The following is a 456,829-nucleotide window of genomic DNA, read 5'->3' as shown; positions in this document are numbered from 1 at the left end:
GACGGCCGCAAGCGGATCGGGTACATGCCCGAGGAGCGCGGTCTCTACCCGAAGATGAAGGTCGGCGATCAGCTCGCCTACCTCGCACGGCTGCACGGATTGTCGAAGTCCGAGGCCGCCGACGCGACCGAGAAGTGGACTCGCAGGCTGGGCATCCACGGTCGGCTCGGCGACCAGGTCAACGACCTCTCACTCGGCAACCAACAACGCGTGCAGCTGGCCGCCGCACTGGTGCACGACCCCGACTTGCTGGTGCTCGACGAGCCCTTCTCCGGGCTCGATCCGGTGGCCGTCGACGTGATGAGCGAAGTCCTCACCGACAAGGCCGCGCAGGGCATCCCGGTCATCTTCTCCTCGCACCAGCTCGACCTGGTGGAGCGTCTCTGCGACCGAGTCGGCGTCATCTCCGGCGGGGTGATGAAGGCACTCGGCACCGTCGACGACCTCCGTGCCCGCGACGGCCTTCGCTTGGAGGTGCGCGGCCCACGGTCGGAGACCCGCTGGGCCGACGGCCTGCCGGGCGTCACCGATGTGGAGTACCGCGACGCTTCGGCCGTGCTGCACATCGACCACGGAACCGACGACCAGCAGATTCTCACCGCCGCGATGGCCGCCGGCCCAGTGCACCGGTTCGCCACCACCGCCCCTTCCCTGACCGAGCTGTTCCGAGAGTTGGTGTGACGAAATGAATTCCACGTTGAACAACATCAAGCTCGTCGCCGGGCGCGAGATCAACACCCGCGCGCGGGAGAAGTCGTTCATCATCTCGACCGGCGTGATGATGGCGGTGATCATCATCGGCGCCATCGTCTGGTCCGCACTGTCCGGCGGCGACAGCGTCGACAAGGTCGGGATCGTCGGCGCAGACGCCGGACTGTCGGCGACCATCGAGTCCGGCGGAGACGCCGCCGGACAGCGGATCGAGACCGAAGTGCTGCCGAACGCAGACGCGGCGCGGTCGGCCGTCGGCGACGGGGATCTGGCCGCGGCTCTCATCGTCACCGGACCCGGTGCCTACACCGCCGTCAGCAAGAACGGCATGGATCCGACGATCGAGGGCGTCCTGCGCGGTGCCGTCGCCCAGCGAGATCTGTCGGAGGCGCTGTCCGCCCGCGGCGTCGACGCCGCCTGGCTGCCGCAGCCTCGTTTCACGCTGGACCGGACGCAGGCCGAGAAGCCCGACGAGGCGCAGCGTGTGACCGTCGCCCTGATCGGATCGATCCTGCTGATCATGACGATCATGATGGGCGGGCTGATGGTGGCAGTGGGCGTGGTGGAGGAGAAGTCGTCGCGCATCGTCGAACTGCTGCTGTCGGCCGTGCGTCCGCTCCAGCTGCTCTGGGGCAAGATCCTCGGTATCGGCGCCATCTCTCTGGCACAGGTGGTGCTGATCGGAGCGACCGCGCTCATCGCGGGCCGCGCCACCGGGCTCCTCACCCTGACCGGCACCGCGACCACCGTCTTCGCCGCCGTGATCGCGTGGTTCCTGCTCGGATTCCTCTTCTTCGCCGCGCTCTATGCGGCCACCGGCGCGATGGTGAGCCGGCAGGAGGAATTGAACTCCAGTTCGGCACCGCTGACGATCCTCGTGCTCGCCGCACTGTACTCCGGCGCCTTCGGCATCCAGGCGCTCGATTCCACGCTGATTCAGACGCTCAGTTGGATCCCGCCGTTCAGCGCAGTGCTGATGCCCATCCGCATCGCGACCGGAGACACCGATCCGGGGCAGGTGATCGGCACCTTCGCCATCATGGTCGCCGCCTGCCTGCTCGCCGTCTGGGTCGCATCGCGGATCTACACGCGGTCGATCCTGCGCACCGGCAGTCGTATCAAGTGGGGTGAGGTGGCCGCGATGGTGTCGGGCCGGAAGTGAGCCGAGGCTGCGCGCCCGGCTTGAGCAGCAGAGGTTGCCAGAGGTCCTGTCGGAGGTTTTGTCGGAGGGGATCGGTATGATTCGAACATAGAAACACAGCAGAAGTGTTCTCGAACACTGTGCAGGTCGAAAGGGGGTGGGTTCGATGGTCGCGTCAGAAGTGCTGCTCCCGGACGACCCGGCCGCCCTCGCGCGCCTGCTGGAAGCTGCGGCGACCAAGTTCGCGTCCCTGCCACTGTCCGCGGTCCCCGAAGACACCCTGCTGGAAACCGTCGAGACATTGGAGCGTACTCATCGTCGTCTCGACGGTGTGGACGCCGCGGTGTTGGTGGAGGTCTCCGACCGCGGCGCCTACCGCAAGGTCGGGTACCTGTCGGTGCATCAGTATTTGGCGCAGGGGTTGCGGCTCGGTGACGGTGCCGCCTGACGCCGGCGCGTCAGCGCCGCCGGGATCGGACGGTTCACCGACCTGCAAGGACAAACCCGCCCGCCGGTACTACCGGCGACCGCGGTCGCGGTGGGCGAGGGTGCGATCGGTGCCGACCACGTCCGCGAAATCGACGCCGTCATGGACAAGATCCCCACCGCCATCGACGCCGACACCCGAGCACGCGCCGAGGCACAGCTGGCCTGGGTCGCCCGCGAGCTGAGTCCGGCCGGTGTCCGCACCGCCGGCATCCGACTGCTCGCGCACCTGGATCCGGACGGAACCGTCACCGACGAACGCGACCGCAAACGCCTGCGCGGCTTCACGATCCTGCCGCAGGATCTGCGGTTGATGAGCAAAGTCCGCGGGTATCTGACTCCGGCGTTGCGGGCGGAAATGGAGGCGGCACTGCCGTCGTGGGCGGCGCCGGGAATGAACAACCCCGACGACCCCGACTCCCCATCCGGGACCGTGGAGTCGGCGGACCCGGCCGCTCTGGCGGCGGCGGTGGAGCGTGATACTCGCACGCCGGGGCAGCGCACCCATGACGGTCTGCAAGCCCTGCTGCGCACCTCCCGCGGTGCTGGGGGTGGTCGGCGGTCGGGTGATCTGGTCATCACTGTCACCGACCGGGAGTTGGCCGAGCGGGCTGGGGTGGCGTTGACCGCGACCGGGACTCGGGTGCCGGTGGCGGAGTTGATCGAGGTCGCCGCCGCCGCGACTCCGCATCTGGCGGTCTTCTCCGGTCATACCGGGCAGGCGTTGTATCTCGGTCGGGGTCGTCGGCTGGCGTCGCGGGCGCAGCGGTTGATGCTTTTCGCCCGCGACCGCGGCTGTACCGCCCCCGGCTGCGCGGCCCCGTTCTCGCGGACGCAGGCCCATCATTTCCCGGACTGGGCCGACGGCGGCCCCACCGACATCGACCACCTCGGCGCCGCATGCGGGCGCCACAATCGCTCCGTCGGCCCCCGCCCCGGGCAATGGCAGACGATGATCCTGATCGACGGTCCCCACGCTGGCCGCGTCGCCTGGCGACCCAGCGGCAACACCAGCCGCGGCAGGACAAGACCGCCCGGATGGCGGATCAACCAGATCCACCACGCCGAACTACTCCCGGACCACGAACCCCAGCCGCCGCCCGAACCCAGCGAATCCCGGATCGAGAACTACCTCCACACACTCCTGGCCGCCTGACCGGACACACCGCTGGCGCCGGCGCCTGATCGTGGGGACGATGGACAGCATGGCTCCATCGAACGACTTCGGTCCCGACGACTTCGACCGCTTCGCCCGCGAAGCCGGAGAAGGCTTGCGGAAGCTGCTCCGTCAAGCCCTCGACAATCCTCGGACCACGCTCACATGGGCCGACATCGCGGCCTCTGCCACTCGCCCGCGCACGTCGCCGGAGCCTGAACAGGATGCCGGGATCATCGACGCGGAGCCGGGCGTATGGGCCATCGTGCGCGACGACGGCGGCCCGCGCGTGGAGCGGGTCTTCGCCACCGAACTCGAAGCACTGCGCGCCAACCAGCAGAACACCGATCCCGCGCGATCAGTTCAGTTCCTCGAGTTCGGGGCCGACCTCACGGCCAACTGAGCCGGCTGTCAGATCGTGACGACTCCTCGACCGGTCGCTCCGCCGGCGAGAATGCGGTCGAGTGCCTGTGGCAACTCGTCGAGCCCCACCTCGTAGGTCAGCAGATCCAGATGCTGCGGGCGCAGATCGGTCTCGAGTCGCTGCCACAGGGCACGCCGGGCGGTGATGCCGAGCTGGACCGAGTCGATGCCGGCCAGGGTCACCCCGCGCAGGATGAAGGGCATCACCGTGGTCGGCAGGTCCGCCCCGCCGGTCAGACCGCTCGCGGCGACAGTACCGCCGTAACGGACAGTACTGAGAACGTAGGCGAGCGTCCTTCCGCCCACACAGTCCACGGCCGACGACCACCGCTGTTTGTCGAGCGGACGGATCCTCGCCTCGGCGTCCTCCGGGAGCCGGCCGATCACCGACGACGCTCCCAACCGGGTGAGCAGGTCCACAGCATCGGGTTTGCCCGACGATGCGACGACCTCGAAACCGAACTTCGAGAGCAGATCCACACTCACCGAACCGACACCGCCGCTGGCGCCAGTGACCAGGATCGGCCCGTCGGAGGGACGATAGCCGCCGTCCAAGATCGCTTTCACACTCATCGCCGCGGTGAATCCCGCAGTGCCGATCGCGGCGGCCTCCCGAGTCGAGAGAGATTCGAGACGAACCACCTGGTCGGCAGGGACCCGCGCGTACTCGGCGTAGCCCCCGTGACGGGCGGTACCGATGTCGTAGCCGTGAGCGACCACCGGGTCGCCCGGCGCGAACTCCGGTGAGGTCGATTCACTCACCACTCCGGCGATGTCGATGCCCGGAACGATCGGATACTCGCGGACCACGCCTCCGCGTGGCGTGACGGCCAAAGCGTCCTTGTAGTTGATGCTCGAGTGCTCGACCTTGATGGTCACTTCGCCCGGAGGGAGGAAGGTGTCGTCGACCGTCTCCGCGGCCAGGCTGATGCCGTCAGCGCTCTCGCGTGCCACCATCGCGGTGAATGTCATCTTCGCTCCTTGGGTGTGGGGTGTGGGGGTTTCGACTCGCTTCGCTCGCTCAACCAGCGGAACTACGAGACTCGCTCAACTCTGCGGGACTACGAGACTCGCTCGACTCTGCGGAACTACAAGGCTCGCTCAACTCTGCGGCACTACGAGACTCGCTCAACTCTGCGGCACTACGAGGCTCGCTCGACTCTGCGGGACTACGAGACTCGCTCGACTCTGCGGAACTACGAGACTCGCTCAAACCAGCGGACCGCTCCGGCCTGCCTCGCCGACCGGTCCGTCCGGGGACGACGAAGGCCGCGTCGCAGGGAAGCGACGCGGCCTTGTCTGTCATGTCCGAGGTCAGACGCCGAGCAGATCGATCACGAAGATCAGGGTCTTGCCCGAGAGCCGGTGTCCGGCGCCCGCCGGACCGTAGGCCAGCTCCGGCGGAACCACCAGTCGGCGTCGACCGCCGACCTTCATTCCGGGAATGCCCTCCTGCCAACCGGGGATCAACGCGTCGAGGGGGAATCGGGCGGACTGCCCGCGGTCCCACGACGAGTCGAACTCCTCGCCGGAGTCGAACTCCACGCCGACGTAGTGCACGTCGACGGTGCCGCCGTGCTGCGCTTCGGGACCGTCACCGATCACCAGGTCGGTGATCTCCAGCGACGTCGGGGCCGGGCCCTCCGGAAAGTCGACTTCGGGCTTGCTCATGGTCAGCGGTCCCCCATCTGGACGTAATCACGTTCGGTGTAACCGGTGTACAGCTGACGCGGACGGCCGATCTTGGTGGTCGGATCGTTGTGCATCTCACGCCAGTGAGCGATCCAGCCGGGCAGCCGGCCGAGAGCGAACAGCACGGTGAACATGCGGGTCGGGAAGCCCATCGCCCGGTAGATGACGCCGGTGTAGAAGTCCACGTTCGGGTAGAGCTTGCGCTCGACGAAGTAGTCGTCGTGCAGCGCGACCTCTTCCAGGCCCTTCGCGATGTCGAGCAGCTCGTCCTCCACACCCAGCGAGGTGAGGATCTGATCGGCGGTCTTCTTCACGATCGCCGCACGCGGGTCGTAGTTCTTGTACACGCGGTGACCGAAGCCCATGAGCTTCACGCCGTCTTCCTTGTTCTTCACCTTGGTCATGAAGGCCTTGGTGTCGCCGCCGGAAGCGCGGATCTCGTCGAGCATCTCCAGCACCGCCTGGTTGGCGCCGCCGTGCAGCGGGCCCCAGAGCGCGTTGATGCCGCCCGAGATGGAGGTGAAGAGGTTGGCCTGCGACGAGCCCACCAGACGCACCGTCGACGTCGAGCAGTTCTGCTCGTGATCGGCGTGCAGGATGAACAGCATGTCGAGGGCCTTGGCGACCTCGGGATCGACCTCGTAGGGCTCGGCCGGGAAGCCGAAGGTCATCCGGAGGAAGTTCTCGACCAGGCTCAGCGAGTTGTCCGGGTACAGGAACGGCTGCCCCTGGGACTTCTTGTACGCGTAGGCCGCGATGGTCGGCAGCTTGGCGAGGAGCCGGATCGTGGCCAGCTCCACCTGCTCGGGATCCTTCGGATCGAGCGAGTCCTGGTAGTAGGCGCTCAGCGCGTTGACCGCACTCGAGACCACCGGCATCGGGTGCGCGTTGCGCGGGAAGCCGTCGAAGAACCGCTTGAGGTCCTCGTGCAGGAGGGTGTGCCGCTGGATCTTGGTGGCGAACTCCTCCAACTGCGCGGCAGTCGGCAGCTCACCGTAGATCAGCAGGTAGCTCACCTCGATGAAGGTGGACTTCTCCGCCAGCTGCTCGATCGGGATACCGCGGTACCGCAGGATGCCCGCATCACCGTCGATATAGGTGATCGCGGACTTCGTCGACGCGGTGTTGACGAAGCCCCCGTCGAAGGTCGTCAACCCGGTCTGGGCGAGGAACGGGCCCAGAGCGACGGAATCGCTGCCCTCGGTGGCCTTGAGGATCGGCAGGTCGATCTCGCCACCCGGGTAGGTGAACTTTCCTGTCGCCTGTTCGGTCACGTCATTGTCAACGGACACACAAACCCCTTTGACTCGCGGGTGAGCAGTTGCTGGGTAACAACCTAGTCGTGGTTCGACTGAGACGCCGCATGAGGGTCACCTCGGCGCCCGCGACGCTTGTCGCGTGCTCAGCTTACTCACATGTCGGTACCGTGTTGGAATGCGAGAGCTCCGAGCGGGAAGCGACGCCGTCCTCCTGGACTTCAGCACCGGCCGGGCCCCCGAAGCCGAAGCCGCACACACCGCGCGTGCCCTTCGCGAGGCCCTCGACGAGGGTCGCCTGATGCCGTGCGACATCGTGCCCGGCGCACACACGATCCTCGTGGAGACCCGACCCGGTTCCGGCTTGGACGAGTTGTCGGTACTGCGGGTGGTCCACGACGCACGGCGGTCCTTCACTCCCCCGGACGAGCACTCCCCGACTCCTTCACCGCCGGATCTGGTGATCCCGGTTGTGTACGACGGCGACGATCTCGCCGACGCCGCAGCACTCGCCGGAATGACCGAGAAACAGCTGATCGCAACGCATTCGAGAGTGCTGTGGACCGTGCAGTTCATGGGGTTCGCGCCCGGGTTCGGCTATCTCGTACCCGGCCCCGAGACCAGCGCTCGGGACGCCGACGCCCTCGCTCGAATCACTCGCCGCGGCCAATCGCGGACCGCCGTGCCGACGGGATCGGTCGCCGTCGCCGCCGGCTACAGCGCCGTCTACCCGCGCAGCAGTCCGGGCGGCTGGTTCCTGCTCGGCCGCACCGATCTGCCGATGTGGGACAGCGAGGCCCGTCCGCCGTCACTGCTGACCGCGGGAATGACGGTCCGCTTCGAGCCGACCGAGGCGCCATCGTGACACATCCCACTCCGGCCACTCCGGCACAGCAACCTCAGGCGCGCCTGAGCATCGAGGCTCCGGGCCCGCTCGCCACCGTTCAGGACTTCGGTCGCCCCGGCCTCGCGCATCTCGGCGTACCACGATCCGGCGCCGCCGACCTCCCGTCCCTCGCGCAGGCGAACAGACTCGTCGGGAACCCCGAGGACGCCGCGGCAATCGAGGTGACGCTCGGCGGATGGGCGGCGCGGGCGACGGGCCGGATGCTGATCGCGGTCACCGGCCCGGCGGTCAGCCTCACCGTCGACGGCATCGAAGTCGGCAGCCACAGCGTCGTCGCGGTCCACGACGGCGGCATGATCCGCATCCACACCCCGTCTCGCGGCTGCCGGAACTATCTCGCGGTGCGCGGCGGGTTCGATGTACCGGCGGAACTCGGTTCCCGATCCACCGACACCCTCTCCGGACTGGGCCCGGCCCCCCTGCGCGCCGGCGACGTGCTGACCGTCGGAACTTGCGAGGACGACTGGCCCGCAACCTCGCTCGCACCCGTCGGCAGCATCGCGGACATCGTCGAACTGGTCGCCGCCCCCGGACCGCGCGACGACCGGCTCGTCGACGTCGGAGTTCTCGGGACCGGACGCTGGCGGGTGGCGCCGGCGAGCAACCGCGTCGGAGTCCGCCTGGACCGAGCCCACTCCGCCCCGCCGCTCGAACACCGCTCCGACCTGCCGGAGATGCGCAGCGAGGGCGTCCCGCTCGGCGGTGTGCAGATCCCGCCGAGCGGCCAGCCGGTGATCTTCCTCGCCGACCACCCGGTGACCGGCGGATACCCGGTGGTGGCCGTCCTGAACCCGGAGTCGGTCTGGCGGGCAGCGCAGCTGACGGCGGGCGACGAGGTTCGGTTCGTCCTGCGATGAGTCCCGCACCCCGGGCCACTGACTGTCGAGATCGTTGGCTGTCGAGATCGTTGACTAGCAGTATCGTTGACTAGCGGTGAGACGGATATTAACGTTTGTCTCATGACCCAGGTGGCAGCCCCGTCCGGCAGTGAGCGATTCGACGACAACGGCCGCGTCCCGGGCGCTCGATCCTCATCCGACATTCCGGCTCCGGGACCCGGCTCGGTCACCTGGCGCTACTTCGGAAGCTGGCGGGGGATGCTGATGGGCCTGTGGTCGGGCTCGATGCAGAACATGCACCCCAAGCTCGCCGCCGGAGTCTGGGATCACTCCGACTTCTTCGGCGAGCGCTGGGAACGCCTCATGCGCTCGCTCTACCCGATCAGCGGCGTCGTCTTCGACCAGACCCCGGAGACGGGCCGCAGCGTGCGCGACTACCACCTCACAATCAAAGGCACCATGGACAACGGCGAGCGCTATCACGCACTCGATCCCGACGTCTTCTACTGGGCGCACGCGACGTTCTGGTACGGGAACATCCGGTGCGCGGAGGCCTTCGGCCCACCGATCTCCGAGGCGGACAAGCGAGCGTTGTTCGAGGAGTCTCGTGGCTGGTACGCCCAGTACGGCGTCAGCATGCGTCCGTGCCCCGACACCTACGAGGAATTCCTCGAGTACTGGGACCACATGTGCCGGCATGTGCTCCGCGACCATGCCGCAGTGCGCACCGTCTTGGACATCTCGCAGCTGCCGCCTCCGCCCTGGATGCGCGCGTGGATGCCTATGTGGTTGTGGCGCAAGCAGATCCGAGTCATTGGGCGGTTCTTCATGTGGATCACCACCGGTCTGTACGACGAACCGGTCCGCGAGATGATGGAGTTGACGTGGACCCCCACCGACGAGCGCCGGTTCCGGCTCTTCGGGAAGGCGGTGAACGCGGTGATGGGGCTGCTGCCGCCGCGCTACGAGAGTCATCCCCGCCGCCGGGACGCCGTCGACCGACTGTCGGGCCGTGTCGCGGCCGACGCGCCGCTGCTGGAGAGCCCGCTTCGCAACCTTCCGCCGGAATCAGAACGGGGCAATCCCATCCACTACTGTCCGGTGCACGCCTCGCGCAGGGCCAACTTGCCGTGGCAGAGCAACGACGCGGCCCCGCGTCGGTAGTCGTCGCCTCCCGCTCACCGGGCCAGCGCGGCGATGATCGAGTTCCTGCGATCGCTCGACTGAACGTCCCCGGACATCACAGCTAACCCGTCGATACCCGGTACCGATAGAACACCGGCGCGGCCAGCGTCGCGACGACCGTGAAGATCACCACCAGCACACCGCCTCCGGCGAAGGTCGCAGCGGTCCCGGCCGCGGCTGCCGCAGCGCCGTGGGTCACGTCTGCGATGCGCGGGCCGCCCGCGACCACCACGATGAAGACGCCCTGCAGCCGGCCGCGAACGTCGTCGCTGGCCGCCGACTGCAGCATCGTCTGGCGGAACGCCGCCGACGCCATGTCCGCGGCACCGCCGATCATCAGGGCCAGCACCACGATCGGGAGGACGGGAAGCATGGAGCCGTGGGCGAACACCAACACCCCGCCCGCCACCGCGATCGAGACACCCCAGATCAGCACGCACACCACCACCGCGCGTCCCTGCCGCTGCACCCGCGACACCCAGCCAGACAGGACGCCGCCGACCACCGCGCCGAGCGGGATGGCGATGAACAGCAGCGCGAAGGCCACGCCGCCGTCGGACGGTCCGCCGAAGCTCTCATGTGCGATCTGCGGGAACAGCGCGCGCGGCATCCCGAAGATCATGGCGATCAGGTCGATGACGAACGACATCAGGAGCACCGGGTGGCCCTTCAGGTACACCAGGCCGTCGACCACCGACCGGAAGCCGGCGGTGGGCCGCGCGGGCGGCGTACCGCCGTCGCCCGCGTCGGGGACGCCGTGCTCCGGCGGCAGCGGGGGCAGGCTCACCACCGCCCACAGGGTCGCGAACAGACAGACGGCGTCGACGAAGTACAGGGTCGAGAAGCCCAGAACCGGGATCAGCGCACCGCCGACCAGGGGTCCGGCGATGGCACCGGCCTGCATCACGGTCATGTTCAGCGAGTTCGCGGCGGGCAGTCGTTCGAGCGGCAGGATACGAGGCAGAACAGCTGTGCGCGTGGGCTGATTGACAGCGAAGAAGGCCTGCTGGAGCGCGAAGATCACCAGCAGGAGCCAGACATTGCCGACTCCGGCCGCCGCCTGTGCCCAGAAGGCCGCGGAGGTGACGATCAGGCCGACAGTGGTGACCATCAGGATGCGGCGCCTGTCGAAGGTGTCGGCGAGCGCCCCGCCCCACAACCCGAAGACCACCAGGGGGACGAGGCCGAAGACACCGCTGAGTCCGACGTACGCCGAGCTTCCGGTGATCGCGTACAACTGTGCGGGCACGGCGACGATGGTCAGTTGCGCACCGACCACCGTGATGATGTTGGCGGTCCAGAGCCGGCGGAAGTAGACGTTCTGCAGCGGCCGGGTATCGGCCAGGATTCCACGCGCCATCAGGGCTGGAGCCGCTCCAACCGCCAGCCGTCGGCGGTCCGGACGGCGCAGGCCCGGTTGTGCAACCGGTTGGCGCGCCCCTGCCAGAACTCGACGACGTCCGGCTCCAGGCGGTATCCGCCCCAGCCCGGCGGAACCGGTACCGGCTCCCCCTCGTCCGCACCGCCGAATCGTTCCGCGACCGCCGCCGCGGCCTCCTCCAGTTCCGCACGGGAGCCGATCGGCTGCGACTGCGCCGATGCGAACGCCGACAGCTGCGATCCGCGCGGCCGCGATTCCCAGTAGCGGCGGGTCTCCTCCGAGTCCACCTTCACCACGCGGCCGCGGAAGTGGACCTGGCGCTCCAGCGCGATCCACGGAAACGTCGCCGACGCGTGGGGATTGGCAGCGATGGCCCGTCCCTTCTGCGAGTCGTAGCCGGTGAAGAAGACGATGCCCGCTTCGCTGACTCCCTTGCACAGCACGGTGCGCGTCGCCGGACGGCCCTGCGCATCGACGGTTCCCAGCACCATGGCGTTGGGTTCGGGGATGCGCGCGGCGATGGCTTCGGCCAGCCATGTCTCGAAGAGCGATAGCCAGGGCGGGTCCCCGGTCAGCCATGACGGATCGAGGTTCGCTCGCACTCCGTCGGCACCCGCCGCCCCGTCACCCGGACCGTCCGCACCCGACCCGTATCCGACTCGCATACTCGGCAGGTCTACCAGCTTCTTCACGCCCTGCATGCTACTTCCGATCACACCACCAGCCGATCCGGCAGTCCGTCGCCGCCCGGCACCGGCGCCGGCGCGTCGACTCCGGACACCGCCCGGTAGGCCCGACCGACCAGTTCGATCCCACGCACGAGCGTCTGGGCATCGAGCGTGTACGGGATCCTGATGTGGCCGTCGAAGCCGCCGAGCGGGCCGAACGAGCCGCCGGGGATCAGTCGGACGCCGAGTTCGGCCGCCGCCGCGGCCGTCGCGGTCGCCACCGGGCGGGGCAGCGCCACCCACAGGCAGAGACCGCCCACACCGCGCACCGGCACCGCGCCGGGCAGGTGCCGGCCGATCGCCCGCAACGCGGCCGCGCGTTGGGCGCGGAGCACCGCCCGGCGTGCGGGAAGGAAGGCGTCGAGATTCGCGAGTGCGTACTGAGCCGCGAACTGCTCCACCACCGCTCCCCCGAGATCGGATTCGTAGCGAGCCAGCGCGTAGGCGTCCGGACTGCCGTCGACGCGGATCCAGCCGACGCGCAGACCCGGCCAGACGGTCTTGCTGGCCGAACCGAGTGTGATGATCTGCGACCTGTGCCTCGGTCCCCGTGCGGAGGGAGCGAAGGCCGCCACCGGCGGCGGCGCACTCACGTCGAGCCCCAACTCCACCATCGTCTCGTCGACGATCACCGGCACCCGGTGACGCGCGGAGATCTCGGCGAGGCGCAGGCGCCCGGCCTCGTCGAGCAGCAGTCCGGTGGGATTGTGGAAATCGGGAATGACGAAGATCAGGCGCGGTTGCTGCAGCCGGACCACCGATTCGAGCTGGTCGAGGTCCCAGCCATAGGTGGGATGCAGTCCCACCGTGACCGGCCGGGCACGATGCCGGGCGAGGGCCAGGATGGTCCCGTGATGAGTCGGCTGCTCGAGCAGGACGCGATCACCCGGCGCGACGTGGACGTCGAGCACCAGGCGCAACGCGTGCTGAGCGCCGGAGGTGACGAGGATCTGATCAGGCGTGGTCGGCAGACCGCGCGCGGTGTACCTCTCGGCGATCGTCTCCGCGAGTGCACGCAGGCCGTTGGGATACAGCCCGGTTCCGGCGAGGTAGCCCGGCGCGCATTCGAGTGCATGGTGGAATCCGTCGTGAACGATCTGTTCGGGAGCGGTCGGCGCGGCGATGTTGAGCTTGATCATGTCGGCTTCGGCCCCGAGATCGATCGGCTCCGGCGGCACCTGCACCGGCAGGGTGAGCACACTGCGCGCCCCCTGCCGCGACTGCAGATGGCCGCCGTCGCGCAGCGCCGCGTAGGCCGCCGCCACCGTCGTGCGCGAGACGTTCAGCGCCTGCGCGAGGGTGCGTTCACTCGGCAGCGCGGTGCCGACCGGAACACGTCCGTCGAGCACCAGCATCCGCAGCGCGTCCGCAAGCGCCTGATAGCCGGGCCGCGGACCGTCCGGGCGCCAGGCCCCGAGATGTCGTGCCAGTGCGGCCGCACCGATTGCGCCGGTAGGAGTGATCACAAGTCCAGTATTCCGCAACTGGCTATGGATTCAATGGCCAGTTTCGGCCACGGTGGTCTCATGTTCAAGAGACTCCTCGCACTCGCCGTCGGCCTCGTGCTCTACGGCGCTTCGATGGCGATGATCCTGCACGCCGGACTCGGCAACATCCCCTGGGACGTCCTGCATCAGGGAATCGCCGACCAGGTGGGCCTCTCGATCGGCACGGTGTCGATCATCGTCGGTGCGGTGGTCCTGCTCGCATGGCTTCCGCTCCGACAACGGCCCGGCGTGGGCACCGTGGCGAACGTGGTGGTCCTCGGCCTGACCTTCGACGCGGTCTCCCCCTACCTGCCCGACCGGCCCGGGCTCGCGGTCGCGGTCCCCATGATGCTGGGCGGCATCGTCCTCAACGGCTTCGCCACCGCGCTGTACATCGGCGCACGGCTCGGCCCCGGGCCGCGCGACGGCCTGATGACCGGGATCGTTGCGCGGACGGGATGGTCGGTGCGCGTGGTCCGAACCGTCCTGGAAGTCGCAGTGGTGGCGGTCGGGTTCGCTCTCGGCGGCACCCTCGGGGTCGGCACCGTGCTCTACGCGGTGGCAGTCGGTCCGCTCATCCAACTGTTCGCCCGGCTGATGCGCGTCGATCGCGCGGTGGCCGGCGAGACCCGCGTCACGGACGCGGCCCACACCTCTGCCGCAGGTCTGCCCAATTCTTCAGAACCCGCTATTGCCCCAGATCCCGCCGCTCCCAGAGCGCCGCGGCGGCGACCACGAAGGCCGCTGCGGCGAGCGCCGGGATCACGAGCGGCAGCGCCTGGACCGATTGCAGCGGAATCTGGGGAACGTGCGTGAACGGCGACACGTCGCGCACCCACTGCGGCAGGCCGAGCATCCCGCCGAAGGGGCCCAGCAGCCACGAGGCGATGAGGATCGGCCAGCCGACCACGGCGAGCCGTCCCCGGGCGCCGTACAGCAGCACGGCCAGCGACATGGTCGCCGCGGCCGCCGGGACCGAAGCCGCCGCCATCGGGAATGCGACCTCCGCCGTGCTCCCCCATCCCGCGCCGGAGAGTCCGGCGCCGAGGAGGACCGATGCCGGCGCCGCCGCCATCACGATCACCACGGTGACACCGATGACACCCGCCTGGGTCCAGAAGTAGCGTCGCCGGGACACCGGGGTGGCGAGCAGCACCTCGAGGCGACCGCTCACTTCCTCCGACCGCCATTTGGTGAGCAGCGAGACGCCCGCACCCACCGCCGCTACCGCGAGGAACCCGGTCATCGTCGACAGGAAGACCTGTTTCAGTGTGCCCGCCGCTCCGGACGACTCGAGGAAGTCGGTGATCGCCTTGTTGGTACCCGCGAACTGATCCACCTGATCGGTGATGACGCCGACCGTGACGCCGTACACCGCGACGCCGCCGATCCAGGCCGCCGCCGTCGAACGGCTCTGCCGCCACGCGAGAGCCAGCGGCGACCGCAAGTGCGGTCCGGTCGCCGGGCCGGGTCTGGCGGCGAGCAGCCCCGCCCCCAGGTCGCGGCGCCTGCGGACCACCGGAGCCAGCGCGAGACCTGCGACGAACGCCGCGACGGAGGCCAGCGCCGGCCAGAAACTGTTGCCGTCGAAGGGCTCGATCGCCTCGGCCCAGCCGACCGGGTTCGTCCATCTCAACCAGGCCGCGGCGGGCACCGTGTCGGCGACGCCGCGCAGGACGTATCCGGCGAGCACCACGCCGGACGCGGCGAGATTCGCCGAATGGGCCGAGGGGAACACCTCGGCGGCGACCAGCGCCAGGCCGGCGGCGGCCAGACCGGTCGAGGCGTATTGCGCGAACACCGCGAGCAGCGACACCGGGTCCGCGCCGTCGACGGTGAGCAGGCTCGCCGCCATCGCCGCGGACACGACGAGCACGAAACCGACGACGACGCTCACCGCGGCGACGGCGGGAGCCACCGGTCCGACCGACCCGGCCAGGACCAACTCGGTGCGTCCCTCTTCCTCCTCCTTGCGGGTCAGCCGAACCACCGCCATCGCGGCACAGACGCCGAGCGCGGCGATCATGAACAGTCCCGCCCGCCACGACGCCAGCGCCGCCAGAGAGTCGTCTCCGGGAACACTTCCCAAGAGGAACCGGAACGCCGCATTGGTCCCCGCGACCGTCCGCAGGCTCTGCTGCTGAGCGGGATCGCCGGCGAGATTCTGGATCATCGCGGCGGTCGACAGATTGATGGCCGCGAACAGCACCACTGTCACCGGGATGATCAGCCGCTCACGGCGCACGTCCATGCGCGCCAGCAGCGGCCAGCGCGTAGTCGGCGAAGTCATGCCCGCTCCCGGCTGCCGCGGACCGCGTCCTGATCGTCCTGATCGCGGTAGTTCTGCAGGAACAACTCCTCCAGGCTCGGCGGTTCGATCGCCAGCCGGGCGACCCCCGCGGCCGACAGCGCCGCGGTGACGGCGGGGAGGGCATCGTCGTCGACGGTGAAGGTCACGTCCCCGGAAGCCGTCGTGTCGAGATCGTGCACCCCCGGCACCGCGGACAGGTCGCTCGGACCGGGGAGGGTGGCCGTGACCCGCAACCGGCGCAGATGTCGCAGATCCTCGAGCCGGCCCGCCTGCACGGTCTTTCCCGCCCGGATGATCGTGACGGTGTTGCAGAGCTCCTCCACCTCGGAGAGCAGGTGCGACGACATCAGGACGGCCGCCCCGCGTGCGGCGCGCTCGGCAGCGCAGCGCATGAACTCGCGCGCCATCAGCGGGTCGAGCCCGGACGTCGGCTCGTCGAACACCAGCAGATCGGTGTCGGCCGCGAAGGCCGCGACGAGCGCCACTTTCTGCCGGTTCCCTTTCGAGTACGACCGCGCCTTCTTCGTCGGATCGAGTTCGAACCGCTCGATCAGTTCGTCGCGCGCAGGCGTGGCTGCCGGGTCCAGACCCCGCAGCCGCAGCAGGAGGTCGATCGACTCACCACCGCTGAGCTGCGGCCACAGCGTGACGTCGCCGGGCACATAGGCCAGCCGGCGGTGCACGGACACCGCATCGCGATGCGGGTCGGCACCGAAAAGCCGGACCTGCCCGCCGTCGTGGCGGAGCATGCCGAGCAGGATGCGGATGGTAGTAGATTTACCCGCGCCGTTCGGCCCCAGGAATCCGGCGATCTCGCCGGTCTCGACACTCAGGTCGAGCCCGTCGAGCGCGGTGAATCTGCCGAAGTTCTTCCGCAGAGCTCGTACATCGATCACCTTCGACGTGTCCATTTCCTCACCTTCGACGAAACAGCGAAACGGTGTCCAGAGTCATCCTGCTCTTGCACGGCGCCCGCTGCTGCGCAATGCCGTGCTGGGCTGTCTTAGAATCGTCGTCATGACCGATACCGCGATCACGCTGCCCGCCGAACTCCTTCCCGCAGACGGCCGTTTCGGCTGCGGCCCGTCCAAGGTCCGCCCCGAGCAGCTGCAATCGCTGGTCGACACCGGCGCTTCGGTCTTCGGCACCAGCCACCGTCAGGCACCGGTCAAGAACGTCGTCGGCGCGGTCCGCGAGGGTCTGGCACAGCTGTTCTCGCTGCCGGAGGGCTACGAAGTCGTCCTCTCCAACGGCGGCACCACCGCGTTCTGGGACGCCGCGGCATTCGGCCTGATCCGCGAGCGCGCCCTCAATCTCACTTACGGCGAGTTCTCCTCCAAGTTCGCCACTGTGTCCAAGAAGGCCCCGTTCCTTCAGGATCCGAAGGTCGTCTCGACCGATCCCGGAACCGCACCCGACCCGGCTGCGCTGACCGCCGGCGACGTCGAAGGCGTCGACCTCATCGGCTGGGCGCAGAACGAGACCTCCACCGGCGTCGCGGTTCCCGTGGTCCGCCCGGCCGCCGCAGGCGATGCGCTGATCGCCATCGACGCCACCTCGGGTGCGGGCGGGCTGCCGGTCGACATCGCGCAGACCGACGTCTACTACTTCGCGCCGCAGAAGAGCTTCGCCTCCGACGGCGGGCTCTGGATCGCGATCATGAGCCCGGCCGCACTGGCTCGCATCGAGGAGATCAAGGAGTCGGGCCGCTGGTGCCCCGAGTTCCTGTCTCTGCCGACGGCGGTCGACAACAGCTCCAAGAACCAGACCTACAACACGCCCGCGCTCGGTTCGCTGTTGCTGCTGAAGAACCAGATCGAGTGGATGAACGACAACGGCGGTCTGGACTTCTGCACCGGCCGCACCGCCGACTCCAGCTCGCGGCTCTACAGCTGGGCCGAGGCCAGCGAGTTCGCGACTCCGTTCGCCGACGAGGCGCACCGCAGCCAGGTGGTCGGCACCATCGACTTCGCGGACTCGGTGGACGCCGCGGCCGTCGCCAAGACGCTGCGTGCCAACGGGGTCGTCGACACCGAGCCCTACCGCAAGCTCGGCCGCAACCAGCTGCGCATCGGCATGTTCCCGGCGATCGACCCCGAGGACGTCACCAAGTTGACCCAGTGCATCGACTACATCGTCGAGCGCCTCTGACCCGGATCGAAGATCTGATCTTCACAGAAGGGCCGCGTGTCCTCTCGCGCTCCGGCACAGAAATTCACTAGTGTTGAGTGCGGTATCCGCGTACCTGGTGACCGGAGGAGGAGTCGATGCGTGAACTGCACGCCGATCGCGCCGACTCAGACGGTGCGTTCATCGTCGTGATGGACCTCGACTCCGGCGAAGAGTTTCAGATCCCGATCGACAGCACGTTGCGCGCGCTCGTCCACCCGCCGGAATCGGTTGAGGCGGATGTCCCCGCCCAGTGCGAGTGCGCGTCGACCGACGCCGCCCGGCCCGAGTCGACTCCCTCCGGGCCCGCTCAGTCGGTGGCCGACCAGCCGACCGATGCGCAGGCGACGTTGTCGCTGACGCCCCGGGAGATCCAGGCTCGTGTCCGGTCCGGTGCCAGCGTCGAAGAACTCGCCGCCGCCACCGGGGTCGGAGTCGAGAAGATCAATCGGTTCGCGCATCCGGTGATCCTGGAACGGAGCCGGGCCGCGGAACTCGCGCGCGCCTCGCATCCGATGGGGGTGGACGGTCCCGTCGCAGGCACACTCGGCGAAATGGTGGCCGAATGCCTTGTGCTGCGCGGACATTCACCACAGAACGCCGAATGGGACGCGTGGCGCACGGAGTCGGGTCAGTGGGTGGTCCAGGTGTCGCCGGAACCGGGCTCGGACCTCTTCGCACACTGGCGCTTCGTGCCCGGTTCGCACGGCGGGACCACCGACCCGATGGACGATCTGGCCGTCGAGCTGACCGAACCAGAACTGGCGCGCAGCAGCCGCAGGCCCACAGTGCAGGCGGTACCGAAGCCTCCGGCCCACGAGGTGGCGCCCGACGGGCACGAATACGTCACGGTGGATGCCGACGACCTCACCGGACGGCAGAGTCACCGACGGGACCCGTTCGGAGAGGTCCTCGATCTGCGGTACGACGACGAGCGTCGAGTGGAGGCATCGACGCCGCAGGAGGAGAGGGAGTCGACGGCACCGCGGCACCGCGGCAAGCGTGCGACACCCACCGTGCCGGCGTGGGAGGACGTACTGCTCGGCGTCCGAAGCCACCCGAACGACTGATGCGACTTGGAGACTCGGTGCTGCCGAACATATCTGCCCTCTGGTTAATCGCCTGCCCCGATCCGGCGGCGGAGTTGGCCGGCGGCGTGTACATCGATCCGGAGAAGACGGCGGACTTCATCGAGAAGGCCTTCGCCGACACCGAGATCACGCCCATCGGAACCTCCGATCTCGCGGCTGCCGTCGACGGCGCCGACAACCGGGTGTTCGCCGCGCACTTCGGCCGCCTGGCGGTGCTCGCGGGCGCCAGCCTTCGCACCACCGACCCCGACGAGCTGACCTCCTATCTCGAGGATCTCGGTGTCGGCCAGACCTGGGCTCTCGTCTCGCTCGACCCCGACACCGACACCGGATGTGTGGCCCGCTGGCAGGACGGTGAACTGCAGCGCGCCTTCGTCGGCACGCCGACGGTGATCCGCACCGACGTGGGGCTGCCGTATCCGTTCGAAGGGCCGTTCTGGGCGGGTGACCACCCGCAGGCCGCCGCCGAACACGATCCGCTCGCGCTGCCCTTCCATCCCGGCGAACTCGCGGACGCCGCGCACGGCGCCTGGTTCGGCTTCAGTTTCCACGGCGACACATCGTCGGCCGTCGACCCCGCGCGCATCCCCGTCACCGTCTACCGCGTCGGGCCCGACGACGGATTCGACAACGTGATCGAATCATCGGTGCCCCTCCGCGCGGACGCCCCGACCGAGCCGCATCACGCGCACGCCGCTCCGGAGGGGTCGACCGAGGAGACCGAGCCGATCCAGCGGATTCCCGCGCCGGTCGCGACCCCGGAGCCGCAGTCGGAGCAGCAGCCGGACTCCCCGCCCGCGCGCACTCCCGGACCGATCTCCCGCTATTTCGGCTTCCGCGGTCGTCTGTGACGGCCGTCGACGCCGGTTGAGCGAATACCGGCCCTCCCAGGCTGGTTGAGCGAGCGCAGCCCCCGCCGCTGGTTGAGCGAGCGCCGCCCCCGCCGCTGGTTGAGCGAGCGAAGCGAGTCGAAACCGGCTCGCGTTTGGTTTCGACTCGCTGCGCTCGCTCAACCAGCCTGGGAGGGAACCGACACGCGTTTGGTGCGTTTGGTTTCGACTCGCTGCGCTCGCTCAACTGGCGGGAGGGAGGGAGGGAACCGACACACGTCGGTTTCGACTCGCTACGCTCGCTCAACCAGCCTGGGAGGGTTTCGACTCGCTGCGGCTCGCTCAGCCAGCGGGCGGGAACACCATCGGCACAGGTCAGCGGGCGCGCTCGTAGAAGGCCACCGCCGCCGCGGTCGCGACGTTCAGCGAATCGGTGCCCCGGCTCATCGGGATCCGCGCGCGGACGTCGCAGCGTCGCATCGTGTGTTCGGCCAGGCCGGGGCCCTCGGCCCCGACCAGGAAGGCCACCCTGTCGTCGGTGACCGCCTCGGCGAGGGGGACGCTGCCCTCGCCGGGAGTCAGTGCCACCGTGGTGAATCCGGCCGACCGCAGCAGGTCCAGGTCGGCCGGCCACGCCTGCGAGCGAGCGAAGGGCACGAGAAGCGCATGCCCCATCGACACGCGCACGCACCGTCGGTACAGGGGGTCGGCGCACCCGGTCCCGAAGATCACCCCGTCCACGCCGAGGCCCGCGGCGTTGCGGAAGATGCTGCCGATGTTCTCGTGATCGTTGACGCCCTCCAGGACGGCGACGGTGCGCGCGTTCTCGATCACCTCGGGCACCGAGAGTTCGACGGGCCGCCGGGCTGCGGCGAGGACGCCGCGATTGAGGTGGAAGCCGATCACCTCGGCCATCACCTCGGCGCTCGCACGGTAGAACGGCACCCCGGCCAGCGCCGGGTTTTCGAGGTCCGAGGCCAGTTCGTCGAGCCGGCGGTCGACGCCGAAGAAGGCATGCGGTGAAAACCTCGAGGCGATCATCCGCTGCGCCACCAGCACTCCCTCCGCGATCACAAGCCCCTTCCCCACCCGGCCGCCGGGCAGCGCGGGTACATCCGGGCGGCGGTCCACCGAGTTGAGGTCCCGGAAGTCGTCGATCCGCGGATCGGACGGGTCGACGATGTCGATGACGTCCACGGCGAGGTGGTCGGTCGGCCGGACTGCGTCTGTCGAGGTCACCAGTCAACGGTGCCACATCGTGGCCGGTCAGCGGTGCTCTGCACCGGCGTCGGTGAGCTTTGGCACACTGGACGGGTGAACAATTCGTCGTCTGACGCTGCCGATCCGCTCTCGCTCGAACGCCCCAGGGGCACCGACTGGCCGGAGATCCTCGAGATCGACGCCCGTGCGTTCGCCCTGCCGAAGCCGCTGCCCGCCGACGAGATGATCGAGTTCCGCAACCGGGCGGGTGAGGGCGACACCGTCATCATCCGCGACACCGGCTCCGACGGACGTCCGATCGTCGCCGTCTCGTTGTACTTCCCCGTGCCGCTCACCGTCCCCGGCGGCGAGTCGGCCACCACGGCCGGACTGTCGTGGGTCTCGGTGTCGGCCACCCATCGGCGCCGCGGTCTGCTGCGGCGGATGATCACCGAGCAGTACCGGACCTGGCGCGAACGCGAGTTCCCCCTCGCCACGCTCACCGCGTCGGAGGGCGGCATCTACGAACGCTTCGGTTTCGGGCCCGCGATCTTCTCTCATCGCGTCCGCGTGACTCCCGCGTCCGCGCAGTTCCGCACTCCCCGCCGGCCGATTCCCGGGTCCGCTACGGCAACAGCGAGCAGGTGGTCCGGCACGTCCCCGAGGTCCATCGCCGCTGGGCCGCAGGGCGCAACGGCGCGATCACCCGCCCGGAGACCTGGTGGCCGTCGATCATCGCCGACCGTGCCTTCCGCCGGAACTCGCAGACCAGCGGCCTGCACTATCTACTGCACGCCGACGGCTATGCGGCCTACCGGATCGATGCCCGCGACAAGACCGCGATCGTCGAGGACTTCGTCGCCGCCACGCCGGAGGCACACACCGACCTGTGGCGCGTCCTGTCGAGCCTGGACCTGGTCTCGGCCGTGACGGCGTCCATCCCGGTCGACGACCCGCTGCCGCACAAGCTGGTGAACGCGCGAGCCCTCGAGGTGCAGGGACGGGCGGACGAGCTGTGGGTGTCGATCCTCGACGTCGTCGCCGCCCTGGAACTGCGCACCTACGGCGCAGACGGCGACCTGGTCCTGGACGTGACCGACGGTTTCGGCGACCGTGCGGGACGCTACCGGCTGACGGTCGCCGATGCCCGTGCGACGGTGACGCGCACCGACGACGCCCCGCAGGCCGGCATCGACATCGCCACGCTCTCGAGCGTCTACCTCGGGGGTGTCGGCGTCCGCGAGATGGCCGCCGCCGGACGGATCGACGCGGATCCGGAGGTCGTAGCGCAGCTGGCGGCGATGTTCGCCGTCGACGAGGCGCCGTTCGCGGGCACGTTCTTCTGACGCGTCAGCCCGAGATCAGATCGGAGATCGGCCCTCTCGCGAAGTAGAGCAGGAACAGGACCGCCACCACGTACAGCAGCGGATGCATCCGGCGCCACTGTCCCCGCGCCGCTCCGAGCACCACCCAGCTGATGAAGCCGACGCCGATGCCGTTGGCGATCGAGTAGGTGAACGGCATGGTGACGATGGTCAGAAAGGCCGGGAGCGCGAGCTCGAACCGGGTGAAATCGATGTCCCTGATCTGGCCCATCATCATCGCGCCGACGACCACCAGCACGGGTGCGACAGCTTCCATCGGCACCACGCTGTACAGCGGGGTGAAGAACATCGCCGCCAGGAAGAGCACACCGGTCACGATGTTCGCGAATCCCGTGCGCGCGCCCTCGGCGATGCCCGCCGACGACTCGACCAGCACGGTGTTCGACGACGCGGACGACGCGCCGCCGACGATGGCGCCCGTACCCTCGATCATCAGCGCCCGTCCGATGCCCGGGAGATTGCCGTCCTTGTCCGCGAGACCGCCCTCCTTGCCGAGACCGGTCATCGTGCCCATAGCGTCGAAGAAGTTCGACAGCAGCAGGGTGAACAGGAAGACGCAGGCGATCAGAACGCTGACATCGTCGAACTGTCCGGTGAACGCGCCGAACAGGTCCACATCGCCCACGAGGGACAGGTCCGGCAGTCCGCCGATGCCGCTCGGGAGTTTGGGAACGTTCATCGCCCAGCCCCCGTGGCCTTCGGACGCCGGTCCGAGATGCATCACGGCCTCGACGATGATCGAGACCACGGTCATCACGATGATCCCGAGCAGCAGTCCGCCGGGCACCTTCCGCACCACCAGGACCGCCATCAGCAGGACGCCGACGACGAAGACGACCGTCGGCACGGTGCCGATCGACCCGTCGTGCCCCAGCTGGACCGGCGGGGCGCCGGCAGCCTCCGGCCGGGTCACGAAGCCGGCGTTGATGAAACCGATGAAGGCGATGAACGCGCCGATGCCCGCAGCGATCGCCGATTTGAGTTCGGCCGGCACGGCGTTGAAGACGGCGGTCCGGACACCGGTGAGGCCGAGCAGCACGATGATGACACCGTCGATCACCACCAGGCCCATCGCCGCCGGCCAACTCATCTGCGGCGCGATCGTCACCGCCAGCAGGCTGCTGATCCCGATGCCGGCCGCCAGGCCGAACGGATAGTTGGCGACCAGGCCGAAGACGATGGACATCACACCCGCGGCCAGTGCCACCACGGCGGCCACCTGAAGCATCGGGAGCACGTTGCCGAGGGAGTCGGCGTTGATCGGTTTCCCGGGGACACCGCCGATGATGATCGGCGTCAGGACGACGATGTACGCCATCGTGAAGAACGTGACCAGTCCGCCGCGCACTTCCCGGGCCACCGTCGAACCGCGCTCGCGGATCTTGAAGTACCGATCCAGCACGGACTGCGACGTCTTCGCCGTGTCGGTGCCGTTCGCCTCCTGCGGTTCGTTGTCGGCCGGATCGGTCATCGGCGGGCCTCTCAGTGTCGGGCATTCAATGGACCGGATAATTGTTGCGCATGCGCCGCGCGCGAACCACCACGGGCGGGAAAGCTAGTCTGAACCCATGTCAGACGAGTCCGAGATCCCGCAACTCCCGGCCAGGCTCAGGGCACCCGAACCGGTCATCGTGGCCGGGATGCTGATCTGGACGGTGGCCACGTTGGTGGTGTGGCTCGGCGGTGTTGGTCCCGACAGCGCGCTGCCGGTGTGCCTGGTCGGGCTCGGCGTCGGTGTGCTCGGCACCGGCGTGGTACTCCTCCAGAAGGCCGCCGTGCGGCGCGGTTCCCGCGGCGCTCAGGAAGGGCTCGACGTGCGCTGATCCCTGGCGTTCTTCACCTGCTGATCGTGCTGGGCCTGTTGGGCCACCGAATTCGTCACCCGCTTGGTTCCCACCCGCAGCAGGGCGGGTCGCCGGACCAGTTGCGCATGGGCCACGAGACAGACGAGCAGCCATATCAGTCCGAACAACCAGCCGAAGACGACGTCGGAGGTCCAGTGGACGCCGAGGTACACCCGGCTGAGACCGATCACCGCGATCAGCGCGGGAATCCACAGCAGGATCAGCGGTCGCGCCCGCACGCGCGGATACAGCCGGTACAGGATGACGGCGGAGAGCCCGTACACGACGGTGCTGAGCATCGCGTGCCCAGAGGGGAACGACGCTCCCCCGACGTCGATGAGCCGGTCGGTGACCGGTGGTCTGGGTCTGGCGAACAAGAGCTTGAGCAGCACCATCAGCACGTAGCCGCTCAGGCTGCCGACCACGATGAGTGCCGAGAGGTCGATGCGGTTGCCCACCCACGCGAGCACCAGCACCCCGATGACCACCAGGACCACCGTCAGGGTGTCACCGAGGACGGTCAGGAACTGCATAACCGAGGTCAGCGGTTCGTGCCGGGAGTGCACCACCCAGTCGGTGATGCGTTCGTCGATCGGGAACTGCTGCACTACTGCCTCGCTGGTGTCTCTGGAGGGAACTCGTCGTTCGCGGCTCGCCGCTCACGGTACTGGCTCATCGTCCGCCCGCCCCCGACATCGGCTCAGATGCACCGTCCCGTCGTCGTCCACCCACAGGGGCACGCGCCGCCGGTCGTCGGTCTCACCGGTCACCGTGACATGGAGATCGTCGTGGAGCCGCACGCGGTGGGGCGCGGGCAGTCCGGCCGCCGCGGACAGCCGGACGGCGTCGGCGGAGTCGGGGTCGACGGACTCGCCGCCCTGGTCCGGGATCACCCGGTAGACCTCGGCCGCGGTAGGTGCATCGAGGAGATCGGCCAGCAGAGCGGCTGAATCGGCGTCGGGCGGGATCGCAGGCAGGACGGCGCGACCGGCGGGCACCACGCTCATCCACCACGGCGCCCCGACCACCACGGGATCGTCGGAGACTTCGCCGGAGACCGTCCGGGCGCCTCGGGGCGGTTCGACGTCGTCGACCGCGAACGCCCCGGAACGCACGGCACTGATCAGCGCGGCATGGGCACGGACTGCGACGCCGGGTGCGACCGTCCGTGCCGGATCGGCGAGCCTTGCCAGCCAGTCGGCCGCGTCGTCGGCGTCGTCCGGCTCACCGGCGGCGAGGAGTCCGGCGGCCGCCACGGGCACCTCGACGGGGTCGAACAGCCCGCGCAGCGACGTCTCGTCGACCGATCGGAGACCCCGTAGCGCAGTGCCGTCGATCTCGGCGTATCGGCGCAGCCACCACCGCGTGTACCCGCCGGTCAGCGCGGACGCGGTGTCGGGGTCGTCGGCCAGCAGCGCGAGAGCGGCCGGCCACTGCCGAGGGTCGACGAGGTCCAGGTCGCGAACGGCGATCAGTTCTTCGGGCGGCACCTCGTGCTCCTCCCACCATCGCTCCTCGTCGGGCAGGTCGTGATCCGGCGCGACGGGCGCGTCGTCGCGCACGAGCGTGAATCCCCATCCGACGCCGAGTCGGCGCAGAGCCGTCGGCCCGTACGTCTCGACCACCGAATCGGCGACGGTTCCGAACGGAGAGTCGTCGACCAGCACCTGCGCCAGCGGGCTGTCGGGCAGCAGGAGTTCGTCCGCCGGCCACCGCTCGCCGTCGGCTCCGAGCAGTTCCAGACCGCCGAGTTCGGCCGGCGCGCGACCGGCGTCGGGCAGTCCGAGGATCCTGAGCACCACGTCGGTCACGGCGTCCGGGTCGGCAGCGCGGTCGTCGGAATCGGGGCCGGCGTCGAGCTCCGCGATCAGCTCGGGCAGCGCCAGAGCCGCCGCGGGCGAGATGCGCGTGAGTCCGAGGCGGTCCAGGAGCGGGTCGTAGGCGGCGGGATCGACGGTCGGCACCCAGCTCGGGACGGGCGGATCGTCGAGCCCGTCCAGCCCGTCGATGAGAAAGAGCCCGCGGCACCCGACGTTCATGCGGCCGTCGGCGCGCGGAACCGGCAGCGTTCCCAGTTCCTCGGCGGTCCGTGCGTCCGGGACCATCGGCGCCAGCGCCGCGTAGAGCCGCGACCACCATGCGGTGTCCTCGCCGCCGGCACCGGACAGCAGCTCGGCCAGATCGGCCAGGCCGAGGCGCCGAGCGCCCAACCCCACCAGCAGCGACGCCGTCACCCGGTCACTGACATCCGGATGCGCCAACGGTTCGAGAAGGTCGCCGAGCAGTGCCGCGAGGTCGGCCGTCAGGCCCGGGAGCACCCACGCCCGTTCGGGCGAGAGCGCCTCCCCGGTGGCAGACGGCAGCCACCGGGCAGTGCGCAGCCGGTCCCGGACCGCCTCCCGGAGCACCGCGTCCACCCGGCCCGATGCGAGCGCCGGCGGGGGAATCACCGCTTGCTTCTGGTCGTCGGGAACCAGTGCCGCGAGTTCGGGATAACCCGCGGCCGCCGCCTCGACGTCGGCGTCGGGATGCAGTTCCCGGCGATCGGGCGTCAACGGCAGGTCGGCGATCACGCGCGCGGGAAGGGTCAGTTCGATATCCGTGGCGTTGGGGCTGCGCAGCGCGTCGCCCGACAGCGGCCGTATCCGTCCGTCCCGGATCGGCACCAGCCATCGGGCGGTGGCGGCTCGCGCGATCAGCCAGCGCCGGTGCTCGGTGCCGTCGCGGGTGATGACGACGGTGTCGCCGTCGGCCAGACGCTCGTAACTCCGCCCGGCGACGTCGATCCGCGCGAGCGCCTCCAGTTCGAGCAGGAGGTCGGGCGCCTGGTGCTGCGCCGCCGACACGATCGCGGCCGCGGCCTCCTCGTCGGCCGTCTCCAGCACCACCTCGGTGTCGAATCCCGCAGCGGGCTGGGCCGCCGAGGGCCAGGCCAGTCGCTGCGCGGGGACCCGATCGAGATCCAGCTCCGAATCGGGATCGTCGATCAGCGCGCGGATCTGTCCGCGAGTCCGATCGGCGTCGAACTCGATCGATCCGCTGCGTGAGGCGAGGGTGACGCGCGCGGCGAGCGACGTGGCACGGAAACCCATGCCGAAGCGGCCGACGGTGGTCCCGCCGTGGATCAGCGGGCTCTTCGGCGACACGCGCAGCGCCGTGAGCGACCGGACTCCGGCGGCCGTCAGCGGCGCACCGGTGTTCGCGACGTGGACGGTGGCGCCGTCGGCCCACACCGCCACTCGGCCGTCGATGCCGGCCAGGCTCGCCGCGTCGGCCGCATTGGCCGCGAGCTCGGTGAAGAGGCGGTCGCGGTAACCGATCTCGAGAAGTTCCGCCTCGGCCGCAGCGTCCTCGGCCAGACGGGTGGGCGACGACAGCCAGCCCTGCAGGGTGCTCCGGCGCAGGTCCGCGGTCCCGAACGGATCCGCGGGATCAGTCTCCGGCCGGGGCATCGCTCGCCGGAACGGCCGGCAGCGTCACGACCTCGACGGCACCGTCGTCGAAGGCGTCGTAGGCCGGGCTGCCATTGCCCGGTGCGGGCCGTACGTCCGAATGCGCGCCGCAACCGTACTCCGCGGAGACCGCGCGGCCGTCGGCGGACAGCTCGTTGGCGCAGACGCCGAAGGCGCCGTGGAGCGCTCCGGCGAGGGGCAGGTAGAAACCACAGGTCCCGCACGAGTGCCGGGCGTTGCGGGCCATCGCCGAATCGGGACCGAATTCGCCGTCGTACCAGCGCTGGGCGGCGTCGGCGCGGCCCTCGAAGGAGAGCAGGCGCTTGCGTCCGAGGCCGATCTCCGCCGAGACCTGCCCCACCTGATCCCGGTCGATGGGATCGACGTCGAGGGTGTCGATCTGCCCGGGGACCAGCCGCGGATCGTCGGCGGGCGCGGCCAGCAGATCGCCGGGACCGAGATCGCCCGGCGCGACGCGATCCACCCAGGGAACCCATTCGGGGGCGAGCAGAGCGCCGTCGCCGGGGAGCAGGACGGTCTCGCTGACCGTCAGTTCCCTCGACTCGGGCGCACCCGCGACGACGACGCACCACTGCCAACCCCGGTAGCCGGGGACTTCGGCGGCGAAGTAGTGGGTGGCGGCGTACTCGCCCTCCGAGCGCGCCCCCAGATGCTCACCAGGCGTTTCGCCGTCGGCGATCAATGCTTCGCGCGCGAAGGCGACAGCATCCACCAGGGCGCCGTTCTCGAATGCAACACTCACCCTTCCAGTGTGCAATAGCGGCCCGGGGTAATGCACGTCAGGCACCTTTCGCAGACGATTCGCGGGATCGGCGAGGCACGCACGAAGCATCGGGCGCCGCCTGTTCCCAGCCTTGTCCGCGTCATAGGGAACAATTGATGACGTGAATCCTCGTCAACCCGGTGACAACCGCCCCCACGGCGGTGACCGGCAGCAGTCTCCGCGGTCTCCGCGGCGGCCGGCGCCGCATCCCGGCCAGGCGAACTACCCGGCCGACCCGCGACCGCGCGTGCCCACCCGACCGTTCGAGTCCCGCGAACGTCCGGCCAGCGAGGGCTATCTGCCTCCGCGCACCCGCAACCCGCATCTGCCCCCGCTCGACCCGCAGACCGAACCCGTCGACCAGCCGACCACCCGGATCAAGCCGGAGGCCGGCGCGCAGGACCGTCGCCGCGGCACCGAATACGTTCCACCCGAGAAGGTCACGGTGGTCCGGGTCTTCGCGCGGCGGTCGAAGTACTTCACCGCCCGCGGCGTGAACATGGTGCATCGCGCGGCGACGGCCGACGGCGCCGACCGGTCCGGACTCACCGCGCTCACGCTGCCGGTGATCGCCAACAGCGCCGTCGACGCCGCGATGGCGGTCGCGCTGGCGAACACGCTGTTCTTCGCCGCGGCCACCGGCGAATCGAAGGTCAACGTCGGCCTGTACCTGGCTTTGACGATCGCACCGTTCGCGCTCATCGCACCGCTGATCGGGCCGCTTCTGGACCGGCTGCAGAACGGGCGGCGAATCGCGATGGCCGCGACCTTCGGCCTCCGCGCGGTCCTCGGGTTGCTCATCATCGTGAACTCCTCGTGGGACTCCTCATCCGGGCAGCTCACGTACAAGCCGTGGGTGCTCTATCCGTGCGCCCTCGGGCTCATGGTCCTGTCGAAATCGTTCGGGGTGCTCAAATCGGCCGTGGCACCGCGCGTGCTGCCGCCCTCGATCGATCTGCCCCGCGTCAACTCCCGGCTCACCACGTTCGGCCTGATCGGCGGCACCATCGTCGGCGGCGGCATCGCGGGCGCGCTCGAGATGGTGCTCGGCAAGTTCCTCCCCTTCCACGTTCCGGGCGCGATGATCTGGCTGGTGCTGGTCGCCGCGATGGGCGGCTACTACTGCATGAAGATCCCGTCGTGGGTGGAGGTGACCGAGGGCGAGGTCCCGACGACGATCACCTACCGCGGCAGTCCGGACGCCGAGGCCCCCACCGAGCGGACCCACAAGCCGAGCCTCTCGAAGCGGTTGGCGGCCAAGATGCGCCAGCCGCTGGGCCGTTCGGTGGTGACCGGACTGTGGGGCAACGGAACCATCCGCATCCTGACCGGGTTTCTCACCCTGTACATCGCCTTCTACGCCAAGGCGCAGGACCACCTGGGTTCTGGCTGGGCGCAGCTGATGATGCTGGGTGCGGTGGGTGCCGCCGCCGGCGTCGGCAACGCCGCCGGAAACGGCCTCGGCACGCGGATCGAGCTGCGCAATCCCACCGCGATCGTCGTGTGGTCCACCGCGGCCACATTCGTCGGATGTCTGCTGGCCGCGATCTTCAACTCGCTGATCTTCGTCGTCGTCGCAGGCTTCATCGGCTCGGCGACCAGCGCCATCGCGAAGGTCTGCATGGATTCGAGCATCCAGGACGATCTACCGGAGGAGTCCCGGGCGTCCGCATTCGGCCGGTCGGAGACGGTGCTCCAACTCTGCTGGGTCTTCGGCGCCACCCTGGGTGTGCTCCTGCCCACCGAGCTGTGGATCGGCTTCACCGTGGTCACCGTGTTCGTCGGAATCGGTCTCGTCCAGACCTTCCTGACCAGCCGCGGTTCCACGATGGTGCCGGGCTTCGGCGGCCGCCGCCCCGATCACGCGGCCCCGACGATGCCGATCGAAGTGCCCGACCATCTGCGCGCACCGCGCTGAGCCGCGGCCGACACGCCCCTGATCGAGCCCGCACATCCCCCAGCCCCCGCCCCCTAACCGAAGGACGTATTCGACGTGATGCAACCGGGAGACAAGAAGGCCCTCGCGATCATCGGAGCCGTGGTGGTCGCGGCCCTGGTGATCATCGCCGGCGCCACCACGCTGCTCGTCCGGGGACACGAGAAGCCGCTGCCGACCATCTCGTTCCAGGCCGGCGACCACCTGACCCGGGCCGAACCGTCGTACTGGTGCTCGGTGAAGATGGACGACTGCCGACTCGTCGACCGGAACGGCAAGTTCAAGCTCCGCACCTACGACCACCCGGTCGCCATCGGCGAGCGGGTGACCCTGAGCGTTCCGAAGGAGATCTCAGACGGGCCGTGGACGCTCATCGCCGAATACGCGACACCACGGGGCATCGCACGCGTGATGTGGCTGCACCTGCCGGGCACCACTTTCACGCAGATTCTGCACAGCGAACCCGATCGGGTGCTGATGGGCGTGGAGGTGTCGTCGATCTCGGCGTACCGGGAGAAGACCCCCGGCCAGGACAACGACTCGCTCGACGTCGACCTGTCGATCCGCGGCACCTTCTCGATCCGGACTCTGCCGGTCGACTTCCGCATTCCGAACACCGCGACGCTGCCCGACCAGCGCGGCTAGCTCGGCCGGACGGAGGCCCGCCTCAGCGGTCGAGTTCGCGTGTGACGCCGCGGACGACCTCCGAGATCCGCTGGGCGGTCTTCCGGTCGGGATAGCGGCCGTTGCGCAGATCCGGCTGCACCTTGCCTTCGAGCAAGGTGATGAGATCGGCGATGAGCCCGTGCAGTTCGTCGGGCGAGAGACGCTTCGCGTCCCGCTCGCGGCGTGCCGCCTCGCGCGTGTTGCGCGCCACACTGGGCGCCGGTTCGAGGACCGTGACGCGCAGCGCCTGCGGGCCGCGGCGTCCCGCCGCCATGTCGAACTCCACCTTCTGTCCGACCTTCAGCTCCGAGACGTCCGAGGGCAGCGCGTTGGCCCGGACGTACACATCCTCGCCGTCGGTCTGCGACAGGAACCCGAAGCCCTTCGCGGAGTCGTACCACTTCACCCGGCCGGTCGGCACAGTGCTCACCTTCACAACTGATCTGGTCTGCCACAGACAAAAGCGCCTTGGCCCGATGGCAGTCCGAGCGGAGGCGCGCTGCAACAGATTCTAGCGTTCGGGCTACCGTTGACGCCATGCAGACCCAGAAGTCCTCACGCCTGCTCGGGGTCGCCGTCGTCATGTTCGGCATCGGGATGATCGCGAGCATCGCCCTGCTGTTCCCGGCGGTCCGGGACACCGGGACGGCCGTCGTCACGACCGTCTACGTTCTGGCCATGGGCGCACCGCTGGGATTGCTGCTCGGGATCGTGTTCGCCCTGCTGTCCGGCCGGCGCAGCCGGTGAACCGCATCGACCCGGACCGGCCGCTGCGGCCCGTCAGCGACGAGACCGAACTCAAACGAGCTTTCAGTTGCTTCCCGTCCGGCGTGGTGGCCGTGTGTCGCACAGGCGACGATCCCGGGGGCGACCCGATCGGGATGTCCGCCAGCGCCTTCACCACCGTCTCGCTCGATCCGCCGCTGGTGTCGGTGTGCGTCCGCAACGGCTCCACCACCTGGCCCGCACTGAGGGGCGGCACCGTCGGCGTGAGTGTCTTCGCCGCGCACCAGGGCGACGTCTGCCGCAGGCTCGCGGGGCCGCCGGAGGACCGGTTCACCGGGGTACGCCCCATCGCCGACGACTCGGGCGCGGTCTTCATCCCCGGCGCCGCCGCCCACCTGGCATGCACGGTGTTCTCAGAGATCCCCGCGGGCGACCACCTCGTGGTGCTTCTGACCATCGACGCCCTGCGCTGCGACCCGAACGTCGAACCACTTGTCTTCCACGCCAGCAGCTTCCGCGCACTCGAAGCTCGACGCGCGCAATCCTGACATACCGGCGTGTCGGAACTCTCAAACAGGATGTGACCTTTGTCACATAACAACCCGATAACAAACGGGATACGAGACGGGTATCAGTGCCGTGAGCAGCACGGACGTGCCACGACGCCCGATCGGCCGCTTCACGCCACCTCAGAGCACCTCTTCGCATCAGATGTTCTCGCGGGCCCGACGACGTAGTGTTCATAACGGCCGCCACCCAGGCGACCACCCGAACGCCCGTTCCGCCGGTCGCGCCCAACCTCGCTCCGCCGGCAGGACACCCGCTGATGCAGTTTCAGGAGCGAGGACGGGGGACCCACAATCCTCCGGGAAGCGGTCGATCACCTCGGTGGTCGGCCTTGGGGTTAAGCCCGGCAGACGTCGCACCCAGTGACGCGAGCCGGACCGGGCACCTCTCAGCCCGAACCCGACAGCTCACCTCGTAGGCGCGTGGAGAGAGGAAACGAAGACATATGTCCGGACGTCACTCGAAGCAGACGACCAATACCAAGACTTTCGCGAAGATCGCCCTCACGTCGGCCATCATCGGCGGCGGCGCGGCCCTGATGGGCGGCGGTCACGCCTCGGCAGCGACCGATTCCGAGTGGGATCAGGTCGCACAGTGCGAGTCCGGCGGCAACTGGGCCATCAACACCGGAAACGGCTACCAGGGCGGCCTGCAGTTCAGCCCGAGCACCTGGGCGGCCCACGGCGGCACCCAGTACGCACCGAGCGCCGACCAGGCCACCCGCGAGCAGCAGATCGCCGTCGGCGAGCGCGTTCTCGCCACCCAGGGCAAGGGCGCATGGCCCACCTGCGGCGGTCCCCTCTCGGGCCCCACCCAGCGCAGCGCCCCGGCCACCCCCAAGCCGGCCAACCCGCTCGCACCGAAGCAGCAGGACGCCCCGAAGACCGGCCTGGCCAAGTCTGCCGACGCCAAGAACACCGAAGAGGCCAAGCAGCAGATCGACAAGGTCGTCAACGACTCCAAGGTGAGCCCCGAGGTGCGCAGCGCCTGGAAGGCCGCCAAGGACTCCGGCTACCAGCTCACCCCGGACCAGCTGAAGCTGTACAACCAGAACAAGGGCCTGATCAACCTCCCCTGATCACCCGAGAAGTTCATCCGAGAAGACCTCCGCTTCGGCGGGGGTCTTCTCGCATTTCGCGACCGCCCCCGCACCGACGTGACACATGGCGCACGAAAACCGGCCGGACCACACGGTCCGGCCGGTCTCGGCAGAGCTCAGGTCAGGTCAGCGGTTGACGACGGTCTTCGACTGGATGTACGGCAGGCTGTCGACGGGCTGCGGCAGCTCGTAGTAATCGCCGAACGGCGAGAGCGCACCCGCCAGGTGAGAGGTGAACTCCGTCACCGCGTGCTGCTCACCGATATCCGTCGGCCAACCGTTGTCCACGTATCCACTCTTCTTAGCCACGGCCTCATTGTGCCATGCCCGCTGAACCGGCGGTACAGTTGTCCGAATGAGTCCCGACCTGCCGCTGCGCGGGTTGGCCGACGATCTCGCCGAGCGGTCCGACGATGCGCTCGTCGAGTTGCTGATCGCCCGGCCCGACCTCGCTTCTCCCCCGCCCCGCGGCACCGGTGTCCTCGCCCAGCGCGCGCTGTCGGCGGCGTCGATCTCCCTGGCGGGCGAAGGGCTCGACCTTCTGGCGGTCGCGGTGATCGAGGCCTTTCTCGACGCGTCCAGTGCGATCGGCGAACGCAAGGAACTCCTCGGGCCGGTGAGCCGGGACGCGATCGTCGCCCGTCTCGGTCGGCGGGCGCGGCGCGGCGACGTCGACGCGCGTCTCGACCAGATGGTCACCCGTGCACTGCTGTGGGGCACCGGCCCCCGCCGGCGCGGCAGGCACACCGACTGGATCGCCGGGGCGCATCTGCCCGCCGCCCTGCCGTGGCGGGCTCACAATCTGCTCGGCCCCATCGCGGAGTCGACTCCCGCGCAGATCCGCGAGCGCATCGAATCGGCCGCCGAGCGGCCCAGGGAACTGCTCACCACACTCGCCCAGGGGTCGTCTCTCGGGCGCAGTCGCGACGCCGCACCGGATGCCGATCCGAGCGCGCCGGTGCCCACCCTCATCTCACTCGGTCTGCTCGCACGGATCGATGAGCAGACCGTGGAGCTTCCGCCCCAGGTGGGACAACTGCTTCGCGGTCAGCCGCCGCTCGAGACCGCGGTCCTGCGGGAACCGCCACTCACCGGTGCGGACGGCCCCGGGCGGTTCGACGCGAAGGCCGTCGACGCCGCGGGGGCGGGCGAGGCGCTCGAACTGCTCCGTCACTCCGGCGATCTGATCGAGGCGCTCGGCACCGCACCGGCGGCCCTGCTGCGGTCCGGCGGCCTGGGCATCCGCGAACTCCGGCGCCTCGCCAAGACCACCGCCCTGACCGTGAGCCGCGTCGGCCTGCTCGTCGAGCTGCTGGCCAGGCAGCGGCTCCTCGACGCGGGTGCGCCCGACTCCGACGCGGGCGACCACCTCGCCGACGACGTCTTCGCGCCCACCGGCGCCGTCGACGCCTGGGCGCATCTGAGTTCCGGGCGACGATGGCTCGGCATGGCGCGGGCGTGGCTCGATCTGCCGCGGCAGCCCTGGCAGATCGGCGACACCGACCGCGAGGGGAACACCCTCGCGGCGCTGTCGTCCGAACTGTTCGACGCCACCGCCGCGGCCTCGCGCCGCGCGGTGCTGGCTCCGCTCGCCGACGCCGAGCCCGCCCACCCGGTGTCCCCCGAAGCGCTGACCGCGGTACTCGGATGGCGTCATCCGCGCCGTCTCCGCCGGCTCAACGTGCATGTGGTCTCCGAGACCCTGCGCGAGGCGACCGAACTCGGACTCGTGGCGCACGGCTCGCTCACGACCGCCGGGCGGCTGCTCCTCGACGTTCCCGCCGACGCCGAGTCGGCGGCCGACGTGCTCGCGGCGATGGACGCGTCCCTGCCCGACCTCATCGACTACTTCCTGGTGCAGGCCGACCTGACAGTCGTGGTGCCCGGGCCGCTCGACCCGGACGTGGCCGACCGGCTCCGGTTGATCGCCGACCTCGAATCGGGCGGTGCCGCCTCGATGTACCGGATCACCGAAGACAGTGTGCGGCGCACGCTCGACACCGGCCGCACCAGCGCCGAGATCGCCACGTTCCTCCACGAGCACTCACGGACGCCCGTGCCGCAGTCGCTGACATATCTGATCGACGACGTCGCCCGCAGACACGGCCGGCTGCGCGTGGGCGTGGCGGCGTCGTTCATCCGCTGCGACGACACCGCGATGCTCACCGAGGTGCTGCGCAGCGAGGCCGCGACCGAGCTGGCCCTGCGCGCCCTGGCCCCGACGGTCGCGGTGTCGGCGGCACCGCTGCGCGATGTGATCGACCGGCTGCGCGCATCGGGGTTCAGCCCCGCGGGCGAGGACTCCTCCGGAGCGCTGATCGACCTGCGCAGCCGAGGCGTCCGCGTCCCGGCCCGCGGTGCGGCGTCGTCCCCACCGCATCGACGCGCCGCTCTCGGTCCCGGTCAGGCGCACGCCGTCGTCTCCAGGATGCGGACCGCCGACCGCGCCGCCGGACCGGTCGCCGCGGCCTCGGCGTCGGGTGCCGCCGGCGAGACCGTGTCCACGCTGATCCAACTGGCCCTGCGCACCGGGAGGCGCCTGCGCATCGGTTATGTGGACGCGCAGGGCGCGGCGAGTCGGCATGTGGTGCACGCCCGTTCGCTGGCCGCCGGACAACTGGTGGCCGACGAGGAGGGCGGCGAGCCCGACCTCCGGTTCGCGCTGCACCGGATCACCAGGGTCGAGGTGCTCTGACTCCCGACGGCAGGTGGCCGCACCGCGCCCGAACCTGGACAATGGACCGGTGACCGACGGACCTCTCATCGTGCAATCGGACAAGACCCTCCTGCTGGAGGTCGACCATCCGGGGGCGGCCGCCGCGCGGGCCGCGATCGCACCCTTCGCCGAACTCGAGCGCGCTCCCGAGCACGTCCACACCTACCGGGTCACTCCGCTGGCACTGTGGAACGCGCGGGCCGCCGGCCACGACGCCGAGCAGGTGGTCGACGCCCTCGTCACGCACTCGCGTTTCCCGGTTCCGCAGCCGCTGCTGGTCGACATCGTCGACACGATGGGCCGCTTCGGGCGGCTCCAGCTGATGAAGAACCCCGCGCACGGGCTCACCCTCGTGAGCCTGGATCGCGCCGTGCTGGAGGAGATCCTGCGGAACAAGAAGGTCGCGCCCATGCTCGGCGCGCGGATCGATGACGACACCGTCGTGGTCCACCCGTCCGAGCGCGGGCGCCTCAAGCAGATCCTGCTGAAGGTCGGCTGGCCCGCGGAAGACCTCGCCGGTTACGTCGACGGCGAGGCGCACCCGATCGAATTGGAGCAGACCGACTGGCATCTGCGCGACTATCAGGAGTTGGCGGCCGACTCGTTCTGGGCGGGCGGTTCGGGCGTCGTAGTCCTGCCGTGCGGTGCGGGAAAGACCATGGTCGGCGCCGCGGCGATGGCCAAGGCCGGCGCCACCACGCTGATCCTCGTGACGAACACGGTCGCCGGCCGCCAGTGGAAGCGCGAGTTGGTGGCCCGGACCTCCCTGACCGAGGACGAGATCGGCGAGTACTCGGGCGAGCGCAAGGAGATCCGCCCCGTCACCATCGCCACCTACCAGGTGATGACCCGCAAGTCGAAGGGCGAGTACAAGAACCTCGACCTGTTCGACTCGCGCGACTGGGGTCTGATCATCTACGACGAGGTGCATCTGCTTCCGGCCCCGGTGTTCCGCATGACCGCCGACCTCCAGTCGCGACGGCGCCTCGGCCTCACCGCCACGCTGGTCCGCGAGGACGGACGCGAGGGCGACGTCTTCAGCCTCATCGGCCCCAAACGCTACGACGCCCCGTGGAAGGACATCGAGGCGCAGGGCTGGATCGCTCCGGCCGAGTGCATCGAGGTCCGGGTGACGATGACCGATTCGGAGCGGCTGCAGTACGCCGTCGCCGAACCAGAGGAGAAGTACAAGCTCTGCTCCACCGCCCACTCCAAGATCCGCGTGGTCCGGTCGATCCTCGAACGCCACCGGGACTCCCAGACCCTCGTCATCGGCGCCTACATCGACCAGCTCGAGGAGTTGGGCCGGGAACTCGACGCCCCGGTGATCCAGGGCTCCACCCGGAACGCCGAACGCGAGAAGCTCTTCGACGCCTTCCGCCGGGGAGAGTTGCAGACCCTGGTGGTCTCGAAAGTCGCGAACTTCTCCATCGATCTCCCCGAGGCCTCGGTGGCGGTTCAGGTCTCGGGTACGTTCGGTTCTCGCCAGGAGGAGGCCCAGCGCCTCGGCCGTCTGCTGCGGCCCAAGGCCGACGGCGGTCAAGCGCACTTCTACTCGGTCGTCTCGCGCGACAGCCTCGACGCCGACTACGCCGCGCACCGCCAGCGATTCCTCGCCGAGCAGGGCTACGCGTACCGGATCGTCGACGCCGACGACATCGTCGGACCGCCGCTGCCGTGAGACGCACGTAACACTCGTCGTCTGTTCGTGCGACATACCGGTTGTCGGGGGTTCGAACACCATCGTCGATTCCAAGGGGGAACCGTGAACCGTCTCGTCACCGGAACTGTCGTCGCTCTCGCAGCGGGAGCCGTCGTCGCGGGAACCGCGGCCGGGGCCGGCGCGGCCGGCGCCGACATCGAGACCAGCGAGTACGTCGCGCAGAACTGCATCGGCCTGTCACCGAACATCATCGATAATCCCTACTACGGCGGCGTCACCGTCTACCCCGACGGCAATGGGCGCATCAGCGTCACCTGGGGCAATCCCAGCATCTGGGGCTACCGCACCGACGGCACCCTGACCTGGAAAAACCTGCGCACCGGCCGGAGCGGCCAGAGCAATGCCCACTTCACCCACGACGCCGAGGGCGCCGGGTTCTCGGCGGAGATCGCCACGGGTCCGGGACCGGTCCGGATCACCACGCGAGCGATGAACCGAGGGCCCTTCCTCACCCTGGCCGCGCCGACGTGCACGGGAGTGGCGCACGTCCGCTGACCGCATGGGTCGGGTGTGTGCCAACCTGGAGCCATGCCATTGGTCGACCGCATGCGCCCGTTCACGTCCACCGTCTTCGCGGAGATGTCGGCCCTCGCGGTGAAGCACGACGCGATCAACCTGGGTCAGGGGTTCCCCGACTCCGACGGGCCGGCATCGATGCTGGCGGCGGCCGTCGACGCGATCGAATCAGGCGGCAACCAGTACCCGCCCGGGATCGGTGTGCCGTCGCTGCGCCACGCGATCGCCGCACATGAGCGCGATCACTACGGCATCGACCGCGACCCTGATTCGCAGGTCCTGGTGACCGTCGGCGCCACCGAGGCCATCGCCGGTGCCCTGCTCGGACTCGTCGAGCCCGGCCGCGAGGTGGTGATGATCGAGCCGTACTACGACTCCTATGCGGCCTGCGTCGCCCTTGCGGGCGGTGTCCGGCGCACCGTTCCGCTGGTGCGCGACGGCGACGGATTCGTGCTCGACCGATCGGCGCTGGCCGCCGCGTTCGGACCGAATACCGCTGCGGTGCTGGTCAACTCGCCGCACAATCCGACGGGCACGGTACTCACCGACGACGACCTCGCCCAGATCGCACGGTTGACGATCGAGTACGACGCCGTCGCCATCACCGACGAGGTGTACGAGCACCTGCTCTTCGACGGCCGCGGCCAGCACCCGCTCGCGTTGCTGCCCGGGATGGCCGAGCGCACCCTGCGGATCTCGAGCGCCGCCAAGACCTTCGCGTGCACGGGGTGGAAGGTCGGCTGGATCACCGGTCCCGCCGATCTGGTGGCGGCGGCGCGTGCGGCCAAGCAGTTCCTCACCTACGTCGGCAGCGGACCGTTCCAGCCCGCGGTAGCGCACGCGCTGCGCACCGAGATGGACTGGGTGCGGGCCAACGCCGCCGACCTGGCGCGCAAACGGACCGTCCTGTCGAACGCGCTGCGCACGGCCGGGTTCGACGTCCACCGCAGCGAGGCCGGGTACTTCGTCTGCGCCGATCCGCGCCCTCTCGGGTATTCGGACGGATTCGAGTTCTGCCGCGAGATGCCGGCGCGGATCGGGGTCGCCGCCGTGCCGGTCAGCGCATTCGTCGACGACGATCAGCCGTGGCGGCACCTGGTCCGCTTCGCCTTCTGCAAGCGCGACGAGGTCATCGCCGAGGCCGCCGAGCGACTCGGCAGTCTGCGATGACCGCGCGCCGTTCGTACTAGAACATACGTTCGATACCCTGGTAGGCTCCAGCCATGGGCACTGGAGTTCAGGCCTCGTTGTTCGACTCGGCTGACGCGGACGTCGGCCTGGCCGCACTGAGCGCGAGCACCGTACGACACCCGCTCTCCGACGGCGCCTGGGTCGATGTGCGCCCGGGCTGGGTCACCGGGTCGATGCACCTGTTCGACGCCCTACGCGCCGATGTGCCGTGGCGAGCCGAACGCCGGCAGATGTACGAGTCGGTGGTCGACGTCCCGCGACTGCTGGCCTTCTACGATCAGCGCAGCGCGCTGCCGCACGAGATCCTCGAACGGGCCCGCGGTGCACTGACGCACCACTACCGACGAGAACTGCCCGAGGGCTTCGCCACCGCGGGTCTGGCATTGTATCGGGACGGCTCCGACAGCGTCGCCTGGCACGGTGACCGGATCGGTCGGGGACGGATCGACGACACCCTGGTCGCGATCGTCTCCCTGGGCGCTCCGCGCACCCTTCTGCTGCGCCCGCGGGGCGGCGGACCGTCACGGAAATTCATCCTCGGTTCCGGCGATCTGTTGGTGATGGGTGGCTCATGCCAGCGCACATGGGATCACGCGGTCCCGAAGACGCCCGGGGCCGGCCCGCGGATCAGCGTCCAGTTCCGTCCCGCCGGGGTGCGTTGACCCGCGCGCTCTCAGACGTCGAAAGTGACGCCCGTCAGTTCCTCGGACGCCGACCAGAGGCGGTCGCGAACCCGCTGATCGTCGGCCGCCGCACGATAACGTGCACGCGACGGTGTACCGCGCAGCACCCGGTTGGGCCCCCAATAGCTGCCGTTCGGGACGTCGGCCGTCGCCGCGAACAGTGCGGGCAACGCCCCCTGAGCCGCAGGCTGCCCCACGCGAAGCATCGCGCCCGCCTTCATCAGGTAGTCCACGGGCGTCTCGGATTGCCCCATCAGACCGGTCGAGGTGTAGCCGGGATGAGCCAGGACCGCCCGCACGGGGGATCCCGACTGGGTGAGCCTGCGCGCCAGCTCTCGTCCGAACACGGTGTTCGCCAGCTTGGAGTCGCCGTACGCCGCCCATCGGTTGTAGCGCCGCCGCTCCCAGTTGAGGTCGTCGGCGTGGATCCTTCCCCAGTTCTGCGCGAGCGAGGACATGATGACGATCCGCTCGCGCACTCTGGGCAGCAGCAGTCCGGTGAGGGCGAAATGCCCCAGGTGGTTGGTGCCCATCTGCATCTCGAAACCGTCGGCCGTACGCCTGTGCGGCAGTGCCATCACTCCGGCGTTGTTGACCAGGACGTCGAACGGCTCGACGCCGGCCGCGAAATCGCGCACAGAGCCCAGATCGGCCAGATCGAGATGCGCGACGCGCGCCGACGCGCCGATCCGGCCCGCCACACGTTCGGCTTTGTCCAGGTTGCGGCAGGCGAGGGTCACGTCGGCGCCGGCCGCCGCGGCAGCCCTGGCGATCTCGGCACCCAGCCCGCTGTTCGCGCCGGTGATCACCCAGGTGCGGCCGCTCTGGTCGGGTAATCCGGCTGTCGGCCGATCGCTCATGTCACTGCTCCTTCGCGGCCGCACGCGGCGAACGCTCACGCGGTATGGCGAACTTCACCAGGTCAGCCAGCACACTACCGAGCGACGGCGGCTCGGCGCGGATCAGCAACTCGCGCGGCGCGAAGATCTCGGTCGGCTCCGGCCGACCGCGCAGGGTCACCCGATCCACGCGGCGCCACTTCGCCACCTCGTCGGCGCCGGCACGGTCGATGGCCGCGCCGCTGGCGTAGACGGGCGAGTATCCCTCCTTGGCCCGGTCGGACAACCGCGCGCACTCGTTCACCGGGTCCCCGATCACGGTGTACTCGTACCGGGTCCGCGCTCCGATGTTGCCGGCGAACACCGGACCGTAGGCCACGGCCATCCCCCACTCCAGCGGGAGCTTCTCACCGAGCGCCACACCGAGTTCGCGCGCGGCCACCAACGCCGATTCGGCGGGATTGTCCAGTGGCGCGGGCACACCGAATACGGCGAGCGCCGCATCGCCCTCGAACTTGTTGATGAAGCCGCCATGCCGTTCCACCACCTCGGCGACGATGGAGAAGAAGGCGTTGAGCACCACCGCGGTCTCGCGCGGGTCGCGCCGCGCCGCGAACGACGTCGACCCGGTGATGTCGACGAAGATCACCGCGACCTCGGTGTTCGATCCGACCAGATCTCCGCCGTGTTCGAGAGCCAGGTCGGCGACCCCCACTCCGACGTGGCGGGAGAAGATCTCGCGCATCCGGTCACGTTCCTGAAGGCCGTCGAGCATCCCGTTGATGCCGTGCTGGAGCACACCGATCTCGGAGGAGTCGTAGACGGCGACGCGCCTGGTCAGGTCGCCGTCGCGAGCCGATTCGATGACATCGCTCATCTCGTTGAGGGGATCGCGGATCGCACGGCCCACCAGTCCGACGACGCGCCCGCCCGAGGCGAGCGCGATGAAGGCCAGGAACGCGATCGGCCAGTCGAAACGATCCTCCACCTGCGGGACCAGGCCGAGTACCCGCCCTACGATGATCGTGACCATCCCGACCATCGGCACCGCCGAGGAGACCAGCCAGATCACCGCCATGCGCTCGCGCACGCCGTGCATCGCGAACCGCATCGACCGCCCGCCGAAGGCGAGCACCGTCAACGGCCGGACCGCGCTCTCGATGAACATGTAGTTCAGGCACGCCGAGGTGATGGCGGCGAGCATGAACGCCACGAGCATGGCGAGCAGGAACACCGGCTCGGCGTCGGAGAGCACCACGTACATCAGGTACGCGGCGAGCCAGCCGACCAGGTCGGCGTACACCACGCGGGTCGGGATCACCTGCACTTGTCTTCGACGGTCGTCGTCGGCGGGACCGCCGCTGACGAACCACGCGAACTGCGGTTTCAGGAACAGCAGCGAGATCGCGAGACTGACGATCAGTCCGACCAGCGTCGAGAACAGCACCGCGAGCATGCCGGGATCCTCGGAACCCGAGTGCAGCGTGAGTTCGCCGCCGCTGAACGCGAGGAACACCGCGATGAAGGTCTCGATGCTGATCAGGATCTTGGCCCCGCCGAGAATCGCGCTTCCGAGCACCATGGCCCGGGCGACGATTCCGCGGCGGGTCTCCACGTCCATCGCCCGCCACTCGGTGGCGACGCGTTCGCTTCCGCCTTCCACGAGCCGCCCGCCGAAGTAGGCCAGTTTCAGCCTGCGGTCCACCCATTCGGCAAAACGGTGCAGCTCAGTGCGAGTCTCGCCACGCACAAGCAATCACCTCCCGGCCCAATGGAATCTCACTGAGATTACCGAAGACCGGGAGGTGATGTCGGGGTGGAGCGATCAGGCGGTGTGCGTCGCCTCGATCTCGAGCGTGATGGTGATCTTGTCACCGACCACGGTTCCACCGGTCTCCAGCGGCATCTCGATGTCGATGCCGAAATCCTTGCGGTTGATCACGGTCGAGGCCTCGAAGCCCGCGACCGGGCCCTGGCCCATTCCCGCGTTGACGCCGTTGTACTCCATCTTCAGGGTCACCGGCTTGGTGACGCCCTTGAGCGTGAAGTCGCCGGTGAGCTCGTAGTCCCCGCCCTTCTCCACCACGGAGGTGGAGGTGAAAGTGGCGGTCGGGAACTTCTCGGCGTCGAAGAAGTCGGCCGACTTGATGTGGCCGTCGCGCTGCTCGTTGCGGGTGTTGATCGAGGTGACGTCGATCTCGGCCTGAACCGACGGCGTGCCGTCCTCGGCGATGGTGATGGCGCCGGTGAAGGCGTCGAAGGTGCCGCGGACCTTCGAGACCATCAGGTGGCGGACCGAGAAGCCGATGGTCGAGTGGACCGGGTCGATGGTCCAGGTGCCGGGGGTCAGGTCAGCGGGGGTGACGGTTGCTGCAGTCATGACGGTTCTCCTTGCGGAAGCGATCTCGATGGCGTCTGTGGTTCTGCGGCGGCGTGTGCCGCACACACAGAGCATAACCGGACCGTGGTCCGGATAATTCCTGTTGTGGCGCCAATCACGGAAAGTGCCGCCGGATCACCTCCGGACGCTCAGACGTCCACGACGTCGCTCGCCGGATCGATGAGGATCTTCGCGTGACTGCGTGCCGAGGCGAGCGCCTCGAATGCCCCTGCGGCACCGCCGAGCCCGACCGTCCCGGTCAGCAGCGGCCTCGGCTGAACCGTCCCGCGCGCGATCATGTGCAGCGTGGCCCGGAACTCGGCGGGGTCGTAGCCGAAGACGAAGCGCAGGTCGATCTCCTTGTTGCCTGCCATCGCCGGCTGGAAGACATCCGGCTCCATGCACACTCCGACCACCACGACCCGCGAGCGGAAGGGCGCGTGCGCGACGAGGTCGTCGATCATTCCGGGAACGCCGACGCATTCGAAGACCACGGGCCCGCGCGGCGTGAGCGACAGCTTGTCGGCGACGCTCATCAGCGACCACCACGGCGTCCGGGGAATGGTCTGAAGTGCGTGCATGGCGTCGAACGCCACCGAGAACAGATCTCCGACGCGGGTGAAGTGCTTCCTCTGTTGCGGCGCCGCGTCCCACGGACTGTCGACGGCGGGGTCGACCACGACGTCTGCTCCGCACTGACGGGCGAGGTCGCGGCGCAGTTCGGAGAGGTCGGCGGCGACCACCGTGCGCACTCCCGCCGCTTTCAGCATCAGGATCACCGCGAGGCCGATGGGGCCGCAGCCGACCACAACGGCCACGTCGCGCCGGCCGATCTCACTGCGCCGGACCGCGTGATGCGCCACCGCGAGCGGCTCGGTCAAGGCCGCGAGTTCCACGTCCACACCGTCGGGGACGGGCATCGCCAGATCTTCCTGGACCACCATGTATTCGGCGTACGCCCCGGGCGCCTGCGCCGAGAGCCCACCATTTCGACCTCGCCGTCGTGACGGATGATCGGCAGCGCGACCACCGCTGTGCCCGGCTTCCACCGTTTGCGGCATTTGGGACCGTACGAGACCACCTCCCCGACGAACTCGTGGCCCATCACCACCTCGTGGGCGGGGCGCATGAAGTGGTCGTAGCCCACCTTCTCCCCGATGTCGGCGGCGACGTCTCCGTGAACCCGCGCATGCAGGTCGGACCCGCAGATCCCGGCGCGGAGCACTTTGATCAATACGTGGCCCGGACCGGGGCGGGGAACCTCCATCTCGCGCACGTCGAGCGAACCTTCGTGACACACCACAGCTTTCATGCGTCCACTGTAGGGCCGGGTGCGTGCCGGCATCAGGATGCACAACGGCATCCGAGGGAACATTCCCCTCGGATGCCGTCGTGCCTACTGATCTCAGTCGGGGCTGCGGTGACGCGCCCGGCGAACGGTGTACGTCGGGTCCACCTTGACGCGCGGCCGCGTCTCCTCGGATTCGGAGCCGGCGAAGCCGTGGTCCGGGTGCTGCCCGGTGCCGGCGTCCACCCAGTGATGCCTGCCGGTGTCGGACTCTGGCTGGACGTACTGCGTCTCGCCGCCGGTCGCCGGCTCCGGCTGGTCGTGGGTGACGGTCCGGACGGTGTCCTCAGACTCCTCGACGTAGGTCTCCACCGGCTTCTCGACCACCTTGCGGACGATGACCGGCTTCTCGACCACGACGATCTGCTCGATGGGCTTCTCGACCACCTTCTCGACCTCGACGTAGACCGGCTTCTCGACCACCTTCTCCACGATGTGCTCGACGGGCTTCTCGACGATCCGCTCCACGACGTGGTCGAACCGCTTCTCGATCACGTTCTCCACCAGGACGGGGGTCTGCACGTTCTTGTCGAACTCGCGGCGGACTTCCTGCTCGACCACCTTCTCGATGATCTCCGGCCGCTCGACGATCTTCTCCACTACGTGCTCCACCGGCTTGTCGACGATCTTCTCGACCACGTTGGGCTGTTCCACCACGCGCTCGACGGTCCGGTCCACCGGCTGCTCGATGACCTTCTCGACCACATTCGGCCGCTCCACCACCCGCTCCACCACGCGGTCAACGGGGCGCTCGACGACCTTGTCGATCACGTTGGGCACTTCGACGACGCGCTCCACCACGCGGTCGACCGGCTGCTCGATGACCTTCTCGACCACGTTCGGTCGCTCCACCACCCGCTCGACCACATGGTCCACCGGCTGCTCGACGATCTTCTCGACCACATTCGGTCGCTCCACCACCCGCTCGACCACATGGTCCACCGGCTGCTCGACGATCTTCTCGACCACATTCGGCCGCTCCACCACCCGCTCCACCACGCGGTCGACGGGCCGCTCCACCACCTGCTCGATGACGTTGGGGATCTCGACCACCTTGTCGACGACACGGTCGACGGGCTTCTCCACCACGTTCTCGACGACGTTGGGCACTTCCACAACCCGTTCCACCACGTGCTCGACGGGCTTCTCGATGATCTTCTCGACCAGTTCGGGCTTCTCGACCACGCGCTCCACGGCGTGTTCGACGGGGTTCTCGACGATCTTCTCGACCACGTTCGGCTTCTCGACCACCCGCTCGACCACATGGTCCACCGGCTTCTCGACCAGTTTCTCGGTGACGTTGGGGATCTCGACGATCCGTTCCACCTCACGGTCGACGGGCTTCTCGATCACCTTCTCGACCACGTTCGGCTTCTCGACGATCCGCTCGACCACATGGTCGACCGGCTTCTCGATCGGCTTGTCGACGATCTGCTCCACGATCACCTCGCGCGGCACCTCGACGGTCTTGATCTCCGCCTTCTCTACGACGAGTTCGATCTCCTTCTCGACGACCTTCTCGACCGTCTTGTAGACGATCTTCTCGACCGGGACCTCGATCTCCTTCTCGACCGTCGTCTCCGCCGCCGATTCCTCGGTCGCGTCGACGTGCTTCTCGACGACCTTCTCGACGGGCTTGTAGACGATCTTCTCGACCGGGACCTCGATCTCCTTCTCGACGATCTTCTCGACGGGAACTTCGCGGATCACCTCGACGATCTTCTCGACGGGCTTCTCGATCACCTTCTCGACGACCGACTCGACCGGGACCTCCACCACCTTGTCGACGATGGTGACGATCGGCTTCTCCACCATCCGCTCGACGCTGATGGGCTTCTCGACGACGTCGTCGGTGATCTCGACCAGCAGCTTCTCCACCATGCGCGAGACCTCGGTGGGCCGCTCCACGATCTCGTCCACCACAGTCACGAGCAGCTTCTCCACGAGCCGCTGGATCTCGATCGGTTTGTCGACGATCTCGTCGAGGATCGTGACGATCGGCTTCTCCACCAACCGCGGGATGTCGATCTCGTTGTCGACGATCTCGTCCTTCACCGTCACGATCGGCTTCTCGATGACGCGCGGCACGTCGACGGGGGTGTCGACGATCTCGTCGACGAAGGTGACGACGGGCTTCTCCACCAACCGCGACAGCTCCACCGGCTTCTCAGCGATCTCATCGACCACCGTCACCACCGGCTTCTCCACCAACCGCGGCAACTCCACCGGCTTCTCAGCGATCTCATCGACCACCGTCACCACCGGCTTCTCCACCAACCGCGGCAACTCCACCGGCTTCTCAGCGATCTCATCGACCACCGTCACCACCGGCTTCTCCACCAACCGCGACAGCTCCACCGGCTTCTCAGCGATCTCATCGACCACCGTCACCACCGGCTGCTGCACGAGTCGCTGGAGTTCGACCGGCATCTCGATGATGTTGTCGACCACCGTCACCACCGGCTTCTCGACCCGGCGATGGATGTTGACGGGCTTGTCGACGACCTCGTCCTCGATCGTCACCACCGGGCGTTCCACGGCGCGGCTGACGCTCACGGGCTTGTCTACGATCTCGTCGACCACCGTCACAACGGGTTTCTCGATCAGCCGCGAGACCGTCGCCGGCTTGTCGATGATGGTGTCGACGGTGTTGACCACCAGCCGTTCCACGATCCGCTCGAGCGTGACCGGCTTATCGATGACCTTCTCTACCGGGTTCTCCACCAACCGCTCGACGGTGTACTCGCGGTCGACGACGTTGTCGACAATGTTCAACGCCGGATCGTTCTCCTGCGGCGTCCCGCCGTTGGCCATCGCCCCTCCTTGTGCGCGCTGCTATCACCGAAACCCTTCCACAGGGCGGCAGAAACTTCCTAGCTGGACCCTAAGGTTACGCGGCAGCCGAATGACATGGACACACAGTGAACTCGATCCGGTTCGCACCGTCCGTGGGCCTGCCGGAGATGTTCAGACGACGAGAGATGTTCAGACGAAAAGGATCAGAGGCCCACCGTTGCCGGTGGGCCTCTGATCGAATGTGGCCAGAGTCGGGATCGAACCGACGACCTTCCGCTTTTCAGGCGGACGCTCGTTCCAACTGAGCTACCTGGCCGGACGGTGCCGGTGAAAAACCGAAACCAAAAAGCGACCCTGACGGGACTCGAACCCGCGACCTCCGCCGTGACAGGGCGGCGCGCTAACCAACTGCGCCACAGGGCCATATTCAATTTGTTGCCTTGAGAACCTTATCAGACTCTCACTGCGTACCCCCTACGGGATTCGAACCCGCGCTACCGCCTTGAAAGGGCGGCGTCCTAGGCCGCTAGACGAAGGGGGCCGGTGTTCCTCGTTGGGAGCGAGACAAACTCTATGGCACTTCGTCGACAGAACGCAAATCGTGTGGTCAGCGACGTTTTTCGGCTATTCACACGCACATCGAGGGTGATCGGCGAGCGCCGCGCCGGCGGCCGTCGGAGACCGGAAGCGAAGAAGCCAGGCCGGAGATGTTCTCCGGCCTGGCTTCCACCAGTGCCCCCAGTAGGGCTCGAACCTACGACCTGCGGATTACTAGTCCGTCAATTGAGCCTTCTCCGTCCGTAGAAATGGAACTGGACGCGGCGTAGGCCAACCAGGGCCACCGACTACGCAGATCATGCGCAGCATCGGCAGCCGGCCGACCACGCAAGAGTCGATGGTCTGATCCTCCCCTTATATAAGGCCTCAGCCCGATCAGGGACTGCGGCCCCGTTTCTGGGTGCCGATTTCGTTTTTGTGCCCCATGTGATGAATGGTGCTCATGTGAAAATTGATGCAACGGCTCACACGATCGGCCTCGCCGATTTCGAGCTCTGGCAGACCGCGCGGCGCCTCTCGCGCGTCACCATCGTGGAGCGAACCAGAGTCATCCGCCTGCTCCACGCCGAAACTGGCGTCCAGCCCGCCACCATCGACGCCATCGCGATCATGGAGTGGCTCGCCTCCCACGAGCACGACTGGTCGGACAGCACTAACGCCACGTACATCACGTACCTCCGCGCGTGGTTCAAGTACCTGCAGGTCAGTGACCGCCGTGCAGACAACCCGATGGTGAAGCTCGGGCAGCCGGTCATCCCCGAGCGAGAGCCTCGGCCGATCTCCGACCAGGCCGTGATCGATCTCCTGCAGGCCCGTATGCAGACCAAGACTCGAACAATGATCCTGCTGGCGCTCCTGGCAGGACTGCGCGTGCACGAGATCGCGAAGGTCCGCGGCGAAGATTTCGACCTGCGCGCCCGTCTGCTTTGGGTGAGAGGAAAGGGTCGCAAGACGAAGTCGATCCCGCTCCATCCGATCCTGGTCGAGCTCGTCAGCGAGATGCCCGAGACCGGGTACTGGTTCCCTCGGCGCGGCTACCCCTCGATGCCGGTGCACTCCAAGAGTGTCTCCGACGTCGTAGGCCGGACGATGAAGCGGGCCGGCGTCCGCGGGTCTGCCCACCAGCTGCGCCACTGGTACGCCACGACACTGCTCGATGATGGCGCGGACCTGCGCGTCGTCCAAGAGCTGATGCGACACAAGAGCATCGCCTCGACCCAGATCTACACAGCTGTCCCCACCACCCGCCGACGCGATGCGATCGACTCCCTCGACGTGCTGCGCGGCGTGCGGTCGCGTCAGCAGCAGCCCGAACTCGTCGCCGTGCCACTGGAGTCCTCGGCAGCCTGACATGCTCGATGCCCGGTCACGACCCGGGTCACGTGACGTTGTTCCCTGCGCAGAGGCCCTCGACCTTGATAGGTCGGGGGCCTCCTTGCGAACTCCATCGCTCAGGTCCGCTGGTTCCGTTCGCGACGCGGTTGATTCTGGTTGCCGTTGAACACGGCCGCTAGACCGATCACGTCGACTGCACCGAGAAATGCCGCGATCCACGCATGGTCGAGGTACAACGCGTAACCGCCCAGGACAAGCACCCCGAGCACCGCAACCAGCCCAAACACCTGGCCGAGCCTCGCCAGCAGGTACGGCTGCCGAATCGCCTTCTTCGACTGCCACAGCTCATGGTCGTTGCGCTTCTGCACTACGTCCACCCACATCGCGTACACCTCGGGAACCTTCTCCCGCAAGAGCGCCAACTGCTGTGGGTCGGGCGGCTGTTCCGGCAAGTGAATGTGCTGGTGCTGGCTTATCTGCGCAAGGACAAGTGCAGCGATTCGATTGACGTCGGAGTCTGGGACATCAGCCGATTCGTCTCCGCGTAAATCACTCCCACCGGCTTGAGTTCCGGGTCCGGCAACAGGTCCTGCATCGCCTCGTACGTTGCCTGTCCACGCAGGTCGATCAGTGACCCCACGCCCACCCAGAACGCCCGGCCCCTCCGGGTCATCGTCCTGTGAACGTCGTTGATCGTCATAATCCAACTCTAGCCTTCCTCGCCTGATGCCAGTCTGTGAATCAGATCATGCGAGGATATCGGGCAGTCAGGACAATCCTGCCTCCTGCCCCTCGTTGGGCTCCTTGCGCATCAGTCGAACGTGAACTTCGGGGTGACGTCGACCGACACCGGTCCGCTTCCGTTGACGATGATCGACGAGTCGAGCTGCTCACCGCGCAGGAACGTACTGCCGTTCCATATGCCGTAGTGGGAGACGGTCTTACCCGCTGGCACCAGCAGCGGGACCGCGGAGCCCTGCACCTGCGATTCGGTGCCGTTGTCGGTGGCCGCGGCCCACGTCGTCGTACCGGACGCCGGGGTGGTCGCGATGAGGCCGGCACCGGTGGTGCCGGGGTCGGACTCGTGGAAGGTGACCTTCGCGCCGAGACTGGCGATGAGGTCGGCGATCTGCTTGCGGTGCGCGGCAGTCTTTGCCATGTCAGTAGTCCTTCTCTCGTGAGATCCGTCCGGGGCCGCTGATGCAGGTCACGGATCGGTCGATGGTGATGATGCGGTCGGCGGCGATGCGGATGACGTCGGCGAGGAACTCGAACGCAGGCGCGGCCGGGTCTGCGAACGGGCTGTAGTCGTAGTCGATGTGGTCGAGGGTGATGAGCAGCCCGGTGTCGGTGTCGGTGGTCGCGGTGATCTGGGAGCCGAGCGGGACGATCAGCCGATCCGGGACTCTGGCGGGCAGGGTGATCTGCATCAGTACACCTGCCTGGCGATAATCCAGACTCGGCCCGCGCCGCCGGCGCCGCCGCGGGTCCGGTTGCCGAATACGCCGCCGTTACCGCCCGCGCCGGCGCCGCCGGGCGCGCTCGCGGCACCACCGTTTCCGGTGCCGGATGCGCCGCCGGTGTACGTGGTGCCCGCGTAGGTGAAATCTGGGACCGGGCGCCCATTCTGGTAGTCGCCGGTCCCAGACCCGCCCACGCCTTGCGCGAATACCACGACGTTCGTGCCGCTGCTGTAGCTCACCGCGCTTGCTGTGCCGGGGTTCGGCCCGCCGTAGTCCGAGTTCGGTGCCTGCGCCCCTCCTGCTCCGACCGTGACCGAGAGCGCCGATACCTCGAACGGGATTCGGCTCGTGGACATCCACTCGTTCAGCCGGACGACGGTCTTCCCAGCCCAGGTGCCGGGGATGCCGCCTTTTCCCGCGCCGCCGAGTACGCCCGACCCGGACTGTCCCGACGCGCCGCCGCCGATCACGACGAAATCCAGGTGCGTACACCATCCGGGTACCGGGTAGGAGAAGACGCCGGGCTGGTCGTAGACGGTGATCGCCGGAGCGTGCACCGAGAACCGACCCACCGCGGCGTCCGACGCATGGCCGACTGTCGGCGACCCGGACAGGTGCGCGAGCAGAGCAGCACGGTCCCGGCTGTGAGAGCGGCTGGCGCCCGTGAGGTGCCAGCGGATCATTGCCTCCGCGCGATCGACACCGTGCGAGCGGCCCGTGCCGGTCAGATGCGCCACGAGCGCGGCGCCGTCGACCACCGCGGCCGCGCCGCTGCCGGTCAGGTGAGCACGCAGTGCAGCGGCGTCGAGGGCGCGGCTCTCGTCAACGCCGGTCAGATGCGCACGCAGTGCCGCCGCGTCGTGACTGGAAAACTCCGAGGCCAGTGCAGCGGCGAGTCGAGCACGCATCCAGCCCTGCACCGGATCTGCTACCTGTGGGCCGTCCGTGCCGACCCATCCTTGCTGCGGCTCTGCCTCGGGTCTACTGGGGGACCACATCAGCTGCGACCCAGTTGTCGATCCTGCCCGAGTCGAGCAGCGCCGGCTTGGACACGATCAGTGCGCACCACCTACGGCCGTCGCCGTGCGGCACCACGCTCGCGCTGTCGACCCACGACGCCACCAGCTCGCCATTCCGGTACAGGCGCGCGGTCGTGTCGGAGGTTGTCCAGGTGCCGACGTACCGGCCGTCCCCGCCCGCGCCCGACGCCCGCTGTGTCCGGCTCCCCGCCGAGCCCGTCTGGATCGAGCACGATCCCGAGTCGACGACGAACCAGAGGCCCGACCCGAGGGTCGAGCTGCAGCAGGCGCCGACTCCGGCAATGCCCGACCCGGCGGACAGATCGAACTCGACTCGCGCGTTGTCGGTGAGGAGCTGCTGGCTGTACGTCGCGGTCGCGGTCCCCGACTCGAGCACGCCGCCGCGATGCTGTACCCGGTTGCCCGTGACGCCGATGTTCCCCGACGTCGACCAGCGCGGCCCCAGAGACCCGCGATTGAAATCGTCGTAGAAGTAGCGCGGGATCGCCGTCTGACCAAGGTCGATGCCGACCGAGACAAACGGGACCGGCCCCTGGTACATCGAGTCCCGCACACCGATCGCGATCTCGGCCGGCGTGGCGCTGCCGGACGGATCGCGCCCGGACCCCGGGGCGTACGGCCGGAAGCCGGAGATCGGTGTCGGGTACGGCAGATTGATACCCGCGATCTGCACCGTGCCCGACCCGGCCACGCGGAACTGCACCTCGAGCACGTCACCGATCTCGACGGGGATCGCCGGGAGAATGACCTGCTGCCACGCCAGAGCGCCGCCGACATTGCCCGACTGGTCCGTCGATGAGGCGACGTAGGACGACGAGCCGTTGGCGTTGAGGCGGTATACATCGACGAAGAACGAGGTGACCGACCCCGACTTCGACGCCAGGAAGGTGAATACCTGCCGGTCCGCCGAGGACGGGAACCGGACCGACGCCCACGGCGCCCACGACGCCGTCGCGTTGATCGTCGGCACACCCATCCCGACAGACACTTTGAGGCTGCCCGCGTCGTGCGAGTGCGACGTCGAGTAGACGGAGTGACTGTGGTTCTCGCCGCCTGCACTGGTGAAGCCGGTGGAGCTGGACGCCCCGTCCCTGGTCCCGGTGCTCCCTGTGACCGAGGTGGTGTGGCTGTGCAGCATCAGCATCGAGTACGGGAATGACACGATGCCGGTCGGGTCGGGACCGGACTCCCACACGCCGACGCCCGACCGCACCGCGATCACATCGGCCACGAACGAGACCTGGGAGCTGACCGACGCGACGGACTGGTTCGCCTGGTCAGTGCGGTCGTTGAGACCGCCGACCTCGGCGATGATGTCCGCGATGGTGCCGCCGACTACTGGGACGCGGCGGATCGCGCGCAGGATCGCATTGATGATGTCCTGGATCCAGTTGCTCGTCGACGTCCACCCGTCCTTGAAATCCTGCACGATGCCGTTGATCGCGGTGACCGCGCCACCAGCGACGATCGAGGCGAATTGCTCGATCATCGTCCAGAACTGCCCGAGGTCATCGACCAGCCCGGAGATCCACTGCTGAGGCAACGACGCGGTCGGCTTCGTCAGCGACGTGTCATCGAACCACACCTGCCCGGCAGCCAGCCCGGCATCGACCACGAGCGCCAGACACACCGAATCGACACCGGCCGGCGCAGGAATCGCCGCGGCCGAGAGCTTCGACCAGCCGCCCACCGCGACGGGATCGGTGACCGCCGCGATCTGCGTCGTCGACACCAGCGTCTCGCCCGAGTACCACCGGTACATCAACCGGATCCCGGTACCGCTACCGGCGGTCACGCCAGCCCAGCGGACCCACGCCTCGGCCGCGACCTTCTGGCCCTCGGCGACCTGCACCGGCGTCGCCAGCTGCATCCCAGCGACACCGGTGCAGTCGTAGCGCGCCGAGCCCGGCGACGTCCGGCCGACGTCCGGGTCGTAGGCCCAGCCGTCGCCCTCGACCATCGACACCGCGCCATCGAAGGCCGGGTTCGGGAGCAGGTTCGGCGTCGTCGGCGCGAGCAGTCCGATCGGGATGACGCCCGAGAGCAGCTCAGAGAGCGCCCGGCCAGGGTTAGTGATGAGCTTGAAAACCCAGTCAGTCAGGTCCGGCAGCCACGACAACCCCGGCGCGTGCTCGTCAATCCACGCGGCGAGCGCCCCGGTATCTCCGCCGAAGGTCTTGATGACCGCGACGGCGAACTCGCGCACCTCGTCGAGGAGCTGCACAACGTCGGGCTTGGTCGCCAGGCCGTCCTCCCCTGCGAGGATCGCGGCGAGGTCGGGATCGATCGGCAGTCCGCCGGTGCGCGACGGGATCCGGGATCGGTCCAGCGGCGAGACCGGCGGGTCGAATAGCTCGCCGTCGAGGCCGGACGGGTCGACGGGGACATCGTCGTACCAGTCGCTGTAGACGCTCATCCGAGATCCGGGATCGTGAGGACGCGCAGCTGCGCGTCAGCCTGACCGAGTGTCCACGTCCCCGACCCCGACTCCCGTACGCCGACGACGTACAGCGTCGCCGCGGTGCCGGCCGAGACGCGGCCCGTCGCGGTGCCGGGCGCCGCGGCCGCGGACTGCTTGCCCGACTCCTGCGACGAGAAGTGCGGCCCGATGTCGCATACGCCGGTATGGACACCCAGCCCCTTCCCGACGATCTGACCCGAGGTCGGGTCATTCAGTCGCACCAGCAGTGCGACCTGCGTCGAGGACAGCAGCCCCTGCCCGATGCGGGCGTGCCCGGAGACGTCGATGTGATAGTCGTACGGAAGCGCCGGCAGAGCCATCGTCGCGACGGTCTGCGTCGCCGCGTTGCCCGAGTACGCCGACCACGCCGACTCCGGCAGCGTGTACTGGCTGACGCCCGGCGCCGCCGCACCCGGGCCGACCGGCTTGTACAGTCCGGCGGTCGCGTCCCACACCGGGACCGCGCCGTTCGGGCGCGGCGAAGTCTTGTCGTACAGGCCCCAGTCCCCGCCGGGCCCGGGCGGGCCGGGCTGCGCCGGCACCTTGAAGTGGAGGTTCGGGGCGCTGGCGGGGCCGGAGACCACGACCTCGAACGGATCGGCCTCGTCGACGAGTTCGCCGGTGGTGGTGATGTCCGGGACCGGTCCCGGCAGGCCCGGCCCGAACGCATCGACGAAGTAGTTCCAGGTGGTGCCGGACCAGTACGCGATGTCACCGGTGCCGGTGCCGTCGCTGACGACGTAGGCCTTGCCCTTGTCCGCCGGGGTGTCGGACAGTGTCGGGAGCTCGCCGGCCGAGGCGACCTGGCCCTGCCACTTGAACGGTGCCGCCGGGGTCCCCGGTTCGCCCGGGTCTCCCTTGAGTACCGGTAGCGCCAGGTCTGCGTCCTCGCCGGTGATCGAGAGCTGAGCCTGCATCATCGGCGGCTCGCCGGGCGGGGTCGCCAGCCCGAAAACGCGGCAGCGGAGCAGGATGTCGCCGAGATGGGTGCCAAGAGATGCCATGAAATGTAGTCCTTCTGCACAGGAGGTGGAGGCGAGGTCAGGGCTCGCCCGGGTGGTACTTGTCTGCGATGCGGTCCTGCCGGTCCAGGCGCGTCAGTACGTCCTCGACGAACTCGGAGATCTGGTCGTTGGTGCGCTTGTCAGCTTCACGGCGCGCCTTCTGCTCGCGGATCTGCTCATCACCGATACGCCGCGTCCTCTCGTCGACCGTCTGCACGATCGCGGTCACCTTGTCGATGTCGTCCCGAAGGTTCGTGTCGTGGTCGTTCTCGACCTGGCTCCTGATCGCGCGGTTGTGGCTGCGGGACCGCACAGCGACCACCGCCGCGGTGATCGCAGCGATGGTCGCCGGTAGCCCGGCCAGGAAATACGCCCACAGGTCCATAGCGCTGTCGGCGTGGATCATCTGCTCCGCAACGCCGCTCACTCATCCGCCTTTCGGTGTCGGCCAGAGGGCGCAGCAGGCAGCGCGGCCGGAGTATTCGGGTCACCGACACCCGAGGACACGAGCGAGGTCGCCACCGAGAACACCGCTGCGAACCCCGCGGTCTTGAGCGCGAGCACCCAGTCGCCGCCGGACATCGTCGCGGCCGTCGATGCCGACACCGCGATCGCCGCGAGCGACTGCACCGCGGTCTTGGCCGCGCGCTCGAGCGCCTCACGCCAGAATCGTGCGGTCCACATCAGCGTGCCGCCAGAATCTCGATGGCCTCGGACGGATGCCAGAGCATCGCGCCGTGCTCGAACTCCTGCCGGCGGCCGCCGTCAGCGGTGGGCTGCTCGTCGCCGAGCGGGTACCCGAGACGGCCACCCTCCCATCCCTCCTTCGCCCAGCGGTCGCCGATCTTGCCGTGGATCAGTGCCCCCTCGACCGGCCCGCCCGAGTACGTGTACAGGACGCCCTTCTCGAATGCCTGGCACTGGCCGCCGTCACGGAGCGCGAGGTTCGCCTCCCACTCCGGGTAGCCGAGGTTCCACTCGTAACCGCGCTTGTCGAAGGCCTCGCCAATCGGGCCGGCCGGGATCACGTGCGCGCCGGTGCGCGGGTGCCAGTAGATGCGGCCCCCGGCGAACTCGGCGTAGCGGCCGACGCCGTCCTTGCAGATCCTCTCACCGGTGTGCAGCCGAGCTCCGATCTCGGGATGGCGGCGAGCGCACTCATCGATCATGTTCGGCACCGGCTTCGGTGCCGGCGGCGCCGACTTGTAGATGCCGAGGTACCCGCCGCGCAGTTTCGCCGCGAATGCCGCCGCCCGCTGATCACCCTCGGCGACGCCCATCTGGTAGTGCATCTCGTCGGCGCGGTCCCAGTCCGCGCCCCAGAACACCAGGCCCTCAAAGAGTCGGAGGCCTTCGCGGACCTTGGCCTTCTTCGACGCCGGCATGGTCCGCGATCCCCACGGGTACCGCGGAGCGTTGACGTCGACCGCTGTGCCGGAGAGGTGATTGGAGTTCGCGACGTCGTTGGTCGCCGACCAGCCCCACACCGGCGACACGATCTCCTCGACGTTGCGGTCATACCAGTACAGCCAGGCGCCCAGGATCGTCAGCGGCGCGCCCTTCCGGATGGGTGCGGTGTCCACGTAGTACAGGTCCGGGATCGTGACGAGTCCGCACTCGTCGCGGTTGCACATGCGCCACCCCGCCTCCGAGGTGGAATAGCCGTAGACAGTGCGGAAAGACATCGTGTTCTCCTTCAGATATGACGAAGGCGACGCCCCAGGATTGGGGCGCCGCCAGGCAAGGGGTAGAGCGGGTCTATTCGGAGGGATGGTCCGCGGCGTCGAACCGCGCGAGCTCGGCGCGCAGATGCTCGCGCTCGTGCGGTGTCATCGACGCCGGGTCGGGCAGCTGCATCTCGATCGGGTCCTCGATCGTCACCGGCACCCACACGCCGGTGTTCCCGGGCATGTGGGAGCCGCGCGGCGGCGGCCAGTACTTGACGGCCGCGGGCGCAACCTTGCGCAGGCCGCACGCCTCGGCGTGGGTGGCCAGGCGGTTGCGCTGGTCGCTGTCGAGGTACACGGCCTGCCCGTCCGGGAGCAGCGGTACGTCTCGGAAGAAATCGGCGAATCGGTGTTGCCGGCCGGGTGTCGGGTCGGCGCGCCAGATGGCGGGCAGATCAGTCATGTCAGTGCTCCAAGAAGAGTTTCCGCGCGACGTCGCGCATCTGATTCCAGCGGCCCCACAGCTCGGCGATGGGGTCCTCGTCTCCGGTGTCGTCGCCGACGACCAGCGCGTACCGCATCTCGGTCTCCCGGTCCAGGCGGTGCTTGATGTTGGTGATGCGGTCGACGTAGATCGATCCGTCCGGCATCTCGAAGCAGCACGCCGAGCCCTTCTTCACGTCGCGGTAGATCCGGTACGGGAACCCGTCGATGACCTCGACAGTGCGGACCATGCGCGGCTTGGAGTCGAACCACCCCTTGCGCAGTGCGATCGCGGTGGCCATACCGAAACCGACGCTGGCCTCCGAGCACCACACGTGGCGGAACGCGAAGCGGCCGGCGCCGCGGGCGCGGCGGCGGTCCTCGGTCTTGGCGAAGGCGAGCACGGTGTTGTCGAGCTGCCCCTGGTACAGGTTGCCGAGGCCGGGGATTCCCATCGTGAAACCGACGTAGTCCAGCGCCGTCGAGATCGCGAGCGTGATGGCCTGATTCACCCACTCCGGGCTGCGACCACCAGTCCAGAACACGGTGCCGAGGCTCTTACGGAGACTGATCCGTCCCTCGACGATGCCCGAGTACTCGCCGCGGCGGTAGAGCGGCCACGGCTTCGCCGGCGCCAGGCCGAGCTTGTCGCCGAGCGGATGCTGCGACGGATTCTTCGGCAGCAGCGACGGGTCCAGTATCGGGTGCACAACCTCCGTGATCAGGTCGTCGGCGAGACCGACGAGCAGATGAATGTACCCATCGACGAACGTCCCGGTGATGCCGGGCACGAGCTCCTCGTGCTCGATGTCGAGGATGAGCGTCGGACGCACCAGCGTCACGTGCGACGGAAACGGCTGCGGGTCACCGGGGAGCCACTGCCGTGCGACCGGCCAGCAGTCCGCATCGCGCAGCTGGTCGATCATTGCCGGCAGCGCCATGTCGAAGCGGAACGCCGCGAGGACCGGCTTCGTCGCATCGCGCAGCGCAGTCAGCGGCGACACCATCAGCGGCCACCGGCGAGGGTCGACGGCATCGCGGTACGACTCGATCGAGAACGGATTGTCGACGAACCGCCACAGCGGCGAGTACGTGACCGCCAGAGCCATGTGCAGCGCGAGGAGGAACTGCGTCCGGATGTTGCCGAGCGCGACCCAGTAGTGGATCGGCTGCAGCTGCGGCGGCAGCATCGGCACCGCCATCAGGATCAGGTGCTCCCAGTGCGCCAGCGCCGTCGTCCACTGCACCTCGACGATCTGCGTGCCGTCCTCCTGATCGACCAGGTCGACGTTGACGGCCTTGAAAGCGACCCGCGATTCCCACCCGATCGACGGATCGTCGGGGTCGACGATCTCGACGGTCAGATGCAGATCCTCGTCCGGCCGGATCAGGTCATAGCAGTAGTGGCCCTCCGGGGAGTCGTACGCAAAATGCGTCACGCCGCCACCGACCGACCACGTCGGGTCCTCCCCCTCGTGGTCGATCACCGACCGCACCTGCAGCGGGTACTCCATGTTCCCGTCCCACAGCTGGATCAGAGTCGACGAGAAGTGAGCCCGCCGCGCCGCGTCATCGCGCTCGGACAGTTCGTGGTAGATCCGATCGAGGTCACTCATGTCAGCCCCACGGATGCTCGTAGCGCTGCTCGAGCCGCAGCTGGACCTTCGCCGACGCCGGACCGGAGCACTCGACACCGAGGACGTACTCGCCCTCCTCGTCGACCGACGCGGTGAACCCGCGCTGCAGCTGACGCCACTTGTTGCGGTCCAGGTTCGACATCAGCTGCGAGGCGAGAGGATACGAGTCGACCTTCCACTCCTCGCCCGCCGCCATGCGCGGCAGCGGATTCCACAGCCCCGACACCGGCTCCTGCAGATTCCAGTCCGGCCCGAGACCGGTCCACTTCGGGAAGCTCGGCCGATCGCCGCGGTACGCGATGCGGAGGTTGCCGCGCCCAGTCCCGGAGCTGTTGTCCCACTTGGCCGTCAGATCCGGGGACCGCCAGTCCGGATCGTGCGCGACCAGCTGCCAGGTCCAGATCTGCGAGAGCCCGAACGTCGGGTCCTCGACGATCTCCTCCTCGTGCGCGGCGCGCCGCCGCACCGAGACCCACCGCGGTCCCCACGGGAGCGTCTGCACCACCAGCGGCGAATCGTGCGTAAACGAGAGCATCCGGTGGATCCGGCGGTTCCACCACTGCCACTCGAGGGAGTCGCTGCCCTGCACGATCGTCGGCAGGTCGATCAGCAACTCCTCGATCCGGACCGTCACCGGGATCGACCCCGGCAGCCGCGCCGTCTCGATCTTCACCAGCGACCGCTGCGCCTCCCACAGACCACCCACGCCCTCGAGCAACTGCGCGCCGTGATCACCCTGCCGAGGCCCGGACAGCTCCACGAACTGCCCGGTGCCGCGCCAGTCGTACAGTCGCACCAGCGTGTCGTCGACCAGCCCTCGCGATCGCCTCACGGCCGAGTCCCCTTCCGCCCGATCCGCTGCACTCCCGCACCGCGGCGGACGATGTTGTCGTGCTGACGAGCGCCGCGGAAGAAAGCCAGCGCCTGATCAGCCGGTCCGGAATAGTTGTAGTGGCGGTCGCCCTCCTGGATTACCGGCCCGGCCGGCCGATCCATGACCGCCGCCTGACCGCCACGAGCCCGCGCGAGCGTCCCGCCATCGGCGTGCATGTTCACCAGCTGGAACCCTCGCCGCCGCGCCCACTCCGCGCCGAGCGCGATGTGCTGCGGGTCGTCGGTGTCCGGGATGAAGAACTCGTCGGCGACGGCACGGTCGCCGATGACCCGGCGGTTCTGCGGCGCCACCACAGCGGCCTTGCTCGGGTCCATCGCGTTGATGCCGCCAGCCCAATAGCCCTTCGTCGTCGGCCACGGCGGCTCACCGTTGTACTGCTTGTTCGCGTACTTGGCAGCCGCGACACCGTTCGCGAGGACATTGAACGGATCGTCCGGGAGCTTTGGATCACGGAACGCCGAGAACGTCCCCGGCTTCACCTGCATCCAGCCCTTCGGCTGACCGTCCGGCGAGTCCGGGCCGACAGCCTTCGGGTCGCCGTGCGACTCGATGTCGCCCTGCCCGATCATCTTGTCCTTCCACCGGTAGTTCATGCCCGCGATCCGCAGCGCCGCCGTCGCCTCCTTCTCCCACTGCACCGCGCCGCGCGACGGGTCATAGGGAGCCGAGTCCACGAGCCGGTACGGGTCGGTATCGGCAGGCCCGGACGTCTTCCCCGCCGTCGACGGGTCCGACTCCGACGTGCTGTCGGTGCCAGACTTCTTGTCGCGGAGCTTGATCTTCGCCTCGAGGTTGTCCTGGTCATGCTTCTGCTTGAGGTCCAGGAGCTTGCGGTCCCGTTCGGGCCCCGACTTCATCGAGTTCTTGATCGCCAAGCGGTCGTTCTCGTACTTCTGATCGCGCGCGAGCTTGTCGCGGTCGTAGGCAGCCTGGTCCTCCTTGCTGACACCACCGCTCTTGGACTCGGACTTCGGCACCTCGGCCTGCTGCTCGCGGTACTTCTGCGTGTTGATGCCGATCTGCAGCGCCCGACCGATCGTCGACTTGTCCGGATCGGCGAATACCGAGTCCTGCATGTCGAAGGTCTCCAGGAGTCCGCGGACGCCGATCCGCGCGGCCTCAGCGGCGACGTCCTCGGCCTTCGGTGCCTTCGGCGGCTCGATGTACTGCCGCGACTGCGTCTCGTCCTCGGCCTTCATCGTCTCGGTCGCGGCCTCCTCGGCCGACACGTCCGGCTTGGTCTCGTCTGGCGGCGGCGAGATCAAGTTCTTCGGCAGGTGGAAGCGGAACGGGAACTGGCCGTCGAACGCGCCGGCGGCGCCGCGACCCCACCGCACCTGAGACGGCGACGAGTTCCCGCCCGACTCGGTGTTCACCGGGCCGTGATCGGTCCGCACCGTCGCTGCCATGTGCTCCTGCGACACACCGACAGTTAGGTAGTCGGACGGTGACGCGCCCGGCTCGAGCCCACCAGTCTGACCGTCCAGCAGGCTGTACGTCGTGAACAGGCGCGTGAGTTCCTGCCCCTTCGCGGCCTGCACGATCCACGACACCCACATCGAGCAGTCCCGCGCACCGGTGATGTACGGCAGCCCGTCGTTCGCCTTACCGACCTGCTCGGCGCGCACCAGTCCACCGAGGTACAGGCCCTGACGCTCCTGCGCCAGCCCGGCGCGCCACGCGAAGATCGCGTCGTGGCCGCCGGCGGCATCGACCGTGTCCGGCGCGAGGTAGTGCTCCCCGTTCGACAGTGCCACCGGCATCAGCGGTCCCGCCGTCGCCGTCTTGCGGCCCGGCCGACCAGCACCGAGTGCCGACACCTGACGATTCACCGCACCGTGGCCACCGGCCGCGGATACCTCGGCCGCGGTCACCACGTGACCGCCCGCCGGGACCTGCGTCAGGATCGAGTCGGACGTCCCGGTGCCCGGACCACGGATCGCGCCATCGGCTCCGACACCACCACCGACCGCGTACCCGTCGATCGGCCCGCCCTTCGCGCGTGGCTGAGACCCGACGCCGAATGTCTCGACGCCCCACCTGGCGGACTGAGCTTGCGCTTCGTCGACGATGACCGTCGCCCGGTAGGTGACGTTCTTGTCTTTCAGCTCGTTCTGCTTTGTGACCAGAGCGTTCAGATCCTGCTGTGCCTGAGTCGTCGTCGCAGTGACCGTCACTCCCTTGTTGTCCGGGAGCTCGGTCACGACGAGACCCTTGATTCCCTCGAGCTTGGCCTTCGCCTCGTCCGAGATCGAGTGCAGTTCGATCGCCTTGTTCGGCGGCACGCCCTCGACCAGTCTCTTGATCAGCAAGAGCTCGGCCGAGACGGCGTCGCCGCCCTTCGCGAGCAGCTGCACAACCTGCTCCGGAGGCAGCAACCCCATTGCCGTCGCGAGCGCCGCGACATCGACGCCAGCAGCCTTCGCCCCGTCCGACGACTTCATGAAGCTGTTGTAGATCTCGGATGCCGCCGTGCGCGCTGCGTCTGCCGCGGCCTCGCTGCCCTGCCCGTTCTGAATGGCGAACTGGTAGGCCGCTGTTGCGGCGTTGTTCATCTGGTTCTTGACGTTGAAGATCTCGCTCGACAGTGCCCGCGTCGCGTCGTTATTGAGAACGATGCGTCCCGTCGCACTGTTGATGAGTTCCCCGTACCCTCCGACCGAGTCGGCGGCTGCCTGCCATGTCGCCGGCAGCTTCTCGACGGCCTGCTTCGCCTGCCCCATCGCGGCGTCGAAACCCTCGGCGCCGCCGCCGAGCGCGTCCAGAGCAGCCTTGAGCGCGTTCGACTTCTCCGCGGCCGTGGACGTCTTGGACCCGAGAACCTCCATCGCCTCGGCGAGCGTCCGAGCGCGCGGGTCCATCTTCTCCATCGCCCGCGTCTGCTGGTCCTGCGCCGCCCCGGCCTCGCGGACCGCCTGCGCTGCGAGGTTGACGTTCTCCCCCAGCTGGACGGCATTCTGTCCGGACTCGTTGAGGTGGCGCCGGTAGTCCTGGATCGTGGTCCCCGACCCGACCATGAACCCTTCGACCTTCTTGATCGCGGAGGCGTTGCCGCGCAGAGCGTCGGTCATCGTGTCGGCGTCGATACCCGCTGCGCGAAGCGACGAGCCCTGCTTGTTCCAGTAGTCCGACGATTCCAGCGACTTCTTGGTCGTCGCATCGAGCGTGACATTCAGGTCATCGAGCGCGCCCTTCTGCCGCGATGCCGCCGCCGTGACGCGATCGGCCGAGATCCCCAGCTGATCGGAGTACTCGAAAGTGTTGCCCTTGCCGTACTTTCCGCCGCGCAGGTCCGCCGCCATCTGTGCCGTGCTCGCTTTGTTCAGCGCACCGGTCTGCACGTCGATGGACCCGACGAGGTCGTCGACGTTCCGCTTGTGCTCGGCGGCGGCCTGCGCGGCCTCCTGCTGCCGCTGCGAGTACATCGCCAGACCGAGCGACGCCGCCCCCAGCGCGATGCCCCACGGGCCACCGAGGGCCGACGCCAACCCTCCGGCACCGAGCCTGAGCGCCTTCGCGCCCGCGGCCGCGGTGCCCGCGACCGAGCCGAATCGGCCCATGCCCTGCGATGCCGCCGTGAACGCTCCGCCGATCTGGCCGAGAGCGCCGTTACGCTCCCCCATCGTGCGCATCGTCGCCGTCAGGAGCCCCACCGGCTCGCCCGCTGCGGCTGCACCGCGTCGCACTGCGCCCACCTGGTCGGTGAATCCCCGCATCGCCGACACCGACTCGAGAGTCGAGGTCCGGTACGCGGCCTGCGCACGCTGCGCTACCGTCAGGCCCCGCCCGGTGCCTTCGATCGCGCGACCGTACTTGTCGACCTCGCGGGTCGCCAGTTTCGCCAGCGAGTTCTGCGCGGACATCTCCGCGCGGAACGCCGTCAGTGCTTTCAGCGGCCCGGGTGTGGCGATCTTGTTGCGGGCGATTGCGAACGCGCCCATCGCCAGGGCAGCGGTCTGGACGGGTGCCGGTAGGCCCGCGAATACGTTGAGGACGCCGCCGACCGCGCCGGTGATCGGTTCCAGTCCGGCGACGGCGAGCTTGCCCGTCGCCTGCGCGCCTTCCCCGATCACCGTCAGCGCGCCGCCCGGGCCCACGAGATCCTGCGCGATCCCGTGGAGTCCGTCGCCAATCGACTTCAGATCCTCTACCAGCGGCCGCAGGCCCTCGCTCATCCCGCCGGTGTCACCCTTGAGCAGGTCGGAGAGGTTGCCGAGCTGATCGGCACCGAAGCTCGCCAGATCCGTCAGCGGCCCGCGCAGCAGGTCGTACAGTGCGAGCTTGGTCTCGTCGGCCGCGTTCTGCAGCCGCTCGAGCTGACCGGGCAAGCCCTTGGCCATCTCCTCCGCAAGACGCTGTGCGGACCCCGCCTTACCGACCTGCTCGGTCATCTCCCGGAAGCTCTTCGAACCGTCCTTGGCCGCGATCCCGGCAAGCCGCATCGCATCCGACCCGAACAGTGTCGCGGTCGCCTGGTTGTACTGCTCCTCGGTGAGGTTCGTCGACGCAGTCTTGAGCTCGTCCATGATCGGGCCGAGGCCGCGGAACTTCCCCTGCGCGTCGTAGACGCTGATGCCAAGCTCTTCCATCGCCGTCGCCGCGGGCTTGCCGGTGTCCTGGAGCGCGAGCAGTGTGCTCTTGAGCAGCGTGCCCGCGTCAGAGCCCTTGATGCCGTTGTTCGCCAGGACGCCGAGCGCACCGGCCGTTTCGTCGATCGTCATGCCGAACTGGGAGGCGACCGAGCCTGCCTGCTGCAGTCCCTGTGCGATGTCGGTGATTTCGCCCGCCGCGGCGTTCGCGGTGCCCGCGAGGACGTCCGCGACGTGCCCTGCGTCGGAGGCCTTGAGCGAGAATGTGTTGATCGCCTGCGCCTGAATCTCCGAGGCCTGCGCGGCGGAGATCTGCGCGGCGGCGGCGAGCTGGAGACTGCCCCGTGCGGCGTCCATCGCCTGCTGGACCGACAGTCCGCCCTTGCTCAGCTCCAGCATCGCCTGCGCGGCATCGGATGCCGACGTCGCGGGGATCGCGATGTCGTTGCCGAGCTGACGTGCCTTCTCCGACACCGCCGCCATCTCGGCCCCAGTCGCCCCGGTCACGCCGCGCAGCTGGTTGAGGACCGTGTCGAACTCCACGCCGGCGTCGATGACGGACTTGAGTCCGCCGAGGACAGCTGCGCCGCCGAACGCAAGTCCGAGTGCGCCGGCTGCCTTCTTCGCCGAGGCGGTGGCCTTGGTCAGGGTCGAGTCGAGTCGCGCTGCGACGTCCTTGTCGTTGAGGACGACGTCGATGTCGATCCGGCCGCCTGCCGTCATCAGCTAGTCCCTTTCTCAGAGCCCGAAGAGTGCACCGAAGGACCGTGCGTCCATCTGGCCGCTCGGCTTCGGTTGTTGTGGTCGGCGCGCCTCGTAGCGCTCGACCGCCGCCGCGTGCGCGGCCGGGGGCCGGTACGCGACGGCGCGGAGGACTGGCAGCGGAGGTGTCGGATCGGCCGACCGCGACGCCGCCTTGGCTTCCTCGGGGTCGGTCGTCCACTTGACGTACTCGGCCTCGAGCCACCAGTTCTGAATGTCGACCAACGTGGCGATGTTCTCGTCGGTGCGAGTCCACGTCTCGGTCAGGTCATCGAGCAAGAGGGTGACGTCCTGCCACAGCTTCGACGTCAGTGCCGCCCGCAGGTCGAGCCCGTACTGCCGCTGGAAGCGGCCAATGTATGCGCCCCAGCTCTCCCGGATGGAAAGCAGGAAGTCTAGAGCGCCAACGCGTTTCCCTGGCGGTCCACCAGTCCTGCGAGGTTGTTGATGTACAGGAAGATCCGCCGCGACTCGGCGATGCTCCGCGTGTCGAGGATCGCCAGCAGCTCCTCGATCTTGTCGTGATCCTCCTCGGGCAGCAGGATCTTGAGCACCGCCCGGTTGCCCTCTGCGACCTCAGACGGCGTCAATTCGCTCGGGTCCGCGCGCTGCAGGTCCGACCAGGCCCATACGGTGTCGGGACTGAAGTAGCGGTTGATCGAGAAATCGACGCCTTTGATGGTGACCGGCACCGGCTCGGTGCCCGGCGTGCCGACCTCCAGGATGCTGGCGAGGTCGATGCGCTCGACGGGCTCGGTCTCGATGGCCTCGGGCTCGACGGCAGGCGCGGTGCTCTTCTTGGTCTTGTTGCTCGGCATGGTGTGTCAGCTCTCCTGTGGGATGAGTCGGGGATCGAGATGAGGCGGCGCCGACCGGGGCCGCTCCCCGGCCGGCACCGCCCACGGGGCACTAGGGCGCCAGCGGGTTCCAGTTGCTGATCGGGACCAGCGGCGAGAGCGCGAGGATCTCGAACTCCCAGCCGTCGAGGTCCTCGCCGGCGAACGTACGCGGCGGCGGCGAGCTCAGCGTGGCCTTCTCGGTGTAGAAACCGACGCGGTCGGTCGAGGCGTTCGACGGGTCCGCGAGAGTCCAGATCAGAGCGAACTCCTCAGCGTTTCCGCCGACCCACTTGTAGACCTCGGACGTGCCGACCTGAACGATCTCGCCACCGAGCAGCGAGGTCAGGACCGCCGCCTTCGAGTAGTCGACCGCCCGGAACTTGGTCGTGTCCTCACGCGGCCCACGGCTCAGCGCGTAGGTGGAGTCGCGCTTGTTGAAGATCGTGTGTTTCTTGATGTCCTGGTTCGGCTCGAGGTTGAATCCGGCCTGGATACCGCCGAACGCGTCCCAGGTGACTCCGGGCGAGGTGCCGGTCACGAGCGGGTGCGCCCACGGATCTTCCGGGAGAGCGGTGCCGGCGGGCGCACGGTAGGCGTCGCCGTCCTGCCAGACGTAGGCCTTGGAATTGTCGGGGGTGGTGCTCATCTGCAAGCTCCTTCACTGCGCCCACGAGGTGAGCGGTCACTGGAAAATGGAGAGACCCCGGCCTGGCGTGCCGAGCAGGCACCAGACCGGGGTCCCGGTCACCCAACCTCGCCGTGCCTCCGCGGAGCGGGCTGCCTGGCACAGGGGCGGGTGGTCTATCGAGGGCCGGAGCCCACCTTCATCAGAATCTCGATCACCGACCGGTACAGCGGCGACTCCGCGCCACGCTCACGGTCGACCATCGTCGTCGGGCCGGCATCCCACTCGGAGCGCCACGTGACCCCGCGGAACTCGAATCCGCCACCGCGACCCATCTGCCGGTGCCGATCGAATATCCGGCCGGCAAGATCCGCGACGTCCCACGACAGCTCCTCCGGATCCATGTCGATGCCCTCATCGACGAGGATCTCCGCCGCAGGGACCCACACCGACACGATCAACCGCGGCTTCGACAGCTCGATGTTCTGCCGCCGGTTGACGCCGGTGTAGATCGTCACGCACGGTCCCCGGAGCGGATCCGGAAGCTCCCTGGTCGTGATCCGCTGCGGATCATCGCCCACGAGCTCCATGAACTCCGGCGTCGACCGCAGCAGCTCGCGCGCAGCTCCCGGAGCGAACGGCGTCTTGCGCGTGATCATCACGACGATCAGTGCCCTCTCGGTCGTGCACCGTAGTACGTGCCGTACCGCGACGCCGCATTGATCAGAGTCGCGTGCGCCGGCGTATCGCTGGTGCCGTACTCCTTGTGGATCGCAGTCTCATCGGTGTCGGAGAGGGTGACGTCCTCGCCCTCCACGATCACGGTGATTCCGTCGCGGTACTCGCCGGTCAAGACCGGCGCCTCCGCGCGGGCGTCAGAGGCGGCGCGGTGCGCGACCTGCGCGCGCTGCTCCACCGACGTCGCGTTCGCCTGCGCGATCGCGGCCTTCGCGAACACTCGCGACCGCAGGGACACCGACGCCGCCACCGAGCTAGTCCTTCTTATTCCGCAGGTACTCGCGGTAGGCCGACCCGTACCGCGACCCGGTGTGGACGTTGCCGTCGTCGTCCTTCCACTGCACCAGGCCGGAATCGGGCGTGCTGTCCTTGGGTGCGGTGTCCGCGGCCGGCGCCGCCGCGACGGTGCTCTGTTCGTTCGCCTTGTCGTCGACGGGCTTGTCGTCGGTGGGCTTCGCTGCAGCCATGTCACTTCTCCTTGATGTCGGTCGCTCGCCGGATGACGAGCGCGATGTAGCGGGTCGGCGCCGACGCGCGACGCCGTTTGCGGGCCTTCGGTATCCGCACGATCGACCAGACCTCGCCGTCCGGGCTGATCGCCCGATGCTCGAGCGTGATCGGCCCCGGGATCTTGTTCTCGGCTGACGGGTGCAGGAGCAGCAGGGCCTCGGCCGCGACGACGCCACCCGGCAGCAGCTTCTCGTCAGTGCGAGGGAAGCGCTGCTCGAGAGACCCACGGACCAGTATCGGATCGGGAGCCGGTCCCGGGCGGCGATTGCCCGTCCCCTCGTCGACGGTTGTCGGGCGCGGCGGTCGGATCGCCCACTGCTCGGGAAACCTCACGATGACATCTGCACCGAGTACATGCCGTTGGCCGCGTCGGAGACCACCGGCGACAGCGCCGCGACCTGCGCGGCCGTCATCTCGACCGTGAGCCGGTTCGCCGCCGCCACCTGAGTCGTCCCGATCTCCGGGTACGTCTCGCCAGTCGACCGGAAGCCGAGCTCGATGTTCTCCAGCGCGGCAAGGACCATGTCGACGGCCACGCCCCGGACCCGCACCGCCGAAAGCGAGCCCGCCGCGATCCGGGCGTCGACGGCGACGACCCGGGCCCGAATCTCGGCGGATGCCTGCTCGCACAGCTCATCGAGCTGCGCGCGCTCCGGCGTGCCCTCTCCCGGCAGGTCCGCCGCCAGCAGCGTCGTGACGTCCGTGGCGGCGACGAGGGTCGGAGGCGTGGCCATCGCCGTCTCAGTCCTCGACGATCGAGGTTGCGCCGGTGTCGATGTTGCGCTCGACGGTCACGACGGTGCCGTCGCCCTTGAGCGCTTCGTACCGCTCGATGCGGTCCTTGCGCTTGGCCGGCGACTTGGCCGCGCTCTTGCGCGTCCCGCTGCGCTTGGCCGCGGGCTTGGCGTCCGCGGCAGGCTCCACAGTCTCGGGAGCGGCCTCGGCGTCGGTCGCCGTGTCGATAGCGGTGACGTCCGCGTCAGCGCTGGTGTCGGTTTCAGCCATGATCTTCTCCTGGTCAGGCGGCGATGACGCCGCGGAGTCGGGCAGCGGCCTTGCCGCCGAACAGTGCGAGGCCGCAGTAGAACTCGATGCGGGTGCGCAGTGCGGGCTTCTCCTGCAGCTGACCGAGGTCGTCAACCTGGACGCCGCCGTTGGTCAGGCCCGTGGTCGCCTGGTCGCCGTCCGTGCCGCCGAAGCGGACCGCGTACATGCTCGAGGTGTTCGAGGCGGTACCCAGCGTCTCGTTGACCGGGAGCACCTGACCGCCGGACAGGTTGTCACCCAGATCCAGGATCGGGACACCCTGCCACTGCGCGACGCGCTTGCCGGTCATGTCCTCCTTGACGATCTCCACGCCGCCGATACGTCGGCCGGCGGAGATGATCTTGGAGCGCGCCTGCCGCGATGCGTAGATCGCATCCGCGCCGGGGCACGCGGCGAGCAGCTCGTCCATCTTGTCGAAGAATGCGTGGGTGTCGGAGCTGCCGTCGCCGAGGATCGGCATCCCGTTGGTGCCGGCGTCGATGACCTGGTTGCCGACGACGCGCTTCTTCAGTCCGTCGAAACCCTTCGGGTCGGTCACGACATCACCGTTGATGAAGTGGTCGTTGAACTTGTAGCTCATGGCCTTGACCTTGAGCTTGTCCTGCTCGGCGCGCTGATTGAACACGTTCGACCGGGTCTGCTGGATGAAGCGGTCCACGTCGGAATCGCCACCGAGGATGACGAGCTTCTCGGTGAGCTGGTTGAACGTGCCGGTCGACTCGGTGTAGCCCTCGTTGACACCACGGAACGCGACACCAGGCAGCGTCTGCTCCTGGTCGTACGCGTACGCGTTGCCTTCGATCGTCATCAGCGGGAGCCGGTCCAGGATCGGGGACTCCTGCACGAACATCTCGTGAATGGCGCGCGACAGCTGATTCTCGGAGAGAACCGCGGCTTCGGCCAGAGTGACAGCCATGAGCTGTTCCTTTCTTGTGATCCCGAAGGCAGCCGCCGCCGGGGGTCGTTACTTGCTGGTCTGGTAGTACACAGACGCACGAGCGACACCAGGTGCCGCCGTCGCCGCCGTGTCGTTGGCGCCCGCCCCACCGACGCCCGCGCCGTCCGTCCGGTGTCCGGCGGCGGACTGAGCGTCCATGTCGGACTTGAGCTGCTGCGCATCGGCGAGCATCTCCTCCGGGGTGGCCCCCGCGATCCGCTTGGCCCACGACAGCGGCAGGCCCGCCTTCTCGGCGGCCTCGTACTGGTCGGCCTTCAGCTGAGCGGCGCGGTGTTCGGCGTCGCGCTTGGCCTCGGCCTCCTGCTTGCGCTGCTCGTCGGTCTTGTTCTTGTCCTCGATCTCGGCGAGCTTCTGCGCCAGAGCGTCTCGCTCTTTCTCCGCAGCAGCCCGGCCCTTGCGCTCCGACGTCAGATCGGCCAGGACAGCGTTCTTCGAGTGCTCCGACTTGAAGACATCGCCACCGTCTCCACCGTCGCCGCCGTTGTCGCTTCCGGCATCGTGCCCGCCGTCGCCGCCAGCGCCTCCTGCGCCGCCACCGCCGCCGCCGCTGTTGTCTTCGCCCATCGCGAAGAACCGCAGTCGCGGATGGCGCCCCTCCGGAGCGCACGGAGTGATGACCGAATGCAGGGTGCTGGGAAGGGTGCGATGCGACATGACAGGCTCCATCTCGGATGAGTCCGGATCTCCCGGACAACACAAAGAAGGCCCGACCGCATCTCGCGGTCGGGCCTAGAAACGACGAAACCCCCAGCCGTTCAAGGCATGGGGGTAACCACCGACATCAGTATGCCTGTGGATAACTCAGGATGCAAGCGCTCAGGACGCAGGTCGCTCGAACGCCCAAATGCTGGCCTCGGTCAACCCCGCGGCGCGCTCTGCAGGCTGGAGCTCCAGTCGTATCCCGTGGTCCTCGAGAAGCGACCGACGCATCTGAGCAAGGTCGTCGAGGTCCGTCACGAGCTCGAAACCGAGAGTGTCGTCGTCGAGTGCACTCATTGCCCCGCCCTCACTCCCTCGTGATCACCATCGTTGCTCGCCACATATTGATCTGCGGATCGAACCTGGACCCGACCAGTATGTACTTGAGCCCGCGGCCAAGCAAGACTTCGCCCTGCCCCGCGTACTTCGAGACGTCCTCGATCACCGCAGCGGGGGTCCCCGGGGGGACTTTGACGGTCAGCCTGACAGGCTTCTTGTAGTCCTTCGTGTTCCCGCCATCCGGCATCCGAGATGTCGACATGTACCCGTGCTCACGACGAGGCGACCCCTCGACCTTGACCAGGTCCTCACCACGCGTCAGCTTGAACGCGTCCAGGCCGACCGTCCGAGTCAGCTCGATCGGCTCTGTCGTCGGACGCTTCTGCAAGACCGCGTCGAGACTCTTGACCTTGGCTCGCAGATCGGGGCGTAGTTCAGCGTCCAGATCGCCGCGAGACCGACGCAGCCAGTTGTTGATGTCACGGTGGCTCGGCCCCGTGTACTCCTCGACATGCCTGCGATACTTACCGGTCAGCGCTCGCACGTCGGACCGACTGCGCTTGATCCACTCATCGCCCCCATCTCCTCCGGTCCTACCCCGCGTCGGACGCTTCGTCGGCGGATCGAGCAGGTACCCGTGGTCGTGCAGCAGTTCAAGCGCCAGGTCCCGATCACCGTCGGCGGCCTGGTAGATCGCATCCGGCATCAGCCGCTGCTTGGCGGGATGCTTCCCTCCCGGACCCCGACCGAGGCGACTGCCCGCGATACCGCGCCGCGTCGTCCCCTCGGTCGTCACCGACCGCACCCGAGCTCGTCCCCCGCGTGAGTTCCGGATCGCCTCGGCTTCGGCCTTCGTGATCCGCCCCGACGCGAACGACAGTCCTGCGCCCCGGCGTGCGTTCACTACCTGGTTGATGTCCGCGCCATCGCGGATCGCCTGCGCGCCAGCCTTCGTGAACAGTCGATCCTGCTGCGCGCGCGAGAGCCCGTCGAAATGCGCGCGGGCATCGACCGTCGCGAGGTCGAGGAACCGCGTGTCGGCCGGGACATGCTCGCAGTCGCAATGCGGGTGACGATCGAATGCGTCGGCGGCGCGGTACGTGCGGCCTGCGAGCACCACGCACCGCGCACACGACGAGCCGACGAGCTTGCGCGTGTACCCGACCCGCGGTCGAGTGACCGTCTCCAAGCTCATCGCCGCGCGGCTCGTGTCAGAGGTGACCGTCAGGAGTTTCGTCATCAGGTCCAGTCGCGCGGCGCGCCAGCCCTGCGCCGCGGCACCGAGCTCCATGCCGGCACCGGACAGCGCGGCACTGTCGCTGGCCGTCCGCGCAGTCGTGATCGCAGTGCCGAGCAGACCGGTGATCGAGCGGCCGTCTCCGGCGACGCCGATCAGCTGGCTCGCGTCGACCGCCGCCTCCGCGCGGCTGCTGCTGCCGGTGTCTGCAAGGATCTGTGGGACCGCCTGCGTCGACAGGTCGATCAGCCGAGGCTGCACCGCCTCGACGACAGCGGCCATGCGCGGCCCACGCTCAGCGAACCACTCGTCCCAGTCCCCCGGCGGCGGCGTCGTGCCCCACAGTGCCAGCACGCGGGCCAGCGTCGGCCGGACGAGGCTGTGCCGCTCTCGCGTGTAGCGCTGCGAGGCCTGCGGAGCGTCGAGCACGTCGCGCTACTCTCCCGATCCGAGGCCAGCGGCCGCCAGATCCAGCTCCATCGCCTCGCGCGCCTCCTCCTTCGCGTGCTCGATCCACGCATCGACCTTGGTCGGCGTCGCTCCGGGGAGGATGTCCCAGGCGTCGCGCTTCGGGAATCCTGCGCCCTGGACGAGCTTGACGATGCCGTCGACGATCTGGCCGAAGCTCTTTGGGGCCTTGTCTGCCCACGAGATCTCACGGTGGACCGGTGTACGGCCGTGCGCGCGGTCCATCAGCTGCATCGCCTCGGACAGTCCGCCCGCGGCTTCGCCCTGCAGATCGCCGACGAGGGCCTGCAGCGTGGCGTCCGCTCCGGCCATCGCATCGCCGGACAGGTTCGCCATCTTGTCGAGTGCGTACTGCGGGGGCACTTGCCCCTTGGTGAACAGGTCCGTGAGGAATCGGACGTAGACGTTGACGTAGCGGTCGAGGTTGGACTCGTCCAGGTCGAACACCTTGGTGTCCTTGCCGGGGAAGATCAGCATCCGGTCGACGCCGACGCGCCCACCCTTGCGCAGCGCTGGCACCGGCTCCCCGTTGGGGCCGATGATCGGCTGACCGTCCGGTCCCTTGAGGTAGATGACGTCGCCGGAGGCATCACGCAGCAGCGGGTCGTATCCGGTGGCGACCCGCTGACGGAACGCCGAGAACTGCATCGCGAGCAGCGTGTTGAACCGGATCGTGTTGATGGCGTCCTGCATGTCGATCAGTCCGTCGATCGCGGCGTGAGGGACGTTATCGGCGTCGACGCGCGACCCGATCTGCACGAACGGGAGTGCGCCGAGCCCGTGCACGGTCTCGCTGACCTTCGTCCACTCGCCGAGCGTGCCGGCGGACTTCTTCATCCACCGCACAGCGGAGACATCGTCGTACACCACGGCGTACTCCCGAACCCCGACGTCAGCACCCGGCGGCGTCCACAGTCCCGTCGCCGCCCGCTTCTTCTCCGTCCACCGCTTCACGACGTACTGCGTCGAGAACGGATCCTCGGGCGAGGGCTCGAAGTGCAACCGGCGAACGTTCTCCACGTACATGCGGCCACCGCCCGGAACCTTCGACACCGACAGCGCGGCGCGACCGTGCACCATCATCGATGAGTAGAGGATCCGCTGACGGGTGTGCATCTTGGCCGCGGTCATGTACTGCCAGGCGTCGGTGTCGACCTTGCCCTGCTCGTCGGTGACCGACTCCATCTCCATGCGCTGCACCGGCACGTCCATCGCAGGCGCAAGCCAGTTCGCGATCGCCTGCTTGCGGAGCTCGAGGTACTCGACGCTCACACCCTCCGGCGCGTACGGCAGAGCTTGGTTACCGCGGTAGTTGTCCTCCCGGCGCTTCCACTCCTTCTCGGCCGCCGCGATCGCCGCGGTGCCGACGTGGAGCCGCTCCAGTTCGTCCTGCATATGGGGTGGTCCCTTCTAGCTGTAGCCGTACATGACGGTGCTGATTTCGGCGCGCTCGACCTCGTCCCACGCGTCCGCCGCGGTGACGTCTCCTGCTGCCTCGCACGCGAGGATCGACGCGATCGAGGCGTCGATCTTGCGGTGGTACTCGCCGTGCGGCTTCCCGAGCCCGTAGCGCTGCGCCGGGCGCGGCACCTTGCGGGCATTGCCGACGTGCTGCGTAGTGATCGGGCAGCCGTCGTGCGTCACGGTCCCAGTCCGCAGATCGGTCTCGAACCGCTTGATCGCCTCGTACATCGCCTTATCGCGGTTGGTCGCCCACTCCATGACCCGCTTCTCGCCGTGCTTCTGCGACCACGCCCCGATCTCGGAGTAGTAGCCGAACGGGTCGGCGTACATTCTCGCGACGCGCCACCGCTGGAAGATCTCGTCGACCGCGACATTCACCTGATCGCGGGGGATCTCGCCGCCGAACTCCGCGGGATTCCATATCGTTGGCCGGCGGTCCGGGCCGAAGCGCGGCGTGAAGCTCCTGCCGCTGCGGGTCTGGCAGCGGATCGCCGTCCAGTCATCGGAATCAGAGCCGTCGAACCCCACCGTGATCTGCGTGCCCTTCGGCGGATTCGGCAGCCACACCATCGGCTTCTCACGACGCGTTGGCATACGCGCGCTCCCACAGTCCGGCCTCGAGCCACGCGCCCATGCCCGTGGTCTCGCGGTTGCCGAAGAATCGTTCGGCCTGTGCCGGGTCGGTCTCCATCAGGTCATCGATCTCTGCCTCGATCGACGCGAGCGTGACCCACGGCGACGAGCTGTAGACCTCCTCGAGGATCTTCCGGCGGTCACGACGGTTGCCCCAGCTCAGCGACTTCGACGGGCGCCGCCAAAACTTGAACACGTCCTTCGCCGTGCTCTCCCACGTCTGCTGCGCGTACGAGTTCTCCGACGCGTCCCACGCATTCGTCGTCGCCATCGTGCGGCCGTCCATACCGGCCGCGCCGCGCCGCTGCGTCTCAGCGACCTTCAGCAGCTTGTTCGCCTTCGTGTACAGGCCTGCCTCGTCGTGGAGTGCGAATGAGATCGGGTTACCGAGACGAGAGTTCGCGGCCGCGGTGACGATGTCGATGCGGTTGTCCTCGCCCGGCAGTCGGATGAAGCCCTCTCGCACCAGCATGATGTCGGCGAGCGGGCCCATCTTGATCATCGACGTCAGCGGGCGATACACATTGTCGACCGCGTCAGCAGACGGCGCGGTGAGCTGGATGAGCGGCGTCGGTTGAGGCATCCCCATCGGCTCACCCGGCTGATACTCGTGCTCGAATCCGCAGTTGCAGCCCCAGTCAGCGCACGCGTAACCGTCACCGGCCCCGGCCCACCCGGCGAACAGTGACGGTCCGACCGCCTCGAGCGCCGCGATCGTCGCCGACCACGGCCCCTTGCCCGACTTCTGAGGGCCGACGATGAGCGACCGCCGGTGCATGAAGGCCTGCGCCTTCATCGGCCGGCGCGGCTGCCACTTCGCCGACGAGCGGACACGGTAGTGCTGCGCTGTGCAGTAGAACTGGTCGTCACTCATCACGAACGGGCGACCCTTGTCGAACCCGTCCGGGACCGAGCAGTGCGCCTGCACCCACGGATCCTGAACGTCGGCGAGAGTCGGGAAATCGACGATGAAGCCCTCAGCCTTCGCCATCGGGCACCGCTCGCATCCGCCGGCCACCACCGTTTGTCCGGGCGGCGCCGTGGCTCTGCCTCACCGCCTCCTGCTTCTGCTGCTGCTCTGGGTTGGTCGTCGCGTCGTCATCGACGATCAACCAGCCGTTCTCGCGGAGCCCTGCCGGTGTCATGCCGATCTGATCGGCGAGTCGCTGCGCCGCGGTGATCGTCGCGGCCGTCGCCTCCGGGTCCTCGGCGCGCACCAGCCACCGCACGTACATCGCGACAGCTCGGTGACGCCACGCCTCCTTGATCCACTGCCCCGCCTGCGGCGTCCGCCAGAGCGACGCCCACACCACGCCCTCGCGCTCGGTACCGTCCGGCAGAAAGTTCGACAGCGGAGGGAAGTCACCGGCGTAGCCGCCCACCGTGAGCTTCTTCGCGCGCACATCGCGGGCGTCCGACCGCGCCGACGTCGGCGACGGCGTCGGTCCAGAGCGATTACGGGCACCTCCGTGTCCAGCCATGACGAAACCACCTATCCGCCGGCATCTCGCCGACATCAATTGAGCGGCCCGGCATCTCGCCGAGCCAGCGTGAATCAGCGGCGCGTCCAGCGCACCGCTTGATAGACATCGAGACGGTCAGGAATCCACCGCAGGAGGTGCAACGCCGTCGCGATCACCGCGCCGTCGAGCACACACCGCATCACGCGGTTGCGGTTCCGAGCCCTATCCATCCCCCTCGACAGCAGATGCTCCGGCCGACCCGACCGGTAGCACTGCCGCTCCCACCACAAGACGGCCGCGACCAGCAGCGCCCACGCACGGCCAGCCGTCATCCGTCGTCGCCCATCAGTGCGAAGCCGACCGGCGTCGTGTCACTCGATAGCGCCGCATCGACGCCGTCCGAGTCGCCGTCATCCCAGCAGAGCTCGAGCGCGACGAGCTCGTGCCCGAACAGACGAACCGCGATCATCACGCCTGCGAGTCCTCCCGGTCCGCGCGCTCGTACGCCTCGAGCAACGGCCGCAGCCACCCGGCACCACGGTCCGACGAAGGCGAGTAACCGAGCATCCAGCCGAAGTACGTGTCGAGCGACTCCTCGACCAACGCGAACAGCTTCTCGGAGACGTCGTCGTACGGGTCCGCCGCGACGACGTCGCCGCAGTCACCGACCATCAGTAGGTCGTCACTCATCGTGTTCTCCGTTCGCGAGGTCGAGCAGGACGTCTGCGTGGCACGGCTGGTCGAGCGGACACCAGCAGGCCAGGTCGTGACCACGTAACTCAGCGAGCGCGCCCTTGATCGCGATCATCTGCACGTGCGGTCCGTACCACCACCACGCGGAGTCGGGGCCGTAGGTCAGATCGCATCGGAACGCCTCGACGGCATCGGCGAGCAGTTCCCGCACAGGCGGGTCGGCGCCCAACAGCTGGTACGCGACGCTGCGACGGTGCATCAGTTCGGCGGTGTACGGGTTGCCCCACTTGCTCGGCCTGCCCACGTAGATCGCACCGTCAGGCATCCGCCAGCCCCTGGTGCGCTTGCGCTGGATGCGCTTCGGGTCAGCCACGCCCACTACCTCCCGGATCGTCTTGAACCCTCCGCACCTTTTTCAGCCCTCCCCGGCGGCGTCGGTGCTTCGGCCTCGCCAGGGGGTGCCCCCCAGGTGTCCCCTGTTCGAACGATGTTCGAACGGTTCGAGTGTCCGATTTGACCGAGTCTGGGGTGGTGGTGTAGGCCGCGAGCGCGAGCTGGACGCGCCTGCCTTTGCGGCTGTTGCAGGAGCGGCACATCACCTCGAGCTCGCCGTCCCACGCTCCTCCTGCCTGCTGGTCGTGGACGTGGTCGGCGGTGAGGTCCGCCGAGCCGTGGGGTGCGCGTTCGAAGCCGGGGCACCAATCGCCGCGGGTGGCGCGGTGGGCGGCGACGGCGGCGGCGCGGCGTTGAATGTCGGGGCCGCGGTTGACCTTGGTGGGGGTAGTGCGGCGTTGATGCCTGTCGACCTGTGCCTGGTGCTTGGGGCAGCGGGGGCGGTCGCTGAGGGTCGGGCAGCCGGGCTCCGAGCAGACCCGCAACCGGGCGCGGCTCATGCTGACCCCTGAGACAACAGATCCCGCGCGCCCTGCTGCGGGCACGCGGGAACCAGCGCCCTCAGTATGCCCTGTGGATAACTCACCGTGCAACCGTCCTTCGACCTCGACGCGTCGGCTTCGCTCCCGGTCGTGCCGGGCACAGATCGTGGTGGCCCTGCGTCGGCGGATGCCACTCGCAGTCCATGCACCGGCCGTGCTCGCGTCTCTCCTGCGGCGTCAGCAGATGGCGTATCGGGTCCATCACTTCACCTGCCCAGTCATGCGTGGGAACCAGCGCTGCGCATCGAAGTCGGGGTGCTCGGTCCAGACCTGCGCGATCACAAGCAGCCCGGCCGCGAGCGGGTTGTCGGTCGGCGGGAGATTGCGCGCCTCGAGATGCTCGACGATGGGCACGCTCATCATGGCCAGCGCGTCCACGATCCGCCGATGCTTGGCCGGGTCCGGCATCGACTCAGCCGCCGCGGCTTCATCCTTCAGCCGTGCCTCGATGAACTCCACGATCGTGCTCATGCCGGCAGCTCCACCTTCTGCTCGCGGCGGCACGTGCCGTTGTAGGCGATCAGCGCTGCCGTCTGCGTGAGCTTCGGGATGCTGCCGTCCCATCCCCGCGCCTTGAGTTCATGCGCCCGCGCGACCAACTGCGACGGCGTCACGCTCGACAGCACATCGGCCAACCGTCCGGTGTGCACCTGGCCCCGGTAATCGAACAGCACCAACGCGAGGCCCTTGATGATGTTCGCCTTGCGTGCTTCCGGATCGGCCGGCCAGACGTCGCCGACGAACTCCAGAACATCGCGCAGCGTCTGCAGATCGCAGCGCCGGTACACGAACTCGAGAGCGCTGCAGCACTGCAGCGCGTTCTCGACTGGACTGTGGCTCACTCGGTACCCGAACTCGGTGCACACTGCCTCGATCGACGCGACGTCCTTGTCTCCGGCAGCGCGCCGCGCGTACCAGCGATCCCAGTTCGACAGCTTCTTGGTGGTGCGGTCGATGTCCCAGAACAGCGCCGCCTCCTGCTGGACAGTCAGCCCGCTGTGGACCGTGCACGGCAGCGCCATCGTGGGATCGAGAAGGCGTGCAGCGGCCATGCGGTGCTGGCCGTTGATGACCGCGTATCGCGGCTCGCTGGTCTCTCCACGGTCGGAGACCTCCAGCGTGCCGACCAGCCGCGGTTCCCACTTGACCGACATCGCCTTGGCGCGGTTCGGGTCGAGGTCGCGCTGGTACTCGGGGTCGGCGAACAGCTCGTCGACTGAGATCGCGGTGACGTAGGTGGCGGAGGGTGTGGTGGTCATCGGTTCCGTCCTTTCCAGACGATGAGGGTGGTCACGGCCGACCAGGCCGCGGAGGTGCAGGAGAACCAGGCGAAGAAGGCGGCGGTCATCGGTCGGCCCTGCCCGCGACGGGGTGCAGGCGCTTCGCGAGCCAGTCCCACTCACGCATCGCCCACGCGGGCTGTCCGTGCCAGTCCAGGCCGCACGCGTCCCGGGGCGGGTCGCAGAGCAAGCCGTGGCAGACGATGAGCGGCTCGGCCTGCCCTGCGGCGAGGCGCTCGATGGGCGAGACGTCGGGGTCGAGCGGCTGCGTCAGGTCGAGCTCGGCCGGGTAGTGGATCCGCATCGTCGGGTACCCGACGCCCTTGCTGGTGCGGCCACCGCACCACGGGCACAGCCCGGCCAGCTCTTGCCCGTCGCGAGCATCGCCCAGCAGCCGTGCGGCCGTCGTGATCACCGGATGCAGTCGCGCCTCGATCCACATGACGATCGGCTCGTCGTCAGAGCGGGTCGCCGCGTCAGCCTGCGGGAGGAGTCGAATCGCCAGACGCAGCCACGGTCGAGGGTCGGCCGACGCCGCTCTGGCCGGCAGCCAGATCTCGGGGCGGTACTGCGGGAGCACATGCGTCATCTCTCGGACGATCCACTCCGCGACCGATGCGATCTGCGACAGGACGTCGAGGACCGACACGTCGGCCGGCGTCGGCCGCGCCACGCCACGCAGACCGCGCCGCTCGATCTCGCGGACGCGCAGCATCCGCGATGCCCGCCGCTGATCGTGCTGGACCCACCGGCGCGGGGTGCCTCGCTCGCGGAGCGCACCGACGTACGGCCACGCCGCCGCGAGGTACTCGAGGTCACGGCGAGCGTCGCGGGCCTTCGCCGCCAGGCGCCGCTGGTAGTCGATCGAGGCGTCGACGGGTCGGCGGACGACCGCGGGTGCGGGTGCGGTGCTCATTCGGCACCACCCTCGCACTCGTACGAAGCGGCGAGGAACTCGACGAGCCGCACGAAGCTCGGGCCCACTGCTCGCGAGACCAGGTACTGCTCGCCGAGCGAGTTCACCTGGCACACTCGAGCAGTCCACTGACCTGAGCTGCGGTCCTTGCGGATGGTGATCTTCTTCTTCACGGGTAGTACTAACCCTTCGATCGGCGAGCACGACGGCCGCCACGGCGGCCTCGGCTACGTGAGGAACTGTCACGGTGAGGAGGTGGTAGAGATTCGCTACCCGTCCCGACCCGACCCGACCCGTCCCGACCAGACACGACAGATCCTGGACCCTTCGTATCTGTCAGATCAGGTTGATTTCTGTCTGGTCCTGGGGTGTCTCGTCCGTCTGTGTCGGCCGGGGCCGGGGAGCTGGCGCCTGCGGCAGCCGTGCTCGGTGAGGCCGCGCCTGCGGCTGCAGGCCTCTGTGTCTCAGTGGGCGCGCCGGTGGCTGCTGCTCGCGGTCCCGGTGGCGCGCCTGCGGCTGCTGCCTTGCCCGGGGACTGGGGATCTCCGGTGTGGAGATCGGGTTGAGACGGCATCCCCGGCGCTGCGCCTGTGGCTGCTGCGCCCGACGTCGGCATCGCGCCTGCGGCTGCGTGCTCTGACGTGTCGCCCGCGGGCTGCGGGTCGTCCTGGGATGCGGGGGTGGTGTCCGGCTGGCTGCCGGGCACACGGACGAGATACTTTGCCATGTCGGCCGGTGGGGTCGCGGTCGGGACTGGTAGACCGTTCTTGGCGCGCCAGCGGTTCTCGGCGAGCCACGCGACGGTGGTCGTGGAGTAGAGCGGTTCTGTCGGGGCGTCGAGCAGCTCCTCGACACCGGTCGGGAGCGACCCGTCCTGGCGCGAGGAATTGCACGTCTTGCAGCAGACGACGTACGTGTCAACGGTGGCCGGCTCTCCCGGCTCCAGATGGTCGTACGTGCCAGCCCGACCGGATTTCCGGTCGAGCCAATCGACGACCTTCCCGCACCACCGGCAGGCGTCTCCATCTCGGAGGCGCACCGGTACGACGAGGGCGGGTCGGTTCGCGTCCGCCTTGCGCTGACGCTCCCAGTCGATGTCCTTCTTCAGCCGCAGGTGTAGGAAATCCGGCTCGTCGTCGACGAGCTTGTACACCTTGACGCCGTCGCCATACTCGCGCTCGGTCATCAGCCCGGCGAACACGCAGACGTCGATCATCGTCTGAGCCCGGGTCGGTCCTGCGATCATGACCGCGGTCCCTCGAGTGATGACGTAGTCCGTCAGGTGCGCCGCAGCCTGGGTCGAGCACCGGGCAAAGAAGCCGAACACCTCGTTGAGGAGACGATCGTCGAGCTCCGGATGCTCCAGCACGTTCATCGGCAGGGGATGAAACGCCGACGTGTCTCCATAGCGTGCCCACACAGGCAGATGCCTCTCTTCTTTGACGACTAAACCGGAACACTCGCAGGCAGGGGGCGCTCTCGCGCGGCCGCGGTCGCTCACCGGGACACAAACCAGACGACGGTGCAAATGACCGCGAGGACCGCGACGTCGTACGCCACGTCACGCAGCCAGCCGCGCCACACCAACGGCAACCGGCCCATCACGCCTCCCCGTCGAGGGCGCGGCGGATTCGGCGGTGCGCGAACTCGACGCCGTTGTAGAAGGTGTCAGGGCCGCCGACGCGGCGCTCCCCGAGTGATTCCAGCCATGCGTCATGCGCTGCGTCATCGGCCGAGTCCAGATCGAAGCGGTGGGCGTGGACGCGCTCGTTCGCTTCCTGCACCCGCTCGACAGTGGCGCGCAGATTGTCACGCCCGACCTCGGCGTTGTGGAGGTTCCTGGACAGCTTCGCCCAGTCCCCCTCGCGGAGCTTCTCCAACTCGGCCTGCGTGCGAAGAAGAGTGTCTCCGATCGAGTCGAACTGGCCGAGCGCGGCGTACAGGATCGCGGCGACGCCGTGATTGTTGTGCTCGACGTGCCATTCGGCCCACTTGCGGAGCTCCTCATCGGACACGCCGACCTGGACCTTGATGGTCTCGCTCACGTTGCGCTATCCGTCCAGTCGCACGGACGTGATGTTGACGTCCTCGTAGTGGCAGATCGTGGCGTAGATCGGCGCGCCGTTCTCGTCGACGTCGACCGGGGTGTACGAGGTGAACGCGGCCGTCGCACCGTTCGGAGTCGGGCACTGCTCGACGCCGGGTGCGGTGTAGCCGGTGTCGTCGTCATCGGCGATGGCGTGGGTCGCCCATCCGTCGTCGTTGACGGTGGTGATTGCGGCCGGCTGCGTGTCGGGGTCGTCCGCGGCGGCGAGTCCCGCGCCCAAGGTGGTGGCGGCGAGTGCGGCGAGTGCGGCGAGTGCGGCGATGGTCGTGCGGATCATGGGAATCTCCTGGCGGCGGAAGGGTCGGTGCGAGCGGGAGTCAGTCATGGTTCAGCTCCTCGTCCCACCAGCGCTCAGCGGCGGCGATCGCGGGGTCGCGGGGTTCGTCAGTGGGCATGGTCAGTCCCCTTCGTTCGTGAAGTGCGGTGTGCGGCAGCGCGGATCGTCGCAGTCGTGGCGGAAGTCCTGCCGGGCGTTGAACGACACGTCAGCGGAGCCGTCGTAGCAGGAGTAGCGATGCCCGACGTCGAGGGTGCAGTGCGCGTCAGAGGGTCCGGGGTCGCCGCAGTGTCCCAGCGGCCACGTCGGAGCGACGGGGTCAGTGCCGGTCATCGCGCACCTCGCTCGGCTCGGAAGTGCCAGCACGACGGGTGCTCCTGGCACGCGTCGAATGTCGCGTCGCGGTCGATCTTCGCCATTGCCTCGCCGAGGTCAGCCATGAGGCCGATGGGGATTCCAGCGGCGGTCGTCGTGCAGTGCAGCTCGATCACCTCAGTCACGGTTCTCACCCGCCACGGCCGCTTTGTCGAAGCCTCCGTCGATCAGTGCCTGCGCGAGTATGCGCGGGTCGGCGTCCCCGGTAACGAGGTCGAGCATCAGCTGGTTCGCGGCGTCGATGACCTTCTGCGCGGACCGCTGCCAGGCCGTCTCGACGGCCACGAAGCCGGTAGCCGTGGGCTTCCGCAGAATCTCTGCAAGGACGTGGTCGACGGCGGCGGCGATTCCCTCGTCCCACGGTGTCGAGTCGGGAGAGAGGGGCGGGCAGCCGGCGGCGACTACCGCGGCGGTGTACGCCTCGGAGGCGCCGTCGTAGAGATTCTGGCGGGTCTCATTGGTGCTCATTGCGGGTGATGTCCTTCCGAGTGTGCGGGCGTGATGTTGTTTGCGGCCATCAGGGTCTCGACCTCTTTGGTGAGGTGTCGGAGTCGAGACAGCAGAGCGGTGAGGATGTGGTCGGCGGCGGCGCCGGCTGATTTGGCGCGCTCGGCGTTGCGGATCTCGACGCCGTCTGTGACGACTGCCGGGCTGGCCGGGTTCGACATGACCGCCTGCGCTGCGATGTGGAGCCGCAGGTCCGCCGAGCGGCGCTGCGCGCACGTGGGGCACGGGCACTCGACGGTGGCCTTGCGTTCTTCGGCGACGTCGAGGATTCCGAAGCGCGAGTTCGGGAGCCCGAGGACGCGGTAGGTGACCGTCGCCGGATCGAACTCGCACAGCAGCTCCTTCTGCCCGTTGCGGCGGGTGACGAAGCGGAGGTCGAAGGTCTGGTTGATCATGCTGCTGTCTCCTCGCGGTGGGTCTCTCGGCGGATGATGACGCCGCTCGGGATCGGGCCGACGATGACCGTGTCGCCGGGCCACCACTGGTCGGCGGGGATCGTCCAGACGTCGCGGCCGAGCGAGTCGAACCCGGCGTGTACGAGGCGGATCGGCTGGCCGGCCGGGATGATGGTGCGGTTGCCGTCCGGGTCGAGACCGCTGGGCAACTGCGCGTGCGCTGCGGTGATACGGCGGCACCAGGTCGGCTGCCCGGTCATCGGTTTGGGGTCAGCGTCGTTGCGGACGGGGCCAGGGCGGCGCCGGTCTGCGTCGCGGGCGACCATGAGGTTGCTCATTGCGTGAGCCTTTCGTGTGGGTGTCGGAGATGTCGAAGATGGAGGCCTGGCCGGGGATCTCCGGCGGCGGTGCGGTCGACTGGTCGCGGCCGAGGAACCGGCAGATCTGGATGCGTCGCTCGAGCGGGAGCGAGAACCACCAGAGGTCCGGGTCCGGGTGACCGGTCACGTCTCGTCGGGCACGAACTGGAACTGTTCGCGCCAGGCCAGCAGCCAGTCCCGCTGCGCAGCCTTCGACAGGTCCGAGTACCGCTCGGGGTGCGCGGCGCCGATGAAGTCCTCGCCGCACCGGACGACGACCATCGCGGCCTCGTCGTCGGCGACCGACGCGATGAGGTTCGAGCCGTAGGCCTTCGCGGCGGCGGTGAAGCGGGTGATGAGATCCGGTGAGATTCCGAACGACTCGACCGACCCCTCGACGGCGAGTTCGCGGGAGATCATGCGCGGGACGTTCGGGGCGTGATCGTGCGGCGGGAGCATCGGGAGTTCGAGCGTCTCGCCGGGGATCATCCCGGAAACGTCGGCGAAGTGGACGTAGAAGACCGGTGCGAGGTCGGGTTCGGCGTCCGGGTCGGGCGCGGTGGACTCTGCGACCACGGTGAGGCCGGGACGTTCGAGCTGTTCGTAGTCCGGGCGGTCCCCGTCTGCAGTGTCGTCGGTGTTCTCGACGGGGTGCATCTCGACGACGAGGCGCAGCTGCAGAAGCGCCTGGGTGTCGACGTCGTCCTTTTTCTTCACCTTGAACACGGCGAGGACCTTGGCGACGTCGGCCGGCGACAGGTCGATGTGCCGGGCGTGGGGGTCCGAGGTCTCGTCGGCGGGGACGATGACGGCGACCCGCGCAGCTGCGGCCGAGTAGCCGTCTGATGCGGTGACGGTGATCGCGGCCGGGTCGAGGTGGCAGCGGAGGCGGTAGGCGTGCGCGTGCTCGGCGCGCTTGGATGCGTGCGGCAGGACTGCGCCGAACGCGCGGAGCATGTCCTCGGTGCCGACCGTGACGGACAGGATTGTGGCGGAGAGGTCGGCGCTCATGCGGCCACCACCGGTCGGACGGTGTACGCGCGGCTGCGGTTGAGGTGATGGATGCCTGCGCCGGGCTGGTGGGTGCGGGCCTCGCGGTATTCGCGGTTCCACAGTCGGATCTGACGCTCCCAGGCGAGGTCCTCGAGCTGGGTCCAGTCGCCGCCCATGCGGGCGCGACGGTTGCGGGATTCTGCGGTCTGGCCACCGACGAGGGGGTGGCGGGTGCGCATCATTCGTCATCACCTGCTGCGGTCGCGGCGAGGATCGTGACGTTGAAGGCGTCGAGCATCGCCTGCTCGATGGTGGAGAACGTGTACCCCATGTCGCGGAGGAGGTCGGCGTACCTGGCCGCTTCGCGTGCGGCGAGGAGGCCGATGCCGGGTGCGCCCTTCGGTCCGCGGGTGAACCAGATGTCGGCGTTGTCGAAGGCGCGGCCGATGGCGGCGGTCCAGGTGAAGGTCAGCGGCGACACGTTGGTCAGCCAGTCGTCGATCGCGGCGGGGAAGTCGTCGTAGTCGATGTCCTGGAACGTGTCGAGCTTCCCGAAGTCGATCCACCAGCCGTCGTCGGGGTCACCGAAGGTGAGCATCCGGCCGACTGCCTTCTCGCGCACCGTGTCGGGTGCCTCCGTGACGAAGCGGCGCCGGACCTGGGTCGCGGCGTACACGGCCTCACGCTCGAGTTCCGCAGCCTCTCGCCGCCGCACAGTCTCTTCGTGGTCGACGTCGTCCGACGATCCGCCGTCCCGACTCCGGTCGGGCGCGGGGGCGTCGGAGTCGTGGTCAGCGGTCGGGGTCGAGGTCTCGGCCGCCGGCTTCTCCGGATTGATTCGGTACTGGACCAGCGTCACGTTCGGTGCGCCTTTGCCTACGAGGATGTACGCGAGCTCGCGCTCCTCGTCGGTGAGTGCCTCGTACGCTTGCGCGTCCCAGGTGCGGTTCATCCGGAACTGGACGCGGACCTCGTCGACGCCGTGCTCCTCGGCGACCTGCCGATATCCTCCGCCGACGCTGGGGATCTGGCGGACTCCGAGCGACTTGGCTTCCTTGGTCTGCTTCGCGACGCGGACGGCGTTGGCCGCGCGGATGGTGACCCGCTCCTTCTCCATCTCCCAGTTGGCGGTACCGAGTGCCGCCTCGAGGTCGTCGCGGTAGTCGGGGTGGTTGGCGATGAACTCGGCGTCGGCGAGGGTGACGGCGTGGGTGTGGATCTTCTCGCGCAGTTCCTCGGGCAGGCCGGCGACCTTCACGCGCTGGCGGACCTTCGTCTTGGACATGCCGGTGCGGGCGGCGATGTTCGCGACGGACTCGCCGAGGTCGAGCATCGCCTGGACGCCCGCGGCCTCCTCGGCCGCGGAGAGCGGTTCGCGCTCGCGGGCGGTGGCGAGCATGGCGCCGATCTGGTCGGCTGGGTCGGTGAGGTCCTCGCGGAGCACGCACGGCAGGTCGTCGAGGCCGAGCTGCTTGGCGGCCGCGTAACGGCGGTGGCCGTCGATCACGATCCACGTGTCGTCGGCGCCGGACGGGTGCGGTGCGATCGTGATGGCCTGCAGGACGCCCTGGGCCTTGATCGACGCGGCGAGGGTTTCGACGGACTCGGCGTCGCGGCGCGGGTTGTCGGGGTGCGGGTGGATGCGGTCGAGGGCGACCTGATTACTGCTCGGCACTGTGAGCCTTCTTTCCGTGGCAGGTACGGGAGTGGAGGGTGAACAGGAGCTCGCCGTCCGCGAGAGCGGCAGCGAGGTCGGTGCCCGTCAGAGCGCGGCCGTACATGACGCGCTTGCGGGTCGCCGGGTCGAGGGTGGGGACGCGCTTGACGGTCCCCGCGTCATCGGGCGAGTAGTCGACGCACAGCCAGCCGCCCTCACGGACGCTCGAGCGCCACCAGCGGATCGGCTGGCCGCACGTCTTGCACTTGGTCGCGTTGACGCTCACGTGACCGCCCCCGTCTCGGTGGGGTGCAGGATCACGTGGGTCAGGAGGTCACCGATCGCGGCCAACGTCGCGTTGAGCGTCCCGGCCGGGGAGTCGAACGCGGCCCGCGGCAGCGGTCCCGCCGTGCCGATCAGCACGTCCCCGCCGTTCTCCGGCCATGCCGCCGCGGTGACGATGATCTGCCCAGCACTCGATTCGGCCGGCGCGCACGGGAGCGGGGTGCCCTCGCCGTCGCAGAACCTCACGTCGAGCTTGCGGCGGCGACGCGCCAGCAGCCGGTGCGCCGCGTCGACGCGACGTGCTGCGAGCGCAAGCTCACCGAGCTGCGCGGACTCCACTGCGGCGCGGCGGGCCGACAGATCCGTCACCGTCGCCGTCATCGCGCACCGCCTTCGGTGCCGTGAGCGGTGGCCGGCTTCGTCGGCCGCGCATCCCCGCGCGGCCGACGATCGGCCTCCCCTACGCTCGAATCGCCACAACCCGAACAAGGAGAAGATTCATGGCATCGATTGTTTTCAACGGGATCACCTACGAACAGGTGGAACCTGCCGTCTTCGAGGCCGCGCGCGAGCTCGTCGAGGCCATCAGTAACGGGCAGGGAACTGGTGCCCTGATCTCCCTCACTGGTCCCGGGGACGCTGGAGTCGATACCTGGCATCGCATCTACTTCACGCCGGGCGCCCCGATCACCTTCATCGAATGATGGGCGGGAGGCCGTAGCTGCGTAGTGGGCGGCGAGGTCAGCGGCGCGGCAGATGACACCGTTCGCGCCGCCGGCCGCGGCGCTGACGAGCCCCTGCAGCGAAGCGACGACCGAACGACGGGTGATCCGTGTCTTGGTCATCGCGCACCACCAGCAGGGGCAGCCACGCCTCGGGCGGTGGCGCGGCGGAGCTGCGCGCGCCGACGGCGGCGAGCCGCGGCGCGGGCCTTCTGCTTGCGCGCCTTGGCGCGGTGCGTAGGCCACCAGTCACCCGACTGCCGGGCGCGGTGATGCGGCACGCGGTCCGCGACGTCGTCGGCCGACTCGGTCGGCATCCAGTACGCGAAGGCGACGAGGCCGATCAGGCACAGTACGAACGTGGTCGGGGTGATCGAATCCAGGATGGGGAGCATGGCAGCTGTCCTCCGAATGGGTGAATCGAGAAATGGAAGCGGGCTGGACTGACGCCCCGTCAGGGCGTGATGTCCGTTTGGTGACATACGATCCGGCGATGACGAACCGCAGGAAGTCCGCGTTGGCTGGAATCTGTTTGGCGATCACCGCATTCGGGATCGCAGGGTGCAGCAACAGCGAAGGGATCGAGCCAGCCGTTACGACTGCCGACACTTCGACGACGTTCTGCGAGGTTCAGGACGACGACTGGTCGGCGAACTTCTACATCGAGCCAGGCCCCCTCGGTTGCAGTGGATTCGGCGACGCGGTCACGTTCTCGGCGGCGACCGCCCTCGACCGGCAGTGCGATATCGGGGCTGAACAAGCGGTCTACGCCCTCGCGTACGACGCGAACAGTCGAATGGCCGCACTGGGCCGCTGCGTGAACACCAGCGGCAGCAACGTCCCGACGTCGCCTACCCCGTAGCCGCTGCATCAGGCGCCAGCTCGGAGAACTTCGTCACCGAGGAGCACCGCTACCGGGACTCGGAGGTACTCCGCTATCGCAGCGACCTCCTCGACGGTGAAGGGCACGTACCCGTTCAGTCGGCGACTCAGGGACGCCTGAGTCCACCCGAGCGACGTCGCCAGTCGGGTCTGCGAGGCCTTACTCCGTGCCATCTCGGCCCGAACGTTCCGCTGAACAGCTCCACTTACGCGCTGAGCTAATGACTCGCTGTGCATGGCACCTAGTACTACGCGCTGAGCTAATGACTGTCAAGCATGTAATTCAAACGCGGAGTGCCCTAGTTGGCTGAACGCCGTTGCCGACTATTCGCTGTGCGAGTAATGTCCTGCGCATGACGACATTTCAGGTAGTAGACGGACACCGGGACGAGTCACGATCAGAAGCTGCTGCGCGTCGCCTTCGTGGAGCACTTGCCGAGCTGCGCATCTCGATCAGCGAAGTAGCGCGGCGCATCGACATGACCCAAGGCGCACTCTCCCGCCGCATGACCGGTCACGTGGAGTTCACCCTCGACCTGATTGACCAGATCTGCGAGGCGACCGGGATTTCGTTCACGTACATCACGACCGGCATCAAAGAAACCCCCGCCAGCCCTGACGGGCCGGACGGGGGTCTCTCTGGCAGTGCCCCCAGTAGGGCTCGAACCTACGACCTGCGGATTAAAAGTCCGTAGCTCTACCAACTGAGCTATAGGGGCGTCGCGTGCGGTGCACGACTTGTGGCAGTCTACCGAACCGCCGACCGACGCTCCGGCACGACCTCTCGTGTCAGACGGTCAACGACTGGCGCTCGACCGAACGGACGGCCGCCGTGAACTCCGGAATGAACTTCTCCGCGCCCAGCACACAGCACGCATGGCCACCGGCGACATCGAAACGCTGAGCGCCCGGGATGCCGTCGACGAGCAGTTGCTGCCGTTCGGGTTGCACCACCTTGTCGAACGTCGAGACCACCACCGAGGTCGGCACATCGATCTCACCGAGCCAATCGCGCGAATCGAATCGGGCCATCGCCTCGGCGAACACGCCCTGCAGACCGAGTCTCGTGGAGGTGACCTGTGCCAGACCCCATTTGACCGGATGAGCGGTCGGGTCGTCGAGGATCCGTTCCGACGGAGTGGGGAGAACCTTTTCGACGACGCTCAGCGCCTTGCCGAGACGCTGCTCGAGCGCCAGCCGAGCGGGATCGATGCTGGAGAAGTACGGGCCGGTCGAACAGAGGACGAGCCCGGCCACCCGGTCGGGGCTGCGGCGCCAGGCGAGCTGTGCGATGCCTCCGCCCATGGAGAATCCCGCGGCGATGAACGAGTCGATCCCGAGGCTGTCGGCGACGGCGACCACGTCGTCCGCGCAGTCGTCGAGTGAGAACGTGTCGGACTCGATCCCGCGACCGTGCAGACGGTGGTCCATGGTGATGACGCGGAAGTCGCGTTCCAGGAGCGGGATCACCGGATACCAGCAGAGCAGTCCGGTGGTGCTGACCGAGTGAAGCAGAAAGACGGCCGGACCGTCGCGCCGCCCGGAGTCGGTGACGAAGGTCTCCCCGCGTCCCGGAAGCTCGAGCCGCCGGCCCGACGGGACCCCGGTGACCGGATGGGGACGCATGGCGTGACCGATGCCGCGGCGCATGGTGGCGAGACGACTGCTCAGTGCTGGCATCCCTCCAAAATACACCCGCCCGAGAGGGTCGTCCCTGCTCACAAGCTCCTCTTAGACAAATATGAGAATCCATCTCGTGCGGGCAGCGCGCATCTGACATACTCCGCGACGTGATTCCGATTGACCGCCCGAAGCTCGAGGGCTCCATCGCCGTCGGCGACAAGCGACGCCGACGCATCGGCTTCTCCGAGTTCGGCTCCCCCGGCGGCCCGGCCGTCGTGTGGCTGCACGGCACCCCCGGAGCCCGACGGCAGATCCCGACCGAGGCGCGCGAATACGCCGAGACGCGCGGCTTCCGCCTGATCGGGCTCGACCGGCCGGGCGTCGGGTCGTCGACGCCTCACCGGTACGAGTCGATCGCCGACTTCACGCTCGACTTCCAGACCGTCCTGAACACCCTCGGCGTCGACCGCTTCTCGGTGATCGGACTCTCCGGCGGCGGCCCGTACTCACTCGCCGTGTCGCGCTTCCTGCCCGACCGCGTGGTGTCGACCGGGATCGTCGGCGGTGTGGCTCCGGTCAACGGACCCGACGGGATCCGCGGCGGCGCCGTGGACCTCGCACAATTCGCCGTTCCGTTGCTCAATGTGGCCGGCCGACCGATCGGGTCGGTGCTGAGCACGGTCCTGGGCTTCGCGCGGCCCATCGCCGACCCGGCGATCAGCCTCTACGGCCGCCTCTCCCCCGAGGCCGACCGGGAACTGCTCTCACGCCCGGAGTTCCGGGCGATGTTCCTCGACGACCTGCTGCACGGCGGCAGCCGCCGCATGGAGGCTCCGTTCGCCGACCTGCAATTATTCGTCCGCGACTGGGGATTCCGGATCTCCGACGTGGACGCCTATGTGCACTGGTGGCACGGCGACGCCGACAACATCATCCCGTTCGCCCACGGCGAGCACATGGTGAAACTGCTCCCGCACGCCGAACTCCATCCGCTGGCCGGCCAGAGCCACATCAGCGGCCTCGGCCACAGCATCGAGATGCTCGACATCCTGCTCGCCGCCTGGGATCGGCCGGCGGCGGGAAGCGGCGACGCCGGCCGCTAACCGGTCCCGGTGGTCGCCAACCCGGCAGCCAGACCCAGAATCAGTGCCAGCACCAGCACTTCGGTGCCGGCCCGGACGATGGACTCCCGCTCGCTCACTCCGTGCCGTCGTGCGCGCGGCAGCCACGACCGCCGGTGCCACCACGCCAGCGCCAGCGCCACCGCCAGCAGAACCGCCTTCGCCACGAGGATCCGGCCGTAGCCGGTCTCCCACAGCTGCGGACCCACACCGAGCTGCACCGCCGCGGCGACCACCCCGGTGACGGTCAACGCGCCTACCGCGGGCATCGCCCATCGGGAGAACTCCGGAAGCGTCCGGGCCCAGCCGCCTTTCCCGCGCACCGTGACGACCAGCGCGGCGAGCGTGCCGGCCCACCAGGCCGCACAGATCGAATGCACGGCGAGGAACACCGGGGTCCAGACCGACTCACCGCCGTGGCCGGTGACCGAGACCGCCAGCACGCCGAGGCCCGCGATCACGGAGACCAAGAGCACCGGCGGCTCCGCCCGGAGCGCGGCATAACCCCAGCCCAGGACGGCCAGCGATCCCACGGCGCCGACCAGCACCGGCAAGCCGGTCTGCACGCCGGTCGTCAGATCACCGACACCCACCTCGAACGGCGAGACCCCGATGCGGTCGGCCACCTGCAGCCATCCGCCGATGACGCTGGCGACTCCCCACATCGCCCCGGCGCCGACGATCACCCGGACCGAGGGCTCCGCGCCGATCAGCGGCAGTGCACCGAGGCCGAGCAGCAGCGAGAGCGAACCGATCGTCACCGCGCCGGCCCACGCCGCCGGCTCGGGTGCGGCCAGCGCCTGGCAGATCGCCACGCCCACCACCGCCAGAGCCGCCGCGGCGATGGCGAATCCGGCGCGCAGTCGCACCGTCTCGGCTCCGGGCATGCGGGTCAGCGTCGGCGACGGGCCAGCAGCAGCGCCAGCACACCGGCTACGACGATCACCACGACCACACCGCCGACGATGAACGGCCACACCTTCACACCGTTATCGGTCTCCGGCTGCCAGTCGTCGGCGACGGCGCCGGGGGTGCCGTTGCCCGCAGCCGTCAATTCGAAGGTCACCTGGCCCTCCACCGGGTGGCCGTCGGCCGACGTCACGCGGTAGTTGACCTTGTACTCACCGGCCGGCCCCAGTCCGTGCAGGGCAACGGATATGTCGCGACCGTCGACCGTGGGCTCGCCCTGCTGCCAGAAGTGTCCGTCGGGGCCGACCACCTTGAGCACCGCGTACGAGGACTTCAGGTTCTCGTTGAAGGTCAGCGTCACCCGTTCGGGAGCCGTCGCGACCTTGGCCCCCTGCTCGGGGTCGGAGCCGACCAGCGCCGAATGCGCCGACGCCGGGCCCGCCACCAGCCCCACCAGGAGAGCGGCGGTGGCCGCGAGGACCGCGAAGACAGAAGAACGTGCGAGGAACCTGGACATGCGCAGAACACCTGACCTTGAAGACGTTACGGACACAGACGAGGCGGCCCGCGCCGACTCCCCTCCATCGTGGCACGCAGCGACGCATTAGCCTGAAGGAGTGTCGGTCTACTCACACGGTTTCGCCCGTCTCGCCGCTGCCGTCCCGCAGGTCGCCCTGGCCGACCCGCGTCAGAACGCCTCGCGCACCGTCGAACTGATCCAGCAGGCCCATCGGGAGTCGGTGGCCGTCGTCGCCTTCCCCGAGCTGGGCCTCTGCGGCTACAGCGTCGACGACCTCGTCCAGCAGGATGCATTGCTCGACGAGGTGGAGGCCGCGCTGGCCGCCGTGGTGGCCGCGACCGCTGAGACGACGCCCGTGGTGATCGTCGGCGCTCCGCTGCGGGTGGACGACGCCCTGTACAACTGCGCGATCGTGATCCACGGCGGCCGCGTGCTCGGCGTCGCACCGAAGTCGTACCTGCCCAACTACCGCGAGTTCTACGAGCAGCGCTACTTCGCCGCCGCACGCGACGCGGTCCGCGACACCGCCGTCATCGGCGGACAGCGCGTGCCGTTCGGCGCCGACCTGATCTTCGAAGCAGACGACCTGCCCGGCCTGCGAATCCACGTGGAGGTGTGCGAGGACGGATGGGTGCCGATCCCACCGAGCACCTGGGCCTCGTTCGCCGGGGCCACCGTACTGGTCAACCTCTCGGGCAGCCCGGTCACGGTGGGCAAGCAGGCGTACCGGCGGTCGCTGGTGACCGGCCACTCGGCGCGCTGCATCGCCGCGCAGGTCTACGTCTCGGCCGGCTTCGGCGAGTCGACCACGGACCTGGCCTGGGACGGCGACGCACTGATCGCCGAGAACGGCACCCTGCTGGCGCGCACCGCGGGCTTCTCGATGGAACCGCAGCTGATAGTCAGCGATGTGGACCTCGACCGGCTGCGGCAGGAGCGGTCCCGGATGATCTCCCTGCGCGACCAGGTGGGCGATTTCGCCGAACGCTCGCGAGCGATGCGCCGCATCTCGTTCGACCTCGACGTCCCCGAGACCACCGGGGCTCTGCGCAGGACGGTCGCGCGTTTCCCGTTCGTTCCCGCCGACGCCGCCGACCGAGACGAGCGGTGCCACGACGTGCTGAACATCCAGGTGCAGGGGCTCGTCGCGCGGCTGCGCTCCACCGGAATCGACAAGGTGGTCATCGGCGTCTCCGGCGGTCTCGACTCCACCCTCGCGTTGCTCGTCGCCATCCAGGCCTTCGACGCGATGGGATTGCCGCGCACCAACATCCACGCGTACACGATGCCCGGCTTCGCCACCGGCGGCGCCACCCTGGCGCGCAGCCACGTCCTCATGGACTCGCTCGGCGTCACCGGCAACGAACTCGACATCCGGCCGTCATGCATGCAGATGCTCGCCGACCTGAAGCATCCGTTCGCCGACGGGGAACCGGTCTACGACGTCACCTTCGAAAACGTCCAAGCAGGAGAGCGCACCTCCCACCTCTTCCGGCTGGCCAACCACCTCGGCGGGATCGTGCTGGGCACCGGCGACCTGTCGGAGCTGGCGCTAGGCTGGTGCACCTACGGGGTCGGCGACCAGATGTCGCATTACAACGTCATCGGCAGCGTCCCCAAGACGCTGATCCAGCATCTCATCCGCTGGAAGATCAGCACCGCCCGCTACGGACCCGAGACCGTCAGCACCCTGCAGGAGATCCTCTCCGACGTGATCTCACCGGAGCTCGTGCCCGCCGACGCCGAGGGCAACATCCAGAGCACCGAGGACCACGTCGGCCCGTACGAGCTGCACGACTTCTTCCTCTACTACCTCACGCGGTTCGGCTACCGGCCCAGCAAGATCGCCTACCTCGCCCGGCAGGCGTGGGGCGACCGGAGCCGCGGCGCGTGGTCGGATCTGATGCGCGACGACGAACGCAACGAGTACGACGAGGCCACCATCGACAAGTGGCTGACGGTCTTCTTGAAGCGGTTCATGTCGAGCCAGTTCAAGCGCACCGCGATGCCGAACGGCCCGAAGATCGGGTCGGGTGGATCGCTCTCGCCGCGCGGCGACTGGCGGTCGCCGTCCGACGCACCGTCGTCGTCCTGGCTGCGCGAACTGCACCCGGACTGACCCCGGTCGGGGTCTAACCTGGCAGCATGTCCGATTCACAGCGCAACCCCCTCGGCCCGCTCGCTGCCTTCGCCGGTCTCTGGCGAGGTACCGGCGCCGGACACTATGCGACGATCGACAGCTTCACCTACGACGAGGAGATCGAGCTGTCGCCGAGCGGACGGCCCTTCCTGTTCTATCGATCGCGCACGCGCGCACCGGGCGGCGGCCGCCCGATGCACACCGAGACCGGCTTCCTGCGTCTGGCGGGCAAGCAGCACGCGGAACTGTTGGTGGCGCAGCCGACCGGCTTCGTGGAACTCCAGCGCGCCCCCGCTCACCACGCCGTTCTCGAGTTCGCCCAGCACACTCTGGGCGTCTCCCCCGACGCGAAACAGGTGCACGCGGTGAAACGCCGTTTCGAACTCGCCGGCGACACCCTCACGTACGACCTGTGGATGGCCTACGCCGACGTCCCCGTCTCGCACCATCTGCACGCCGAGCTCCACCGAGCCTGAGGCGGCGCCGACGCCGGTTCGGGTTCGCCGACGAACTCGACGTACGCCTGGAGCCCCCGGAACAGCAGAACGCCCGCCCCGCATCAGCGGGACGGGCGTCCTGAGTCGTCAGACTAGATCACTTGATGATCTTGGTGACGCGGCCGGCACCGACGGTGCGGCCACCCTCGCGGATAGCGAAGCGCAGGCCCTCGTCCATGGCGACCGGCTGGATGAGCTTGACAGTCATCTCGGTGTTGTCGCCCGGCATGACCATCTCGGTGCCCTCGGGGAGGGTCACGACGCCGGTCACGTCCGTGGTGCGGAAATAGAACTGCGGACGGTAGTTGTTGAAGAACGGGGTGTGACGGCCGCCCTCGTCCTTCGACAGGATGTACGCCTGGCCCTCGAACTCGGTGTGCGGAGTCGTGGTGCCCGGCTTGACGATGACCTGACCGCGCTCGACGTCCTCACGCTTGAGGCCGCGGAGCAGCAGACCCGCGTTGTCGCCGGCCTGAGCCGAATCGAGCAGCTTGTGGAACATCTCGATACCGGTGACGGTGGTCTTGGTGCTCTTCTCGCGGATGCCGACGATCTCGACTTCCTCGTTCACGTTGACCTCGCCGCGCTCCACGCGACCGGTGACGACGGTGCCGCGACCGGTGATGGTGAAGACGTCCTCGACGGGCATCAGGAACGGCTTGTCGGTCTCACGGACCGGGTCCGGGATCGACTCGTCGACAGCGGCCATCAGGTCCTGGATGGACTTGACCCACTTCTCCTCGCCCTCGAGCGCCTTCAGCGCCGAGATCGGGACCACCGGAGCGTCCTCGTCGAACTCCTGGGCGGCCAGCAGTTCGCGGACCTCCATCTCGACGAGCTCCATGATCTCCTCGTCGTCGACCATGTCGGCCTTGTTCAGTGCGACGAGGATGTAGGGGACGCCGACCTGGCGAGCCAGCAGCACGTGCTCGCGGGTCTGCGGCATCGGGCCGTCGGTGGCAGCCACGACCAGGATCGCGCCGTCCATCTGAGCGGCGCCGGTGATCATGTTCTTGATGTAGTCGGCGTGACCCGGAGCGTCGACGTGAGCGTAGTGACGCTTCTCCGTCTGGTACTCGACGTGGGAGATGTTGATCGTGATACCACGAGCCTTCTCCTCAGGCGCCTTGTCGATCTGATCGAAAGCGAAGCTCTCGTTCAGGTCCGGGTACTGGTCGGCGAGCACCTTGGTGATGGCCGCCGTGGTGGTGGTCTTGCCGTGGTCGACGTGACCGATGGTGCCGATGTTCACGTGCGGCTTGGTCCGCTCGAACTTCGCCTTCGCCACTTGTGTCCTCCTGGACTGTTGCTGCCGGGTGGTTCCCAGCAGTGGGTTTCTTACTTCCTGCCGTCGGCAGGAGCGGTCTTGCTGAACCGGTGTCCGGCCGGCCCGGCGTCGTGCCGGGACCTGGCCGTCCACCTTATTCGTTTGTGCGCGCGGATTCGATAGCCGACCCCGGCGCGAGCTCCGCCAAGGCGGAGGGCGAGATCACTCGCCCGTTGCCTTCGCGATGATCTCCTTCGACACGTTCGCCGGAACTTCAGCGTACGAGTCGAAAACCATGGAGTAGTTAGCCCGGCCCTGAGTCTTCGACCGCAGGTCTCCGATGTAGCCGAACATCTCCGACAGCGGCACCTGAGCCTTGACGACTCGTGCACCGCTGCGCTCCTCCATGGCCTGGATCTGGCCACGGCGGGAGTTCAGGTCGCCGATGACGTCGCCCATGTAGTCCTCCGGAGTCGTGACCTCGACGGCCATGATCGGCTCCAGGATGACGGGCTGAGCCATCTTCGCAGCCTCCTTGAGGGCCTGCGAACCGGCGATCTTGAAGGCCATCTCCGACGAGTCGACGTCATGGTACTGACCGTCGAGGAGGGTGACCTTCAGGTTGACCAGCGGGTAGCCGGCCAGAACGCCGTACTGCATCGCGTCCTGCGCACCGGCATCCACCGAGGGGATGTACTCGCGCGGGACACGACCGCCGGTGACGGCGTTCGCGAACTCGTAGGTCGCGCCGTCCTCGGCGTCGACCAGCGGCTCGAGCTTGATGATGACCTTCGCGAACTGACCCGAGCCACCCGTCTGCTTCTTGTGGGTGAACTCGTGCTTCTCGACGGTCTTGCGGATCGTCTCACGGTAGGCGACCTGCGGCTTGCCGACGTTGGCCTCGACCTTGAACTCGCGCTTCATGCGGTCGACCAGGATGTCGAGGTGGAGCTCGCCCATGCCGCCGATGACGGTCTGGCCGGTCTCCTCGTCCAGGTTCACCGAGAAGGTCGGATCCTCTTCGGCGAGCTTCTGGATCGCGGTGCCCAGCTTCTCCTGGTCGGACTTGGTCTTCGGCTCGATCGAGACGTTGATGACCGGGTCCGGGAAGGTCATCGACTCGAGGACGATGGGGTTCGCCGGATCGCACAGGGTGTCACCGGTCGTGGTGTCCTTGAGGCCGATCATCGCGTAGATGTGGCCGGCCACCGCGTCGTCGACCGGGTTCTCCTTGTTGGCGTGCATCTGGAAGAGCTTGCCGATGCGCTCCTTCTTGCCCTTGGTCGCGTTCATGACCTGGGTGCCCGGCTCCACACGGCCCGAGTACACGCGGACGAAGGTGAGCTTGCCGAAGAACGGGTGCGCGGCGATCTTGAACGCCAGTGCCGAGAACGGCTCGTCCTTGCTGGGCTTGCGGGAGATGATCTCTTCCTCGTTGCCCACGACGTGGCCCTCGATCTCGCCGATGTCCAGCGGGTTCGGGAGGTAGTCGATGACGGCGTCGAGCATGGGCTGCACGCCCTTGTTCTTGAACGCCGAGCCGCACAGCACGGGGTAGATCTCGGAGTTGATCGTCATCTTGCGGATGGCGCCCTTGATCTCGTCGATCGTGAGCTCCTCGCCGGCGAAGTACTTCTCCATGAGGGCTTCGTCCGACTCGGCGACCGTCTCGAGCAGCTTCTCGCGGTACTCGGCGGCCTTGTCGGCCAGATCCGCGGGGATCTCCTCGATGGTCGGCTCGGCGCCGATCTCGACGGTTCCGCGCCAGGTGATGGCCTTCATCTCGAGCAGGTCGACGACGCCGTCGAAGGCATCCTCGGCACCGATCGGGAGCTGCATGACCAGCGGCTTCGCGCCCAGGCGATCGATGATCGTCTGCACGGTGAAGTAGAAGTCCGCACCCATCTTGTCCATCTTGTTGACGAAGCAGATGCGGGGGACGTCGTACTTGGTGGCCTGGCGCCAGACCTGCTCGGACTGCGGCTCGACGCCCTCCTTGCCGTCGAAGACGGCGACGGCGCCGTCGAGGACGCGGAGCGCGCGCTCCACCTCGACGGTGAAGTCGACGTGACCGGGCGTGTCGATGACGTTGATCTGGTTGTTGTTCCAGAAGCAGGTCACGGCGGCGGAGGTGATGGTGATACCACGCTCCTTCTCCTGCTCCATCCAGTCGGTGGTCGACGCGCCGTCGTGGGTCTCACCGATCTTGTAGTTCACACCGGTGTAGTAGAGGATGCGCTCGGTGGTCGTGGTCTTGCCGGCATCGATGTGCGCCATGATGCCGATGTTGCGGACCTTGGTGAGGTCGTTGAGCACTTCCTGTGCCATTAGGTTCCCTTCGGGAAGTTTTTGGAACTGAGTCTGTCAGTGTGCGAGCGCATCGGACCGGGCTCGCGTGCGCATCCCCCGGTCCGATGCGGCAGCCTCACCAGCGGTAGTGAGCGAAGGCGCGGTTGGCTTCGGCCATCTTGTGAGTGTCCTCGCGACGCTTCACCGATGCACCGAGACCGTTCGAGGCGTCGAGCAGCTCGTTGGCCAGACGCTCCACCATGGTCTTCTCGCGACGCTGACGGCTGAAGGTGACCAGCCAGCGCAACGCGAGGGTGTTGGCGCGGCCCGGCTTCACCTCGACCGGAACCTGGTAGGTGGCGCCACCGACGCGACGGCTCTTGACCTCGAGGGTGGGCTTGACGTTGTCGAGCGCACGCTTGAGGGTGACGACCGGATCGGTGCCGGTCTTCTCACGGGCCTGCTCGAGGGCTTCGTACACGATGCGCTCGGCGGTCGACTTCTTGCCGTCCAGCAGGATCTTGTTGACGAGCTGGGTGACGAGCGGCGAACCGTAGACGGGGTCGCTGATCAGGGGGCGCTTGGGAGCGGGTCCTTTACGTGGCATTTAGATCAGTTCCCCTTCTTGGCGCCGTATCGGCTGCGAGCCTGCTTGCGGTCCTTGACACCCTGGGTGTCGAGCGAGCCGCGGATGATGCGGTAACGAACACCCGGGAGGTCCTTCACACGACCGCCGCGGACGAGCACCATCGAGTGCTCCTGCAGGTTGTGGCCCTCACCGGGGATGTAGGCGGTGACCTCGACGCCACTGGTCAGGCGCACACGGGCGACCTTTCGCAGAGCGGAGTTCGGCTTCTTCGGGGTGGTGGTGTACACGCGGGTGCACACGCCGCGGCGCTGCGGGCTGCCCTTCAGGGCAGCCGTCTTCTTGGCGGACGTCTTGTCCTTGCGGCCCTTGCGGACCAGCTGGTTAATGGTTGGCACTGAGTTCTTTCTCCTTGAGGACCGGCTCCCGCCGGGCCTTGTTCGTATTCGTTGCGGTTGGTGCTCCGGGCAAGCGGTCCGCCACGCTCACGCGTGGACAGATACTTCCGCAACTCGCCCCACCTGCACGTCTATGCAGGTCAGGTTCGAATCGTGCACCCGTTGTCGGGCGTGTCGCACGCCCTACGCCGATCCACGACTCCGCCCTCTCGGCGCCCGCTCGGACGCCGGAAGGTGAGCAGCACCCAGCTTGGCAAGGCGCCGACGAAATACTTTACCGCCCGGATTTACCACGGTCAAAATGATTGACACCACTGCGCGAACCGCACCGAAACAGTTCACTACCGGCGCCGATCATCCGGATTCGCCGACGCGGGTGAGCAACTGCCGAGCGGCCGCCCGGGCGCCGTCCACATCCCCGCCGATCACCGCCTCGACGACCTCGACGTGGAGCGCCTCGTACGACCTGTGCGCGCCGATACCGTGTTCGGCGATCGACTCTCGCAGCGCCGGCAGCAACGAGTCGTAGAACTCGAGATACACCTCGTTGTGGCTGGCGGCGACGATGGCGCGGTGCAGGTGCGCATCGGCCTCGACCGCTGCCGAGTGTACGGACTCTGCAGCGTCGGCGCCGTCCCAGAACCCATTGCGCTGCGCCAGCAGTCGACGCAGCGCGGCGATGTCATCGTCGTCCCGACGGCGGGCGGCCAGTCCGGCCGCGGTCACCTCCAGCGCCTCGCGCAGTTCCAGGAGGTCTTGCCGCCGGGCCGCGGCGAAGAAGTCACCGAGCGCCACCTCCTGCTCATCGGTGGCGATGACGTAGGTCCCCGACCCCTGCCTGCGCTCCAGCAGCCCCGCGTGCACCAACGCCTGCACTGCTTCGCGCACGGTGTTCCGCGCGGTACCGGTCATCTCACACAGCGCGGGCTCGGTGGGAATGCGCTCACCCACCTGCCAGCGGCCGGCGGCGATCTCGTTTCTCAGTTGCTGCGTCACCTGCGCGATGAGACTCTGACGCTTCACTGTCTGCACTCCTGCAGTCTAAATCACTTTGCCTCAATACAACCATTCATCCTACGATTTAGGCCATGGTCACCGATTCCGCGACAACCGCCGCACCATTCCGAACCCCGATCGGGGCCTGGCGCGGCCGCGTCATGGTCCTGGTCGCGATCGTGCTCTTCTCGCTCAGCCTCCGCACGGCCGTCACCTCGATCACGCCGCTGCTCGCGCGGATCTCCGACGACCTCGGCTTCGGCCACACCGTCAGCGGTCTGCTCGGCATGCTGCCGACGCTGATGTTCGGTCTGGCCGGCGTCTTCGCCCCCGCCCTCGGCCGGCGTTTCGGCATCGAGCAGACCACGCTGGCCGCGGTGATCCTCACCGGAGTCGGCATCGCCAGCCGTCCCTTCGTCGGCGGCGTCGCGGCGCTGCTCATCCTGTCCGGTGTCGCACTCTTCGGCATGGGAGTCGGCAACATCCTCATCCCGCCCCTGGTGAAGCGCTATTTCAGCGACAAGATCGCGCTCGTCAGCACGGTGTACATCACCTTCGTGCAGATCGGCACCGCGCTGCCCGCCGCGATGGCCGTGCCGGTCGCGGACGCGGCGGGCTGGCGGACCTCGCTCGCGATGTGGGCACTGGTCCCCCTCGCCGCGCTGCTCCCCTGGATGTGGGTGGTGCGCGAACGACGGGCCACCGTCCGCGCCGAGGCCGATCTGCCAGACGAGGCGCGTCCCGCGGTCGACGAGGCCGCGCGACTGCCGGTCTGGCGAAGCAGCATGGCCTGGGGTCTCACCCTGATGTTCGGCATGACCTCGTTGATGACCTACTCGATGTTCACCTGGCTGCCCGAGGTGCTCAGCGACGCCGGGGGCAGCGAATCACTCGGTGGTGCGATGGTCGCGCTGTTCTCCGGGATCGGGTTCGCGGGCACGCTGGTGGCGCCGGTCCTGTGTGCCCGGTTCGCCAATCCGTTCCCGTTCGCCCTGGGCTTCGCGGCCTGCTGGCTGGCGGGCTTCGCGGGGCTGCTGTGGGCGCCGCTGGCAGCGCCGTGGCTGTGGGCCGTCCTGATCGGCATCGGGCCCACCACCTTCCCGATGGCGCTGACGCTGATCAACCTGCGCAGCCGCACCAGCACCGGGTCGTCGTCGCTGTCCGGATTCGGCCAGGGCGTCGGCTACCTGCTGGCATGCGCCGGGCCGATGCTGTTCGGGGTCCTGCACGACGCCACACATTCATGGACCGTCCCGTTCGGCTTCCTCACCGCCACCGTCGTGGTGATGCTGTGCGGCGCCTGGGTGATCTGCCGTCCCCGGTACCTGGAGGACCAGCTCGGCTGAGCGATCAGCTCAGAGGCAGTTCCGCGACCGGGGCGCTGATCAGCTTGTCGGGCGTCGCGGCGTCGCCGACGGTGAATGCGACCGCGGTGGCACCGTGCATGTCGGTGATGACCGCGGTGGTCGACGGCGCGACGTCCGCGGCCGACATCGTTCCGGCGAGCTTCGGCCCGCTCGGCCCCATCAGCCACATCTGATAGATCGTGCCCGGCTCGGGGCGCGGCATGTCGTTCATCACCAGCACGCCCTCGCCGGTGGACGGCGAATACGTGACCGAGGCCTTGCCGCCCGCGACGGTTCCGGTGGTGGTGCGGACGTCGGGTGCGGCGAAGATCTGCTCGGCCTGCGAGGGCTCGGCCGGCTGCGACCGGTCGGCGAGCGTGTAGCCGACGACGCCGCCGCCGATCCCCAGGACCACCGCGGCCGCGGCGGCCACCCACGCATAGCGGATGCGCCGCGACGGCGGCTCGGGGTCGGCGACCGTCGGCTCGGGTTCATGCACCGGCGCCGTCTGCTCCTGGCCCGAGACTCCGTCGAGGACGCGGTCGCGCAACGCGGCCGGCGGCGGTGTGGCCGTCGCCTCGCTGATTCCGGCGAGTGCTTCGCGCACCGCCCTGAGCTCCGCCTCGAAGATCTGTCGGTCGCCGTCCTCGGCGCTCCCCACGATCCGCGTGATCCGGGCGCGCTCCACGTCGTCGACCGCGTCGAGGGCGATGAGCGCGGCGAGTTCACGCAGGTAGTCCGGGTCTTCACTCACCGCCCAAACACCCCCTCAGCCTCTTCAGTCCGTCTTTGATGCGGCTCTTGACCGTCGGCAACGGCACCGTGAGCCGTTCGGCCACCTCGCGATAGGTGAAGCCCTCGTAGAACGCCAGACTCACCGCCTGAGCCTGCAGTGCGGTGAGGGCGCCGAGGCACTCGCGCGCCCGCCGCCCGTTCTCCCGGGAGAGCACCTCCTCCTCGACGCCCGCGGTGATCTCGACCAGTTCGCGAACGCCGTACCGGGTGTCGCGGTCGGACGCCGATCGCTCCGACCGCACCCGGTCGACGGCCCGCCGGTGAGCGATGGTCAGCAGCCACGACACGGCGCTGCCGCGATCCGGCCGGAAATTCCGGGCCTCGCGCCACACCTGGAGGTACACCTCCTGCGTCACTTCCTCGCTGTACCCCTGATCGCGCAGCACCCGCAGCACCATCCCGTACACCCGCGCGCTGGTGCGGTCGTAGAGGTCGGCGAAAGCACCGCGATCTCCGGACGCGACGAGGCCGAGCAGGTCCTCCAGTTGTGCGCCGCCCGCGGTCATTGGCGGACCGCAGGCGAGTCGGCGTGTGTCATCGCACGCCAGCCTAGCCGTCGCGAGCGGCGCGATCATGACGATCGCGTCCCCGCGGGCGCCGTCTTGTCGAATCGGAGCTGGTACACGTCCAGGTAGCCGGACCGGAAGCCGGCTTCGGAGTAGGCGAGGTAGAAGGTCCACATCCGCTTGAACACCGCGTCGAAGCCGAGCCGGCCGACCGCCTCGTCCGCGGACCGGAAACGCTCCCGCCACAGATGCAGGGTCCGTGCGTAGTGCAGGCCCATCGCGAACTCCCCGGCGGGCCGGAGGGCGGTGCCGCGGGTCGCGACCTCGCGCAGGGCCTCGATCGACGGCAGCCGCCCGCCCGGGAAGATGTACTTGTGCACCCAGGTGTAGGTGCCCTCCGAGGCCAGCATCCGCCGGTGCGGCATCGTGATCACCTGAAGGGCGGCGCGACCGCCGTGCACCAGCAGCCGGTCGAGGGTCTGGAAGTAGACGGGCCAGTACTCACGCCCCACCGCCTCCAGCATCTCCACCGAGACGACGGCGTCGTACCGACCGCGCACGAGCCGGTAGTCGAGCAGGTCGATGCGGACGCGGTCGGCCACGCCCGCCTCGGCCACGCGCCGCAGCGCCAGGTCTCGCTGTTCTGCCGACAGCGTCACCGAGTGGACGAGCGCCCCGCGCCGGGCCGCTCGCAGACACAGTTCGCCCCACCCGGTCCCGATCTCCAGCAGACGGGTTCCCGGCCCCACGCCCGCGGCGTCGAGCAGCCGGTCGATCTTGGCGCGCTGTGCGTCCGCGAGGTCGGACCACTGCGCGCGTTCCGCGTCGCGGTCGGTGCCGAAGAAGGCGCTCGAGTAGGTGAGCGTCTCATCGAGGAAGGCGGCGAAGAGATCGTTGGAGAGGTCGTAGTGGCGGGCGATGTTCGACCGCGTGTTGGCCAGGGAGTTCTCCTCGTCCGCGGGATGCCGCGGCAGTACCGAGGACCGCAGCCGCTGCAGCGGCGCGGGCACCAGATCGGCCACGTCGGCCGCGAACGCGCTGAGCACCCCGACGAGGTCGTCGGTGGTCCACTCCCCCGCCATGAACGCCTCGCCGAAGCCGATCAGCCCGGAAGCGCCCAGACGGGCGAAGAACGACTCCGGGCCACGGACGATCATTCTCGGCACCATCCGGCCGTCGAGCCGGCCGATGCGGCTCCCGTCGGGGAACTCGACGGCGATCGGCAGTCTCGCCGCGGCCCGCCGGAAGAGCCGTTCCGCGGCGAAGGCGCGCAGCCCGGACATGCGGGCGTGCGGCGGCGCGGACACATCCGGCCAGCGCACCGGGTCGATCCGCGGGATGCGGTCGCGGCGGCCGGCGTGCCGGGAATCGTCGGTGCGACGGCTGTCGTCGGTCGTCATCGTGAACGCTCCTTCGTGTCGGGGTGAGGTCGGGGCTCCACGCGCAGGCCGCGGCACCACAGCCGGATCCCGTGGAGGCGGATGCGGGCCGCGACGACCCACGGGGCGAGCGGGGTGCGCAGCTGTGCGCGCACCACCGCGGCCGGAGTCGCCGGTTCCGCGCGTCCGGTGAGGGTCGCGGTGAATCGGCCGCGGCCCGGTCGCTCGAGGACCACGCTGAGCCGGATCCGGCCGTCGACGCCGGGCTCGGGCAGGACGAGTCGATAGCGTCCGGACACGTCGTTGAACGGTGAGACGTAGAACTCCTTGTCGACCTCGGCCCGTCCCGCGCCGTCGGTGCGCACCAGATAGCAGTGCCTCTGGCCGTATGTGTTGTGAACCTCGGCGATCACGTACCGGAGGCGACCGTCGCGGTCGTGGCACCAGAACACCGACAGCGGATTGAAGACGTACCCGGCCACGCGCGGCGAGAGCAGAGCGATGACCGCGCCGTCGGCCCGCGGGGCTCCGACGGAGTCGGTGTACGACTCCAGTCGCCCCCGCAGGGTCTCGCCGGCCGCGGCGGGCGACGGAAAGTGGTCCTCGGGCCGGAAGCGGGCGGCCCAACGGAGTCCCCATGGCAGGCGCGGCAGGCGGTCGATGTCCACGAGCCAGCTCAGGCTCCGGTGCGCGAACCGATGGTCCACCGGTTCGCGGCGGATGTGGCTGATGCGGGTGTGGACCAGTGCGGGCGCCGTCATCGTCGCACCGCCGTCCGTGTCGTCCTGAAGTGCGCCGCGGCCCGGGCACCCGAGGCGGCGCCGTCCTCGTGGAAGCCCCAACCGTGATAGGCACCGGCGAAAGCGATTCGGCCCGAATCGATCTCGGGCAGCCGCTGCTGGGCTGCCACCGAACCGGCGTCGTAGACGGGATGCTCGTAGTCCATCTCCGCGAGGATCGTCGCCGGGTCGACCAGATCGGTCCGTCCCATGGTGACCAGATACCGCGGCCCGCCGCGCCCCTGCGACAACCGCATCAGCCGGGTGAGGTCGTAGGTCACGGCGACCGCCGAACCGTCGGACCGGATCTGGTAGTTCCAGGACGCCCGGGCGCGCCCGGCGGTCGGCAGCAGCGTCTCGTCGGTGTGCAGGACCGCCGGCTTGGCGCTGTAGCCGATGGCGCCGAGCACCTCGGTCTGCAGCCGGGTCGGCGACCGGAGCATGGCCAGCGCCTGATGCGGGTGAGTGGCGATCACCGCGCCGTCGAAGGTCTCAGACGTCCCGTTCGCGGTGACGACGACCCCGCCGGGCTCGTCGGCGACCGCGGTGACCGGGGCTCCGCACCGGATGCGACCTCCGCGCGCCTCGACGCGATCGGCGATCGCCCGAACATAGACGGCCGATCCGCCGACGACGGTGCGCCAGACCGGCGAACCGTACACCGAGAGCATGCCGTGGTGGTCGAGGAAGGTGAAGAGGTAGCGGGCCGGGTATTCCGCGGCCGTCTCCGCGTCGCACGACCACACGGCCGCCACCAGCGGCAGCAGGAGGTTGTCGCGGAAGTACGACGACAGCCTCGTCCGCTCGACGAACTCCCCGAGCCGGCAGTCGTCGTCGGCAGTGGCCAGCAGGCGGCGCGCCGACCGGTGGAACCGGACCACTTCGAGGAGCATCAGCAGGTAGCGTCCGCGAAGCGCGGTACGCCACGTCGGGAACAGGCCCGCCAAGCCCAGCGCACCGGCGTACTCCAGTCCCGTCGCCTGCGAGCGGACCGACATCGACATGTCGGTGTCCCGGGTGGCGACACCGAGTTCCTCGAACAGGCGAAGGAGCGTCGGGTACGTGCGGTCGTTGTGGACGATGAATCCCGAATCGACTGCGACCCGCGTTCCGTCCGCCTCCGATATCCGATGCGTGTGCGCGTGGCCGCCCAACCGGTCGTCGGCTTCGAAGAGGGTGACCCGATGGCGTTCCGACAACCGGAGCGCGGCGGTCAGTCCCGCGACTCCGCCGCCCACGACGGCGATGCGGGAGGGTTCGGCGAAATCCGGCGCTGCGAAGGTTCCACTGTCAGTCACACCAGGCATTCGGAGTCGGCCGACGCGCGGATGGGTCGAGGCGGGCCCGGCCCGGCACGGCGCACACTGGTCGGGTGAACGCTCCCGCGATCGTCTGGTTCCGCCGCGACCTGCGGCTCACCGACCTGCCCACACTGCTCGCCGCCGCCGACCGTGCGAACGCGGCGCTGGCCGTCTTCGTGATCGACGACAGACTGCGGCGACCCTCCGGTGCGCCGCGTCTGGCATTCCTCGCGGATTGCCTGCGCGCCCTCGACGCCGACCTGGGCGGCCGCCTGCTGCTCACCCACGGTGAGCCGGCGGCCGTGATCGCCGATCTGGCCGCCCGGATCGGGGCGGCGTCGGTGCATATCAGCGAAGACTTCGGGCCGTACGGCCGGATGCGCGACGACGCCGTCGAAGCGGCGCTGGGCGCCGTGCCGCTGGTGCGGACAGGTTCGCCGTACGCCGTCTCGCCCGGCCGACTCCGGACCAAGGCGGGCGGGCCGTACCGGGTGTTCACCCCGTACCGCCGCGCCTGGCTCGACCACGGCTGGCATTCTCCGGCACGCACCGATGCCGGAACGCTCGACTGGATCGACCCAGACGGTCTGGGTGAGCGTCTGGATTTCGACGCCCTCGCCGAGCGGACATCCGTCGACCTGCCACCCGCGGGTGAGGCGGCCGCACTGCGGCGCTGGCGGCGCTTCCAGCAGGACGCCGAGCGCGGCCTCGACCGGTACTCGGACGATCGCGACCGTCCCGACCTCGACGCGACCACCCGATTGTCGCCGTATCTGAAGTTCGGTTGCGTGCACCCGCGGACGCTGCTGCACGATCTGCGCGGACGCGGTGACGCGGGAGCCGTCGCGCTCCGCAGCGAGCTCGCCTGGCGCGACTTCTACGCCGACGTCCTGCATCGGCGCCCAGACACCGCGCGCGCCAACTATCACGCCGCGTTCGATGCCCTGGAGTACCACAGCGGGCCCGACGCGGACGCCGCCTTCGACGCGTGGTGTGCGGGCCGTACCGGGTATCCGATCGTCGACGCGGGTATGCGTCAGCTGCTGGCCGAGGGCTGGATGCACAACCGGGTGCGAATGATCGTCGCCTCGTTCCTGACGAAAGACCTGCATCTGCCCTGGTGGCGGGGTGCCCGACACTTCATGAAGCACCTCGTGGACGGCGACCTCGCCTCCAATCAGCACGGATGGCAGTGGACCGCGGGCTGCGGCACCGACGCGGCGCCGTTCTTCCGGATCTTCAACCCGGTTTCGCAGGGTGAGCGGTTCGACCCGGACGGCGACTACGTCCGGCGCTGGGTGCCCGAACTCCGCGGCATCGCGGGCCGGGCCGTTCACCGGCCGTGGCTGCTCGCCGGGGACGGGGACGCGGTGCTGCCGCTGTCGCCGTCTCCGGCGAGCTATCCGCCGCCGATGGTCGATCACCGGGCCGAGCGGGAGGTCGCGCTGGCCCGGTATCACCGGCTCTGAGACCGGCCGGCGCGGATCAGGGCTTGGCGGGCGGCATGAGCACCTGGTCGATCAGGTACACGGTCGCGTTCGCGGTGTGGACTCCGCCGCAGATCACGCTCGCGCCGTCGACCTTCAGATCGTCGCCGCTGCCGGTCACGTCCACGGTGTCGCCCTGAACCGTCTTGTGGACGCCGTCGACCTGGTCGGGACTCAGCTGGCCCGGCACCACGTGGTAGGTCAGCAGACTGGTCAGGCCCGCCGAGTCGGTCTTGAGCGAGTCGATCGTGGCCGGATCGACCTTCGCGAAGGCGTCGTCGACCGGGGCGAACACGGTGAACTCACCGCCGTTGAGGGTGTCGACCAGGTTCACCTTCGGGTTGAGGCCGCCGGACACCGCCGAGGTGAGCGTGGTCAGCATCGGATTGTTCGACGCGGCGACGGCTACCGGTTCGGTGGACATGCCGGTCACCGACCCGGGACCGGTGGGCACCTTCTCGGCGTAGGCCGCGCAGCCGGGACCCACCAGATCCGCGGCCGGATCGGCCTTCATCGTCTGCGAACTCATCGCGGTCGTCGGCATGGCGTCCGCGGTCGACGACGTACTCGTCGAGTCGTCGCTCGAACACGCGGTCATGGTGCCCGCGACTGCGAGGGCGAAGCCCATCGCCGCAACCTTGGCACCCATGGTCTTGCTGGTTCTCATCGACTGCTCCTTCTCGTCGAACGCCGACGGGCGCCGGCGTCGTCATCAGTGACATGGGTCATTCGGCGCCCTCCGGATTTCGGATGGGCCGGTTGTCCGGCGGTGCCGCCGGGCCGACCCATCCGGGCCGTCGACGCCACCGAATACCGGTCATGAACACAGTGATCGCGATCGGTTTTGTCGGCGGACTCATCACCGGCATCTCGCCGTGCATCCTTCCGGTGCTGCCGGTCCTGTTCCTCTCCGGCGCGCAGAACGCCCGCGGCCCGGAGGAGACCGAACAGCCGTCCCAGGGACGACCGGACCGCAGACGGCGGTTCGCCGAGAGCGCGCGGCCGTACCTGGTGATCGCCGGGCTGGTCGTGAGCTTCTCCGCGGTGACGCTCGTCGGGTCGAGCCTGCTGTCGCTGCTGCACCTGCCGCAGGACACCATCCGGTGGATCGGGTTGGCAGCGCTGGTCTCGATCGGACTCGGCTTGATCTTTCCGCCCGTCGAACGGCTCCTGGAGAAGCCCTTCGCCCGGCTGCCGCAGCGGCCGGTGGCCCGCGGGCGGTCCGGATTCGGGCTCGGGCTGGCACTGGGTGTGCTCTACGTTCCGTGCGCCGGTCCGGTGCTCGCGGCCATCGTGGTCGCCGGTGCGACGGGATCGATCGGGCTCTCCACGGTGGCGCTGACGTTGTCCTTCGCGGTGGGTTCGACGCTCCCGCTGCTGGTGTTCGCGCTGGCCGGTCGGCGGATCGCCGAACGGGTGAGCGCCTTCCGGCGCAGGCAACGGCTGATCCGCGTGATCGGCGGACTGGTGACGATCGGCCTCGCCGTCGGCTTGGTCTTCGACGCCCCGGCCGCGCTCCAGCGGGCGATCCCCGACTACACCGGGTCCCTGCAGGACTCGGTGGGCGGCACCGACGATCTCAATCGCCGGCTCGATCTCGGAGGCATCGTCACCGACGCGAATCGCGAACTCTCGAACTGCACCGACGGAGCCGATCGTCTGCAGAGCTGCGGTACGGCGCCGCCGCTGACCGGTATCACCGACTGGTTCAACACCCCCGGCGACCACGCTCTGCCGCTGTCACAACTGCGCGGAAAAGTGGTCCTCATCGACTTCTGGGCGTACTCGTGCATCAACTGCCAGCGATCCATTCCGCACGTCGTGGACTGGTATCGCACGTATCGCGACAGCGGGTTGGAGGTGATCGGGGTCCACACCCCGGAGTACGCCTTCGAGAAGGTGCCGTCGAACGTCGTCGCCGCGGCCGAACGCCTGGGCATCGACTACCCGATAGCGCTCGATCCGGCGTTCTCGACCTGGACCGGCTACCGCAACAGCTACTGGCCGGCCCAGTACCTCATCGACTCCACCGGAGTGGTGCGGCACATCGAGTTCGGTGAAGGCGGGTACGCGACGTCGGAGCGGATGATCCGCGACTTGCTCGCCGACGCCCGGCCCGACAGCACGCTACCGCCGCCCACCGAGCGCGCCGACACCACGCCGACCGAGCCGACCACGGCGGAGACGTACCTCGGGATCGGCAAGGCCGGGAACTACGCGGGTCCCACCCCCTATTCCGCAGGCACCGCGGACTTCGACTTTCCGGAGAGCCCGGCCCCCGACTCCTTCGCCCTGCGCGGCCGGTGGACGCTCGACCGTCAGGGTGCCACCGCGCGTCGCGATGCGGCGATCTCGCTGAACTACCGTGCGCGCAACGTGTACGTCGTCGCCGGCGGGACGGGGACGATCACCGTGAGACGCGACGACGGCTCCTCCTCGACGATCCCCATCAGCGGACCGCCGACCCTCCATCAGATCGTCGACGGGACCGGCAGTCGGCGAGGGCGGCTCGAACTGGCACCGTCCCCCGGCCTCGAGGTCTTCTCGTTCACCTACGGCTGAGAACCCGAGAGCCCTCAGTCGGCCACCGAGTGCGGCAGCTTCACCGACCCCGGCTTCACCTGTGCCGGACGCGAAGGCGGCGGGACCACCGGACCCACGTCGCCGTCAGGCGCGGTGTCCAGATCCAGGAACACCGGTGCGTGGTCGCTGGGCTTGGTGCCCTTGCGGGCCTTGCGGTCCACCCAGCAGGCCTGGGCGCGCGCGGCCACCGGGCCTCCGGCCAGCAGGAAGTCGATCCGCATGCCGAGATCCTTGTGGAACATTCCGGCACGGTAGTCCCAGTAGGTGTAGATCCGTTCGCTGGGCCAGTGCTCCCGCATCACGTCGTGCAGACCGGCGCCTTTCAGCGCCTCGAACGCCGCACGCTCGGCGTCGGTGACATGCGTGTGACCGACGAAGGCCGCCGGATCGAAGCAGTCGTCGTCGGTCGGGATGATGTTGTAGTCGCCGCAGACGACGGTCGAATCCGCCTCCGGTTCGACGGCCTCCCGCAACTTCGCGAGCCACGCCAGTTTGTACGCGTAGTGGTCGGAGCCGACCTCGCGGCCGTTGGGGACGTACACCGAGTACACGCGCACCCCGTCGCACACCGCCGAGACCGCCCGCCCTTCCGGAGCCGACTCGGGGTCGGGAAAACCGGGTGCGCCGGGGAATGCGATCCGGACGTCGTCGAGCCCCACCCTGCTCAGCAGCGCCACGCCGTTCCACTGTCCCTGCCCCGCGTGGGCGAACTCGTAGCCGCGTGCGGCGAGTTCGTCACCCAGTTCGGCCGCGAACGCCTCGTCGGTGACCTTGGTCTCCTGCAGGCACACCACGTCGGGCGACCGCTCGTCCAGCCACGGCAGCAGCCGGGGCACTCGCTGTCTCACCGAGTTCACATTCCAGGTCGCCACTCGCATGCGACCAACCGTAGCCGGGACGGCGCACGGCGACGCGGACCGCCCGGCGCGATCGAGTGCGACCGAGTGCGATCGCCCGGACCTACCGACCGCGCATGATCCATGTCACAGTGGTGTCGTGACCACCCCACTTCCCCAGCGTGACGTGATCGCCGCGTCCTGGCGTCGCGTCACCCAGTCCGGCCTGTCCCCCGACTCGCCGTTCCGGCCGGCCGTCCGCGACATCGCCGACGACCGGTTGCTCGACGCCGCGCGGCCGGTGCTCGCGCGGGCCGCATCGATGCTCAGCGGCACCACCACGGCGCTGTTGCTGGTGGATCAGGACTGCCGCATGGTCTCGCGCGTCTCGGCCGACAGCACACTGGAGCGGCATCTGGAGTCGGTGGGCGCCGTCGAGGGCGCCGCCTGCGACGAGTCTCGGATGGGCACCACCGCGCTGGGCACCACCGTCGAGGTGCGCGGCGACGTGGTCATCAACGGATCCGAGCACTACCTGGAGCAGTTCCGGTCGCTGAGTTGCTTCGGCCGGCCGATCGTACACCCGGCCACCCGCCGCGTCGCAGGCGCGATCTGCATGACCGAGGTGGCCCCGCAGATCAACCCGCTGTCGGTGCCGTTGGTGCGCGGGCTCGTCGACGACATCGCCGAACGGCTCCTGAACCGCACGCACGCCGACCATCGTGCGGTGATCGCCGCGTTCGAGAAGACCTCGTCGCGCCGCGATGTCGCGGTCGCCGCGGTCGGCGACGACCTGCAGCTCACCAACGCCCTGGCCGCCCAGTTGCTCGGCTCCGCCGACTTCGGGTCGCTCCGCGCGATGCTCCACGACCGCTCCGAGCGGCGCCGGACCATCACCCTGGTGTCCGGCATCGAGGCCGACATCGAGATCGACCGAGTCGACGGCGTACGGCACGCCGCCGTATTCCGCCTGCGTCCCCGCGTCGGGCATCGGACACCCGCCGATCCGGTGCCGCGCGCCGCCGCGGCGTCGGTCGCGATCTGCGGCGAGCCCGGCACGGGCCGGACCACCGAGGCGCAGTCGTTGATCCCCGACGATCGCCGGGTGCGACTCGACGTCGCCGCGGCCCTGCTCGACGGCACGCCGCCGGATGTCGCGGCGGCGATCCGGGAAGCCCGTTCCGCGGGCCACGGTCTCGTCGTCGACGGCGCCGATCTCCTCGACGATCGCTCGATCCGCCTGCTGCAGGCGGCGATAGCCGCCCATCGGCCCGATCTCCCGCCGATCGTCGTCGTCTGCGAGCCGGTCACCGGCGGCGCCGCGGGCCTCGCCGCGCTCGTGGGCTGCTGCCGCACCCGCGTCACCCTGCCGCCGCTGCGGCAGCGCACCAGCGAGATCGTCTCCCTGGCCCAGCGGATGCTGGAGCGCTGCGACCGCCGTCTGGAACTCGGTCCGGACGCCGCAGACGCGCTGGCCTGCCAGGAGTGGCCGGGCAACCTGACCGAGATGTCGGTGGTGCTCGGTGCCGCGGCCGAGACGACCCTGGCGCGCGGCGGCAGGCAACTCACCGCCGCCGACCTCCCGGAGGGCTACCGCGGCAGTTCCCGCGCCTCCCGTCTGATGGGTCTGGAGCAGGCCGAACGCCAGGCCATCATCGATGCGCTCGACGCCGCAGACGGCAACAAATCGCATGCCGCCAAGGCGCTCGGCGTCTCCCGCACCACCCTGTACGCCCGGATCCGGGCGCTGGGTATCTCCCGCTGACACGGCGCGTACCCGGTCCGTGTACAGGCCGTGTCCACCGGCACTGTTCAGTTTCTGCACACGGCGGGCTCGCGGCGGCATGTGACAAATGAGGGGCACTCATTCAGTGGCGCGCATCACACGGTGCGCGACGTGCCCATCTCGTCAGGAGGCTTCCATGACCGCCACCCTCAATTCGGCCCTTCATCCGGCCGTAGCCGATTTCGTGTCCCGCGACCGCCAGTTGCTGATCGGCGGCCAGTGGGTCGACGCGGCGTCGGGCCGCACTTTCGCGACCCACGACCCGGCCACCGGCGAGGTGATCACCCGGGTGGCGCACGGTGAGGCGGCCGACGTCGATCGCGCCGTGGCCGCGGCGCGCGCCGCGTACGAGGGCCCGTGGGGCCGGATGAAGCCGAACGAACGGGAACGCCTGATCTGGCGGGTCGGCGACATCCTCTCCGAGCGAGCCGAGATCTTCGGGCAGCTGGAAGCGCTCGACAACGGCAAGTCGGTCACCATCGCGACAGCGGTCGACGTCTCCTGGTCGGCGGACGTGTGGCGTTACAACGCCGGGCTCGCCACCAAGATCAAGGGCTCGTCGATCACCCCGTCGATGCCGTTCGCCGGTCCGGACGCCCAGTTCCACGCCTACACCCGACGTGAGTCGCTGGGCGTGTGCGGCCAGATCGTCCCGTGGAACTTCCCCATCCTGATGGCCACGTGGAAGCTCGCTCCGGCGCTCGCTGCCGGAAACACCGTGGTCCTCAAGCCTGCCGAGCAGACGCCCCTGAGTGCGCTGATGCTGGGCGAGGTGTTCGAGGAGGCCGGCTTCCCGCCCGGCGTGGTCAACATCGTCACCGGATTCGGCGACGCAGGCGCCGCGCTGTCGGCGCACCTCGACGTCGACAAGGTCGCCTTCACCGGGTCCACCGAAGTCGGTAAGAAGATCGTCCAGGCCGCGACCGGCAATCTCAAGAAGGTGTCGCTGGAACTCGGCGGCAAGAGCCCCAACATCGTCTTCGCCGACGCGGACATCGAGTCGGCCGTCGCCGGTTCGGTCGCGGCGTGGATGTTCAACCACGGTCAGTGCTGCGTCGCGGGCACCCGGTTGTTCGTGCAGCGCAGCATCTTCGACGAGTTCACGCAGGCTGTCGCCGACGCCGCGTCGCAGGCCAAGATCGGCCCCGGTCTCGATCCGACCACCGAACTCGGACCGCTCGTCTCGCAGGAGCAGTTCGACCGGGTCAACAGCTACATCCAGCAGGGCATGGCAGACGGGGCACGCGCGCTCACCGGCGGCGGCCGCTGGGGCGACAAGGGCTACTTCATCGAACCGACCGTCTTCGTGGACGTGAAGCCGGAGTTCTCGATCGTGGAGGAGGAGATCTTCGGCCCCGTCGTCGCCGCCCTGCCGTTCGACGACGAGGACGACGTCGCCCGTGCTGCCAACGACTCGATCTACGGACTCGCCGCGGGAATCTGGACCAAGGACATCTCGAAGGCGCACCGCACCGCCGCGGCGGTGAAGGCCGGATCGGTGTGGGTCAACCAGTACAACGGCTTCGACACCGCCCTCCCCTTCGGCGGTTTCAAGCAGTCCGGCTGGGGCCGCGAACTGGGCGACTCCGCCCTGGACCTCTACACCCAGACCAAGTCCGTCAACATCGCCCTCTGACTCGCGCGGGCGTCCCCGCCCAGGCCCTCCCTCCACCCGCTGGTTGAGCGACTCCCCTCCGCCCGCCAGTTGAGCGAGTCCCCCACAGGCCAGTTGAGCGAGCGCAGCGAGTCGAAACCAACAACCCACTCACCAACCCCACCCAACCAACCCTTAAGGAACCCACCATGAAGACCAAAGCCGCCGTACTCCTCGAGCCCGGCAAGCCCTTCGAGATCATGGAACTCGACCTCGACGGCCCCGGCCCGGGCGAGGTCCTCATCAAGTACACCGCCGCAGGCCTCTGCCACTCCGACCTCCACCTCACCGACGGCGACCTCCCGCCCCGCTACCCCATCGTCGGTGGTCACGAGGGCTCCGGAATCATCGAGGAGGTGGGCCCCGGCGTCACCAAGGTGAAGCCCGGCGACCACGTGGTGTGCAGCTTCATCCCCAACTGCGGTACGTGCCGCTACTGTTCCACCGGCAGGCAGAACCTGTGCGACATGGGCGCGACGATCCTCGAGGGATCGATGCCCGACGGCACGTTCCGCTTCCACGGCGACGGCCAGGACTTCGGCGCCATGTGCATGCTCGGCACGTTCTCCGAGTACGCGACCATCTCGCAGCACTCGGTCGTCAAGGTCGACGAGTGGCTCCCGCTGGAGACCGCGGTCCTCGTCGGCTGCGGCGTCCCCTCCGGTTGGGGCACGGCGGTCAACGCGGGCAATCTGCGCGCGGGCGACACCGCCGTCATCTACGGCATCGGCGGCCTCGGCATCAATGCGGTTCAGGGCGCGGTCAGCGCGGGTTGCAAGTACGTGGTCGTCGTCGACCCGGTGGAGATGAAGCGCACCGAGGCGCTGAAGTTCGGCGCCACGCACGCCTTCGCGACGGCCGAGGAGGCACAGGAGAAGGTGACCGAGCTGACCTGGGGCAAGGGCGCCGACGCCGCCCTCATCCTGGTCGGTACCGTCGACGTCCCGGTGGTCCAGGCGGCCACCGCTGTCATCGGCAAGGGCGGCAAGGTGGTCATCACCGGTCTGGCCGACCCCGCCAAGCTCACCGTCCAGGTCTCCGGTGCGGATCTGACGCTGAACCAGAAGACGATCATGGGCACGCTCTTCGGTTCGATGAATCCGCAGTACGACATCGTGAAGCTGCTGCGCCTGTACGACGCCGGTCAGCTGAAGCTCGACGAGCTGGTGACCCAGCGTTACTCACTGGAGGACGTCAATCAGGGCTACCAGGATCTGCGCGACGGGAAGAACATCCGCGGCGTGATCATGCACGAGTCGTAGGCCTCGTCCCCCGAACTCCGCGGGCTCATCGGTGATCGACACCGGTGGGCCCGCGGTTTCCATTCGCCGGTCGCCAGGAGGATGTCCTCCCGCCGTGCGTCAGGCCGGGTGCCCCGGTTCGAGGTCGTCGACGTCGGCCAGTCCCGCCAAGCCGCCGCGCCCGCCGGCCGACCCGCCGCCGGCGACCGGAGCGAGGACGTGGCACGTGTGGTCGCCGACGTCGTGCCGAGCCAGCACTCGGCCGACGAACCAGGCCTCGGCGTCGGACAGGATCGGCACGCCGTGCGGTCCCGGAACCCATCGACAGCGCTCGAACTTGTCGACCTCGTCGCCGGTCTCTCCGCCGAACAGTCGCACCAGATCCAGTTGCTCGCGGGAGACCACGTGCACACCGAGGTGACCGGCCGCCGCGGCGATGGGATAGGTGTGGTTCTGCCGCGAGATCCCGGCCACGAACCGCTCCGGTTCAATGCTCATCTGCGCGGCGAAACCCACCAGGCAACCCGCTCGACGACCGTCGGCGGCTGCCGTCACCAGGTAGACGGATGAGTCGATCGAGGCCATCATCGCTTCGAAACCGCGCACCGGACCGTCGTCCATGCCCGCCCCTTCTGCTCGCGCGTGGCCGTTACCCGCCACCACGACCGACCCTACGCCGCGGCGGGCCCGACTACGCTCTGTGCATGTCTGGCACCCGCGCGCAGCCGACCCGAGAGGAACAGGCTGCGGTTCTGAAGGAGTCCATCTATCTGGTCTTCGCGACGCTCTCGGTGACGCTGGCGATCCGAGCGCACGGGGACGTGAGCGCCCCCGCCGCGCTGGCCACCCTCGCCGTGACGCTCGGAGGCACGGTGCTCGCCGTCTTCACCGCAGACGTCCTCGCTCACACGGTGGTCCACGGCGTGATGATGAGCCGTCACGAGTTCGCGCACGCCGTGCGGACGAGTTTCGGCGCGCTGTCGTCGGTGACGCTGCCCTTCGTGTTCCTCTGTGTCAGCCTGATCACCGGCTGGGACGTGAACGCGGCGCTGCTCGCGTCGACGATCGCCCTCACCGTCGCCCTGGTCCTGATCTGCGCGAGAGCCGTACATCGGGTGGGCCTCAGCTGGAAGCAGCAGGTGGTGATGCTGACGATCGAAGCCGCGCTGGCACTGGCAGTGATCGCCCTGCAGGTGATGGCGCACTCCTGACCCGAGCCCCGGCGCGATCAGTCCAGAGCCGCGGTCAGCTGCTCCACCCACGCCGCCTGGACCCCGGCGCGTCTGCGCGAATCGTCGGTCAGCGTGTCGGCCAGGCCGAAGCCGCGGGCGAGGTCGAGGGTGATCTGCGCCAGCCGGTAGGCCTGCGGGCGGGTCCCGTCGGGGTCGAGTCCGGAGACGACGAAGGCGTGGGCCGCTCGGCCCATCTTGGCCTCCAGCGGACGGATCACGTCGGCGAGAGCGGGATCGGACGCCGCGGCGGCCCACACCTGAAGCGCGGCCTTGAACGACGTTCCCGTATAGATCGAGACGGCCTGCGCCACCACCGCGGCGATCCGGCCCGGGCCCGACGGGATGCTCTCCAGTGAGTGCCCGACGTCCTCGGTCATGTCGTCGTACATCTGCTCGATGACCGCGGTGAACAACGCCTCCCTCGTCGGAAAGTGATGTTGCGCCGCGCCTCGTGAGACACCGGCCTCCTCCGCGACCTTCGCGACCGTCGTCGCGGCCCAGCCCCGTGTGGCGAGCAAGTCGACAGTCGACGCCAGCAGCCGCTCCCGAGTGGCTCGGGACCGGTCCTGCTGCGGTTCACGGAGTGGCGCGTTCATCAGCGGCTAGTGTCCCACTCCGGTCGACGCTTGCTGAGGAAGGCCGTCATTCCCTCCCGCGCCTCGTCGGACGCGAACAGTCGCATCGACTCCTCGGCGCGCGCCTGCGCCTGCACGTCGAAGCCGTCGAGCAGCGCCGCGGTGGTCAGCTTCTTGCTCACCGACAGTCCTTGCGGGGACGCCTTGCGGATGCCTTCCAGCACACTGTCGAGTTCAGCGGCGAGGTCGTCGTCCGTGGCGCAGGCGGCGGTCACCAAGCCGATCCCGGCCGCGGTGTCGGCGCCGAACTTCTCGCCGGTCAGGAAGTATCGGCCGGCTGCCCGGGCGGACATCTTGGCCAGCAACGGGATCGAGATGATCGAGGCCGCAAGGCCGAGCCTGGACTCGGTGAGAGCGAAGGTGGCGGCCGGTCCGGCGAGCGCGATGTCGGCCGCGCCGACCAACCCCAGTCCACCGGCACGGACGTGTCCGTCGGCGACGACGATCACCGGCTTGTCGAGTTCGAGGACGGTGCGGATCAGTCCGACCATCGCACGACCGCCCTCGGCGGTCGCCTCCTCGGGGCTCAGACCGCGCTTGAGCGCCTCCCCCAGATCCGCGCCCGCACAGAACGTCCCGCCGGTGTGCGTCAGCACGACCGCCCGAATCTCCTCGTCGGTCGCGGCATCGAACGCCGTCTGCAGCTGCGCGACGAGCGCCGAGCTGAGCGCATTGCGGTTGGCGGGTGAGTCGAGTGTGACGGTGAGGACGGACGCGTCTACGGCGGTGCGGACGAGGATGTCGTCGGTCATGGTTCTCCTTCTGAAGGTCGATGAGGAAGGCCCGTACTCGGCTGGTCGCGACTACCGGGTTGTCGAGTGGTCCGCGAAACGAAGCGAGTCGGGCGTATCGAGACCGCGCAGGTCAACGGTCTCGATACGCTCCTCACTCCGTTCCTCGCTACTCGACGAACCTGAAAGGGCGAGAGCCGCAGTCGAAACCCCGCGACGTCCGCTGGAAAGGGCGGCGAAAAGGGATCAGTACGACTTCGGCAGTCCCAGGCTCGTCTGCGCGACGAAGTTCAGGATCATCTCGCGGCTCACCGGAGCGATGCGCGTCAGGCGCGACAGCGGGAGCAGCGCGGCCAGACCGTATTCGACGGTGAGACCGTTGCCGCCCAGGGTCTGGATGGCCTGGTCGACGATCTTGGCGGTGGCCTCGCCCGCCGCGTACTTCGCCATGTTGGCGGGGACCGCGGCGCCCCAGTCGTCGCCCGCGTCGTACAGGGTGGCGGCCTTCTGCATCATCAGCTTGGCCATCTCGAGCTCGATCTTGCCCTGTGCGAGAGGATGAGCGATCGCCTGGTGCGCCCCGATCGGCGTCTTCCAGACGGTCCGATCGTTCGCGTACTCGACGGCGCGGTCGAGCGCGTAGCGGCCCATGCCGATCGCCGACGCGGAGGCCATGATCCGCTCCGGATTGAGACCGGCGAAGAGCTGGCTCAGCGCGGCGTCCTCGGATCCCACCAGCGCGTCGGACGGGAGCCGGACGTCGTCGAGGAAGAGGGTGAACTGCTTCTCCGGGTTCAGCATCTCCATGTCGATGATCTGATGCTCGAAGCCCGGTGTGTCGGTGGGCACGATGAACAGCGCGGGCTTGAGCCTGCCGGTCTTGGCATCCTCGGTCCGCGCCACGATGAGCACCGCCTGCGCTTGGTCGACGCCGGAGATGAAGACCTTGCGGCCGTTGAGGATCCAGTCGTCGCCGTCACGGCGAGCGGTGGTCGTGATCTGATGCGAGTTCGATCCGGCGTCGGGTTCGGTGATGCCGAAGGCCATGGTGATCGAGCCGTCGGCGAGGCCCGGGATCCACCGCTGCTTCTGGTCGTCGGTTCCGAATCGGGCGATGATGTTGCCGCAGATGGCCGGCGAGACGACCATCATGAGCAGCCCGCTGCCGCCGGCGGCGAGTTCCTCCATCACGATCGCGAGCTCGTACATTCCGGCGCCACCGCCGCCGTACTGCTCCGGCAGGTTGACGCCGATGAAGCCGAGTTCGCCGGCCTCCTGCCACAGTTCGTCAGTCTTGCGTCCCTGCCGGGCGCAGTCGCTGAAGTACTGCTGGCCGTACTTCTTCACCAGCGCGGCCACGGCCTCGCGCAGCGCTGTCTGCTCTTCGGTCTCGATGAAACTCATTGGGGCTCCTGGAGTTCGGTTGGAGATACGTCTGGTCCCGCGAGGACTCACTCCGCGGAAGGTTCCTCTTCGGTGATCACGGCGAGCACATCGCCCACCGAGAGCTGCCGTCCCGGCTCCACCGCGAGGACGGACACCACGCCGTCGGCGGGTGCTTTGATGGTGTGCTCCATCTTCATCGCCTCGAGCCACAGCAGCGGCTGTCCGGCCGTCACGCGATCGCCTTCGGCCACCGCCACCCGGATCACCGAACCGGGCATCGGCGCCAGCAGCGAACCGGGCCGTTCCACGGACGCCGGGTCGACGAACCGCGGTGTGCGGGTCAGTGTCACCGATGCACCCGGCCAGTCGACGAACACCCGGTCGCCGACCGCGCTCACCTCGTAGCGGCGCACCACGCCGCCGCGCGAGAGCACCACCTCGGCGGGCTCGACGGACTCCACGGTCGCATCGTCCAGATCGGGCAGTTCGGCTCGCCCGTCGCGCCCGAAGCGATACCGCGCCACGATCTCGGTCCCATCGGCGGCGAGGTAGGTCTTGCGCTGGTAGTCGGAGGCGATGTTGCGCCAGCCCGACGGCGCCGCCGGGACCGCACGGGCGTCGGCGCGGTTGCGCGCCGACTGCGCCAGCGCCGCGACGGTCGCCGCCACCACGTCCGCGCCGTCGCCGGCGAGCGGCCGCGACAACTCGGCGATCCGCTCGTCGCTGAGGTAGCCGGTGTCGGTCGCGCCGGCGAGGAAGTCGGCCTCGCGCAAGGTGTTCACGAGCATGTCGCGGTTGGTGACGACACCGTGGATGCGCGCGTCCGAGAGGGCACGGGCCAGCACGGCCGCCGCCTGGTCGCGGTCGGGAGCCCAGGAGATCACCTTGGCGAGCATCGGATCGTAGAAGGTCGAGATCTCGCTGCCGTCGGTGATTCCCGAGTCCACGCGGACCCCGGGCCGCTCCAGCAGCCCGAACCGGGTGGCGGCGGGGAGGTCGATGCGCGCGACGGTGCCCGACTGCGGCTGCCAGTCGTGCGCGGGATCCTCGGCGTAGAGCCGCACCTCGATCGCGTGGCCGACGCCGCCCGCCGGAGCGGTCGCCGGAATCTGTCCCAGCGGCTCGCCCCGGGCCACGCGCAGCTGCCACTCCACGAGGTCGACGCCGGTGGTCAGCTCGGTGACCGGATGCTCCACCTGCAGTCGCGTGTTGGTCTCCAGGAAGAAGAACTTGCCGGTCTCGTCGGCGAGGAACTCGACGGTGCCCGCGCCTCGGTAGCCGATCGACTCGACCGCCTTGCGCGCGGCCGCGAAGAGCTTGTCGCGCATGTCGGCACCGATCCGCTCCACGAGCGGTGCCGGAGCCTCTTCGACCACCTTCTGATGCCGGCGCTGGATCGAGCATTCCCGCTCGCCGACCGCCCAGATCTGGCCGTGGTCGTCGGCCATCACCTGGACCTCGATGTGGTGGCCGCGCTCGATGTACGGCTCGCAGAACACGGTCGGATCGCCGAACGCCGACTCCGCTTCGCGCCGGGCCGCGGCGACGGCGTCGCTCAACTCGCCCAGTTCGCGGACGATCCGCATGCCGCGTCCGCCGCCGCCCGCGGAGGCTTTGATCAGCAGCGGAAGATCATCGGCGGTGACCGATTCGGGATCGATGTCCTTGAGCACCGGCACACCGGCGCCCTCCATCAGCGCCTTCGCGTTCACCTTGGAGCCCATCGCGGTGATCGCGGCGGGCGGCGGACCGATCCACGTCAGTCCGGCGTCGATCACGGCTTGCGCGAACTCGGCGTTCTCCGAGAGGAATCCGTACCCGGGATGGATCGCGTCCGCGCCCGCCGCCTGTGCGGCGGCGATGATCTTCTCACCGCGCAGGTACGTCTCGGCCGAGGTGGAACCCGGCAGTCGGACCGCGGCGTCGGCGGCCCGCACATGCGGGGCGTCGGCGTCTGGATCGGAGTACACCGCGACGGTGCGCAGGCCCATCGTGACGCAGGTGGTGAAGACCCGGCACGCGATCTCGCCGCGGTTGGCGACGAGCACGCTGGTGATCGGCTTCTGAGAGATGGCTGTAGTCATGTGCAGATTCCTCACATCCGGAAGACGCCGAAGTTGCTGGTGCCCTCGACCGGGGCGGACGCGATGGCCGAGAGCGCCTGGCCGAGCACCGTCCGGGTGTCGCGCGGGTCGATGACGCCGTCGTCGTAGAGCATCCCGGACAGGAACATCGGCACCGACTCGGCCTCGATCTGCGCCTCGATCATGGCGCGCATTCCGGCGTCGGCCTCCTCGTCCACGGTGCCGCCGCGTGCCTCGGTGGCCGCACGGGAGACGATCGAGATGACGCCCGCGAGCTGCGCGGCGCCCATCACCGCACTCTTGGCGCTGGGCCACGCGAACAGAAAGCGGGGGTCGTACGCCCGGCCGCACATGCCATAGTGGCCCGCTCCGTAACTCGCGCCCATCAGGATCGAGATGTGCGGCACCGTCGAGTTCGACACCGCGTTGATCATCATCGAGCCGTGCTTGATGATGCCGCCCTGCTCGTATTCCTTGCCGACCATGTAGCCGGTGGTGTTGTGCAGGAACAGCAGCGGCGTGTTGCTGCGGTTGGCCAGTTGGATGAACTGAGTGGCCTTCTGCGATTCGGCCGAGAACAGCACGCCCTGCGCGTTCGCGAGGATACCGACCGGGTAGCCGTGGATCCGGGCCCAGCCGGTGCACAGCGAGGTGCCGTACTCGGGTTTGAACTCGTCGAAGTCGGAGTCGTCGACGACGCGCGCGATCACCTCGCGCGGGTCGAAGGGGATCTTCAGATCGGGAGGAACGATGCCGAGCAGCTCCTCCGGGCTGTACCGGGGTTCGCGGACCGGCTCGGCGATCGGCTCCGGTCCCTGCTTGCGCCAGTTGAGGCGGGCGACGATCCGCCTGCCGATCCGCACCGCGTCCTGCTCGTCGGCCGCGAGGTAGTCGCCGAGTCCGGAGACGCGGGCGTGCATCTTGGCGCCGCCCAGTTCCTCGTCGTCGCTCTCCTCACCCGTGGCCATCTTGACCAGGGGCGGGCCGCCGAGGAAGACCTTGGAACGGTCCTCGATCATCACGACGTGATCGCTCATTCCGGGGACGTAGGCACCGCCCGCCGTGGAGTTGCCGAAGACCAGTGCGATGGTCGGGATGCCCGCCGCCGACAGTTGCGTCAGATCGCGGAACATCCGTCCGCCGGGGACGAAGACCTCTTTCTGCGTCGGGAGGTCGGCACCGCCGGACTCCACGAGCGAGATGACCGGGAGCCGGTTCTGCCGGGCGATGTCGTTGCACCGGAGGATCTTCCGCAGCGTCCACGGGTTAGAGGTGCCGCCCTTGACCGTCGGATCGTTGGCGACGATCAGGCATTCGGTGCCTTCGACGACGCCGATGCCGACCACCACCGAGGCGCCCACAGTGAACTGCGAGCCGTACGCCGCGAGCGGGCAGAGTTCCAGGAAAGGCGAATCCTCGTCGACCAGCAGCTCGATTCGCTCGCGCGCGGTCATCTTCCCGCGTTTGCGGTGCCGCTCGACGTACTTCTCGCCGCCGCCGGCGCGGACTTTGCGGAACTCCAATTCGAGTTCGGCCAGTTTGGCGTTCATCGCCTCGACGTTGGCCGCGAACTCCGCCGACGAGGTGTCGATCTTGCTCCTCAGAACCGTCATGCCTGGTACCCCAATCGCTTCGCCGCCAGTCCGGTCAGGATCTCGTTGGTGCCGCCGCCGATGCCGATGATGCGCATGTCGCGGTACTGGCGTTCCACCTCCGACTCCCGCATGTAACCCATTCCGCCGTGCAGTTGGACCGCCTTGTTCGCCACCCACTCGCCCGCCTCGACAGCGGTGTTCTTCGCGAAGCAGATCTCGGCGATGAGGTCGTCGCCCGACGACACCTTCCGTTCGACGACCGCCCGGGTGTAGGTCCGCGCCACGTCGATCCGGCGTGCCATCTCCGTGACCGTGTCCTGCACGGACTGCCGGGAGATGAGCGGCTTGCCGAAGGTCTCCCGGTTCCGCACCCAGTCGAGGGTCAGGTCCAGGCACCGCTGCGCGCTCGCGTACGCCTGGGCCGCCAGCGAGGCGCGCTCGGTGACGAAGGCCTGCGCGATCTGCGCGAAGCCGGAGTTCTCGGCACCGACGAGGTTCGCGGCCGGCACGCGGACGTCGGTGAACGACAGTTCCGCGGTGTCGGAACTGAGCCAGCCCATCTTGTCGAGCTTGCGCGCCACCTCGAATCCCGGCGTGCCCTTCTCGATCACCAGCAGCGAGACTCCCGCGGCGCCGGGCCCTCCGGTCCGGACCGCCGCGACGACGAAGTCGGCACGCACCGCCGAGGTGATGAATGTCTTGGAGCCGTTCACCACGTAGTGGTCCCCGTCGCGCACGGCGCTGGTGCGCAGGTGGCCGACGTCGCTGCCGCCACCGGGTTCGGTGATCGCGAGGCTGCCGATCTTCTCGCCCGCCAGGGTCGGCCGGACCCACTTGTCGATCTGGGCCGGGTCGTTCGCGGCGATCAGATGCGGCAGAGCGATGCCGTGGGTGAACAGCGAGGCGAAGACGCCGCCCGCGACGCCCTGACAGTGCAGTTCCTCCACCAGGATCATCGAGTCGATCAGGTCGCCGCCGCTGCCGCCGATCTCCTCCGGCACGCCGAGACCGAACACTCCCAGTTCGGCCGCGGCCAGGTGGGTCTCGCGCGGAATCAGTCCCTCGCGCTCCCACTCGTCCTGATACGGCAGAATGTGCCGCTTGGCGAAACCGGCGATACTCGCGCGGAGTTCACGCCGTTCCGGTGAATCCCAGATGTCACTGGCGATGGGCACGGATCAGTTCCCTTCTGTCTTGCTGAAACGGGTCGGGATCGGTACCACGCGCGAGCGCAGCCACTCTCCCAGCCCCTTGGCCTGCGGATCGAAGCGGACGTTCTCGGCGACGCCGCGCCCGAGCACCTGCTCGATCACGAAGTTGACGGCCCGCAGATTCGGAAGCGGGTACCGATGCACGGTCAGGTCCGCGACCTCCGGCAGCAGTTCCTTGAGCTTGGCGACGCTGAGCGTCTCGTCGAGCCATGCGTACTCGTCGTCGGTCCGGGCCCAGAGCCCGATGTTGGCGCTGCCGCCCTTGTCCCCCGATCGGGCACCGGCCACGGTGCCGAGCGGAAGGTCGACGGTCTCGCCCCAGTCGGTCGACGACGCCGCCGCCGGGACGCTCTCGTCGACGATCGGTTCCGCGCGAAGGGGCGACGGATCGATTCGCACGGTGACCCCGTCAGGCTGGTTCACCTGGTGGGGAACCAGCGCGGCGTCGACGTAGCCGGGCTCGAAGACGCCGTAGGGCGAACCGTTGCCGGGAGGTGCGGTGAGAGTGAAACCCGGGTAGCTCGCGAGCGCGAGTTCGACTGCCGCACCGGTGAACTGCCGTCCGGCCTTCTTGGGGTCGGTGTCGCGGGCCACGCAGCGCAGCATCGCGCTGGCCTGCTCCTCGGTGTCGGCGTCGGGACGGTCGAGGCGGACCAGCTCCCAGGTGAGTTCGGCGGGACGCTGCCCGAGCGCGGCCTCGAACTGCTTCTGGAACAGCTCGGCCTTGGCCTCGATGTCGAGGCCGGTGAGCACCACCTCGAACTCGTTGCGGATGCCGCCCAGGTGATTGAGCGAGACCTTAAGGTCCTTCGGCGGCGCCTCTCCCCGCACCCCGCTCACCCGCACGCGGTCGGTGCTCTCCTGCGCGAGTTCGACGGTGTCGATCCGCGCGGTCGCGTCGGGGTTGTAGTACCGCGGCCCGCCGATCTCGTAGAGCAGTTGCGCCGTGACCGTTCCGACCTGCACCGCGCCGCCCGTGCCCTCGTGTTTGGTGATGACCGAACTGCCGTCGGCGTGCACCTCGGCGATGGGGAAGCCGAGCCGCGTCATGTCCGGGATCTCGGTGAAGAACGAATAGTTGCCGCCGGTGGCCTGGGCGCTGCACTCGATGATGTGCCCGGCCACCACCGCACCCGCGAGCTGATCGAGGTCTTCGTAGCCCCAGCCGAAGACCGACGCCGCCGACCCGACCACCAGCGAGGCGTCGGTGACACGGCCGGTGACGACGATGTCGGCGCCCGCGTCGAGCGCTGTCTTGATACCGAATCCGCCGAGGTAGGCGTTGGCCGTGATCGGTGATCCCAGCCCGAGTTCACCCGCCCGCCCGACGATGTCGTCACCGTTGACGAAGGCGACCCGGCGATCCACGTCGAGGCGGTCGACCAGTTCCCTGAGCGCCACCGCGAGGCCGTGCGGGTTGAGTCCGCCGGCGTTGACGACCACCTTGACGTCCTTCTCGGCGACGAGGTGCAGGTTCTCCTCCATCTGCCGCAGGAAGGTCTTCGCGTAACCGAGGTCGGGGTTCTTCATGCGGTCACGGCCGAGGATCAGCATGGTGAGTTCGGCGAGGTAGTCGCCGGTGATGAAGTCGAGATCGCCGCCTTCGAGCATCTCGCGGACCGCGCTGAAGCGGTCGCCGTAGAAGCCGGAGACGTTGCCGATCCGGACCGGGCGCGATGCGTCGGACATCATTCCTCCTGGTGTTTCACGCGTGTGGGGTGCGGGTGCGGCCGGCGCTCAGGACCTCTGGGGCGCTCGGCCGGCGCCGGGAGGTCCGGCGAAGGCCTGGGCGATCCGCGACCACGCGGCGGCCTCGTCGCCGATGAACTCGAGGTTCAGATCGTCGAGGTGCCGTCGCTGAGTCACGAGTTCGCAGAAGTCCACCGCCGGGCCGCGGACGATGTCGGTCGCGTCTTCCGGTCCCCACGTCCACAGCCGGCCCGAGGGCGCGGTGATCTCGTAGCGGAACGGTTCGGCCGGGGCGTCGAGCCCGTTGACCAGGTACGCGAAATCGCGGGTTCGGACCCCGAGGTGCACCACGTTCTTGATGCGGTCGCCCTCGGGACGCTTCACACCGAGCGCGTCGGCGACGTCGAGACCGTGTGCCCAGGTCTCCATCATCCGCGCGGTCGCCATCGACGCCGCGGACATCGGCGGACCGAACCACGTGAGCTTGGTGCCCTCCGGGACCGCGACCAACGCACCGCCGAGCCGGTCGCGCGTCTTGCGCCAGTCGGCCAGGAGTTCGGCGGGCGGCCTGGCCGCCTCGGTCTCCGCTGCCGCGTCCACGAAGCCCGACGGGTCGCCCATCGCCTGCTCGACGAGGTCGCCGAACCCCGCGGGATCGGTGATAGACAGCAGGGACACGCGGTCGGTCCAGTGCAGGTGACCGATCTGGTGCGCCACCGTCCACCCCTGGGCCGGCGTCGGGGTGGCCCACTGATCGTCGGAGAGCTCCGCGACGAGGCCGTCGAGGGATTCCGATTCCGCCTGCAATGCCTGAACGAGTTCATCGACGATCGCCATGCGCCCAGCGTCACACGGATCGGCAAACAAATCAAGCGTGAATGATTGTTTCTCGTCTGGACCCCCGCGCGAGTGGCGCCGGTCTCATCCGAGTCCGCGAGTTTCGCCCCGCGCGCTATCCCCTGATAGGACGGACCCATGACGAGTCACGCCCCGCCGATCGCCGACCCGTTCACCACGTTCGCCATCGGCCGGGACACCGACGTCGACGCACCGGTGTTGGTCCAGAAGCTCGGCAGCGGCGTCACCGATCACCGCGGCCTCATCGAACTGCCGGCTCTCACGGTGCTCTTCGACGACGTCGGTGGCGTCCCCTTCTACCGGCTCGACGCCGCGTCGTCGTCGATGCAGGCACGGCTCACGATGTCGATGGTGCGGCGTCCCGCGCCCCACGACGTGCTCCGCGCGAGCGCCGACCTCCGCATGCACGACGACGCGTTCGGCACCACGTCGGTCACCATCGCCGGGTCCGCGGGTGAGACGGTGTGCTTCGGCACCGCTCGCAACGTCCGGGTCGGTCGTCCCACCAGCGGCGACCTTCAGTGGCATCCGGAACAGCCCGCACCCGACGGCGTACCCGCGGTCGAGCGGATCGACCCGTCCCTCTCCGGTGCCGAGGTGGTCGCGAAGCTGATCGACGGTTCGCTCCCGATGGGCCCGATCTCAGAGATCCTCGACGGCGGCGTCACGGGAACCGGCGACGACGGCTCCGTCGACGTGCAGTTCACCACCGCGCCGTGGATGCGCAACCTCATGGGCACCATGCACGGCGGAGTGATCGCCGCGATGCTCGCCCAGGCGTGCTCGTTCGGAGCCCAGCGCAATGTCCGCGCCGGCGGCGGCTACCAGCTGATCGACTTCACCTGCGAATTCCACCGGTCGCCCGTCGTCGACGGCCGCCGCGTGCGCATCGACGTCGTGCCGGTCAAGCTCGGGCGCCGTCTCTGCCTCTTCGACGCCCGCATGTACGACGGCGACCGACTCCTCGGACGGGCGACGGCCGACGCGCGCTTCGACGTCTGACGTCGCGCCACTCAGCGACAGATCCCCCGTCCGGGACGGGGGTTTCGTCGCCGAGCCTCGCGTCCGCTATGCCGCGGGGACGATCCCGAACCGCGACAGCTGCCGCCGCAGCAGCGGCACCATCTGCCCGGACGCCAAGTGTTCGGTCGTCCACCGCACCACGTGCAGATCGAGGGCGCGCAGTTCGTCCTCGCGCAGCTTCTCGGCGATCACCACGTCGTCAGCCGACTGATCCGGCTTCCGCATCTCCCGCCGGTACTTTCCGAAACCGTCGAACTCCGCCACCACGGACCCGTCCCAGTCGTAGTCGCAGATCGCCGTCCGGCCGCTCGGCAGACGGTAGCGGGTCTGAAGCTCGGGAACTGGCAGTCCGGCCTCGATCATCTGTGCCCGCCCCCACGACTCGCCGGGGTTGTCCGACCGCCCGTCCGCATGACGCAGCGCCCGACGCGCCCGGGCGACTCCGCGCCGCGGCCGTGTCAGCTCCGCGAGCAGTACGCCGCGATCCGCACCGAGCCGCAGTGCGCTGTCCATGACCGACAGGGCCCGCGGAAAGTCCGGCACCGAGAGCGCCACGTCGACCGCGGTCCGCGAGATCGACGTCACCGCGAGCCCATTGACCTCGACGACCTCGTCGTCGCGCAGTCCCCCGCTGTGTATCACGCGGTGGGGTCGACGGTGACCGCCGTTGCTGCGACCGTTGGTGAGGTGAATGCTCGTGAGATCGGGGCGCAGAGTCCCGAGCCCGAGGACTGCGGCCGCAGACTCGTGGCTGAGCACGTTGCCGCAGTCGCGGGCGGTTCCGACAGCGGCCGCCACGCACCGGAGCCGATAGCGGTCCCGCAGCGCCTGCCCCGGGTCCGGACCGAGCGACTCACGCGTCACGTACACGCCCCGTCCCACCGGTATCAGCGTGTGTCTGCGAACGGCCTCCCGGATCTCGCGTTCGGTGACTCCGGAATCCAGGGCGACGCCGCGCCAGATGAGTCCGTATCGATCTGCAGGCCACATATCTCTTTAGACGCGACCGGGCCCTAGACGGTTCCATCCGCCGTCCACAGCCCGCGATCCGCCATCCGCAGCAGCGCCACTCAGTCCCCCGTCCGGGACGGGGGTTTCGTCGCCGAGCCTCGCGTCTACCCGAGGCACACGTCCACAGGCGCGCCCCTCTCCTCACACCACCGAGAGCGGCAGGGGCTTCGACGGACCGCGGTCGGCGAAGGTGAACGACGACCCGGCCGAGAAGCGCACGATGGCGACCTCGTCGCACTCGGGCTGCGGATCGCCGCGGCCGACGGTCACCACGAGTTCGTCGCCGTCCAGGGCACTCTCTTCGACGACCCACGTCGGCTCGACCGCCCGCACCGCCGACGCGAGCGCACCGAGCCGGCCCGCGGCCAACAGCCGCATCCACGCGCCGTCCTCCACCGCAGGCGACTCCACTCGAATGCGCACGCGAACGCCGTCACCGTCTTCGCGCACCTGCGCGACCACCCCCGTGTACTGCTCGGGGCCGAACACCGGGTGCGCGTTCAAGACGCCGGCGAGCGCCGTCGCGTCGGACCGACCGTCGAACAGCGCGGCCGACAATCGTTCGGCGGTGATCCCCGCGATGCCGATGAGCTGCTTCTCGAGGATCTCGTCCGCGCGCGCAGCATCGGTCCGGCGTCGCACGGATGCCAGGAATCCGATCGCGAGCAATTGGTGCTGCAAGGCCGTCTCCTCCGCGATCCGCACCAGTGCGGAGCTGGAGAACTCGTCGAAGGCCAGGTCCTCGACGAGCGGACCGCGGTAATCGGCGAGACCGTCGCCGGCGGACCCGTCGATCGGGCTGAGGGCGATCGACGCCGCCCGGGTTCGCAGAGTCGGCTCGGTGACCTCCGGCAACGGAAGCTCCTCGCGGTCGGGCTCGATCGTCACCGTCCACTCGCAGTGCGGCGTCCGGCCCGCGGGCACGCGGGGCGGTCGGTGCACCGGACGGATCCGCGCGCGCCGATTGGTCGCTATGGCGGTCGCATCGAATGTCGGATCCTCGATGTCGTGGCACATGGCCGTCACGTACTCGTCGCCCATCGGCTCCACGTCGAGAAGCGCGCCGCAGTGATCGAGCACGAACGAGCCGTGGTACCGATCGACGATCCGGTAGCGGAAGTCCATGAACTGCGGCGGCGCACCGATATCGAGCTGCAGGCATTTGAACATGTCCTCGACCCCGTCGCCCTCGATCCCGAGCGCGGTCCGCATCCGCCCCGTGTACACCGGGCTGGCCGCCATCCACTCCTCGATGGCGACCTGAGTCATGCCCTCGCGGCCGAACGCCGCGATCAGGTGTGCCATCCCGGACCGATCGATCAGCTGGCCCGACAGCAGCGACTCCGGGACCAGAGCCACCAACTGCGCGCGGGTCAGTCCGGCCAGGCTCACGGCAGGTCCCACAGGCCGACGGGCGACTGCCCGAGCGGATACCAACCGGGCAGGTTCCCCGGCGCGGACTTCTCGATGCGCTTGAGCATGCCGTCACTGCAGGCTTGATCGGTCAGCATCTCCAGGAACAGTGCCGAGACGTTCCCGAAGTCGAAGAAGTCGCGCTGCCAGCCGAATTGGAAGTTCCCCGCGTAACGGAACCAGCTCCCGCCGATGCCGTGCACCGCGTAGTGGGAACCGTCGGCTCGAGTGCTGACGTCAATCGGCCCGCTCACTGGGTTCCCGGCGCCGGAGTACACCTGGCGCCACAGCCCGATCATGTCGCCGGTCCGCTCGTCGATCACCCACGCCTGGTACGGATACTCCCAGCCCTCCAGGCCCTCCATCTCCTGGCCGAGCGCGATCTCTCGGATCTCGTCGCGGCCCACGGCCATGAAGTCCTTCTCCGGACCGTAGTTCCAGCCGTAGGTGGCGTCCTCGGTGTAGAAATCCGCGAGCGGGCGCCAGTCGCCCGCCTTCTCGGCTTCGACGTTGGCATCCAGCCAACGCTGCTTCATCTCGTCCAGTTCGGCACGGGGAAAAGCCATGTCATTCCTCCACGATCTTCAGTGCTTGGGTCGGGCAGAACCGAACAGCGGCCTCCACTTCGGCGCGCTGCGATTCGTCAGGGTTCTCGTTCAGGATCGTCACCGCGTCACGGCCCGCCTCGAAGACGTCGGGGGCTTCCAACTCGCACATCCCGTGTCCCTGACACAGATCCAGATCGACGACGACGCGCATCACCGCTCCCGCCGCCGGTAGGCCACCCGGCACGGCTGCTGCAACTGCACGACCATCTTGGAATGGTCGTTGCGGTAGCTGTCCGGCTCCTGAACCAGGGAGAACTCAAAGCTGCGCAGCAGCACCGAGAAGATCGCCTTCAACTGCATCATCGCGAACTGCGCGCCGACGCAGCGATGCCGTCCGGCACCGAACGGGATCCACGTCCAGCGATTGACCAGATCCTCCTGACGCGGCTGCTCGTACCGAGCGGGATCGAAGGAGTCCGGGTCCGGAAAGTCCTCCGGCAGCCGGTTCGAGACCGCAGGCGAGACCGCGATCGACTGTCCGGCGCGAACCGTGACCCCGCCGACCTCGAAGTCCTCCTGAACCAGGCGCATGAGGATGATCAGCGGCGGATGCAGTCGCAGCGCCTCCTTGATCGCGCCTTCCAGCTTCGGGATCTGACGCATCGCAGCGAAGCTGTACTCGACGCCGTCCGAGTAGATCCCGTCGAGTTCGCCGACGACCTCGGCGAGATGGTCCGGATGTTTGAGCAGTTCGATCAGCGTCCACGCCGCCGTCCCCGAAGTGGTGTGGTGGCCCGCGAACATCATCGAGATGAAGATGCCGGTCACGGTGTCCGGACTGAACATCTGCGAACCGTCGTCGTTCTTCAGCGACACCAGCACGTCGAGCAGATCCCGGTCGGCGGAGTCGGCCGGCGGGTTCGCGATACGGCGGTCCATCACGCCGCCGATGAACTCCACCAACTCGGCGCGCGCGGCGTCGCGTCGGCGGAAACTCTCGATGTCGGCGTGCATGTCGACGTAGGCGATCGGGTCGGTGCCCTTCTCCAGCTCGTGATAGAGGTGCGCGATGTGGCCCGACAGCTCTTCGCGGAACTTGCGTCCGATCAGGCACGACGACGAGGTGTACAGCGTCAGTTCGGCGAAGAAGTCGAGCAGATCGATTTCGCCGGCGTCGCCCCAGCCGGCGATCATCCGTTCCACCTCGTCGGGGATGGTGACCGCGTGCTGCTTCATGTGCGCCCCCTTGAGCGCCTGATTGTGCAGCATCTCGCTGCGCCGCTCGGGACTGGTGTCGAAGACGACGCCCTCACCGAAGATCGGAGTCATGAAGGGGTACGCGGCGCCCTGATCGAGCACCTCGTCGGGCGCGCGGAAGAACTCTTCGTTCGCGGCCGCACCGCTCACCAGGACCACCTCCCGGTCGGCGAGCTGGAACATCCCGACGTCGCCGTGCTCGGCCCGGACACGCCGGAACAGGCCGATCGGATCGGTGGCGAGCTCGTCGAGGTGTCCGTGCTCGCCCTCTCCGCCGGATACGCGGATCGATGCTGCAGGGTCGGAGGATGCTGCGTGCTCGGAGGATGCTGCGCGGTCAGAGGGTTCAGTGTGAGATGCGCTCGTGGTCATGCCGGTGCTCCTTCCGAATGCGCGACCGGTTCGGGCTGGGCGGGGGTGGACGATTCCGGCGGTACGAGCTCGCCCTCGGCTTCGACGTCGACCGATCGCATGTGCGCGCCGGGCGGCATCGAGATCATCGCCATGACAGCCGAAGCCAGATTCTCGGGTGTGAGGAAGTTGCCGTGCCGGGCCAGGCCGAACGCGATCCAGTCGTTGAGCATCGCCTCGGTCTGCTTCTGATCGAGATTCATGCCCATGCCCGTGATCGTCTGGCCGGGCCGCACCAGACCGGCGCGCACCCCGGTGCCCTCCAACTCCATGTCGATGGTGGCGACCATGCCCTCGACACCGCATTTGGCGGCGACGTACGCCGACGACCACGGACGCGGGTGGGCGACGACGTCGGAACTGATGAACACGATGTCGCCACGGCGGCGCGCGATCATCGCGGGCGCCACCGCGCGGTAGAGCCGGTACGCGCCGACCAGGTGCACATCGATCTGCGCCGCCCACTCGTCCACCGGCATCTCGTGGGCTCGGCCGATCTGGAGATCGCCGGCACCGGCGACCACCACTTCGAGGGGACCCAGCGCCTCCTGCGCCGCGTCGACCGCGTTCCGGACGGAGTCGTCGTCGGTCACGTCGAGCGCGACGGCGGCCGCTTCACCTCCGTCGGCGACGATCCGTGCGGCAGTCGCGGCGCACTTCTCCACACGGCGTGCGCCGAGGGCGACCGGATGGCCGGCCGTGGCGAGGGCCAGGGCGGTGGCCTCGCCGATGCCGGACGAGGCACCGGCGACCAGCACGGGCCGACGTTCGGGATGGGGCTGAAATCTCATCGGGGGACCACTTTCATCGGGAGGGACGCGAAACCGCGGACGTTCACCGAGTGCACGCGTTCGGCGGCGTCGAGGTCGACGTCGAAACTCTTGACGGTTCGGGCGATCTCGGCGAGGCCGAGGTCGGCCTCGAGTCGGGCCAGGTGCGCTCCCAGGCAGAAGTGCGTGCCGAGTCCGAACGAGAGGATGGTGCGGCTGCTGTCACGGCCGATGCGGTACTGGTCCGCGTCCGGCCCGAAGACCTCTTCGTCTCGATTCGCCGAACCGATCAGCAGCAGCACCCGATCGCCCGCGGGAATGGTGTAGCCGCCGTATTCGACGTCGTCGACCACGCGCCGCAGCAGCATCTGCGTGGAGGTGTCGAACCGGAGCGTCTCCTGGACCCAGTCCCCGACGACGGCCGCCGGATCGGCGCCCGCGCCGACCTCATCGAGGATCCCCGCCACCTGCCCCCCGCTGCGATGACCCCAGTAGACGGAATTCGCCAGCAGCTTGGTGGTGGTCTCGTTGCCCGCGACCACCATGAGCATCATGAAGCCGATGATCTCCTGGTCGGTCATCGTGGTGCGCTCGCCCTTCGCCGCGGCCACCCCGTCTCCGACGAGTTCGGCGCCGATCAGCGCGGAGACGAGGTCGTCGCCCGGGCGTCTGCGGCGGTCGGCGAGCAGCTCCGCGTAATAGCCGTGCAACTCCAGGTAAGCGCGCACAGCGGCTTCGGGGACATCGGTGACGCCCTCCTCCCGGTGGATCAGCAGATCCGACTGCCGTCGCAGGTATGCGCGGTCGGACGGCCCGACCCCGAGCAGCTCCGAGACCACGTCCATCGGCAACAGTCCGGCGAAGTCGTGGACGAAGTCGAACTCCCCCATCTCCACGCAGCGCGCCCAGTGCCGACTCGTCAGCTCGTGGATCCGAGGTGCAAGCTCGCTGACCCGGCGCGGCGTGAATCCCTTCGATACGAGCTTGCGCAGGCGCAGGTGGCGCGGGTCGTCCATCGCCAGGAAGCTCATCGCGTACTCGGCGTTCTCGTTGTACGACGTCGGATCCATCGAGACGCCCCAGCTGTTCGACAGCCGCACGTTGTCGCGGAAGGCCTCGGAGACGTCGTCGTGCCGGGCCAGCGCCCAGAAGTCGCCGTCGGTGTTGCGGTACACCGGCGCGTCGCGGCGCAGCCGCGCGTAGGTCGGATACGGGTCCTCGTGAAAGTCGTAGTCGTACGGGTCGAACGGAATCGACTCCTGCATTCCGGTGTCGGTGACGGTCAACGTCTCATTCCCATCAATCGTTGAAGAGCAGTGCGGCGGCCGCGACCAGCCGCTCGGATGTCGCTTCGTAGGTCAGGTGTCCCATGCCGGCGGTGACGAGTCCGCCTGCGTAGAGCATCTGCAGGGCGTCCACCACCCGAGGGGCATCGGGGTGGTCGTCACCGACCGCGGCGGCGAGGCGGTCGTGAATGAACCCGCCGATCCGCCACCGCAGGTGCTCGGAGTCCGGGTCGCTGCCCAGCAGCGCGACGGTGACGGCTCCGCCGAGCTGTCCCTCTCCGGCGACCACGGTCGAGACTCCGCGCAGCACCTGCGCCACGCGCTCGGCCCGGGGCAGGGAGGCGTCCACCTCGGGCACTCCGGCGGCCAGACGCCGCCAGAACACCTCCGCCACCAGGTGACTCTTCGAGCTGAAATACGTGTAGGCGGTGGCCGGCGCCACCCCCGCGCGCTTCGCGACGTCACGCACCGAGAGCGCATCGAAGCCGTCCGCGGCGAGGATCTCGACGGCCGCCTCGGTCATCTTGGTGATCTTCTCGGCCTGCTGCGGACTCAGGCGCCGCCGGGTGGACTCGGCCGCGACACCGGCGGACTCGACTGGGGTGGACATGTGACGCACGCTACTCTACGGTTGAACCGAAGTCCAGACACCTGTCCAGATGGAGTTCTGACAATGACCCGAGCGAGCCTCCCACTCAGGCCCGACACCGCCACCGACCTGCTCGTCGACGGCGCCCTGATCCCCGGTTCCGGCGGCGTCTTCGACGTCGTCAACCCCGCTACGGAGGAGGTGATCGGCCAGGCGGCCGAAGCCACCGCGTCCGACATGGATCGGGCGATCGAGGCCGCCCGCCGAGCCTTCGATCGGACCGACTGGTCGCGCGACCACGCCTTCCGCGCCCACTGCCTGCGGCAACTGCGCGACGCACTGCTCGCGCACGCGGACGAACTGCGGGAGCTGACGGTCGCCGAAGTGGGCTGTCCCACGTTCCTGACGCACGGCCCGCAGCTGGTGGGGCCGATCACCGATCTCGGGTACTTCGCCGACCTCGCCGAGAGCTATTCGTGGATCACCGATCTCGGCGAGGCGAGCCCGATGGGCATCAAGAACCGGCGAGAGCTGCGCGCCGAGGCGATCGGTGTGGTCGGCGCGATCACACCGTGGAACTTCCCGCACCAGATCAACTTCGCCAAGATCGGTCCGGCGCTCGCCGCCGGCTGCACCGTGGTCCTGAAGCCGGCCCCGGACACCCCGTGGTGCGCCGCGCTGGTCGGGAAGGTGATCGCCGAGGAGACCGACTTCCCTCCGGGCGTGGTCAACATCGTCACCTCCACCGACCACGCACTCGGTGAGCAACTGTGCACCGACCCCCGCGTCGATCTCGTCTCGTTCACCGGTTCCACCGACACCGGCCGCAGGGTGATGGCCGCCGCCGCGCCCACGCTCAAGAAGGTCTTTCTGGAACTCGGCGGCAAGTCGGCCTTCATCGTGCTCGACGACGCCGACCTTGCAGCCGCCTGTTCGATGGCGGCGTTCTCCGTCGTGACTCACGCCGGGCAGGGCTGCGCCATCACCACCCGTCTGCTGGTGCCGCGCGAGAAGCTCGCGGCCGCCGTCGAACTCACCAAGAACGCGATGGAGGGCCTGTCCGCGGCGGACCCGACGGACCCGGGAACGGTCTGCGGACCGCTCATCTCCGCCCGGCAGCGGGAGCGCGTCGAGAACTACCTCCGTCTGGCACGCGAGGAGGGCGGCGTGATCGAGATCGGCGGTGGCCGGCCCGCCGGACTGGACCGCGGTTTCTTCGTCGAACCGACGCTCATCTCCGGCGTCGGCAACTCCGCTCGCGTCGCACAGGAGGAGATCTTCGGCCCGGTGCTGGTGATCATCCCGCACGATGGCGACGACGACGCGATCGATCTCGCCAACGACTCCCCCTACGGACTGTCGGGCGCCGTGTGGGGCACATCGCCGGAACGGGTGAACGCTGTGGTCGACGGCGTCCGCACCGGGACGATGGGCGTCAACGGCGGCATCTGGTACTCCGCCGACGTCCCGTTCGGCGGCTACAAGCAGAGCGGAATCGGGCGAGAGATGGGCCGCGCCGGTTTCGAGGAGTACCTCGAGATCAAGGCGGTCGCCACACCCGTATAGGGAGGTCGGCCCCTCGCGCTCCCACCTCTCCCGCTGGCCTGCCCCGCCCGCTGGTTGAGCGAGCGAAGCGAGTCGAAACCTCCACCCCCACAACTCCACCCCCGACCACACCCCACAACACCCCGAAGGAACAACATGACCAGATTCGCCGACAAGACCGCCATCGTCACCGGCGCCGCCGGAGGCATCGGAGAGGCCTACGCGCGGGCACTCGCTGACGAGGGCGCGTACGTGGTGATCGCCGATGTCAACGACGACGCCGGACGGTCGGTGGCCGACGCGATCGGAGGCATGTACGTGCACACCGACGTCTCCGACCCCGACTCCGCGGCATCGCTCGCGACGGCCGTCGTTGACGAACGCGGGAAGATCGACGCGCTCGTCAACAACGCCGCGATCTACGGCGGCATGAAACTCGACTTCCTGACCACTGTGCCGTGGGACTACTACAAGAAGTTCATGAGCGTGAACCTCGACGGTGCGCTCAACGTGACCCGCGCCTGCTACCCGCATATGCGGCACGGCGGGGCGATCGTGAACCAGTCGTCGACGGCGGCCTGGCTGTACAGCGGCTTCTACGGTCTGGCCAAGGTGGGCGTCAACGGCCTCACCCAGCAGCTCGCCGTCGAACTCGGCGGTCAGCGCATCCGCATCAACGCGATCGCCCCCGGCCCCATCGACACCGAGGCCACCCGCTCCACCACTCCCGCCGCGATGGTCGACGACATGGTCGCCAAGCTCCCGCTGGGGCGGATGGGCACGCCGCAGGATCTGGTCGGCATGTGTCTGTTCCTGCTGTCCGACGAGGCGTCCTGGATCACCGGACAGATCTTCAACGTCGACGGCGGACAGGTCATCCGCTCATGAGCGAGGCACTGCGGCTGGGCTGTGTCGGGCTCGGCAACATCGGCGGTCCGATGGCTGCGCGCCTGGCCGGATCCGCTCCGACCACCGTCTTCGACCTCTCTCCGGATGCCGTCGCCACCCTGGTCGATGCGGGCGCGGTCACCGCGGACGGTCTGCCCGAACTCGCGTCCGCCAGCGATCTGGTCAGCATCTGCGTTCGCGACGACGCCCAGGTCCGCGAGGTGATCGGGCAACTGCGGCCGCACCTGGCGCCGGGCTCGCTCATCGCGATCCACTCCACCATCGCCCCCGAGACGGCGGCCGAGCAGGCCGCCGCGTGCGCGGCGGACGGGATCGTCGTGCTCGACGCTCCGATCTCCGGCGGCGCCCCCGGGGCTGCGGAGGGCCGGCTGGCGATCATGATCGGCGGCGATCGCGCCGGCTACGAGCGGGCCAGAGCCGCACTCGCGCCGGCGGGCGATCTCATCGTCCATGCCGGCCCGGCGGCCGGCGACGGAACGCGGATGAAGCTGGCCCGCAACCTGCTGCACTTCGTCTCCTTCGCCGCCACGGCCGAGGCGTCCCGACTCGCCGAGGCCGCCGGAATCGACATCGCACAACTCGGGCGAGTGGTCCGGCACACCGATGCGATCACCGGCGGTGCGGGCGCGATCATGCTTCGTGACACCACCGGGCCGATCGCTCCCGACGACTTCTGGTTCGGTGTCTTCACGCACGTCCGCGATCTCGGCGAGAAGGACCTGACCCTGGCACTGACACTGGCCGACCGGCTCGGCGTCGACCTCCCGCTGGGCCGCCGCGCCCTCACCGATCTGGCCGCCGGACTCGGTGTGCCCCATTCCGCCCACGACACACGCCGCGACGGCTGATCCGGCGCGCAGCGAAATGAACCGAACCGAAGGAGCATTGTGAACCCGACCCCGCAAGACGATCTGCCCCCGATGACCGAGCAACGCCGCAAGGGCCTGGCGACGATGTCGGAGGTGTACGGCTGGGAGATGTCCGACGGTCCGGGCGACTTCTTCGCGCACACCGCCGATCAGGTCTTCGGCGAGGTGTGGAGCCGCGAGGGCCTCACCCACCGCGACCGCAGGCTGGTACTCCTCGGCGCGCTGGCCGCCAACGGTCAGGTGGACGTCGCCGAGATCCAGGCGGCGGCGGCGCTCGGCAACGGCGAACTCACGCCGGAGGAGCTGAACGAGATCGGACTGTTCCTCTGCTACTACGTCGGCTGGCCGCTGGGCACCAAGATGACGATGATGTTCGGCGAGGTCGCCGGCAAGCACCGGAAGTCCGAGCACTGAGCCCGAACCCGCGCCCGTCGAGACCGCGCACGACCATAGGCTGACCGGCATGGACTTTCGATTGGTAGACCTCAGCGCCGACGAGATCGCTGCGCAGCTCGCCGTGGTGGAACCGCTGACCGAGTCGGTCCGCGCGCTGATCGACGCGGTGATCCGCACCGAGGTGCCCGACGACGATCTGGACGACGCGCGCCGGCGGATCGACGCGGTCACCGCCTCACTGCGCGCAGCGCAGAGGCCGGGCAGCTACGGAGTGCCGTTCACCCGCGACTTCACCGGCATGCCGTGGGGCAACGCGGCCGTGGGTGTGCGCAACGCCATCGCTCCCCCGCTGCGGGTCGACCACCACGACGACGGGACGGCCACCGCTCGGGTACGGCTCGGCGCCGCGTACGAGGGCCCGGCCGGCCTGGTCCACGGCGGGATCTCGGCCATGCTGCTCGATCAGATGCTCGGCGAAGCGGCCAGCGTCGGCAACGGAACCCCCTGCTTCACCGGCACGCTCACCGTGAAGTACCTGCGCCCGACACCTCTCGGCGACGTCGATCTGCGCGCCCGCACCACCGGATCGGAGGGACGGAAGGTCTTCGTGCGGGCCGAACTCTGCGACGCGGACGGTCCGACGGTGACGGCGGAGGGAATCATGGTCTCACCGAGGAATCTCCCGTCCCGGGATCAGATCGCGAAGTTGCGTGCAGCGACCGCCGCAGATCACGACGCCTGACGACGAGGTCAGGACGTACCTGCGTCCGGACCGTTCCCGTCGGTCTCCACGAGCCAGCGCTGGGCATCGGCGTAGGCGGTGTCGAGACCACCGAAGACATGCCGGGACGCGGGCACGACATTCTCCTCGCCCAGCGCTCGGACCAGGCCCGCTCGCGTCACCGCGTCGATCATCGCGGGACTGACGCCCGCGAGCATGAGACGCCCGCCCGACTTCCGCAATGCCTCGGCCTTCGCGCGCAGCAGCTTCTGCAGTGTCGCCGACGGCACGTCGGGCAGGACGCGTACGTTCAGAATCACCACGAACCGGCCCGGTGCGGAGGGCGGCGCCGGCCACGTCTCGGAGATGCGGGGCACTTCTGCGAACAGCGCGACGCCGGCGTAGTACAGCACGGTGATCCCGTTGGCGGGCAGCGTCTTCGGCGGTTCTTCCAGACGCCAGCCCTCGTCGTCTCGGACCAGCGCCAGCAGCCGGGCGCTGCGCGCCGCCTGAACGCAGTACAGCACCAGCGAGATTCCGGCACCGACGAGGATCGCGTACTGCAGGGGGATCTGGGTCGTCGCGAGGAAGGTCGCCACCATCGCGACGGCGCTCAGCGGCGCCGTGCGCAGAACCAGAGTGACGTCGGCCCATCGACCCTGAATCAACTCGAACCCGATGACGAACAGCAGTCCCCCGATGACAGGCATCGGGATGATCTGCGCGGCGGCGCCGGCGATCAGCACGAGAACCACCAGCCACGCACCGGCGAAGACGCCCGCCCAGCGGCTCGTCGCGCCCGCGGAGACCGCGACACCTGTGCGGGACAGGGATCCGCCTGTCGGCAACGATCCGAAGAAGCCGCCGACGATGTTGGCCGCACCCTGCGCCGAGAAGTCCCCGGACGCACTCGCCTTCGATCCGTCCGGGTTCGGCACCGCCGCCGAGATGCCCGCTGCCTGAGCGAGACCGACCAGGGCGATGGCGAACGCTCCGAGAACGAGGTTCGGGAATGCACTCAGATCCGGAAACGTGAACGGCGGCAGACTGTTCGGCACCTTCGCGATATCACCGACGGTCTCCGTGTCGGCACCGGTCACCGCGGCCACCGCGGTGACCGCGACGAGTGCGATCAGCGTGGCGTACGACTTGACCGGTCTGACGAACTGCAGAACTCCCCACACCGCGACGGTGCCGAGCGCCACCGCCACCGACGCCCCCGACCATTGGGGCACGTGTCCGAGCACCTCGACGAACTTCACGACGGTGTTGTGCCGTTCCGGGTCGTAGCCGGTGACGTCGCCGAGCACCCCCGCCACGATCTGTACGGCGATGCCGACCGTGAATCCGGTCATCACGGCGCTCGAGACGAAGTCCATGATCGCGCCGACGCGCAGCAGACCCATCACCAGCATCACGGCACCGACCGCCACCGTCAGCATCGCGATGTTCCCGACGTCGTGCGGGTCGAGGCCGGCCGAGGACAGCACACTCTGCGACGACAGTGCGATAGCGCTGGTCAGGGTGGTGACCATCAACGCGGTCCGGGCGAACATCGACCCCACGAGTGTCGAGAGCATCCCCGAATACAGACCGCTGACCGGATTGAATCCACCGATCGACGCGTACGCCATCCCCTCCGGGATGGAGAACAACGCGGTCACCAGACCGGATACGGCATCCGCTGGTCTCGGCCGCGAGATGTTTCGGATCCGGCGCATGATCGCTGACACGGCCACCTCAGACGTTCCTCTCCGTATCCTGCGAACCTCGTCGGATCTCGACCGGCCGAGCACTCAATTCCGGTGCGTTAGCCACCACCAGCCACGCCGCGAGCGTGGAGAAGAGCAGTGGAACCATGAGATCCATCTGCGGCACGATCGCCAACCCGAGGAACAGACTCAGCCAGCCGTTGCGCGCAGCGGCCACCGAGATCCCGACTACCGACGCGCTCACGCACAGGGTCAGCGGTATCGAGGTCCAGAGTGTGTGAACGCCGAATCCGAAGGCCGCTCCGATGAACACCGCGGGGAAGATCCGGCCGCCCCGGAAACCTGACGCCCCGGCGACCAGCAGCGCGCACAGCTTCACCGCCGCGAACACGAAGAATCCCATGGCGGTGGTGGTCGCCACCTCGCCCGGCAGCTCGTTCATCTGCTCGAGGCCTTTGAACAGGGTGATGGTGCCGCCGAGCGCACCGAGGCCGCCGAGGACCGCCCCGGCCACGGTCAGCCGCACCACGGGACCGGGCAACCGGGTGTTCAGCAGTCGGTGCAGGGGGTCGAAGAGCGCGGCACCGACCACGCCGACGGTTGCCGCGGCCGCCGCGACACCGATGGCGAGGAGCACGTGGACCACACCGCCGATCGTCTCGTCCGGCAGACCCATCGACAGCCCGAGATCGGTGAAGTGCAGCATCACGAACGAACCGGTCGCCGCGGCGACGAGCGGCACGTACAGCCGGTGCCACAGCGGGACGCGGGGATCGCCGCTGTTGAGTTCGGACAGCATCAGCGCCGCGGCGACCGGTGTCCCGAACATCGCGCCGATCGTGGCCGAGGTCGACAGCCCCATCCACTCCTTCTGCCCCAGCTTCGGCACGATCCGGACACCCAGCCCGACGATGATCGCGGCGTTGATCGCCATGATCGGGTTCTCCGGCCCCAGGCTCACCCCGCCGGACAGGGTCAGAACGGTGGCGAGCACGAGGCCGGGGAGCACGCGTATTTCGAGAGGAGTGGAGACGAGTCCCTCCGTCGCCGGATCGGGGCCGGCATGGCCCGGCAGGTACCGGATCACGAGTCCGGCGAGCAGACCGACAGCGGTGAGCGTCCCGAAGATGAACCAGCCGTTGTCGCCGGACACGCCGAGCGCGGCACTGAGATCGTCCCAGACCAGTTTCTGAACCAGTTCTGCGAGCGCCGAGACGCCCCACAGCCCGAGCGCGCACAGCGCGCCGACCGCGATCCCGACGGGGGTCAGCGCGATCATCTGCGCGACCGGCGACCGGACCGTCGGCGTTGCAGCGGCGGAGGACCCGGTTTCATCCATCGCAGTCCTTTCGTCGCCCGTCGCGCGACCCACGCGTCCGGCATGGTCGGTAACCCAATGGTCGGCCACTGCAATGGTCGGTCACTGCAATGGTCGGTCACTGCAATGGTCGGTCACTGGGGCCCGGCGGATCCGGAGGCGTCACCCGCGGCGAATGACCCACCCGGCTCGATCGTTCCCACCGGTCCGCCGGCCACCGATCGGCCGTTCGGTAGCGTCGAGGCCATGTGTGACGATCATCGCATGGAGCCCTTCTCCGCCGAGGAGTCCGAAGCCGTTCAGCGCATCTGGCGAGAGCTGGGCATTCCGGGTCTCATCGACGTGCACACCCATTTCATGCCGCGCCGGGTGATGGACAAGGTCTGGGCGTACTTCGACTCCGCCGGCCCGATGCTCGGCAGGCAGTGGCCGATCGCCTACCGGGCCGACGAGGACCGCCGCGTCGAGACGCTGCGCGCGTTCGGTGTGCGCGCGTACTCGTCGATGATCTATCCCCACAAACCCGATATGGCCCGATGGCTCAACAGTTGGGCGGCGGAGTTCGCGTCGGCGCACCCGGACTGCCTGCAGACGGCGACCTTCTACCCGGAGGAGGGGGCCGCGGCGTACGTCTCCGAGGCGATCGACGCCGGAGCGAGGATCTTCAAGTCGCACATCCAGGTCGGCGCGTACTCGCCGATCGATCCGCTGCTCGACGGCGTGTGGGAACGGATCGACGACGCGCAGATCCCCGTGGTGATCCACTGCGGTTCGGGTCCGGCACCGGGCGAGTTCACCGGCCCGGAACCGATCGACGAACTGCTGCGGCGGTTCCCGAGCCTGCCGCTCATCGTCGCGCACATGGGCACCCCCGAGTACGAGCCCTTCCTCGCACTCGCCGAACGGTACGAGAACGTCCGGCTCGACACGACGATGTCGTTCACCGCGTTCTCGGAGGAGTCGGCGCCGTACCCCCGCGAGCTCTTCGGCCGGCTCCGGGACGTCGGCGAGAAGATCCTCTTCGGCAGCGATTTCCCCAACATTCCGTACAGCTACACCGAGGCGCTCGCCGCCTGCGCCCGGCTCGACCTCGGCGACCGCTGGCTGCGCGGCGTGTTCCACGACAACGCCGCCGCGCTCTTCGGAATCGGCTGACACCGTGTATGTCGACACGACGATCGTCTGTCGATTGGAGCAGATGGGCGCGGCATCGGCCGCCGCCGAATCGGCCGGATACGACGGAGTGTGGACCTTCGAAGGCGCCCACGATCCGTTCCTGCCGCTGCTGCTCGCCGCGGAACGCACCGAGCGGGTACGGCTCGGGACCTCGGTGGCGATCGCGTTCGCCCGAAACCCGATGCTGCTGGCGACCACCGCATGGGACCTGCAGGCCTATTCACGCGGGCGGTTCGTGCTCGGCCTCGGCACTCAGATCAAGCCGCACATCACCCGGCGATATGGGATGCCGTGGAGCCGCCCCGCCGACCGGATCCGCGACATGGTCACTGCGATCCGCGCGATCTGGGACAGCTGGGAGACGGGCGGCCGCCTCGACCACCGCGGCGAGTTCTACCAGCACACGCTGATGCCGCCGCTGTTCCGGCCCGACGCGCGAGAGGTGGAGGGCTTCGGTCCGCCGCCGATCTGGCTTGCGGGCGTGGGGCCGAGGATGACGGCGGTCGCGGGCGAGACGGCCGACGGATTCCTCTCGCATCCGCTGTGCCCGCCCGCGTTCCTGCGTGAGACCACCCTGCCCGCGTTGGCCGCAGGCGCGGCGTCGGCGCGGCGCCGGGTCCCGGAGGTCCACCACTCGGCGATGGTGATCACCGGGCGCGACGCAGCCGACCGCGCGGCGGCGCGCGAAGCCGTGCGGACGCAGGTCGCGTTCTACGGCTCCACGCCCGCCTACCATCCGGTGCTCGAAGCCGTCGGCCGCGCCGAGCTCGGCCCCAGGCTGCACGAGCTCTCACGCGCAGGCGACTGGACGGCGATGGCTCAGATGGTCGACGACGCGCTGGTCGACGCCGTCGCGGTCACCGTCGACGACATCGGCTCGGGCGCTGCCGAGTTGGTGGATCGGTACGGACCGTGGGTGGACCGGCTGGGCTTCAACACGCCCTACCGCGCCGATCCGGCACTGCTCGCGGACCTCGCCGCCGCGGTCCGGGAGGCCGCGGTCACGAGATCCGCACCACCGCCTTGCCCCGCACGCGACCCTCGGCCAGATCGGTGAGCGCCCGCGGCAGTTCGGCGAGTTCGTAGACGTGGTTCACCGGCGGTCGCATCCCCTCCCCGACCAACCGGACGATGTCCTCGTGCAGCAGCCCGGGCACCTCGGGGTGCGTCCGGATGTATTCGCCCCAGGCCGCGCCGACGACGGAGATGTTCCGGAAGAGCACGCGGTTGAGCTTCACCGTCGGGATGCCGCCGGCGGCGAAGCCGATCACCACGAAACGGCCGTCGGGCGCGACGGTGCGGAGCGCCTCGTCGAAGACCTCACCGCCGACGGGATCGATCAGCACGTCCACGCCTCCCCCGGTGCGCTCGAGGACCCGGTCCTTCCACCCCTCGGTCAGTGCGATGACCTCGTCGGCGCCCAGCGCCCGGAGCATCTCCTCGTTGCCGGTCCGGTGCACCACCGCGACGACCCGGGCGCCGAGTGCCTTGGCGACGATGATCGAGGCCACACCGATGCCGCCCGCGGAACCGAGCACCCCGACGGTCTCGCCGGTCCGCAGATTCGCCCGCATCTTCAAGGCGAACAGCGCGGTCTGGAAGTTGATGCCGAGCGCGGCGCCCTCGTCGAAGCTCAGTTCGTCGGGCAGGGGGAACAACTGCTGTTCGGCCACGGCGATCTGCTCACCGAATCCGCCGAGCATCGATGCGACGACCACGCGGTCGCCGACCGCGAACCGACCGCCCTCCGGAGCCGCGGCGACGACGCCGGCAACCTCGGTGCCTGGAACGAAGGGCAGCGGCGGCCGCAGCTGATACTCGCCGCGGCTCATCAGCAGGTCGGGGAAGCACACTCCGCACGACCGCACATCCACCAGGTACTGACCCGCTTGCGGCTCGGGAGCCGGAATCTCTTGCAGTTCCAGGCCTTCCGGGCCCACTTCATTGACGATCACCTGTGCTTTCATGACTTCCACGGTAACCGTCGGACACCTGTCTATACGATTGAACGATGGCATTGACCTCCCCCACCAACGGACTGTCCGACGAGCGTCTGCGCGTAGCCGACGAAGCACCCGGCTTCATGCCGCTCGATGAGGCCCTCGCACTGCACGAGGCGGCGACGTCGTATCTCTCGCAGCCCGACTCGGTCGGCATCGGCGTCGAGATCGGCACCTACTGCGGAAAATCGACGGTGTTCCTCGGCGCCGCCGCCGAAGCACACGGCGCCCTGGTGGTCACCGTCGACCACCACCGCGGTTCGGAGGAGCATCAGCCGGGCTGGGAGTACCACGACACCGAACTCGTCGACAGTCACAGCGGACTGCTCGACACGGCCGCCCGCTTCCGGCGGACGATGTACGACGCCGGGCTGGAATCGACTGTGCTCGGGTTGCTCGCGCCCTCGACCGCCGCCGCGCGGGTCTGGGGACGCGAGGTGGATTTCGTGTTCATCGACGGCGGCCATTCGATGGAAGCCGCGCAGAACGACTACGACGGGTGGTCCGGGTGGGTCCGCGCCGGCGGCGCACTCCTCATCCACGACGTCTTCCCCGACCCGAACGACGGCGGGCGGCCGCCGTACGAGATCTACCGTCAGGCCCTCGACTCCGGCCGGTTCACCGAGCAGTCCGCGCACGGTTCACTGCGCGTCCTGCGGCGGATCCGCTGAGCCTACGCGGCGACTCCGAGTCCGAGCTTGCCCGCCAGCTTCTCCAGATACGAGCGCGCGGTGTCGGCGTTCTCGTCCGGCAGCCCGTAGAGGACGCGGGTGACTCCGATCCGGTCCCACCGCGCCAGACGCTCGGCGTCCGGCCGCATGTCGAGCGCGACGATCTGCGGTGCGCCGTCGCGTCCCGCGTCGGCCCAGATCGTCTTGAGCAGGGCCACCGACTCGTCGATGTCGGTCTCGCCCGGTGTCGTGATCCAACCGTCCGCATTGCGCGCGATCCACGTGAAGTTCTTCTCGGTGCCCGCCGCGCCCACCGACACCCCGATGGTCCGGGACGGTTTCGGCCACGCCCAACTGGGACCGAAATCGACGAACTCGCCGTGGTACTCGGCCTCGTCCTGCGTCCACAGGGCGCGCATCGCCTCGAGGTATTCGCGCAGCATCGTGCGCCGGCGGCCCGCCGGGACGTGGTGGTCCGACAACTCGTCCAGGTTCCAGCCGAAGCCCACGCCGAGGCGCACGCGTCCGCCCGACAGGTGATCGAGGGTCGCGATCGTCTTCGCGAGGGTCAGCGGGTCCGACTGCACGGGCAGCGCCACCGCCGTCGACAGTTCGATGCGCGAGGTGACCGCCGCCGCGGCCGCCAACGACGTCCATGGGTCCAGCGTCCGGGTGTACCTCTCGTCGGGGAGACTCGCGTCGCCGGTCCGCGGGTGGGCCGCCTCGCGCCTGGTCGGGATGTGACTGTGCTCGGGCACGTAGTACGCGGCGAAGCCCGCCTGCTCGATCAGCGGCGCCAACTCGTGCGGTCGCAGACCGCGGTCGCTGGTGAACTGCACGATTCCGTAATCCACTTGGCCCTCCGAACTCAGACGCCCTCACTGGACGCTAGACTGGACACTAGTCCAATCATCGCCCTTGCGCTACCGGTTCATCGGCTGCGAGACGGTCGTCGTCGAGTTCGGCGAAGATGCCGCCGGCGGGTGTCGCACGGCTGATCGCGTCCGCCGCGAGGATCACCGCGGCCGACGTCCAGCAACTGCGCTCCACCGGCCAGCGCTTACCGTCCGCGAAGACCAGCCCGGTCCAGTACGAACCGTCGGGATCACGCAGGTGCTGAATCGACTCCACCATCGCCGCCGCGCGATCCACGTCGCCGAGCGCCTCCAGCGCCAGCGCGAGCTCGCTGGTCTCGGCGCCGGTGACCCACGGGCGATGGTCCACGCACCGCGCTCCCAGTCCGGGAACCACGAACCTCTCCCACTCCGCATCGATCTGCGCGCGGCCGGCATCGCCGCGCAGGGGCCCGCCGAGAACCGGGTAATACCAGTCCATCGAATGCTTGCCGGCCGGGACGAAGACCTCGTCGGGCCGGGTGAACGCCACCGCGAGGTCACCGCGCGCACGCTCCCACGTGCCGGCGTCGGCTCCCACCTCGCCCGCGATGCGGATACCGCAGCACAGCGCCGAGTAGATGCTCGAATTGCCGGTCCGGAGGGCGTCGTCGAACATGGCTCCGGTCCGGTAGTCGGCCGCCCATCGGAACGCCCCGTCGCCGCGCTGGAACATCAACACCCGGTCCAGAGCGGCACGCACCGTGGGCCACATGCTCCACAGGAAGGCCTCGTCACCGGTGATCAGATAGTGATGCCACACTCCTACCGCGATGTAGGCGCAGAAGTTGCTGTCGACGCCGGGGTCGACGACCCGCCCGGCCCGCAGCTCCATCGGCCAGGAACCGTCGTCGCGCTGGGTGTGCGCCGACCATTCGTACGCCGCACGAGCAGCGTCGAGGTAGCCGCTCGCCGACAAGGCCATCGCCGACTCGACGTGATCCCACGGGTCGGTCTTGCCGCCCGGGAACCACGGAAGCGCACCGTCGGGCTCCTGCATTCCGACGATCGCGGCTCCGGTCGCGCGCACTTGCGCAGGCGTCAGGACGCCGGACACGGAGGGGACGGCCATCGTTACGCGGATTCGGCGAGTCCGGCCGGCTTGCGCAAGTAGATCGCCACCGACTTCCCGACGAGCGGATTCAAGAGTTGCTCGCCCGCGCGGGTGACCCACGGCTTACTCATCATGTCCCACACCAGCATCTTGTGATAGCCGCGGACCAGCGGATTGCGGTCGTTGTCGACGCCGACCGCGCACTTGAGCCACCAATACGGCGCGTGCAGGGCATGCGCGTGTCCCGAGCCGGTGATCTCCAGGCCCGCCGCAGCGAGCTTGTCGGCGAGCTCCGACTCGCGGTAGATACGGACGTGGCCGCCCTCCACCTCGTGGTACTCGTCCGAGAGCGCCCAGCACACCTTCTCCGGCCAGTAGCGGGGAACGGTGACCGCAGCCGACCCGCCGGGTTTGAGGATGCGGACCATTTCGGCGATGGCCGCCTCGTCGTCGGGGATGTGCTCCAGGATCTCCGACATCAGCACGACGTCGAAGGACTCGTCGTCGTAGGGCAGCGCGAGCGCGTCGCCGACCTCGGTACGCGCGACGCCCGATTCGGGAACCTCCCCCGCCGCGGCCAGCGCGCCGAACATCTCCGCGACGTCGGCCATGTCCTTCTCGTTCTGGTCGAAGGCGATGACCTCCGCACCGCGGCGCAGCATCTCATACGAGTGGCGGCCCTGACCGGCGCCGATGTCGATGGCCTTGACTCCCGGTCCGACGGCGAGACGGTCGAAATCCACAGTGAGCACGTGTCAGTTCCCTTCGCCCGCGGCGGCGTCGACGGCCGCCCGATATCGATCCGCTGTCGCTTTGGCGACTGCCGACCAGCTGTACCTCGAGGTGGCACGGGCGCGACCGCCCGCGCCCGTGCGCGCCGCCAGTTCCGGATCCTCGAGCAGCCGGAGCAGCGCCTGCGCGAGAGCGCCGGCATCGCCGGGAGGAACCAGAAGGGCGGCCGACTCGTCCTCGCCGACCACCTCCGGGATCGCGCCCGCACGAGTCGCCACCAGCGGTGTGCCACAACTCATGGCCTCCACCGCGGGCAACGAGAAGCCCTCGTACAGCGAGGGCACACAGGCGATCTCCGCGCTCGCCAACAGGTCGGCCAGCTCGGCGTCGTCGAGTCCGGAGACCACCGACACCCGCTCGCCGATGGACAGTTCGTCGATCAGCCGCGCCGAGGGGCCATCCGGATCCAGCTTCGACACCAGCGTGAGGTGCACGTCCCGTTCGACGGCCACCTTGGCGACCGCCTCCAGCAGGTACGAGACCCCCTTGAGCGGTGCGTCGGCGCTCGCGACGCACACGATCCGCCCGGGGACCCGCTCGCCGCGGGGCGCGTACAGATCGACGTCGACGCCCAGCGGGATGGTCGCCAGTGCGCCCGGCTCCACGTGAAACGCATCGCGGATGTCCTGTTCGCTGCTGTTCGAGACGGTCAGCAGCGACGGAATCCGCCGCGCCACGCGGCCCTGCATCGCCAGGAACGAATGCCACCGCCACGCGCTGATCTTCTTCAGTCCCACGGCGGCCTTCACCGCCAGCGAACGGTCGCGGGTGATCGGGTGATGGATCGTCGCCACCAGCGGGAAACCCTGACGCTTGATGTCGAGCAGCCCGTAGCCCAGGCATTGGTTGTCGTGCACCACGTCGAAGTCGGCTCGCCGGCCGCGCAGCAGCCGCGCCATCCGCAGACTGAACGTCAGCGGTTCACCGAACGCCGCGGTCCACATGGCCGCCACCTCGAGCACGTCGATCCAGTCGCGATACTCGCCGAGCCGCGGAGTCCGGAACGGTTCGGGTTCGCCGTACAGGTCCAGGCTCGGCACCTTGGTGAGCCGGACGCCGGCGTCGAGCTCGGGATACGGCTGACCGGAGAAGACCTCCACGTCGTGGCCGAGTGCGACCAGTTCCCGCGAGAGATGGCGGACGTACACGCCTTGGCCCCCGCAGTGCGGTTTGCTGCGGTACGACAGCAGCGCGATCCGCACTAGAGGGCCTGTCCGACGGGATCGGCCTGACCGGCCACGCCGGTCATCTCCTCCACGGAGACGAACTTGACCCGTCGGCGGCCGGACTCCGACCCGGCCTCGCGTTCGGCCGCGTCGATGCGTTTCCAGCCGGCCAGATCCACGCGATGTGCGCCGCGAGAGGCCACCAGGTCGGCGACGTCGGAGTTGTCGACCGCGGGGTCCGTCAGCGCGCCGGCGGCGAAGTCGGCCAGGATCGCCGCCGCGGCCTCCTCGCCGCACAGCCGGTTCCGGCCGATGCCCCCGGTGGGTCCGCGCTTGACCCAGCCGGCGACGAAGACGCCCGGAATCGGATCCCCGGCCGACCCGTCGAGGACGCGGCTGTCGGCGTTCGGGACCACCGACCGGCCCTCGTCGAAGGGCAGGCCCTTGATCGGCCGGCTCCGGTATCCGATCGACCGGACGATCAGCCCGGCGTCGAGCTCGGAGATCTCGTCGGTGCGCTCGATCCCGCCGTCGCCGATGTAGCGGTTGCGCACCAGCTTCACCGAGGCGGCCGCACCGTCACCGGTGATCTCCACCGGAGAGGTCAGGAAGCGGAATACGATCCGTCGACTCCCCTCGGTCCGCGGCATCGCGGCGAACTCCCGGGCCAGGCGGATCTTGGTCGCGATCACCGAGTCCAGCGAGTCGTCGGCCAGCGCGGCCGCCGTCTCTTCGGACAGCGTCAACTCCGATTCGTCGATCACCACGTCGACGCCTTCGAGGTCGGCCAGCGACACGAACTCCCCGTTGGTGAAGGCGCCGTGCTCGATACCGCGCCGTCCCACGACCACCACTTCGCGCACCTTGGACGCGCGGAGGACGTCGAGTGCGTGGTCGGCGATGTCCGTCCGTGCGAGCTCGTCGGGATCGGTGACCAGGATGCGCGCCACGTCGAGCGCCACGTTTCCGTTGCCGATCACCACCGCGCGCTCGGCACTGAGGTCGAACTCCCGCTGTGCGTGGTCGGGGTGGCCGTTGTACCAGGCCACGAAGTCGGTCGCGGCGATCGAGCCCGCCAGATCCTCACCGGGGATGTCGAGGCGGCGGTCGTGTGCGGCGCCGACGGCGTAGAGGACGGCACCGTAGCGTTCGCGCAGTTCGTCGTGGGTGATGTGCTCGCCCACCTCCACGCCCAGGTGGTAGGTGAAGTTCCGCTTCCGCTCCACCGCGGCGAAGGTCTCCTCGACCCCCTTCGTCTGCGCGTGGTCGGGGGCGACTCCGGCCCGGACCAGCCCGTACGGGGTGGGCAGACGGTCGAACATGTCGACGCGCACCTGGGCCTTCTTGACCAACTCCTGGGCGGCGTAGAAGGCGGCGGGCCCGGCTCCGACGATGGCGACACGGAGTTCGGTGTCGGGCAGCTGCGGCGGCTTGGGATGCCGCACGAGTCCGCCTTCGACGTCGTGGTCCTTGTAGTAGTCGGCGTTGATCTGGAGGAAGGGCTCTTCCCTCTCGGGCAGCTGATCGTCCGGATAGATCGCGCTCACCGGACACTCGTCGATGCAGGCGCCGCAGTCGATGCACGTCTCCGGGTCGATGTAGAGCATCTCGGCGGTGAGGAAGTCCGGTTCGTCCGGTGTCGGATGAATGCAATTGACCGGGCAGACGGCAACGCAAGATCCGTCGTTACAGCAGGATCGCGTGATTACGTGCGTCATCTGGGACATCCCTTCGAGCTCAAGGGTGAACGTGTTCTAGTTTCTCCGAGAGTACCGTATTCGAGGTCACACCCCGCCATGCCCGAAGCGTATCCCCGTCTCCGGACGAAGCAGAGGAGTCCCCACCCGAATGACCGCACCGCAGGCCTACCGGCCCCTGGAGGACCGCAAGCCGGGAGCCGACTTCTACTCGGCCGGATACCGCGTCCGGACCGGCGACATCGACCAGGACATGAGAGTTCGGCTCGACGGGATCGCTCGATATCTGCAGGACGTCGCGAACGACAACATCGCCGTCCTTCCGTTCGCCGACACCGACCCCTTCTGGATCATCCGCCGGACCGTGATCGACGTCCTCGAACCGATCACCTGGCCGTCGGAGCTGAGGATGGAACGGTGGTGCGGCGCACTGTCGACGCGGTGGACCAACATGCGCGTCCGGATCACCGCCGACGGCGGCACCAACCGGTTCAATCCCGAGCCTCGGCCCGACGGCCTCGTGGAGACCGAGGCCTTCTGGATCAACATGACCGAGTCCGGAACGCCCGCACGCATCAGCGATCTCGCGATGGAGACGCTCACCGCGATGACGGACGAGCACCGGTTGCGCTGGAAGGCGATGAATCCCGCCACCCCGCCGGCGGCCGAAGCACTGGAACTGCCCGACCGGGAACACGTCCTGCGGATCACCGACTTCGACCCGTTCAAGCACCTCAACAACGCCGCCTATTTCGAAGCGGTCGAGGACGAGCTGGTCCATCACGCCGACCTGATCGACGGACCGCACCGGGCGATCATCGAGTACCTGCGTCCGATCACCCCCGGCACGCGCGTCACCATCCGCAGGCAGCGACTCGACGGCACCCTGCTGATCTGGTTCGTCATCCCGGACGACGCCGGCGAACCGCAGGTGGCGGCGTCGGTCTCGGTGGCGTCGATTCCCGCGCCGTGAATCAATCCGCGCCGTGAATCCCGCGCGGACTAGTTGGCGCCGGTCAGGATCAACTCCATCAGTTTGACCGGCGCGGCACAGGCGTCACCGGCCTGCTGCCCCTCTGGTTCCACCCACCACGTGAAGATCCCGCCCGCGGGCGACTTCGCGGTCACTCCGCAGACAGCCGGCCTCGCGGGGTCGCGCTGGGTGAAGGCCGCTTGACTCTGCACCGAGATGTTCTCGGTGGTGAAGCCGAGATGCTGCGCGGTCTCCTTCTCCAGGTTGTAATCGCCCCACTCGAACCAGTTGAAGGTCACGTCGATCTGCTGCGGCAGCACCGACCAACGGCAGTTCGCTCCGAAGAAGTTCGATTCGGCGGTGGTTCCGCCCACCGCCTTCGCGATCGTCGCCGCGGGCAGTACCTCGCACTCGGCGAGCAGTTTGTCGAAACGGCTGGTGTCGACGTGGCCGGTGTCGGAACCGACCGCTCCTCCCTCGCGGACGGGCTGTCCGTCCACCGTGCACGCTGCCGACGCCGCGACCGCTGCCAGGCCCAGCACCGCCGCGGTCGCCCGCCTCCGGATCGACGTCATGCCGCCCCCTTCACGACCTTCTCGGTGATGCTCTTCGCGGCGCCGCACAGCTGGTCCTCGGCGATGGTGGGACCGGCGCCCGGACTGATCGGCGACGCCAGCGAGATCTCGATGAAATCGGCGTCCCACGCGACGCCGATCTCGCAGATTCCCGCGGTATGGGCGAGGAAGCCGGGATTGCCGTCGATCTCGTAGTCCTGCGTCGTGTCGCGGCTGAGCTGTTCGGTCCCTCGCTCGCGTCCGATCGGCGAGCCGCGGTACCAGTTGAACGAGACCGAACCGTTGCGCTGCGCGTCGGCGCGCCATTCACACGTCGAGGGGTTGTCGATCGCCAGCCGCAGGCCCGCCATGCCCGACATCCGGACCACGTCGTCGGTCGTGAGCCCACCGCATCGCGCGAACTGCGGACCCGTTCCCGCCTTCGGCGTCTCGGAGACATCCGCCGAGTCGGAACCGCCACCCGAGCACCCGGCGAGCAGCAGCGCCGCGAGCGCGGCGAGCGTCACCAGCATGATCTCCGAGCGGAAACGGTCGAGTTGCCTGCGTTCGCGCTTCGTCGGCCGTCCCGAACCCCGATCGCGCCGCGGGAGGCTGGCAAGAACCTCCCGCGGCGGCGGAGGCGGACTGTGGTCGATGTAGCACTCGGCCGCGGCCGGTGCGGAGACCCGTTTGCTGATCAGCCGCGTCACCTCGACGATCCGCTCGCGACCGTTCAGCCGCACGGTGACCCGGTCGCCGATCGACACCGGCGCCGCGGGTTTGGCGGTCGCACCGTTGAGCTGGACGTGTCCGGCGCGGCACGCGGCACCCGCGGCCGACCGCGTCTTGGTGAGCCGGATCGCCCAGATCCAGCTGTCGATGCGCGTCGCCATCACGCCCCTTCCCGTGGCAGTCCGATCGTCCCCCACAGTAATCGGACCCGCGGACTGCGCCCGGAAGACGCAGTGCACCGAGAGACGCAGATGCCCGGAACCTGACGAGCAGGTCCCGGGCATCGGGTCAAATGCGATCAGCTCAGGACGCGAGGGCCTTGGCCTTGAGGGCCTCGTACTCGGCCTCGGTGATGGTGCCCGCATCGAGCAGCGACTTCGCGGTCGCGATGTCGGCGGCCGGCGAGCTCTTGCCCGCCGCGTGCCGGATGTACTCCTGGTTCGCCTTCTCCGCGGCCAGCGCCGCTGCCTGACTGCGTTCGGTCATGCCGCGCCCGCGCGCGATCAGGTAGACGAACGCTGTGAGATACGGAAGAACGATGAGGAAGATGATCCAGACGACCTTCCATCCGGCGGCCAGCTTGTGGTCGCGGAACAGGTCGGTCAGGACCATGAAGAGCACCATCAGGTATGCGATGAAGGCGAAGACCAGCACCGTGTACCAGATCACGTTCCAGAACGAACTCCAGTCCATGGGGACCTACTTTCTTAGACGGGCGTCAATCGTATCCACGCTCGGCACCTCATGGGCAACAGCATCACCCGTAAAGGACTATGGTCCCGGCAGCCACTCGAGCCTCATCGCAGCGTCGATCACGGGCCCCTCGGTCGTCACGACAGTGGGGCAAAGGGTCCGTCCCGGCCTCATGAGGGAACAAAGTCCCTGGTAGGGGATTCGACTGAGCGATTAGGTTACGCTACCGTAATCGTCGTCGCAGACCGCAATACCCAGGAGTAAGCAACTATGTCAGCTGTCACCCTCTACGGCACCGAGACCGGCACCGGCGAGCTCGTGGCCGACGCCATCGCAGACGTATTGGCAGCAGACCACGATCCGTCGGTGTACGACATGGCGGAGTTCGCGGTCGAGGATCTCGACGCGAACGACTTCCTGGTGGTCGTCTGTTCCACCTACGGCGAGGGCGAACTGCCCTCCAGCGCGCTCCCGTTCGCGGACGAACTGGACGAGGAGAAGCCGGACCTCGCCGGGCTGCGTTTCGCGGTGTTCGGCATGGGCGACACCGTCTACGGCGACACCTACAACAAGGGCGGCGAGATCATGGCTGCCAAGCTCACCGAGCTGGGCGCGGTCCAGGTCGGCGAGCATTTCCGCCACGACGCGTCCTCGGCGGTGAAGCCGGCCAAGGCCGCCGAGGAATGGGCGCAGTCGCTCCCGGCGCTCATCGAGCAGGACTGAGCCGGCACACACCCCGACTCAGTGCGTGGACGTCACGGTCCGACGTTCACCCGCTCTTCACGCGTCTCACTCCGCTGTCCGCCTCGGACCGCCGCGTCCTGGGCGAGCTTGACCACCGCCGTCGCCGCGACCAGCGCCACGACGCAGAGGAACACGGCCGTCGGCGCGCTGACGTAGATGTTCTCGCCGAGCAATGCGACGCCGAGGATCATGGCGACGGTCGGTTCCATCACGTTCATCGCGGGGAACGAGGTCTGCAGATCGCCGGCACCGAAACCCCGCTGCTGCGCGACGATCGCCAGCACGATGACCGCGATGAGCAGGTACAGCTCGGCATGCGGGAGCACGGACAGCGGGTCGTCCACGATGCGCAGGGCGACAGCCTTGATGAGCAGTGCGGACACGCCGAACAACGCTCCGGACGCCAGACCGTAGCTCAGCGCTCGGAAATGCGCGCTCCGGCACCGTTCGGCATTGACCACGATTCCGATGATCCCCAGCACCAATGCCCCGACCGTGATGCCCATGACCACCACGTTCGGTCGCCGATCGGTCGATACCGGGCGCGCGAGCACCAGGAACAGGACCACGCACACCACGAGCGTCAGACCCCACAGCCATTCGGCGCGCTCGAACCGGCGTCTGTCTATCCAGGCCTCCATGGGCAGCGCGAACAGGACCGCCAGCACCACCAGCGGCTGAACCACGAGTATCGATCCGAGGCCGAGCGCGGCGGCCTGGAGACCGAAGCCGGCCAGTGCGATCACGGCTCCGAGCCACCAGCCGGCGGTGATGGCGCCACTGGCGGCCGACGCCCGCTGCCGAAGCACGGTTCCGCCGGCGATCAGCACTGCTGCGGTGATCGCGAGCAGTATCGGTGCCCAGGTATGCATCACTGACAGATTAGTGCCCGCGACACCGCCCGAGTCGGCTACCGGCCGGTGGGACTCAGCGTGCGATGCGGAGTTCGGTGGTGACCGGCGTGGCGTTCACCGTCAGGTCCTGCACCGGGCAGTGGCGTTCGACGGTCTCCTGGAGCCGCTGGTAGTCCCCGTCCGACGCAGGTCCGGAGATGTCGGCGATCACGCGCACCGCGGTGAATCCCGGTCGCACGTCGGCGTCGAGTCCGAAGAACCCGCGGACGTCCAGGTCACCTTCGGCCGACAGAGTGAGATCGTCGAACTCCACCCCGAGCCGTTCGGCCCAGAAGCGGTAGGTCACCACCTGGCACGACAGCAGTGCGGCCAGGTAGTACTCGACCGGGTTGGGCGCGCTGTCGCTTCCGCCGAGGGTCGGCGGCTCGTCGACCCGGACGCTGAACGAGCGCAGGGAGACCTCGCTCGACACTCCGGCCGTCGCCACCGCGGATGCGCCGAAGACCACCTGGGCATTGCTCGCCCTGGCGGCGACGGCATCGGCCGTGGCGGCGGCGATGGAGTTGAGCGGGGTCCGCGAATCCGGGATGTCGATCGGCTGTGTTGTCGTCATGGATGGAACCGTACGAAGATCCCGAGGCGCCGCACAGGGTTGCGGCCACAGCGGGTTTAAGCCTCGTCCGGCCCCGCCGCGGCCGCGCCTGCCCGGTTCTGTCACCCCCTGGATCTACCGTGTGGGCATGAGCTATCGCAGAGAACTCGAGCGGATGACGACACTGTCGTCGCAGGACATCGACGATGCCTGCGGGGGCTCGCGCATCCCGGCGTTGATCAACCACTGCGTCGACGAACTGCTGGAACTGACCGAGCTCGCCGACGAGGCGCTCACCGAGGAACGCATCGAGGAGCACGTCCTCTACGTGCAGGAGGTCTCGGCGTGGCGAGAGACCGCTCAACTGCTTCGGCTCATGGCGGCCGACCGCACCGTGCGCAGTACCGGTGCCGCATGACCGACCGCACCCTCATTCTGATGCGGCACGGCAAGTCCGCCTATCCGGACGGCGTCTACGATCACGATCGCCCGCTGAATGAGCGCGGGATGCGGCAGGCGCAGCTCGCCGGACGATGGATGACCGAGGACCGCCTCGCCGTCGATCAGGTGCTCTGTTCCACCTCGCGCAGGACGAGGATGACCCTCGAACAGACCGGCGTCGCCGCGCCGGTGGAGTTCATCGACGATCTGTACGGCGGGACGCCGTCGGAGGTGTTCGAGGCGGTTCGGATCCACACCCCGCCCGAAGCGTCCACCGTGCTGGTGGTGGGGCACTTCCCCGGCATGCCGGAGACCGCTCTGAGCCTCGATCCGGCCGGCGAGATCGACCGGTTTCCGACGTCCGCCTACGCGGTGCTGCGCATCGGTGTGCCCTGGGATCGCCTCGGGCTCGACGTGGACGCCGACGCCCGGCTCCTCGCGTTCCGGGTACCCCGCTGACCGCGGGGTTCTCCACGGTAACGTCGGCCGCATGACCCACACGATCACCGCACCGACCGACGTGGACCTGGTGCACCTGCGTCGATGCATCACTCTCGCCCGCGAAGCGCTCGACTCGGGCGACGAACCGTTCGGCTCGCTGATCGTCGATGCCGAGGGCATGGTCCGGTTCGCCGACCGCAACCGGGTCGGTGCCGGCGACCACACGCGGCACCCGGAGTTCGCGATCGCCCGGTGGGCGGCGAAGAATCTGACCGAGGAACAACGAGCCGCGGCCACCGTCTATACCTCCGGCGAACACTGTCCGATGTGTTCGGCGGCGCACGCGTGGGTCGGGCTGGGGCGGATCGTCTACGCGGTCGGCGCCCGCCGGCTCAGCACCTGGCGCACCGAGTGGGGCCTGCCCGAGGGCCCGGTCGCGGCCCTGCCGATCAACGAGGTCGCACCGGACGTCCCCGTCTCCGGTCCGGCCCCCGAACTGGCCGACGAGATCCGCGAGTTGCACGCTCGTTCGGCCGGAGTGAACCTCACCTGACCCGCGCCGGAATCCGGCGGCCGCACTGCCGCCGGATTCACTCCGGGTCGAGCAGTTCCAGCCGCACCGCGAGCAGTCTGATCGGCCGGTCGATCTCGAAGGCGTCGAGCAGATCGTCCGCGACAGCCGCGATCGCATCGAGAGACGTCGTCGGAGCCGGCAGCTTACGCATCTTGGTTCTGGTGAAGAATGTGGCCGTCCGTACGGTGAGGCCGACACGGAACGGGGTGCGCCCCTCCGCGACCACCTGTTCGAGCACCTCCTCGGTGAGGGCCCGGACCGCCTCATGCAGTCGGCCGGGATAGGTGAGGTCGGTGTCGTAGGTCCGCGCCTTCGAATGCGACTTGGCGATCCGCGGCTCGTCGGAGATCGCGTCATCGCCTCCGCCCCGGCACAGCACGTACAGCCAGTCGCCCTGGTGCGGGCCGAACATCGCCGTCAAGTCGTCTCGATCGGCGGCGGCGAGCTGCGCCACCGTGTCGATTCCCGCGGCCGACAGCTTGGCCGCGGTCCGCGATCCCACACTCCACAGTTCGCGGCAGGGACGGTGGTTCATCAGCGAGGCCCAGTTGCCGTCGTCGAGCACGAAGACCCGCTGTTCCTCGCCGGCCTCCGGACTCCGGACGGCCTGCTTCGCGAATCCGGTCGCCGCCTTGGCACGCTGTTTGTTGTCGGAGACGCCCACGCAGCAGTCCAACCCGGTCGCCGACACCACCGCTCGTCTGATGCTCCGCGCCGTCTCGATGACGTCGGCGGCACTCAGCAGACGCGGGCCCGCGCGGTCTTCGATTCCCAGATAGGCCTCATCCCAGCCCCACACCTCGAGCGCATCGCCGAATCCCCGGAGGACGTCCATCACGCGCTCGGATGCGGCTTCGTACTCCCCCATGTCGAGCGGGAGGAATACCGCGTCGGGCGCCTTCTTGCTCGCGGCGCGCATCGGCATACCTGCCCGTACTCCGTCCGCGCGCGCCTCGTACGAGGCGCAGGTCACCACCTGCCGGGCACGCGTCGGATCGCCGTCCCCGCCGACGATCACCGCCTGTCCGACCAACTCCGGTCGCCGCTGCCGCTCCACGGAGACCTGGAACTGGTCGAGGTCGACGTGGAGCAGCCATCGGTAGCGGGTCGGGACACCCATGCGTCAACTGTATGGGAACACCGGCGGGCGGATCAGCCCGCGAGGGCGGGCTCGGTGGCGGAAGTCTCCGGCGCGGGCTGGTCGCTCGCAGGGGTCTCGCTCGCAGGCGTCTCGGCGGCGGGCTCCTCAGACGGCGTCTCCTGGGTCGGCGTCTCCTGGGACGGCGCGGGCTCGACGATCTCGATCGGGGCCGGCTCCGGAGCCGGGTTGACGATCATCGGAGGCAGATTCGTCGACGGTTCGCCGACGACCGCGTCGTCGAGCGCACACTCGGGAGCGGAGGTGGTGACCGCGGCGAGGGTCGCCGTGTCGTCATCCTGCGTCGGCTCGGCAGGACTCCCCGGCCCTGTCGGCCCTGTCGGCTCGGTCGGCCCTGTCGGCTTCGCCGCGAGTCCGTCGATCAGGTTCTTGGCGAACTTCACGTCGTCGCCGATCGTGACAGTGTTCAGGTAGTTGCGCAGTGTCCCGATGGGATCGAAGGGGTTGTCGAGGCTCAGGGTGCCGAGTCCGAACGGATTGTCCACCTGCACCAGGCTGATCTTCGGCAGCAGTCCGGCGTGCGCACCCTGAGTGATCCTCGTGATCTGCGGCAGTCCGATCAGGTTCGGGCGAGTGCTGCCGTTCACCTCCACCGGCGGGAAGAACACGATCTGGTGTCCGAGCCACTCCACGGTGATCGGGTTGCGCAGTCCGTAATCACTGGTCAGCCAGTGCGCGGTGACGGTCCGCTCCACCACCGGATCGAGGATCGGCGCACCGGACTCATCGGTGGCCTGCTCCATCAGCTGCTTGCCGTCGGGACCGAGCTTGGGCTTCTTCACCGACCTGGTCTTGGTCTCGGTCTTCTGCTCGCCGGTCTCCTCGTCGATGACGGGAGCGCCGTTCTCGTCGGCGACCGGCGCCTGGTACTCCTCATTGACCCACTCGTACACGCCGACCATCCGCGGGGCGGTCTTGACCCGCATCACCTGCTTGCCGTCGGCATCGAGCTTCGGGGTCACCCCGTCGGCCTCGAACACCGGTTCCTTGGCGTACACCGTCTGCACGTCCTTGGTGAACCGCACGAAGTCCTTGGCGAACTTGATCCGGTCCTCGCCGGACATCAGCGCCTTGAGCATGTCGGCCACGAACGGAGTGTCCATCATCGAGCCGAGGTCGCCGTCGCCCGACAGCAGCGGTGCCATCTGCTTCAGCAGCGCATCGTTGCCGAAGAGCAACGACGTGACGTCGGTCAGTCCCCACTGCTCCTGGCGGTGACCGCCGTCGGTGACCGGACGCAGATCCTTGTAGTAGTCGAACGTGCCGAGGGCGTTGGTACACGAACCGAGGCCCTCCGCCGTCGCCCGCGTCTGGAAGCCGAAGCAGGCCACCTCCTTCAGACCCGGCAGATTGCCGTTGATGCCGTCGACCAGATCGAGCATTCCGGCGGCGTCGGCCCCGGCCTCACCCGCGAGGCTGGAGTCGAGCAGACCCGCATTGCGCAGCTGGGTGAAGTCGAGTTCCTGTCCGAACCAGGTGAACTTGATGTCGTTGGTGTCCATGTTCACCGCGGACGCGAGACCCAGCTGCGACTGCGCGGTCGACGTCCGCCCGTGATCGGCGCCCGCGAGCGCTACCGCCAGCGCGTTGGCGGTCTGTGCGAGCGCGGTTCCCCCGCGCATCGACAGCGCGACGTTGATGCCGTCGCCGACGATGGTGGAACTGCCGATCGGCTTCACCGGAGCAGGCAGATCCTGCGGCTGGGTGTAGTCGTACTTGTGGTTGGTCAGGTATTCGGCGAGCTTGAGCGCCTCGGTGCGCTTCTCGAGATTGAGATCCTCGCCCTTGGTGACCTTCGTACCGCCGACTAAGAGGCAGCCGCCCAGCACCGTGTTCTTGATCGATCCGTCGTTCTGGAGGCATCCGTCCTTCGCCGCCCTGTTCACCGGCAGGGCCGCGTCGCGCTGGATCTCGGCGTAGGTCTTGTACTTGTCGAACGCGCCCGGATCGACCCTCGGCATGCCCAGCGCGGAGGCAGCGCCCTTCACGAAGTCCCTGCCGAGGGTGACGCCGCCGAGGATCTCGAGCAGGTTCCGCTCCCCCATCCGGTACTTGACGACGAGCAGGTTGATGTCGTCACCGAGGTCGAGCACCATGTTCTCGGCCGCCTGGCCGACCTCGAGAGTCTCGGGCAGCACCAACGCGACGCCCGTTCCGTTGGAGCCCTTGCAGTCCGCGATCGCCTGCGGCGGGGCCGCCGGATCGAACTCCGTGCTCTTCGACGAGTCCGGACCGGTCGCGAGCGCACCCGTCCGGCACATCTCGACGAACTGGGAGACCATCGGATCGTCGAGCATCCCGAGGATCGCGTTCGGGTCCAGATCGCCCAGCCCGGCGATCGCGCTGGTCGAGGTCTCCGCGAAGGCGTGACCCGCGGGAGCCATGGCCGCACCTGCACCCAGAGCCGCGACGGCTCCCACCGCAGCGATCCCCTTCTTCAGCCGGCGGCGGCGCGCGCCTTCGGCGCGATCGAGTGCGCGGCGCTGCGCACGGTTCATGGGCTCAGTCACAGTTCTTCTCCAGAAGGGGGCGGATCTCTTCGCAAATCGGTCGAATCATAATTCGTGCCAGATTCCGGGTTCGTTTCGGCTGAACGGACGACGTGGCACAAATCTGACTTCGCCCAGGTCGAGGTGGCACAAATCCATTCCTCGCGAACGCACGCCGGCGACGGGGGCCGAGTCTCGCGACGCTATCGATTCAGAAACGACCGGCTTTGCCGGTTTCCCATCCGTCACACCCGTCTCGTACGGTGACCTGTATGGCAGGAACTCGCACTACTCGACGCATGCCCTGGATCGCACGCCTCGCGATCATCGCCCTCGCCGGCACGATGGCGCTCCTGGTGCCGCCCGCCGCTCCGGCCGATGCGGCGCCCCGCGTGACCGCGGAACAGCGGATCAGTGCCACCGTCAGCCTGATCTCGGTGTACTCGCCGTCGATGCATCGCACGATCCGCGCGCACGTGTTGCATCCCGCCGGACGGCCGAGCGGAGTTCCGACTTTCTACATGCTTCCGGGCGCCGGCGGTGCCGAGGACGGGATCTCCTGGTACAACAACACGCCGGTTCGCCGGTTCTTCGCCGATAAGCGCACCAATGTGGTCCTGCCGATCGGCGGACGGTTCTCGATGATGACCGACTGGATCTCCGACGACCCGATCCTCGGCCGCAACAAGTGGCAGACCTTCGTCAACCGGGAGCTCCCCGCAGCGGTGAACCGAGCCTTCCGCACCAACGGAGTCAGCGCACTCTCGGGCGTCTCCATGTCCGCCGGTCCGGCACTCGACCTCGCGACGCAGGCGCCCGGAAAGTACCGCGCCGTGGCCGCGTACAGCGGCTGTCCCGGCGCCGCCGATCCGCTCGGCACCATCGCGGCCACGGCGATCGTCGCCCGCGGCGGCGGCAACGTGCTCAATATGTGGGGACCTCCCGGCGGCCCGGCCTGGCGTGCCCACGATCCAGTGCTCAATGCCGCCAAGCTGCGCGGCACCGCCGTCTACCTGTCGGCGGGTTCAGGCCTGCCCGGTCCCGTCGACGGTGATCCGCTGCGCACCGGCGGCGGGCTCGTCGGTGGCAACATCATGGAGGCCATCGCGCTGCGGTGCACCACGAATATGGCCGACCGGCTGAGCGCCCTGGGTATCCCGCACACCTTCGTGCACCGGCCCGACGGCGTCCACACCTGGGGCCTGTTCTACGCCGACCTTCGCAATTCATGGCCGATGATCGCGCGCGCGATCGGCGCCTGAGCGCACGCCGCGCTCATTCCCGGGCGAGTTCCTCCGCACGTGGCGCCAGAGCCCGCGTCACGGAAGCGAACTTCGCGACGAGTTCCTTGCCGAACAGCAGCTTGACGATGCCCGACGCCGGGCCGGTGATCTCGAAGTGCGACTCGTACCGGCTGCGTCCGTCGCCGAGGTCGACCACGGTGTGCCTGCGCAGGCTGCGCACCGCGCCGAACGGCGCGGGCTTCATCCGATAGGAGAACGACCGGCCCTCGTCGACGGCGTCGATGTACTCACGCGTCCGCTTCAGCCCGCCCGGACCGAGCCGGAAGCGCATGTCGATCGGATCGCCCGGCCGCAGGGTGGATCGGCACTCCACCTGGAAGGGATTCCATTCGCCGTACGCATCGAAGTCGGTCAGCACCTGCCACACCACGGCGGCGGGAGCGTCGATGTCGATCGAACTGTCGGTGATCAGAGCCATGCGGCCATCGTAGAACACGTTCTAAATCGGCGGCGTTCGCCGGGTCGAGGCACGATACGACGAGGGTCCCGCCTCCGGATGGAGACGGGACCCTGCGTTCGGTCGGATCAGCGGAAGTCGCTGCCGAAGCCGTAGTCGTCCAACGGAACGGCGGCACCGCTCGGGGCACCGAAGGTGCCGTCCGGGCTGTAGTAGGTGTCGTCGTAGGTCGGCAGGGCGTACGCCGCTGCGCGGGCCTCCTCGGTCGGCTGGACCTCGATGTTGCGGTAGCGGTTGATACCGGTACCGGCCGGGATCAGCTTACCGATGATCACGTTCTCCTTGAGGCCGACGAGCTTGTCGCTGCGGTTGTTGATCGCCGCATCGGTCAGCACGCGGGTGGTCTCCTGGAACGACGCCGCCGACAGCCACGAATCGGTGGCCAGCGAGGCCTTCGTGATGCCCATGAGGACCGGTCGGCCGGCAGCCGGCTCCCCGCCCTCGGCGACGACGGCCCGGTTGGCCGCCTCGAACTCGGCGCGCTCGGTGAGCGAACCGGGCAGGAACTCGGTGGCACCGGAGTCGATGATCGTCACACGGCGCAGCATCTGGCGGACGATCGTCTCCACGTGCTTGTCGTGGATCGACACACCCTGGCTCCGGTACACCTCCTGGACCTCGTTGACCAGGTGGATCTGCACCTGACGCGGGCCCATCACGCGGAGCACCTCGTGCGGATCGGCAGCGCCCTCGAGGAGCTGCTGACCGACCTCGACGTGATCGCCGTCGGCCAGCAGACGCTCGCTGCCGTCCTCGTGGCGGAACACGCGCAGACGCTGACGCTTCGACAGCTTGTCGTACACGACCTCGTCGCTCCCGTCGTCCGGGATGATCGTGATCTTGTAGAACCGGTCGTCGTCCTCCATGCGGACCCGGCCCGAGACCTCGGCGATCGGGGCCTTGCCCTTGGGGACACGGGCCTCGAACAGCTCGGTGACTCGCGGCAGACCACCGGTGATGTCGTCACCGACGCCACCCTGGTGGAAGGTACGCATCGTCAGCTGCGTGCCGGGCTCACCGATCGACTGCGCCGCGATGATGCCGACGGCCTCGCCGATGTCGACGAGCTTGCCGGTGGCCATCGAACGGCCGTAGCAGTGCGCGCACACGCCGGTGCCGGTGGCACAGGTCAGGACCGAACGGACCTTGACCTCGGAGATGCCTGCCGCGAGGAGAGCCTCGATCGCCGGATCGCCCAGGTCGTGCCCGCGCTCCACCACGACGTTTCCGTCCGCGTCGACCGCATCGGCCGCGAGCGTACGGGCGTACGCCGAGGTCTCGACGTGGGCGTCGCGGATGATGCTGCCGTCCGGCTGCTTCTCGCCGAGCGGCACCACGATGCCGCGCTCGGTGCCGCAGTCGGTCTCGCGGACGATGACGTCCTGCGACACGTCCACCAGACGACGGGTCAGGTAGCCCGAGTCGGCCGTACGCAGTGCCGTGTCCGCCAGACCCTTACGAGCGCCGTGCGTGTTGATGAAGTACTCGGCAACGGTCAGGCCCTCGCGGAACGAGGACTTGATCGGACGCGGGATGAACTCGCCCTTCGGGTTCGTCACCAGGCCCTTCATACCCGACAGGTTGCGGACCTGGGTCATGTTGCCCGTGGCACCCGACTTCGGGATCATCGTGATCGGGTTGTCGTCGGGGTAGTAGTCCTCGAGCGCCTTACCGACCTCTTCGGTGGCCTGCTTCCAGATCTCGACCAGGGCGTCGCGACGCTCGTCGGGGGTCAGACCACCGCGCTGGAACTTGCGCTCCAGACCGTCGGCCCGCTCCTCGTAGCGCTCCAGGATCTCCGCCTTGGCCGGCGGCACCAGAACGTCCGACATCGAGACGGTGACGCCCGAGCGGGTGGCCCAGTAGAAGCCCACGTCCTTCAGCTTGTCGACGGTCTGCGCGACGACGATCATCGGGTAGCGCTCGGCGAGATCGTTGATGATCACGGCCTGACGCTTCTTCGGCATCTGCTCGTCGATGAACGGGTAGTCGCGCGGCAGCAGCTCGTTGAACAGCACACGTCCCAGGGTGGTGACGGTCTCCCACGGCTGACCACGGGTCCAGCCCTCCGGGAACAGCTCCGCCTCCACGTCGGCGGGCGGACGCTGGTCGGTCAGCCGCACCTTGATGCGCGACTGGATGGTCAGCGCACCGCGGTCGACGGCCATGATGGCCTCGGCCGGGCTCGAGTAGACGCCGCGCTCCACGTCGCCGTCCGTGGCACCGGTGTACTCGCCGGTCAGACCGTCCTTCTGGGTGGTCAGGTAGTACAGGCCGGTCACCATGTCCAGACGCGGCATGGCCAGCGGGCGGCCCGATGCCGGCGACAGGATGTTGTTCGAGGACAGCATCAGGATGCGGGCCTCGGCCTGCGCCTCCGCGGACAGCGGCAGGTGCACGGCCATCTGGTCACCGTCGAAGTCGGCGTTGAACGCCTCACAGACCAGCGGGTGCAGCTGGATGGCCTTGCCCTCCACCAGCTGCGGCTCGAAGGCCTGGATGCCGAGTCGGTGCAGCGTCGGCGCACGGTTCAGCAGAACCGGGTGCTCGGCGATGACCTCTTCGAGGACGTCCCAGACGGCGGGGCGCTGACGCTCCACCATGCGCTTGGCCGACTTGATGTTCTGGGCCTGGTTGAGATCCACCAGACGCTTCATCACGAAGGGCTTGAACAGTTCCAGAGCCATCAGCTTCGGCAGGCCGCACTGATGCAGCTTGAGCTGCGGGCCGACCACGATGACGCTTCGGCCCGAGTAGTCGACGCGCTTGCCGAGCAGGTTCTGACGGAATCGGCCCTGCTTGCCCTTGAGCAGATCGCTCAGGGACTTCAGCGGGCGGTTGCCCGGCCCGGTGACCGGACGGCCGCGACGGCCGTTGTCGAACAGCGCGTCCACCGACTCCTGCAGCATCCGCTTCTCGTTGTTGACGATGATCTCGGGAGCACCGAGGTCGATCAGTCGCTTGAGACGGTTGTTGCGGTTGATGACACGGCGGTACAGATCGTTCAGATCGGAGGTCGCGAAGCGGCCACCGTCGAGCTGAACCATCGGGCGCAGTTCCGGCGGGATCACCGGCACGGCGTCGAGCACCATCGCCTGGGGCGAGTTGCCGGACTGCTGGAACGCCGCCACGACCTTCAGCCGCTTCAGCGCGCGCAGCTTCTTCTGGCCCTTGCCGCTGCGGATCGTCTCGCGCAGCGACTCGGCCTCGGCCTCGATGTCGAAGTTCTCGAGCAGCTTCTTGATGGCCTCGGCGCCCATCGAGCCGGTGAAGTACTCGCCGAAACGGTCCTCGAGCTCGCGGTACAGACGCTCGTCGACGATCAGGTCGCCCGGGGTGAGCTTGGTGAACTTGTCCCAGATCTCGTCGAGAGCCTCGACCTCGCGGTTCGCGTGGTCGCGCATGCGCTTGAGCTCACGCTCGGCGGCGTCGCGGACCTTGCGCTTGGCGTCGGCCTTGGCGCCCTCGGCCTCGAGCTCGGCCAGATCGGCCTCGAGCTTCTGCTGACGCTCGGCGAGAGCGGCCTCGAGATCGTCGAGGATCGCCTTGCGCTCCACACCGATCTCGGCCTCGCGGGTCGAGAGCTCGGCGTGACGCAGTTCGTCGTCGACGGCGGTGATCACGTAGGCGGCGAAGTAGATGATCTTCTCGAGATCCTTCGGCGCCAGGTCGAGCAGGTAGCCCAGCCGGCTCGGCACGCCCTTGAAGTACCAGATGTGCGTGACCGGGGCGGCCAGCTCGATGTGGCCCATGCGCTCACGGCGCACCTTGGCCTTGGTCACCTCGACGCCGCAGCGCTCACAGATGATGCCCTTGAAGCGCACGCGCTTGTACTTGCCGCAGTAGCACTCCCAGTCGCGAGTCGGTCCGAAGATCTTCTCGCAGAACAGGCCGTCCTTCTCGGGCTTGAGCGTGCGGTAGTTGATGGTCTCCGGCTTCTTGACCTCACCGTACGACCAGTTGTGGATGTCGTCGGCCGTCGCAAGGCCGATCTTCAGTTCGTCGAAAAAGTTGACGTCGAGCACTAGTTGCCTTTCAGTGTCTCTTCTAGTCAGGTGAGGATCAGTTGGCGAGATCGTCGACCGTGGCGGACTCGTTGCGCGACAGGTTGATGCCAAGGTTGGCAGCAGCGCGCTCGAGGTCCTCGTCGTCGGTGTCGCTCATCTCGATGGCGGTGCCCTCGCTGGAGAGGACCTCCACGTTGAGGCACAGCGACTGGAGCTCCTTCAGGAGCACCTTGAACGACTCCGGGATGCCCGGCTCGGGGATGTTCTCGCCCTTGACGATGGCCTCGTACACCTTCACGCGGCCGACGACGTCGTCCGACTTGATGGTCAGCAGCTCCTGCAGGGTGTAGGCGGCGCCGTAGGCCTGCATCGCCCAGCACTCCATCTCACCGAAGCGCTGGCCGCCGAACTGGGCCTTACCGCCGAGCGGCTGCTGGGTGATCATCGAGTACGGACCGGTGGAACGCGCGTGGATCTTGTCGTCCACCAGGTGGTGCAGCTTGATGATGTACATGTAGCCGACCGAGACCGGGTACGGGAAGGGCTCGCCGGAACGACCGTCGAACAGCGTCGCCTTGCCGTCCGGACCCACCATGACCTCACCGTCGCGGTTCGGCAGGGTGGAACCGAGCAGACCCGCGAGCTCGTCGTCCTTCGCACCGTCGAACACCGGGGTCGCGGTGTTCGTGTTCGGCGGAGCCGAGTGCATCGCCTCGGGCAGGCGCTTGGCCCACTCCTCCTCGAGCTTCTCCGTGTCGATGTTCCAGCCGGCCTTCGACACCCAGCCGAGGTGGGTCTCGAGGATCTGGCCGATGTTCATACGACGCGGAACACCGTGGGTGTTCAGGATGATGTCGACCGGGGTGCCGTCGGGCAGGAACGGCATGTCCTCCTGCGGGAGGATCTTGCCGATGACGCCCTTGTTGCCGTGGCGGCCGGCCAGCTTGTCGCCGTCCTGGATCTTGCGCTTCTGCGCCACGTAGACGCGGACCAACTCGTTGACGCCGGGCGCCAGGTCGTCGTCCTCGTCGCGGCTGAACGTGCGGACACCGATGACCTTGCCGGTCTCGCCGTGCGGCACCTTCAGCGAGGTGTCGCGGACCTCGCGAGCCTTCTCACCGAAGATCGCGCGCAGCAGGCGCTCCTCCGGGGTGAGCTCGGTCTCGCCCTTCGGCGTGACCTTGCCGACCAGGATGTCGCCGTCGCGGACCTCGGCACCGATGCGGACGATGCCGCGCTCGTCGAGATCGGCCAGCACCTCGTCGGAGACGTTCGGGATGTCCCGGGTGATCTCCTCGGCACCGAGCTTGGTGTCGCGGGCGTCGATCTCGTGCTCCTCGATGTGAATCGAGGTGAGCACGTCCTCTTCCACGAGGCGCTGCGACAGGATGATCGCGTCCTCGTAGTTGTGGCCCTCCCACGGCATGATCGCCACGAGCAGGTTCTTGCCCAGCGCCATCTCGCCCTGGTCGGTGCAGGGGCCGTCGGCCAGGACCTGACCGGCCTCCACCCGCTGACCCTCGTCGACGATCGGCACCTGGTTGGCGCACGTGCCGTGGTTGCTGCGCTCGAACTTGCGCAGACGGTAGCTGTCGCGCGTTCCGTCGTCGGCCATCACCGTGATGAAGTCGGCGGAGACCTCCTCCACGACACCGGTCTTGCCGGTGACGATCACGTCGCCGGCGTCGACCGCCGCACGCAGCTCCATGCCGGTGCCGACCAGCGGCGCCTCGCTGCGGACCAGCGGCACCGCCTGGCGCTGCATGTTGGCGCCCATCAGCGCACGGTTGGCGTCGTCGTGCTCGAGGAACGGGATCATCGCGGTGGCGACCGACACCATCTGGCGCGGCGACACGTCGAGGTACTCGACCGACTTGGCCGGAACGAACTCCACCTCGGCGCCCTTGATGCGGACCAGGACGCGCTCGTCGGTGATGGTGCCGTCGGCGTCGTAGTTGGTGTTGGCCTGACCGATCAGGTAGCGATCCTCCTCATCGGCGGTCATGTACTCGATCTCGTCGGTCAGCACACCGTCGACCACCTTGCGGTACGGGGTCTCGATGAAGCCGAACGGATTCACCCGCGCGTACACCGAGAGCGAACCGATCAGACCGATGTTCGGACCCTCGGGGGTCTCGATCGGGCACATGCGGCCGTAGTGCGAGGGGTGCACGTCGCGGACCTCGAGGCCGGCGCGCTCACGCGACAGACCGCCCGGACCCAGCGCCGAGAGACGACGCTTGTGCGTCAGCCCCGACAGCGGGTTGTTCTGGTCCATGAACTGCGACAGCTGGCTGGTTCCGAAGAACTCCTTGATGGCCGCGACCACGGGGCGGATGTTGATCAGCGTCTGCGGGGTGATCGCCTCGGCGTCCTGGGTGGTCATGCGCTCACGCACCACCCGCTCCATACGCGACAGGCCCACGCGGATCTGGTTCTGGATCAGCTCACCCACGGTGCGGAGCCGGCGGTTGCCGAAGTGGTCGATGTCGTCGACCTCGACCGGCACCTCGACGCCGCCGGGGACGGTCATCATGGTGGTGATGTTGGGGTCGGCCTCGTGCAGGCGCACCAGGTACTCGACCGTGGCGATGATGTCCTCGGTGGTCAGCGTGGATTCGCCGACCATCGGGTTCGCCGTGAGGCCGAGCTTCTTGTTGATCTTGTAGCGGCCGACGCGAGCGAGGTCGTAGCGCTTCTCCTTGAAGAACAGGTTCTCCAGCAAGCTCTCCGCGGACTCCTTGGTCGGGGGCTCACCCGGACGCAGCTTGCGGTAGACCTCGAGCAGGGCCTCGTCCTGATTGGTGGTCGCGTCCTTCTCCAGGGTCGACATCATGATCTCGGAGAAGCCGAAGCGTTCGGCGATGTCCTCGTTGGTCATGCCGAGTGCCTTGAGCAGGATGGTGACCGGCTGACGACGCTTGCGGTCGATGCGGACACCCACGGTGTCGCGCTTGTCGACGTCGAACTCCAACCAGGCGCCGCGGCCCGGGATCACCTTCACCGAGTGCAGCGTCTTCTCGGTGGTCTTGTCGATCGTGGAGTCGAAGTAGACGCCGGGGCTGCGGACCAGCTGGCTCACCACGACACGCTCGGTGCCGTTGATGATGAAGCTGCCCTTGTCGGTCATGATCGGGAAGTCGCCCATGAAGACGGTCTGCGACTTGATCTCACCGGTGTTGTTGTTGATGAACTCCGCGGTGACGAACAACGGCGCCGCGTAGGTCATGTCCTTGTCCTTGCACTCATCGATCGAGGCCTTGACCTCGTCGAAGTGCGGATCAGAGAACGACAGCGACATCGAGGACGAGAAGTCTTCGATCGGCGAGAGTTCGCGGAGGACTTCCTCGAGTCCGCCGACCGGGTTCTCCTCACCCCGTGCAATCGCCTTTGCGCGCCACTCGGGCGTACCCACAAGCCATTCGAACGAGTCGAGCTGCAGATCCAGCAGACCCGGAACCTCGAGCGGCTCGTCGATCTTGGCGAAGGAAGCGCGGTGCGGCGCGCCCGGGATGATTCCCGCTGTGGTTGAGGTGGACTGGCGGTCGAGTGCCAAGATGCGTCCTTCCAACACGAAGTTTCTCGGTGCGTGGCCATGGTGGCCTGCGGTGGTCGTGCGACCTGCACAAACATCACACCCGAGAACCGTCCCCGGAGGGAGGGCTGGAAGGATGATCGATCAGCGGACAGGAGGCAGCCAGCGCAACGTCCAACTGTATCAGATATCTATGGCAATGGGTATACCCCTGCCGGAGAATGATTGTCGACGGCTGCCTACCTGGAGACAATCAACTTGTGACAGCGTGACGTGCCGAGGCTGTCACGTCAAGCGAAACGCGCCGAATCGGTCAGAAAAGCCTGTTCAGCGCCCTCGATCAGAACTGTCCGACTTCGCTGATCTTCCAATTCCCGTCATCGTCCTTGGTCAAGGCGTACTGGACATGCGGCACCTGGGAGTCGGCGATCACGCCGTCCCGCGAGGTGCTCACGATCAGTGTGCCGACCACCACCGCGCGATCATCGGTGAGGTCCGACAGGCCGAGAGCGTCGATCCGGCACTCCGACGCCGTCTTGGACTGTTCGATGACACTGCGGTTCGTCTTCAAGAAGGTCTCGAACTGGTCGAGCGCTCCACCGGTGAAGGTGTCGCGGGTGGACGCGGCCCACTGGTCGAGCTTCTTGTAATCGAACTGGAAGGGCGCGCACGCGCCGGCCCGCGCCTGGCTGAGCACCTTGTCGGTCTCGCGCTGGTCGACGAACGCACGGTTGTCGCTCACGGTGACACCGGGATGGAATGCGAGGACGGTGGCGATGACACCGAGTACGACGGCGACGGCCCCGGTGATCGCCGCGAGCCGGAGTGTCGACGAGGTGTCGCGCGGGGGGCGCCCCTGGTTCAGGGCAGCGGCGGCGGCCTCTTCCCGGGCCGCCTTCTGCGCGGCCACCTGGCGCTTGCGCTCCACACCGGACACGGTGGGTCCGGCGGTATCGACGGGCTCGGTAGGAACCGTCGAGTGCTGCATCTGCTCGTCTGTGTCGGCCTGAACCGGCCTCGATACCGTGACGCGCGGCGCCGCTCGGCCCGCGACCTTCGGTGTCCGCTTTCCGGAACCGGGCTTGTTCGGACGTCCGCCGGCCATCAGTTTCCACCCTCCTGCGGCTGCGAGTCCTGCGACTGGTCCGCGGTGCCCTGGCCGGGCGCGGTCGACACCCCGGAGCCGGTGTCGGTGTAGTCGATCGGGTTCAGCGCGACCACCTTGGTCGCCTTACGCACACCGTCGACGTCGACCATCGTCAGGAGGAAGCCCATCTGTTGCTGCGCGACGGGCTGATTGGGGATCGTCGATGCGACGTTCGCGAACACCAGAACGGTGGCGGTGTCGTCGTCGGTGCTCAGCTCCGTGGTGGCGCTGCGAGTGATACGCGACTCGAGTTTGCCGACCTGTCCCCCGGAGGCCGCGACACGCTGCTCGACGTCGGCCACGACGCCGGTGTTCACCTGCTTGAGGGCATCTCCGGTGAGCGACGACTCCAGACGCTTCTTCCAGCCCGCGGTGTCCTTGGGGTCCACCGCGGTGATGTTGAGGACGGCCTGCTCGGCCGCATCGACCGACTCGTTGCGGAGCTGATCGGCCTCCGAGTCGACCGTGTATGCGCGGATCCCCGTGTAGCCGAAGTACCCGAGACACACCACCGCAGCGATGAGTGCCGCGACCGCGGCAGCCAGTGCCAAGGAGGCGAAGGGCGACCGCGCGGACGCGTCGTCGGTGTCGGCCTCCTCGGTGCCGCTGGACCACCGGGACCAGAACCGCAGGGGACGCTTCGGCGCGGCTGCGTCGTCCGCAGCGGCGTCGTCCTCGGCAGCGTCGTCTACGTCTGCCTCAGCGGTCTCCACCTCAGCGGTCTCTGCCTCAGCGGTCTCTGCCTCAGCGGACTTCACCTCGACGGTGTCCGCCTCAGCGGATTCGGACGCGACGGGAGGCTCGCCGGACGTCGCGGCGTCCACCGGTTCGTCCTGCGGCTGGCTGGTGTCTTCGTGTGTCATCGAGCGCAACTGTAGTCATCGCGAGGCACGCCGTGCCAATCCGTCGCCGCCGCGGAGACGGCGACGGATCGGCCGGGCGTCACTTCGGATGCACACCCATCAGAGCGGCCAGCTGGGTCGCGAGCGGATTCAGGTTCAACTTGTCCGGATCCTTCTTCGGCGTGTTGTCCCACGGCTGTGCGATGTACGGATTCGCCAGCGCGGCGCGGTTGGCACCGCGAACCGACGTGGGGTTCCCTTCGGGCACGTTGCAGTTGGCCTTCGTGTTGAACGGGAAATCGTCGTAATTGACGTCGAAGTTCGGGTTGCGCTTCTTCATCTCGGCGATCATCGCCCACGTGCTCTCGTAGCCCTTGGTGCAGCTCACCGGGTTGCCGGTCTCCAGAACGATGCCGAAGTGGATCTGGCCGTCGCCGGGAGCGGCGCTGTGGCTGCCCGCCGACAATGCCGACAGCATCGCGAAGGTGGCACCGGTGGCGAACGAGGCCGGCGCCGCCGCGTGAACGGTTCCGCCGAGCTGATGGATCAGCTTGGTGGTATCCGCACCGTTGTCCTGCAGGAAGGTCGAGAGCGCGGTGCCCGCCGGCGGGCCGTTCGTCAGAATGCGGCGGATCGCCGGATCCGAACTCACCAGCTGGGCGGAGACCCGGTCGAGATTCTTCGACCATGCGAGGATCTCGTCGGACTGGTCGGCCTGCGTCGACAGCACCACATTGGAGTTCTGCAGCAGCTGCGTGATCGGTTCGATGTTCCGGACGCCGTCCTTCGACAGCTTGTCCAGCGACGAGATCAAGTGCGTGAGGTCCTCGCCCTTGCCGTTGAACGCCGTGCCGAGTTCCCGGATCACACTGCTCAGCTGATCGACCGGAATGGTCTTGGTGAGGCTGATCGTGTCGGCGATGACGTCCTGCAGCTTCGGGGGCGTCTCGGCGCCCTGGATGCGCGATCCGTTCTCCAGGTACGGCCCCGCGCTCGTCTTGGGCTGCAGGTCGATGAACTGCTCACCGATCGCCGATCGGTTCGCCAGCACCGCCTGAGCCGAGGCGGGGACCTTGGGTGCGCCGGAGTTCATGTCCAGCGTCACGTCCACGCCGTTCGGCACCATCTTCATGTCACCGACCAGACCCACCGGCACTCCCCGATAGGTCACCTCCGCGTTGGTGAAGATGCCGCTCGCGTCGGGCATGTGCAGGGTCACCTTGTAGGTGGAGACGCCGACCAGCTTGTCGAGCCGGGCGTACTTGGCACCGACGTAGACGATCGCCAGCACACCGATCACCACGAAGACGATCAGCTGAATCTTGACGAGACGACTGGTCACTGGTCACCACCTCCGAGCATCCGCAGCGGCCCGTCCAGGAAGTTCTCGTCTCCCGACGGCATCGGCGAGTACTGAGCCTTCTTGTCCGACGACTTCTTCTGCACCGAGTTCTTCTGGCCCGACTTGCTCTGGGCGGTCCCCGACGACGGATTCATCGGGTACGTGCCACCCGACGGAGGAGTGTTCGGACCCTTCCGCGAGTTGGCCGCCGGCGGAAGCAGCGAGATCGTCGGCCAGCCCCAGCGGGGTCCGTTGCCGTTGATGTACGGGTTGTTCGGGTCGATCTTCGGCGGGCTGACGGTCGGCGCCTGGTACACCGGCTTGCCCTGTCCCACGCCGAGCGCTTCGAGCTGATTCAGCAGCCGGAGGTCGAGGGTCGCGAACAGGTTGGTCGAGTCGCCGTGCACACCGGGCAGCAGATCGTCCGGGAAGGGATGGGTCAGCATCAGCGGCAACGCGGTGACCGCGTCCTGTGCCGACTTCGCGAGCTCCGACAGGATCGGGCGCAGCGCCTTCAGGTCGGTGATGATCTGATCGTGCGCCTTGCCGAGGATGTCGGTGCCGACCTGGCCCAGATCGTCGAGCTTGGTGAGCAGGTCAACGAACTGCGGGCGCTGCTCCTCGAGCACCTTCACACCCGCAGGCAGTTGGTTCAGGATCCGCTCGATCTGAGCCGTCTGCTGATTGGCACGCGCCGACAGCTTGCTGACGCCGTCGATCGCGCTGATGATGTCGTCGCGCTGCTTGTTGAGGCTGTCGATCAACTTCTCCGACTGCTTCAGCAGCGAGCGCACCGTGTTCGGCCGGTCGCCGAGCGCCTCGTTCAGTGAGGTGATGATCGGCTCGAGCTGGTTGATGCCGCCGCCGTTGAGCAGCATCGACAGTGCGCCGAGCAACTGCTCGATATCGGTGACGGTGCGGGTGCGGTCCGATTGGATGGGTTCCGACTCGGGCTGACGCGGCGTCTGCGCCGTCACGCCCTGCGGCTCGGACAGCGCCACGAACTTCTCGCCGAGCAGGTTGGTCTGCTGGACCGAGGCCGAGGCCTCGTCGGAGAGATCGACGCTGTTCTTGACCTTGATCGTCACCAGCGCATCCCAGGCACCGGTGGGCACCTCCACCTTGGTGACCTGGCCGACCGGAATGCCGTCCATCTTCACGACCGACTGCGGAACCAGGTCCAGGATGTTGTTGAACACCACCTTGTAGGTCCGCGGGTTCGACCCCACGTCCACACCGCCCGGCAGAGGTACCGACTGGATACCGGAGCAACCGGTGGTCACCGCGAGAACGGTCGCGAGTGCGGCACCCATACCGGCGACGCGGGCTCGCGTCGACAGTTTCACCTTCATCGCTGTCCTCCAGGAAGACTCGGGTCCGGATTGCCCGGGACGGTACCCGGTGCCGGGTTCTTCTGCTCCTTGTCACCGCTCATGATTCCGAAGGGCAGCACCGGCAGCACCGGTTCCAGAACGCCCTTCGTGATCTGCGTGGCGACGTTCTTGCAGTTGTTGACCAGCGGCGCGAGCTTGCGGCTGAAGTCGACGGCCATCGGATTGCCGGGCAGCAGCTTGCCCAAGTCGAGCAACCGGCAGCCGGCGGCCAGCGGGTCCTGCAACTCCGGGATGTTGACGCGCATCGCGACGGTGCCCGACTCCGCGTCGTAGGCGTTGATCAGGTTGCTGATCGTGACCGGCAGGACGGTGAGGATCTCGAGCAGGTGATCCTTGTTGTCCAGCAGCGCCTGACCCGTCGGCTGCAGGTCGCGGACGGCCTGACCGATCTTGTCGTTGTTGTCGGAGATGAACGTCGCGACATCGCCCAGCGCGTACGACAGGCTGTCGAGCGCCTTGCCCAGCTGGTCGCGCTCGCCGGCCAGGAAGGTGTTGAACGAGGCCATCTGGCTGTTGAACTGCCGGACCTGCGCGTCGTTCTCCTTCAGCGCACCCACGAAGACGTTCAGGTTGCGGATCGTGCTCATCAGGTCGGTGCTGCCGTCGGACAGCGTTCCCGCGGCCTTGGACAGGTTCGTGATCGCCTCGCCCAGCTTCGCGCCGTTGCCGTCCAGATTCTTCGAGAAGACGTCCACGAAGTCCGTGACGGCACCGTTCTGATTCGCGCCCTCGGGTCCGAGCGACTTCGACAGCTTCTGAAGGTTGGCGTAGATCGCGTCGATCTCCACCGGCACCTTGGTCTGCTTGGTCGACAGCGTCACGTCGCTTCCCGCCTGCGCCCCGCCCGAGTAGGCGGGGGTGAGCTGCACGTAGCGGTCGGCGACGATCGACGGGATGATCTGCACGGCCTTGACATCGGCCGGGAGCTTCACACCGCGGTTCACCCGCATGTCGACCTCGACCACGTCGCCGCGCGGGGTCACGTCGGTGACCTTGCCGACGTCGACGCCGAGCACCCGGACGTCGCTGCCCTTGTAGATGCCCACCGCGCTGGTGAACGTGGCGTGCACCTTGGTGGTGCCGATCAGGGTCGACGCCCACCAGCCGCCTGCGGCGATGATGAGGACGAGCACCAGACCGAGTGCGCCGTAGACGATGTTGCGCTTGTTGAACAGACCGGAGGTCTGACCTGACTCCGTCATCCGCCGGCCCCCGTTCCACCGTTGTTCAGATTCTTAGTCATGTTCGGCAGCCTGGTCGTGTTCTGCTGCGGCAGTGCGGGCGGCAGCAGGTTGGTGACCGTCGCCTCGAACCAGCGACCGTTGCCGAGCACGTTCGCGTAGACGCGGTAGAACGGCGCCATGTACGTGATCGTGTCGCGCAGATTCTTGTTCTGCCTGGTCAGCATGTCGGTCACGCCCTTGAGGGAATCGAGTGCGGGACCGATCTGCGCCTCGTTGTCCTTCACGATGCCGCTGAGCGACTTGCTCAGCGTGGTGGTGCTCGCGAGCAGAGCCGAGATGCTCTTCTGCCGGTTGTTCAGTTCCTTGAGCAGGACGCCGGCGCCGGCGATCAGCCGGGTGAACTCCTCGTTCCGGTCCGCGAGGATCTTGGAGGCGTCCTTGGTCGCCTTCAGCAGCCGCTGCACCTCCTGGTCGCGGCTCGCGATCGTGTTCGACAGCCGCGAGATGCCGGTCAACGACGAGTTGATGTCGTCGGCGTTGGTGCCGGAGAAGGCGGCCGACAGCGTCCGCAGCGACTTCGCGACCTCGTCGGTGTCGACGTTCTCGATCTGATCGGCCGCGTCACCGAAGGCCTCGATGACGTCGTACGGCGCGACCGTGTCGGTGAGCTTGACCCGGGGGTCGGCCAGTTCGCTGCCGCGCGGGTTCAGCGCCAGGTACTTCTGGCCGAGCACCGTCTTGATCTGGATAGACGCCTGCGTCTGGTTGCCGATCCAGGTGTTGTTCGCGGTGAAGGTGACGTCGACCTTGTCGTTGTCGAGCGCGACCTCGGTCACCTCGCCCACCTTGACGCCGGCGACACGGACTTCGTTGCCCGCCTTGAGCCCGGCGGCCTCGGAGAACTGCGCGGTGTAGCGCGCTCCCGCGCCCAGCAGCGGCAGGTCCTTCAGATAGAAGGACGACACCGCGGCCATGATCAGGATCAGCAGACCGAGTGCGCCGATGCTCGTCGCACTCCGTCGGCCGGCGAACCGTCGGCTCTTCTTAGGCGTCGTCGGAACTTCCGGCTGCCCGTCGGGTGTGTTCTGTCGGTCGGTCATGCTCACCCCCCGGGCTTCATGTCGCGCCAGCATCGCGTGGCGGCGCTGGTGTAGAGGACGTGGTTGATGTTCGGCAGCGGCACCACCGGCTGCGTCAGCAGGGTGGACTTACCGTTGCCCGCGACGACGTCGATGCCGCACAGATAGAACTGGAACCAGGAGCCGAAGGTCGCGGCCCGGCCGATCTTCTGCAGCTTGACCGGAAGGTTGGTCAGCGCCTTCTCGATGTCGTCGTCGCGCGAGTTCAGCTGGTCCGACAGCGACTTGATCCCCGCGATGTCGCCCTGGATGGCCGGTCGCGTCTTGCTCAGGATCGAACCGGTCACCGTGGTCAGGTTCGACACCGACGTGATCGCCGATCCCACCGACCCGCGCTGAGCCGCGAGCCCGGTGATGAGCTTCTCGGTGTTCACCAGGAGGCTGGTGAACTGGTCGTCGTTCCGGTTCACCGTGTTGAGCACCTTGGTCAGGTTGGTGATCATCTCTCCGATCACCTTGTCCTTGTCGGCCAGGGCGTTGGTGAGTCCGGCGGTGTCGCTGATCAGGTCGCCGATGGTGGTGTCCATGTCGCCCTGGAAGACCTTGATCATGGTCTCGGCGAGCTTGTTGATGTCCTCCGGGGTGATCTGCTTGAACAGCGGACGGAAGCCGTTGAACAGCTCGGTCAGGTTCACCGCGTCGTGCGTGCTCTGATGCGTGGGCGAGTTGGTGAAGGTGTATCCGGCGCCGACGGTGTCGTTCGCCGATCCGGGCCCCTTCTCCAGCGCCATGTAACGCAGTCCCGTCAGGTTGCGGTACCGGATGAACAGCTGGGTGCCCTTGGGCAGCCGATCACGGTCGGCGCTGAATCCGACGAGCGCCTTGTTGCGGTCGGTGATCTCCACGCTCTCGACCTGGCCGACGCGGACGCCCGCGATGCGCACATCGTCGCCGGGGTTCAGCATGGCCGCGTCGTCGAACACGGCTTTGAAGCTCGCCTTGCCGCCGGAGCCGGCGTTGGCGATGGTCAGACCGAGCATCGCGGTGGCGAAGATCGTGATGAGGGCGAAGATGATCAGCTTCACCAGGGGTGCGACGACGCCTCTCATTTGACGGTCACCTGCGCTCCCTGCAGCGATCCGGCACCGATGGAGGTCACCCACAGCGGCACCTGCTCCGGGCTCACACCCGACGACGCCCCGTAGAGCACCTGCATCTGGCGCTGGTAGTCGGTCTCCGACACGGTGCCGCTTGGCGTGCCGCTGAACTGCGGCTGAGGCAGATCCGGCCAGGTCTTGGGACCCGGGTTACGCGACGGCGGCTGGTACGAGCCGTCGGGAACACCGCCGCCGGGGTACTGCGGGAACGGGCGGCCGTTGGTTGCGGGCTCGTAGCAGCGGGCGGGCGGATCCACCCACAGCAGCCGGGGCTCGTCCTGGTTGGGCAGGTACCGGCCGCGCGGGTTCACGAACTGCAGGTTCACGTGGACGCCGGGGTTGGCGGTGCCCTTGCCGACGATCGGGCCCACCTTCGGGACGATCGTGGCGAAGTTGTGGAACATGCAGCCGAAGGTCGGCGACTGGCGCGCCGCAGCCTTCAGGAAGGGCTCGGAGTCGATGAACAGGTTCAGCATGTCCTTCTTGTTGGCCTTGAGGAACTTGGTCGTGTCCACCGCGGCCACGCTCAGCGTCTGGATGGTCGACCGAAGATCGCCCTGCCGCTCCACCACGGTGTTACCGGTGATGCGCAGGTTGTCGAGCGCGTCGATGATGTCCGGCACCGCTTCGGAGTAGGTCTGCGAGAACGACGCCAGTCCGCGGATGGTGCCCTGCAGATCGGTCATGTTCGCGTTGACCCGCGTGAAGATCGTGTTGAGCCGATCGACGATCTCGCCGATCTGGTGGCCCTTGCCGCCGATCGCCTGCGAGATCGCGCTCAGCGTCACGTTGAGGTCCTCCGGCGGGATCGCCTTGATGACCGGGAGCAGCGCGTCGAAGAGATCCTCGACCTCCTGCGAGTTGCCCTTCGGGTCGGTCAGGATCACCGATCCGTCCTTCAGCGTGCCGCCGTCCGAGCTCTCCGGGATTTGCAGAGCGATGTACCGCTCACCGAACAGTGTCTTCGGGAGCACCCGGGCCGTGGTGCCGTCGGGGAGATTGTGCATCTGGTCGGGATTGATGCCGAGTTCGACGTTGACCTTGCCGCCGGGCTCCACGTCCACATTGCGCACCGAGCCGACGACCACCCCGTTGGCCTTCACGTCGGCGTTCTTGACCAGCGAGTTGCCCGCGTTGTCCGTACGCAGCGTCACCGTCGAATAGTCGTCGAACGTCCCCCGGAACTTGAGCACCGAGACCGCCAGCAGACCGATGACGACGACGAAGAACAACAGGCCCAGGAGCCTGCGTTTGAGCGTCCCCACGTTTCCTAACCTCCCACTCGGATCGACGTGGTCGTACCCCAGATCGCCAGGCCCAGGAAGAAGTCCATCACCGCGATCAGCACCAGCGCCGTTCGCACGGCGTGACCGACGGCCACACCCACGCCGGCGGGCCCGCCGCTGGCGAAGTAGCCGTAGTAGCAGTGGATCATGATGATGACGAACGCGAATATCAGCACCTTGCCGAACGACCACAGGACGTCGACGGGTGGCAGGAACAGATTGAAGTAGTGGTCGTACGAACCGGTCGACTGACCGTTGAAGACCGTGTTCACCACGCGCGAGGCGAGGTAGGCGGCCATCAGGCCGAGCACGTACAGCGGGATCACGGCGATGAAGCCGGCGATGACCCGGGAGCTGACGAGGAATGGAATCGACGGCACCGCCATCACCTCGAGCGCGTCGATCTCCTCGGAGATCCGCATGGCGCCGAGCTGAGCGGTGAAGCCGCAGCCGACCGTCGCCGACAATGCGAGACCGGCCACCAGGGGTGCCACCTCACGGGTGTTCACGTACGCCGACAAGAAGCCGGTCAGTGCCTGCGAACCGATCTGGTCGAGGGCCGCGTAGCCCTGCATACCGACCACGACGCCGGTGAATCCCGACATCAGGACCATCACGCCGACCGTGCCGCCGATGACGGCCAGACCTCCCGAACCGAAGGCGACCTCGGCCAGCAGGCGCATCACCTCTCGGGTGTAGTGCACCAGGGTCCGCGGGATCCAAGCGAGCGTGCGCGCATAGAACGACATCTGCTCGCCGGCGCCGTCGAGGAGCTTGAGCGGACGCCCGAGCTGCTTGCGGGTCTCGTAGAGCAGGTACTCCGGCCGGCTCTTGGCGATCGTCACACCACGAGTCATCACTAACCTACCTTCGGCGGAACGATCTGCAGGAAGACCGCAGTAATGATCAGGTTGGCGAAGAACAGCAGCAGGAAGGTCACGACGACGGACTGGTTCACCGCGTCACCGACGCCCTTCGGGCCGCCCTTCGGATTGAGGCCCTTGTAGGCCGCGACCACACCCGCGATCACACCGAAGATCACTGCCTTCAGCGTCGAGATGTAGAGGTCGGGCAACTGAGCGAGCGCGCCGAACGAGGCGAGGTACGCACCCGGCGTACCGCCCTGCACGACCACGTTGAAGAAGTAGCCACCGCCGATGCCGACCACGGCGACGAGGCCGTTGAGCAGGACTGCGACGAGCACCATCGCCAGCACGCGCGGCACCACCAGCCGCTGGACCGGGTTGATGCCGAGCACCTCCATGGCGTCGATCTCCTCACGGATGGTCCGTGAGCCGAGATCGGCCGCGACCGCCGAGCCAGCGGCTCCCGCGACGAGCAGCGAGGTCACCAGCGGCGATCCCTGCTGCACGACGACGAGCACCGACGCCGCACCCGTGTACGACTCGGCGCCGAGCTGCTTGATCAGCGAGCCGGTCTGCAGCGAGACGATGGCGCCGAACGGAATCGCGATGAGCGCGGTCGGCAGAATCGTGACGCTGGCGATGAACCAGGCCTGCTGAATGAATTCGCGCAACTGGAAAGGCCGCACGAAAAGCTGGCGGGCGACGTCGACGAACAACTGGACGATATTGCCGGTTTGGGCAAGCGCGCCCTCACCGGCCTTCGCCAGTTTGTCGACGCCACGCGAGGTGGCACTCGTCATGCCTGGGTACTCCCCTGTCCATCAGACTGGTTGACGGCGGTCTCGATCGCAGCGGTATCGATCGGTTGCGTCTGAGCATCGTCAGCCGCGGTGGCGAGAACGTCGGTCGGACGTTCGATCACCTGGGTGTCAGCCTGGTCCTGCGCGGCCTGTACTGCCGCGGGGTCGCTGAAGTCGGTGTTGGCGAGGGCCACGAGCGTGGCAACGGACTCGGGGGACTGCGCGGCGCGCTCGTCCTCCTCGGCGATCGACGCGCGGATCGCGGCCTGAGCGTTCTCCGGCAGCGAGGGCAGCATGGCCAGCACGTTCGCGCGGTGGCGGATGGCCGCCTTGCGCACCGGCATGCCGGGGTTCGGCTGCACCTGCGCGATGATCTCAGAGAAGTCGTCCTTGGTGCCGCCGCCGGAGATACCCGCGGCCTGCATTGCCGCCTCCGCCGCCGCGACCGCCTCGTCCTTCTCCTCGGACATGCCGATGGGACCGAACCGGTCGCCGGAGAGGAACTGCTTGACCACCGGCTGCTCCGAGGTGAGCAGCTGCTCGCGCGGGCCGAACATGACGAGTTCCTTGCGGAACAGCATGCCGATGTTGTCCGGAATGGTGCGGGCGATGTTGATGTTGTGCGTGACGATGAGGATCGTGGCGTCGATCTCGGCGTTGATGTCGATCAGCAGCTGCGAGATGTATGCGGTTCGCACCGGGTCGAGACCCGAGTCCGGCTCGTCGCAGAGGATGATCTCCGGGTCCAGGACCAGTGCGCGGGCCAGGCCGGCGCGCTTGCGCATACCGCCCGAGATCTCACCGGGAAGCTTGCCCTCGGCGCCCGCGAGACCGACCAGCTCCACCTTCTCCATGACGATGCGGCGGATCTCGTCTTCCTTCTTCTTCGTGTGTTCACGAAGCGGGAAGGCGATGTTGTCGTAGAGCGTCATCGAGCCGAACAGGGCGCCGTCCTGGAACAGGACACCGAACAGCTTGCGGATCTCGTAGAGTTCCTTGGCGGAGCACTCGGTGATGTCGGTGCCGTCGATGATGACCGAGCCCTGCTCGGGATGCAGCAGGCCGATCAGCGTCTTGAGGAAGACCGATTTACCGGTACCGGACGGACCGAGCAGGGCGTTGACCTCTCCGGCGGGCAGCGTCAGCGAGACGTCTCGCCAGATGTTCTGTGAGCCGAACGACTTCGTCAGTCCCTCGACCTTGACCTCAACACCCACAGTGTTCCTCCAGACCTTTCTAGGTACCACGTAGGTGAGGCGAGGCGCCTCGCTCCCCCTACAGAGTCTTCGCAGCCACCGACCTGGGACGGCTGTGGCTGCGGTCACTCTAACGCACCAGAGGTTCAAGTCACACTTCGGAGTCGGGAGCCGAACTCTGCTCCGAAGTTGCTGTATCCGCTAGTAACATCTTGGTGGCCTGAGAATACCCAAAGAAGCGGCGTGGTCCAAAGCGAACGCCGATCTGAAGCGAGATACCCGTCACACCAGCGGAAAGTGTGCCCAGCGGCCCCTCAGTGGCCCGCGATGCCGGCCCGGCCCCCGGCCCGCCTCGGGCGAAGACCGCCCGCCCTGGGGTCGTTCAGCGGCCGCTCCGGCGGCCACTTCGGCCGTCTCGACAACCGCCTGAGAGAACGACGAAAGCGGGACCCGCAGGTATCCCTGCGAGCCCCGCCTCGGCGATCGCCTATGCGGCGATCTCGTGATCGTCGATCAGATCACTTGAGCGAGATCGAAGCGCCGGCCTCTTCGAGCTTGGCCTTGGCAGCCTCGGCGTCTTCCTTGCTGACCTTCTCCAGGAGAGCCTTCGGGGCACCCTCGACGAGATCCTTGGCCTCCTTCAGGCCCAGGCCCGAGACGACCTCGCGGACGACCTTGATGACCTGGATCTTCTTGTCGCCGGCCGACTCGAGAACGACGTCGAACTCGTCCTGCTCGGCAGCGGCCTCGGCAGCGGCGGCCGGAGCACCGGCGGCGGCGACGGCGACCGGAGCGGCAGCGGTGACCTCGAAGACCTCTTCGAACTTCTTCACGAAATCGCTGAGCTCCAGCAGGGTCAGTTCCTTGAACTGCTCGATGAGCTCGTCAGCGGTGAGCTTCGCCATGATGGCGTCCTTCCGTTAGATCCCCGCCGGAACGGGGGCGCCTGCGTCGCAGGCTGGTTCATGGGTGATCGGCCGGAGCCGAAGTGGAGAGTGCAGTGAGCTACGCGGCTTCGCCGCCGGCTTCCTGCTTCTCCTGCAGGGCCGCGGCGAGCCGCGCGACCTGCGATGCGGGCTGGGTGAACAGCCCTGCGGCCTTTGCCAAGTTGCCCTTCATGGCGCCCGCCAGCTTTGCCAGCAGGACCTCACGGGTCTCCAGGTCGGCGATCTGCTCGATCTCCGCCACGGACAGCGCACGGCCGTCCATGAAGCCGCCCTTGATGACCAGGTTCTTGTTGTCCTTGGCGAACGTCTTGATCGCCTTGGCGGCCACAACCGGCTCACCTTCGATGAAGGCGATCGCGGTCGGACCGGAGAACAGGTCGTCGAGACCCTCGAGGCCCGCCTCAGCAGCGGCGCGCTTGACGAGGGTGTTCTTGGCGACGGAGTAGGTAGCGCCTTCGCCGAGCGAGCGACGCAGCTCCTGGAGCTGCGGCACCGTCAGTCCGCGGTACTCCGTGATCACAGCAGCGGTGGAACCGTTGAACTGCTCGGTGATCTCTGCAACTGCAGAGACCTTGTCAGCCTTAGCCATACTTCGCCTCCTCTCGTGTCACATTCGTCGTGCCCCGGCGTACCGGGGCACCTCTGTCCAGAGAATGCGGTGGGAGGCGGGGGCGCTCGACGAGGGGTCCGCGAGAAATGAAAAACGCCCCGGGCAGGAGGCACGGGGCGCGCATAGCACGGCACAAAGGCCGTGAGATGGTCTCACCACGTTCATCCTGCGTGGGCCGCCGACTCGCATCGGGCCTTCGATCGGAAACACTTCCGACAACCAACGGTCTCTGGTTGAACTGACGCAAAGTGTCCGACCTCGTCGGACTCATTGCACCGGCTAATAGGCTAACCGGCATGAGCCCCGATTCCAAATCGGCCGAGGTGCAGGCACAGGACCGAGCCGCCGCCGCACAATCCGCGATCGCCGCTCGCCACCTTCGCCGGGTCGGCGGCTGGCTGCCGTTCACCCGCATCGGCCGGGTCGCCTGGCCGATGCCCGGACGACCGCTCTCGCGCGAGCGCCTGACAGCGTCATGGAACTACTGGTGGCAGGCCCATCTGGTGGACCTGCTCGTCGACGGCGCCGTCCACCGGGAGGACCGGCGCTGCGCCGACGACGCCGCGGCGCTGCTGCGCGGGATCTGGGTGCGGAACGTCGCGCACTGGACCAATGCCTACTACGACGACATGGCGTGGCTGGGCCTGGCTCTCGAACGCGCCGGTCGCCATCTGCACGACACCGCGGGCGCATCGCACCGCCGGGCGCTGCACACGCTGCGGGACAGGATGCACGACGCGTGGTCACCCGAACTCGGCGGCGGAATCCCCTGGCGGACCACCGACTCGTTCTTCAACACCCCCGCCAACGGTCCGGCCGCGATTCTGCTGGCCCGCACCGGCCGACCCGACCGTGCCGTGGAGATGGCCGATTGGATCGAACGCGAACTGCGCCTGCCGTCGGGATTGATCGCCGACGGCGTGTGGTCCCGACCGGACGGCACGCGTGAGCTGGACTCAACGGTCTTCACCTACTGCCAGGGCGTCGCCCTCGGTGCCGAGACCGAGGCCTTTCGCCTCACCGGTTCACCCGTGCACCTGGACCGTATCGACCGGATCCTGCGAGCAGTCGGCGACCGCATGACCGTCGACGGTGTGATTCGCGGCGCCGGCGGCGGGGACGGCGGCCTCTTCGCCGGCATCCTCGCCCGCTATCTCGCACTGGTCGCGACAGACCTTCCCCGTGAGGCGGCGGGCGCCGGCGAACTGCGTTCAGCGGCGGCGGGACTGGTCCTCACCGCGGCACAGGCCGCGTGGGACAACCGCGCCACCGACCCGCAGGGACTGCCGGTCTTCGGACCGGACTGGCACAGGCCGGCGCGTCTGCCGGACGCGACCGGCGCCGCGGCGCAGAGGATCGGCGGCGCAGTCAAGTCGTCGAGCGTCCCCGAACGGGATCTCTCCGTTCAGATCTCGGCCGGAATCCTGCTCGAGGCGGCTGTCTCGGTCACGATCGGGTCAAGCGAGCACACCGGTTCGGCAACCCCGGATTAACGATCTGGCTGTGCATCGTTTTAGATTAGGGAGGACGCCCGCGTGACTCACGCCACACCGATGCGCTCGGGCCGACTCCAGCCCGCACTGTGACGAATGCAAAGGGGGGACGTGAGAATGACGCTTCAGTACGACCTGGGCGGCCTGGCCGAGGGGCAGAGCGGATTCGCAGTCCCGCAGGAACGTCCGGCTCTGATCCCGGCACCCGACTACCGCGATGCCGCCGGCGGAGTCGCCGGCCTCGAATGGCGTCGAGCCGTCGACGGGCCGAAGCCCTATCCGCGCGTTCACATCGACCGCAGCATTCGTCTCACCATGAGCGACGGGGTCACCCTGCGCGCCACGCTCGTCCGGCCGGCGAATCGGTTCGGTCAGCCGATCCGCACTCCCCTGCCGGCGATCCTCAACATGAATCCCTATAACCGGGCAGTGCTGGACGGGCTCGACCACGCACTGCACGCTCCCGTGATCGGCAAGACCGTCCAGACCGCCAGCGCGATGATGGTCGCCGACGAGGGGCCGCTCGCCGGCGCCACGCGCATCACGCGCACCTTCTCCAAGGGGCTGTGGGACGTCTTCGGCATCAACCGGAATCTGGTGCGCGCCGGGTACGTACAGGTCCTGGTGGACGTCCGGGGAACGGGAACCTCGCACGGCAAATGGCAGATCCTCGGCTCCCGCGAACAGCAGGACAGCCTCGAGGTGATCGACTGGATCAGCGCTCAGGACTGGTACGCCGACGGCGTCGGGATGACCGGATGGTCGTATTCGGCCATCAACTCCCTGCAGACGGCGGGACACCGCCCCGAGGAACTCAAAGCCGTCTTCGCCGTCGAGGGCAGCGAGGACGTGGTCCGCGACATCTACATCACCGGCGGTATGCCGTCGGCCTTCATCCCGCTGTGGCTGGCACTGGTCAACGGGCTCAAGTGGCTGCCGAACCCGGCCACCGCCGTCGCCGACGTGCTGCGCGGCGACGCGTACCGGTGGCTGTCGGCGCGCGTGAAGTCTCCGGCCACGGAGATGCCGTCGCTGATGTGGGGCTTCCTGACCGCTCGAGACGACCGGATCTTCGACGATCCGTACTTCGCCGAGCGCGATCCCGCGATCGAGAACATCGTGTGTCCCACGTTCACGGTCGGCGGCTGGCACGATCTCTTCGGCCGCAGTGCCACGCGCGTCTACTCCAAGCTGCAGATGGAGCCCGGACGCAAGCAGGCGCTCATCGCCGACGGCTACCACCTCGACCCGGGGTTCGGTCACGAGCGCCCGTTCGCACCGCCCCGCCTCGACGTCCTCCAGCGGGCGTGGTTCGACCGCTGGCTCAAGGGCGTCGAGAACGGAGTCGACGCCTACGGACCGGTGACCCTGGAACAGCAGGGCGGCGCGTGGTCGTGCGGACCGTCGTTCCCCCGGCAGGAGGTGGCACCGCGGCGCCTGTTCCTGACCGAGGGGCCCACCGGAACCGCACTGCACGCGCAACACGACGGCACGCTGCGCAGTTCACCGGCCTCCCGGCGCCGCTCCCTGCGGATCCGGCCGAGCTTGCGCGGATTCGTCTCCCGCGATCTCGCGCAGGTGACCGCGGGCGCGGCCATCGTGCTCGGCGACAGCTTCGCGACCGATGCCCGCTTCCAGGAGGAGGCGGCCCTGTCGTTCACCAGCGAGCCGGTCGACCGGCCGACGCAGGTCTCCGGCGAGATGAATCTGCGTCTGAACGTCTCCACGACGGCGCACGAGGGGATCTGGGCCGTGACGGTCAACGACGTCGCACCCGACGGGACGTCGACCGTGCTGACCAACGGCGCACTCACAGCCTCCAACCGCGCGCTCGACCCGTCGCGGTCCACCTACACCGACGACGGCGTGCTGCTCGACGCGTACCACTACCTGACGCGGTCACGCCGGCTGCCCGTTCCCGCGGACGAGCCGGTCCGCATCGACGTCGACCTCGTGCCCACGGACGCGGTCCTGGCCCCGGGCCACCGTCTGCGGGTGGACGTGTACGCGGCGAGCCTGCCGCGCTATCTGACGATCGTCCCCGACCTGATCAAGGCCCGCGGGCGCCGTCAGCAGCTGGTCCTGGACCCGGCGAAGCCCAGCTACCTGACCTTCCAGACCGACGGCGAGCTCGGTGCCGCCCCGGTGCCGATCGTCGCCGCGACCGCGCAGCGGGGTTAGCGCGCCGACAGTCCGCTGTCGCCGAAGACGACGCGGTAGACCAACGCTGCCTCGGGCCCGAGGACCCGCTCGACGAGCCCGATCAGAGCTCCGACGAACGCCGGACCATGGGCCGGAGCGCCCACCTCGTCCAAGTGATGCGCCAACTCGTGCAGGACGACGAGTTCCCGCAGTGCCCAGCGACCGCCGGCCGAGTCCGGGACGGCGATGGTCGCGGTCGCCCGCTCGTAGTGCGCGGCACGTTCGCCTCGTCTCGTCCGAACCCGGACCGGGACGATCGCCCGAGTGAACTCCGCCCGAACCGACGGCAGGGCCAGAACGCGCCGGGCGTACGCGGAGACGTCGTCCACCGAGCCGAACCTCGCCTCCGCGGGCAACGTCAGTTCGGTGCCGGCGAGCTGCACCGTATGCGCGCCGCCCGCCCGCTCGAACATCCGCAACACCAGGCGCTCGGCGTCGTACAGCCGTCGGCGCGTCTGGTCGCGGCTCACGATTCGAGCGCGCCGCGCGGCGCACCGAACTCCCGGTCGGCGCCGATGCGCGCGCGCCGGCCGGCACGGTCGCCGGCCTGGCGCGCGGCCGAAGAGTACCCGGCCGTGGCACTGCTCGCACGCCACGTTCCGCGGGTCTTCGATTCGGAGCGGTAGAAGTCCTTGATCTCCAATTGTTTGTCCCGCAGCGCGACCGCCGAGGAGGCCGAGCGCGCCGGGCCGCTCTCGGTCTCGATGCGCACCGTCTCCCGCTGCTGTTCGTCGCGCGCCGCGCGGAGCCGGGTGCCGATCCGTGCCGCGAACGCCGATTGGAAGTTGAGCCGGGCGGTGATCGGCGAGAGCGCCTTCTCCTCGACCACACGTCGACGGCGGTAGCCCGCGGTCTTGGTGACCATCTGCCTGGCAGTCTCCCCCTTGTACGCCCCCGACTTCAGGTACGCATCGCTCGCGGCCACCATCTGAATCACCAGCGACGTGTACAGCGCCTCGCAGGCGTCGATGTCGGTCTCGAAGCCGTAAGCGATCACGAAGGTGGAATTGGACGCCACGTCGCATGTCACATCATTGGCCTGTGCGATCTGCACGAACAACTGCACGTATGTCCGCAGTCCCCGCTTGCCCGCCTTGCCGATCTCGATCTGCCGGGTGATCGGCGCGGCGGCCTTCCTGGCTGCGGGATCGTGCGCCCGGGCCATCGCGAGATCGATCGAGGCCGCCGTCGCGAGCCGCTGAGCGGCCGCCATGAACGCCTCCGCCTCGTGCTCGTTGTCCGTGCCCTCCGCCTGCCGCAGGAGACCGCCGATCCGGGTGAGCAGTTTGTCGTCGCGCATGAGTCACAGGCTATCGGGGCACCGTGACGTCTCCCAGGCCGCTGTCCACAGGCCCACGCGTTCGACGCCGGCGCTGTACGGGCCCTGCGCACAATGCGCGAAAGGCGACTAACGCACACAACCTCGACTGTGATTCACGTTACGACCAGAGTGCTCAAGTGGCGGGTCACACGACCTTCCGGAACTTCACGGCACGAAGGAGCACGCAATGTTGGTAGCGCTCGGGTTGGCGATGGTCGCCACCTTCATGTTCCTGATCATCACCAAACGCGCGACACCGGTGGTCGCGCTCATTCTCGTCCCGGTCGCGTTCGCCCTGTTCGCCGGTGCCGGACTCGGGGTCAGCGACATGATCAAGGACGGCATCGCCGACCTCGCCCCCACCGCCGCGATGCTGTTCTTCGCGATCATCTTCTTCGGACTCATGATCGACGTCGGGCTCTTCGACCCCATCGTGCGCTTCATCGTCCGACTGGTACGCAACGATCCCGCTCGCCTGGTGGTCGGCACGGCGGCTCTCGCAGCCGTCGTCTCCCTCGACGGTGACGGATCGACGACCTTCATCATCACCACCGCCGCGCTGCTCCCGCTGTACTTGAAGCTCGGCGTCTCCCCGGTCGTGCTCACCGTGGTCGCCGGTCTCGCGAACGGCACGATGAACATCCTGCCTTGGGGCGGCCCCACCGCCCGCGCCGCGACCGCCCTCAAGATCGATACGAACGCGGTGTTCCTGCCGATGCTTCCGGCGCTGGCGGCGGGCATGCTGGTGGTCTTCGCGTTCGCATTCCACCTCGGTGTGCTGGAGCGCCGCCGCATCGGGCGGATCGAGATCCGGGAATCGGTGCTCGCCTCATCGCGCGGGGCCGGACGCGACGACATGCCTACCGGCGGCTCTGCCTCGATCACCGCCGCCGAAGCTGTCGGAACGCCGGCAGCCGATTCCTCGTGGGGTTCGGACGACGCGAACGACGGAGACTCGGCGCTCACCGGCGTCCTCGATCCCACCCGGACCACTCTTCGTCCCAAGCTGTTCTGGGTCAACGCGGCGCTGACGGTGGCGCTGCTGGCCGTGCTCGGCGCCGACATCATCGCGATCCCGGTTCTCTTCATGATCGCGGCCGCGATCGCCCTCGCAGTGAACTTCCCGCATCTGAAGGATCAGCAGGAGGCGATCACCCGGCACAGTTCGAGCATCGTCTCGGTAGTCGCCATGGTGCTGGCGGCCGCCGTGCTCACCGGCGTGTTCAGCGGCACCGGAATGGTCGACGCGATCGCTCGGTGGCTCGCGGACGGCATCCCCTCCTGGATGGGACCGCATATGGCCGTGGTGATCGGCGTCCTGTCGATCCCGCTCACCTTCCTGATGAGCAACGATGCGTTCTACTTCGGCGTGCTGCCGGTTCTGTCGAAGACCGCGGCCGAATACGGCATCGATCCGACCGAGATGGCTCGGGCGTCGATCACCGGCCAGCCCTTCCACATGCAGAGCCCGCTGGTCCCGGCGATCCTGCTGCTGGTCGCTCTCGCCGGAGTGAGCCTCGCCGACCATCACAAGCAGGTCCTCTGGCGCGCCGCACTGGTCTCGCTCGCGATGCTCGTCGTCGGCGGATTGATCGGCGCGATCCCGCTGTGACCCGGTGGCACGCGGTATCGCGACACTAGGCTGTCGCCATGCGGTTGCGAACTCAGGTGCTGCTGCTGCAGTTGGTCGTCATCGCGGTCAGCCTCGGCGTCGGCTTCGGCGCGGTGATCTCCGGGGCCGACGACCGGGTTCGCGAAGAGTACGGGCAGCGGGCGCTCGCGATCGCCGAGACCGTCGCCGTCGACCCCGACGTGGTCGCCGGCGTCGGCAGCCACCAGGGCACGTCGCTGCCGGCGACAGACTTGGTCGACGGACCGGTCCAGCGCCAGGCAGAAGCGGTCCGTCGCGCGACCTCCGCACTGTTCATCGTGATCGCGAACGCCGACGGCGTGCGATTGGCCCATCCTGACCCTGTGGAGCTGGGCAAGCACGTCTCCACCGACGCCGACCGCGTTCTGAGCGGCGAGACTGACCTGACGACCGACCGCGGCACGCTCGGCGAATCCGTCCGCGGCAAGGTGCCCATCCGTGGCGCCGGCGGACAGGTGATCGGATTGGTGAGCGTGGGCGTCTCCACCGGTCAACTCGCCGGCGAGTCCCGCCGCGACATCCTGACCACCGTCTGGATCGCGCTCGGCGCCATGGCGATCGGCACAATCGGATCGATCCTTCTCGCTCGGCGCTGGCAGCGCCTCACCCTCGGATTGCAGCCCGACCAACTCGCCGAACTCGTCCGGAACCAGGGTGCCGTACTCCACTCCTTGTCGGACGGCGTGCTGGCCGTCGACGCGACCGGCGTGGTGCGTGTGGCCAACGAGACCGCATGCGAACTCCTGTCCCTCCACCACCCGGTGGGGCGCCCGGTCGACGGCATCGGCCTCACGCCGCGGGTTCGCCGAGTCCTGTCCACTCCGACGCCAGATCCCATCGCCGCCACTGTCGGCGACCGGATCGTCCTGGTCTCGTCGCACCGCATCATCACCGAAGGGCAGGACCTCGGCATGGTGGTGTCGGTGATCGACCGCACCGACTTCGAAGCACTGGCGCGCGAGAACGACTCCATCCAGGTGATGAGCACTGCTCTCCGCGCCCAGCGACACGAGACCGCGAATCGGATGCACGTGCTCGCTGGACTCCTGCGGCACGGGCATGTCGACGACGCCCTCGACTATCTCGACGAACTGACCGGAACCGGCGCGAGCGGCGGACTCGACGGCATCGAGAACGTCACCGAACCCCACCTCCACGCGTTCCTCGAGGCGAAGGCGGCGCACGCCCGCGAACACGGCGTCTCCCTCCGTCTCGGCGACCAGACCTGGGTCACCGGAAGCCTGACCGATCCGGTCACCGTCACCGCCGTGGTCGGAAACCTGCTCGACAACGCCATCGAGGCGGCCGCGGGCTCAACCGACGCTGAGGTGGAGGTCGAGATACTCACCGACTCGTACGACGGCCCCGGCGAGGTGCTGTGGGTGACCGTCGCCGACTCCGGCGCGGGCATCCCCTTCTCCGATCCCGAGCAGATCTTCGCCGAAGGGATCACCACCAAGACAGGCGCGGTCCCTGGCGGCCGCGGGATGGGGATGTCGATCGTGCGACAGTTGGCGCGACGGATCGGCGGCGAAGTGCGCGTCGCGGACCCCGGAGGCCGCGAATCAGGTCACGGCGCGGTGCTGGTGGCCGGCCTTCCCGGCGTGATCGCGACCGAGCAGACCACAGAGCAGACAGCGGAGGATGAATCTGATGACTGAGACCGACTACGGGGTGCTCGTGGTCGACGACGACTTCCGGGTCGCCGCCCTGCACTCCGCGATCGTCGCCGCGGTGCAGGGCTTCCGCGTGGTCGCTCGCGCGGGCTCCATCGCGGCGGCGCGTACGGCACTGGCCGACCATCCTGAGATCGAACTGGTGCTGCTCGACGTGTACCTGCCGGACGGCTCGGGGATCGACCTGATCGGCGAACTCGATCGCGACTGCTTCGTCGTCGGCGCGGAGACCGATTCAGCCGCTGTCCGGTCGGCGATGCGCGCCGGCGCGCTGAGCTACCTGATCAAGCCCTTCGCCGACGCCGACCTCGCGCGCCGCCTCGCCGGATACATCCAGTACCGCCGTGTACTGGACTCCGCGGACGTCGATCAGTCTGCCGTCGACTCAGCGCTCGGAGCGCTGCGCTTCGGGAAGCCTGCCACCGCCAAGCGCAACGACAACCCCTCACCGACCGAGCAGCGCATACTCGACCTGTTCGGCCCGGACTCGGTGCTCTTCGCCGACGACGTGTCGGCCCGAGTGGGAGTCTCCGCGGCGACCGCTCGGCGCCATCTCGCAGCCCTGGTCGACTGCGGCGCGCTCCGGATGTCACTGCAATACGGCGGAACCGGCCGTCCGCGTCAGGAGTATCGCCGCGCCCGATGACGAGAAAAGGGGGCACCGCCGATCGGCGGTGCCCCCTTTTCTCAGGCTCTGCTGAGGATCAGGCCTCTTCGGTGAAGTTGCGCGAGACCGCGGGATCGACCTGGATGCCCGGGCCGGTGTTGGTCGAGACGGTGACCTTCTTCAGGTAGCGGCCCTTGGCGGCCGACGGCTTGGCGCGCATGATCTCGTCGTACGCGGCGCCGTAGTTCTCGGCCAGCTTGGCGGCGTCGAACGACGCCTTGCCGATGACGAAGTGCAGGTTCGCGGCCTTGTCGACGCGGAAGCTGATCTTGCCGCCCTTGATGTCGTTGACGGCCTTGGTGACATCGGTGGTCACGGTGCCGGTCTTCGGGTTCGGCATCAGGCCGCGCGGTCCGAGGACTCGCGCGATACGGCCGACCTTGGCCATCTGGTCCGGCGTCGCGATCGCGGCGTCGAAGTCGAGCCACCCGCCCTGGATCTTCTCGATCAGGTCCTCGGCGCCGACCTCGTCCGCACCGGCCGCAGCCGCCTCGGTGGCCTTGTCACCGGCGGCGAAGACGATGACGCGGGCGGTCTTACCGGTGCCGTTCGGCAGGTTGACGGTGCCGCGGACCATCTGGTCGGCCTTGCGGGGGTCGACGCCCAGTCGCATGGCGACCTCGACGGTGGCGTCGGTGTTCTTCGAAGACGTGTCCTTCGCAAGCGTCACAGCCTCCAGCGGGCTGTACAGCTTGTCGCGGTCGATCTTCTCGGCGGCGGCCTGGTAGGCCTTGCTCTTCTTGCTCATGTGCTCTGTTCCTTCTCCCCGCCGTATCGGCGGGAGTTAGTGGTTAGTGGGCCGAGCGCGGCCCTCCCACGGGGTGTTTCAGGTATCGGTCTCTCGGATGAGGGATTCAGCCCTCGACCGTGATGCCCATCGAACGCGCGGTGCCGGCGATGATCTTGGCGGCCGCCTCGATGTCGTTGGCGTTGAGGTCCTCGGTCTTGGTCTTGGCGATCTCGCGGACCTGGTCCATGGTCACCTTGCCGACCTTGTTGACGTGCGGCTCACCCGAACCCTTCTGCAGACCTGCGGCCTTGAGCAGCAGCTTGGCGGCCGGCGGGGTCTTGAGCTTGAAGTCGAACGAGCGGTCTTCGTACACGAAGATCTCGACCGGCACCACGTTGCCGCGCTGCGATTCGGTCGCGGCGTTGTACGCCTTGCAGAACTCCATGATGTTCACGCCGTGCTGACCAAGCGCCGGCCCCACGGGCGGCGCCGGGTTGGCCTGGCCCGCCTGGATCTGGAGCTTGATGATTCCGGCGATCTTCTTCTTCTTGGGAGGCATGTCCTCTTGTCCTTTTTCCTACAGATCCGCGCACGCTGGATACGCGGAAGTCTCAATTCTGGTCACAGCGCTCGACGGCTGCGGCGCGAGGTCAGAGCTTTTCGACCTGGTTGAAGCCGAGCTCGACCGGGGTCTCACGACCGAAGATCGAGACGAGCACCTTCACCTTGCGCTGTTCGGTGTTGACCTCGCTGATGGAGGCCGGCAGGGTCGCGAACGGTCCGTCCATGACGGTGACCGACTCGCCGACCTCGAAGTCGACCTCGACGAGGTTCGACGCGGCGGCGGCAGCGGCCTCGACGCTCTCGCCCGCAGCCGCGGCGGCCTTGGCGGCCTCCGCCTTGCGGACCTCGGCGCGCGGCATCAGGAACTGCACCACTTCCTTGATCGAGAGCGGCGACGGACGCGAGGTCATGCCCACGAATCCGGTCACTCCCGGGGTGTTGCGGACGGCGCTCCACGATTCGTCGTTGAGTTCCATCCGCACCAGGATGTAGCCGGGAAGCACCTTGCGGTTGACCTTCTTCGGCTGGCCGTTCTTGATCTCGGTGACCTCTTCGGTCGGCACCTCGACCTGGAAGATGTAGTCGCCGACGTCCAGGTTCTGGACGCGCGTCTCCAGGTTGGTCTTCACCTTGTTCTCGTAGCCCGCGTACGAGTGGATGACGTACCACTCCCCGGGCAGGCGGCGCAGCTGCGCCTTCAACTCGGCGACCGGATCGACGGCTTCGGTGACCTCGGCGTTCTGGTTCACGTCGTCAGCGGACACATCCACCGGCGTGGCCTCGGCGGTCTCGTCGCCGATCTCCGGCGATTCGATCTCGTTCTCCGGGGTGCTCACTGCCCCACGCTCCTTCGTTGGTCACTCGGGCTGGCCGCCCTGTAATAGTTGCCTGTCAGCCGAACACCAGCAGGGTCAGCTTGGCGAATCCGATGTCCAGGCCGGCGATGAACGCCGTGACCACCACGACGAACGCGAAGACGGCGATCACGTAGTTGACCATCTCGTTGCGAGTCGGCCACACCACCTTCCGCATCTCCGACACGACCTGCTTGAGGAAGGTCCAGATGCGGACGAACGGATTGCGGCTGACGCCGGTATCGGTCGCGGCGGACTCGGCGGTACGCTCTGCGACCGCGGTCGCAGAGCCGGCACCCCGACGGCCGCGCGCGGAGCGCTTGCCGCTGGGACGCAGTTCGGCGGAGTCGGACTGGGCGACGTCGTCGACCACCAGATCGTCGTTGACGTCTGAAGAAGCCTTGCGATCTCGCTTGGCCACCTTCTCACCGATCCCTTCGTCTGCTAGTGCCCCGGTGGGCAGGGGCGACAGGACTTGAACCTGCAACCTGCGGTTTTGGAGACCGCTGCTCTGCCAATTGAGCTACGCCCCTTTGCGCGGGCCCGTCGACCCACACTTTGATCCAAGGCTAACAAAACCAACGCGCCACCCTCAGGCAGCGCGTGATTCTGAAGCATCAGACTCAGATGAGTGTAGAGCAAAGCTGCCGCTCGCCCCAACTCGCCCCGACTGGGCGGCGTCAGTTGAACTGCACCAGCGCCTGCGCGCGGCCGAAGATCTTCCGCCCGGACTGCTTGGCGACCAGCGCGATCACTCCCCGCCGGGTCTGCGGGTCGAGAGACTTGACCTTGCCGCCGAAGTCCACCTGCGCCGCGCCGACCGCCGGCACGTAGACCGGACTGGTGAACCGCACGTTGTACTCGTGGATGGCCGCGGGGTCTCCGACGAACGAGCCGATGACGCTGGCACCGAGGCCCATCGTCTGCATTCCATGCGCCACCACGCTCTCGAGGCCGACCGCCTCCGCGACCTCCGGCGAGAAGTGGATGGGGTTCGGGTCGCCCGAGACGCCCGCGTAGTTCACCAGGTTTCCGAGCGTGAGGGTCTTGGTGACCTGCGGGAGTTCCTGCCCCACTTCGAGGGTGTCGAAGTCGATAGCCCCGTACGCCTTGGGCTCCACCACCGGGTCGGGCTCGTCGTACCTGCTGAACGGTCCGTGCACGGTCTTCCCGACCGCGGGATCGACGTCCACCTGCATCATCACTTCGTTGAGCTTCGCGACGAGTCCCGGATCCACATCCACCGAGGGTCGGGCGGCCACCGAGGTGAAGGTTGTCATCACCGGCTCCTCGTGCTGATTCCAGATGATGTTCTTGCTGACGAGCAGGTCGGCGCCCATCGACTGCCGGAACGACTCGAGCGAGACGTCGCAGACCAGCCGGTCGCCCAAGCGCATCGGCTGGTGCATGATCAGCCGCTGATCGGTCTGCATGATCTGCCACATGTCGTATCCGGTGATCACGTCGTCGAACAGCCTGCGTTGCGCGATGAGTCCGAGCACCGAGACGAAGGTCGGGTGCGCGAAGAGCGTGTCGTGGCCGAGCTTCGCGGCCTCTGCCTCGTCCCAGAACGCCGGATGAGAGTCCTGGACCGCCCGCGCATGCCTGCGGATGTCCTGACGACCGACTTCGTAGTAGTCGTCGACGGTGTACTTGAAACCGACCATCGACTTGGTGTGTTCAGCGACCTCCGCCGCGGTCGGATCGCCCATCGGCGCAGCCTCCAGTGGGTTGTCGACCCGAATGTCCTCCAGCTGACCGGTCACGGTGTCTCCTCACTCGGCGCGGTCAGGCCGCACGGCCCCGGCGATCGGTGTGGAACAAGGCCTCCGGGGAAACGATTCGCAACTGATTCGTTACGAAGATTGTCCACTCCGATCGGCTCCGGACAAAATCAAACGAGCCGTCTCACCAAGTGAGACGGCTCGTTGAAATGCTCGGGAGGGGTCGCGGAAGCGACGACGCCTCAGCGCGACTCCTTGTGAGTCTCGTGCTTACCGCAGTTCGGGCAGAACTTCTTCAGCTCGAGACGGTCGGGGTCGTTGCGACGATTCTTCTTGGTGATGTAGTTGCGGTGCTTGCACACCTCGCACGCCAAGGTGATCTTCGGCCGCACATCGGTTGAGGAAGCCACTTTGTTGCCTACTTTCGCGTCTTGCAGTTCTTCGGTCCCACGCTTGGGGGCCGAGGTCCCACCGTGCGCAGGCGGTATGTGTAGCGGTGGGGGGACTCGATCCCCCGACCTCACGATTATGAGTCGTGCGCTCTAACCAGCTGAGCTACACCGCCCTGTTCGGCCGCGACCGAGTCGGTCACAACCAAGCGAGCCCCCTGACGGAATCGAACCGTCGACCTTTTCCTTACCATGGAAACGCTCTGCCGACTGAGCTAAGGGGGCGTGCCGTCCGGGTCCAGCCTGCGAACAGTCCGTAACCGAAGAGCCTCAACGAGGTTACACACACGCTCTCAGTTTAACCAAAACCGCTGGTCACGCCGATTATGCGCGGTGCAAGTCCTCAGTGGCAGATATAGGATTCGAACCTATGTAGCTTGCGCGACGGATTTACAATCCGCTCCCTTTGGCCGCTCGGGCAATCTGCCGTGCCGCCGTCCACGAAACCGCTCCGCTCGCGCGGAGAAGCCGGTGAAGGCAACGGGTAGAAGAATACAACGTACCCCGTATGTCCGCGCAAATCTGCTGTTCAGACCGCTGATAGGCTGGTTCTCATGGCTGATTCTTCGTTTGACGTCGTGAGCAAGGTCGACCGCCAGGAGGTCGACAACGCCCTCAACCAGGCGGGCAAGGAACTCTCGCAGCGCTACGACTTCCGCGGCACCAACACCACCATCGACTGGTCCGGTGAAGAGAAGATCGTGATCACCTCCGACGCCGAGGAGCGCGCCCTGGCCGGCCTCGAGGTGTTCAAGGAGAAACTGATCCGTCGGGACATCTCCCTCAAGGCGTTCGACGCCGGCGAGCCCGTCTCCTCTGGCAAGACTTTCAAGATCACCGGAGAGCTGGTCCAGGGCATCGACTCCGAGCACGCCAAGAAGATCTCGAAGAAGATCCGTGACGAAGGCCCCAAGGGAGTCAAGGCTCAGATCCAGGGCGACGAGCTGCGCGTCTCGTCGAAGAAGCGCGACGATCTGCAGGCCGTCATCGCATTGCTCAAAGGCGAGGACTTCGGCATCGCGCTGCAGTTCGTGAACTACCGCTAGCCCTCACAGCTCGTCAGCGACAGACCCCGAGTCAAGCCGACTTGACACACTGATGACAAGTCGGCTTGACTTCTTGCATGTCCGAAACTCCGTCACCGGTGAAGGCGGCACGCACTCGAGCCGGTCTGCGGCAGGCAGATCTCGCCACGGCGGTGGGTGTCAGCCGGCAGACGGTGGTCTCGCTGGAGCGAGGCGACTACGCACCGTCGGTGTACCTGGCGATTCGGATAGCTCGGACCTTGAACAGTTCGGTCGAAGAGCTTTTTCCGCTACCCGAGGAGCACTGACATGTCACCGCAGACGAAGACCCTTCCCGCGCTCCTGCTGCGCAACACCGACGACTCGTGGGGCGACGAGCGCGAACGGGCCGTGATGCTCGAGGCCTACGCCTACGTGTTCATCCTGGCGACGATCCTGCTGTGGACGCTGGCCGCAGTGTCCGCGTGGTTCGTTCCCGCCTGGGTCACCGTGGCCTTCTTCCTCGGACTGCTGATCCCGTCGGTCGAGTGGCAGCGGTACTGCCGGGCTCGCGGCGTCGACGCCCACGCCCTCGCCTACGGCGGCGAGTCGTGGGTGCGCACCGCTCTGATCGGCTGCTACTTCGGGGGCTGCGCGGTCTCGATGGCCACGGCCGTCATCGCCGAAATCGATCCCGGCGACGGCGTCGGCGGGGCCGTCGCCGGAGGAGTCGTCGGGGCCCTCGCCGCGGTGCTCGTCGGGCGCTGGGCGGCGAAGCGGAAGCAGGATCAGAACCGCTGACCGCCGTTGCGCGCCATCTCGTGGAGCCGCGCGATCCGGTCGGCGGTCGGCGGGTGCGTGGAGAACAGGCGCGACAGCTTCTCGCCGGGGCGGAACGGGCTCTCGATCATCAGGTGCGACTGGTTCGCCAGATCCGGCGTCGGAGGCAGCGGTGCGGCAGCGATGCCGCCCGAGATCTTCGAGAGCGCGGATGCGAGCGCCAGCGGATCACCGGTGAGCTCCGCGCCCGACGCGTCGGCCTGGTACTCCCGCGACCGGGACACCGACATCTGGATCACCATCGCGGCCACCGGACCGAGGATCGCGATCAGGATCATCGCCAGCGGGTTGGGCCCGTTGTCGCGGTTGCCGCCGAACGCTCCCATCCACATGGCCATGTTGGCCAGGCCGCTGATCACCGCGGCCATCGCGCCGGCGACGGAACTGATCAGGATGTCGCGGTTGTAGACGTGGGAGAGCTCGTGGCCCAGCACCGCCCGCAGCTCGCGCTCGTCGAGCAACTGCATGATCCCGGACGTGCAGCACACCGCGGCGTTCTTGGGATTGCGCCCCGTCGCGAACGCGTTCGGCGACTCGGTGGGACTGATGTAGAGCGCGGGCATCGGCTGGTGTGCCTGGGTGGCGAGGTCGCGCACGATCCGGTAGAGCTCAGGCGCCTGCACCTCGGTCACCGGCTGCGCGTGCATCGCCCGCAGCGACAGCTTCGCGCTGTTGAAGTAGGCGTAGGCGTTGGTGCCCACGGCGAGCAGAACCGAGAACACCAGGATGTTCGGGTTGTGGAACAACGCACCGATACCGACGATGATCGCGGACATCAAGCCCATCAACGCCGCCGTCTTGAGGCCGTTGAAATGCATGGCACCTCACTGTCAGAAGAACACTGTCCTTAGAACTTCATTCACAGTGGCAAACGTGCAGGACCACCCCGATAGTTCCAGCCGTTACCGCAGTCACTACGCGCGAAGAATACGCGAGTCGCGACGGTCAGCCGACGCGGTCGACCGTATAGCGCACGAGTGAGCTGAAAGCGTCGTTCGCCGGTCCCGCGGGCAGACCGGCGAGGAGCCCGTCGGCCTCGTCGGCCATCGCCTCCAGGCGAGCGCGGGCCTGCTTCATGCCCGCCGAGTCGACGAGCAGGTTCAGGGCCTCGTTCACCTCGCCGTCGTCGACGAGTGGTCGTGCCGCTCCGCTCTGCGGGTCGACGAGGAGCTGCGACAACCGCTCGCTGCCCGGCCCGTCGCCCGCGAGCGCCAGCAGCACCGGCAGCGTGTGCACTCCCTCGCGGAGGTCGGTGCCGGGCGTCTTGCCCGAGTCGCCGCTCACGGAGGCGATGTCGATGATGTCGTCGGAGACCTGGAACGCGGTGCCCACCACGTCGCCGAGCCGGGCGAGCGTGTCGACGGTGGTCGCGTCGGCGCCGGCGGTGTACGCGCCGAAGCGCCCGGCGGTCGCGATCAGCGACCCCGTCTTCTCCCACACCACCTTGAGGTAGTGATCAATGGGGTCGCCGCCGGCGCTGACGCCGACGGTCTCACGCATCTGCCCGGTCACCAGTTCGGCGAATGTGTCGGCGATGATCCGGACCGCCTCCGGACCCAGTGTCGACACCAGGTGCGAGGCCCTCGCGAACAGGAAGTCGCCCGCGAGGATCGCGATCGAGTTGGACCAGCGCGCGTTGGCGCTCGGCGCTCCCCTGCGCAGGGAGGCCTCGTCCATGACGTCGTCGTGGTACAGGGTGGCCAGGTGGGTCATCTCGATGACGGTGGCAGAGGTGATGACGTCGTCACTCCCCGGCGTCGTACCGAAGTGCGAGGCGAGGATCGCGAACATCGGACGGAACCGCTTGCCACCGGCTTTGGCCAGATGGGTGGCGGCTTCGACCAGGATGTCGTCCCCCGACGACAGCTCGCTGATCAACAGATCCTCGACGCGCTGAAGCGACTCCTGCACCTGCCCGGCGAACTCGCCGGTCCCGAGGTCCAGTCCGGCAAAAGTGGACTTCACGTGTTTGGCCCAATCCCATCGGTGATCCGAACGCCGCGGATTCGTCGTTCGGCGACACCAGAAGCGTAACTGCTCACGGCGACAGACATACTGGTCGGGTGACAAGCGCGACGCCCGGCGAAGCCGTTCCCGATTCCGCCGACCTTCTGGTGGTGGGCGCCGGACCCGCCGGGGCGGCGGCCGCAGCCCATGCCGCGGCCCGCGGATCGGATGTGGTGCTGCTCGACGCGGCGGTCTTCCCCAGGGACAAGACGTGCGGCGACGGGCTGACGCCGAGGGCGGTGACCGGCCTGCACCGACTCGGCATGAGCGGTCTGCTCGACGGCCGTCCCCGCATCCGGGGCCTGGAGCTCAACGGCTGGGGCGCACGGCAGCGGGTCGACTGGCCGGCCGCCGACCGTTTCGGCGCGTACGGCAGCGCGATCGCCCGCACCGAACTCGACGACGCGATCCGCCGTTTCGCGCTCTCACGCGGCGCCCGGATGGTGTCCGGGGCCAAGGCCGTCGGCGCGCAGCTGGTCGGCGGCCGGATCGAGTCGGTGACCGTGGTACGGGACGGTGAACGGCGTCAGATCCGCGTGCGGGACGTGATCGTGGCGGACGGTGTGCGATCGGCGCTCGGAAAGTCGCTCGGGCGCCGGTGGCACCGCGACACCGCGTATGGCGTGGCCGCGCGGTCGTACGTCGACTCGGGGAGGTCCGGCGACGCATGGATGGGCTCTCATCTCGAGCTCCGCGATCCGGACGGTGCGCTTCTGCCCGGTTACGGCTGGGTCTTTCCGCTCGGCGACGGAACGGTGAACGTCGGGGTCGGGGCTCTGGCCACGGCGGGCCGGCCGGCGTCGATGGCTCTGCGCCCGGTGGTGGAGCACTATGCGCGGATGGTGGCAGGTGACTGGCAGCTGACGTCGGCGCCGCAACGGATCGCTTCGGCGCTCCTGCCGATGGGCGGAGCGGTGAGCGGAGTGGCCGGAGCGAATTGGATGCTGATCGGTGACGCCGCCGCGTGCGTCAATCCGCTCAACGGCGAGGGGATCGACTACGCGATCGAGACGGCCGCCCTGGCGGTCGACATGCTGGAGTCGGAGAACGACTACTCGGTCGCGTGGCCGGGGCTGCTGCGGTCGGAGTACGGTGTCGCATTCGCCGCGGCGCGCCGGGCCGCGGGTCTGCTGACCATCCCGCAGACGGTGCCGCTGCTCGGCCGGCCCGGGATCCGTTCGGCTCGGCTGATGTCGGCGGTGGTGCGCGTGATGGGCAATCTCCTGACCCCGGACGACGCCGATCTCATCGCCCGCGCCTGGCGCGGCGCCGGCCGCATCGCTTCGACTCTGGAGGACCGGCCGCCGTTCAGCTGACCGGTCCGGGACTCACGCGGCGGGTGGCGCGCTCTTCACGCCCCGGTGGATCGCTACGATTCCGCCGGTCTGGTTCTGCCAGGTGACCTCGCCGAATCCGGCGTCGCCGATCATCGACGCGAGAGCGGCCTGGTCCGGCCACGCGCGAATCGACTCGGCGAGGTACACGTACGCGGCGGGATTGCTCGACACCTTCGTGGCGACGGCGGGCAGCGCCTTCATCAGGTACTCCATGTAGACCGTGCGGAAGGGCTTGAGCGTCGGAGTGGAGAACTCGCAGATCACGAGCCGGCCGCCGGGCTTGAGCACCCGATTGAGTCCCGACAGGGCCAGGGGCACGTCGTTGACGTTACGGAGACCGAACGAGATGGTCGCGGCGTCGAAGGAGGCGTCCGCGAAGGGCAGGTGCAGCGCGTCTGCGGCCACCTTCGGCACCTTGCGGTTCGCGCCTGCTCGGAGCATGCCGAGTGAGAAGTCCGCGGCGATGCACGTGGCACCCGAGGCCGCGAGCTCGACGGTGGACACGGCGGTGCCCGCGGCGAGGTCCAGGACCACGTCGCGCGGCTTCAGGTCGAGCGCGCGGCGGGTGTTGCGCCGCCAGAGCCGGTCCTGACCGAATGAGAGCACCGTGTTCGTCAGGTCGTAGCGGCGTGCGACGCCGTCGAACATCTCGGCGACCTCGGACGGCTCCTTCTCGAGGCTCGCGCGCGTTCCGGCGCCGTGGTCGGTGCTGTCTGTCATGGAGTCCAGCCTAATCGCGGCGTGTGCGGCGCCCGGTCTCGGCTACCCCGACCATGAGGACGATCACCACCGCCCAGCCCGCGGCGATCACCGACAGTGCGGGGACGATCGACAACTGGGCATCGCGGCCGACCGGCCGGGCGAGATTGTCGGGATCGGTGGTGTCGTAGTCGACGAGGATGCGCTGCCCGGTGGACAGATGCGTGGGGTACAGCAGGCCTAGTTTGGGGTTGCGCAGTACCCCGTCCGGGGTCACGAAGTTGACGGCGGCGTGCAGGCGGTCGGCGGAGATCACCTCGGCGACGGCGGTGGCCTTGTTGGCGTCGATCTTCGAGTCGTTGCGGTAGGCGCCGGCGATGATGACCGCGCCGATGAGACTCACCACGACGCCGACGGCCACCAGCGCGATCTGAATGCGCCGCTGCACTGTCCGGGTCATGACTGCTCAGGATAGTCGGGTGCCGCGTCGAGCCCGGCGGCGATCCGGGCGTGGAGTTCGCGCAGACCGTCACGGTTGGTGCGCACCTCGAGAACTTCGATGCCGCCCTCGGGCGCGGGGCCGGTGAGAGCGTCGGACAGCTCGTCGAGTCGCACGCGGCGGTGGCCGATGTTGAATCCCGCGCACATCGCGGCGAGGTCGGTGCGGTGCGGGGTGCCGAAGATCCGGTCGTAGACGCCGAGGTAGGCGTCGCGCGCGAAACGCGGATCGCCCTGTTCCAGGAGGCCGAAGATGCCGCCGCCGTCGTCGTTCGCGACCACGATGCGCAGATCGGCGGGGCGCGGCTCATCCGGGCCGATGACGAGACCGGTGGCGTCGTGGATGAACGTGAGGTCGCCCATCAGCGCGACGGTCCGTCCGCGGGCCAGGGCCGCGCCTATCGCGGTGGCGTTGGTTCCGTCGATGCCGGCGACCCCGCGATTGGACATCACCTTGACTCCGTCGGCGACGGTGCCCGCGAGCGCGATGTCCCGGATCGGGTTCGACGCACCGACCACGAGCGTGTCGCCGGGGGTCATCGCGGCGGCGACGGCCCGTGCCACGTGTAGACCCGTGCTCTGGTGTGAGGCGTCGAGCTCGGTCGTCACCGCCTGCTCCACCAGGTTGTTGACTCGCGCGGCCTCGTCGAGCCATGTCTGCCGGGGATCACCGGTGGCCGCCGCCCGGGTGCCGGTTGCGACCACGTTGCCGGACACGTCGGGCCACCGCGGGCCGGTGGTCAGCGCGAACACCTCCACCGACGGATCGGCGAGCAGCCTCGACACGGAGCGGTGCAGAGTCGGGCGCCCGCAGATGATCGCCTGTTTCGGTCTCAGCTTGCCGAGTGCGAGCGGGTGCAGGGGGTTCGCCGCGCTCGGCGCGGTCGGCTCGGCGACGGTCGGCAGCGCTGCCAGTTCGGGATGAACTCCGGCGCCGTGCCCGGACACCACGACGGTGTCGCGCGAGAGGTCGATCTCCAGGGGGATGTCGAGCCTGCCGACCGGCGCGTGGGTCCACGGAGCGTCGCCGGGGCGCCCGGCGAAACGTCCGTCGTCCAGGACCGAGAGGTCGGTGTCCGGAAGGTCCCCCGCGTCGGGCACCAGCGGCTCGCGCAGCGGGATGTCGAACTGCACCGGCCCGGCGTTGCCGGTGCGCGCGCCGCGCGCAGATGCGAGGACCCGGCCCACCGCCGACCGCCACTGGGAGTTGGTGTCGAGATCTTCCTCCGCGAGCCCGAGGCTGATGGCTGCGCGCACCTGGGTGCCGAACATGCCGAACTGCTCGATGGTCTGATTGGCGCCCGAGCCCAGAAGCTCGTACGGCCGGTTGGCGCTGATCACGACCAACGGCACCCGCGCGTAGTTCGCTTCGAAGACGGCGGGCCCGGTGTTCGCGACGGCGGTGCCGGAAGTCATCACAATCGGCACCGGGCGGCCGGAGGCCACGGCCAATCCGAGCGCGAGGTATCCGGCCGACCGCTCGTCGATGCGGACATGGAGCCGAAGGCGGCCCTGCGTGTCAGCCGCATGCAGCGCGAAGGCCAGCGGCGCGTTCCGCGATCCCGGGCACAGCACGGCCTCGGTGACACCGCCGCGGATCAGTTCGTCGACGATCACACGCGCCTGCAGGGTGGACGGGTTCATGGATATAGACCCTATGCGCCGGGACGAGGCAGCCGATCCGAAGGTCGGCTCCGACTCCGCGCCCTCCGGAAGCGGCCATGAAATATCGTCGGCACATGGGCTTCTACTCCGAGCACGTGCTGCCGCGGATCATCGTCAAGACCTGCGGGATGCCCGCGATGGACGATCTGCGGCGCCGGGCCTGCGAGCCGCTGTCCCGCGATGTGGTGGAGATCGGTTTCGGGTCCGGCTTCAACGTCGGCCGGTATCCGGCGGATGTGAGGCGTGTCGCCGCGGTGGAGCCGAGTGATACCGGTTGGCGGCTCGGGGCCGCGCGGGTCGCGGCGTCGTCCGTGCCGATCGAGCGGGGTGGTCTGGACGGGCAGCGGCTGCCCTTCGACGACGATTCGTTCGACTCGGCGTTGTCGACGTTCACCATGTGCACCATTCCGGAACTCCCCGTGGCGCTCGCGGAGCTGCGACGGGTCGTCAAACCCGGCGGGATTCTCGCCTTCCTCGAGCACGGCAGGGCTCCGGACCCCGGCGTACGCCGATGGCAGCGCCGGCTGGAGCCGATCCAGAAGCGTCTCGGCGGAGGATGCCACCTGACCCGCGACATCCCCGCAATGTTGGCCGAGGCGGGCTGGGAGATCGTGGCGCTCGACTCCTTTTACGCCGACGCGGCGCCGAAGCCCTTCGCGGCGTTCTCGCTCGGCTGGGCCCGGAATCGGTAGCTCGCGGGTCCGCCGGGTTCCGAAGGTCTTTCCGGTGGTGGGCCCGATTCTCGTCGGTACCGTTCTGACGGATGCAGGCACCGCGCTTGTCCGGCGTGGTGGATGGGGTTCAGGCGCCAGGGTTGTTCGGTGGTGGCTGGTCGCCAGGCCATGCGTCCGGTGTGGGGTCCGTCGGTGAGGATGGTGGTTTCCCATTGGCCGCGGTTGGTGCCGACGGCGCGGTTGTGGCGCCCGCACGCGGCGCCGAGGGCGTCGATGTCGGTGCGTCCGGCCGGGGTGATCCAGTCCGGTGCGTGATGGGCTTGAGTTTGGGCGAAGGGGCGGTCGCAGCCGGGGGCGGTGCAACCGCGGTCGCGCGGGCGAACAACGCCAACCGCTGCGCCTTACTCGCAAACCGAACCCCACGGCCCTGGTAGAGGACCTCGCTGGTGTGATTCCGGAAGACCGCCAGGTGCGGCACAGCGTCGGCGGCGAGCCGGACGAGTTCGCCGATCGGCACCCGGGTGCCGGTGGCGGTCAGGGCGATGCCGGCGTGGGCGGCGAGTTCTTGGTCGGTGACGGTGATGACCAACTCCGCCGGTATCCGACTCGGTGCACCGAGTCCACCGTGGGCGAGAACGTAATCACACAACGCCAGCAACGCATCATGCGTGCGCTGAGCGGCACTGCGCAGATCCCGGCCCCGCGCCGCCGCCAAAGCCTCGGCGTCGATGCCGTCGGCGTCAATGGTTCCAGTCAGTGAGTCGGGGTCGGCGGGGTTGTTCATGCCGGGTGCGGCCCAGGCGGTGAGGATGACTTCGAACTTGGCGCGTAGTTCCGGGGTCATGGCGCCGCGGACTTTGCTCATGAGTTGTCGGTCTTGCGGGAGGATGGTGATTCCGCGTCGGCGTTGCCGGTCGACGTGATCGCTCTCCTGCCCGTCGGGGTCCAGGTGAGCGAGCAGGCGGTCACCGACCTTGCCCAGATCATCCGGATTCAACCCGACGGCTGCGTCGGCCAACTCCGCCTCGGCACGCGCTTTGACCTCCGGCGAGATGCAGCCCGGTACTTTCGCCAGCACCGCGGAGATCACCAACGCGTGTTCGGCGCCGACAGTCCCGGCCGCCACCGACGCGGCGGTGGCGGGCTTGCGGGGAGGCAGGGTTTCACCTTGAAAGTTGGAGAACTCGCCGATCGCCTCAGCCATCCGCAACCGCCGACCCGCCTCCCGGGTTCCCAGCCGCAGCCCTTGCGACAGGTATTGATGCGGATTCAGGCAGCCGGCGGTGCGGTGAGCATTGCGATCGGAGACCTCCACCAGCAGCGCAGCGGAGACGCCGACCCAGCGGCGCCGAATCCGTTCGGCGGTCTGCGTGTGCGCCAACAGGTCCGGTTCGGTCTCCGGCGACAGCGAGGTCTCAGCGAGCTTCACCGCCGCGGCATCGATCAACGCCAACAACTCCGCGGGCCGGTCCGGCAGCGCACCAATGGCGACGACAGTCGCGACCGAATCAGTGAACGGATCGGTCATCGCTGTCACCTCCCCCGAGTGTTTCAGCTGCTCACACCATATTTTCTTGACCTACCAGAACACTACCAATCGGGTATGACACAACGGATCGATGAATCGAACAGGCAAGCGGATGGTTCGTGCCGGCGGTGTAGATACCGTGTCGGCGGTCGGGATGCCAGTAGGGTCGACCCCATGAGTCGCGAATTCGACGTCGTCGTGTTTGGAGCCACCGGTTTCGTCGGTGAGCTCACCGCCCAGTACCTCGCCGACCATGCACCGGCGAGCACTCGCATCGCTCTCGCCGGGAGGTCGGAGACCAAACTCGCCGCGGTGCGACGACGCCTCGGCGAGCGCGCGCGCGACTGGCCGCTGATCGTGGCCGACTCGGACTCGCCGTCGTCGCTAGATGCGATGTGCGCACGTACGCAGGTGGTCTGCACCACGGTGGGTCCGTACCTGCGCTACGGCGAGAATCTCGTGATCGCTGCTGCGACCGCAGGCACCGACTACGTCGACCTCACCGGCGAGGTCCCGTTCGTCCGGCACTCCATCGACAAGGCCGACGAACTGGCCACCGCGTCCGGCGCGCGGATCGTGCATTCCTGCGGATTCGATTCGGTCCCGTCCGACCTCGGCGCGTATCTGCTGCACCGAACGATCGCCGAAGACGGCGCGGGCGAGATGACCGACACCACCATGGTGGTGACGTCGCTGCGCGGCGGCGTCTCCGGCGGAACGGTCGACTCGGTCCGGGTGATCGCAGAGATGGCGAAAGACGCGGAGACCAGAAGCCTGATCATGAACCCGCAGGCACTCTCCGGCGGGTCGGGTGAGACTCCGCGCGCGGGCCTCAACTCCGAGCCCAGCGATATGACGCCGGTCGACGCGAAGAAGGTCGACCCGAGCCTGCGGGGCACGCTCGCACCGTTCTTCATGTCGTCTTACAACACCCGCGTGGTGCGTCGTTCGAACTACCTTCTCGACGGTGCGTACGGTGACGCGTTCCGCTACCAGGAGACGATGTCGGTCGGCGGCGTGCCCGGCCTGTCGGCCGCACTGGCCGGGATCGTCACCGTCGGAACCGGAGCATTCCTCGGCGCGATGAGCTTCGCGCCCACCCGCAAGGTCCTCGACATGGTGCTCCCCAAGCCCGGCAGCGGCCCCGGAGAGAAGTCCCGCGAGACGGGCAACTTCGTCACCCAGACCTTCACCACCACGACCACCGGACGCCGGTATCGCTCACAGATGCGCGCGCACGGCGACCCCGGATACAAGGCGACCGCCGTGATGCTCGGCGAGGCATCGCTGGCTCTCGCTCTGGATCGTGATCGGCTCCCCGACCGCGCCGGCGTCCTGACCCCCGCGGTGGCGATGGGCGATGTGTTGATCGATCGCTTGCAGGCGGCGGGTTTCGTCGTCGAGGCGCACGAACTGAAGGCGTGAGCCCGACCCGTCGCGGCTACGCCTGACCGGGCCTCAGCTCGATGAAGAGTGCGTCCATCTCCGCGCACAGGCGGTCGCCGTCATGCAGCGTGCCGCGGACGAAGTTCTTGCGACCGTCGTGTTCGTGCACCCAGGTGCGCAGCACGAGGGGCGTCTCCAACGGAGTCAGTGACCGGTAGTTCACCGTCAGATAGGCGGTCCGCGCCGGCCGGCCGGCTCGCAGAGCCGCAGCCATGCCACCGAGGTCGTCGAAGGCGACCGCGACGTGCCCTCCGTGCGCCACACCGTTGCCTCCGAGATGGAACCGCCGGAAGATCACCTCCGCGTCCACCCCCTCCGGCCCACCGTTGCGCACCTCGTACGGCGGCAGGGTGATGTTGCCCCGCGACGGCAGGTCGATCCGGGTCCCCGACGGTGACGTCCACTCGTCGACGAGGGTCGTGTCGAGCTTGGCGTTGAGCTTCTTGAGGTCCTCGATCACCTCGTCGGCCAACTCGGGGGTCGGCGACGCGTACCGCACCTTGTCCATGAACGTGCGGACCTGCTCGACCATCTCGCCGTAGCTCGGTCCCCCGCGTTCGGTCGTGACCTCGAAGTCGGCGCGGAACCCGCCCTGGTGCGGTGACGTCTCCGACGCCTCTGTGCTCGACTGCTGTTCGGTTGCGCCCGTCATCGTTTCACCGTATCTTCCGCGCGACCGCCTCCTGTGGTCGGCTCAGACTTCCCCCTGCGACAGCAGCCTGTCGATCTTGGTCTCGATACGAGCGAGCCTCTCGTCGTCGGACGACCGCCGGGCGTCGGCGTGGCCGGTGCCGATCAGCAGATCGACGATCTGCCGTCCCACATCTGCCGTGTGCACCGGACGCCCGGCGTATCGCTGGCCGCGCGCGCTGTGCTCCAGCGTCCCGAAGATCATGTCGCGCGCCAGCGCCGACGGAAGCGAGGCGTCCACTTCTCCGCACCGCTTCATGTCGTCGATGACCGAGGTGTACAGCCTCGTGTAGCGGCGGTTGGAATCGATGACGACCGACGCCAGCTCCGTGCCGGGAAACGCCTGGGCGGTGTGGATGTACACCTGCACCAGGTCCCACTGCGTCGCCATCACCGCACACCAATCGTGGACCAGTCGGCGCAGCAGTTCCGACGGCGTCGCGCCGTCCTGCGCCAGAACCGCCTCGGCCTGGCCCTGCAGCCCCTCGTAGAACTCCCGGGTGACGGCGGTGAGCAGGCCGAGTTTGCTGGAGTAGTGCAGGAAGACGGTGCCCTCCGACACTCCCGCACGCCGGGCGATCTCGGCGGTGGTAGCCGCCTGAAAGCCCGACTCCGCGAAGCACTCCGCGGCGGCCGCACGCACGGCGCTGCGCGTGCGGTCGCTCTTCGATCCGGCCTGCCCCCGCGCCGCCGTCACGACGCCGGTCCCGTCTCGCGCATCAGCGGTGCTTGAATTCCGGTTCCCGCTTCTCCACGAAGGCCGCCATGCCCTCGGTCTGATCGGCGGTGGCGAACAGCGAGTAGAACAGGCTCCGCTCGGCGCGGACGCCTTCGGTGAGGCTCGACTCGAACGCGCGGTTCACCGCTTCCTTGCCGTACGACGCCGCGATGAACGACTTGCTCGCGATGGTCGCCGCGACCTCGCGAGCGGTGCTGACCACCTCGTCGGTCGGAACCACGCGCGACACCAGACCCGCCCGCTCCGCCTCGTCAACCTTCATCTGCCGCCCGGTGAGGACCAGGTCCATCGCCTTGGCCTTGCCGACTGCTCGGGTGAGTCGCTGCGATCCGCCGATCCCGGGGATCACGCCGAGGTTGATCTCGGGCTGACCGAACCTGGCGTTCTCGCCGGCGATGATGATGTCGCAGAGCATGGCCAACTCGCAGCCGCCGCCGAGCGCGTAGCCCGCAACCGCCGCGATGATCGGAGTGCGGGTGCGCGACAGTTCGTCCCACGCGCCGAAGAACTGCTGGCCGACCACCTCGCTGAAGCTCTTCGACTGCATCTCCTTGATGTCGGCGCCTGCGGCGAAGGCCTTCTCCGAGCCGGTGATGACGATGGCGCCGATCTCCGGGTCCGCGTCGAAGCCGCGCACGGCCGCAACCACTTCGCCCATCAGTTCGGTGTTCAGCGCGTTGAGGGCCTTGGGACGGTTCAGGGTGATGACGGCGACGCGGCCGTCGGTCTCGGTGAGGATGGTCTGGTACTCGGTCATCTGCGGTTCTCCAATGGCTGTCGGGTGCGGTCGGGCATGAGGTTCACGGGTTCACAATGGTGAGTTCGAGCCCCTCGGGCAGCGGCGCGAAGAAGGCGTCCACGTCGGCCTCGGTGACGTCGCCGATCTCCGCGGGACTCCACGACGGATTGCGGTCCTTGTCGATCACCTGCGCCCGGATCCCCTCGGCCATGTCGTGGCTGCGGACGCATCGCACCGACACCCGGTATTCGCGGGCGAGCGCCTCGTCGAGAGTCGGCAGCGGGTTGCGGAGCGCCCGCAGCGTCACCGCGAGGGTCGTCGGGCTCTTGGCCCGGAGCGTCGCGGCCGCCTTCTCCGCCGCTTCGGTGCCGACGGCCTCGCAGCGGCGGACGATCTCGGCGACGCTGTCGGCGGCGAAGGCCTCGTTGATCCAGTCGCGCTGGGCGTACAGATCGGACGCGGGCGGCTTCTGGGCGTAGGTGGCCAGCGCCTCGTCGACGGTGGTCGCGGAGACGGCCTTGACGAAGGCGTCGAGATCTGCGGCGGGGACGTAATGGTCCGCGATGCCGAGGGCGATGGCATCGGCGCCGTTGATCGAGGCCGCCGTGAGGCCCAGGTACACGCCGAGTCGGTCCGGAATCTGCGAGAGAAGGTGCGTGCCTCCGACGTCGGGGACGAAGCCGATACCGGTCTCCGGCATCGCGAGCCGGGTGCGGTCGGTGACCACGCGGGTGTTGGCGTGTGCGGAGACGCCGACACCGCCGCCCATGACGATCCCGTCCATCAGCGCGACGTACGGCTTGGGGAACTTCGCGATCTCGGAATTGAGCTGGTACTCCTCGCGCCAGAACACCGCAGACGGGCAGGCCGTAGCCTCTGCGTCGCCGGCGCCGGCCTCGACGAGTGCCTTGGCGTCGCGGTGAATCGACACGATGTCGCCACCGGCGCACAGTCCGCGCTCGCCGGCGCCGGAGAGCACCACCGCCTTCACCGCCTCGTCCTCGCGCCACTTCCGCAGCGCGGCCGACATCAGATCCACCATCTCGTCGTTCAGGGCGTTGATGGCCTTCGGGCGGTTGAGGATCAACCGGCCGACGCCGCCTTCCTGCGACACCACGACGGGCTGGTTCATCGAGCCTCCTGCTTCTTGATCGACACGTCCTCCGCGAGAAATCGGAGTGACACTCAGTTTGGAACCTAGCATCTGAACATCGGTAATAGAAGATGGAGGTCGCACTCCCAACGACGGACTTGAGCGCCACTGCATCGGTGCCGGCAGACCACCCCGTCACCGTCGCCGCCCACGCCGACTCGCGCCGACCGGGCTCCAACTAGGCTCGGAAGACATGACGACCGACTCCAGCCCCTTCGACCCGTCCGCATGGCGCACCGTCCCCGGTTTCGAGGACCTCACCGACATCACCTACCACCGGCACACCGGTGAAGGCCGCGCCAACGGCATCGTCCGCATCGCGTTCGACCGGCCCGAGGTCCGCAACGCCTTCCGACCGCACACGGTCGACGAGCTCTATCGAGCCTTCGACCACGCGCGTCGGACCCCGGACGTGGGCACAGTGCTTCTGACCGGCAACGGCCCGTCGCCCAAGGACGGCGGCTGGGCCTTCTGCAGCGGCGGCGACCAGCGCATCCGCGGCCGCAGCGGTTACCAGTACGCCACCAGCCACGATTCCGATGTCACCGCGGCGACCGTCGACGGAGTGGACGAGGCGCGGGTCAAGGCCGAGGGCGGACGACTGCACATCCTCGAAGTCCAGCGGTTGATCCGCACCATGCCGAAGGTCGTCATCGCGGTCGTCAACGGCTGGGCCGCGGGCGGCGGCCATTCGCTGCACGCGGTCGCCGATCTGACCCTCGCGTCCCGGGAACACGCCCGGTTCAAGCAGACCGACGCCGACGTGGGCAGCTTCGACGCCGGTTACGGCAGCGCCTACCTCGCCAAGCAGGTCGGCCAGAAGTTCGCCCGCGAGATCTTCTTCCTGGGCGAGGCCTACGACGCCGAGACCATGCATCAGATGGGCGCCGTGAACCGCGTCGTCGATCATGCAGAACTTGAGAACACGGCCATCGAATGGGCACGGAAGATCAACTCCAAGTCGCCCACCGCGCAGCGGATGCTGAAGTTCGCGTTCAACCTGACCGACGACGGGCTGATGGGTCAACAGGTCTTCGCCGGCGAGGCCACGCGTCTGGCCTACATGACCGACGAGGCGGTCGAGGGCCGGGACGCCTTCCTGGAGAAGCGTGATCCGAACTGGGACTCGTTCCCGTACTACTACTAGACCCGCCAGTATTGAGACCGCCCCCGCATCCACCTTCTGATTGATCTTGGCCTAACACCAAGACACGGTCCGCGCAGCCGGTCGATCTGGTGAGATCGACGCATGACAGGTGCTCCCCCCAGTTCCACCCTGCCCGCGAACACCTCAGCGCCCACCCGCCGGGACTGGATCGGCCTCGCCGTCCTGTCGGTCGGGCTGGGCCTGATCGTGCTCGACGGAACGATCGTCGGCGTCGCGCTGCCGGCGATCATCAGCGACCTGAGTCTCGACCTCACCGACGCCCAATGGGTCAACAGTCTGTACGCGGTGGTGTTGGCGGCACTGCTGCTCTCGACGGGCCGACTCGCCGACCGCTGGGGCCGCAAACGGATGTTCCTGTTCGGACTCACCGTCTTCGTCGCCGGCAGTCTGCTCGCCGCCGCCTCCGGGTCGGCGGGCACGCTGATTGCGGCCCGTGCGGTCCAGGCGGTCGGCGCGGCGTTCATCATGCCCTCGACCCTCTCCACGGTGAACGCCGTCTTCCGCGGTCGCTACCGGGCCGCAGCCTTCGGTGTCTGGGGTGCGGTGATCTCCGGCGCGGCGGCGGTGGGACCGCTCGCGGGCGGCGCCCTGACCCAATGGGCGTCGTGGCACTGGATCTTCCTCGTCAATCTGCCGCTCGGTCTCGTCGTGGCGATCGCCGCGATCTTCACGGTGTCCGAATCGAAGGGCGGCGACGATCGGCCCGGCGCCGATGTCGACGGCGCGATGCTCAGCATGATCGGTTTCGGCGCACTGGTGTTCGCCGTGATCGAAGGGCCCGACCTGGGTTGGTGGACGCCGAAGGGCGAGCTGAAGGTGTTCGGATGGAGGTGGCCCGAGCAGGCGCCGATCTCGATCGTCCCGGTGGCCTTCGCGGTGGCGGCGTCGGCTCTGGTCCTGTTCGTCGTCTGGGAGCGTCATCGCCGGAACAACGGGCGGTCGGCGATCCTCGACCTCCGGCTGTTCGGCCTGCCCACGTTCTCGTGGGGCAATGTCACCGCCGCCGCAGTGGCGGTCGGAGAGTTCGGCATCATCTTCGCGCTGCCGCTGTACCTCGTGAATGCGCTCGGCCTCGACGTGATGCAGGCCGGCCTGGTCCTGGCGGCCATGGCGATCGGAGCCTTCGTCTCCGGCGCCATGGCACGACACCTCGCGGCCAGGCTCGGTGCCCCCGCCGTGGTGCTGCTCGGCCTCGGTCTCGAAGTCGCGGGGGTCCTGATCCTCGTCGTGGTGATCGGGAGCTCGACCTCCGGCTGGATCATCGCGCTGCCGTTGATCCTCTACGGCCTCGGTCTGGGGCTGGCTTCGGCTCAACTCACCGGGACCGTCCTCCGCGACGTTCCGGTGGACGACTCCGGTCAGGCGTCGGCCACCCAGAGCACGGTCCGGCAGGTCGGATCGGCACTGGGCACGGCCTTCGCCGGCGCGGCGCTGTCGGTGGCACTCGCGACGACCCTGCCGACCGCACTCGACCACGCCGGATTCAGCGGTCCCGCCGCGGACCAGGTGGCCGCCGCCACCCGCGAGTCAGCGGGCACCACCATCACGATGCTGCGCGCCGAGGGGGTCCACAGCCCGCTCGGCGACCGGACCGACGCCGCGGTCGGCGCACTCTCGGAGGGATTCGCCGACGCCACCCGATGGTCGATGGTGGTCGCCGTCGCATTCCTCGCGTTGGGCTTCCTCGGCGCGGCACGACTGCGCCGCGCCGCCGCCGCACCCGCGCGGACCTGACGGGCCGGGCTCAGCCGATGAGTTCCTTCAACACCCGCATGTCCTCCACCCGGCGGTTGTGGGACGCGGCGGCCGGCGAGGCCAGCAGCACGCCGACACCGCTGGCACGGAACCGCTCGACCTGCTCGGCGACCTTCGACCGCGGACCGATGAGGCTGATCGCGTCGATCAGATCCTGGGGAATCGCCGCGGCGGCCTCGTCCTTGCGGCCGTCCAGATACAGATCCTGGATCAGCGCGGCCTCGTCGACGTAGCCGTACCGCTGGACCAGCGAGTTGTAGAAGTTCTTGCCGCGGGCTCCCATGCCGCCGATGTACAGCGCCGAGTGGTGCCGCACCGCGTTCTCCGCCGCCGCGATCTCGTCGGCGTCCTCGGTGATCAGCGCACTGGCCTGAATGACGATGCGCAGTTCCGGCAGATCCGGGTCGCGCTTGGCCCTGCCTGCCGCCAGCGATTCACCGAAGGCGGCCTCGACGTAGTCGGGGTGGTAAAGGAAGGGCTGCAGTTCTTCGAACATCTCGGCGGCCAGTTCGACGTTCTTGGGCCCGATCGCCGCGAGCAGCATCGGGATGCGGTCACGGACGGGGTGGTTGATGATCTTCAACGCCTTGCCGAGCCCGCTGCCGCCGTCCTCCTTCGTCAGCGGCAGCTGGTAGTGCTTACCGCGGTACTCGACGCGCTCGCGGCGCCACACCTTCCGGCAGATCTCGGCGTTCTCGCGCGCCCGGCCGAGCGGGAAGTCGTACTTGACTCCGTGGAAGCCCTCGATCACCTGCGGACCGGAGGCACCGATGCCGAGAACCGCACGACCGCCGCTGATGTAGTCGAGGCCGGCCGCCGTCATGGCGAGATTGGTCGGCGTGCGCGAGTACATCGGCAGGATGCCGGTCTGCAGTTCCATCGTCTCGGTGCGCGCGGCGATGTACCCGAGCTGACTGACCGCGTCGAAACTGTAGGCCTCGGGTACGGTGACCCGGCTGACGCCGACCCCCTCGAAGTCCCGGAGATTATCGATGGTCTCGCGGAAGTCGCCCGCGTAGTTGATGGGCATGCCCAGCGTCATCGGCGTCATGGGCTGATTCTGGCACACGTTTTTCACCGGCGATCGGCGAGACCGCCCGCGTCCGGCCGCCACCTGATCGGAGGCCGCGTTCACCTGCCGGTCACCTTCGTTCCACCGGGACGTCGGAAACAACCGGCAACTCCCGGTGGCGCGAAGCCCACCGACAGATGAACTTTCCGTTAACGCACCTCCGGAGACCAGAAAGTAGCAGGTCAGAGCACAAAAGTCGGACCTTGGGCGAGTTGACTCGACCCACGGTTCCCCGGTCATAGTGGTCGCATGACCGCAGAGATGCTCATCCTCGTGCTGTTGATCGTCACAGCCCTCGGCTTCGACTTCACGAACGGGTTCCACGACACCGGCAACGCGATGGCGACGTCCATCGCGACCGGCGCTCTGAAGCCGAAGGTCGCGGTCGGTCTCTCCGCGATCCTCAACCTGGTCGGCGCGTTCCTCTCGGTCGAGGTCGCCGCCACCATCACCAAGGACGTGCTGAACATTCAGCAGACGTCCGGTGACGCCAAGGGTGAACTCGTCGCCGGTCTCGACGCGAACAAGGCGCTGATCATCATCTTCGCCGGTCTGATCGGCGCGATTCTCTGGAATCTGTTCACGTGGCTCTTCGGTCTGCCGTCCAGTTCGTCGCACGCGCTGTTCGGCGGCCTGATCGGCTCGGGTCTGGCGGCGATCGGAACCTCGGGCATCAACTGGCACGGGATCCTCGCGAAGGTGATCGTCCCCGCGCTCTTCGCTCCGGTGATCGCATGCATCGTGGCTTCGGTCGGCACACTCATCATCTACGCCATCTCCAACGGCATCTCGGAGAGCAAGCGCGAACGCGGTTTCCGCAACGGTCAGATCGCCTCGGCCTCGCTGGTCTCCCTCGCACACGGCACCGGCGACGCGCAGAAGACGATGGGCGTCATCGCCCTCGCCCTGATCGCCACCGGTCATCTGGATTCGGGCAGCGTGGCTCACGGTCTGCCGTTCTGGGTGGTCCTCTCGTGTGCCGGGGCGATCGCACTGGGCACCTGGATCGGCGGTTGGCGCATCATCCGCACGCTCGGCAAGGGACTGGTCGAGATCCAGGCTCCGCAGGGCATGGCCGCGGAGGCCTCGTCGGCCGCGATCATCCTCACCTCCTCCGCTGCCGGCATGGCGCTCTCGACCACTCAGGTGGCGACCGGGTCGATCCTGGGCAGCGGACTGGGCAAGAAGGGCGCGGAGGTCCGCTGGGGCGTCGCCGGCCGCATGGCCGTCGCCTGGATCACCACACTTCCGGCCGCCGCCGCGGTCGGCGCCCTCTGCTACTGGCTCGCCAGCCTGATCGGCGGCGCACCGGGCGCGATCGTCATCTTCCTGATCCTCGCCGGGCTCTCCGGCTACATGTACTACCGGGCTCAGCAGCAGAAGGTCGACGCCGACAACGTCAACGCCGACTGGGACGAGACGACGAACTCGCCGGTTCCCGCAGCCACCGAACAGTCCTGAACCCAGTTTCCGCGAAAGGCACCTCCATGGACATCGTCTCCGCCATCACCAAGGTTCTCGCCGTCGGGCTGCTGTTCGGCGCCGGTCTGCCCGCACTGTTCGCCGTCGGTATGCGCCTGGAGGCAGCCGGGCACGGCGATCTCGGCAAGCCCGCGAACCCAGTCCTCCGCATCATCGGATACCTGATGTTCGCCCTCACCGCGGCCGTCATCGTCGTCGGCATCCTCTGGATCTGCCGGCAGACCCTGAACTACTACTTCGATCTCAGGATCTTCCCGGACTTCGCCTACAAGAGCTGACCGCTGCGCGACCGCTAAGACACGAGGAGACACCATGCCCCCATCGCTGTTTGAGAACGTCATCAAGTGGATCCGCGCCGGGTACCCCGAAGGCGTCCCCGCCACCGAGTTTCCGCCGCTGCTCGCACTGCTCCGACCGGTTCTGTCGGAGAGCGAGATCACCGATGTGATCCTGAGCCTCGCGCTGGAGCACGGCACCGAGACTCCCGCGACTCCCGAGCGGATCCGCGACGCGATCCACGCCGTCACCGAGCAGGCGCCGTCCGAGGAGGAGACGCGGCAGGTCGCCGCACGACTCGCGGCCGCCGGCTGGCCGCTCACCGATCGCGTCCCGGTATCGGACTGAACGGAGGAGTATGGATCGCCCCTCCTTCCTGAGCGGCGTGGTCCGCTGGCTGCGCGCCGGCTATCCCGAGGGGGTGCCGAGCCGCGACTATCAGCCGCTCTTGGCGCTGTTGCGCCGACAGCTCACCGAGGACGAGATCAGGCAGGTCGCTCTCGAGCTCGTCGACACGCGTGCTCCGGAGCCGATCAACCGGATCGATGTGGGCGTCGAGATCTCCAAGGTCACTCAGGAACTCCCCCGCCAGGAGGACGTCGACCGGGTACGGCAGACTCTGAAGGCAGCGGAGTGGCCCTTCGACGACGAGCCGCTCGCGCCGCCCGATCGGCCCGAGAACCCGGAGGAACCGTCCTGAGAGTCCTGCAACCGCTCGAACTGCCGGCGGGACCGGCCGTCCTCGAGGCCCGCCGCGACCTGCTGGCACTCCTGGACGGCGACGCCGCCTATCTCCCGCTTCCCGCCGGCGACGCCGCCGAGACGCAGAGGCTCTCGCACGCCCTGGCGCTCGGCGAGCCCATCGACGACGACGCCGCGCTCGTCGTGTCCACCTCAGGGACCACCGGCACTCCGAAGGGCGCGGTGCACACGGCCGCCTCCCTGCGCGCCTCCGCGACGGCGACGGCCGACGTGCTCGGCGGCCCGGGCAGCTGGCTGCTCGCGCTTCCGCCGCACCACATCGCGGGACTGCAGGTGATGCTGCGGTCCCTCGCCGCCGGTCACGATCCCGTCGTACTCGATCTCGCGGCCGGATTCGACCCGTCCGCACTGCCCGGACTCGTCGCCGCCATGCCCGGTGACCGCCGATACACCTCGCTGGTCCCGACTCAACTGCGCAAGGCTCTCGACGTGCCTGCCGCGGTCGCAGCGCTGGGCCGGTTGGACGCCGTTCTCGTCGGCGGCGCGGCCACCCCGCCGGCACTCCTGGCCCGCGCACTCGACGCCGGCCTGCCGATCGTCCGCACCTACGGGATGAGCGAGACCGCCGGCGGTTGCGTGTACGACGGCGTGCCCCTGCCGGGCGCGACGGTCCGGATCGACGGATCCGGCGGCGCCGAACCCGGCCGGGTGGTCCTCGGCGGCGCGACGCTGGCCCGCGGCTACCGCAACATGCCCGACCACCCGGCGTTCGCCGAACCCGGATGGTTCCGCACCGACGACCTCGGCGTCCTCGACGACGGTGTTCTGCGCATCGTCGGCCGGGCGGACGAGTCGATCACCACCGGCGGCCTCACCGTGGTCCCGCAGGTGGTCGAGACGGTCCTGGGCGAGATGCCCGGCGTCGCCGACTGCGCGGTCCTGGGCGTCCCCGACGAGCGGCTCGGCGAGAAGGTGATCGCGGTGATCGTCCCCGTCGCCGGAGCCCGGCGCCCCGGACTCGACGACGTCCGCGAGTTCGTCTCCGACCGCCTCGACCGCTACGCGGCCCCCCGCGCGGTGTTCACCGTCGGAGAACTGCCGCTGCGCGGGCCCGGCAAGGTGAATCGCCGGGCGTTGCGCGAACGGTTCGCCTGACGCATCACGCCGCCGCGGGAACGTCGGTCGGCTCCTCGGCGGGGTCCGCCGTGTTCGCGGAGTCCGCCTCCGCGGCACCGGTTTCGGCCGCGTCGTCGGACTGCGACGACGGGAGGACGACACCGGTCTCGGGCGCAGTCGTCGCGGGCGCACTGTTCTCACCCGGACTGCTCTCGGACGCACTGCTCTCAGGTGCAATCGCCTCGGGGGCGGTCTCCACCGTGCTCGTCTCGGGTGCGCTGGCCGTCTCGGGAGCCGCATGGCGCGGCCCGTCCGACGTCGCACCGTCCCGCTGCTGCGGCTCGGCCCATTCGCCGTTCGCGTCGAGCAGCCGGTGCGCTCCGCCGGAGGAGAGCGGGACGTCGACCACCGGAGCCTTCGGATCCGCATCGCCGGCGGTGATCTCATGAGTCGGATAGAAGGACTCCGCTGCCCGGTCCCACTTCTCCAGCCGCTCCTGGGACACCTGGATCCCGACCGCCCGATAGACCATCGCGGTCAGCAGCGCGAGCGGGTGGTACGTGTCGTAGATCTCGTAGGTGGTGTTCCCCTCGACACTCTGCAAGGTCTTGACGTGCTCGAGGTTCTCGATGTGCGCATAGGTGTACTCGCCCGGATCGGAGTGGATCGCGAGGAAGCCCGCCGCGTTGACCAGGACCGAAGCCACGGGGCGGTACCAGATCCACTGTGTGTGGGCGACGGGGTCGCCCTGCACGATGACCTGAACGACCTTCACCTCGGCGGAGTCGGCGGGGTTGCGGGCACCGTCGTTGTCGACTCCGAACAAGCCCATCAGCGGCGTCGCGAACGGGGTTCGGCTCAGCCGCGATTTCAGTCCCCAGGGCCCGCGCGGATCGGAGACGAGCAGGATGGTGCTGTCGGATCCGAGCAGCCCCTCCTCTGCCGCCTGCTCCACGGCGTTGCCCAGTGCGTCGGAACCCTGCGAGTAACCGGTGTAGACCACCACCCGATCGGCGTCCTGGAACGCCCGCATCACGCTGAGGGTGTTCGCGGTGCCGACGTCGCGCGACTGGTCGTAGGTCGGCGCGAAGAAGGGCAGCAGCCGACCCGACTTCCCGGAGATGATCGGGCCGAACGATTCGGGGTAGGTCACGATCGTCGACTCACGGCCCCCGACGATTCCGTTGATCCGCGGATAGCGGACGTCATCCGTCCCGGGAACGACGACGACGTGCGCGTCGTCGTCCGCCCCCTGGACCCAGTCACCGAGCACATCGGTGTACTCGGTGACCGCCGGACCGGCAGTGGCGACCGACGGCAGGAAGACCGGAGTGGGTGTCGCGGCGACCGCGGCGGGCGCGGCCAGTCCGAGACAGATTCCGCAGATCGCCGTCGACGTGGCAAGTGTGCGCTTCATGATTCTCTCCCCCGACGCAGAACTGTGCGTCCGCGGCACCGAGCCTCGGACGCACCTGACAGCATTCTATGAGAACATGCCGTGACCTGCGCGGACAGTCCCTGGAAGAGTGACGGTCGAGTGACCGACACCAGACCTGGGGACACCGGGATGAGATGATGTGGCCTGTGGCAACAGTGACTCAGTGGATCGAAGGCGCACGACCGCGCACCCTGCCGAACGCGATCGCCCCGGTGGTCGCCGGGACCGGCGCGGCCGTCCACCTCGGTGACGTCACCTGGTGGAAGGCCGGTCTCGCACTGGTCGTCGCACTGGCGCTGATCGTAGGCGTCAACTTCGCCAATGACTACTCCGACGGAATTCGTGGCACAGATGACGACCGCGTCGGTCCGCTGCGCCTGGTGGGTTCCCGCCTGGCGAGCCCGCGAGCGGTCAAGACCGCGGCGCTCATCTCACTCGGCATCGGCGCGGTCTGCGGACTCGTCCTCGCCGTGGCGACGGCCTGGTGGCTGGTGCTCGTCGGAGCGGTCTGCATCGCCGGCGCGTGGTTCTACACCGGAGGCAAGCGACCCTACGGCTACCTCGGCTTCGGTGAGATAGCCGTGTTCGTGTTCTTCGGTCTCGTCGCGGTGCTCGGTACGCAGTTCGTCGCCGCGGGCTCCGTGGACTGGATCGGCGCCGGCTGCGCTGTGGCCGTCGGCAGCCTCTCGAGCGGAGTCCTCGTCGCGAACAACTTGCGCGACATCCCGAGCGACACCGAATCGGGCAAGATCACTCTCGCTGTCCGGCTCGGCGACCGCCGGACCCGGACGTTCTACCTGCTCCTCTGCGTGATCCCGGTGATCGTCAGCGTCGCCGTCGCAGTCGTCGCCCCCGCCGCCGCTGCCGGCCTGCTGGTGATCGTCCCCCTCGTCAAACCGGTGCGACTGGTCCTGGGCGGCGCCCAGGGACGCGACCTGATCCCGGTGCTCGCGCTGACCGGCATCGCGATGCTCGTGTGGTCCGTGGCGACGGCGATCGGGCTCGCCCTGACATAGGACGAGCCCGATGGGCTGGCGTCAGCCGGCGGTGGTGCCCTCGGGCAGCAGCGCCGTCACCGCGGCACGCAGGTCGTCGACGGTCGTGGCCGACTCCACCACGGCGGTCGCCGCCGGGTCGGCGCCGTCGAGGATCGCCAAGAGGACTCGTTCCACGGTGAGTTCCCGCTCGTTCTCGGCCCGGGCCGTCATCGCGGCCCTGCGGAGCGCCTCGCGGGCCGCCTCCGACATTCGGCCGCCGCGACCGCGGCCACGCGGACCCCGGCGTCCACGGCCGCCCTCCCAGGCGCCGAACCAGATTCCGTCCGGACCGAACTGGGCCTGGAAACCGGGGCCGTCGAACGATGCCGGTCCCCCATGCGGACGTCCGTGATGGGGCCGCCCGCCGCGGCCGCGGCCGCGCTCGGGGCGCTGCCCCCAGCCCTCCGACAGGTCCTCTCCGAAGCGGTCGCCGACCGCCTCGCGCACCTTGTCGAGGTCGATGCCGATGCTGCGCAGGGCCTCCCGGTCCTCTTCGTAGCGGTCGCGAACGTCCTCGACGGGACCGTCGTCGTCGTTTCGCACCACCTTCCGTGCCTCCGCCAGAGTCAGACCCTGGTCGGTGAGCACGGTGAACAGCGGACTGCGAGCATTGCACAGCATTCCGAGGATCAGGTGGTCGGTGCCGATCTGCCGGCTTCCGAGGTCTTTGGCCTCCTGCACCGCGAACATGAAGCTCGCGCGTGCGTCTGAGTTGAAACGGTCAAACATCGTTGCCGTCCTTTCCGGCCGCTTCCGCGGCCTCTCGATACGAGTGCTTCTGATGCACCGCTTGACGACTGATCTGCAGGACATCGGCGATCGCCTGCCAACTCCATCCCTGCGACCTCGCCGAAGCCACATGGACGTCTTCGAGCCGGTCGGCGAGAGTCCGCAACGCCCGAACCACACTCAATCCCGTCGCCGGGTCGGCGCTGGCCGCCGACCGAACCATCGGATCGGGGTTGTTCACGCTTTCGTCTGTGTGCATGATGTCAATTTATCTTGACGGAATTGCCCTGTCAAGAAAAATTGACAATTCTTCAGTCGTCCACAAGCGAAGTCGAGATGTTCATCCGCGAGGCCCGCATCGCGGGCACCCCGGCGCCGAGCAGACAGAGCAGCACCGGGATCGCCACGTAACCGAAGGCGCTCCACTGCGGCGCGTACCGGATGTCGATCGACGTGGTCTGTGTGAGGATCACGTCGGCCAGCACATGCAGTCCGCTGCCGAGTATCAGCCCGGTCACCGCGCCGACCAGCGCGATCGACGCGGCCTCGCTGAGCACCATCCGCGACACGAAGCGACGCGAGGCACCCATCGCCCGCAGCACAGCGAGTTCCCGGCGTCGTTCCAGAACCGAGAGCAGCAGCGTGTTCAGGAGCGCGACGGCCGCGGCCCCGGCGACGATCCACTGGATCGCGACGGTGAAGGCACCGGCCTGCTGGGCGCTCCGCTCGGTAGCGACGAGCGCCTCCTGCCCGGTGTACACATGGACCGGCCAGTCTCCGCGGCCCGGATGCCGCGCCGCGATCGCGGTCAGCCGCTCGCGCACCTGCTCGTGATCGGCGCCCGGCGCCACCGTGACCTGCAGGTAGGTATCGCCGTCGCGCCGGAACCACTCGTTCAGGAGCCGGTTCGCCACCGCGCCCACCCCCGAGTCGATGGCCACGTAGTCGACGATGTCGCGTACCACCAGTTCGCGGTAACCGGACGGGGTCGCGAGTCGAACGGTATCGCCCACCCGCACCCCGAGTGATCGTGCGAGGACCTCGGAGAGCAGGATGCCCCGCCCGGCGAGGGTCTCGCGGACCGCATCCTGCGAGGACTTGCGGACGAACGGCGCCGCGGCACCCGGTTCGAGGCACTGGAGCAGGACGCGCGCGTCGGCGATGTTGACCGTCGCCCACTGTCCGCCCACCACATCGGTGACGCCGGGAACGGCACGGACCTCCTGTGCGATGGCCGGGTCGAGCGCGGGCCCGAGCGGCATCGAGTCCGCGTCGCGCGAGGAGACGTAGAAGTCGGGGTCCGACAGCCCGGTGAGCGAACTGGAGATCGACCCGATCAGGTTGTTCAGCGAACCGGAGATACCCACGCCGACGGCGATCGCCACCGCCACCGTCATCACGGTGGCCCACACGCGGCGCGGTGCGCGTTCGCTGTTGACCGCGGCGAGCCGGCCGGGTCCGCGCAGGCGGTTCGACGCACCGACCACCGCCCGGACCAGCAACGGCATCAGCGCGAAGCACAGAAGGAGCCCGCCGGCCGAGTAGACGGCGCCGGCGACGATCGCGGCACGTCCCGGCACCGTCTCGGCGACGACCCAGGCCACCGCGATCGTCGCCGCCCCCGCGACTCCGCTCGCGATCAGCAGTCCCGCGGCCGGCGGCCGGGCGTCTGCCGCCTCACCCGGAACCATCGCCTCCACCGGTGCCACCGCGAACACCGATCTGGCCGCCAGGACGGTCGCGCCGACGCATGCGACCACACAGGCGGCCACCGCGACCACCGGTGCGTACGCCGGCAGGTGATACCCGACGGCCACCCCGACGGTCTCGGACGTGTCCGGCAACCGCCCGACGATCCACCGTCCCGCGAGCACCCCGACCGGGACCCCCGCCGCACCGCCGACGAGGCCCAGGACCGCCGACTCGGCCAGGAGATCGCCGACGAGGTGCCTGCGCCGCGCCCCGAGCGCCCGCACCATCGCCAGCGACTGCCTGCGAGAGGCGACCGCCATGTTCATCATGTTGAACACCAGGAAGGCCGCGATGATCAGGGAGACCAGCGAGACGAGCAGGGTGGAATCGTGCGTCACCGAGTTGGCCGTCTCGACCTGCGCGACCCGGAAATCCGGATCCACCACGCTCGCGCGGCCGTCGACCACCCGCGCGACCTGCGCGCGCAACCGGGCCTCCGGGACGCCGGGGCCGGGGACGACGAGGATCGAGTCGACCGCACCGTTCAGTCCGGCGAGACGCTCCGCGAGACCGAGATAGGCGAATACGAACCGTCCGCCGTTCAACGCGGTCGCGGCCTGGTCGTCGACCACTCGGACCACGGTCACCGGGATCCCCGACACGGTCAGTCGCTGCCCCTGGCGCAGACCGGTCGCCGCGCCGACGACGATCCCGTCGTCGAGGCGGTCGGCGTCGATTCCGCCGCCGGAGGCGCCGACGGCCGCGCGCAGCCCGCTCGACAGCGATAGCGCGTTCAGATCCGACCCCAGCAGCACCGTCGGGCGCCCGTCGAGCAGCACGGTGTCGCGCACCAGGGGTACCACGGCTCGGGCGTCCGGCACGTCGCGGCGCAGTTCGCCCGCGATCGCGGCGTCCACCCCGCTGTCGGCGATCGCGGCCACCTCCACGGTCGCGTCGCCGGCCACCGCGGCGCTGAACTCCCGCACCGACTCCGACATCGATCCGTACGTGCCGAGGACGGCCACCAACAGCGCCGAGGAGATCAGCACCACGGCCAGGGACGTCGCCACCCGCAGCTTGTGCCCGGCCAGTTCCCGGAGATTGAGGATCCGGACACGCGTCAGTCCCGCGGCGAGCCCGCCCATGTCAGGCGGGCCGCCCGTCTATCCTGCCGTCGCGGACGGTGACGATCCGATCGGAGACCGCGGCGGCGTTCTCGTCGTGGGTCACCATCAACACCAGGCGGTCGGGTTCGTCGTGCGCCACGGACGCGAGCAGATCGAGCACCTCGGCGCCGGTGCGCGAATCGAGGTTGCCGGTCGGTTCGTCGGCCAGCAGGATCTTGGGACCCATCATGAGCGACCGTGCGATCGCCACCCGTTGCATCTGGCCGCCCGAGAGCTCCGACGGACGGTGGTTCACTCGCCCGCCCAGACCCACTCGGCCGAGCAGTTCCTCGGCACGCGGACGCGCCTTCCGCAACGACTTCGAGTCGAGGAGCATCGGGAGTGCCACGTTCTCCCACGCGGTCAGCGTGGGGACGAGGTTGAAGAACTGGAAGATGAACCCGACCCGCCGTCGCCTGAACTCGGAGGCCTCGTCGTCGCCGAGCGCCGCCAGATCGGTACCGTCCACGCGGATGGTGCCGGAGGTCGGGGTGTCGAGCGCGCCGATGATGTGCAGGAGCGTGGACTTGCCCGCTCCCGAGGGGCCGACCACCGAGACGAACTGCCCGCCGTCCAGGGTCAGCGACGCCCCGTCGAGGGCGCGGACCACCTCCGTGCCCATCCGGTACTCGCGAACCAGTCCCGACGCCTCGACGACGGCCACGATCGCCTCCCTCCGCAGGACTCCGCGACGTCAGCCGGCCGACCACACTCCGGTCTCGAAGAACCGCTCGAGAGCCGCCGTCGGCGGGCCGAGGTCGAGCCGCTGCTCGGCCACCCAGTCGTCGTTGAAGTAGGTGTGATCGTAGCGGTCGCCGCTGTCGCACAGCAGCGACACGACGCTGCCGGAGCGGCCCTTTCCGGTCATCTCACCGATGAGCGAGCAGACACCCCAGAAGTTGGTGCCGGTGGATCCGCCGACCCGGCGGCCGAGACGGTCGCTGAGGAAGCGCATCGCCGCGATCGAGGCCGCGTCGGGAACGGCGATCATCCGGTCGATCACCTGCGAGACGAACGACGGCTCGACTCGCGGGCGGCCGATGCCCTCGATCCGCGAGGCCCCCGGTGAGGTGAGGGTTCCGTCGCCGGTCTCGTATGCGGGCAGGAAGACGGAGTTCTCCACGTCCACCACGCACAGCCGCGTGGGGTGCTGCCGGTAGCGCAGGTACCGGCCGAAGGTCGCCGACGTGCCGCCCGTGCCCGCGCCGACGACGATCCACTCCGGAATCCGATGGCGTTCGGCCTCCATCTGTGCGAACACCGATTCGGCGATGTTGTTGTTGCCCCGCCAGTCGGTGGCCCGCTCGGCCATCGTGAACTGGTCGATGAAGTGGCCGCCGAGTTCGCGCTCGAGTCGCTGGGCGACGCTGTAGATCTCCGAGGGCGAGTCGACGAAGTGACAGATCCCGCCCTCGGCCTCGATGAGCCGCGTCTTCGCGGGCGAGGTGCCGCTCACCATCACCGCGATGAACGGGACGCCGATCAGCTTCGCGAAGTACGCCTCCGACACCGCGGTGGAACCCGAGGATGCCTCGATGACGGTGGTGCCCTCGTGAATCCAGCCGTTGCAGAGGGCGTAGAGGAACAGTGACCGCGCCAGCCGGTGCTTGAGCGATCCGGTCGGATGCGTGGACTCGTCCTTCAGATAGAGGTCGATGCCGTCGCCGCGCGCCGCCCAGTCCGGCAGGTCCACCTTCAGCAGATGTGTGTCCGCGCTGCGCCGCGCATCCGCTTCGATGGTCCGTACCGCCCGGCTGGTCCAACTGCGGTCGTACGTCCGCTCCACAACCCGAGTCGCCACGTCGTACCGTCAGTCCTCGCCGCGCAGCCGAGCCTGCAGGTCGGTGCGCTGCGCCGCCCGCTGCTCATCGACTCGAGCGATCTGATCGTTCACCCGGAGGCGAAGCGACTTGAAGACGACCATGCCCAGGGGCAGCGCGATCAGCACCGCGAAGACCGCCGCGACGAGTACCGGCACCTCGACTCCGACGATCTTGGCGCCGAAGATGATCACCAGCGCGATGACGACGACGAGTGCGAGCCGGGCGATCGTGTACAGCGCCACCGCTCCGGCCAACGTCGTCATGGTCGCAGGGGGCTTCGACCCGGCGGTGCCGGAGTCTTCTCGTTCATCTGTCATACAGCCAGGGTACTGGCGTCGCGCGCCTACCTGCGAATACACCGTTCGTACGACACGATCGGGCAGCGTGGGCAAGGCGAAGAATCGAGGCCCATCAGACATTACGGACTCTTTACCAACGCCTGACTGTTCGAGCAACCAGCACAAATGCGTGTACTTGTGGTGTCTAGCGGCGTACGCGCCCGTGTTACCGAAACGCAGTGACCGAAGCCCAGCTAGGACTAGGAGAACCTGATGACTGCACTCGCCGACAACTCCGCCGACACCGGGATGATCACCCCCGCTCTCGCGACGCAGCACAACCTGACGCCCGGTCAGGTCGCCGCGATGTTCAACGTGAACCCGAAGACGGTGGCCCGCTGGGCCTCGTCCGGCGTGCTCAAGTCGATTCGCACCCCGGGCGGTCACCGTCGTTTCCGCGAGGCCGACGTCGTGGAGCTCCTGAACCGCTCCTGACCTCGCGAGGCCGGAACGTCCTTCGGGATGCCCGGTTCGGGCCGATGCCCGGACCGGGCATCGCTCTTTCTCCGGTAGCCTGGCTGACAGCGATTCCACGCGCGTGCGCGCAGTGGTCGTGCGTCAGGAGGTAGTGCGGTCGTGCCGTATTTGTTCGTAGTCCTGGTCGTGATCGTCGCCGCCTACCTGTCGTGGCGGCTGGTCGAGTCCCGGATGCAGGACCAGACCGGTCGTTCCGACCGGTCCAGCGTCCCCCGCGGACCGGACGACGACCCGGACTTCCTGCGCAGGCTCGACGAACGCTGATCCTGACGGGCGCTGTTCCTACAGTCCGGAGTATTCCTACAGTCCGGCGTAGGAGTGCAGTCCGGACACGACCAGGTTGATCGCGAACAAGTTGAACAGCAGGGCCACGAAGCCGGCGACGTTGATCCACGCGGAGGCGTTGCGCCATCCGGCCGTCGCGCGAGCGTGCAGGTAGGCCGCGTAGATCACCCACGCGATGAACGACACCGTCTCCTTCGGGTCCCAGCCCCAGAAGCGGCCCCACGAGGCCTCGGCCCAGATGGCACCGAAGATGATGCCGAGACCGAAGAGCGGGAATCCGATCACGGTGCACTTGTACGCGGTGCGGTCGAGCGCGTCGGCGCTCGGCAGATGATCGAGCAGCCGGCGCAGCGACGCGCCGACACCGGTGGCGAGCTCGTCTGCCTCGCTCCCGACTGCGGGCCATCGGTTCTTCACCAGGTACAGGATGCTGGCCACACCGGCCACCAGCAGCACGCCCGAGGAGATCGAGATGATCGAGACGTGGATCGCCAGCCAGTACGACTTGAGCGCGGGCACCACGGGCGCGGCCTGCGTGTACAGATAGCGGCCCGCGATGAACATCAGCAGGACCACCGGGATGAGGACGAAGCTCAGCAGCGGCCGCGACTCCTTCCGGCGGAGCACCACCAGACCGGCACCGACACAGGCGACGCAGGTCAACGAGATGAACTCGTACATGTTGCCCCAGGGCGCACGATCGGTCGCCATGCCGCGCAGCACGATCGATCCGAGGTGCGCCAGGAACCCGACCCACACCACGGGGTAGGCCATGGCGGCGAGCCGATCGCCGAGCGACCGCCGCGGCGCGGGTCCGGCGACACGTCCGGGCATCCGGTCGTCGGACGAGGATCCCCCGACGCTCGCACCGACGAGTTCCTCACGGCGTTCGTCCAGTTTCGCGTACCGTGCCGCCGCCAGCGCTCCGAGGAACATCAGCATGGCGATCACGTACACGGTGATGCTGGTGGCGTAGAGCCAGTCCGAGTAACGGGCCAGTGTCTCGTTGACGTAGCCGGCGTCGTCGTTCATGAACGCTTCCTCATCTCATCCCACACCGGAGCCATCAGAGCTTGGCCCGGTTCTTCGGCGCATCCGTCTTGAGCAGTCCGCGAGCCTGCTCTTCGAATCCGTCGCCCCAACCCGCCTGGTCGGTCCTGGCCAGGCCGGCCACTTCTACTACAGTACGTCGTTCATCGCCGTCGGCACCAGGCACGATCCGAGCCCAGATACGCCTGCGCCGGATCATGAGCGAGACCACCAGGCCCGCGACCATCACGATCGCGGAGATCAGCACGCCGGTCTGCGCCGGATTGTGCGAGACCTGAACCGACACCCAGCGCTGGTAGCCGTCGAACCGCACCCGAGTGCCGTCGGGGAGAACGGTGTCCGCCCCCTGCGACAGGTTCACCGACGCCTTCTGCTTGAGCCGGCCCTGATCGATCAGGGTCTGGTCCAGCGAGTAAACGTTCTGCGGACGGCCGGTGTCCAGTCCGGTGTCACCCTGGTACACGCGAATGGCGACCGCGGGCTTGTTCGGAACCGGCGAGACCGAGTCGAGCAGGTTCGCGTGCGGGAACACCGCGTCGGGGGCGAACAGCCCCTCGATCGCGACCTGGTGCTTGCGGCGCTCGTCCTCGTCGGGATACAGGCCCGCCGGGGTGTCGAACCGCACCGCGCCCTCCGACAGCATGGTCTGCGTCGACTGCGGGATGAACGGCGTGGTCTCGGTCCTGGTCTGGCCGTTCGGGAAGGTGACGGTGAACGTCGGAGCGAATCCGTTGCCGAGCACGTACACGCGGTCGCCTGCGATCCTCAGCGGCTTGTTGACCTGGACGGACGTCGTCGGCCAAGTGTTCGGCGGAGCCGTCACATCGGTCGTGTACGCCATCGTGGCGTCGTACATGTCGGGCTGCCCGCTGGGCAGGAACTTGGCCTCGAAGTGGTCGATGCGGATGCAGAAGGGCTTGAGCCCGGTCCCGTCGACCATCGATCCGGACCGGAACGAGTCGTATACGGCGGTCGAGGTGTTGCAGAGCACCTGGTCGCCGTCGGCGACCAGCGTTCGGCTGCCCTCGTACCCGAAGAGCTTGCCGACGGCGATCGTGACCAGCAGCGCCAACAGCGCGAAATGGAACACCAGGTTGCCGAACTCGCGCAGGTAGCCCTTCTCCGCGGAGACCTCCACCGCACCCTTCGGGTACCGCGCCGACGGCTCGACGGTGCGGACCTCGGTCCGCCAGCCGCGCAGATTCGAGGTGATCCGATCGGCCACCTCGGCGGGCTCGCCGTCGACGGTCTCGGTGATGTGCCGGGGCATCCGGGCGAGGTTCCGCGGGGCCTTGACCGGCCGGGTCCGCAGCGCCTTGTAGTGCTCCCAGGTGCGCGGCGTGAGGCAGCCGACCAGCGAGATGAACAGCAGCAGGTAGATCGCCGTGAACCAGGCCGAGGAGAACACCTCGAACAGCTGCAGGCGGTCCATCCAGGTGCCGAGCGTGCCGTGATCGGCGATGTACTTGAGCGTCTTCTGCTCGTTGAGGTCGCGCTGCGGGAGCAGCGCCCCCGGGATCGCGGCCAGCGCCAGCAGGAACAGCAGCGCGAGCGCGGTACGCATCGAGGTCAGTCCGCGCCAGGTCTTGCGCAGCGGGGCGACGACGAACCGCGAGAGGACGGACGGTCGGACGGGCTGGGTCATACGGGCAGCTCCACGTCAGTGATCAGGGACATCCGGATCCAGTCCACGAACTCGTTCCACCAGCCGCCCACCAGCATCACGCCGACGACGATCAGCAGTACTCCGCCGATGATCTGGATGGTCCGCGCGTGCCTGCGGACGAAGCCGAGGCTGCGGACCGCCCAGGCCGAGGAGAAGGCCAGAACGATGAACGGGATGCCGAGTCCGAAGCAGTACGCGGCCACCATCAGCGCACCGCGGACCGGGGTGTTGCCGTCGGTGCTCATCGCGACGCCGATCACGGCGCCGAGCGTCGCACTGCTGCACGGGATCCAGCCGACCGCGAACACCGCGCCGAGGATCGGGGCGCCGATGACGCCGGAGTAGCGGCGCGGCGTCATCCGCTTGTCACGCTGCAGGAACGGGATCATGCCGATGAACACCAGGCCCATGACGATGGTGAACACGCCGCCGATGCGCTGCATCAGCTGCAGCCGGTCGGTGTCCAGGAACACCGAGGTGACGCCGAAGAGCGCGGCGGTGGCCAGCACGTACACGATGGTGAAGCCGAGGACGAAGAGCCCGGCCGCCCCCACCACGCGCCAGCGTCCGGCCTTGCGGTCCTCGTCGGCCCTCACCGCCGGTGCCTCGGCGCCGACCAGCCCGGCGAGGTACGAGAGGTATCCGGGGACCAGCGGCACCACGCACGGAGAGGCGAACGAGATCAGGCCGACCAGAATGCACACCCCGAGCGCGAGCAGCAGCGGGCCGCTGGTGACCGTTCCGGCGAAGGAGGCGCCCAGATCGGCCAGGTGAGTCTCGGTCATTGCGGCGCCGGACCTTCCTCGGCCACCTTGACGACCGCATCACGCAGTTCGTCCTCGGTGATCGCACGCAAGTAGACCTTGGCCGGGCGGTGCTGCCGGTCCAGGATCACCGTCGTCGGCACCACTCCCACCGGGACGCCGAGCGCGGCCAGGCTGGCGCCGCCGTAGTCGTAGATCGAGGGGTACGGGACCTTGCGATCGGTCACGAAGTCCTGCGCGCTCGACCGTGAGTCCCGGAAGTTGATGCCGACGAACTGAACACCGCGGTCCTTGGTCTCGTCGTACACCTTCTCCAAGTCGCGGAACTCGGTACGGCACGGCGGGCACCAGGACGCCCAGACGTTGACGACCATCACCTTGTCCTTGAAGTCCGAGAACTTCACGGTGCCGTCGCCCGTCAGATCCTCGCCGCTGACATCGCCGATGTCACGGCGCGAACCCTGGTCGTATTCGATGACGGTCTTACCGCCCGGAGAGACGAACTGATTGCCGTTCTCCGTCGCGACCGCGTCGTCGCCGGTGCTGCATCCCGCGAGAAGGCCCGCCGCGGCGATGACCGCGCACAGTGCGGCGGCGGTCCGCCGGCCCGGCCTCGCCCGACCGCCGGTCATGCTCCCGTGACCCGGGGGTCCGATTCGCCGGCCGGCTCCGAGTAGACGATGTCGACCAGGGCGTCGTCGTCGTAGATGAGCGTGGTCAGCGAGGCCAGGGAGCACTGCCGCACCCGCGGGTCGTGCCAGAGGCGCTGGCCTTCGAGGAAGCGGCGCAGCGTGTACACGGGCAGCTGGTGGCTCACACAGATCGCCTCGTGTCCGCGCGCCGCGTCACGCGCCGTGCTGGCCGCGGCCAGCATGCGGTGTGCGATCTGGATGTACGGCTCACCCCACGACGGGGTGAACGGGTCCCGCAGCTTGAGCCAGTGCCGTGGCTTGCTGAGCGCGCCGTCGCCGACCGAGACCTTCAGACCCTCGAACTGATTGTCTGCCTCGATCAGATCGGTGACCGTCGTGATCTCGAGGCCGTGAGCCTTCGCGATCGGCGTCGCCGTCTCCTGCGCCCGCTGCAGAGGCGACGCGAAGACATGGGTGATGTCATGGTCGGCCAGCGTATCGGCCACCAGCTGAGCCTGGGCCCGGCCCGTGTCCGACAGCCGGTAGCCGGGGAGACGGCCGTAGAGGATGCCCTCGGGATTGTGCACCTCGCCGTGGCGCATCAGGTGGACGATCGTCTTCATCGGACTCCCTCCCCGGGATTGCTCGCGGCGGCCGCGGCAGCCGCGGCGGCCGGCAGTGCGTCGGCGATGATCGAGAAGGCCTCGTCGTCGAGCGCTGCGGATACGAACCACGCTTCGAAGGCACTCGGCGGCGGGTAGACGCCGCGCGCGAGCAATGCGTGGAAGAACGGTGCGAAGCGCCAGGTCTGGGTGGCCTTGACGCCGTCGTAATCGACGATCGGCGTATCGGCCGGGTCGTCGGGATCGGTGAAGAAGACGCTGAACAGGTTCCCGGCCTTCTGGACCCGGTGCGCCACGCCCGCCTCGGTGAGGGCGTCGCCGATCATCGTCGCGAGACGGTCGGCGTTGGCGTCGAGTGCGGCGTACACATCGGCGGTCGCATTGCGCAGGGTGGCGAGACCGGCGGCGACCGCCACCGGGTTGCCGGACAACGTCCCAGCCTGGTACACGGGGCCGATGGGAGCCAGGTGGTCCATCACCTCCGACCGACCGCCGAACGCGGCAGCGGGCAGCCCTCCGCTCATCACCTTGCCGAAGGTGTAGAGGTCGGCGGCCACACCGTCGAGACCGTAGTGACCGGCCGGGCTCACGCGGAAGCCGGTCATCACCTCGTCCATGATGAGCAGCGCGCCGTTGTCGGCGGTCACGCGCCGCAGCCCTTCGTTGAACCCGGCGACCGGCGCGACGGCGCCCATGTTGCCAGCGGCGGCCTCGGTGATGACGGCGGCGATGTCGGGACCGTGCTCGGCGAACGCCCGTTCCACGGCGGCGAGATCGTTGTACGGCAGGACGAGCGTGTCGTGCGCGGCGGCTCCGGTGACGCCCGGCGAGGTCGGCAGGCCGAGCGTGGCGACACCCGAGCCGGCGTCGGCCAGCAGGGCGTCGACATGCCCGTGGTAGCAGCCGGCGAATTTGACGATCTTGGCGCGGCCGGTGAACCCGCGCGCCAGCCGGACCGCGGACATCGTCGCCTCGGTGCCGGAGTTGACCAGCCGGACGCGCGCGACCGGATCGACTCGGTCGATGATCTCCTCCGCCAACTCGATCTCACCGACGGTCGGCGCGCCGAACGACAGACCCGTCCGGGCGGCCTCTCGCACCGCCTCGACGACCGCCGGATGCGCGTGACCCAGGATCATCGGTCCCCACGAGCAGATGAGGTCGACGTAGTCGTTCCCGTCGGCGTCGGTGAGCTTCCAGCCCTGCGCTCGCGTGATGAAACGCGGATCGCCGCCGACCGACGAAAAGGCGCGGACCGGCGAGTTCACTCCTCCGGGAACCGCCTGCGACGCCCGTTTGAACAGTTGTGCGCTGACGGCGGTGTTCTGCACGGGATCGTCGAGAGGTGCGGCCATGGCCTCCAGTGTTCCAAATCAGAGCCGCTCGGCCCAATCGCTGCCTACTCCGTCACACCGCAGTGCCGGTTCTGAGCATATTCCCAGGTTGGTGCGCTAAAGGGGCCTCAGGCACGCCGCGCTAGCGGATGTGCTGCGCGACGGCATCCGCGATCGCGCGCTGACCGGCTTCATTGGGATGCATGACGATCGGCGAATCGGCGCCGATCTGCGGCTCGATCCATCGCATGCCCCGCGGGCTGCACGCCTCGTGACCGATCGAACGGGCGGCCATGTCGATGTACGTCGCACCGGTCTCCCGCGCGGCCGTGGCGATCGCGCCGTTCAGCGCGGCCTCGACCCGGTGGACGTACTCGGCGTCGCCGTCGGCGATACCGACGGCCGGCCGGCAGGTGGTCTTCTCCGGCATCAACCACGGATAGCCGACGATGAAGACCTCCGCCCGGGACGCCCTGCTGCGGATCTCCCGCAGACCTGCCGCGACGGCCGGTCCGGTCCCGGCCGAGATCTCTCGGAACGGTCGCCTGCCGAGCGCGCTCCGGCACGGTGCTCCGGTCGGATCGTCCTGGGCCAGCCGGGTGCATTCGCCCACCAGCGTGGTGAACAGGGCGGAGTCGTTGCCTCCGATCATCACCGTCACGTATGCGGTGTCCGGTCCCAGTGCGTCGAGTTGCGGAGCCACCCCGTCGTACTGCGAGGCGCTCAGATCGTCGGTGGTCGCGCCCGCGCACGAGACGTCGGTGACCTTCAGGCCGCGCATCCGCCCGACCGTCTCGCCGAAGTTGACCGCCGACCGCTGGCACATCAGCGGGGAATCCTCCACCAGCGGCGACGTGCCCGCACCGGAGGCGTAGCTGTCGCCCAGATGCACGAGTGCGGGGCGCATCGCAGGCGCTGCCGGCTCGGGATGGTCATGGGGCGTCGCATCGATCATCCACACGGCACCGGCGACGATGGCGACGAGCGCCACCACGGCCACCGATGCCGATACCAGCGCTCCCCGCAGCGTCGGTGTCACAGCCAAGAGTTACCGGTTCCCCTTCGGTGGCAGACCCATCTTGACGGCCAGATGAGCCTCGGTCAGTTCGGTTCGCAGACGGTCGACGTCGCGGGCCCAGGCCTGGACCAGCCGGCCGTCTGCCAGCCGCAGGCCGATCCCCTTCCGGCGGCGCGGCACGGCGTGCAGTTCGCCGAGCGCCGGCGCGCTCTCCCAGTCCTGCGGCTCTACGCCGTTGTTCTCCGGGAAGATCTTGACGATGTCGGCGATGTCGATGGTCTCCGTGCCCTCGCGAAGGGTGGTCTCGGTCAGGTGCATCGACACGTGCTGTCGCGCCGCGACCACCTGGAGCAGGGAGAAACCGACGAGGACCACACCGAAGATGGTGAGCACCTCCCAGTGGATGCGTCCCTTGCCCAGGATCTCCATGACGAGGGTCGCGACGATCAGCACCGGCCCGATCGCGACCACCCACCAACTGCCGCCGGGCTCGCGGAGCAGCGTGGCGCCCGGCTCCCGGTGGTCCTCGCTCCGGTCCGGTGCGGCGTCCTCACTCACCGGGACGACCGTCTCCGGGCGAATCGGGCGCGGAGGGAGCGGACTCGGGTGAATCGGGCTCGGGGCAGTCACCGAGTCGACATTTGAACCAACGGTCGGCCTGCGGACGGTACGCGAGCACCGAGCCGAACAGACCCACCACCGCCGATGCCAGCACCAGGGCCAGACCACCGCTCTGGAAGCCGATGGTCAACGGCAGGAGCATCGCGACCACCACGCACGTCAGAGCCGACAGCGACGACCGCCACTGCACCGCTCCCCGATAGGTCTTGGCGCCCAGCAGGAAGTAGGCGAGGCCGAGCAGCATCACCAGCACGTCGATCGCCAGGACCCCGAAATCGAAACCGAGCTTGATCGCGTCGGCGATCACTCCCAGCACGCCCAGCGCGATCAGCAGGGCACCCGAGATCATCCACAGGCGCAGGGCCCACACCACCAGCGCCGGCCGATCCTTGGGATCGGGCCGCTCCGGCCTCCGTCGAGAAGGAATGTCAATCATCGGGCGCCATTCTGCCGGTTGCGGGAACGGTATGCAGCGACCTCACGGCAGAACGCCGCACTGTCGCGGTGCATCAGCGCAGCGAGGGCGCCCACGGCGCAGACACCGCCGAGAATGGTCGGAACCATTCCCCACGCGGGTGCCTCCGGCAGATCCGAACCGCCCTGGGTGTCGACGAACAGACCGATCACCGCGAAGACCAGTTCGACGGTCAGGAACGCGCTCACCCAGCCGAGGAGCAGTCGGGCCCAGGTCCGGCCCGAGTAGGTGAACCACATCAACAGCGCGGCGACGGCGGTCAGCAGTACCACGATGACCACGATCCCGACGAGCACGGTCACGCCCATGTTCTCGGTCAGCGACGGCTCGTTCATCCGGTCGCTGAGTTCTCGGGCCTGCTTCTCGTAGCTTGCCTTGAGGACGTTGAATCGCGACGCGACGGCGACGATCTGGAAGACGATCACAGCCACCCACAGCTGCACCGCCAGCCGGATCGTCTCCGGTCGTCGCGGTGGCGCGGTCGGGTCCGCAGTCGGCAGTCCAGGAGCGGTCATGACTCCAGCCTAATCACCGGCGGGCGAGTCGACGCGCCACCTCGGGCGCGGCGTACGTCAGCACGATCGACGCACCGGCGCGGGCGATCGACAGCACCGATTCGTCGATGGCCGCGTCGAAGTCGATCCAGCCGCGCTCGGCGGCCGCGGCGATCATCGCGTACTCACCGCTGACTTGGTACGCGGCGACGGGCGCGTCGGTCCGGTCGGCGACGTCCCGGACGATGTCGAGGTAGCTCATGGCGGGTTTGACCATCACCATGTCGGCGCCCTCTTCGAGGTCGGCGAGCAGTTCGCGCGCGGACTCCAGCCGGTTCGCCGGATCCTGCTGATATGTGCGGCGGTCGCCGACGAGTGATGAATCGACGGCCTCCCGGAACGGCCCGTAGAACGCCGAAGCGTACTTGGCTGTGTACGCGAGAATGGTCGTGTCGATGAAGCCCTCGGCGTCGAGAGCGTCGCGGATCGCGGCCACCTGGCCGTCCATCATCCCGCTCGGCCCCACCACGTGCGCACCGGCCCGCGCCTGCGCGACGGCGAGCGACTCGTATCGGCGCAGGGTGGCGTCGTTGTCGACGTCACCGCTCTCGGTCAGCACCCCGCAGTGTCCGTGATCGGTGAACTCGTCCAGACAGGTGTCGGCCATCAGGACGGTCTCGTCGCCGAAGTCCGCCCGCAGGGCCTCGAGCCCGCGGTTCAGCACTCCGTCGGGGCGGTCGCCGGCCGAACCGGTCGCATCCTTGTCCTCGGCTCGCGGTACCCCGAACAGCATGAGTCCACCGACTCCCGCGTCGACCGCGTCGTGCGCCGCGGCGCGCAGCGAGTCGACGGTGTGTTGCACCACGCCGGGCATCGAGGAGATGGGCCGGGGCTCGTCGATGCCGTCGGCGACGAACATCGGGAGCACCAGCTGGGACGGATGCAGCCGGGTCTCGGCGACCAGCCGCCGCATGGCGGGGGTCTGCCGCAGCCGGCGCGGGCGGATGAACGGACCGGTCATCTCGCTAGCTCACCTCACGACCGCGAACGTCGGGACTTCTTGCGCGGCGGAGGCAACGCCCCCTCGGCACGCAGCTGTGCGGCGTGTGCGGCCAGCGCGTCGACCAGATCGACGATCGACGCCGTCTCGGGCTGCACGTCCACGCGCAGACCGAACTCGACCGCCGTCTCGGCCGTCTTGGGACCGATGCACGCGACGATGGTCCGTGCGTGCGGCTTGCCCGCGATGCCGACCAGGTTCCGGACGGTGGAGCTCGAGGTGAAGCAGACCGCGTCGAAGCCGCCGGTCTTGATCATCTCGCGCGTCTCGGCGGGCGGCGGTGCGGCGCGCACGGTGCGGTACGCGGTCACGTCGTCGATCTCCCAACCGCGATCGCGCAGGCCCTCCGAGAGCGTCTCGGTGGCGATGTCGGCACGCGGAAGCAGGATGCGGTCCACCGGGTCGAAGACCTCGTCGTAAGGCGGGAACACCTCGAGCAGGCCGAGCGAACTCTGCTCGCCGGTCGGCAGCAGTTCCGGCTCCACACCGAACGAGCGGACCTTCGCCGCGGTCCCCTCTCCGACGCAGGCGATCTTCACACCGGAGAAGGCGCGCGCGTCCAGACCGAACTCGGCGAACTTCTCCCAGACGGCGCGAACAGCGTTGGTGGAGGTGAACACGACCCACTGGTACCGGCCGTCCACCAGGCCCTTCACCGCGCGCTCCATCTGCGCCGGGCTGCGCGGCGGCTCCACCGCGATGGTCGGCACCTCCTTGGGGATGGCTCCGTGCGAGACGAGTCGATCGCTCATGTCGACCGCCTGGTCCTTGGTGCGCGGCACCAGGACCGTCCAGCCGTACAGCGCCCGCGACTCCCACCACGAGAACTTGCCCCGCTGGGTCACGATCTTTCCGACGGTGACCACCAGGGGGCCGTTGAGAGCGTTGCCGTTCTCGTTGAGGGTCGCCAGCGTCGCCTCGATGGTCCGCTGCGCGCAGGTGGTGCCGTTCACGGTGATCGCGACCGGTGTCTGCGGCGCGAGACCGTGCTCGGTCAGCGCGCTGGCGAGTTCGGCGAGGTGGCCAGAGGTGGCGTGCAGGATCAGCGGGCCGGGTGCCGCGGCCAGAGCCGCCCAGTCGACGTCGCCGCGCACGTCGGCGACGGTGTGACCCGATCCCAGCGGCATGCCGGCGAAGCTCGGGACGGCGGAGGCCGCCGGAATGCCCGGCAGCACCTCGAAGGGCACGCTGGTCCGGGCCACGGCGGTGACCTCGGCGAGAACGGCGTCGGAGCTCATCGGGTCGCCCGCGACCACGCGAACGACGTTGACTCCGGTCTTGGCCTCGGCGACGAGCGTCTTGGCGACCTGCGCGGGATCACCGAGCGCGGGCTTGGTCACCTCGGGCGCCTCGGACGCCTGCTCGGCGGCGGCCTTGCGGCCGGCCCTGGTCGGCGCGGGCTCGGCCACGGCGTGCGCCGAACCGATCACCGCGAGCACACCGGCGGGCACGTCGGGATCGACGTACGCGGAGGTCGCGTTCACCAGGACGTTTTGCGCTCGCACGGTAAGCAGATCCGGATTTCCGGGACCCGACCCCACGAACAGGATCCGGCCGGGATTAGCATTCTTCGTACGGCTCATGCGTTCGCACTCTCCTGCCCCGCCCCCGGGGCTGCAGTTCGTTCCTACCCCGCCACGGCGGGATAAAGGTTCTCCTACTGCGCGGGTTCGGCGTGGCCGCGGGCTAGTCCCCCTTGGGGACCAGTGCGGCGGCACCGAGCTCGAGCAGTTCGGCGGCGAGGTCCTTGCCGAGTTGTGCGGCCCGATCGACCGGGCCCACCACCGAAGCCCGGATCACTTCGGATCCGTCTTCGGCCGCCACCACCGCACGGAGCGACAGTTCGGCGAAGATGCGCCCATCGTCGTCGATCGATTCGACCACCTCGGCAAGCGCACCGACCGGCGCGGTGCACCCGGCCTCCAGGGCCGCGAGTACCGCACGCTCGGCGTCGACCGCTGCGCGGGTGGACGGATCGTCCAACTCGGCGAGAATTCTCACCAGTTCGGCATCGTCGGAACGACATTCCACAGCCAGGGCGCCCTGTGCCGGTGCCGGCAGCATGACCAAGGGGTCAAGTGCCTCGGTGACGACATCGGCCTTGCCGATCCGCACCAGCCCGGCTCGGGCTACCACAATCGCGTCCAGCTCACCGCTCGCGACTCTGCCCAACCGAGAATCAAGGTTGCCTCTTAGGGGGCGAATTTCCAAACCGAGACCCAGTGCTCTAAGCTGCGCGGCACGTCGGGGCGACGAGGTGCCGATCACCGAGCCGCTCGGCAGCTCACCGAGCACCATGCCACCACGGCTGACCAGCGCGTCTCGGGGATCCACCCGAGTCGGCACCGCACCCATGGCGAGATCGTCCTCGGGCGCGGTGGGCAGATCCTTGTACGAGTGGATCGCGACGTCGCATTCGCCGGCGCGCAACGCCAGCCGGATCGCGGTGGTGAAGACGCCGACGCCGATCTGCGCCACCGGCGCGGTCGACGTATCGCCCGCGGTGCTGATGATCTTCAGCTCCGCGGGGTGCCCGGCCGCCGTGAGCCGGTCGGCGATGTCCTGCGCCTGCGTGGTCGCCAACAGCGACCCGCGGGTCCCGATGCGAATGGTCCGGCTGGCGGAATCCTGCACGATTGACTCGTCCTGTTCTGCTGGATGTGGTGATGCCTGCGCCGACCGGAGCGGTCAGCGCAGTTCGTCGATGCCCGACTCGGAAGCCGCGACGGACTCGGCCGCCCCGGGCTTGAGTTCGAACAGTTCGCGGAGTGCCTCCGCGTAGTGGTCACCGCGACCGGACGACGCGAGTTGCTTGACCCGAACGGTCGGGGCGTGCAGCAGTTTGTCCGCCACGCGGCGCACCGCTTTGGCCACCTCGTCGCGCTGGCCACTGTCGAGGTCCGGCAACCGGCTCTGGAGTCGCAGGATCTCCGCCTCCACCACGTCCGCGGCCCGCTGACGGAGTGCGGCGACGGTGGGGGTGACCTCCGCCTGACGCTGCACCGCGAGGTACTCGGCCAGCTCGCCCGCGACGATGGAGCGGGCCGCGAGCGCATCGGCTTCGGCCGCGCGGGTCTGGTCGTCGCCGCGCAGACCCTCGATGTCGACGATGTGCACGCCGGGCAGCCGGCCCGCGGCTGGATCCACGTCGCGCGGGAGACCGAGGTCGCAGATCATCAGCGGTGCCACGTTGGTCCGTCGAGTCAGCGCGGAGTGCACGTCGCCCACCTGGACCACCGCGGCCACCGAACCGGTACAGGTGACGACGATGTCGGCGTCGGCCATCACCGTCGCGATGTCGTCGAAAGTGGCTCCGCGCGCGGTGATCCCGTACTTCTCCGCCACCGTCGCGGCGACCTCGTCCGCGCGCGCCGCGGTGCGGTTGACGACGGTGATGTCGGTGACGCCGTCGCCGGCCAGCCGGCTCGTCGCCAGCGACCCCATGGCGCCGGCACCGAGAACGACGGCTCGGCGGATCGGCGCCTGATCGCCCCGGATGGCTTTGGCGCGATGGATGGCCACCGAGACCACCGAGGCGCCTGCGCGGTCGATGCCGGTCTCCGTGTGGACGCGTTTGCCGACCCGGAGCGCCTTCTGCGCCAGCTCGTGCAGCGTGCTGCCCGCCGACTGGTTGTCATCGGCGTCGGAGTACGCGGACCGGATCTGCCCGAGGATCTGCTGTTCGCCGACCACCATCGAGTCAAGACCCGCGGCCACGGTGAACAGATGCTCCACCGCCGCCTCCGAGTACCGCACATAGGCGTGGTCGGTGAGTTCGGCGACCGAGAGCCCGCTGTGGTCTCCGATCACCCTGCCGACGGCTTCGAGGGCGGGGTGAAAAGCGTCCACGACGGCGTAGATCTCGACTCGGTTGCAGGTGGAGACCAGCATGGCCTCCGAGACGGTGCGTGAGGACAACAGCGCGTCGACCAGCTTCGGGCGGTCGAAGTCGGAGACGGCGAGTCGTTCGAGGACCGATACCGGAGCACTCCGATGGGACACGCCGAACAACAAGACACTCACAGTGACACGCCTCCCACCCGCCGTCGCCGGAGACACCTCGATGCCCGCCGACCACCCGCCGGTGCTCGCTCCTCTTTCCAGCCCCGGCCCGGTCGGCCGAGTGGACATACAGTTTTCAGGCTAGATCAAGCGCACAGGCAAATGCACGCTCGCACGCACACCGCGGCCGCTACCGCAGGGCCTCCAGGTCGGCACGCAGACGGCCCTCGTCGACTTCCCAGTAACTGTGCTCGACGCCGTTCAGGACGACCACCGGGAGCCGGTCGCCGTACTCGGCGCGCGGCAGCGGGTCGCCCTCCCGTGCACGTCGATCGACGTCGATCACCTGCATCGCCAGCCCGTAGTCGGCCAGGATCCCCCGCAGTTCCTCTTCGGCGCGGGCACACGCCGAACATCCGGTGCGCGACATCAATTCGACGACTGCTTCCACACCGCGAGTGTACGAAAGATCACCGCCGTCCACCCCGCACGGGCCCGGCGCGACCGGCCCCGTCCCGCGATAGGCTGGACTCCGACCGATTCCGCCCAGGAGAAGGAGGGTGGCCCGTGAGCCGCGACTCGATGGACCGTCCCGATTCGGAGGACCTCACCGCCGAGGAGGCGGCCGAGCTCGAGGCGGACCGGCACGAGGCCGCCGAGTTGGAGGCGGAGCAGTACGACGTGGCGCACGACGACGAACCGCGCGAGGACCGGGACGGCGACCTGCTCGACGGTCCGGACGGGAGCGAAGCCGGCCGTGCGGAGGAGCGCTCGGAGGATGAGGACGCTCGACGGGTCGGCGAATGGATCTCCCAGCGCGCCGGCCGGTTCCGTCAGACGGCCGGCGAACTCCGCCAGGTGCTCGCCGGCGAGGCCGCCGCGAAGGCCGCGATCGAATCACTGCGCGCGCGGACCCCCGACACGGACGGCGGCCAGGTCACCGACCTGACCGGAGCCGCCTTCTTCGACGTCGACAACACGCTGGTGCACGGTGCGTCGATCGTGCTGTTCGCCCGCGGCCTCGCCGCACGGAACTACTTCTCCTACACCGACATCATGGAATTCGCGTGGCAGCAGGCCAAGTTCCGGATCACCGGCAAGGAGAACGCCGGCGACGTCGCCGAGGGCCGAGACAAGGCGCTGTCGTTCATCGCCGGGCGTGAGACCGCCGAACTCGTCCGACTCGGCGAGGAGATCTACGACGAGTACATCGCCGACAAGATCTGGCCGGGCACCGCGGCGCTCGCCCAACGGCATCTGGATGCGGGACAGCAGGTCTGGCTCGTCACCGCCACTCCGGTCGAACTCGCACAGACCATCGCCAAGCGGCTCGGGCTCACCGGCGCGCTCGGAACCGTGGCCGAGAGCGTCGACGGCGTCTTCACCGGCAGGCTCGTCGGCGACATCCTGCACGGTCCGGGCAAGGCTCACGCGGTCCGCACGATCGCCGTCCGCGAGGGCCTCAACCTCAAACGCTGCACCGCGTACTCCGACTCGCACAACGACGTTCCGATGCTCTCGTTGGTCGGCACCGCCGTCGCGATCAACCCGGACCCCGACCTGCGTGAGATCGCCCGCGTGCGGGGCTGGGAGCAGTACGACTTCCGCACCGCACGCAAAGCGGCGAAGTACGGCGTGCAGACCGCCATGGTGGTCGGTGCCGCGGGCGGCGCGGCCGCGGTCGCATCGAAGGTGCTGCGCCGCAGGTGACCCGGCGGTGAATCCGCGTCCCGTCATCGCGGCCGGGCGCCGCCACTCCGTCGGAGTCCGGCGGGACGGCCGCGTGGTCGCCGCAGGCAGGCCGAATGCTCCCGAGTGCGCCGTGAGCCACTGGCGTGAGGTGGTCGCCGTGGCGGCGGGCAACGTCCACGCCGCTGCCAACACCGGCCGCTCGCACACCGTCGGCTTGCGCGCCGACGGGACGGTGACGGCGACCGGGTGGAACGGCGACCGCCAGTGCGAGGTCTCCGACTGGACCGGGGTCGTCGCCATCGCCGCCGGCTGGCGCCGGACCCTCGGGGTCCTGGCCGACGGGACGGTGGCGGCCGCCGGACGCACCGCGGAAGGTGCGTGCGAGGTGGGCTGCTGGAGAGACGTGGTGGCTGTTGCGGCCGGAGACTGGCACTCAGTGGGCCTCCGCCATGACGGCACCGTGGTCGCGACGGGCAACGATCGTCGCGGCCAGTGCGAGGTCGCGGACTGGCGACGGGTCCGCGCTGTCGCCGCAGGCTCTCTGCACACGGTGGCGGTCACCCGCGACGGCCGGGTGCTGACCACCGGCGACGGCCTGGCCGAGACGGGCCGATGGCGAGGGATCGTCGACATCGCCGCGGGCAGCCACCACGTGCTGGGAGTCGACGAGCGCGGACGTGTGCTGGCCGCGGGGGACGACAGTCGCGGACAGTGCGCCGTGTCGTCGTGGCGGGATGTGGTCGCCGTCGCGGCGGGCGCGGAGCACAGCCTGGGCCTGCGAGCCGACGGAACGGTCCTGGCGGCGGGCAGCGACGCCGATCACCAGTGCGCGGTGGCCGGCTGGCGGTGCCGCTAGCCGAGGTAGACCGAGCCCCTGCGGCTCAGCATCCGGAAGAGGGTCTGCTGGATCTCCTCGCGGACGTGATCGGTGAGGTCGAAGACGGTCATCGGGTCGTCGGCGGCCGATTCGTCGTAACCGTCGGTCCGGATGGGCTTGCCGAAGTGGATGTGCCACTTGGACGGGAGGGGGATCACCCCGAGCGGCCCCAGCCACGGGAACAGCGGCGTGATCGGGAAGTACGGCAGACCGAGTGCCCGCGCCAGCGGTTTCAGGTCGGCGATCATCGGGTAGATCTCCTCCGATCCGACGATCGAGACCGGGATGATCGGCGCACCGGTGCGCAATGCGGTGGTCACGAATCCGCCGCGGCCGAAGCGCTGCAGCTTGTAGCGGTCCTTGTAGAGCTTGCCGATGCCCTTGTACCCCTCGGGCCACACCGCCGTGAGCTCCCCGCGACGCAGCAGCGCGTCGGCGTCGTCGTTGCACGCCAGGGTCGCGCCCACCCGCCGGGCCAGGTCTCCGACCACCGGCGTCTCGAACGCCATGTCGGCGGCCAGCAGTCGGAGGTACCTGCCCTCGGGATGGTTGTCGCGCACGGCGAGCGAGGTGATCACCGCGTCGATCGGGATCGATCCCGCATGGTTCGCCACCAGCAGGCCGGCTCCGGCGGTCGGCAGGTTCTCGACTCCGGTCACCTCTACACGGAACCACTTCTCGTACACCTGGCGCACTGCCGGGAAGAAGACCGATTCGGTGAAGTGTGGATCGAAACCGAACTCGTCCACCTCGTAGTCGCCGGTGAGCCGTTCCCTGATGAACCCGCTGGTGGCGATCAGCGAGTCCGCGATCGCCCCGCGCAGCCCACCGAGACTGAACAGCGGCGAATGCCGCACCGGTTCGACCGGGGCGGATGGTTCGTCGTGGAGTTCGATGCCCTCGTGGATCGGCGTCACGCCGGCGGCGGGGCGGCCGAAACCGTCGGTGTTCGGATGCCCGGTTCCCGCTGAACGTCGTTGCGCGTTCGGATCCGTGTAGAGCGCGATGACCTTCGCCGTACGCGAATCACCGGGCCGTTCGGCCGCTGCCATCTTCGATACCCCCGCTCTGGAAAACCCTGCTCATATCGTATGCGCGCGACACCGGTCTACTGAAGCCGCGTCGCCGCCGCGACGGCCTGATGCTCCAACGCCCGCCACGTGTCCGACGAGATCACCGGCTCGCTTCCGCCCCGCTCGATGAAATCGTCGAGCGTCTCCAGCGACGAATACCGCGGAACGAAGCCGAGCTCGGTCCGCATCCGGGTGGTGTCGAGAACCCGCCCGTAGGACAGGTACGAGGTGTTCTCCGACCGTATGCCCGGCAGGCCGCCGCCCTGCAGCACGCCCGTCAGCGGCGAGATCAACCCTGCCGGCACCGGAAGTTTCAGATGTCCTGCGCGGTACACCGACTGCGACAGCGTCACCACACCGTCGCCTGCGATGTTGAAGGTGCCCGGACGCCGGTTCAGGGTGGCGTGCTCGAGGGCGGCGAGCGCGTCCTCCTCGTGAAGGAACTGGAACCGGGGCTGACGCCCGAAGGCCGTCGGCACCACCGGCAGCGACAGATACGCGCTCATGCGGGTCCGGATCCGCGGGCCGAGGATCGACTGGAACCGCAGGATCGAGACGTCGATGTCCTGTCGGCGCCGCGCGAGTCCGCGCGCATAGCCCTCCATGTCGATCAGGTCGCGACCGTAGCCCCGCCGCGGCTCCTTGCGCGCCGGCGTGCCCTCCGAGAAGAAGCCCGGGTCGCTGGGCCCCGCACCGTAGACCATCGCACTCGAACGCAGCACCAGCCGCCGCACCGACGGGCTCCGCTGACACGCCGCGCAGACCTGCATGGTGCCGACCACGTTGAGTTCCTTGATCGCGGCGGTGTGCTCCACGCTGTCGAGGATCGACGGCGCCGCGTGCACCACGGTGTCCACGTCGTAGCTCGCGATGGCCTTCGCGATCGCCGGACGCCGGATGTCCAGACGCAGGAAGTCGGCGCGTCCCATCCGGCGCATCAGCACCTTGGTCGGCACTCGGGAGTCGACGGCGACGACCCGTTCGATGTCGGGGTTCGCCGCCAATCGGGTGACCAGGTACCCGCCCAGGAAGGTGGACGCCCCGGTCACCAGCACTGAGCGCGGCGGCTGCTCGCCACTCCGGTCCTCGGTCATGGGCCCACTTTATCGCCGACCCCGCAAAGCACAGAACCCGCCACGAGGGCGGGTTCTGAGTGGCTCACTTGCCGAGCTTGCGGCGCTGGACTCGCGTGCGGCGCAGAAGCTTGCGGTGCTTCTTCTTCGACATGCGCTTGCGGCGCTTCTTGATTACGGAACCCATGGGGTCTCCCTCACGATCGGTACTGATGAACTCATGTGGCCTGGCCCGAGGACTCATGCCGGGCCGTCGCCGACAGGGGTTGCAACCAGGCGACAGCGACCTGACGGATAATCTTACCGATCGGACGAACGTGAGGCTAATCAGCCCCACGCCACCGTTCGGGCGGATCCGCCGGAGAGACGCCGAAACCCCCTCGGCGCGGGGCGCGAGGGGGATCGCAGGCGATCTCGACCGGTCAGCCGGCGTCGAAGTACGAGGTCTCCAAGTATTCGTGCACGGCCTTGGCGTGAACGCGGAACGACCGGCCGACGCGCACAGCCGGCAGTTCACCGTTGTGGACGAGTCGGTACACGGTCATCTTCGACACTCGCATCAGCGATGCGACTTCGGCGACGGTGAGGAACTGCGTGGCGGAGGAGTTGCCGACTCCGCGATCAGTGAATTCATTCCGTTCGCCGGGCTTTTCTGCAGCAGCCATGAAAATACCAACCTTCAGTGCACGCATCGCGGCCACCGGCTTCCCCTCCGGCGGACATCAGACACGTACGTGCTGCTAGCAGCCTAGCGTGACCAATGTGAAAAGTGCGACGTGAGTGGCGGAATCCCAGGGGTGCAACTCGCCGCGCCGACGGCAGATCCCGGATAAGCGCAGGCTGAGGCGCTACTGTTGCTCGCTTGCGGTCTCGGCGCCCAGCTGGACACCTCCGCCCGAACCCTCAACTTCCACTCGACGTGCAGTTTTGGCGCTCGTCTCCGCGCAAGCCAGCGTGGCCTCGTTCACCGCATGCCGCAGGCCCTCGCGCTCGAACGCGCGCAACGCCGCCGCGGTGGTACCGGCGGGCGAGGTGACGGCCGCGCGCAGTTCCACCGGCGACAGTCCCGACTCGCTCAGGAGCAACCCGGCTCCCTTGATCGTCTGCACGGCCAGTTCGCTCGCCTGCGGACGGGTCAGTCCGAGCGCCACACCGGCGTCGATCATCGCCTCCACCATCAGGAAGAAGTACGCCGGACCGGAGCCGGAGATGGCGGTGACGGCGTCCATCAGCTTCTCGGGCACCACCATCACCTTGCCGACCGATTCGAGGAGGCGGACGGTGAGCGCCACCTGGTCGTCTTCGGCGTACCGGCCGGGGCTGACCGCCGACATGGCCTCGTTCACCAGCATCGGCGTATTCGGCATCACGCGGATGACCGGCGAACCGGCGGGCAGCGCCGCCTCGTACCGCGGCGTCGGAATACCTGCGACGAGGGTGACCGTGATCCGCTCCAGTTCGCCGTTGTCCTCGGCGACGGACAGCTTCTGCAGCACCATGTCGACGGCGTCCGGCTTCACCGCGATGAAGACCACGCGCGCCCCCTCGACGGCGTCGGGGATGTCGTCGGAGACCCGGACGCCGTAGTCGGCGACCAACTCGGCCGACCGCTCCGGCGAGCGCTCGGCGACCACCAGGTCTTTGACGGGTTTCCCCGCGCTGATCAGTCCGGCGAGGAGTGCCTCGCCGATCTTGCCGCCACCGATAATCGCGACCCGCTCGGTCATGTGCGATCACTACCTTTCACAGTTTGTCGAAGTCTTGCGTATCAGCGCCGGGGAGAGTCATCGCCCGGCGGGAGTCAGTGCCAGCTGCCGCGAGCGAGCCACCGTCGCACCGGTCGAGTCCACCACGATGTGGTCCTCGGCGAACATCCGCTGCCCCACCTCCTGGCTCTCGGCCGCGAATCGCAGCCATCCGGGAGCGGGGACTCTGGTCAGGTAGGTGGTCAGCTGCACCGTGGGAGCCCAGCCGAACATACCGAGGTTCATCACCACCGGAGGAGACAGGTCGCACACCAGGATCGGGAACCCCGCGCTCACGGCGACGGGCAGACGGTCGGCGCATTTGGGTCGAGTCCAGCCGCGGACCACCGGGTCGCCGGTCTCGCCGCGAAGCGCCGGGAAACGGTCCATGTCCAGAACCACGTCGAGTGCCGCCCCGAGATGCACCACCTCGCCGACCGGAGTGGAGTAGAGGTCGGCCGAGCCCGTCGGCGGGGCAGCCGGCAGGTCACCGACGCTCGAGTGGCCCCGGTAGCGCGCGTCTCCGTGATCCGGGCGCCCGAGCGTCACCGTGGACGTCACGCAGACGCGCTCGTCTTGGCGCACATCGACTCGCACCAGCGACACGGTCGCGCCGGTCTTCACCAACGACACCGTCACGTCGACCTCCGCCGGATCCGGAGCCCGGAGGAAATCACTCGAGACGGCCAGGACCGCCGCCTGCGGGTCCGGCCCGCCCAGATCGCGGTAGGCACGCTCGGCGGCGGCCGCGACCACCATCTGAACACTCCCGCCGTGCACCTTGGGCCCGATCGTGAAGACCGGATCGATCCGGGCGCGATAGGCCGCGCGGCCGTCCGAGCTCACCCCGTTCGGTTCCAGGTCGGTCAGGGAGGCCAGATCAGTCGTCATGCCGAGTGTCCTTCGGGTCGCGGTGAAGATGGGTGCGGGCGAAGTCCAGAGACCGCGCGAGCATCGCGGCGCGCTCGTTCCGGGTCCGCGCCGATCCGGTGTGCACTTCGAGGATCACGGCGCCGGAGAAGTCGCTGTCGGCGAGCCTCTTGCACACTTCGATGCACGGCTGCGAGCCGTCCCCGGGGATCAGATGCTCGTCGTGGGCGGCGCCGGTGCCGTCGGTGAGGTGCAGATGCTCGAGTCCGTCTCCCATCCGCGTCTGCAGAGCGAGGGCGTCGGCGCCTGCCGTCGCGGCGTGGGAGAGGTCGAGGGTGTAGTGCTCGTATCCGTCCACCGTGGGATCGATGGACTTGCCGAAGGCCGACGCGCTCGGTCCCGGAGACCCGCCCCGCTCGGCCATCCGCCTGGCCGCCTTGTGACCGGCGCCGAACAACCTGTCGGCCCGCATCGGGAACATGTTCTCCACGGCCACCGCCACATCGGAGGAGGCCTCCAGTTCTTTGACGAGATCGTCGAAGCCGCGCACGTAGTCGCGCTGCCAGCGGAAGGGCGGGTGGACGACGACCGTCGTCGCCCCCAGGTCTTCGGCCGCCTGCACCGATCGCCGCAGCTTGGCCTTCGGGTCACGTCCCCACACGCGCTGCGAGATCAGCAGGCACGGCGCGTGGACCGAGAGCACCGGCACCTGGTACCGAGCGGACAGATGGGCGACGTGGGCGATGTCTTGGCTCACGCCCTCCCCCCACACCATCAACTCGACCCCGTCGTAGCCCAGATCGGCGGCGTAGCCGAACGCTGCTTCGGTGCTCTGCGGGTAGACCGACGCGGTGGACAGCCCGATCGGGATCGGGAAACGCAGCTGCGACACCGGGACCGACTCAGGCCGCCAGAAGGACCAGTGGCCCGATGGTCACCAGCATTCCGACGCCGAGCGCCAACAATGTGGTCGGCAGATCTCGTTTCCGCAGGACGTGGGCGAAGGTGACGATCGCGAAGATCACCACGACGGCCAGGATCAGCGCCAGGTAGATGTAGCGCTTCCACAGTTCGGTGAAGCCCCAGAACAGACCGGCACCGGCAGCCAGACCGATCACCACCTCGGCGATCAGACTCAGCCAGCCCATCAGTGCGGAGGGACTGTGCGACTTCCTGCGCTTCTCCGACTCCTCTTCGGCGAGGTGTTCGGCACGCTGCTGGGCTTCCATCTCGGCCTGGGCCTCTTCGGCCTCCGCGGCCTCCAGATCGGCGGCCGACGCGACACGGCGATGATCGTCGGCGACGTCGTCGCCGGCCACCGGCTCGGCCGCCGAGTCGGTGATCGGGCTCAACTGCGCGGTACCGACCAGATCGGGGTCCGGCTCCGGGCCCGGATCGGTGACGGCCGACCGGTACTCCAGCGGCGGCAGGTCGACGCCGACCAGATCGTCGCCGGGCACCGGCGCCAGCGGCGACTCGTCATCGTCGCCGACGATGGGGATGATTCCGGTCACCACATTCGGATCGGCGTCGTCTACGGGGTCGGGGAGCTTCGGTGCGGCGGGAACGTGCGACGGCATTCCGGATGCCCCGATGACCGGTCGCGTCGGGCGGTCGTCCTCGTCGGACTTGGGAAACGCGGAACCGCTCGACTCGGATCGAGCGATCAGTTCCGAGACCGTGATCGGCTTCGCGCGTGGTTCGGAATCCTTCGCCATACCTGGGGTACCCCCGTAAAAAGTCGATCGACTAGCCGGTGCTCACCATCGCCCCGGCCGGCTCCGCATCCAGACGACGGAGAATGACGCCCTCCCGCAGAGCCCACGGACAGATCTCAAGTGTATCCACACCGGTGGCCCTCATCGCCGCCTCCGCCACCAGTGCGCCGCCCACGATCTGCGCCGCGCGATCGGCGCTGACCCCCTCCAGATCGGCGCGATCGGCGGCCGTCATGCGCGAGATGAACGCGATCAGTTGACGCAGGCCGCTCACGGTGAGCGTCCGTCGCACCCGCGGCCCGGCACCGGAGGGCGCGGCACCGGTCAGACGCGCCAGCGACCGGAAGGTCTTCGACGAACCCACCGACAGATCCGGCTTCCCCGCGGCACGGAGTTCCTTGGCGGGCTGCTTCAGCTCGGCGTCGAGCCAGTCCCGCAGCACCGAGACGTGACGTTTGCTCGGCGGGTCGCCGGGCAGCCATTCGCGCGTCAGCCGCCCGGCGCCGAGCGGCAGCGACAGCGCGACATCCGGCTCCTCGTCGACCCCGTTGGTCATCTCCAGGCTGCCGCCGCCGATGTCGAAGGTGAGGATCCGGCCCGCGCTCCAGCCGTACCAGCGGCGTACCGCGAGGGAGGTCAGCCGCGCCTCGTCGACGCCTTCCAGTACGTCGACGGTGAGCCCGGAGGCCTTCTTGACCTGGTCGAGAACCTCTCCGGTGTTGGTGGCGTCGCGTACCGCGGAGGTCGCGAAGGCCATCACCTGCTCGCAGCCCGAGGCCTTGGCGATCCGGGTGAAGTCCTTGACTGTCGCGGTCAGCGAATCCGCACCGGCCTTGGTCATCTTTCCGGTGCCGTCGATCTCCTCCGCCAGCCGCAGCACCGCCTTCGTCGAACTCATCGGCGTCGGATGACCGCCCCGATGCGCGTCGACCACCAGCAGATGAACGGTGTTGCTGCCCACGTCGAGCACTCCTAATCGCACCTGACCAAAATTACTGCGCGGCGGACGGCGATGCGAGCCGAAGGTCTACCGTGGAGCGTTGTACCGATGGAGGAACCCCGTGTCTGGCTCTAGTAAGAAGCCCGGGAAGAAGCGGCGGAATGACCGCGTCCCCGAAGTGCCCCTCGACTTCCCGCGCGAGTGGTACGAGTTCGTCGACCCCGACGACGACGAGCACCTGATCAGCGCCGACCTGACGTGGCTGCTGTCGCGGTGGAACTGCGTCTTCGGCACCCCGGCGTGTCACGGAATCGTCGCCGGCCGGCAGTCGGACGGCTGCTGCACACACGGCGCCTACCTGACCGACGACGACGATCGCGAGAAGCTCGCCGCAGGAGTGGCGCTCCTGACGCGCGACGACTGGGAGCTCTTCGACCGCGGTTCGGGGCCCGACCCGCTCGGCGACGACGGCTACCTCGAGGAGGCCGAGGATCTGGAGGGCGAACCGTCGCTCAAGACCCGTCTGCACGACGGAGCGTGCATCTTCCTCAACCGCCCGGGATTCCCCGCCGGTCAGGGCTGTGCGCTGCATTCGATGGCGCTGCGCCGCGGCATCGAGCCGCTGACGGTGAAACCCGAGGTCTGCTGGCAGTTGCCGATGCGCCGCGAGCAGGACTGGGTGACCAGGCCGGACGGCAGTGAGATCCTCAAGACCACGCTCACGGAGTTCGACCGCCGGGGCTGGGGCGAGGGCGGGCACGACCTCGACTGGTACTGCTCCGGCTCACCCGAGGCACACACGGGCGCCAAGCAGGTCTTCGAGTCGTACCGGCCCGAATTGATCGAGCTCATCGGCGAGGCGGCCTACGAGGTTCTCGCGGCGGCCTGCCGCCGGCGCAACGACCTCGGACTCGTCGCGGTGCATCCGGCGACCGCCGCGGCCACCTCCCGCCGAAGCACCGACATCAAGTACGAACAGTTGTGACCGCGCCGGCCCGCTGCGCTGTCAGGGCCCGCTGCTCTGTCAGGGCTCGAACTTGTATCCGAGGCCGCGGACGGTGACGAGATGGCGCGGCTGCGACGGATCGGGCTCGACCTTCGAACGCAGACGCTTCACGTGCACGTCGAGCGTCTTGGTGTCGCCGACGTAATCGGCGCCCCACACCCGGTCGATCAGCTGGCTGCGGGTGAGCACCCGGCCGGAGTTCCGGAGCAGATACTCCAGGAGGTCGAACTCCTTGAGCGGCAGCGTAACCTCCTCGCCCGAGACCGTCACGGTGTGCCGCTGGACGTCCATCCGCACCGGTCCCACCTCGACGACGCCGATGGCGGCGTCCTCGTCGTCGGCCACCACTCCCCCGCGCCGCAGGACCGCGCGGATGCGGGCGATGAGCTCGCGTGCCGAGTACGGCTTGGTGACGTAGTCGTCGGCCCCCAGCTCCAGTCCGACGACCTTGTCGATCTCACTGTCACGCGCGGTCACCATGATGACCGGCACCGCCGACTTGGCCCGGATCGACTTGCAGATCTCGGTGCCGGAGACACCCGGCAGCATCAGGTCGAGCAGGACGATGTCGGGATTGACTCGCTCGAAGGTCGAGACCGCCTCCGAACCGTCGTTGACGATGCTGGCCTCGAACCCCTCCTTACGGAGCAGGAAGGCCAGCGGATCGGCCAGCGATTCCTCGTCTTCGACAATCAGTACGTGCGTCAACTCGTGAGTTCCTCTGCGTTCGTCGACCCGTCGTCGCTCGGTGAAGCCGGGTCGATGGGGATGTACAGGCTGAAGGTCGATCCGGTTCCGGGCCGACTCCACAGTCCGATGTGACCGCCATGACTGGCCGCCACGTGCTTGACGATCGCCAGCCCGAGCCCGGTGCCGCCGGTCGCGCGCGACCGCGCCTTGTCGACGCGGAAGAACCTCTCGAAGACCCGCTGCTGGTCGGCGGGTGCGATCCCGATACCGCGGTCGGTGACCGCGATCACGACCATCTCCTCGTCGTCGAGGTTCACCACCTTGCGGCTCACCGAGACCACCTCGCCCGCGGGCGAGTGATTGATGGCGTTCACCAGGAGATTCGACAGTGCGGTCAGCAGCAGGGTGCGGTCGCCCTGGATCTGCAGTCCGCTGGCCGCATCAGCGACGAGTTCGATCTCGGCGACCTCCGCGGAGACGCCGGCGGCGGCCACCGCATCCTCCACCAGCGAGTCGACGTCGACCGCCTGGAACTCGGGGATCCGGCCCTCCTGCAGGCGCGACAGCCCGATCAGCTCGTTGACCAGCGTGCCCATCCGGGTCGCTTCCTTCAGCACCCGGCGGCCGAAGTGCTCCACCGCCTGGGGGTCGTCGCGCGACTCGAGCATCGCCTCGGCCATCAGGCTGATGGCGCCGAGCGGCGTCTTCAACTCGTGTGAGACGTTGGCGGCGAAGTCGCGTCGCGTGGCCTCCACCCGTTGATTGGTGGAGTCGTCGTCGCCGAACACCAGGGCGTACCGCTCGCCGTCTCGGGACGCGAGCCGTGCGATGCAGCGGACGTTCTCCACCTGCCGCGGCATGGTGCGGCCCGTCGACAGGAAGCCCAGCGACGAATGCGGCGGAACGAAATCGAAATGCCGATCGATGCCGGTGACGAATACCTCGGTGACGGCCTCGGCCACTCCGTCGGCGATCGTGTCGCGAACCATGCCGAGTTCGACGGCGCGCTTGTTGTAGAGGACCACGTTGTGGAACTCGTCGACGGCGACCATCCCGGTGGTGGTGTGCGCGACGATCAGTCCGAGGAGGTCGGGCCTCGACCGGCCGTCGTCGACGATCACCAGATCTTCCAGTGGTGTGTCCTCCGAACCGGATTCGTCAGATCGGGTACTCACCGTGATCGCGTCTTCCGCCGCACGACTCCCTGCTTCGCCTCAACGACATTCGAACAGAATGTGTCCGATCGCCGGACACATCCCGAAGCTTACGTCGGATCGACGGGTGTTCGCAGCCTGGGCGAACAGTTTTCGGCGCTCGTTCACGCCGGGTTCTCCTGGGTTGCGGGGAGATTAACGATCAGGAGACGACGATGTCCGAGTACTCGGGGTGCTTCTCGACGTACTTCTGAACATACGAACAGACGGGCACGACCCGCTGCCCGTTGGCGCGAACGTCCTCGAGAACGTGTTTGACCAACTGGGCCGCGAAGCCGCGCCCGCCGAAGCGCTCGTAGACGACGGTGTGGGTCAGCGCGAGCCGATCACCGTCCTGCGTGTAGTCGATGTACCCGACCTCGACCGGTTCACCGTCTCCGTCGGTCAGATGGGCGCGGTAGCGCTCCTGCACCGAGAGATGGGTGACCTCTAGAGTACCGTCAGTCATACGTACCAATGTAGCGCAGGCCACACCGGCGGCGCCATGCGGATTCGGGCTACTTATTGCCCTGCGCCGCAACGGCTGCCGCACCCGCGGCCGCGGCCTCGGGATCCAGGTACACCCCGCCCGCGGTGGTCGGGCGGAGGTCGTCGCCGAGGTCGTAGCGCAGCGGGTTGCCGGTCGGGATGTTCAGCCCGGCGATGTCTGCGTCCGAGATGCCGTCCAGGTGCTTCACCAGTGCCCGCAGAGAGTTGCCGTGGGCGGCGACCAGAACGTTCTTACCGGCGCGCAGGTCCGCCTCGATGGCCTCGGTGTAGTACGGGATCAGCCGCTCGACCACGTCCTGAAGGCACTCGGTGAGGGGCACCTCGATTCCGGCGTATCGCGGATCGCCGACCTGGCTGTACTCGCTGTCGGGCGCGATCGCGGGCGGCGGGGTGTCGTAGCTGCGGCGCCACAGCATGAACTGCTCGTCGCCGTACTTCGCCTTCGTCTCCGCCTTGTTGAGCCCCTGCAGCGCGCCGTAGTGACGCTCGTTGAGCCGCCAGTCGCGGACCACCGGGATCCAGTGACGGTCGGCGGTGTCGAGCGCGATCTGCGCGGTGGTGATGGCACGGCGCAGCAGCGACGTGTACAGGACGTCGGGCAGCAGATCGTGTTCCACCAGCAGTTCTCCCGCACGGACGGCTTCCGCCCGTCCCTTGTCGGTCAGGGCGACGTCGACCCAGCCGGTGAACTGGTTGGACGCGTTCCATTCGCTCTCGCCGTGTCGCATCAGGATCAGGGTGCCGTTGCTCATGCCGCATAGTTTCCCATACGGCCGCGGCGGTCGAGCGACCGAGTGACGCGCCCCGACCGCCTACTTCCGCAGATCCTTGCGGAGGATCTTGCCGGAGGCCGACTTGGGGACGGCCGAGATGAACTCGACGGCCCGGACCTTCTTGTACGGCGCGACGCGTTCGGCGGTGAACGCCATGACCTCGTCCGCGGTCAGCTCCGCGCCCTCGGCGACCACGACGAAGGCCTTCGGGATCTCCTCGCCGTCGGCGTCGAGCGCGCCGACCACCGCGACGTCGGCGATCTTCGGATGCGTCAGCAGCAGCGCCTCCAGCTCGGCCGGCGGAACCTGATAACCCTTGTACTTGATGAGCTCCTTGAGCCGGTCGACGATCGTGACGCAGCCGGTCGAGTCGACCGTCGCCATGTCGCCGGTGCGCAGCCAGCCGCCCTCGACGATGGTCTCGGCGGTCGCCGCCTCGTTGTTGAGGTAGCCGACCATCACGTTGGGTCCGCGGACCCACAGCTCACCGGGCTCGGACACGCCGTCGGCGGGGATGTCGATGTCCTCCCCGGTGGCCGGATCGACGATCCGGTTCTCCGAGTTCGGTACGGCCCAGCCGACCGACGACAGCGGTGCCTCGACACCGCGCGTGCCCGTACCGCCGTCGAACGGGATCAGGTGGCTCACCGGCGAGGCCTCGCTCATGCCGAAGCCCTGCAGCATGTGCAGGCCGAGACGCTTGGCCACAGCTTGGCCCAGTTCCTCGTCCAGCGGCGCCGCGCCGGAGAGCATGGTGTGCAGCGACGACAGATCGTACTGATCGACGATCGGATGCTTGGCGAGCGCGACGGCCACGGGCGGCGCGATGAAGGCATAGGTGACCTTGTGCTTCTGGATGCCCTCGAGGAACTCGACGAGGTCGAAGCGCGGCATCACGAACAGGCTCGCCCGGGCCTTGAGTGCGGCGTTCAGGAGCACCGTCATGCCGTAGATGTGGAAGAACGGGAGGACGGCGAGGATCACGTCGTCGGACTTCATCCCCTGCAGCGGCTCGATCTGCGCGACGTTGGCGACCAGGTTGCGGTGACTGAGCATCACGCCCTTGGGGTTGCCGGTGGTGCCCGAGCTGTACGGCAGCACCGCGATGTGGGTGGCCGGGTCGAAGCTCACCTCCGGTGCGCGATGCCCTCCCCCCAGGAGTTCGGCGGCGTTCGGATGCCCGGTGGCCGCCTGGCCCTCGCCGTCGAGCACGATCACGGCGTCGTCCGCCAGTCCCACCTCGCGGGCCGCCTCGATCGCGGCCGGTGCGAGCAGCGAGATGGTGATGAGCAGTTTCGCCTCGGAGTCGAGGAGCTGCTTCTTGATCTCGGGTGCGGTGAACAGTGCGTTGAGCGTGGTGGCGGTCGCGCCGGAGCGGAGCACGCCGTGGAACACCGTGGCGAACGCCGGGATGTTCGGCGACAGGATCGCGACCACGTCGCCGACGCCGAGCCCGCGCGCCGCGATCGCACCCGCCGCGGCGTCGATCTGTCCGACCAACTGCCGGTACGTGGTCTGCGCACCCGACTTCGAGTCGATGAGCGCGACCCGGTCGAGGTCGTTCTCCTCGAGTCCACCGAACAGGTAGTCGTAGACGCTGACGTTCGGGATCTCGACGTCGGGATACGGCGATGCGAAGCTCATGGTGACCCTTCTGGAGATGACGGGATATTCGACAATGGGCATTGTCGTGTTGGTCAGGTCCCCACGCTACCCGACATTCGAGACACTACGACGGGGCTGTTCCGGCGTCGCCGACCGACCACACCGGTTCCGCGTCGGGATCGTCGAGGGGCGCGATCTGCGGCAGATCGTCCTCGTCGATCAGATGCTCGAAGGCCGCGAGGTTCCGCATCGACTCGCCCCGGGCCTTGCGCCAGGCCCATTCGCGACGGATCGAGGTGAGGAAACCGATCTCGAGGATCTGATTGAAGTCGCCGTCGGCGGCCTCGAGGACCTGGCCGAGCACCCGGTCCACCTCGGTGCGCGAGAGCGCCTCCGCGGAGATCCGCCCCACCAGGTAGATGTCGCCGACGTTGTCGAGGGTGTACGCCACCCCGTAGAGCCGGCGATTGCGTTTGAGGAGATACCGGTACACGGCCTCGAGGTTCTCGTCCGCGCGGCGGCAGACGAAGGCCTCCACTCGGACCCCGTGCGCGCCGGCGGTGAGCAGCACCGTGGTCTTGAGCTTCCGTTCTCCGGGAAGCTCGAGAACGAAGTGCTCGGACTTCGCACCGCCCGACGACTTCCGGACGTACTCGATGCCGGTCTCGTCCAGAGCGGCGCTCAGGGCCGCGGCCGTCTCGTCTGCGTTCACACCATCACCCTCGATCGGTTCCTCCAGCGTCGGATGCCGAATCGCCCGGCATCGCGTCGAACGTCGCCGCCGAACGCCGCGATCGCTCGGTCGTAACTCTCCAGCAGCGCGTCGGTGGTGTGCTCCCACGAGAACTGCCGCGCATGCAGAGCGGCCGCCCGCCCCATTCCCGCGCGGCGATCCGGGTCGGCGACGAGTTCGGCGAGGCGGTCGGTCCAGACGCCGATGTCGTGACCGTCCACCAGCACACCGGTGCGGCCGTCGTCCACCGCCACGCCGAGTCCGCCCACGCGCGCGGCGATCACCGGCACTCCGCACGCCTGCGCCTCGATCGCGACCAGCCCGAAGCTCTCCGAGTAACTCGGCACCGCCACCAGATCGGACGCCCGGTAGACGTGCACCAGCCGCTCCGGCGGCTGCGGCGGCAGGAAGTCGACGCGGTCGGCGATTCCCAGTTGCCGAGTGAGGTCCATGAGTGCCGACGGCCGGGCCAGTCCGCTGCCCGACGGTCCGCCCACCACCAGCACGCGCAGACGCCCGGAGAAGTCGCCCGCGATCAGCGGCGCCATCGCCGAGACCAGGACGTCCGGCGCCTTCAAGGGCTGGATCCGGCCGACGAAGGTGACGAGCACATCGTTCTGATCCAGCCCGAGCGCGGCGCGGGAGGCCGCTCGGTCGCCCGGGGAGTAGCGGTCCAGATCGGCGCCGGGCACCACCACGTCGATGCGGGAGGGATCGGCGCCGTACATCTGGACCAGTTCGCCGTCCTCGGTGGCGGTGTTCGCGACGAGACGGTCCGCTTCGTCGACCACCTGCTGCTCACCGACCACACGCAGCATCGGCTCGGCGGCGTCCCCCGCCGCCAGCGAGGCGTTCTTGACCGCGGCGAGCGTGTGCGCGGTGTGCACGAGCGGCACTCCCCAGCGGTCGCGCGCGAGCCAGCCGACCTGGCCCGAGAGCCAGTAGTGGGAGTGGATCAGGTCGTAGTAGCCGGGCTCCTGGGCGGCCTCCGCCCGCAGTACGTTCGCCGAGAACGCGCACAACTGGCTCGGCAGGTCACGCTTGTCGAGGCCGTCGAAGGGACCCGCGACCACATTGCGCACGGTGACCCCGGGGGCGGCCGCGACCACCGGCGCGTCCGCCGACGACGTGGCACGCGTGAAGATCTCGACCTCCACACCGCGGCGCGCCAGCCTGGTGGCCGTCTGCCAGACGTAGACGTTCATTCCTCCGGCGTCACCGGTGCCCGGCTGCGCCAACGGGGAGGTGTGCACCGAGATCAGAGCGATGCGTCTCGGGGCGGAGCCAGCGGTCATGACCCCAGCCTAATGCGGCCGGCCGCGCTCGACACATGCGCAGGCGGCGACTCATGCGCACTTGAGCATCGCTTCGACATCAACGGCACCCCGGTAATACACTTTCCCGGTAACGATTTTCATTATCTTCCAAAGGAACCTCCCGATGACGAAGACCGGGTCCGCGCGCCGCGCCCTCCTGGCGCCCCTCGCCCTCCTCATCGCCGTCGTTGCCGCCGCATGCGGCGGCAACGACGGTCCCGCGCCCACCGACAAACCCGTCGTCGTCGCGTCCACCGACGTGTGGGCCTCCGTCGCGAGCGCGGTGGGCGGCGAACACGCCGACGTCAGCGCCCTGTACACCTCGCCCGACGGCGATCCCCACGAGTTCGAGCCGTCGAGTGCGGATACCGCTCGCGTCCAGGACGCCAACCTCATCGTCATGAACGGCGACCACTACGACCACTTCATGGAGGAGGCGGCCGCCGACGCGAAGGGTGCCGAGGTGGTGGCCGCGGACGTGCGGTCGGACAAGACGCGCGGCAACGAGCACGTCTTCTACGACCTCGCCGCCGTCGCCGACACCGCGAACGCGATCGCGAACGAGCTCGCCGAGATCGCCCCGGCCCACGCCGCCTACTACCGCGACCGCGCCGGCGTCTTCAACAGCCAGATCAACGGACTGCGGGCCGCTCTGGCCGACATCAAGGCGCACCACGACGGCACCGAGGTGGCGTCCACCGAACCGCTCGCCGCGGCCGTCCTCACCGACGCCGGACTGGTCGACATCGCTCCCCCGGGCTTCGTCGACGCCGTCGAGCAGGGACAGTCGCCGTCGGCCGCCGACCGCGCGAAGTTCGACGACCTGCTGACCCAGCACCGCGCCAAGGTCCTGATCTACAACCGCCAGGCCGTCGACCCGAGCACTCAGGCCGTGCTCGACACCGCCCGCAAGGCGCGAATCCCGGTGGTCGAGTTCACCGAGAGCCTGCCCGAGGGCGTGACCGACTACATCGCGTGGCAGCGCGGTCAGATCGATGCGCTGGCGAAGGCGCTGAACGGATGACCGACGCGGTACTCAGCTTTCGCGACGTCGGACTGCAGTTCGGCGACCGCGTCCTCTGGCGCGGCCTCGACCTCGACATCGCGCCCGGCGAGTTCATCGCCGTCCTCGGCCCCAACGGTTCGGGCAAGACCTCACTGCTGCGCGCGATCCTCGGCCAGACCGTACCCACCACCGGGACCATCTCCGCACACGGCAGTCTCGGATACGTGCCGCAGCAGCACGCCGAGGATTCCGACACGATGATGCTGCGCGGCCGCGACCTGGTCGGTTTCGGCGTCGACGGCTCCGCTTGGGGCATCGGGCTGCGCGGTATGTCCCGTCGGCGCACCGCCGTCGACTCGGCGCTCCGACAGGTCGGCGCCACCGGCTTCGCGGACCGGCCGCTGGGGCTGCTGTCGGGCGGCGAGCAGCAACGGCTCCGGATAGCGCAGGCGCTCACCCGCGACCCGGCCATCCTCCTGTGCGACGAGCCGCTCGCCAGTCTCGATCTCGCGAGCCAGCGGGTGGTGGTCGATCTGCTCGACGCCCGGAGGCGGCGTGATGACACCGCGGTCCTGTTCGTCACTCACGAACTCAATCCGGTGCTGCCGTTCGTCGACCGCGTGCTCTACCTGGCCGGCGGATCGTTCCGCATCGGCGCCGTCGAAGAGGTGATGAACACGCGCACCCTGACCGAGCTGTACGGCAGCCCGGTGGAGGTGCTCCGGATCGGCGGGCGGCTCGTGGTGATCGGAGGCGAGGACGATCACCACTGCGTCGCTCATCAGTATCCGGGCGACGTACTCGGGACCGACGCCGGATTCGCGGTCGCCGGGGAGGATCTGTGATCGCGCCGACGACGACCGTGCTCGCCGCCGACATCGGCAACTTCTGGAACTTCTCGCAGACGGCAGACCTGCTCTCCCGCGGCTTCGTTCAGCAGTCGGTGCTCGCCATCGCGTTGCTCGCGCTGCTCGGCGGCCTGCTGGGTCCGATGATCGTCGCACGGCAGATGAGTTTCGCCGTCCACGGTGCCGCAGAGCTCTCGTTCACCGGTGCGGCCGCGGCGCTGCTCGCCGGCGTGGGCGTGAACATCGGCGGCGTGATCGGCGCGGTGTTCGCGGCCGCGGTGTTCGGGCTCCTGGGTCGCCGCGCGAGGGAACGGGACTCGGTGATCGGTGCCGTCATGGCCTTCGGCCTCGGTCTCGGCGTGCTGTTCCTGAGTCTCTACGGCCGGGTCGGCACCGGCTTCGCACTGCTGGCCGGGCAGGTGGCGAGTGTCGGACGCACCGGACTGATCGCCGTCGCGGTGACCGCGGCGGTCGTGGTGGTGGTGTACGCGATCATCTACCGTCCGCTGATGTTCGCCAGCCTGGATCCGCGGGTCGCCGCGGCGTCCGGCGTCCCGGTGCGGCTGCTGTCGGTGGTGTTCGCGATCCTGGTCGGTCTCGCGGCCGCGCAGGGCGTGCAGATCATCGGCGCCCTGCTGGTGATGAGCCTGCTGATCACTCCGGCCGCAGCGGCGGTCCGGCTGTCGGCCAATCCGACGGTCGTGGTGGTGCTGTCGGTCGTCTTCGCCGGAGTCTCCGCCATCGGCGGGCTCATCCTGTCGCTCGCGCCCGAGCTCCCGGTGTCGGTGATGGTCACCACCATCTCGTTCGCCATCTACCTCGTCTGCCGCGTGGTGGGGATGCGGTCACGCGACTGAGGCGGCGGCCGAGCGACGCTCCTCGACTCGCTCGACCGGCCTGGGACCCTCGGTCCCCTACTCCTCCGGACCGCCCGGATTGCAGCGGCTCGAGATCATCTCCTCGGGCGACACCACGGGACGGTTCGGTTCGATGTTCCAGGTCGGTTTGTCCGGCTGGACGATGCGGGCGAACGTCCAGTGACAGTCGAACTGCGCCTTCATCCCCGGGGTGTCCGCGCCCGGATCGAGTCGAAGGACCTCGCGCCACGCCTCGTCGCCCGCCGTCGGCGACTGCACCCTCCGGCCGTTGGGAGTGGGGGCGATCTGCAGGCTCGGTCCCACTTCGGTCTGCACCCAATCGGCCGACGCGATGTACGGCGGCGGAAGCACCGGCGTCGGGGCGCTGCTCGTGACCGAGGACGAGGCCGTGACCCGAGTCGGGATCGAGTCCGAAGGCGACACCGCCGACTCGTTCCCGCCGGAACATCCCGCGAGCGCGATCGCGGCGGTGCACGTCACCGCCGCGATCATCGCGGGACGTCTCACGAAGGCTCCCCCAGATGAATTCGGTCCCACGCCTCGCGGCGGTCCCGGTCGGGATCGATCTCCACGCGCGTCGGATCGTCCAGCACCATCACCCTGCGATCCTCGCGCGTATAGCGCGGCCAGTCCGGTGCGGGCACGCCGGTGCGCGCGAACCAACTCCACATCGACTGCATCGTCGCGGTGATCCGCTTCGTCGACCCCCAACTGCCCGCGGCGGCGAGACCGACGCCGATCGGATCCCGGTACGTGCCGAACACCGCCAGCAGTTCGGTCGCGTGGGTCGCACCGATTCCGGTGGCCTTCAGCAGCAGCGGCGCGTAGTCGAAGCGGTACACGTACGTGGGCGCGTGGTCACTGTGATACCCGGCGAACCGGATCGTCGGGGTCCAGAACGTCGCATCGGCAGCGATCATCACATCGCGGCGCTTGACCGGATAGAGGTTCTGCAGCAGATCGGCGTCGCCGGTGTCGCCGAGCCCCACGAGTGCCTGGTCGCTGTCGGGAAGGATGTTCCAGAACCGGGCGAACAGTTCGCCCTCGTCTTTGTTGTTGCCGATGATGGTCGGGACCGAGATGGTGTTGCCGTCGCGCGCCGCGTCGAGCGGATGCTGCGGGAGATAGTCGCCGTCGACCACCGGGGCGAAGGGAATCGGGTCGGTGAGCCGGGCACCGCGGGTGAAGCCGATCAGCTTGTTGCCCGCGCGCAGTAGTTCGGTCGCTGTGGCGCCCCCGAGTACGCGTGCCACCAGCGCCGGATCGTGAGGCGGCTCGTCGCGCTCGGGCCCCTTGCGCCGGGTGGGATCGATCAGTATCCGGACGAACTCGTCGGCGAACAGGCGCGCATTGTCCTTGCTGACGATCAGGTCCGGGGCAGGGCTCTGCGAGATGGCTCCGGAGAACAGCCCCTTCGCGGACGGCGTGGACAGCAGCGTGAGCACCGCCGACCCGCCCGCGCTCTCACCGAACACCGTCACCCGCGACGGATCCCCGCCGAACGCGGAGATGTTGCGCTGCACCCACTCCAGACCGGCGACCATGTCGCGCAGCCCCACGTTGGCGTCGAACGGCCGCTCGTCGGTCGAGTAGTCGCTGAAGTCGAGGAATCCGAGCGGACCGTAGCGGTAGTTCACCGTCACCACGATCACGTCGCGCGCCCGAGCGAGGTACGCGCCGTCGTAGATCGGTGTCGACGTGCCGCCGAGGATGTAGGCACCGCCGTAGTTGAACACCATGACAGGGCGCGGCGTAGCCGAGACGGTCGACGGCGCGAAGACGTTCAGGGTCAGACAGTCCTCACTGCGCGGCTGGAACTTACCGGCCCCGCGCGCCGTGAAGAGCTTGTCCTGGATCGGTGCGGCCCCGTAGTCGTAGCACTCGAGTACCCCCGGCCAGGGTGTCACCGGGCGCGGTGCCCGCCACCGGTGCTGCCGCACGGGCGGCTCCGCGAAGGGGATGCCCCGCCATGAGATGGTGCCGCGACGCGCTCCGCGACCGCGCTTGCCGTCGACCGCACCGTCGAGGGTCTGAACCACAGTGTCCATTACTGCCATGGCGTCGACCCTAACCCGAGCGTGGTCATTACCATTGACACCGTGGGCCTCTCCTCTCGCGTCATCGATCTGAACGCCGACCTCGGCGAGGGGGTCGGCGACGACTCGGCGATGATCACCCTGGTGACGAGCGCGAACGTCGCGTGCGGCTTCCATGCAGGCACTCCGCGCGAACTGTTGGCCACCTGCCGCGAGGCGGCCGCCGCCGGCGTGCGGATCGGCGCGCAGGTCTCCTACCCGGACCTGTCCGGGTTCGGCCGCCGTTTCATGGACCTCGCCCCCGACGACCTGTTCGCCGACATCGTCTATCAGATCGGCGCTCTGCGGGCGCTCACCGAATCCGTCGGCGCCACCGTGGAATACGTGAAGCCGCACGGCGCGCTCTACAACGCGGTGGTGCATCACACGACGCAGGCCGGCGTCGTCGTCGAGGCGGCGGCCGCGTCCGGCCTCCCCCTCATGTGCCTGCCCGGATCGGAGGTGGAGCGGATCGCCGGCTCAGCGGACGTGCCGGTCATCCGCGAGGCCTTCGCCGATCGCGGCTACACCCCCGAGGGCACGCTGGTGCCCCGGTCCGAGCCCGGTGCCCTGCTCACCGATCCGGCCGAGGTGGCCGCGCGAGTGCTCGAGTTGGCGGAGACCGGACGGATCACGGCGATCGACGGCACGGTGGTGGAAGTGGTCGCCGACTCGGTGTGCCTGCACGGCGACACCCCCGGCGCGGTGGAGCACGCCCGTCGTGTCCGCGCCGCGCTCGCACGCGCCGGCGTCGACGTTCGCGCTCGGTGAGAACCCCCGTACCCGCCGACAGCGCCCGCGGGGTGGCCGCGGGATTCGGCGCCTACGCACTGTGGGGCCTGTTCCCGATCCTGTTCGACGCGATGCTCCCGGCCGGTCCGTGGGAGATCCTCGCCAACCGCATCCTGTGGACGCTCGTGCTGTGCGCCGCGATTCTCGCCGTGCTGCGCGACTGGTCGTGGATCGCGCCGCTCCGCCGACGACCCCGGCTGATCGCCGGCGTCACCGCCGCCGCCCTGCTCATCGCCACCAACTGGGTCGTGTACGTCGCAGCTGTCACCTCCGGCCACACCAGCGACGCAGCCCTCGGCTACTTCCTGAATCCGATCGCCACCGTGGCCCTGGGCGTAGTGCTGCTGCGGGAACGCCTGCGGCCACTGCAATGGGCGGCGGTGGCGGTCGGCGTGGTCGCGGGCGGCTATCTCACCTTCGCCGCGGGCGTGTTTCCGACCACGGCGCTGGCCCTGGCCGCGTCGTTCGCCCTGTACGGGCTGGTCAAGAAGAAGGTCGGCGACACTCTGCCCGCGCTTCACGGACTCACCTTGGAGACGGCGATACTGGCGCCGGCCGCGGCCGTCATCCTGGTGGTCGTCGCATTCACTCCGGCCGGTCTCACGTTCGGTGACGGCGTCGGGCACACCGGCCTGCTGGCGTTCTCCGGCGTCGCGACCGCGGTGCCGCTGCTGCTGTTCGCCGCTGCCGCCCGTCGCATCCCGCTGGTGACCGTCGGGCTGATCCAGTTCGTCACACCGATCATGCAGTTGCTGTGCGCGGTGCTGATCCTCGACGAACACCTGCCGCCCGAACGCTGGATCGGATTCGCGATCGTGTGGGTGGCGCTGGCGCTGCTGGCGACCGACAGCGTCCTCAGAGCTTGGTGGAACCGGCCTTCTTCGCCTCGCGCGTGATCGAGGACCAGGCCTCGCTTCCCCAGGTCCGCGCCGCGGCGGCCCATTCGCGTCCCCTCCGCACCATCGGGCCGGCCTCGGCGGGGATCTCGCCGGCCGGGATCCGATCGCGACCGGGGTGCATCTCCACGGTGAGGAAGGCCGCCGCCACCGCGAGCACGGTGGCGATCAGCGCGAGCCCGCCGAGCACGCCGCTGTCGGACATCTCGACGGCCAGGTACCGCGTGGCCAGAAGCAGCCCGGAGAAGGCCGCGGTGCCGAAGACGACCACCGCGAGCCGGTGACGCGACCAGCCCAGTTCGGGGCGGGTGAGCGCCGTCTCGAGCGTGAGGGTGAAGATCGCTCCGGCGAGGACGTCGATCGCGTAGTGGAAGCCGAAGCCGAGGGTCGCGCCGGTGGTGCAGATCAACCAGAACGTGCCGAACACCTTCGACAGCACCGGACCCCGCCATCCGTGCAGGAAGATGCACATCGCCCATGCGGTGTGCAGGCTCGGCATGCAGTTCCGTGCCACGCTCTGGTTGTAGTAGTGCGCCGCGGGATCGCCGATCACCGGCAACTGCTGCGGCCACACGTCCTGCCAGTCCGCGCCCAGCAGCTCATGACCGAAGGCGTAGGTGGGGCCGACGACGGGGAACAGGAAGTAGATCACCGGACCGATCAGCCCGATCAGCAGGAAGGTCCGCACGATGTGATGCCGCGGGAAGCCGTCGCGGGCGCTGTTGCGGAGTTGGAAGAAGGCGATCACCGCCGCGGCCACCGGCAGGTACACGTAGACCTTGCTGAGGACCTCGGTGAGCCACGGGGTGCCGGAGACCACCGAGCCGATCGCCCACGACGGGCTGCCGAGGGCCCGGTCGGCGAGTTCGACGTATTCGTCGAGCACGTTCGGGTTGGCCCGGCTCGACAGCACCAGCCACACGTCGCCGACGCGACCCATCACGATCAACAGCAGCCCGAGGCCCACCGCCTTGAGAGTTCCGGCCCGCTCGCGCCCGCGCAGTCGCCATCCCGCGAAGGCGGCCGTGCCGATCAACGCGAACAGGATGCCGTTCCCGACGGTCGGGGCGTTGCCGACGATCAGACGCTGCGTGTTCCAGGCGAGTTCGAGTGCGACGGCCGCGCCCACCACGGGCAGTCGCATCCGCGACGGCATGCACACGAGCGCGAGCAGCATGCCCGCGATCTTGATCTCACCGATCTGCGGCCGTCCCACCAGATCGGTGGCGAGGAGATCCAGCGGTCCGCGCAGGTGGTTCAGCCGAGCGACGACCTCGATCAGGATGACGAACCCGACCAGGATTCCGACGATGAGCGCCCAGACACGGCCCGAGAACTCGAGACGGCGCCCCGAACGCAGCTGCGCCCACATCGACCGCAAGGAATCCTCAGCAAACATTCCTTACACGTTAGTAAACGAATACTTAACAGTAGGAATCAGAGTGACGCAATCGTCATTCAACCGAACGAACGACGTGACCCGCAGCACTCAGCCGACGCGGCGTTGCCTGGCGAACTCCGCCAGGACCACACCTGCCGCGACCGAGGCGTTGAGGCTCTCCACCTCGCCCGCGATCGGGATCGACAGGATCGAGTCGCAGTTCTCGCGAACCAGACGCGACAGCCCCTTGCCCTCCGACCCGACGACGATCACCGTGGGGCCCGTGCCGTCGTAGTCGTCGAGCGAGACGTCGCCGCCCGCGTCGAGTCCGACGATCTGGGCGCCCTTCTTGGCCCAGTCGAGCAGGGTGCGGTTCAGATTCGGCGTGGCCGCCACCGGCATCCGGGCCGCAGCACCCGCGCTGGTGCGCCACGCGACGGCGGTCATCCCCGCGCTGCGCCGCTGCGGGATCACCACACCGTGTCCGCCGAACGCGGCCACACTGCGGATCACCGCACCGAGGTTGCGCGGGTCGGTGATGTTGTCGAGCGCCACCAGCAACGGCGCCTGCGGCGCGGCGAGGGCATCCGCCATGAGATCGTCCGGGTGCGCGTACTGGTACTCCGGCACCTGCAGTGCGAGCCCCTGATGCAGCCCGTTCGGCGACATCCGGTCCAGTTCCGGCTTCGCGACCTCGAGGATCGAGATCCCGCGGTCTCCCGCGGTGTGCACCGCCTCCTTGACGCGCTCGTCGGCGTCCACCGTCGTCATCACATACAGCGCGGTGGCGGGCACCCCGGCACGCAGACATTCGACGACCGGGTTGCGGCCCACGACGTACTCGGGACCGCCGTCCTCGGACTTGCGGTGATTGCGACGCCCCGCGGCCTTGGCCGCGGCCTTCGCCTTCTTGTGAGCGGGGTGGTAGGTGCGGTCGACGGCCTTCGGAGTGGCTCCGCGGCCTTCGAGACCGCGCCGGCGCTGCCCGCCGGATCCGACGACCTGGCCCTTCTTGCTTCCGGCCTTCCTGGTCGCCCCGCGACGCTGTGAGTTTCCGGCCATCAGTGTTCCTTCGATTTGAGCGCCCACTGGGCGCCGTCGGGGGTGTCGGTCACTTCGATGCCGGCTGCGGCGAGCCGGTCGCGGACCTCGTCCGCGGTGGTCCAGTCCTTGGCGGCGCGGGCCTGCGCCCGCCGCTCCAATTCTGCCTTGACGAGCACGTCGAGCGCAGCGTGAGCGTCGTCATCGACGCCCTCGGCGGCCCAGTGCGGGTCGAGCGGATCGGTCCCGAGGACCGCGGTCATGGCCCTCACCTGCGCCGCGATCTGCCTCGCGCGGCCACCGTCGCCCGACTCCAGGGCGGTGTTGCCCTCGCGGACGGCGTTGTGCACGGCCGCGAGCGCGGCCGGAACCCCGAGGTCGTCGTCGAGGGCGGCGGCGAAGTCGTCGTTCACCTCGCCGACCTCGACGTCGCCGACGCGTTCGGCGACGCGATGCACGAACGACTCGATACGCCGATAGCCGGCCGCGGCCTCGGCCAGCGCGCCGTCGGAGTACTCGAGCATGGACCGGTAGTGCGCGCTCCCGAGGTAGTAGCGCAGTTCCACGGCCCGGGCCCGCTCCAGCATCGCCGGGATGGCGACCACGTTGCCGAGCGATTTGCTCATCTTCTCGCCGCTCATCGTGACCCAGCCGTTGTGCAGCCAGTACCGAGCGAAGCCGTCGCCGGCACCGTGGCTCTGAGCGATCTCGTTCTCGTGATGCGGAAAGATCAAATCCATTCCGCCGCAATGAATGTCGAACTCGGCACCGAGCAGCGAGGTCGCCATCGCCGAGCACTCGAGGTGCCAGCCGGGACGCCCGTCGCCCCACGGCGTCGGCCACGACGGCTCCCCGGGCTTGGTGGCCTTCCACAGCGTGAAGTCACGGGGATCGCGCTTGCCGGTGCCCGCGCTCTCACCCTGGTGTACGTCCTCGAGCCGGTGGCCGGAGAGGCTTCCGTAGTCGGGCAGACTGCGCACGTCGAAGTAGACGTTGCCGTCGGCGGCGTACGCGTGACCGCGCTCGATGAGACGCTCCATGTACTGCACCATCTGGGTGATGAAGCCCGTGGCACGCGGCTCCGCCGAGGGCGGCAGCACACCGAGGGCGTCGTAGGCCCGGGTGAACTCCCTCTCGTGCGTGGCCGCCCATTCCCACCACGGACGGCCCGCTTCGGCGGCCTTGTTCAAGATCTTGTCGTCGATGTCGGTGACGTTGCGGACGAAGAGCACATCCAACCCGCGGTAGGCGAGCCACCGCCGCAGCACGTCGAACGCGATGCCGCTCCGGACGTGACCGATGTGGGGAACGCCCTGAACCGTCGCACCGCACAGGTACACCGATGCCGTTCCGGGACGAAGGGGAACGAAGTCGCGAACCTCGCGGGCAGCCGAGTCGTAGAGGCGTAGAGTCACGGCCTGCGATTCTACTTGAGGGCCAGCAGTGCGGTGGCCACCGCCGCGATGCCCTCGCCGCGTCCCGTCAGACCCAGTCCGTCGCTGGTGGTGCCGGAGACCGAGACCGGTGCCCCCAGCAGATCGGACAGCACCCGCTGGGCCTCCGCACGACGCGGCCCGACCTTCGGCCGCTCCCCGATGATCTGCACCGAGGCGTTCACCGGAGCGAAGCCCGCCTCGTCGAGAAGGCCGCGGACGTGGCCGAGCATCGCCGCGCCGGTGACCCCGGACCACTCCGGTCGCCCCACGCCGAAGACCGCGCCGACATCGCCCAGCCCGGCGGCCGAGAGCAGTGCGTCGCAGAGTGCGTGAACGCCGACGTCGCCGTCGGAGTGCCCCGAGCAGCCGTCGGCGTCGTCGAAGAGCAGCCCCAGCATCCAGCAGGGTCGGCCGGCCTCGATCGGGTGGACGTCGGTCCCGACGCCGACGCGCATGTCCATCGCAGACACTCAGTGCTCCTGTGCGGTGATGAGCCTGGCCAGTGCCAGGTCGAACTGGGTGGTCACCTTGAACGCCATCGCGTCGCCCGGGATCACTCGAACCGGGACGCCCAGGGCTTCGACCAGTCCGGCGTCGTCGGTGGCGTCTGCCTGTGCGTCGTGCGCCCGGCGCAGCACCTGTGCGGTGAAACCCTGCGGGGTCTGCACGGCACGCAGCTCCGACCGGTCGGGAGTTTCCCGCACCAAGCCGTGGACGTCGACCCGTTTGAGCGTGTCGGCGACCGCGATTCCCGGGACCACCGCGTCGGCGCCGCCCCGGAGCGCGGTGACCACCGAGGCGAAGAGTGCCGGCGGGGTGAGAGCCCGGGCCGCATCGTGCACCAGGATCAGTTCCGCGTCGGGCACGGCCGCCAGACCGGCCCGGACCGAATCGCTCCGCTCGGCTCCGCCCGGCACCACGACGGCGTCCGGGACGAGCGCCGCCGCGCGGTCGAGCAGTTCCGGAGGTGCGGCCACGACGATGACGTCGACGACGCCGGACCTGCGTGCCGCCGAGGCGCTCAGCTCGAGCAGCGTGACGCCGTCGAGCTCGACGAACGCCTTCGGCACGGTCTCACCGAGACGTGTACCTCTTCCCGCTGCCGGGATCAGTGCGGCTACCGGGCCACTGCCTGCTGTCAGGACGCCGCAGCCAGGATCTCGTCGAGCATGCTGTCGGCCTTGGCGTCGTTGGTGTGCTGTGCGAGCGAGAGCTCGTCGACCAGCACGCGCCGGGCCCGGGTCAGCATGCGCTTCTCGCCTGCCGACAGACCGCGGTCCTGCTCGCGGCGCCACAGATCGCGGACGATCTCGGCCACCTTGATGATGTCGCCGGAGATCAGCTTCTCCTGATTGGCTTTGAATCGGCGGGCCCAGTTGGTGGGCTCCTCCGTGTGCGGTGCGCGCAGCACCTGAAAGACCTGATCCAGACCCTCCTGGCCGACCACGTCGCGCACACCGACGTAATCGAGCTTGCTGGACGGGATCTGAACTGTCATGTCACCGTCGGCAACCTTCAGGACCAGGTACTCGATCTCTTCACCCTTGATGGTCCGAATGACGATGTCTTCGACTCGAGCAGCACCGTGATGGGGGTATACAACGGTGTCGCCAACTTTGAAATTCAATGTCCACTGCCCCTTTCGAATGTAACCAGTCTAACACGCGAGGGCCGACAGCCTTCTCCAACGGTGCAGGTCAACCGAGGTGCAAGCAGGTGAACGACGGTATTTGCGCCCCGCCTGCCACCTTCGGGAAGCACAGTTGCACGCCTGAACCGAACGGCCCGGCGCTAATATCATCGGGACAATCTGGCGACCCGGGCGAACTTTTCCCGGCCTCGCCAACTACGCTGCGTAGTGAGAGTTCGCATCACCGGCGGACAACGCGACGACCACCCCGGAGGAAATGGTGTCAGTGCTCAATCGGTCCACCCGCCGTCTGGCCTCGGCCGCCGCAGTCGGCGCGCTCGGCATCGCGATCGCCCTCGGCACCACGGCCTGCGGTGCGGGAAAGATCTCGCAGACCGCGAATCAGGAGCCGGCCGTCAACGGCGCGAGCGGATCCATCACTCTGACCCCGTCCGAGTACGACGGCCAGGAGATGTCGAACGGATCGATCGCGATCCGCAATGCGCATGTGCTGTACCCGGTCTCGAAGGCCGACCAGATCTTCGGCGACGGCGGACCGTTCGCCCTCGCGTTCAACATCGCCAACGACAGCCCCACTCGCGTGGTCAAGCTGCAGAGCGTCTCGGCGAAGACCGGCAACATCAAGCTGACGCCGCCGACATCGACCTCCGGCGGCGACCCCGCCTCCATCGCCCCCGGAAAGGCCCTGCTGGCCGGACAGCCGTCCGGCTCGGATCCGGATCTGGCCGCCGGAGCGGACAGCCGCTGGACGGTGGAGCTCACCAACGCCGGCGACACCGTCGCCGCCGGTCTGACCGTCCCGATCACCTTCAACTTCGCCGTCTACGACCTGGGCGGCAAGCAGGTCGAGACCGTGTCGACCACCGTCGACACCCCGGTCGACGGCGGCACGCTCAACGAGCGCCAGGACGTCGTCCGCGACGTGCAGGGCGAGAGCGAGCACTGAGCCGCACCGAACTCCTCACAGCGGCGCCCCGGTCACTCGACCCGGGGCGCCGCTCTTGTCGTACTGGTCGCCTACAGTGTCTGCGTGGCCGGACGGACCGGGTGACGAGCGCGTCGGCGGACAGGGGAAGACATGGCTAAGACCCGATCGGTGTTCCGCTGCTCCGCATGCGGTCACCAGGTGGCGAAGTGGTTCGGCAGATGCCCCGAGTGCGGCGAATGGGGAACCATCGCCGAATCGGCGCCGGCGGCCGCCGCCGCACGCACCGGCACCACGTCGGTGGCACCGTCCAGTCCGGCCGTCCGCATCACCGAGGTGGTCTCCGGAGCGGTGGGCTCATGCCCCACCGGCATCGCCGAGTTCGACCGCGTGCTCGGCCGCGGAGTGGTCCCCGGTTCGGTGATCCTGCTCGCGGGCGAGCCCGGGGTCGGCAAATCGACACTCCTGCTCGAAACCGTGAAACACTGGGCGGCGCAAGGCAAGACGGCACTGTACGTCACCGGGGAGGAGTCGGCCGGCCAGGTCCGGCTTCGCGCCGAACGCACCGACGCGGTGCACGAGAACATCTACCTGGCGTCGGAGACCGACCTCGCGACGGTGCTCGGACACGTCGAGGCGGTGGCGCCCACCCTGCTGATCGTCGACTCCGTGCAGACGATGGTCGCGACGGGCACCGACGGCGTCACCGGCGGTGTCACGCAGATCCGGGCGGTCACCACCGCACTGGTCTCGCTCGCCAAGACGAGCGGAATCGCCGTGATCCTGGTCGGTCACGTCACCAAGGACGGCACCGTGGCCGGTCCCCGCTCACTGGAGCATCTGGTGGACGTGGTGCTGGCCTTCGAAGGCGACCGCCACTCGTCGCTGCGGATGATCCGGGGCATCAAGAACCGATTCGGCCCCTCCGACGAAGTCGGCTGCTTCGAGCAGCGGTCCGACGGCATCCATCAGGTCAGCGACCCGTCGGGCATCTTCGTACACCACCACGAGTCCGATGTCGCGGGCAGTGCCGCCCTGGTCGCGATGGACGGCCGCCGCGCCCTCGTCGGCCAGATCCAGGCGCTGCTCAACGACACCCAGATGACCTCGCCCAGGCGCGCGGTCTCCGGTCTGGACTCGGCGCGTGTGGCGATGATGCTCGCCGTCGCCGAGAAGCACGCAGGCATCAAGGCCAGCACCAAGGAGGTCTACGCCTCCACCGTCGGCGGGATGAAAGTCACCGAGCCGGCCGCCGACCTGGCGATCTTCCTGGCGCTCTACTCGTCGCACCACAACGTCGCGGTACCGTCGTCGACCGTCGCGATCGGCGAGGTCGGCCTCGCCGGCGAGGTCCGCCGTGTGTCGTCGGTGGGCCGCCGCGTCGCCGAGGCCAAACGGCTCGGGTTCGGGCACGCGATCATTCCCGCCGGAACGCAGGACGAGGATCTGCCGCGCGGAATCCGCATCAGCCGGGTCAACAACCTCCTGGAGGCACAGTCGGCGGCGACGGCGCGGTCGGACTACGCTCAGGCCCCGTTCTGATGCCCTGAGGGATGCACCGCGCGATCGCGGTATCCGGCGAAGTGCTTCTCGAGATCGATGGCGATGAACAGCCCGTGCGCCGCGGCTACGGGCTCCTGGGGATCGCCGAGATGGGCGACCGCGCGCGTGTAGACCTTTCGGCGCACGCCCCCGAGGATCTCACCGGTGAACTGCACGGTGGAGCCCAGCGGAATCGGCTTGGCGTAGTCGATCTCCAGGTGCCCGGTCACCACCGGCATGCGGAGCAGCAGCGGCGAGGTTCCCATCACCTCGTCGAAGGCGGTGGAGAGGAGTCCGCCGTGGATCACGCCGGGACCGCCCTGCATCCAGTCCTCCACCTTCATCGATGCAGACACCGTGAGCCCCTCGCCCGCGATCACGTCGATTCGCAGGCCCACCGGCGCGTCGGCGCCGCATCCGAAACACATGCTGTGATGCAGGTTGATTCGACGGCCGGGCGACGTCGCCTTCGGGTCGCGGGACAGTGGCTCGATGTCTGCGGGCAGCACGAATGAGGTCTTCACGTACCGCTACCCTAGTTCAGGTGACCGACACCGTTATCCCCGAGTCCAGCCGCGCCGAGCAGATCCGTTCCGCGCTCCGCCGCGTGGCTCCGGGGACCGGGCTTCGCGACGGACTCGAACGCATCCTCCGCGGCGGCACCGGCGCGCTGATCGTCCTCGGATACGACGACGACACCGAGCGGCTCTGCGACGGCGGTTTCCACCTCGACATCGAGTTCGCCCCCACCCGTCTGCGCGAACTGTCGAAGATGGACGGCGCCGTGGTGCTCTCCGACGACGGCAAACGGATCGTGCGCGCCAACGTCCAGCTGATGCCCGATCCCACCATCCCCACTGAAGAGTCGGGCACACGGCACCGCGCCGCCGAGCGGACCGCCATCCAGACCGGGGTCCCGGTGATCTCGGTGAGTGCGTCGATGTCGATCGTGAGCGTGTACGTGGGCGGACAGCGTCGCGTCGTCGAGAACCCGGACGCCATCCTCTCGCGCGCCAACGTCGCGCTCACCACGCTCGAACGCTACAAGTCTCGCCTCGACGAGGTCAGCAGCCAGCTCTCGCGCGCGGAGATCGAGGACTACGTGCTGCTGCGCGATGCGATGAGTGCCGCCCAGCGGATGGAGATGGTCCGACGCGTCTCGGTCGAGATCGACGAGTACGTCCTCGAACTCGGAGTCAACGGCAGGCAGGTGTCGCTGCAGTTGGAGGAGTTGATCAACGACAACGACACGATGCGCGAACTGCTGGTGCGCGACTACCACGCGAGCCCGGAGCCGGCCAGCACCGAACAGGTGCGCCAGATTCTCGAAGCGGTGGAGTCGCTCTCGGACGCCGATCTGCTCGATCTGACGATGGTGGCCGGGGCCTTCGGCTACCCGACCTCGCTCGAGGCCCAGGACACCGCGATGAGCCCCCGCGGCTACCGTCTGCTGGCCCGCATCTCCCGCCTGCAGTTCGGCCACATCGACCGGCTCGTCCGTCATTTCGGCACCCTGCAGTCGCTGCTCGCGAGCAGCGCAGCCGATCTTCAGTCGGTCGAGGGCATCGGGAGCATCTGGGCCCGGCACATCCGGGAGGGGCTCTCGCGGCTCGCCGAGAGCAGCCTCGAACGGTTCGACTGACGTCGGATCGCTACTGCTGTGCGGGTGCCTGCGCCGGAGCGACGAAGTTGAACGTGATCGGCGCCGACTCGCGCTCGGCCAGCTTCGCGGTGGCCTGGTAGCCGCCCGCCGCCACCTGGACGCGCTTCTTGGTGCATCCGGGATTGCTGGTGGTGCCCGACCAGGTGATGGTGTCGGTGACCTGCTGGCCCGGCGCAAGAACCTGGATGTTCACGCCCTTGTCCGGCGCGCAGTCCTGCGCCGACCACAGCGTCCGGCTTCCGTCCAGCGTGCGGACGATGACGTTCTGGGCGGCCTTGCCCACGTCGCGCGAACAGGCGGCGAGTCCGCCGTTGGTGGTGACGATCGTGAAGACCGGCTGGTCGCCGACGGTGTATGTGGGCTTGTCCGTGTAGAGCACCACCGACAGGCTCTGGTCGGAGCATCCGGGAGCACCGGCATCCGCGGCGGGTGCGTCGGACTGCTGCGCAGGCGCGGGGGCGGGAGCCGAGGGCGTGGCACTCGGATCGCCGCCCTGACCGTGCTCGCCTCCGCCGCTGGGCGCCTCACTGCTCGGCGGGGCGCTCTGCACTGCGGTCGAAGGCGCCGCGGGCTCGGTCGAGGACTTCGCCGCGGCGTTCTTCGAGTCGGGGGTGCTGTCGGAACCGCCGCTGAGCCAGACGATCAGGAGGATGACCACAACGATCGCGACGACCGCCCCGACGCCGGCGACGAGGCGCCGGCGCCAATACACCTCGGGCGGCAGTGGTCCTTGCGGTTCAATCACGCCCTCAACGGTATCGCCGCTCCCCTGTCAAGAGCAGCGAGGCCGTCCGGCGTGTCGTCGATTCCGCCGACCGAGGGCTCACTCGCCGATGTCGCCGATCACCTCGACCATCTCGACCTGACCGTCTTCGAGACGGTACGTGAGGCCGACGACGGCGAGCGTCCCCTTCTCGACCCGGTCGGCGATGATCTGGCTGCGGTCCATCAGCAGATGCACAGTCTCCTTCACGTGCCTGCCGATGAACCCGTAGTAGTCGTCGATGCCCTCGGCGCGTCCGGCCAGAATGCTCGGCATCACCTTCTCTACGATCGTCCGCACGTAGCCGTTCGGGAGGGTGTTGTTGTCGAGGGACTCGAGCGTCGAGCCGACGGCACCGCAGCTGCTGTGGCCGAGCACCACGATCAGCGGAACATTCAGAACGTCGGGGCCGAACTCGATGGTTCCGAGAACCGCTTCGTCGAGCACATGGCCGGCGGTGCGGACCACGAACATGTCGCCGAGCCCCTGGTCGAAGATGATCTCCGCGGCCAGGCGCGAGTCGCCGCAGCCGAACAGAACCACGTGCGGCTTCTGGCCGGAGACCAGAGCGGCCCGCTGGTCGCTACTCTGGTTCGGATGAATCGACCCCCCACCGACGAAACGCTCGTTGCCTTCTTTGATGACCTGCCATGCTTGCGCGGGGGTTAAGTTCTCCATGAGCGCAAGTATGCCACCGCGCGATGTACTCGATTGGTTCACCCGTGCCCGTCGACCGCTGCCGTGGCGCGAACCGGGCATACCCGGCTGGCACATCCTGATCAGCGAGATCATGCTCCAGCAGACTCCAGTCGCGCGCGTCCTCGAGCCCTGGCAGGAATGGGTGCGGCGGTGGCCGGTTCCGTCCGCGATGGCCGCCGAGACCACCGGAGAAGTGGTCCGCGCGTGGGGCCGGCTGGGGTATCCCCGGCGCGCGATGCGGCTCCACGAATGCGCGGGCGTCCTGGCCGCCGAGCACGGCGACGTGGTCCCCGACGACGTCGACACCCTGCTCGCGCTGCCGGGGATCGGCGACTACACGGCCCGCGCCGTCGCGTGCTTCGCCTACGGCCGATCGGTCCCGGTGGTCGACACCAACGTGCGCAGGGTGATAGCCCGCGCGGTGCACGGCCGGGCGCAGGCCGGAAATCCCGCCAAGCGCGATCTGGCGGAGGCCGCGGCACTGTTGCCCGACGACGGCACCGCGCCGACGTTCTCGGCCGCGGTGATGGAGCTCGGGGCGCTCGTGTGCACTGCGCGCAACCCGCGGTGCGAGGAATGCCCCCTGCTCGGCAGCTGCCGCTGGGTGGCGCGCGGACGACCCGCCCACGACGGTCCCCCGCGTCGCACCCAGAAGTTCGAGGGCACCGACCGCCAGGCCCGCGGACGGCTCCTCGATGTGCTGCGCAGCGGTCGCGGCCCCGTCGAACGAGCCCACCTCGACCTCGCGTGGACCGCCGACCCCGCCCAGCGCGACCGCGCGCTCGACTCACTGCTCGTCGACGGGCTCATCGAGGTCAACGACGACGGATTGTTCTGCCTAGCCGGCGAGGCCTGACAGGAAGGCCTCCACCGCGCCCCGGTACACGCCGGGGCGGTCGTCGTGAACCAGGTGCCCGGCGCCGGGAACTCGCAGATAGGCCGACTGCGGGTACCGCGCCTGACCGCCGCGGACGGCCATGTCTGCCATCTGTCCGGGCGGCGTCACGGAGCGCTCCGCCTCCACCAGCAGCGCGGGCACGTCGACCGCCTCCCACTGCGCCCAGAAGTCTCTGGTGCCCCACTCCTCGGCTATCGCCGCCCAGACGGGGATGCTGCCGTGGAGGCGACCGTCGTCGAAGGCCTCGTAGAAGTACCGGCCGGCGACGTCTCCGAACATCGCGACCGCCTCGTCGAGCCCGGCGAATCGTTCGGGCCAGCTGTCGAACCACGGGGCCCAGTCGTCGGTGGTGCGGCCGCGGAAATCCGGCGCCATGTCCTCGACCACGATCGCGCTCACCAGTTCGGGGAACTCGGCTGCCGCGCACCACGCGTGCAGCCCGCCCATCGAGTGACCCACGAGTACCGCGGGTCCGCGGTCGATCCAGGTGATCACCTCTCCGACGTCCGCGACGAACCGCTCGGTGGCGATGTCCTCGGGCGCGGGCGGGCGCGAATCGTCGAACCGGCCCTGATGGTAGGCGGCGTCGAAGGTGAACACTCGTCCGTAGCGGCGCAGCCAGGGAATCTGACGGCTCCAGGTGCGTCCGCGGCCCATCAGTCCGTGCAGCAGAACGATCGCCCCGAGCCCGCCCTCGTCCCTGTCGAGGCCGCCGTAGTCCAGGAGTCCATTCACGACTCTCGACCCTAATCCGGCGGGCGGTTCGTCAGTAGGCTGGACGGCATGGCAATAGTGAAGATCAACGCGATCAAGATTCCCGAAGGCGCCGGCCCCGAACTGGAGAAGCGCTTCGCCGCGCGTGCGGGAGTGGTGGACGAGGCCGAGGGATTCCTCGGTTTCCAGCTGCTGCGTCCGGTCAAGGGCGAGGACCGGTACTTCGTCGTCACGCATTGGAAGGACGACGCGAGCTACCAGGCGTGGGCCGGTGGCGATGCCCGCGCCGCGCACAAGAGCGACCGCAAACCCGTCGCCACCGGAGCCGACCTCCTCGAGTTCGAGGTCGTGATCGACGTCGAGCCGAAGTCCTGACGGATCATCACGCACACGTCTTTCGCACCAAGACGCTGGCAGTGATTTAGAACGTGTTCTAGTATCGAGGAAATAAGGTTTCCCGATACTAGGAGCACGTATGACCGAGCCCATCGAGACCACCCAGCTCTACATCGGCGGGAAGTGGGTCGCACCGCATTCCTCGCAGATTCTCGAGGTGTTCTCGCCCGCCACCGGCGAGAAGGTGGGCTCGGTCCCGCTGGCCGACGAGGTCGACGTCGACAACGCCGTCCGCGCCGCCCGCGAAGCGTTCGACTCCGGCGTGTGGCGCAACACGCCGCCGGCCCAGCGAGCTGCGGTGATCCGTCGGGCAGCGGAGTTGATCAACGAGCGCGGCGGCGAGATCGGCGCCCTCGTCTCGGCCGAGATGGGTGCCACGCCCGGCGACGTCGCGACCCTGCAGCAGCTGGCCGGGACCGGGGTCCTGAACGCCTATGCGGACGCCGCCGACGCATACGAATGGGAGGAGAAGCGGAGCGGCCTGTTCGGCGAGAGCCTCGTGGTCCGCGAGCCCGTCGGGGTGGTCGGTGCGATCATCGCGTGGAACGTCCCGCTGTTCCTTTTCTGCAACAAGTTCGGCCCCGCTCTGGCGGCCGGCTGCTCCATCGTGCTCAAGCCCGCCCCCGAGACACCGCTGAACGCGAATCTCCTGGCGGAGATCTTCACCGAGGCGGGCATTCCGGAGGGCGTGATCTCCGTGGTACCCGGCGGCATCGAGACCGGCCAGGCGCTCGTCGATCACCCCGACGTCGACAAGATCACGTTCACCGGCTCCACCGCGGCGGGCCGCGCCATCGCCGCACGCTGCGGTGACCAGCTCAAGCGCTGCTCGCTGGAACTTGGCGGCAAGTCCGCGGCCATCGTCCTCGAAGACGCCGACATCGCCGCCAGCGCGCCGATGCTCGTCTTCTCGGGCATCCTGAACTCCGGTCAGGCCTGCGTCGCACAGACGCGCGTGCTGGTCCCCCGCAGCAAGCACGACGAGGTGGTCGACGCGATGGTCGCGGTTGCCGCCACCTTCACTCCGGGACTGCCCGACGACCCGGAGACGAAGGTCGGCCCGATCATCAACGACAAGCAGCACGCCAAGGTCACCGGCTACATCGCCAAGGGCAAGTCGGAGGGGGCCACCGCCGTTCTCGAGGTGCCCGCACCGGAGATCGGCACCGGCAACTTCGTCGGTCCCACCATCTTCACCGGCGTCACCAACGACATGACGATCGCCCGCGAAGAGATCTTCGGTCCGGTGATCAGCGTGATCGCCTACGACGATCTCGACGAGGCCATCGCCATCGCCAACGACTCCGACTACGGCCTCGCGGGCTCGGTCTGGACCACCGACATCGACAAGGGTGTCGAGGTCGCCAAGCAGATCCGCACCGGAACGATGGGCATCAACTGGTACGCGATCGACCCGTCGTCGCCCTTCGGCGGCTACAAGAAGTCCGGCATCGGCCGAGAGAACGGCCGCGAAGGACTCGAGAGCTACCTCGAGCACAAGGCCATCCTCATGCCGATGGGTTACACCTCGTAGCGCTCCCTCCCAAGAGCCGGCGCCCGCCTCCGAATCACCCCGGAGGCGGGCGCCATTTCATTCAGCGCCTGCGGCTCACACCCCGGCGAACGCCCGGACAGTCCGCTCCGCCACAGCCGCGACGTACGCGGCATCGGCGACGTCGTCAGTCATCAGGATCCGGAAGTAGAGCGGACTCGCGGCGGTCTCCAGAAACTCCCGCACATCGGTAGTCGACGGGAGTTCCCCTCGAGCGACAGCGCGCTCGACGATGACACCGCTGCGCAGGAACCGCTCATCCCAGAAGGCGGCGCGAGCGCGGCGTACGTCGTCCTCTGCCACGTCCACCATCACCGCCGCCTCCACGACCGCGCGAATCGCGCGGTCCCCCAGCGCCTCGACGATGCCCGACAGGAGCAGTTCGAGGTCGCCTCGCAACGAGCCGGTGTCGGGCGTCGCGACGTTCGTGCGAGCGAACCGAGTCAGGATGTCGCCGATGAGTGCCGCTTTCGTCGACCATCGGCGGTAGACGGTCGTCTTGTTGACACCAGCGCGATCCGCCACGTCGGTGAGTTGCAGTCCCGCGTACCCGACTTCCGCGAGGATCTCGAGCGTCGCCTGGTGAACCGCTGCGACCACCCGGGCGGAACGACCGCCCGGACGTCGACGTTCGGATACCGCATCGCCGGTCATCTCCGCTCAGTCCCTTTCATCGCCGCACTCGTCGAACCCAGACAAACGCAACTCTAGTTGCTTTAGACTCCAGTGGCGACCGACGGACGGAGCTTTCGAGTGAACGAGAACGATGTGACGATCACAGCCGTGATCGATGGCCGCAGAGTCGGCCGCGACGAAGTGCTCGCCTGGGAGGCGCGCCGGATCCCGCGAGCCTCAAGGAAACTCGGTATGAAGGCGCCCTCGGGTCCGGTCGAAGGTATGCGGCGCGCGTTCTGCGATGGCAAGTTCGAGCTGGGGGTCGATGAGATCCGGCGCCGCCTGGCCCGCGACGTCCGACTGTCGGATGCGGTCGCACGCGTCACCGGCGGGCTGTCGGGAGGCCGCAGAGCCACCAGCGTCTGTGATCTGTACGTAGAGGGCGGGGACGCTCAGGGGTTCGTGGACTGGTTCTCGGATGCGGGCCGCGACGACTATGCGTGGAGCATGGTCGTCGCGAGTCCGGACCACTTCATCATCGACAGCACTGCGGACAGCAGGCAGGAGGTGATCGAGACGACCGGTGGCAGTCCCTTCGCAACTCGGTTCTTCGTCGACTACGACGACACCTCCCGGCTGACCACCGCGCGGGATCCGGCGTTCGCACTCGAACTCGCCGGAGTCGCTCTGACCGGCGCGGATACGGCAGTCGGCGGCGTACGTCATCAGCTTCGCGACGACAGGTACAGCTTTCACCTCCGCGCGTGCGTGGAGTTCCCGAAACTCATGGCACCGCAGATGGTTAAAGAACACCGCTGGCATCTCGCGTGCGAGTTCAGCAATTGGATCGAAGGAGCCTTCTCCGCCTGACCGGCTGGACGGGCTCGAGTGAGTGCCGCGGTGGCCGGGGCGCTCGAAGACACTGGCACTGTCCGTATGGACATCGTGTCGAGCGGGCAGGCCGTACGCGGCCCAGCGGATGTCACGCGGTTTCGACTCGCTTCGCTCGCGCAACCAGCCTGGGAAGGACCACTGGACCAGCCTGGGAAGGACCCGCTCAACCAGCCTGGGAAGGACCCGCTCAACCAGCCTGGGAAGGACCCGCTCAACCAGCCTAGGACCAGCTTGGGAAAGACCTCGGGACCAGCCTGCCGAGGGCTTCAACCAGACCGGAGCCGCTCGGAAAGCGGCGCGAGGCTCAGCCCGCGGGCGTCGACTGCGGTGCCGGAGAGCTCGGGGCGCTCGGAATGGGCACGGCGTTCGACGGCGGCGTCTCGCCACCGGACTGCACGTTCTTCTGCAGACTGTCGTCGGTGAGGATGTCGATCTCGTTGATCTTCCAGTCGTCGCCCTGCTTCTCCATGCCGAAGATCAGGCGGCTCTTGTCGACCTGAACGTCCTCGGCGTTGTTCCGGGTCGACGACTGGTTGATGAACAGCAGCACCTTCGCGGTGTCGCGGGTGTTCTCCATGACGCCGGAGTCCTGAACCGTCACGACGGTCGAGACCCCCTCCTGCTTGACGCCCTCGGCCACCTTCGACTCGACGATGTGCTTCTGATAGTCCTTCTGTGCCCCGCCCGTGAGCCGGCCCATCGTGGTGTTGATGTGCGCGTCGACGGTCTTGGAGTTCCACGAGAACATGTCCACGACGTACGTCTGCGCAGCCGACAGCGCAGAGTCACGCGCCCGCTCCTGCGCGGCCGCGTTCGCGTAGACGATGCCCAGCGCGATCGTCACGCCGACGACGATCACCACGATCAATCCCAGTACCGGCAGCAGCCAGCGCTGCACTCGACTCATCACGCCACCCAATCGAAGTACGTCATCTTCAGCTCACCGTTGATGCGTGTCATGTCCACGCGGGCGCGGAATGTCGTCGACTCGCTGCTCTTCGGGTCGTTCTTCGGGTGGCCCTCCCAGCCGTACACGATGAGCACCGAGCCCTCGTCCTCGTCGGCCTTCGACACCGCGTCGGCGAGGATCGTCGTCTTGGTGACCAGGTCACCCTTGCGGACCATGTCCGCGACCTGCTTCATGTTCTCCTGGAACATCTGCTTCGCGCGGCCACTGGTCTTGTCGATCGCGTTCTTGTACATCTGGTCGGCGTTCTGCGGGTCGAGCGTGGTCATCGACACCACCATCTGCTGGGCGAAGGTGGAGTATTCGGCCCGCCACTGCCGCTGCTGCTCGATCTGGTGGTACTGGTAGCCGAACACGCCCGACAGCACCGCGCCGATCACCAGGACGAGCGACGTGAGCACCACCGCGACGATCATCAGCTTCGAGCCGTCGCCGGCCTTCTGCCGCGTGGACTTGCGCACCACACCGCGGCTGCGCCGACGCTCACGGTATCCGGCGCTGCGCTCCACCTCTTCGGGGTCGGGCTCCGGTTCCGGTTCGGCGGCCGGGGCCTCGTCGACCGGCTCGGCCGGCTGCTCGGTCTCGGTCTCCACGGCCGGTTCGGCCTCGGACTTCTTCGGCTTCTTGCGTCGTCGGCTCAGCGGACTGGAGCGGCGGACAACGTCGTCTTCGGGCGAGTTCAGGACTCCACCGTCTTCGTGATCAGGTCGTACCATTTCTGCTTCTTGCCCTGCGCCTGCTGATTCTCAGCGGTCACGTAGGTCTTTCCGTCGGGTCCGATGAATTGTCCCGTCTGCGGATCGTAGGTGGTGGCGTAGACCGCCGGCGACGGATCGTAGTCGCTCGGGGTTCCCGGCACCACGCGCCCGGCCGGCTGCTTCGGCAGGTCGGTGCCCGGCAGGCCGTTCGGGAAGGCGACGTTGTCGCGCTTGGAGGGAACGAAACCGGTCTTGCACTCCTCGGGTGTCGGAGCACGGCGGCCCGGATACTCGACGCACGGGAAGTTGCGTGCGCCTCGGACCGCGGCCTGAGCGTCTTGCGGAAGCCGGCAGAGCAGGCCCGGCGGCAGGTCGCGGGCATCCTGCTCTGACGGGAAACGCCATTGGTCGGTCGGCATGAACCCGACAGTACAGGTCGGCGGATCCTGGAAGCCGAGCGTGAAGTTCACGTTGGGACCGTGCCGGTTGGAGCCGGAGTTGATCGCGGTGATCAGCGCGGAGAGCACGCGCGGATACAACACGATCGTCTGCCGCAGATTCGGCAGATACACCGCCTGCGTGTGCGCGGCCACCGACAGATTCGAGATCGCCAGCGGGAACGAGTCACTCATGTCCTCGAACAGTTTCTGCGCCTGCGACGCCACACCGGGACCCTTGGCGAGGATGTCGGTGATGTCGGGGCGGCTGGCGCGGAGCTGATCGGTCACCTTCGTCAGATCCTTGGTCCACGAGCGGATCTGGTCGGCGGTGCGGTTCTGGGTCGCCAGTATCGGCCCGGCCTGGTCGACCAGATCGATGGTGGCGTCCACGTTCTTGTTCAACGCGCCGACGAAGAGCACCATCGAGTCCATCAATCGCTGAAGATCCTCACCGGTGCCGTTGAACGCGGTGAAAGCCTCGTCCATCACCGAGCGGAGCTTGGTGTCGCTGACCTGGTTGAGCAGCGCGTCGGCTTGGTCGAGCATCGAGGAGATCTCCACCGGGACATCGCTGCTCGTGACCGTCGCCCCGTTGCCCAGGTTGTCGCTCGACGGGTTCTTGGGCGGCTCGAAGTTGACGAACTGCTCGCCGACCGCGGAGACGCTGCGGACCGAGGCCGCGGAGTTCGCGGGGATGTCGGTGCCGGAGTCGATCGTCAGCGTCGCCGAGACGCCCGTCGGCGTCAGACGGACGCCGGTGACCTTGCCGACGTCCACGCCGCGGTAGCTGACGTTGGCGTTCTCGTAGAGGCCACCGGTCGACGGCAGTTCCAGCGTCATCGTGTAGGTGCCGATCCCGAACATCTGCGGGAGCCGGATGTAAAACACCGCCATCGCGACCATCGAGATGACCGTGACGATGCTGAAGATGATCAGCTGCACACGGACGAAATGCGTGATCTTCATCAGTTGCCGCCCTGGATCTTCGGAAGCAGGTCGAGCGGCGAGGGATTCGCCGGATTCTGCTGCTTACGCTCTGTCGGTCCCTTCTTCAAGGGCGCCGAGTACGGATTCGCACCCTGCTTGGCCCCACCCGCCGGCTTGCCGACGACGGTCTCCGGCCCGGCCGCGGTCACCGAGGCGACCATCGTCTTGCCCAGTCGGTTCCAGGTCAGGTCGAGCACGAGATCGGAGTTGACGTAGTCGCCCTTCACGATCGTCGGAATCAGATCCTCGACGAACGGGAAGGTCAGCAGGATCCGCAGTGAGTTGGTGAGCGCCGGACCCGTCATCGACAGCTGATCGAGCAACTCGCGCACATTCGGCACGATCGTCTTGATGTCGTCGCTGTTCTCGCGGAGCACCTCGTTGGCGGTGGCCGAGAGCTTGCCGACCCCGTCCATCGCGCTGGTCAGATTCTTGCGCTGATCCACGAGCAGTTGCAGAATCCTCGGGCCGCTCTCCAGCGCACGCTGGACGGTCGGCGTCTGGCGGTTGATCGTCTCCGCCAGCCGATCGAGGCCGGACATGGCGTCGATGATGTTGTCCGTCTGCGTGTTCAAGTCGGAGACCAGGGTGTTCAGCCGCGGGATGAGGCTCTTGAGCGTCCCCTCGTTACCTCCGACGATCTGGTCCAATTCGTGGACCACGTCGCCCATCTGCGACAGTCCGCCGCCGTTGAGGACCACCGACAGCGAGCTCAGCACCTGTTCGGTGGTCGGATACATGCACGGATCGACCGTCTGCGCCGAGGTGATGTCGGGGATCTTCTTGGGATCGGTCTGGGCCAGGTTCTGCTGCTCCGGGCAGTTCGGCAGCGCCAACGAGCCACCTTCACGGAGATACTGCCCGCTCGGGTGGTCGGGCGGAACGATCGCGATGTGCGACGAGCCGAGCACGCTGGTCATCCCGATCATCGCGTGCGAACCGACCGGCACCTTGACGTCCCCGTTCAGTCGGAGCGTCACCTTCGCGGTCCAGTCGTCGATCGTGATGTCGCCGACGCTGCCGACGGTCGCGTCGTTCATCATCACCGGCGCGTTGCGCACCAGGCCCGCGGCCGACGGGATGCGAGCGGTGATCCGGTAGGCGTCCGAACCCGTTCCCGCGGCACCGACGGCCGACACCGTGGAGATGGTGCCGCTGCTGCAGCCCGCCATGACGGGGACGACGATGAGGCCCGCACACGCCACGGCGGCGACCAACTTCTTCGACCTCATCAGCCCTCGCCTCCGAACGGCACCAGCAGCTTCCCCAGCGGATCGGGATTGGCGTTGCGGCTGGCCGCATCGCGCTCACGCACGCCGGCCTGGGCGCGCTGCTTCACGCTCTCGTTCTGGTAGGTGATCTGGTCCGGATTCGCCGTACGCCCGATCACCGGGTTCGCCATGAAGGGCGGGTAGTTGACCACGACGTCCTTCATCACCGGACCGATGATGTCGACGCACTGCTCGATGTCCTTCTCGGTGTCGCCGGGGCGAGCGGTGGACGCCATCGATCCGCACAGCAGCGTGATCAGGTTGTTGCCCATGCCGAGACCGAAGACGCCGTCGAGCGACCCGGTCAGCGGGTTGTAGATGTTGAAGAAGTTGGCGAGCTGGTTGGGTGCGGAGTGCAGCAGGCCGCGCAGTTGCTCGTCCTTGCGCTTGAGCGTGCCGGTCAGCTGCGCCAACTTGCTCATCGTGGAGGTGACGACGCCGCTGTTGGTCCCGAGGAAGCCCTCGAGCTCACCGACCGCCTCGTTCAGATTCGTCATCGCATCGCCGAGATCGTCGCTGCTGCCTTCGAGCACGCTGCTGACGCTGGCCATCCGCCCGTTGAACTGCACCAACTGCTCGTGGCTCGTCGAGAGTGCGTCGGTCAGCTTCTGCAGGCTCTTGATGGTGGCGAAGACATCGTCGCGGTTGTCCGACAGCGTGCCCATGACCGTCGACATCTGCTTGATCGAGTCGGCGATCGCCTGGCCGTTGCCCGACAGGTTCTTATCCATCACGTTGATGGCGTCGGCGGCGGTGCCCGGCTCGGCGCCGTGCGGGCCGACGGCCTTGGTGAGCTCGTCGAGTTGCTTCTTGACGTCGTCCCACTCCATCGGCACGGCCGTCCGCTCCATCGGGATGGAGTCGCCGTCCTGCAGCTTCGCGCCCTTGCCGTACACCGGAGTCAGCTGGATGAACCGGCCGGACACGAGCGACTGCGCGACGATCACGGCACGCGCATCGGCCGGGATCGGGGTGTCGTCGTCGATGCGCATCGTGACCTTGACATCGCCGCGGCGGGTCTCGATGGACGAGACCTTGCCGACATTGACGCCGATCACGCGCACCGGGTCGCCGCTGTAGAGGCCGCTCACCGACGGGAAATAGGCGGTGATGGTCCGCGTGGTCGCCTTCTGGACGCCGAGAAACACCCCGACGGCCAGCAGCGCCAGTACGACGACTCCGGCGATGATCGCCCACACTCGTTTCGAGATGCCCACGTCAGCCTCCCGTTCCGTGACGCTGGCTGGGGTTCAGGTCATTGTTGTTCTGCGGTTGCTGCGGGATGGGCGTCGGGTACTGACGCTTGGGCGAGGGACGTCCCACGTCCGGGGCGCCCGCATCCGGCCCCTGGTTCCAGTTCTTCGGGAACAGCGGGTTGCCCGAGTACTGGTAGAAGTACTTCGCCGCCTCGGGGTACTTGCGCTGCAGGACCTTCAGGAACGTGCCGAAGTAGTCGCCCCACGTCGGCAGTCCGACGAGCGAGGAGAAGTACGGTCCCGAGCTGACCGCCTCACCGAGGATGTTGGCGTACGGGCCGAGGTTGTCGATCGCCTTGCCGAAGTTCTCCTCGTTGTCGTTGAGGATGTCGAGCACGCCGTTGAACTTGTCGAGCACCGGCTTCAGCTGAGCGTTGTTGTCTTCGATGAACCCGGTGATCTCGGCGGTGACGTCCTTGGTCCCCTTGATCACCTGACGCAGCGCTTCGCGGCGGATGTTGAGCTCGCCGAGCAGTGCATTGGCGTCGATCAACATGTCGCGGATCTGGTTGCTGCGCTGACCGACGATCTGGGTCACCCCGCGGGCCTGCCGCAGCAGGTCGCTGAGCGCGTTGTCGCGATCGGCGATCGCCTTCGACAGCCGGCTCACCCCCTCGACGGCCCCGCTGACATTGGCCGGTGTCTTCGAGAACGTCTCGGTGAGGGTTTCGAGCGCCTTGTTGAGCTGATCGGTGTCGGTGGTCGCCAGGGTGGAGGTCGCATCCTCCAGAGCGTCCGACAGCGAGTACGGCGACACGGTCGAATCCACCGGGATCGACCCGCCGGGCTTGATCCGGCCGGTGCCGATCGGTGTGATCGTCAGATTGCGCCGTCCCAGGACGGTCTCGGTCTTGATCGCCGCGCGGGTGCGATCGCCCATGACGACCGTGTCGTTGAGCCGGAACCTGATCTTGGCCTTGAGTCCCTGATCGGTCTCGGCCAGGCTGATGCCCTCGACGGTGCCGACGTTGACGCCGGCCACCAGCACCACGTCCCCGGTGACCAGACCACCCGCGTCGTCGAAGTAGACGTCGTAGGTGCTGATCTGCGAGAGGTACGGCAGCCGGTCCATCTGCATGGCCATGATCACGACCATCGCGGTGATGAGTGCGCCGATGATTCCGACCTGATACTTGGGCCGCCCCGCACGGTGGAAGGGCTTGGTCTCGGCCTGAGTGACGTCGACGTCCGGATCCTGCGACTCTGCGGGCTCGGGATTCACGTTCTCACTCAACTCGCGCACCTCCCGCCCGCTCTGGTCTGATCGCCCATCGCGTCGATCGCCGTGAAGTAGTACTGGGTGTTGCCCGGACCGGGCAGCAGCAGCCGGATACGGCAGAAGTAGATCTGCAGCCAGGCCCCGTAACTGCCGAGGTTGGAGAGCATCTTGAAGTCGCCGGGCAGGCGACCGAGCAGATTGCGGATGAAGGGCTCGGCCTTGAGCGCCTGCTCGCTGGTCCGCCCGAGCGCCGACACCGTCTCCTTGAGATCCGGGCGGGTGGCGTTCATCAGGCTCGCCAATCCGGTGGTGGCCTGGCTCGCCTGGCTGATCGCCTCGCCGTACACACCGCGGTCCTGGGCGAGTCCGGAGATCAGCTTCTGCATCCGGTCCACGCTCTGGTCCAGGCCCTTGTGGTCGGCCTCGAGCGTGGAGAGCGTCTTGTTGAGGTTGTCGATGACGCTGCCGATCAGCTGGTCGCGGTCGGCGATCTTGTTCGTGAACTCCGAGGTGCTGGCCAGCAGCGTGTTCAGTCCCGCGCCCTGCCCCTGGAAAATCGCGATCAGCGAGGAGGTCAGCTGATTGACCTCATCGGGGTCCAGCGTCCGGAACAGCGGCTTGAATCCGCCGAGCAGGTTGTCGAGGTCCAGAGCGGGCTCGGTCTGCTTCAGCGGGATCTGATCGCCCGCCGACAGCGTCTGGCTCATGTCGCCGGTGCCCGGCTGCAGCTCCAGATAGCGGTCGCCGGTGAGATTCTGGTACCGGATCCGGGCCTGCACCGACTTCGGCAGCCGGTAGTTGTCGTTGACCGTGAACGTGACCTCGGCCTGGTTGTCGCGATTGAGTTTCACCGAACTCACGGCTCCGACGTCGACGCCCGCGATCTTGACGACGCTGCCGGACTTCATGGCGGAGGCGCTGGCGAAGACGGCGCTGTACTTGTCACTGCTTCCGCCCTGGTAACGGCTGAACACCAGCACCAGGCCGACGAGCACCAGGATCATGGCGAGGGCGAAGGCGCCGAGCTTGATGACGGTCGCACGGAATGCGCGTGCGCGACTATCCACGGGGGGTACCTCCGAACAGCAACTGGAAGAGCTTGCGCGACTCCACCTTCGGGGTGGTGCGCGGCTGATACGGCTGCGGCGCGTTGTCGATGACGTAGAACGGGATGTGTTCCTTGGACTGCACATCGGTCAGTCCGGCCTGGCAGGTCGGCGGGCCGTCGCCGTGGACCTCGGGCAGGTCCTGCGGGTAGCGGTACGGGTCCTGACCGGGGATCAGTCCGGCGTCGAGCAGCAGCATGCCGTTACGCCCGCCGAGCAGCGGCGTGGCGATGTCGGTGGCGTCCGACGCCGCGGTGATGAAGCACCGCAGTCCCGGCGCCTGCCTGCCGAGCAGCCGGCTGACCGGGTTGAGATCGGTCAGAGTGGAGATGAGGTTCTTCTTCGACGCCGTCAGCACGCCGTTGACGGTGTTGGTCATGCCGGTGACGTTGATGAGCAGCGCGTCGAGGTTCGCGGCGTTGTCGACCAGGGTGTTCCCGACGACGGTCGCGTTGTCGAGCACGCGCATCAAATCGGGCATCGCGTCGGCGTAGACGTTGGTGGCGCCTGCACCCTCGCGGAGCAGCCGGTTGAGCTCGGGCAGGTGCGGGTTGGTCTTGCCGAGCACGTCCGTGAGCTGGACCAGCGCGTCGCCGATCTGCTTCCCGCGTCCCGAGAGGGCCTCGTCGACGGCGCCGATGGTGACGTTGAGCTTGTCCGGCTGCAGCTCGGCGAGCACGTTGACCAACTGCTGGTACACCGTGTTCAGCTCCACGACCACGTGGTCGGCGGTGATGACCGAGCCCGCCCGCAGCTGTCCCTCCGGCCCGGACTCCGGCACCACGAGGTTCACGGCCTTGGCCCCGAAGATCGTGTTCGACTTGATGTCGGCCTTGACGTTGGCCGGAACCATGCCGATCTGGTCGGAGGCCATGTCGAGCTTGAGTTCGGCCCGGTCACCGAGGGTGGTCACCGAGGCGACGCGCCCGACCTCCACCCCGCGGAGCTTGACCTTCGCGTCGGGATTCATCACCAGTCCCGCGCGCGGCGCGAAGAGGGTGACCGTCTCGGTGCTGGCGAACCATCCGAGGAACTGCCCGGACGCCAGCGCGACGATGCCGGCGAGCACGCCGACCATGATGACGGCTGCGAGCTTCCGGGTGCGGTCGCTGTAGCCTCTGCTGTTCTTCTTCGCCATCCGTTCAGCCCGCCAGATTGAACTTGCCGTCGGCGCCGTAGATCGCGAGCGACGTCAGAAGGGTGATGACCACGACCACGACCAGCGAGGCGCGGACCGCGTTGCCGACCGCCACACCGACGCCGACCGGACCGCCGGACGCGTTGAATCCGTAGTAGGTGTGGATGAGCATGACCGCGACGGCCATGCAGATCGCCTGTACGAACGACCACAGGATGTCCGACGGGATCAGGAACGTGGAGAAGTAGTGGTCGTACACGCCGGAGGACTGGCCGTAGAGCACCACGGTCGCGAACCGGCTGGCCAGGAACGACGCCAGCGCCGCGAGGGAGTACAGCGGAATGATCGCGACCAGTCCCGCGACGATGCGCGTGCTCACCAGGTAGGGCACGGACGCGATCGCCATCACTTCCAGGGCGTCGATCTCCTCGGACACTCGCATCGCGCCGAGCTGAGCGGTGGCCCCCGCGCCGATCGTCGCCGCCAGGGCGATGCCGGCGATCACCGGGACGGCGATTCGCACGTTGATGAACGCGGAGAAGAAGCCGGTGAGGGCCTCGACGCCGATGTTCGCGAGCGAGTTGTATCCCTGGACGGCGATCGTGCCGCCGGTGAACAGGGTCAGGAAGCCGACCACGACCACCGTGCCGCCGATCATCGCGAGCGCACCGGTACCCATGGAGATCTCCGCGATGAGGCGGAGCGTCTCCTTCTTGTAGAGCCGGACGGCACGCGGAATCGAGGCGATCGCGTCCCAGTAGAAGAGGGCCTGATCACCGATCTTGTTCCAGTCCTCGCCGGCGCGCTTGAGCGCGACACGGGCAGTGAGCAGACGGGTAGTACCTGGCAGAACCATCAATTATCCCATCGTCGCCTTGAGACCGACCGCGGTGACGACCACGTTCACGACGAACAGCGCCATGAACGAGTAGACGACGGTCTCATTGACGGCGTCACCGACGCCCTTCGCTCCGCCCTTGACGTTGAGGCCGCGGTAGCAGCCCACCAGTCCGGCGAACAGGCCGAAGAGCGCGGCCTTGATCATGGAGATCACCAGTTCCCCGAGACCGGTGAGCAGCGTGAGGTTGGCGATGAAGGCGCCGGGATTCACGTCCTGCAGATATACGGAGAAGATGAAGCCGCCCGCGATGCCGATGGTGCACACCAGGCTGTTGAGCAGCAGCGCCACCCCGGTCGAGGCGATGATGCGCGGCACCACCAGCCGGTGGACGGGGTTGATGCCGAGCACCTCGAGCGCGTCGATCTCCTCACGGATGGTGCGCGCACCGAGGTCGGCACAGATCGCGGTGGCGCCGGCACCGGCGACGATGAGCACCGTGACGATCGGGCCGATCTGGGTGATCGTTCCGAGCGCGGCACCGGCGCCGGAGAGGTCCTGCGCACCGATCTCCCGGAGCAGGATGTTGAGCGTGAAGCTCACCAGCACCGTGAACGGGATCGCGACCAGCAGGGTGGGCACGAGTGAGACGCGGGCGATGGCCCACGACTGCTCGACGGTCTCACGCCACTGAAAAGGACGTCGAAAAAGCTCACGGGCGGATTCCACACCCAGGGAGACGAACTCTCCCACGCCGTTCATCGGGGCAGCGAGTCTGCTCGTCAAGGCCCCTCCTCCCGCTCCGATGCTGGCAACCTATCACGTACGAAAATTGTGCTCTGCGTTACAAGCCGAGCCGACACACTCTAAAGAGAGGTGTGCTAGTCCATCAAATCCGAGGCCGAGAATGTGCCGACCTTCTCCGGCTCGGCGAAGTACGCCGAGACGACGTCGCCGAGCGCCTCGGGCGACCACTGGTCGCCGTCCGCGGCGAAGACCTCTTGCACTTTGGGAGCGGCCATCAGACTGACCTTGGGGCCGTAGACCACGAAGACCTGTCCGGAGACATTCTGCGCCGAGGGACCGGCGAGGTAGCGGACCAGGGTCACCACATGCTCGGGCGACAGCGGGTCGACGGCGTCCTCGGGGGCTGCACCGAAGACGTCCGCGGTCATCGCCGTGCGCGCACGGGGACAGATCGCATTGGCGGTGGCGCCGTAGCGGGCCAGTGCGCGGCTCGCGGAGACCGTCAGCATCGAGATGCCGGCCTTCGCCGCGGAGTAGTTCGCCTGGCCGGCGCCACCGAGGAGCGCCGCTTCCGACGATGTGTTGATCAGGCGGCCGTACACGGGCGCACCGGAGGCTTTGGACTCGGCGCGCCAGTGTGCGGCGGCGTTCCGGTTGAGCAGGAAGTGACCCCGCAGGTGGACGCGCTGCACCAGATCCCACTGCTCATCGGTCATGTTGAAGAGCATGGCGTCGCGGGTGATGCCCGCGTTGTTCATGACGACGTGCAGACCGCCGAGGTCCTGCGTCGCGACACGCATGATCTCGGCCGCGGTGGCCGAGTCGGCGATGTCGCCTGCCACCGGAACCGCCTTGCCGCCCACACCGGCGATCTCGTCGAAGACGTCGCTGGAGTCGAGCGCCGACTGAAGGTCGTTCACGATGACGGTGGCCCCGTCGCGCGCGAGACCGATCGCCTCCGCACGCCCCAGACCCGCACCCGCACCGGTGACGACTGCTACCCGACCGTCCAACGACTGACCCACTTCTATCCCTTCGACGCGAAAACTAGAACTTGTTCTAACACAGATCCCTGCGAGCATCCACTCGATCGGGAAATGAGTGTTGTCAGTCGTCGACGATGGACAGTGCCGAGCGGGGGCAGCTGGCGACCACCTGACGCATCTCCTCGCGCCGGGTCTCGGCCACGTCGTCCTGCAGAATCACCAGGTAGTCGTTGTCGTCGAGCTCGAAGACGTCGGGTGCCATACCGACGCAGACAGCGTTCGACTCGCACAGATCGAAGTCGCATTTGATGTGCATCTATTCCTCCTCCGCTTGCAGCCCGAACAGTTGACGGGCTCGCGTCCTACACGTTAGAACGTGTTTCAATACTAGGGAAGCAGTATTGCGCCCCGATTGGGAAACAGCAACGGCGGGAGAGCCATGCGGATCGCCTACACGCAGGAACAAGAGCAGCTCAGGAGCGAACTTCGCGCCTACTTCGACGCCTTGATGACGCCGGAGCGCCGAGCCGCACTCACCGGCGGTGACGGAGAACTCGGAGAAGGCGATGCCTACCGGGACGTCGTCCGCCAGATGGGGCGGGACGGCTGGCTCGCGCTGGGCTGGCCCACCGAGTACGGCGGAGCCGACCGCTCGATGATGGATCAGCTGATCTTCACCGACGAAGCGGCAATCGCGGGCGCCCCCGTCCCGTTCTTGACGATCAATTCGGTGGCGCCGACGATCATGCACTTCGGCACCGACGAACAGAAGAAGTTCTTTCTGCCGAAGATCGCGGCCGGCGACCTGCACTTCTCGATCGGCTACTCCGAGCCCGGTGCGGGCACCGACCTGGCAGCGCTGCGCACCACCGCGGTCCGGGACGGCGACGAGTACGTCATCAACGGGCAGAAGATGTGGACCTCGCTGATCCCCTACGCCGATTACGTCTGGCTGGCCTGCCGCACCGATCCGGAGGCGAGCAAGCACAAGGGGATCTCGATGGTGATCGTGCCGACCACCGCCGAGGGCTTCTCGTACACCCCGGTCCACACGATGGCGGGCGTCGACACCAGCGCCACCTACTACCAGGACGTACGCGTTCCGGTCACGAATCGCGTCGGCGAAGAGGGCGGCGGATGGAGCCTGGTGACCAACCAGCTCAACCATGAGCGGGTGGCGCTGTGCAGTGCCGCCCCCATCCAGACCGCACTGCGGGAGACGCTGGCGTTCGCCACCGCGGAGACCGACGGTCGGCGGCCGGCCGATCAAGCCTGGGTCCGGGCCAACCTCGCACGTGTCCACGCCAAGGTCGAGTTCCTCAAGCTCGTGAACTGGAAGATCGCGTCGATCGCCGCCTCGGGCGGCTCGCCGTCGCCCGCCGACGCCTCGGCGACGAAGGTGTTCGGCACCGAGTTCGCCACTGAGGCCTACCGGTTGCTGATGGAGGTGGTCGGACCCGCCGCCACTCTGCGGCAGGGCAGTCCGGGAGCTCATCTGCTCGGCCGGCTGGAGCGCTTCGCGCGCACCTCCCTGATCCTCACCTTCGGTGGCGGCACCAACGAGATCCAGCGCGACATCATCGGCATGCTCGCATTGAAGCTCCCGCCGGCCCGCCGCTGAACCGCCGCCGTACTCAAAGGACGAACCCATGGACTTCAACCCCACCGAAGCTGCGACCGACCTCGCCAAGCTGACGTCCGACATCGTCGACCGACTCAGCCCCGCCGAGCGGGTCGCCGAACTCGAGAGCGGTCGCGCGCCGATCGACCGGCGGCTCTGGACCGAGATCGCCGCGGCCGGCCTCCTCGGCCTGGCCGCACCCGAGGCCGTCGACGGCGCCGGTCTCACCACGTTGGAGACCACCGCGGTGGCCACCGAACTGGGCCGCGCCCTGGCCCGAGTGCCGTTCGGTCCGCACGCGGTGGCCGGCGTTCCGCTGCTCTGCGCGCACGCGAGCGACCGGCTCCGATCCGAATTGCTGCCGCGGGCCGTCTCCGGCGAGCAGGTGCTGACCGCCGCGGTCGAGGAGGACGGCGCCTACGGACCCGTCGACGGGCTCACCGCATTCGACGGCTCGGCCCTCACCGGTTCCAAAGTCAACGTCCCCTACGCGGCGGCCGCGGACACCCTCCTCGTCACCGCCGCGAGCGCGGGCGGGCCGCTGATCGCCGTCGTACCCGCGGACCGGTCCGGCGTGCGCATCACCGAGACCGTCGCGACCGGCCTCACCCCGACCTATCTCGTCGAATTCGACGCGGTGGAGGTGGCGGCCGACGAGATCCTCGACGGCGGCGCCGGCACCGTCGATCGAGCACTCGACCTGCTGCGACTGGCCGTCAGCGCGGACCAGGCCGGCGTGATCGCCGGAGCCCTCGACGCCACCGCCCGTTACGCACGCGAACGAGAGCAGTTCGGAAGGCCGATCGGTTCGTTCCAGGCCGTGGCCGCGCGGCTCGCCGACGGTTACATCGATGTCCAGGCACTCACGCTGAGCGTGCTGCAGGCCGCGTGGCTGCTGTCGGGACTCGCCGACACCGACGCCGACGGGGCCACCGCCGCGGTCGACACCGCCAAGTTCTGGGCGGCCGAAGCCGGACACCGCGTCGCCCACACCACGGTTCACGTGCACGGTGGCGTCGGTCTGGACACCAGCCACCCGGTGCACCGGTACTTCCTGCGCGCCAAGCAGAACGAATTCACGCTGGGCAGCGCCCCGGTGGTGCTCGCCGAACTCGGCGACCTGCTGACGGCGACGCGGTGATTCGATGACCGCGCCGCCCGCTGCCGTCACCGACGCCCGCTGCCTGTCGGACCTCTACGCCTCGCTGTCGGAGGTCACCGACCGCGGGATGCATTTCGAGGGCGGGTTCACCCCGTGGCGCGATCACTTCACTGCGAGCAGGAAACGTGCTGCGGCGCTGCGCGAACGACTCGATCCCGTCCGTCCTCCGCACGTCGGCGTGCTGCTGCCGAACGTCCCCGAGTTCAGCTTCCTGTTCGGAGCGGCCGCACTGGGCGCGTTCGTCCTCGTCGGGCTCAACAGCACGCGCCGGGGTGCGGCGCTGGCCGCGGACGTGGCCCGGGCGGACTGCCAGATCGTGATCGTCTCGGACGAGACGGCCGAGCTGATTCCGGCGGATCTCCCGGTCCCGGTGCTCAACGTCGACGGCGCCGAGTGGGCCGAGACGGTCTCCGCGGCGTCGTCCGACGGGTTCGCACCGGCGCCCGTGCGACCCGACGATCTGGTGATGCTCATCTTCACCTCCGGCACTACGGGCGACCCCAAGGCCGTGCGCTGCAGTCAGCGCAAGTTCGGTGCGCCGGGAGTGATGCTGGCGCAGCGTTTCGGACTCGGACCCGACGACGTCGCCTACCTGTCGATGCCGATGTTCCACTCCAATTCGCTGATCGCCGGATGGTCGGTGGCGGTGGCCGCCGGCGCGTCGATCGTCCTTCGCAGGAAGTTCTCGGCGACCGGGTTCTGCGAGGACGTGCGTCGGTACGGCGTCACCTACGCGAACTACGTCGGCAAGCCGCTGCGCTATGTCCTGGCCACGCCCGAGCGCGACGACGACGCCCGCAGCACCCTCCGCCTGGTGTACGGAAACGAGGCCGGGGCCGCCGATCGCACCGAGTTCGCGCGCCGGTTCGGCGCGCGCGTGGTCGACGGTTTCGGGTCCACCGAGGGCGGTGTCTCGATCACCCGCACCGCGGACACCCCGGACGATGCGCTCGGGCCGCTCACCGCCCCGAACGCCGTCGTCGACCCGGACACACTCGAACCCGTCGCCGCCGGACGGATCGGCGAGATCGTCAACACCGCCGGTGCCGGACTCTTCGACGGCTATTACGGCGATGAGGAGGCGACGGCGCAGCGCCTGCGCGGCGGCGTGTACCGCACCGGAGATCTGGGATGGGTGGATGACGACGGGTACGTGCACTTCGCCGGCCGTCTCGGCGACTGGCTGCGGGTGGACGGCGAGAATCTCGGTACCCGTCCCATCGAGCAGATCCTGCTGCGCCATCGGTTGATAGCCGACGCCACCGTGCTGGGCGTCCCCGACGACATCGGCGACGCCGTCGGTGCCGTGCTGGTGGCACCGGGACTGACGCGGGAGTCGCTGGTGGAGTTCTTGAAGGCGCAGACCGATCTCGGGCCGAAGCAGTGGCCGACCCTGGTCTGGCTCACCGATTCGCAGCCCGAGACCGCGACCTTCAAGACCGCCCGCGCCGCCCTCGCCGCATCGCTCGGCGAGCCGACCTGGCGCCTGGCCGGCTGAGCGTCAGGGCAGCAGCGCCATCTCCCGCGCATTCCGCACCGCGACCGCGAGGCGGCGTTGCTGCTGCACGGACAAGCCGGTGACCGATCGCTTCCGGATGCGGCCGCGGTCGGTCAGGAAGCGCCTGAGCGTCTGCGTGTCCTTGTAGTCGAAGGTCAGGTTCGGATCGGCGGTACGCGGTTTCACCTCACGCATCACCAGCTCGCCTTCTGAATCCCGGGCAGCTCGCCGCGGTGCGCCATCTCACGGAATCTGATGCGCGACACTCCCGCTTTGCGGAGGTAACCGCGCGGCCGGCCGTCGACCGCGTCACGATTGCGCAGCCGGGTGGCGCTGGCGTCGCGCGGCTGCTTCGACAACTCCGCCTGAGCCGCCCGGCGGGCCGCGGGCTCGGCGCTCGCATCGACGACGATCCGCTTCAGCTCGGCCCGCCGCTCGGCGTACCGCTCGACCAGCGCGCGCCGCTGCCCGTCACGGACGATCTTCGACTTCTTCGCCATCAGCGGTCCTCCTTGAAATCCACGTGCCGCCGCACGATCGGGTCGTATTTGCGCAGGACGAGACGATCGGGGTCGTTCCTGCGGTTCTTGCGCGTCACGTACGTGTATCCGGTACCGGCCGTCGACCGGAGCTTGATCACCGGCCGCAGATCAGTGCTGCTCGCCATCAGACCCGCTCCCCTCGCCGCCGGATGCGACCGACGACCGCATCGATCCCGTCCCGATCGATCTCCTTGATCCCCTTGGCGCTGACCCGCAACGTCACCCGGCGACCCAGACTGGGCACCCAGTACGTCTTCCGGAACAGATTGGGCCGCCATTGACGCGACGTCCGACGGTGCGAGTGCGACACCGACTTCCCGAATCCGGGTACTGCCCCCGTCACCTGGCATCTCGCTGACATGAAGCCTCCTTACTGACAACGATTCGCATTAACTTCGCCGATGACGGTACAGTGAAATCCGAAATTAATGAAAACCATTACAAGTAAGGAATGAGTCGAGATGCCGCAGGAACGTTCGCACAGAACACCGTTGACCCTGGTCACCGGCCTCGATCGCACTATCTCCGCCAGAATCGCCCACACCCTGGCCACTCCCGGGACCGCGGTGGTGAGCCACGATCTGCGTGACGTCGAGCGCGGCCGCGTCACGCGAACCGTGCATCGGATCGACACCGACGGCCACGACGAGTTCAGTCTCGACGACATCGACCTGGAACACGGATGCGTGTCGTGCACACTCCGCCTCGATCTCCTCCCGCTCCTGCGCACCCTGCACCGCGAGACGCAGGTGTCCCGGATCGTGGTGGTTCTCGATCCGGTGGTGGAACCGGAGAACGTCGCGCTCGAGGTCAACCAGACGGTCGTGCACGTGCCGGGGCTGCCACCCGCCCCCGCGGGCGACGACGTGTGCCTGAGCCACACCGTCTGCGGCGTCGACGCGGCACGGTGGCTCGCCGACGCCACCGGCGATCTCACGCTCGCTGAGGCGGGACTCTCGGCCGCCGAGGACGAGCGCACCCTCGCACAGGTGGCGGTCGGGCAGGTGCGATTCGCCGACACCGTGATCGTGGAGCGCGCCGACTCGGCCGCGGGTGCATGGGAGCTCGCACGGCTGCACGCCGTGCTCGTCCGGTTGGCGCCGGCCGCGGGAATGCGCACGCTCAACAGCAGGCAGCCGCTCGACGCCGCACTGATGGCGCGGGCGCTCGCCTCCGGCACGGCGGAGTCACCTCACGGACGCCCGCGCCGCCCGTTCGATCCCCTGCTGTCGGGACGACCGGACCTCACCGCCGACTGCGGCGTGGAGCTGATGACGATCGAAGCGACGCGCCCGTTCCACCCGGAGCGGCTGCACGTGGCGCTCGACGCTTTGCTCGACGGCGTCGTGACCGCGCAGGGTCGGCTGTGGATCGCGGCGAATCCGAACGACGTGCTGTGGCTCGACTCGGCCGGCGGCGCCCTGGGCATCCGCCGCGTCGGCACCTGGCTGGCCACCGATCCCGCGGCCGCCGCGGATCCGCAGCAGTCCGCGACCGCGGCGTTCTACTGGGACGACGTGCACGGTGATCGCCACACCAGCATCGTCGTCCTGTGCCATCGGGCCGCGCCCGACGAGATCCGCGCCGCCTTCGACGCGGCGCTCGTCACCGATGACGAACTGGCCGCTGGGCCGCGGGCCCTGGCGAACCTGCCGTCTCCGTTCGGCACCGACCATCGCGACCCGTGCGACGACCTCGAGACCACCGACCGGTCCGCCACCGTGGACCAGACCGAAGGAGAGAACCGATGAAGCCCGGAATCCACCCCGAGTACCGCCACGTCGTATTCCGCGACGCGACCACCGGCACGAGTTTCCTCACCCGATCGACAGCCGCCTCGGACGCGACCGTCGAGTGGGAGGACGGCGAGGTCTACCCGCTGATCACCGTCGATGTGACGAGCGATTCCCATCCGTTCTGGACCGGCACCCGGCGTCTGGTGGACGCCGAGGGCCGCGTCGAACGGTTCAAGCGGCGGTACGGGCTGTAAAGCCGACCCGGACGCTCAGTCCAGGGTGGCGTTCATCCTCGCGACCGCTTCGCGGTACTCCGAGACCAGTCCGTCGATCAGTTTCTCCACCGGAGTGATCTCGTTGCAGCGCCCGACGATCTGTCCGGCCGGCATCGCCACCACCTTCGGGTCGTCGGATGCCGAGATCCGCGCGTGCGCCTCGCCCACCAGGAGGTTCTGCAGCGGCATCGGCAGCGGTTCCGGGGCGCCGGGAGCGTCCCACGCGTCGGTCCACGCCGTCTTGAGCAGGCGCGCCGGCTTGCCCGAGTAGATGCGACGCCGGACGGTGTCGCGCGAGGTCGCGGCCAGCAGTGCCTGCTGAACCGTCGACGGTTCGCCCGGCTTGTGCGCGCCGAGGTTGTACTCGGCGGCGGTGAGCCAATAAGTGCCCATCCACACGCCCTGCGCACCGAGCGCGATGGCGGCGGCGATCTGCCTGCCGCTGCCCACACCGCCCGCGGCGAGCACCGGAGCCTCACCGGCGGCGTCGACCAACTCCGGCCAGAGGACCATCGACGTGACCTCGCCGGTGTGCCCGCCGCCCTCATAGCCCTGCGCGATGACGATGTCGACGCCGGCGTCGAGGTGGTGCAGCGCATGCTCCCGCGCTCCGGCGAGCGCCGCGACCGCCACACCGTTGTCGTGCGCGATGCCGATGACGTCCTCGGGAGGCGAGCCGAGCGCATTGGCGATCAGCTTGATCTGCCCGTACTTGCGCGTGTGCTCCATCGCGATGTCGACATGCGAGCGTGCGACCGAGTGCAGCCAGCCGAGCACGCCGGTGTTCACCCGATCGCCGCCGTCCGGCAACTGCGGCACTCCGAGATCGTCGAGCGTCCGCTCGACGAACGCCCGGTGCTCGGGCGGGATCATCGCGTCGAGGTCCATCTTGGATCCCTCGGTGGGGATCTTGGCGGGCATCACGACGTCGACGCCGAAGGGCTTCCCGTCGGTGTTCTCGTGCATCCATTCCAGGACCGCGTCGAGTTCATCCGGCTCGTTGAACCGCACGCATCCCAGGACGCCGAGGCCGCCCGCGCGGCTGATCGCAGCGGCCACCTCCTCGCTGGGGGTGAAGCCGAAGATCGGGTATTCGATCCCGAACCGCTCGCACAATGGGGTTTTCATCGATGTCCTTGTCGTAGAAGAGATTGTGTAAAAGGAGATGGTCGTAGAGGCGATGGTCGTAGAAGGGATGGGAGTCACGGGTTCAGAGAGCGTGGTCGGCTTCGCGGGAGCCGGTCACCTCGCGCGCCCACCGATAGTCGGGTTTGCCCGCGGGTGAGCGCTTCACCTCGTCGACGAACCACACGCTCCGCGGGCACTTGTACCCCGCGAGCTCGGCGCGCACGGCCTCATTGAGGGTCACCAGGTCCGGCCGGACCCCGTCGCGGGTCTGCAGCACGGCCGCGACCCGCTGACCGAAGCGATCGTCCGCCACGCCCACCACGACTGCGTCGAAGACGTCCGGATGACCCTTGAGCGCGGCCTCGACCTCCTCGGGGAAGACCTTCTCGCCGCCTGTGTTGATCGACATCGACCCGCGGCCGAGCATCGTGATCGTGCCGTCGGCCTCGATGGTCGCGAAGTCGCCGGGCATGGAGTAGCGGACACCGTCGTAGACGACGAAGGTCTCGGCCGATTTGACCGGATCGTTGTGGTAGCGCAGCGGAATGTGACCCGACCGAGCCAGGCGCCCCACCTCCCCGCTGCCCGGCTCCAGACGGCGACCGTCCTCGGCGAGGACGTGAGCGCTCGGGTCGGCCTTCACCGTCGGCGCACCGACCCGGCTCTGACCCTTCACCGCCACTCCCATGCCGCCGAAGCCGGTCTCCGACGATCCGATCGCGTCGACGATGACCGCGTTCGGCAGACGCTCCAGGTAGCGGTCCTTGATCGACGCCGAGAACAGGGCCGCGGACGAGGCCACCGACACCACCGTCGAGGTGTCGTAGCCACCCTTCTCGAGTTCTTCGATCATCGGCCGACCCATCGCGTCGCCGGTGATGAACACGACGTTCACACCGTGCCGTTGCACCGCCTTCCACACCTCGGCGGCGTCGAAATCCGGGTAGACCACCGCCTTCCCGCCGGCGAACAGGGACTGGAACACCGCCCACTGGCTGCCGCCGTGGATGAACGGCGGAATCGGGAAGCGCACCAGCTGGCCGCCCTGCGATCCGGTCCGCGCGTGCTCCCATTCGTCCTCGACAGGCCGTCCGGTGTACCAGTCGATCCCGCCCCCGAGCACCCGCCACACGTCCTCCTGACGCCAGACGACGCCCTTCGGCTTTCCCGTCGTGCCGCCCGTGTAGAGCAGGTAGAGATCGTCGTCCGACCGCTCCTCGAAATCCCGTTCCGACGACGACTCGGCGATCGCCGCCTCGTATCCGACGACCGCGACGCCGGCCGCGTCCGAACACTCGGCAGGCGCGTCGGATCCGTCTTCGACGACGATGCGCGCGGTGATGTCGGTGGTCGCATTCGATAACACGTTGCAGACCTTCGCGGCGTACTGGCGCTCATGGATGAGCACCGTCATCTGCGAATCGGTGAAGATGTGGTCCAGCTCGTTCTCCACGTAGCGGTAGTTGACGTTCACCATCACTGCCCGCGCCTTGAAGATCGCGATCATCGACTCGACTGCTTCGATGGTGTTTCTGCTGTACAGGCCCACCGCGTCGCCGGGTGCCACGCCGATCGACCGCAGCCGGTGCGCTAGCGCGTTGGCCCGGCGATCGAGCTCGGCGTAGGTCAGCGAGCGGTCGCCCGATTCCAGCGCCACGCGGTCGGGCATGAGGTCCACAGCGTGCTCGAAGAGGTCCGCGACAGTGAAGGCCATGCGTCAAAACTAGAACGTGTTACTGTTCGCGGCAAGGAAAACGTCGGGCCAGGAGGAAACATGTCCCCAGAAAGCGCTGCCGCCACCACCGCCGCCGCACCGGAGTGCCTCGTCGAGAAGCGCGGCCACGTGCTGATCGTGACGATGAACCGACCCGAGGCGCGCAACGCACTGTCGGGTCCGATGATGCGGATCATGGAGCAGGCGTGGGACCAGGTGGACGACGATCCGGACATCCGGGTCGCGATCCTGACCGGAGCGGGCGGCTACTTCTGCGCGGGCGCCGACCTCAAGGCCATGAACCAGTCGGCACCTGGCGACTCCTTCGCGAAAGGCGGATGGGACCTCACGCGGCTCCCCGCACTGCTCAAGGGACGCCGGCTGTCGAAGCCGTTGATCGCCGCGGTCGAGGGCCCGGCGATCGCCGGCGGAACCGAGATCCTCCAGGGCACCGACATCCGCGTCGCCGCCGAGAGCGCGAAGTTCGGCGTCTCCGAAGCCAAGTGGGGCCTGTTCCCGCTCGGCGGCAGCGCCGTCCGGCTGGTCCGCCAGATCCCCTACACCGTGGCGGCCGACATCCTCCTGACCGGCCGTCACATCACCGCCGCCGAGGCCAAGGAGTACGGACTCGTGGGCCACGTGGTTCCGGACGGCACGGCGCTGGACAAGGCTCTCGAGATCGCCGACCAGATCGCGGCCAACGGCCCGCTCGCAGTCCAGGCCATCCTCAAGACCATTCGCGACAGCGAGGGCCTGCACGAGGAGGAGGCCTTCAAGATCGACGCCGAACTCGGCGCCAAGGTCTTCGCGTCCAAGGACGCCAAGATCGGCCCGCGCGCCTTCGCCAACCGCGAGAAGCCGGTGTTCACCGGCGAGTAGGAGCGGCTGCGTTGCCCATCGGTCCGTCCCGGCCTACGGTCGTTGCCATGCCGAAAGCGAGCCGCACCGCCGTCCTGGTCTGCCAGGCGCGCGCCGTCGCGGACGGGCGCATCGCGATCGGACGGTTCAGCGATCCCATCGCCATCGACCTGCTCGACGACGACGAGCGCAGAGAGGTCGAGACGGCACGCGGGCCGGCCCCGAGACACTGGCGTGACCGTCCGGCCTATGAACTGCTGACGGCGACCGTGGAGATCCTGGCGGCGCGCACCGTCGCGATCGACGACGCCGTGCGCCAGCGGCGGCACAGCCAACTCGTCGTCCTCGGAGCGGGTCTGGACGCCCGGGCCTGGCGGATGCGAAAGCTGCCGCAGACCACCGTCTTCGAGGTGGACCGCCCCGCATCGCAGGCCGACAAGCGCAGGCGCGTCCGGAATCTGGAGCCGGTCACCGAGGAACTCGCATTCGTCCCGGTCGAGTTCGGCACCGACAGTCTCACCGGCGCCCTGGAATCAGCCGGTCATCGCTCCGAACTCCCCACCACGTGGATCTGGGAGGGAGTGCTGCCGTATCTCACGACGGACCAGGTCCGTGCCACCCTCGCGGACGTCGCCGAACGCTCGGCTCCGGGATCTCAGCTGATAGCGACCTATCCGCAACGCCACACGGTGAGCCGTCCGGCGCACTATGCGCTCAAGACGGTCTTCGCGATCGCCGGGCGGCCCGATCCGATGGGCGAGGAACGCCATGTCTCGGCCTGGAGACCGGCGGCGATGCGCGACCTGCTGGAGGATTTCGGGTTCACCGTCGTCTCCGATCGCGATCTGAAATCGATCGCCGACGACGTCGGCGTCCGGACTCGGCACCCGCGCAGACTGGCGAACGGCCACGTCGTGGTGGCCGAGGTCTCGTTCCCGTCCGACCGCGAGACCTGACGCCCGGGGCTCACCGATTCTGTGATCCGGCTAACAGATCGCCCCCTCGGCGTCGACATACCGGGTACGAAGCCACGCGACGAGCCCGCCGAGGAGAAGCTCATGCCCACCCTGCCGACACATCGTCGTTCACTCCGGACCCGTGTCCTCGCCGCGGCGGTCGCCGCCGCTGCCGTCGTCTCGTCGCTTCTCGCCGGGGCGGGAAGCGCCGGCGCCGTGACACGCGAGTACCCGCTCCACGGCTGCCTCAACGTCAGCCCGAACATCGTCGACATGCCCTACCGGCCCTTCCGCGCGATCGTCTCCGAGTACGCCGGGACCACGTACATCCAGATCGATTACGGCAGCCTCTGGATCGGGGTCGGATACGACTCGGTGGCCCGCCTGGACTGGCACAACCTGCAGACCGGGCGGAAGGGCACGATGATCGACCACAGCCAGGTGCGGCCGCCGAACACCGGGGTGCACAATTTCAGCCTCCCCCGCAGCACCTTCGGGCCCGGCAGAGTGCAGTTGCGGCTGAGCACGGTGAACCGCAACGCACTCTGGGCGATACCCGCGCGCAGCTGCGGCGGCGTGGTGGTCGCGCCCTGAACCGCTCGCCGCTGCGTCGCTAGACCAGTTCGCCGAGTGCTCGCACGGTCTGCACATCGCGCGCGGTCACCATCAGCGTGGTGACCCCTGCGGCCTCCCACAACCCGATCTGTTCGCGCACCTCGTCGGCGGTGCCGACCAGCATCGTCTCGCGGACCATTTCGTCGGGCACCGCGGCAAGCGCCTCCTCCTTGCGGCCGGACCGGAACAGCCGGCCGATGTCGTCGACCGCCTGGCCGTACCCCATGCGCCGATAGAGGTCGGCGTGAAAGTTCTTCTCCGCCGCCCCCATCCCGCCGACGTAGAGCGCGGTCGACGGCCGATAGCGGTCGATCGCCGCGGCGACGTCGTCGGTGATCACACACTGAACGGTCGCCGAGATCTCGAAGTCGGCACGCGATCGGCGCGCGCCGGGACGGGCGAAGCCCTCGTCGAGCCACTCGTCGTACATGCCCGCGAGCCGCGGCGTGTAGAAGATCGCGAGCCAGCCGTCGGCGATCTCGGCGGTCTGCGCGACGTTCTTGGGACCTTCGGCTCCCAGCCAGATCGGGATGTCCGCGCGCAGCGGATGGGTGATCGGCTTGAGCGGCTTCCCCAGACCGGTGACCCCCTCGCCCTCCCGCCGCGGCAGCGGGTAGTGGGGTCCGTCGCTGACCACGGCGCCCTCGCGCGCCAGCACGTCGCGGACGATCCGCACGTATTCGCGGGTGCGCGCCAACGGCTTGCCGAACGACTGCCCGTACCAGCCCTCCACCACCTGCGGCCCGGAGACGCCGAGACCGATGATGTGCCTGCCGCCCGAGAGATGGTCGAGGGTCAAGGCCGCCATGGCCAGGGTGGTGGGCGGCCGCGCCGACAGCTGGGCCACCGCCGTGCCGAGCCGCAGGGTCTCGGTGGTCGCTCCCCACCAGGCCAGCGGGGTGTATGCATCCGATCCCCAGGACTCCGCGGTGAACACCGAGTCGAATCCCGACTCCTCCGCGGCCACCAACATCTCCGGGACGCCCAGCGGCGGTTGCGCACTCCAATACCCCAGTTGTAGGCCAAGTTTCACGCGAGAACCCTTCCGTCGAACCCTTGCGACACATACTAGAACGTGTTCTACTTTGGTGGTGTCCAATAGTGCAACCCACCCGACTCCCGAGGTGCAGGTCCCCGCACCCGAGTCACGAATCCTGTCCGCGAAGCTGACCAACACCTTCGCCTACACACGCTCGCTCGGACCGGTCCTGTCGCAGTTCGCCCTCGCCCTGCGCGACGGCCGCATCGTCGGAAGCCGCGGCTCCGACGGCCGCGTCACGGTTCCTCCCGCCGAGTTCGACCCCTCCTCCGGGGAGCCGACGACCTCGCTTGTGGAGGTCGCGCCGGTCGGCACGGTCGAGAGCTGGTCCTGGCAGCCGGAGCCGCTCGACGGCCAGATCCTCGACCGGCCGTTCGCCTTCGCCCTCATCAGGCTCGACGGCGCCGACACCGCGCTGCTGCACGTGGTGGACGCCGACGAGCCGTCGCAGATGAGCGTCGGCGCACGCGTCCACGCCGTGTGGCATGCGGCGCGCAGCGGAGCGATCACCGACATCGCCCACTTCAGCCTGGGTGAGACACCGGAGACCGCACCGGAGGCGACCGGCGAGATGATCGTCGACGACGCGGGCGACGTCATCATCACCACGCCGATCACCACCGACATCATGCATTCGGCCGCGGAGTCCGAGAGCTGGTACCTCGAGGGCCTCAAGGCAGGCCGTCTCATCGGCGGTCGGGTGCGTACCGGCGAGGTGTACTTCCCACCCCGGTACGTGAGCCCGGCCGACGGCAGCCCGACCGTCGAGCGGGTGGAGCTGCCCGACACCGGCACCGTCACCACTTTCTGCATCGTGAACGTGCCCTTCCTGGGGCAGCAGATCAAGCCGCCCTACGTCGCCGCCTACGTTCTGCTCGACGGCGCCGACATCCCGTTCCTGCACCTGATCCTCGACTGCCCCGCGGAAGAGGTACGCATGGGCATGCGGGTCAAGGCCGTATGGCGTCCCGAGGCCGAATGGGACTACACCATGCGCAATATCAGCCACTTCGCCCCGAGCGGCGAACCGGACGCCGACTTCGACGCGTACCGGAATCACCTCTGAGCGGGAAGGAGCTATTCACATGAGCAACAGCACACTCCCGCGCATCGCAGTCGTGGGATTCGCGCACAGCACCAACGACCCCGCATCGACCGGCACCACCAACGGCGTCGAGATGCTGATCCCCTGTTTCCAGAAGCTGTACGCCGATCTGGGCATCAGCCGCACCGACATCGACTTCTGGTGCAGTGGATCGTCGGACTACCTGGCCGGCCGCGCGTTCTCCTTCATCTCCGCGATCGACGCCATCGGCGCCGTTCCGCCGATCAACGAGTCGCACGTCGAGATGGACGGAGCCTGGGCTCTGTACGAGGCGTGGGTCAAGATCGCGACCGGCGAGGTCGACGTCGCACTGGCCTACGGATTCGGCAAGGCCTCGGCAGGCGACTCCGACCGTACGCTCGCGATGCAGACAGACCCCTACACGGTGGCTCCGCTGTGGCCGGACGCCCGGTCGCTCGCGGGCCTGCAGGCTCGCGCAGGCCTGGATTCAGGCGCCTGGACCGAGGCCGACATGGCGGCGGTCGCCGCGCGCACCACCGGAGCCTCGGTCGAGGAACTGCTGGCCGCCGACTACGTCGCCGATCCGCTACGCGCTCACGACATCGCGCCGTACGCCGATGCCGGTGCCGCCGTGGTGTTGGCCTCCGAGGCCCGCGCCCGTGAGCTGGTCGCGAACCCGGCGTGGGTGACCGGCTGGGATCACCGCATCGACACACCCAATTTCGGTGCACGCGACCTGACGCGGTCGCCGTCCACCGAACTCGCCGCGAACACCGCGTTCGGCGACCGCTCGCGCGATGTGGACGTCGCCGAGATCCACGCCGCCTACACGCATCAGGAACTGATCGTCGCGCGCGAACTCGGGCTCGGCGCCCGCACCAGAATCAACCCGTCGGGCGGCGCCCTGACCGGAAACGCCCTGTTCTCCGTGGGTCTTCAGCGCATCGGCTACGCCGCGCACGAGATCCTCGCGGGCAACGCGCGCACCGCGGTCGCTCACGCGACCAGCGGACCGCTGTTGCAGCAGAACATGGTCGTCACACTCGCAGGAGGAGAGAACTGATGGGCCGCAATCGCGTCGCCGTCCTCGGAACCGGCCAGACCAAGTACGTCGCCAAGCGCACCGACGTGACGATGGCGGGCATGGTCCGCGAGGCGATCGACCGTGCACTCGCCGACGCCCACGTCTCGATCGACGACATCGACGCCATCGTGATCGGCAAGGCACCCGATCTCTTCGAGGGCTCGATGATGCCGGAGCTGGCGATGGCCGAGGCCATCGGCGCGGTCGGCAAACGACTGATCCGCGTGCACACCGCGGGCTCGGTGGGAGCGTCCACCGCGATCGTGGGCTCCTCCCTGGTCAGCAGCGGCGTCCACGGACGCGTGCTGGCCGTCTCCTGGGAGAAGCAGTCGGAGTCGAACGCCATGTGGGCGCTCTCGATCCCGGTGCCGTTCACGATGCCGGTCGGTGCCGGCGCGGGCGGATTCTTCGCCCCGCACGTGCGCGCCTACATCAACAATTCGAAGGCGCCGGCGCACATCGGCGCGATGGTCGCCGCCAAGGACCGCCGCAACGGCGCGAAGAATCCGCTCGCGCATCTGCACCAGCCCGATATCACCGTCGAGAAGGTGATGGCCTCGCAGATGCTGTGGGATCCGATCCGTTTCGACGAGACGTGCCCGTCGTCCGACGGAGCGTGCGCGGTGGTGCTCGGCGACGAGCGATCCGCGGACGATGCGATCGCCGAAGGACGCCCCGTGGCGTGGGTGCACGCGACCGCCATGCGCACCGAGCCGCTCTCGTACTCGCACCGCAATGTGGTCAGCCCGCAGGCCGGACGCGACGCCTCGGCCGCGCTGTGGAAGGCCGCCGGGATCACCAATCCGCTGGAAGAGGTGGACACGGCCGAGATCTACGTGCCCTTCTCCTGGTTCGAGCCGATGTGGCTGGAGAACCTCGGCTTCATGCCGGAGTACGAGGGCTGGAAGCTCACCGAGGCGGGAGAGACCGAGATCGGCGGGAAGCTCCCCGTCAACGCGTCCGGCGGCGTGCTGTCGTCGAACCCGATCGGCGCCTCGGGCATGATCCGGTGCGCTGAGGCTGCGATCCAGGTGATGGGCAAGGGCGGCGATCACCAGGTGCCCGATGTCCGCAAGGCCTTCGGCCACGCCTATGGCGGCGGCTCACAGTACTTCTCGATGTGGCTGCTCGGCGCGGACAAGCCCTAGCCGCGCCGCGCGGGCGTCAGACGTACGCCTGCGCGGGCATGTTGTTCTGAACAGCCTCCACCAGGGCGCGCACCGCGCGCGCCACCTCCACCCCGGAGTCGGTCAGCGAGTACTCCGGGTGCGACGGCCTCTCGTCGGACATCGTCCGCACGACGAGGCCGTCGTTCGTCAGCGTCTTCAACGTCTGCGTCAGCATCCGGTCGCTGATGCCCTCCACCTGCTCACGCAATTCACAGAAACGCTGCGGAACGGTCTTCAGCTTGCCCAGCACGAGAGCTCCCCAGCGGCCGGTGACGTGCGAGAACACCTCCCGGGACGGGCACTGCTTCGCGAAGACGTCGAACGGGATCATGCCTAGATACTAGCTCTGACCTTTTGCGCTTACGAAAAGTAAGTGATTGAATTCCGGGGACCCCACACATCTCGGTGGGCGAGAACAGAACGATCCCACAAGGAGTCACCTCGACCATGACCTACTTCAAGCAGGGCCAGGGCCTGGCCGTCAGCATCGCCCGGATCATCCTCGGCGTCATCTTCTTCGCCCACGGCTGGCAGAAGTTCTTCACGTTCGGCATGGACGGAGTCAAGGCCAACTTCGAGATGATGGGCGCGCCGGTCCCCGGTGTGAGCGCCTGGCTCGCCGCGCTGGCCGAATTGATCGGAGGCGGCCTGCTGATCGTGGCCTCGCGGTTCCGGTGGTGTCGGTGATCCTGATCGTCGACATGATCGGCGCGATCTTCATCGCCCACATCGACGCGGGCTTCTGGGCCTCGGACGGCGGTTACGAACTGGTCCTGGGCCTGATCGCCGGCCTGCTGGCCGTCGGTTTCGCCAAGCAGGGAGTGCTGGCCGTCGACACCCACCTCCTCAAGGCGGTCTCCGCGGACAAGGCTCCCGGGGAAGGTCGGCGCCGACAGCTGAACGGCCGTTGATTCCAGCAGCGAGGCGGCCTCGATACGTCCTCGGCTAGCGCCTCGTCCTACTCGGCTGCCCTGGGGCACCCGCTCAGGGTCGTCGAGCAAGCGGGCCGTTCCGCCGGGGCAGTCGAGTAAGCGGGCCGTTCCGTCAAGCCAGCCGAGTAAGCGGGCCGTTCCGCCAGGGCAGTCGAGTAAGCGCAGGAGCGGAGCGACGGAGCGCATCGAGACGGACGTCGGCCTCGATACGTCCTCGGCTAGCGCCTCGTCCTACTCGACAGCCCTCGGGGGCACCGCTCAGGGCCAGTCGAGTAAGCGCAGGAGCGAAGCGACGGAGCGCATCGAGGCGAACGCGGGTCCGTCGGGCGCAGCCGCGAGGCTCGACATGAAGAAGTCCCGGCGACCATCTCGGTCGCCGGGACTTCTTCGCCCGTTACTGCATCCGCAGACCTACTGGGGCCGGAACGACTTCATCGTCGCTTCGACCTCCCAGAACGCGCGGAGCGCCTCCAGGTCTCCGTTCTCGTCCGCCTTGTAAGTGAACACGCCTTCGGCCTCGGAGATGTGGCCGCCGATCCGGGTGACGATGGTGCCGATGTAGGCCACCTCGCGACCACAGATGATCTCCTTCTCGAACTGGAAGTCGATGCTCTCGGTCGGTGCGATCGCCTTGTCCCAGAACGCCGACAGCCCGTCGGCGCCACGATGACCCCGCCCTTCCTCGTCGAACATCGACGGGCCGACCGGATCCTCGACGGATCCGTTCGCGGCGAAGTTCGCCAGCCATGCCGCCTTGTCACGAGCTTCGACGGCCTCCCGCGAGCGCCGCCCGGCGAGTACCGCCGGATGGTTCGCGCGGTCGATGTTCAGATACGCGGGAGAGTTCTGGGTGTCGGTCAAGACTTCGTCCCGTAATCGACCTGCAGTTCCTTGATGCCGTTGATCCAGCCGTGACGCAGCCGGCGCGGCTGCTCGAGCTTGGTGATGTCGGGCACCAGGTCGGCGAGCGCGTTGAACATCAGGTTGATCTCCATGCGAGCCAGGTTGGCGCCGATGCAGAAGTGCGTGCCGTTGCCGCCGAAGCCGACGTGCGGGTTCGGATCGCGCAGGATGTTGAACGTGAACGGATCCTCGAAGACGTCCTCGTCGTAGTTCGCCGAACCGTAGAACATGCCCACGCGCTGACCGGCCTTGATGTCGACGCCGCCGACCTGGGTGTCGTGCTTGGCCGTGCGCTGGAAGACGTTGACCGGAGTCGCCCACCGGACGATCTCGTCCACCGCCGTGGCCGGACGCTCCTTCTTGAACAGCTCCCACTGATCCGGGTTGTCCAGGAAGGCGTTCATACCGTGCGTGATGGCGTTGCGGGTGGTCTCGTTGCCCGCGACCGTCAGCAGGATGAAGAAGAAGCCGAACTCCGCCTCGGTGAGACCGTGACCGTCGATGTCGGCCTCGATCAGCTGCGTGACGATGTCGTCGGCCGGGCACTTCTTGCGCTCCTCGGCCATGTTGTAGCCGTAGCCGAGGATCTCCATGTTCGCGGTGAGCGGGTCCGTGGTGAACTCCGGGTCATCGGCGTTCATCATCGAGTTCGACCAGTCGAAGAGCTTCATCCGGTCCACTTCGGGCACGCCGAGCAGATCGGCGATCGCCAGCAGCGGCAGGTCGACGGCGACCTGGTGGACGAAGTCGCCCTTGCCCTCGTCCGCGGCCTTCTGAACGATCTCTCGCGCGGCGGCGTCGAGCTTCTCCTCCAGCGCGTGGACCGCCTTCGGCGTGAACGCACGGGAGACCACCTTGCGCAGGCGCGTGTGCTCGGGCGGATCGTGGTTGATCAGCAGGGTCTTCGTGACCTCGAGCTGCTCCGGGTCCATGTCGTCCTCGAAGCGGATGATCACGCCGTTCTCGTTCGCCGACCAGTCGTCGGCGTTCTTCGAGATCTCACGGATGTGCTCGTGCTTGGTGACGGCCCAGTAGCCGCCGTCATGGAAGCCGCCGCCCTTGCCGGGCAGCTGAGCGTTCCACCACACCGGCGCGGTCTTGCGGAGCTCGGCGAACTCCTTGACGGGAATACCCTCGACCAGGAGGTCCGGGTTCGTGAAATCCCACCCCTCCTGATGCATGAACGGACACGTGCCGGACGCTTCAACGCTCTGCGCCTGAGTCACGTCATCACCTCAATTCTCTGGCCATGTTCTCCGGTCTCGATCGGAACGAGAACCCGTTACAATTTGCGTAACTCACACTCTGCCACACTGGATAGACGCGAACAAGAACTTGTTCTAGTTTTGACGGAGAAACGTTTCTCGAACAAGGAGTTGGCATGGGTGTACCGGTGATCGTCGAAGCGGTCCGTACTCCGATCGGCAAGCGCAACGGCTGGCTGTCGGGCCTGCATGCGGCGGAGATCCTCGGTGCGGCACAGCGCGGCGTCGTCGAACGCGCGGGAATCGATCCGGGCCTGGTGGAGCAAGTGGTCGGCGGCTGCGTCATGCAGGTCGGCGAGCAGGGCAACAATGTCACACGCACCGCATGGCTGCACTCGGGCCTACCGTGGCAGACCGGCGCCACCACCATCGACTGCCAGTGCGGATCCGCACAACAGGCCAATCACATGGTCGCCGGCCTGATCGCGACCGGCACCATCGACATCGGCATCGCTTGCGGCGTCGAATGCATGTCACATGTGCCGCTCGGCGCCAACGTCGGCACGGATGCGGGCCCCCGCCGCCCCGATTCGTGGGACATCGACATGCCCAACCAGTTCGACGCCGCCGAGCGGATCGCCAAGCGCCGGGGCATCACCCGCGCCGACGTCGACGCACTCGGGCTCGCCTCGCAGACCAAGGCCAAGCGTGCGTGGGACGAGGGCCGCTTCGACCGCGAGGTCCTCACGGTCAAGGCGCCCGAGCGCACCAAGGAGGGCGAGCTGACCGGTCAGATCCTCGAGGTGAACCGCGATCAGGGTCTGCGCGACACCACGGCCGAGTCGCTGAACGGACTCAAGGCGGTGATCGAGGGCGGCATCCACACCGCCGGCAACTCGTCGCAGATCTCCGACGGCGCGGCGGCCGTGCTGCTGATGGACGAGGACAAGGCCAAGGCCCTCGGCCTGCGTCCGCGGGCCCGGCTGGTGAGCCAGGCGCTCGTCGGAGCCGAACCGTACTACCACCTCGACGGACCCGTTCAGGCCACCGAACGAGTCCTCTCCCGCTCGGGGATGAATCTCAACGACATCGATCTGGTCGAGATCAACGAGGCTTTCGCCTCCGTCGTCCTCAGCTGGGCCCAGGTGCACGGTGCCGACATGGACAAGGTGAACGTCAACGGCGGCGCCATCGCCCTCGGGCACCCCGTGGGCAGCACCGGCTCCCGGCTGCTCACCACCGCGTTGCACGAACTCGAGCGCAGCGACCAGCAGACCGCGCTCGTCACGATGTGCGCCGGCGGCGCGCTGGCGACCGCGACCATCATCGAACGGATCTGATTTGGAGGCGAGCTCCCGACCGGCCCAACTCGATTCGCCGGTGGTCGCGCGGATCATCAGGATCGGTTCACGGCTCAACACCCGGCTGTACCGGCTCACGCGCGGACGGCTGGGCGGGACCTGGCGAGTCGGTGCCGCGCTGCGCCGCCCCACACCCGTCTGCCTGCTCACCACGACGGGGCGCAAGTCGGGACAGGAGCGCACCGTTCCGCTCCTGTTCCTGCGCGACGGCGAGTCGATCGTGCTCGTCGCCTCGCAGGGCGGACTGCCGAACAATCCGGCCTGGTACTACAACGTGCGCGATGAGCCGAACGTCCGGATCCAGATCGGCCGGGAAGAGCGCAACTATCTGGCGCGAATCGCGGGCCACGCCGAACGCGCCGAACTCTGGCCGCGGCTGGTCGAGATGTACGCGGACTTCGACACGTACGCCGCGTGGACCGACCGCGAGATCCCGGTCGTGATCTGCGAACCGGTGTGATCGCTCACGGCGTCATCGCGGCGATCGGGCCGTCGGACATGATCACGCCGGTGTCCACCTCCGGTCGGGACGTCCGGGAGAGCGACCCGTCGGCCCCGATCCGATAGGTGGTCACCCTCGAGGTCAGCCGTGCGGTCAGCACGTCGATGTCGTACAGGTAGCGCCCGTTCGGGTGCAGGAGCACCTGCCCGGGGAGGGTTCCGGCCGGCCCCGGGTAGGGCGAGCCCGCGATCGGCGTCAGCCGCCCGTCGGCGTGGGCGTTGTACGCGGCGATCGATGTGCCGACTGCGTTCGGAACGTACAGGCGCTTGCCGTCCGGCGTCATGACGATGCCGTGCGGGACGCCTCCGGTGGGGTACGGAGACCCCGGGGTCGGTGTCACGGAGCCGTCGTCGCCGATGCGGAATCCCGACAGTCCCATGGAGAACTCGTCGCTGACGTACAGGAACCGCCCGTCGGGCGAGTAACCGGGCGCCACCGGCCCGAGACCCACCCGCGTCACACCGAGACGGCGGATGCCGCCGCCCGGGCCGAGGGCGTAATTCGTCATCGTGTTGCCGATGTAGCTGACCACGCGCATCCGGGTGCCGCTCGGGTCGATGCCGCCCATACCGACCATGCTGAACCCGTCGACCGGCGCGGTCGGCTTCCCCGTCGCGATCAGCGCGCCGCTGCCGGTGACGCGATACGACGTCACCCGGCCGGGGACGCCGCCGAGAACCACGTACAGATACTTGCCGTCGGGCGTGAGCCGGGCGGCCGTCGGCGCGCCGCCCACCTTCACATCGGCACCCGGGATCGGAGTGAGCCGGCCGCTGGCGGAGATCCGGTAACCGCTGACTCCGCCGTCGAGTGCGTGCGGAACGTAGACCTTCTCTCCATCCGGACTCACCACGAGCGACAGCACCCCGAGACCGGTGGCGAAGGGACTGCCCGGGACCGGGGTGAGCGCACCGTCGTCGTGGACGCGCAGGACGCTGATCCCCTGGGACGCGGTACCCGCGGTCAGCAGGAAGCGCGGATGCGGGGTGCCGGCGTGTGCCGTGCCCGGCACCCCGGCGGTCAGCAGGACGAGGCCGGTGAGAAGAGCCGTCAGCCGGACGCGGACACCGTTCGGGAGAATAGCCATGTCAGGACTTTCGCTGTCGGTGGCCCCGAGAGGCGAGGCCGGTTCGGGCTCATCGTCTCCCGGCCTGCGACGCCGGAACTGTCACGATTCCTGCACACTCGTCCGGCTCCTCTCCCGCCGAACTATCCGACGGCGCGGCCGGCACCCTCCCAGAACTGCGCGCGCAGGGCCTTCTTGTCCGGCTTGCCGAGCGCCGTCAACGGCAGCGATTCGGCGAACACGACCTGTTTGGGCGCCTGCACCGCACCCTTGCGTTCCTTGACCGCGGCCTGGATGTCCGCGGCGATCTGCGTCTGCGCCGCGTCCCCGGCATCGGCGTCGGGGCGCAGGACCACCACCGCGGTCACCGCCTCTCCCCATTTCTCATCCGGCACGCCGATCACCCCGACCTGTGCGACCGCGGGATGCTCGGCGACCACGTCCTCCACCTCGCGGGGGAACACGTTGAATCCGCCGGAGACGATCATGTCCTTGGTGCGGTCGACGATGAACCAGAAGCCGTCCTCGTCCTCGCGGGCGACGTCGCCGGTGTGCAGCCAGCCGTCGACGAAGGTCTCGGCGGTCTGCTCGGGCAGCCCGAGATAACCGCCGGCCAGCAGCGGACCGGACACGCAGATCTCACCCGGCTCACCCCGCGCCACGCGGTTGCCCTCCGAATCGAGCAGGGCGGTGCGCAGGAACGCCGACGGGCGTCCGCAACTGCCTAGGCGGGCCTTGTCGTGTTCGTCTTTGCGCAGGTAGCTGATGACCATCGGCGCCTCGGACTGGCCGTAGTACTGCGCGAAGATCGGCCCGAACCGCTCGATCGCCTCCGCCAGCCGGACCGGATTCATCGGCGACGCGCCGTAATAGACGGTTTCAAGGGACGAGAGATCGCGGGTGCGGGAGTCCGGGTGGTCCATCAGGGCGTACAGCATCGACGGCACGAGCATGGTGGCGGTGATCCGCTCCCGCTCGATGGTCTCGAGGACCAGCGCCGGATCGAACTTGCTCAGGACCAGCATCGTGCCGCCCTTGATGAGGGTGGGCACGAAGAAGGCCGCGCCCGCATGCGAGAGCGGAGTGCACATCAGGAACTTCGGCCGCTCGGGCCATTCCCACTCGGCCAGCTGGATCTGCGTCATCGTCGACATCGCGCGGGCGGTCCCGATGACGCCCTTGGGCTTTCCGGTGGTGCCGCCGGTGTAGGTGATCGAGACGACGTGGTCGGGGTCGAGCACCGCGGCGGTCAACTCTCGGACGGGGTACTCCTGAGCGGCGGCGACGATGTCCACGCCGATGTCGGTGAGCTCAGCGGGCACCGGGCCGAGGGTGAGGACCCGGGTGAGCCCGTCGACCCGCTTCACCAGTTCCACCGCTCGCTCGACGAACATCGGATTCGGATCGATGACCAGCGTCGACACGCCCGCGTCCGCGAGGACGTAGGCGTGATCGTCGAGCGACCCGAGCGGGTGCAGCGCCGTTCGGCGCCAGCCCTGCGTCTGGCCCGCTCCGATCACGAACAGCACCTCGGGGCGGTTCAGTGCGAGCAGCCCGACGGCTGTTCCCGTGCCTGCACCGGCCGCCTCGAAGGCCTGGATGTAGCGACTGATCTGGTCGGCCATCTCACCGCCGGTGAGTTCGGCGTCGCCGAGCTTCAGAACCGGCTTGTCCCGGTGACGGCGCAGGGCCGCGACCATCAGGTCGCCGAGGTGGACGGGGTTGCGCAGCGCGTCGGCCGCAGTCATTTCGGATCCCATGTGCGCAAATACTAGAACGTGTTCTAGCTGACTGGAAGCGCTCGATCGAAAACTGTTGCCGCACAGACTCTCTCGAGACGTCTCCGATTCGGGATCCCGTCACGAAAAGAGCGCCGAGATCGCGACCGGCGAAAAGAAGTCCAACCGTTCGGCCGGGATCGGACCTAGTATCGAGATATGACGGATCTGGACCAGGCAGCAACCCGACGAGACATCACCGACGCGCTGTTGACCGCGATGGAGCGGCGGCACGAGGTACTCGACGCGATCGTCGACGCAGAGGATCGCGATGCCGCGGCGACTGCGATCGCCGACCTTCTCGGCAAGTCGAAACTGGGCGCGGAAGCGGTCCTGAACATGTCCTTCTACCAGCTCACCAAGACCGAGCGGCGCCACAACCAGGCCGAACTCGACAATCTCAACGAGGAGATCACCTTCACGCTCGCCGAGCGGCCGGCGAGTTCGGGCGACAGCCTCGACCTCCGTCCCTTCTCCGCCGACGACGACGCCGATCTGTTCGCCGAACGCACCGCCGAACAGGGTGTCGCAGGCGACGGGTCGGGCGCGCCGGCCGGGGACGTCGCAGACGAGATCACCAAGGGCGTCGACCGCGTCGACGCCGAAGACGCCGTCTGGCTGGTGGCCGTGGAAGGCGACCAGAAGGTGGGCATCGTCTTCGGCGAGCTGAACGACGGAGAGGTCGACGTCCGCATCTGGATTCGCCCGGAATCACGCAAGCGCGGTTACGGCACTGCGGCGCTGCGCAAGTCGCGCTCGGAGATGGCAGCGCTGTTCCCCGGCGTCCCGATGGTGGTGCGGGCCCCCAGCGCCTGACGCGGCACCCTGCAGACCCTCAGGCGGGCCCGGTCCACGACGGACCGGGCCCGTCGCCCATTGCGCCGGCCAGCATGGACTCGAAACCGAACCGCAGCGCGTCCAGCGAATCGACCGTCCCCATCTGGTAGCCGATGAGCAGGTACATGGCCACCTGCGCGAACTTCTCCGCCCTGTCGGCGTCACCGATGACCTCGGCCGACGTCTCGCGAATCACCTCCGCGCGCTCCCGGTCGACCTCCACCAAGTGCGCCCGCACCCCGGAATCGTGGGTCGACCAGACCCGGATCGCCGCTTCGGAGGCACGGTCGAGCCCGAGGCCGACGCCGATCAGGAAGTCGATCCGCTCCCTGGGGTCGTCGACGGCGATCGCGTCTCCGATCGGTCTGCGGCTGTGTTCCTCTCGCCAGTAGTCGATCAGCGCCGACTTGTACTCGGCCCAGTCCGCGAAGGCGTGATAGAAGCTGCCCGTCGTCGTGCCGGCGACCCGGCAGACCTGCGCCAGTTTGAGACCCGCGTGCCCGTGTTCCCCCAGCACCTCCAGGCCCGCGTCCAGAAACCGCCTGCGCGCATGCTCGGACGGCACCGATTGCTTCTTCACCATGCGAACCCGCCTCCCACACCTGCGACGTGACCCCTTGCACAAAACTATAACTCAACTTACAGTGAGCTCACCGACAGGCAGGAGCCGACCGATGACACTCAAGACGCTGGTCCAGACACCGTCCCGGACCGCGGGCATGGATCCGGAGACCGAGTTCCACGAGATCTACCGTGCCCTGGCCACGTACGAGTTCCCCTGGGACATCAATCAAGCGCTGAGCTTCGCCCTGTTCCGGACGTACGCGGTCCCGAGCATCGGCGACCTCCTCGACCGGACCGGCGAGTTCCGCGACCGACCGCAGAAGCGGTACGACGACACCGCCGTCCTGCTCGAGGTGCCGCTCCTGAAAGGCTTCGACAGCACCGACGGCAGGGCCGCGATTCGCCGGATCAACCAGATGCACAAGATGTTCGAGATCAGCAACGACGACATGCGGTACGTACTGGCCACCTTCGTCGTCGTGCCGGTCCGCTGGATCGCCGATTACGGCAGACGCCCGCTCACCGACGACGAGATCCGCGCGACCGTGCTGTACTACCGGCAACTCGGCAGACACATGGCGATCAAGGACGTACCGGAGACCTACGAGGAGTTCGCAGCTCTGATGGACTCGTACGAAGCCGCCCACTACCGGTCCGGCGGCACCGCGGGCGTCCGCCGCACCGGCGACGCGACGATCGACCTGTTCAAGACCTTCTACCCGGCGCCGCTGCGACCGTTGATCGGCGCCTTCAGTCTGTCGGTGATGGACGACGCACTGCTCGACGCCTTCGGCTACCGGCGTCCGCCCGCCGCGCTGCGGTTCGCGTCGAGGGCAGGCCTCCGAATCCGGGGCCGGCTGGTCTCACTGCTGCCCCGGCGTCGGCGGCCGCGACATGTTCACGATCTGCCCCGGATCAAGAGCTATCCGAACGGCTTCGACATCGAGCGGATGGGCACCTTCGCACCGCCCGGATGCCCGGTCAGGCACTGATCGGACCGCCGATACCCGAGACCTACTCTCCGCGCCAGACCGGTTCGCGCTTCTCGGCGAACGCGCGCGGTCCCTCCCTCGCGTCAGCGGAGGCGAGGACCGTGAGCCCGGCCTCCTGATTGACGGCCCAGGGCTCTTCGGCGCCCCATTCGGGGTCCCACTCCGACCGGCCCTGATGTGTCCGGGTAGACGGCGCGTTTGCTGAGCTGTACCGCCAGCGGTGCGTTGGCCGCTATCCGGTGCGCCAATGCGAGCGCGGTGTCCAGGACCTCGGCGGCCGGGACGACGCGGTTGACCAGTCCCCACTCGCAGGCGGTCGCGGCGTCGACCCCGTCGCCGGTGAGGATCATCTCCAGGGCCCGCTTGAGCGGAAGCTGCCGCGCCAGCCGGATCACACCGCCGCCACCGGCGATCAGTCCGCGTTTCACCTCGGGCAGTCCGAAGACCGCGGAGTCGGCGGCGACCACGAGATCGCAGGCGAGAGCGAGTTCGGTCCCGCCGCCGAGCGCCGTTCCGTTGACCGCCGCGATGAGCGGCTTGTCGGTCCAGTGCCGCACCAGCCCCGCCAGCCCCCACTCCGGATGGGTGTCGTCGATGATCGGCTCACCGCGTGCGACGGCCTTGAGGTCGGCCCCCGCGCAGAAGGCTCGGCCCGCTCCGGTGAGCACCACCGCCCGCACCGCGCGATCGGCGGAGGCTCTCTCCAGCGCCTCCCCCAGCCCGGTCGCGACGGCCCCGTCGATCGCGTTCAGCGCCTCGGGCCGGTTCAGCGTCACCACGGCGACGCCGTCGCACGCTTCGTAGCGGACCGATCCCTCCGCGGTCTCAGACATCTGCGAGCCCTCTCAGCGGGCGCCGTATGCCTTGACCTGGACCGGTGAAGCGTCGATCAGCTCGGCGACCACCGGAGTCAGCTCCGCGACCTCCCAGCGCGCGCCCTTGTCGCGCGAGGCCGCACGCTGCCAGCCGTCGAGCACCGTGACGCGGCCGCCCTCGACCTCGAAGAGCCGCCCGGTGACGGAGGCCGACGCCGGCGAGCCCAGCCACACCACCAGCGGCGAGATGTTCGCGGGATCCATCGCGTCGAAGGAGCCGTCCTCCGGCGCCGCCATCTGCGCGGCCATCGCCTCGCCCGCACCCATCGTCATCTGAGTGCGTGCGGCCGGGGCGATGCCGTTGACGGTGACCCCGTATCCGCCGAGTTCGGCGGCCGCTTGAATCGTCAGTTCGGCGATGGCGGCCTTGGCGGCGGCGTAGTTGCCCTGCCCCACCGAGCCGAAGATGCCGGCTCCCGAGCTGGTGTTGATGATCCGGGCCTGCACGCGTTCACCGGCTTTGGCCTGGGCGCGCCAGTGCGCTCCGGCATGACGCAGCATCACGAAGTGCCCCTTGAGGTGCACGCGGACCACCGAATCCCACTCGTCCTCACTCAGCGAGAGCAGCATCCGGTCCCGCAGGAATCCCGCGTTGTTGACCAGCGCGTCGAGACGGCCGAAGGCATCGATCGCAGTCGCGACGATCGCGGCGCCGGTGTCCCAGTCGGCGACGTCGCCCACCGCCGCGACGGCCTCGCCGCCGGCCGCCCTGATCTCGTCGACGACGGCCGCGGCCGATTCCGCCGCGTAGTCGTTGACCACCACCTTGGCGCCGTCGGCGGCGAAAGCGTGCGCGTGCGCGCGCCCGATCCCTTGGCCGGCACCGGTGACGATGACGACGCGGCCCTCATTGGTCTTGTTGCTCAATGCTCTTCACTCTCTCTCGGAAGTCTGCGGCGGTACCCGACCGTCGCGGTTCTCAGGCGTCGTTGCCGGCGTTCGCGGCGGACAGGAAGGCCGGCTTCTCGCCGCCGCCGTGGACGGTGACGGTGGAACCGGTGATGTACTGCGACAGCGGCGACAGCAGAAAAGCCACCGCATTGCCGATGTCGGCGGGCCGGGCCATGCGGCCCATCGGGATGGTGGCGCCGACGGCGGCCACCCCCGCCTCGTCGCCGAAGTGCAGATGCGCCAGCTCGGTCTGCACCGGGCCGCAGACCACCGAGTTGACCCGCACCGACGGCGCCCATTCGACGGCGAGCGTCTCGGTGAGATTGTCCAGACCGGCCTTCGCCGCACCGTAGGCGGCGGTACCCGGGGACGGCCGGTGCCCGCTGACGCTCGACACGTTGACGATGGCGCCGCCGCCGTCCTGGGTCGACATCACTCGGTGCGCGGCGCGCGCGACGATCAGCGGCGCGACGAGATTGAGTTCGACGATCTTCCGGGAGAAGTTGTCGGAGGCATCCGCGGCCGGCGCGAACGGCGAGCCGCCCGCGTTGTTCACCACGCCGTCGAGCCTGCCGTGCGCGGCGACGATCTGCTCGATCATCGAGGCCACCGCATCACCGTCGCGGACGTCGCAGGGATAGAACTCGCGGTCGTCGTCGCCCGGGCGTCGAGCGCAGACGACGGGCGTGGCGCCGAGGTCGTCGAGCACTTGCGCGATTCCCGCGCCCACCCCGCGGACACCGCCGGTGATCAGGACGATTCTCCCTGCCAGCCCCAGATTCACCGGGCCGTGCACTGCTTCGGTCATGGTGCTACTGTAACAAACAACCAAGCATTTGCTTGGGTGGCTCGTCAGAGCCCCACCCAGCCCAGACAAAGGAGTCGGTGTGCCGATCACCACCGCCCGCGCCGAATCCGGCATCGTCACCGTGACGGTCGACTTTCCGCCGGTCAACGCGCTGCCCAGCGCCGCATGGTTCGAACTCGCCGACGCGATCAGTGCCGCAGGCGCCGATCCGGAGACCTCCGTGGTCATCCTGCGAGCAGAGGGACGCGGCTTCAATGCGGGCGTCGACATCAAAGAGATGCAGCAGACCACCGGTTTCGGTGCCCTGATCGACGCCAACCGCGGGTGCGCTGCAGCCTTCTCCGCCGTGTACGACTGCGAGGTCCCGGTGATCGTCGCGGTCAACGGCTTCTGCGTGGGCGGCGGCATCGGCCTGGTCGGCAACGCCGACGTGATCGTCGCCTCCGACGACGCCGTCTTCGGCCTGCCGGAGGTCGATCGCGGTGCGCTCGGCGCGGCCACGCATCTGGCACGCCTGGTGCCGCAGCACCTCATGCGGACGCTGTACTACACCGCGCAGAACGTGACCGCGCAGCAGCTGGTGCAGTTCGGCTCCTGCTACAAGGCCGTCCCACGAGAGGAACTGCTGGAGACCGCGCTCGAGGTCGCCCGTCTGATCGACGCCAAGGACACGCGTGTCATCCGGGCGGCCAAGGCTGCGATCAACGGTATCGATCCGGTGGACGTCAAGACCAGCTATCTGCTCGAGCAGCGCTACACGTACGAACTGAATCTGGCCGGAGTGGCCGACGAGCACCGCGACGCGTTCGTCGAGACCGGTAAGACACTGAAGGGGAACTGACACCGAATGGCCACCAAGACTGACAAGACGTCGAGCCTCGACGACGTGGTCGCCGAACTGCGCGACGGCATGACGATCGGCATCGGCGGCTGGGGCTCCCGGCGCAAGCCGATGGCGCTGGTCCGCGCCATCGCCCGCTCGGATGTGAAGGATCTGACCGTTGTGACCTACGGCGGCGCCGACCTCGGGCTGCTGTGCGCGGCGGGCAAGGTGAAACGCGCGTACTACGGCTTCGTCTCCCTCGACGCCGCACCGTTCTACGATCCCTGGTTCGCCAAGGCGCGTCTGTCCGGCGCCATCGAGGCCCGCGAGATGGACGAGGGCATGGTCAAGTGCGGCCTGGAGGCCGCCGCCGCACGCCTGCCCTTCCTGCCCATCCGCGCCGGACTCGGCTCCGCCGTCCCCGATTTCTGGGAAGGCGAGCTCAAAACCGTCGAATCCCCGTATCCGGATGCCGACGGACGCACCCAGACTCTCATCGCGATGCCCGCGCTCGAGCTCGACGCGGCATTCGTCCACCTCGACATCGCCGATCCTCACGGGAACGCCGCCTACACCGGAGTCGATCCGTACTTCGACGATCTGTACCTGGCCGCGGCGCGGCGCCGCTATCTGGAAGCCGACCAGGTGGTCCCCACCGAGGAACTGGTGGACTCCGTCGCCCGCGAACGTCTTCTGATCAACCGGATGAACGTCGACCGCGTGGTCCACACCCCGAACGGCGCACACTTCACCTTCGCGGGCGGATACGGCCGCGACAACGCGTTCCTGAAGCACTACGCGACCTCTGCGGCAGACGACGAGAGCTGGTCGGCGTTCAAGACCCGCTTCCTCGACGTCGACGAGGCCGGATACCAGACCGAGGTCGCCAAGTGGCAGGCCGAGCAGGAGGAAGCCAAGTGAGCAGTCCCGAGACCACCGCTGTCATCACCCGCGCCGAGTACTGCGTCGCGGCGTGTGCCGACATCTTCACCGGCGCGGGCGAGATCATGGCGTCGCCGATGGCCACCACTCCGCTGATCGGCGCCCGGCTGGCGCGACTGACCACCGAACCCGATCTGCTCATCACCGACGGCGAAGCGCTCATCCTGGCCGACACACCCGCGGTGGGCCAGTCGGGTCCGGTGGAAGGGTGGATGCCCTTCCGCAAGGTGTTCGACGTGGTCGCCTCCGGCCGGCGGCACGTGGTGATGGGCGCCAACCAGATCGACCGCTACGGAAACCAGAATCTCTCGGCGTTCGGTCCGCTGCAGCAGCCGACTCGCCAGATGTTCGGCGTGCGCGGCGCTCCCGGCAACACCATCAACCACCCGACCAGCTACTGGGTCGGGAACCATACGGCTCGGGTGTTCCCGGAGCGGGTCGACATCGTCTCCGGCGTCGGCTTCGACAAGGTGGACGAGCGCAATCCCGCCTTCGACGATCTGAACATCCACCGAGTGGTCACCAACCTCGGCGTTTTCGACTTCCGCGGACCCGGCCACACCATGCGGGCCCTGTCGCTGCATCCGGGCGTGACGCCGGAGGCGGTCGCCGACGCCACCGGCTTCCCGGTGGCCGACCTCGAATCGGCCCCGGCCACCGCGGACCCGACCGACGAACAGTTGCGGATCATCCGCGAGGTCCTCGACCCCAGGAATCTCCGCGACCGCGAGGTCCGGTCGTGACCGCGCCTCACAACGGACCGGCGCCCGCGGCTCCGCTGCCGACTCGCTTCACCGAACTGGTCGGCATCGACTATCCGATCGTGCAGACCGGCATGGGCTGGGTCTCCGGACCGTCACTGACGGCCGCCACCGCCGAAGCCGGCGGACTGGGCATCCTCGCATCGGCGACGATGACCTACGACGAACTCGAGTTCGCGATCAGGAAGACCAAGTCGCTGACCGACAAGCCCTTCGGGGTCAACCTGCGCGCGGACGCGACCGATGCGGCCGAGCGCGTGGATCTGATGATCCGCGAAGGCGTGAAGGTCGCCTCGTTCGCGCTGGCTCCGAAGAAGGAGCTGATCGCGAAGCTGAAAGACAACGGCCTGGTGGTGGTGCCGTCGATCGGCGCCGCCAAGCACGCGGTGAAGGTCGCGTCATGGGGCGCCGACGCCGTCATCGTGCAGGGCGGCGAGGGCGGCGGCCACACCGGCGGCGTGGCGACCACGCTGCTGCTTCCGTCGGTGATCGACGCCCTCGGCGGCGGCGACGGGACGACGTCGATCCCGGTGATCGCCGCCGGCGGCTTCTTCGACGGTCGCGGTCTGGTGGCCGCACTCGCCTACGGCGCCGAAGGCATAGCGATGGGCACCCGGTTCCTCCTGACCAGTGACTCCGCCGTCCCGGACAGCGTCAAGCGCGAATACCTCAAACGAGGACTGAACGACACGGTGGTGTCGCTCAAGGTGGACGGCATGCCGCACCGTGTGCTGCGGACCGAGCTCGTCAACGCCCTCGAAAGCGGTTCCCGCGCGAAGGCGCTGCTGGCCGCGGCGCGCAACGCCAACGAGTTCAAGCAGCTCACCGGTATGAAGTGGACCACCATGCTGCGCGACGGTGCGTCGATGAAGAAGTCGGGCGAGCGGACCTGGCAGCAGATCATCATGGCAGGCAACACCCCGATGCTGCTCAAGGCCGGATTGGTCGACGGCAACACCGACGCCGGCGTGCTCGCGTCCGGCCAGGTGGTCGGCATGATCGACGATCTGCCGTCCTGCGCGGAACTGATCACCTCGATCATGACGCAAGCGCACGCGCGCCTGGCCGCGCTTCCCCGCTGAGCGTCTCCCACGCTCCGCAGACAACGAATCGGCCCCGGCACTCTCTCGAGTGTCGGGGCCGTTTCGGCGGACCGGAACTACTTCTCGGTCGGCGCAGCCTTCTTGGCGGGCGCGGCCTTCTTGGCCGGGGTGGCCTTCTTGGCCGGAGCCGGCTTGCGCGCGGCAGCGGTGCTCACCTTCTTGGCGGCGGCATCGGCGTCGGCCTTGGCCTTGGTGCCGGCCTTCTCGATGTCCGCCGCGGTCTCCTGCAGCTTCTCGGAGACCTCGTCGGCGGCGACAGCCGCATCCTCGACGCGGTCGGCGGCGCGGCCGGCGAGTGCGGCAGCGCGCTCGCCCACGGCACGGGTCTGGGTCGAGACGGCGCCCAGGGCGTCCTCGGTCAGGTCGACGGCGTCGTTGTAGACCTTCTCGACGCGAGCCAGGTTCTCCTCGACGTACGGGGTCTGGCGAAGACGCTCCACGGCGCTCTCGCCGCGCTCGGCGAGCGAGTTGTACAGGCCGGTGGTGGCCTCGATGTAGGGCTCGGCGACCTTGCGCAGTTCGTCAGCGGTCAGCTTGGCGCGCAGTTCCTCGATCGACGGGAACTCGGTCGGCAGATCGGTGATCCGGCTACGGGTCTCGTCCAGGCGGCTCTGGGTGCGCTCGCGCGAGGCCTGGGCGCGGTTCTTCAGCTCGGCGAGGGCGTCCTTGACTTCCTGGACGGCGACGTCGCCGGCGCCGACGACGGCGTAGACCGGGGTGGGCAGAGTACGTTCGGCGGTGCTCATGGCAACTCCTTGCTTGCTTTAACTTGCACCACCAGTGTGCGTCAATGTGCTAGCAAATGCTAGCGCTAGGAGCGTGTGAGTGGTCGATGTCACTGCTACTGAAAGTACTTCCGCCTGCAATAAACGTCGTGTTCACCGTGGTTTCTTGCGCAACTACCACCCGTCCGCCCCAGCGCAACCCTTTAGCTCACTGCTAGCAGAATCTACGCCTTAGGCGCTTTGTCAGCGTCCATCCGACGCCGCAACCTGCGTGCTGCAGCAACCATGTTGCGGAGTGCCGGTTCCAGTTGCCAGTAGTGCCGCGTCTTCAATCCGCCGTCCGGGTTGGCCCAGAGCCGATCGATCGGAATCGCCGACGCGGCCCGGGTGAGACGGTCGTCGATCGTGTCGATGTCCGGGATCACCGCGCTGCGGCTCTCGTAAACCCCCGGCCCCACCCCGCGCTCGATGGCGGTGCCGTGCTCGGTCAGTTCGCTCAGCACCCAGTCGATGGACCGCGTCGCCACGATCGACGTGACGTCGGCGTCCATCGCGTTGAACGCCTCGACCACTTCGGCGATCGAGGAGTAGCCGAGGTGCGTGTGGATCTGCGTCTCGGGTTTCGCGCCGCCGACCGCCAGTTTGAACGCCGCGACCGCCCAGTCGAGATAGCCTTCGCGGCCCCGTTCGCGCAGAGGCAGCAACTCCCGGATCGACGGCTCGTCGACCTGGATGATCTTGATTCCCGCCCGCTCCAGATCCGCCACCTCGTCGCGGACGGCCAGCGCCAGTTGCTCGGCGGTCTCGTACAGCGGCTGGTCCTGCCGGACGAACGACCGTGCGAGCATCGTGACCGGGCCGGTGAGGATGCCCTTGACGGGCTTGTCGGTCAGCGACTGCGCGTAGGTGATCCATTCGATCGTCATCGGACCCCGCCGCTTCACATCGCCGTAGAGGATCGGCGGCCGGACGTATCGCGAGCCGTACACCTGGACCCAGCCCATGTGGGTGAAGGCGTAGCCCTCCATCAGTTCGGCGAAGTACTGGATCATGTCGTTGCGCTCGGGTTCACCGTGGACGAGGACGTCGAGCCCGATGTCCTCCTGCAACTCGATGACCCGCCGGATCTCCTCGCGGAGCCGCTCGGCGTACTCGTCCCAGGTGAGCCGACCCTGCCCGTAGTAGTACCGGGCGCGGCGGATGTCCGCGGTCTGCGGAAACGACCCCAGCGTGCACGTCGGCACCGGCGGCAGCCCGAGGACTGCGGCCTGGGCCCTCCGGCGTTCGGCGTACGGCGCTCGTTCGCGCTGGTCCGGTCGGATATTGGCGACTCGTTGACGGACCTCGTGCTTGAGCTTGAAGTGGACGGTCGCCGGACGCGTGTACCAGTGTTCGGGCGCCCCCTCGGAGATCGCCTTCGCCAGCGCGATCACCTCCGCGACCTTCTGCTTGGCGAACGAGAGCCGGTCGGCCACATCGCCGGGAAGGTCGGGTTCGATGAGCTTGTCGACGGGGACGTGCATCAGGGTGCACGACGTCGACACGACGAGATCGGGGATCACCTTCTTGATCTGGAGCAGGTAGTCGAGCTTCCCGCCCTTGGCCGCCTTCCAGACGTTGCGGCCGTCGATCACCCCCGCGTACAGCCGCTTGCGGCGGAGCCCGGCGATCTCCATCAGCATGCTCGGCGTCATGGGCGCGGACACGAGATCGAGACCGATCGCCTCGATCTTGGTCGCCGCGAGAATCGGGAGCGCCGGGCCCAGATCGCCGTACTCGCCGGTGACGAGGATCCGCGGACGCAGCCCCGCGCCGCCGAGTCGGTCGTAGGCGCGGGCGAGCGCCGCGAGATCGGCGTCGGTGCGGTCGGAGGTGAAAGCGGGCTCGTCGAGCTGAACACACTTGGTGTTCTGCTTGGCCAGCTTCTCGAACAACTCGATGTACACCTCGAGCAGGTCGTCGAGCCGGTCGAGCGGACGGAACCCTTCCGGTGCGTCGGCCGCCGGCTTGCTCATCAGCAGCAGGCTGACCGGCCCCAGCATGATCGGTCGCAGTTCGATGCCCGCTTCCGCGGCGCGCGCATGCTCGTCGAGCAGGTTCTCGCTGAGCCAACTCGCTCGGCCGAGCGAGAACTCGGTGTCCGGGCCGACCTCCGGCTGCCGGTAGTAGTAGTTGGTGTCGAAGTACTTGATCAGCTCCAACGGCGGGAAGTCGGGCTTGCCGCGAGCCATCGCGAAGTAGAAGTCGATCGGATCGAGCTCGGCGTGCAGCGGCTCGAAGCGACGCGGCACCATCCCGAACATCAGCGCGTTGTCGAGAACGTGGTCGTAGAACGAGAAGGTGTTGCCCGGAACCTGCTCGAGACCGGTGGCGGCGAGCTCACGCCACGTCGACTCGGCGAGCTCACGGCCGGCGGCGAGGAGCTTCCCGCGATCGCCGGAGCCGTGCCAGTAGTCCTCGAGCGCGAATTTCAGTTCGCGGCGCGCACCGATTCTCGGGTACCCGAGAATCGATGACCCGTACTCGATGCCGTCAGCGCGTGTCATGGCGCACGCCTACTTGGCCGCGCCGTCGCCGTACTGATAGAAACCGCGACCGGACTTCTTACCCAGACGCCCTGCCTCGACCATGCGCAGCAGCAGCGGCGGCGGCGAGTACAGCGGTTCCTTGAACTCCTCGTACATGCTGTCGGCGATCGCCTTGACGGTGTCGAGCCCGACGAGGTCCGTGAGCTTGAGCGGACCCATCGGATGTGCGCAGCCGAGCACCATCGCCTTGTCGATGTCCTCCACCGTGGCGAATCCGCTCTCCACCATGCGCACCGCCGACAGCAGGTACGGCACCAGCAGCGCGTTGACCACGAAGCCGGAACGGTCGGACGAGCGGACCACCTGCTTGCCGAGCACGTCGTGCGCGAAGGCCTCGGCGCGCTCGCTGACCTCGGTGGAGGTCATCAGCGTGGTCACCAGTTCCACGAGGGGCAGCACCGGGACCGGATTGAAGAAGTGCATGCCGATGACCCGGCTCGCGTTCTCGGTCGCCATGCCGAGCTTCATGATCGGGATCGACGAGGTATTGGAGGCCAGCACCGCGTTGGGGTCGGTCACCACCTTGTCGAGTTCCCGGAAGATCTGTGTCTTGACCTCCTCGTCCTCGATGATCGCCTCGACCACCAGCTGGCGGTCGGCGAAGTCTCCGAGGTCGGAGGTGAACCGCAGGCGCCACGAGGCCTGCTCGCGTTCGCGCTCGGTGAGTTTGCCGCTGCTGACGCCGCGGTCGAGGGAGCGGAGGATACGGGAGCGGCCGGCCGCGGCGAGTTCGCGCGTCGACTCGTAGACGAGGACGTCGGCGTTCGCGCGGGCACACACTTCGGCGATACCTGCACCCATCTGACCTGCGCCGATGATACCGACGCGTGAAATCTTCTCACCTGCCATTGTGAAGGCTCCTGAAGTGTTGTCTGACGTGTCGCGCCGCGCGAACGGCGGAGTACTACCTGTTTAGCAATGATCCCGGGGCAGTTGGGGTTCAATACCCCACTGCCCCGGGATCATCACGAGATCGTCAACCTTTCAAGCGAAGGTCGCGTCGGTTCCTAGTGGAACTGTCCCTCTTCGGTCGAGCCCTTCAGAGCCGCGGTCGAGGTGTTCGGGTCGACGGTGGTGGCGATCTTGTCGAAGTAGCCGGCACCGACCTCACGCTGGTGCTTGGTGGCGGTGTAACCGCGCTCCTCGGCAGCGAACTCGCGCTCCTGCAGGTCGACGTACGCCTTCATCTGCTCGCGAGCGTAGCCGTAGGCCAGATCGAACATCGAGTAGTTGAGGGCGTGGAAGCCGGCCAGCGTGATGAACTGGAACTTGAAGCCCATCGCGCCCAGCTCGTTCTGGAACTTGGCGATGGTGTCGTCGTCCAGGTGCTGCTTCCAGTTGAAGGAAGGCGAGCAGTTGTAGGCCAGGAGCTGGTCCGGGTACTCGGCCTTGACGGCCTCGGCGAACTGCTTCGCGAGGGCCAGGTCGGGCTTGCCGGTCTCCATCCAGATCAGGTCGGCGTACGGAGCGTAGGCCTTGGCGCGAGCGATGCAGGGCTCGATGCCGTTCTTGACGTTGTAGAAGCCCTCGGAGGTGCGCTCACCGGTGATGAACGGACGGTCGCGCTCGTCGACGTCCGAGGTGATCAGGGTGGCGGCCTCGGCGTCGGTGCGGGCGACGACGACGGTCGGGGTGTTGGCGACGTCGGCGGCCAGACGCGCCGAGGTCAGGGTGCGGATGTGCTGCTGGGTCGGGATCAGCACCTTGCCGCCGAGGTGGCCGCACTTCTTCTCCGAAGCCAGCTGATCCTCCCAGTGGGTGCCTGCGGCACCCGCGGCGATCATGGCCTTCTGCAGCTCGTAGACGTTGAGAGCGCCACCGAAGCCGGCCTCACCGTCTGCCACGATCGGCACGACCCAGTTGTCGACCGAGTCGTCGCCCTCGACGCGAGCGATCTCGTCGGCGCGCAGCATCGCATTGTTGATGCGGCGGACCACCGACGGCACCGAGTTGGCCGGGTACAGCGACTGGTCCGGGTAGGTGTGGCCCGAGAGGTTCGCGTCACCGGCGACCTGCCAGCCCGACAGGTAGATGGCCTTGAGGCCCGCGCGGACCTGCTGCACGGCCATGTTGCCGGTCAGTGCGCCGAGCGCGTTGATGTAGCTGTCGTCACCCTTGGTGACGCCTTCCCACAGGATCTCCGCGCCGCGGCGGGCGAGCGTGTGCTCCTCGACGACGTTGCCCTGGAGCTCAGCGACCTGCTCCGCGGTGTAATCGCGCTTGATGCCCTTCCAGCGGGGGTTGGTGTCCCAGTCCTGCTGGATCTCGGCGGCGGTACGCGGCTTTCCGACGTTGCTCATAGCCTTCGCTTTCGTTAGAACTGCTCGATCGCAGTGCTTTGAGGGTTTACGGCCCCATCCGATTCTTGCGAACCGGTTGACACCTTGAGGCGATGCCTGACATCAGGTTGCCATAGGGAAAACCTGCAGTTCAATCCCTACATGGATGCAAATAACGGGCATGTTACCGACGGGTTTTGCAAAGCTTGTAAATATTGATGTGTGAACCTCTCGGGCCGAATCTCAAAAAAGTACGCGCGTACTGGGAAAACTCGTCGCGGGACGCTCGGCCGCGCGACACCGACCGCGGCACTCGGCGGCGACGGGCACCGCGGCCGAAAGTGCGGCACTTCACAGACGGCGGCGGCGCGAAAGGACGGAAGATCAGCGTGCGGCACGCGTGACGGCGTCTCGAACGAGCCGCACGAACTCGTCGTCGGTCACCGGCGCCGCGACGAGCGCCGAACCCGGAACCACCGCCGCGCGCTCCTGCTCGCTGACGGCGCGTTCGTCGGTCGACAGACCCAGCTGCAGCGTGACGGTCTCGCCGCTGGGCCGCCGGACCAGGATGTTGCCCATCAGACCCGCGCGGGCGCGGACGGCGCCGCCGGGCAGCGTGGTCACCGAATCGCTGCGCACCAGGAACGACTGCTCCACGGCCGAGTCGCGGAGCGCGGGCAGTTCCACCGTCGTGGTCACGATGTGCGCCCCGGCCAGCGTGCCCTTGCTGGGAACCGCCGTCACGACCGCGCACGGGCCCGTCGTCGCACGACGGTCCGCATCGATGTCGCGGCGGACGCTAGAGAGCAGTTCACTGAAGACTCCGGTGTCCGAGCGCGCCACCAGCAGAGCCGAGTTGTCCTCGGTCAGTTGCGGATTGAACTCGGCATCAGCGGTGGGCGCGCACTCCGGCGGGGTGAAGGCCACAGTCTTCGACTGTTCCAGCGTGCTGCGATTCGACACGATCAGATCGTTGACCATCATCGGAACCGCGGTGAAGTCCGGCGGCAGCTGATCGCTGGTGAGCAGCAGGCTCGGCAACGTCGGCTCCTGCGCACTGCCGTCCCCGCATCCGGCGACGCCGATCAGACCCGCGCAGGCGGCCGCGAGTGCGGTGGTACGGGCGAGTGCGGAACGGGACAGAATGGAGCGAAGCACACCGGCACCGTACCCGGCGGAGAGCCGCGGGGAGGGAGGCACATCGCGTGAGCACTGAACACCCGGCCGGCCAGAAGATGTTCGTCGGCGGGCGGATCCGCGGGCTCCGCGCCGACCGCGGACTCTCGCAGCAGGCCCTGGCCGGCATGCTGGGCATCTCCGCGTCGTACCTGAACCAGATCGAGCACGACAACCGGCCGCTGACCGGCCCGGTCCTGGCGAAGATCACCGATCTGTTCGGACTCGACATCGACTTCTTCGACCCGCAGGACGACGTCCGGCTCGTCGCCGAACTGCGGGAGGCACTGCTGGACGAGGACCTCGACTTCGATCCCGCCGCCAGCGAGGCGGGTGAGGTGGCGTCGCTGGTCGGCAGCCACCGGGCGATCGCCGAAGCACTGGTCGGGATCTACCAGCGGTACCGCGTGGTCTCCGAGCAACTCGCGGCGGCGACGGCCGGTCGCGGCGACTCCGGCACGCGCGGAACCATCAGCGCCCCGCACGAGGAGGTCCGCAACTTCTTCTACCAACGTCGCAACTACGTGCACGAACTGGACGAGGCCGCCGAGGACCTGACCTCGCGGATGCGCATGCACTCGGCCGACATCCGCGCCGGCCTGGCCTCGCGCCTCGAGGACCGGCACGGCGTGCGGATCATCCGGCGCGTCGACCTGGGCGACGACGTGCTGCACCGGTTCGACCCCGAGCGGCGCCAGCTGGAATTCTCCGCGGCGCTCTCCGCCGGCCAGCGCACCTTCAAGATCGCCGCGGAACTGGCCTACCTCGAGTTCGGCGATCTGATCGACGAACTCGTGGCCGACGGCGGGTTCACCACAGACGACGCCGTGGCCCTCGGCCGACAGGGGCTGGCCAACTACTTCGCCGCCGCCGCGATGCTGCCCTACGGGCAGTTCCACGGTGCGGCCGAGGACTTCCGCTACGACATCGAACGGCTCTCGGCCTTCTACGCCGTCTCGTACGAGACCATCTGCCATCGGCTCTCGACGCTCCAGCGGCCGAGTCTGCGCGGAGTCCCGTGGACCTTCGTCCGCGTCGACCGCGCCGGGAACATGTCCAAGAGGCAGTCGGCCACCGGCTTCAACTTCTCCTCCAGCGGCGGCACCTGCCCGCTCTGGAACGTGTACGAGGCATTCGTCTCGCCGGGCAAGATCCTGACCCAGATCACCGAGATGCCGGACGGCCGCGAGTACTTCTGGGTGTCGCGCACCGTGGAGCGGCGCGCTGCGCGGTACGGGCAGCCCGGCAAGTCGTTCGCGATCGGCATGGGCTGCGAACTGCGCCACGCCGGACGCATCGTCTACTCCGACGGCACGGAGATCGGCACCGATGCGCGAACGACGCCGATCGGCGCCGGGTGCCGGGTCTGCGACCGTCTCAACTGCCCCCAGCGCGCCTTTCCACAACTCGGTGCCAATCTGGCGATCGACGAACACCGCAGCACGGTTTCTCCGTACATGCCGGGGTGAGCCGCGGCTGGACTACCTTGGGTCGACATGAACACACCTCGCGTCGCCCCCGGCACTCTGCGCGAACTCGGCCCGGTGAACTGGCTGGTGGTCCGCGCGATGGGCCTGGCCACCGGCACCGACGACCCGCACATCTTCGCCACGCTCGGCCGCAGCCGGGGCCTGTTCCGCGGTTGGTTGCACTACTCGTCGCGCATGATGCCGTTCGGCGAACTGTCGCGCAAAGAGACCGAGATGATCATCATCCGCGTCGCCCACCTGCGCTCCTGCGACTACGAGCTCGACCACCATCGACGTCTGGGGGCACGCGCGGGGATCACCGCTGAGGCGTTCGAGCAGATCCTCGAGGGACCCGACGCCGGCTGGGGCGACCGCGAGCGAACCCTGCTGTCGGCCGTGGACGAACTCGTCGCCGAGCGCGACCTGGGCGATCAGACCTGGCAGGCGCTGCGCCGGCACCTCGACGAGCGCCGCGCCGTCGCCTTCGTCCTGCTGGTGGAGCAGTACGACGGGCTCGCGACCACCATCACCGCGCTCCGCGTCCAGCGTGACGAGTTCCGGGGAAGCGGTCGCCGATGACCTCCGTGGCGCAACGACTCATGGGCAACCCGGCGTTCTCGCAGATCTACGAGCGCCTCTGGCGGCCGGTGTTCACCAGGGGCTTCAGCCTCGGCGGATCGCAGACTCTGGACTACGACCGCGCGCTGCGCGCCTACCTGGCCAGGCCCGGCGAACGGCTCGTCCTCGACGTCGCCTGCGGCCCCGGCAACTACAGCCGGGACGCCGCCTCGGGGCTCACGGGCGACGGCCGGTACGTCGGCCTCGACTTCTCCGCGAGCATGCTCGAACAGGCGCAGCGCGATCACCGCGACGACCGCATCGCCTACGTCCGCGGCGACGCCCACCGACTGCCGGTGCCGGACGCGTCGTTCGACACCGTGATGTGCCTCGCCGCGCTCTACCTGATCCCCGACCCGCTCCCTGTGCTCGACGAGATGGCCCGCGTGGTGAAGCCGGGCGGCGAACTGATCGTCTTCACCTCCGTGCGATCGTCGATCGCCGCAGTCCCCGGCGCCGATCTCGTCGCCGGGCTGTCGGGACTGCGGATCTTCGGGCGCCGGGAGTTGCTGGACCGGTTCGACGATCTCGGGATGACACACGTGGAGCAGACCATCACCGGCGTCGGCCAATACGTTCACGCGCGGCGACCTCGCGTCTGACCCCTAGGCAAGCGAACTAGCTTAGGCTAGCCTATTTAAAGGAATTTATTCCGCTGAATAGGCAGGAGTGGTCATGTCCGATCCGCATACAGGAGAGCTCCCTCTGTCCGACCGCCGGGACGAGGATCTGCCCGGCCACTGGCTGCTCGCCAAGGTCGGCAAGCGCGTGCTGCGGCCCGGCGGCCGCCAGCTCACCGCCGCCTTGCTCGACGATGCCGCGCTCGCCGGCGCCGACGTGGTGGAACTGGCACCGGGCCTCGGCAAGACCGCGTTCGAGATCCTCGGCCGCCGGCCGCGGAGCTACCTCGGCGTGGAAGCCGATGAGCAGGCCGTCGCACTGACCGCGGCCGCGATCGGCGACCGCGGCCGAGTGGTTCACGCCGACGCCGACGACACCGGGCTCGATGCGGCGAGCGCCGACGTCGTGGTCGGCGAGGCGATGCTGACCATGCAGTCCGATCGAGGCAAATCCGCCATCATCGACGAGGCGTTCCGAGTGCTGCGTCCCGGAGGCCGATACGCCGTGCACGAGTTGTCGCTGCATCCCGACACCCTGCCGGACGACGCGAAGACCGAGATCCGCAAAGCGCTGGCACGCTCGATCAAGGTGAACGCCCGCCCGCTCACCGAGGCCGAGTGGCGCGAGGCTCTGGAGCGATCGGGGTTCGTCGTCGAGCGCGTGCGGTTCGCGCCGATGGCGCTCCTGGAACCCGCACGGATGATCGCCGACGAGGGTGTGGCCGGGACGGCGAGGATCGCCTTCAACGTGGCCCGCAACCCGTCGGCGCGCAAGCGGATCCTGGGGATGCGCAAGGTGTTCGCGAAGTACCGTGACCAGATGGCCGCCATCGAAGTGATCGTGAGGAAACCCGATGTCGAGCAGTGAGACAGCGGGCAGTGAGACGGCGGCGGCGCCGTTCACCTATCTGACCGGACTGAACGCACCCAACACCGGGGACACCGGGTCGAAGCCGGCGGTGAAGCGGATCCATCGGAGCGATACCGAGACCGTCGTTCGGCTCTCCTTCCGCGCGGGACAGGAGATGCCCGACCACCTCGCCGCCCACCCGATCGTGGTGCTCGGCCAGTCGGGCGCCGTGGACTTCACGGTCGCGGGCGCCACCGTCCGGCTCGAACCCGGCACCGCGATCCGGGTCGACGCCCGGGTGACCCACTCGCTGCACGCGGTCACCGACGGTGCGGTAACACTGGTGATGATCCACGGAAGCTGACATCAGGAGGGGGTCGCCATGCCCGTGCGCCCTCGAGACCGAGCCCGCGCGCTCCTCGCCGACGCCCCGGACGGAATGGACGCGCATGAGGTGGCCGATGCGCTGGGCGTTCACGTCACGACCGCCCGGTTCCACCTGAACAACCTGGTCGACGAGGGTTCGGCCGTCACCGAGACCACCGAACCCCGCGGCGTCGGGCGGCCGCGCGTGGTCTACCGCATCGTGCCCGCCCCGTCCGCCGACGAACTCGTGCACCTGCTGCTGCGCCGCATCGGCGAGACCGAGGCCGAACGCGAACGGGTCGCCGCGGAGACCGGCCGACTCTGGGCACGCGGCCGACGTGGTGCCGACGTCGATGCGGTCGCTGTCCCCGACCCGGTGACGGTGGTCGAGGCGATGCTGACGCGGCTCGGCTTCCGGGTGACCGATGCGCTCAGCGCATTCGGCGAGCACCAGTTGTCGGTCTGCGGCTGCCCGCTGCAGAGCATCGCGTCACGTAATCCCGAGATCGCCCACGGCATCGTCCGCGGCGCGGTGGAGTTCGCACTCGAGCAGGCGTCGCCGGCACTGGGAGGCGCCTATGCCGTCGACGTCTCGCCCGATTCGGCCGGCGACTGCGAACTCGTGCTGCGGTTGTCCGGAGTTCACACCCCTGCAGTTCGCACCACCTGAAGTTCGCACCCCTGCACGCTGACTCGGATGTCAGAACGAGCGGTAGTCGCGCACCGGCATCCGCGGTCCGCGACGGGCCGGCATCCCCGCACCCAGCTCGCACAACCGGATCACCCGATAGCGTTGGCCCGCATACGGTTCCAGCAACTCCAGCATCCCGTCGTCGTCGACCCGCTCGCCGATCAATGCGAGTCCGACGACCGACGGAGTGTGATAGTCGCCCACCGGGACCGCGTCCGGGTCACCGACCGCGCGTATCCGGGTGTGCGCGGCGGTCCACGGGCCGATGCCGCGAAGGGCGGTGAGGCGGTCCGCCTTCCGCTCCACGTCGACCGTCGCGGCGGCTCTGACGGTCCGAGCGCGCACCGGTTCGAGCCCGCTCCGGTGCCAGTCCGACTCGGTGATCTCCCGCCACCTCGGGCGCGGCGGCGGCACCCTCATGTCGGCCGGGACCGGCCCGGGCGCGCGGTCGCCGTATCGGGTCAGCAGATAGCGCCAGGCCCGGTAGGCCTCGTCGCCCACCACCTTCTGTTCGAAGACCGCCGCCACCAGGGCCTCCCAGACGCGGTCGGTGCGCCCGATGCGGAGGTCGGGAACCCGTTCCGCCAGACGTGCGACCGCCCGATCGAGGGGGGTCAGCGCCGCGGGGTCGTCGTGCGCACCCAGCATCGCCGGCACGTTCTCGACGAGCCAGCCCGCGCCGGGCCCCCACGCCCGGGCGAGCACCGAACCGTCGGCGCGGCCCGCGACCGCGAGCGTGCCGGGACCGTCGGGCGTGTGGACCGCGCGCCACACGGATCCGTCGGTCGCCACCCGGTACGCCGGATCGGCCCGCCCCCGGCGGTGCAGTGAGAGCATCGCGCGCACCGGAACACGCCATCCGGGCGTCCACTCGCGCTGCAGCATGCCACCCATTGTGCGCGCGGACCGCAGACGCGAGGGCGCCGCACCGGGTGTCGGTGCGGCGCCCTCGCCGAGCGGATCTGAGCGGGTGTCGCTACAGGTTGATCATGTGACCGATCGCGCCGTGGAAGGTCTCCTGGAGAGCCTCGCTCATCGTCGGATGGGTGTGGACGTTGCGGGCCAGTTCACGAGCGGTGAGGTCCCACTTCTGCGCCAGCGTCAGTTCGGGCAGCATCTCGGAGACGTTGTCGCCGACCAGGTGGCCGCCGAGCAGTTCCTCGGTCTCGGCATCGGTGATGAGCTTCACGAAGCCGGCCGGGGCGGCCAGGCCCTGAGCCTTGCCGTTGGCGCTGAACGGGAACTTGGAGACGGTGATCCGGTAGCCCTCGGCCTCGGCCTGCTCCTCGGTGAGACCGAACGACGCGACCTGCGGCTGGCAGAACGTGGCGCGCGGCATCATCCGGTAGTCGCCCAGCGTCATCGTCTCGGCGCCGGCCATGGTCTCGGCGGCCACGACGCCCTGCGCCTCGGCCACGTGGGCCAGCTGCAGTTTGGCGGTCACGTCGCCGATCGCGTAGATGCCGGGAACGTTGGTGCGCATGTGGTCGTCGATCGCGATGGCGCCGCGGTCGGTGAGTGCGACACCGGTGTTCTCCAGGCCGTAGCCCTCCACCCGGGGAGCGAAGCCGACCGACATCAGGACCTTGTCGACGGTGATGCTTCCGTCGGCGCCCTTGGCGTCCTTGTACGTCACCGTGACGTTGTCGCCGTTGTCGTCGACGCTCTGCACACCGGTGCCGGTGAGAATCTTGACGCCGAGCTTCTTGTAGGCCTTCGCGATCTCCTTCGAGACGTCGGCGTCCTCGTTCGGCAGCACGCGCGGCATGAACTCGATGATGGTGACGTCGACGCCGTAGTTGGCGAGTACGTACCCGAACTCCATGCCGATGGCGCCGGCACCCACGATGACGATCGAGCCGGGCAGATCGCGGGTGAGGATCTGCGTCTCGTAGGTCACCACGTTGTCGCTCAGCGCGACGCCCGGGAGCAGCTTGACGGTGGAACCGGTGTCGATGATGACGTTGTCGAAGGTGATCTCCCGATCTCCGACGACGATCGTCTCAGCGTCGCGGAAGACGCCGTATCCGTCGATCTCGGTGATGCCGTTCTTCTTCATCAAGAAGTGAACGCCCTTCACGATGCCGTCGGACACCTTGCGGCTGCGGTCGAAGGCGGCTCCGAAGTCGAAGCTCACCTCACCGCTGATACCGAAGGTCTTGGCCTCGTGATTGAAGACGTGTGCGAGTTCGGCGTTGCGCAGCAACGCCTTCGAGGGGATGCACCCGACGTTGAGACAGACACCTCCCCACCATTTCTCTTCGATGACGGCGGTCTTCATGCCCAGCTGGGCGGACCGGATCGCGGCCACGTACCCACCGGGACCGGCTCCCAGGACAACTGTTTGAAAATGTTCAGCCACGCAGTTCAGCGTACTTCTCCCCTGTGTGCCACGCAGGTGTCCGGTCACGCTCAGTCACGCATCACAATTCAATCAGTGATTGAAACGCTGATTGAAATGTGATCTACTCAACAGATGCCCGTCGACCCGACTGCTGCCACCACACGCTCGCGCCTGTTGGACGCGGCCGAACGACTCCTCACCGCCGTGCCCTACGACGACCTGTCGGTGCGCGCGGTGTGCGGCGAGGCCGGCGCCAACCCCGCGGCCGTGCACTACCACTTCGGATCGAAGGAGTCGCTGGTCGCCGCGCTGCTCCAAGACCGCCTCGAACCGGAATGGTCCGACCAGCTCGACACACTCCAAGCGGGTCCGCGCACCGTCACCGACATCGTCGAGGCGATTCTCGACCCGCTCATCGCGTTGCAGGCCGCCCCCGAGACCGCACCCCTGGTCCGCACCCTCGCCCAATTCGTGCTCACTCATCCGCGAGCGCCGTGGGACAGCCGGTGGTTCCAGCTCGACGTGTGGACCGAACTGCTCACCGCCACCGTGCCCGGCCTGGACCCCGACGTCGCACGACGCCGCTGGCGCTTCGCGTTCGGCCTGATGATGACCGAGTTCGCCGCACCCCGGGAGATCTCCCCCGACAACGTCGCAGCCCTGTCCGACTTCCTCATCGCCGGCCTCGCCGGCCTACCGAAAGGCATTCGATGACCACCAGCCCGAATCCGAAAGATCCCGCACCGAGAGCCGGGAACGACCCGCTGAGCCCAGCTGTGCTCGGACCGCTCACGCTCCGGAACCGGATCATCAAGTGCGCGACCTTCGAGGCCATGACGCCCGACGCACTGGTGACCGACGAGCTCATCGAGTTCCACCGCGAGGTGGCCGCGGGCGGCGCGGCGATGTCGACGGTCGCCTACTGCGCGATCGCGCCCGAAGGCCGCACCGACCGCCATCAGATCTGGATGCGGCCCGAGGCGGTCCCGGGCCTGCAGCGGCTCACCTCGGCGATCCACGCCGAAGGCGCTCTGGCCGCAGCTCAACTCGGGCACGCCGGGCCGGTCGCGAACGCCGTGTCCAACAGGCTTCCGGCGCTCGGTCCGGGCCGGATCCCCGCGCCGATGGGCATGTCGCTGACCGCGAAGGTAGCGCGCGACGACATCCCCGGACTGGTGCGCAAGTTCGCCACCGCCGCGCGGCTGGCCGTCGACTGCGGGTTCGACGGCTTGGAGATCCACTGCGGCCACAACTACCTGCTCAGCGCATTCATGTCACCGCTGCTGAACCACCGGCGCGACGAATACGGCGGCTCGGCCGTGAATCGCGCCCGGTTCGCCCGCGAAGTCCTCGAAGCGGTGCGCAACGAGGTCGGCGACGAGGCCGCTGTCTGGGCCAAGCTCAACATGTTCGACGGCCTCGGCAAACCCGCCCGCGGACGCGGTGGCAGACCTTGGAGCTGCACCAATCTCGACGATGCGATCAAATACGCCGAACTGTTCGAGAGCGACGGGTTCATCGACGCCATCGAGCCCACCGCAGGGAGTTCGCTGCTGAATCCGATGTACCTGTTCCACGGCGAGCCGCCGCTGGAATCGTTCGCCGAGGCGATGGCCGGACCGGTCAAGACCGGTATGAAGCTCGGCGGCCGCCTGTTCCTGAAGCACTACCCGTACACCGACACCTACCTGCTTCCGCTCGCCCGCGAACTCCGCAAGGCGGTGTCCCTGCCGCTGATCCTGCTCGGCGGCGTGACCGATCACGCATCGATGCGGACGGCGATGGACGAGGGCTTCGACTTCGTCGCGATGGGCCGCGCGCTGCTGCGCGAGCCGGATCTGCCGCACCTCATCGAGGCGGACCCGTCCACCCGCAGCAAGTGCGTGCATTGCAACCTCTGCATGCCGACCATCTACTCCCACACCCGCTGCCCGATCCGGACCGGAGAGGTCCCCGATCCGCTGACCGCCGCAGGCTGATTCCGGCCGTCGCGCGGACCGCGGGACCACCCGCCCCGCGGTCCGCGCGGTTTCCACTGGTCCGCGAAACGTGATAGGCAGGATTAGTCCGTTCGGGTCACTGACCCGAGAGTCGATGGGCCCTACCGGCCGGGGGAAGTGGTAGTCAGATCCGCGGCGCTCCACGTCGCCGCCGTCGAATGAATCCAGTTCGCCCGACCCGAGAAACGACTATCGACAATTCGGAGGTCAGATGACTGACTCGACCGTCTCCACCGACGCCACCTCCACGGCGACGCTCCGGAAGGCGATCGCGGCGTCCGCGATCGGCAACGCCACCGAGTGGTACGACTACGGCGTCTACGCCGCGACCACCACCTACCTCACCCAGGCGTTCTTCCCCGGCCACCTCGGCACCATCGGCACCATGCTCGGCTTCGCCGTCTCCTTCGTGCTCCGGCCGCTCGGCGGCTTCGTCTGGGGACCGATCGGCGACCGCCTCGGCCGCAAACACGTCCTGGCGCTGACGATCCTGCTGATCTCGCTGGCCACCGCGCTGATCGGCGTACTGCCGACCCACGCGTCGATCGGTATCTGGGCTCCGATCCTGCTGATCGCACTGCGAGTGGTGCAGGGCTTCTCGACCGGCGGCGAGTACGGCGGCGCGGCCACGTTCATGGCCGAGTACGCGCCGGCCGACAAGCGCGGACGGTACGGCAGCTTCCTCGAGTTCGGCACCATGGCCGGCTTCGCCTCGGGAACCGCCATCGTCCTGCTGATGAACCTCGGCCTGAGCGAGTCGCAGATGCAGGAATGGGGCTGGCGCATCCCGTTCCTGATCGCTCTCCCCCTGGGTCTGGCCGGCCTCTACCTGCGGTCGCAGCTCGACGATCCGCCGCTGTACACCGATGTGGAGAAGAAGGTCGCCGATCCGGGCGGAATCACCGGTCAGCTGCGTCAGACGCTGGTGCACTACTGGAAGCCCATCCTCATCATGTTCGGCATGGTGGTCGCGCTCAACATCGCGAACTACACCTTGCTGGCCTACCAGCCGCAGTACCTCAAGGGCACCATCGGCCTGAGCGAGGACACCGCCTCGGTGGTGGTCCTGATCGGCCAGGTGGTGATGATGCTGCTCATCCCGGTGTTCGGCATGTGGTCCGACAGCACCGGCCGCAAACCGATGTGGCGGGTCTCCCTCGTGGGTCTGTTCGTCTTCGCGCTGCCGATGTACTGGCTGATGGGCCAGGGTTTCGGGTGGGCGATCGTCGGATTCGTCGTGCTCGGCGTCCTCTACATCCCGCAGCTGGCGACCATTTCGGCGACCTTCCCCGCGATGTTCCCCACTCACGTGCGCTATGCGGGCTTCGCGATCTCGTACAACCTGTCCACCGCCGCCTTCGGCGGTACGGCACCCCTGGTCAACGACGCCGTCGTCGACCAGACCGGCTGGAACCTGTTCCCGGCCGTGTACATGATGGCCGCGTGCGTGGTGGGCGGTATCGCCCTCAGCTTCCTGCGCGAGACCGCCGGTTGCTCGATCGCCGGAACCAAGACTCCGGGTGCCGAGCCGGTCGAGGACGCTGTCGAGACCTCGCGGGTGGGCGCGTAGCCCGCCACCGGAAGGCCGCCGCGCCGGCGCCGGTACGTTGGACACCGTGACCGACGACGATCCGTACCTGTGGCTCGAAGACGTGACCGGCGACGACGCCCTGCGGTGGGTGCGTGAGCACAACGCTCCCACCGTCGCCGAGCTGACCGGCTCGGAGCGCTTCGCCGAACTCGAAGTCGGCGCCCTCGAAGTGCTCGACAACGACGAACGCATTCCGTACGTGCGCCGGCGCGGCGGCTTCCTCTACAACTTCTGGCGCGATTCGGCGCACCCGAAGGGTCTCTGGCGGCGTACCACTCTCGACAGCTACCGCTCCGCCGAACCCGAATGGGACGTCCTGATCGACGTCGACGCCCTCGCCGCGGCGGAGGGTGAGAACTGGGTGTGGTCGGGCGCCACCATGAACCGGCCCGAGTACGACCGCGCGCTGATCTCGCTGTCGCGAGGCGGGGCCGACGCGGCAGTGGTGCGGGAGTTCGACGTACTCGCGCGGGACTGGGTGGACGACGGCTTCGTCCTGCCGGAGGCCAAGTCGTCCGTCAGCTGGATCGACCGCGACACGGTGTACGTCGGCACCGACTTCGGCGAGACGCCGGACGGGCTGCCCGCGCTGACCTCCTCCGGTTATCCGAGGACCGTCCGGCGCTGGTCGCGTGGCACCGACGTAGCGGACGCCCCGACGGTCTTCGCGGGCGAGGTGTCCGACGTCGCCGTCGGCGCAGCCTGCGACCGGACGCCCGGCCATGTGCGGCACTTCGTCTCCCGGTCGGTGGACTTCTTCAACGAGATCGCCTACGAACTGCGCGGCGACGAACTCCTCCGCATCGACGTGCCGACCGACTCGCACTTCGACGTCCGGCACGACTGGCTGACCGTCCTGACGCGGTCGCCGTGGACGGTCGACGGCCAGGAGCATCCGGCCGGAGCGCTGCTGCTCTTCGATTACCCCTCGTACCTGTCGGGCGACCGCACCCACCGCGTGCTGTTCACTCCCGACGCGCACACCAGCCTGCAGGACCTCGCGTACACCCGCTCGCACCTGGTGCTGGTGACGCTGCACGACGTGGCCACCCGCGTCGAGCTTCTCCGCTTGGGCACCTGGGAGTCCGAGCCGCTGAACGGGCTGCCCGACCTCGCGACGATCGGCGTGCTCGACACCGACCCCGATCACAGTGACGAGATCTGGTTGTCGGCCAGCACCTTCGTCCAGGCCCCGAGCCTGCTCCAGGGTTCCACGTCCGAGGGGGTGTCGGTCATCAAATCGTCCCCCGAGTTCTACGACGCGTCCGCCGTGTCGGCGCAACAGTTCTTCGCCACGTCCGACGACGGCACGGCCATCCCCTATTTCGTCGTCAAACGCGACGACGTGGCGTCCGGTCCCACCCTGCTCTACGGATACGGCGGCTTCGAGAACTCGATGACGCCCAGCTATCTCGGTATCGCCGGGCGGAGCTGGATCAGCCGGGGCGGCATCTACGTGATCGCGAACATCCGCGGGGGCGGCGAGTACGGCCCGGCCTGGCACACGCAGGCGCAGAAGGCCGGCCGACACCTGGTGTACGAGGACTTCGCGGCGGTGGCCCGCGACCTCGTGGGGCGCGGACTGACCACCCCGGCCCGGTTGGCCGCGCAGGGTGGCTCCAACGGCGGTCTGCTGATGGGGGTCATGGCCACCACCTATCCGGACCTGTTCGGCGCGCTGGTGTGCCAGGTCCCCCTACTCGACATGCGCCGGTACCACCTGTTGCTCGCCGGAGCGTCGTGGATGGCCGAGTACGGCGATCCGGACGATCCGGACGAGTGGGAGTTCATCTCGAAGTACTCGCCGTATCAGCGGCTGCGTGCCGACGCCGCCATGCCCGAGATGCTCGTGACCACCTCGACTCGGGACGACCGCGTGCACCCCGGCCACGCCCGGAAGTTCGCGGCGCGGATGGAGGAACAGGGTCACCCGGTCCGGTACTACGAGAACATCGAGGGAGGGCACGGCGGCGCGGCCGACAACCGCCAGGCGGCGTTCAAATCGGCGCTGGCCTACGAGTTCCTGTGGCGCACAGTCGGAGCCGCGGCTCCGGAGCGCTGACGGAGCCGGCGCACCGTCGCCTCGACATCCAGCATCGGCCGTCCCCGGGCCGTCGGATACCACGCGAAACCGATGAGCAGCGCGCTCGCGTGACCGATCGCCGTGAAGGTCACGGGAGCCACCGCCAGCGGTGCGCAGAAGGCGACCGTCGCCCCGGCGACGTACACCCACCGCCACGGCCGCGGAAACCGGTAGGCCAGGACGCCGATCACCGATGCCATGAAGTAGCTGACCCCGACGTCGATGGCGTAAGTGAGCGACGGATTGGCGTCGCCGCGCGCGATCTCGGCGCCGACGAGCCCCTGGCTGACCAGGGTCGCGAGAATGTGTCCGCTCAGGCCGACGACGACGAACCGCCGACTGCCGAGCCAGCGTTCCGCGGGCGCCAGGAAGACCGTGAATCCGACGACGTACGGAATCCAGTACGCGCCGTCGAGCCAGAACAGGCTGCCGAAGATCGCACGGACCGGATCGTGCAGCAGGTTGTCGATGTTCGTCGACCGTTTGCCCAGGATCCGGTCCAGCCGCTGGGGCGACACCCGGTGCGCGACGATGGTGGTGGCCAGCAGGATCACCAGCCACGCGTAGGTGACCGGCGCGCTCCGAATCCATCGCGCGACGGCGCCGAGGCCGCGGCGCCACCTGCTCCGAACGCTGGTCACCGTCTCACGGTAGGCCCGCCGACCACCGCGCGCCAGATCTGCCCGAGAACCGCGCGTGTTAGATTTGCGCCGTCCAGCACGCGATGCCAGACGAGGAAATCCGGTGCGATTCCGGTGCGGTCCCGCCACTGTGGTCTGCCCGGCAGGAGACGATCCCCGCGGGCGGCAGCCAGACCCTCCTGCGTCGCGCCACCGATATCCCGGGGGCGGAGCCTCCCCGAGGGAGGTCTGCACGTGCGATCACCACGCATCGGCGCCCTGCTCGCGAGCATCGCCGTCCTCATTCCGCTCGGTGCGAGCGCTTGCTCGTCGCCGGCGCCCCACTCCGCGGGAGCCGCCCGCGACTGCATCACCGACTTCGACCCGTCGAAGGACTACTTCCCGGAGAAGTCGACGATCGAGGACGCCACCGGCCTGACCATCGAGTATCACCGCTCGTACCAGGTCGTTACCGTGGCGCATCCGGCGCAGGGAGCGCCGCCGGCGTCGTACGTTCTGGTGCGATGCGGCGCCCCCGCCCCGAAGCTGACCGGAGAACTCGCGGACGCGCCTCAGGTCGAGGTTCCCGTGCGTACCGTCTACGCGGGCTCGACGACGCATCTGCCGGGACTCGCCGCTCTCGGCGCGGCCGATGCGGTGACCGGGGTCGCGACCACCGGCTTCGTCTCCACTCCCGAGATCGTCGAGCGGATCGACGCAGGGAAGGTGCAGCAGTTCACCGACGCCGGCGCCGTCAACGCTGAGAAGGTGATCGCCGGACGCCCGGACGTGCTCGTGACCGACGGCAACGACAGTCCGGCCTTCGGCAAGATCCGCGACGCGGGCGTTCCCGTCCTCGCCGACGCCGACTGGCTGGAGGAGAGCCCACTCGGCCGCGCCGAATGGCTCAAGTTCTTCGCCGCCCTCACCGGCACCGAGAAGCAGGCCTCGAGCGTCTACCAGAGCATCAAGTCCCAGTACCGCAGCGTCGCCGACCGGCTGTCGGGAGTACCGAAGACGCCGGTCCTGCTCGGCTCGATCGCCAACGGCTCGTGGACCATGCCCTCCGGGGGCAGCTACTTCGGCAAGCTCGTCGCCGACGCCGGCGCCACCTATCCGTGGATCGACGATCGCGCCGCGGGCAGCCTGCAGTTGTCGATCGAATCGGTCATCGCCCGCGCCCGTGATTCCGCCGTGTGGCTGCTGAGCGACCCGACGGTGAACTCTGTGGCCGATCTCGACAAGCAGGATCCGCGGTACCGCGCCTTCGCCGGTCCGGCGAAACAAGCGTGGAACAGCACCAAGGCCGTCAATTCCGGTGGCGGCAACGACTACTGGGAGACGGGTGTGCTGCGCCCGGACCTCGTGTTGGCGGACATCGCCGCAATTGCGCACCCGGATCTCTTCGCGGGTCATGCCTTCGAGTTCTACCTCCATCTGCCGCAGCGATGACACCGGTCCGGACCTCGGCGGCCGCCCGGCGACCACGCGCCCGATCCGGGGTCTGGGTCGGACTCGCCGTCGCACTCCTCGCGTCGCTGCTGGTGGCCGCCGCGGTCGGATCGGTCGCGATCCCGCCCGCGGAGACGCTCCGGGTACTGACCGGCGGTCACGCGCTGGACGCGGGGAGCGACTTCATTCTGCGCGAGGTGCGGCTGCCGCGGATCGCGACCGCCGCGCTGGTCGGCGCCGCGCTCGGAGTGGCCGGGCTGCAGATGCAGACCCTGTTCCGGAACCCCCTCGCCGATCCCTATGTGCTCGGCGCCAACTCGGGCGCCAGCCTGGGCGTGGCGCTGGTCGCACTGGGCGGCGGAGTCACCGGCGCCGCGACCTTCGCCGGCGGCCTCGCGGGCTGGGGACGAGCGGGAAGCGTGGTGGCCGCCGCCTTCGGTGCCGCGGCGGTGCTGGGACTGATCCTGCTGTTCGCTGTCTGGGTCCGCAGCGCGGTGACCCTGCTGCTGATCGGCGTGATGATCGGTGCCGTCACCGGCTCGCTCGTCGCAGTCCTCATCGTCTACGCCGATCCCGACTCGGTCCAGAAGTACATGATCTGGGGCCTGGGGACCTTCTCCGCGACGTCGTGGTCCGACCTCCGCGTCGCCGCACCGGTGATCCTCGGTGCCGTCCTGCTGTCGTCGACCTCGATGCGAGCGCTCAACGCCCTGCTGCTCGGCGAGGAGTACGCGCGGTCGATGGGCGTCGACCTGCGTCTCACCCGCACCGTCACGCTGCTGTCGGCCGCGGTTCTCACCGGTGTGGTCACCGCGTATTGCGGACCCGTCGGATTCCTCGGTCTCGTGATTCCGCATCTCGCGCGCGGAGTGTTCCGCACCTCGAATCATCGGGTGATTCTGCCCGGATGCGTCCTCGTGGGAGCGCTGCTCGCGATCTGGTGCGGCATCGTCGCAGATCTGCCGGGTAAGGACAGTTCGCTGCCCCTCAACGCGGTCACCGCTCTGATCGGCGCGCCGGTGGTCATCACCGTTCTGCTGCGCGGTCGTGGAAACGGCGGTGCGGTATGACGGCCGGTCTCACCCTCGCCGGGCTGACCATCGGCTACCGGGGCCGACGGCCGGTCACCATCGCCTCCGATCTGACCGCCGAGGCGCAGGTGGGCCGGTTGACGACGCTGATCGGTCCGAACGGCGCCGGAAAGTCGACACTGCTGCGGACCGTCTGCGGTCTGGAGCGACCACTGTCGGGATCGGCTCTCCTCGCCGACGGCACCGACGTCACACGCATGAGGCCGGCCCGGCTGGCTCGCCGGATCGCGACCGTCGGGACCCAGATCGTCGACCCGGGCCGGCTCACCGCGCGAGAAGTGGTGGAGCTGGGCCGGACTCCCTACCTGGGCGCCACCGGCCGGCTCGGCGCCCATGATCGCCTGCGCGTCGACTGGGCGCTGGAGGCCGTTCGCGCTGCGGCGCTGGCCGACCGCCCCTTCCACGACCTGTCCGACGGCGAGGCGCAGCGCGTCCTCGCCGCCCGCGCCCTCGCGCAGGATCCGGAACTCCTCGTGCTCGACGAGCCGACCTCGCACCTGGACGCACCGTCGCGCGTCGAGTTCTTGGATCTGCTGAGCACGCTGGCCCGCGAGCAGCGTCTCACGGTCCTGGTGTCGTCCCATGAACTGGAGCTGGCGATGCGCCTCTCGGACGCGATCTGGCTCCTCGCCCCCGGCGGCGTGATGCACACCGGCACCCCACTCGACGTGGCCTCCTCCGGCGCCGTCTCCGCCGCCTTCGATCGAGGCCGGCTCCGCTTCGACCCGGAGAGGTTCGTCTTCGAGGTGAAGGACGGTTCGTCGCAGCGTCCGGCGGTCGAGCCTCCGCCCGCCGGCCCAGCGAGCCTCCCACCCGCCGGCTGAGCGAGCTTCCCGCCCGCTGGTTGAGCGAGCCTCCCGCCCGCCGGCCGAGCGAGCTTCCCGCCCGCTGGTTGAGCGAGCGCAGCGAGTCGAAACCATCCGCACCCGCACGCCCACCCACCGTGACACACCCCGCCCCCTGCCCTCTCCTCCCGCCGCCTCACTCCGAATCACCACTGTTACCCGCCCCACTCCCGACATACCGGACTTGCCTCGCTTGCGACCCCTGCGTTTAACATCAGCAAGCACCGACGGTCACGACGTCATCGCAGATCGTCGGCATTCTTCTGCCGTCAATTCCTACGCCCCTGGATGAATCACGGGCGTTCGAACTCGCCCGACCGGAAAGGGACTGCATGCCGCCGCTCAGTCGTCTCGTGCGCACCCAGTTGATCGTCGTGCTGCTGATCGGATTGGTGGCGTCGGTCTACGGCGGCATCCGATACGCGCGCCTCGATCAGGCGGCAGGCGTCGGGGTGTACCACGTGACCGTGCGCATGCCCGACTCCGGCGGACTGTTCGAGCAAGCGCAGGTCACCTACCGCGGCGTCGAGATCGGCCGGGTGCAGAAGATGTCGATCGTCCCGGGCGGGATCGACGTCACTCTGGCCCTCGACTCGAGCGAGGCGAAGGTTCCGGCCTCGGCGGTCGCCGTCGTCGCCGACCGATCGGCGATCGGAGAACAGTTCCTGGATCTGCAGCCGCCCTCCGACGCGGGACCGTACCTGCGCGACGGCTCGGTGATCGACGAGAACCGGCTGCCGCCTCGGCTCGACGAAGTGGTGCGGTCGGCCATCGACCTGACCGACACGATCCCCGTCGATGCGCTGCGCAGAACCGTCACCGAACTGGGCGCGGCGTTCAACGGCCGCGGAGACGACATGAGCCGGCTCGTCGACTCCCTCGACCGTCTGTCGAAGGAGGGCGTCGAAAGCCTCGACGAGACGATCGGGCTCATCACCTCCGCCGACTCGGTTCTGGCGACCCAGAACGAGCAGTCCGACGAGATTCTGCGCTGGTCGAAGAATCTCGACGCGGTCACCGCGACGCTGGCGTCATCGGATCCGGCGGATCCTCACCGACGGTCCGCGCGCTGCGTCGGCGCTCTCCCGTCTCCTCGACGAGACCGGCGACGAGGCCACCGAACTGATCGGCCGGCTCGGCGGGACGGTCCACGCGATCGCTCCGGCGTCCTATGCCGCCGAGCCGACGTTCTGGATGCTCTCGGCACTGTCGGCGGGCAGCCATACGGCGGCCTCGCCCGACGGTTCGATCCGATTCGGAATCGTGCTCGAAACGGGGAATCCGCCGTCGTGCACGCGCGGTTACGAGAGCACCGCGAAGATGATCGCCGAGATCAAGCGCAAGAACCCGGATTTCGACCAGCGCTACGACGACTTTCGGTTCAACACCGATGTGCACTGCACGGTGCCGACCGACAGCCCGACGGCGGTCCGCGGCGCGAACAACGCTGCACTCGCCGATCCCGCCTACGCGCAACCGTGGGATCACACGGCCAAGAAGGACCCGGACAAGTTGAACCTCAACCCCCTCGCCACTCAGCTCGCGCAACTCATGGGCGTGCGACCGCGATCGTGATGGGGGGTCGGGGGTTTCGACTCGCTCCGCTGTGAGTGTTTGGGGTGGTTGGCCTGGGGCTGACTGGCAGGGTGGTTATGGGTTCGTCGTTGTGTTCGTGACTCATCGCTCCGCTGGCCTCGTTGTGGGTGCCTTCAGCAAGACGTGTCCGTTCATCGATGGCGAACCGGTGACCGCCCTGTCCGCCGCGTTGGCTTGATCAGAAGCCTGTCCGACGCCTCGCCAGGTACGCCCCCTGGGGAGGCGTCGTGACCGATCACAGTGACGCCACGCGGTGGTCTCCTCAGAAGCGGCCACCGGTTCAGCGAACCCATCCTGTTCCGTTGATGAGGAGGAAGTCCGCAGTGTCAATCGTTGCAGATGTTTACAGATTCGTCGTTGGAGTCGACACTCACGCCGCCACGCACTCGTATTGCCTGGTGGAGGCGGCCACGGCCAGGACCGTCGATCAGGCCACGTTCCCGACCTCGTCGGCGGGGTTGCGGCGGGCGATCGCCTGGATCGAGCGTCGTACCGGTACTCGCATCCGCGAGACGCTGATCAGCGTCGAAGGCAGCAGTTCGTACGGCACCCGTCTGACGCGGGAACTGTTGCGGGCCGGGTACCGGGTGGTCGATGCGCCCTCGCCTCGTCGGGAGCGAGGAGGTTCGAAGACCGACGCGATCGACGCACACAAGGCGGCGGTGACGATGCTCGCTCGCCCCAGCGACGGCCTCGCCGATGCACGCACCGGTGACCTTCATGAATGCCTGAAGACGCTGCTGCCGGCCCGGGACCGGATGACGCGGGAGAAGACCCGTCAGTTCAACGCCATGGTGGCATTGCTGCGCGAGCACGACCTGGGTATCGATGCGCGAGGCAAACCCACACTGACCATCGTCAAGCAGATCGCCCGATGGCGCGAGCGTCCAAGCGATAGCCGGGCAAAGCAGTTCGCCCGTGCCGAGGTGATTACGTTAGCTCAGCGCATCGTCGCACTGCACGTCCAGCTCGCGCAGAACCTGGCCGCCGTGCGCGAACTGGTCGCCGCTCACGCACCGGTGCTATTGGAACTACCCGGAGTCGGACCGATCAGTGCCGGGCTGATCTTGAATGCGTGGGCCTACCGCGGACGGGTGAAGTCAGAGGCCGCGTGGGCGGCATTGGCCGGAGTCAGCCCGATCGAAGTATCCTCCGGACAACGACAGTACCGACGCCTCAACCGAGGTGGCGACCGACAGCTGAACCGCGCACTGCACGCAATCGTCCTCACCAACAGTCGATGCGATCAACAGACCAAAGAATTCATCGCGGCCCGCATCACACAAGGTAAGAGCCCCCGCGCGATCCGACGCATCCTCAAACGCTACCTCGCCCGACGCATCTACCGGATCCTGAACCAGCCCGGAGCAGTCACCACCGCCGCTTGACAAACATAGAAGCGTCTCGCTCAACAAGCCTGAAATAACAAAACACGACCCGCTCAACCCCATGGAAGGGATGCGGCTGGCTCGACTCGACTGACACGGGCTCGCCTTTCCGCTGGTTGAGCGAGCGGAGCGAGTCGAAACCGCCGGACCGACCCCGGTACCGCTACGCGTAGCGTCGTCCCGCCGCGACGCGCGCGATGACGCCCACGACCGCCACCACCGCGCCGGCGACCCCGACGAACAACGACACCGTCGTGAGGTGATCGGCGATCACCCCGACCACCACCTCGATGGTGGAGCGCGCGGCCTGCTCGGTGTCGGCCAGCCGCTCGCTCACGATGTGCTTGGTGAATGCCGCCAGCCCCCAGCCGGCCACGCCCGCCAGGACCGCACCGACGCCGAGCCACGCGAGGACGGTGCTGCGGCGGTTGGCCACGAGCAGTGCGATGACCGCCGCGATCACGGCGCCAATCACCGTCACCCACGACACGACGTCGATGATCTTTCCGCTGTCTTCGAGCGACCCCGCCGTGATCTGGCTCTGATCGATCGTCACGATCACCGGATGACCGATGGACACGGGCACCGGGATGGGGGCCGACGCGATCACCCGATTGATCATCGGACTGATGTCGAGTTCCATCATGTGCAGGTCGGCGTCCGGTGCCGGAGCGGTGAAGAGCCAACTGTGCTGCTGCCTCGCGACCTCGGAGAAGTCCTCGACGAAGCCGTCGCTGCGCGCGTAGTTCTTCGCGGCGGGCAGTACCAGGTCGCTCGCGACCTTGGATCCGGTGTTCTCCTCCACCGACGCCGCGACCTTCTGGGCGAAGTAGTCCTGCACTTCGGAGCTGTGCGCGGCTTCCGCCGCCGAAGAGGTGAACCCGTCCGACGACACGACTCTCTGTGACAGCCACATGCTCGGCACCGCGACGATCATGCAGATCATCGCGACCACGGTGAACAGGCCGGAAACTACGCTTCGCACGGTGCCGAGGCTACCGGGTGATCGCGGCGGACTGCCAAGCCGACGAGGCCGGGGTCATTCACCGATCACATCGCGCGCGCGGCCCACGATCGCCGGATCGGGGACTCCCACCAGCGCCTCGTCCTTGCCGTCGTACTCGTGCAGACTCAGCACGTACCGCATGGCGTTGATGCGGGCCCGCTTCTTGTCGTTGCTCTTCACGACGGTCCATGGCGCGAAATCGGTGTCGGTGTCGGCGAACATCTGCTCCTTGGCCTCGGTGTACGAGTCCCAGCGATCGAGCGACGCCAGATCCATCGGCGAGAGCTTCCACTGGCGCACCGGGTCGATCTGCCGGATCGCGAACCGGGTCCGCTGTTCCAGCGGCGTCACCGAGAACCAGAACTTCACCAGGTGGATGCCATCGTCGACCAGCATCTTCTCGAACGCGGGCGCCTGCTGCATGAACTGCGTGTACTGCGCGTCGGTGCAGAAGTTCATCACCCGCTCCACGCCGGCCCGGTTGTACCAGGAGCGGTCGAAGAAGACCATCTCTCCGGCTGCGGGCAGATGCTGGACGTACCGCTGGAAATACCACTCGGTGGCTTCGCGCTCGGTGGGCTTCTCCAGGGCGACGGTCCTGGCACCGCGGGGATTGAGGTGCTCGTTGAACCGCTTGATGGTGCCGCCCTTGCCCGCCGCGTCGCGCCCCTCGAAAACGAGCAGATGCCGCTGCCCGGTCTGCTTGGTCCACTTCTGCAGCTTCAGCAGTTCGATCTGCAGACGACGTTTGGTGACCTCGTACTCGCGGCGGCTCATCCGCTCGTCGTACGGGTAGTCCTCGCGCCAGGTGTCCACCACGTTCCGGGTCGGGAGCGTCAGCAGGATGGGATCGTCGTCGTCATCGTCGACGACGGCGAACCCGGCGGTGTTCCGCAGGTCCACGAGGTGCTGCAGAGCCTCGCGCCCGGAGACCAGGCTGAGGTCGGGTCCCACGTGCTGAACGGGGTTGCTGTCGCCGGTGATTCCATCCACGTCCGTCAGATTAGCCCGGTTCGGCGGCTCCGGCACCAGCAGCGTGTCGGAGTCAGCCCGGCGCGCGGTGCACACCCGGCACGAAGCGGACGATCACCAGCAGGATCCAGGTGATCAGGACGTACGGCCACGTGAAGAGCGGCACCTGGGTTCCGAGCATGAGCCGCTCGAGCAAGACCGCCAGCAGTGCTCCGATCACCGCCATCACCCACGGCATCCACCGTCCAGAGAGGAACACGCACGCCATCGCGATCGCGACCAGCACCGACGAGTAGCCGTCGAGTCCGTGATAGTCGCGCAGCGGCGAGGATCCGATCGCGACGGCGAAACCGGCGGCCAGCGCGCTGCCCAGGAGCGCCGCCAGACCCACCCGCCAGCCCGCGACGGTCAGGCCGACGAGGATCAGCAGACCGGAGATCGGATCGTCGATCAGAACCACCTGCGAGATCCCGCTGAGGATCGCGTGCACGGCGACCTCGAAGCGGTTGCCGTCGATCTCCGCCAGCGCGCCCGCGGGCTCCTGCAGCGGCTCGGTGGCGTAGTGGACGGCCTCGGCCACCAGGCAGAACGGCGCCGTCGTCGCGGGCAGCGCGAACTGCGCGAATCCGCGGGCGGCGAACAGCGCGACGAAGGCGACGGTGATCGGACCGCACAGCAATCCGCCGACCACCGTGGCGATCACACCGGCCCAGCCCGCTCCGAGCATGGTGAAGGCCGCCGCACCCACGAGAATCCCGCAGAAGCCGTGCATTCCGGCGCGCAGCGCCGAACCGTCGGGCGACCCGGGGAAGCGGTCGCGCAGGGCGACCCCCGCGGCGGTCGAAGCCGCCAGCCCGATGACGCCCAGCAGCGCCATTCCCCAGTCCGCGACCGCGAATCCCGCCAGGATCAGCAGACCGCACCACACGTTCGGCTGGAAGTAGATCTGACCGATCCCGTTGAGTGCGGTGGCCGCCGCGTCGCGCGGCGACCCGAAAGGTTCGGCCGGAGCGTCCGTCCGCGTCTCGACGTCACTCACTGCGGACCTCCTGCTTCCAGCGGTTCTCGATATCGCCGAAATGCCAGATCGCCAGTGCCGCGGCCCATGCGGCGACGAACACCCCGACGATCACGAATCCCGCGTAGTCCAAGTCGATTCCGGCGACCCACGCCAGCGGCCCGGACTCGACGTGAGTCTCGTCGGCGAGCACCCCGGCCAATTCCACCGTGCCGATCCCGAGAGCCGCCGCCACGGAGATCGAGGTGATCGTGATGTTGTAGTAGACCTTCCGCACCGGCCGTGCGAAGGCCCAGCCGTATGCCGCGTTCATGAACACCCCGTCAGCGGTGTCCATCAGGCACATCCCGGCGGCGAACAGGATCGGCAGCACGAGGATCGCGTAGAACGGCAGGTAGAACGCCGCCGCACCGCCCGCGAGCACCAGCAGGCCCACCTCGGTGGCGGTGTCGAAGCCGAGACCGAACAGCACGCCGACGGGATAGATGTGCCACGGCTTGCGCACCGACTTCGCCAGCCCGCCGAGCAGTCGGTTCATGAAGCCGCGCTTGTTGAGCTGCTCCTCCAGTACCTCCTCGTCGAACTCACCGCGCCGCATCTCGCGAAAGACCCTGACGATGCCGATGAGCACCACGAGGTTGGCCGCCCCGAGGATCCACAGGAACACCCCCGACACCGACGCCCCGATCACACCGGTGATCGAATGCAGGGTCGACGAATCGTCCTCGATCTGCCCGGCGAGTGCCCGAACGCCCACCGCCAGCAGGACCGTCAGCCCGAAGACGATGGTCGAGTGCCCCAGCGAGAACCAGAACCCGACCGAGAGGGGCTTCGGCCGGGCAGGCAGTCCGTCGGCCCGGCGATCGGCGTCGTCCGCCAGCAGTTTCCGGGTGGCGTTGTCGACCGCGGCGATGTGATCGGCGTCGAAGGCGTGCCGGAGGCCGAAGGTGTACGCCAGCATGCCCACGCCGACGGTGAACTCGGTGTGGGCACCCCCGAGTTGGAAGTGCTCGGGCGCCACCAGCCCCACGAGCATGCCGATGCCCACCACGTGCAGGAGCACCACCACCGCGGTCATACCGCCGAGTGACAGGCGGTCGCGCGCCGACAGTCCGCCCCAGAGGGCCTGCAGACGGCGCACCGGTCCCGGCCGGGAGTCCGTCGAGGCGGTCACGGCCGCGCCGCCGACGGATCATCCGCCCGCGCGGGCCTGAGCAGAGAGGAAGGGAGAGTGAAGGAACCGATCCGCACTACCGTCATTCGCGAAGCATAAGCCGGATCGGCCGACTTCGTCTCAGTGCACGTACAATTCGCCCCACCGGAAGCAGCCCCGGCCGGTGGTCGTGTCGTAGGTGGCGGCCATGCTGCCCAGGCACGCGACGCCGTCGCCGGTGGCGAACGCTCCGCCCGCCGCTCCGGACACCGCGACCGTGGTACCGCCGCTGCGGCCCTGCGCCACCGACGTGGAGTACGGGCCCATCGTGTACGCGTAACCGTTGCCCCGGTGGATGCCGCTCGCGAGCGCCGACGAATTGACGCCGTTGTTCTGCGCCGTCGCCGTCCCTCCGGTCGTCGCGACGGCGAGCGCCGCACCGTTGTTTGTGGTGTCCTGCGCCGAGGCGCGGCTGCCCGGACCGGCGTTCGCGATGCAATGACTCTGGCCGTTGGCGCGCTCGACGCGCTGGTTGTCGTTCGCGGTGCAGTTGGTCGACGCCGCGGCGTGACCACCGCCCAGCAACGACGTCAGTCCGAACGCCGCGGCGACGGCGGCGATCCCGAACACGACACGAAAGAACAACGACCCGATTCGCATGACTGTCCCTCTCAACAAGACGCGACTGTGCGGCCGCTCACCGGCGCACGATGCAGCCGCCACCCTACTCGCGAGTTTCGCGATTCCAGGTTCCTCACAGCCGATCGTGACCGGACTGATTCCTGCCGTGGCATCGGGCCGTGGTCGCCCCACCCGCAGGCGCGACGCGAGACGACAGAACCCCCGTCCGGGACGGGGGTTCTGTCGTCGAAGTTCGCGTCTACTGTGAGCGTCTCGAGTCCGAGTCGCGCTCAGCTGCGGCGCTTGACCTCCTCGGTGAGTCCCTTCTTGGCGGTGTCGACCGCCATCTTCTGGGCTCGCTTGACGATGAGTCCGGGGAGCTTGATCTTCAGGTCGACGGTGAGGTCGAACTTCACGTGCGTCGTATCGCCGTTCTCGGTGAGCGTGTAGACGCCGTGCTGCTCGCTGAGCTGATCGCTCTCGACCAGATCCCAGGTGCAGGTGTTGTCGGTCCAGGAGTAGTCGAGGGTCTGGTTGTCGGTCATGCCGACCGCACTCACCGAGACCTCCACGCGAGCGGGCCGCCCGTCGGCGTCCTCGGTGAGGATCTTCGCCGACTTGTGCGGGCCCGACCACTCCGGCAGGGACTCGACGTCGAGCAGCACCTCCATCACCAGCGCGAGCGGGGCCTTGAGGTCGAATTCTGTTGATGCAGAGACAGCCATGGACAGAACCTACCCCAGCCGGTGACGATGGACCCGGCCGCCGCCGGAATCTTCACTCTCCTCAGCGCGGTTCCGCATCGGTCACGGTTTCGGGAACGGGGCGTCGAACCAGCTCGTTCAGCGTGAGCACGACGCGGTCGAGCGGCTCGACGCTGCGCCGCGCTCGGCACAGAACCACCGCGCCTTCGATGCCCGACAGGACCGCATCGGCGAGTTCGTCCGCGCGCCGGTCGTCGAAGCCCTCCTCACGGAACCGGGCCGCCAGCAGATGCGTCCACTGCAGAAAGACCTCTTCGCCGGCCTGGGCCGCCTCGGGGTCGCGCTCGCGTGCCTGCGCACCCGCCGCCACCGGGCAGCCGACCTCGAAGTCGGTTTCGATCAGCCTCCGGCGCCAGATGCCGGCGACGGCGGCCACCGCGTCGGGAAGCGGCCGCCTACGGGCGCGATTCAGCTCCGCCCCGAGTACCTCGCCCGCGAAGTAGACGGCCTCGGCCATCAGCTGAGCGCGACCGCCCGGAAAGTGGTAGTAGACCGATCCGCGGGCGGCGTCGGCAGCTGCCAGTACGTCGCCGATCGAGGTACCCGCGACTCCGTGGCGGGCGATGAGGTCGGCCGCGCACCGAACCATCGCGGCCCGCGGCGAGTCCGGCTCCGGCGATCTCACAGCCTCAGGCCTCGAGGAACCGCTCTCGCAGTTCGGACTGCGCGGCGGAGTCGATTCCGAGAGCCTCGGCGAAATACGCCTCCATGCCGCCGTGAACCCGATCCACCTCGTCGAACGCCGCCGCGAGATACTCCGGCCGCACACCCAGGACCTGCCTCAGCGCATCCGCGTCGCCGCCCGCAGCCGTGAACTTCTCGAACACCGGGGCCAGGGCCGGAACCAGACGGTCGTTGGTGAGCAGATAGTCGCTGAAGACGTCGTCGCGGGCGACGCCCATCAGCGACAGGAAGGACGCCGAGGCCCAGCCGGTGCGGTCCTTGCCGGTGGTGCAGTGGAACAAGGCCGGCGATCGGTCCTCGCCGAGGAGCCCCTCGTAGAAGCGGCGGTAACCGGTCTTCGCGCTGTCGAGGGTGATCATCTGGCGATACGTGCCCGCCATCGTCGAGATGGCGCCGCCGCTCTCGAGCACCCGATTGATCTCGGCGACACCCGCCGGATCGGTCAGGACGGTCGCCAGGTTGGCGGGTACGGCGGTCTGCGCATCGGCCAGGACGTCCAGGTGCACTTCGGCGACGTCGGCCCACACCGGGTCCGGCATCGCTTCGGTCTCGCCGGCCGACCGCAGATCGTAGACGGTGCGGAGGCCGAGAGTCGCGGCGATCTCGGCGACCGCCGAGGAGTCGTGAACGATGGTCCGGAAATCGGTGGACCGGAACAGCATTCCGTGGCGGACCGGCCGCCCGTCGACTCCGACCCATCCGCCGAGATCACGCAGATTGGGGAGCACGGGGAACGGACTGGGGGCGCCGGGGACCCGGGTCTGCTGGTCGGTCATGAAGTCTCATTATGCTCAGCCGAGGCTCGGCACGCTGTCTAACATGGCGGATGTGAGCACTCTCCCAGACGCCCACGACGGCGAGCCGCTGACCGATTCCCTCCCCGCAGACCTCGTCGCCGACGTGGACCGGATCATCGACGCCGACACCGACCGGCTGGTGGAGACGTTCAAGGACATCCACCGCGATCCCGAACTCGGATTCGCCGAAGTCCGGACCGCCCGCATCATCGAGCTGGCCCTGCAGAACCTCGGCTTCGACATCACGACCGGGATCGGTACCACGGGGGTGGCCGCCATCTACCGCAACGGCGACGGTCCGGTGGTGATGTACCGCGCCGACATGGACGCACTGGCGGTGCAGGAGGAGACGGGCGTCGAGTACGCGAGTGAGAAGCGGGTCACGCGCGAGGACGGCACCGAGGTGCCGGTGGCCCACGTCTGCGGCCACGACGCGCACGTCACCTGGATGCTGGGGATGGCGCACGCACTGATCGAACTCAAGGACCGCTGGTCCGGGACCCTGGTCCTGATCGGTCAACCCGCAGAGGAGCCGATCACCGGAGCCAAGGCGATGGTGGACGACGGTCTGTACAACTTCATCCCCAAACCGGACGTGTTCATCGGCATGCACACCGCGCCCGCCCCGGTGGGGGTGGTCGTCTCGTCTCCGGGTCCGCGGCTCGCGGGCACCGATCAGCTCGACATCCTCTTCCACGGTGTCGGAGGCCACGGCTCCATGCCGCAGAAGGCGAAGGACCCGGTGCTGATGGCCGCGATGGCCATCGTGGAGTTCCAGACCATCGTGTCGCGGATGATCGATCCGCAGCAGACCGCCGTGCTCACCGTCGGCGCCGTCCACGCCGGCTCCGACAACAACGTGATCCCCACACAGGCCCTGCTCAAGGCGAATCTGCGCTGGTACGACCCCGCGGTCCGGGAGATCATGCTGTCAGCGGTCGAGTCGGTCGCCGACGGGATCGCCAGGACGTACGGGATGCCCGAGGACAAGCTGCCGGAGATCACCCTGAAGGGCGGGTCGAGTCCGCTGGTGAACGACCTCGAGTTGTCCGAACGCATGGCCCGAACGCTCGCGGCGGTCCTCGGCGACCAGCAGATCGTCACCGACATGCCGCGAGCCACCGGTTCGGAGGACGTCCAGCTGCTGAAGGGCCCGTACCCGGAGATGCCGTTCAACTACCTCCTGGTCGGCATCGCGAACCATGAGACCTTCGCGGCGGCCCAGGCGCAGGGCGAGCCGTTCCCGTTCGCTCCGCACAACCCGAACTACCTGGTGGACCTGTCGGCCATCCCCTTCGGCGCCAAGGTCGCCGCCTACTCGATGCTCGGCCTGTTGAACCGGAGCTGACCCCGCGACGCCGAAGGCCGGCCACCCCTTCGGGTGACCGGCCTTCGTTCTGCGTGGAATCGCAGGGGATTCTGAATCAGATCAGAAGCCCATGCCGCCCATCTCGTCGGCACCCGGCATGGCCGGAGCGGCCTTCTCGGGCTTGTCGGCGACGACGGCCTCGGTGGTGAGGAACAGACCGGCGATCGAAGCCGCGTTCTGCAGCGCCGAGCGGGTGACCTTGACCGGGTCGTTGATGCCCGCGGCGAGCAGGTCCTCGTAGGTGTTGGTCGACGCGTTCAGGCCGGTGCCGAGCGGCGAGTTGCGGACCTTGTCCGCGACGACGCCCGGCTCGAGGCCTGCGTTGACGGCGATCTGCTTGGCCGGAGCCTCCAGAGCGACCTTCACGATGTTGGCGCCGGTGGCCTCGTCGCCCTCGAGAGCGAGACCGTCGATGGCAGGCTCCGACTGCAGCAGGGCCACGCCGCCGCCGGCGACGATGCCCTCTTCGACGGCAGCCTTCGCGTTGCGGACGGCGTCCTCGATGCGGTGCTTGCGCTCCTTGAGCTCCACCTCGGTGGCAGCGCCGGCCTTGATGACTGCGACACCGCCGGCCAGCTTGGCCAGACGCTCCTGCAGCTTCTCACGGTCGTAGTCGCTGTCGCTGTTCTCGATCTCGCCGCGGATCTGTGCGACGCGACCCGAGATGGCGTCGGCATCGCCGGCACCGTCGACGATGGTGGTCTCGTCCTTGGTGACGACGACCTTGCGGGCGGTGCCCAGCAGCTCCAGGCCGGCGCTCTCCAGCGACAGGCCGACCTCTTCGCTGATGACCTCGCCACCGGTGAGGATGGCGATGTCGGCCAGCATGGCCTTGCGGCGGTCACCGAAGCCCGGGGCCTTGACGGCGACGGACTTGAAGGTGCCCTTGAGCTTGTTGACGATCAGGGTCGAGAGAGCCTCGCCCTCGACGTCCTCGGCGATGATCACCAGCGGCTTACCCGACTGAATGACCTTCTCCAGCAGCGGCAGGAGGTCCTTGATGGTCGACACCTTGCTCGAGACGAGCAGGATGTACGGATCCTCGAGGACGGCCTCCTGGCGGTCGGCGTCGGTGACGAAGTAGCCCGAGATGTAGCCCTTGTCGAAGCGCATGCCCTCGGTGAGCTCCAGCTGCAGACCGAAGGTCTGAGCCTCTTCGACGGTGATGACACCCTCGTTGCCGACCTTGTCCATCGCCTCGGCGATCAGGTCGCCGATCGACTGGTCGCCGGCGGAGATGCCCGCGGTGGCAGCGATCTGCTCCTTGGTCTCGACCTCCTTGGCCGACTTCAGCAGCGACTCGGTGACGGCCGCGACGGCCTTCTCGATGCCGCGCTTGAGGCCGAGCGGGTTCGCGCCGGCCGCGACGTTGCGCAGACCCTCGCGGACCAGCGCCTGTGCCAGAACGGTGGCGGTGGTGGTGCCGTCGCCGGCGATGTCGTCCGTCTTCTTCGCGACTTCCTTGACCAGCTCAGCGCCGATCTTCTCGTACGGGTCCTCGAGTTCGATCTCCTTGGCGATCGAGACACCGTCGTTGGTGATGGTGGGGGCGCCCCACTTCTTCTCCAGGACGACGTTGCGACCCTTCGGTCCAAGGGTGACCTTGACGGTGTCGGCGAGGCTGTTCAGGCCGCGCTCGAGTCCGCGACGGGCCTCTTCGTCGAAAGCAATCTGCTTTGCCATTGGTAAGTGATCCTCCGGTAGGGGGTGACACTAAGTCTTCTGGGCCGGACTCGATGCCCGCGACGGACGACCGGGGTGTCTGTTGGACCGATCTCACCGTTCCGACCTGGCACTCACACTCCGTGAGTGCCAGACTCCGTTTTAGCACTCGCATGGTGAGAGTGCAAGGTCTGGCCCCGGAGCTCGACGGCCGCCGCTTCGGCGCGTATAAGCAGGTCACCAACCACGTCCCGGGCCGCTACCTCTTGGTGCGGTCGAGTCCCAGCTGGTCGGTGATGTAGAAGAACGGATCGGTCTGATCGCTGAGGCCGACGACGTTGGCCGCACCCGGACCGTACGCCGCGATCCGGACCTGCCCGCCGGTGTGCTGCTCCTCCCCCGGCTCGAGCGAGGTCCCGTAGTTGACCGCGATCGGGTCGCCGTCGCGACCGGTCAGCAGCCGGGTGAGTCCGGGCATCGGCAGCTCCGGATGCGGTTCCACCACCTGGCTGGTGTGCGCATGGTCGCCGGTGACGATCACCAGCGTGTTCTTGTCCTTCTTCGCGAAGTCGAGCGCCTTGCTCACCGCATCCGACAACTGCACCGTCTCGCCGATCTGACCGCACGGATCGGCGTCGTGGTTGGCCTTGTCGACCGACCCGGACTCCACCTGCAGGAAGAACCCCTTGTCGTTCTTCAGCAGGTCGATCGCCTTCTGAGTCATGTCTCCGAGCTTGGGCGTGGCCGAGGTGAACGCGGGATTGGGCGCGCACCGGACCGGCGGCTGCTCGATGCCGTCCTTGACGGCGGTCGCCTTGTCCCAGATGCGCGGCAGGTTGCCGTCGGCGAAGACACCGAGCACCGGCTTGTCCTGGTCCGCTACGGTCACATCGTGCATCTCGTCCGCCGAGCGGACGATCTGATAGCCGCGCTCCTTGGCCTGCGCCTCGAGCGTCTTCCCCTGGTATCGGCCCGCCGTGGCCGTCTGCGCGAAGGTGGCCCACCCGCCGCCGAACGTGACGTCGGGGCGGGCCGCCAGGAGCTGTTCGGTGATCGATCCCGCGCCGCCGTTCTCAAGCGCGTTCTCCGGGCACTTCTCGGTGGTCTCCTTCGGTCCGTAGCACTTGCGCTGAGTCACGTGCGCCACCTGTACGGCCGGCGTCGCATCCTGCAGTTCGGTGGTCGTGACGTCTCCGGTGCGCAGGCCGTTGGCGCGGGCGATCTCCAGGATCGTGCGTTGCGGCACCCCGTTCACGTCGACGCCGACAGCGCCGTTGTACGTCTTCGTCCCCGTCGACCACGCCGTGCCGGAGGCCGCCGAGTCGGTCGTGTAATCGGGCTTGTGGGTGTCCTTGTTCAACGAGTACGTGGTGTAGTCACCGCTCAGCGGAAGCTCGTCGATAGCGGGGATCGCGCCGGCCGCACCCCACTGGTAGTTGCGAGCCAGGGTCAGTTCCTGATTCGCGGTGCCGTCACCGATGATCAGGATGACGTTCTTGGCTCCCGACTTCTGAATCGAATCGGCGATCGCCTGCGTCTGATCCTCCGCCAGCCGCCGGGCACCGCCGTGCACCGTGATGTCGCCGGTGGCCGCGCGCGAGATGTCGACGTCTGCGGCCTTGTCGCCGTCGACGCCGACCGAGCACGCGCCGAGCACTCCGGTGAGTCCGAGAGCTGCTGCCGCGAGTGCGCCCGCCCTGCGGGCCTTCTTCTTCTCCAGGTTCTGAGCCATGAAAGGTATGCCAACAGTCGCATATGAACGGCTGTCGGCCTCGAACCGAACTCCATTCGACGAGCGGGTGCCCGCCCGAGTCGATCCGGCGTACCGGAGGCGAACGCCCGGTGAATCCGCCTGCGGCCCGGCGATCCGGCGTCGACCGCGAGACACGCTTGCTAGCGTCGATTCGTGATTGCGCATGTCGGGTGAGTTGATCGCGATCGCCGTTCTCGGCGTCGCGCTGGCGACGGTCCTGATCGTCGTCGCACTGCGCACGCGCCGAGTGGTGAGCACACCCCACGAGCGCGCCGTGCACGACACCCTGCACACGGCGGCGCTGGCCGCCCGGCCGCTCCGCCGCGGTCTCACCGCCGAGTCGGCGGCAGAGGCGGCCGGCCCGTTGCGGGCGCTCACCGGCGCCGACGGACTCGCGCTCTACGACGCCGAGGGATCGCTCCTGACCTTCGACGGCGACGAACAGCTGTGGACCCCGCCGATGCGCTCGGCGGCCGCCGCGCTGGCCGCCGACACGCTCGCGAACGGCCGCCACTGCGTGCAGCGAGATCCCGCGGACGGCGTCGGTCCCCTGCGCAGTCTCCTGGCCGCGCCGCTGATGGCCGACGGCATCGGCATCGGCGCACTGGTCGTGGCATCGGTGACCGAGCCCGGCCCCGGCCGTATCGGCGCCATCACCGAGGTCGCACGCTATGCGGCCAGCCAACTGCAGCTCGCCGAGCTCGACGCCTCCCGCGCGCGACTGGATCGCGCCGAGGTCCTCGCCCTCCGCGCACAGATCAGCCCGCATTTCATCTACAACGCACTGAACACGATCGCATCCTTCGTCCGCACCGATCCCGACCGCGCACGCGAGCTGATCCTCGACTTCGCCGACTTCACGCGCTACTCCTTCCGCGCCGCGGGCGAGTACACGGTACTGGCCGACGAACTCCGCAACATCGACCGCTACCTCACGCTCGAACGAGCGCGTTTCGGGCCCGGGCTGACGGTGAAGGTTCAGGTGGCACCCGAGGTCCTCGGCGTCGTCGTGCCCTTTCTCGCACTGCAGCCGCTGGTGGAGAACGCCGTGCGGCACGGCCTCGCCGGGCGCCGGGACGGAACCATCTCGATCGTCGCGCGCAACGCGGGACCCGACTGTCTGCTGAGCGTGGAGGACGACGGCGTCGGCATGGATCCGGAACTGCTGCGCACGGGTGCGATCGACGCGCTCGACCCGGCCGGACCGCGAGAGTCCGACGGCGCACACGTCGGACTGACGAACGTCGACCAGCGGCTGCGCGCGGCGTTCGGCAACGACTACGGCCTGGTCGTCGAGACGGCGGTGGGAGCGGGAACCAAAGTCAGCATGCGCATCCCGAAGTTCGCCGCGGGCATCCACGCCGGAGGCCCGGCCGCCGCGCTACGGTTTGACGGACGGGAGGAGAGCAGCCGATGACCGACCTCACCGTGCTCGCCGTGGACGACGAGATCCCCGCCCTCGACGAACTGACCTACCTGCTGAACCGTCACGACGCGGTGTCGGCGGTGCACAAGGCGTCCGACGCGACCCAGGCGCTGCGCGAACTCGCCGAGCGCCGGATCGACGCGGTGTTCCTCGACATCTCCATGCCGGGACTCTCGGGCATGGAGCTGGCGGCGGTCCTGGCCAACTACTCGGCGCCGCCGCCGATCGTCTTCGTCACCGCGCATGACGACCGCGCGGTCGAGGCCTTCGACGTCGGTGCCGTCGACTATCTGCTCAAACCACTGCGAGCCGAACGGCTCGATCAAGCGGTGGGCCGCATCCTCGCCTCCCTCGCCGGCGGCGAGGGTCCGGTCCGGACCGAGGAGCCGGACGAACCCGCCGACGATGTGATTCCGGTGGAGTCGGGCGGGATCACCTCGCTGGTGCAGCGCGACTCCATCTCGTGGATCGAGGCGGTCGGCGACTACGCCCGACTGCACACCGACACCGGCGCGTACCTCGTCCGAGTCACTCTCTCGACCCTCGAATCACGCTGGGGAGGAGCAGGTTTCGCACGCGTTCACCGTTCGTACCTGGTGGCGCTGCCAATGGTGACCGGCCTGCGGTCCACCGGGGCGTCGACCATGGTCCGGGTCCGGGCCAACGGCGCCTCGCCCGCGGTGGAACTGCCGGTGAGCCGCAGGCAGGTGCGCGAGTTGAAGGACCGATTGGTCCGTGACCCGATGCGGACCTTCCGTTCCGGGCGGGACGGCTGATCCGTGGCGCCCGACTCCGCCCGTGAACCGGCCCCACAGCGCGAACGCGTCGTCCTGTCCGAGCGGCGAGGCGCGCGCATGGTCCGCACCCGAGTGCAGGTGGCCGAGCAGACCGGCGTCGGCGAGCATCTGGTCCGCGGACTGGTCCGCGCCCAGTTGGCGCTGGCGCTGCGGCTCGGCGTGGCCGTCCTCGCGATCTTCGTCGCCATCCCGCTGATCGGCGCGACCGTCGAACCGTTCGCCGACGCGACGGTCTTCGGTCTGCGCCTGAACTGGCTGATCCTCGGCCTGCTGCCCCTTCCGCTCCTGTATCTGGCGGGTCGCCTGTACATCCGGCTGGCCGAGCAGGCCGAACGCGACTTCGTCCGGCTGGTGGACGCCGACTCCGACAGCGGCGACGACCCGGGCGGCGGTACGCGATGATAACCGAGCACGTCGCGGCACTGACGGTGGCCGCCGTCCTACTCGCGGCCCTCGGCACCGTCGCGGTCGGCGCCTACGGCGGACGCGGCTCGCGGTCGACGTCCGACTTCCTGGTCGCCTCGCGCAGCATCGGCGCGGGATGGAACGCCGCGGCGATCGCCGGCGAGTACCTGTCGGCGGCGTCGTTCCTCGGCGTGGCCGGATTGGTCGCCAAGTACGGTGCCGACGCGCTCTGGTATCCCATCGGATTCACCGCCGGCTACCTCTCGTTGCTGCTCTTCGCCGCCGCTCCGCTGCGCCGGTCGGGCGCGTACACCGTGCCCGACTTCGCCGAGTTCCGGCTGGCCTCGACTCGGGCGCGCAAGGCCGCGATGGTCGTGGTGATCGTGATCTGCGTGCTGTACCTGGTGCCGCAGTTGCAGGGCGCCGGGCTGACCCTGAACATCCTGCTGCACGTGCCGCCGTGGGTCGGGGTCACCGCGACCGGACTGCTGGTGATCGTGAACGTGGTCGGCGCTGGCATGCGATCGGTGACCTTCGCGCAGGCGATCCAGTACTGGCTCAAGCTCACCGCCGTCGCGATCCCCGCGCTGGTGCTGGCCGCGGTGTTTCTGAACAGCCCGCAGCGCCTCGGCGATCCGCTGCCACCGCGGGTGTCCGCGGACACCACCGTCCGGGTCGACACCCCGGTGGAGGTGACGGTGACCGACCCGGCGGGCGTTCGGGCGACCGGCGACGTGGACCGCGTCGCGGTCGTCGACCAGCCGTTGAGCGCGGGCACGCACCGTCTCGATCGCGGCGCGGTCATCGACCTCGCCGAGGGCGCCGCGACCCCGGTGGTGGCGAACGCGCCGCAGACCGGGTCGGCCTGGATGGAATCGGGCGGCGGCCTGGGCGGGGGCCATCCGCTCTATCAGGTGCTCTCGCTGATCGTGGCGACCTTCCTGGGCGCGATGGGCTTGCCGCACGTGCTCGTGCGGTTCTACACCAATCCCGACGGCCGTGCGGCGCGGCGGACGGCGTTGAACGTGATCGCGGCGCTGGCGGTCTTCTACCTCTTCCCGACCGTCCTCGGCGCACTCGCCCGCGCGTGGGTCCCGCAGGTCTTGGCGACCGGCACCGCCGACGCCGCCGTCCTGCTGCTGCCCGCCTCCGCGCTGCACGGGGCCTGGGCGATCGGGCTGTCGGCGCTCGTGGCCGCCGGCGCCATGGCCGCCTTCCTCGCCACCTCGTCCGGACTGCTGGTCAGCATCGCCGGCGTGATGTCGACCGACCTGATGCCCCCGGGAGTCCGCAGCTTCCGCATCTGCGCTCTGCTCGGCGGGGCGGTGCCGATCGTGATCGCCCTCAACGCCGGGACACTGGAGTTGTCACGGTCGGTGGGCCTGGTCTTCGCGGTCTCGGCGTCCACGCTGTGCCCACTGCTGGTGCTGGGAATCTGGTGGCGCGGACTCACCGCCGCCGGTGCGATCGCCGGACTCTGTGTGGGCGCGACCACGTCCGCGCTGGCGGTCGGAGTAGCGGTGACCGGGGCGATCGACGAGGGTGCGGGCGCCGGCTGGCTGTCGGTGATCGCCGGGTTCCCCGCGGCGGTCACCGTTCCCCTGACCTTCGCCACGATGGTCCTCGTCAGCCTGGCCACCAGGTCGCGGATCCCGGCGGTCACCGGCGCGGCCTTCGCTCGGATGCACGTGCCCGAACGGCTCGGGCTCGGGGTGGAACGGACCCCGTCGGCGCAGGACTGACCGCTACCGTTCATCGGGCGGCGGCGACCGTTCACCGCACGGCCGCCATGGCTCGTCGCTCAGGTCACAGACGACATTACCCGTGACTGTCGTCTCACTCATGCTTTGTGCAGCTACATCCCCGCAGCACACCAGCAAAGGAGTGATCGTGACCGTCACCGATCATGCCGCGCCGAAGGACGTCAGTCCTTCCCAGGACGAGTTCCTCGTCGCGCAGGCCAGCCCAGAGTTCCAGAGGTTGCGCACCGCGCTGCGCCGCTTCGTCTTCCCGATGACCGCCTTCTTCCTCCTCTGGTACGCGGGCTACGTCATCCTCGGAGCCTTCGCGCACGACTTCATGGCCACCCCGGTCTGGGGCAACATCAACGTGGGCCTCATCCTCGGACTGCTGCAGTTCGTCACCACGTTCGGCATCACATTCCTGTACGTCCGGTTCGCCAACCGCGATCTGGATCCGCAGTCGGAGGCCATCCGCGAGAACTTCGCGGACGGCACCTACTCGACGGCCGGAAAGGCGCAGCGATGAACCACGTGCTCGCCGCCGAGACCGTCGGCAACCCGGCCATCAACATCTCGATCTTCGTCGCATTCGTCGCGGTGACCATGATCGTCGTCATCCGCGCCAACCGGAAGAACGCCTCGGCCTCCGAGTTCTTCACCGCCGGCGGCGGGTTCTCCGGCCCGCAGAACGGCATCGCCATCTCGGGCGACTACCTCTCGGCCGCCAGCTTCCTCGGCATCGCCGGCGCGATCGCCGTCTACGGCTACGACGGATTCCTGTACTCCATCGGCTTCCTGGTGGCCTGGCTCGTCGCGCTGCTGCTGGTGGCCGAACTGCTGCGCAACACCGGCCGGTTCACGATGGCCGACGTGCTGAGCTTCCGGCTCAAAGAGCGGCCGGTCCGCATGGCCGCCGCACTCTCGACCCTGGTGGTGTCGCTGTTCTATCTGCTCGCGCAGATGGCGGGAGCCGGCGGCCTGGTCGCACTGCTCCTGGACATCCACGACCGCACCGGACAGTCCATCGTCATCGCCGTCGTCGGCGTGCTGATGATCGCCTACGTGCTGATCGGCGGCATGAAGGGCACCACCTGGGTGCAGATCATCAAGGCGGTCCTGTTGATCGCGGGTGCCGCGGTGATGACCTTCCTGGTCTTGGGCAAGTTCGGTTTCAACGTCTCGGAGATCCTCGGTCAGGCGCAGAACGCCATGGGCGATTCGGCGGACAAGGCCGTCGCCTCGCGCGACGTCCTCGCGCCCGGTGCCCAGTACGGCGGATCGACGATGTCGAAGGTCAACTTCCTGTCGCTGGGCCTGGCCCTCGTTCTCGGCACCGCCGGTCTGCCGCACGTGCTGATGCGCTTCTACACCGTTCCGACCGCCAAGGAGGCCCGCCGCTCGGTGGTCTGGGCGATCTCCCTCATCGGCGCCTTCTACCTGTTCACGTTGATCCTCGGCTACGGCGCCGCCGCGCTCGTGGGCCCGGACCGGATCCTGTCCGCCGCGGGCAAGGAGAACGCCGCCGCTCCGCTGCTGGCCCTCGAACTCGGCGGAACGGTGCTGCTGGGTGTGATCTCCGCCGTCGCGTTCGCGACCATCCTGGCCGTGGTGGCCGGGCTCGCGATCACCGCCTCGGCATCGTTCGCCCATGACATCTACGCGTCGGTCATCAAGCGCGGCAAGGCATCCGAGGACGATCAGGTGCGAGTCTCGCGTCGCTGCATCGTGGTGCTCGGCGTGGTCAGCATCATCCTCGGCATCCTCGCCAACGGTCAGAACATCGCCTTCCTCGTCGCGCTGGCGTTCGCGGTCGCGGCGTCGGCGAACCTGCCGACCATCGTGTACTCGCTCTACTGGAAGCGGTTCAACACCCGCGGCGCACTGTGGAGCATGTACGGCGGCCTGATCTCGTGCATCGTCCTGATCGTCTTCTCCCCCGCCGTCTCCGGCGGCGCCAAGGCGATGATCCCCGGAGCCGACTTCGCCTGGTTCCCGCTGTCGAATCCCGGCATCGTGTCGATCCCGCTGGCCTTCGTGCTCGGCATCGTCGGGACGCTGACGTCGCCCGACCGCGGCCGGCCCGGCCGCAACGCCGAGATGGAGGTCCGTTCGCTCACCGGAGTGGGCGCCGAAGGCGCACTCGCTCACTGACCCCCGATACGCACTGTGCCCCGTCCGCAAGGGCGGGGCACAGTGCGTTCGGCGTGGGCCGCGTTCGGCGTGGGCCGCGTTCGGCGTGGGCGGAGACATGGGCGGAGACGCCCGGTGGATCAGTCCTGGATGCGGGCGAACGGCCGGGCGGCCTCGAGTTCGAAGGCGAGTTCGAGCAGTGTGCGCTCGCCTCCGAGGTCGGCCGAGAAGTGCATCCCGAGCGGCAGACCGTTCGCACTCCGGCCGAGCGGCAGCGTGATGGCCGGGGTGCCGCTGCTGTTGTTCGCGGGGGTGAAGGCGACGTAGTCGACGAGCCGGGCGAAGATCTCGTCGAAGTCGCCGTCCGGCGCCAGGTAGCCGATCTCCGGCACGGCGTGCGCGAGCGTCGGCGAGAGGATGACGTCGTACCCCTCGAACGCGCTGCGGAATCTCGCCGTCGCCCGCTTGAGCCCCATCACCGACGCCGGCAGGCGGTAGAAGTGCTTGAGGAAGGCCGCCGACAACCCCTTGGTGAACGGGTCCAGTCGCGAGCGGTCGAATCCCTTGCCCACCAACCTGCCGCCCATGCGATCGATGCCGAACGCCAGCAGCGCCCAGTAGTCGGTGAACTGGGCGATGTACGAGCGGTCGACGGGCATCGGAACCGATTCCACGCGGTGCCCGAGCGATTCGAGCAGTTCGACGGTCGCCGCCAGCTCGCGATCGGTGTCGTCGTCCAGGAGCCGGCCGGTCAGAGGCGTGTTGATCAGTGCGACGCGGAGCCGCGCCCGGCCCGGACCTTCGACCAGGCCGATCGGCGGCAGCGAGGCGACCTCCCGCTGCCGTTCCAGATCCGCGTAGTAGTGCGCGGTGTCGCGAACCGACCGCGTGACGACGCCGTTGCTCACCAGGTCGATCGGCAGGCCGTGCATCTGCTTGGCCTGCGCCACCCGCCCCCGCGTGGGTTTGAGACCGACCAGCCCACACGCCGCCGCGGGGATGCGGATGGAGCCGCCGCCGTCGTTGGCGTGCGCGATCGGCACCGCCCCCGCCGCGACCAGCGCCGCGGCACCGCCCGACGACGCACCGCAGGAGTAGTCGGTGTCCCACGGATTGCGGGTCGGCGGCCGATCGGCGAACTCGGTGGTCGCGGTGAGACCGAAGGCCGGCATCGTCGATGCACCGAGGATGTTCAGCCCCGTGCCGACGAGCTCACGCGTCACGGCCTCGTCCGCGCGCGCGGGGACGTTCGCCACCGCCGCCGAACCGTGGAGCGTCGGGATCCCTGCGAAATCGGTGTTGTTCTTGATCAGCGAGGGCACACCGGCGAACACGCCGGTGAAGTCGTCGGCCTCCGCCCGCGCCAACGCGCGTTCCCGATCGTCGACGGCCACCGCCGACAGTCGCGGCTCCACCGCGTCGATCCGGGCGAGCGCGGCACGCGCCGCCTCGGCGGCCGAAATCGCTCCGGAGGCGATGGACGCGGCCAGCCCGACCGCGTCGAGGTCACCGAGGCAGTCGTCGGCGAATGAGTGAACGTGTTTCATGCCGATCACGCTAGCCGAGGCCGCCCGCCTCCGGCCCCCGCCCGAGTCAACTCGCGCGAGCCCTTCTCCCGACCCGGCCGAGCGGGTAAGACTACAGAGATGCAGCTGCAATTCACTCCCGAGGAAGAAGCCTTCCGCCGAGAACTCCACCACTACTTCACCACCGAGATCCCCGCCGAGATCCGCCAGAGATGTGAGGCCGGTGCGCTGAACTACCCCGAAGACATCGTCACCACCACCCGGATTCTGAACAAGGCGGGCTACGCCGTGCCGCACTGGCCGGTGGAGTGGGGCGGTCGGGACTGGACGCCCATCCAGCATCACATCTGGCGCGAGGAGATGTCTCTCAACTTCGTGCCCGACCTGCTCCCCTTCAACGCGGGCATGGTGGGCCCGGTCATCGCGCAGTTCGGGTCGCAGGAGCAGAAGGAGAAGTTCCTGCCCGCCACCGCGAACCTCGACATCTGGTGGTGTCAGGGCTTCTCCGAACCCGAGGCCGGCTCCGACCTCGCATCGCTGAAGACCCGCGCGGTCCGGGACGGCGACCACTACGTCATCAACGGACAGAAGACGTGGACCACGCTGGGGCAGTACGCCGACTGGATCTTCGCTCTGGCCCGGACCGACCCGGACGTGAAGAAGCAGGCGGGCATCAGCTTCTTCCTCTTCCCCATGGACACGCCCGGTGTCGAGATCCGGCCGATCCAGTTGATCGACGGCAGCTACGAGGTCAACGAGGTCTTCTTCTCCGACGTCCGCGTCCCGGCGGAGAACCTGGTCGGCGAGGAGAACCTCGGCTGGACGATCGCGAAGTTCCTCCTCGGCAACGAGCGGTCGGGCATCGCCCGCGTCGGATGGACCAAGACCAAGGTCGCCAGGGCCAAGAAGCTCGCCGCCCGGACTCGCACCGCCGCCGGCACGCTGCTGGACGATCCGCTCTTCGCCGCGCGGCTCGCGAACCTGGAGAACGAGCTGCTGGCGCTGGAGATCACCCAGCTCCGGGTGGTCGCCGGATCGGCCGACGGGAAGCCGAATCCGGCGTCGTCGCTGCTGAAGCTCCGCGGCTCCCAGCTGCAGCAGGACGCCACCGAACTGCTCGCCGACATCGCCGGACCCGACTCGCTTCCGGTGTCGGCGATCGACTCCGCCGCGGAGGGCGACCCCGCGGAGATCCTGAGCCCCGACTGGGCCCAGCTGACCGTCCCGGCGTATCTCAACCACCGGAAGGTGACGATCTACGGCGGGTCCTCGGAGGTCCAGCGGCAGATCATCGACAAGGCCGTACTCGGCCTCTGATCGCGCAGACACCCCGACTCCGATACCACTTCACAAGGAAGACAATGGAATTCGAACTCTCTGAGGAACAGGTCCTGTTGCGCGACACCGTCCGCGACGTACTGGGCAGAAAATACGGCGACATCGAGAACCTGCGCGCGGTCACCGACACCGAACTGGGCTGGAGCCGCGACGTGTGGTCGGCGCTCGCCGAGATCGGCATCCTGGGTCTGGTATTCGACGAGGCCGACGGCGGCACCGGCGCCGGACCCGAGGAACTCGCACCGGTGATGGGCGAGTTCGGCGCGACGATCGCACCCGAACCGTTCCTCGACGCCGTCGTGGTACCCGGACTGCTGGTGACCCGCACCGCCGACCCCGAGACCCGAGCCGAACTCATCGGCGGCCTCTCGTCGGGCGAGCAGCTCTGCGCCTTCGCCCACCACGAGAACGGTGATCGCTGGCCGGCGTTCGCGATCGCCACGTCCTTCGCCGACGGCCGGTTGACGGGCACCAAGTCGCTGGTCGCCGCGGGCGACTGCGCCGACACCCTGGTGGTCTCGGCCCGCGATGAGGCCGGCCAGGTGGGTCTCTACCTGGTGGACGGGACGGCCGAGGGCCTGAAGCGCACAGGCTACCGCACCCACGACCGCCGCCGTGGCGCACAGATCGAATTCGACGGTGCGCCGGCCACCCGCCTCGGTTCCGGCGACGCCACCGCCGTCATCGCCGAGGTGGAGGTGCTCGCCCAGACCGCCCTGTGCGCGGAGGCGGTCGGAGCCATGCGGGCGTCGCTGGAGATGACCACCGGATATCTGAAGACCCGCAAGCAGTTCGGCGTTCCGCTGGCGACCTTCCAGGCGCTGACCCACCGCGCCGCCGACATGTACGTCTCGCTCGAGTTGGCGACCAGCCTCAGCGTCTACGCGACGGCGGCGCTCGCGGAGGGCCGCGTGGACCCCGTCATCGCCTCCCGCGCCAAACTGCAGATCTGCCGTTCGGGCAGGCACATCGGGCAGGAGTCGATCCAGATGCACGGCGGCATCGGAATGACGGCCGAGTATCCGGTGGCGCACTACGTCAGCCGGCTCACCGCGATCGGGCACACCCTGGGCGACGCCGACAGTCATCTCCAGCGGCTTTCGGCGTCGATCGGCGAGTGGGACATGGTCACCGTGGGTTGAGCCTGCGCCCGGCCCGAACGGCGGGCCACCGAATCTGTGACCGTCGGTCACATGTACTAAGGTGACCGAAACCCCAGCGCCGAGCCGCTCGGCGCGATCGAAACGGAGGCAACAATGGCCGCACCCCTCATCGAGGACTCCATCGAGATCGACGCCAGCCCGGAGAAGGTCTGGTCCGTCGTCAGCGATCTGCGCCGCATGGGCGAATGGAGCCCCCAGTGCAAGAAGATGATCATCTTCGGCGGTGACGTGAAGCTCGGCACCACCACCCTGAACGTGAACCGCCGCGGCCCGCTCGTGTGGCCCACGCGATCGAAGGTCGTCACCTTCGAGCCCAACAAGGAGCTGGCCTTCCGCGTGCTCGACAACCGGACCGTGTGGTCGTTCCGGATCGAGCCGACCGACTCGGGCGTGCGACTCACGGAGAGCCGCACAGTGCCGGGCGGGCAGACCACCAAGATCTCCTCCACCCTCGTCGACAAGGTGATGGGCGGCGAGAAGTCGTTCGAGGCGGAACTGGCCGCGGGAATCCGCGAGACCCTCGGCAAGATCAAGCGCGCTGCGCAGACCGCCTGACCACCGCCATCTGCGCGCACTCGGGCGCGCATGGACCGAACCCACCGATCCCCGCTCAGCCACCGCCCGCCGATCCCGGCGGCGGCCCGCTGAGCGGGGATCTGTGTGCGTGCTCGACGAGATGCGACCCGCGGCCCGCGGACGATTAAGCTGAAAGCACTTGCGCTGCGACCTGAATGACCCGACGCAGCGACCTCGAACTAGGAGCGCAGAACCGGTGGCCCGACGTCCCGCCCGACCCGACGACCGCGAAGGCCTCGCCCACATCGTGGACCTGATCCGCGAAACGGTTCCACCGCTGCATCCGGCGGGCGTGCCGTTCGTCGCCGCCCCGGCCGCCCTCGCGCTGCTGGGCCGCAGGCACCGCTGGATCGCGCGACCTGCGTGGGCCGCCGCGGGCGCCTCCGCGCTGTTCTTCCGGCACCCGAACCGTGTGCCTCCGACCGGCGACGGGCTGGTGGTCGCGCCCGCCGACGGCACCATCGCCCTCGTCGACGAGGCCGTGCCGCTGCCCGAACTGGGGCTCGGAGACCGGCCCGTACCGCGTGTGTGCACCTTCCTCTCGGTCTTCGACGTCCACGTCCAGCGGGTTCCGATCGCCGGCCGGGTGCTGTCCGTGCAGCACACCCCCGGCAAGTTCCTGTCCGCCGACCTCCCGGAGGCGAGCAGTGAGAACGAACGCACCGCGATGACCATCGCCACCGGCCCAGACGGAACCGGTCCGCGAGTCGGCGTGGTGCAGATCGCCGGACTTCTCGCCCGCCGCATCGTCTGCGAACCCGCCCCGGGCGAGGTCCTGAGTCTCGGCGACACCTACGGACTGATCCGGTTCGGCTCGCGCGTGGACGTCTACCTCCCCGAGGGCAGCGACGTCCGGGTCGCGCTCGGCCAGCGCGCGGTCGGCGCCGAGACCGTTGTCGCGGAGCTGCCCTGATGGCCAGGAGCCGTCCGCACCGTAATCCCACCAACAAGTCCGGCAGACGACTGCGGCGCCGCACGTCGACGCCGTCGTCCGACCCCGAGGCCCGCTCGCGGGCCTCCCGTGCCGCCCGGTCGGCGCGCGCGGGACGCATGCTGGTCCCGTCCACGCTCACGATCCTCGCGATCTGCTCCGGCCTCACCGCCGTGCGTTCGGCCGATGCCGGCCAGGTCGACCTCGCGATGGGTCTGCTGGTCCTGGCCGCCGTCTTCGACGGACTCGACGGTCGCGTCGCCCGCATGATGGACGCCTCGACCAAGATCGGTGCCGAGATCGATTCACTGGCCGACGCCATCAACTTCGGCGTCGCCCCCGCGCTGATCGTGTACTCGGTGGTCTTGCGCGACAACGCGGGCTCCGCGGCGCAGGATTTCGGCTGGGTGCTCGCGCTGCTGTTCTGCGTGGCGGTGGTCCTGCGACTGGCCCGGTTCAACACCCTTCTCGACGACGACAGCGCGCCCAGCTACACCAAGGACTACTTCGTCGGTGTGCCGGCGCCGGCGGCGGCGGTGATGGCGCTGCTGCCGATCGGGCTGCAGCAGCACTTCGGTCACGGATGGTGGGTGTCGGTGCCCGCGGTCGGCGCCTGGCTGCTGTTCATCGGGTTCCTCGCCGTCAGCCGCATCCCGACCCTGTCGCTCAAGTCGGTCAAGATCAGGCCGAGTTCACTGGCGGGTCTGCTGTTCCTGGTGGCAGCGGCCGGAGCGCTGCTGTTCACGTTCCCGTATCTGCTGATGGTGATCGGCGTGGCCGCCTACCTCATCCACATCCCGTTCGCCTGGCGCACGCAGCGCTGGGTGGCGGCGCACCCGGAGCACTGGGAGGCCCCCGCCCGCGACCGCAGGCTCCAGCGCCGGGACGAGCGCCGGCAGGCGGTCGCGGACGGCACCCGCAGGCGAGTGATCCCCGCGCGTTCCAATGCGCGGCTGGGTCTGCGCCGACCCCCGGCGCGGCGCGAGGACTGACGGTGAACCCGACGCTGACGCTCACCGCCCGGCTCAACACCTCCGCGGCCGACTCGCGCCGCGGCATCGTACGGGTGCATCCGGAGGTGCTCGCCGCCCTGTCGCTGCGTGAATGGGACGCTGTCTCGCTGGTCGGCGCGCGCACGAGCGCGGCGGTCGTCGCCGCCGCGCCGCCCGGTTCCCCCACCGGTCTGGTCCTGCTCGACGACCTGACGCTGTCGAATCTGGGGATCCGCGAGAACTCGGGGGTCGCGGTGGCACCGGTGGTGGTGCACGGCGCCGCGCGCATGAGTGTCCGAGGCTCACGGCTGGCGAGTGCATCGGTGAGCGAGGCGACGCTGCGCCGGGCTCTGCTCGGCAAGGTCGTGAGCGTCGGCGACACCGTCTCGCTGCTGCCCCGCGATCTGGGTCCCGAACTCACCGCCGCCGAGGCCACCCGGTCCCTCGCGCGTTCGGTGGGGATCACCTGGACCAACGAGTTGCTGACCGTGACGGCCACCGCCCCCGCCGGCCCGGTGAGCGTGCAGACCAACACCGCGGTCCTGTGGGAGACGGACGCCCGGACTCCGGGCGCGGTGCCTCCGGCCCCGACCGCCGCGGCGACGCCGGCCACTCCGAGCACCCTCACTGCCCCGAGCGCGACCGCCGCGGAGCCGGACGCGCACGTCCGACCGGTGTCGGAACTGGTCGGGGTCGACACGCAGGTCGCCAGGCTGAGCGAATGGCTCCAGGTGACTCTCGACAATCCGGACGTGCTGCGCGCCCTCGGCGCACAGCCTCGACTCGGCGTCCTCGTCTCGGGGCCCGCCGGAGTCGGAAAGGCGACGGTGGTCCGGGCCGTGTGCGCCCGCCGCCCGCTGGTCGAGGTCGACGGGCCCTCCACCGGCGCTCTCGCCGCCGACGACCGACGCGCCGCCGTCACCGGCGCTCTGAGCCGGCTCACCGGCGGCGGTGTGCTGCTGGTGACCGACATCGACAAGCTCTTGCCCGCACAGGCCGACCCGGTGTCGACGCTGATCCTGCAGGACCTGCGCGCCGCCGTCGCCGACGGTGCCGTCGCGCTCGTCGCCACCACGTCCGACCCGTCCGGCCTCGACAGCCGGGTCCGCGAGCCCGATCTGTGCGACCGCGAACTCGCCATCGGTCTGCCCGACGCCGCCCAACGCGCCAAACTGCTCGGTGCGATCCTCTCGCAGGCACCCACCGACGGCCGCCTCGACCTCGACTCCGTCGCCGCACGCACTCCCGGTTTCGTGGCCGCAGACCTCGCCGCCCTGACCCGCGACGCCGCGCTGCGGGCGGCCGCGCGCGCCACGCGCGACGGCTCTCCCGCCGCCTTGCGCACGGACGACCTCGATGCCGCGCTCGGCGTGATCCGCCCGGCGTCCCGACTCGAATCCCCCGACGTGGCACTCGGATCCATCACGCTCGACGACGTCGGCGACATGGTGGAGACCCGGCAGGCCCTCACCGAGGCGGTGCTCTGGCCGCTGCAGCATCCCGACACCTTCACCCGCCTGGGTGTGCAGCCGCCGCGCGGCGTCCTGCTGTACGGACCGCCCGGCTGCGGCAAGACCTTCGTCGTCCGGGCACTGGCCGCGTCGGGCCGGCTGTCGGTCCACAGCGTGAAGGGCGCCGAACTGCTCGACAAGTGGGTCGGATCGTCCGAGCGCGCCGTCCGCGACCTCTTCGACCGCGCCCGCGAGAGCGCGCCGTCGATGATCTTCCTCGACGAGGTCGACGCCCTCGCGCCCCGCCGCGGCGGGTCCACCGACTCCGGCGTCGCCGATCGGGTGGTGGCCGCGCTGCTCACCGAACTGGACGGGGCCGAGCCGCTCACCGACGTCGTCGTCCTCGGCGCCACCAATCGGCCGGACCTCGTCGACCCCGCACTGCTGCGGCCCGGACGCCTCGAACGCCTCGTCTTCGTGCCGCCGCCCGATGCCGCCGCCCGCGCCGACATCCTCCGCGCCGCGGCCCGCAGCGTTCCGATGCCGGACGTCGACCTCGAGGCTCTCGCCGCCGAACTGGAGGGGTATTCGGCGGCCGATTGCGCCGCCGTCCTGCGGGAGTCGGCACTGGCCGCCATGCGCCGGGACATCGACGCGGCGACGGTGACCGCCGACGACGTCGCGACCGCCCGGCGAGCGGTCCGGCCGTCGCTGGATCCTCAGCAGGTCGCCGAACTCGAGGCCTACGCCGAGCGCCGCGATCGAGACAATTAGTAGGAAGCCCTAGTAATTCGTGTCACTTCTGGGCGACACTTACTGGGAATGCCCAGTAACCCTCCCGAGGAGTACACGTGACCACTGGTTTCAGCGTCGAGACCACGCGGGCGATCGACGTCGCCCGCTCGCACACCATCGGCGGACTGCTCCGCCGCACCGCCCTGCGCAGCCCGGATAAGACCGCCGTCGTCAACGGCGACACCACGCTCACCTTCGCCGAGTTCGACGACGCGGTGAACCGCTGCGCCAACGCCCTCACCGCCCGCGGACTCGGCAAGGGCGACCGCCTCGCTCTGGTGAGTCACAATTGCTGGCAGTTCGCCGTGCTGAACTTCGCGGTGGCCCGGCTCGGCGCGATTCTGGTGCCGATCAATTTCGGCCTCGGCGTCGACGAGATCGCGTTCATCCTCTCGCACTCCGGATCCCGCATCGTCGTCTCCGAAGACGCGCTCACGGAGACCGTCGGCGCGGCGGTCGACGCCTCCTCCGGCGGCGACGCGGTGCGCGGCGTCATCAACCTCGCCGGCGGTACGACAGCCGGCTGGGAGGACGTCGCCTCCTGGATCGCCCACGACGACGCCTCGGTCCCCGACGTTCTCGTCGAAGACGATGACCCGGTGCGGATGATGTTCACCTCCGGGACCGAGTCTCGTCCCAAGGGCGTGCTCTTATCCTCGAAATCACTGGTGTCCCAGTACGTCTCGTGCATCATCGACGGCGGCATGTCGGCCGACGACATCGAGGTGCACTCCCTGCCGCTCTACCACTGCGCCCAGCTCGACTGCTTCCTGTCGGTGGACGTCTACCTCGGCGCCACGAGCATCATCCTGCCGAGCCCGGAACCGGCGGCCCTGCTGGCCGCGATCGAGACGCACCGCGCCACCAAACTGTTCTGTCCGCCCACCGTATGGATCTCACTGCTGCGCCATCCCGACTTCGACACCCGAGACCTCTCCTCGCTGAAGAAGGGTTACTACGGGGCCTCGCCGATGCCCGTCGAGGTCCTGCGGGAGATGAGCCGGCGCCTGCCCGACGTCCGGCTCTGGAACTTCTACGGCCAGACCGAGATGAGTCCGCTGGCCACCATCCTGCAACCACACGAGCAGATCGAGCGCGCCGGATCGGCCGGCCGCGCCTCGCTCAACGTGGAGACCCGCGTGGTCGACGACGAGGACAATCCGGTGCCGACGGGCGAGGTCGGCGAGATCGTTCACCGCAGTCCGCACGCCTGTCTGGGCTACTTCAACGACGAGGAGAAGACCGCGGCCGCATTCCGAAACGGCTGGTTCCACTCCGGCGACCTCGGGATCATCGACGCCGACGGCTACCTCTCGGTGGTCGACCGCAAGAAGGACATGATCAAGACCGGCGGTGAGAACGTCGCCTCCCGCGAGGTGGAGGAGGCGATCTACCTGCTCGACGGCGTCGCCGAGGTCGCGGTGTTCGGTGTTCCCCATCCCAAGTGGATCGAGGCGGTGACGGCGGTGATCGTGAGCAAGGACGGCGTCGAGCTGACCGAGGACGACGTGAACGCCCACCTCGAAGGCGTCCTCGCCGGTTACAAGCGGCCGAAGTACGTCATCTTCGCCGACGCCCTGCCGAAGAACCCGTCGGGCAAGATCCTGAAGAAGGACCTCCGGACGGCGCATGCGGCGGTGGCCTCGCACGACTGACGCGTCACGGCGCCGGCGTGTCGGTCTCAGGCCCGCCGCCGGTACCCGACCACCAGCGGCGCGTGATCCGACAGACGCTCGTCCGGCGAGGGCTCCTTGTCGACCGCCACCCATCGCGCCCGGGACGCCAGCCCCGGTGACGCGAGTTGGTGGTCGATGCGCCATCCGACGTCCTTCACGAACGACTGCCCGGCCCAGCTCCACCAGGTGAGCGGGCCGGGCCGGTCGCCGTACAGTGTCCGGACCACGTCGATCAGCCTGCGCGGCGAGAGCTGCCGATCGAGCCACTCGCGCTCCTCCGGCAGAAACCCCTCCATCTTGCGTGCGGCGCGCCAGTTGGTGACGTCGTGCTCGCAGTGGGCGATGTTCAGGTCGCCGATCAGCAGGAACTCCCGACCGGCGCGGCGAGCGGCGAGTCGGTTGCGCTCCAGTTCGCGCGCGAAGCCGGCCAGGAACGCCATCTTGCGCCGGTACTTCGCACCGCCGTCGGGCTTCTCCCGGATGTTCCCGGGACGCTGCAGTTCCGCGGGCAAGCCGCCCTTCGGCAAGTACAGACAGGCCACCGTGATCGGCTCATCGGCGAGGTCGACTTCCAGATAGCGTCCGTGCGAGGCGTGCGCGGACAGCCCGCGGGCCCGCGGCGGGTCGGTGGCCCAGCTCCGCACCGACGCCGGCGGCTGCCGGGTCGCGATCGCCACGCCGTTGCGCCCCGGAATGGTCCCCGTGTCGAAAGACACCGTGTAGCCGGGGAATTCGCCGATCTCCTCGGGCGGGCAGCGGAGCTCCTGCAGTCCCACCACATCCGGTGCCCGATCTGCCAGCCACGTGTCGAAGCCGCGGCGTCGCGCCGCACGGATGCCGTTGACGTTGAACGAGACCACGGTCAGTTCCTCGGATGCCACGGCCCCAGAATGCCCGAGCTCTCCGCGGGCGGCATCCGCCGCCCCCGGGCGCGGAATTCTATTCGGTTGCCCGGGGCTGACAGAATGAGTCCATGAGCCGCCCCCACGTGTCGCACCAGAATCTGAACCTGCGCCCCTTGGAACAGTCCGAGAAGCTGCAGAACGTCTGTTATGAGATCCGCGGGCCAGTGCACGAGCACGCGTCCCGTCTGGAGTCCGAAGGACACCGGATCATGAAGCTGAACATCGGCAACCCCGCACTGTTCGGCTTCGAGGCGCCCGACGTCATCATGCGCGACATGATCCACGCCCTCCCGTTCTCGCAGGGCTACTCCGAATCGGCGGGCGTGCTGTCGGCACGGCGTGCGGTGGTCACGCGCTACGAGACCATTCCGGACTTCCCCTACTTCGACGTCGACGACGTCCTGCTCGGCAACGGCGTCTCCGAGCTCATCACCATGACCATGCAGGCGTTGCTCAACAACGGCGACGAGGTGCTCATCCCGGCACCGGACTATCCGCTGTGGACGGCGATGACGGCACTGTCCGGAGGCACGCCCGTGCACTACCGGTGCGACGAGGACAACGGCTGGAATCCGGACATCGAGGACATCGAGTCGAAGATCACGCCGAACACCAAGGCGATCGTCGTGATCAACCCGAACAATCCGACCGGCGCGGTCTACTCCAGAGAGGTCCTCGAGGGCCTCGTGGATCTGGCACGCCGTCATTCGCTGCTGATCCTGGCCGACGAGATCTACGACAAGATCCTGTACGACGACGCCGAGCACATCAACATCGCGAGCCTCGCCCCCGATCTGCTGGTGCTGACCTTCAACGGCCTGTCGAAGGCCTACCGGGTGTGCGGCTACCGCGCGGGATGGGTGGTCCGCACCGGCCCCAAGGACCACGCGAAGGGCTTCATCGAGGGTATGTCGATCCTCGCCTCCACCCGACTGTGCGCCAATGTCCCCGCACAGCACGCGATCCAGGTGGCGCTCGGCGGTTATCAGAGCATCGACGCGCTCACCGCCCCCGGAGGCCGGCTGTTCGAGCAGCGCAATGTGACGTGGGAGAAGCTCAACGAGATCCCGGGCGTCAGCTGCGTGAAGCCGATGGGGGCGCTGTACGCGTTCCCGCGCCTGGATCCGGAGGTGCACGAGATCCACGACGACGAGCAGTTCGTCCAGGATCTGCTGCTGCAGGAGAAGATCCTGGTGGTTCAGGGTTCGGGCTTCAATCTCCCCGACACCCATCACTTCCGAATCGTCACACTGCCGTGGGCCCAGGACCTGGCCGAGGCCATCGAACGGATCGGCAACTTCCTCTCGTCGTACCGACAATGACCGGCTCCGGCGCCCTGACCAGCGGAAAAACAGACGCTAACTGCTGCTAGCAGTTAGATGTGACACCTGGTAACGTCAAATCTGTCACACCGATAGATGGAGACGCCCATGGCCGATTGGCACCGCTTCAACGTCACGAACGGCGACGTCGATCTCGCGACCTTCTCGTACGGCACGCCCGGCGAGAGCACGCCCGACAAGCCGGTCGTGCTGCTGGTGCACGGTTGGCCCGACACTCACCACCTGTGGGACCTGGTGGCGCCGCGGCTGGCGGAGCATTTCCGCGTCTACGCATACGACACCCGGGGGTTCGGCGACAGCACGCGTCCGGTAGCGGTGGAGTCGTACCGTCTCGACGCCCTGGCGCAGGACATGCTCGCGGTGTGCCACGCCGTGAACCCCGACGGCACGACACACGTCGTCGCGCACGACTGGGGTTCGGTCCAGGCCTGGGAGACGGTCACCACCGCCGGCGCCGATGACGTGATCGCCTCGTTCACCTCCGTGTCGGGCCCGAACCTCGACTACCTCGGCGAGTGGGCGCGCGCGAAGATGGCGCGGCCCACGCCGCGTGGCGTCGCACAGGCCCTCTCCCAGGTCGCCTCGTCGGCCTACACCGCGTTCTTCCAGGTGCCCGGTGCATCGGACCTGTTCTTCCGGACCTTCGGATCCGACCGCGTCTGGGCGGAGTTCCTCCACCTCGTGGAGGGGACCCCGCGCGAGAACGCGCGGTTCGGCCCGACACTGCGAGAGGACATGATCAGCGGGCTCAAGCTGTACCGCGCCAATATCCGCGGCAAGCTGGCGAATCCGGAGCCCCGGCCGACCCGAGTGCCGGTGCTGGAGGTCGTGAACGATCGCGACATCGCGCTGCGTCCGGCGATCTACGAACGCACGCACACCCACGCGGACAGGCTCTGGCGTAAGCGTACCGCCACCGGCCATTGGCTCCCGTACACCAACCCCGGTTACCTGGCGGACACGGCGATCGAGTTCATCGAGACCATCGCCGGCGGCGCACCGGTGTCCCCCAACACCATCGACCGTGCCCGCGTCGACGGGCCGGCGCGCGAACTGATCGGCAAACTCGCCGTCGTCACCGGCGCGGGCAGCGGCATCGGACGTGAGACGGCGTATGCCCTGGCCGATCTCGGCGCCGAACTGGTCCTCGCCGACATCGACCTGGATTCGGCCGAGGAGACCGCGATCGCGTGCAAGGCCAAGGGCGTCCCGGCCACCGCCTACCGGCTCGACGTCTCCGACACCGACGCGGTGACCCGCTTCGCGGACGATGTGCGCGCTGCCCACGGCGTCGCCGACATCGTCGTCAACAACGCGGGCGTGGCCCTCGCCGGATCGGCGCTGGCCGCGTCCGACGAACAGGTGGACCGACTCCTCGCCATCAACCTGCGCGGGGTCATCAGCGGCAGCCGCGCCTTCGGCAGGCAGATGGCCGAGCGCGGCGTCGGCGGACACATCGTCAACCTGGCCTCCGCCGCGGCTTTCACCCTCTCCCGCGACCTCGGCCTGTACTCGGCGAGCAAGGCCGGTGTGCTGATGTTCTCCGAGTCGCTGCGCGCAGAACTCGCCGAGCACCGCGTCGGAGTCACCGCGATCTGCCCGGGCATCGTGCACACCAACATCACCGCGAACACCGAGTACGCCGGGGCCGCCGACGAGTCGGCGACCCGCGAGAAGGTCGACAAGTTCTACCAGAAGCGGAACTTCACTCCCGACCGGGTCGCGCGCGACATCGTCGCCGCCATCGCGAAGAACAAGGCCGTGGTGCCGGTGACGCCCGAAGCCGAGTTCGGCTACCGCGTCTACCGCTTCTTCCCGTGGGCGGCGCGCATCGGCGCCCGTCAGAAGATCGCAGGCTGATCCACCTCGAACAGGACTCTTCTCTAGAACCGGAGGGACAGATGAACACCGGGCACACACACTCCACCGCCGACACCGATCCCGGCAAGATCGAACTCCACGCGCGCAACGTCGCATTCGATCTGTCGGAGACTCCGCTGCACTGGATCCCCGGCCACCCGATGTCGTCGAACATGATCACCGTCCTCAACCTGCTGCTGCCCGAGGGCGAACGGTGGTTCGTCGAGACCTTCAACGAGGCGCTGCCTCTGATCAAGGACGAGGCGCTCGCCGCCGACATGCGCGGATTCGTCGGGCAGGAGGCGATGCACGCCGAGGTCCACGACCGGGCCGTCGAGAACTGGCTGCGCGGACACGGCGTGGACCCCACCGGCTACCTGCAGCAGATGGAGTGGATCTTCCGGCGGGTGCTCGGACCTCGCGACGGGAACGCCGAGCAGAAGCGCAAGCACCTGATCGAACGCCTGTGGCTCATCGCCGCCATCGAGCACTACACCGCGATCCTCGGTGATTTCGCGCTGAACTGCACGTGGGCCGAGAACGGCGCCGACCCCGCGATGACCGACATGTTCACCTGGCACGGAGCCGAAGAGGTGGAGCACCGTGCGGTGGCGCACGACGCCGCCGCGTACTTCGCCGACAGTCCGCTCCGCCGCGCTCGCGCGATGGCGCTGGCCTTCCCCTTCCTGATCTGGCTGATGGCTCGCGGTTTCCGGTTCATCAACAGTCAGGATCCGACGGTCGCCGACAAGTCAGTCGTGGCGAAGACCCGCCTGTACGTCCGGAGCTACGTGCGCGACTCACGCGCCGGAGTGTTCCCGAAGCTCTCGAAGCTCGCGCTCGCGACGCTCACCTACTTCAAACCGGGCTTCGCGCCGACCGACATCGGCGACACCGCCCAGGCGGTGGCCTTCCTGGCCTCCTCGCCCGGAGCTCGTCGAGCGGCATGACGATCATGACGAACGGCTCCGCACGACCCATCTCCGACCTCTCCACCGAACCGCCGCACCTGTACGGCCGGTTCCGCCGCGACCCGCTGATGAGGCTGCTCACCGGGGTCGGCAAGGTCTGGTTCCCGTTCTGGCGACCGATCTCGCCGCTGCGCGATCCGGCCGCGAACGACGGCGTCATGACCCTCGACATCGTCGACCGCGAGGTGGTGGCCGTCGACGAGAACGTGATCGCCTTGACTTTCGCCGCGCCGGATCGCTCGATCCTGCCCGAGTGGCATCCCGGCGCGCACCTGGATCTGCTCCTGCCGTCGGGCCGCATGCGCGAGTACTCGCTCTGCGGCGATCCCGGCGATCGGCGCACCTACCGCATCGCGGTCCGGCGCATCCCGGACGGCGGTGGCGGCTCCATCGAGGTGCACGACGGTCTGCGGGTCGGTGACTCGATCCAGATCAAGGGACCGCGCAACGCCTTCCCGCTGGTTCTGCCCGGCTACGGATCGCCGGCGCGCACGCTGCGCTTCGTCGCCGCGGGCATCGGCATCACCCCGATCCTCCCCATGATCGCGATGGCCGACCGTTACGGACTCGACTGGTCGATGATCTACTCCGGCCGCTCCGCCGACTCGATCCCGTTCATCGACGAGCTCAGCCGGTACGGCGACAAGGTGACGGTCCGGACCGACGACGTCGACGGGCTGCCGGGCATGGCCGAACTGGTGGGACCGGTCCCGGCCGGCGACGCGGGGCTGTCGGTGTACTGCTGCGGTCCGGTCCCGATGCTCGAGCGCCTGCGTACGCATCTGGCCGATCGCAGCGATATCGAGCTGCACTTCGAGCGCTTCTCGCCGCCGCCGATCCTCGACGGCACCGAGTTCACAGTCCGGATCGGTTCCACCGGACGCACAGAGACAGTCGCGGCCGACGAGTCGGTGCTCACCGCGCTGCGGCGGGTGGATCCGGCCGTCCCGTACTCCTGTCAGCAGGGATTCTGCGGCACCTGCCGACTCAAGACGAGCGCGGGCGAGGTGGATCATCGTGACACGCTGCTGACCGGACCCGAACGGGAGGATGGCTGGTTCCTCCCGTGCGTGTCCCGGTGCCGTTCCGACTCCCTGACCGTCGAGATGTGAGGACGGCTCCGGCACCGGTCCGGGGTTTGGAACAATGCACCCCATGACCGAGTACCGAATCGATGATCTGGCACGGGCCGCGGGAACGACGACCCGCAACGTCCGCGGCTACCAGGATCGGGGACTCATCCCGCGTCCCATCCGCCGCGGCCGGATAGCGATCTACGGCGACGAGCACCTGGCGAAGCTGCGCGTCATCAACGATCTGCTGGCTCGCGGCTTCACGATGACGCACATCGGCGACTTCTTCAAGCGCGTGCAGACAGGCGACGACATCGCCGAGTCGCTCGGGCTGCGCGAGGTGGTGTCGCGGCCGTGGTCGCAGACCCCCACCGACACCGTGACCGCCGCCGAGCTGCACGCCAAGCTCAACACCAGCGATCCGAAGCTGCTGAGCCGGGTCCGCGAGTTCGGGCTCATCGAGCCGATCGGCGACGATGACCCGCCCCGCCAGTACATGATCAAGGACGTCGAGACCATCGACGCCTACCAGCGTCTGATGCAGATCGGCATACCGCTGCCGTACATCCTCGACCTGCAGCGACAGCTCGACGAGGACATGGACCGTGCCGCAAAGACGCTGATCAGCGCCGGCCGCCGCGCCATCACCGAAGGCCGCTTCGACGGCTGGATCCCGGAGAGCGGAGCAGAGTCGGACTGGGCGTCCACCTTCTTGGGCGAGCTGAAGGTCACCGGCCGGGTGGCGGCGCACAACACGCTCTACCGCGCGCTCGACCGCGAACTGGCACGACAGCTCGACGACTACCTGGCCGTCGCCCGCGAACGCCGGGACCAGCGCGAGAGCTGAAGGCGACCGTCTCGGATCGGGCCGCGTGAGACCGCGCTACCCGATCACGATCGGCGGGAGACCCGGTATCGGGTTCGGGATCGTCCGACGCCGGTTCTCCGGGGGCGGAGCCGGCGGCGCAGGGCCGGTCTGCGCCTCCGTCGGCGTGCGCAGGGTCGTCTTGGGCGGCGGTGGGGGCGGCGGAGGCGTGGTGTACCTGGCCAGCGGCGCCCGTGCCGCGGCGACGTCGCGCGGATCCACCGAGCCGGGCACCCGGACCGGCTCGGACGCGGTGTTCGAGGTCCGGGCAGTCGGCCGGGTCGCCGATTCCGCTGCGCTCCGGTCGGGCCCCGAAGTCTCATGAGCATTCATCGCCAGCGCCACGCCGCCGCCCCCGATCGCGAGCAGCGCCAGCGCCGCCACCACGATCATCCGGCCCCTCATACCCGGCTGCGGTTCGACGGCCGCGTCCGCGGGCGCCGGCTCCTCGGCAGGTGGTTCCTCGGCGCCCTCGGCATCGTCGTACACGTCCGGCAGCGCGTTGCCGAAGCGATCCAGTCCGTAGTCGGCCGGGTCGATCAGCCCGGGGTCGGCGGCGCCGGCATCCCACGCGCGGATCGGCGGCGGTGCGGGGACGGGAGCGAGCGTCTCGGTCGGCTCGTCGTCACCGCCGAAGGTCGCCGGGAAGTCGTCGCCCGGTGCGATCACCGAGAAGCCGCGTTCGGTGAGCGACTCGGACAACCCGGGCCAGGCGGTGTCGCCGGGCCCAAGCGCGATCGCATCGACCGGCAGGGCGCCCGCGAGCTCCACCACCATTCCGTGGGCGCGATTCGCCTCCGGGACGGTGGCCTCGACGACATCGTCGAGCGTCAGCGTGAGCACCCGGATGTGCTCGTCTCCGAGGATGAGCGCGCTGTCGCGTCCGGCGAGCGAGGCGCGAGCCCGGCCCACCAGGGTGACGAGCTCGGCGAAGACCTTCGGGGCCGCGGCGTCGACGCGACCGGAATCGCGCAGGTACGCGGCGATTCTGGCGTCGAGCACGTCGGGGTGGATGCGCTCCTCGACCTCGGACGCGATCACCGCACCGTTCTCGATGCGCGCGGCCCACAGTCCGGTGGGACGCAGATCGAGGGCGATCACCGCACCCGTCGGGTCGCCGGGCAGGTCGAAGTCCGCCAGCCAGGCCGGCGGTCGGCTGAGCGGACCCGTCACGACGACTCTCCTAGTGGTGATTCGAACCCGTCACCCGCACCGGTGCCGCCGGTGCCGGCTCCGGCTCATCTCTGGAAATTGAGGTACGCCTTCGACGGCGTCGGCCCGCGCTGCCCCTGATACTTCGACCCGACCGACGCGGAGCCGTACGGGCTCTCGGCGGGGCTGGTCAACCGGAACAGGCAGAGCTGGCCGATCTTCATTCCCGGCCACAGCGTGATCGGCAGATTCGCCACGTTCGACAGTTCGAGCGTGATGTGGCCGGAGAAGCCCGGGTCGATGAAGCCCGCGGTGGAGTGCGTGAGCAAGCCCAATCGGCCGAGCGACGACTTGCCCTCCAGACGGCCCGCGAGGAAGTCGGGCAGCGAGCACACCTCCAGGGTCGAGCCGAGGACGAACTCGCCCGGATGCAGCACGAAGGGCTCGCCCTCGGCGGGTTCGACCAAGGTGGTCAACTCGTCCTGCCGCTTCGCGGGATCGATGTGCGTGTACTTGGTGTTGTTGAAGACGCGAAACAGCGAGTCCAGTCGTACGTCCACACTCGACGGCTGGACCAGGCCCGGGTCGAACGGGTCGATGCCGAGGTTCCCGGCATCGATCTCGGCACGGATGTCGCGGTCTGATAGCAGCACGATTCCTCAGACTAGAGCATGAAGGCCGAGTTCATCGAGGGTCGGGAGTGCGGAGCGCACCGGGCGGCGGTGACGTCACTGCTCGTCCCGCTGCCGGCGCCGGTACTCGTCGAGCCGGCGACCGCCGGAGACTCGGTCGCGCACCAGGAGGCTGACGAAGCGGATACCGAGGCCGAGCACGATCAGACTGCTCGCCATCTGAACCGATACGGCGATCCGCGCATTCTGCGATACCGCGACCAGGTCGCCGAATCCGGTGGTCGTGAAGACCGTCAGGCAGAAGTACAGGGCGTCGACTCTGCTCAGGTCCTCGTTGAACGAACCGGGCGCGTACTCGCTGAAGAGGTAGTAGGTCGCCGAGAACGAGACGATGTAGAAGCAGATCACGGCGGCGAGCATCTCGATCGCCGTCGCGACCGGGTGGTCGGACCGGAGGAAGTGCCGGACCTCCCATACGCAGAAGCCGCCGAGCAGCGCGACGCCGACGATCATCCCGGGCACCCGCCAGGTGCTGTCGCTGCCGATCGGCAGCAGGAAGTAGCCCGCGAGGAGGACCGCCGCGGCTCCGAGCGGCCGCAGCAACGCCGCGGCCACGTGGCTCGTTCGATGGGGCGCGGTGCCGGAATCGTTCATCGAATCAATCGCACCACGCGCGGCGGACCAGGCGCAGAGAATCGCCGAACCGCCCGGTGTCCGCGCCTGTCTCGCAGCAACTCACAGCAGCGTGACGCCCCAGAGCAGCGCCCAGATCACCGCCACCAGAGCGAAGTACACCAGCAGCGCACGCCGCGACTCCGCCGCGGTCGGCGTCGAATACAGTTGCACGCCACCGAACCGGGGGAACATGTAGGTCAGCTCCAGCAATTCGCCCGCACGGACCTCACCGGTGCACTCGGCGAGGTGCTTGCGTTCGGCGCCGCGTCGGATGAACACCCGGAAACGATGCGTTCCGGGAACCACGGGGACTTCGATCCGGCCCCACTTGACCGGTGCCATTTCGTATCCGTCGACCTCGACGCTGATCGCCGAGGAGGCGAGCACGGGATTGAAGATCGCGAAGCCGCACATGATCGCCACCCCTTCGCTCAGGTACGGCCCCTGCGGCAGCATTCCGAATGCGAGCGGCCGCGGAAGCGGCGAGGGGCCGGGCCCCCACGACGGGTGACCGCCGGGCGGTGGTTCAGTCATCGAGTCTCCGGTGGGTAGCCGATCGCGGTGATCCGAACCTAATCGGGACGGACCTCTCGCCGCGAGAGCGACCATTCGGACGGCGTACCCGCTCGGGTTCTCCACCGTGGCCCCCACAGCCGAACGGTCAGCGGGTGAACGAGCCCTCCAGCCGATTGCGCGAGCCGGGATGGATCAGCCGGGCCACACTCACCAGTCCGTGCTCGGACCAGGTCCGGCGCCGGATCAGCAGGCACGGCTCGGACCGTTCGATCTGCAGCAGCCGGCACTCCTCGGGACTGGCCAGCACCGCCTCCACCACATGCTCTCCCCGGACCAGCGGAGCCACACGGCTGAGGTAATCGTTGGGCGTGAGTTCGGTGAAGTCCTGCGCGAGATAGTCGGGCGCCTCGGCAGGATTGACGAACCTGTCCTCGACCTGGATCGGCGTCTCGTCCTCGAAATGCACCAGCACCGAGTGGAACACCGTGGCGACCCCGACGGCTTCGCTCAACGGCGCGGACGCGGTAGTGGCCTTCTCTTCGCGCACCAGCACCACCTCGGTGCGGTGCCGGTGCCCGCGCTGCTGGATCTCGTCGGCGATGTTCTTCACCTCGAACAGCGGCGACGGCGCCTTCGTTCCCGCCACAAAGGTGCCCACGCCCATCATCCGGACGATCAGCCCCTCGCCGGTGAGTTCGCGCAGTGCCCGGTTGATCGTCATCCGGGAGAGCCCCAGCGCGTTGACGAACTGGTTCTCGGACGGCAGTTGATCGCCTTCGGACCACCGGCCCGACCGGATCTGAGCCGAGACCAACCGCTTGACGCGCTCGTAGGCGGGAAGCGACTCGCCGCCGGGCTCGTCGAACAGAGCCGCGAGGTCCGCGTCGAGTTCGACCACTGCCATCGACCGCCCCTGTTCCTCGAGATCTCACCGGCCCACGAAGTCTACCGACCTCAGCCGGCCATCCGTCGCAGTTGCCGCGACGCGACGGACAGCGCGGCCAGCCCGCGGTCGGCGGAGACCGGTATCCGGGCGACCTCGTCGAGCACGGCCCGCGCCCGGCTCAGCCGGGACCCGTTGCGCTCCTCCCAGTCCGCGATCATCCGTTCGGGGCCGTCGCCGGCCACCGAGTGCATGAGAACGTCGAGGGTCAGGACGCGCACGCTGTCGTACAACTCATCCCGCAGCGCCAGCCGCGCCAGCGTGTCCCACCGGCTCTCCGTCGGCAGCGCCGACACCCTGCCGAGCAGCGGAACCAGGCCCACGTGTTCGCACAGTCGGAAGTACAGTTCCCCCGCGACGGACAGTTCGCATCCGGACCGGTCGGCGATCTCGACGACGTCGAGCAGACCGAACCGATCCAGCACCAACTCCACGTCGCGCACCAGGTCTTCGGGCGCACCGCGGCGCGCGATCGCGCGCGTACGGTCGTGCAGGTTGGTGCGGTCGGCGCCCACCAGCCAGCCGCCGAGCAGTTCCGACGCCCTCGCGATCCGCTCGCGGAACCGCGCGATCTCGGCACCGACCGCCAGCGGCTGGGGACGACGATTCAGCATCCAGCGCGCCGCCCGGTCGAGCAGCCGCCGGGAGACCAGCACGAGTTCGTCGGCGACCGCGGCGGGGACATCGGCCGTACCGATGCGCGACCAGAGCTCCGGCAACCCGAACACCTCCGTCACCACGACGAACGCCCGCGCGGCGTCGTCCGTGGACGCCCCCACCTCCTCGGCGAGCCGGAAGACGTATGCGAGGCCACCGCCCGCGACCACGCGGTTGGTCAGTTCGGTCGCGATGATCTCGCGGCGCAACCGATGCCGATCGATCGCGTCCGCGTGCGCGCGGTGCAGCGGCTGGGGGAAGTACTCGCGCAGGATCGGCACGCAGACGTCGTGGTCGACGAGGTCGCCTGCCAGCAGTTGCTCTTTCAGTTCGAGTTTGACGTGCGCCATCAGCGTCGCGAGTTCGGGGGCGGCGAGGCCCTCCCCCGCCCGCTTGCGAGCGGCGATCTCGGCGCGGTCCGGCAGCACTTCCAATGCGCGGTCGAGCGCGCCTGCGGCCTCCAGTGCCGCGATCTGCCGGGCGTGCACTCCGAGTTGCGCCGGCGCCTCGGTGAGGGCGGTACCGATCACCGCGTTCTGGGAGACGTTGTCCGCCAGTACCAATGCCGCGACCTCGTCCGTCATGGCCGCGAGCAACCGCGCCCGCGCTTCGGCGTCGATCTCACCGGCGCCCACCAGGTCGTCCAGCAGAATCTTGATGTTCACCTCGTGGTCGGAGCAGTCCACGCCGGCGGAGTTGTCGAGGGCGTCGGTGCCGACCTTGCCGCCGCCGCGCGCGAACTCGATGCGGGCGGCCTGCGTCAGGCCGAGGTTGCCGCCCTCCCCGATCACACGGGCGCGCAGGTCGCCGGCGTCAACGCGCACGGCGTCGGTGCCCTTGTCCCCCGCGTCGGCGTGAGACTCGGTGCCCGCCTTCACATAGGTGCCGATGCCGCCGTTCCACAGCAGGTCGACGGGTGCGCACAGGATCGCCCGGATCAGCTCCGGCGGGGTCAGTTCGGTGACGGACTCGTCGAGGCCGAGTGCCCGGCGCACCGGCGCACTGACCCGCACGGACTTCACGCCGCGCTCCCACACCCCGCCTCCCGCGCTGATGAGCGCACTGTCGTAGTCGGCCCACGACGACCGCGGCAGCTCGAACAGCCGCCGCCGCTCCGCGTACGACGACGCGGCGTCCGGGTCGGGATCGAGGAAGATGTGCCGGTGGTCGAAGGCCGCGACCAGCCGGATGTGTTCGCTGCACAGCATTCCGTTGCCGAAGACGTCGCCGCTCATGTCCCCGATCCCCGCGACCGTGAAGTCCTCGGCACCGACGTCGACGCCGAGTTCGCGGAATCGGCGGGTCACCGCCTGCCACGCCCCGCGGGCGGTGATGCCCATCTGTTTGTGGTCGTAGCCGACCGAGCCGCCGGAGGCGAAGGCGTCGCCGAGCCAGAAACCGTATTCGGCGGCCACCTCGTTGGCGATGTCGGAGAACGACGCGGTGCCCTTGTCTGCGGCCACCACGAGGTAGGCGTCGTCACCGTCGTACCGGACCAGGCCGGCGGCCGGAATCACGGCACCGGTGGCACGGTCGACGTTGTCGGTGACGTCGAGCAGCGAGCGGATGAACAGGCGGTAACCGGAAACGCCCGCCGCGCGCAGCGCCGCACGATCGGCTTCGGCGTCACTGGTCGCGGCGGGCGGGCGGCGCAGCACGAACCCGCCTTTCGCTCCGACCGGAACGATCACCGCGTTCTTCACCGCCTGTGCCTTCACCAGACCGAGGACCTCGGTGCGGAAGTCCTCACGCCGGTCCGACCAGCGAAGCCCGCCGCGGGCGACCGCCCCGAACCGCATGTGCACACCCGCCATCGACGGTGAGTGAACGAAGATCTCGTGTCGCGGGCGCGGCTGCGGCAGTTCGGCGATGGCGCGCGGATCGAGTTTGAGTGCCAGCGCCTCACGTTCGGGCGTGGCGAAGTAGTTGGTGCGCACAGTGTTCCGCACCACGTCGACCAATGCGCGCAGGATCCGGTCCTCGTCGAGACCGAGCACCGTCTCGATCAGCGCCGATACCTCGGCCGCCGCGGCCTCGCCCCCGTCGCCGGTCGCGGCGGCCGGGTCGAACCGGGCGGTGAAGTACCCGACGATCCCCGCGGCGATGTCCGGGTGACGGCGCAGGACGTCGGCGACGTATGCGCTGCTGTACGGCAGTCCGCCCTGACGGAGGTATTCGGCGCAGGCGCGCAGCACGGTCACCTGTCGCCAGTGCAGTCCGGCGCGGGCCACCAGTTCGCCGAGCGCGTCCGGCTCGGTTCGTCCGTGCCACAGCGCCCGCACGGCGGCGGCGAAGCGCGCCGCGAAGGCCTCGAAACCGTCGGTCGGGGCGCTCGGGTAGCGGACGGTGAACTCGTACACCCAGCACGGCACCTCGGTCGGCGAGACCAGCGCGTACGGACGCTCGTCGAGCACTTCGACGCCGAGACTCTGCAGCAACGGCATCACGTCGCCCAGCGACGCCGGCTGTCCGCCGACGTACAGCGACAGCCGGTGCCGGTCCGCCGCGGCCGGGTCGGCGGCGAGACGGACATCCACGTCCCCGGCGGCGAGCCCGGCCAGAACGTCCAGGTCCACGCGAGCGCGCCGAGGCTCGAAGTCCTGCTTGTACCCGGCGGGCAGCCCGGAGACGAACCGTGCGAGTGAGTCGCGGATGTCGGTCTGTGCGCCGTCGAGGGCCGCCTCGTCCCATCGGCGGAAGACGCGGGCGAGGGCATCGTCGATCCCGCCCGCGGCGGTGTGTCCGACATCCGTGTGGTCGGCATCCGTGTGGTCGGCGTCGGTGTGGACGAGGGCGGCGGTGTCGGTGGGAGATGCGGTGTCCATTTCAAGGGACCCTTCCGCCGGATACCACGCTGCATCCGGCTGGTCGTCGTGTCCGTTCGCGTGGTCGAACTTCTCGCGTCCCGGGACCGGTTTCGGAACCGCCCCTTGACACGAATCTGTATAGACAGGAATATACAAGTCATACTTGCAGAACGTGAGCCAGTACACAACCACCGATAAACACGACGCAGAACACCAGGAGTTCTCATGGACATCACCTCGCCCGGCCACGAAGCCCGCCCCGTCCGCGCACCGCGCGGTTCCGAGCTCAACACCCTCGGGTGGCAGCAGGAGGGCGCGCTGCGGATGCTGATGAACAACCTCGACCCCGAGGTCGCCGAACGCCCGGACGACCTGGTCGTCTACGGCGGCACCGGTCGCGCCGCCCGCAGCTGGGCCGCGTTCGACGCGATGGTGGCCACGCTCAAGACCCTCAAGGACGACGAGACCATGCTGGTGCAGTCCGGCAAGCCGGTCGGCGTATTCCGCACCAACGAGTGGGCGCCGCGCGTGCTGCTGGCCAACTCCAACCTCGTCGGCGACTGGGCCAACTGGGAGGAGTTCCGCAGGCTCGAGGAACTCGGGCTGACCATGTACGGCCAGATGACGGCCGGCTCGTGGATCTACATCGGCAGCCAGGGCATCCTGCAGGGCACCTACGAGACCTTCGGTGCCGTGGCCCGCAAGCGCTTCGGCGGCACGCTGGCCGGGACGATCACCCTCACCGCCGGCCTCGGCGGCATGGGCGGCGCCCAGCCGCTGGCGGTCACGATGAACGACGGCGTCGCGATCTGCGTGGAGTGCGACCCGGCCCGCATCGACCGCCGCATCGCGCATCGCTACCTCGACGCGAAGGCCGAGACCGTCGACGAGGCGCTCGATCTGGCGACCAAGGCCCGCGACGAGCGCCGACCGCTGTCGATCGGCCTGCTCGGCAACGCGGCCGAGATCTTCCCGCAGCTGCTGGAGATGAACGCCCCGATCGACATCGTCACCGACCAGACCTCCGCGCACGACCCGCTGTCGTACCTGCCCGTCGGGATCTCCCTCGAGGACTGGCACACGTACGCCCAGAAGGATCCGCAGTGGTTCACCACGGAGTCGCAGCGCTCGATGGCCGCGCACGTGGAGGCGATGGTCGGGTTCATGGATCGCGGCGCCGAGGTCTTCGACTACGGCAACTCGATCCGCGACGAGGCCCGCAAGGGCGGCTACGAGCGGGCGTTCGAGTTCCCGGGCTTCGTTCCGGCCTACATCCGCCCGCTGTTCGAGGAAGGCCTCGGCCCGTTCCGGTGGGCGGCGCTGTCGGGCGACCCGAAGGACATCGAGGCCACCGACAAGGCCATCCTCGAACTGTTCCCGGAGAACGAGCACCTGCGGCGCTGGATCACGATGGCCGGTGAGCGGGTGGAGTTCGAGGGACTGCCCGCCCGCATCTGCTGGCTCGGTTACGGAGAGCGGCACCGTGCCGGACTCAAGTTCAACGAGATGGTCGCCAGCGGCGAACTGTCGGCGCCGCTGGCCATCGGCCGCGACCACCTCGACTCCGGTTCGGTGGCCTCGCCCTACCGCGAGACCGAGGACATGGCCGACGGTTCGGACGCGATCGCCGACTGGCCGCTGCTCAACGCACTGGTCAACACGGCGTCCGGCGCCTCCTGGGTGTCGATCCACCACGGCGGCGGCGTCGGCATGGGACGCTCGATCCATGCCGGCCAGGTGTGCATCGCCGACGGAACCGAACTCGCCGCGCAGAAGATCGAACGGGTCCTCACCAACGACCCGGGCATGGGCGTCATCCGGCACGTGGACGCCGGCTACGACCACGCCACCGAGACCGCACGCACCCGCGGCGTGCGCATCCCGATGGCCGAGAGCTGACCGATGACCTCAGACGGATCGGTTCTCATCACCGGCATCGGCACGTTGGTCACCAACAGCCCGGAGCTCGGCGACGGTCCGCTGGGACTGCTCCACGACGCCGCGATGGTCTTCCGCGACGGCGTCGTGGAGTGGGTCGGCCCCGCCGCCCGGGTTCCGGACGGCGCCGCGCACCACCGCTACGACGTGGACGGACGCGCCGTGCTGCCGGGCTTCGTGGACAGTCACGCACATCTGGTGTTCGGCGGTGAACGCGCCGAGGAGTTCGCGGCCCGGATGACGGGCGAGCCGTACGGCGCGGGAGGTATCCGCACCACCATCGCCGCGACCCGCGGCTCCTCCGACGACCAGCTCGACGCCAACATGGCGCGGCTGGTGCGCGAGGCGCTCGCCGCCGGGAGCACCACGATCGAATGCAAGTCCGGTTACGGGCAGGACATCGACACCGAGATGCGCAGCCTTCGCGTCGCGGGCCGGCACACCGGTGAGACGACGCTGCTCGCCGCGCACGTCACGCCGCCCGAATACACCGGTCGCACCGACGATTACGTCGAGATGGTCTGCGAGCGGATGATCCCCGACTGCGCACCGCACGCGAAGTGGATCGACGTCTTCTGCGAGACCGGAGCGTTCGACCGCGACCAGTCCGAGGCGGTGCTGCGTGCCGGCATCGACGCCGGGCTGACCGCGCGAGTGCACGGCAACCAGCTCGGCCCCGGCCCCGGCGTGCAGTTGGCCGTCGAGCTCGGCGCCGCGTCGGTGGACCACGTCACGCACACCACCGCCGACGACGTCGAAGCGCTGGCCGCGAGCAGCACAGTCGCGACCCTGCTGCCCACCGCCGACTTCTGCACGCGCAGCAGCAGATACCCCGACGCCCGCGCGATGCTCGACGCCGGCGTCACCGTGGCGCTGGCCGCCGACTGCAATCCCGGCACCAGTTACACCACGAGCATCCCGCTGTGCATCGCGCTGGCCGTGCGGGAGATGCACATGAGTCCCGATGAGGCGGTCTGGGCCGCCACCGCCGGCGGAGCAGCGGCCTTGCAGCGCAACGACATCGGCCGTCTGACGGTGGGATCACGCGCCGACGCGATCGCACTGGACGCACCGTCGCACATCCATCTGGCCTATCGGCCGGGAGTTCCGCTGGTCCGCGAGGTGTGGAAGAACGGGGCACTCGTCCCCGCCCGACACTGACAACCGAAGATTGAGAGGCACAAGCGATGTCGATGACCGGACTCGTGGATGTGACGCCCGAACCGTGGTCGGGGCGAGACGACGGCCCGGGTGCCGAACATGTGCGGTGGCATCACGTGGTGCGCCCGCTCGTCGCCGACGATCCGCCCGCCGCCGACTCCCCCGCCCCCACCACGATCGTCGGCTTCGCCAGCGACGAAGGGGTACGCCGCAACAAGGGCCGCACCGGCGCGGCGACGGGGCCCGGTGCACTGCGGCGCGCGTTGGCGCCGATGGCCCTGTCCGGACCGATCAACGTCTTCGACGCCGGCGACGTCGCCGTCACCGACGGCGAGCTGGAAGCCGGCCAGGAGCGGCTCGGCCGGGTGGTCGGCACGCTGCTCGACGCCGGACACCTCCCGCTCGTCCTCGGCGGCGGTCACGCCGTCGCGTACGGCAGTTTCCTCGGTCTGGCCCGCTCGCGGGCCGCGCAGGCCGGGGCACGGCTCGGGGTCCTCAACCTCGATGCGCACTTCGATCTGCGGCCGGACCCCGTGCCCAGTTCCGGCACCCCGTTCCGGCAGATCGCCGAACACGAGCGTGCGCGCGGCGCACAGTTCCGCTACGCGGTGCTCGGCATCAGTCAGCCGAGCAACACGCGGGTGCTCTTCGACACCGCCGACGCGCTCGGTGTGCGGTATCTGTTCGACGACGCCTGCTCGGTCGCCGACTTCGCCGTCGTCGACCGTTTCGTCGATGCGTTCCTCGACGATGTGGATCTGCTGTACCTGACCATCGACCTGGATGTGCTGCCTGCCGCGGTGGCCCCCGGCGTCAGCGCCCCGGCCGCATACGGGGTTCCGGTGGAGACCGTCCAGCGGGTGTGCGACCGGGTGGCGCGCAGCGGCCGGCTCGCACTCTGCGACGTCGCGGAACTCAACCCCGCACTGGACATCGACGGCCGCACGGCGCGTACCGCGGCGCGACTGCTGCACCGGATCGTCACGGCGCGCGCCTGATCGGCGGCGCTCAGAGCGCTCGCGAGACAGTTCACGTCCGACCAACACAGACCCTCGAACCGACCGGAGACTGTGGGAGCCCGCCCGGAATCCGGGCGGGCTCCCACAGTCTTGTGTGGCTTCTGGGGCCGATCAGTCCAGCGGACCGGTCACCGACTCCGCCGCGTCGAGCAGTTCGCCGCTGCGGGCCAGTTCGACGACCGCGTCGATCTCGGGGGCGAGCCAGCGGTCGGTTCCGGGGCCCTGCACGCGGGCGCGGATCGCGTCACGGACGGCGGCGGTCGGGGGCGCCGGCTGCAGGGGTGCCCGCAGGTCCAGTCCGCGTGCGGCGGTCAGCGCCTCCACAGCGAGGACCCGGGTCAGGCCGTCGATGCTCTTGCGGAGCTTGCGCGCCGCCGACCAGCCCATCGAGACGTGGTCCTCCTGCATCGCCGATGACGGGATGGAGTCGACGCTGGCGGGCGCGGCGAGCCGCTTGAGTTCGGAGACGATCGCGGCCTGCGTGTACTGCGCGATCATGTGACCGCTGTCGACACCCGGGTCGTCGGCCAGGAACGGCGGCAACCCGTGGTTGCGGGCGGTGTCGAGGAATCGGTCGGTGCGTCGCTCGCTCATCGACGCGACGTCGGCCACGACGATCGCGAGGAAGTCGAGGACGTAGGCGACCGGGGCGCCGTGGAAGTTGCCGTTGGACTCCACTCGTCCGTCGATGGTGACCACCGGGTTGTCGACGGCGGCAGCCAGTTCCCATGCGGCGACCTGTTCGGCGTGCGCGAGGGTGTCGCGGGCGCCGCCGGCCACGGTGGGCGCGCAGCGCAGCGAGTACGCGTCCTGGACGATGGTGCAGTCCGGGCTCTGGTGGCTGGCCACGATCGGGGAGTCCTCGAGCAGCCGGGTCATGTTGCCGGCGGCCGCGGCCTGTCCCGGGTGCGGCCGCAGTGCCTGCAGGTCGGCGGCGAAGACGCGCCCGGTGCCCAGGAGTCCTTCGACGCTCATCGCCGCGGTGATGTCGGCCAGCGCCAGCAGCCGCCGCAGGTCGTGGCAGGCCAGCACCAACTGGCCGAGCATTCCGTCGGTGCCGTTGATGAGTGCCAGGCCCTCCTTCTCCTCCAACACCACCGGGGTGATGCCTGCGGCCGCGAGAGCCTGCGCCGCGGGCATCTGCTGCCCGGAGGCGTCACGGACCACGCCCTCGCCGATGACGGCCAGCGCGCAGTGCGCGAGCGGGGCCAGGTCGCCGGAGCAGCCGAGGCTGCCGTACTCGTGAACCACCGGGGTGATGCCGGCGTTCAGCAGGGCCGCGTAGGTCTGCGCGACCTCGGGCCGGACTCCCGTGCGGCCGGTCGCCAGAGTGGACAGGCGCAGCAGCATCAGCGCGCGGACCACCTCGCGTTCCACTTCCGGTCCCGACCCGGCGGCGTGCGACCGGACCAGACTGCGCTGCAACTGCTTGCGCATCTCCTGCGGAATGTGTCGGGTGGCGAGGGCGCCGAAGCCCGTCGACACTCCGTAGACCGGCTTCGGGTCGGCGGCCAACGCCTCGATGCGGGTGCGGGTCTGCGCGATCGCGGCCAGCGACTCGTCCGACAGCCGGACCTTCGCGCCGTGCCGTGCGACTGCCACCACGTCGTCCGGGCTCACTGCCCCGATGCCGACGACGGTCTCGGCCGTCGGGGTGGATTCGGTCTGTGCGGTCATGGTCATGGTTGCTCCAATTCGGGTTCTGACGAGGTGGTCGGGGGAACGGTTGCGGGGTCGGCGGCCATCACCGCCGGCGGGTGGGTTTCGTCGTGCGCGTCCTCGCTCCGGTCTTCGGAGGCGCGTCGCACCCACAGCTGGTAGGCCAGGGTGAGCAGTGCCAGCCAGACGACGCCGACGATGATCGCGACTCGGGTGTCCGGGTAGTAGGCCAGGATGCCGAACACGAACAGCAGGAATGCGATCGCGGCGATCGGTCCGTAGGGCCACAGCGGTACCGGGAACTTCAGTTCGGCCTGCTCCTCCGCGCTCATCTTGCGGCGCGAGGCCACCTGGGCCAGCAGGATCATCAGCCACACCCAGATCGTCGCGAAGGTGGCGATGGCGGCGATGATCAGGAACACCCGATCCGGGATGAGGGCGTTGAGCACCACGCCGATCAGCAGCGCCACGGCGATCGCCGCGACCGTCACCCACGGCACGCCGCCGCGGCTGACTCTGCGCATCGCGGCCGGAGCCTGTCCCTTGTGCGCCATGCCGTACAGCAGGCGGCCGGCGCCGTAGATGTCGCTGTTGATCGCCGAGAGCGCCGCGGTGATGAGCACCAGGTTGAGCACGGTCGCCGCCGCGTGCAGGCCGAGTCCCTGGAAGATCTGGACGAACGCGCTCGACTTGGAGTCGACGCTCGTCCACGGGTTGATCGCCATGATGACCGCGAGCGTGAGCACGTAGAACAGAATGACTCGGATCGGGACGGTGTTGACCGCGCGCGGGATGGTCTTCTCCGGGTTCGCCGCCTCTCCGGCCGTCACACCGATGATCTCGGTGCCGCCGTAGGCGAAGATCACCACCGCGAAGGAAGCGATGATGCCGCCGATGCCGTTAGGCGCGAAACCGCCGTGTGTCCACAGATTGCTGACTCCGGTGCTCACGTCGTGCACGCCGAAGCCGAAGATCAGGATGGCCGCGCCGCCGGCGATCATCGCAATGATCGCCACGACCTTGATCAGTGAGAACCAGAACTCCAGTTCGCCGTAGACCTTGACGCTGATCAGGTTCACCGAGGCGACGACGAGCACCACCAGCAGCACCCAGATCCATCTGGGTACGTCTGGGAACCAGAAGCCCATGTAGACGCCGAAGGCCGTCACGTCGGCGAGGCAGACGATCACCATCTCGAAGATATAGGTCCATCCGGTGGTGAACCCGGCCAGCGGGCCGAGGTACTTGCGCGCGTACTCGCCGAACGAGCCGGCCACCGGATTCGCCACCGCCATCTCGCCGAGCGCCCGCAGCACCAGGAACACCACCGCGCCACCGATCATGTAGGCGATCAGGACGGCGGGTCCGGCGGTCTGGATCGCGTCGGACGATCCGTAGAACAGTCCTGTGCCGATCGCCGAGCCGAGCGCGATGAAGCGGATGTGCCGCGCTGAGAGCCCGCGGCGCAACGTGCCGCCGGTGGTCGACTCCGTGGGTGTGCCGGGTGCGGTGGCATTCACGGGCGCTACCTCCTGGGGGTGGTCGGCCGCTCGGCCGATTGGTGTGGGGTCCGCAATGAGCATCGCCGTTAGTGACACCCATCACGTTGTCTATACATGTATAGACGTGTGCTCCCGCTCGGTCAAGACCGCCGGCGCCGCATCGCCATGTCCGTCCGCCCCATGAGGACGCGGAGGCGGGGGCCGACGCCGGATGCTCGAGCCGTCACAGCAAACGGAATACGTTGCGGCGGGCGATGTACGGACCGTCCGAGCAATGGTCGGGGCACGCAGGTCGGCGCCGCGTCAGCTCGCCCGACGACGTGGCGTTGAGACCGTGCCTGATGCGCCGATCGCAGATGCACTCGTCGAGTGTCGCCATGCGGTGGACTCAGAGTCCGATCGAGACGTCCGGAGTCGGGTGCGGGCGAGCCCGCACCTACTCGCAGATGTTGACTCACAGTTGCCTCGCAACGCGAAATCCCCCGGCCAGAAATGCTCCGACCAGGGGATTTCGTGGAGCCGATGACGGGAATCGAACCCGCACTCTCAGCTTGGGAAGCTGATGTTCTACCACTAAACTACATCGGCACTGCGAGGCGATCTCGCGGCTCCAAGACTAGCAAACCGCCGTCGACTCGCAGTGACCGACGCTCCGGAAGCCGTCAGGTGTGACGGCTTCCGTCAGGCCGTCCAGTGCGGATCACGGCCCGACAACCCGACGAGCCTGTCGAGCGGCGGGGCGGTCTCAGGAACCGGCACGCTAGCCGCGAAGGCCTTGCCCTCGCCCTGGAAGTCCGGGGTGAGCATCCCGGGTGCGAACTCCAGCGAGGCCTCCAGCGCACTGTCGGCGGGCGCCCAGGGTCTCCCGGCCGCGCGAGCCAGGTCCCAACCGTGAACCTGGTACTCCCACAACATCATCGACAGAGCCATGTCTCCGGGCATCGCGGACTCTCCGATTCGGAGCGGGTCGGCGGCGGCCTCCGGCAGCACGACGTCGAGTCGTTCGGCGAGCTCCCGTACCTGGTCGCCGCCGGTGCCGGTCACAGACACCGCGCCCGGATCACTGCAGAGATGGTCGTCTGAAGTGAATCCGTCGGTGAACGCGGTTAACCACCCCACGACGTGGGCCCGCAACGTCTGAAAGTCGAACTCGGTGCATGGAGTCGGAGCGTCGAGCGGAGTGTCTGAGGCACCGTCGAGAACGTCGGCGAGGCTCTTCAGGGTCTGGTTCAGGGCAGTGGACGTTTCCATGATTCGACGGTACGACCACACACTCCCGAGGTCTTGAAGATTTCCGACATCTCCACCGCCCGCTCGCGGACCAGTTTTGTCGGACCTGAGTGATAGCGTTCAGGTATTCAAGAAAACATGGTGTGACCAGCTGAAACACTCGGGGGAGGTGGCAGCGATGAGCGATCCGATCACTAATGGTGTCACCGCTCTCGCGCTGCCGAACCAGCCCTCAGAGTTGTTGGCATTGATCGATGCCGCGGCGGTGAAGCTCGCTGAGACCTCGCTGTCGCCGGAGACCGAACCGGAACTGCTGGCCCACACACAGACCGCCGAACGCATCCGGCGACGCTGGGACGGCATCTCCGCAGCACTCCTGGTGGAAGTCTCCGACCGCAACGCCCACCGCACCGCCGGCTATCTGAATCCGCACCAATACCTCTCACAGGGCTTGCGGCTGGGAACCCGCGAGGCGGGTCGGCGGCTGCGGATGGCTGAGACCATCGGCGAATTCTCCAACTTCCAAGGGCAGACTCTGCCTCCGCGCAAGCCGGCTACCGCCGCCGCGGTGGCGGCCGGGACTGTCGGCGCCGAACACGCGTTGGTGATCTCGGGCGTTTTGGCGAAAGTGCCCGGCTGCATCTCGCCGGAAGTCAAAGCCCGTGCTGAGGCGGAGTTGGCCGACGCTGCGGCTGGGTTGAATCCGGATGATTTGGGCAAGGTCGGTGAGCGGCTGCTCGCTCACCTGGACCCCGATGGTCAGGAGAGCGATCACGTCGACCGGCAACGCCAGCGCGGAATCACGATCCTCCCGCAGGATCGTCAGTTGATGAGCAGAGTCCGCGGCGCCATGACCCCGGAGTTGCGGGCCAAGTTCGAAGTGATCCTCACCGCCTGGGCCGCACCCGGCATGAACAACCCCGCCGACCCCGACTCCCCGACCGGAACCATCGACGCCGACGACCTCGACGCCGAAGCACTCGCGGCGGCGCGGGGCCGGGATCTACGCAGCGCCGCCCAACGCACACACGACGCACTGCTGGCCCTGTGCGACTACGTTCTCGCCCACGGCGGACTCGGAGCACCGAACCGGATACCGGCCGAACTCGTCATCACCGTCACCGACCAAGAACTCGCCGCCCACGCCGGCATCTCCCTGACCGCCACCGGCACCCGCGTTCCGATCGGCGAGTTGGTCCGGCTCGCTGCCGACGCCGTCCCGCACCTGGCGGTCTTCCGCCATCACACCAGCGAAGTCCTCTACCAAGGCCGCGGTGCACGGTTCGCGAGCAAGGCGCAGCGGTTGGCGTTGTTCGCCCGCGACCGCGGCTGCACCGCCCCCGGCTGCGACCGCCCCTTCGCACAAACCCAAGCCCACCACGCACCGGACTGGATCACCCCGGCCGGACGCACCGACATCGACGCCCTCGGCGCAGCCTGCGGACGCCACAACCGCGCCGTCGGCACCAACCGCGGCCAATGGGAAACCACCATCCTCACCGACGGACCCCACACCGGACGCATGGCCTGGCGACCAGCCACCACCAATCACCCCTGGCGCCTGAACCCCATCCACCACGCCGGACAAGCACGGCACCTGCACCCACGAGAACTCCCCCAACCACCTCCGCAGACGCAACCCGCACAGCCGAGAGCCGGATCCCGTCCGTACCACGCGGCCTGATCGGGCGCGCGGGACCACGAATGCAGCCACTTCCCCCGAAATGAGACTATCGTCACACTCATGGGAGGGGCTCCGTCGCGCCGTCGCGCCATGTCGGTCCGAGTCAATCCTGCTCTGCTCCTGGCTGCGGCTCTCGCCCTCGCGCTCGCGTTGAGTGCCGCACTGACCCCGGCGATCCCGTCCAGTCTCACCGCCTCCGCCGAGGCCAAGCCGGGCGGCTCACTGCCATCCACGTTCCTCTGGGGTGTCGCCTCCTCCGGTTTCCAGTCCGAAGGCGACTCCCCCGACAGCAACTGGACTCGCTACATCGCGAAGGGTGCGACGGACGATCCGATCGGGACGTCCGTCGATTTCCGGCATCGCTACGCATCAGACATAGCGCTGGCGAAGAGCCTCGGCGCCAAGGTCTACCGCATCGGCATCGAATGGGCCCGCATCGAACCGCGCCCCGGCCACCTGGCTGCACGAGAACTCGACTACTACGACGACGTCGTGCGCACCATCGTCGCCGCGGGAATGCGGCCGATGATCACCCTCGACCACTGGGTGTACCCGGGTTGGATCGCCGACCGCGGCGGATGGTCCGACCCCGGCACCCTCGACGCCTGGCTGCGGCACAACCGGATCGTCGTCGACCGCTACGCCAAGTACCACCCGCTCTGGATCACGATCAACGAACCGGCCGCGTACGTCCTGAAAGAGGTCCAATACGGCGGCATACCGAAGAAATCGGTGACGCTGATGGTCGACAGACTCGTCAAGGCCCACCAGACCATCTACCGATACATTCACGCCAAAGACCCTGGCGCCCAGGTCAGCTCCAATGTCGCCTACATTCCGACCATCGAGCCCGGCCTCGACCAGGCCTTCCTCAACCGCATCCGCAACCAGCTCGACTACGTCGGACTCGATTACTACTACTCCATCTCCCCGACCGACCCCACGGCCGTGTACGCCGCGACGAGCGAGTTCTGGAAGGCGTCGGCGGCGACCGACGGCGTGTACTACGCGCTCCGCGACATGGCGCACCGCTTCCCGGGCAAGCCGCTCTACGTCGTGGAGGCTGGCATGGCCACCGAGAACGGCAAGCCCCGGCCGGACGGGTACCGGCGCGCCGACCATCTCCGCGACCTCGTCTACTGGATCCAGCGCGCCCGCCGCGACGGACTCCCGGTGATCGGCATGAACTACTGGAGTCTCACCGACAACTACGAATGGGGCAGCTACACACCGAGATTCGGTCTCTACACCGTGAACGTCAAGACCGACCCCACGCTCCGGCGGATCCCCACCGACGCCGTGACCGCCTTCCGTGGCATCACCGCCGAGGGCGGCGTCGGGCCGCGCTACCGGCCGACCCGTCCCGCGACCGTGTGCTCACTGGTGGCAGCCCCGGCCAGCTGCCTGATGCCCGCACGATGACCGGCACTCAATCCGGCCACCGCCCGGCCTGCTTCAGTGCCAACCGAAGCGCGTACTCGAGCTGACCGTTGACGCTGCGCAGGTCGTCCGCCGCCCATTTGGCGATCGCCGCATGCACGTCCGGGTCCAGCCGCAGCAGCACCTTCTTCTGCTCGCGCTTCGCCGGACGGGAAGCGCCCGACTGCTCGGTCATCAGGCGTACAGGGTTCCCGCGTTGACCACCGGCTGCGTGGCACGGTCACCGCACAGCACCACCAGCAGATTCGAGACCATCGCCGCGCGACGCTCCTCGTCCAGCTCGACGACGCCCTGTTCGGCGAGCCGGTCGAGCGCGAGACCGACCATCCCCACCGCACCCTCGACGATCTGCTGACGCGCCGCGACCACCTGCGCGGCCTGCTGTCGGACAAGCATCGCCTGCGCGATCTCGGGCGCGTAGGCCAGGTGCGTGATCCGAGCCTCGATGATCTCGATGCCCGCCATCTGGGTGCGCTCACGCAGTTCGACGGTCATCTCCTCCGCGATGGTGGCACCGTCGCGCAGGCTGATGGTGTCGGTCTGATGCGAGTCGTACGGATAGCTCGTAGCCAGATGACGTACCGCCGCCTCCGACTGGATGGCGACGTACTCCTCGTAGTCGTCGACCGCGAACGCCGCCTTGAAACTGTCGACGACGCGATAGACCACCACCGCCGCGATCTCGACCGGATTGCCGTCCGCATCGTTGACCTTGAGCTTCTGAGTCTCGAAGTTGCGGATACGCAGCGAGATGGTCCGGCGATCGGTCAGCGGCGTCACGAGGAAGAAGCCCGCGTCGCTCACCGAACCGATGTAGCGGCCGAAGAACTGCAGCACCTTGGCCTCGTTGGGGCTGACCGTCGTCAGACCGGTCATCGTCAGCAGGGCCGCGAAGCCCACGATCACCGCGAGCACGGTGACGACGATGAGCGCGGGCGACGCCCCGTCCGACACCGCCGCGATGGTCGCGATCACCGCCACCACGCAGGCGATCACCACCACCAGCGATCCGAGCAGACCGATGAACCCGTTGGTCCGCCATGCATTCCGAAAGTCCACAGCGACACCCTCCCGTCGACGGCGGACCGGTCGTCCACCACTAGCAGGATGATATCACTGAGCTATCAGCGGCACGGCTGATCGCATGAGTCAGCTCGCCGGGCCGGAGACCTTGGTCATGCGGCGGGTTCCGGAGCGCACCTTCCACGACTGCGCGTGATACTCGCCGGTGTGCCGGTCGGCGCGGTCGTTGAGCGAGTACCAGTCCATCTGGGCCGCTGCGGGATCGACGGTCAGCACCCCGTACCCGTGGGCGTCCGTGTCGACCCAGCGGGCGTGCCGATTCGTCGCCGTGATGGCGGCCGCGGCGGCGTTCCCGACCGTGTGCTCGGGCGCCTTCACCATGTCGTCGAGATTGTTCGACGTCACCGAGGTCACCACGAACTCCGTGCCGAGTGTGCCCGCGCCCGGATAGTCGGCGGGCTTGCGCGGAATCTCATTGGCCCACGACATGTGGATGTCGCCGGTGAGGAACACCAGATTCTTCTTGCCCGCGCGGTCGGCGGCGTCGAGCAGTCGCGCCCGATCCTTCGTATAACCGTCCCACTGGTCGGTGTTGAAGGGCACGCCGTTCTCCGGAACACCGATCAGATCGGTGATCGCCTTGGTCGTGTCCGGGTTCAGCGGCGGCAACAGCACCGGCGAGATCATCACGGAGTTGCCGATGAGCTGCCATCGGGTGGTGGAGGTGACGATGCCGCCGGTGACCCACCCCATCTGCGCACGACCGGTGATCGTGGTGGCGCCGGCGTCGGACTGCTTGCTGAACCTCGACGCCTCGCGGTCCCGATAGGTCCGCAGATCGAGCATCGACAACTCGAGCAGCCTGCCGTAACGCAATCGCCGGTAGATGTGCCGGTTGTTCGCCGAGACGACCGGCCGAACCGGCATCCACTCGTAATACGCCTTGTCCGCGTTGGCCTTTCGTGCCGCCCACGGCCCCTGCCTGGCGGGATCGTGATTCTCCGCCCCCGAGCGATACGAGTTGTCGGCGGTCTCGTGATCGTCCCAGGTCGCGATGAACGGGAGCGCGCGATGCAGTTGCTGCAGGTCGGGGTCGGTCTTGTACTGGCCGTGTCGGATGCGGTAGTCCGCCAGCGAGACGATGTCGTGCGCCGGGCGGTGGATCCGCACCGGGCCGTTCTTCCCGCCGTATTCGCCTGCGCCGTACTCGTAGATGTAATCACCGAGATGAATGACGGCGTCGAGCTCCGTCCGCTTGGCCAGGTGCCGATAGGCAGCGAAATAGCCCGCCTCCCAGTTGGAGCAGCTCACGACTCCGAAGCGAGCCTTCGCGACATCGGCGTCGGTGGCGGGCGCGGTCTTGGTGCGGCCGACCGGCGACACGGCGCCCGCAGCCGGCCCTCCGGTGACCCGGAAGCGGTACCAGTAGACGCGGGCCGGCGCGAGTCCGCCGACGTCGACCTTCACCGTGTGATCGCGTGAGGCGTCGGTGGTGACCGAGCCCGAGGCGACCGTCGATCCGAAGTGCTCGTCCGCCGACACCTCCCAGACCAGATTCGACGACGGCCCGCGTCCGGAGCCGGGCGTCGCCTCCGCGGTCGGAGTGACGCGCGTCCAGAGGATGACACCGTTCGGCAGCGGATCGCCGGAGGCCACTCCGTGCTGGAACGCCGCCCGCGGGCCGGGCGCGCCGCGGGCTTCACCCGCCGCGACGACAGAGGGAACACCGAGGGCCAGCGCGCCGGCCCCGGCGGCGCCCATGAAGGCACGCCGGGAGACAGGGAGGGAGGTTCGTTTCTCAGACATCGCGAGAAGGCTGGCAGAGGCAGGTTACTCGTCAGTAAACGCAAGTCGGCGCCGACATGGCGAATAGTGCTGGAATCGAACACCTTTCGTTCACGTAGACGTGGAACCATCACGCCCATGACCGACAACAGCCCCCAGCCGCACCGCCGCGGCCTCGATCGACGCACCTTCCTCGCGGGCGCCGCCGCCACCGGCGCGGCCGCCGGCCTCGGAGCACTGGGATCCACCGCCCGGGGAGCCGGAACCGCCTCCGCCGCGTCCCGCTTCCCCCTCCCGTCGAAGGCGTCGAGCCTCCACGTCCTGGTGACCGGCGACGCGGGCACCGGCGAGAAGCCCCAGTACGCGGTAACCGCCGCCGCTCGGAGGATCCACGCGACCACTCCGTTCGACCTCGCCCTCGGTCTCGGCGACAACATCTACGAGACCGGCCCGAAGGGCCCGGACGACCATCAATTCACCACCAAGTTCGAGAAGCCGAACGCCGGTCTCGACTTCCCGTGGCTGATGACGCTCGGCAATCACGACAACACCGCCGTGTTCCCCGGCGACGGCGGCTGGCTGCTGCGCGGCGACGCCGAGGTGGCCTACCACCGGCGCTCCCGCCGCTGGTACATGCCCGCGCGCTATTACAGCGTCCCGCTCGGCGTCGCCGACGTCTTCGTCCTCGACATGAACCCCCTCGCCGCCTACATTCCGCCCTTCCTGTCCCCCGAGTGGGAGCCCGGCGGTCACTACATGACGCGCCAGGCGGCATGGCTCGACCGCGCGCTGCGGACTTCGACCGCACCCTGGAAGATCGTCTGCACCCATCACCCGTACGCGAACAACGGACCACACGGGCCGGCGGGCGACTTCGACGGACTCCCGGCCCCGCTGAACGGCGTGGAGATGAAGCGGTTCATCGAGAAGCACGTCGCGGGCCGCGCGCACTTCCTGTTCTCCGGACACGATCACAGCCAGCAGGTCCTCGAGAACGTCTCCGGGCTCAAGGGCACGCGCCAGATCGTGTCCGGGGCCGCGGCGAAGTCGGTGAACGGCCGCTCCGCCGGCCGCTTCCGGGCCAAGTACGAGAACTACCGCGACCGCGGATTCATGACGCTCGCGATCGATTCCACATCGGTGGTTCTGACGGCCCACGAAGTGGCCGCGAACGCGTCCGGGCCGACGGAGGCCTTCACCACGACGTACCGGCGCTGACGTCGAAGTACCTACACCGCACAGTCCCGATCCATCGGACTTTTCGCTGAAAACCCCTCCCCCGACCGACTGACGGCGCTAGTTTCAAGCAATCCATCTCAGTCGTTCGTCGCATCTCGTCGCGGGTCGCCGACCAGGGGAGGCTTCGGATGTCCAAGCTCACGACTCGACGGATCCTGGCCGCCTCCGCCGTGGCCATCGTCGCCGCAGGCGCGTCAGCGGCACCGGCGCACGCGGCGTCGACTCCGGGGGTATCGGCGACATGCGCACCCGGTGAATCGGCCGATGCGAGCATCCGCAATCCGATCAACGGCAACGTCCTGATCCCGATCACCGCCGACTGCAAACGGGCGGCACCGGTCACGGCGGCACTGGGTGACGGGTTGCTCCGCCTGTTCGGTCAGGAACCGATCCTGCGGGACCTCAACCAGGCGATCGCCGTCGGTCCGGCACTGCCGACCAAGGCCTCCATCGCGGGCGGCGGGATCACCGCCGCGATCGCGGTCACCGGCGGTGAGGCGCATTCGCTCGCCAATGTGCTGAGCCTCGGTGTCGCCGCCGGTCTCCTCGGCGGAAAGGCCTCGGCCAATGCGACGGTGCTCGGAGCCTCCGTGGCGGTGGCAACGGTGACGGGCGCGCGCGCCGAGGCCACCGCCCTCCCCGCGGCACTCGCCTTCAGCACCGCCGACGCCCGCGGACGCACCACGACGACCACGGCGTTCGGCGGGGTCACCTCGGCGAGCAGTGGCAAGGGGCCCGGCAACGGCGCGATCTGTACGGCGGCCTTCGGCACCGCCGAGGTCCGCTCCGGAAACTCGGTGACCGACTCCTGCACCAGCGTGGGATTCCTGTTCCAGCGGACGCAGCACGACGACGGCCCGATCGCTCTCTCGGTCAAGAACCCGCTCGACGTGAGCCTGGTGAACCCGTTCGGCGAATCACTCGGCGACCTCGTCGGTGTGGTCGGCTCGGTGGTCGACGTTCCGGACGCGGTGCACGATCTCCTCGGTGCGCGGATGGTGCCGCGCCTGAACAGCGATGTGGTCCGCGTCGTGATGGATCCCGCCCGGCCGCGACTGGAGACCGACATCCCGGCCTGGCTGCGCGGCGAGACGCGACCCAAGGGCCGTTAGCCTGCGGTGCCGTCGTCCGCCGAGTTCGCGGAGGCGGCACGCGCGCCGCGTCCCCACCGGGCGATCGCGACGCCCCAGAACGCCAGCCACAGGCTCATCCCGCCGACCTGGATCCGCTGGGCCAGTCCCAGCCGGTAGTCGCCGCCGAGCCGGTCGGCGGCCAGCATCCAGACGGTCGCGAGCACGACGACGGCGAAGACCAGACCGCCCCCGTAACGCAGCCACGCCCAGTCGCCCCGCCGCCAGGCCGCCAATGACGCCGCGACCATCGCCACGAAGATCGCGAACACCGCGAGCGAGCTCGTGAGGGCGTGAACGTGCTGCAACTGCGGCAGCAGGCCGCGTGACTCGGATGGGCACCCCGGGTCGCGACCGGCCAGACACTCGATCGGCATCAGCGCGTCGGCGATGGTCGACGCACCGAACGCGCCGATCGCCACCGCGGCGGTGATCGAGAACCTGTTGCGCACCAGCGACGGCGGCCAACCGAGGCCGAACGCGGCGAGCAGCGAGAAGACCCCGGTCAGCACGTCGCCAGTCACGTAGACATCGCGGTGCGGCATGTGGCCGCTGTCGAGCTCGGACAGGAACGAGCGCATCGGATCGAGTCCGGAATGCAGGAACAGGTCGAGCACCCACGACGAGTAGCAGACCCCCGCCAACACCAGCATCGCGCCGACGAAGGCGGATCTGGCTCGTAATCCGTGCACGACGTCGGAGTCTACCGAGGTCGGCGCCCGACCGGTTCGCGCCGAGTCCCGTCGACGGCCCCTCGAACGTTTACATCGGCTGATGGTAGCTTTCTGGACCATGTCACCTCGCGAACTCCAGAACGTCTATGTCCTGGGCGGTAACCGGATCCCCTTCGCTCGTTCCAACGGCGCCTACCTGGGCGAGACGAACCAGACGATGCTCACCGCCGCGCTGAACGGCCTCGTCGACCGCTTCGGTCTCCACGACGTACGCCTGGGCGAGGTGGCCGGCGGCGCTGTCGTCAAGCTCGCCCGCGACCACAGCCTCACCCGCGAAAGCCTTCTCGACACCCCGCTGTCGCGGGCTACTCCCACCGTGGACGTGCAGCAGCAGTGCGCCACCGGAGGCCAGGCCGTGGTTCACATCGCGAACAAGATCGCGTGCGGCCAGATCGAGTCCGGCGTCGCATGCGGTGCCGACACCACCTCCGATCCGCCGATCGGATTCGGTCCTCGGCTGCGCAACCGGCTCGTCCGGGTCAACGCTGCCCGCAGCCTCCCCGACCGCCTGCGCGAGGCCGTGCAGATCCCGCTGTCATTGGACTTCGACGTCCCCAGCCCCGCCGAGCGCCGAACCAACCTCGTTCCCGGTGCCGCCCAGGCGGTGACCGGCGCGGCGTGGAACGTCACTCGCGCCGACCAGGACCGCATCGCGCTCGACTCCCACCACAATCTGGCGCGGGCCTACGACGACGGATTCTTCGACGACCTGCTGACCCCGTTCGCCGGGCTCGCCGAGGACGACAACCTGCGACGCGGTCTGACCGCCGAACGGGTCGCGCCGCTCGCACCGTGTTTCGGCGGGCCCGACGGCACGATGACGCCGGCGAACTCGACCACGCTGACCGACGGGGCGTCGTCGGTCCTGATGGGCACGGCCGCGTGGGCGCAGAGCCGCGATCTGACCCCGCTCGCCCGGCTGGTGGACGCACAGAGCTGGGCGGTCGACTACGTGGACGGCGACCCGAAGACGCAGGGCGTGCTGATGGCGCCGGTGTACGCGGTCGACGAACTGCTGCGCCGCAACGGCCTCGCCCTGCAGGACTTCGACTTCTACGAGATCCACGAGGCATTCGCCTCTCAGGTGCTCTCGACGCTGGCCGCCTGGAACGACGATGAGTTCTGCCGGACGGCTCTGGGCCGCGACCGGGCACTCGGCGAGATCGACCGCAGCCGCCTCAATGTGTGCGGCGGCTCGCTGGCCACCGGTCATCCCTTCGGCGCCACCGGCGGCCGCATCGTCGCAACGGTCGCCAAACTCCTCGCCTCCCAACCGGGCTCGCGCGCGCTGGTCTCGATCTGCGCGGGCAGCGGCATGGCCGTCACCATGATTCTGGAATCGGCCGGCTGACCGACCGCGGTCGGCGGACGCGCTCAGCGGCTGCCCGACGGGCGGGCCTGCACGGCGGTCGCGCGACGGCGTGGCACCAGGCCGGCCCGCGCGTGCGCGACGATGATCTCGGTGAGCGCGGTCACGGCCGGCGACCGCAGCTTCCAGTACTGCCAGAACAGCGGTACGTCGACCGGCGTCTGCGACAGTTTCACCAGGTCTCGCCCGGTGTGCTCGTCGTCGAGATCCACTTCGGGAACCGCTCCCCAACCGATGCCGGCGGCGATGGCCCGCCGGTACTCCGCGGCCGCCGGAATGTAGTGGACGGGCGGTGAGATCGGTTCGGCGACGAGCTGTTTCAGCGTTTTGATCTGCAAATGGTCGTTGCTGTCGAACATCACCATCGGCGCGTAGCGCATGTCTCGGGCCCGTACGCCGTGGGGCAGCCAGTACTCGATGAACTCCGGCGAAGCGACCGCGAAGTACCGCAGGGAACCGAGTTCGATGGTCTCGCAGCCCCGCACACCGACCGGGTCGGAGGTGACGGCCCCGATCACGTCGCCCGACCGAAGCAGCGCGGTGGTGATCGACTCGTCGTCACGGTTGACGTCGATCGAGACGGCGTGCTCGCGGTGGAGTTCGGCGAGCACCGGAAGGAACCACGTCGCCAACGAGTCGGCGTTGCAGGCGATCGACAGCTCCACCCGCGGCAGATGCCTTGGGTCGCCGTCGAACTCCGGCGCGGTCCCGATCAGCGCGCCCCGGGCCTCGGCCACCAGGACCTCCCACTGTTCGCCGAGCCGGGCGAGCACCTCGCCGTCGACGGTCGGCGTCGCGGGCTTGGTGCGGCGCACCAGCACTCTCCCCACCGACTGCTCCAGCGCCTTGATCCGCTGGCTCACCGCGGACGGCGTGACGTGCAGCGATGCCGCCGCCGCCTCGAATGTGCCCTCACGGAGGACGGTGGCCAGCGTCACGAGTCCTTCAACCGGAAACTCCATATTAAGTCATTCTAATCTTTACTAAGAATCATTTGTTGGACTAATGTCATCGACGTTCCTAGCGTGGACTCACGTGATCAGCACGTACCTTCTCGCCGCGCTCGCCGGCCTCGTGACCGGCGCCGGCCTCATCATCGCGATCGGACCGCAGAACATCTATGTCATCCGGCAAGGCGTGAGTGGTGCCTACGTACTCCCGGTGATCGCGGTCTGCGTGGTCTCCGACATCGTCCTGATCAGCGCGGGAACGGCGGGGCTCGGCGCCTTGGTCTCCGCTCATCCGAGCGCCGTCGCGATCGCTGAGTTCGTCGGCGGCGGCTACTTGCTCGTCTTGGCCGCCCTCGCCGCGCGGCGCGCTCTTCGCCCTGGCTCCGGACCCGCGCACTCCGGCTCCGGACGGACCGTGGGGCTGTGGGCTGCACTGGGCACCGCACTCGCTCTGACCTGGCTCAACCCCCACACTTACCTCGACACGGTTCTCACCCTCGGATCGATCGCCAACAGTCACGGCGGCGCCAAGTGGTCGTTCACGATCGGCGCATGCACGGCATCCCTGATCTGGTTTCTGATGCTGGGCCTCGGCGCCCGGCGGATGGCGCCGGTGTTCGCCTCTGCGCGCGCGTGGCGCGTCCTCGACACCGCGATCGCCGCCGTGATGGCCGCTCTCGGCGTGATGCTGATCGCCGGAGCCTGAGTCGCACGCAGCGCGCCAGACGACGTCGCTGTACACCTCTCCCCGCGCACCGGACGTCTCTAGACTCGGCTGTACAGGCGAAGTGAGGAGAAGTGAGATGACCGGACCGAACCGACCCTCCGACCCCGTCGTGATCATCGGCGGCGGGCTCGCCGGAGCGAAGACCGCCGAGCAATTGCGGGAGAACGGATACTCCGGCGGCGTGGTGCTGATCGCCGCCGAGCGCGTCGCACCCTATGAGCGCCCACCGCTGTCGAAGGAGTTCCTCGCCGGAAGCAAGTCGCTGTCGGAGTTCACCGTCCACGACGAGGCCTGGTACGCAGATAACGACGTCGACCTGAGGTTGGGCGTGCGCGCCGAGTCCGTCGACACCGCATCGCGGACCGTGCGTCTCAGCGACGGCGGTGCCGTCGCCTACTCCGCACTGGTGCTGGCCACCGGGTCGACGTCCGTGCATCCGCCGATCGACGGCGCCGACGCGGCGGGCGTTCACTATCTCCGCACCGTGGACGAGGCGTCCGCGCTTCTGGAGACCTTCGGCGAGGGCAAGCGGCTCGCGGTGATCGGCGGAGGCTGGATCGGCCTGGAGGTGGCGGCCGCGGCCCGGCGTCGCGACACGGAGGTGACCGTGGTGGAGGCCGCCGATCAGCCGTTGCGGGCCGCGCTCGGACCCGAGATCGGCGCTGCCTTCGCCGATCTGCATCGCGCGCACGGTGTCGACCTGCGCACCGGGCGCAAGGTCTCGTCGATCACCGTCGCCGACGGCAGGGCCACCGGCCTCGAACTCGACGACGGAACGACCGTCACGGCCGACGCGGTCCTCATCGCCGTCGGAGCCCGGGCCGAGACCGGGCTCGCCGAAGCCGCCGGGCTCACGCTCGCCGACGGCGGGGTGGCCACCGACAGCCGGCTGCGGACCAGCGCAGCGGACGTGTACGCGGCCGGCGACATCGCCGCCGCCATGCACCCGATCCTGCGGACGCGGGTCCGCACCGAGCATTGGGCCAACGCTCTCAACCAGCCAGCCGTGGTCGCGGAGAACATCGTCGGGCGCGACACCGAGTACACCCGCATGCCCTACTTCTTCACCGATCAGTACGACCTCGGAATGGAGTACCGGGGCCTCGCCGAGGGCTACCGGCGCGTGGTGACGCGCGGCGACGTCTCCGGGCTGGAGTTCCTGGCCTTCTGGCTCGACGAGGCCGGAACCGTTCTGGCCGGGATGAACGTGAACATCTGGGACGCCGGCGACGACATCGCAGCCCTGGTGCAGGCACGGCGCCCGGTGGACGCCGCCGCGCTGGCCGACCCCGAAGTACCCTTGTCGAGCCTGATCTGACACCCGTTCTGCGCTCGTCCGCAGACACATACCGAAAGGACGACGCGGTGGACGCGACCATCTACTACAACGCGAGCTGCAGCAAGTCCCGCACCGCCCTCGACGCCTTGCGCGACGCCGGCGCCGACGTCACCGTCGTGGAGTATCTGACCGACACCCCCGACAGAGACGCACTCGCCGAACTGATCGCGGCCGCGGGCCTATCGGTGCGCGACGCGGTCCGGAGCGGGGAGCCGCTGTATGCCGACCTCGGTCTCGACGGAGCCGACGACGATGCGCTGCTCGACGCGATGGTCGCGCACCCGTCGCTCATCCAGCGGCCGCTGGTCGTCACTGACGCCGGGACCGTCATGGCGAGAACGCCGGAGAGTCTCCAGCGAATCGTCGAGGGTCTGCGCGGCCGCGAGTAACGTCGGCAGTCGTGACCGCGTCGAAGCCAGAGTCGAAGCCAGAACTGATCCAGACAGCCGCCGACGTTCGTATCGCCGCCACACGCGTCGGTGAGGGCCCCACCGTTCTTCTCAACGGCGGGCTCGGCATGCCGGCGGGTGTCTGGCAGTTCACCGGCGTGCCCGCCGCACTGGTGGAGGCGGGGTTCTCCGTCATCACCTACTCGGCGCGCGGACTCGTGCCGTCGTCCGCGCCGCCCGCGCCCTACTCGGTCCCGGAGATGGCCGATGACGCCGCCGCCGTGCTCGGCCACTTCGGGGTGGACGACGCCGTCATCGCCGGCTACTCGATGGGCTGCTACATCTCCCAGGTCCTCGCGTCGTCGTGGCCGGGACGGATCCGCGGTCTCGCAATGATCGCCGGGCTTCGGTCGTCCGCCATCGGGGAGATGGTGAACGAGATGGAACTCGGGCTCATCGAGCGGCTCGGTGAGATCCCCGAAGCGGTCACCGTCTTCGAACAACTGATGACCACTCTCGGACCGGGCATGCTCGGCGACGACCTGACCGTCCGCGCCTGGCGCGAGGTGCTGACGGCGGGCGAGCCGGTGTGGGCGTCACCGGACGGCCTCAAGGGCCAGCTCTCGGCGTCTCACGGATGGATGCTGGCCAAGGAGCCGACGCCCGAACGCCTCGCCGCGATCGACGTTCCGGCGCTCGTCGTCGCCTACCAGCACGACGTCTTCTTTCCGCCGTCGGGCAGTCGCGAAGCCGCGTCGCACATGCCGATCGCCGACTTCCACGAACTCGACGGACTCGCGCACGGCGGGCTCATGCTCGACCCCGATCGCCGCGCGACGGCCCTGCTGGTCGAGTTCTGCCGCAAGGTCACGGCGTCGTAGCCGCGCGGCTCCGTTCGGGGAGTGCGGCTCTCAGACCTTGTGCCCGTCCCACTCGTGGTCGTGCATGAAAGCCTCCGCGAGGCCCACCTTGTATCGGAATCCGTGACTCAGGATCGCCATGTAGGCCGGAATCAGCATCAGCGCGGGCAGCCGGTCCTCGGAATCCCAGATCACGTCGCTCGCCGCACGGAAGTCGCGCACGAACTGCCGCAGGCTGCGCCCACCTCGGCTGGACTTGCGCCAGCCGTAGAGGGTCATGCCGACGCCGATCATCCGAGTGCGGTTCTCGGGCGGGCTGATGATCTCGGTGTTCTCGCCGAAGAACGCGCGGTCGAGGCGATTCTGCCTGGTGTACATCATGATTCCGCTGGTGCCCCGCGGATTGCATTCGATCGTGTACAGCCCCTTCTCGGGGTGGTCGATGAAGTCGAGTCCCATGTGGCCGGTGAAGTTCACCGACTTCGCGAAGCGCTGCACCCAGTCGAGGATCGGCTGGTGATCGACCTGCGTGAAGGTCAGGCACGAGCTGCCGTCGATGGCGTAGTCGACGGGATAGGTGGCGTGGGCGAAGACCTCGCCGTCACGGCACACCGAGTAGGTGCAGTACCGGTCGCCCTCCATCCACTCCTGGGCGATCCACGGGTTGGTCTCGTCGTAGGTGAGGAAGTCGAGGGATTCGCCCGGCTGCGCCTTGTAGACCTTCTGCGAGCCGCGGGAGTACGTCTGCTTGATGGCGAAGGGCGTGTCGAAGTCGAGCCCGACCGTGTCCTGCGCCGAGGCCAGCTTCTTGAACTTGAGCGTGGGAAAGCCCCGCTCCACCAGCGCCTCCTGGAAGGAGAACTTGTTGTGGAGCATGTCCTCCACCTCGAATGGCGACAGGAACAGCTCGCATGTCGGCGGGAACAGACCGGCCATCATCGAGAGGATGTCGGTCTCCTCGTGGATGGGGATCACCATGTCGATGCCCTCGGACTTGACCAGTTCGGCGATCTCGCGGCAGTACTCCTGCGGCTTGAACTTGGGCGGACTGACCCGATGGAACGACGAGACGGCGTTCGAGAAGCGGCTCACCGTGATCGGGAGGCTGTCGCACGTCGACACCGTGTGCCCGGCAGCGGCGAACTGTCGCGCCAGGTTGAGCGTCAGAAACGACCTGCCGAAGGTGATGAGGACATGTTTGCGCGTACCGGAGACCACAGATACAGAGTAGACAAGTGAACAAGCCTCACGTGTAGCGTGTTCTTACCGAGTACTCATTCACGACTCAGGGGATTCTTCGTTGTACGTAATCGGGATCATTGCGGCGTCGATGGCCGCGGTGGCCTACGGAGTCTCGACCGTGCTCCGAGCACTCGGCGCCCGCCGGGTCGCGGTGGAGCAGCGGGAAGAGGGCAAGGCCGGGGTCGGCGGCGACAACTCGCCGTCGGTCGAGTCGACCTTCTCCACGCTCGTCGATCCCGCGTTCATCCTCGGGACTGTCATGGTCATCGTCGGCTTCGCGGGCGGCGCCGTCGCCGCGCGTTTCCTGCCGCTGTTCCTGGCTCAGTCGATCGTGTCCGCCAACCTCGTCGTCACGGCACTGCTCGGAACACTCCTGCTCAATATCGTTCTGCACACCCGTGACTGGGTCGCGATCTGGCTCGTGGTGCTCTCCCTGTTCCTGCTCGGCGTGTCGTCGTCCCCGGGCGTCAAGGACAGCGCGTCGATGACCTTCCACTGGGGTCTGATGATCGCGACCATCCTGCTGTGCACCGTCTCCCTGGTCGGCGTGTACCGGGGCGGTAAGTTCGCCGCGCCGATCGGCGGTGCCGGCGCGGGGCTGCTGTTCGGCGTGATCGCGTGTTCGGTCCGGGTGCTCGACGGCCTGGAGAAGTTCGACATCCTGACCATCCTGGGTGACCCCGCGGCGTGGTCGATCGCGATCGCCGGAGCGATCGGTTTCTACGTGCAGACGGTGACGCTGCAGGTCGGTGCCGTCAGCGGCGTGACCGCGATGCTGGTGGTCGGTGAGACCGCGGGCCCCAGCATCATCGGCGTGGCCTTCCTGGGCGACAGCGCACACCCCGGTCTCGGCTGGCTCGCGGTGGTCGGCTTCATCGGCGCCGTGGTCGGCGCGGTCCTCGTCGCCTGGTACGGCACCGGCGACCCCGACCACTTCGGGGAGGCCCCGCCGGAGAAGGGCGGATGGCGCCGCGGCCGCGAGCAGGTCGACGACGCGGACCGCTGACGCGTCCTCAGCAGATCGCGGAACGGCTCGGCGAGGATGCCTGCGCCCAGAACCGCTTCGGGATCCGGCCGGCGTGCGCGGCCAGGTATCCGGCGACGACGGCGTGGCGCATGGCCGCGGCCATCGCCGCCGGGTCGTCCGCGCGCGTGACCGCCGAGGCCAGCAGGACGGCGTCGCAGCCGAGTTCCATGGCCAGTGCCGCGTCGCTCGCCGTCCCGATGCCGGCGTCGAGCACCACCGGCACCTCGGCCCGCGCGACGATCATCTCGATGTTGTGTGGATTGGAGATGCCGAGCCCGGTCCCGATCGGCGAGCCCAGCGGCATCACCGCGGCCACCCCCGCGTCTTGCAGACGCAGAGCGAGGACCGGGTCGTCGTTGGTGTACGCGAGAACCTGAAAGCCGTCGGCGACCAGCGCCGATGCGGCGTCCACCAACTCGAGCGGATCGGGCAGCAACGTGCGGTCGTCGGCCACCACTTCCAGCTTGACCAGATCCGTCTCGCACGCCTCACGGGCGAGCTGCGCGGTCAGTACCGCCTCGGCCGTGGTGTGACAGCCCGCCGTGTTCGGCAGGACCGCGATTCCGAGGCGACGCAGCAGGTCGAGCACACCGGTCCCGGACTCCGGACTGATGCGGCGCATCGCCACCGTCGTCAGCTCGGTTCCGGAGGCGATCAATGCACGTTCGAGCACAGCGAGATTCGGCGCGCCGCCGGTCCCCGTGATGAGCCGCGAACCGAACTCGCGGCCGGCCACGGACAGCGGCGGCACCTCCCCGACCGGTCCCTGTGCTGTGTCAGCCACCCTGCACCGCCGTCAGGATGTCGATCTCGGCGTACGCACCGAGCGGTCGGTCCCACTCGGCTTTGGAACGCACCACCCCGTCCACGGCCACCGCGACTCCGCAGTCGGGCAGGTCGAGGTGGGCCAGCAGCCCGGTGACGGTCGGCGCGTCATCGAAGGTGACGGTGTCGCCGTTGACGGTCAGTTCCATGTCGGCTCCCTGTTGTCGGTGTTGTCAGTTGCGATCGGATCCACCCGCGAGTCCGGTCCGCGCCGATCCGGCGGTCGGAGGAGGGCGGCCACGCGCGCCGCGGTCCACGGGGCGAGCGCGATGCCGTTGCGGCCGTGCCCGGCGGCGACGAGAATCCGCTCGTCCACCCGCCGCACCACGGGCACACCGTCCGGCGACGACGGGCGGATCCCCGCGCCCGCCTCGGCGAGTTCGTAGGTGCGCAGTCCCGGCATCAGCTCGGCGGCGTCGGCGAGCAGATCGCCCACCCCGCCCGCCAGCGGCATCCGATCACCGTCGTCGTAGGCCTCGTACTGGGTGGCGCCCACGACCACCCCGTCATCCCTCGGCACCAGGTACAGGGCGCGCCCATGCCAGCGGGCCCGGATCACATGCGTCGGCGGCGGCACCGACCAACGTGTGCGGCGCAGTCGGAGGATCTCGCCCTTCTCACCGCGGAGTTCCACGCTCGGCAGCAGCCTGCGGGAACCGAGGCCGGCCGCGACCAGCACCTGATCCCCGGGGATCGTCGACAGATCGGTCACCCGCCCGCGCTCCCAGATCACTCCGCGGCTCTTGAGCGCGCGTTGCAGCGCGGCGATCAGCCGCCGGTTGTCGAGCGACCCCTCACCGACCGCGTGAAACCCTCCGGCCACGCCGCGCACCAGCGCGGGTTCGGCTGCACGCAGCTCGGCCGGTGTCATCGCGGGCAGCCGGTCGGCGTCGCCGGGCGACGTGGACAGCCCGAACCGCACCTGTGTCCGCAGGTGCTCCAGGTCGGCCGGCGCGGCACCGATCAGCAAGCTGTCGGCGGCCGTCCGCACGGTCGGATCCCCGAGTCGTTCGAGCAGGGCGGGCCATCGCGCCACCGAGTCCCGCGAGATCGCCAGCAGCCGGTCCTCGCCGGGATGTCCTTCTGCGAAGCAGCCGAGCATGCCGCCCGCGACGTGCGCGGCCCGCTCCTGCGGTCCGGCGTCGAAGACGCGCACCCGCCATCCGCGGTCGGCGGCGGACAGGGCGCACGTGAGGCCGACGACGCCGCCCCCGATCACCGACAGCTCACCGACTCGCTCAGTGCGAGGGTCCATCGGAGAGGCGATCTGTTCGCCGGATGCGGTTTCACCAGACATGACGTCAGCCTTCCTTCGCCGGCATGACCCGGATCAGGTGTGACGGTCAGCGCCGGCGCAGCGCACTCTCAGCCCGGCGGACCTCCGGACTCCCGTGTCGATAACGCCTCACAGTCTACCGCCCGGCATCGGCGACTACGGTGTCGGTCATGGATGCCCGCACTCGTCTCGCCACCTCCCGCCTGTACCTGTGCACCGACGCGCGGCGCGAGCGCGGCGACCTGATCGACTTCGTCCGGAGCGCTCTCGCGGGCGGCGTCGACATCGTCCAGCTGCGCGACAAGAATTCGCCCGGGGAACGCGAGTTCGGCGAGCTCACCGCCGTGCAGGAGCTGGAACTGCTGCGGCGGCTGCGCGAACTGACGCACGCCGCGGGTGCGCTGCTGGCGGTCAACGACCGGGCCGACGTCGCGGTCGCGTCCGGCGCCGACGTCCTCCACGTCGGCCAGGACGATCTGCCGCCCGCCACCGCCCGGCGCATCGTCGGCCCCGACGTGGTGATCGGCCGCTCCACGCACACCGTGGAGCAGGCGCTCACCGCCGATGCCGATCCCGACGTGGACTACTTCTGTACCGGCCCGTGCTGGACGACGCCGACCAAACCGGGCCGGGCGGCCACTGGACTGGAGTTCGTCAGCGCGGTCGCCGCGGCGCGGCCCAGCAAGGCGTGGTTCGCGATCGGCGGCATCGACCTGCCCCGCGTTCGAGAGGTCACCGACGCGGGCGGCGAGCGCATCGTGGTGGTCCGGGCGATCACCGGTGCCGACGATCCCGCGACCGCCGCGCGCGACCTCCGGACGGCTTGCCTTTCCGGCACGGCGGAGTAAGCTGCTTGCCATCATGACGTGGAAGCTTCTTGTAGCCCGCCGCAGCGGGGTCTGATTCGACCGACCCCCCGCTGCGGGGTTGTCGTCTCTCCACATTCTCTGAGCTCGTCGGTCATCGAATCTTCGACCGAAATGAAGGCTCCCGATGCGTTCCATTCAGATCCTGCCGACATCCTGTACCCGTAACGGATACGACCGTCCGCAGCAGTCCCGCTCCTCTCGGCGACTGCCGAACTGGTTCCCACGGGAGGCGGCCGACATGACCACTTCGAGTTTCGACCAGACCTACGCACCCGCCGGCGACATCGCGTTGGAGGCGATCACGATCGAGCCGGGTCGCGGCGACACCGTCACCTGCCGCGCACGGATCAATCTCGGCCGACGATGCCACGACGTCAGCGCCACCGCGGTCGGCGCCATCGGCGCGATGACCGAGGTGCTGTACGCACTGGGCGCGGGCGTCGAGATCGTCTCGCTGTACCAGCATCAGGAGGACGGCGAGACCGTCACCTACCTGCTCTGCGAACGCGATCTGCACCGGAGTTGGTCGTACGGCCGGGGCCGCACCGGCGACGAGGCCACCATCAACGCGCTGATCGCGGGAGCCAATCAGCTGGCGTGAGCTCGCTCAGGTGGGCCCGAGCTCGGGCGGGCCGGACTCAGGTGAGCCGGGCCAGCAGCCCCGGCCACGCCTTCGCCAGACCGGGATGCAGCGGCAGCTCGGCCACCGACTCGGCGGGCACCCAGCGCAGTTCGGCGGACTCCCCGTTGCCGACCGTCGCGACCGGCGAATCAGCCTTGGCGATGACCGTCGTGTAACTCCACTCCGGCGCCGAGTGCGTGACGATCGACTCGATCACCGCGACGTCCGACTCAGCTATCCCGGCTTCCTCGTGCGCTTCACGCACCGCGGCCTGTTCCACGCTCTCGTGCGAGTCGCGGGCACCGCCCGGCAGCCCCCACGTACCGCCCTGATGCGACCACACGGCGCGATGCTGGAGCAGCACCACGACGCCTGAGTCGGCCGGCGCGCACAGCAGCAGACCCGCCGCCCCGAAGCGTCCCCAGTAGCGCGCACCGTCCGCACCGAACACCCAGCCGTCACCGTCACCGCGCACCCTGCGACCTCCTGCACCGACCCACCGACTTCAGATCGGCTTCTCTGACGAATCACCGTACCGGGCTGTCCGTCTACTCGCAGCCGCGCCGACTAGGGTTGAGCGCAGCACATCCGAAAGGGACAACTCGTGGCCGGCCAGGTTTACCGAGTGCGCTCGGCACTCACGCATGCGGGCCGCAGTGTGCTGCCCGACCGTGGCGCGCCGAGCCCCACTCTGCGCCAGGTGATCGCCGACCGGCGCGAGATCGCCGCCATGACCCGCGAGCGGGTCTCGTCGCCGTTGCTGACGATGCGCTTCTACGCGACCACCACGCCCGGCAAACTCGTCATCATCCTGCTCGCGATGGTCCTCGCATGCGGTCTCACCGGCTGGTACTCGTCCGTCTCGCTCACCGAGCGAAGCCAGACCCTCGAAGCACTCGTCGACCGCGCCGAGCCGCAGGCCGAGGCCGCCGAGGTCCTCTACAGTTCGCTGTCGGTGGCCGACGCCGCGGCCAACTCCGCGTTCATCTCCGGCGGCCGCGAGTCCCCCGACCTCCGCGCGGAGTACACCGACTCCATCGCGACGGCGTCCTCCGCGCTCATCGCCGCCGCGGACGGACTGTCCACGGCGGCGGAGGTGTCCGAGCGCGACAAGCCCTCGCGTGACGATCTCGACACCATCGCCACCAGCATCCCGGTGTACACGGGCCTCATCGAGACCGCACGCACCAACAACCGGCTCGCGAACCCCGTCGGATCGGCCTACCTCAGCGAGGCCTCGTCATTGATGATCGAGACCATCCTGCCCGCGGCGCAACGCCTCTACGAGGACCGGTCGTCGGCGATCTCCGACCCCCAGCGCACCCTCACCGTCCCACCGTGGGGCGTCTACGTGGCGCTGCTGATCATCATCGCGATGCTGATCGTCACCGGACGCTATCTGGCCCGGCGCACGCGGCGCCACTTCAACATCGGTCTCATCGGCGCGCTCACCGCGATGATCCTCGGCACGGTCTGGCTGCTCATCTCGGGACTGCTGTCGGTGGCCGCGGCCAACACAGCGAAGACCGCCGGTGCCGATCCGCTGCACACGCTGACCACCATGCGGATCCTCACACAGCAGGCGCGGTCGGCCGAGACGCTGTCGCTGGTCCGCCGGTCCGATCCGGGAGAACTCGACGTCGGCTTCAGCAAGGATCTCGAGGAGATCCACGATCACGCCGACCAACTCGCGAACGACCCCGAACACGCCGACGACCACGGCCTGACGCAGCCGCTCACCGACGTCCAGTCGGCGCTCGAACGTTGGCGCAGTGCCCACGAGGAGGTGGGCCGTCGGCTGGCGAGCGGTGACTACACGGCCGCGCGGGCCCTGACCATCGGCAACGGCAAGATCAGCACCGCAACCGGATACAACGAGGTCAACGACGCGCTGGTCAAGGCGATAGGCCAGGCGCGCACCACGTTCCGCGACAACATCAGCACCGCCCAGCGTCTGCTCGGCTTCACCGGCACGGGTATCGGCGTGCTGTGCGGGGTGGCCGCCGTGGCGGTCGCGATCGGCCTGTTCCCCCGGATCCGGGAGTACCGATGACAGCCTCCGCGTCCGCCCGCCGCCTGATCGTACTGCTGTGTCTCATCGCGTCCGGCCTCACCGCATGCGCCACCGTGACCAGCACCCCCAGCGAGCCGCCGTCCACCACCGCGCACGCGCCGTTCCCGCCCGACGTCGGTTTCGGCGCGCAGCCCGACGCGCCGGCGCCCGACTCCGACTGCGCCGCGATCGCCGGACTCCGGCCGGGACCGCTGTCCGAACCGCGGCAGATGCCGCCCGGATCGACGATGGACCGGATCGCCAAGCGCGGACGGCTGATCGTCGGCACCGACCTCGGCAGCAATCCGCTGAGTTTCCGCGATCCGATCACCGGCGACGTCAAAGGATTCGACATCGACGTCGCGCACTGGATCGCCGAGGCGATCTTCGGGGATCCGAATCTGATCGAGTACCGGATGATCACGAACGAGAACCGAATCCAGGCGCTGGAGAACGGCGCGGTCGACGTCGTCGTCAAAACGATGTCGATCACGTGCGATCGGCTCAAGTCGATCGACTTCTCGGTGCCCTACTACGCCGCCGCCCAGCAGATCCTCGCGTACCGCAATTCGGGTATCTCACAGGCATCCGATCTCGCCGGGAAGAACGTCTGCGCCACTCGCTCCTCCACTTCCATCGCGCGTGTGGAACGTGCTGTTCCGAGCGCGAAATATCTCACCACCGCGAGTTGGGCCGACTGCCTGGTGATGATGCAGCAGGGGCAGGTGGACGCGATCACCTCGGACGACTCCATACTCGCCGGGATCGCCGCGCAGGATCCGTGGGTCCACGTGGTCGGCGACAGCCTCGGAACGGAGTACTACGGAGTGGGGATACCCAAGGGGCAGGATGACTTCGCGCGATTCATCAACGGCGTGATCGCGGCCCGCGAGGCCGACGGCAGCTGGCAGCGGTCCTACGACGAGTGGCTGTCGATCCTCGGGCCCGGATCCCCGCCGCCGACGATGTACCGGGATTGACGTGATGAGCGATATCAAGAAGAAGCGCAACAAGAACGGCGACGCCGAGCCGGTCGCCACCGAGGCGACCGAGCTCCCGGCCGAGACACAGGCCTCGGCAGTCGAACCCACACAGACCGAGGCCTCCGAGTCGGTCCAGACACAGGCGGGCACCGTCCCCGCGCCGATGGGCACTGTCGGGGACACCGCGCCTACGGCGACCGTCACCCAGTCGACGCAGGTGCGGCGGATCCTCGACGACATCGCCGCCTCACGCAGGAAGAGCCGCAAGAGCGCCCACGTCCACGACCGCCGCCTCGGCAGTGAACTGGTCCAGCTTCCCGAGATCACCGACATCGACCCCGCGGACGCCGTCCTGGCCGACCCGGTGATCGCGCCGAGCAAGCGCAAGTGCTGGAACTGCGGCGAGCCGGTGGGCCGGAAGTCGGGCCGCGGCAAGGGACCGCTCAGCGGCACCTGCTGGAACTGCGGGTCGCGGTACTCGTTCGTCCCCGGTCTCAAACGGGGCACGATGGTCGCCGATCAGTACGAGATCGCCGGCGCGATCGCGCACGGCGGCATCGGATGGATCTACCTGGCTGTGGACCACAACGTCTCCGACCGCCCCGTCGTCCTGAAGGGCCTGCTGAACTCGTCGGACTCACAGGCTCAGGCGGTAGCCATCGCCGAACGGCAGTTCCTCGCCTCGGTGAACGATCCGGGCATCGTGAAGATCTTCAACTTCGTGGAGGGCGTCACGGAGGACGGGCGGTCCGTCGGCTACATCGTGATGGAGTACGTCGGCGGTCACACGCTCAAACAGCTGACCACCAACGAGGACGGCACCTCATCGCTGCTCCCGATCGAGCAGGCGATGGCCTACATCCTCGAAGTGCTCTCGGCCGTCGGATACCTGCATTCGGTGGGCCTGGTCTACAACGACGTGAAACCCGACAACATCATGATCACCAGCGATGAGGTCAAGCTCATCGACCTGGGTGCGGTCTCCGCGATCAACGGGACCGGGCATCTCTACGGCACGCCCGGGTTCCAGGCTCCGGAGATCGTGCAGACGGGCCCGCAGATCGTCACCGACATCTACAGCATCGGCCGCACACTGGCCGTCCTCACCGTCGACATGCCGATGGCCGACGGCCGATACCTCGACGGACTGCCCGACCCGCGAACCACTCCGCTGTTCGTGGAGAATCCGTCGTTCTACTTCCTGCTGCACCGGGCCACATCCCCCGACCCCGCCGAACGATTCTCGTCCGCGGAGGAGATGACCACGCAGGTGCTCAACGTGCTGCGGGAGACCGTGGCGCTGCACACCGGCGTCCCCCGGCCCTCCATGTCGACGGTCTTCACCCCGCAGCGCTCGACGTTCGGCACCGAACTCCTGCTGGCGCCCGTGGACGGCTTCTTCGACCCGAAGGACGCGGCGATCCACGACCCCGCCGACATCGCGCGAGCGCTGCCGGTGCCGCTCGTGGACCCGACCGATCCCGCCGCGAGCGTCCTGACCTCGGCCGCTCTCTCGTACCCGCGGCAGACGCTCGACACCATCCGCGCCGCGCGCGCCGACGGGTACAAGGCGCTCATCGCGACGGACGACGCCGACGACGGCGCCGGACCGCAGCACCCGTCGATGGAACTCGACCTCGCCGAAGCGCGCGCCCATCTGGAGCTCGGCAATCTCGACACGGCGCTGCAGTTGCTTCGGGAGGTCGCGGTCCATCACGGGGACTCGTGGCGGCTGCACTGGTATCTGGGCATCTGCTCGCTGCTCAACGCCGAGCCGGAACTCGCCTTCGACCGCTTTCACGAAGTGCTGGAGGCGATGCCCGGTGAGGTGGCGCCGAAGCTGGCGGTGGCGGGCACCGCCGAGCTGATCGGTTACTGGCTCTCCGCCGAGGAGTACACGTCCAACGACCAGATGGCGCAGGTGGAACGCTGGTACGAGATCGCGCGGCAGAACTATCACGATCTGTGGCTGACCGATCACAGCATCGTGTCCGCAGCTTTCGGGCTGGCCAGGATGATCCTGGCGGAGGGACGGTACGATGCCGCCATCGAGCCCCTCGACGAGGTACCCACCACGAGCCGGCACTACGGCACCGCGCAGATCTCGGCGATCATCACCCTCGTCCACGGTCGCCCGCCGAGCGAGGTGACGAGGTCGGAGCTGTTCGAGGCGGCCGAGCGCTTCGAAGAGATCAGCTGGGACGATCCCCGGCGCGGCCGCCTCCAGCTCATCATCCTCGGCACGGCTCTCGGGTGGATCGACGCTCACCTCGACGAGGACTATCCGGCCGACGACTTCCTCGGTTTCCCGTTCAACGAGCACGGTCTGCGGGCCGGAACCGAACGCTCTCTCCGCGAGCTGGCGAAGGCGACCCGCGACAATCGCGCCCACCGTTTCCTGCTGGTCGACCTCGCGAACCTGATCCGGCCCGCCACCCTGTTCTGACCGCCGCAACTCCCCAGGCTGGTAGAGCGCCCCCAGGCTCGTTGAGCTCCTCCCCAGGCTGGTTGAGCGAGCGAAGCGAGTCGAAACCACCGCACCCACCCACCACACCCACACCCCTCTTCGGAGGGTGGCCGCACCCGACTGTGATGTGGATCATGTGACCATGACCACGAGTACCGAGCTCTACCGCAGCAGCCGCGACCAGATGATCGAGCTGATCCACGATTACGACCGCGCCGTCCGCGAGTTCCGCTGGCCGGAGATCACCGGCACGTTCAACTGGGCCATCGACTGGTTCGACAGCTTCGCCCGCGGCAACGACCGTCTCGCTCTGTGGATCACCGAAGAGGACGGGTCGGAGGTCAAAGTCACGTTCGACGAGATGGCCACGAACTCCGATCGCGTGGCGACGTGGCTGCGGGGTCTCGGCATCACGAAGGGCGACCGCATCGTCCTGATGCTCGGCAATCAGGTGGAACTGTGGGAGCTGATGCTCGCGATCATGAAGCTCGGCGCGATCGTGATGCCGACGACCGCGGCTCTGGGCCCGGCCGATCTCACCGACCGGATCAAACGGGGCGGCGCGAGCTGTGTGATCGCGAACGCCGCGGACACCGCCAAGTTCGACACCGTCGAGGGCGACTATCGGCGCATCGTGGTCGGCGGCCACGTCGCCGGCTGGACGTCGTACTCCGCCAGCGCCGATGCCGAGTCGGCCGGACCGTTCGAGTCGACCACCCTGGTGGGCGACCCGATGCTCATCTACTTCACCTCGGGCACCACCAGCCGGCCGAAGCTGGTGGAGCACTCGCAGATCAGCTACGCCGTCGGCCATTTCACGACGATGGCGTGGATCGGCGTGAAGCCGGGCGATGTCCACCTGACCATCAGCTCGCCCGGCTGGGCCAAGCACGCGTGGAGCCTGTTCTTCGCGCCGTGGATCGCGGAGGCGACGATCTTCGTCTACAACTACTCACGGTTCGACGCCGCCGCCCTCATGGGGCAGCTGCGACGGGCCCGCGTCAACACCTTCTGCGCCCCGCCGACGGTGTGGCGCATGCTGATTCAAGCGGATCTGGGAGAACGGCCGGAGGGGCTGCGCGAACTGCTCGGCGCGGGCGAACCGTTGAACCCCGACGTGATCCGTCAGGTCGAGCAGTCGTGGGGTCTCACGATCCGCGACGGCTTCGGGCAGACCGAGACCACGCTCCAGGTCGGCAACACACCCGGCCAACCGGTGAAAGCGGGTTCGATGGGCCGTCCGATGCCGGGCGTTCCGGTCACGCTCGTCGATCCGCTGACCGGTGAGGTCTCTGACGACGGCGAGATCTGTCTGGACCTCGCCCGGCACCCGATGAACCTGATGACCGGTTATCTCGGGGATCCGGAACGCAACGAGCAGGTGATGGCCGGCGGCTACTACCACACCGGCGATGTGGCGCACCGCGACGAGGACGGCTACATCACGTACATCGGCCGCACCGACGACGTCTTCAAGTCGTCCGATTACAAGGTCTCGCCGTTCGAGTTGGAGAGCGTGCTGATCGAGCATCCCGCCGTGGTGGAGGCCGCGGTGGTTCCGCAGCCGGACGACACCCGTCTCGCGGTGCCGAAGGCCTACGTCGCACTCGCGGAGGGATGGGAGCCCACCGCCGAGACCGCGAAGACGATCATGGAATACGCCCGGGACCATCTGGCGCCGTATCTGAAAGTGCGCCGCGTCGAGTTCTTCGAACTCCCGAAGACCATCTCCGGGAAGATTCGACGTGTGGAACTGCAGCAGCGCGAAGCCGCGTCGCATGCGGCGGGAGAGGAGATCGTCACCGAGTTCCGGTACGAGGACCTGGTCGTGTGACTCTGCCGGGGTGCGGGAGTTTCGACTCGCTCCGCTCGCTCAACAGGCCTGAGGGAGGGTCGCTCAACAAGCCTGAGGGGGGAGGGAGTCGACTGCACAACGCAGTTTCGACTCGCTCCGCTCGCTCAACAGGCCTGAGGGGAGAGTCGGTCAACCAGCCTGGGGGTGGGAGTCGCTCAACCAGCCTGCGGGGGAAGTCGCTCAACCGGCCTGTGAGGTAGAGCCGGCGACAGCGACGGCCTGGCGGGCGATGGCGAGTTCTTCGTTGGTCGGCACCACGAGGACCGTCACCTCGGAGGAGTCGGTGGAGATGACACGCGGCTCACTGCTGCGGACCGCGTTGCGTTCGGCGTCGATCTCGATGCCGAACCTCTCCAGCCCCGCCAGCGAATCGGCGCGCACCGCCGCCGCGTTCTCCCCCACTCCGGCGGTGAACACGATGGCGTCGGCGCCGCCCAATTCGATCAGATACGCCCCGATGTACCGGCGCAGTCGGTGCAGGTACACGTCGTAGGCCAGGCGCGCCGCGGCGTCGCCCGCCTCGACCCGCTCGAGAATCGCGCGGAAGTCGTTCTCCCCGCACAGCCCCTTGAGCCCGGATCGCTTGTTGACGAGCGTGTCGATCTCATCGACCGACATCCCGCCCACCCGCGCGAGTTGGAAGACGATCCCGGCGTCGATGTCTCCGGTACGGGTGCCCATCACCAGCCCCTCGAGCGGCGTCATCCCCATCGTGGTGTCGACCGGGCGCCCGCCCGCCACCGCCGACATGGAGGCGCCGTTGCCCAGATGCAGCACGATCTGGTCGACGTCGGCGTAGTCGCGCCCCAAGAACTCTGCGGCCCGGCGCGAGACGTACTCGTGGCTGGTGCCGTGGAAACCGTAACGCCGCACCGCGTACTCCTCGGCCACGGCGGCGTCGAGCGCATAGGTGGCCGCCGCATCGGGCAGGTCGTGGAAGAACGCGGTGTCGAAGACCGCAACAGCCGGCACGTCCGGCAACAGTGCCGACACCGCGTCGATGCCGACGAGATTGGCCGGATTGTGCAGCGGGGCCAGCGGGCAGATCCGCTCGATCTCCGAGCGCACCACGTCGTCGATCAGAGTCGGCTCGAAGAACGAGCGCCCGCCGTGCACCACGCGATGGCCGACCGCCGCCAACCCCGAGTCGGCGACGTCCACACCGTCGGCGGCGAAGAGTGCGAGGACCCGCGCGATCGCCGCCTCGTGGTCGGCGAGCGTCTCCTCGACCTCCACGTCGTGACCGCGGTACCAGTGCTTGATCCGCGACGCCGACTCCCCGATCCGCTCGGCGAGCCCGTCGGCGATCACCTCTTCGGTCACCGGATCGAGGACCTGGTATTTCAGCGACGACGACCCGGCGTTGACCACGAGCACCGTCCCGTCGATCGGTGTGCGGCTCATGCGTCGCTCCCGTTCTCTTCCCCGCCCGGGGTCTCGGTTCGCGGTCCCCGCTCCGTGGCGGCGAGGGCCTTCTTGATGTTCTGCGCCTGAATCGCGGTGATGGCGACGGTGTTGACGATGTCGGAGACGAGTGCGCCGCGAGACAGATCGTTCATCGGCTTGTTGAGTCCCTGCAGCACCGGGCCGATGGCGATCGCACCGGCGCTGCGCTGCACCGCCTTGTACGTGTTGTTGCCGGTGTTGAGGTCCGGGAAGATCAGCACCGTCGCGCGCCCGGCGACCGGCGAATCGGGCATCTTCGCCGCCGCGACCGAGGGTTCGATCGCCGCGTCGTATTGAATCGGCCCCTCCACCAGCAGTTCCGGCGCTCGCTCGCGAACCAGCTCGGTGGCGGTGCGGACCTTGTCGACGTCCTTGCCGGAGCCCGACCCGCCCGTCGAGTACGAGAGCATCGCGACCCGCTGCTCGATCCCGAAGGCCGCGGCCGTCTGCGCCGACGACACCGCGATGTCGGCCAGTTCCTCGGCCGTCGGGTCGGGAACCACCGCGCAGTCACCGTAGGTCAGAACCCGATCGGCCAGGCACATGAAGAAGACGCTCGACACCGTCGACACCCCGGGCACCGTCTTGATGATCTCGAATGCCGGCCGGATGGTCTGGGCGGTGGTGTGCACGGCACCGGACACCATGCCGTCGACGCGGCCGGTGTGCAGCAGCATGGTGCCGAAGTACGACTCGTCGCGCACCACCTCCGAGGCCCGTTCCAGCGTCATTCCCTTGTGCTTGCGCAGTTCGGCGTAGATCGGCGCGAACTCCTCGGCGAGCTCCGAGGTCGCCGGGTCGATGATGTCCACCTCGGACAGGTCGACGCCGAGTTCGTTGGCGCGGCGCCGCACCGAGTCCGGGTCGCCGAGCAGCGTCAACTCCGCCACACCGCGACGCACGAGCCGGTCGGTGGCCCGCAGGATCCGATCGTCGCCGCCTTCGGGCAGGACGATCCGCTGACGGTCCGACTTGGCCTGCGCCAGCAGCTGGTACTCGAACATCTGCGGGGTGACCACCTCCGGTGTGTGCAGATCGAGTTCGGCGAGCAGGTCCTGCGGGGAGACGTACCGTTCCATCAGACTCATCGCCGCGTCGATCTTGCGGACCGACCCGCTGACCATCGCGCCTCGGGTATGCGCGGCGATCCGCGCCGTCTCATAGGTTCCGTGATCGCACGCGATGATCGGCAGCGTCGGACGGAGCCCTTTGACCAGGGCGTCGATCATCGGGTGCGGTCGCAGACCGCCGTTGATGATGATCCCGGACAGCCGCGGAAAGCCTTCCGCCGCATTGGCGTTCACCAGGGCGAGCAAAACGTCCGACCGGTCCGCCGGTGCGATCACCACCATCGACTCGCTGAGCCGCTCGAGGATGTGCTCGACGGTCATGCCGCCGACCATCACCTCCAGCGCCTCGCGTTCGAGCAGGTCCGCCTCGCCGGAGTACAGAACTCCGTCGAGCGCTTCGCAGAGTTCGGCCATCGTCGGCGCCACCAGGAGCGGCTCGTCGGGCAGCGCCCACGTCCGCACGTCCACCGATCCGAGCGCGGCCGCCACCTCGAGCAACCGGTCGGGATCGCAACGGTTGGCGACCACGCCGACAGTGGTGGCGTGCGCGGCCTTGATGTCGGCCATCAGCATCTCGGCGACCGCCTTCACCTCCTGCGGCTGGCGCTCGAAGGCCTTGACCACCAGGATGATCGGCGCCGACAGATTGGCCGCGATCCGCGCGTTGAAACTCAGTTCGGACGGCGAGGCGACGTCGGTGTAGTCGGATCCGATCACCAGGACGTTGTCGCATTGCTCGGCGACGGTGTGGTACCGGTCGACGATCTCGGCGACGGCGGCGTCGGGGTCGGCGTGCACGTCGTCGTAGGTGACGCCGATGCACTGCTCGTAGGGGATGTCGACCGACGCGAACTGGTGCAGGAGGTCGAGGATGTAGTCGTGTTCGCCGGCGGCGGCCCGAGAGATCGGCCGGAAGACGCCGACCCGTCCGCCCGCAGCCGTGAGTACGGCGAGCACCCCCAGCGCGATCGTGGATTTGCCGGTATCGCCTTCCGCCGACGCGACGTAGATGCTGCGGGCGCCCGTGCCAGTCATGCATCCGAGCGTAGTCGGTCGGGACGCATTGCTCGGACCGGCCGCCTCCGGCCCGTCACCGGACGACGGCACGCACCACCATCTCGGCAATCTCGTCGTCGGACATCACGCTGTCGGGGACGAGCATGCAGGAGTACACCACGCGGACCATGAACTCGCTGCCCGCGCGGGGGTCGGGGTACAGCACCGCTGCCTCGTCGTCCTGCACATCGGGCGCCGTGGCGTCGACGATCATCTCGATCAGCGACGGCCGCTCGGAATCGTGCGTGGTGATCAGGGCCCGCACCACTTCCTCGGGTTCGTTCCGGAGGACGTACTGCAGCGCCTCGTGCTCGCGGATGTAGGCGAGGCTGCCGCGGACGCGTTCACGGATCCGCTCGCCGGGGTCGGGCTGATCGGCACCCCACACCCGCAGCTGCGTCCGGAGCTGCTCGAGTTCGCGCGCCATGATCGCGGCGACGAGCGCATCGCGCCCGCCGAACATGCGGTAGGCCGTGGCGCGTGCGACGCCGGCCTGCCGCGCCACCGAGGTCAGGCTGAGGGCTTTGGCCCCGAAGCGCGACACCAGTGCGACGCCCACTTCCACCAACCGGTCACGATCCATGGGTTGAACGGTATCGAATCCCACTACCGTTCCGGGCGGATGTCTCGTCTCGATTGGACGAGAATCACTCACTCCTCGTCGATGTAGTGCATGGCCGCCTCTTCGGCCGAAGCGCCCGCGCCGTCGACGCCGGCGTCGGTCGCGAGCAACTGGTTGTCCACATCCGGACCGACGCCCTCGTCCGGCGCGATCAATCGCCCCGCCCGCCGGTCGCCGACCTCGTCGCGCTCTGGGAAGTCCGGGTCGCCGTCCTCGTCTGCATAGCCGACGTCGGGCACCTCTTCAGCGAGTCTCTCGTCGAGACAGTCGTGCTCGTGGGATGCAGGCGCGTAGTCGGGCGGCGAGTAACCGCGGTCGAGGACGTCCGACAGTTCGCTGTCGGCGAGAGTGTCCGCCGGCTGCAACTGATCGGTGTCGTCCTGGTCGTACTCGCCACCTTCGTACGAATCACGAGCGCTCATACTTCCAGGCTAATGCTTCGGCGTCCGCGCGTGGACGTGTTCTCCGCTACCTTCGCCACGGCTCGTAGCTGCGCGGATCCTCGATCGGTTCCAGGTGAATCGTGGGTACGAGGTCCTCGACCTCATCGTGCAGCGCGGCCTCGACCTCCTCGAGCAGGTCGTGTCCGCGCTGCACGGTCCATTGGCCCGGCACCAGCATGTGCAGCTGGACGAATCGCAGATGGCCGGCCTCGCGCGTGCGTACGTCGTGGAAGTCGACGCCGTCGCCCCGGAATCGGTCGAGGACCCGGTCGATCGCCGCGCGTTCGGCATCGGGCACCGCCGAGTCCATCAGCCCGCGCGTCGACTGGCGCACCAAGCGGTAGCCGACGAAGACGATGTTGACCGCGACGGCGATCGCGATGAGCGGATCGAGGATCGTCCAGCCGGTGAGTGCCACCACCGCGACTCCGGCGATCACGCCCGCGGTGGTCCAGACGTCGGTCATCAGATGCTTGCCGTCGGCCTCGAGCGTCAGCGACCGGTGCTGTCGGCCCGCGCGGATCAGCTGCCACGCCACCGCGGCGTTGATCACCGACGCCAGCACCGAGACCGCCAGACCGACGCCCACCGATTCGAGGTCACGCGGATTGAGCAGCCGGTCGACGGCCGTCACGATGATGACGATCGCGGCCACCACGATCATCACTCCTTCGACCACCGCGGAGAAGTACTCGCTCTTGACGTGACCGAAGTTGTGCTCGTCGTCGGCCGGCTTCGCCGCGATGCGCAGGGCGATGAACGCCACCACGGCGGCCACGAGGTTCACCACCGACTCGGCGGCGTCGGAGAGCAGACCCACCGATCCGGTCATCCACCACGCGACCATCTTCAGCGCGATCACCACGATCGCCGTCACGATGCTCAGCAGTGCCCACCTGGTCAGGTCCCGTGTCTGTTCCACCACACCGGAATCATCCCGCACGCCGGCGGGTCGCGCACCATCCGACGCCACGGAAAGTCGGCATTACGCTGCGGATTCTTCCGCACAGGGGGAGCATTGAAGCATGCTCGACGAGTTGAACGACCAGGCCCGCGCCGACTACGACTCCGGCGAGTTCAGCACGGCACTCGCCGGCTTCTCGGTGCTCCGCGAGATCCGTTCACGCCGCGAGGGCCCGTATTCGGTGAAGTACCTCGAGGCACTCCACAACAGCGTCCGCTGCATGTCGATGCTGGAGATGTGGGACGACGCCGACCTCCTGTGCAGCGAGTTGCACAGCAAGTACGTGCGCACGCTCGGTCGCGGTCAGGAGGTGACGGTCGACGTCGCCAAACACTGGGCGTGGGCGATGGTGCACCGCCACGACCTGCGACCGGCCACAGCACTGTATCTGACCACCGCCGACGCCATGTGGGATGCGGACGCGCCGGGCGCGCGCCGTCTCATCGGCGCGGCGGCCGTCGTCCCCGACGCCCGACCGGCCGAGATGGTGTGGCGGGGCCGGGTGGACGGTGTCCCGATCGCGCACACCGACGAACTGCTGGCGGTGCTGGGCGCCGTCGCCGAACGGCTCGCGGAACACGCAGACGCCGAGCCGACCCTCACCCTGGACGGTTTGGCGCTCACCGGCTGAGCTCGGTCAGATCACCGGTTCCTCACGCTCGATCCTGGCGGCCAGCGCGCTGACCTTGCCCGGCACGGTGAACAGCGTGACGACGCTGACCACGATGAGCAGCACCGCGAGGATCCACAGGATGGTCGAGAGGGTCCAGACGGCGGGCAGCACGATCATCGCGATACCCGCGAGCACCGAGACCACACCCGAGAGCATCACCAACCAGCGGGGCGCCATGGTGACCGTGAAGCGCGACCCGAGCAGATCCTGCAGACCGCCGATGATCCATCCGATGCCGATGAAGACACCCAGGAGCACCAGCGACTTGGACGGGTTGATGGTGGCGAGTACGCCGACGGCGAGCACGATTCCGCCGAACACGCCGAGGAGCAGCCGGGTCCCCGCGGTCGCCCGGGTCAGCGCGAAGGCGACGAAGAGCCGGAAGAGCCCGGCGACGATGAGCGAGATGCCGAACAGCACACCGATCACGGCCAGTGTCGCGGCGGGCCAGACGAGCGCGACGATGCCCAGCGCGATTCCGACGAGCGAGGAGAAGATGACGAAGGTCCGCACGGCGCCGACCGCGTCGTTCGGGAGAACCGACGGCGATGCTTGAGTGGTCATGCACGCAGCGTAGCGTGCAGACCTATGACTGATAAGGCCTTCTTCACCGTCGACGGCGCCGGTCGGTACGACCCCACCGGGTATGCGGTGGGACTGTGGGGCCCGGACGCGCTGAACGGACCGTCGGTCTGCGCGATCGCCGCCCGCGCCGCCGAGAACGCTGGCGGCAGTGCCGATTTCACTCCCGCACGGTTCACCCTCGAGTTGTTCAAGAGCGCACGACGGCTGCCCACCGTGCCCACCACGACCGTCCTGCGCGACGGTCACCGCATCCGGGTCATCGAGGTGTCGGTACGGCAGTACGACGGCGACGCCGAGATCCTCGTCGCGCGCGGCAACGTCGTGTTCCTGAAGACGGGTTCGAATCCGCCGGGCGAGCGATGGGAGCGCCCCGCGCGGGAGCGGACCTTCACCCCGCCCGCCGACGCCGGTGACGGCTACCGGCCGTGGTTCCGGACCGAGGGCGGGACGTGGTCCAACGACATGGGCGAGTACCAGAACTCCGAGCGGCTCACGATCTGGAGCAGGCCGTTCAACGCCGTCCCCGATGAGGAGTTGACGCCCTTCCAGCGCGCGGTGATCGCCGCCGAGTCGACGAGCCTGGTCACGAACATCGGCGACGGCGGTATCGGGTTCATCAACTGCGATCTGACCGTCGCGGTCGCCCGATTGCCGGAGGGCGTCCGCGTCGGCGTGGAGGCCGACTCGCACATCGAGAACGCGGGCGTCTCCGTCGGCACCGCCAACCTGTACGACGAGCACGGACAGTTCGGGGTGGGAATGGTGACCGCCGTCGACAACACCCGCGCGATGATCGATTTCACGACCGTGAAGCCGTACACCAACCGGGCCCCCGAACTGAGCTGACCCGGGAGAACCGGCGGCGACCACACCTGGGCGAGTAGTGTTCTAAGTCACAGCGAGCTATTTCCGGAGGCTGTCGTGACGAACAGGTATCTCAGGTACGGTGATCGTCGTTTCATCATCAATCGCGAGACGGAAGCCCGCCTTCACCGCGCGCTCGACAAGGTCTACGCCGACGGGAGCGCGGGCCACGAGTGGCTCAACCTCTACCCCGACAGCGAGGCCGAGTGCCGGCTGCTGATCGCCGCGGGGGTGCCGATCACGATTGAGACGGAGCCGTATCTCGACGCTCCTGCTTAGCCGCGTCTGCTTTCTCCGCCCGCCGGCGCGCATTGCGCGGGAGGATGTACCGGGTGTCGATGAGCCAATAGGCCGCGAAGACCGCTCCGGCGAGGCCCCAGCCGAGCAGGATGTCGAAGACGTAGTGCTCGCCGCTGTAGACCAGCGCGAACGCCATGGTGAGCGCGTACCCCATGAACATCGTCTTGCCGAACCAGCGCGTTCGCGGCCACATGAACAGCGCGAGCAGCATCGTCAGTCCCGCATGCAGGGACGGGATCGCGGCGACGAGATTCGACTTCGTCTGACCGAACCGGACCGCTCGCAGCACCATGTCCAAGCCGATCACACTCCAGCCGCGGTCGGAGATCCGCTCCACGTACGGTTCGGCGCCGGGATTCTCCGGATGCACCTCACCGAGCAGGTTGCCGGGCACCTCGACGTCGGCCCGGTACATGCACGGCGGATCGTGCGGACTGTCGGCGACCTGCGCGACGGTGCAGCGGGCCGCCGCCCACGGCGGCGCCGCCGGGACCAGCGTGTAACCGACCAGGCCGAGGAAGCTCACCGCGATGAAGCACGCGGCGAACCGGCGCCACAGCGCCCGATCGCGCACCCACAGCACCGCGGCGGTCGCGTACGGAACGATGAAGTACGACATGTAGACCGCGCTGGTGATGACCTCCCACCACGGCGGCGAGGACTCCTTCAGATGCGACTGAAGCCAGACGGTCGGGTTGGTCCCGAAGATCCAGTGGTCGACGTCCGGCGCGAGTTGCCAGTGCGTCGGCATGTCGAGCCACACCGCGATGTTCCGGGTCCAGTCGTAGAGCATCAGGATCAGGACGAAGGGCAGCCAGTCGATCAGCACGGTGCTGACGCGACGGCGCCCGATGGTGGCGGCCGCCATCCCGAACGCGAGAAAGAAGATGAGACTCGTCCGGTCTGCGGCGATGCCGTACCGCCAGAAGTAGACGGCCAGGCTCACCGCCCAGATCGTCAGCAGGATCCGGCGCAGCAACCGGAAGTCGCGCACCTTCTCCTCGACGACTTCGATGGGCGCGTCGTCCGGGGGGAGATCCGGGATCGAGTCCGCACCGGCGGGAGGATCGTCTGGGTCGGGGTCGGATCCACCCGCCGTACCCGGCGACGCCGTGTCCACGCTCACGCCCGAGCCTCCTGCCCCAGTCGAGGACGGTGCCACCGTCCATGGCGAACTCTATAGAAGTTCTCCGGGAATTGGCTGTCAGTGCACCGGATGTCTTCCTTGCGGCCACCCCGGAGGCGGTCGGCCAGACGATAGGCTGGGTTCATGCGAGTCGGAGCCCATCTTCGCCAGGACGAGAACCCCGTCGCCACCGCCGAGGAACTCGGGATCGACATCTTCCAGATGTTCGTCACCGATCCGCAGAGCTGGAAGAAGCCCGAGCCGCATCCGCACGCCGAGCAGATCCGCGAGTCGCCGATCGACGTGGTCGTGCACTCGAGCTATCAGATCAACGTGGCGAGCCTGAACAACCGCCTGCGGATGCCGTCACGCAAGGCTGTGGAGCAGCAGGCCGCGGCGGCCGCCGACCTCGGCGCGATCGGCCTCGTGGTGCACGGGGGCCATCTGAAGGACGGGGAGGACGCGGCCGACGGATTCGCCAACTGGCGCAAGCTGTTCGAACGACAGGCGGACAAGGGCGGCTTCGGGGTGCCGATCCTGATCGAGAACACCGCGGGCGGCGATCACGCGATGGCCCGGACACTGGAGTCGATCGAGCGCCTGTGGGACGCCGTCGGAGACTTCCCCGAGGCCGGGTTCTGCCTCGACACCTGCCATGCCTGGGCCGGCGGTGAAGACCTCGTCGGCCTCGTGGAACGGATCAAGTCGATCACCGGCCGGATCGATCTGATCCATCTGAACAACTCGCGTGACGAGTTCGACTCGGGCCGCGACCGGCACGCCAACCTCGAGTCCGGCCAGATCGATGCGGAGGTGCTCGCCGAGTTGATGAAGACCGCCGGTGCACCCGGTGTGCTGGAGACGCCCGCCGACGGCATTCCCGACGATCTGGCGTATCTGCGATCGCTCTGACGGGCACCGGGCGCCGTCCGCTTGCATTTGTTAGCGGGGCCACACCGCACTCATATTGTCCGTCTGAACGGCTAGCGGTACGCTGTCAATAGTTACCGGCAAGTAACATAGTCGGCACCGAGTCAGCCACCGGAGCCACGCCCCCGGGAAACGAACTTCTAGAACAGCGAGTAAGGAAAACCATGGGCCATTACAAGTCCAACCTGCGCGATCTGCACTTCAACCTCTTCGAGATGTACAAGCTCGACGAGGTCCTCGCCTCCGGCGAGTTCGGCGACCTCGACCACGACACCGCGGTCGACATGCTCCGCGAAGTCAAGCACCTCGCCGAGGGCGTCATCGCCGACTCGTTCGCGGACGCCGACCGCAATCCCCCGGTCTTCAACCCGGAGGACCACAGCGTCACCATTCCCGACAGCTTCAAGAAGTCGTACAACGCCCTGATCGAGGCCGGCTGGGACAAGGTCGGCGTCGACGAGGAACTCGGCGGCCTGCCCGCACCCCGCTCGCTGTACTGGGCGATCGGCGAGATGATCCTGGGCGCCAACCCGCCGGTGTTCATGTACGCCGCCGGTTCGGGCTTCTCGAACATCTTCTACGACAACGGCACCGACGAGCAGAAGAAGTGGGCCGCCATCTGCTCCGAGCGCGGTTGGGGCGCCACCATGGTCCTGACCGAGCCGGACGCCGGCTCGGACGTCGGCGCGGGCATCACCAAGGCCACCCTTCAGGAAGACGGCACCTGGCACATCGAGGGCGTCAAGCGCTTCATCACCTCGGCCGACCAGGACATGACCGAGAACATCTTCCACCTGGTCCTGGCCCGCCCCGAGGGCGCCGGACCGGGCACCAAGGGTCTGTCGCTGTTCTTCGTTCCGAAGTTCCACTTCGACCATGAGACCGGCGAGCTGGGCGAGCGCAACGGCGCCTTCGTCACCAACGTCGAGCACAAGATGGGCATCAAGGCCTCGGCCACCTGTGAGGTCAGCTTCGGCCTGCACGGCACCCCGGCCAAGGGCTGGCTCGTCGGCGAGGTCCACAAGGGTATCGCCCAGATGTTCGACGTCATCGAGCACGCCCGCATGATGGTCGGCACCAAGGCCATCTCGACGCTGTCGACCGGCTACCTCAACGCTCTCGATTACGCCAAGCAGCGCGTGCAGGGCGCCGATCTGACGCAGATGACCGACAAGGCCGCTCCGCGCGTCACGATCACGCACCACCCGGACGTGCGCCGCGCGCTGATGACCCAGAAGGCCTACGCCGAGGGTCTGCGCGCCGTGTACCTGTACACCGCGTCGCACCAGGACGCCGTCGCCGCGAAGATCGTCTCCGGCGCGGACGCCGAGATGGCGCACAAGGTGAACGACCTGCTCCTCCCGATCGTCAAGGGCGTCGGCTCCGAGCGTGCCTACGAGAAGCTGACCGAGTCCCTGCAGACGCTGGGCGGTTCGGGCTTCCTGCAGGACTACCCGATCGAGCAGTACATCCGGGACTCGAAGATCGACTCGCTGTACGAGGGCACCACCGCCATCCAGGCGCAGGACTTCTTCTTCCGCAAGATCATCCGCGACAAGGGCCAGGCACTGGCCCACGTCGCAGGCCAGATCCAGGACTTCATCGACAACGGCCAGGGCAACGGTGGCGAACAGTTTGCGGCCGAGCGCGCACTGCTCAAGACCGCCAACGAGGACGTCCAGGCCATGGCCGCCAAGCTCACCGGCTGGCTGATGAGCGCGCAGGAGGATCCGAAGCAGCTGTACCTGATCGGCACCGCGTCGGTCCGCTTCCTGATGGCCGTCGGCGATCTGCTGATCGGCTGGCTGCTGCTGCGTCAGGCCGTCGTCGCGCAGGCCGCGCTCGACGCCGGTGCCTCCGGTGACGACAAGGCGTTCTACGAGGGCAAGGTGGCCTCGGGTGTGTTCTTCGCGAAGAACATGCTGCCGCTGCTGACCTCCGTTCGCCAGATCGTCGAGAACAACGTCGACAACGACCTGATGGAGCTCGACGAAGCCGCGTTCTGATCGGGCGGTTCAGATCCGGTCCACTCCGACCGGCGCAAGCGCAGGGACCCCGCCGGGAGCAGCCAGTTTCCCGGCGGGGTTCTCTCGTCACCGGATCCGGTCTACGGTCGGATCGGGGGAACTTCGTCCGATTGGAGCGCGAGGCAATGAAAGCACTCGTCTATCACGGGCCCGGGAACAAGTCGTGGGACGACGTGCCCGAACCTCGGATCCAGGCGCCCACCGATGTCATCGTGAAGATCGACGCGACGACGATCTGCGGCACCGACCTGCACATTCTGAAGGGCGACGTCCCCGCTGTCACGCCGGGACGCATCCTCGGCCACGAGGGCGTCGGGACGATCACCGAGGTCGGCGCGGCGGTGACCACGCTGTCTGTCGGCGATCAGGTGATCATCTCCTGCATCAGCGCGTGCGGTAAGTGCGCCTATTGCAAGCAGGGCGTGTTCTCGCACTGCCTCGGCGACGAGGGCACCTCGGGGATCGGCTGGATCTTCGGCCACCTCATCGACGGGACGCAGGCCGAGTACGTCCGTGTGCCCTACGCGGAGACCTCCGTGTACCGGCTGCCCGACACCATGCGTCCGGAACAGGGCGTCGTCCTCTCGGACATCCTTCCGACCGGTCACGAGATCGGCGTCCGCTACGGCGCGGTGAAGCCCGGGGACGTGGTCGCGGTCATCGGTGCCGGCCCCGTCGGCCTGGCCGCGATCGCCACGGCGGGACTCTACGGCCCGAGCCGCGTCATCGCCGTCGATGTGGATGCAGGCCGCGTCGAGCAGGCCCGCAGGTTCGGCGCCACGGACGGCGTCGTGTCGTCCGACGACGACTGGCGCGAGCAGATCCTCGCGATGACCGACGGCCTCGGCGTCGACGTCGCCATCGAAGCGGTCGGAGTGCCGCAGACCTGGAACATGTGCCTGGACATCGTGCGCCCGGCGGGACACGTCGCCAACGTCGGAGTGCACGGCACCGGCGTCGACCTGCCGCTGCAGGATCTCTGGATCACCAACGTGACGATGACGATGGGACTGGTGAACACCGACACCCTCGGCACCCTGCTCAAGATGGTGGCGCAGCGGAAGATCGACCCGGACGTGTTCATCAGCCACCGGTTCGCACTGCACGACATGATGGACGCCTATGACGTCTTCGAACGCGCCGCGGAGACCAAGGCGCTGAAGGTGGTGCTCACCGCGTAGCGACGATCCGCTACCGCGCGTTCGCAGCCGCGATCACCGCGGTCAGCAGTCCCGGGTAGGCGGCTTCCATCTCGGCGTCGCGCAGCACGTACTCGGCTCCCTGGCCGGCGGGTCGGCGCTCGATCACGCCCGCCTCGCGCAAGATCTTGAAGTGATGGCTCGCGGTGGCCTTCGTGACGGTGTCGTACAACCCGGCGCACGAGACGGGCGCGCCCGCGCGGCTCAACCGCCGCACCATCTCCAGACGGACCGGATCGGCCAACGCGCTCAGCACCGCGTGCAGGTCGGCGACGTCCAACCGCGCAGTCGTCCCCGTCACGGGTCCACCTCCTCGAAAACAGTTTGATGGTCGTCGAACAGTTGCGGTACTGTCGTCACTGTTCGATCTCTATCAAACATACTCGAGGACGCCATGACCAGCAGCACCGTCACCCACCGACCGGTGGAGCGGACCACGCATCCGCAGGCGTGGTCGTACCTGCTCCTGCTCGCGCTTCTCGCGCTGGCACTGGGCTGCTCCGGACTGCCGTCGCCGCTCTATCCGATCTACCAGTCGGAATGGCATATGAGCCCGCTGACGATCACCATCGTCTTCGCGGTGTACGCGATCGGCGCGCTCGGATCGGCGCTGACCGTGGGCCCGGTCTCCGACGCCGTGGGCCGCAAACCCGTGCTCATCGCCGCACTGATCTCCATCCTCGCCGGACTCGGCCTGTTCCTCATCGCTACCAATGCGTGGGAGCTGATGATCGCCCGCTTCCTGCACGGAGGCGCGATCGGTGCCATCACCGTGGTGGCGGGCGCGGCACTGCTCGACGTCCGACCGCACGACGGCGCCCGCAACGGCATGGCCAGCGGTATCGCCCTCAACGTGGGGATCACGATCACCGTCTTCGGTGCCGCCGCCGCGGCGCAGTGGGCGTCGAACCCGCTGCGGGTGCCCTTCGCGATCGTCGGCGCCGTGGTCGTGGTGATGCTCGTCGCCGTGATCGCACTCGTGGAACCGCACACCGAACGCACCGGCGGCCGCATCCGCCTGCAGCGTCCGTCGATCCCGAAGGAGATCACCTCCGACTTCTGGTTCTCCGGAATCGGCATCATGACGGCGTGGTCGGTCCTCGGCGTCTTCCTGAGCCTCTACCCCGCGCTGACCCAGCACGCCACCGGCCACACGTCGGTGATCTTCGTCGGAGTCGTCGTGGCCGTGATGGCCGCGGCCTCCGCGGCGTCCCAGTGGGTGGGCGGCCGGCTCGATCCCCGCACCGCCGCCATCACCGGCGACCTGGGGATGATCGTCGCACTGCTGTCGGCGATCTGGGCGCTGCACACCGGGTCGACGGCATTCGTGATCGTCGATTCCATCGTGCTCGGCGCGGCCTTCGGTCTGGCCTTCGGAGGGTCTCTGCGGCATCTGAACGACGTCACGCCCCCGGATGCGCGCGGCCGGGTGATGAGCGCGTACTACCTGCTCGGCTACTTGGCGATGGGCGTTCCGACCGTCATCGCCGGGGCACTGTCGTCGTCGTACGGAACCGCCGAGGTGTTCCCGTGGTTCGCCGGTGCCGTGGCCCTGGCGTGCTTCACGGCAGCGGTGCTCGGCCTCCGGGGCGGTCGGCCGGATCGGGTGCCCGCGGCCGGTGCCTAGGGCGGAAGGAACCGTCAGCCCTCGATGCCGAGATCGACGAGCAGTTCCTCCGCGATCCGCTCCAGATCGGCACGGATGCGCGCGGGGTCGACATTCGGCGGCAGCCGGACCTCCAACTCCGCCTCGAACAGCATCCCACCGGCCATCGGGGCCTCCCGGGTGCCGGTCGTCATCTTCTCGATCGAGACCCCGCCGGCGCTCAGCGCCGCCGAGAGTTCGTGAACGATGCCGGGACGATCGTTCCCGAGCAGTCCGATCGTGAGCGCCGGCCAATCGGCGGTGCTCGGTTCGGCGCCGTCCGCCGAGTGGACCGCCACCTCCAGCAGCCCGTCCAGTCCGGTGACCGCGGCGATCAGTGCGTCGGCGCGCTCGTCGGGAACCGCCACGACGACGATGCCCGCGAACTTGCCCGCGAGTTGTGCCAGCTGACTGCGCTCCCAATTGCCGCCCTGCGCGGCGACCGCATCGGCGAGCGCCGACACCAGCCCCGGACGGTCGTCCCCGATCACCGACAGCACCAGATTCCGCATGGTCGAAGCGTATCGGGGAATGCTCACGCGGGCGGTCGCACCGGCAGGTTCTCCCGGAGGAATCGGCTCAATCTCTCCACAGCCGGCGTACGGATCGTCGAGGCCCAGGCCAGCCCGATGTCGCGGCGCAGCGTCTCCGGCGCCACCGGGACCTCGGCCACGCCGGCGATCGGGCGCCCGGCCCGCGGCAGCAACGCGATGCCCAGACCTCGTTCGACGAACTCGCGGGCGGTCGCGAACTCGGTGATCTCGATCGCGACCCTCGGCGTGTATCCCGCCGCGGCGCACCACTCCTGCGTCGCGCGCCGCAGATGATACGTCTCCGGGTTCGCGATGAAGTCTTCGCCCGACAGCTCCGCGAGCGCCACCGAGGAACGCCGCGCACTCCAGTGATTCTCGGGTACCGCCACGACGATCTCCTGTGAGCCGACCATCGCGTGCTCCACCTCGTGCGCGAGCGGAATGGTGATCGCGAGATCGAGCTCCCCGGACTGCAGATCGGCCACCAACTGTGCGCCGTGAGCCTGTTTGAGCTCCAGGCGGATCCCCGGATTGCGGTGGTGGAAGGCCGCCAGCAGTTCGGGCACCTCGCCGGAACCCATCGTCAGCGGAAAGCCGAAACGAACCGATCCGGTGCTCCCGTCTCCTGCGTCGACCGCGCGCTCCACAGCGTGTTCGAGCGCGGCGAGCGGTGCGCGGATGTCGGCGACCAACGACAGCGCGGCCGGAGTCAACCGCACCTTGCGTCCGTCTTTGATCAACAACGGAACGCCCATCTGCGCTTCGAGCGCGTGCAGGCGCCTGCTCATCGAACTCTGCGAGACGCCGAGCGCAGCCGCCGCGGCGGTCATCGAACCGCCGTGGGATTCGAGTGCGGTCAGCGCGCGCAGCCGAGGGGACAGCTCCCCGGTCCATTCATGCACAATCGGATCATATTCCAGCCGAATCACATTAGACGGATCATTAGCGGCGGACGAGCATCGAATACGTCACCTCGACGCGAAGGAGAGCCCGATGAGAATCCGTACCGCAGCCGTCGACCTTCCCGACGCCGACGTCGTCCTGGTGGGCGCGGGCATCATGTCCGCCACCCTGGCCTCGATGCTCGGTCACCTGGAACCCGAGTGGTCGGTGGTGGTGCTGGAAGCCGCCGATCGCGCCGCAACCGAGAGCAGCGATCCGTGGAACAACGCGGGCACCGGCCACTCAGGCTTCTGCGAACTCAACTACATGCCCGACCCGGAGGACTCCGCGAAGGCCGAGTCGATCGCGGCGCAGTTCCTCCTGACCCGCGAATGGTGGGCACATCTGGCAGCGGCCGGCGGGCTCGACCCCGCGTCGTTCATCCACACCACCGGGCACCTGAGCGTCGTCTTCGACGGGGACACCGACTACCTGCGGCGCCGTCACGCCACACTGCGCCGGTCGCCGCTCTTCGACCGCCTCGAATTCACCGACGATCCCGCCACCGTCGGCGCATGGGCCCCACTGGTGACCGACGGTCGCGCGCCCGGACCGATCGCCGCCACGCGGCATCCGGACGGGACGGACGTCGACTTCGGGGCGCTGTCGACGGGTCTGCTCGAGACCTCCGGTGCCGAGGTCCTGTTCGGCCATCGGGTGCGCCGGATCGCCCGCGACGCTCACGGCCGGTCCACCGTCACCGGCCGCGGTCGGGCGGGCCGCTTCCGCATCCGCGCTCGGCATGTCTTCGTCGGCGCGGGCGGACAGGCCCTGCGGCAGCTGCAGAAAGCGAAGCTCGACGAGGTGAGCCGCTACGGGGTGCTGCCGGTCGGAGCGGCCTTCCTCCGGTGCGACGCGCCGGAGGTGGTCGCACGGCACGACGGCAAGGTCTACGGGCAGGCCCCGATCGGCGCCCCGCCGATGTCTGTGCCGCATCTGGATCGCCGGACTGTTCGCGGCCGCGACCATCTGATGTTCGGCCCGTACGCAACGTTCAGCACCCGGCTGCTCAAGGGCGGGCACCTGTGGGACTTCTTCGCCACACTGCATCCGCGGAATCTGTGGACCGTGATGTCGGCCGCGGCGACGAACCTGGATCTCGTCCGGTACCTCGTCTCCGAACTGCTCGCGGGGCGCGCGAAACGCTTCGCACAGCTCCAGCGGTACCTCCCCGAGGCCCGCGACGCGGACTGGACCCTGGTGCACGCCGGCCAGCGCGCGCAGCTCGTCACGCCCGGCCCGGGAGTCGCCGGAGTGCTGCAGCAGGGCACCGAGTTGATCGTGAGCGCCGACCGGCAGGTCTCCGGACTGCTCGGCGCATCGCCGGGTGCATCGACGGCCGTGCCGATCATGATCGATCTGCTCCGACGCGCCTTCCCCGCCGAATGGTCGCAGCGGTGGGCAGAGGACCTGCACGCGGCAGTGCCCGATCTGCGCGTCGAGGAGTGGACCCACGACGACGTGCGCCGCGCGACGGCCGAGACCGCCCGCGCACTGCGGCTGCGACCGCCGGCCGAGCACCGCTGAAAGACGAGCGACGGCCCCGCATTCATGCGGGGCCGTCGCAGGCGTCGATCTGGTGCGGAGACTCTACTTCGGTGGCATCCGGATGCCGCCGTCCACGCGGACCACCTCGGCGTTCATGTACGAGTTCGTGATGAGCTCCTCGACCATCGACGCGAGCTCGTCGGGCACGCCCAGACGCTTCGGGAACAGCACGCTCTCGCCGAGCTTGGCCTTGAACGCCTCCGACTCCGGACCCGAGCCGTAGATGGGGGTGTCGATCAGGCCGGGGGCGATGCAGTTCACGCGGATGCCCGCCGCCGACAGGTCGCGGGCGACCGGCAGCGTCATGCCGACCACGCCGCCCTTCGACGACGAGTACGCAGCCTGGCCGATCTGGCCGTCGAAGGCCGCGACGGATGCGAGGTTGACGATGGCGCCGCGCTCTCCGTTCGCATTCGGCTCGTTGCGGCTCATCGCGGTGGCGGCGAGGCGGACCGTGTCGAAGGTACCGATCAGGTTGATCGCGATGACCTTCTTGTAGAGGTCCAGGTTGTGCGCCGAGGCGAACTCGCCGTCGCGGCCGATGGTGCGCTGGGCCCAGCCGATACCGGCCGAGTTGACCACGGCCTTCAGCGGTCCGAGCTCGACAGCCTTGTTGACCGCCGCCTCGATCTGTGCGGTGTCGGTGACGTCGACAGCGACGAAGACGCCGTCGATCTCCTTGGCCAGGGCCTCGCCGTCCTCGGCCTTCAGGTCGGCGATGACGACCTTGGCGCCCCGCGCGGCGAGCCGGCGAGCCGTCGCGGCGCCGATGCCCGAGGCACCTCCGGTCACGATTGCACTTGCTCCATTGATATCCATGTCGGGGAGCATATCTGCCGGTGACCGGCAGCACAGCGCCGGGGCTGAAACACGTTTCAGTCCGCGGCTTCCGCAGGGCCCGATCAGCGGCAGCGGACCACCGGTTCCGGGTCGTATTTGACGGTCCGGGTGTGCCGGTAGGTCTCCTGGCCGGTCTTGAGACTGCGGATGATCCTGGTGTTGGACGCGGTGAAGCCGGGCTGACCGCTGCTGGGCACACAGCTCTGCCCCGCCGGGACCTCCACGGTCGTCGGTGAGGTCGGATCGGTGCGGTCGCCCGTCACCGATTGGACCTCGACCGTCTTGGTGCTCCACATCCGGACGGTGATGGTCGACGGCGTCCACGACGTGTCGATGACGATCCCGTACGGCGTGTTGTTCTTGAACTGCAGATCGATGGCGCCCTCGAACACCGTGGCCTCGCGCGCCTCGGGATAGCGCGAGATGTAGTAGCTGTGCTCGGTGTGGGCGACGTCCTCCAGCCCGGCGAAGTACGAGGCGTTGTACAGCGTCGTGGCGAACTGCGAGATGCCGCCGCCGACCGCCTCGGACGGACGGCCGTGATCGATGATCCCCGACTCGACGTAGCCCTGGGCCGTCCCGCGCGGTCCGGTGTAACCGTTGAGCGAGAAGGTCTGGCCGGGCAGCACCAGCGCGCCGTCCACCTCTTCGGCGACGAGCCGGATGTTCTCCCCCGACGGTCCGCTGAACCCGCCGGTGGTGAACTCGGACACAACTTCCTTCACCCCCAGCTTCTTCGCCCGCTTCGTGTCGACCTTGGGTCGGGTGATCTTGTAGGCCACCCGGCCCGACCGGGAGTCGGCGGAGACAGCCAGCTTCTCGATCTCGGCGGCTGTCCGGGTCCAGTCGACCGCGGCGCCGTCGGACGACGGCACCACGACGGGCGCGCCGCCGGTCAGCCGGAAACTCGCATCGACCGGGGTCGACTCGGTCTTGGCCGCGCGGTCGCCGAGGACTTCCAGCGCCTTCTTGGGATCCACGTGCGGGGTCAGACCGCCGCGGCCGTCGGGCACGAACGACACGAGCGCGCCCGCCTCCCGCGGTGAGACGATCACTCGCGCTCCGCGTCCGGCGAGCGGGACCGCCGACGCCGTCACGTTCTGGGCCGGCCCGTCGAGGGTGGCCTGAACCGTCTCAGCCGAGACGGTCGGCGAGAAGGGCTCCATCTCGAGGTCGATCGGGTGACCGCTGAGCCAGTTGTCGGCGATGGCCTGCTTCGCGGCCTCGCGCTTGATACGCAGTCCCTTGGACGGGAAGTCGCCGACCGGTTGCAGACCGTCGAAATGGACACCGCCCTCGACGGCCGCCTTCTCGAGCGACTCCCGATGCTCGTCGAGCGCCGCGTTGAAGTCGGCGTCGTCGAGCGAGACGACCGGGGCCACATCGCGAGAGAGGCCGATCATGCCGAGGAATCGATCCCAGGGATTGCGCGGCTGGTCCATGAGGCGCGCGAGCGTTGCTTCGACGTCGAAGTCGGCACCGAGCGCGGCCGGATCGATCTGCGCCGAGCCGGAATCAGTACGCACCGAGA

The 456,829-nt window shown here is 68.4% G+C and carries 445 protein-coding genes, 9 tRNA genes, 9 pseudogenes and 3 riboswitches (2 of these 466 only partly in view); of the genes and pseudogenes, 170 read left to right on the top strand and 293 right to left on the bottom strand.

The features are described from left to right. The 4 genes and pseudogenes from P5P27_RS02870 to P5P27_RS02850 form a co-directional block, all read left to right on the top strand. Positions 1–681, top strand: the 3' portion of a protein-coding gene (locus P5P27_RS02870; protein WP_006894615.1) for an ABC transporter ATP-binding protein. Its footprint begins 210 nt before the window's first position; the window shows 681 of its 891 coding nt (coding positions 211–891); its start codon lies beyond the left edge, outside the window; the stop codon is at positions 679–681. Positions 682–685: 4 nt separating this feature from the next. Next, entirely contained in the window at positions 686–1,873 is a 1,188-nt protein-coding gene (locus P5P27_RS02865; RefSeq protein ID WP_278126311.1) for an ABC transporter permease, read from the top strand. A gap of 145 nt (positions 1,874–2,018) precedes the next feature. After that, a pseudogene (locus P5P27_RS02855) lies at positions 2,019–3,494 on the top strand (HNH endonuclease signature motif containing protein). A 49-nt stretch (positions 3,495–3,543) separates the two neighbouring features. After that, positions 3,544–3,897, top strand: a complete 354-nt coding sequence (locus P5P27_RS02850) for a hypothetical protein (RefSeq protein ID WP_006894606.1) — start codon at positions 3,544–3,546, stop codon at positions 3,895–3,897. Between the two features lie 8 nt (positions 3,898–3,905). On the opposite strand, the gene P5P27_RS02845 is transcribed toward P5P27_RS02850, so the two are convergent. The 3 genes from P5P27_RS02845 to P5P27_RS02835 form a co-directional block, all read right to left on the bottom strand. Continuing rightward, positions 3,906–4,889, bottom strand: a complete 984-nt coding sequence (locus P5P27_RS02845; RefSeq protein WP_278126306.1) for an oxidoreductase — start codon at positions 4,887–4,889, stop codon at positions 3,906–3,908. Between the two features lie 342 nt (positions 4,890–5,231). Then, entirely contained in the window at positions 5,232–5,588 is a 357-nt protein-coding gene (locus P5P27_RS02840) for an FKBP-type peptidyl-prolyl cis-trans isomerase (protein ID WP_006894604.1), read from the bottom strand. Between the two features lie 2 nt (positions 5,589–5,590). Continuing rightward, positions 5,591–6,901: a citrate synthase gene (locus P5P27_RS02835; RefSeq protein WP_006894603.1), complete on the bottom strand. Its 1,311-nt coding sequence runs from the start codon at positions 6,899–6,901 to the stop codon at positions 5,591–5,593. Between the two features lie 142 nt (positions 6,902–7,043). Between P5P27_RS02835 and P5P27_RS02830 the strand changes: the two genes are divergently transcribed. From P5P27_RS02830 to P5P27_RS02820, 3 genes are all read left to right on the top strand, one after another. Then, positions 7,044–7,730 carry a 5-oxoprolinase subunit B family protein gene (locus P5P27_RS02830; RefSeq protein WP_045540147.1) on the top strand — a complete coding sequence of 229 codons (687 nt, stop codon included), beginning with the start codon at positions 7,044–7,046 and terminating at the stop codon, positions 7,728–7,730. Further along, positions 7,727–8,629 (top strand): 5-oxoprolinase subunit C family protein, encoded by a 903-nt coding sequence (locus P5P27_RS02825; RefSeq protein WP_045540145.1) that lies wholly within the window; start codon positions 7,727–7,729, stop codon positions 8,627–8,629. Before P5P27_RS02830 ends, P5P27_RS02825 begins: the two co-directional genes overlap by 4 nt. A gap of 102 nt (positions 8,630–8,731) precedes the next feature. Further along, positions 8,732–9,775: an oxygenase MpaB family protein gene (locus P5P27_RS02820; RefSeq protein ID WP_222111374.1), complete on the top strand. Its 1,044-nt coding sequence runs from the start codon at positions 8,732–8,734 to the stop codon at positions 9,773–9,775. 82 nt (positions 9,776–9,857) lie between these two features. Here the strand turns inward: P5P27_RS02820 and P5P27_RS02815 are convergent, their stop codons facing one another. The 3 genes from P5P27_RS02815 to yczR are packed head-to-tail and all read right to left on the bottom strand — an operon-like array spanning position 9,858 to position 13,371. After that, on the bottom strand, positions 9,858–11,156 hold the full coding sequence (locus P5P27_RS02815; RefSeq protein ID WP_222111375.1) for an MFS transporter: 1,299 nt from the start codon (positions 11,154–11,156) through the stop codon (positions 9,858–9,860). Beyond that, positions 11,156–11,878, bottom strand: a complete 723-nt coding sequence (pdxH, locus tag P5P27_RS02810; protein ID WP_006894598.1) for a pyridoxamine 5'-phosphate oxidase — start codon at positions 11,876–11,878, stop codon at positions 11,156–11,158. Before pdxH ends, P5P27_RS02815 begins: the two co-directional genes overlap by 1 nt. Before the next feature lie 11 nt (positions 11,879–11,889). Then, positions 11,890–13,371: a MocR-like transcription factor YczR gene (gene yczR, locus P5P27_RS02805; RefSeq protein ID WP_278126303.1), complete on the bottom strand. Its 1,482-nt coding sequence runs from the start codon at positions 13,369–13,371 to the stop codon at positions 11,890–11,892. Positions 13,372–13,431: 60 nt separating this feature from the next. On the opposite strand from yczR, the gene yczE reads away from it, so the two are divergent. After that, on the top strand, positions 13,432–14,208 hold the full coding sequence (gene yczE / locus P5P27_RS02800) for a membrane protein YczE (RefSeq protein WP_231875717.1): 777 nt from the start codon (positions 13,432–13,434) through the stop codon (positions 14,206–14,208). 1,470 nt (positions 14,209–15,678) lie between these two features. On the opposite strand, the gene P5P27_RS02795 is transcribed toward yczE, so the two are convergent. Then, complete coding sequence (locus P5P27_RS02795; RefSeq protein WP_045539402.1) at positions 15,679–16,614, bottom strand: ABC transporter ATP-binding protein; 936 nt, start codon at positions 16,612–16,614, stop codon at positions 15,679–15,681. 106 nt (positions 16,615–16,720) lie between these two features. On the opposite strand from P5P27_RS02795, the gene serC reads away from it, so the two are divergent. The 3 genes from serC to P5P27_RS02780 all read left to right on the top strand — a co-directional run bounded on the left by serC (position 16,721) and on the right by P5P27_RS02780 (position 19,814). Further along, complete coding sequence (gene serC, locus P5P27_RS02790) at positions 16,721–17,854, top strand: phosphoserine transaminase (RefSeq protein ID WP_006894593.1); 1,134 nt, start codon at positions 16,721–16,723, stop codon at positions 17,852–17,854. Between the two features lie 116 nt (positions 17,855–17,970). Further along, positions 17,971–18,942 carry a septation protein SepH gene (gene sepH, locus P5P27_RS02785; protein ID WP_006894592.1) on the top strand — a complete coding sequence of 324 codons (972 nt, stop codon included), beginning with the start codon at positions 17,971–17,973 and terminating at the stop codon, positions 18,940–18,942. Next, positions 18,942–19,814, top strand: coding sequence for a DUF6928 family protein (locus P5P27_RS02780; RefSeq protein WP_233500107.1), 873 nt, complete (start codon positions 18,942–18,944; stop codon positions 19,812–19,814). The genes sepH and P5P27_RS02780 overlap by 1 nt, the downstream gene beginning before the upstream one ends. 354 nt (positions 19,815–20,168) lie before the next feature. Here the strand turns inward: P5P27_RS02780 and P5P27_RS02775 are convergent, their stop codons facing one another. Beyond that, positions 20,169–21,032, bottom strand: a complete 864-nt coding sequence (locus P5P27_RS02775; RefSeq protein ID WP_278126300.1) for a TrmH family RNA methyltransferase — start codon at positions 21,030–21,032, stop codon at positions 20,169–20,171. Between P5P27_RS02775 and P5P27_RS20725 the strand changes: the two are divergent. Beyond that, a pseudogene (locus P5P27_RS20725) lies at positions 20,997–21,479 on the top strand (GNAT family N-acetyltransferase); the annotation flags it as partial. The gene P5P27_RS02775 and the pseudogene P5P27_RS20725 overlap by 36 nt on opposite strands. A gap of 158 nt (positions 21,480–21,637) precedes the next feature. Continuing rightward, entirely contained in the window at positions 21,638–22,339 is a 702-nt protein-coding gene (locus P5P27_RS20720; RefSeq protein ID WP_423201242.1) for a sterol carrier protein domain-containing protein, read from the top strand. Positions 22,340–22,343: 4 nt separating this feature from the next. Here P5P27_RS20720 and P5P27_RS02765 read toward each other — a convergent pair whose 3' ends face one another. Then, the gene (locus tag P5P27_RS02765; RefSeq protein WP_006894586.1) at positions 22,344–23,849 is read right to left on the bottom strand and encodes an NCS2 family permease; all 1,506 of its coding nucleotides are present in this window, start codon (positions 23,847–23,849) and stop codon (positions 22,344–22,346) included. Between the two features lie 97 nt (positions 23,850–23,946). On the opposite strand from P5P27_RS02765, the gene P5P27_RS02760 reads away from it, so the two are divergent. After that, on the top strand, positions 23,947–24,201 hold the full coding sequence (locus tag P5P27_RS02760) for a DUF2530 domain-containing protein (protein WP_006894584.1): 255 nt from the start codon (positions 23,947–23,949) through the stop codon (positions 24,199–24,201). Here the strand turns inward: P5P27_RS02760 and P5P27_RS02755 are convergent. The 3 genes from P5P27_RS02755 to P5P27_RS02745 are packed head-to-tail and all read right to left on the bottom strand — an operon-like array spanning position 24,177 to position 28,437. After that, positions 24,177–24,830 (bottom strand): phosphatase PAP2 family protein, encoded by a 654-nt coding sequence (locus P5P27_RS02755; protein WP_006894582.1) that lies wholly within the window; start codon positions 24,828–24,830, stop codon positions 24,177–24,179. The two genes, P5P27_RS02760 and P5P27_RS02755, sit on opposite strands and share 25 nt — an antisense overlap. Positions 24,831–24,881: 51 nt before the next feature. Further along, on the bottom strand, positions 24,882–27,674 hold the full coding sequence (locus tag P5P27_RS02750) for a sacsin N-terminal ATP-binding-like domain-containing protein (protein ID WP_006894580.1): 2,793 nt from the start codon (positions 27,672–27,674) through the stop codon (positions 24,882–24,884). Beyond that, positions 27,655–28,437 (bottom strand): DUF3027 domain-containing protein, encoded by a 783-nt coding sequence (locus tag P5P27_RS02745; protein ID WP_039866704.1) that lies wholly within the window; start codon positions 28,435–28,437, stop codon positions 27,655–27,657. Before P5P27_RS02745 ends, P5P27_RS02750 begins: the two co-directional genes overlap by 20 nt. Positions 28,438–28,579: 142 nt before the next feature. On the opposite strand from P5P27_RS02745, the gene P5P27_RS02740 reads away from it, so the two are divergent. Continuing rightward, on the top strand, positions 28,580–30,376 hold the full coding sequence (locus tag P5P27_RS02740; RefSeq protein ID WP_045539906.1) for an MFS transporter: 1,797 nt from the start codon (positions 28,580–28,582) through the stop codon (positions 30,374–30,376). 78 nt (positions 30,377–30,454) lie between these two features. Further along, positions 30,455–31,039: a DUF2771 family protein gene (locus tag P5P27_RS02735; RefSeq protein WP_039866702.1), complete on the top strand. Its 585-nt coding sequence runs from the start codon at positions 30,455–30,457 to the stop codon at positions 31,037–31,039. Between the two features lie 22 nt (positions 31,040–31,061). On the opposite strand, the gene P5P27_RS02730 is transcribed toward P5P27_RS02735, so the two are convergent. Next, entirely contained in the window at positions 31,062–31,481 is a 420-nt protein-coding gene (locus tag P5P27_RS02730) for a cold-shock protein (protein ID WP_006894574.1), read from the bottom strand. Between the two features lie 116 nt (positions 31,482–31,597). On the opposite strand from P5P27_RS02730, the gene P5P27_RS02725 reads away from it, so the two are divergent. The 3 genes from P5P27_RS02725 to P5P27_RS02715 all read left to right on the top strand — a co-directional run bounded on the left by P5P27_RS02725 (position 31,598) and on the right by P5P27_RS02715 (position 33,431). Next, on the top strand, positions 31,598–31,807 hold the full coding sequence (locus P5P27_RS02725) for a hypothetical protein (RefSeq protein ID WP_006894572.1): 210 nt from the start codon (positions 31,598–31,600) through the stop codon (positions 31,805–31,807). Continuing rightward, positions 31,804–32,334: a flavin reductase family protein gene (locus P5P27_RS02720; RefSeq protein ID WP_006894569.1), complete on the top strand. Its 531-nt coding sequence runs from the start codon at positions 31,804–31,806 to the stop codon at positions 32,332–32,334. The genes P5P27_RS02725 and P5P27_RS02720 overlap by 4 nt, the downstream gene beginning before the upstream one ends. Positions 32,335–32,597: 263 nt before the next feature. Beyond that, positions 32,598–32,790: riboswitch (cyclic di-AMP (ydaO/yuaA leader) on the top strand. An 8-nt stretch (positions 32,791–32,798) separates the two neighbouring features. Beyond that, on the top strand, positions 32,799–33,431 hold the full coding sequence (locus P5P27_RS02715; RefSeq protein WP_006894567.1) for a transglycosylase family protein: 633 nt from the start codon (positions 32,799–32,801) through the stop codon (positions 33,429–33,431). A 147-nt stretch (positions 33,432–33,578) separates the two neighbouring features. Here P5P27_RS02715 and P5P27_RS02710 read toward each other — a convergent pair whose 3' ends face one another. Beyond that, complete coding sequence (locus tag P5P27_RS02710) at positions 33,579–33,761, bottom strand: hypothetical protein (RefSeq protein WP_006894566.1); 183 nt, start codon at positions 33,759–33,761, stop codon at positions 33,579–33,581. A 46-nt stretch (positions 33,762–33,807) separates the two neighbouring features. On the opposite strand from P5P27_RS02710, the gene P5P27_RS02705 reads away from it, so the two are divergent. The 5 genes from P5P27_RS02705 (at position 33,808) to P5P27_RS02685 (ending at position 40,260) form a co-directional block, all read left to right on the top strand. Further along, positions 33,808–36,147 (top strand): helicase-associated domain-containing protein, encoded by a 2,340-nt coding sequence (locus P5P27_RS02705; RefSeq protein ID WP_278126292.1) that lies wholly within the window; start codon positions 33,808–33,810, stop codon positions 36,145–36,147. A 49-nt stretch (positions 36,148–36,196) separates the two neighbouring features. Next, positions 36,197–37,849, top strand: a complete 1,653-nt coding sequence (locus P5P27_RS02700) for a DNA repair helicase XPB (protein WP_006894564.1) — start codon at positions 36,197–36,199, stop codon at positions 37,847–37,849. An 84-nt stretch (positions 37,850–37,933) separates the two neighbouring features. Further along, the gene (locus tag P5P27_RS02695) at positions 37,934–38,386 is read left to right on the top strand and encodes a hypothetical protein (protein WP_006894563.1); all 453 of its coding nucleotides are present in this window, start codon (positions 37,934–37,936) and stop codon (positions 38,384–38,386) included. Between the two features lie 33 nt (positions 38,387–38,419). Continuing rightward, positions 38,420–39,577, top strand: coding sequence for a pyridoxal phosphate-dependent aminotransferase (locus P5P27_RS02690; RefSeq protein ID WP_039866699.1), 1,158 nt, complete (start codon positions 38,420–38,422; stop codon positions 39,575–39,577). Positions 39,578–39,630: 53 nt separating this feature from the next. After that, a complete protein-coding gene (locus P5P27_RS02685; RefSeq protein WP_006894559.1) occupies positions 39,631–40,260 on the top strand; it encodes an alpha-ketoglutarate-dependent dioxygenase AlkB in 630 nt (209 codons plus the stop codon). Positions 40,261–40,271: 11 nt separating this feature from the next. On the opposite strand, the gene P5P27_RS02680 is transcribed toward P5P27_RS02685, so the two are convergent. The 8 genes and pseudogenes from P5P27_RS02680 to P5P27_RS02645 form a co-directional block, all read right to left on the bottom strand. Further along, a complete protein-coding gene (locus P5P27_RS02680; RefSeq protein WP_006894557.1) occupies positions 40,272–41,141 on the bottom strand; it encodes an oxidoreductase in 870 nt (289 codons plus the stop codon). A 1-nt stretch (position 41,142) separates the two neighbouring features. Then, positions 41,143–42,870, bottom strand: a complete 1,728-nt coding sequence (locus P5P27_RS02675) for an adenylate/guanylate cyclase domain-containing protein (protein WP_278126289.1) — start codon at positions 42,868–42,870, stop codon at positions 41,143–41,145. A 75-nt stretch (positions 42,871–42,945) separates the two neighbouring features. Further along, positions 42,946–43,500 carry a YceI family protein gene (locus P5P27_RS02670; protein ID WP_045537582.1) on the bottom strand — a complete coding sequence of 185 codons (555 nt, stop codon included), beginning with the start codon at positions 43,498–43,500 and terminating at the stop codon, positions 42,946–42,948. Between the two features lie 149 nt (positions 43,501–43,649). Beyond that, a pseudogene (locus P5P27_RS02665) lies at positions 43,650–44,812 on the bottom strand (zinc-binding dehydrogenase). A 93-nt stretch (positions 44,813–44,905) separates the two neighbouring features. Beyond that, positions 44,906–47,662: a hypothetical protein gene (locus P5P27_RS02660; RefSeq protein WP_278126287.1), complete on the bottom strand. Its 2,757-nt coding sequence runs from the start codon at positions 47,660–47,662 to the stop codon at positions 44,906–44,908. 224 nt (positions 47,663–47,886) lie between these two features. Beyond that, a tRNA-Phe gene (locus tag P5P27_RS02655) sits at positions 47,887–47,960 on the bottom strand. A gap of 33 nt (positions 47,961–47,993) precedes the next feature. Continuing rightward, positions 47,994–48,067 (bottom strand) — tRNA-Asp (locus tag P5P27_RS02650). 45 nt (positions 48,068–48,112) lie between these two features. Further along, positions 48,113–48,185 (bottom strand) — tRNA-Glu (locus P5P27_RS02645). A 461-nt stretch (positions 48,186–48,646) separates the two neighbouring features. Here P5P27_RS02645 and P5P27_RS02640 point away from each other — a divergent pair. Beyond that, a complete protein-coding gene (locus P5P27_RS02640) occupies positions 48,647–49,552 on the top strand; it encodes a tyrosine-type recombinase/integrase (protein ID WP_278126285.1) in 906 nt (301 codons plus the stop codon). Between the two features lie 101 nt (positions 49,553–49,653). On the opposite strand, the gene P5P27_RS02635 is transcribed toward P5P27_RS02640, so the two are convergent. From P5P27_RS02635 to P5P27_RS02385, 51 genes and pseudogenes are all read right to left on the bottom strand, one after another. After that, positions 49,654–49,989, bottom strand: coding sequence for a hypothetical protein (locus P5P27_RS02635; protein ID WP_278126283.1), 336 nt, complete (start codon positions 49,987–49,989; stop codon positions 49,654–49,656). 20 nt (positions 49,990–50,009) lie between these two features. After that, the gene (locus P5P27_RS02630; protein WP_278126281.1) at positions 50,010–50,237 is read right to left on the bottom strand and encodes a hypothetical protein; all 228 of its coding nucleotides are present in this window, start codon (positions 50,235–50,237) and stop codon (positions 50,010–50,012) included. A gap of 111 nt (positions 50,238–50,348) precedes the next feature. Then, on the bottom strand, positions 50,349–50,696 hold the full coding sequence (locus P5P27_RS02625) for a hypothetical protein (protein WP_278126278.1): 348 nt from the start codon (positions 50,694–50,696) through the stop codon (positions 50,349–50,351). Position 50,697: 1 nt separating this feature from the next. Further along, positions 50,698–50,967, bottom strand: a complete 270-nt coding sequence (locus P5P27_RS02620; protein ID WP_278126276.1) for a DUF7233 domain-containing protein — start codon at positions 50,965–50,967, stop codon at positions 50,698–50,700. Then, positions 50,967–51,908 (bottom strand): glycine-rich domain-containing protein, encoded by a 942-nt coding sequence (locus P5P27_RS02615; RefSeq protein ID WP_278126274.1) that lies wholly within the window; start codon positions 51,906–51,908, stop codon positions 50,967–50,969. Before P5P27_RS02615 ends, P5P27_RS02620 begins: the two co-directional genes overlap by 1 nt. A 73-nt stretch (positions 51,909–51,981) precedes the next feature. Continuing rightward, a complete protein-coding gene (locus tag P5P27_RS02610) occupies positions 51,982–54,456 on the bottom strand; it encodes a hypothetical protein (RefSeq protein WP_278126272.1) in 2,475 nt (824 codons plus the stop codon). Next, on the bottom strand, positions 54,453–55,505 hold the full coding sequence (locus tag P5P27_RS02605; RefSeq protein ID WP_278126270.1) for a hypothetical protein: 1,053 nt from the start codon (positions 55,503–55,505) through the stop codon (positions 54,453–54,455). The genes P5P27_RS02610 and P5P27_RS02605 overlap by 4 nt, the downstream gene beginning before the upstream one ends. A gap of 37 nt (positions 55,506–55,542) precedes the next feature. Continuing rightward, on the bottom strand, positions 55,543–55,932 hold the full coding sequence (locus P5P27_RS02600; RefSeq protein WP_278126268.1) for a DUF2746 domain-containing protein: 390 nt from the start codon (positions 55,930–55,932) through the stop codon (positions 55,543–55,545). Then, positions 55,929–56,189, bottom strand: a complete 261-nt coding sequence (locus P5P27_RS02595; RefSeq protein ID WP_006894541.1) for a holin — start codon at positions 56,187–56,189, stop codon at positions 55,929–55,931. The genes P5P27_RS02600 and P5P27_RS02595 overlap by 4 nt, the downstream gene beginning before the upstream one ends. Next, positions 56,189–56,674, bottom strand: a complete 486-nt coding sequence (locus P5P27_RS02590; protein WP_278127403.1) for an LGFP repeat-containing protein — start codon at positions 56,672–56,674, stop codon at positions 56,189–56,191. The genes P5P27_RS02595 and P5P27_RS02590 overlap by 1 nt, the downstream gene beginning before the upstream one ends. Positions 56,675–56,680: 6 nt before the next feature. Beyond that, positions 56,681–57,190: pseudogene (locus P5P27_RS02585) on the bottom strand (M15 family metallopeptidase); the annotation flags it as partial. A gap of 73 nt (positions 57,191–57,263) precedes the next feature. Next, positions 57,264–57,635: a phage gene 29 protein family protein gene (locus P5P27_RS02580; RefSeq protein ID WP_006894536.1), complete on the bottom strand. Its 372-nt coding sequence runs from the start codon at positions 57,633–57,635 to the stop codon at positions 57,264–57,266. 1 nt (position 57,636) lies between these two features. Next, positions 57,637–59,271 carry a Gp37-like protein gene (locus tag P5P27_RS02575; protein ID WP_278126267.1) on the bottom strand — a complete coding sequence of 545 codons (1,635 nt, stop codon included), beginning with the start codon at positions 59,269–59,271 and terminating at the stop codon, positions 57,637–57,639. A 1-nt stretch (position 59,272) separates the two neighbouring features. Beyond that, positions 59,273–60,124 (bottom strand): hypothetical protein, encoded by an 852-nt coding sequence (locus P5P27_RS02570; RefSeq protein WP_278126266.1) that lies wholly within the window; start codon positions 60,122–60,124, stop codon positions 59,273–59,275. Beyond that, positions 60,121–65,499 carry a phage tail tape measure protein gene (locus P5P27_RS02565; protein WP_278126264.1) on the bottom strand — a complete coding sequence of 1,793 codons (5,379 nt, stop codon included), beginning with the start codon at positions 65,497–65,499 and terminating at the stop codon, positions 60,121–60,123. Before P5P27_RS02565 ends, P5P27_RS02570 begins: the two co-directional genes overlap by 4 nt. Before the next feature lie 15 nt (positions 65,500–65,514). After that, positions 65,515–65,817, bottom strand: a complete 303-nt coding sequence (locus tag P5P27_RS02560) for a hypothetical protein (RefSeq protein WP_006894532.1) — start codon at positions 65,815–65,817, stop codon at positions 65,515–65,517. Between the two features lie 116 nt (positions 65,818–65,933). Next, complete coding sequence (locus P5P27_RS02555; protein ID WP_278126261.1) at positions 65,934–66,356, bottom strand: hypothetical protein; 423 nt, start codon at positions 66,354–66,356, stop codon at positions 65,934–65,936. Positions 66,357–66,447: 91 nt separating this feature from the next. Continuing rightward, on the bottom strand, positions 66,448–67,023 hold the full coding sequence (locus P5P27_RS02550) for a hypothetical protein (protein WP_006894530.1): 576 nt from the start codon (positions 67,021–67,023) through the stop codon (positions 66,448–66,450). Positions 67,024–67,178: 155 nt separating this feature from the next. Then, a complete protein-coding gene (locus P5P27_RS02545) occupies positions 67,179–67,661 on the bottom strand; it encodes a hypothetical protein (RefSeq protein ID WP_278126260.1) in 483 nt (160 codons plus the stop codon). Between the two features lie 8 nt (positions 67,662–67,669). Next, a complete protein-coding gene (locus P5P27_RS02540) occupies positions 67,670–67,990 on the bottom strand; it encodes a hypothetical protein (protein ID WP_006894528.1) in 321 nt (106 codons plus the stop codon). Positions 67,991–67,994: 4 nt separating this feature from the next. After that, on the bottom strand, positions 67,995–68,207 hold the full coding sequence (locus tag P5P27_RS02535; RefSeq protein ID WP_278126258.1) for a hypothetical protein: 213 nt from the start codon (positions 68,205–68,207) through the stop codon (positions 67,995–67,997). A 1-nt stretch (position 68,208) separates the two neighbouring features. Further along, entirely contained in the window at positions 68,209–68,583 is a 375-nt protein-coding gene (locus P5P27_RS02530) for a hypothetical protein (protein WP_006894526.1), read from the bottom strand. Further along, the gene (locus P5P27_RS02525) at positions 68,580–68,984 is read right to left on the bottom strand and encodes a hypothetical protein (RefSeq protein WP_278126256.1); all 405 of its coding nucleotides are present in this window, start codon (positions 68,982–68,984) and stop codon (positions 68,580–68,582) included. The genes P5P27_RS02530 and P5P27_RS02525 overlap by 4 nt, the downstream gene beginning before the upstream one ends. A gap of 7 nt (positions 68,985–68,991) precedes the next feature. Continuing rightward, positions 68,992–69,255, bottom strand: a complete 264-nt coding sequence (locus tag P5P27_RS02520) for a hypothetical protein (protein ID WP_278126254.1) — start codon at positions 69,253–69,255, stop codon at positions 68,992–68,994. 13 nt (positions 69,256–69,268) lie between these two features. Beyond that, positions 69,269–70,213, bottom strand: a complete 945-nt coding sequence (locus tag P5P27_RS02515; protein ID WP_278126253.1) for a major capsid protein — start codon at positions 70,211–70,213, stop codon at positions 69,269–69,271. 48 nt (positions 70,214–70,261) lie between these two features. Next, entirely contained in the window at positions 70,262–70,909 is a 648-nt protein-coding gene (locus P5P27_RS02510) for a hypothetical protein (protein ID WP_278126252.1), read from the bottom strand. 352 nt (positions 70,910–71,261) lie between these two features. Further along, a complete protein-coding gene (locus P5P27_RS02505) occupies positions 71,262–72,899 on the bottom strand; it encodes an ADP-ribosyltransferase (RefSeq protein ID WP_278126250.1) in 1,638 nt (545 codons plus the stop codon). 6 nt (positions 72,900–72,905) lie between these two features. Continuing rightward, positions 72,906–74,333 (bottom strand): phage portal protein, encoded by a 1,428-nt coding sequence (locus P5P27_RS02500; protein WP_278126248.1) that lies wholly within the window; start codon positions 74,331–74,333, stop codon positions 72,906–72,908. Positions 74,334–74,348: 15 nt separating this feature from the next. Further along, positions 74,349–74,996 carry a hypothetical protein gene (locus P5P27_RS02495; RefSeq protein WP_006894518.1) on the bottom strand — a complete coding sequence of 216 codons (648 nt, stop codon included), beginning with the start codon at positions 74,994–74,996 and terminating at the stop codon, positions 74,349–74,351. Continuing rightward, positions 74,980–76,026, bottom strand: coding sequence for a hypothetical protein (locus tag P5P27_RS02490; RefSeq protein ID WP_006894517.1), 1,047 nt, complete (start codon positions 76,024–76,026; stop codon positions 74,980–74,982). The genes P5P27_RS02495 and P5P27_RS02490 overlap by 17 nt, the downstream gene beginning before the upstream one ends. Further along, positions 76,013–76,516 (bottom strand): hypothetical protein, encoded by a 504-nt coding sequence (locus P5P27_RS02485; protein WP_006894516.1) that lies wholly within the window; start codon positions 76,514–76,516, stop codon positions 76,013–76,015. Before P5P27_RS02485 ends, P5P27_RS02490 begins: the two co-directional genes overlap by 14 nt. Positions 76,517–76,590: 74 nt before the next feature. Next, positions 76,591–76,830, bottom strand: coding sequence for a DUF7427 family protein (locus tag P5P27_RS02480; RefSeq protein WP_006894515.1), 240 nt, complete (start codon positions 76,828–76,830; stop codon positions 76,591–76,593). Beyond that, a complete protein-coding gene (locus tag P5P27_RS02475; protein WP_278126244.1) occupies positions 76,827–76,967 on the bottom strand; it encodes a hypothetical protein in 141 nt (46 codons plus the stop codon). The genes P5P27_RS02480 and P5P27_RS02475 overlap by 4 nt, the downstream gene beginning before the upstream one ends. Beyond that, on the bottom strand, positions 76,967–77,188 hold the full coding sequence (locus tag P5P27_RS02470; RefSeq protein ID WP_278126242.1) for a hypothetical protein: 222 nt from the start codon (positions 77,186–77,188) through the stop codon (positions 76,967–76,969). The genes P5P27_RS02475 and P5P27_RS02470 overlap by 1 nt, the downstream gene beginning before the upstream one ends. Beyond that, entirely contained in the window at positions 77,181–77,516 is a 336-nt protein-coding gene (locus P5P27_RS02465) for a DUF4326 domain-containing protein (protein ID WP_423201249.1), read from the bottom strand. The genes P5P27_RS02470 and P5P27_RS02465 overlap by 8 nt, the downstream gene beginning before the upstream one ends. Positions 77,517–78,327: 811 nt before the next feature. Continuing rightward, the gene (locus tag P5P27_RS02460) at positions 78,328–78,597 is read right to left on the bottom strand and encodes a hypothetical protein (protein ID WP_006894511.1); all 270 of its coding nucleotides are present in this window, start codon (positions 78,595–78,597) and stop codon (positions 78,328–78,330) included. Beyond that, on the bottom strand, positions 78,594–79,385 hold the full coding sequence (locus P5P27_RS02455) for a DUF6551 family protein (RefSeq protein ID WP_006894510.1): 792 nt from the start codon (positions 79,383–79,385) through the stop codon (positions 78,594–78,596). The genes P5P27_RS02460 and P5P27_RS02455 overlap by 4 nt, the downstream gene beginning before the upstream one ends. A gap of 85 nt (positions 79,386–79,470) precedes the next feature. Next, positions 79,471–80,322, bottom strand: coding sequence for a hypothetical protein (locus P5P27_RS02450; RefSeq protein WP_278126236.1), 852 nt, complete (start codon positions 80,320–80,322; stop codon positions 79,471–79,473). Then, positions 80,319–80,495, bottom strand: a complete 177-nt coding sequence (locus tag P5P27_RS02445) for a hypothetical protein (protein WP_006894508.1) — start codon at positions 80,493–80,495, stop codon at positions 80,319–80,321. The genes P5P27_RS02450 and P5P27_RS02445 overlap by 4 nt, the downstream gene beginning before the upstream one ends. 8 nt (positions 80,496–80,503) lie before the next feature. Next, the gene (locus P5P27_RS02440; RefSeq protein ID WP_278126234.1) at positions 80,504–81,697 is read right to left on the bottom strand and encodes an HNH endonuclease; all 1,194 of its coding nucleotides are present in this window, start codon (positions 81,695–81,697) and stop codon (positions 80,504–80,506) included. Positions 81,698–81,923: 226 nt separating this feature from the next. Further along, complete coding sequence (locus tag P5P27_RS02435) at positions 81,924–82,367, bottom strand: hypothetical protein (protein WP_278126232.1); 444 nt, start codon at positions 82,365–82,367, stop codon at positions 81,924–81,926. A gap of 6 nt (positions 82,368–82,373) precedes the next feature. Then, entirely contained in the window at positions 82,374–82,706 is a 333-nt protein-coding gene (locus tag P5P27_RS02430; protein WP_278126230.1) for a hypothetical protein, read from the bottom strand. 120 nt (positions 82,707–82,826) lie between these two features. Beyond that, a complete protein-coding gene (locus P5P27_RS02425; RefSeq protein ID WP_006894503.1) occupies positions 82,827–83,039 on the bottom strand; it encodes a hypothetical protein in 213 nt (70 codons plus the stop codon). Positions 83,040–83,198: 159 nt separating this feature from the next. Further along, entirely contained in the window at positions 83,199–83,549 is a 351-nt protein-coding gene (locus P5P27_RS02420) for a hypothetical protein (protein WP_278126228.1), read from the bottom strand. Beyond that, positions 83,546–83,983, bottom strand: a complete 438-nt coding sequence (locus tag P5P27_RS02415; protein ID WP_278126226.1) for a hypothetical protein — start codon at positions 83,981–83,983, stop codon at positions 83,546–83,548. The genes P5P27_RS02420 and P5P27_RS02415 overlap by 4 nt, the downstream gene beginning before the upstream one ends. Next, positions 83,980–84,321: a hypothetical protein gene (locus tag P5P27_RS02410; RefSeq protein ID WP_278126224.1), complete on the bottom strand. Its 342-nt coding sequence runs from the start codon at positions 84,319–84,321 to the stop codon at positions 83,980–83,982. Before P5P27_RS02410 ends, P5P27_RS02415 begins: the two co-directional genes overlap by 4 nt. 165 nt (positions 84,322–84,486) lie before the next feature. Then, positions 84,487–85,353, bottom strand: coding sequence for a hypothetical protein (locus P5P27_RS02405; RefSeq protein WP_278126222.1), 867 nt, complete (start codon positions 85,351–85,353; stop codon positions 84,487–84,489). Continuing rightward, positions 85,350–85,577 carry a hypothetical protein gene (locus P5P27_RS02400; protein WP_278126221.1) on the bottom strand — a complete coding sequence of 76 codons (228 nt, stop codon included), beginning with the start codon at positions 85,575–85,577 and terminating at the stop codon, positions 85,350–85,352. The genes P5P27_RS02405 and P5P27_RS02400 overlap by 4 nt, the downstream gene beginning before the upstream one ends. Continuing rightward, positions 85,574–87,010, bottom strand: coding sequence for a ParB/RepB/Spo0J family partition protein (locus P5P27_RS02395; protein ID WP_278126220.1), 1,437 nt, complete (start codon positions 87,008–87,010; stop codon positions 85,574–85,576). Before P5P27_RS02395 ends, P5P27_RS02400 begins: the two co-directional genes overlap by 4 nt. Continuing rightward, positions 86,997–87,278 (bottom strand): hypothetical protein, encoded by a 282-nt coding sequence (locus P5P27_RS02390; protein ID WP_006894495.1) that lies wholly within the window; start codon positions 87,276–87,278, stop codon positions 86,997–86,999. Before P5P27_RS02390 ends, P5P27_RS02395 begins: the two co-directional genes overlap by 14 nt. Next, positions 87,275–87,658: a hypothetical protein gene (locus P5P27_RS02385; RefSeq protein ID WP_278126218.1), complete on the bottom strand. Its 384-nt coding sequence runs from the start codon at positions 87,656–87,658 to the stop codon at positions 87,275–87,277. The genes P5P27_RS02390 and P5P27_RS02385 overlap by 4 nt, the downstream gene beginning before the upstream one ends. 119 nt (positions 87,659–87,777) lie before the next feature. Between P5P27_RS02385 and P5P27_RS02380 the strand changes: the two genes are divergently transcribed. Beyond that, the gene (locus tag P5P27_RS02380; protein WP_006894493.1) at positions 87,778–87,981 is read left to right on the top strand and encodes a hypothetical protein; all 204 of its coding nucleotides are present in this window, start codon (positions 87,778–87,780) and stop codon (positions 87,979–87,981) included. Positions 87,982–88,118: 137 nt separating this feature from the next. Here the strand turns inward: P5P27_RS02380 and P5P27_RS02375 are convergent, their stop codons facing one another. Beyond that, complete coding sequence (locus P5P27_RS02375; RefSeq protein WP_278126216.1) at positions 88,119–88,394, bottom strand: hypothetical protein; 276 nt, start codon at positions 88,392–88,394, stop codon at positions 88,119–88,121. Positions 88,395–88,492: 98 nt separating this feature from the next. Between P5P27_RS02375 and P5P27_RS02370 the strand changes: the two genes are divergently transcribed. Next, positions 88,493–88,861, top strand: coding sequence for a hypothetical protein (locus P5P27_RS02370; RefSeq protein ID WP_278126215.1), 369 nt, complete (start codon positions 88,493–88,495; stop codon positions 88,859–88,861). A gap of 8 nt (positions 88,862–88,869) precedes the next feature. Here P5P27_RS02370 and P5P27_RS02365 read toward each other — a convergent pair whose 3' ends face one another. Next, complete coding sequence (locus tag P5P27_RS02365; RefSeq protein ID WP_244874914.1) at positions 88,870–89,055, bottom strand: helix-turn-helix domain-containing protein; 186 nt, start codon at positions 89,053–89,055, stop codon at positions 88,870–88,872. Positions 89,056–89,234: 179 nt separating this feature from the next. On the opposite strand from P5P27_RS02365, the pseudogene P5P27_RS02360 reads away from it, so the two are divergent. After that, a pseudogene (locus tag P5P27_RS02360) lies at positions 89,235–89,405 on the top strand (helix-turn-helix domain-containing protein); the annotation flags it as partial. 122 nt (positions 89,406–89,527) lie between these two features. Here the strand turns inward: P5P27_RS02360 and P5P27_RS02355 are convergent. Then, positions 89,528–89,600 (bottom strand) — tRNA-Lys (locus tag P5P27_RS02355). A gap of 70 nt (positions 89,601–89,670) precedes the next feature. Then, a complete protein-coding gene (locus P5P27_RS02350; RefSeq protein ID WP_006894489.1) occupies positions 89,671–90,561 on the bottom strand; it encodes an alpha/beta fold hydrolase in 891 nt (296 codons plus the stop codon). 110 nt (positions 90,562–90,671) lie between these two features. Here P5P27_RS02350 and P5P27_RS02345 point away from each other — a divergent pair, with 110 nt between their 5' ends. Continuing rightward, positions 90,672–91,607, top strand: a complete 936-nt coding sequence (locus tag P5P27_RS02345) for an alpha/beta fold hydrolase (protein WP_045537590.1) — start codon at positions 90,672–90,674, stop codon at positions 91,605–91,607. Here P5P27_RS02345 and P5P27_RS02340 read toward each other — a convergent pair. Both P5P27_RS02340 and P5P27_RS02335 read right to left on the bottom strand, forming a co-directional pair. Then, entirely contained in the window at positions 91,604–92,512 is a 909-nt protein-coding gene (locus P5P27_RS02340; RefSeq protein WP_052692383.1) for a copper resistance D family protein, read from the bottom strand. The two genes, P5P27_RS02345 and P5P27_RS02340, sit on opposite strands and share 4 nt — an antisense overlap. A 5-nt stretch (positions 92,513–92,517) precedes the next feature. Continuing rightward, positions 92,518–93,051, bottom strand: coding sequence for a copper resistance CopC family protein (locus P5P27_RS02335; RefSeq protein WP_006894484.1), 534 nt, complete (start codon positions 93,049–93,051; stop codon positions 92,518–92,520). Positions 93,052–93,151: 100 nt separating this feature from the next. On the opposite strand from P5P27_RS02335, the gene P5P27_RS02330 reads away from it, so the two are divergent. Beyond that, complete coding sequence (locus P5P27_RS02330; RefSeq protein WP_278126208.1) at positions 93,152–95,173, top strand: NAD(+) synthase; 2,022 nt, start codon at positions 93,152–93,154, stop codon at positions 95,171–95,173. Positions 95,174–95,199: 26 nt separating this feature from the next. After that, positions 95,200–95,670 (top strand): heme-binding beta-barrel domain-containing protein, encoded by a 471-nt coding sequence (locus tag P5P27_RS02325; RefSeq protein ID WP_006894481.1) that lies wholly within the window; start codon positions 95,200–95,202, stop codon positions 95,668–95,670. A 118-nt stretch (positions 95,671–95,788) separates the two neighbouring features. Here the strand turns inward: P5P27_RS02325 and tuf are convergent, their stop codons facing one another. The 5 genes from tuf to P5P27_RS02300 all read right to left on the bottom strand — a co-directional run bounded on the left by tuf (position 95,789) and on the right by P5P27_RS02300 (position 101,263). After that, positions 95,789–96,979 carry an elongation factor Tu gene (gene tuf / locus P5P27_RS02320; protein ID WP_006894480.1) on the bottom strand — a complete coding sequence of 397 codons (1,191 nt, stop codon included), beginning with the start codon at positions 96,977–96,979 and terminating at the stop codon, positions 95,789–95,791. Positions 96,980–97,180: 201 nt separating this feature from the next. Then, complete coding sequence (gene fusA, locus P5P27_RS02315) at positions 97,181–99,286, bottom strand: elongation factor G (protein ID WP_006894479.1); 2,106 nt, start codon at positions 99,284–99,286, stop codon at positions 97,181–97,183. 97 nt (positions 99,287–99,383) lie between these two features. Then, the gene (gene rpsG / locus P5P27_RS02310; RefSeq protein ID WP_006894478.1) at positions 99,384–99,854 is read right to left on the bottom strand and encodes a 30S ribosomal protein S7; all 471 of its coding nucleotides are present in this window, start codon (positions 99,852–99,854) and stop codon (positions 99,384–99,386) included. Between the two features lie 5 nt (positions 99,855–99,859). After that, positions 99,860–100,231: a 30S ribosomal protein S12 gene (rpsL, locus tag P5P27_RS02305; protein WP_006894477.1), complete on the bottom strand. Its 372-nt coding sequence runs from the start codon at positions 100,229–100,231 to the stop codon at positions 99,860–99,862. Positions 100,232–100,585: 354 nt separating this feature from the next. After that, the gene (locus tag P5P27_RS02300) at positions 100,586–101,263 is read right to left on the bottom strand and encodes a FadR/GntR family transcriptional regulator (protein ID WP_278126204.1); all 678 of its coding nucleotides are present in this window, start codon (positions 101,261–101,263) and stop codon (positions 100,586–100,588) included. 56 nt (positions 101,264–101,319) lie between these two features. Here P5P27_RS02300 and P5P27_RS02295 point away from each other — a divergent pair, with 56 nt between their 5' ends. Continuing rightward, a complete protein-coding gene (locus tag P5P27_RS02295) occupies positions 101,320–102,573 on the top strand; it encodes a CynX/NimT family MFS transporter (protein ID WP_278126202.1) in 1,254 nt (417 codons plus the stop codon). A gap of 4 nt (positions 102,574–102,577) precedes the next feature. On the opposite strand, the gene P5P27_RS02290 is transcribed toward P5P27_RS02295, so the two are convergent. The 5 genes from P5P27_RS02290 to P5P27_RS02270 all read right to left on the bottom strand — a co-directional run bounded on the left by P5P27_RS02290 (position 102,578) and on the right by P5P27_RS02270 (position 107,339). Beyond that, positions 102,578–103,327, bottom strand: coding sequence for an anti-sigma factor (locus tag P5P27_RS02290; protein ID WP_278126201.1), 750 nt, complete (start codon positions 103,325–103,327; stop codon positions 102,578–102,580). Further along, a complete protein-coding gene (sigK, locus tag P5P27_RS02285; RefSeq protein ID WP_278126199.1) occupies positions 103,320–103,874 on the bottom strand; it encodes an ECF RNA polymerase sigma factor SigK in 555 nt (184 codons plus the stop codon). The genes P5P27_RS02290 and sigK overlap by 8 nt, the downstream gene beginning before the upstream one ends. 65 nt (positions 103,875–103,939) lie before the next feature. Continuing rightward, the gene (locus P5P27_RS02280; protein ID WP_278126197.1) at positions 103,940–105,274 is read right to left on the bottom strand and encodes a class I SAM-dependent methyltransferase; all 1,335 of its coding nucleotides are present in this window, start codon (positions 105,272–105,274) and stop codon (positions 103,940–103,942) included. Beyond that, positions 105,271–106,014 carry a DUF1365 domain-containing protein gene (locus P5P27_RS02275; RefSeq protein WP_278126195.1) on the bottom strand — a complete coding sequence of 248 codons (744 nt, stop codon included), beginning with the start codon at positions 106,012–106,014 and terminating at the stop codon, positions 105,271–105,273. The genes P5P27_RS02280 and P5P27_RS02275 overlap by 4 nt, the downstream gene beginning before the upstream one ends. Next, on the bottom strand, positions 106,011–107,339 hold the full coding sequence (locus tag P5P27_RS02270) for an NAD(P)/FAD-dependent oxidoreductase (protein ID WP_278126193.1): 1,329 nt from the start codon (positions 107,337–107,339) through the stop codon (positions 106,011–106,013). The genes P5P27_RS02275 and P5P27_RS02270 overlap by 4 nt, the downstream gene beginning before the upstream one ends. A gap of 65 nt (positions 107,340–107,404) precedes the next feature. Here P5P27_RS02270 and P5P27_RS02265 point away from each other — a divergent pair, with 65 nt between their 5' ends. Further along, positions 107,405–108,802: a cryptochrome/photolyase family protein gene (locus tag P5P27_RS02265; RefSeq protein ID WP_278126192.1), complete on the top strand. Its 1,398-nt coding sequence runs from the start codon at positions 107,405–107,407 to the stop codon at positions 108,800–108,802. 16 nt (positions 108,803–108,818) lie between these two features. Here the strand turns inward: P5P27_RS02265 and P5P27_RS02260 are convergent, their stop codons facing one another. After that, the gene (locus P5P27_RS02260) at positions 108,819–109,487 is read right to left on the bottom strand and encodes a fasciclin domain-containing protein (protein WP_278126190.1); all 669 of its coding nucleotides are present in this window, start codon (positions 109,485–109,487) and stop codon (positions 108,819–108,821) included. Positions 109,488–109,639: 152 nt separating this feature from the next. On the opposite strand from P5P27_RS02260, the gene P5P27_RS02255 reads away from it, so the two are divergent. Beyond that, positions 109,640–111,382, top strand: coding sequence for a cytochrome c biogenesis protein DipZ (locus P5P27_RS02255; protein WP_222111187.1), 1,743 nt, complete (start codon positions 109,640–109,642; stop codon positions 111,380–111,382). A gap of 14 nt (positions 111,383–111,396) precedes the next feature. On the opposite strand, the gene P5P27_RS02250 is transcribed toward P5P27_RS02255, so the two are convergent. Then, entirely contained in the window at positions 111,397–112,281 is an 885-nt protein-coding gene (locus tag P5P27_RS02250) for an exodeoxyribonuclease III (protein WP_006894466.1), read from the bottom strand. A 118-nt stretch (positions 112,282–112,399) separates the two neighbouring features. Here P5P27_RS02250 and P5P27_RS02245 point away from each other — a divergent pair, with 118 nt between their 5' ends. The 3 genes from P5P27_RS02245 to P5P27_RS02235 all read left to right on the top strand — a co-directional run bounded on the left by P5P27_RS02245 (position 112,400) and on the right by P5P27_RS02235 (position 116,941). Further along, complete coding sequence (locus P5P27_RS02245) at positions 112,400–114,004, top strand: sigma-54-dependent Fis family transcriptional regulator (RefSeq protein WP_006894465.1); 1,605 nt, start codon at positions 112,400–112,402, stop codon at positions 114,002–114,004. A gap of 157 nt (positions 114,005–114,161) precedes the next feature. Beyond that, the gene (locus tag P5P27_RS02240; protein ID WP_278126188.1) at positions 114,162–115,661 is read left to right on the top strand and encodes an aldehyde dehydrogenase family protein; all 1,500 of its coding nucleotides are present in this window, start codon (positions 114,162–114,164) and stop codon (positions 115,659–115,661) included. A 167-nt stretch (positions 115,662–115,828) separates the two neighbouring features. Beyond that, entirely contained in the window at positions 115,829–116,941 is a 1,113-nt protein-coding gene (locus P5P27_RS02235) for an NDMA-dependent alcohol dehydrogenase (RefSeq protein ID WP_278126186.1), read from the top strand. A 99-nt stretch (positions 116,942–117,040) separates the two neighbouring features. Here P5P27_RS02235 and P5P27_RS02230 read toward each other — a convergent pair whose 3' ends face one another. After that, positions 117,041–117,541, bottom strand: a complete 501-nt coding sequence (locus tag P5P27_RS02230; protein WP_222111189.1) for a flavin reductase family protein — start codon at positions 117,539–117,541, stop codon at positions 117,041–117,043. 83 nt (positions 117,542–117,624) lie between these two features. Here P5P27_RS02230 and P5P27_RS02225 point away from each other — a divergent pair, with 83 nt between their 5' ends. Further along, positions 117,625–118,131, top strand: a complete 507-nt coding sequence (locus P5P27_RS02225; protein ID WP_045539623.1) for a hypothetical protein — start codon at positions 117,625–117,627, stop codon at positions 118,129–118,131. A 17-nt stretch (positions 118,132–118,148) separates the two neighbouring features. Here P5P27_RS02225 and P5P27_RS02220 read toward each other — a convergent pair whose 3' ends face one another. The 8 genes from P5P27_RS02220 to P5P27_RS02185 form a co-directional block, all read right to left on the bottom strand. After that, entirely contained in the window at positions 118,149–118,748 is a 600-nt protein-coding gene (locus P5P27_RS02220) for a TetR/AcrR family transcriptional regulator (RefSeq protein ID WP_222111190.1), read from the bottom strand. After that, entirely contained in the window at positions 118,748–119,539 is a 792-nt protein-coding gene (locus P5P27_RS02215) for an enoyl-CoA hydratase family protein (protein WP_006894458.1), read from the bottom strand. The genes P5P27_RS02220 and P5P27_RS02215 overlap by 1 nt, the downstream gene beginning before the upstream one ends. A 225-nt stretch (positions 119,540–119,764) precedes the next feature. Next, the gene (locus tag P5P27_RS02210) at positions 119,765–120,922 is read right to left on the bottom strand and encodes an acyl-CoA dehydrogenase family protein (protein WP_006894457.1); all 1,158 of its coding nucleotides are present in this window, start codon (positions 120,920–120,922) and stop codon (positions 119,765–119,767) included. A gap of 47 nt (positions 120,923–120,969) precedes the next feature. Next, a complete protein-coding gene (locus P5P27_RS02205) occupies positions 120,970–122,988 on the bottom strand; it encodes an ATP-binding protein (RefSeq protein WP_278126182.1) in 2,019 nt (672 codons plus the stop codon). A gap of 11 nt (positions 122,989–122,999) precedes the next feature. Next, the gene (locus tag P5P27_RS02200) at positions 123,000–124,601 is read right to left on the bottom strand and encodes an acyl-CoA carboxylase subunit beta (protein WP_062367395.1); all 1,602 of its coding nucleotides are present in this window, start codon (positions 124,599–124,601) and stop codon (positions 123,000–123,002) included. After that, positions 124,598–125,758, bottom strand: a complete 1,161-nt coding sequence (locus P5P27_RS02195) for an acyl-CoA dehydrogenase family protein (protein WP_278126180.1) — start codon at positions 125,756–125,758, stop codon at positions 124,598–124,600. Before P5P27_RS02195 ends, P5P27_RS02200 begins: the two co-directional genes overlap by 4 nt. Positions 125,759–125,761: 3 nt before the next feature. Next, positions 125,762–127,483, bottom strand: coding sequence for an acyclic terpene utilization AtuA family protein (locus P5P27_RS02190; RefSeq protein ID WP_062367421.1), 1,722 nt, complete (start codon positions 127,481–127,483; stop codon positions 125,762–125,764). 48 nt (positions 127,484–127,531) lie between these two features. Beyond that, a complete protein-coding gene (locus P5P27_RS02185; protein ID WP_006894452.1) occupies positions 127,532–128,320 on the bottom strand; it encodes a TIGR03084 family metal-binding protein in 789 nt (262 codons plus the stop codon). Between the two features lie 138 nt (positions 128,321–128,458). Here P5P27_RS02185 and P5P27_RS02180 point away from each other — a divergent pair, with 138 nt between their 5' ends. After that, positions 128,459–129,343, top strand: a complete 885-nt coding sequence (locus P5P27_RS02180; protein ID WP_045536644.1) for a PaaI family thioesterase — start codon at positions 128,459–128,461, stop codon at positions 129,341–129,343. Between the two features lie 66 nt (positions 129,344–129,409). Here P5P27_RS02180 and P5P27_RS02175 read toward each other — a convergent pair whose 3' ends face one another. From P5P27_RS02175 to P5P27_RS02140, 8 genes are all read right to left on the bottom strand, one after another. Continuing rightward, positions 129,410–130,354, bottom strand: coding sequence for a hypothetical protein (locus P5P27_RS02175; RefSeq protein WP_045536642.1), 945 nt, complete (start codon positions 130,352–130,354; stop codon positions 129,410–129,412). Positions 130,355–130,516: 162 nt separating this feature from the next. Next, positions 130,517–131,767 carry a hypothetical protein gene (locus tag P5P27_RS02170; protein WP_278126176.1) on the bottom strand — a complete coding sequence of 417 codons (1,251 nt, stop codon included), beginning with the start codon at positions 131,765–131,767 and terminating at the stop codon, positions 130,517–130,519. Then, a complete protein-coding gene (locus P5P27_RS02165; RefSeq protein ID WP_006894448.1) occupies positions 131,764–132,354 on the bottom strand; it encodes a nuclear transport factor 2 family protein in 591 nt (196 codons plus the stop codon). The genes P5P27_RS02170 and P5P27_RS02165 overlap by 4 nt, the downstream gene beginning before the upstream one ends. 1 nt (position 132,355) lies before the next feature. Further along, complete coding sequence (locus tag P5P27_RS02160; RefSeq protein WP_045536639.1) at positions 132,356–132,547, bottom strand: ferredoxin; 192 nt, start codon at positions 132,545–132,547, stop codon at positions 132,356–132,358. Then, positions 132,547–133,965 (bottom strand): cytochrome P450, encoded by a 1,419-nt coding sequence (locus tag P5P27_RS02155; RefSeq protein WP_278126174.1) that lies wholly within the window; start codon positions 133,963–133,965, stop codon positions 132,547–132,549. Before P5P27_RS02155 ends, P5P27_RS02160 begins: the two co-directional genes overlap by 1 nt. Further along, complete coding sequence (locus P5P27_RS02150) at positions 133,962–134,795, bottom strand: SDR family oxidoreductase (protein WP_062367397.1); 834 nt, start codon at positions 134,793–134,795, stop codon at positions 133,962–133,964. The genes P5P27_RS02155 and P5P27_RS02150 overlap by 4 nt, the downstream gene beginning before the upstream one ends. Continuing rightward, positions 134,792–136,039 carry a cytochrome P450 gene (locus P5P27_RS02145; protein ID WP_062367422.1) on the bottom strand — a complete coding sequence of 416 codons (1,248 nt, stop codon included), beginning with the start codon at positions 136,037–136,039 and terminating at the stop codon, positions 134,792–134,794. The genes P5P27_RS02150 and P5P27_RS02145 overlap by 4 nt, the downstream gene beginning before the upstream one ends. Before the next feature lie 34 nt (positions 136,040–136,073). After that, the gene (locus P5P27_RS02140; protein WP_006894443.1) at positions 136,074–136,670 is read right to left on the bottom strand and encodes a TetR/AcrR family transcriptional regulator; all 597 of its coding nucleotides are present in this window, start codon (positions 136,668–136,670) and stop codon (positions 136,074–136,076) included. A gap of 63 nt (positions 136,671–136,733) precedes the next feature. On the opposite strand from P5P27_RS02140, the gene P5P27_RS02135 reads away from it, so the two are divergent. From P5P27_RS02135 to P5P27_RS02115, 5 genes are all read left to right on the top strand, one after another. Further along, on the top strand, positions 136,734–138,215 hold the full coding sequence (locus P5P27_RS02135; protein WP_278126171.1) for an aldehyde dehydrogenase: 1,482 nt from the start codon (positions 136,734–136,736) through the stop codon (positions 138,213–138,215). A 135-nt stretch (positions 138,216–138,350) separates the two neighbouring features. After that, positions 138,351–139,082, top strand: coding sequence for an SDR family oxidoreductase (locus P5P27_RS02130; protein WP_006894441.1), 732 nt, complete (start codon positions 138,351–138,353; stop codon positions 139,080–139,082). Continuing rightward, positions 139,079–139,951, top strand: a complete 873-nt coding sequence (locus P5P27_RS02125) for an NAD(P)-dependent oxidoreductase (RefSeq protein ID WP_278126169.1) — start codon at positions 139,079–139,081, stop codon at positions 139,949–139,951. The genes P5P27_RS02130 and P5P27_RS02125 overlap by 4 nt, the downstream gene beginning before the upstream one ends. A 72-nt stretch (positions 139,952–140,023) precedes the next feature. Continuing rightward, positions 140,024–140,386, top strand: coding sequence for a carboxymuconolactone decarboxylase family protein (locus P5P27_RS02120; protein ID WP_039866654.1), 363 nt, complete (start codon positions 140,024–140,026; stop codon positions 140,384–140,386). A gap of 49 nt (positions 140,387–140,435) precedes the next feature. Continuing rightward, complete coding sequence (locus tag P5P27_RS02115) at positions 140,436–141,110, top strand: PaaI family thioesterase (RefSeq protein WP_062367400.1); 675 nt, start codon at positions 140,436–140,438, stop codon at positions 141,108–141,110. Positions 141,111–141,118: 8 nt separating this feature from the next. On the opposite strand, the gene P5P27_RS02110 is transcribed toward P5P27_RS02115, so the two are convergent. Then, positions 141,119–142,828, bottom strand: coding sequence for a SulP family inorganic anion transporter (locus P5P27_RS02110; protein WP_006894437.1), 1,710 nt, complete (start codon positions 142,826–142,828; stop codon positions 141,119–141,121). Position 142,829: 1 nt separating this feature from the next. Next, the gene (locus P5P27_RS02105; protein WP_278126166.1) at positions 142,830–144,140 is read right to left on the bottom strand and encodes an ion channel protein; all 1,311 of its coding nucleotides are present in this window, start codon (positions 144,138–144,140) and stop codon (positions 142,830–142,832) included. A gap of 225 nt (positions 144,141–144,365) precedes the next feature. Here P5P27_RS02105 and P5P27_RS02100 point away from each other — a divergent pair, with 225 nt between their 5' ends. Further along, positions 144,366–145,274 carry an amidohydrolase family protein gene (locus tag P5P27_RS02100; protein ID WP_062367426.1) on the top strand — a complete coding sequence of 303 codons (909 nt, stop codon included), beginning with the start codon at positions 144,366–144,368 and terminating at the stop codon, positions 145,272–145,274. 43 nt (positions 145,275–145,317) lie between these two features. Next, positions 145,318–146,352: a TIGR03617 family F420-dependent LLM class oxidoreductase gene (locus tag P5P27_RS02095; RefSeq protein WP_278126164.1), complete on the top strand. Its 1,035-nt coding sequence runs from the start codon at positions 145,318–145,320 to the stop codon at positions 146,350–146,352. On the opposite strand, the gene P5P27_RS02090 is transcribed toward P5P27_RS02095, so the two are convergent. Further along, positions 146,297–147,262: an NADPH:quinone oxidoreductase family protein gene (locus tag P5P27_RS02090; RefSeq protein WP_197462931.1), complete on the bottom strand. Its 966-nt coding sequence runs from the start codon at positions 147,260–147,262 to the stop codon at positions 146,297–146,299. The two genes, P5P27_RS02095 and P5P27_RS02090, sit on opposite strands and share 56 nt — an antisense overlap. Positions 147,263–147,306: 44 nt before the next feature. Here P5P27_RS02090 and P5P27_RS02085 point away from each other — a divergent pair, with 44 nt between their 5' ends. Continuing rightward, positions 147,307–147,966 (top strand): class I SAM-dependent methyltransferase, encoded by a 660-nt coding sequence (locus P5P27_RS02085; RefSeq protein ID WP_006894432.1) that lies wholly within the window; start codon positions 147,307–147,309, stop codon positions 147,964–147,966. Positions 147,967–147,968: 2 nt separating this feature from the next. On the opposite strand, the gene P5P27_RS02080 is transcribed toward P5P27_RS02085, so the two are convergent. From P5P27_RS02080 to P5P27_RS02060, 5 genes are read right to left on the bottom strand one after another with little or no spacing between them, the layout of a single operon-like run. Further along, positions 147,969–148,820: an LLM class F420-dependent oxidoreductase gene (locus P5P27_RS02080; RefSeq protein ID WP_006894431.1), complete on the bottom strand. Its 852-nt coding sequence runs from the start codon at positions 148,818–148,820 to the stop codon at positions 147,969–147,971. A 55-nt stretch (positions 148,821–148,875) separates the two neighbouring features. Then, positions 148,876–149,931, bottom strand: a complete 1,056-nt coding sequence (locus P5P27_RS02075; RefSeq protein WP_278126161.1) for a prenyltransferase — start codon at positions 149,929–149,931, stop codon at positions 148,876–148,878. Between the two features lie 2 nt (positions 149,932–149,933). Then, positions 149,934–150,665: a class I SAM-dependent methyltransferase gene (locus P5P27_RS02070; protein WP_006894429.1), complete on the bottom strand. Its 732-nt coding sequence runs from the start codon at positions 150,663–150,665 to the stop codon at positions 149,934–149,936. Positions 150,666–150,668: 3 nt separating this feature from the next. After that, a complete protein-coding gene (locus tag P5P27_RS02065) occupies positions 150,669–151,907 on the bottom strand; it encodes a glycosyltransferase family 4 protein (protein ID WP_062367404.1) in 1,239 nt (412 codons plus the stop codon). Then, positions 151,907–153,589 carry an FAD-dependent oxidoreductase gene (locus P5P27_RS02060; protein ID WP_278126158.1) on the bottom strand — a complete coding sequence of 561 codons (1,683 nt, stop codon included), beginning with the start codon at positions 153,587–153,589 and terminating at the stop codon, positions 151,907–151,909. Before P5P27_RS02060 ends, P5P27_RS02065 begins: the two co-directional genes overlap by 1 nt. A gap of 130 nt (positions 153,590–153,719) precedes the next feature. Between P5P27_RS02060 and P5P27_RS02055 the strand changes: the two genes are divergently transcribed. Beyond that, complete coding sequence (locus P5P27_RS02055) at positions 153,720–154,541, top strand: acyl-[acyl-carrier-protein] thioesterase (RefSeq protein WP_045536617.1); 822 nt, start codon at positions 153,720–153,722, stop codon at positions 154,539–154,541. Positions 154,542–154,570: 29 nt separating this feature from the next. Here the strand turns inward: P5P27_RS02055 and P5P27_RS02050 are convergent, their stop codons facing one another. The 3 genes from P5P27_RS02050 to P5P27_RS02040 all read right to left on the bottom strand — a co-directional run bounded on the left by P5P27_RS02050 (position 154,571) and on the right by P5P27_RS02040 (position 156,520). Beyond that, a complete protein-coding gene (locus P5P27_RS02050) occupies positions 154,571–155,116 on the bottom strand; it encodes a DUF3558 domain-containing protein (RefSeq protein ID WP_006894425.1) in 546 nt (181 codons plus the stop codon). Further along, positions 155,113–155,988 (bottom strand): DUF3558 family protein, encoded by an 876-nt coding sequence (locus P5P27_RS02045; RefSeq protein ID WP_006894424.1) that lies wholly within the window; start codon positions 155,986–155,988, stop codon positions 155,113–155,115. The genes P5P27_RS02050 and P5P27_RS02045 overlap by 4 nt, the downstream gene beginning before the upstream one ends. Before the next feature lie 142 nt (positions 155,989–156,130). Then, complete coding sequence (locus P5P27_RS02040) at positions 156,131–156,520, bottom strand: SHOCT domain-containing protein (RefSeq protein WP_006894423.1); 390 nt, start codon at positions 156,518–156,520, stop codon at positions 156,131–156,133. Between the two features lie 270 nt (positions 156,521–156,790). Here P5P27_RS02040 and P5P27_RS02035 point away from each other — a divergent pair, with 270 nt between their 5' ends. After that, a complete protein-coding gene (locus tag P5P27_RS02035; protein WP_278126153.1) occupies positions 156,791–157,243 on the top strand; it encodes a flavodoxin domain-containing protein in 453 nt (150 codons plus the stop codon). 32 nt (positions 157,244–157,275) lie between these two features. Here P5P27_RS02035 and P5P27_RS02030 read toward each other — a convergent pair whose 3' ends face one another. Both P5P27_RS02030 and P5P27_RS02025 read right to left on the bottom strand, forming a co-directional pair. Continuing rightward, entirely contained in the window at positions 157,276–158,136 is an 861-nt protein-coding gene (locus tag P5P27_RS02030; protein WP_039866598.1) for a DMT family transporter, read from the bottom strand. Positions 158,137–158,191: 55 nt separating this feature from the next. Next, a complete protein-coding gene (locus P5P27_RS02025) occupies positions 158,192–158,731 on the bottom strand; it encodes an OsmC family protein (RefSeq protein WP_278126150.1) in 540 nt (179 codons plus the stop codon). A gap of 127 nt (positions 158,732–158,858) precedes the next feature. On the opposite strand from P5P27_RS02025, the gene P5P27_RS02020 reads away from it, so the two are divergent. From P5P27_RS02020 to P5P27_RS02010, 3 genes are read left to right on the top strand one after another with little or no spacing between them, the layout of a single operon-like run. Continuing rightward, entirely contained in the window at positions 158,859–159,128 is a 270-nt protein-coding gene (locus tag P5P27_RS02020; RefSeq protein WP_039866595.1) for a hypothetical protein, read from the top strand. Continuing rightward, positions 159,125–159,610, top strand: a complete 486-nt coding sequence (locus P5P27_RS02015) for a SixA phosphatase family protein (RefSeq protein WP_278126148.1) — start codon at positions 159,125–159,127, stop codon at positions 159,608–159,610. Before P5P27_RS02020 ends, P5P27_RS02015 begins: the two co-directional genes overlap by 4 nt. A gap of 31 nt (positions 159,611–159,641) precedes the next feature. After that, positions 159,642–160,145: a nucleoside deaminase gene (locus P5P27_RS02010; RefSeq protein WP_045536606.1), complete on the top strand. Its 504-nt coding sequence runs from the start codon at positions 159,642–159,644 to the stop codon at positions 160,143–160,145. Positions 160,146–160,182: 37 nt separating this feature from the next. Here the strand turns inward: P5P27_RS02010 and P5P27_RS02005 are convergent, their stop codons facing one another. Continuing rightward, a complete protein-coding gene (locus P5P27_RS02005) occupies positions 160,183–161,286 on the bottom strand; it encodes a DNA polymerase IV (protein ID WP_278126144.1) in 1,104 nt (367 codons plus the stop codon). A 32-nt stretch (positions 161,287–161,318) separates the two neighbouring features. Further along, positions 161,319–163,835, bottom strand: coding sequence for a hypothetical protein (locus P5P27_RS02000; RefSeq protein WP_278126143.1), 2,517 nt, complete (start codon positions 163,833–163,835; stop codon positions 161,319–161,321). A gap of 278 nt (positions 163,836–164,113) precedes the next feature. Here P5P27_RS02000 and P5P27_RS01995 point away from each other — a divergent pair, with 278 nt between their 5' ends. Continuing rightward, on the top strand, positions 164,114–165,076 hold the full coding sequence (locus P5P27_RS01995; RefSeq protein WP_278126140.1) for an alpha/beta hydrolase: 963 nt from the start codon (positions 164,114–164,116) through the stop codon (positions 165,074–165,076). A 13-nt stretch (positions 165,077–165,089) separates the two neighbouring features. On the opposite strand, the gene P5P27_RS01990 is transcribed toward P5P27_RS01995, so the two are convergent. The 16 genes from P5P27_RS01990 to rplJ all read right to left on the bottom strand — a co-directional run bounded on the left by P5P27_RS01990 (position 165,090) and on the right by rplJ (position 186,946). After that, positions 165,090–165,536, bottom strand: coding sequence for an SRPBCC domain-containing protein (locus tag P5P27_RS01990; protein WP_045536598.1), 447 nt, complete (start codon positions 165,534–165,536; stop codon positions 165,090–165,092). A 107-nt stretch (positions 165,537–165,643) separates the two neighbouring features. Further along, positions 165,644–169,600 carry a DNA-directed RNA polymerase subunit beta' gene (locus P5P27_RS01985; RefSeq protein ID WP_006894411.1) on the bottom strand — a complete coding sequence of 1,319 codons (3,957 nt, stop codon included), beginning with the start codon at positions 169,598–169,600 and terminating at the stop codon, positions 165,644–165,646. 37 nt (positions 169,601–169,637) lie between these two features. Further along, positions 169,638–173,138, bottom strand: coding sequence for a DNA-directed RNA polymerase subunit beta (gene rpoB, locus P5P27_RS01980; protein WP_006894410.1), 3,501 nt, complete (start codon positions 173,136–173,138; stop codon positions 169,638–169,640). Positions 173,139–173,457: 319 nt separating this feature from the next. Next, positions 173,458–174,222 carry a hypothetical protein gene (locus P5P27_RS01975; RefSeq protein WP_278126135.1) on the bottom strand — a complete coding sequence of 255 codons (765 nt, stop codon included), beginning with the start codon at positions 174,220–174,222 and terminating at the stop codon, positions 173,458–173,460. Then, a complete protein-coding gene (locus P5P27_RS01970; RefSeq protein ID WP_278126134.1) occupies positions 174,222–175,127 on the bottom strand; it encodes a hypothetical protein in 906 nt (301 codons plus the stop codon). Before P5P27_RS01970 ends, P5P27_RS01975 begins: the two co-directional genes overlap by 1 nt. A 79-nt stretch (positions 175,128–175,206) precedes the next feature. After that, on the bottom strand, positions 175,207–176,448 hold the full coding sequence (locus P5P27_RS01965) for an MCE family protein (RefSeq protein ID WP_006894407.1): 1,242 nt from the start codon (positions 176,446–176,448) through the stop codon (positions 175,207–175,209). Then, entirely contained in the window at positions 176,445–177,800 is a 1,356-nt protein-coding gene (locus tag P5P27_RS01960; protein ID WP_006894406.1) for an MCE family protein, read from the bottom strand. The genes P5P27_RS01965 and P5P27_RS01960 overlap by 4 nt, the downstream gene beginning before the upstream one ends. Beyond that, the gene (locus tag P5P27_RS01955) at positions 177,797–179,044 is read right to left on the bottom strand and encodes an MCE family protein (RefSeq protein WP_006894405.1); all 1,248 of its coding nucleotides are present in this window, start codon (positions 179,042–179,044) and stop codon (positions 177,797–177,799) included. The genes P5P27_RS01960 and P5P27_RS01955 overlap by 4 nt, the downstream gene beginning before the upstream one ends. Beyond that, positions 179,041–180,126, bottom strand: coding sequence for an MlaD family protein (locus P5P27_RS01950; RefSeq protein WP_006894404.1), 1,086 nt, complete (start codon positions 180,124–180,126; stop codon positions 179,041–179,043). Before P5P27_RS01950 ends, P5P27_RS01955 begins: the two co-directional genes overlap by 4 nt. A 2-nt stretch (positions 180,127–180,128) precedes the next feature. Next, the gene (locus P5P27_RS01945; RefSeq protein WP_006894403.1) at positions 180,129–181,214 is read right to left on the bottom strand and encodes an MCE family protein; all 1,086 of its coding nucleotides are present in this window, start codon (positions 181,212–181,214) and stop codon (positions 180,129–180,131) included. Continuing rightward, positions 181,211–182,527, bottom strand: a complete 1,317-nt coding sequence (locus P5P27_RS01940) for an MCE family protein (protein WP_006894402.1) — start codon at positions 182,525–182,527, stop codon at positions 181,211–181,213. The genes P5P27_RS01945 and P5P27_RS01940 overlap by 4 nt, the downstream gene beginning before the upstream one ends. Positions 182,528–182,532: 5 nt before the next feature. Continuing rightward, positions 182,533–183,405 carry an MlaE family ABC transporter permease gene (locus tag P5P27_RS01935; RefSeq protein WP_039866591.1) on the bottom strand — a complete coding sequence of 291 codons (873 nt, stop codon included), beginning with the start codon at positions 183,403–183,405 and terminating at the stop codon, positions 182,533–182,535. 2 nt (positions 183,406–183,407) lie between these two features. Next, positions 183,408–184,214, bottom strand: a complete 807-nt coding sequence (locus P5P27_RS01930; protein ID WP_006894400.1) for an MlaE family ABC transporter permease — start codon at positions 184,212–184,214, stop codon at positions 183,408–183,410. Then, positions 184,211–185,431, bottom strand: coding sequence for an ABC transporter ATP-binding protein (locus P5P27_RS01925; protein ID WP_006894399.1), 1,221 nt, complete (start codon positions 185,429–185,431; stop codon positions 184,211–184,213). Before P5P27_RS01925 ends, P5P27_RS01930 begins: the two co-directional genes overlap by 4 nt. A 497-nt stretch (positions 185,432–185,928) precedes the next feature. Then, on the bottom strand, positions 185,929–186,315 hold the full coding sequence (gene rplL / locus P5P27_RS01920; protein ID WP_006894398.1) for a 50S ribosomal protein L7/L12: 387 nt from the start codon (positions 186,313–186,315) through the stop codon (positions 185,929–185,931). A gap of 100 nt (positions 186,316–186,415) precedes the next feature. Next, a complete protein-coding gene (gene rplJ / locus P5P27_RS01915; RefSeq protein ID WP_006894397.1) occupies positions 186,416–186,946 on the bottom strand; it encodes a 50S ribosomal protein L10 in 531 nt (176 codons plus the stop codon). A gap of 317 nt (positions 186,947–187,263) precedes the next feature. On the opposite strand from rplJ, the gene P5P27_RS01910 reads away from it, so the two are divergent. Both P5P27_RS01910 and P5P27_RS01905 read left to right on the top strand, forming a co-directional pair. Beyond that, entirely contained in the window at positions 187,264–188,460 is a 1,197-nt protein-coding gene (locus P5P27_RS01910) for a glycoside hydrolase family 76 protein (protein ID WP_045536580.1), read from the top strand. Between the two features lie 117 nt (positions 188,461–188,577). Further along, positions 188,578–190,641, top strand: a complete 2,064-nt coding sequence (locus P5P27_RS01905; RefSeq protein ID WP_045536578.1) for a CocE/NonD family hydrolase — start codon at positions 188,578–188,580, stop codon at positions 190,639–190,641. Here P5P27_RS01905 and P5P27_RS01900 read toward each other — a convergent pair. Beyond that, complete coding sequence (locus P5P27_RS01900) at positions 190,638–191,135, bottom strand: TIGR04338 family metallohydrolase (protein WP_039866641.1); 498 nt, start codon at positions 191,133–191,135, stop codon at positions 190,638–190,640. The two genes, P5P27_RS01905 and P5P27_RS01900, sit on opposite strands and share 4 nt — an antisense overlap. Further along, positions 191,129–191,962: a DUF2786 domain-containing protein gene (locus tag P5P27_RS01895; RefSeq protein ID WP_278126124.1), complete on the bottom strand. Its 834-nt coding sequence runs from the start codon at positions 191,960–191,962 to the stop codon at positions 191,129–191,131. Before P5P27_RS01895 ends, P5P27_RS01900 begins: the two co-directional genes overlap by 7 nt. A 208-nt stretch (positions 191,963–192,170) precedes the next feature. Between P5P27_RS01895 and P5P27_RS01890 the strand changes: the two genes are divergently transcribed. From P5P27_RS01890 to P5P27_RS01880, 3 genes are read left to right on the top strand one after another with little or no spacing between them, the layout of a single operon-like run. Beyond that, complete coding sequence (locus tag P5P27_RS01890) at positions 192,171–193,595, top strand: CitMHS family transporter (protein ID WP_045538059.1); 1,425 nt, start codon at positions 192,171–192,173, stop codon at positions 193,593–193,595. A gap of 38 nt (positions 193,596–193,633) precedes the next feature. Beyond that, a complete protein-coding gene (locus tag P5P27_RS01885) occupies positions 193,634–195,295 on the top strand; it encodes a sensor histidine kinase (protein WP_278126121.1) in 1,662 nt (553 codons plus the stop codon). After that, a complete protein-coding gene (locus P5P27_RS01880) occupies positions 195,288–195,956 on the top strand; it encodes a response regulator (protein ID WP_039866639.1) in 669 nt (222 codons plus the stop codon). The genes P5P27_RS01885 and P5P27_RS01880 overlap by 8 nt, the downstream gene beginning before the upstream one ends. A gap of 58 nt (positions 195,957–196,014) precedes the next feature. Here P5P27_RS01880 and rplA read toward each other — a convergent pair whose 3' ends face one another. From rplA to P5P27_RS01830, 10 genes are all read right to left on the bottom strand, one after another. Then, the gene (gene rplA, locus P5P27_RS01875; protein WP_006894385.1) at positions 196,015–196,725 is read right to left on the bottom strand and encodes a 50S ribosomal protein L1; all 711 of its coding nucleotides are present in this window, start codon (positions 196,723–196,725) and stop codon (positions 196,015–196,017) included. Positions 196,726–196,831: 106 nt separating this feature from the next. Next, positions 196,832–197,266, bottom strand: a complete 435-nt coding sequence (rplK, locus tag P5P27_RS01870; RefSeq protein ID WP_006894383.1) for a 50S ribosomal protein L11 — start codon at positions 197,264–197,266, stop codon at positions 196,832–196,834. A gap of 91 nt (positions 197,267–197,357) precedes the next feature. Beyond that, complete coding sequence (nusG, locus tag P5P27_RS01865; RefSeq protein ID WP_045538057.1) at positions 197,358–198,107, bottom strand: transcription termination/antitermination protein NusG; 750 nt, start codon at positions 198,105–198,107, stop codon at positions 197,358–197,360. A gap of 55 nt (positions 198,108–198,162) precedes the next feature. Further along, complete coding sequence (gene secE / locus P5P27_RS01860) at positions 198,163–198,546, bottom strand: preprotein translocase subunit SecE (RefSeq protein ID WP_006894379.1); 384 nt, start codon at positions 198,544–198,546, stop codon at positions 198,163–198,165. Positions 198,547–198,585: 39 nt separating this feature from the next. Further along, positions 198,586–198,658: transfer RNA gene (locus tag P5P27_RS01855), tRNA-Trp, on the bottom strand. A 147-nt stretch (positions 198,659–198,805) separates the two neighbouring features. Beyond that, a complete protein-coding gene (locus P5P27_RS01850) occupies positions 198,806–199,891 on the bottom strand; it encodes a fused (3R)-hydroxyacyl-ACP dehydratase subunits HadA/HadB (protein ID WP_006894377.1) in 1,086 nt (361 codons plus the stop codon). 200 nt (positions 199,892–200,091) lie between these two features. Continuing rightward, positions 200,092–200,259 (bottom strand): 50S ribosomal protein L33, encoded by a 168-nt coding sequence (rpmG, locus tag P5P27_RS01845; RefSeq protein ID WP_006894375.1) that lies wholly within the window; start codon positions 200,257–200,259, stop codon positions 200,092–200,094. An 81-nt stretch (positions 200,260–200,340) separates the two neighbouring features. Further along, a tRNA-Met gene (locus P5P27_RS01840) sits at positions 200,341–200,414 on the bottom strand. 36 nt (positions 200,415–200,450) lie between these two features. Next, a tRNA-Thr gene (locus P5P27_RS01835) sits at positions 200,451–200,523 on the bottom strand. Positions 200,524–200,645: 122 nt separating this feature from the next. Beyond that, a tRNA-Tyr gene (locus P5P27_RS01830) sits at positions 200,646–200,726 on the bottom strand. Positions 200,727–200,852: 126 nt separating this feature from the next. Between P5P27_RS01830 and P5P27_RS01825 the strand changes: the two genes are divergently transcribed. From P5P27_RS01825 to P5P27_RS01815, 3 genes are all read left to right on the top strand, one after another. Beyond that, on the top strand, positions 200,853–201,344 hold the full coding sequence (locus P5P27_RS01825; RefSeq protein ID WP_006894373.1) for a YajQ family cyclic di-GMP-binding protein: 492 nt from the start codon (positions 200,853–200,855) through the stop codon (positions 201,342–201,344). 77 nt (positions 201,345–201,421) lie between these two features. Beyond that, a complete protein-coding gene (locus P5P27_RS01820) occupies positions 201,422–201,631 on the top strand; it encodes a helix-turn-helix transcriptional regulator (protein WP_039866583.1) in 210 nt (69 codons plus the stop codon). A gap of 1 nt (position 201,632) precedes the next feature. Continuing rightward, entirely contained in the window at positions 201,633–202,103 is a 471-nt protein-coding gene (locus tag P5P27_RS01815) for a hypothetical protein (RefSeq protein ID WP_006894372.1), read from the top strand. Here the strand turns inward: P5P27_RS01815 and htpX are convergent. After that, positions 202,091–202,960 (bottom strand): zinc metalloprotease HtpX, encoded by an 870-nt coding sequence (gene htpX, locus P5P27_RS01810; protein WP_045538053.1) that lies wholly within the window; start codon positions 202,958–202,960, stop codon positions 202,091–202,093. The genes P5P27_RS01815 and htpX overlap by 13 nt on opposite strands. 127 nt (positions 202,961–203,087) lie before the next feature. Continuing rightward, positions 203,088–204,107 carry a polyprenyl synthetase family protein gene (locus tag P5P27_RS01805; protein ID WP_006894368.1) on the bottom strand — a complete coding sequence of 340 codons (1,020 nt, stop codon included), beginning with the start codon at positions 204,105–204,107 and terminating at the stop codon, positions 203,088–203,090. Between the two features lie 98 nt (positions 204,108–204,205). On the opposite strand from P5P27_RS01805, the gene P5P27_RS01800 reads away from it, so the two are divergent. Further along, entirely contained in the window at positions 204,206–205,465 is a 1,260-nt protein-coding gene (locus P5P27_RS01800; RefSeq protein WP_278126115.1) for a geranylgeranyl reductase family protein, read from the top strand. A 12-nt stretch (positions 205,466–205,477) separates the two neighbouring features. Here the strand turns inward: P5P27_RS01800 and P5P27_RS01795 are convergent, their stop codons facing one another. The 3 genes from P5P27_RS01795 to menD are packed head-to-tail and all read right to left on the bottom strand — an operon-like array spanning position 205,478 to position 208,327. Next, entirely contained in the window at positions 205,478–206,206 is a 729-nt protein-coding gene (locus P5P27_RS01795; protein ID WP_278126113.1) for a demethylmenaquinone methyltransferase, read from the bottom strand. 10 nt (positions 206,207–206,216) lie between these two features. Continuing rightward, positions 206,217–206,645: a hypothetical protein gene (locus P5P27_RS01790; protein ID WP_006894363.1), complete on the bottom strand. Its 429-nt coding sequence runs from the start codon at positions 206,643–206,645 to the stop codon at positions 206,217–206,219. Continuing rightward, positions 206,642–208,327 (bottom strand): 2-succinyl-5-enolpyruvyl-6-hydroxy-3-cyclohexene-1-carboxylic-acid synthase, encoded by a 1,686-nt coding sequence (gene menD, locus P5P27_RS01785; protein WP_006894362.1) that lies wholly within the window; start codon positions 208,325–208,327, stop codon positions 206,642–206,644. The genes P5P27_RS01790 and menD overlap by 4 nt, the downstream gene beginning before the upstream one ends. Positions 208,328–208,422: 95 nt before the next feature. Here menD and P5P27_RS01780 point away from each other — a divergent pair, with 95 nt between their 5' ends. Next, complete coding sequence (locus P5P27_RS01780; RefSeq protein ID WP_006894361.1) at positions 208,423–209,040, top strand: class I SAM-dependent methyltransferase; 618 nt, start codon at positions 208,423–208,425, stop codon at positions 209,038–209,040. Here P5P27_RS01780 and P5P27_RS01775 read toward each other — a convergent pair. After that, positions 208,977–210,550, bottom strand: a pseudogene (locus P5P27_RS01775) (HNH endonuclease signature motif containing protein). The gene P5P27_RS01780 and the pseudogene P5P27_RS01775 overlap by 64 nt on opposite strands. Positions 210,551–210,724: 174 nt before the next feature. Here P5P27_RS01775 and P5P27_RS01770 point away from each other — a divergent pair. Continuing rightward, on the top strand, positions 210,725–211,975 hold the full coding sequence (locus P5P27_RS01770; protein ID WP_006894357.1) for a saccharopine dehydrogenase family protein: 1,251 nt from the start codon (positions 210,725–210,727) through the stop codon (positions 211,973–211,975). 16 nt (positions 211,976–211,991) lie between these two features. Here the strand turns inward: P5P27_RS01770 and P5P27_RS01765 are convergent, their stop codons facing one another. Genes P5P27_RS01765 through P5P27_RS01750 form a run of 4 tightly spaced genes read right to left on the bottom strand, consistent with a single transcriptional unit; the run spans position 211,992 to position 215,296 of the window. Next, positions 211,992–212,648 (bottom strand): PaaI family thioesterase, encoded by a 657-nt coding sequence (locus P5P27_RS01765; RefSeq protein ID WP_006894355.1) that lies wholly within the window; start codon positions 212,646–212,648, stop codon positions 211,992–211,994. Positions 212,649–212,690: 42 nt separating this feature from the next. Further along, the gene (locus P5P27_RS01760; protein WP_278126109.1) at positions 212,691–213,383 is read right to left on the bottom strand and encodes a TetR/AcrR family transcriptional regulator; all 693 of its coding nucleotides are present in this window, start codon (positions 213,381–213,383) and stop codon (positions 212,691–212,693) included. A gap of 22 nt (positions 213,384–213,405) precedes the next feature. Beyond that, the gene (locus tag P5P27_RS01755) at positions 213,406–214,182 is read right to left on the bottom strand and encodes an enoyl-CoA hydratase (protein WP_006894353.1); all 777 of its coding nucleotides are present in this window, start codon (positions 214,180–214,182) and stop codon (positions 213,406–213,408) included. A 43-nt stretch (positions 214,183–214,225) separates the two neighbouring features. Continuing rightward, complete coding sequence (locus P5P27_RS01750; protein ID WP_278126108.1) at positions 214,226–215,296, bottom strand: enoyl-CoA hydratase/isomerase family protein; 1,071 nt, start codon at positions 215,294–215,296, stop codon at positions 214,226–214,228. A 214-nt stretch (positions 215,297–215,510) separates the two neighbouring features. On the opposite strand from P5P27_RS01750, the gene P5P27_RS01745 reads away from it, so the two are divergent. Both P5P27_RS01745 and P5P27_RS01740 read left to right on the top strand, forming a co-directional pair. Then, positions 215,511–216,464, top strand: coding sequence for a 1,4-dihydroxy-2-naphthoyl-CoA synthase (locus P5P27_RS01745; RefSeq protein WP_045538040.1), 954 nt, complete (start codon positions 215,511–215,513; stop codon positions 216,462–216,464). A gap of 102 nt (positions 216,465–216,566) precedes the next feature. Continuing rightward, entirely contained in the window at positions 216,567–218,219 is a 1,653-nt protein-coding gene (locus P5P27_RS01740; protein ID WP_278126106.1) for an MFS transporter, read from the top strand. Between the two features lie 10 nt (positions 218,220–218,229). Here P5P27_RS01740 and P5P27_RS01735 read toward each other — a convergent pair whose 3' ends face one another. Then, complete coding sequence (locus tag P5P27_RS01735) at positions 218,230–219,291, bottom strand: LLM class F420-dependent oxidoreductase (RefSeq protein WP_045538038.1); 1,062 nt, start codon at positions 219,289–219,291, stop codon at positions 218,230–218,232. A gap of 270 nt (positions 219,292–219,561) precedes the next feature. Here P5P27_RS01735 and P5P27_RS01730 point away from each other — a divergent pair, with 270 nt between their 5' ends. From P5P27_RS01730 to menE, 5 genes are read left to right on the top strand one after another with little or no spacing between them, the layout of a single operon-like run. Then, on the top strand, positions 219,562–220,773 hold the full coding sequence (locus tag P5P27_RS01730; RefSeq protein ID WP_006894345.1) for an inorganic phosphate transporter: 1,212 nt from the start codon (positions 219,562–219,564) through the stop codon (positions 220,771–220,773). Between the two features lie 26 nt (positions 220,774–220,799). Then, positions 220,800–221,072, top strand: a complete 273-nt coding sequence (locus P5P27_RS01725) for a hypothetical protein (protein ID WP_006894343.1) — start codon at positions 220,800–220,802, stop codon at positions 221,070–221,072. A gap of 34 nt (positions 221,073–221,106) precedes the next feature. Next, positions 221,107–221,418, top strand: coding sequence for a DUF3349 domain-containing protein (locus P5P27_RS01720; protein ID WP_006894341.1), 312 nt, complete (start codon positions 221,107–221,109; stop codon positions 221,416–221,418). A gap of 10 nt (positions 221,419–221,428) precedes the next feature. Next, positions 221,429–221,770 (top strand): DUF3349 domain-containing protein, encoded by a 342-nt coding sequence (locus tag P5P27_RS01715; RefSeq protein ID WP_006894337.1) that lies wholly within the window; start codon positions 221,429–221,431, stop codon positions 221,768–221,770. After that, positions 221,767–222,927, top strand: a complete 1,161-nt coding sequence (gene menE / locus P5P27_RS01710; RefSeq protein WP_278127402.1) for an o-succinylbenzoate--CoA ligase — start codon at positions 221,767–221,769, stop codon at positions 222,925–222,927. Before P5P27_RS01715 ends, menE begins: the two co-directional genes overlap by 4 nt. Before the next feature lie 4 nt (positions 222,928–222,931). Here the strand turns inward: menE and P5P27_RS01705 are convergent, their stop codons facing one another. Beyond that, positions 222,932–224,305: a PE-PPE domain-containing protein gene (locus P5P27_RS01705; protein WP_278126099.1), complete on the bottom strand. Its 1,374-nt coding sequence runs from the start codon at positions 224,303–224,305 to the stop codon at positions 222,932–222,934. Positions 224,306–224,472: 167 nt separating this feature from the next. Here P5P27_RS01705 and P5P27_RS01700 point away from each other — a divergent pair, with 167 nt between their 5' ends. Beyond that, positions 224,473–225,342 carry a 1,4-dihydroxy-2-naphthoate polyprenyltransferase gene (locus P5P27_RS01700; RefSeq protein ID WP_006894328.1) on the top strand — a complete coding sequence of 290 codons (870 nt, stop codon included), beginning with the start codon at positions 224,473–224,475 and terminating at the stop codon, positions 225,340–225,342. Between the two features lie 21 nt (positions 225,343–225,363). On the opposite strand, the gene P5P27_RS01695 is transcribed toward P5P27_RS01700, so the two are convergent. The 6 genes from P5P27_RS01695 to P5P27_RS01670 are packed head-to-tail and all read right to left on the bottom strand — an operon-like array spanning position 225,364 to position 231,090. Then, the gene (locus P5P27_RS01695) at positions 225,364–226,092 is read right to left on the bottom strand and encodes a Clp protease N-terminal domain-containing protein (protein WP_006894327.1); all 729 of its coding nucleotides are present in this window, start codon (positions 226,090–226,092) and stop codon (positions 225,364–225,366) included. Beyond that, entirely contained in the window at positions 226,085–226,351 is a 267-nt protein-coding gene (locus P5P27_RS01690; protein WP_006894326.1) for a hypothetical protein, read from the bottom strand. Before P5P27_RS01690 ends, P5P27_RS01695 begins: the two co-directional genes overlap by 8 nt. A gap of 52 nt (positions 226,352–226,403) precedes the next feature. Then, on the bottom strand, positions 226,404–228,929 hold the full coding sequence (locus P5P27_RS01685; protein ID WP_278126097.1) for an FtsX-like permease family protein: 2,526 nt from the start codon (positions 228,927–228,929) through the stop codon (positions 226,404–226,406). Between the two features lies 1 nt (position 228,930). Continuing rightward, the gene (locus tag P5P27_RS01680) at positions 228,931–229,614 is read right to left on the bottom strand and encodes an ABC transporter ATP-binding protein (protein WP_006894322.1); all 684 of its coding nucleotides are present in this window, start codon (positions 229,612–229,614) and stop codon (positions 228,931–228,933) included. A 30-nt stretch (positions 229,615–229,644) separates the two neighbouring features. Beyond that, positions 229,645–230,751, bottom strand: coding sequence for an L-cysteine desulfhydrase Cds1 (cds1, locus tag P5P27_RS01675; protein ID WP_006894320.1), 1,107 nt, complete (start codon positions 230,749–230,751; stop codon positions 229,645–229,647). Between the two features lie 9 nt (positions 230,752–230,760). Then, positions 230,761–231,090, bottom strand: a complete 330-nt coding sequence (locus P5P27_RS01670) for a DUF4229 domain-containing protein (protein ID WP_039866578.1) — start codon at positions 231,088–231,090, stop codon at positions 230,761–230,763. 234 nt (positions 231,091–231,324) lie between these two features. Between P5P27_RS01670 and P5P27_RS01665 the strand changes: the two genes are divergently transcribed. Then, complete coding sequence (locus tag P5P27_RS01665) at positions 231,325–231,546, top strand: BldC family transcriptional regulator (RefSeq protein WP_006894318.1); 222 nt, start codon at positions 231,325–231,327, stop codon at positions 231,544–231,546. 141 nt (positions 231,547–231,687) lie between these two features. Next, positions 231,688–231,852 carry a hypothetical protein gene (locus tag P5P27_RS01660; RefSeq protein ID WP_006894317.1) on the top strand — a complete coding sequence of 55 codons (165 nt, stop codon included), beginning with the start codon at positions 231,688–231,690 and terminating at the stop codon, positions 231,850–231,852. Between the two features lie 36 nt (positions 231,853–231,888). Here the strand turns inward: P5P27_RS01660 and ccsB are convergent, their stop codons facing one another. The 15 genes from ccsB to P5P27_RS01585 form a co-directional block, all read right to left on the bottom strand. Further along, positions 231,889–232,905, bottom strand: coding sequence for a c-type cytochrome biogenesis protein CcsB (ccsB, locus tag P5P27_RS01655; RefSeq protein ID WP_006894316.1), 1,017 nt, complete (start codon positions 232,903–232,905; stop codon positions 231,889–231,891). A 34-nt stretch (positions 232,906–232,939) separates the two neighbouring features. Then, positions 232,940–234,568: a cytochrome c biogenesis protein ResB gene (gene resB, locus P5P27_RS01650; RefSeq protein ID WP_062366318.1), complete on the bottom strand. Its 1,629-nt coding sequence runs from the start codon at positions 234,566–234,568 to the stop codon at positions 232,940–232,942. Further along, entirely contained in the window at positions 234,565–235,374 is an 810-nt protein-coding gene (locus P5P27_RS01645) for a cytochrome c biogenesis CcdA family protein (RefSeq protein ID WP_006894314.1), read from the bottom strand. The genes resB and P5P27_RS01645 overlap by 4 nt, the downstream gene beginning before the upstream one ends. After that, complete coding sequence (locus tag P5P27_RS01640) at positions 235,371–235,985, bottom strand: TlpA family protein disulfide reductase (protein WP_006894313.1); 615 nt, start codon at positions 235,983–235,985, stop codon at positions 235,371–235,373. Before P5P27_RS01640 ends, P5P27_RS01645 begins: the two co-directional genes overlap by 4 nt. Then, positions 235,982–236,608 carry a histidine phosphatase family protein gene (locus P5P27_RS01635; protein ID WP_006894312.1) on the bottom strand — a complete coding sequence of 209 codons (627 nt, stop codon included), beginning with the start codon at positions 236,606–236,608 and terminating at the stop codon, positions 235,982–235,984. Before P5P27_RS01635 ends, P5P27_RS01640 begins: the two co-directional genes overlap by 4 nt. After that, positions 236,605–237,963 carry a glutamate-1-semialdehyde 2,1-aminomutase gene (gene hemL, locus P5P27_RS01630; protein WP_006894311.1) on the bottom strand — a complete coding sequence of 453 codons (1,359 nt, stop codon included), beginning with the start codon at positions 237,961–237,963 and terminating at the stop codon, positions 236,605–236,607. Before hemL ends, P5P27_RS01635 begins: the two co-directional genes overlap by 4 nt. A gap of 121 nt (positions 237,964–238,084) precedes the next feature. Further along, positions 238,085–238,981: an SGNH/GDSL hydrolase family protein gene (locus P5P27_RS01625; RefSeq protein WP_278127401.1), complete on the bottom strand. Its 897-nt coding sequence runs from the start codon at positions 238,979–238,981 to the stop codon at positions 238,085–238,087. A 9-nt stretch (positions 238,982–238,990) separates the two neighbouring features. After that, on the bottom strand, positions 238,991–239,518 hold the full coding sequence (locus tag P5P27_RS01620; protein ID WP_006894309.1) for a hypothetical protein: 528 nt from the start codon (positions 239,516–239,518) through the stop codon (positions 238,991–238,993). Next, entirely contained in the window at positions 239,511–240,017 is a 507-nt protein-coding gene (locus P5P27_RS01615) for a hypothetical protein (RefSeq protein WP_006894308.1), read from the bottom strand. Before P5P27_RS01615 ends, P5P27_RS01620 begins: the two co-directional genes overlap by 8 nt. Next, positions 240,014–240,571: a hypothetical protein gene (locus tag P5P27_RS01610; protein WP_006894307.1), complete on the bottom strand. Its 558-nt coding sequence runs from the start codon at positions 240,569–240,571 to the stop codon at positions 240,014–240,016. The genes P5P27_RS01615 and P5P27_RS01610 overlap by 4 nt, the downstream gene beginning before the upstream one ends. A gap of 13 nt (positions 240,572–240,584) precedes the next feature. Continuing rightward, complete coding sequence (hemB, locus tag P5P27_RS01605; RefSeq protein ID WP_006894306.1) at positions 240,585–241,571, bottom strand: porphobilinogen synthase; 987 nt, start codon at positions 241,569–241,571, stop codon at positions 240,585–240,587. Between the two features lie 14 nt (positions 241,572–241,585). Beyond that, positions 241,586–243,193 carry a bifunctional uroporphyrinogen-III C-methyltransferase/uroporphyrinogen-III synthase gene (locus P5P27_RS01600; RefSeq protein WP_006894305.1) on the bottom strand — a complete coding sequence of 536 codons (1,608 nt, stop codon included), beginning with the start codon at positions 243,191–243,193 and terminating at the stop codon, positions 241,586–241,588. A gap of 103 nt (positions 243,194–243,296) precedes the next feature. Then, positions 243,297–244,244 (bottom strand): hydroxymethylbilane synthase, encoded by a 948-nt coding sequence (gene hemC, locus P5P27_RS01595; RefSeq protein ID WP_006894304.1) that lies wholly within the window; start codon positions 244,242–244,244, stop codon positions 243,297–243,299. Positions 244,245–244,298: 54 nt separating this feature from the next. Then, positions 244,299–245,633, bottom strand: coding sequence for a glutamyl-tRNA reductase (locus tag P5P27_RS01590; protein WP_006894303.1), 1,335 nt, complete (start codon positions 245,631–245,633; stop codon positions 244,299–244,301). Between the two features lie 169 nt (positions 245,634–245,802). Then, complete coding sequence (locus P5P27_RS01585; protein ID WP_006894302.1) at positions 245,803–246,042, bottom strand: glutaredoxin family protein; 240 nt, start codon at positions 246,040–246,042, stop codon at positions 245,803–245,805. A gap of 137 nt (positions 246,043–246,179) precedes the next feature. On the opposite strand from P5P27_RS01585, the gene P5P27_RS01580 reads away from it, so the two are divergent. Then, entirely contained in the window at positions 246,180–247,322 is a 1,143-nt protein-coding gene (locus tag P5P27_RS01580) for an HAD family hydrolase (protein ID WP_278126084.1), read from the top strand. A gap of 7 nt (positions 247,323–247,329) precedes the next feature. Next, positions 247,330–248,160, top strand: coding sequence for an RCC1 domain-containing protein (locus P5P27_RS01575; protein ID WP_006894300.1), 831 nt, complete (start codon positions 247,330–247,332; stop codon positions 248,158–248,160). Here P5P27_RS01575 and P5P27_RS01570 read toward each other — a convergent pair. From P5P27_RS01570 to P5P27_RS01530, 9 genes are all read right to left on the bottom strand, one after another. Then, complete coding sequence (locus P5P27_RS01570) at positions 248,157–249,233, bottom strand: lysophospholipid acyltransferase family protein (protein ID WP_006894299.1); 1,077 nt, start codon at positions 249,231–249,233, stop codon at positions 248,157–248,159. The two genes, P5P27_RS01575 and P5P27_RS01570, sit on opposite strands and share 4 nt — an antisense overlap. Positions 249,234–249,289: 56 nt before the next feature. Further along, positions 249,290–250,348, bottom strand: coding sequence for an NAD-dependent epimerase/dehydratase family protein (locus P5P27_RS01565; protein ID WP_062366311.1), 1,059 nt, complete (start codon positions 250,346–250,348; stop codon positions 249,290–249,292). A gap of 64 nt (positions 250,349–250,412) precedes the next feature. Then, positions 250,413–250,514, bottom strand: a complete 102-nt coding sequence (locus P5P27_RS01560) for a 30S ribosomal protein bS22 (protein WP_003402602.1) — start codon at positions 250,512–250,514, stop codon at positions 250,413–250,415. Between the two features lie 235 nt (positions 250,515–250,749). Then, on the bottom strand, positions 250,750–250,992 hold the full coding sequence (locus P5P27_RS01555) for a helix-turn-helix domain-containing protein (protein ID WP_039866574.1): 243 nt from the start codon (positions 250,990–250,992) through the stop codon (positions 250,750–250,752). A gap of 183 nt (positions 250,993–251,175) precedes the next feature. Further along, complete coding sequence (gene proC / locus P5P27_RS01550) at positions 251,176–252,054, bottom strand: pyrroline-5-carboxylate reductase (RefSeq protein WP_006894296.1); 879 nt, start codon at positions 252,052–252,054, stop codon at positions 251,176–251,178. 57 nt (positions 252,055–252,111) lie between these two features. Then, a complete protein-coding gene (locus P5P27_RS01545; protein ID WP_278126078.1) occupies positions 252,112–252,963 on the bottom strand; it encodes a thioesterase family protein in 852 nt (283 codons plus the stop codon). After that, complete coding sequence (locus P5P27_RS01540) at positions 252,953–253,834, bottom strand: sugar phosphate isomerase/epimerase family protein (RefSeq protein ID WP_006894294.1); 882 nt, start codon at positions 253,832–253,834, stop codon at positions 252,953–252,955. Before P5P27_RS01540 ends, P5P27_RS01545 begins: the two co-directional genes overlap by 11 nt. A 10-nt stretch (positions 253,835–253,844) precedes the next feature. Further along, positions 253,845–254,660 (bottom strand): hypothetical protein, encoded by an 816-nt coding sequence (locus P5P27_RS01535; RefSeq protein ID WP_278126076.1) that lies wholly within the window; start codon positions 254,658–254,660, stop codon positions 253,845–253,847. A 31-nt stretch (positions 254,661–254,691) separates the two neighbouring features. Continuing rightward, entirely contained in the window at positions 254,692–255,642 is a 951-nt protein-coding gene (locus P5P27_RS01530) for a Ppx/GppA family phosphatase (protein WP_006894292.1), read from the bottom strand. A gap of 79 nt (positions 255,643–255,721) precedes the next feature. Here P5P27_RS01530 and P5P27_RS01525 point away from each other — a divergent pair, with 79 nt between their 5' ends. Continuing rightward, the gene (locus P5P27_RS01525; RefSeq protein ID WP_006894291.1) at positions 255,722–256,585 is read left to right on the top strand and encodes a DUF3109 family protein; all 864 of its coding nucleotides are present in this window, start codon (positions 255,722–255,724) and stop codon (positions 256,583–256,585) included. A 39-nt stretch (positions 256,586–256,624) separates the two neighbouring features. On the opposite strand, the gene P5P27_RS01520 is transcribed toward P5P27_RS01525, so the two are convergent. The 7 genes from P5P27_RS01520 to mshA all read right to left on the bottom strand — a co-directional run bounded on the left by P5P27_RS01520 (position 256,625) and on the right by mshA (position 263,405). Continuing rightward, the gene (locus tag P5P27_RS01520) at positions 256,625–257,314 is read right to left on the bottom strand and encodes a response regulator transcription factor (RefSeq protein ID WP_278126073.1); all 690 of its coding nucleotides are present in this window, start codon (positions 257,312–257,314) and stop codon (positions 256,625–256,627) included. Then, positions 257,311–258,471, bottom strand: a complete 1,161-nt coding sequence (locus tag P5P27_RS01515) for a sensor histidine kinase (RefSeq protein ID WP_006894289.1) — start codon at positions 258,469–258,471, stop codon at positions 257,311–257,313. The genes P5P27_RS01520 and P5P27_RS01515 overlap by 4 nt, the downstream gene beginning before the upstream one ends. Positions 258,472–258,652: 181 nt before the next feature. After that, positions 258,653–258,958: a GNAT family N-acetyltransferase gene (locus P5P27_RS01510; protein WP_006894288.1), complete on the bottom strand. Its 306-nt coding sequence runs from the start codon at positions 258,956–258,958 to the stop codon at positions 258,653–258,655. Between the two features lie 49 nt (positions 258,959–259,007). After that, positions 259,008–259,751, bottom strand: coding sequence for a phosphoglyceromutase (locus P5P27_RS01505; RefSeq protein WP_006894287.1), 744 nt, complete (start codon positions 259,749–259,751; stop codon positions 259,008–259,010). Between the two features lie 60 nt (positions 259,752–259,811). Continuing rightward, positions 259,812–261,416 (bottom strand): AMP-binding protein, encoded by a 1,605-nt coding sequence (locus tag P5P27_RS01500; RefSeq protein WP_278126070.1) that lies wholly within the window; start codon positions 261,414–261,416, stop codon positions 259,812–259,814. Positions 261,417–261,501: 85 nt separating this feature from the next. Beyond that, positions 261,502–262,089 (bottom strand): type III secretion system chaperone family protein, encoded by a 588-nt coding sequence (locus tag P5P27_RS01495; RefSeq protein ID WP_006894284.1) that lies wholly within the window; start codon positions 262,087–262,089, stop codon positions 261,502–261,504. Beyond that, a complete protein-coding gene (gene mshA / locus P5P27_RS01490) occupies positions 262,086–263,405 on the bottom strand; it encodes a D-inositol-3-phosphate glycosyltransferase (RefSeq protein ID WP_278126068.1) in 1,320 nt (439 codons plus the stop codon). Before mshA ends, P5P27_RS01495 begins: the two co-directional genes overlap by 4 nt. A gap of 145 nt (positions 263,406–263,550) precedes the next feature. Between mshA and P5P27_RS01485 the strand changes: the two genes are divergently transcribed. From P5P27_RS01485 to P5P27_RS01475, 3 genes are read left to right on the top strand one after another with little or no spacing between them, the layout of a single operon-like run. Continuing rightward, positions 263,551–264,450 (top strand): metal ABC transporter solute-binding protein, Zn/Mn family, encoded by a 900-nt coding sequence (locus tag P5P27_RS01485; RefSeq protein WP_278126066.1) that lies wholly within the window; start codon positions 263,551–263,553, stop codon positions 264,448–264,450. Continuing rightward, positions 264,447–265,277, top strand: coding sequence for a metal ABC transporter ATP-binding protein (locus tag P5P27_RS01480; RefSeq protein WP_278126065.1), 831 nt, complete (start codon positions 264,447–264,449; stop codon positions 265,275–265,277). Before P5P27_RS01485 ends, P5P27_RS01480 begins: the two co-directional genes overlap by 4 nt. Further along, entirely contained in the window at positions 265,274–266,137 is an 864-nt protein-coding gene (locus P5P27_RS01475; RefSeq protein WP_278126064.1) for a metal ABC transporter permease, read from the top strand. Before P5P27_RS01480 ends, P5P27_RS01475 begins: the two co-directional genes overlap by 4 nt. 57 nt (positions 266,138–266,194) lie before the next feature. Here P5P27_RS01475 and P5P27_RS01470 read toward each other — a convergent pair whose 3' ends face one another. Beyond that, positions 266,195–266,650 (bottom strand): DUF2599 domain-containing protein, encoded by a 456-nt coding sequence (locus P5P27_RS01470; protein ID WP_006894278.1) that lies wholly within the window; start codon positions 266,648–266,650, stop codon positions 266,195–266,197. An 11-nt stretch (positions 266,651–266,661) separates the two neighbouring features. Then, positions 266,662–268,215 (bottom strand): carboxylesterase/lipase family protein, encoded by a 1,554-nt coding sequence (locus P5P27_RS01465; RefSeq protein ID WP_045536862.1) that lies wholly within the window; start codon positions 268,213–268,215, stop codon positions 266,662–266,664. 42 nt (positions 268,216–268,257) lie between these two features. Here P5P27_RS01465 and P5P27_RS01460 point away from each other — a divergent pair, with 42 nt between their 5' ends. Next, positions 268,258–269,004 carry a 5-oxoprolinase subunit PxpA gene (locus P5P27_RS01460; RefSeq protein WP_278126060.1) on the top strand — a complete coding sequence of 249 codons (747 nt, stop codon included), beginning with the start codon at positions 268,258–268,260 and terminating at the stop codon, positions 269,002–269,004. After that, positions 269,001–269,921: an EamA family transporter RarD gene (gene rarD, locus P5P27_RS01455; RefSeq protein ID WP_278126059.1), complete on the top strand. Its 921-nt coding sequence runs from the start codon at positions 269,001–269,003 to the stop codon at positions 269,919–269,921. Before P5P27_RS01460 ends, rarD begins: the two co-directional genes overlap by 4 nt. Here rarD and P5P27_RS01450 read toward each other — a convergent pair. From P5P27_RS01450 to P5P27_RS01425, 6 genes are all read right to left on the bottom strand, one after another. Further along, a complete protein-coding gene (locus P5P27_RS01450; protein ID WP_278126058.1) occupies positions 269,881–271,320 on the bottom strand; it encodes a phosphatase PAP2 family protein in 1,440 nt (479 codons plus the stop codon). The genes rarD and P5P27_RS01450 overlap by 41 nt on opposite strands. Positions 271,321–271,410: 90 nt before the next feature. After that, a complete protein-coding gene (rlmB, locus tag P5P27_RS01445) occupies positions 271,411–272,364 on the bottom strand; it encodes a 23S rRNA (guanosine(2251)-2'-O)-methyltransferase RlmB (RefSeq protein WP_006894272.1) in 954 nt (317 codons plus the stop codon). Continuing rightward, positions 272,364–273,758: a cysteine--tRNA ligase gene (gene cysS, locus P5P27_RS01440; protein ID WP_278126055.1), complete on the bottom strand. Its 1,395-nt coding sequence runs from the start codon at positions 273,756–273,758 to the stop codon at positions 272,364–272,366. Before cysS ends, rlmB begins: the two co-directional genes overlap by 1 nt. Before the next feature lie 11 nt (positions 273,759–273,769). Continuing rightward, complete coding sequence (gene ispF, locus P5P27_RS01435) at positions 273,770–274,234, bottom strand: 2-C-methyl-D-erythritol 2,4-cyclodiphosphate synthase (protein ID WP_062366353.1); 465 nt, start codon at positions 274,232–274,234, stop codon at positions 273,770–273,772. A 15-nt stretch (positions 274,235–274,249) separates the two neighbouring features. After that, the gene (gene ispD, locus P5P27_RS01430) at positions 274,250–274,921 is read right to left on the bottom strand and encodes a 2-C-methyl-D-erythritol 4-phosphate cytidylyltransferase (protein ID WP_278127400.1); all 672 of its coding nucleotides are present in this window, start codon (positions 274,919–274,921) and stop codon (positions 274,250–274,252) included. Continuing rightward, on the bottom strand, positions 274,918–275,406 hold the full coding sequence (locus P5P27_RS01425) for a CarD family transcriptional regulator (protein ID WP_006894267.1): 489 nt from the start codon (positions 275,404–275,406) through the stop codon (positions 274,918–274,920). Before P5P27_RS01425 ends, ispD begins: the two co-directional genes overlap by 4 nt. A 280-nt stretch (positions 275,407–275,686) precedes the next feature. On the opposite strand from P5P27_RS01425, the gene P5P27_RS01420 reads away from it, so the two are divergent. Together P5P27_RS01420 and radA are read left to right on the top strand one after the other, a co-directional pair. After that, positions 275,687–276,376 (top strand): copper chaperone PCu(A)C domain-containing protein, encoded by a 690-nt coding sequence (locus tag P5P27_RS01420; RefSeq protein ID WP_051999574.1) that lies wholly within the window; start codon positions 275,687–275,689, stop codon positions 276,374–276,376. A 132-nt stretch (positions 276,377–276,508) separates the two neighbouring features. Continuing rightward, positions 276,509–277,897 (top strand): DNA repair protein RadA, encoded by a 1,389-nt coding sequence (gene radA / locus P5P27_RS01415; protein ID WP_062366280.1) that lies wholly within the window; start codon positions 276,509–276,511, stop codon positions 277,895–277,897. Here the strand turns inward: radA and P5P27_RS01410 are convergent. After that, positions 277,882–278,421: a PaaI family thioesterase gene (locus tag P5P27_RS01410; protein ID WP_006894262.1), complete on the bottom strand. Its 540-nt coding sequence runs from the start codon at positions 278,419–278,421 to the stop codon at positions 277,882–277,884. The two genes, radA and P5P27_RS01410, sit on opposite strands and share 16 nt — an antisense overlap. A gap of 20 nt (positions 278,422–278,441) precedes the next feature. On the opposite strand from P5P27_RS01410, the gene disA reads away from it, so the two are divergent. Continuing rightward, positions 278,442–279,539 (top strand): DNA integrity scanning diadenylate cyclase DisA, encoded by a 1,098-nt coding sequence (gene disA, locus P5P27_RS01405; protein WP_006894261.1) that lies wholly within the window; start codon positions 278,442–278,444, stop codon positions 279,537–279,539. Between the two features lie 10 nt (positions 279,540–279,549). Here the strand turns inward: disA and P5P27_RS01400 are convergent, their stop codons facing one another. Both P5P27_RS01400 and P5P27_RS01395 read right to left on the bottom strand, forming a co-directional pair. After that, complete coding sequence (locus tag P5P27_RS01400) at positions 279,550–280,305, bottom strand: hypothetical protein (RefSeq protein WP_278126048.1); 756 nt, start codon at positions 280,303–280,305, stop codon at positions 279,550–279,552. A 78-nt stretch (positions 280,306–280,383) separates the two neighbouring features. Beyond that, positions 280,384–281,001, bottom strand: a complete 618-nt coding sequence (locus tag P5P27_RS01395) for a carbonic anhydrase (protein WP_006894259.1) — start codon at positions 280,999–281,001, stop codon at positions 280,384–280,386. A 10-nt stretch (positions 281,002–281,011) separates the two neighbouring features. Between P5P27_RS01395 and P5P27_RS01390 the strand changes: the two genes are divergently transcribed. Continuing rightward, on the top strand, positions 281,012–281,878 hold the full coding sequence (locus tag P5P27_RS01390) for an HhH-GPD family protein (protein WP_006894258.1): 867 nt from the start codon (positions 281,012–281,014) through the stop codon (positions 281,876–281,878). On the opposite strand, the gene P5P27_RS01385 is transcribed toward P5P27_RS01390, so the two are convergent. After that, positions 281,861–282,655, bottom strand: a complete 795-nt coding sequence (locus P5P27_RS01385; RefSeq protein ID WP_278126043.1) for an alpha/beta fold hydrolase — start codon at positions 282,653–282,655, stop codon at positions 281,861–281,863. The genes P5P27_RS01390 and P5P27_RS01385 overlap by 18 nt on opposite strands. A gap of 48 nt (positions 282,656–282,703) precedes the next feature. Here P5P27_RS01385 and P5P27_RS01380 point away from each other — a divergent pair, with 48 nt between their 5' ends. After that, the gene (locus P5P27_RS01380) at positions 282,704–283,009 is read left to right on the top strand and encodes an antibiotic biosynthesis monooxygenase family protein (protein ID WP_006894255.1); all 306 of its coding nucleotides are present in this window, start codon (positions 282,704–282,706) and stop codon (positions 283,007–283,009) included. 100 nt (positions 283,010–283,109) lie between these two features. Continuing rightward, the gene (locus P5P27_RS01375; RefSeq protein ID WP_278126040.1) at positions 283,110–284,564 is read left to right on the top strand and encodes an aldehyde dehydrogenase; all 1,455 of its coding nucleotides are present in this window, start codon (positions 283,110–283,112) and stop codon (positions 284,562–284,564) included. 75 nt (positions 284,565–284,639) lie between these two features. On the opposite strand, the gene P5P27_RS01370 is transcribed toward P5P27_RS01375, so the two are convergent. Continuing rightward, on the bottom strand, positions 284,640–285,236 hold the full coding sequence (locus tag P5P27_RS01370; protein ID WP_278126039.1) for a TetR/AcrR family transcriptional regulator: 597 nt from the start codon (positions 285,234–285,236) through the stop codon (positions 284,640–284,642). Between the two features lie 99 nt (positions 285,237–285,335). Between P5P27_RS01370 and P5P27_RS01365 the strand changes: the two genes are divergently transcribed. Further along, a complete protein-coding gene (locus P5P27_RS01365) occupies positions 285,336–286,067 on the top strand; it encodes a hypothetical protein (RefSeq protein WP_278126038.1) in 732 nt (243 codons plus the stop codon). Between the two features lie 328 nt (positions 286,068–286,395). On the opposite strand, the gene P5P27_RS01360 is transcribed toward P5P27_RS01365, so the two are convergent. The 12 genes from P5P27_RS01360 to P5P27_RS01305 form a co-directional block, all read right to left on the bottom strand. Next, positions 286,396–286,998 (bottom strand): hypothetical protein, encoded by a 603-nt coding sequence (locus P5P27_RS01360; RefSeq protein ID WP_006894251.1) that lies wholly within the window; start codon positions 286,996–286,998, stop codon positions 286,396–286,398. Beyond that, positions 286,998–287,774 carry a YfgM family protein gene (locus P5P27_RS01355; RefSeq protein ID WP_006894249.1) on the bottom strand — a complete coding sequence of 259 codons (777 nt, stop codon included), beginning with the start codon at positions 287,772–287,774 and terminating at the stop codon, positions 286,998–287,000. Before P5P27_RS01355 ends, P5P27_RS01360 begins: the two co-directional genes overlap by 1 nt. Further along, positions 287,738–289,162 carry an MCE family protein gene (locus P5P27_RS01350; RefSeq protein WP_006894248.1) on the bottom strand — a complete coding sequence of 475 codons (1,425 nt, stop codon included), beginning with the start codon at positions 289,160–289,162 and terminating at the stop codon, positions 287,738–287,740. Before P5P27_RS01350 ends, P5P27_RS01355 begins: the two co-directional genes overlap by 37 nt. Next, complete coding sequence (locus P5P27_RS01345; protein ID WP_278126036.1) at positions 289,162–290,415, bottom strand: MCE family protein; 1,254 nt, start codon at positions 290,413–290,415, stop codon at positions 289,162–289,164. Before P5P27_RS01345 ends, P5P27_RS01350 begins: the two co-directional genes overlap by 1 nt. After that, the gene (locus P5P27_RS01340; RefSeq protein ID WP_278126035.1) at positions 290,415–291,671 is read right to left on the bottom strand and encodes an MCE family protein; all 1,257 of its coding nucleotides are present in this window, start codon (positions 291,669–291,671) and stop codon (positions 290,415–290,417) included. Before P5P27_RS01340 ends, P5P27_RS01345 begins: the two co-directional genes overlap by 1 nt. 1 nt (position 291,672) lies before the next feature. Beyond that, on the bottom strand, positions 291,673–292,944 hold the full coding sequence (locus P5P27_RS01335; RefSeq protein ID WP_278126034.1) for an MCE family protein: 1,272 nt from the start codon (positions 292,942–292,944) through the stop codon (positions 291,673–291,675). Then, entirely contained in the window at positions 292,941–293,996 is a 1,056-nt protein-coding gene (locus tag P5P27_RS01330; protein WP_062366272.1) for an MCE family protein, read from the bottom strand. The genes P5P27_RS01335 and P5P27_RS01330 overlap by 4 nt, the downstream gene beginning before the upstream one ends. After that, positions 293,989–295,173 carry an MCE family protein gene (locus P5P27_RS01325; protein ID WP_045536833.1) on the bottom strand — a complete coding sequence of 395 codons (1,185 nt, stop codon included), beginning with the start codon at positions 295,171–295,173 and terminating at the stop codon, positions 293,989–293,991. Before P5P27_RS01325 ends, P5P27_RS01330 begins: the two co-directional genes overlap by 8 nt. Positions 295,174–295,177: 4 nt before the next feature. Continuing rightward, positions 295,178–296,029 carry an MlaE family ABC transporter permease gene (locus P5P27_RS01320; protein ID WP_006894242.1) on the bottom strand — a complete coding sequence of 284 codons (852 nt, stop codon included), beginning with the start codon at positions 296,027–296,029 and terminating at the stop codon, positions 295,178–295,180. Positions 296,030–296,032: 3 nt separating this feature from the next. Next, positions 296,033–296,797: an MlaE family ABC transporter permease gene (locus P5P27_RS01315; RefSeq protein ID WP_006894241.1), complete on the bottom strand. Its 765-nt coding sequence runs from the start codon at positions 296,795–296,797 to the stop codon at positions 296,033–296,035. 95 nt (positions 296,798–296,892) lie between these two features. Beyond that, on the bottom strand, positions 296,893–297,783 hold the full coding sequence (locus P5P27_RS01310; RefSeq protein WP_278126030.1) for a 3-oxoacyl-ACP reductase: 891 nt from the start codon (positions 297,781–297,783) through the stop codon (positions 296,893–296,895). Positions 297,784–297,865: 82 nt separating this feature from the next. Then, on the bottom strand, positions 297,866–298,060 hold the full coding sequence (locus P5P27_RS01305) for a ferredoxin (RefSeq protein WP_006894238.1): 195 nt from the start codon (positions 298,058–298,060) through the stop codon (positions 297,866–297,868). A gap of 123 nt (positions 298,061–298,183) precedes the next feature. On the opposite strand from P5P27_RS01305, the gene P5P27_RS01300 reads away from it, so the two are divergent. From P5P27_RS01300 to P5P27_RS01290, 3 genes are read left to right on the top strand one after another with little or no spacing between them, the layout of a single operon-like run. After that, positions 298,184–299,365, top strand: coding sequence for an acyl-CoA dehydrogenase family protein (locus tag P5P27_RS01300; protein WP_006894237.1), 1,182 nt, complete (start codon positions 298,184–298,186; stop codon positions 299,363–299,365). A 28-nt stretch (positions 299,366–299,393) separates the two neighbouring features. Further along, positions 299,394–300,506, top strand: coding sequence for an acyl-CoA dehydrogenase family protein (locus P5P27_RS01295; RefSeq protein ID WP_222110949.1), 1,113 nt, complete (start codon positions 299,394–299,396; stop codon positions 300,504–300,506). A gap of 4 nt (positions 300,507–300,510) precedes the next feature. Next, positions 300,511–302,025, top strand: coding sequence for an AMP-binding protein (locus tag P5P27_RS01290; RefSeq protein WP_006894235.1), 1,515 nt, complete (start codon positions 300,511–300,513; stop codon positions 302,023–302,025). Positions 302,026–302,028: 3 nt separating this feature from the next. Here P5P27_RS01290 and rpsR read toward each other — a convergent pair whose 3' ends face one another. From rpsR to rpmB, 4 genes are read right to left on the bottom strand one after another with little or no spacing between them, the layout of a single operon-like run. Further along, a complete protein-coding gene (gene rpsR / locus P5P27_RS01285) occupies positions 302,029–302,220 on the bottom strand; it encodes a 30S ribosomal protein S18 (RefSeq protein ID WP_278126026.1) in 192 nt (63 codons plus the stop codon). Next, entirely contained in the window at positions 302,220–302,525 is a 306-nt protein-coding gene (gene rpsN, locus P5P27_RS01280) for a 30S ribosomal protein S14 (RefSeq protein WP_006894232.1), read from the bottom strand. The genes rpsR and rpsN overlap by 1 nt, the downstream gene beginning before the upstream one ends. Beyond that, positions 302,525–302,692, bottom strand: coding sequence for a 50S ribosomal protein L33 (rpmG, locus tag P5P27_RS01275; RefSeq protein WP_006894231.1), 168 nt, complete (start codon positions 302,690–302,692; stop codon positions 302,525–302,527). The genes rpsN and rpmG (P5P27_RS01275) overlap by 1 nt, the downstream gene beginning before the upstream one ends. After that, a complete protein-coding gene (rpmB, locus tag P5P27_RS01270) occupies positions 302,692–302,928 on the bottom strand; it encodes a 50S ribosomal protein L28 (protein ID WP_006894229.1) in 237 nt (78 codons plus the stop codon). Before rpmB ends, rpmG (P5P27_RS01275) begins: the two co-directional genes overlap by 1 nt. A 100-nt stretch (positions 302,929–303,028) precedes the next feature. On the opposite strand from rpmB, the gene mrf reads away from it, so the two are divergent. Then, on the top strand, positions 303,029–304,318 hold the full coding sequence (gene mrf, locus P5P27_RS01265) for a ribosome hibernation factor-recruiting GTPase MRF (protein ID WP_006894228.1): 1,290 nt from the start codon (positions 303,029–303,031) through the stop codon (positions 304,316–304,318). Continuing rightward, positions 304,315–304,557: a type B 50S ribosomal protein L31 gene (locus tag P5P27_RS01260; RefSeq protein ID WP_006894227.1), complete on the top strand. Its 243-nt coding sequence runs from the start codon at positions 304,315–304,317 to the stop codon at positions 304,555–304,557. Before mrf ends, P5P27_RS01260 begins: the two co-directional genes overlap by 4 nt. Before the next feature lie 15 nt (positions 304,558–304,572). On the opposite strand, the gene P5P27_RS01255 is transcribed toward P5P27_RS01260, so the two are convergent. Together P5P27_RS01255 and P5P27_RS01250 are read right to left on the bottom strand one after the other, a co-directional pair. Further along, on the bottom strand, positions 304,573–305,706 hold the full coding sequence (locus P5P27_RS01255; protein WP_006894226.1) for an NAD(P)H-dependent flavin oxidoreductase: 1,134 nt from the start codon (positions 305,704–305,706) through the stop codon (positions 304,573–304,575). 82 nt (positions 305,707–305,788) lie between these two features. Continuing rightward, entirely contained in the window at positions 305,789–307,420 is a 1,632-nt protein-coding gene (locus tag P5P27_RS01250; RefSeq protein WP_278126021.1) for an acyl-CoA synthetase, read from the bottom strand. A 60-nt stretch (positions 307,421–307,480) separates the two neighbouring features. On the opposite strand from P5P27_RS01250, the gene P5P27_RS01245 reads away from it, so the two are divergent. The 3 genes from P5P27_RS01245 (at position 307,481) to P5P27_RS01235 (ending at position 309,828) form a co-directional block, all read left to right on the top strand. Further along, the gene (locus tag P5P27_RS01245) at positions 307,481–308,299 is read left to right on the top strand and encodes a crotonase/enoyl-CoA hydratase family protein (RefSeq protein WP_006894224.1); all 819 of its coding nucleotides are present in this window, start codon (positions 307,481–307,483) and stop codon (positions 308,297–308,299) included. A 47-nt stretch (positions 308,300–308,346) separates the two neighbouring features. Then, the gene (locus P5P27_RS01240; RefSeq protein WP_278126020.1) at positions 308,347–309,234 is read left to right on the top strand and encodes a class I SAM-dependent methyltransferase; all 888 of its coding nucleotides are present in this window, start codon (positions 308,347–308,349) and stop codon (positions 309,232–309,234) included. Positions 309,235–309,336: 102 nt separating this feature from the next. Next, positions 309,337–309,828, top strand: a complete 492-nt coding sequence (locus tag P5P27_RS01235) for a hypothetical protein (protein ID WP_006894222.1) — start codon at positions 309,337–309,339, stop codon at positions 309,826–309,828. Positions 309,829–309,847: 19 nt separating this feature from the next. On the opposite strand, the gene P5P27_RS01230 is transcribed toward P5P27_RS01235, so the two are convergent. Further along, on the bottom strand, positions 309,848–310,882 hold the full coding sequence (locus tag P5P27_RS01230) for an LLM class F420-dependent oxidoreductase (protein ID WP_006894221.1): 1,035 nt from the start codon (positions 310,880–310,882) through the stop codon (positions 309,848–309,850). Positions 310,883–310,937: 55 nt separating this feature from the next. Between P5P27_RS01230 and P5P27_RS01225 the strand changes: the two genes are divergently transcribed. Genes P5P27_RS01225 through P5P27_RS01215 form a run of 3 tightly spaced genes read left to right on the top strand, consistent with a single transcriptional unit; the run spans position 310,938 to position 314,186 of the window. Next, positions 310,938–311,954 (top strand): Zn-ribbon domain-containing OB-fold protein, encoded by a 1,017-nt coding sequence (locus P5P27_RS01225; protein ID WP_006894220.1) that lies wholly within the window; start codon positions 310,938–310,940, stop codon positions 311,952–311,954. 19 nt (positions 311,955–311,973) lie between these two features. Further along, positions 311,974–313,017 carry a thiolase domain-containing protein gene (locus P5P27_RS01220; protein ID WP_006894219.1) on the top strand — a complete coding sequence of 348 codons (1,044 nt, stop codon included), beginning with the start codon at positions 311,974–311,976 and terminating at the stop codon, positions 313,015–313,017. Next, the gene (locus tag P5P27_RS01215; protein ID WP_006894216.1) at positions 313,017–314,186 is read left to right on the top strand and encodes a thiolase domain-containing protein; all 1,170 of its coding nucleotides are present in this window, start codon (positions 313,017–313,019) and stop codon (positions 314,184–314,186) included. Before P5P27_RS01220 ends, P5P27_RS01215 begins: the two co-directional genes overlap by 1 nt. Positions 314,187–314,202: 16 nt before the next feature. Here the strand turns inward: P5P27_RS01215 and P5P27_RS01210 are convergent, their stop codons facing one another. After that, on the bottom strand, positions 314,203–314,538 hold the full coding sequence (locus tag P5P27_RS01210) for a winged helix-turn-helix transcriptional regulator (RefSeq protein WP_006894215.1): 336 nt from the start codon (positions 314,536–314,538) through the stop codon (positions 314,203–314,205). A 116-nt stretch (positions 314,539–314,654) separates the two neighbouring features. Between P5P27_RS01210 and P5P27_RS01205 the strand changes: the two are divergent. Beyond that, positions 314,655–315,118, top strand: a pseudogene (locus tag P5P27_RS01205) (DoxX family protein). Between the two features lie 432 nt (positions 315,119–315,550). On the opposite strand, the gene P5P27_RS01200 reads toward P5P27_RS01205, so the two are convergent. Both P5P27_RS01200 and P5P27_RS01195 read right to left on the bottom strand, forming a co-directional pair. Next, complete coding sequence (locus P5P27_RS01200; protein WP_006894212.1) at positions 315,551–316,000, bottom strand: nuclear transport factor 2 family protein; 450 nt, start codon at positions 315,998–316,000, stop codon at positions 315,551–315,553. Continuing rightward, positions 315,997–317,223 carry a cytochrome P450 gene (locus tag P5P27_RS01195; RefSeq protein ID WP_081598037.1) on the bottom strand — a complete coding sequence of 409 codons (1,227 nt, stop codon included), beginning with the start codon at positions 317,221–317,223 and terminating at the stop codon, positions 315,997–315,999. The genes P5P27_RS01200 and P5P27_RS01195 overlap by 4 nt, the downstream gene beginning before the upstream one ends. Positions 317,224–317,423: 200 nt before the next feature. On the opposite strand from P5P27_RS01195, the gene P5P27_RS01190 reads away from it, so the two are divergent. Continuing rightward, positions 317,424–318,587, top strand: coding sequence for a steroid 3-ketoacyl-CoA thiolase (locus P5P27_RS01190; protein WP_006894210.1), 1,164 nt, complete (start codon positions 317,424–317,426; stop codon positions 318,585–318,587). A gap of 1 nt (position 318,588) precedes the next feature. Beyond that, complete coding sequence (locus P5P27_RS01185) at positions 318,589–319,068, top strand: nitroreductase family deazaflavin-dependent oxidoreductase (protein ID WP_006894209.1); 480 nt, start codon at positions 318,589–318,591, stop codon at positions 319,066–319,068. Between the two features lie 4 nt (positions 319,069–319,072). On the opposite strand, the gene P5P27_RS01180 is transcribed toward P5P27_RS01185, so the two are convergent. Continuing rightward, entirely contained in the window at positions 319,073–320,197 is a 1,125-nt protein-coding gene (locus tag P5P27_RS01180; protein WP_278126011.1) for a lactonase family protein, read from the bottom strand. 122 nt (positions 320,198–320,319) lie between these two features. Beyond that, entirely contained in the window at positions 320,320–321,924 is a 1,605-nt protein-coding gene (gene fadD8 / locus P5P27_RS01175) for a fatty-acid--CoA ligase FadD8 (RefSeq protein WP_006894207.1), read from the bottom strand. Between the two features lie 189 nt (positions 321,925–322,113). Here fadD8 and P5P27_RS01170 point away from each other — a divergent pair, with 189 nt between their 5' ends. After that, entirely contained in the window at positions 322,114–322,770 is a 657-nt protein-coding gene (locus P5P27_RS01170; RefSeq protein WP_006894206.1) for a GNAT family N-acetyltransferase, read from the top strand. 19 nt (positions 322,771–322,789) lie between these two features. Here P5P27_RS01170 and P5P27_RS01165 read toward each other — a convergent pair whose 3' ends face one another. Continuing rightward, positions 322,790–323,374, bottom strand: coding sequence for a TetR/AcrR family transcriptional regulator (locus P5P27_RS01165; protein ID WP_006894204.1), 585 nt, complete (start codon positions 323,372–323,374; stop codon positions 322,790–322,792). A 91-nt stretch (positions 323,375–323,465) separates the two neighbouring features. Here P5P27_RS01165 and P5P27_RS01160 point away from each other — a divergent pair, with 91 nt between their 5' ends. Beyond that, complete coding sequence (locus P5P27_RS01160) at positions 323,466–324,347, top strand: oxygenase MpaB family protein (protein ID WP_045537550.1); 882 nt, start codon at positions 323,466–323,468, stop codon at positions 324,345–324,347. 22 nt (positions 324,348–324,369) lie between these two features. Here P5P27_RS01160 and P5P27_RS01155 read toward each other — a convergent pair. The 3 genes and pseudogenes from P5P27_RS01155 to P5P27_RS01145 all read right to left on the bottom strand — a co-directional run bounded on the left by P5P27_RS01155 (position 324,370) and on the right by P5P27_RS01145 (position 326,921). Continuing rightward, positions 324,370–325,180, bottom strand: a pseudogene (locus P5P27_RS01155) (crotonase/enoyl-CoA hydratase family protein). Between the two features lie 12 nt (positions 325,181–325,192). Further along, positions 325,193–326,089, bottom strand: a complete 897-nt coding sequence (locus tag P5P27_RS01150) for an SDR family oxidoreductase (RefSeq protein WP_006894201.1) — start codon at positions 326,087–326,089, stop codon at positions 325,193–325,195. A 52-nt stretch (positions 326,090–326,141) separates the two neighbouring features. Then, entirely contained in the window at positions 326,142–326,921 is a 780-nt protein-coding gene (locus P5P27_RS01145; protein WP_006894200.1) for an SDR family oxidoreductase, read from the bottom strand. 79 nt (positions 326,922–327,000) lie between these two features. Between P5P27_RS01145 and echA20 the strand changes: the two genes are divergently transcribed. Genes echA20 through P5P27_RS01125 form a run of 4 tightly spaced genes read left to right on the top strand, consistent with a single transcriptional unit; the run spans position 327,001 to position 330,529 of the window. Then, positions 327,001–327,762: a (7aS)-7a-methyl-1,5-dioxo-2,3,5,6,7,7a-hexahydro-1H-indene-carboxyl-CoA hydrolase gene (echA20, locus tag P5P27_RS01140; RefSeq protein WP_006894199.1), complete on the top strand. Its 762-nt coding sequence runs from the start codon at positions 327,001–327,003 to the stop codon at positions 327,760–327,762. Positions 327,763–327,768: 6 nt separating this feature from the next. After that, on the top strand, positions 327,769–328,665 hold the full coding sequence (locus tag P5P27_RS01135) for a CoA transferase subunit A (RefSeq protein WP_006894198.1): 897 nt from the start codon (positions 327,769–327,771) through the stop codon (positions 328,663–328,665). Further along, positions 328,662–329,429 (top strand): CoA-transferase subunit beta, encoded by a 768-nt coding sequence (locus P5P27_RS01130; RefSeq protein ID WP_006894197.1) that lies wholly within the window; start codon positions 328,662–328,664, stop codon positions 329,427–329,429. Before P5P27_RS01135 ends, P5P27_RS01130 begins: the two co-directional genes overlap by 4 nt. Next, the gene (locus P5P27_RS01125; protein ID WP_278126004.1) at positions 329,426–330,529 is read left to right on the top strand and encodes an NAD(P)H-dependent flavin oxidoreductase; all 1,104 of its coding nucleotides are present in this window, start codon (positions 329,426–329,428) and stop codon (positions 330,527–330,529) included. The genes P5P27_RS01130 and P5P27_RS01125 overlap by 4 nt, the downstream gene beginning before the upstream one ends. A gap of 77 nt (positions 330,530–330,606) precedes the next feature. Here P5P27_RS01125 and P5P27_RS01120 read toward each other — a convergent pair whose 3' ends face one another. The 5 genes from P5P27_RS01120 to P5P27_RS01100 all read right to left on the bottom strand — a co-directional run bounded on the left by P5P27_RS01120 (position 330,607) and on the right by P5P27_RS01100 (position 337,300). After that, complete coding sequence (locus P5P27_RS01120; protein ID WP_006894195.1) at positions 330,607–331,296, bottom strand: hypothetical protein; 690 nt, start codon at positions 331,294–331,296, stop codon at positions 330,607–330,609. A 203-nt stretch (positions 331,297–331,499) separates the two neighbouring features. Then, entirely contained in the window at positions 331,500–333,821 is a 2,322-nt protein-coding gene (metE, locus tag P5P27_RS01115) for a 5-methyltetrahydropteroyltriglutamate--homocysteine S-methyltransferase (RefSeq protein WP_278126001.1), read from the bottom strand. A 9-nt stretch (positions 333,822–333,830) separates the two neighbouring features. After that, the gene (locus P5P27_RS01110) at positions 333,831–334,712 is read right to left on the bottom strand and encodes a 3-hydroxybutyryl-CoA dehydrogenase (protein WP_006894193.1); all 882 of its coding nucleotides are present in this window, start codon (positions 334,710–334,712) and stop codon (positions 333,831–333,833) included. A 158-nt stretch (positions 334,713–334,870) separates the two neighbouring features. Next, positions 334,871–336,163: an isocitrate lyase gene (aceA, locus tag P5P27_RS01105; protein ID WP_006894192.1), complete on the bottom strand. Its 1,293-nt coding sequence runs from the start codon at positions 336,161–336,163 to the stop codon at positions 334,871–334,873. A gap of 363 nt (positions 336,164–336,526) precedes the next feature. Then, a complete protein-coding gene (locus P5P27_RS01100) occupies positions 336,527–337,300 on the bottom strand; it encodes a hypothetical protein (protein ID WP_052692381.1) in 774 nt (257 codons plus the stop codon). 77 nt (positions 337,301–337,377) lie between these two features. Here P5P27_RS01100 and ramB point away from each other — a divergent pair, with 77 nt between their 5' ends. From ramB to P5P27_RS01070, 6 genes are all read left to right on the top strand, one after another. Then, a complete protein-coding gene (gene ramB, locus P5P27_RS01095; RefSeq protein WP_082083902.1) occupies positions 337,378–338,787 on the top strand; it encodes an acetate metabolism transcriptional regulator RamB in 1,410 nt (469 codons plus the stop codon). 27 nt (positions 338,788–338,814) lie between these two features. Further along, positions 338,815–339,366 (top strand): carboxymuconolactone decarboxylase family protein, encoded by a 552-nt coding sequence (locus P5P27_RS01090; RefSeq protein WP_222110947.1) that lies wholly within the window; start codon positions 338,815–338,817, stop codon positions 339,364–339,366. Beyond that, complete coding sequence (locus P5P27_RS01085) at positions 339,363–340,007, top strand: class I SAM-dependent methyltransferase (RefSeq protein ID WP_006894188.1); 645 nt, start codon at positions 339,363–339,365, stop codon at positions 340,005–340,007. Before P5P27_RS01090 ends, P5P27_RS01085 begins: the two co-directional genes overlap by 4 nt. Positions 340,008–340,080: 73 nt before the next feature. Continuing rightward, positions 340,081–340,893, top strand: a complete 813-nt coding sequence (locus P5P27_RS01080; RefSeq protein ID WP_278125996.1) for a class I SAM-dependent methyltransferase — start codon at positions 340,081–340,083, stop codon at positions 340,891–340,893. Next, positions 340,880–341,239: a cupin domain-containing protein gene (locus tag P5P27_RS01075; RefSeq protein ID WP_045537542.1), complete on the top strand. Its 360-nt coding sequence runs from the start codon at positions 340,880–340,882 to the stop codon at positions 341,237–341,239. Before P5P27_RS01080 ends, P5P27_RS01075 begins: the two co-directional genes overlap by 14 nt. Positions 341,240–341,257: 18 nt before the next feature. Further along, positions 341,258–341,911, top strand: a complete 654-nt coding sequence (locus P5P27_RS01070; protein WP_278125995.1) for a helix-turn-helix transcriptional regulator — start codon at positions 341,258–341,260, stop codon at positions 341,909–341,911. 30 nt (positions 341,912–341,941) lie between these two features. On the opposite strand, the gene P5P27_RS01065 is transcribed toward P5P27_RS01070, so the two are convergent. Together P5P27_RS01065 and lpdA are read right to left on the bottom strand one after the other, a co-directional pair. Then, positions 341,942–342,817: a DNA-3-methyladenine glycosylase family protein gene (locus P5P27_RS01065; RefSeq protein WP_006894184.1), complete on the bottom strand. Its 876-nt coding sequence runs from the start codon at positions 342,815–342,817 to the stop codon at positions 341,942–341,944. A 91-nt stretch (positions 342,818–342,908) separates the two neighbouring features. Then, complete coding sequence (lpdA, locus tag P5P27_RS01060; protein WP_006894183.1) at positions 342,909–344,294, bottom strand: dihydrolipoyl dehydrogenase; 1,386 nt, start codon at positions 344,292–344,294, stop codon at positions 342,909–342,911. A gap of 114 nt (positions 344,295–344,408) precedes the next feature. Between lpdA and P5P27_RS01055 the strand changes: the two genes are divergently transcribed. The 4 genes from P5P27_RS01055 to P5P27_RS01040 all read left to right on the top strand — a co-directional run bounded on the left by P5P27_RS01055 (position 344,409) and on the right by P5P27_RS01040 (position 349,929). Continuing rightward, positions 344,409–344,990, top strand: a complete 582-nt coding sequence (locus P5P27_RS01055; protein WP_222110943.1) for a TetR/AcrR family transcriptional regulator — start codon at positions 344,409–344,411, stop codon at positions 344,988–344,990. After that, a complete protein-coding gene (locus P5P27_RS01050) occupies positions 344,987–346,255 on the top strand; it encodes an NADH:flavin oxidoreductase (protein WP_278125992.1) in 1,269 nt (422 codons plus the stop codon). The genes P5P27_RS01055 and P5P27_RS01050 overlap by 4 nt, the downstream gene beginning before the upstream one ends. A gap of 232 nt (positions 346,256–346,487) precedes the next feature. Then, complete coding sequence (locus tag P5P27_RS01045; protein WP_006894178.1) at positions 346,488–347,846, top strand: MFS transporter; 1,359 nt, start codon at positions 346,488–346,490, stop codon at positions 347,844–347,846. Positions 347,847–347,883: 37 nt separating this feature from the next. Further along, on the top strand, positions 347,884–349,929 hold the full coding sequence (locus P5P27_RS01040; RefSeq protein ID WP_411815732.1) for a prolyl oligopeptidase family serine peptidase: 2,046 nt from the start codon (positions 347,884–347,886) through the stop codon (positions 349,927–349,929). Here the strand turns inward: P5P27_RS01040 and P5P27_RS01035 are convergent. Further along, positions 349,881–350,591 carry a rhomboid-like protein gene (locus P5P27_RS01035; protein ID WP_222110941.1) on the bottom strand — a complete coding sequence of 237 codons (711 nt, stop codon included), beginning with the start codon at positions 350,589–350,591 and terminating at the stop codon, positions 349,881–349,883. The two genes, P5P27_RS01040 and P5P27_RS01035, sit on opposite strands and share 49 nt — an antisense overlap. Positions 350,592–350,685: 94 nt before the next feature. After that, positions 350,686–350,742, top strand: a riboswitch (cobalamin riboswitch). Positions 350,743–350,825: 83 nt separating this feature from the next. On the opposite strand from P5P27_RS01035, the gene P5P27_RS01030 reads away from it, so the two are divergent. The 5 genes and pseudogenes from P5P27_RS01030 to P5P27_RS01010 all read left to right on the top strand — a co-directional run bounded on the left by P5P27_RS01030 (position 350,826) and on the right by P5P27_RS01010 (position 356,942). Then, the gene (locus tag P5P27_RS01030; RefSeq protein WP_278125986.1) at positions 350,826–352,022 is read left to right on the top strand and encodes an ABC transporter substrate-binding protein; all 1,197 of its coding nucleotides are present in this window, start codon (positions 350,826–350,828) and stop codon (positions 352,020–352,022) included. Further along, a complete protein-coding gene (locus P5P27_RS01025) occupies positions 352,019–353,092 on the top strand; it encodes a FecCD family ABC transporter permease (protein WP_006894174.1) in 1,074 nt (357 codons plus the stop codon). The genes P5P27_RS01030 and P5P27_RS01025 overlap by 4 nt, the downstream gene beginning before the upstream one ends. After that, on the top strand, positions 353,089–353,937 hold the full coding sequence (locus tag P5P27_RS01020) for an ABC transporter ATP-binding protein (protein WP_278125983.1): 849 nt from the start codon (positions 353,089–353,091) through the stop codon (positions 353,935–353,937). The genes P5P27_RS01025 and P5P27_RS01020 overlap by 4 nt, the downstream gene beginning before the upstream one ends. Positions 353,938–354,290: 353 nt before the next feature. Continuing rightward, positions 354,291–355,533: pseudogene (locus P5P27_RS01015) on the top strand (MCE family protein). 344 nt (positions 355,534–355,877) lie between these two features. Further along, entirely contained in the window at positions 355,878–356,942 is a 1,065-nt protein-coding gene (locus P5P27_RS01010; RefSeq protein ID WP_423201241.1) for an IS110 family RNA-guided transposase, read from the top strand. A 163-nt stretch (positions 356,943–357,105) separates the two neighbouring features. Here P5P27_RS01010 and P5P27_RS01005 read toward each other — a convergent pair whose 3' ends face one another. From P5P27_RS01005 to P5P27_RS00970, 8 genes are all read right to left on the bottom strand, one after another. Then, a complete protein-coding gene (locus P5P27_RS01005) occupies positions 357,106–357,927 on the bottom strand; it encodes a hypothetical protein (RefSeq protein WP_062366216.1) in 822 nt (273 codons plus the stop codon). Between the two features lie 54 nt (positions 357,928–357,981). Beyond that, positions 357,982–358,932 carry a polyphosphate kinase 2 gene (gene ppk2, locus P5P27_RS01000; protein WP_278127399.1) on the bottom strand — a complete coding sequence of 317 codons (951 nt, stop codon included), beginning with the start codon at positions 358,930–358,932 and terminating at the stop codon, positions 357,982–357,984. 61 nt (positions 358,933–358,993) lie between these two features. Then, positions 358,994–359,959: an urea transporter gene (locus tag P5P27_RS00995; protein ID WP_006896941.1), complete on the bottom strand. Its 966-nt coding sequence runs from the start codon at positions 359,957–359,959 to the stop codon at positions 358,994–358,996. Beyond that, on the bottom strand, positions 359,952–361,112 hold the full coding sequence (gene nicT / locus P5P27_RS00990) for a Nickel transporter NicT (RefSeq protein WP_411815731.1): 1,161 nt from the start codon (positions 361,110–361,112) through the stop codon (positions 359,952–359,954). Before nicT ends, P5P27_RS00995 begins: the two co-directional genes overlap by 8 nt. A 120-nt stretch (positions 361,113–361,232) precedes the next feature. Next, positions 361,233–361,751, bottom strand: coding sequence for a DUF6764 family protein (locus P5P27_RS00985; protein WP_006896944.1), 519 nt, complete (start codon positions 361,749–361,751; stop codon positions 361,233–361,235). A gap of 251 nt (positions 361,752–362,002) precedes the next feature. Next, positions 362,003–362,437, bottom strand: a complete 435-nt coding sequence (locus P5P27_RS00980; RefSeq protein ID WP_006896945.1) for an SRPBCC family protein — start codon at positions 362,435–362,437, stop codon at positions 362,003–362,005. A 61-nt stretch (positions 362,438–362,498) separates the two neighbouring features. Next, on the bottom strand, positions 362,499–363,101 hold the full coding sequence (locus tag P5P27_RS00975) for a TetR/AcrR family transcriptional regulator (protein ID WP_341337452.1): 603 nt from the start codon (positions 363,099–363,101) through the stop codon (positions 362,499–362,501). Between the two features lie 4 nt (positions 363,102–363,105). Beyond that, on the bottom strand, positions 363,106–363,936 hold the full coding sequence (locus tag P5P27_RS00970) for a tyrosine-protein phosphatase (protein ID WP_278125976.1): 831 nt from the start codon (positions 363,934–363,936) through the stop codon (positions 363,106–363,108). A 43-nt stretch (positions 363,937–363,979) separates the two neighbouring features. Between P5P27_RS00970 and P5P27_RS00965 the strand changes: the two genes are divergently transcribed. After that, positions 363,980–365,305 carry an amidohydrolase gene (locus P5P27_RS00965; RefSeq protein ID WP_278125974.1) on the top strand — a complete coding sequence of 442 codons (1,326 nt, stop codon included), beginning with the start codon at positions 363,980–363,982 and terminating at the stop codon, positions 365,303–365,305. Between the two features lie 81 nt (positions 365,306–365,386). On the opposite strand, the gene groL is transcribed toward P5P27_RS00965, so the two are convergent. Continuing rightward, positions 365,387–367,009, bottom strand: coding sequence for a chaperonin GroEL (gene groL / locus P5P27_RS00960; RefSeq protein ID WP_006896949.1), 1,623 nt, complete (start codon positions 367,007–367,009; stop codon positions 365,387–365,389). 238 nt (positions 367,010–367,247) lie between these two features. After that, the gene (phoA, locus tag P5P27_RS00955; RefSeq protein ID WP_062366214.1) at positions 367,248–368,720 is read right to left on the bottom strand and encodes an alkaline phosphatase; all 1,473 of its coding nucleotides are present in this window, start codon (positions 368,718–368,720) and stop codon (positions 367,248–367,250) included. Positions 368,721–368,904: 184 nt separating this feature from the next. Here phoA and P5P27_RS00950 point away from each other — a divergent pair, with 184 nt between their 5' ends. The 6 genes from P5P27_RS00950 to P5P27_RS00925 all read left to right on the top strand — a co-directional run bounded on the left by P5P27_RS00950 (position 368,905) and on the right by P5P27_RS00925 (position 375,262). Next, positions 368,905–370,158, top strand: a complete 1,254-nt coding sequence (locus P5P27_RS00950; RefSeq protein WP_278125972.1) for a sensor histidine kinase — start codon at positions 368,905–368,907, stop codon at positions 370,156–370,158. Continuing rightward, positions 370,155–370,943, top strand: a complete 789-nt coding sequence (locus tag P5P27_RS00945) for a LytR/AlgR family response regulator transcription factor (RefSeq protein WP_006896952.1) — start codon at positions 370,155–370,157, stop codon at positions 370,941–370,943. Before P5P27_RS00950 ends, P5P27_RS00945 begins: the two co-directional genes overlap by 4 nt. 78 nt (positions 370,944–371,021) lie before the next feature. Then, a complete protein-coding gene (locus P5P27_RS00940; RefSeq protein ID WP_169317719.1) occupies positions 371,022–371,366 on the top strand; it encodes a hypothetical protein in 345 nt (114 codons plus the stop codon). Next, positions 371,363–373,111 (top strand): sodium/solute symporter, encoded by a 1,749-nt coding sequence (locus P5P27_RS00935; protein ID WP_278125970.1) that lies wholly within the window; start codon positions 371,363–371,365, stop codon positions 373,109–373,111. The genes P5P27_RS00940 and P5P27_RS00935 overlap by 4 nt, the downstream gene beginning before the upstream one ends. 148 nt (positions 373,112–373,259) lie before the next feature. Further along, positions 373,260–373,637, top strand: a complete 378-nt coding sequence (locus tag P5P27_RS00930) for a DUF485 domain-containing protein (protein ID WP_006896955.1) — start codon at positions 373,260–373,262, stop codon at positions 373,635–373,637. Continuing rightward, a complete protein-coding gene (locus P5P27_RS00925; protein ID WP_006896956.1) occupies positions 373,634–375,262 on the top strand; it encodes a solute symporter family protein in 1,629 nt (542 codons plus the stop codon). Before P5P27_RS00930 ends, P5P27_RS00925 begins: the two co-directional genes overlap by 4 nt. Before the next feature lie 119 nt (positions 375,263–375,381). Here P5P27_RS00925 and P5P27_RS00920 read toward each other — a convergent pair whose 3' ends face one another. Further along, positions 375,382–376,788 (bottom strand): amidase, encoded by a 1,407-nt coding sequence (locus P5P27_RS00920; RefSeq protein WP_278125969.1) that lies wholly within the window; start codon positions 376,786–376,788, stop codon positions 375,382–375,384. A gap of 99 nt (positions 376,789–376,887) precedes the next feature. Here P5P27_RS00920 and P5P27_RS00915 point away from each other — a divergent pair, with 99 nt between their 5' ends. The 7 genes from P5P27_RS00915 (at position 376,888) to P5P27_RS00885 (ending at position 385,668) form a co-directional block, all read left to right on the top strand. Then, on the top strand, positions 376,888–378,084 hold the full coding sequence (locus tag P5P27_RS00915; protein ID WP_006896958.1) for an acyl-CoA dehydrogenase family protein: 1,197 nt from the start codon (positions 376,888–376,890) through the stop codon (positions 378,082–378,084). A 44-nt stretch (positions 378,085–378,128) separates the two neighbouring features. Beyond that, positions 378,129–379,247, top strand: coding sequence for an acyl-CoA dehydrogenase family protein (locus P5P27_RS00910; RefSeq protein WP_278125967.1), 1,119 nt, complete (start codon positions 378,129–378,131; stop codon positions 379,245–379,247). Positions 379,248–379,361: 114 nt separating this feature from the next. Continuing rightward, complete coding sequence (locus P5P27_RS00905) at positions 379,362–379,823, top strand: SRPBCC family protein (RefSeq protein WP_006896960.1); 462 nt, start codon at positions 379,362–379,364, stop codon at positions 379,821–379,823. A gap of 217 nt (positions 379,824–380,040) precedes the next feature. Continuing rightward, entirely contained in the window at positions 380,041–380,757 is a 717-nt protein-coding gene (locus P5P27_RS00900; protein ID WP_006896961.1) for a phosphatidylserine decarboxylase, read from the top strand. After that, positions 380,757–381,767 carry a CDP-alcohol phosphatidyltransferase family protein gene (locus tag P5P27_RS00895; protein ID WP_222110931.1) on the top strand — a complete coding sequence of 337 codons (1,011 nt, stop codon included), beginning with the start codon at positions 380,757–380,759 and terminating at the stop codon, positions 381,765–381,767. The genes P5P27_RS00900 and P5P27_RS00895 overlap by 1 nt, the downstream gene beginning before the upstream one ends. Positions 381,768–381,769: 2 nt before the next feature. Beyond that, positions 381,770–383,992 carry an AAA family ATPase gene (locus P5P27_RS00890; protein WP_411815730.1) on the top strand — a complete coding sequence of 741 codons (2,223 nt, stop codon included), beginning with the start codon at positions 381,770–381,772 and terminating at the stop codon, positions 383,990–383,992. 77 nt (positions 383,993–384,069) lie between these two features. Then, positions 384,070–385,668, top strand: coding sequence for an acyl-CoA synthetase (locus P5P27_RS00885; protein WP_278125964.1), 1,599 nt, complete (start codon positions 384,070–384,072; stop codon positions 385,666–385,668). 26 nt (positions 385,669–385,694) lie between these two features. Here the strand turns inward: P5P27_RS00885 and P5P27_RS00880 are convergent, their stop codons facing one another. Next, complete coding sequence (locus P5P27_RS00880) at positions 385,695–386,570, bottom strand: exodeoxyribonuclease III (protein WP_278125961.1); 876 nt, start codon at positions 386,568–386,570, stop codon at positions 385,695–385,697. A gap of 92 nt (positions 386,571–386,662) precedes the next feature. Here P5P27_RS00880 and P5P27_RS00875 point away from each other — a divergent pair, with 92 nt between their 5' ends. The 5 genes from P5P27_RS00875 to P5P27_RS00855 all read left to right on the top strand — a co-directional run bounded on the left by P5P27_RS00875 (position 386,663) and on the right by P5P27_RS00855 (position 392,688). Then, the gene (locus P5P27_RS00875; RefSeq protein WP_278125960.1) at positions 386,663–387,916 is read left to right on the top strand and encodes a pyridoxal phosphate-dependent aminotransferase; all 1,254 of its coding nucleotides are present in this window, start codon (positions 386,663–386,665) and stop codon (positions 387,914–387,916) included. 108 nt (positions 387,917–388,024) lie between these two features. Then, positions 388,025–389,797 carry an SDR family oxidoreductase gene (locus P5P27_RS00870; RefSeq protein ID WP_278125959.1) on the top strand — a complete coding sequence of 591 codons (1,773 nt, stop codon included), beginning with the start codon at positions 388,025–388,027 and terminating at the stop codon, positions 389,795–389,797. 41 nt (positions 389,798–389,838) lie between these two features. After that, on the top strand, positions 389,839–390,747 hold the full coding sequence (locus P5P27_RS00865) for a metal-dependent hydrolase (RefSeq protein WP_006896968.1): 909 nt from the start codon (positions 389,839–389,841) through the stop codon (positions 390,745–390,747). Next, positions 390,744–391,880 (top strand): PDR/VanB family oxidoreductase, encoded by a 1,137-nt coding sequence (locus P5P27_RS00860; protein ID WP_411815729.1) that lies wholly within the window; start codon positions 390,744–390,746, stop codon positions 391,878–391,880. The genes P5P27_RS00865 and P5P27_RS00860 overlap by 4 nt, the downstream gene beginning before the upstream one ends. 43 nt (positions 391,881–391,923) lie before the next feature. Then, positions 391,924–392,688, top strand: coding sequence for a MerR family transcriptional regulator (locus tag P5P27_RS00855; protein ID WP_039867658.1), 765 nt, complete (start codon positions 391,924–391,926; stop codon positions 392,686–392,688). 36 nt (positions 392,689–392,724) lie between these two features. Here P5P27_RS00855 and P5P27_RS00850 read toward each other — a convergent pair whose 3' ends face one another. From P5P27_RS00850 to P5P27_RS00825, 6 genes are all read right to left on the bottom strand, one after another. Beyond that, on the bottom strand, positions 392,725–393,879 hold the full coding sequence (locus P5P27_RS00850) for a hypothetical protein (RefSeq protein WP_278125958.1): 1,155 nt from the start codon (positions 393,877–393,879) through the stop codon (positions 392,725–392,727). Between the two features lie 65 nt (positions 393,880–393,944). Continuing rightward, positions 393,945–394,511 carry a dCTP deaminase gene (gene dcd, locus P5P27_RS00845; protein ID WP_006896972.1) on the bottom strand — a complete coding sequence of 189 codons (567 nt, stop codon included), beginning with the start codon at positions 394,509–394,511 and terminating at the stop codon, positions 393,945–393,947. A gap of 75 nt (positions 394,512–394,586) precedes the next feature. Beyond that, entirely contained in the window at positions 394,587–395,144 is a 558-nt protein-coding gene (locus P5P27_RS00840) for a potassium channel family protein (RefSeq protein ID WP_045539376.1), read from the bottom strand. A gap of 81 nt (positions 395,145–395,225) precedes the next feature. Continuing rightward, positions 395,226–395,699: a hypothetical protein gene (locus tag P5P27_RS00835; protein ID WP_278125955.1), complete on the bottom strand. Its 474-nt coding sequence runs from the start codon at positions 395,697–395,699 to the stop codon at positions 395,226–395,228. Positions 395,700–395,826: 127 nt separating this feature from the next. Further along, positions 395,827–396,585, bottom strand: a complete 759-nt coding sequence (gene hutC, locus P5P27_RS00830; RefSeq protein ID WP_278125953.1) for a histidine utilization repressor — start codon at positions 396,583–396,585, stop codon at positions 395,827–395,829. A gap of 50 nt (positions 396,586–396,635) precedes the next feature. Continuing rightward, positions 396,636–400,106, bottom strand: a complete 3,471-nt coding sequence (locus P5P27_RS00825) for an NAD-glutamate dehydrogenase domain-containing protein (RefSeq protein WP_278125951.1) — start codon at positions 400,104–400,106, stop codon at positions 396,636–396,638. 207 nt (positions 400,107–400,313) lie between these two features. Between P5P27_RS00825 and hutU the strand changes: the two genes are divergently transcribed. The 3 genes from hutU to hutG are packed head-to-tail and all read left to right on the top strand — an operon-like array spanning position 400,314 to position 404,185. Then, complete coding sequence (hutU, locus tag P5P27_RS00820; protein WP_222110923.1) at positions 400,314–401,987, top strand: urocanate hydratase; 1,674 nt, start codon at positions 400,314–400,316, stop codon at positions 401,985–401,987. A 3-nt stretch (positions 401,988–401,990) separates the two neighbouring features. Next, positions 401,991–403,187 (top strand): imidazolonepropionase, encoded by a 1,197-nt coding sequence (gene hutI, locus P5P27_RS00815; protein WP_278125948.1) that lies wholly within the window; start codon positions 401,991–401,993, stop codon positions 403,185–403,187. Positions 403,188–403,219: 32 nt separating this feature from the next. Then, on the top strand, positions 403,220–404,185 hold the full coding sequence (hutG, locus tag P5P27_RS00810; RefSeq protein WP_411815728.1) for a formimidoylglutamase: 966 nt from the start codon (positions 403,220–403,222) through the stop codon (positions 404,183–404,185). Positions 404,186–404,317: 132 nt separating this feature from the next. On the opposite strand, the gene hutH is transcribed toward hutG, so the two are convergent. From hutH to P5P27_RS00790, 4 genes are all read right to left on the bottom strand, one after another. Next, on the bottom strand, positions 404,318–405,883 hold the full coding sequence (hutH, locus tag P5P27_RS00805; RefSeq protein WP_278127394.1) for a histidine ammonia-lyase: 1,566 nt from the start codon (positions 405,881–405,883) through the stop codon (positions 404,318–404,320). A gap of 2 nt (positions 405,884–405,885) precedes the next feature. Next, a complete protein-coding gene (locus P5P27_RS00800) occupies positions 405,886–407,385 on the bottom strand; it encodes an amino acid permease (protein ID WP_278125944.1) in 1,500 nt (499 codons plus the stop codon). 496 nt (positions 407,386–407,881) lie between these two features. Continuing rightward, a tRNA-Gly gene (locus tag P5P27_RS00795) sits at positions 407,882–407,955 on the bottom strand. 93 nt (positions 407,956–408,048) lie between these two features. Then, complete coding sequence (locus P5P27_RS00790) at positions 408,049–408,618, bottom strand: TIGR03086 family metal-binding protein (RefSeq protein ID WP_278125942.1); 570 nt, start codon at positions 408,616–408,618, stop codon at positions 408,049–408,051. 157 nt (positions 408,619–408,775) lie between these two features. Here P5P27_RS00790 and P5P27_RS00785 point away from each other — a divergent pair, with 157 nt between their 5' ends. Continuing rightward, positions 408,776–410,281 (top strand): HNH endonuclease signature motif containing protein, encoded by a 1,506-nt coding sequence (locus P5P27_RS00785; protein ID WP_278125940.1) that lies wholly within the window; start codon positions 408,776–408,778, stop codon positions 410,279–410,281. Positions 410,282–410,371: 90 nt separating this feature from the next. Further along, a complete protein-coding gene (locus tag P5P27_RS00780) occupies positions 410,372–411,703 on the top strand; it encodes a family 1 glycosylhydrolase (RefSeq protein ID WP_045539993.1) in 1,332 nt (443 codons plus the stop codon). Between the two features lie 7 nt (positions 411,704–411,710). On the opposite strand, the gene P5P27_RS00775 is transcribed toward P5P27_RS00780, so the two are convergent. The 3 genes from P5P27_RS00775 to P5P27_RS00765 all read right to left on the bottom strand — a co-directional run bounded on the left by P5P27_RS00775 (position 411,711) and on the right by P5P27_RS00765 (position 414,505). Then, positions 411,711–411,896 (bottom strand): type II toxin-antitoxin system antitoxin, encoded by a 186-nt coding sequence (locus P5P27_RS00775; protein WP_006896996.1) that lies wholly within the window; start codon positions 411,894–411,896, stop codon positions 411,711–411,713. Continuing rightward, on the bottom strand, positions 411,896–412,780 hold the full coding sequence (locus tag P5P27_RS00770) for an SPFH domain-containing protein (protein ID WP_006896997.1): 885 nt from the start codon (positions 412,778–412,780) through the stop codon (positions 411,896–411,898). Before P5P27_RS00770 ends, P5P27_RS00775 begins: the two co-directional genes overlap by 1 nt. Before the next feature lie 90 nt (positions 412,781–412,870). Further along, on the bottom strand, positions 412,871–414,505 hold the full coding sequence (locus tag P5P27_RS00765; protein ID WP_278127393.1) for an alkaline phosphatase D family protein: 1,635 nt from the start codon (positions 414,503–414,505) through the stop codon (positions 412,871–412,873). A 162-nt stretch (positions 414,506–414,667) separates the two neighbouring features. On the opposite strand from P5P27_RS00765, the gene P5P27_RS00760 reads away from it, so the two are divergent. Together P5P27_RS00760 and P5P27_RS00755 are read left to right on the top strand one after the other, a co-directional pair. Continuing rightward, complete coding sequence (locus P5P27_RS00760) at positions 414,668–415,747, top strand: metallophosphoesterase (RefSeq protein ID WP_045539989.1); 1,080 nt, start codon at positions 414,668–414,670, stop codon at positions 415,745–415,747. A 149-nt stretch (positions 415,748–415,896) separates the two neighbouring features. Then, positions 415,897–416,880 (top strand): hypothetical protein, encoded by a 984-nt coding sequence (locus tag P5P27_RS00755; protein WP_006897000.1) that lies wholly within the window; start codon positions 415,897–415,899, stop codon positions 416,878–416,880. Here the strand turns inward: P5P27_RS00755 and P5P27_RS00750 are convergent. Beyond that, positions 416,877–417,551 (bottom strand): DUF998 domain-containing protein, encoded by a 675-nt coding sequence (locus P5P27_RS00750; protein WP_062366204.1) that lies wholly within the window; start codon positions 417,549–417,551, stop codon positions 416,877–416,879. The genes P5P27_RS00755 and P5P27_RS00750 overlap by 4 nt on opposite strands. A gap of 139 nt (positions 417,552–417,690) precedes the next feature. Between P5P27_RS00750 and P5P27_RS00745 the strand changes: the two genes are divergently transcribed. After that, positions 417,691–418,983, top strand: coding sequence for an acetyl-CoA C-acetyltransferase (locus tag P5P27_RS00745; RefSeq protein ID WP_278125935.1), 1,293 nt, complete (start codon positions 417,691–417,693; stop codon positions 418,981–418,983). 23 nt (positions 418,984–419,006) lie between these two features. On the opposite strand, the gene P5P27_RS00740 is transcribed toward P5P27_RS00745, so the two are convergent. Then, a complete protein-coding gene (locus P5P27_RS00740; protein WP_006897003.1) occupies positions 419,007–419,963 on the bottom strand; it encodes a LysR family transcriptional regulator ArgP in 957 nt (318 codons plus the stop codon). A 43-nt stretch (positions 419,964–420,006) separates the two neighbouring features. On the opposite strand from P5P27_RS00740, the gene P5P27_RS00735 reads away from it, so the two are divergent. The 4 genes from P5P27_RS00735 (at position 420,007) to P5P27_RS00720 (ending at position 423,287) form a co-directional block, all read left to right on the top strand. Continuing rightward, on the top strand, positions 420,007–420,657 hold the full coding sequence (locus P5P27_RS00735) for a LysE/ArgO family amino acid transporter (RefSeq protein WP_278125934.1): 651 nt from the start codon (positions 420,007–420,009) through the stop codon (positions 420,655–420,657). Positions 420,658–420,754: 97 nt separating this feature from the next. Next, complete coding sequence (locus P5P27_RS00730) at positions 420,755–421,996, top strand: NAD(P)/FAD-dependent oxidoreductase (protein WP_278125933.1); 1,242 nt, start codon at positions 420,755–420,757, stop codon at positions 421,994–421,996. 47 nt (positions 421,997–422,043) lie between these two features. Further along, positions 422,044–422,406 carry an arsenate reductase (glutaredoxin) gene (gene arsC, locus P5P27_RS00725; protein ID WP_006897006.1) on the top strand — a complete coding sequence of 121 codons (363 nt, stop codon included), beginning with the start codon at positions 422,044–422,046 and terminating at the stop codon, positions 422,404–422,406. A gap of 11 nt (positions 422,407–422,417) precedes the next feature. Beyond that, positions 422,418–423,287, top strand: a complete 870-nt coding sequence (locus tag P5P27_RS00720) for an alpha/beta fold hydrolase (protein WP_006897007.1) — start codon at positions 422,418–422,420, stop codon at positions 423,285–423,287. A 30-nt stretch (positions 423,288–423,317) separates the two neighbouring features. On the opposite strand, the gene P5P27_RS00715 is transcribed toward P5P27_RS00720, so the two are convergent. After that, positions 423,318–424,484 carry an ATP-grasp domain-containing protein gene (locus P5P27_RS00715; RefSeq protein WP_278125930.1) on the bottom strand — a complete coding sequence of 389 codons (1,167 nt, stop codon included), beginning with the start codon at positions 424,482–424,484 and terminating at the stop codon, positions 423,318–423,320. Between the two features lie 82 nt (positions 424,485–424,566). Here P5P27_RS00715 and P5P27_RS00710 point away from each other — a divergent pair, with 82 nt between their 5' ends. Beyond that, positions 424,567–425,514 carry an EamA/RhaT family transporter gene (locus P5P27_RS00710; RefSeq protein ID WP_278125928.1) on the top strand — a complete coding sequence of 316 codons (948 nt, stop codon included), beginning with the start codon at positions 424,567–424,569 and terminating at the stop codon, positions 425,512–425,514. 7 nt (positions 425,515–425,521) lie between these two features. Here the strand turns inward: P5P27_RS00710 and thiG are convergent, their stop codons facing one another. The 3 genes from thiG to P5P27_RS00695 all read right to left on the bottom strand — a co-directional run bounded on the left by thiG (position 425,522) and on the right by P5P27_RS00695 (position 427,657). Beyond that, positions 425,522–426,319: a thiazole synthase gene (thiG, locus tag P5P27_RS00705; RefSeq protein ID WP_006897010.1), complete on the bottom strand. Its 798-nt coding sequence runs from the start codon at positions 426,317–426,319 to the stop codon at positions 425,522–425,524. After that, positions 426,312–426,509 (bottom strand): sulfur carrier protein ThiS, encoded by a 198-nt coding sequence (gene thiS, locus P5P27_RS00700; protein WP_006897011.1) that lies wholly within the window; start codon positions 426,507–426,509, stop codon positions 426,312–426,314. Before thiS ends, thiG begins: the two co-directional genes overlap by 8 nt. Continuing rightward, entirely contained in the window at positions 426,500–427,657 is a 1,158-nt protein-coding gene (locus P5P27_RS00695) for an FAD-dependent oxidoreductase (RefSeq protein ID WP_411815726.1), read from the bottom strand. Before P5P27_RS00695 ends, thiS begins: the two co-directional genes overlap by 10 nt. After that, positions 427,650–427,763: riboswitch (TPP riboswitch) on the bottom strand. It overlaps the preceding gene by 8 nt. A gap of 43 nt (positions 427,764–427,806) precedes the next feature. On the opposite strand from P5P27_RS00695, the gene thiE reads away from it, so the two are divergent. Continuing rightward, the gene (gene thiE, locus P5P27_RS00690; RefSeq protein WP_222110867.1) at positions 427,807–428,484 is read left to right on the top strand and encodes a thiamine phosphate synthase; all 678 of its coding nucleotides are present in this window, start codon (positions 427,807–427,809) and stop codon (positions 428,482–428,484) included. Positions 428,485–428,743: 259 nt separating this feature from the next. Next, positions 428,744–429,106, top strand: a complete 363-nt coding sequence (locus tag P5P27_RS00685; RefSeq protein ID WP_039867667.1) for a hypothetical protein — start codon at positions 428,744–428,746, stop codon at positions 429,104–429,106. 37 nt (positions 429,107–429,143) lie between these two features. Here P5P27_RS00685 and P5P27_RS00680 read toward each other — a convergent pair whose 3' ends face one another. Further along, positions 429,144–429,602 (bottom strand): NUDIX hydrolase, encoded by a 459-nt coding sequence (locus P5P27_RS00680; protein WP_006897015.1) that lies wholly within the window; start codon positions 429,600–429,602, stop codon positions 429,144–429,146. A gap of 129 nt (positions 429,603–429,731) precedes the next feature. Between P5P27_RS00680 and P5P27_RS00675 the strand changes: the two genes are divergently transcribed. From P5P27_RS00675 to P5P27_RS00660, 4 genes are all read left to right on the top strand, one after another. Next, complete coding sequence (locus P5P27_RS00675; protein ID WP_278125924.1) at positions 429,732–431,180, top strand: hypothetical protein; 1,449 nt, start codon at positions 429,732–429,734, stop codon at positions 431,178–431,180. Next, a complete protein-coding gene (locus P5P27_RS00670) occupies positions 431,177–432,160 on the top strand; it encodes a glutamate ABC transporter substrate-binding protein (RefSeq protein ID WP_278125922.1) in 984 nt (327 codons plus the stop codon). The genes P5P27_RS00675 and P5P27_RS00670 overlap by 4 nt, the downstream gene beginning before the upstream one ends. Before the next feature lie 4 nt (positions 432,161–432,164). After that, entirely contained in the window at positions 432,165–434,609 is a 2,445-nt protein-coding gene (locus P5P27_RS00665; RefSeq protein ID WP_278125921.1) for a serine/threonine-protein kinase, read from the top strand. A gap of 163 nt (positions 434,610–434,772) precedes the next feature. Then, positions 434,773–436,464, top strand: a complete 1,692-nt coding sequence (locus P5P27_RS00660) for an AMP-binding protein (RefSeq protein ID WP_278125919.1) — start codon at positions 434,773–434,775, stop codon at positions 436,462–436,464. A 201-nt stretch (positions 436,465–436,665) separates the two neighbouring features. On the opposite strand, the gene P5P27_RS00655 is transcribed toward P5P27_RS00660, so the two are convergent. From P5P27_RS00655 to P5P27_RS00635, 5 genes are all read right to left on the bottom strand, one after another. Continuing rightward, a complete protein-coding gene (locus P5P27_RS00655; RefSeq protein WP_278125918.1) occupies positions 436,666–437,889 on the bottom strand; it encodes an acetate kinase in 1,224 nt (407 codons plus the stop codon). Beyond that, positions 437,886–440,036, bottom strand: a complete 2,151-nt coding sequence (pta, locus tag P5P27_RS00650) for a phosphate acetyltransferase (protein ID WP_222110869.1) — start codon at positions 440,034–440,036, stop codon at positions 437,886–437,888. The genes P5P27_RS00655 and pta overlap by 4 nt, the downstream gene beginning before the upstream one ends. 55 nt (positions 440,037–440,091) lie before the next feature. Beyond that, entirely contained in the window at positions 440,092–440,640 is a 549-nt protein-coding gene (locus P5P27_RS00645) for a TetR/AcrR family transcriptional regulator (protein WP_006897022.1), read from the bottom strand. 68 nt (positions 440,641–440,708) lie between these two features. After that, positions 440,709–441,101, bottom strand: coding sequence for a DUF5709 domain-containing protein (locus tag P5P27_RS00640; RefSeq protein WP_045537234.1), 393 nt, complete (start codon positions 441,099–441,101; stop codon positions 440,709–440,711). Positions 441,102–441,147: 46 nt separating this feature from the next. After that, positions 441,148–442,047, bottom strand: coding sequence for a cation diffusion facilitator family transporter (locus P5P27_RS00635; protein ID WP_006897024.1), 900 nt, complete (start codon positions 442,045–442,047; stop codon positions 441,148–441,150). 100 nt (positions 442,048–442,147) lie between these two features. On the opposite strand from P5P27_RS00635, the gene P5P27_RS00630 reads away from it, so the two are divergent. Further along, the gene (locus tag P5P27_RS00630) at positions 442,148–442,717 is read left to right on the top strand and encodes a hypothetical protein (protein ID WP_045537233.1); all 570 of its coding nucleotides are present in this window, start codon (positions 442,148–442,150) and stop codon (positions 442,715–442,717) included. A 6-nt stretch (positions 442,718–442,723) separates the two neighbouring features. Here the strand turns inward: P5P27_RS00630 and P5P27_RS00625 are convergent, their stop codons facing one another. After that, positions 442,724–443,323, bottom strand: a complete 600-nt coding sequence (locus P5P27_RS00625; protein WP_045537231.1) for an HdeD family acid-resistance protein — start codon at positions 443,321–443,323, stop codon at positions 442,724–442,726. Between the two features lie 24 nt (positions 443,324–443,347). Between P5P27_RS00625 and P5P27_RS00620 the strand changes: the two genes are divergently transcribed. Further along, complete coding sequence (locus tag P5P27_RS00620) at positions 443,348–444,190, top strand: acyl-CoA thioesterase domain-containing protein (RefSeq protein WP_045537229.1); 843 nt, start codon at positions 443,348–443,350, stop codon at positions 444,188–444,190. Positions 444,191–444,265: 75 nt separating this feature from the next. Continuing rightward, complete coding sequence (locus P5P27_RS00615) at positions 444,266–444,487, top strand: hypothetical protein (RefSeq protein ID WP_006897028.1); 222 nt, start codon at positions 444,266–444,268, stop codon at positions 444,485–444,487. Here the strand turns inward: P5P27_RS00615 and P5P27_RS00610 are convergent. Next, a complete protein-coding gene (locus P5P27_RS00610) occupies positions 444,447–445,634 on the bottom strand; it encodes a phosphatase PAP2 family protein (RefSeq protein ID WP_045537226.1) in 1,188 nt (395 codons plus the stop codon). The genes P5P27_RS00615 and P5P27_RS00610 overlap by 41 nt on opposite strands. A gap of 144 nt (positions 445,635–445,778) precedes the next feature. On the opposite strand from P5P27_RS00610, the gene P5P27_RS00605 reads away from it, so the two are divergent. From P5P27_RS00605 to P5P27_RS00595, 3 genes are all read left to right on the top strand, one after another. Continuing rightward, complete coding sequence (locus tag P5P27_RS00605; RefSeq protein WP_006897030.1) at positions 445,779–446,546, top strand: deoxyribonuclease IV; 768 nt, start codon at positions 445,779–445,781, stop codon at positions 446,544–446,546. Between the two features lie 182 nt (positions 446,547–446,728). Then, positions 446,729–448,570 carry an acyl-CoA dehydrogenase gene (locus P5P27_RS00600; protein WP_006897031.1) on the top strand — a complete coding sequence of 614 codons (1,842 nt, stop codon included), beginning with the start codon at positions 446,729–446,731 and terminating at the stop codon, positions 448,568–448,570. Positions 448,571–448,716: 146 nt separating this feature from the next. Next, positions 448,717–449,772 carry a zinc-dependent alcohol dehydrogenase family protein gene (locus P5P27_RS00595; RefSeq protein ID WP_006897032.1) on the top strand — a complete coding sequence of 352 codons (1,056 nt, stop codon included), beginning with the start codon at positions 448,717–448,719 and terminating at the stop codon, positions 449,770–449,772. Positions 449,773–449,782: 10 nt separating this feature from the next. Here the strand turns inward: P5P27_RS00595 and P5P27_RS00590 are convergent, their stop codons facing one another. Continuing rightward, on the bottom strand, positions 449,783–450,091 hold the full coding sequence (locus P5P27_RS00590) for an ArsR/SmtB family transcription factor (protein ID WP_006897033.1): 309 nt from the start codon (positions 450,089–450,091) through the stop codon (positions 449,783–449,785). A 93-nt stretch (positions 450,092–450,184) separates the two neighbouring features. Here P5P27_RS00590 and P5P27_RS00585 point away from each other — a divergent pair, with 93 nt between their 5' ends. Next, positions 450,185–451,417 carry an MFS transporter gene (locus tag P5P27_RS00585; protein ID WP_006897034.1) on the top strand — a complete coding sequence of 411 codons (1,233 nt, stop codon included), beginning with the start codon at positions 450,185–450,187 and terminating at the stop codon, positions 451,415–451,417. A gap of 14 nt (positions 451,418–451,431) precedes the next feature. Here the strand turns inward: P5P27_RS00585 and P5P27_RS00580 are convergent, their stop codons facing one another. Further along, positions 451,432–451,947 (bottom strand): glycine cleavage system transcriptional repressor, encoded by a 516-nt coding sequence (locus P5P27_RS00580; protein WP_006897035.1) that lies wholly within the window; start codon positions 451,945–451,947, stop codon positions 451,432–451,434. A gap of 23 nt (positions 451,948–451,970) precedes the next feature. Beyond that, positions 451,971–452,870, bottom strand: a complete 900-nt coding sequence (locus P5P27_RS00575; protein WP_006897036.1) for a LysR family transcriptional regulator — start codon at positions 452,868–452,870, stop codon at positions 451,971–451,973. Between the two features lie 91 nt (positions 452,871–452,961). Between P5P27_RS00575 and P5P27_RS00570 the strand changes: the two genes are divergently transcribed. After that, positions 452,962–454,437: a malate:quinone oxidoreductase gene (locus tag P5P27_RS00570; RefSeq protein WP_006897037.1), complete on the top strand. Its 1,476-nt coding sequence runs from the start codon at positions 452,962–452,964 to the stop codon at positions 454,435–454,437. Positions 454,438–454,500: 63 nt separating this feature from the next. Here the strand turns inward: P5P27_RS00570 and P5P27_RS00565 are convergent, their stop codons facing one another. Together P5P27_RS00565 and P5P27_RS00560 are read right to left on the bottom strand one after the other, a co-directional pair. Further along, positions 454,501–455,277 carry an SDR family NAD(P)-dependent oxidoreductase gene (locus tag P5P27_RS00565; protein ID WP_039867696.1) on the bottom strand — a complete coding sequence of 259 codons (777 nt, stop codon included), beginning with the start codon at positions 455,275–455,277 and terminating at the stop codon, positions 454,501–454,503. An 83-nt stretch (positions 455,278–455,360) separates the two neighbouring features. Next, positions 455,361–456,829: the 3' portion of a VanW family protein gene (locus P5P27_RS00560; RefSeq protein WP_278125910.1), read on the bottom strand. The gene runs 220 nt beyond the window's last position; 1,469 of the gene's 1,689 nt are visible here — the last part of the coding sequence; the start codon falls outside the window, past its right edge; the stop codon is at positions 455,361–455,363.

Source organism: Gordonia sihwensis (assembly GCF_029632925.1).
Taxonomy (GTDB): domain Bacteria; phylum Actinomycetota; class Actinomycetes; order Mycobacteriales; family Mycobacteriaceae; genus Gordonia; species Gordonia sihwensis.
The sequence above is the reverse complement of the archived record's forward strand: the minus strand, read 5'-3'. Positions and strand labels throughout refer to the sequence as shown.

Coding starts and splice junctions, on each gene's coding strand:
- P5P27_RS02865 (WP_278126311.1), top strand. CDS start 686: ATGAATTCCACGTTGAACAACATCAAGCTCGTCGCCGGGCGCGAGATC.
- P5P27_RS02850 (WP_006894606.1), top strand. CDS start 3,544: ATGGCTCCATCGAACGACTTCGGTCCCGACGACTTCGACCGCTTCGCC.
- P5P27_RS02845 (WP_278126306.1), bottom strand. CDS start 4,889: ATGACATTCACCGCGATGGTGGCACGCGAGAGCGCTGACGGCATCAGC.
- P5P27_RS02840 (WP_006894604.1), bottom strand. CDS start 5,588: ATGAGCAAGCCCGAAGTCGACTTTCCGGAGGGCCCGGCCCCGACGTCG.
- P5P27_RS02830 (WP_045540147.1), top strand. CDS start 7,044: ATGCGAGAGCTCCGAGCGGGAAGCGACGCCGTCCTCCTGGACTTCAGC.
- P5P27_RS02820 (WP_222111374.1), top strand. CDS start 8,732: ATGACCCAGGTGGCAGCCCCGTCCGGCAGTGAGCGATTCGACGACAAC.
- P5P27_RS02815 (WP_222111375.1), bottom strand. CDS start 11,156: ATGGCGCGTGGAATCCTGGCCGATACCCGGCCGCTGCAGAACGTCTAC.
- pdxH (WP_006894598.1), bottom strand. CDS start 11,878: ATGCAGGGCGTGAAGAAGCTGGTAGACCTGCCGAGTATGCGAGTCGGA.
- yczE (WP_231875717.1), top strand. CDS start 13,432: ATGTTCAAGAGACTCCTCGCACTCGCCGTCGGCCTCGTGCTCTACGGC.
- P5P27_RS02795 (WP_045539402.1), bottom strand. CDS start 16,614: ATGGACACGTCGAAGGTGATCGATGTACGAGCTCTGCGGAAGAACTTC.
- serC (WP_006894593.1), top strand. CDS start 16,721: ATGACCGATACCGCGATCACGCTGCCCGCCGAACTCCTTCCCGCAGAC.
- sepH (WP_006894592.1), top strand. CDS start 17,971: ATGCGTGAACTGCACGCCGATCGCGCCGACTCAGACGGTGCGTTCATC.
- P5P27_RS02780 (WP_233500107.1), top strand. CDS start 18,942: ATGCGACTTGGAGACTCGGTGCTGCCGAACATATCTGCCCTCTGGTTA.
- P5P27_RS02765 (WP_006894586.1), bottom strand. CDS start 23,849: ATGACCGATCCGGCCGACAACGAACCGCAGGAGGCGAACGGCACCGAC.
- P5P27_RS02760 (WP_006894584.1), top strand. CDS start 23,947: ATGTCAGACGAGTCCGAGATCCCGCAACTCCCGGCCAGGCTCAGGGCA.
- P5P27_RS02750 (WP_006894580.1), bottom strand. CDS start 27,674: ATGCCCCGGCCGGAGACTGATCCCGCGGATCCGTTCGGGACCGCGGAC.
- P5P27_RS02735 (WP_039866702.1), top strand. CDS start 30,455: ATGCAACCGGGAGACAAGAAGGCCCTCGCGATCATCGGAGCCGTGGTG.
- P5P27_RS02725 (WP_006894572.1), top strand. CDS start 31,598: ATGCAGACCCAGAAGTCCTCACGCCTGCTCGGGGTCGCCGTCGTCATG.
- P5P27_RS02715 (WP_006894567.1), top strand. CDS start 32,799: ATGTCCGGACGTCACTCGAAGCAGACGACCAATACCAAGACTTTCGCG.
- P5P27_RS02705 (WP_278126292.1), top strand. CDS start 33,808: ATGAGTCCCGACCTGCCGCTGCGCGGGTTGGCCGACGATCTCGCCGAG.
- P5P27_RS02690 (WP_039866699.1), top strand. CDS start 38,420: ATGCCATTGGTCGACCGCATGCGCCCGTTCACGTCCACCGTCTTCGCG.
- P5P27_RS02685 (WP_006894559.1), top strand. CDS start 39,631: ATGGGCACTGGAGTTCAGGCCTCGTTGTTCGACTCGGCTGACGCGGAC.
- P5P27_RS02680 (WP_006894557.1), bottom strand. CDS start 41,141: ATGAGCGATCGGCCGACAGCCGGATTACCCGACCAGAGCGGCCGCACC.
- P5P27_RS02670 (WP_045537582.1), bottom strand. CDS start 43,500: ATGACTGCAGCAACCGTCACCCCCGCTGACCTGACCCCCGGCACCTGG.
- P5P27_RS02660 (WP_278126287.1), bottom strand. CDS start 47,662: ATGGCCAACGGCGGGACGCCGCAGGAGAACGATCCGGCGTTGAACATT.
- P5P27_RS02630 (WP_278126281.1), bottom strand. CDS start 50,237: ATGACGATCAACGACGTTCACAGGACGATGACCCGGAGGGGCCGGGCG.
- P5P27_RS02625 (WP_278126278.1), bottom strand. CDS start 50,696: ATGGCAAAGACTGCCGCGCACCGCAAGCAGATCGCCGACCTCATCGCC.
- P5P27_RS02620 (WP_278126276.1), bottom strand. CDS start 50,967: ATGCAGATCACCCTGCCCGCCAGAGTCCCGGATCGGCTGATCGTCCCG.
- P5P27_RS02615 (WP_278126274.1), bottom strand. CDS start 51,908: ATGCGTGCTCGACTCGCCGCTGCACTGGCCTCGGAGTTTTCCAGTCAC.
- P5P27_RS02610 (WP_278126272.1), bottom strand. CDS start 54,456: ATGAGCGTCTACAGCGACTGGTACGACGATGTCCCCGTCGACCCGTCC.
- P5P27_RS02605 (WP_278126270.1), bottom strand. CDS start 55,505: ATGGCATCTCTTGGCACCCATCTCGGCGACATCCTGCTCCGCTGCCGC.
- P5P27_RS02595 (WP_006894541.1), bottom strand. CDS start 56,189: ATGTGGACCGCACGATTCTGGCGTGAGGCGCTCGAGCGCGCGGCCAAG.
- P5P27_RS02590 (WP_278127403.1), bottom strand. CDS start 56,674: ATGATCGATGAGTGCGCTCGCCGCCATCCCGAGATCGGAGCTCGGCTG.
- P5P27_RS02580 (WP_006894536.1), bottom strand. CDS start 57,635: ATGACTGATCTGCCCGCCATCTGGCGCGCCGACCCGACACCCGGCCGG.
- P5P27_RS02575 (WP_278126267.1), bottom strand. CDS start 59,271: ATGAGTGACCTCGATCGGATCTACCACGAACTGTCCGAGCGCGATGAC.
- P5P27_RS02565 (WP_278126264.1), bottom strand. CDS start 65,499: ATGACGGCAGGCGGCCGGATCGACATCGACGTCGTCCTCAACGACAAG.
- P5P27_RS02555 (WP_278126261.1), bottom strand. CDS start 66,356: ATGCCGAGCAACAAGACCAAGAAGAGCACCGCGCCTGCCGTCGAGCCC.
- P5P27_RS02550 (WP_006894530.1), bottom strand. CDS start 67,023: ATGAGCACCACCCCCGACAATTCCAAGGCCTACGTCTGGCAGGACGGC.
- P5P27_RS02545 (WP_278126260.1), bottom strand. CDS start 67,661: ATGATCACGCGCAAGACGCCGTTCGCTCCGGGAGCTGCGCGCGAGCTG.
- P5P27_RS02535 (WP_278126258.1), bottom strand. CDS start 68,207: ATGGCTGCAGCGAAGCCCACCGACGACAAGCCCGTCGACGACAAGGCG.
- P5P27_RS02525 (WP_278126256.1), bottom strand. CDS start 68,984: ATGGCCACGCCTCCGACCCTCGTCGCCGCCACGGACGTCACGACGCTG.
- P5P27_RS02520 (WP_278126254.1), bottom strand. CDS start 69,255: ATGGCTGAAACCGACACCAGCGCTGACGCGGACGTCACCGCTATCGAC.
- P5P27_RS02515 (WP_278126253.1), bottom strand. CDS start 70,213: ATGGCTGTCACTCTGGCCGAAGCCGCGGTTCTCTCCGAGAATCAGCTG.
- P5P27_RS02510 (WP_278126252.1), bottom strand. CDS start 70,909: ATGTCGCATCGCACCCTTCCCAGCACCCTGCATTCGGTCATCACTCCG.
- P5P27_RS02500 (WP_278126248.1), bottom strand. CDS start 74,333: ATGCAGGACGAACTGGAGCGGCTCCACGTCGGCACCGCGGCGATCGCG.
- P5P27_RS02495 (WP_006894518.1), bottom strand. CDS start 74,996: ATGCCAACGCGTCGTGAGAAGCCGATGGTGTGGCTGCCGAATCCGCCG.
- P5P27_RS02490 (WP_006894517.1), bottom strand. CDS start 76,026: ATGGCGAAGGCTGAGGGCTTCATCGTCGATTTCCCGACTCTCGCCGAC.
- P5P27_RS02485 (WP_006894516.1), bottom strand. CDS start 76,516: ATGGCTGGACACGGAGGTGCCCGTAATCGCTCTGGACCGACGCCGTCG.
- P5P27_RS02480 (WP_006894515.1), bottom strand. CDS start 76,830: ATGACGGCTGGCCGTGCGTGGGCGCTGCTGGTCGCGGCCGTCTTGTGG.
- P5P27_RS02475 (WP_278126244.1), bottom strand. CDS start 76,967: ATGATCGCGGTTCGTCTGTTCGGGCACGAGCTCGTCGCGCTCGAGCTC.
- P5P27_RS02470 (WP_278126242.1), bottom strand. CDS start 77,188: ATGAGTGACGACCTACTGATGGTCGGTGACTGCGGCGACGTCGTCGCG.
- P5P27_RS02465 (WP_423201249.1), bottom strand. CDS start 77,516: ATGCCTGACGGTGCGATCTACGTGGGCAGGCCGAGCAAGTGGGGCAAC.
- P5P27_RS02460 (WP_006894511.1), bottom strand. CDS start 78,597: ATGAGCACGATCGTGGAGTTCATCGAGGCACGGCTGAAGGATGAAGCC.
- P5P27_RS02455 (WP_006894510.1), bottom strand. CDS start 79,385: ATGACCACCACACCCTCCGCCACCTACGTCACCGCGATCTCAGTCGAC.
- P5P27_RS02450 (WP_278126236.1), bottom strand. CDS start 80,322: ATGAGCACCGCACCCGCACCCGCGGTCGTCCGCCGACCCGTCGACGCC.
- P5P27_RS02440 (WP_278126234.1), bottom strand. CDS start 81,697: ATGAACGTGCTGGAGCATCCGGAGCTCGACGATCGTCTCCTCAACGAG.
- P5P27_RS02430 (WP_278126230.1), bottom strand. CDS start 82,706: ATGATCCGCACGACCATCGCCGCACTCGCCGCACTCGCCGCACTCGCC.
- P5P27_RS02425 (WP_006894503.1), bottom strand. CDS start 83,039: ATGACCGGCACTGACCCCGTCGCTCCGACGTGGCCGCTGGGACACTGC.
- P5P27_RS02420 (WP_278126228.1), bottom strand. CDS start 83,549: ATGAGCACCAATGAGACCCGCCAGAATCTCTACGACGGCGCCTCCGAG.
- P5P27_RS02415 (WP_278126226.1), bottom strand. CDS start 83,983: ATGATCAACCAGACCTTCGACCTCCGCTTCGTCACCCGCCGCAACGGG.
- P5P27_RS02410 (WP_278126224.1), bottom strand. CDS start 84,321: ATGAGCAACCTCATGGTCGCCCGCGACGCAGACCGGCGCCGCCCTGGC.
- P5P27_RS02405 (WP_278126222.1), bottom strand. CDS start 85,353: ATGAGCGCCGACCTCTCCGCCACAATCCTGTCCGTCACGGTCGGCACC.
- P5P27_RS02400 (WP_278126221.1), bottom strand. CDS start 85,577: ATGATGCGCACCCGCCACCCCCTCGTCGGTGGCCAGACCGCAGAATCC.
- P5P27_RS02385 (WP_278126218.1), bottom strand. CDS start 87,658: ATGACGGCGACGGTGACGGATCTGTCGGCCCGCCGCGCCGCAGTGGAG.
- P5P27_RS02380 (WP_006894493.1), top strand. CDS start 87,778: ATGGCATCGATTGTTTTCAACGGGATCACCTACGAACAGGTGGAACCT.
- P5P27_RS02375 (WP_278126216.1), bottom strand. CDS start 88,394: ATGCTCCCCATCCTGGATTCGATCACCCCGACCACGTTCGTACTGTGC.
- P5P27_RS02370 (WP_278126215.1), top strand. CDS start 88,493: ATGACGAACCGCAGGAAGTCCGCGTTGGCTGGAATCTGTTTGGCGATC.
- P5P27_RS02365 (WP_244874914.1), bottom strand. CDS start 89,055: ATGGCACGGAGTAAGGCCTCGCAGACCCGACTGGCGACGTCGCTCGGG.
- P5P27_RS02350 (WP_006894489.1), bottom strand. CDS start 90,561: ATGCCAGCACTGAGCAGTCGTCTCGCCACCATGCGCCGCGGCATCGGT.
- P5P27_RS02340 (WP_052692383.1), bottom strand. CDS start 92,512: ATGCCCGGAGCCGAGACGGTGCGACTGCGCGCCGGATTCGCCATCGCC.
- P5P27_RS02335 (WP_006894484.1), bottom strand. CDS start 93,051: ATGTCCAGGTTCCTCGCACGTTCTTCTGTCTTCGCGGTCCTCGCGGCC.
- P5P27_RS02325 (WP_006894481.1), top strand. CDS start 95,200: ATGTCCGATTCACAGCGCAACCCCCTCGGCCCGCTCGCTGCCTTCGCC.
- fusA (WP_006894479.1), bottom strand. CDS start 99,286: ATGGCACAGGAAGTGCTCAACGACCTCACCAAGGTCCGCAACATCGGC.
- rpsG (WP_006894478.1), bottom strand. CDS start 99,854: ATGCCACGTAAAGGACCCGCTCCCAAGCGCCCCCTGATCAGCGACCCC.
- P5P27_RS02295 (WP_278126202.1), top strand. CDS start 101,320: ATGGTCACCGATTCCGCGACAACCGCCGCACCATTCCGAACCCCGATC.
- sigK (WP_278126199.1), bottom strand. CDS start 103,874: ATGACCGCGGGCGGCGCACAACTGGAGGACCTGCTCGGCCTCGTCGCG.
- P5P27_RS02280 (WP_278126197.1), bottom strand. CDS start 105,274: ATGACGACCGACGACAGCCGTCGCACCGACGATTCCCGGCACGCCGGC.
- P5P27_RS02275 (WP_278126195.1), bottom strand. CDS start 106,014: ATGACGGCGCCCGCACTGGTCCACACCCGCATCAGCCACATCCGCCGC.
- P5P27_RS02270 (WP_278126193.1), bottom strand. CDS start 107,339: ATGCCTGGTGTGACTGACAGTGGAACCTTCGCAGCGCCGGATTTCGCC.
- P5P27_RS02260 (WP_278126190.1), bottom strand. CDS start 109,487: ATGAGAACCAGCAAGACCATGGGTGCCAAGGTTGCGGCGATGGGCTTC.
- P5P27_RS02255 (WP_222111187.1), top strand. CDS start 109,640: ATGAACACAGTGATCGCGATCGGTTTTGTCGGCGGACTCATCACCGGC.
- P5P27_RS02250 (WP_006894466.1), bottom strand. CDS start 112,281: ATGCGAGTGGCGACCTGGAATGTGAACTCGGTGAGACAGCGAGTGCCC.
- P5P27_RS02240 (WP_278126188.1), top strand. CDS start 114,162: ATGACCGCCACCCTCAATTCGGCCCTTCATCCGGCCGTAGCCGATTTC.
- P5P27_RS02235 (WP_278126186.1), top strand. CDS start 115,829: ATGAAGACCAAAGCCGCCGTACTCCTCGAGCCCGGCAAGCCCTTCGAG.
- P5P27_RS02230 (WP_222111189.1), bottom strand. CDS start 117,541: ATGGACGACGGTCCGGTGCGCGGTTTCGAAGCGATGATGGCCTCGATC.
- P5P27_RS02225 (WP_045539623.1), top strand. CDS start 117,625: ATGTCTGGCACCCGCGCGCAGCCGACCCGAGAGGAACAGGCTGCGGTT.
- P5P27_RS02220 (WP_222111190.1), bottom strand. CDS start 118,748: ATGAACGCGCCACTCCGTGAACCGCAGCAGGACCGGTCCCGAGCCACT.
- P5P27_RS02215 (WP_006894458.1), bottom strand. CDS start 119,539: ATGACCGACGACATCCTCGTCCGCACCGCCGTAGACGCGTCCGTCCTC.
- P5P27_RS02210 (WP_006894457.1), bottom strand. CDS start 120,922: ATGAGTTTCATCGAGACCGAAGAGCAGACAGCGCTGCGCGAGGCCGTG.
- P5P27_RS02205 (WP_278126182.1), bottom strand. CDS start 122,988: ATGACTACAGCCATCTCTCAGAAGCCGATCACCAGCGTGCTCGTCGCC.
- P5P27_RS02200 (WP_062367395.1), bottom strand. CDS start 124,601: ATGACGGTTCTGAGGAGCAAGATCGACACCTCGTCGGCGGAGTTCGCG.
- P5P27_RS02190 (WP_062367421.1), bottom strand. CDS start 127,483: ATGTCCGACGCATCGCGCCCGGTCCGGATCGGCAACGTCTCCGGCTTC.
- P5P27_RS02185 (WP_006894452.1), bottom strand. CDS start 128,320: ATGGCGATCGTCGATGAACTCGTTCAGGCATTGCAGGCGGAATCGGAA.
- P5P27_RS02180 (WP_045536644.1), top strand. CDS start 128,459: ATGACGAGTCACGCCCCGCCGATCGCCGACCCGTTCACCACGTTCGCC.
- P5P27_RS02175 (WP_045536642.1), bottom strand. CDS start 130,354: ATGTGGCCTGCAGATCGATACGGACTCATCTGGCGCGGCGTCGCCCTG.
- P5P27_RS02165 (WP_006894448.1), bottom strand. CDS start 132,354: ATGGCTTTTCCCCGTGCCGAACTGGACGAGATGAAGCAGCGTTGGCTG.
- P5P27_RS02160 (WP_045536639.1), bottom strand. CDS start 132,547: ATGCGCGTCGTCGTCGATCTGGATCTGTGTCAGGGACACGGGATGTGC.
- P5P27_RS02155 (WP_278126174.1), bottom strand. CDS start 133,965: ATGACCACGAGCGCATCTCACACTGAACCCTCTGACCGCGCAGCATCC.
- P5P27_RS02150 (WP_062367397.1), bottom strand. CDS start 134,795: ATGAGATTTCAGCCCCATCCCGAACGTCGGCCCGTGCTGGTCGCCGGT.
- P5P27_RS02145 (WP_062367422.1), bottom strand. CDS start 136,039: ATGCAGGAGTCGATTCCGTTCGACCCGTACGACTACGACTTTCACGAG.
- P5P27_RS02140 (WP_006894443.1), bottom strand. CDS start 136,670: ATGTCCACCCCAGTCGAGTCCGCCGGTGTCGCGGCCGAGTCCACCCGG.
- P5P27_RS02135 (WP_278126171.1), top strand. CDS start 136,734: ATGACCCGAGCGAGCCTCCCACTCAGGCCCGACACCGCCACCGACCTG.
- P5P27_RS02130 (WP_006894441.1), top strand. CDS start 138,351: ATGACCAGATTCGCCGACAAGACCGCCATCGTCACCGGCGCCGCCGGA.
- P5P27_RS02125 (WP_278126169.1), top strand. CDS start 139,079: ATGAGCGAGGCACTGCGGCTGGGCTGTGTCGGGCTCGGCAACATCGGC.
- P5P27_RS02120 (WP_039866654.1), top strand. CDS start 140,024: ATGACCGAGCAACGCCGCAAGGGCCTGGCGACGATGTCGGAGGTGTAC.
- P5P27_RS02115 (WP_062367400.1), top strand. CDS start 140,436: ATGGACTTTCGATTGGTAGACCTCAGCGCCGACGAGATCGCTGCGCAG.
- P5P27_RS02105 (WP_278126166.1), bottom strand. CDS start 144,140: ATGGATGAAACCGGGTCCTCCGCCGCTGCAACGCCGACGGTCCGGTCG.
- P5P27_RS02100 (WP_062367426.1), top strand. CDS start 144,366: ATGTGTGACGATCATCGCATGGAGCCCTTCTCCGCCGAGGAGTCCGAA.
- P5P27_RS02095 (WP_278126164.1), top strand. CDS start 145,318: ATGGGCGCGGCATCGGCCGCCGCCGAATCGGCCGGATACGACGGAGTG.
- P5P27_RS02090 (WP_197462931.1), bottom strand. CDS start 147,262: ATGAAAGCACAGGTGATCGTCAATGAAGTGGGCCCGGAAGGCCTGGAA.
- P5P27_RS02085 (WP_006894432.1), top strand. CDS start 147,307: ATGGCATTGACCTCCCCCACCAACGGACTGTCCGACGAGCGTCTGCGC.
- P5P27_RS02075 (WP_278126161.1), bottom strand. CDS start 149,931: ATGGCCGTCCCCTCCGTGTCCGGCGTCCTGACGCCTGCGCAAGTGCGC.
- P5P27_RS02060 (WP_278126158.1), bottom strand. CDS start 153,589: ATGACGCACGTAATCACGCGATCCTGCTGTAACGACGGATCTTGCGTT.
- P5P27_RS02055 (WP_045536617.1), top strand. CDS start 153,720: ATGACCGCACCGCAGGCCTACCGGCCCCTGGAGGACCGCAAGCCGGGA.
- P5P27_RS02050 (WP_006894425.1), bottom strand. CDS start 155,116: ATGACGTCGATCCGGAGGCGGGCGACCGCGGCGGTGCTGGGCCTGGCA.
- P5P27_RS02045 (WP_006894424.1), bottom strand. CDS start 155,988: ATGGCGACGCGCATCGACAGCTGGATCTGGGCGATCCGGCTCACCAAG.
- P5P27_RS02040 (WP_006894423.1), bottom strand. CDS start 156,520: ATGGACTGGAGTTCGTTCTGGAACGTGATCTGGTACACGGTGCTGGTC.
- P5P27_RS02035 (WP_278126153.1), top strand. CDS start 156,791: ATGTCAGCTGTCACCCTCTACGGCACCGAGACCGGCACCGGCGAGCTC.
- P5P27_RS02030 (WP_039866598.1), bottom strand. CDS start 158,136: ATGCATACCTGGGCACCGATACTGCTCGCGATCACCGCAGCAGTGCTG.
- P5P27_RS02025 (WP_278126150.1), bottom strand. CDS start 158,731: ATGACGACAACACAGCCGATCGACATCCCGGATTCGCGGACCCCGCTC.
- P5P27_RS02020 (WP_039866595.1), top strand. CDS start 158,859: ATGAGCTATCGCAGAGAACTCGAGCGGATGACGACACTGTCGTCGCAG.
- P5P27_RS02015 (WP_278126148.1), top strand. CDS start 159,125: ATGACCGACCGCACCCTCATTCTGATGCGGCACGGCAAGTCCGCCTAT.
- P5P27_RS02010 (WP_045536606.1), top strand. CDS start 159,642: ATGACCCACACGATCACCGCACCGACCGACGTGGACCTGGTGCACCTG.
- P5P27_RS02005 (WP_278126144.1), bottom strand. CDS start 161,286: ATGGGTGTCCCGACCCGCTACCGATGGCTGCTCCACGTCGACCTCGAC.
- P5P27_RS01995 (WP_278126140.1), top strand. CDS start 164,114: ATGCCCTGGATCGCACGCCTCGCGATCATCGCCCTCGCCGGCACGATG.
- P5P27_RS01990 (WP_045536598.1), bottom strand. CDS start 165,536: ATGGCTCTGATCACCGACAGTTCGATCGACATCGACGCTCCCGCCGCC.
- P5P27_RS01975 (WP_278126135.1), bottom strand. CDS start 174,222: ATGGCCGGCGGACGTCCGAACAAGCCCGGTTCCGGAAAGCGGACACCG.
- P5P27_RS01970 (WP_278126134.1), bottom strand. CDS start 175,127: ATGACACACGAAGACACCAGCCAGCCGCAGGACGAACCGGTGGACGCC.
- P5P27_RS01960 (WP_006894406.1), bottom strand. CDS start 177,800: ATGAAGGTGAAACTGTCGACGCGAGCCCGCGTCGCCGGTATGGGTGCC.
- P5P27_RS01955 (WP_006894405.1), bottom strand. CDS start 179,044: ATGACGGAGTCAGGTCAGACCTCCGGTCTGTTCAACAAGCGCAACATC.
- P5P27_RS01950 (WP_006894404.1), bottom strand. CDS start 180,126: ATGACCGACCGACAGAACACACCCGACGGGCAGCCGGAAGTTCCGACG.
- P5P27_RS01945 (WP_006894403.1), bottom strand. CDS start 181,214: ATGAGAGGCGTCGTCGCACCCCTGGTGAAGCTGATCATCTTCGCCCTC.
- P5P27_RS01935 (WP_039866591.1), bottom strand. CDS start 183,405: ATGACTCGTGGTGTGACGATCGCCAAGAGCCGGCCGGAGTACCTGCTC.
- P5P27_RS01930 (WP_006894400.1), bottom strand. CDS start 184,214: ATGACGAGTGCCACCTCGCGTGGCGTCGACAAACTGGCGAAGGCCGGT.
- rplL (WP_006894398.1), bottom strand. CDS start 186,315: ATGGCGAAGCTCACCGCTGACGAGCTCATCGAGCAGTTCAAGGAACTG.
- rplJ (WP_006894397.1), bottom strand. CDS start 186,946: ATGGCTAAGGCTGACAAGGTCTCTGCAGTTGCAGAGATCACCGAGCAG.
- P5P27_RS01910 (WP_045536580.1), top strand. CDS start 187,264: ATGAGCCCCGATTCCAAATCGGCCGAGGTGCAGGCACAGGACCGAGCC.
- P5P27_RS01905 (WP_045536578.1), top strand. CDS start 188,578: ATGACGCTTCAGTACGACCTGGGCGGCCTGGCCGAGGGGCAGAGCGGA.
- P5P27_RS01895 (WP_278126124.1), bottom strand. CDS start 191,962: ATGCGCGACGACAAACTGCTCACCCGGATCGGCGGTCTCCTGCGGCAG.
- P5P27_RS01890 (WP_045538059.1), top strand. CDS start 192,171: ATGTTGGTAGCGCTCGGGTTGGCGATGGTCGCCACCTTCATGTTCCTG.
- P5P27_RS01885 (WP_278126121.1), top strand. CDS start 193,634: ATGCGGTTGCGAACTCAGGTGCTGCTGCTGCAGTTGGTCGTCATCGCG.
- P5P27_RS01880 (WP_039866639.1), top strand. CDS start 195,288: ATGACTGAGACCGACTACGGGGTGCTCGTGGTCGACGACGACTTCCGG.
- rplA (WP_006894385.1), bottom strand. CDS start 196,725: ATGAGCAAGAAGAGCAAGGCCTACCAGGCCGCCGCCGAGAAGATCGAC.
- rplK (WP_006894383.1), bottom strand. CDS start 197,266: ATGCCTCCCAAGAAGAAGAAGATCGCCGGAATCATCAAGCTCCAGATC.
- P5P27_RS01825 (WP_006894373.1), top strand. CDS start 200,853: ATGGCTGATTCTTCGTTTGACGTCGTGAGCAAGGTCGACCGCCAGGAG.
- P5P27_RS01820 (WP_039866583.1), top strand. CDS start 201,422: ATGTCCGAAACTCCGTCACCGGTGAAGGCGGCACGCACTCGAGCCGGT.
- P5P27_RS01815 (WP_006894372.1), top strand. CDS start 201,633: ATGTCACCGCAGACGAAGACCCTTCCCGCGCTCCTGCTGCGCAACACC.
- htpX (WP_045538053.1), bottom strand. CDS start 202,960: ATGCATTTCAACGGCCTCAAGACGGCGGCGTTGATGGGCTTGATGTCC.
- P5P27_RS01795 (WP_278126113.1), bottom strand. CDS start 206,206: ATGACAGACAGCACCGACCACGGCGCCGGAACGCGCGCGAGCCTCGAG.
- P5P27_RS01790 (WP_006894363.1), bottom strand. CDS start 206,645: ATGACCCGGACAGTGCAGCGGCGCATTCAGATCGCGCTGGTGGCCGTC.
- menD (WP_006894362.1), bottom strand. CDS start 208,327: ATGAACCCGTCCACCCTGCAGGCGCGTGTGATCGTCGACGAACTGATC.
- P5P27_RS01780 (WP_006894361.1), top strand. CDS start 208,423: ATGGGCTTCTACTCCGAGCACGTGCTGCCGCGGATCATCGTCAAGACC.
- P5P27_RS01770 (WP_006894357.1), top strand. CDS start 210,725: ATGAGTCGCGAATTCGACGTCGTCGTGTTTGGAGCCACCGGTTTCGTC.
- P5P27_RS01765 (WP_006894355.1), bottom strand. CDS start 212,648: ATGACGGGCGCAACCGAACAGCAGTCGAGCACAGAGGCGTCGGAGACG.
- P5P27_RS01755 (WP_006894353.1), bottom strand. CDS start 214,182: ATGACCGAGTACCAGACCATCCTCACCGAGACCGACGGCCGCGTCGCC.
- P5P27_RS01750 (WP_278126108.1), bottom strand. CDS start 215,296: ATGAACCAGCCCGTCGTGGTGTCGCAGGAAGGCGGCGTCGGCCGGTTG.
- P5P27_RS01745 (WP_045538040.1), top strand. CDS start 215,511: ATGACGACCGACTCCAGCCCCTTCGACCCGTCCGCATGGCGCACCGTC.
- P5P27_RS01740 (WP_278126106.1), top strand. CDS start 216,567: ATGACAGGTGCTCCCCCCAGTTCCACCCTGCCCGCGAACACCTCAGCG.
- P5P27_RS01735 (WP_045538038.1), bottom strand. CDS start 219,291: ATGACGCCGATGACGCTGGGCATGCCCATCAACTACGCGGGCGACTTC.
- P5P27_RS01730 (WP_006894345.1), top strand. CDS start 219,562: ATGACCGCAGAGATGCTCATCCTCGTGCTGTTGATCGTCACAGCCCTC.
- P5P27_RS01725 (WP_006894343.1), top strand. CDS start 220,800: ATGGACATCGTCTCCGCCATCACCAAGGTTCTCGCCGTCGGGCTGCTG.
- P5P27_RS01720 (WP_006894341.1), top strand. CDS start 221,107: ATGCCCCCATCGCTGTTTGAGAACGTCATCAAGTGGATCCGCGCCGGG.
- P5P27_RS01715 (WP_006894337.1), top strand. CDS start 221,429: ATGGATCGCCCCTCCTTCCTGAGCGGCGTGGTCCGCTGGCTGCGCGCC.
- P5P27_RS01705 (WP_278126099.1), bottom strand. CDS start 224,305: ATGAAGCGCACACTTGCCACGTCGACGGCGATCTGCGGAATCTGTCTC.
- P5P27_RS01695 (WP_006894327.1), bottom strand. CDS start 226,092: ATGTTTGACCGTTTCAACTCAGACGCACGCGCGAGCTTCATGTTCGCG.
- P5P27_RS01690 (WP_006894326.1), bottom strand. CDS start 226,351: ATGCACACAGACGAAAGCGTGAACAACCCCGATCCGATGGTTCGGTCG.
- P5P27_RS01685 (WP_278126097.1), bottom strand. CDS start 228,929: ATGGGCGGGCTCGCCGCGGGACTGACGCGTGTCCGGATCCTCAATCTC.
- P5P27_RS01670 (WP_039866578.1), bottom strand. CDS start 231,090: ATGACAGATGAACGAGAAGACTCCGGCACCGCCGGGTCGAAGCCCCCT.
- P5P27_RS01665 (WP_006894318.1), top strand. CDS start 231,325: ATGACTGCACTCGCCGACAACTCCGCCGACACCGGGATGATCACCCCC.
- ccsB (WP_006894316.1), bottom strand. CDS start 232,905: ATGAACGACGACGCCGGCTACGTCAACGAGACACTGGCCCGTTACTCG.
- resB (WP_062366318.1), bottom strand. CDS start 234,568: ATGACCCAGCCCGTCCGACCGTCCGTCCTCTCGCGGTTCGTCGTCGCC.
- P5P27_RS01645 (WP_006894314.1), bottom strand. CDS start 235,374: ATGACCGAGACTCACCTGGCCGATCTGGGCGCCTCCTTCGCCGGAACG.
- P5P27_RS01640 (WP_006894313.1), bottom strand. CDS start 235,985: ATGACCGGCGGTCGGGCGAGGCCGGGCCGGCGGACCGCCGCCGCACTG.
- P5P27_RS01635 (WP_006894312.1), bottom strand. CDS start 236,608: ATGAAGACGATCGTCCACCTGATGCGCCACGGCGAGGTGCACAATCCC.
- hemL (WP_006894311.1), bottom strand. CDS start 237,963: ATGGCCGCACCTCTCGACGATCCCGTGCAGAACACCGCCGTCAGCGCA.
- P5P27_RS01615 (WP_006894308.1), bottom strand. CDS start 240,017: ATGATTGACATTCCTTCTCGACGGAGGCCGGAGCGGCCCGATCCCAAG.
- P5P27_RS01610 (WP_006894307.1), bottom strand. CDS start 240,571: ATGACCGCTCCTGGACTGCCGACTGCGGACCCGACCGCGCCACCGCGA.
- hemB (WP_006894306.1), bottom strand. CDS start 241,571: ATGACCGGTCCGTTCATCCGCCCGCGCCGGCTGCGGCAGACCCCCGCC.
- P5P27_RS01600 (WP_006894305.1), bottom strand. CDS start 243,193: ATGAGCCGTACGAAGAATGCTAATCCCGGCCGGATCCTGTTCGTGGGG.
- P5P27_RS01585 (WP_006894302.1), bottom strand. CDS start 246,042: ATGTCGCGCACCGGATGTTCGGCGTGTGCCCGCGCCGAAGAGGAACTG.
- P5P27_RS01570 (WP_006894299.1), bottom strand. CDS start 249,233: ATGGCAGCGGCCGAACGGCCCGGTGATTCGCGTACGGCGAAGGTCATC.
- P5P27_RS01565 (WP_062366311.1), bottom strand. CDS start 250,348: ATGACCGAGGACCGGAGTGGCGAGCAGCCGCCGCGCTCAGTGCTGGTG.
- P5P27_RS01560 (WP_003402602.1), bottom strand. CDS start 250,514: ATGGGTTCCGTAATCAAGAAGCGCCGCAAGCGCATGTCGAAGAAGAAG.
- P5P27_RS01555 (WP_039866574.1), bottom strand. CDS start 250,992: ATGGCTGCTGCAGAAAAGCCCGGCGAACGGAATGAATTCACTGATCGC.
- proC (WP_006894296.1), bottom strand. CDS start 252,054: ATGACCGAGCGGGTCGCGATTATCGGTGGCGGCAAGATCGGCGAGGCA.
- P5P27_RS01545 (WP_278126078.1), bottom strand. CDS start 252,963: ATGACGACTGATCTGGCCTCCCTGACCGACCTGGAACCGAACGGGGTG.
- P5P27_RS01535 (WP_278126076.1), bottom strand. CDS start 254,660: ATGGCGAAGGATTCCGAACCACGCGCGAAGCCGATCACGGTCTCGGAA.
- P5P27_RS01510 (WP_006894288.1), bottom strand. CDS start 258,958: ATGACTGACGGTACTCTAGAGGTCACCCATCTCTCGGTGCAGGAGCGC.
- P5P27_RS01505 (WP_006894287.1), bottom strand. CDS start 259,751: ATGAGCAACGGCACCCTGATCCTGATGCGACACGGCGAGAGCGAATGG.
- P5P27_RS01500 (WP_278126070.1), bottom strand. CDS start 261,416: ATGAGCTTCGCATCGCCGTATCCCGACGTCGAGATCCCGAACGTCAGC.
- mshA (WP_278126068.1), bottom strand. CDS start 263,405: ATGACCGCTGGCTCCGCCCCGAGACGCATCGCTCTGATCTCGGTGCAC.
- P5P27_RS01485 (WP_278126066.1), top strand. CDS start 263,551: ATGACGAAGACCGGGTCCGCGCGCCGCGCCCTCCTGGCGCCCCTCGCC.
- P5P27_RS01480 (WP_278126065.1), top strand. CDS start 264,447: ATGACCGACGCGGTACTCAGCTTTCGCGACGTCGGACTGCAGTTCGGC.
- P5P27_RS01470 (WP_006894278.1), bottom strand. CDS start 266,650: ATGATCGCGGCGGTGACGTGCACCGCCGCGATCGCGCTCGCGGGATGT.
- P5P27_RS01465 (WP_045536862.1), bottom strand. CDS start 268,215: ATGGCAGTAATGGACACTGTGGTTCAGACCCTCGACGGTGCGGTCGAC.
- P5P27_RS01450 (WP_278126058.1), bottom strand. CDS start 271,320: ATGTTTGCTGAGGATTCCTTGCGGTCGATGTGGGCGCAGCTGCGTTCG.
- rlmB (WP_006894272.1), bottom strand. CDS start 272,364: ATGGCCGGAAACTCACAGCGTCGCGGGGCGACCAGGAAGGCCGGAAGC.
- ispF (WP_062366353.1), bottom strand. CDS start 274,234: ATGCGCGTCGGCGTCGGGACCGACGTCCACCCGATCGAGGCCGGCCGA.
- P5P27_RS01420 (WP_051999574.1), top strand. CDS start 275,687: ATGGTGTCAGTGCTCAATCGGTCCACCCGCCGTCTGGCCTCGGCCGCC.
- radA (WP_062366280.1), top strand. CDS start 276,509: ATGGCTAAGACCCGATCGGTGTTCCGCTGCTCCGCATGCGGTCACCAG.
- P5P27_RS01395 (WP_006894259.1), bottom strand. CDS start 281,001: ATGGAGAACTTAACCCCCGCGCAAGCATGGCAGGTCATCAAAGAAGGC.
- P5P27_RS01390 (WP_006894258.1), top strand. CDS start 281,012: ATGCCACCGCGCGATGTACTCGATTGGTTCACCCGTGCCCGTCGACCG.
- P5P27_RS01380 (WP_006894255.1), top strand. CDS start 282,704: ATGGCAATAGTGAAGATCAACGCGATCAAGATTCCCGAAGGCGCCGGC.
- P5P27_RS01375 (WP_278126040.1), top strand. CDS start 283,110: ATGACCGAGCCCATCGAGACCACCCAGCTCTACATCGGCGGGAAGTGG.
- P5P27_RS01370 (WP_278126039.1), bottom strand. CDS start 285,236: ATGACCGGCGATGCGGTATCCGAACGTCGACGTCCGGGCGGTCGTTCC.
- P5P27_RS01360 (WP_006894251.1), bottom strand. CDS start 286,998: ATGAGTCGAGTGCAGCGCTGGCTGCTGCCGGTACTGGGATTGATCGTG.
- P5P27_RS01355 (WP_006894249.1), bottom strand. CDS start 287,774: ATGGTACGACCTGATCACGAAGACGGTGGAGTCCTGAACTCGCCCGAA.
- P5P27_RS01350 (WP_006894248.1), bottom strand. CDS start 289,162: ATGAAGATCACGCATTTCGTCCGTGTGCAGCTGATCATCTTCAGCATC.
- P5P27_RS01345 (WP_278126036.1), bottom strand. CDS start 290,415: ATGAGGTCGAAGAAGTTGGTCGCCGCCGTGGCGTGTGCGGGCCTCATC.
- P5P27_RS01325 (WP_045536833.1), bottom strand. CDS start 295,173: ATGGCGAAGAAGAACAGCAGAGGCTACAGCGACCGCACCCGGAAGCTC.
- P5P27_RS01320 (WP_006894242.1), bottom strand. CDS start 296,029: ATGGTTCTGCCAGGTACTACCCGTCTGCTCACTGCCCGTGTCGCGCTC.
- P5P27_RS01305 (WP_006894238.1), bottom strand. CDS start 298,060: ATGCACATCAAATGCGACTTCGATCTGTGCGAGTCGAACGCTGTCTGC.
- P5P27_RS01300 (WP_006894237.1), top strand. CDS start 298,184: ATGCGGATCGCCTACACGCAGGAACAAGAGCAGCTCAGGAGCGAACTT.
- P5P27_RS01295 (WP_222110949.1), top strand. CDS start 299,394: ATGGACTTCAACCCCACCGAAGCTGCGACCGACCTCGCCAAGCTGACG.
- P5P27_RS01290 (WP_006894235.1), top strand. CDS start 300,511: ATGACCGCGCCGCCCGCTGCCGTCACCGACGCCCGCTGCCTGTCGGAC.
- rpsR (WP_278126026.1), bottom strand. CDS start 302,220: ATGCGTGAGGTGAAACCGCGTACCGCCGATCCGAACCTGACCTTCGAC.
- rpsN (WP_006894232.1), bottom strand. CDS start 302,525: ATGGCGAAGAAGTCGAAGATCGTCCGTGACGGGCAGCGGCGCGCGCTG.
- rpmG (WP_006894231.1), bottom strand. CDS start 302,692: ATGGCGAGCAGCACTGATCTGCGGCCGGTGATCAAGCTCCGGTCGACG.
- rpmB (WP_006894229.1), bottom strand. CDS start 302,928: ATGTCAGCGAGATGCCAGGTGACGGGGGCAGTACCCGGATTCGGGAAG.
- mrf (WP_006894228.1), top strand. CDS start 303,029: ATGCCGCAGGAACGTTCGCACAGAACACCGTTGACCCTGGTCACCGGC.
- P5P27_RS01260 (WP_006894227.1), top strand. CDS start 304,315: ATGAAGCCCGGAATCCACCCCGAGTACCGCCACGTCGTATTCCGCGAC.
- P5P27_RS01255 (WP_006894226.1), bottom strand. CDS start 305,706: ATGAAAACCCCATTGTGCGAGCGGTTCGGGATCGAATACCCGATCTTC.
- P5P27_RS01250 (WP_278126021.1), bottom strand. CDS start 307,420: ATGGCCTTCACTGTCGCGGACCTCTTCGAGCACGCTGTGGACCTCATG.
- P5P27_RS01245 (WP_006894224.1), top strand. CDS start 307,481: ATGTCCCCAGAAAGCGCTGCCGCCACCACCGCCGCCGCACCGGAGTGC.
- P5P27_RS01240 (WP_278126020.1), top strand. CDS start 308,347: ATGCCGAAAGCGAGCCGCACCGCCGTCCTGGTCTGCCAGGCGCGCGCC.
- P5P27_RS01235 (WP_006894222.1), top strand. CDS start 309,337: ATGCCCACCCTGCCGACACATCGTCGTTCACTCCGGACCCGTGTCCTC.
- P5P27_RS01220 (WP_006894219.1), top strand. CDS start 311,974: ATGAGCAACAGCACACTCCCGCGCATCGCAGTCGTGGGATTCGCGCAC.
- P5P27_RS01215 (WP_006894216.1), top strand. CDS start 313,017: ATGGGCCGCAATCGCGTCGCCGTCCTCGGAACCGGCCAGACCAAGTAC.
- P5P27_RS01210 (WP_006894215.1), bottom strand. CDS start 314,538: ATGATCCCGTTCGACGTCTTCGCGAAGCAGTGCCCGTCCCGGGAGGTG.
- P5P27_RS01195 (WP_081598037.1), bottom strand. CDS start 317,223: ATGCATCAGGAGGGGTGGGATTTCACGAACCCGGACCTCCTGGTCGAG.
- P5P27_RS01190 (WP_006894210.1), top strand. CDS start 317,424: ATGGGTGTACCGGTGATCGTCGAAGCGGTCCGTACTCCGATCGGCAAG.
- P5P27_RS01180 (WP_278126011.1), bottom strand. CDS start 320,197: ATGGCTATTCTCCCGAACGGTGTCCGCGTCCGGCTGACGGCTCTTCTC.
- fadD8 (WP_006894207.1), bottom strand. CDS start 321,924: ATGACTGCGGCCGACGCGCTGCGCAACCCCGTCCACCTCGGCGACCTG.
- P5P27_RS01170 (WP_006894206.1), top strand. CDS start 322,114: ATGACGGATCTGGACCAGGCAGCAACCCGACGAGACATCACCGACGCG.
- P5P27_RS01165 (WP_006894204.1), bottom strand. CDS start 323,374: ATGGTGAAGAAGCAATCGGTGCCGTCCGAGCATGCGCGCAGGCGGTTT.
- P5P27_RS01160 (WP_045537550.1), top strand. CDS start 323,466: ATGACACTCAAGACGCTGGTCCAGACACCGTCCCGGACCGCGGGCATG.
- P5P27_RS01145 (WP_006894200.1), bottom strand. CDS start 326,921: ATGACCGAAGCAGTGCACGGCCCGGTGAATCTGGGGCTGGCAGGGAGA.
- P5P27_RS01135 (WP_006894198.1), top strand. CDS start 327,769: ATGGCCACCAAGACTGACAAGACGTCGAGCCTCGACGACGTGGTCGCC.
- P5P27_RS01120 (WP_006894195.1), bottom strand. CDS start 331,296: ATGAGCACCGCCGAACGTACTCTGCCCACCCCGGTCTACGCCGTCGTC.
- metE (WP_278126001.1), bottom strand. CDS start 333,821: ATGACACGCGCTGACGGCATCGAGTACGGGTCATCGATTCTCGGGTAC.
- P5P27_RS01110 (WP_006894193.1), bottom strand. CDS start 334,712: ATGGCAGGTGAGAAGATTTCACGCGTCGGTATCATCGGCGCAGGTCAG.
- aceA (WP_006894192.1), bottom strand. CDS start 336,163: ATGAGCAACGTCGGAAAGCCGCGTACCGCCGCCGAGATCCAGCAGGAC.
- ramB (WP_082083902.1), top strand. CDS start 337,378: ATGTTCGTCGGCGGGCGGATCCGCGGGCTCCGCGCCGACCGCGGACTC.
- P5P27_RS01090 (WP_222110947.1), top strand. CDS start 338,815: ATGAACACACCTCGCGTCGCCCCCGGCACTCTGCGCGAACTCGGCCCG.
- P5P27_RS01085 (WP_006894188.1), top strand. CDS start 339,363: ATGACCTCCGTGGCGCAACGACTCATGGGCAACCCGGCGTTCTCGCAG.
- P5P27_RS01080 (WP_278125996.1), top strand. CDS start 340,081: ATGTCCGATCCGCATACAGGAGAGCTCCCTCTGTCCGACCGCCGGGAC.
- P5P27_RS01075 (WP_045537542.1), top strand. CDS start 340,880: ATGTCGAGCAGTGAGACAGCGGGCAGTGAGACGGCGGCGGCGCCGTTC.
- P5P27_RS01070 (WP_278125995.1), top strand. CDS start 341,258: ATGCCCGTGCGCCCTCGAGACCGAGCCCGCGCGCTCCTCGCCGACGCC.
- P5P27_RS01065 (WP_006894184.1), bottom strand. CDS start 342,817: ATGCTGCAGCGCGAGTGGACGCCCGGATGGCGTGTTCCGGTGCGCGCG.
- P5P27_RS01055 (WP_222110943.1), top strand. CDS start 344,409: ATGCCCGTCGACCCGACTGCTGCCACCACACGCTCGCGCCTGTTGGAC.
- P5P27_RS01050 (WP_278125992.1), top strand. CDS start 344,987: ATGACCACCAGCCCGAATCCGAAAGATCCCGCACCGAGAGCCGGGAAC.
- P5P27_RS01045 (WP_006894178.1), top strand. CDS start 346,488: ATGACTGACTCGACCGTCTCCACCGACGCCACCTCCACGGCGACGCTC.
- P5P27_RS01025 (WP_006894174.1), top strand. CDS start 352,019: ATGACACCGGTCCGGACCTCGGCGGCCGCCCGGCGACCACGCGCCCGA.
- P5P27_RS01020 (WP_278125983.1), top strand. CDS start 353,089: ATGACGGCCGGTCTCACCCTCGCCGGGCTGACCATCGGCTACCGGGGC.
- P5P27_RS00985 (WP_006896944.1), bottom strand. CDS start 361,751: ATGCGAATCGGGTCGTTGTTCTTTCGTGTCGTGTTCGGGATCGCCGCC.
- P5P27_RS00980 (WP_006896945.1), bottom strand. CDS start 362,437: ATGGCTGTCTCTGCATCAACAGAATTCGACCTCAAGGCCCCGCTCGCG.
- P5P27_RS00970 (WP_278125976.1), bottom strand. CDS start 363,936: ATGACCGACCAGCAGACCCGGGTCCCCGGCGCCCCCAGTCCGTTCCCC.
- P5P27_RS00965 (WP_278125974.1), top strand. CDS start 363,980: ATGGCGGATGTGAGCACTCTCCCAGACGCCCACGACGGCGAGCCGCTG.
- groL (WP_006896949.1), bottom strand. CDS start 367,009: ATGGCAAAGCAGATTGCTTTCGACGAAGAGGCCCGTCGCGGACTCGAG.
- phoA (WP_062366214.1), bottom strand. CDS start 368,720: ATGGCTCAGAACCTGGAGAAGAAGAAGGCCCGCAGGGCGGGCGCACTC.
- P5P27_RS00950 (WP_278125972.1), top strand. CDS start 368,905: ATGTCGGGTGAGTTGATCGCGATCGCCGTTCTCGGCGTCGCGCTGGCG.
- P5P27_RS00945 (WP_006896952.1), top strand. CDS start 370,155: ATGACCGACCTCACCGTGCTCGCCGTGGACGACGAGATCCCCGCCCTC.
- P5P27_RS00940 (WP_169317719.1), top strand. CDS start 371,022: ATGGTCCGCACCCGAGTGCAGGTGGCCGAGCAGACCGGCGTCGGCGAG.
- P5P27_RS00935 (WP_278125970.1), top strand. CDS start 371,363: ATGATAACCGAGCACGTCGCGGCACTGACGGTGGCCGCCGTCCTACTC.
- P5P27_RS00925 (WP_006896956.1), top strand. CDS start 373,634: ATGAACCACGTGCTCGCCGCCGAGACCGTCGGCAACCCGGCCATCAAC.
- P5P27_RS00920 (WP_278125969.1), bottom strand. CDS start 376,788: ATGAAACACGTTCACTCATTCGCCGACGACTGCCTCGGTGACCTCGAC.
- P5P27_RS00915 (WP_006896958.1), top strand. CDS start 376,888: ATGCAGCTGCAATTCACTCCCGAGGAAGAAGCCTTCCGCCGAGAACTC.
- P5P27_RS00910 (WP_278125967.1), top strand. CDS start 378,129: ATGGAATTCGAACTCTCTGAGGAACAGGTCCTGTTGCGCGACACCGTC.
- P5P27_RS00905 (WP_006896960.1), top strand. CDS start 379,362: ATGGCCGCACCCCTCATCGAGGACTCCATCGAGATCGACGCCAGCCCG.
- P5P27_RS00895 (WP_222110931.1), top strand. CDS start 380,757: ATGGCCAGGAGCCGTCCGCACCGTAATCCCACCAACAAGTCCGGCAGA.
- P5P27_RS00875 (WP_278125960.1), top strand. CDS start 386,663: ATGAGCCGCCCCCACGTGTCGCACCAGAATCTGAACCTGCGCCCCTTG.
- P5P27_RS00870 (WP_278125959.1), top strand. CDS start 388,025: ATGGCCGATTGGCACCGCTTCAACGTCACGAACGGCGACGTCGATCTC.
- P5P27_RS00865 (WP_006896968.1), top strand. CDS start 389,839: ATGAACACCGGGCACACACACTCCACCGCCGACACCGATCCCGGCAAG.
- P5P27_RS00860 (WP_411815729.1), top strand. CDS start 390,744: ATGACGATCATGACGAACGGCTCCGCACGACCCATCTCCGACCTCTCC.
- P5P27_RS00855 (WP_039867658.1), top strand. CDS start 391,924: ATGACCGAGTACCGAATCGATGATCTGGCACGGGCCGCGGGAACGACG.
- P5P27_RS00840 (WP_045539376.1), bottom strand. CDS start 395,144: ATGAACGATTCCGGCACCGCGCCCCATCGAACGAGCCACGTGGCCGCG.
- P5P27_RS00835 (WP_278125955.1), bottom strand. CDS start 395,699: ATGACTGAACCACCGCCCGGCGGTCACCCGTCGTGGGGGCCCGGCCCC.
- hutC (WP_278125953.1), bottom strand. CDS start 396,585: ATGGCAGTGGTCGAACTCGACGCGGACCTCGCGGCTCTGTTCGACGAG.
- P5P27_RS00825 (WP_278125951.1), bottom strand. CDS start 400,106: ATGGACACCGCATCTCCCACCGACACCGCCGCCCTCGTCCACACCGAC.
- hutU (WP_222110923.1), top strand. CDS start 400,314: ATGGACATCACCTCGCCCGGCCACGAAGCCCGCCCCGTCCGCGCACCG.
- hutI (WP_278125948.1), top strand. CDS start 401,991: ATGACCTCAGACGGATCGGTTCTCATCACCGGCATCGGCACGTTGGTC.
- hutG (WP_411815728.1), top strand. CDS start 403,220: ATGACCGGACTCGTGGATGTGACGCCCGAACCGTGGTCGGGGCGAGAC.
- hutH (WP_278127394.1), bottom strand. CDS start 405,883: ATGACCGCACAGACCGAATCCACCCCGACGGCCGAGACCGTCGTCGGC.
- P5P27_RS00790 (WP_278125942.1), bottom strand. CDS start 408,618: ATGGAAACGTCCACTGCCCTGAACCAGACCCTGAAGAGCCTCGCCGAC.
- P5P27_RS00785 (WP_278125940.1), top strand. CDS start 408,776: ATGAGCGATCCGATCACTAATGGTGTCACCGCTCTCGCGCTGCCGAAC.
- P5P27_RS00780 (WP_045539993.1), top strand. CDS start 410,372: ATGTCGGTCCGAGTCAATCCTGCTCTGCTCCTGGCTGCGGCTCTCGCC.
- P5P27_RS00775 (WP_006896996.1), bottom strand. CDS start 411,896: ATGACCGAGCAGTCGGGCGCTTCCCGTCCGGCGAAGCGCGAGCAGAAG.
- P5P27_RS00765 (WP_278127393.1), bottom strand. CDS start 414,505: ATGGGCGCCGCCGGGGCCGGCGCGCTGGCCCTCGGTGTTCCCTCTGTC.
- P5P27_RS00760 (WP_045539989.1), top strand. CDS start 414,668: ATGACCGACAACAGCCCCCAGCCGCACCGCCGCGGCCTCGATCGACGC.
- P5P27_RS00755 (WP_006897000.1), top strand. CDS start 415,897: ATGTCCAAGCTCACGACTCGACGGATCCTGGCCGCCTCCGCCGTGGCC.
- P5P27_RS00750 (WP_062366204.1), bottom strand. CDS start 417,551: ATGCTGGTGTTGGCGGGGGTCTGCTACTCGTCGTGGGTGCTCGACCTG.
- P5P27_RS00745 (WP_278125935.1), top strand. CDS start 417,691: ATGTCACCTCGCGAACTCCAGAACGTCTATGTCCTGGGCGGTAACCGG.
- P5P27_RS00740 (WP_006897003.1), bottom strand. CDS start 419,963: ATGGAGTTTCCGGTTGAAGGACTCGTGACGCTGGCCACCGTCCTCCGT.
- P5P27_RS00735 (WP_278125934.1), top strand. CDS start 420,007: ATGTCATCGACGTTCCTAGCGTGGACTCACGTGATCAGCACGTACCTT.
- P5P27_RS00730 (WP_278125933.1), top strand. CDS start 420,755: ATGACCGGACCGAACCGACCCTCCGACCCCGTCGTGATCATCGGCGGC.
- thiS (WP_006897011.1), bottom strand. CDS start 426,509: ATGGAACTGACCGTCAACGGCGACACCGTCACCTTCGATGACGCGCCG.
- P5P27_RS00695 (WP_411815726.1), bottom strand. CDS start 427,657: ATGTCTGGTGAAACCGCATCCGGCGAACAGATCGCCTCTCCGATGGAC.
- thiE (WP_222110867.1), top strand. CDS start 427,807: ATGGATGCCCGCACTCGTCTCGCCACCTCCCGCCTGTACCTGTGCACC.
- P5P27_RS00685 (WP_039867667.1), top strand. CDS start 428,744: ATGACCACTTCGAGTTTCGACCAGACCTACGCACCCGCCGGCGACATC.
- P5P27_RS00670 (WP_278125922.1), top strand. CDS start 431,177: ATGACAGCCTCCGCGTCCGCCCGCCGCCTGATCGTACTGCTGTGTCTC.
- P5P27_RS00665 (WP_278125921.1), top strand. CDS start 432,165: ATGAGCGATATCAAGAAGAAGCGCAACAAGAACGGCGACGCCGAGCCG.
- P5P27_RS00660 (WP_278125919.1), top strand. CDS start 434,773: ATGACCACGAGTACCGAGCTCTACCGCAGCAGCCGCGACCAGATGATC.
- P5P27_RS00655 (WP_278125918.1), bottom strand. CDS start 437,889: ATGAGCCGCACACCGATCGACGGGACGGTGCTCGTGGTCAACGCCGGG.
- pta (WP_222110869.1), bottom strand. CDS start 440,036: ATGACTGGCACGGGCGCCCGCAGCATCTACGTCGCGTCGGCGGAAGGC.
- P5P27_RS00645 (WP_006897022.1), bottom strand. CDS start 440,640: ATGGATCGTGACCGGTTGGTGGAAGTGGGCGTCGCACTGGTGTCGCGC.
- P5P27_RS00640 (WP_045537234.1), bottom strand. CDS start 441,101: ATGAGCGCTCGTGATTCGTACGAAGGTGGCGAGTACGACCAGGACGAC.
- P5P27_RS00630 (WP_045537233.1), top strand. CDS start 442,148: ATGCTCGACGAGTTGAACGACCAGGCCCGCGCCGACTACGACTCCGGC.
- P5P27_RS00625 (WP_045537231.1), bottom strand. CDS start 443,323: ATGACCACTCAAGCATCGCCGTCGGTTCTCCCGAACGACGCGGTCGGC.
- P5P27_RS00620 (WP_045537229.1), top strand. CDS start 443,348: ATGACTGATAAGGCCTTCTTCACCGTCGACGGCGCCGGTCGGTACGAC.
- P5P27_RS00605 (WP_006897030.1), top strand. CDS start 445,779: ATGCGAGTCGGAGCCCATCTTCGCCAGGACGAGAACCCCGTCGCCACC.
- P5P27_RS00600 (WP_006897031.1), top strand. CDS start 446,729: ATGGGCCATTACAAGTCCAACCTGCGCGATCTGCACTTCAACCTCTTC.
- P5P27_RS00595 (WP_006897032.1), top strand. CDS start 448,717: ATGAAAGCACTCGTCTATCACGGGCCCGGGAACAAGTCGTGGGACGAC.
- P5P27_RS00585 (WP_006897034.1), top strand. CDS start 450,185: ATGACCAGCAGCACCGTCACCCACCGACCGGTGGAGCGGACCACGCAT.
- P5P27_RS00580 (WP_006897035.1), bottom strand. CDS start 451,947: ATGCGGAATCTGGTGCTGTCGGTGATCGGGGACGACCGTCCGGGGCTG.
- P5P27_RS00570 (WP_006897037.1), top strand. CDS start 452,962: ATGAGAATCCGTACCGCAGCCGTCGACCTTCCCGACGCCGACGTCGTC.
- P5P27_RS00565 (WP_039867696.1), bottom strand. CDS start 455,277: ATGGATATCAATGGAGCAAGTGCAATCGTGACCGGAGGTGCCTCGGGC.